Origin of the sequence: Paenibacillus sp. FSL K6-1318 (assembly GCF_037976905.1) — a bacterium.
Taxonomy (GTDB): Bacteria; Bacillota; Bacilli; order Paenibacillales; family Paenibacillaceae; genus Paenibacillus; species Paenibacillus amylolyticus_A.
Map to the genome: position 1 here is coordinate 5,159,842 of NZ_CP150270.1, position 461,373 is coordinate 5,621,214.

A 461,373-nucleotide genomic window follows, 5' to 3' on the forward strand; every position below is an offset into this window, starting at 1 on the left:
CTCTGTAGAGAAATCCAATTGGCTGAGTGCAGCCACATTCTCTTCGATCTGGGAAGGACGGCTTGCACCAATCAGCGCAGAAGTTACTCTGCCATTACGTAGCACCCAGGAGAGTGCAAATTGGGCCAAGCTCTGACCACGGGCTGCTGCAATCTGGTTCAGTGCACGCACTTTGCGTAGCGTCTCTGGAGAGATGTTATTCTCATTCAGGAATACCGACGGACCTTTGGCACGTGAGTCCTCCGGGATACCATTCAAGTATTTGTTCGTGAGCACACCTTGTGCCAATGGACAGAATGCAATACTGCCTGTTCCGTACTCATCCAGCACATCCTGCAAACCATCTTCAATCCAGCGCTCCAGCAGCGAGTATTTCGGTTGGTGGATTAACAATGGCGTACCCAGACCTTTCAGAATTTCGGCGGCCTGTCTTGTCTGCTCTGCGGGATAGTTGGAGATTCCTACATAGAGGGCTTTGCCCGAGCGAACAATATGATCCAGTGCCATCATCGTTTCTTCCAAAGGCGTTTCGGGATCATACCGATGTGAATAGAAAATGTCTACATAGTCCAGGCCCATACGCTTCAAGCTTTGATTCAGACTGGATACCAGATTTTTACGTGAACCCCACTCGCCATAAGGCCCGGGCCACATATAATATCCCGCTTTGGTGGAGATCACAAGTTCATCACGATAAGGTTTCAGATCCTGAGCCAGTACCTGTCCAAAAAGCTGCTCTGCCGAACCTGCCGGTGGGCCATAGTTGTTGGCAAGGTCAAAATGTGTAATGCCCAGATCAAATGAACGGGTAATCATATTACGACCGTTCTCGGCATTGTTAATACCGCCAAAATTATGCCACAGCCCCAGTGAAATCGCTGGCAATTTCAAACCTGAACGCCCAACGCGGTTATATTTCATCGTTTCATAGCGAGAATCGCTTGCTACGTAGACCATTATGAATCCCTTCTTTCCCCAGGTTCCGCCTCTGTTGTCCGGTCTATGCCGGAGAATGCGGTTATTCAGTCCATGCGTTTAACCAAGAAGCTGGTCCACATTATTCATTACCTCACCAATTGGCTCTGTAATCAGCAAATCAGCCCGACGGTCGTAAGCGGTAGGTGTGGCGTTAAGAAGAACGGTATGTTTCCCCTGAAAATACGTAATTAACTGGGCCGCTGGATATACCGTAAGTGACGTGCCTCCCACGAGTAATAGATCTGCAGAAGACAGTGCATCAATGGAACGATACAATGTCGTCTGATCCAGCTCCTCTTCGTACAGCACCACATTTGGCTTGATCACACCACCACATGCGGTACAGCGTGGTACGGTATCTTGGGATTGTATAATTTCATTCAGTGTATAAAACTGTTTGCAATCCATACAGGCGTTACGATGAACTGAGCCGTGAAGCTCAAAGACGTTACTGCTGCCTGCCTTCTGATGCAGTCCATCAATATTTTGCGTGATGACTGCCTGAAGCTTCCCCTCCTGCTCCAGACGGGCCAACAGTCGATGACACCCATTCGGTTCCGCATCTGGATGAAGCATTTTGCCACGATAAAAATCATAAAAAATATCGGCATGTTGATCAAAAAAGTGTCGGCTTAACAACTCTTCCGGTGGATAAGGTGAATGCTGCTCCGTCTGATACAGACCCGCAGCCGAGCGGAAGTCGGGAATCCCGCTTTCTGTTGAAGTCCCGGCCCCTCCGAAAAAAACAATACGGGAGCTTTCCTGAATCCAGGCAGCCAGTTGTTCTGTTGCGTTCATCCTCTCTCCTCCTTTTATATCGTTCAACCAAGCCAGGGTGACTTATATAATAACGCTTATCTCATTATAATGACGAATAATGGCATGGGCATCAACCAGGTGAGATCCTTGATCTAACTGCGGACAGTAACCGAGCGTATAAGATACTCCTGCATGTCGCCCCATCTGCATATCCCCATTGCTGTCTCCAATTACAAAGGCCTCCGCAGGATCGATATGTAATTCGCGGCAAGCCAACAGAGCAGCTTCTCCATCCGGTTTCCCCTGGGTCACCCGATCACAGCCCACAATGGATGTGAAAAAGGAACGGATCCCCATCCAATCCAGATGTGTTTCTGCTGCCGCTGTACTGTCTGAAGTGACGACCGCCAGTGGTATGTCTGCTGCCCTGCATTTCTGCAAGAAATCCAGCAATCCTGACATTGGTTCAGCCAGTTTTCTCTGCCTAACCTCTCGCATGGCCACACTTGAAAATTGGCGTATCGTTGTGATCGCTTCATTCCACGGCATGCCCGCCGCATATAGCTGCCCTGCAAGTAACCCCGTGCACTCATCCACAGTCGCAATGGCCAGCGGACCTTGCGGATCATATCCAACAATATGACCTTGTTCATTATGGATGGTACCAAGAACATGCTCCAATTCAACCGTAAAAGAAGCCCCAAGCTCATTCATACGTGTTTTTAAATGATTGAGCAGCGTCTCTGCCCATGGCCCCCATAGCTGGAGGAATTCCAGCAGTGTTCCATCTTTATCGAACAGGATACCTTTACATGGAATTTGCGCTCCATGCACTTGAAGCATGGTCATCCGTATCACCTCCATCAAGTTATGCTATAAATGCATACAGCCCTTAATGCAGAATAATTAAAATCTACTTAATCGTACTTAACCAAGCCAGTACCGTCTTTACCGTCTGATTCAGCTGTTCTTCTCCACTCACTTCCGGCTCGCCATCCCCTTTTTGATGACCATAATCACCGAACTGGGCGTGGTTTCCACCTTCAATGGTGTAATATACCGTGTCCTCTGGAAGATACATACGTCCACTCTGATACTTCGTGGCATTCACGACCTCATCTTTAGTACCCAGAATAGATAACGCAGGGATTCCCAGTGACTTTACGCTTCCTTTTTCATCCGGGTAGGATGCCAAGAAGAAGATGCCCTGAAGTGCATCAGGATGCGCAGCTACATAACGTGCAGCCATGGACCCACCAAGAGAGTGTCCACCCATAACGAATTGTTCGTCCGGATATGCAGCCAGAATCTCATCTGCCAAGTTTGGCTTGAGCACTGCCAGGTTGACCGGCATTTTGGCAATAATCGTGTGATGACCTGCAGCAGCCAGCTCATGCGCAAGCGGTGCATAACTTTCCGGTTTTACCAGTCCACCAGGGTAGAAAAGTACACTTTTCCCAGTCGGTTTATCTGGCACAAAATCAATCCAGTTCTCTTGTTCGCTCACGGTCACCTGATTGGCTGTTTGCATGGCGGTTTGAGCTGTTTCCTGTGGACCGTATGGTGTGAATAATTTCCACGCAACAAATCCACATCCAATGACAATGAGCGCCAGAAGTACGAGCAGGAATTTCCCGATGCCCCTCTTCTTGCGCCCCGTATTATACCGATTTCTCAACGTTCATCACCTTTCTTCACTTCCGCAGGTGCCGCGGCTCACAGAAGTGGGAGCCATCGTTTATCAGGCTCCCCCTCTCCGAATTTCAAAAAATATTATTCAGCCTTGGCCTTGCGGTAAGCATCCATATATTGTTCCGCTTTGCGACGTACATGACTCAGGTCACCCGTCTTCACCGCTTCCGTTGTCAAATCGGAGCCGATACCAACAGCCACCGCTCCACCTTTGATCCAATCCCCCAGATTAGACAAGGATACCCCGCCAGTTGGCATAAAATTCGCCTGCGGCATAGGGCCCTTCATCGTTTTGATAATTGAAGGATCATACAGATTGCCCGGGAACAACTTCACAATGTCCACTCCGAGCTCTAATGCGCGCTGAACATCAGCAATTGTCATTACACCAGGCAGAATCGGAATTCGATACAGGTTGCAGATCTGCACGGTATCCGGGTTCAGGGAAGGTCCGACTACAAATTCGGCACCCGACATGATAGCCGCTCTCGCCGTCTGCGGTTCAAGCACCGTTCCCGCACCAATAATCGCGAATTTTTCTGGATCTTGTGTGTTCCAATGGTATACACGGCTTAATTTTTCAATGGCTTTGAGGGCACTGGGTACCGTCATCGTAATCTCGATAACTTTAATACCACCCGCAATCGCTTGCTCGGCCATGGCAATGACTTGATCCGCAGAATCTGCACGCAGAACCGCCACAACACCATTATCCGTAATCTTTTGCAACAGCTGAAGCTTCTTCATTTCATTCTCTCCCTTGTCAATGTGGTGGTTGTGTATACAAGCCTTACATTTAAGAACGAAGATGAGACATATATGATTTCAGCAGCGACTAGCGCTCAACATGGGCAACATTGTTCAGCTTGGCCTCGACCTGCCCCCACGTCGGGAGCGCCTCCCAATCGCCAACAGCCTGTATAACCATGGAACCTGTCAAATTGCCCAGACGGGTTGCTTCCTGCGGAGAGTATCCTTTTAATAAGCCCGATAAAAATCCCGCGCAGAATCCATCTCCTGCTCCTACCGTATCCAGAACATGATCCGCCTTAAAGTACGGAACTTCCGTTAGGGTACCATTCGCCAATACATAGGTCAAATCAGGGCCACCCTTCACGATGCACACGGCCTTCATGGCAGATAGACGCTCAAGTACTTTTTGATCATTTTCTTCGTTATATAGAAGTTTCATCTCGTCCAGACCCGGTAAAAAGTAGTCCGCAAGTTCAGCAAGACGCAGTATAACTGGACGGGCCTCATCCGCTGACCATAGTTTGAGACGCAGATTGGGATCAAAGCTTACTTTCACACCTGCCTCCTTGGCAATATGTATGGCTGCTTCTACCGTAGCAAGTCCGGACGGGCTTATCGCTGCGGTAATACCTGTAACATGCAATATCTTCGCCCCGGCAATATAATGGCGATCCAGATCATCAGGTGTGATTGCACTTGCAGCGGATAACTTCCTATAATAATGTACCGTGGCTTTCCCGGAAGCGTTCTCACGAATCATCAAACCGGTGGGCTCGTGATCACTTAACCGTACTCGGGAGACATCTACACCTTCACCGCGAATGGCTTTCAGAATCATGCTGCCGATCGGATCATTGCCCAAACGTCCAAACCAACCACTGGTATGACCCAGCCGCGATACGCCAATGGCCAGATTGCTCTCGGCACCCCCGAACGACTTGTCCAGCGTGGCCGCATATTCGAGACCTCTTGTATCCTTGGCAGTCAGCAAACCCATACTTTCCCCAAATGTAATAATTTCCGGGCTTGGATAGGGACTCGTTGACATGATTTCTTCCCTCCTTATATTTACATTTCCTCATCTTCTGTTACTATTGTCATCCTCTATGCAACCGTTGTCAATCCCGGAGTGTTCATTTTTTGTCACAGCTTTGAGAAAAGATAACGCTTACTAATGTGAATTAAATCACAATAGACAATGCACTTCCATATTACCCTTATTACAGATGCAAATGACCTTGCAAAAAGGGTCTTTAAGGGGGCTGCACCATGAAAAATCAGACACTGATCCGGGATGATCAGGAATCTTTCTTTTACAATCTGCGCTTTATGCTTATCGTCTGTGTCCTTGCAGGTAATGCACTTGAACCACTCATCACACGCTTTGCAGGAGCGGAAGCTCTGTTCCTGTGGATATATACGTTTCACATGCCACTCTTTGTATGGGTAACCGGGTATTTTGCGACACACTCACTCCAAGGTGCACCTGGGCGAAACGTCCTGAAGCAGATCGCTCTACAATATGTACTGTTCCAGTCCTTGTACGCATTAATGGACTTTACCGTGTTCCACACACCCCATATGCGGCTATCCTTCTTTGCACCTTACTTGCTGTTATGGTTTCTCGCGAGTCATTTCTGTTGGCGATTGTTGCTGCGTCTTACCATCTCGTGGAAACCGATATATCGGCTGATTGGATCGATTGCGCTCGGTGTAATTGCCGGGTACTTGCCCATCGACGGGTTCTGGCTCAGCTTCAGCCGTACGTTTGTATTCTTGCCGTTCTTTGTCATTGGTTATGACTATGGAGCATCCATTCGTTCTCGTTTATTATCCGGTTGGGGGCGAAAAACCGCAGCCATCCTCTCTGCTGCCCTGTTGGTATGGATCGGGTATGGCGGTTTGAATATTTCATCGGGATGGTTACTCGGCAGCATGACGTACGCCGAACTGGGCCACCACGAATGGTATGCCGGCATCTTCCGACTGGGTGTCTACTTGCTGGAAATCGCATCGGCAGCCCTGTTCTTGGCCTGGGTACCTTCCTTGACATCCAGACTGACGGACCTTGGACGACGCACACTCTATGTGTTCCTGCTGCACGGGTTTCTCATTCGTCTCGCGATCTGGTCCGGAGTCTACAGTTATATGGGAAGCTCGGCATATATTCCAGTCATACTTGTTATTGCCATACTGTTCGCAGTCACACTGGCTCTGCCGGCTGTACGTCACACGTTCAAACCCTTAATTGAACCGGATATATCCCGCTTTTCTTTCAATCGACATGAAGTGTTTAAACGGTCGGCCTAATGCTCTGACGAATCTCTTCGCTATCAATTCTATCCTGGTGTGTTGTTTCAGGCTGGAAATAAGGTGGTAAATTAGGGATACGCGCTACAAAAAACAACTTATCGTTGTAAGGAGTGATTTGTAATGGCACGTCAACCGACGTCAGAACGCAAGATGAGCCGCGAAGAAGCCGGCAGATTAGGTGGCAAAGCCACTTCCAAGAACCATGATCGAAGCTTCTATCAGATGATTGGAAAAAAAGGTGGAGAAGCGACTTCAGATGCCCATGACACTGACTTTTACAAGCAAATTGGCCGCAAGGGCGGCGAAGCAACTTCCGAAACCCATAATAAGGAATTCTATCGTGAGATTGGACGCAAAGGCGGAAGCAACTGATGAATCCCGCTCGCCACATCGAAACATGATTATAGCTTTCCGCAAATTAAGAAGTCTGATTCCATGAAAATGGTTTGAGGCTTCTTTCTATATGATTGTAGAAATATGACGACGGTTGTGATAGACTCAATAGAAAAACCGGGTGTTCACGGGTTTAAAGCAGCAAAGAATTTCACAAACTACGGGGAGCTCGACACCGGCTTGCCGGTCATTTTTTTAGAGTACGGATGAAATTAAACGACAGATGCACTGCCATTTACTTTTCCATTCATGTTGCTCAATATTATATATTTGGGGGGAAATACACCATGTCAGCCAAGAAGATGCGTTCCGATATGATCAAAAAAGGTTTTGACCGTGCACCACACCGGAGTTTGCTCCGCGCAGCGGGCGTTAAAGAAGAGGATTTCGGCAAGCCGTTTATTGCCGTATGTAACTCATACATCGATATCGTGCCCGGCCACGTCCACCTTCAGGAATTCGGTAAAATTGTAAAGGATGCTATTCGTGAAGCCGGTGGCGTTCCATTCGAATTCAACACCATCGGAGTAGATGATGGTATTGCCATGGGACACATTGGTATGCGTTACTCGCTGCCAAGCCGTGACATTATCGCGGATTCCGTGGAAACCGTTGTATCTGCACACTGGTTCGACGGCATGGTATGTATCCCGAACTGCGATAAAATTACACCCGGCATGATGATGGGTGCACTCCGCTGTAATATCCCTACCGTGTTTGTCAGCGGTGGACCGATGAAAGCCGGTCGTGACAGCAATGGTAAAGCTCTTTCCCTGACTTCCGTATTTGAAGGTGTGGGTGCTTACCAAGCAGGTAAAATCGATGATAAGAGCTTGCTCGAACTTGAACAGTTCGGCTGTCCGACATGTGGATCATGTTCCGGTATGTTTACCGCAAACTCCATGAACTGTCTGGCTGAAGCAATGGGACTGGCTATGCCAGGTAACGGAACCATCCTTGCCGTTGCTCCTGAGCGTCGTGAGTTTGTTAAACAATCTGCTAAACAACTGATGGAACTTATCAAAATGGATCTGAAACCACGTGATATCGTTACTGTAGAAGCGATCGATAACGCGTTTGCACTGGATATGGCGATGGGTGGTTCTACGAATACAGTACTGCACACACTGGCACTGGCTCATGAAGCAGGCATCGAGTATCCAATCGAACGTATCAATGAAGTAGCTAACCGCGTTCCGCATCTGGCGAAACTTGCACCTGCTTCCGATCTTCACATCGAAGACGTTCACAATGCAGGCGGCGTAAGCGCAGTGCTGAACGAATTGCTCAAGAAACCAGGCGCAATTCATGGAGACTGCATTACGGTAACAGGTAAAACAATCCGTGAGAACGTTGAAGGAAAAGAAATTCAGGATACAAATGTTATTCACCACCTGGATAACCCGCATTCCGAAAAAGGCGGCCTGGCTGTATTGTTTGGTAACCTTGCACCACAAGGAGCGATCATCAAAGTTGGTGCGGTTGATGCTTCGGTTGGCGGATACCACAAAGGTCCTGCTATCTGCTTTGACTCCCAGGAACAAGCGCTGGAAGGCATTGCCAATGGCAAAGTAAAAGAAGGACATGTTGTTGTTATTCGTTATGAAGGACCAAAAGGCGGACCAGGCATGCCTGAGATGCTAGCTCCTACTTCCCAGATCGTAGGTATGGGTCTTGGTGCTAAAGTCGGTCTGATCACTGACGGACGCTTCTCTGGTGCATCCCGCGGAATCAGTATCGGACATATCTCTCCGGAAGCAGCTGAAGGTGGTCCAATCGCCTTTGTTGAAGAAGGGGACATCATCGAACTGGATCTGAACAACCGTATCATTGAATTGCACATCAGTGACGAAGAGTTTGAACGTCGTCGCGCAGGTTGGAAAGGCTTTGAACCGAAAGTAAAAACCGGTTACCTGGCTCGTTATTCCAAACTGGTTACGAATGCAAGCAATGGCGGCGTACTGAGTATCTAATTCATGAGATCCGTTATCTAACCTAACGGAAGCAAGTTAATAAATAAAGGGTTGCTCTTCTGCCAAATCGGCGAAGGGCAACCCTTTTCTTTTACGCTAATTAGTTAATTAGTTCCGCTCTGGAAGTATCTCTTGTTCGATCACAAGCGATCCAACTCTAACCTCTTCTGCTGTTGCTGCCACCTGCGTTGTATGCTGACCATAACGTTCCAGCAGCAGATCCAGCGGCATGGCAATCATCTTGGGCACCAATTGTTCTGTGCGCTGTTTCAGACGTTTGGTTCCCGCCGGATGAATCACACTTAACAACAGCTTCAGGTACACTTTGGATGCAGCACTGAACGGTCCAGGGGGCAAATCTTGTATGGTAAAGCCGAACTTTTCCGGACCTCTATTAATCATACTCACACCGTATATGGCCTTGGCAGAACGTAAATCAGGTTCAAGTGCTACCATGCGCGCCAAATCCGGCAATTGCTGCTCCATCGTGCGAATCATGCGAATCGCCAAATGCATACTGGACCGTGAAGTCACCCCAAGTTCGAACAACTTCTGATTGTCAAAATGCAGTTCAATCACCGGATCTCCGTTTTGAATGACATGGCCGTCATTCATCTCCACCCGCGCTCCATGATATACACGGGATCTGAAGTGCAGCATCGGGTCCTCTGGCGAAGCCGTCCGCAGATGATATACCCAGTGGAACAGCTTCTCCCAGCCCAGCCATAAGGCAACAACGATTCGTTTCCATAGCTTTAACGGTGCCTGTAATTGAGTCTTGCTCTGAGATTCGCTCACTGTCATACCTCCCATCAACGTATCGACCCGTACACTTTGCAGCCCAAGCCGTTCAGCTTCCTGCAAGACGACTTCCAGCGCCTGAAGCATCTGCTCCGGCGCGTGTGCATCAGCACCGAGAGTGGTTCCTCGATCATGCAGCAGCATGACCTCTCCACCTCTTAGTTCCTTCAGCATCCGTTCAGTCAATCTCTGGGCACCTACTCGGCTTCTCCAGTCTTCAAACATGGAAGACCACAGTACGATTTTGCGTTCTTTCTTGCTGAAAAAATCAAACAGATTCATAATCCCCCACGGTGGACGATAATAACAAGTCTTCTCTCCGGTTACTTCATGAATAATCTGACCGGTTCGCTGGATCTGGTTACGAACGGTACGTGGCCGCATGAGCCAGTTCGTTTTGTGAATATAGTTATGAATACCAATAAGATGGCCTTCCTCATGTATGCGCTGAATGAGTTCTGGATGTCTCGCAGCATGTTCTCCAACGACAAAAAATGTTGCTTTCGCTTGATACTGATGGAGCAGATTGAGAAGTCTCGGCGTATAGTGTGGATCTGGCCCATCGTCAAACGTTAATGCAAATTGTGTATCACTTCTTCCCCGTCGGAATACACGAAAACCGAAAAGCCTGCTAATCAAACTTGGAATAAAGGCGTAAAAAGATGAAAGATACAATAACCACAGTAGAATACTCTGAAGTATCGTTGTCATGTTGCAAGCTCCCCACTTCTCCTGCTGAATTACGGTGCGCCATGGCACTATCTAAAATAAACCGCCTTTAATTTTATCATAGTTCAGACTTTTCTTGAATCCTGTTTTCCCAAAAAGATAGCTATCGTGTACAATAAATACAATCTAATTATTGCCATTAAAGGAGCCATGTCCATGCTACCGCTTTACAAAAAATACGGGCGAACCGTCTTTGACATCGCATTGCTCGTATTAACCGTGTATGTGATCATGTACGGTTTCAGTCAATTATACCAAATGGCTGCACCCGTCTTTTTATCATTCATCGTGTATTGGATGATTGAACCGCTGGCCAAATTTTTACATCGCAAAGGATTGCCCAAGACGCTTGGAGCCGCCATCTCCGTCTTGTTGTTTCTTGCATTAATTGTCGCTGCCTTTTTTGGGGTAGGTTTAATTATCATTTCACAAATTTCCAATCTTCAAGATAATTTTCCCGTATACATTGAAATGATACAGCGTGAATTCACCAATCTGGTTCTATTTATGCAGGACAAGTCGGATGCTCTACCTGATGGTATTATGGAAAAAGCGAACGAATATTTTGCAACACTGACCGGTTTCCTATCCAAATGGGTAACGAGCGGAGCACAGTTCGTCGTCGGTTTCCTCAGTTCATTCTCTTCCTTTATTACGAACTTCGGAATTGCGATTATTCTGGCATTCTTTCTCAGTATCGAGATCGAATCGTGGCGCAAGTTCGCCCGTGCGAAAACGCCTAAAACTTTGAAATTGGCTATTGAATTCATGCGTAATCATGTGTTCAAGACGATCCGTTCGTATTTGAAGGCACAGATGATCATGATGCTTATTACGTTCGTATTGATTTATGCAGGTTTGTTGATTTTGGGAACCTCTAACGCTTTTACCATTGCAGCCATCTGTGCGGTCTTTGATCTGGTACCTTTGCTCGGTGTTCCTGTTGTATTCATTCCATGGATTGTCTACTTGTTTATTATAGGCAACAGTAGCCTGGCGATCGGCCTGATTGTCATTCTGGCAGTAACGATGCTGACACGACAATTGCTGGAACCGAAAATTTCGGGTAACTCGATTGGTGTGTCCTCGGCGTACTTGATGCTTTCGTTTATGCTGATTTCCCTTTCGATCTTCGGCCTTGCGGGTGTCGTGTTATCTCCAGTGCTCCTGATCCTTCTGAAAGAACTGTTACAACAAGGGTACCTGCAAAAGTGGATTCACTTGCCAAAAGATGAATTTGAGTCCTCTCCATTGGTGATGGAACCACCCGTTAACAAGGCCTCAGCAAAATCTGCCGAGTCTATGGGACAACATCCCGTTCCTGCGAAGGATCACGAGGACTCAGCCAAATAGTCCATGATCTTCCCGAAGATAGCCGTCGCCTGATGACGGCTATCAGGAGAGACATTCTGGACAAGAACAGCTACAGCGTACTTGGGATGCTCTATCGGTCCATAACCAATAAACCATTGATGATTGCGCTTCTGCCCATTTTTCTGTACCTGAGCTGTGCCAGATTTCCCTGCAAGATGCCACCGCGCATGCTGCAGGGATTTTCCTGTTCCCTCACGGACTACCTTATTCATCCAGGATAGCAGTTTATGCGCTGTTGCGGGAGCAATCTGTCCTGCGGTTGAAGGTGAATCATGCAAGGGCATCTCCAGCATGGTGCCACCATCAGCATACCGGATGCGCTTAACGAGACGCGGGGCACTAACCTTCCCATCATGCAGCAATGTCACGATCAGATTGGCAGCTTGCAGCGGTGTGACCAAGACATCTCGCTGACCAATCGCTGTCTGGATTTTCGCTCCTTCATCGTCAGACGAAACTGCCTCTGTTCTCACGCGCCCGTGATCTTCATGATCAAAGTGCCGTAAGACAGGCATCCCAGCCATCTGTTTCCCCTCCCAACCAACAGAACGTGCCAGTCCCAGACGATCTGCCGTCTGCTCCAGTTGTTCCATGCTAAGCCTGCGCGCCGTTTCCGCAAAAACGATGTTGCAAGACTCGGCAAACCCTTGCTCCAGATTCAGGTTCCCATGCCCATGCTCCTTCCAGCAGGACAACCCATACTTTCCGTACTCACCCCCACAATGGAATTCTTCTCCGTTAGAAACCGCATGGTACTCCAGCGCAGCCGCCGCAGTGACGATTTTGAAAATAGAGCCTGGAATGGCTCCCTGTACTGCTCGATTCCCCCAAGCCGATTGTTTGGGGTCCACGTGTTGTGGCTGATAGAAAGGACGTGATATCATGGCGCGAACATCTGCGTTAGCGGCATCAAGCACAACAACGGCCCCCTCTTCTAATTCAGATTCCTCTGTCAGCTGCTCCAATCCACGCTGTAAGTCGGCATCCACCGTGGTTTCCACACGTAAAGGATAATGACTATTGGCTGGTGCGATGACGTGCGGCTGTATCTCAGGGATAATCTCTCCACCGCCCGAGACCATACGTGATACCATCGTAGGACCTATGCCCATCAACAGGGGTTCGAGCGTTCTCTCCAGTCCAGCTGCGCCGGATTTCATGGCAAATGGCTGTTTTACTTCATCCTGATGCCCAGCTTGTCCTTTGGAAGATCCCGGCTGTTCAGCCAGATAACCCATCCACTGCATTCCCGTGTATCCCTGAAGATACCTAGTCATCATCGGATATATGCCAGCTCCTTGCAGGTGCAGATTACGGAGACGCTCTATCTGAGCATCGGTCAAATGAACAGGTTGATGTGCACCTGCTGTCCAAAAATGAGGTGCACTCTCCTCATTCCATTCCTTCTTCAATTGATCCAGATTCGTATGTAATATCGCTGCCAACTGTGTCATCTCGGAGCCTTCCAACGCTCCATACTTGCGTAATTTCTCTGATAGATCTGCCTGTGGAAAAAGAACCAAGCCCCATTGCAGCTTCCCCGTCAACGCTTCGCCTTTGTAATCCGTAAATTGTCCCCGCCCTGGATCAAGCATTACGCCGCGTTCACGCTGCAATACAGACATTTCTCGTACGGTTCGGTGAAATCCAGGCATGGTCTGATTGACCTGAACGATCTGAATCCATCCCAATCTCAATATAAGTAACCCAAAGACAATTGTTAGAAGAATACAAGCTATATAGATCCGCCGTTTCGCAAGGAGATGCATCCCAATCTCACCTTTTGTCGTTTTGATATATTATTGCTGATAAGGCTTGGAATTATCCGGTAAACATAAGAAAACCTGTCCCATGTGCGGAACAGGTTCTCCTCATTTCAACCTTGGCTTGTTACACCGTAAAGCGTGACAATGTTTCTTTCAGTTCAGTGGACACGTTCTCCAGTTTGCCAGACAGATTGACCAGCTGGTTACTGATATTTTGCTGTTCACTGCTCAAGGAAGCTACTTCTTGAGACGTTGCAGAAGATTCTTCAGCTACGGCGCTGACATTACTCATCGCTTCAGACAACGTACTTTGAGATTTGTTCAAATCTCCAATAGAACCTGTCACCATGCCCAGACGTTCTACAAATGCACCCATCTGTTCCTGTACGGAAGCGAAGATGACGTTGGTATCTTTCACCGCATCCATCTGTTCCTTGAATAACGGATAGGCTGCAGACAAAGCATCCACTGTCTCATTCATTTCGGTCATGATTTTGTCTGTGATCTCTCCAACCATCTCAATGGATTGTCTGGATTGAGCCGCGAGCTGACGAACCTCATCAGCCACCACCATGAATCCGCGTCCGGCTGCACCGGCACGTGCTGCTTCAATGGTTGCATTCAGGGAAAGGATATTCGTCTGTTTTGTTATGTTTTGCAGCACTTCAAGCACTTTCAGAACAGAAGACGTACTCTCTTTCAGCGAATCAACCTTATTCACCAGTGCACCAATCATTTCTTCTGTCTTCTGGGTTTTGGTCATCAACTGATTCAGATGTTGTGAGCCGGTGTGACTGGATTTCTCTACATGACGAGCAGAATCGCCCATCTGTTCGTTGGCAGCGATCACGCTCTCCATCTGACGAGAGATATTATCCGTCAATTCATTGCCACGTTCCGCTTCCGTTGCCAGACTGCCTGCACCACCTGCAATCTCTTCTGTTGCTACAGCAATCTCAGAAGCAGACACAGCCGTTTTCTTGGATGCACTGCTTAGCTCGGATGCGGTATCCAGTACTTCCTGTGCAGAACGATTGGTTTGTTCAACCAGCTTCGTGATCTGCTCCATCATCAGATTAAATGCGGATGAGAGCTGGCCAATTTCATCTTTGGAGCTATATGGGGTACGAACTTTAAGATTACCTTTCGCACCTTCCTGCATCAGATCTTTCAATTTGCCAAGTGGACGGGCGATCATGCGCACCATCCAGATCCCTATCAACACTGCAATACCCGCATCAATCAGCGCCATCCACAGGGTAAGAGTCAGAATACCTTTGGCATCCTGAACCAAAACAGAGGTAGGTATCATACCAACCAATTTCCAATTGGATGTCTCCATCGTGCTATATACAGCCAGCATTTCAGTAGGTTTGTCGTCCACCGTATACTCCGTATTCGTGCTACCTGCCGGTTCGGTCAATTCTTTAACAAATGCAAGCTCTGTATCTTGTCCCGTACGATCCGGGATGGAGGATGCAACCACTTTATTATCCGGAGCGATCAGTTGCAGAACAGCTCCTGGTCCCAGATCAAGCGATTTCAATTGTTCTTCCAGGACCTCCAGTTTCAGTTCAATCACCAAAACATACGACTGAGTCGTTCCCTGCAGGTTCTTCATCGAACGTGCAATTTTAAACGTTGGGGTTGAGCCATCTTCCTTGACCTCTGTTGGAAGCCAGCGATAACCGCCCGCCTCAATCAACTCACTGTACCATGCTTCCTGACGAATGCTGCCCATGGATGAACTGTTGCTACCTGTACCCATGATGGACTTTGTATCGTCCGTAGGTACCAAATAAATCGCTTCCATAGATTTATTTGTAAATGCAACATTGGACAGTTGCTTGTTGATTGAACTTGAGTTTATGAATGTATCATACGCAGTCAGATTTTGATCTGACATTTTTTGTAGCAAGGACTGCATTTCCGGATCAAAGAAAATCTGTGTGGATGTGTCCACAAATCTCTCCAAAATGATGTCCATTTTTTGTTTGGTTTGATCAATCGTCTCCTGATTGGCACGTGACGCATTCGTCTCTATGGTACCCTTAGCTTTCGAATAGGATAATAGACCCAAACTCACTACAAAAATCATAATCCCCGCAAAGAAGATCAAGAACAGTTTAACCCCTACGGATTTAACCGGATTCGCCTTCCTAATCTGTTTGAAAGAAGACCCCCCAAGGTTTTTCCAATCCCGGTTTTTCAATTGTTTCTTCACCCAATCGGTCTTGATCCAGCCCAGCTTGAGTTTACTGCGATCAAGCTTGAACAATCTCTTGCCACTACCTGTCGTTTTGCTTTTAACTACTTTTTCTTTCTTCACTTTCTGAACCTTCTCAGGCTTAACCTGCTCGGCTTTTGTCACTTGCTCCCCACTGTCTTTCTGCTTCTTTTGAACCAATCCCATTCACCTGCCAGTAATTTACTTGTTGGATTTTTCTTTCTCTCCCCTATAAATATGTAGTATTCGACAGCTTTCTTCTTTCCCCTTTCACATTCCAGAAATATTTTACAACTTTATTCCTATTTTTCTATAAAAAAAAGACCCCCATATGCCGATAAACGGAGGTCCCAAATGTAAATTTCATAACACTATTTTGTTAAATCATAATACAATATTGACACATTGTAGGTATTTGAGCCTACTTCTTTTTTCTCATCATATCGAAGTACGAAACTGGCTGATCTACCTTCATTTTAATCAGTTGCAACGGGTGACGGGCAGCATCGAGAACATTGCCTTCCTCGTCCTGTATTTCACCGACGATCTGTTTGAAAAAGTGACCTCCCGGACCGAAAAATTCGATTTCCTGTCCCGGTTTGAAGTGATTGCGCTGTTGAATGGTTGCCATTCCCGTTTCAGCATCATATCCCATGACCAATCCAGCGAAGTCAAAAGGTACGGCCTTTTCTTCCGGCTCATAGATATGATCTTCATGATCTGGTGTATCATAGAAAAATCCGGTATTCAGCGGACGGTTCGCCGCTTTGTTCATTTCTTCAACCCACTCAGGCTTCAGAACATAATTTTCAGGGTCAGCCATATAGGCGTCAATGGCTTGACGGTATACGTTAACCACAGTAGCCACATAGTGAATTGATTTCATGCGTCCTTCGATCTTGAAACTGTCCACACCCACATCAATCAACTCGGGGATATGACCAATCATGCACAGATCCTTCGATCCCATGGAGAATGAATTGTCCTGTTCCTGGAAGAGGGGAAGTTGGTTCTCACCCAGTTTGAATGGCGCAGGTGTCTGCATCTGCATGTCCTCTTCGCTGACCCACACCGCATCTTCTCTCGCATCCTCGAATAGATCATACTTCCACCGGCAAGACTGGCAACAGCCACCCCGGTTGGAGTCCCGATCCGTAAAGTGATTGGAGAGCACACAACGGCCGGAATACGATGAACACATCGCGCCGTGAATAAAGGCTTCAATTTCAATATCCACATTCGCTTTGATTTCTTCAATCTCTTCAAAGCTCGTCTCACGTCCCAGAACAACACGCGGAAGTCCTTCATCTTTCCAGAACTTCACGGCTTGCCAGTTAAGTGTGGATTGTTGAGTACTCAGATGTACCTCAAGACCCGGCACAGCACGAAGGGCTACTTCAATGATTGCCGGATCGGCTACGATGATCGCAGAGATTCCCGCATTGTAGAGGTTTTGCAGGTACGTTTCGATACCTTCAACATCCTCATTATGTGCATAGATGTTCGTTGCTACGAACACTTTGGCTCCATACTTTTTCGCAAACTCCACACCTTCACGCATCTCTTCAAAGCTAAAGTTATCCGCGTTGGAACGCAGTCCATAGGCCTGTCCACCGATATATACGGCATCTGCACCGTAATGGATCGCAAATTTCAGTTTTTCCAGATTCCCCGCCGGAGCTAGCAGCTCCGGTTTGTCCAGACGGTTACGTTTACCCGAGAACTTCCGCTGTACCGCCACTGTTTCCATTCTGTTCACCTCGTCTATTAATACACTTGTTCTTTATAGAAAAATCCAAACGACAATTCACGTTCAGGGTCCTGTAATTGCCGCACCTCAGCGAGCCAATCTTCAGAGAACGCATATGCATCGGCATCGGCTACATAACTGTCAATCGCTGCCCGATACGCACGTACAACAGCTTCATTGTAAGCAAGCGATTTTAACATGCCTTCAACTTTGAAACTGTGCACACCCGCTTCCATCAACAGATGAAGATCTTCCAGGATACATATATCCTCAGAGCTCATAATGTGCGTGCCGTTCATGTCCTCATAGATCGGGAATTTCTCATCGCGGCGTTCAGCCTCAATCAGGAACAATCCCCGTTCTTTACCCAGATGTCCCTCAACCGGCCGTCCTTGATGAGCCATATAACTTTGCACCAGACTGCGCTTGGAATGATAAATATTCGTCATACCATGCACCTGAACCTGAGCTTCCACCTTCAAAAAAGGAACCATTTCCGTCAACTCGTCCATATTCAACTCACGGGCAAGCACAACACGACTCGCTCCCTTGGTTCCCCAATAGTTGGCCGTCGCATAGTTCGTTGAAGTCATCTCTGCATTCCAGTGCAGCTTGACATGTGGCGCGTATTCCTTCATGGTAGCCAGCACAGATGGATCATTAAACTCCACACCATCCACACCGATTCTACCCAAAGCCTGAACATATTCAGGCAATTCTTTCAGTAGCTCGTTGGACATCAGATTAGTCATGGATACATACACACGCGCCTGATGTTTGGCTGCAATGGCAACCACCTCTGCTGTCTCTTCCACACTGAAGCTACCTGGGAGACGCATGCCGAATCGATCATCTCCGATAACCAAAGCATCTGCTCCAGCCTGAAGCAACACTTCTGCCTCTTTCACATTCGCTGCTGTAACGAGCAGTTCATGTTTCTTACTCATATAATCCCCTCCGCTTATTGCGCAGCCTTACTTTTGGCTATATTTTGCTGATGTTCCTTATACGTTTTGGCAAACAAATGTCCGGACGAACCATCCTTTTTCGTCACATAGAACAGATACTCCGAAGCTTCCGGATTTAGCGCTGCCTCGATGGATGGAAGACTTGGACTGGCAATTGGACCTGGTGGTAAGCCTTTGTTCAGATACGTATTGTAGGGACTTTGCACCTTCAGATCCTTGAAAAACAATCGCTCCTTCGGCTTGTCCAACAGATATTGCACGGTAGCATCAATCTCCAGCTTCATATCCTGATTGATCCGATTGTAGATTACACCTGCAACCAGAGCACGCTCCTCGTCCACCACAACTTCTTTCTCCACCAGTGACGCAATCGTCAGCAGTTCATGCAGGGAAAGGTTCTTTTCCTGGAGCTTGGCTTCCAGATCAGGAATGGAATTGATCTTGGTCTGGAATTCTTCCAGCATCCGTTGCATCACATCATGCGTGGAACTTCCCTTTTTCAGCTCATACGTCTCCGGAAACAGATATCCTTCCAGTACATACCGAAGTTCTTCATCCACTGGAATATCTTTGACGATATCCACATCGAAGGCCGAAGGATCATTGGCCAGCTTGATGAATTCATCCCGATCAACAACATGCTCATAAGAAAGCTTACCCGCCATTTGCAGCACGTTATAACCCTCCGGAATTGTAAACTTCACCATTTCTTCTGGTACAACTTCACCACTACTCAGCTTGCTAACAATCTCATCATATGTCACGCCAGGATTCATAGAATATGTACCCGCCATGAAATTAGAACCTAGTTTTTTAAACTTTAAATACCCTTTAAAGGCTAACCCGCTTCGAATGAGCCCTTCTTCTTGAAGCTGATCCGCAATTTTCGAAGTTCCCGATCCGCTCTTAATCTCGAATACGACCGGTTCTGTAGAAGCTTCCACAGGACGCATCAAACTCCATACGTATCCACTTGCGCCTCCGGCAAGAACTACAATGATAAGCAGTATGACTACTATTGCTTTCCCTTTCAAAAAAGAAACAACTCCTTTACACAACCAAAAAGAGCGGACTTCTCCGCCCTCCCGGTTTCTTCAATTTGAAGCTGATTAATCTTCGTCTATGGGGAGTGTACATTCATCATACAGTTCCGAGATGTTCTCCCACTCATCATCATCGTCAATCGTAACTAACTCCGGCATGATCTGGTCTTCACTTCCAGGCGATACCCGCAGAAGTTCAACCTCGTCATAAGGTCGCAACGAACTGCGGAGCACCGCGTATTGCTGACCGCCGACTTCGAACTCAGCCAACAAGTCATACGGTTGTGATTTACCGTTCTCTTCTTCGAGCTCAACATGAGCACCGAATGCCAGACGCAGTGAATCTGTCCATTTCAGGTCTTTGCGGCTATATTCCGTCATTTAGTTCGCTTCCTCTTCATCTTCAGCAAGAAATGTATTAAACGTCTCCTCGACGATATCCCACTCGGCATCATCTTGGATGACGAAAAGTTTAATATCGTCGCCCTCTTCTTCATAACGGAATGCATATACATCCGTTTCGCCATCTTCAGGTTCAACCGGAGCAACCATCATGTACTTGGCCTCCGAACCATCTACTTCAAACTTCATGATGACTTCGAATTCCTCTTCATTACCCTCGTCATCCGCAATGTAAATAATTTCCGCTTCTTCTTCCATACCCAGTTGATCTTCAGCCATTGTTGATCCCCCTCACCTTCTACTATTGGCATCCAAATAATTTTGCAAAATCAAGCTTGCGGCCATTTTGTCCACAACCTGCTTGCGTTTTTTCCGACTGACATCCGCTTCAATCAGCGTACGTTCTGCTGCCATGGTTGTCAGCCGTTCATCCCAAAGGTGAACAGGTAAATTCAGTTCATCCCGCAGGCGTTCGGCAAAAGCAATGCATATCTCACCGCGCGGTCCTACGGTGCCGTTCATGTTTTTGGGAAGTCCGACTACGATCTCACTAATCTCATGCTCACGCACAAGTTCGGCAATCCGAGCGAACTCGCCTTCATCACGGCGGCGTTCTAGCACTTCCAATCCCTGGGCAGTCCAACCGAAGGCGTCACTCGCGGCAACTCCGATTCTTCGGTCCCCATAGTCCAAACCTAATATTTTCATCCATGCTCTCCCATCCTGGGGCCTGCTCAGGTCGATTATTAATAATCGCCTTCTCAAGCTTCAGGCTGTCTTCTGTCGGTTCATTTCCCGCTGCCTGCATGGCTGCAACACAGCGGAAGCGGCGTACATTACCGGTGATTGGCCAGATAGGAACGTACAAGCTCTTCAATCAGCTCATCGCGCTCCTTTTTACGGACCAGACTACGTGCGTTGTTGTGACGAGGAATGTATGCCGGGTCTCCGGAAATCAGATACCCAACAATTTGGTTGATCGGATTATACTCCTTATCGACCAATGCATCATATACCGTGAGAAGAATCTCTTTGGATGATGCTTCCTGTTCGTCACCTTTCACATTAAATTTAACCGTCTTATCCATGGAGTCCATTGATGACACCTCGCTCCTGCATGAACATGGGGACCATGTCCTGCCGAATTGATTTCTGTTTATATAATAACATATTCTGACTGCCACAAGTAAACAAAGGATAAGGCAATTGTGTTTTTTGCTTGTCCTTTACTGGCTTCAGCATATTGCATCATTCGATTCCACACGCTCTCAGGTACAAAAGTTGGACGGGAAGAAGCATCCCGATCCAACCTCCGTATAAACGAACAGAACCTTTCGAACTATATTTTGGCCTTTGAAAGCCCCTCGTTCGATCTATGCATTATGCCCGCTAACCAGCGAAACCGCCAGTTTCAGCGCTTCATCGAGCTTGGTCGCATCCTTACCTCCGGCTTGCGCCATATCTGGACGTCCACCACCGCCACCGCCGCATACTGCTGCGACTTCTTTGACGATTTTGCCTGCGTGTAATCCTTGTTTTACTTGTTCAGCAGGTACAGCCACTACAAAATTCACTTTGCCATCGGCTGCGGCACCCAATACGAGAACGGCGTTAGGCAATTTGATTTTCAACTCATCGGCCACTGTGCGAAGTGCATCCATGTTCGGAGCATCTACACGTGCTGCGAGTAATTGTGTATTTCCTGCTTGTACCACTTGATCGGTCAGTTGACCTGCTTCCATGGCACTCAGCTTGCTTTGCAGGGATTCAGTCTCTCTGGCTGCTTCTTTCAGTTGAAGGTTCAGACCTTCAATCCGTTTAGGCACATCAGCCACATTTGCTTTGAGCAGCGCTGCTGATTGCTTGAGCAATTCCAACTGGCTTTCCACATACAGATATGCGCCACGGCCAGTTACAGCTTCGATCCGACGAACGCCGGAGCCGATCCCGCTCTCGCTCACCAGTTTGAAGATTCCGATCTCTGAAGTATTATTTACGTGACAGCCGCCACAAAGTTCCAAACTGTAGTCTCCAACTTGAACGACACGTACAATATCTCCATATTTTTCGCCAAACAGAGCCATCGCACCCATTTCTTTGGCTTCATCAATAGCTTTCAACTCGATGTTCACGTTCAGACGATTCCAGATCTGTTCGTTCACCTGTCGCTCAATCTCTGTCAACTCTTCCGGGGTGATGCTGCCGAAGTGAGAGAAGTCGAAACGCAGACGCTGTGGCTCTACGAGCGATCCCGCCTGGTTTACGTGCGTGCCGAGCACATCTTTGAGCGCTTTGTGCAGCAAGTGAGTTGCCGTATGGTTTTTGATAATGTCGCCGCGTTTCGCCGCGTCTACTTGAGCATTGATTACATCGCCTACACGCAGTTCACCGGACTCCACTGTCACCAGATGTACATGTTGTCCAAGCGGAGCTTTGAACAAGCCTTGTACTTTCGCTGTTACACTAGCACCGCGCAGCAAGCCCTGATCACTCACTTGACCGCCACTTTCCGCGTAGAACGGAGTCTTATCCAGAACAATCTGGCACGTCTGTCCTTCGCCTACAGTGTCAACAAGGGCGTCACCGGCAACGATGGCTACCACTTTTGCTTCCGTCAACAGGTCAGTATAACCAACAAACTCGCTTTTAACCTCAAGATCAGCAAGTGGTCCGCCTTGGACTTTCATGCTCTCGTTCTCTTGACGCCCAGCACGTCCAAGTTCACGTTGTTTCTGCATCGAAGCATCAAAACCTTCACGATCTACAGTCAGACCATGCTCTGCGGCATAATCTTCTGTCAGGTCAAACGGGAAACCGTACGTATCATACAGTTTGAAAGCTTCAGGTCCACTAATAACCGTGCGTCCTTCGGATTTGGCAGTGCCACTGATATCAGCCAGAATAGCCAGACCATCTGTGAGTGTTTCGTGGAAACGCTCTTCCTCGGTTTTGATTACTTTGGCGATGAACTCTTGTTTGTCCACTACCTCAGGGTAGTACATGCCCATCACTTCACCAACGGTTGTGGTCAGTTCATACAGGAATGGACGGTCCAGTCCAAGTACTTTACCATAACGTACTGCACGGCGAAGCAAACGACGGATGACATATCCACGTCCTTCATTACTTGGCAGAACGCCATCACCTACTGCAAAGGCAACGGTACGAATATGATCGGCAATGACTTTCAGTGCAACATCAATCTCTACGCTGTCGTTATATTTCACACCCGCAAGAGCAGCTGTTCTCTGAATCATCGGTTGGAACAGGTCTGTGTCGAAGTTGGAATCCACATTTTGCAGAATCGAAGCAAAACGCTCCAAACCAGCACCTGTATCAATATTTTTGTTAGGAAGCGGTGTGTAGCTACCATCTTTGTTATGGTTGAACTGGGAGAATACCAGGTTCCACACTTCCAGATAACGTTCGTTTTCCCCACCTGGATACATTTCAGGATCACTCATGTCGTTTCCGTAAGCTTCGCCGCGGTCATAGAAAATCTCGGTACAAGGTCCACATGGACCTTCGCCGATATCCCAGAAGTTTTCATCCAATTTGATGATACGCTCCGCAGGCAGTCCCACTTTTTCGTTCCACAGTTTGAATGCTTCTTCATCTTCCGGATATACCGTTACGGACAGACGCTCCGGGTCGAAACCGATCCACTCTTTGCTAGTCAGGAACTCCCATGCCCAGGTAACGGTCTCTTCCTTGAAGTAATCTCCAATGGAGAAGTTGCCGAGCATTTCGAAGAACGTATGGTGACGACGCGTTTTACCAACATTCTCGATATCATTGGTACGGATACACTTTTGAGAGTTCGCAAGACGCGGGTTCTCCGGCTTCTCACGTCCGTCAAAATAAGGTTTGAGCGGTGCCATACCCGCATTGATCCACAGTAGAGAAGGATCGTTGTGAGGTACGAGCGAAGCGCTCGGCTCGATTTTGTGACCTTTACTTGCAAAAAACTCTATCCATTTGGACCGGATTTCACTGGCTTTCATACTGGATGCCCCCATTAAATTATAATAGTCCGTTGCGTATTCGCTCCGGTTGGTCAACATTATTTTTGTAAAAATAAACACAAAAAACGCCCCTGAATAATCAGGGACGATGTTATCGCGGTACCACCCTGGTTATTGCTGTTCATCCCTTGCTGCACGGACAAACAAACAATCTCCTCGTTCATGCGAAATAACGGTCGCGCCCGGCAGGGTTGTCCTGCACTCCGAAATTAGCTTTCCGCCGCTTCATCTTTCAAGACTCTTCCAGCCATCAGTTCAGGCTCACCCTGATCTGAAGAAGTCTATTCTCTGAGGAAAGGAACCCTCGGCGTACTTTATTTCATCATCGATTTCATGTTCTAAACATACACACTCATTATATCGGTAGCACAAGCGGGTGTCAACGCAGCTGCCTTGAAGGTCTAACCCTACTATTTAGTCGGTCCTTCGTTTGATGTAATAGGCGAAAAAGTGCTGCACAATCACCTTCAGTACGGCGAAAACGGGCACCGCCAGAATAAGACCTACAATGCCTGCCAGTTCACCTCCGACGAGCAGTGCAAATATAATCGACAGTGGATGCAGATGCAGCGTGCGCCCCACCACTTGAGGAGAGATAACGTTGCTTTCCAGCACCTGGCACAGTGTGTTCACAATGACAACAAGCAGCACCATCTTAAACGATACTGTCGATGCCATGACCACAGCAGGGGCAGCACCAAGGAACGGCCCCAAGTAGGGCACAATGTTAAACACCGCCACAATGCTCGCAAGCAGCAGCGCATACGGCATATCAATGACGATATAACCTATGTAGGCAAAGATACCAACAATGACACAGACAATAAACTGTCCCCGTATGTAGTTTCCCAGCGCAGTATCAATCTCTTTCATCACCGAGACAATCGCTTTGCGACGTGAACGAGGAAGATACGCCACAATGGTGCGTTCAAATACCTCAAAGTCTTTTAACATGTAGAAGATCAAGAAAGGCACGATAAACACATTAAATAGCACATTAATGGTCGCCCCGATATTGTCCATTAGCACCGTAATTCCCTGAGTTAGTCGATCCTCCATCTGAAAAAACCAGCTGTTCATACCTGTTCGCACACTTGGTGGCATTAATTTGTGATCCATATTGTTCATCAAGCTCTGGGCGCGCATGGACAGCTCTGGCATATGCTCGTTAAGTTCCTCCAGCTGTTCAATTAAGACTGGAATGACATTCATCAGAATGACACCGATACAGGTCAGGAAAAAGGCATATATGAGCAGTACTGCAATCGTACGCGGCACCTTGCGTCCTCCCAGCATGCTCACAATCGGATTGAGTACATAGGATATGATTAGAGCTACGATAAAAGGTGCCAGCACTGTTTTCAGGAAAGCATATATATGAAGCAGTAAAGGCCGCAGCAGCCATATAAAATACAAAATGATCAATCCGAGCAGCAGCCAGATCGCGTAACGGAAAAACTTGTTTTTGGTTAATTGCTCCACTTGTATCTCTCCTTTTGGACTGGCTCTGAGAGTCAGTATATGTAGGAAAGGTAATATTTATTAACACAGCGCAGAAGTGGAAAGCAGCAATCTCACATTATTTCCTGAACCAAAAAACGCCTCCTTCATCAGAGAAGGAAGCGCATCTTGCAGTCCAGGGGAGCATATAATCAAACATGCCCCATCTAAACCATTATGTAACCGCATCTATATACATCTGCCAACAAGTAACGACAGCATTACATGACAGACATTGTCACGAAACCGCATATAGAGGAAGTTATCCTGCTTTTTAAGAAGAAGCGTGAAGATGAGGGAAGTCTTGTGGCAGCTCGTCCCCGAAGAACAAATCATCCAGGGAGCTCAGCGTACCGTCTTCTTCCACCTGATATACAGACATTTTCTCACCGTTCACCGTTAATTCAATAAAGCATCCCCAGCAATAAAACTGATGGGAACCAATTTTCCCGATATCTTTGGAACTACAGTTTGGACATTTCATATTCATTCACCTATCCATTAACAGAATGAATGGCATTTTCCAAGCGTTGTTCACTCAGAGACGGCACCATAATGGCACTTTCCCCGATGGACATATCGCTTGTACATGGCAGCCATTTACGGCCCTCGATCAGATCGGACACAAAACCGTCCGTAATTTCAATCCCTATTATTGTATTTCCCAACTCTTGGTCAAAATAAACATCGGAGACACGCCCAAGCAGCAAACCTTCTTCGGTGAGCACGGACATCTCCTTCAATTTAGACCGACCGAGGAGGTACGTGTATTTTATGTCGTCGGCTCCCGTCTTGCGGACAGCCTGTTGATTACGGATCATGACGGCATCTTCGCCGTAGGCAACGATATCTTGCCACTGCACGATTTTGACATGATTGGTAAACAGACCTTTGTTCTCAAGCTCAATGCCTTCGATCTCCCAATCATCATTCACAATGAAATCCTGGATTTTGCCGACCTGCTTCCCGTCCTCAACATCAAAAACGGCAAGTCCGATCATTTCCTGAAGCTTCATCGCTGGGTCCCCCTCATCTTCTTATCATTAAATAGGCGCGGCGCTATTGCTAGGTATGCCCAAAGTTGATGAGTGGCAATCAGACGCCGATCATCAAAACCGCTTCTATCCAACCGATGAAATGGAACTTCTTCCCTCCTTCTGTTCCATGTGTAAAGTTCCCCTTAGGGTCTATTACGCAGTCGCCCAAGAATGGTTCCAATTTTTTCGGCGGTTATCATGATTTCTTCCGTAGTATTACCCAATCCCCAGCTAAATCGAATCGCAGAGTGTAAAAAAGTCTCCGGCAGATCCATCGCTTTGAGCACGTGAGATACTTCAAGCGAACCGGAAGTGCAGGCAGAACCGCTTGCCACAGCGATTCCTTCCATATCCAGATTCATTAACATCGTCTCAGTGGACACTTCCGGAAAGCTGATATTCAGAATGTTTGGCAACGTATGCTCCGGGTGCCCATTCACATGAAAGTGCTCCGTCCCCACATGAATCTCAAGCTGTTCTAACAAAAGCTTCCGTAATTCCAGATCATGCTGACGATGCGCCTCCGTATGCTCTGATGCAATCTTGAGGGCCTCTGCAAATCCGGCAATACCCGCAATATTTTCCGTACCTGCGCGTCGTTGACGCTCTTGCAGCCCACCGTGTGCTCTTGCTTCTAGCACAATTCCTCGCCGTACATAGAGTGCGCCCACGCCCTGAGGTCCATTGATTTTATGGGCAGAGAAGCTGATCAGATCCACAGGAAGATCCTTACAGGAAATATTCTGGCTGCCCAGAGCCTGAACTGCATCGGTATGGAAAAGGATATTATGCTGACGGGCAAGCTCACCCACCTCGCGGATCGGCTGAATCGTGCCTACTTCATTGTTGGCATACATCATGGTGAGTAACACCGTATCCGGCCGAATGGCCTCTCGTAACTCATCCATATTTATTCGTCCATGACGATCCACAGATAGATAGGTTACTTCATAACCTTGGCGCTCCAATTCCTGACACGTATGCAAGACAGCATGGTGCTCAATGGCCGTCGTAATGACGTGTTTCCCCTTATCCTGCCTTGTTGAGACTGCACCAAAGATTGCCAAATTGTCACTCTCCGTGCCGCCTCCGGTAAATACCAATTCGTCCGGGAAACAGCCCAAAGACGCCGCAATGACATCCCTTGCTCCGCTGACGGTCCGTTTGGCTTCACGCCCAAAGGCATGGATACTTGATGCGTTGCCATATTGGCCTGTCATGACGTTCATCATCGCTTCTGCGACTCGTGGATGCATAGGTGTCGATGCGGCGTGATCCAAATAAATTCGTTTCATTTATCTTCACCCCGTTATATGTTAAATTTCTATCTCATGGCAAACTGTCAAAATTGGAAACTGAAACGGATGCTCTATTGTCACATCTTCGTGTATAATGTTATATATCCATTTCAAAAAGGAGAGAGAGACATGAGTGATCCCATTCTCGGGCAGATTCTGAATCAGCTTCAACAAATGGACAAACGATTCGACAGTATCGACGTACGTCTTGAAAAGATGGAAGACAGACTGAATACCATGGAAAGCAGATTGGACACCATAGAGGAACAAACTAAAAACATTCCGCTTCTTCAACAAGCTGTTCTGGAAACATTGACAGTTACGAAACGTCTTGACGCTTCCCAATCAGCCTCTGAACGCAAAGTAACTACCGAATTGAATACCCATCAGCACAGCATTGATATTTTGAATCGCCGTCAGTTACGCATGGAAGCTGATATAGAAACCTTAAAAAGTCGCTGATTTACAAGTGATCCAGTTAAGTTCACACTTGACCACCTTGTAAATCCCGCGGCTGAATACATAGCCCTGCTCAATTAAAATGATCTGTAGAAGTTGAAGAACAAAGTACCCATCATTGCCTTGGCATGTCTAAAGCCCCCAAGTTGGGGGCTTTATTGTGTCTTCTGTGATGCGAATTAATGGTCTTAAATGTAGAACATGTAGCTATCTTTTTTGTCCTGATCCTGGAATGTAATCAGGTCTTTCAGTGTTGTGGAATCCAACACTTCTGCAATGCCGTCACGGATACGCAACCATAGATCACGCTTCGCCGGATCATCTTCCTCCGTGAAGTCTACTGGGGAAATTGGTCCTTCCAGTACACGGATCACGTCGCCTGCAGTCACGGTTGCAGGATCACCTGCAAGGATATAACCGCCGTAAGCACCTCTAATGCTCTTCACCAGTCCTGCATTACGCAGTGGAGCGATCAATTGCTCCAGGTAATGTTCCGAGAGCTGGTTGCGCTCGGCAATGCTTTTAAGTGATGTAGGGCCTTCGCCTGTTCTAGCAGCCAGCTCCATCATGATTGTGAGGCCGTAACGGCCTTTTGTCGATATTTTCAAAGGAGTCACCTCTTTCAATTTTCAGAAACGATTGTAAACTTTATATTATATCCTGTGGTCCATGACCGCCTGTTTCACGATCTGTCCACAGCGGAGATGCATTGAGATTAGCATAAACCTTCTAATCCTCCGTATTCCGATCATAACCCTCAGCTAATGTTAACATATCTGCATGCTTTATGGAAAAGAAAGATTGACGATATTCCAAAATGTGCGTCTGTGGTGGACACTATCCAAAATTGGCCGGGTGTATCGTATCTTGAGTCCGGTTATGCTAGAATAAGAAACGAAACACATTTATATATAGAAATGGTGATAACGATGTCCAAAACAATTGAAAATACACGGGTCGTCGTTGGCATGTCCGGAGGTGTCGATTCTTCCGTTACCGCACTGCTTCTCAAAGAGCAAGGTTACGATGTCATCGGCATTTTCATGAAAAACTGGGATGACACCGACGAGTTCGGCCACTGTACCGCTGAAGAAGATTCAGAGGACGTACGCCGCGTATGTGAACAGATCGGTATTCCCTACTACACTGTCAACTTCGAGAAAGAATATTTTGATAAAGTATTTACCTATTTCCTTGATGAATATAAGTCGGGTCGCACGCCAAATCCGGATGTCATGTGTAATCGTGAGATCAAATTTGGTGAATTCCTGAACAAAGCTCTGGATCTCGGCGCAGATTATGTAGCTACAGGACACTATGCTCGTCTGATTGAAGAAGATGGCACGTTAAAGTTGCTACGTGGTGTGGATAACAATAAGGATCAGACGTATTTCCTTAATGCACTCAATCAGAACCAACTGTCCAAAGCCATGTTCCCGATTGGTCACCTGCCCAAACCGGAAGTACGCAAAATCGCAGAAGCAGCTGGCTTGTATACCGCCAAGAAAAAAGACAGTACGGGTGTATGCTTCATCGGCGAGCGCAATTTCAAAGAGTTCCTGAGTAACTATCTGCCTGCCAAAGGCGGAGATATGGTTGATATCGCGACTGGTGAAGTCAAAGGCCGTCATGACGGTCTGATGTACTACACACTTGGACAGCGCCAAGGTCTTGGCATTGGCGGTTCCGGCAATGGTGAACCCTGGTTCGTTGCAGACAAGAATCTGGAGAAGAATCAACTGCTTGTTGTTCAGGGCGATGCCCATGCAAGCCTATACTCCACGGGTCTAACCGCAACAGGTGTGAACTGGATTGCTGGTGCAGAGCACATGCCTAATGTGCCATACCGTTGTACTGCCAAGTTCCGCTATCGTCAGCCGGATCAAGGTGTTACATTGACTTGGCAGGAAGATGGAAGTGTGGATGTGCAATTTGACCAGCAGCAAAAAGCCATTACGCCAGGACAAGCCGTTGTTTTCTACGACGGAGAGGTCTGCCTGGGTGGGGGTACGATCGATCAGGTGCAAAAAGTACCTGTACCCGCGATGCAATAATAGAGCTTGTCCATTAAAATGCGGATTATACACAATACCGTGTATCCCTATTAAAAAAGCCGTCTTTCATGTATACCATGAAGGATGGCTTTTTTCCTGCTTTTCTTTGCGAAAAAATTAAAAATAGTTCGTTATGCAGTCAACCAGACTCCTGCCCAGGCGGCCAACACCCCAAATACAACCGAACTAACGACGTAGAGCGCCGCTCTGGCGTATCGTTGTCGACCCATAAGTCCTAACGTTTCATAGCCAAAGGTAGAAAATGTGGTGTACGCACCGCAAAAGCCGGTTCCCCACATCAGCCAGGTTCCATCTGATATCATCTGTGATTGGTGCCACCCATATAACAACCCAAGCAGCAGTGAACCACTGATATTGATGATCCATGTTCCCCATGGAAAAGCCGTTCCCAGCAAACCAGAGACCCATTTGCCCAGACTGAAACGTAATACTGCACCCAGCACACCTGCAAACCCAATCCACAAGATCATGAGGCATCACCCTCTTGTCCTCGTGCTCCCAACATACGTTGTCCAAGACTCATTCCCAGCGCACAGAGCAACAACCCTGCCAATAGACTTACGATCATATAAATCGCAGCATTAACCCATTCTCCACCCTCGGATAAACGAACAATATCCAGTGTAAACGTGGAGAATGTCGTAAATGCGCCAGTAAAACCTGTACCAATCGCAAGTCGGAGTTGTGGTGTTATTTTGCCTGGAACAGCTATGGTAAAGAACCAACCCAAAAAAAGGCTGCCAAGCGCATTGATTAGCAGCACTGCCCAAGGAAAACCCACATGAGCAGCTGGTATCCCTAACTGTATGGCATATCGGGTCAATGTACCGAGAAATCCACCTACTCCTATATACAAAAGCTCTTTCATGTTATGTGCATCTCCCGAGTGATCTGACTGATCTTACAAATCCCTACGCCGCTGTTGGTTCAACCTGATCTTCGATTCGTTACCTTGCTCCGTGGCCTCATAAAATACTCTCCGTGAGAGCTGCTTTGGCAAATATTCTTGCTTCACATAATGCCCAGGGTAATTGTGCGGATATTGATATCCTTCATGTCCAAGCATCACGGCACCGGAATAATGCGTATCTCGCAAATGAAGCGGAACTTCTGCCGCTTTCACCTCATCAATGGCGTTCATGGCTTTGGAAATGGCGGTATACACCGCATTGGATTTCGGACTTTCTACTGCAAACAGAATCGCTTGTGCAATGTTCAGCTTGGCTTCGGGCCAACCGTTATTCCGGTACGCATCAAGTGCTCCAATGGCCTGGGTCATGGCTTGCGGATTCGCAAGTCCAATGTCTTCACTGCTCGCTGCAATCAGGCGCCGAATAAAGGTCATTGGGTCCATGCCGAGCTTCTCCACCGCGTATAAAAACCAGAACAGCGCCGCATCACTGGAACCCCGAATACTCTTGTGAAATGCAGATAACACATCATACTGTGTGGATTCGTCTGCCTTCACAATGGGGCGTCGAATAGACTCTTCAGCTACACCAAGCGTAATATGAATGGATCCATCCTTCTCCGGTGGGGTCGTCAACGCAGCCAGTTCAAGTGCGTTAAGCGCACGTCGAATATCCCCGTTAGCCATCGTAGCAATATGCTCTAGCGCCTCATCGTCCGCCTGTAGTTCCATGAATCCCAGACCTTTGTCCGCATCGCTCAATGCTCTGCGCATTGCAATAAGGGAATGCTCCTTATTTAGCGATTCTAGCTGGAACAGAGTGGATCGACTCATCAAGGCCCCATTGACGTAATGAAAGGGATTCTCTGTTGTGGCACCGATAAAAATAATCGTACCCTTCTCTACCGCTGGCAATAGCGCGTCCTGCCGTGAACTGTTAAACCGGTGTACCTCATCGAGGAACAGAATGGTTTTGGTTCCATACAGCTGTTTGTTCGTTTGCGCCTGTTCGATGACCTCACGCACATCCTTGACGGAAGCTTCCACTGCATTCAGGCGAACGAACTGTCCTTGTGTTTGCTGAGAAATAATATGTGCCAGGGTTGTCTTGCCGCATCCCGGAGGGCCGTATAACAAGATCGACGAAATCTGATCAGCCTCAATGGCGCGCCGAAGCAATTTTCCCGGTCCAATAATATGTTCCTGTCCAATATATTCATCCAGATGCTCCGGCCGCATCCGGTCCGCGAGTAATCTAGCTTGTGGTTTTGAGTCCTGTTGAAATGAAAATAAATCCATTGCTCATCACTTCCTTAACGAATTGCCTTGGCTTGTGTACATTACACCTCTGATGGTTTTCCACTCTCTATCATATCATACTCCCGCGGTAACATAGCCATAAATGCACCAAGCGCACTACTGATAAACGCATCCTTGCGTGTAATAAAACGAGTCATCATGCGGCTTATGCCGGAGGGGAGCGAATGTTTGCAAAGGTTGCCACTTTCAATTTGCTGCCGAATCACAATCTCCGGTAACAGAGAAATCCCCATTCCCGACGTGACTCCACTAATAATCGCTTCCAGAGTTCCAAACTCCATAATTACCGGACGATTTACCCCACTTGAGAGCAACCACTCCTCTAACGTTTGCCGGTAGGAGCATCCCATACTGTAGACAAGGATCGGCTTACGCGTAAGCTCTTCTTCCGGTCCCATACCAGATGATACCACATAGAGTTCTTCATCAAATACATCGATAGAATCGATATCGGGATGATCACAGGCACAGCCAATAAACGCTCCTTCTAATTCATACCCAATGACTTGATCAATAAGCATTTGTGAATTGCCAGTAGCCAGTGACAAGGACACCTCGGGATACTGTTTATAGTATTTTGCAAAAAGCTCAGGTAAACGAACCGCTGCAGCAGTCTGTGTAGACCCTATTCGCAACGGCCCCGATGGTGTACTCGTCGCCCGAAGCGCCTTGGAAGCATCATTCAGCAAACCAATAATTTTATCCGCATAGGTCAGCAGCATCTCTCCGGCTGGAGATAACGTCATGCCTCGGTTATGGCGAATGAACAGCGTTGTACCCACTTCTGCTTCCAGATGCCGGATGCGTGCCGTTACGTTGGACTGGACATACCCCAGTTTAGACGCAGCTTTGGTCAGATTGCCTTCCTGTGCAACACACTGAAATATTCTAAGATCCCCGCTCTCCATGGTCCCTCCACTCTGACATCATTCAAAATGATATCCGCTTCATTACCAATCATTATACTTCATGTGTAAACCGGACTACAATTCATGTAGATCCCAAACCAGTCAGCTGACTGGATGATGATAAGGAGTGTTCAACATGACATACTGGAAAAATAGAGTTGCTCTGATCACAGGTGGTGCAACAGGCATAGGCCGTGCTGTAAGTCTGATGCTAGCCGAGCGTGGAGCGTCGGTTGCCATCAACTACTCCCGCTCACGAGATGCAGCAAACGATACAGTCGAACACATTTTGGATTCAGGAGGCCATGCATTCGCCGTTCAAGCCAATGTAGCCAATGATCTTGATGTCCGGCGGATGGTCACTACAATAACTCAAACCTACGGCCCGATCACTGCACTTGTAAATAACGCCGGAATCACGCGTCATATCTCCATGCACGATCTGGAGTCTGTTACAGATGACGTCTGGAATGAGCTGCTTGATGTGAATGTGAAAGGCATGTTTCATTGCGCTCGTGCAGTGACGGAAGACATGCAGCAGGCAGGTGGTGGTTCTATCGTAAATCTGGGCAGTATCGCAGGTAGTACGGGTTCAGGCTCCTCCCTCCCTTACTCCGTCTCCAAAGCGGCAGTTCACGGCCTGACCTTATCACTTGCGCACGCACTCTCACCACACATTCGGGTGAATGCTATTGTCCCTGGCGCAGTTGCTACAAGGTGGTGGGCTGGAAACGAGGAGCGAATGCATCGTCTTGGTGGAGAAGTGTTATTACCGCATATTGCCTCACCTGAAGATATCGCACACATGATCTGTGCTGCGCTGGAACAGCAATCCATGACCGGGCAGCTAATTACTGTAGATAGCGGACAGACGTTATGAGCTCCAGTCATGATAAAGATACCCGGTTCATCAAACCATTGAAATATACACTATTGATCATTTTGACAACGCTAATCATGGGTACTTCTTTTCCAGTTGGCAAGATCGGCATGTTATATGCCCCACCTTTCCTGCTCATGGGCATACGTTATATACTGGCAGGTGGCTTGATGGCCTTGTTCCTTCGTAAACGTCCTTTGCCTACTGGATGGCAGTCATGGTTAAAAATAATCCTCATTGGCCTGTTCCAATCTGCAGGAGTGATGGGCTGTGCCTACTACAGCATGAACTGGATTACATCTGGCGAATCGGCCATTATTACATTTACCAATCCGTTGCTGGTCATTATCCTCAGTGCTCTTTTATATAGAGTGACCTACCGTTTCAGCCAGTGGATCGGTGTTATGCTCGGCTTCGTAGGGATTATGTTAACTTTTGGATGGCAGATGAGCTTTAGTCCTGGAACCTGGACTGGATTTGGCGGTGCGATCTCCTTTGCCGTGTCTACATTGCTCATCAAACGCTGGGGCGATGGCTACGATACTTTTGTCTTAACAGCCTATCAGATGCTCGCTGGAGGTGCTGTGCTTCTTCTACTGAGCCTATGGACTGAACAGCCTCACTTTATGGTGAATACGACCTCGGTTATAGTGTTGCTCTGGTTAACGCTTGTTTGCTCCATCATCCAGTTCTCACTCTGGTTTTATTTGCTGCAACATAGTGATCCGGCCCAAACCAGCTCCTATCTGTTCCTGGCACCGTTCTTTGGTGTATTGTCGAGTTGGATTTTGCTGGGAGAGCACGTCCAGTGGTTTGCATTGGCAGGCGGTTTATTCATTGGTGTCGGCATATTCCTGGTGAACCGTCGTTCGTCCAGAATGGGCAGTAGCGTAACATAACTTGAACTCCCGGCCGTTCTTTCACGGAGAATTAAGCAATTCTCGCACAAAAATAACAAAAGGCATGCGCTTATGGGACTTTCCCATGAACGCCATGCCTTTTGTTGTATAAGCAAACTTTATTTACCCAAGCTCAGGCCAACCTTGAATGGTTACAGGCTCGCCGTCGGGATTATGTGTTGCAGCCGCATATTCTGGCAAATCACCCTCGTGGAACAACCACAATTCGTGCAAGGCCCTTGTACAACCAACGTACAACAGCTTCGCATCACCTGCATTCGGCAAATAATGCTTCTGGTCTACGTCTGCCACAATAACAGCATCAAACTCCAACCCTTTGGACAGATAGACAGGTAAAACAGAGTGTCCACCCGTGTACTGCTTTTTGCCACCATCGATCAGGTTCAGATCCCAGCCTGCGGCCTGAAGGTCACGGTGAAGTTCCTCTGCTTCATGCAGGGTACGGGTCAGGATAGAGACAGTTCGGTAGTCTTTAACGGTTAACACCTTCAAAGCCTGCTCCAGACTTGCCGTCCGACCTTCGCCTCCATAAGCCAACGTCCGAACCGGATCACCACTACGAAAAACAGGAATCGCCGTAATTCCGCTCTTGACGCCACGTTCCAGAATCGTGTTCGCATAATCAATAATTTCCATCGTCGAACGATAACTTCGGGTCAATGCAAAGTATGCATTCTGTTCCTCAGGAAATAGAGAACTCATCTCTTCCCACGCATGAACACCACGGTACTCATGAATCCCTTGGGACAAGTCACCCAGTATAGTGAAGGAATGCCCTTTGACGAAACGATCCAATAACGCCACATGGAAAGGTGAAAAGTCCTGCGCTTCATCGATCACAATATGGTCGAATCGCTCCGAACCCTCAATATCATGGACCAGTGTATGAATGTATACCAATGCAGGCAGATCCTCTTCACGGACGATATCCTGCTTCAGATCTGCTGCGGTTTGTTTCATGACCAGTTTTGGAATAAGCCCGCTGAGCGAGGCTGGCACAGAGCCACCCTTTGCAGCTTTGAACAGCTGTTTGTATAGCGTAAGCGGCTCATATTGAGGCCATTTTTTGGCATAGGCCTTCTCACGAGTTGCTGCTTTCTTCTTGCGTTCTTTGCGCACAGCTTCTGGCATCGGTTTCTTAAGTTCCATCTCGATCCAGCGATGAACTCTCGCCATGACCCGTTCTTTGCGTTTGGCCAGCGGATAATGCTTGTATTCCTCACCGAACCAGTTCTCGATCTCCGTCTTGCTGAGCACCTTACCATCCCATGGACTGAAGTCCATATCCGGCACAGAATCCTCTTCCATGCCCGACAGCCACTCTCGGATAAGCTCCATGAAACGGATCGATCCTTTGTAACGTCCAGGCACATCATCATTCAATTCAGGCCGTGCATCAGGTGTTTCAAACCAGGTGTTCAATGTATCCGACGTATCCGCCAAAGGCATCTCCAGCCCCAGCAGGTTCATCGCCCAATCCGGGAATGTCCGCTGCTGAATGTCCCCTACTCCGAGTTCCGGTAGCACATCCGAGATGTAATCCAGGAACATGTGGTTGGGTGCAAAAATAACCATTTTCTCCGCAGATACCTGCTCCTTGTACTGATACAGCAAAAAGGCCAGCCGATGCAGGGCAACCGTTGTTTTCCCGGATCCGGCTACACCCTGAATGATCAATGCGGTGTTTCTTGCCGCACGAATGATCAGATCCTGCTCCGCCTGAATCGTAGATACGATGTCACGGAGTTTGTTATCCTTGTTCTCTCCCAGACGATAAACGAGGAATTCATCTGATACCGCTGGCTGGTCGCTGTCACGGTTATATGTATCCGCCACACGTTCCAATATCCGCTGCCGAATGACAACGTTTCGTTTCAGGTATACCAGACCTTCAATAAGCCCTTCCGGGGCTTCATACGTAGCGGAGGCTTCGCCTCCCGTAAATGAGTAAAACAGGCTTGCGACAGGAGCACGCCAATCGATGACGAGCGGATGCTCTCCCACCTCTTCGCGGTCTACGCCGATTTTGCCAATATACAGCGGTTTCCGTGCACCACTGCCCTGTTCTTCGAAATCCAAGCGTCCGAAATAGGGTTGCTGCGCGCTCTTGGACAAGGCGGTGCGGCGCTCTTCGCGTCCAGCTTCCAGCACTTGTTCTGTGAAGTCGTGGCCGGTATACACCGGAATATTTTGCAGTCTTTCCAACTGACTGTCCACTTCCTCCATCGTTCGCTCTAACCTGTACTCTTCTTCTTGATAGGCACTTTGAAAGCTGTCTGACATGTTTCAGTTACCTCCTAAGAATATGTTTTGCTCTGCATCGCCTATATCTGGCAATACAAAAGGATACTTACTATATCACATAGGGCAATTGAAAGCCACATCCGTTTTGTAGGCTTACTTTTGTAAGTATGAAGATTATCTGAATTGATAATTAATGATGGCACTGACAAGCGCACAACAACCGAACAAAATAAACCACCATGCCCACTTGTTTCTGGTCTGCCTGCGCCTGCTATTCCATGCGCCGTAAATCCCGATTAGCAGTACGATGGTGGAAAAGCTTATTCCTACGATCCAACCAGCCATTATACCTGCCCCCTTTGTTTTCAGTACACGATCAGTGTCTCATTTCCTGGATTTCAGATGAAAAGCTCCTCCTCGAATATCCACTTGGAATTCACTGTTTCCACTTTTGTGTATTAGATCGTTGCTGTTCCCATGAAGGGGAGTCAAATCAAATTCACTTTTTAACGCTCCTGATCTTCTTTTAAGTAAAATTCGGAAACCTTCGTTATCTGGAATGGAGACTACTGCCTTTGTCCCTGTGGATACGGAGTGCATACTCTGTGGCATCTTGAGACAGTCCATATTTAATTCTCTGCCTGTTGTGGTCATTTGCAAGTGACTAAACTCCCCCGAAATGTCGAGCTTGGCTGAACTGGATTGAAGATTAAGCTTCTCTGCACTAAGGTGTTGTCCTTTCACTACGGATGCCACTGCGAACAGTTCAAGCTCCTCCATCCTTCCTGATAGATCTACATGACCTGAGGTGATCCTGCATTGACAACGAGTGGCCAGAAGCTGATTCAACCGGAGTTGTCCTCCTATGGAGTTTAGTAAAATACGATCAAAAACCCGAGCTGGTAGATGAATTTCCAATGTTGTTCTACCAATATTTATTCCAACAAGGCCTCTTCTTTTTCTCCCGTCCACAATGCTTAAGGTATCCCCTCGTATGTTAACTTGCATCAGCCTTCGCTTGGAAAACCACGCATCCGCATATTGTATGACGTGGATAAGTTCATCCACACTCGGAAGAACTCTGATATCTCCTGATAACCAATTTAGCTGTATATCATGAATGGATTGATCAATGTTTATGCTCTTGCATATGGCAAGCTCACTACTTTTCAACATCTTTTCCCTCTCCATTTCAAAACCATCAGGTGTATGTTTATTCCGCCTCCGCATAGCCTCCCGTGCTGGCATGCCGATTCGTAATTCGCTGAATGAGCTGTTCGCTAACGATATCTGCTCCTAAGAGCTTCATCATGTGTTGCAAGAACTTAAGCCTCTCCAATGTCTGCTCCTGATCTCTGCCAAAAAGAAGAGGGTTAATCCAAATGTTGACGAGCAACATGAATATTTCGGCACACTCCAAAGGAAATTCGACTGAAATGGATCCATCTTCCTTACCCTGTTCCATGATACCGGCAATAATTCGTGCGTCTTTTAGAACACCCTTCCTGATTCCACCAAGTACAAACTGCGGATTCTTGATCTGAGTGCTAAGAACCTGATCTATCAAGTTAGACTGGATTCCAGGATCAACGATAATATTTTCCAAAATACTGATGAGCTTCTGTCTGGCATTCGGAGCATGCGTGTTCTGGATGAGTTCCATAAACATGTCTTCTGCCCGCCCAAGCTCCTTCTCCATCACTGCACTAAGGATATCCTCCTTGGATTTGAAATGATGATATATTGCACCTTTGGACATACCTAATTCATCTATAATGTCTTGAATACTGGTCTTTTCATATCCCTTTTCGGTAAACATTTGAGTTGAGACTGCCAGAATCAGATCCAGTGTCTGCTCAGGGTATTTATTTCTAGCCATAAAATCCTCCTTATACATACCAACGGTCGGTATCTATAATACAGAGTATGTTGGTCTTATTGTAAATATTATGAATTAACAGAACGAGAAAAAGGATCTCCGTTGAAATACCTCATAGGTATTATGGAGACCCTGCATTAATGAGAATTACTCTTCGTTTTGTACTGTAGCTGCATTTCCTTCCTGTGCTACAAACTGCTTCTGCGCTAATTCACGGTATACCGGATGATTGCTAATTAATTCTGTATGCGTTCCTGTTCCGGTAACATGTCCATGCTCCAGTACAACAATTTGATCGGAATCCACAACTGTGGACAGTCGGTGCGCGATCACGATCGTAGTTCTGCCTTCCATCAGGTTGGACAAAGCCTGTTGTACTTCATACTCCGAGGTGCTATCCAAACTGGATGTCGCTTCATCCAACATGAGAATATCCGGACTGCGCAGTAAGGCACGAGCAATAGCAATCCGCTGACGTTGGCCCCCGGATAACTTGATTCCTCTCTCGCCCACTTCCGTGTCATAACCCTGTGGCAGCTTGTTGATAAAATCGGCAGAATAGGCCATCTCAGCAGCTCGCCTGATCTCATCCATCGTGACCTCACGGTCCAAACCGTACGTGATGTTGTCTTTGATCGTGCCCGCCATAAGCGGACTTTCCTGAGATACATACCCGATCTTGCTGCGCCAGGAGGCCAACGAATAATCCGTTATGGCTTGTCCCCCATATGAAATATGGCCTGAATCGGGCATATAGAACTGCTCCATCAAAGAGAACAGCGTTGATTTGCCGCTACCGCTTGGACCGACAATGGCCGTCACTTTTTGTGTAGGTACTGTCAGATTGATACCGTGCAGCACTTCTTCACCTGTAACATAGGAAAAGTGTACATCATGGAATGCAATCGTCTCATTTCCTTTTGGAGCTACCTTGGTGCTGTCATGTGGCTCTTCCTCATCGGCAAGGATCGCTTGTATGCGCTCTGTTGCACCTACGACTTTTTGCAAACGAGAGTACAGCGTTGTGAATTGACCCATTGGCATAATGACCTGGAACAAAAGCAAAATGAACGCAACGAGTTCACCAGGCGACAACAGTCCAGACGCTACGCGCATTCCCCCCACACCCAGAATAACGACCAACACGGCAGTCATGACAAATGTAAACAAGGGACCGATCAGAGCAAGGATGCGTGCTTCCTGCAAGCCAAAAGCGAACATTTTACGAATTCGGGAATCCCCTGCTTCCACTTCCTGTTTCTCCGTGCCGTAGGCTTTGACCAAGCGGATTTCGCCAATAACCTGGCTAAGTACGGACGTAAGACCTGCCATTTCATCCTGCTGTTTCTTGGAGATCTTGTACATCTTCTTACCCACCGGCAACAGAATCAACAACGTGAGTGGCACCAGACTCAGAATAATGAGCGACATCACCCAATCCAAGTAAAATAGTAACGCCACTCCGCCTACAACGGCAACGATGTTTGACACAAAGGAAACCAGATAATCTGCGATCAATGTCATGATCTGGCTTGTATCATTGGTAATCCGACTCATCGTATCGCCTGTGCGATTGCGATCAAAATACGGCATTCGCAGCGACAAGACCTTGTTCCACAGCTTGGTGCGAAGCGTTGCGACCACGCGTTGTCCTGCGTAATTTAACATATAGATGCTAATGCCCGAGGCAATCGCCTGAATCACAAATGCCCCAAGCAATAACAAAATAACAGATTTGTTCAATGCCGAAGTGGTTAGTCCATCAATCAGACCTTTGGTCATCAATGGCACGATCAGTCCAGCTGTTGTTTGAATCAGGGTTAAGATGAGGGCCAGAATCAGGATCAGTTTTGGCGGGTTCGTGGAAGCGATCAGCTTGACGAAATCCTTAAATCCCTTTTTTCCTACCTTCGGGTCATTCTGCCCTGCTTGTTGCTGCTCTTCCATTCCCGTTCCTCCCGTTCTCCGTCTGCTCACCAGAGATCATACGTATGAACTTACATGACGTTGCCTTTTCTTATTACAAAACTCCATGCAACACAAAATTGGCTAAAAAGAGGATGGAAATGCCATACATGACCACAGGTACCTGTTTACCTTGACCTGCTGCCAGCTTCGCTAGTGGATAGGCAATAAATCCAAACGCCATACCGTCCACGATGCTATATGTAAATGGAATCATGACCATGATCAGAAATGCCGGGAAGGCCTCTGTGAAGTCACCAAAATCCATATCTTTCACACCTTGCACCATCAGGCCACCAATAATGATCAAAATGGGAGCAATCGCACTGTCCGGAATGTAACCGAGCAGCGGGATGAAGAAGAACGTAGCTCCGAATAACACGGCTGTAACGAGCGGAGTCAAACCTGTGCGTCCACCTGCGGCAATCCCGGCTGTAGTCTCGGCTGCAGCAACCGGAGGACTACTTCCGAATACGCCTGCCAGCACTGTGCTAATGGATAGAGCACGCAGACTACCTTTGAACCGCTCTGGACGACCAATCATCTGTGTCTGAGCCGTAATTAATCCGATATTTTCGAACACTACAATCAACAGTAGCAAAAATACCGCGATCCAGAACGCGACATCAGCCAGCTTCATCAAAGACAATTCGCCAAACAAGCCGCCGTATTGACGCAGCGCATCCATCGCTGATACGGATTCACCCGGGTTCACTGCACCGAGTACATAGGCAAGGCCTGTTCCGACCAGAATACTGATGAGAAGACCACCCTGTACGTTACGTATAAATAAAATCAAGGCAAGCACCAGCGTAACGCAGGCTGTAATGACATTCGGATCATTGAAGTGCCCAATCGCGACAAACGTAGTTTGATGTGCGATGACAATTCCACTTTTTTGCAAACCGATAAAGGTCAGAAACAAACCAATCCCGACCGTAATACCATGCTGCAGATTCTTCGGAATCGCTTCGCTGATCATTTTGTATAGTGACGTAAACGCAACAATGGCAAACAGTATACCTGTAACGGTAACAACGGCCAGCGCTTCTTGCCAGCTTAATTTCATGGAATGTACGAGTGTATACGTAAAAAATGCATTAATCCCCATTCCGGGTACTACGATAATCGGTGATTTTCCGCCAAATGCCATGAGTAAACAACCTGCAATGGACGTCAGCAGGGTTCCAACCATGGCTGCCTGCAAGGGCATTCCGGCATCGGAAAGAATTGTAGCATTGACCATAACGATATAGACCACGGCAAAATAGGAAATGGCTCCCGCCACAACTTCCTTCTTCCACTGGTCTCCTGGCTCCATGCCAAGACTTCTGGTCATCCATCCGTGTTTCATTTCGTCCTATTCCCCTCTCTCTATATAGGCTGAATAACTGAGTATTTACACTCCACCACTACGCGGACAGAACAACCTTCCGATCGCTGTTATCCCCAGATTTTTTGTTTAAATTTTTTAAATGTACGAATCTGGTGATAAAGGCGAACGCTCTGCTTCTTCAGGTTTCTTCTGTCCTCTTCGTTCTTGTGTAAATCTTATTCAGCTTATATGGCCGCAAATTCATTATGTATGTATCATCATTTCGCGCAGCAGTGAATATCATACACGGTTTTGGCTTTGAAGTACATGACGTAACTCTGACATTTATCTAGGAATACAGTTCGGCTATCATAGACGATTGACGTCCATCCGCTCCGTCTTTCGACGTATGATCTACACAAAAAAGCGCAGATGCCTTATCGGCATCCACGCTTTTTCTGTTGGCAGCATGTTACTGCTGTTTGTCCTCTGCAATTTCTAACAAATCCTTAATGGCAACACTGACCATAATCAGTCCAGCTACCGGAGGCACGAATGCGTTACTCGCAGGTGGCTGTTTGGCCTTGCGAATTTCCGGAGCATTCTCAGGAACGATTTTCTGTGTTACGTCCTCGCGTGGTTTCATCGGCTTTTCAGTCGAGAAGACCACTTTCACGCCTTTTTTAATGCCGTCTTTGCGAAGTGTCGTACGCACAACACGAGCAATCGGGTCCATGGTCGTTTTCGAAATATCCGCAACCTGGAATTTCGTCGGGTCCATTTTATTTGCCGCACCCATGCTGGAAATCATCGGAATTTTACGTTTCAGACACTCTTTAATGAGATGGATTTTATAGATAATCGTGTCGGATGCATCCAGCACATAATCCAGTTCATATTTGAACAATTCCTCATACGTTTCTTCCGTGTAAAACATATTCAGGGCAATCGCATCACATTCCGGATTGATCAGCTTCACACGTTCCACCATCAGATCCGCTTTCTTCTGCCCCACTGTTGTGGTCAGCGCATGAATCTGGCGGTTAATGTTAGTGATGTCCACGACGTCTTTATCAATCAGGATGATGCGCCCAACGCCGCTACGGGCAAGAGCTTCTACAGCAATACCACCTACGCCGCCAATACCGAGCACAGCGACAGTACTATTCTTCAGCGTGTCCAGACCTTCAGGTCCGATCGCAAGTTCTGTTCTTGAAAATTGATGGAGCATTGAGAATCGATGCCTCCTTTATTTCTTTTCCGCTACCGGTTTACGGGCTACACGGATATGAAGTTGTTCCAATTGCGAGTCATCCACTTCGGAAGGTGCATTCATGAGCAGATCCGTTGCACTTGCCGTTTTCGGGAAGGCAATCGTTTCACGCAGATTCGTGCGGCCTGCCAGCAACATGACGAGACGGTCCAGACCAAAGGCAATACCACCATGTGGTGGAGTTCCATATTCGAATGCTTCCAACAGATAGCCGAATTTCTCATTCGCTACTTCTGTAGAAAGTCCAAGGGCAGCAAACATTTTCTCCTGAACATCACGTTTGTAGATACGCATCGAACCGCCACCTACTTCATAACCATTGAGAACAAGGTCATAGGCTTGAGCACGAATTGCACCCGGATCTGTGTCGAACAGATGTACATCTTCGTCTTTTGGACGTGTGAACGGATGGTGTTCTGCCACATAACGTTTTGCATCTTCATCATATCCGAGGAGTGGGAAGTCCACAACCCAAGCAAATTTGAATTTGCTGTCATCAATCAGACCAAGTTGACGGCCGATTTTCAGACGCAATGCGCCCAGCACGTCAGCAACCACTTTTTTCGTGTCTGCGGAGAAGAGCAGCAAGTCGCCATCTTCAGCACCCGTACGTTCTTTGACAGCTTCGATTTCTTCAGGCGTGAAGAACTTCACGATTGGCCCTTTGAACTCGCCGTCTTTCACTTGAATCCAAGCCAGACCTTTCGCACCGTAACGTGCAGCAAATGGTCCAAGATCATCGATCTCTTTACGGCTCCATGTGCCACAGCCTTTAGCGTTCAGCACTTTCACTTCTCCACCTTTTTTGATGACAGAAGCAAATACTTTCACACCACTGTTCGCTACGATATCGTTCATTTCAACCAGTTCCATACCGAAGCGCAGATCTGGTTTGTCTGAACCGTATTTACCCATTGCATCTGCATACGTAATCCGTTGGAAAGGCAGTTCCAGCTCAATACCTTTCGTTTCACGCAGCAATTTGGCCATCAGTTCTTCCATCATTGGCAGCAGGTCATCCTGTTGCAGGAAGGAAGTCTCGATGTCGACTTGAGTGAATTCTGGTTGACGGTCTGCACGCAGATCCTCATCCCGGAAACAGCGAGCGATCTGATAATAACGCTCAACGCCACCCACCATCAGCAATTGTTTGTAGATTTGTGGAGATTGTGGCAAGGCGAAGAATTCACCTTCATGCACACGGCTCGGTACGAGATAATCACGCGCACCTTCCGGGGAGCTCTTGGTCAGGATTGGTGTTTCCACTTCAACGAACTCTTCTCCGTCCAGGTAGTCACGGAACACTTTGGATGCTTTGGAACGCAGTTTCAGTGTTTCGAACATTTCCGGACGACGCAGGTCCAGATAACGATATTTCAAACGAAGGGATTCATCAACTTCGACACCATCTTCAATGAAGAATGGAGGTGTTTTAGCTGCGTTCAGCACTTCGATTTCTGTAATCTGAACTTCAATTTCGCCTGTAGGCAGGTTTTTGTTAACTGTTTCTGCATCACGTTTAACGACTTTACCCGTTACAGCGATAACATACTCGCTACGCACGCGATCTGCGATTTGCAGAGCTTCACCGGAATAAGCCGGGTTAAAGACAACTTGTACAATCCCGCTGCGATCACGCAGGTCGATGAAGAGTACGCCTCCCAAGTCACGGCGGGTCTGAACCCAACCGTTCAATGTTACTGTTTCACCGATGTGTGCGGGTGTTAATGCGCCGCAATGATGACTTCTTTTCATAACCAAACTCCTCATTATGTGAATTTCCGTTCTGTATGGGCAGTTAGTGCCTGCTCTTCAACAGTCCGGTTACGTGTAGACCAATGTATTCGAAAAGGCATGTTACCTCTGGCTCATCAACTTCCGATTAGTCGGAAACGTTGGTGAACCTCCGTAATTTTGCCGGATCAATTGTTCCGTTTTTACAGTTTCAAACTCGTGCTTATTTACCTTCGCGAATTGCCGCTACCAGATCATCAAGCTTCACGGTTTGTTGCTCACCCGTATCCATCGATTTGAGGGCGATCTCACCACGCTCCAGCTCGTCATCACCAAGGATGGCAGTGTAGCGGGATTTGAAACGGTCAGCTGATTTCATCTGTGCTTTCATCTTGCGGCCCAGATAATCACGTTCCCCAGACAGTCCAGACTGACGAAGTTTGAACAACAGACGGTTCACTTCACGATCAGCTGCCTCTCCCAGAGCAACAAAGTATACATCCAGTGGAGCCAGTGTAGTAACCTCAATTTTTTGGTGCTCCAAGATCAGTTGGATGCGCTCCAGACCAATACCGAAGCCGATACCCGGCTGATCAGGTCCGCCGATATCTCCAACGAGACCATTGTATCGACCACCGCCGCCAACCGTATCAATCGCTCCAATCCCTTGGGCTTTTAATTCAAAAGCAGTTAGCGTGTAATAATCCAAGCCCCGCACCAGACGATTGTTCACAGCATAATCCACACCGAAATCATCCAGGTATGCCTGAAGCTTGGCGAAGTGATTCAAAGACTCTTCATCCAGGCTATCCAGTATGGACGGTGCCCCAACGAATTTGTCCTGATCGACTTTACAATCGAGTACACGCAGCGGATTGCGCTCCATGCGGGACTGGCAGTCCTTGCACAGGCTGTCTTTCATCGGTCGAAGGAACCCAAGTAACGTCTCGCGGTATTCTGCACGGCTGGTCGAGTTACCAACGGAGTTGATCTCCACTTTGACATCCTTCAAGCCGAGCTCGACACACAACTGGTAACCTAGTGCGATGACTTCCGCATCAATTGCCGGGTCCAGCGCACCGATGGCTTCTACACCAAACTGGTGGAACTGACGCTGACGACCTGCCTGCGGACGCTCGTAACGGAACATCGGACCGATGTAATAGAGCTTGCTCACATCCGGTTCGCCGTAGATTTTGTTCTCTACATACGCACGGACAACACCCGCTGTTCCCTCCGGACGAAGAGTCATGCTGCGATTGCCTTTGTCATCAAAGGTATACATTTCTTTCTCAACGATATCGGTAGTCTCTCCTACACCGCGTACAAATAAAGAAGTCTGTTCGAAGATCGGTGTGCGAATCTCGCGGTAATTAAACCGTCGACACAGATCTCGTGCTTTTTCTTCTACGTACTGCCATTTCTCGACAACTCCAGGCAGTAAGTCCTGCGTTCCAGTCGGTTTTTGAAAAGCCATCATGATCCCTCCAGCATTGATTTTTTTCTCTAAAATTAAAAAATTCTACACGTGATCACTGCGCGGGCAGAACAACCTTACAATCGCTGTTACCCCAGATTTTTCGAATTAATTTTATAATTTGGAAATCCGGTGATAGCATATGCTTCCGAAGTAGCTTTCTTTCAGAAAGCTTTTAGGCGAATGCTTCGCTTTTACAGGTTTTTTCTGCCCTCTCCGTTTTCGTGTATTTCTTTTAAATCAACTTATATAACAAAAAAATCCCTCGCCCTGTCGCTGTGTATACAGCAAACAAAGGGACGAGAGATTGTGTAATATACATTCACCCGTGGTACCACCCACATTCCGGAAACCTGACACTTTAGCCGTTCAGGTGATCTCTGTGATTCAGCATTGCCCAGGGCACAACTGATCAAGCAGATATTCCGCTCTACGTGTAACGCACGTCCTGCGCAGGCCAGCTACTGGTCAACAGATCATGTCTGCTGTGTTCGCCGTCTGTTCTCGGGGAAGTCATTCGTCCGTTCATCAAGAGAATCCTTACAGCCTGGGGATTCCTCTCTGGTCATGTGGGCACGGAGTACTTGGTCCCGTCATCAAATCAGTAATATAGTTCAAAAATCGACTTGTATTGACTATAGTCAACGTATTATTTTCTGATTGTAATGAACCGCAGTGCTAAAGTCAAGGGTTAACACGAAAAGATAGCATTTAAAAATTTCACTCACACCCCGTACGGTATGGAAAGTTCACTGAAATCAGGGCTAATAGAAGCTGGATTCCTCAAATGACTTCCAACTTCTATTGCTTCATAACGCTATTGTTTTAGCATCCACTTCAGCAGATCCGGCACGCTCGCCCATAGACGGGAGTGCATAATAACATATGCAATCGCTTCGTCGGAATCGCCCATTCCTACAAAATCAGGGAGGTTATGCGGCAATCGCTTCAAACCCAACAGGTAATCAGGCACATGTTTGTTCACACCCCGGGCCACACGGTACAGCATTTTGAGCTGGGAGGTGATTCCGTTCTTCTTATACTCCAGAATGATCTGGTCATAAGCAAAAGCGGCTGCGGCGTCACCTTTTCCATACTTCTCCAGCAATTGTTCTGCCTGATCCAATTGGTTGCTGTACAAATACACAGCAGCTAGCAGGTAACGTGCTCCGGTATTGTCTTCCGTATTAAGCTCCAGAATATGCTCCAGGATTTGTGCCGCTTCTTTGGCATCTCCCCCAAACCAGCAGGATTCGGCGTAGCTTTTGCATATCCGGATATAGGGACGAGTCTCATGAAGCCCCCAGAAGTTCCCTTTATTATTCTCAAAAAACAGTTCGCCCAGTTCACGTTTGCCAGCAGCGATTCCTTCCTTGAGGTAAGATCGTGCATCATTCTCATTGTCCGATTCCTCAGCCAAAATGAGATACGCATCAGAGCTGTCAGGATACATCTCCAGCGCTGTTTCCGCCAGATGTACTCTCCGTTTGGAAGAGCTCGCTTCCATCGCCTTAGACAGCAGAGCCTGTGCTTTGTCTTTCGATGTGCCTGGACCGTTCAGCATCAATAGCTCGTCCGTTTCACCGCCCATGCCGTATTCTTCGATGTAACTATTCATCTCCTTAACCTTCCGGGAGATCGTGCCTGTCGTTACCTCATATTTATCAGCCAGCTCAGCCTTTGAGACATTGAAGCCGTATTCCTCGGACAGCAAATACTCAATTGCTGCAGAGAACGAGCCTGTCTTCTTCACAGTAGGACGGGTTTGACGGGAGTAGCCGTTCCATAGCACCAGAGCTTCCAAAATTACCTCTGGCTCGTATTGGTTCCTCATGTTCTCAATAGTCTGCAGGGCCAGCTGTTCGTGAGCCGGATGCTCCCATTTCAATTCGCTTGCCACCATCTTTTTCAGCTTGGTCAAGGTCAGCTTGCTCTCAGGCTGGATGGAGGCTTCCCGTACTGGTTGCTCCGTTGATATCATCCCCAGTATGGATTCTACCGCAGAGGACTCCTTGTTCAGACAACATTTCTTATATTTTTTCCCACTTCCGCATGGGCATAAATCATTTCTTCCAACCTTACTCAAAACTAATTCCCCCTTAAATCTGTCTCTAGCCATTCGCATGAGAACTCTGTTGCTTTAACATTGTAGGTGTCATTCCTCAAACGAGGCATTCTATATAACTTTCAATTTCCATCGATCAAGCAGAAACGGCTGCCCGTACTTATATAAAGGCGGGGCCGTTTCCGCGAGTATATGTTCATCTGGAATATGACGGATTACTCTGACGATGAATTCCTACAATTCGCTGTAGAATATATAAACCCATCTCTCTATTCTAGCAAAAATTGAATAAAGGGGTAAGCTTTGCCCAAAACATATACATTCTCAGCTCAAAAAAAATAGCCTGCACACGGTGTGCAGGCTCAAAGGATATATAAAAAAAGGGGGTCATGTGTGTTATTATAAGCCCACTATGTTAAAGGCTTATGTAACTAATATTACAGTAATATTACAAAAATGATAGCGCTTTATAATTTTGTTTTTTTAATAACTCATGATTAAAAAGCCCTTGCACATCACTCGACTGTGTGGGTCAAGCAGTGCAAGGGCCAAGAGGTATCTACACGTTAATTCAAATCTTCCACATAGGCATGGTTGGAACGAAGCTTATGAACAATTTCGTCATAATCCTCATCTCTCACTTTGGCAGACAGAACATAATGCAGATCATCATAATCGGCCGAAGACACGTCCGCTGCATTCAGCAAGTCTCCATCCTCATTCACTCTGTCACGAGAATCCCGTTCTGCATCACGGTCCACATTCGCTACCACAGGGATCACATTTTCGCTGGCTGGAACACCTGGGGCTGCACCTACACCCATCGCTCCGTTGGTGCCTACGCCACCTGCTGTATTATACGGCACCAGCGGCACCATAACACGCGTGTCTCTACCTACCGCACTGTCCAGTTGACCTACTTCCAAATGCTCTGTACGAAACGTCTGAAGCGAAGTTCTTGCTCCCTCTGCCTCGTCTTCGGTTCGAAAATACGCCTGAATATGTTTTGTCATGTCAAACCCTCCTTTTTCGGAATGAAATGCAACGTGAAGTTTCGTAAACCTCACGATGTAACGTAGTTAAGATACATCCATGTATGTCAGTGGAACTGGGTCAAGTTAAATGACTTTTAGCAGTTCACGTACAAACGCCGGCTCATCTTCAGGCGTGCGGGATGTAATATAGTTTCCATCCACAACAGCCTCATGATCCTTGAACTCTGCTCCTGCGTTTACCATGTCATCCTTAAGTGGCGGATAGGATGTAATCGTGCGACCTTTCAACAGACCGGCACTTGCCAAAATCTGCGGACCATGACAGATCGCTGCGATCGGCTTCTTCGCACTGTTGATCTCGGTGACGAACTTCAAGATGTGCGCATCACTTCGCAAATTCTCAGGGGATGATCCACCAGGAATTACGACTGCATCATAATCTGAAGCGGATGCATCGGAGATCGCTTTATCTGCCGTATAGGAGGCCTTTCCTCCTTTACCTTTAAGGGTCTCACCGGCTTTTAATCCGATAATCTCCACTTCATGTCCAGCTTTTTTTACTTCGTCATACGGAACCTGCATTTCCGAATCTTCAAAGTCATTCGCCAATAAAAAAGCAACTTTACTCATAACGTATGTTCTCCTTTCCGTGTTCGAACTTTCTTTAGAAATCGGGACTTGCAGTACATTGGCACTTCGTTGTGCCTCGTTTTGTTATTACCCTCACCAGAGCAATTTATAACAGCACACAACAAAAAGTCCTGGTTCGATAACTACGAACCAGGACTTTTTCAGAATCTGTATAATCCAAATTTCGGATGTTTTTATACCTGTGCAGACATTCAAGATCGCGGAAGATGAGTTTGCTTCCCTTTGTCCAAATCCTGAAGTGCCCAGATCGTTGCAACACATTCAGCAGCTGCACGGGCAAGATGCAATGATTCATTCAAGTTTCCAGGGAATACCAAAGGTTCCGTACGAGTACGTGTTTCTTTCGCAGATTGTCGCATAATGAGTTGGATACTCCTTTGATCATGAAATAGTCATCAACGAATTATCCCTCATTATGGCCTGAAGTCCATGAAATTATGCACGTGGTTCCTGACGAACCGGACTTTCAAGCATCAAAGTCACAGGTCCCCAGTTGGTAAATGTTACATCCATCATCGCTCCGAAACGACCCGTTTCAACTTGAATGCCTTTATCGCGTAGTAGCTGATTAAACGTTTCATACAACAGTTCTGCCGCTTCAGGTCGAGCCGCAGCCGCAAAGCTCGGGCGCTTTCCTTTGCGACAATCCCCGTACAGGGTGAACTGGGAAACTGATAATACAGCACCACCTACATCCAGCAGGCTGAGATTCATCTTCTCCTGATCATCCTCAAAAATCCGTAAACCACTAACTTTATCAGCCAGATACTGGGCATCCTTCTCGGTGTCCTCATGGGTAATGCCCACGAGCAGCATTAATCCAGATTCGATCTTACCTGTCAGCTTGTCTCCCACGGTCACCTGAGCCTCTTTACAGCGTTGTACAAGCACCCTCATCTTACAGGCTCCTTACTGCATAATCCGATGCACCGAATAGACATCTTTCACCCGTTTAATCCGTTCTACAACGGATTGCAGATGATCCGTATTACGAATCAGAATTGTGACGTGCACCAATGCTAATTTATTTTTATCTGTCCGTCCTGTAACGGCAGATATATTGGTTTTACTTTCGGATACAGCCTGAAGTACCTCGTTGAGCAACCCATTCCGATCATGGCCTGTAATCTCAATATCCACACTGTAACTCGCTTCAATATTCTCTTCCCACTCGACCTCAATCACGCGTGCTGCTTCTTCTCCGTCTGCACTTGTCGGAATATTTGGACAGTCACTACGGTGTACAGAAACGCCGCGTCCGCGTGTAACGTATCCGATAATGTCATCACCAGGTACAGGATTACAGCATCGTGCGAATCGGACAAGCAGATTATCGATGCCTTTGACACGAATACCGTTGGTTGGTCGATTCCTGCGCTCAGGTGCAGGTTTCAGCTCGCGCATCTCGGAATTTAATTCCAGCAAACTGGATTCTTCCTGCTCTTTACGCAGTTTTTCGGTTGCTTTGGTTACAATCTGTGCAGCAGTAATCCCACCGAAGCCAACAGCTGCAAGCATGTCATCAATATCGTTAAACGCATATTTTTTGGCAGCTTCCATCAACTTGTCATCGGTCATCCACGCAGAAGGATCAAGCCCCATGCGTTTCAGTTCACGCTCACAGCTATCCCGACCTTTTTCAACGTTTTCTTCACGGCGTTCCTTCTTGAACCATTGCTTGATCTTCGCTCGTGCATGAGATGATTTCGCAATTTTTATCCAGTCCTGGCTCGGTCCGTAAGAATGTTTGGAGGTCAAAATTTCGATGATATCGCCTGTCTTCAGGTGGTAATCGAGCGGAACAATTCGACCGTTCACTTTGGCACCAATGGTCCGATTACCAACCTCCGTATGGATTCGATAAGCAAAATCCAAAGGAACAGAGCCGATCGGCAGTTCGATAACTTCTCCTTTTGGCGTAAATACAAATACCAGATCCGAGAAGAAATCCATTTTAAGTGATTCTACAAATTCCGAAGCATCCTGTGCTTCGTTTTGAAGTTCAAGAATTTCACGGAAGAACGTAATCTTGTCTTCAAAATGATTTCCGTTCGCAGCGCCTTCTTTGTAGGCCCAGTGTGCAGCGATACCAAATTCAGCAGTCCGGTGCATATCCCATGTCCGAATCTGTACTTCCGTTGGTTCACCATTGGGACCGACTACCGTTGTATGCAGCGATTGATACATATTCGCCTTTGGCATCGCAATGTAGTCCTTAAAGCGTCCAGGCATCGGTTTCCATAGCGTGTGTATAATTCCCAGGGTAGCATAACAATCCTTGATATTATCCACAATAATACGAATGGCAAGCAGATCGTAAATTTCGTTAAACTGCTTGTTTTTGGTGGTCATTTTCTTGAACACGCTGTAGATATGTTTGGGGCGGCCCGAAAGGTCTGCCTGAATTCCCATCTCATCGAGTTTGTTCGTAATCCCATCCATAACCGTATCAATATATTGCTCACGTTCCGCACGCTTTTTGTGCATCAGATTTGCAATTCGATAGTACTGCTGCGGATTCAAATAACGGAGGGCGATGTCCTCCATTTCCCATTTGATCGCAGAGATACCCAAACGGTTCGCAATCGGACAGAAAATTTCCAGCGTCTCATATGAGATCCGGCGCTGGCTTTCTTCCGACTGAAACTTGAGTGTCCGCATATTATGCAGACGGTCAGCCAATTTAATCACGATGACACGGATGTCCTGCGCCATGGCGATGAACATTTTGCGGTAGTTCTCGTTCTGCTGTTCTTCCTTGGAGCGAAACTGAATACGTTCCAGCTTCGTCAAGCCGTCAACAAGCATGGCACACGTATTGCCGAAATGATTGCGGATCTCTTCAAGTGAGACCGTAGTATCCTCTACTACATCATGAAGAAGCGCTGCTATTATGGAGATGGTGTCCATCTGCATGTTCACAACAATGTCGGCAACCGCAAGCGGATGCAGAATATACGGTTCTCCCGATTTTCGCGTCTGTCCATGGTGGGCCTGATCAGCAAATTCGTAAGCTTCTCGTATGCGCACCAGATCGGGTTCTTTGATATATGCCCCGGCCTTCTCGAGTAATTGCTCTATGCCCATTCTGATCTGTTCCGTGTCCTTTCTATACCAAATGGAACCCGTGACATTGCTGCAACACAGGTTCCCCGTAAAAGTAATTTCCTATAATTATGACGCTTCGCCCGTTTCCCGTCAACTGCTGACGAATAAGAGCGCTTATCCAATTTTTATATTGGTGATCCGCATTACCTATAAGCTAATTCCCCATCACTCACAGGTGATTGCATATATTGCTTAATTCTTATGTATTATTGCCGTTATTTGCTGAAATAGAAGGAAAATTCATGAAAATATAAATTCCATCGCTCTACTGCGTCAAAAATGTTATTGCTTAATTAAGAGAAACTCTGTAATCTATTGAAAGTTTGTGTTTCGGAAAAGGAGATGAAATTCATTGCAACGCGAAATTCAGGTTAATCAAAAGATGCCACTTGGCTCAGGTTCACTGCTTAGCCTTCAGCATTTGTTCGCCATGTTTGGCAGCACGGTTCTTGTGCCGAACCTGTTCGGTGTCGATCCAAGTATGATCCTGCTGATGAACGGGGTTGGGACACTGTTGTACATACTCATGTGTAAAGGTAAGATTCCAGCATATCTCGGATCAAGCTTTGCCTTTATTGCACCTGTCACAATGGTTTTAAAACAACATCCAGAGAATGGCTACTCCATGGCACTTGGAGCTTTTATCATAACAGGACTTGTTTTCTGTCTCGTGGCCCTCATTATTAAATTTGCGGGTACCGGATGGATCAACGTTGTATTCCCACCCGCGGTTATGGGTGCCATCGTTGCCCTGATCGGTCTGGAGCTTGTACCTGTTGCAGCTCAAATGGCCGGATTGATTAATTCTGATCCTGTAGCTAACCCCAACTGGGTTCCTCAGGCCAAACCCATTATTTTATCCATGGCCACGCTAGGTATCACTGTTATTGGAGCCGTAACGTTCCGTGGATTCCCCAAAATCATTCATATTCTAATCGGTATTGTAGTGGGTTATATCCTTGGATATTCTATGGGTCTGGTAGATAAAGCGGCTATTAGAACTGCTGATTTCATCTCGCTTCCTACGGTAACAACGCCTACATTTGACTGGTCCGTTATTTTCACCATTTTACCTGTAGCGCTTGTGGTTATCGTTGAACATATTGGACATTTGCTTGTAACGAGCAGCATTGTAGGCAAAGATCTTTCGAAAGACCCTGGGCTTCATCGTTCCCTGCTTGGTAATGGGGTCTCCACCATTCTGTCCGGGTTTGTAGGATCAACTCCCAATACAACCTATGGTGAGAACATCGGTGTTATGGCCCTGACTCGCGTATACTCCACATATGTCATTGGTGGCGCAGCAGTCATTGCAATCGTACTCTCCTTCTCAGGAACATTCTCGGCGCTTGTAGCCAATATTCCTGTGCCAGTTATGGGTGGCGTATCCCTGCTTCTGTTCGGGGTTATTGCAGCATCCGGTCTGCGTATTCTGGTTGAACAGAAAGTCGATTTTGCCAAACCGACCAATCTGCTGCTTACTACACTTGTATTGGTCATCGGGCTGAGTGGAACAGAAGTTACCTTCTACGGCGTTCATCTGAAAGGCATGGCACTGGCAACCATCGTCGGAATCCTGATGAGCTTGTTGTTCAAACTGTTTGAAGTGCTGGGTTGGTTGAATGATGATTCAAAAAAACAGCCTATTACTGAAAAAACGCCACATTAATTTCATCGTATATACATCAAAAGCCTGTTCTTCCCAACCCTAACGGATGGAGAGAACAGGCTTTTTCGCAATCATTAATGCTGTATATTATTTCCCGGGAAAAGGGAAAAGCAATTCAGGTTTTAATCATAACACTCCAAATGGAGATTTTAAACTTAGTAGTTCATCAATGTGAATACATCGATTTTTTCTGGCAATTTAGCACGACCATTCAGATCAGACAGCTCGATCAGGAATGCAGCACCGACAACGTTCCCACCCAATTGTTCAATCAAGTTGATGGAAGTTGCAATCGTTCCACCCGTTGCGAGCAGATCATCTGCGATCAGGACATTTTGACCTTTTTCAATCGCATCTGTGTGCATCGCGAGTGTATCCTTGCCATACTCGAGATCATAACCAACTTCAATCGTCTCTCCAGGCAGTTTTCCACTTTTACGAATCGGAGCAAAACCGACACCTAAAGCGTATGCCAGAGGGGCGCCCACAACGAAACCACGTGCTTCAGGTCCAGCAATGACGTCAATTTTGAGATCAGAAACCATCACTTTCAGTTCATTGATCGCCTTGCGGTACATTTCTCCATCTTTCAACAATGTTGTAATGTCCTTAAAGCTGATTCCCGGTTGTGGAAAGTCAGGGATGACACGAATATAATCTTTAAAATCCAAAATAATCTCCTCCTAAAATAAATACACAAACTTCCATCTAAGATACGCCCTTCATCCGGGATATCATCCATTGTGTCAGTTGCGGTGTGGCTGCATCCAGCATCACCTGTTCTATCTCGGCCATGTTTTCGAGCGCCTGATAGTGACGTGAAGCGGTTAGTTCACGCTTAGGCGGGTTATCCACAAACGCAATTTTGCCGTTATCACGGGTAATGAAGGACAACTCTTCGAATACATCCAACATCATCGTAATCATGCGCGGCGAACATCCACACTGACGACTGAGCACAGGAGTAATCTCTTGTTCCTCCACGGGTTCAGCTTTCCATTTCAACACCTGCATATAAATACGCTTAAAGAGATCTCTGGAAGGCATCTGAAGGCGATCTCGGCGGTTGCCTGATCCGTGCAGAAGGATGATATTCTCAGCTCCACTGAACAAAGTCAGCATGGCATCAAGTTGTTCCGGGGTTTCCGGCGTATCAAACACAAATAACGTCCGGACCTTTTCCTGTCCATAATGCTGTGCAGCAGCATTACACGGAAATAACCCGACCTTTCTATCATATACCCAAAGGCAAGGTTCATACAATGAATTTCCCTCGGAAACGTCTGTTTCTTTCCGAACAATGGCACCCACAGAACCTGATTTGTATCGCAGATGCACCTCAAGTGAGCTCAAGAAATGCTTCATCGCATTCAATGGCTCGACATTACCGCGCAAATCAAATACTTGGACCTGAGGAACATGAATGTCCTGAAGCATCAATTGAGGTTTTCTCATCCCATTCCATTCATTAATGGACAATTCTCCCATCACATCAATAACGGAGCCTGGGAGAAGGAACTCTGCTAACGCTCCCTTACCAAAAGCGACGGTTTCCAGTTGCTGACCATCTTGCTCCAGAACCAGTTTCAGATGGCGTTTCTCTCGTCCCATCGTTCTGGTTTCCTTCACTGTCACACTTCTCAATACAAACCGTGGCGAAGGATTGCTCATCCCGAAAGGCTGCAATCTGTCAATCTCCTGGATCACTTTCAGCGGAACATCACTGATTCTGCATTCATCATCTGCAAGACGCTGAGGTACAAAGTCCTCTTCGGTCAGCACGGTTGCTGCAAACTCATTTAAGCCAGCCTCAAGTTCTTCCAGTTGATCCCGATGCAGGGTCATACCTGCTGCAGCTGGATGTCCCCCGTAATGGTCCATGGTGTGTTTATTGACTGTGAGCGCCTCATAGATATCCAGGCCCTCAATGGAGCGCGCAGAGCCCTTACAGACACCGCTCTCTGGATCAATCCCAAGAATAAGTGTAGGTCGGTAATAGCGGTCCAGCAATTTGGAAGCCACAATACCAACCACTCCAACATTCCAGCCCTCACCAGCCAACACGATTACATCTGGAACGGATCCTGAACGAAGCTGTATCTTTTGTTCCAACTGTGCTGTTGCTTCTTGTAATATGCCCTCTACGACTTGCTGCCGCTCCCGATTCAATAGATCCAGCTGGCCGGCAAGCGTATGAGCTTCATCCAGATTCTCGGTGGTGAGAAGTGATACTGCTCTGCCGGCGTGATCCAAACGTCCACTGGCATTAATACGCGGTGCCATGGCAAAGGCAATATTAATCGAAGTCACCTGACTCTGATCCACACCACTGATTTCGAGCAATGCACTTACACCGGGAAGACGTGAACCGCGCATGGATTCAATTCCATAACTGACGATAACCCGATTCTCACCTTCCAGAGGCATCAGATCGGCAACAGTGCCGATAGCGGCAATTTCCATCCATTCACCGGGTACTTCCCCGATCAAAGCCTGAGCCAGCTTCAAGGCTACTCCCGCTCCTGCCAAACCTTTGAAAGGATACGGACATCCCGGAAGTTTTGGATTGATAAGTGTATAGGCTTCGGGCAAAACTTCAGGAGGCTCGTGATGGTCTGTCACAATGACTTCGATGCCCAGTGTTGCCGCATAGGCAATCTGTTCAACAGCACTGATTCCGGTGTCCACGGTAATAATCAATGAAACGCCTTGTTGATGGGCCCAATCCAACGCATGGTTGTGTAACCCATACCCTTCATTCGAGCGATGAGGAATATATATATCGTACGAGGCACCAAGATGACGCATCAAATGGATCATCAGCGATGTGCTGGATACGCCATCAGCGTCATAATCCCCGTAGATTAAAATGTGTTCTTCCCGCTCCAAAGCCAGCTTGATTCGAGGCACAGCTTCATTCATGCCGAGTAGCAGATAAGGATCATGCATCTGATTCAGATCAGGATGCAAAAAACGTTCTGCCTCCTTCTCATTGTGCACTCCTCGACTCACAAGCAAACGTCCAACAAGGGGGGAAACGGAAAGCGCCTGCGAGAGTCCCGCAGCCGCCTCCAAATCGATATTCGGTGTATTCCACCGGTATTGCGAATAAAGCAATGATAACGCTCCTTTCCTGATCTACTGGACCCGCGCTTCACTACTGAATTAATGTCGCTTCGTGATCGGGCAGTTCATGATTGGATTTATAAGGATAACCTGGATCATAAGGTATCGCTTGAATCTGTACTTCTTTCACATGACTGAACCGAGTTAGTAATAGTGTCTTGGCCCGATTGGCAATCTCCTGTGCTTCCAGTATTGAGATCCTCGGATTCACACTAATGACCAGCTCAATCGTAACGTCATGTTCCTGTTCACGTGCAACCAAATGTTCAATGGTAATGATGCCATACACCCGCTGTACAGTCTCTTTGAAATCGGACGCTTCTTCTTGCTCCAGTTCCTGAACAAGTGAACCATACACCGTGTCCACAATCATTCGGTAACCCTTGTGAAGCACAAAACAGGAAGCAATCAATGCAGCCGTAGGGTCCAGGTAGAGCAGCATGCTCAAGCCTGTCTCTTCACCAGCCATCGAACCGATAATACCGATTAATACGGTGAGCGAGCAATAGAGTGCACGGCGATGTTGCTGTGCATAGGCCAGCGCCTGAGACTGATTTCGTTTACGGAAATATCTGTACTGAAATTGAAAAATCGCTTCCTTCACAGCCAGAGCTGCAACAGCCACCAAAAGTACTGACTTGCCAGGTGCTTCCGGTTCACTCCCGGAGAGGCTACCCAATGCAGAGATGGCAAGCTGCAATCCACCCATGAGGATCAAGACAGATAACAATACTGAAATTCCCGGCCTGGCAACACGTGAATGTTCTTTGAACCGTTCCCTGCTAGCCTTGCTTCTATGGCGTACAGACTTAGAGGGAAAGAGACCAGCCAGGGCAGAACCAGCTTCAGAAGCAGAATACAAGCCGTCAGCGAGCAATGATTTGCTGTTTGCCATATAACCGACTCCCGCTTTGATCACCGCAAGTCCCATATTACCAGCAATACCGCTCCATGTGGCAGCCTGAGCTGATGGGATATGTTCTCTGGTCATGAATATTCCCCCTTAATTCTGTACATAAAGTTGCAAAACCGCGCCTGGCAGACGCGGCTTCACAATAAGATGTTTAGTTAGATTCTTTAGCTACTGTTTTTGGCTTATCCACTTGTTTACCTTTAAGCATCAGCCATAGTGGAGCAGCGATATAGATTGAAGAATATGCGCCGAACAGTGTTCCGATAACCATCGCAAGCGAGAACATGCGAATGGATTCTCCACCAAATATGAACAAACAGATGGAAGCTGCAAACACGGTGAATGTTGTATTCAAGGAACGTGTCATCGTTTGAGCCAAACTGCGATTGACTACCTCACGCAAGTCGGCTTTGGTTGTCTTTTTGGCAAAACGCAGATTCTCACGAATCCGGTCAAAGATAACGATCGTATCGTTAATCGAGAAGCCGACAATGGTCAATACTGCGGTAATAAAGGTCAGATCCACTTCCAATCGGAAGATGGAGAACACACTTATTACGACAAATGCGTCATGGAAGAGTGCGATAACCGCAGCCAAACCAAAGCGCCACTCGAATCGGATCGCAACATAGATCATGATCCCGATACTCGCAATGAGTACCGCGTAAATCGCGTTGCGTTCCAATTCTTTGGCCATCTCCGGATCAACGGTATTTACTTCATAGGAAGCTGATGGATCCAGTTTGGTGAACTCTTGCTTAAATTTACTTTCTTGATTTTCATCCAGTTCATTCGAGAAACGAACGTTAACCCGGTCCGCCCCAGTCGTAATCTGGACATCACCTTCATTAACACCGAGGTCATTTACGATCGGATTAATCTGCTCCGTTGTAATTGCTTTGGATACGGTGATATCCACATTCGATCCAGCACGGAAATCAACCGCGTAATTCAAACCCAAAGCCAGAATGCTGATGATCCCCGTAATCGTCAGAATAATCGAGAAAATATAGGCAATCTTGCTGCCTTTAATATAATCAAAATTCCAATTAAAGCGCACGAATTTCACTCTCCTTCACTCCGAAGTACTTAGGCTTCTTCAACACGTTACCCCGTACAAGCAGGGTCAACAGGAAGCGGGAGAAGAAAATATTCGTGATAATACTGGTGACAATGTCAAAAATCAGCACGAGTGCAAACCCTTTAACCGCACCTGTACCCAAGAAGAACATAACAGCCGCAGCAATAATGGTTGTGATGTTGGAGTCGATGATAGTCCGGAAGGAATGCTTGCTTCCCGCTTTAACGGATGACAAGATCGACTTACCACTGCGCATTTCTTCTTTAATCCGTTCGTACGTGATGATATTGGCATCGACCGCCATACCTATACCCAGGATAAACGCCGCAATACCTGGAAGGGTAAGTACGAATTCTCCCATATAGAAGATGGCAAGTACCAGCCACGTATGTGTGATCAAGGCAAAACTCGCAATAATACCAGGAATGCGATAAAGCCCAATCATGAACACCAGAATAATAACGGAACCAATCAATCCCGCTTTAATGGTCTGATCCAGAGAAAGCTTACCGAGTGTTGCACCAACACTTTGTGAATACTTCTCTGTAAGTTTCAGTGGCAATGCACCCAAGTTAATGGTGTCACGAAGCTGGTTTGCTTCGTCACGTGTGTAGGCGCCCGAAATCTGAGCGGAACCATCTGTCAACTGTTGTCTAACGGTTGGAGCAGAGAGCAACTCATCGTCCAAATAAATCGCGAGAGGTTGTCCGATCAAACGTTTGGTAATCTCGGAAAATTTGGCTTTGTCTTTCACTTGAATGTCAATCATAGGCTCATTCAATTGAGTGAACACAACTTTGGCTGCATTCTCAACAAATTCGTTTCCGCGAAGTTCGATTTTGGTGTATTCGCCTTCCTTGTCATTCTCAGCTTTACTACGGAAGGTCAAAACTGCTGGTTCTTTCATTTTGGCTCTAACTTCAGCCTCGTCCGTAACCCCTGCCAACTTCAATCGAATCCGGTTGCTTCCTTCAGTGGTTACCTCCGGTTCGCTTGTTCCGAGCGCATTGGCGCGGCTTTCAAGACTCTTGGCCGTTTGCACCAAAGATGCTTTGGTGACTTGTTGACCTGCTTCGAGCGGCTCTGCTTCATATAAGATCTCGTAGCCTCCCTTTAAATCAAGGCCCAAGCGTATATTTTTGAGCAGCTCCGGGCTTGTTCCCACCATTACCCCTGTGGTGACAAGCACGACCAGAATGAAACTGATAATTCTTTTCATGCCGTTCCTAGATCCCCTTTCGTTCTCAATATTCCTATTATAGCGATGCCGTAAAAAGCAGTCAATTTTCAACAAAAAAGATCCCTTTCGTCTAGAAAGAGGACCCCCGGTATGCAGACACGGTCATAAAGTTCATAAAGCTTGTTGCTTTCAGTGACAAAATGTCGTTCACCAGCTGGTGAAGCGGTGGAATGCCCTGTTTTTCATATTTATGACTGACGCAATTCCAGACATCTTTGCTGGTGACATATTCGTAACCGACAAGCCTTAATTCCTCCGCCTTGCTACGGCAGAGCATCTCTATTGACTGTTCCAACTCCACATCATTCATTTCTTCCAACGGGGAGCCTCCCTTCGTACATCCAAGCCTTTATGCGGCATCAATATTACATGATTCGACTTCGCCTGATCATATTCCTTCTTGCTGGTTATGGTTCTTTTTGTTAATCGTGTCCAAGTTGTCATGAGAAGATAAAGGACTGGCATAGGATGAAGAACAACGGCTTTGTCCCGTTTATGATGATAACCTGTACTTTCAACCGGGAAAGAGGGGTAGTCTTGAAGAAACAGACATTTATCCAGGGGGCCATGATCCTGCTCGCGGCAGGCATAATTAATCGAATACTTGGTTTCATCCCGCGCATTGCGCTGCCACGAGTCATTGGTGCAGAAGGTGTTGGCATCTACCAATTGAGCTATCCCTTTTTTATCGTACTGGTGACATTAATTACGGGTGGTATTCCGCTCGCAGTAGCCAAGCTCGTAGCCGAAGCTGACACTGGTGCCAATCGTTATTCCCCCCAGCGCATCCTGCAAATAAGCTTAAGCTTCACGCTGACGCTGGGTGTAGTTTTCATGTTTTTATGTATCATATTTGCACCATGGGTTACCAAGTACGTGCTTACAGATGAACGGGTGTACCATACGTTCGTTAGTATGAGCCCCATGATTGCCATTATCGCCGTATCTGCCGTCTACAGAGGGTACTTCCAGGGCAAGCAAAATATGATGCCTACTGCCATTTCATCCATTGTTGAAACCATCATTCGTATCGTCTGTGTCATCTGGTTTGCTTGGCTTCTTCTCCCCCACGGTATTGCCCAGGCTGCTGCTGGTGCCATGCTGGGCGCACTCGTTGGAGAATTCGGCGGTATGCTTGTTTTATTGTGGAAGTATAGCAGACAGAAGAAAGAATTACCGCTAGCCACGCAACAAAACATGTCCAATCTTTCAGCCAAGCCTATAACCACAGTTCCCCCAGCTATGAAAGATACAGGTAACCCACAGCCCGGATTAATTCGGCGTTTGCTTGCGATTTCTGTTCCGGTTACAGCAGGTAGACTGGTTGGCTCCTTATCCTATCTTGCTGAGACTATTGTTACCGCCCAGAGTCTGGCTCTGGCAGGTATATCTAAGGGACTTGCCACAGCGCAGTATGGTGCACTACAAGGAATGATTATCCCTTTACTTCTGCTACCAGGAGCACTAACCTCATCGCTCGCGACATCACTTGTGCCTTCACTATCCGAAGCTTCTGCTCAGGGAGATCGCGCACTGATTCACAAAAGAATGCATCAGGCATTACGCTTGGCACTTGTGACAGGTGCTCCGTTTTCCGTGTTTATGTATGTGCTTGCCGAACCGATGTGTCTTGTTCTGTATAATGATGCATCGATTGGAAGCATGCTGAAGCTAATGGCTCCTTTTGCTTTGTTCATTTATATTCAAGCCCCTCTACAAGCTGCATTGCAAGCCCTTGACCGTCCGGGTAAAGCACTGCTGAATACATTTATCGGTGCTGTCATCAAAATCACGTTGATTTTAATGCTCGCTTCCCGGCCTGAATATGGCATCTTCGGTGCGGTCATCGCCATCTGTGTGAATTCTACTGTGGTGACCCTGTTACATGCCCAAAGCGTGCGTAGTCTACTACAATTCCGCTTTAAGATCATGGATTGGGTCAAAACGGGGGCCGGCATGTTTATTATGGGAGCAGCCACCCTGCTGGTATATGAAGAGACTGCCATGATATTGCCTTTCTGGGTCCGGATGCTTCTCGCGCCTTTCGTTGGCCTCATTGTATATTTCATCGTTATGGGCTGGACCAAAATGATTGACTTCCATGATCTGTCCCGTGCTCCTTTTATAGGTTCATGGTTCAAGCGTCGGTCAGGCAAATGAATTTCATTTTTTATCATCTTTTGGACTTACATACACCTTGCCATTGTGATCGATAGAACATATAAACACATCTTTAAAATCCATAATTCCGTTATGCTGAATTTGATTTTTTAGCCAAAATCTCGTTTTCTGGATGAGTTCCAGATTCTGATCCTGGACCTTGCCGTCCATAATCAAGGGCAGTGGCAGACCTTCGTATTTGATATTTGGAAATCCATCAATCTGATCTTTTCCTGTTTTGGATTTACTGGAAGAAGACTCGTCTGATTCAGATCCGGAAGAACTGCTGTCGTTAGAAGCATTCTGGTCTTTGGGAAAAACGGTCAGCTTACCTGTGGTCTCCAAAATGGCGAAATCCACCTCACCGATACTGTCTACATTCTGTTCTCGGAGTTGTAGCAACAGATCATCCAGGTTATATCGCTGCTTGCGCATCTCATCCCGATGAAGAACGCCTTTGGAGATCAATACCGTAGGTTTACCATCAATCATCAAACGAAGTCTTCGACTCTTCAAACCGACAAAGGCCATTCCGATTTGCACGATAATGACCGTCAGCATGGGAGCAATGCCATGAGACAGAGGTTTATCTATATCTTCAATGACAAAGGCAGCCATCTCTGCGAGCATAATCGACACGACCAGATCAAACATGGATAGCTTACCGATCTCACGTTTACCCATAACCCGAATAGCACAATACACAAGAAAGTACATGAGAATGGTTCGAAAGATATGTGCTCCGACATCAGGGAAGTTCACAATAGGGGTCCTCCTTCGAAACTGAGTTTTTGGCAGTTAACTGTAGTGCAATCCCTATTTTGACCTGAACCTTACATGCTCATCCAGAAATAATCCGTTCATTTAATGGAAATCAGTTCATAAGTCCGAAGGCTTGACCATACACTGTATTAACTTCAAACTTGTACAAGGGGGTTGCTTCATGCAATTGATCCGCCGCTTGGTTTCGTTTCGAGTGTCCAATCCGATTCTGTCAGGCCTCTGTCAGGCTTTTGTATGGATGTTTATCGGAGCATTAATTCTCTCCCTCTTTCTCTGGATGAGCGGAATGCGGGAACAGGACCTCTCGTTGTATACCTATGTTGTTCATGGCTTGTCGTTATTGGTTGGTGGTTTTGTGGCAGGCAAACGTTCTGGTGAAAAAGGATGGTACTACGGAGGAATTACCGGAATCGTATATGGACTCCTCGTGCTGTTGATCGGATTTCTCGCGTTGGACGCTTCGTTTAATTGGAAAGATAGTTTGCAACTGCTCAGCGCCTTCTTCATCTCAGCTCTCGGTGGCATGTTCGGCGTTAATACGCATCGTTCCTAGCTGACTGGCGAAGAACATCGACCTTCCCACATAAAACAAAAAAGAGAACCGGGTCTCCATGGAGATCCGGTTCTCTTCTAGGGAATACGCCACAAACGTACCCTCGTTAATCTATGTTACAGTACCCTATTCAACAGCCGTTTCACGAGCTACAGCCGTGCTAATTGCATTACGGTCAAACGTAAGCTTAGTTACATCATTTACACGCAATACAACCACATCGTCCGTAATCTCAGCGATCGTACCGTGAAGGCCACCAATCGTTACAATTTTATCGCCTTTTTTCAATTGGCTCAGCATGGAATTACGTTGCTTTTGCTTTTTGTTCTGTGGACGAATCATCAAGAAGTAGAAAATTGCAACCATGAGTACCAAAGGTACAATCAAGGATACAATGCCTCCGCCCGCTTGTGCTCCTGCTAGAGTCATTCCCTGAAACATTTAAACTCCCCCTTATCGACTATACGTACAGATATTGCTTGTTACGCCGGTTTCCTTTAAACCTTAATCAGAAACCTTTGTCATTGTCATGAAGACCATATTGATCGAAAAATTCATCCCGGAAATCAAGCAAACGATCTTCCATAATGGCTTTACGTACATTACGCATCAAATTCTGCAAGAAATGAAGATTATGGATTGTCGTCAAACGCAGGCCAAATGTTTCATCTGCTTTGATCAAATGACGCAGGTAAGCTCTGGAATAGTTGCGACAAGTGTAGCAATCACATTCAGGGTCAAGTGGCCCAAAATCAGTTGCAAACTTGGCATTGCGAACTACCAGACGTCCTTGGCTGGTCATTGTTGTTCCGTTACGGGCAATCCGAGTAGGCAGAACACAATCGAACATGTCCACTCCACGAATTGATCCCTCAATCAACGCATCGGGCGAACCTACCCCCATCAAATAACGTGGTTTATTGGACGGCAACAAAGGTAACGTGTAATCCAATACACCATACATCAAATGTTTCGGTTCTCCAACACTCAGTCCACCAATAGCATACCCCGGGAAATCCATGGAAGTCAAATCTGCGGCGCTCTGACGGCGAAGATCTTCATGCATGCCTCCCTGTACGATGGCAAACAGACCTTGATCATGCGGACGAGCGTGACTTTCGAGACAACGTTCCGCCCAGCGGCTCGTTCTTTCGAGTGATTTTTTGACATATTCATATTCAGCCGGATACGGTGGACATTCATCAAAAGCCATCATAATATCGGAGCCAAGTGCATTCTGGATTTCCATGGCCACTTCAGGTGAAAGGAACTTCTTGTCTCCATTCAAGTGGGAGCGGAAGTTAACGCCTTCCTCCGTAATTTTGCGCATCTCGCTGAGCGAGAATACTTGGAATCCGCCGCTGTCCGTCAGAATTGGACGATCCCAGTTCATGAACTTGTGCAATCCGCCAGCTTCGCGAATGATTTCATGTCCTGGTCTCAGAAACAGATGATACGTATTACTCAAGATAATCTGAGCATCCATTTCTTTCAACTCTTCAGGGCTCATTGTTTTGACAGTCGCCTGGGTACCTACAGGCATAAAGGTCGGTGTCTCAATAATACCGTGAGGTGTATGTACACGTCCCAGACGTGCACCGGATTGTTTACAAGTTTTGATATGTTCATACGTAATTGCTGCCATTGGTTTTAATCATCCTCTAAAGTTAATCGTTATTCTAATGAAGCAATTTCATAATACCTTTATTAGTGAGTTATGAAATTGCTTCTAGTATATCAACATGGCATCGCCGAAGCTGAAGAAACGGTATTGCTCTTGGATGGCTTCCTCATATGCCTGCATAATATGTTCTCTTCCTGCAAGTGCACTAACCAACATCACCAACGTGGATTTGGGGAGATGAAAATTCGTAAGCATCCCATCGATCACTTTGAAGGAATAGCCTGGATAGATGAAAATACTCGTCCATCCGCTGCTCGCTTGCAGTAATCCATTCTCGAATTTGCTCCCCACCGTTTCCAAAGTCCGGCAGCTTGTTGTACCAACCGCAAAAACACGGTGTCCATTCGCTTTGGTCTGGTTAATCAGGTCTGCTGTTTCTTGTGACAAGGAGTAATACTCCTCATGCATGACATGATCTTCTACAACGTCTACCGACATCGGTCTGAACGTGCCCAGTCCTACATGAAGCGTGATGAAGGCGACATTAACGCCCTTTGCACGAATCTGATCCAACAATTCATCCGTAAAATGTAGTCCCGCTGTTGGTGCAGCAGCCGATCCTTCATGCTTGGCATACACGGTCTGATACCGCTCGCGGTCATCCAATGTCTCTTTGATATAAGGTGGCAATGGCATCTCGCCCAGACGGTCCAGAATCTCCTGGAAGATTCCGTCATACGTAAACGTGAGTGTACGTGCACCCATCTCGCCCTCTTCTTCTATAATCGCCTTCAGTTCATCACCGAATACGATGATCGAACCGGCTTTCAGTTTTTTACCTGGCTTAACGAGTGCTTCCCACTTGTCGCCTTCCACATTTTTAAGCAATAACACTTCTGCTTTTGCTCCGGTATCTTCTTTTGTACCGAACAGACGGGCTGGAAGAACACGTGTATCATTCAGAATCAATGTATCGCCAGAATTCAGAAAGTCGATAATATCAGGAAACGTTTGATGATTAATCTCACCACTATCTTTGTTCAAAGTCAGCAACCGAGATGCCGTGCGATCAAGCAGCGGCGTTTGTGCAATCAATTGCTCTGGTAATTCAAAATCATATAAGTTCACATTCATTTTAGTTTCATTCCTTAACAATAGTCGCATTTTGATAATAGTGTTTCAATATTGCCTGGTAATCATACCCTTCATCTGCCATGCCTTTGGCTCCCCATTGGGACAAGCCCAATCCGTGGCCATTACCCTGACCGATGAACATGTAGGTCTGACCCTGCGTTACCGCTCTCGCTTGACCATCACCACTCATAACCACAAGTGCATTACCGGATGACGTTCCTGTGCCAGAAGAAGACAATACAGAGGCACCATTTGAGCCGGTTTTACTGGCTGTTTTGCCGTCAGCGCCTAATACAGTATAACTTCCGGTCCCTGCAATATCAAATAAAGTGCTCGGTAATCCACCCAGCGCAGAGCGGTAGGTATCAGCATATTTCACCGTCATAGCCTGTCCGTTGGCAGTGACTTCAAGTGCTCTTCCGGAAGGTCCACGCTTGGTTACTTCCAAGGTTGAGATTGAAGCAGGAACAGATGCTGTCGTTTTACCCTGAAGAGATTTAACCAACTGAGCTGAAGTGAAAGGTCCTCTCACCCAGGCGTAGTCATTGGATTGAGCCACTTTTGCCAGTACAACAGCTTCGTTACCTGGATTCATTTTGGCTACGGGTTCAACGGTGGATTGAATTAACGGAATGGCACGTACATTGGTGTTCTGAGCCGTTACCGTCACTTTGGCCAGTCCTGCATTGGTCTTGGTCGTTAATTCTTTGATGTTATCCTCACGAATGTACCCGCTAACGCCTGAACTCAGCAGCACATGGTACCACGTATGTAATCCTGCCTGGGCTGATGTATCCCCTGAGCTAACCACATTGGTGAATACACCTGCTCCGCCGTTCCATACCTCAGAAGGATGAGCCGTCTGTCCGCCCGCATTGGAGGAGAACACAGCTTCGATGATTTTACCACCGCTCTTGACCACTTCTCCAGCCGTTGCATCTACTGCACTGGTTACTTTATCGTTTTCCGAACCAATCCCGTTATAGGCTTGGCTGAGAGTTGTATCCACGACATTTGCAATTTTGAAACGTTCACCCTGTTGAAGCGCGTAGGATCGAGCAGCTACGGCTTGAACTTTCAGAGCCTCAGCAGGCCAAGAGGAATACACCTCTGCCCCTACAACAGAGTACAGGTATTGCTCCAGTGGAACGACGTTGACCAACGCCAAATCACCGCTCACAATACTGATTTCCATATCTCCACGATACGTTCGCTGGGAACGCTCCACTACTTTGATACCATTGCTATATCCTTGTACCAATGCTTTGGCTTCAGTACCTGCAATGGTGTAATGCGGAGCTGTTTTGAGTGCATCCGTACTTAATCCGGCATCCTGACGGATGATGAGCCCTGCACTATTGTTGACAGGTGAAAGGCTTACCCCCGGAGCTTTGGCTTCCACACTTTTCTTCAATGTGGATAATTCCGCATCCGTAGAAGCTTCACCCACCCATACCGCATATGCTTGACTTCCCCCACTTAATTGAAGGACTGGATAGGCACTAACTCCTGTTGATAAAAGGCTGGCTTGTGCTGCCTCTGCTTCCTGAATCGAACCATAGGTTCCAGCAGACAGGCGTTTACTTCCCGTTACAGCTGGCTTTTGACCAGCCAATTGAGCTGCTGCTACCTTTTGTACTCGTGTAACAGCTTGTCCTGCCAGTGCCTCCGTTGCATAGTTACCTGTGTAGAGCTGATACATGGCATTTCCATTCACAGACGTTGTGAACAGCAACGGCTTGTCTGCGGTTGCCTGCAACAATTTTGCTGCTGCGGATGCTGCCTTAAAGTCCGCAGTTTCCAACACCTTCACTCGGAATCCATCTGCACTGAAACGGACTTGCCCTGCCGGAAGGCTTACATTTGCGCCACTCTCCGATTGGATGCTCCATTGTCCCGTCGATTCAAGCGTAATGAGTGGTGTAGTTGATTTATACGTACTACCCAGATTCGCAAACATGGCTACCCGGATCGTCTGTCCATCATTTCCTGCTGCATATGCAGGCACTTGCAGACAACCCACTGTCAAAAGAGCTGCCGCCAGTACCTTCAATCGACGACTCCACTTCTTCGTTCGTATTGCTTTTCCCACAATCAGACTCCTCTCCAGGCATTTCCTTCACTTTTATATCGGGTTAACACGTGATTATTTCAATGTTTGCGGTGAATGTTCAAATCGTGAATGTTAACCAGGTTTGATTATTTCCCGTCTCTTGGTGGAACAGGCAGACCCAAGTGATGATAGGCGAGATCTGTTACAATCCTACCCCTTGGTGTACGCTGAATCATACCAATCTGAAGCAGATACGGTTCATATACATCTTCGATCGTTTGACTTTCTTCACCGATTGTAGCAGCAATGGTATCCAACCCTACCGGGCCTCCCCGGAAGCTGTTGATCATCGATTTGAGCATCTTATGATCAATCTCATCCAGGCCACGTGGATCAATCTGGAGACGTTGCAGCGCTTCTTCCGCCAGTGTCTGCGTTATGATCCCATCACCACGTACCTGTGCAAAGTCACGTACTCGTTTTAGCAAACGGTTCGCGATCCTCGGTGTCCCACGAGAGCGCAATGCAATCTCTTCCGCAGCATCTCCCACAATCTCCACACCCAAAATTTCGGTAGAGCGTGAGACGATATAAGCCAGCTCATCAACTGTATAGAATTCCAGGCGACTGATAACACCAAATCGGTCTCGAAGTGGCGCAGACAGCAAACCAGCACGCGTTGTAGCCCCAATCAGAGTGAATGGTGGCAGATCCAGCCGAACGGAACGTGCACTTGGACCTTTACCAATCATAATATCCAATGCCGAATCTTCCATAGCGGGGTACATAACTTCTTCAACCGTACGATGCAAACGATGAATCTCATCAATAAACAGGACGTCGCCTTCCTGCAGATTGGTTAACAATGCTGCAAGATCACCCGGGCGTTCAATGGCCGGGCCCGACGTCGTTCGTAAGTTAACGCCCAATTCGTTGGCAATAATATTGGCAAGTGTTGTTTTACCAAGTCCAGGTGGTCCATATAACAAAACGTGATCCAATGCCTCATTACGAAATTTGGCAGCTTCAATATATATCTTTAAATTTTCCTTCACCTGATTCTGCCCAATATATTCATTCAGATACCGGGGACGAAGGCTCAACTCAACATTCTGGTCCTCCATCATCAGGTTCGCGGAAATAATCCGATCATCCATGTTCATCCCTACCTTTTTTTGCAGGCTACAGCTATATTATAATATGCAAATTGTGTTATCCCGTAAACAGCATTTGCAGCGCCTTTTTCATTAACACATCAACGGAATCCGCTGTAGTAACATCCTTTTTCAATTTGAGCCATACTTTATCAAGCTCACTGTCAGTATACCCAAGTGCCTTGAGACCTTCACGTGCCTCATCCCAGGCTGAACCACTTCCCGACTCTTCCGATGGAGGAGCGAACAAACCTGTTGCATAGGCAGCCGCGCCAAAACTATCCAGCTTATCCTTGAGATCCAGGATCATGCGTTGTGCAGTCTTCTTGCCGATACCTGGCAATTTGGTCAAAAACGTCAGATTTTCCTGGTAAATCGCCGTAACCACATGTTCTGGTGTACCTCCAGCGAGTATGCCCAAAGCTACTTTTGGCCCGATACCAGATACTTCAATCAGTTTACGGAATAAACGCTGTTCATCCCGTGTAACAAATCCAAACAGCAACATCGCATCCTCACGCACATGATGGTGAGTGTACACCGTAATTTCGCCTTCTTGCTTCGCAAACGCAAATGGATTCGGACAGAAAACGCGATACCCCACACCATGAACATCCAGCACAATATAATCATTCTCTACATGAATGAACTGTCCTCTTAGAAAATCAATCATTTTCGCAATACCTCATTCAACTTGGAATTTAATGTATAAGAGTGTGCGTGGCACACGGCTACAGCCAATGCATCCGCTACGTCATCCGGCTTAGGAACGACTTGAAGACGCAAGAACATTTTGACCATCTCCTGTACTTGCTTCTTCTCTGCTTTACCGTACCCAACAACGGCCTGCTTGATCTGCATTGGCGTATACTCTGCAATAGGCAAACCCTTCTGCGCCGCAGCGAGAACCATGACGCCTCTAGCCTGACTGACAGACATCGCTGTTGTAACGTTCCGATTGAAAAAAAGTTTCTCCAACGCTACTGCGTCCGGTTTGTATTTATCAATCAATTGCACCATACCTTCATATACGTGAAGCAACCGTTCCTCTTCAGGGGTATGAGCTTCTGTCTGAATACATCCATATTGTACGGGTACCACCTTACTGCCGATTTTATCCACAAAACCAAAACCAACAATCGCAATCCCCGGGTCAATTCCCAAAAAACGCAAAACCATCTCTCCCTCACAAAAGCGAACATATGTATCGTTCATTTCATTATAACAAAAGATAGACCCTACGGCAGGAAAAACTTTGTCTAACCGATTACTCGTCTTTATTCGTGTATTTTTTACATGTTTATACGTATTTTCATGTATTTCAATTCAAACGACAAAAAGGACATCTCTTCGATGTCCTCATCACAATCCACATATTTTGGGGTCTATCCCTAGTTTCGCAACTCCCCAATGCTATTGCTATACACCATCTTTTCAGTACTACAGCATCTTATTGCTGTAGTAGAGAACGATTGGATTACCCGCCATTGCGGATTAGATGATGGTCCTCATCCACTGCATAGTCACTAAACGTAGAGATTACGCTGTCATATTCATCCTTGTCCTGAATCCGAATACCCTGCTGCAATTGCTCCAGCACGCCTTCAGGCAGAGAACTCTCCAACGTCCCAACATCCAATTGAAAGAACGTACGAATGACCTTCTCTTCTGCTGGCTTACCCTCATACAAATTAAGATTACCTACAGCATCTATGCTGATGTACGCCTGCTGTTTACAGAGCGGTGAAAGGTCATCTACACGTTGCTTCAAGTGAAGCTCGTCTGTTGCTCCAACCGTAGCATCCCATTCCGGATGTTGAGCCAGCAGCATCTTCAATTGTGGTCTAGCCATCTTGCCTAACTGCTCTGTCTCCACTCCACAGATGTACTGTGTTTCCAAAACCACATTCGTTAAATGATCCGGATCAGCATCAAGTTGCTCTACTAGCGCCTGAATCTCCTGTTCAGATCTTGTTTCCTGCGTAACAGGTCCCATCACACTGGTTGCCTCACTAAAATTAGTTGTCAGCAAACGCTCTATCGCCGATGAGATGGACAACCCGCTGTAAGCCAATATCGTAACCGCAAGCAAAGCCGCCGTCATCCATAATGTTCGTTTCCACCGTCGCCAGCGTCTCTTGAATTGTTTTCTGAAGTTAAACGTGTTCACATGAACCCCTTCTATCACTTTTTAAACCTATTGTGACCTAAAGAACGAGGCTTTATGCAATACTAACTCGTAGTCTGGTGAGGGAACTCGCATGTGTTATGTTAGAGCACATATTGTGATAGTATCCGACTAATATTGATCGTAACTTATAAAGATAAATATAAAAAAAAGTACTATCTATTAATTAGATAGTACTTTTTCGAGATCGGGATGACACGATTTGAACATGCGACCCCCTGGTCCCAAACCAGGTGCTCTACCAAGCTGAGCTACATCCCGTTATATATACCGGCGAGAGGACTCGAACCTCCACGGTTTCCCACTCGATTTTGAGTCGAGCGCGTCTGCCATTCCGCCACGCCGGCAAATTTGAAGTTATAATGGCGCGCCCTGAGAGATTCGAACTCCCGGCCTTTTGATTCGTAGTCAAACGCTCTATCCAGCTGAGCTAAGGGCGCAAAAATTGGAGCGGAAGACGGGAATCGAACCCGCGACCCTCGCCTTGGCAAGGCGATGCTCTACCGCTGAGCCACTTCCGCATGCGGTACTAATAAGTATAAAAATGGCGGAACCGACGGGATTCGAACCCGCGATCTCCTGCGTGACAGGCAGGCATGTTAGGCCAACTACACCACGGTTCCAGATCACTTTCTCTAAGGAAAGTATAATTGCGGGGGCAGGATTTGAACCTGCGGCCTTCGGGTTATGAGCCCGACGAGCTACCGGGCTGCTCCACCCCGCGTCGTTATAAAAGTTATATGGTGGAGGCTGAGGGGATCGAACCCCCGACCCTCTGCTTGTAAGGCAGATGCTCTCCCAGCTGAGCTAAGCCTCCATCTATATGACCCGTAGGGGATTCGAACCCCTGTTACCTCCGTGAAAGGGAGGTGTCTTAACCCCTTGACCAACGGGCCTTACTGGCTCCCCGAACAGGGCTCGAACCTGTGACAACTCGATTAACAGTCGAGTGCTCTACCAACTGAGCTATCAGGGAATAATATGCATTTGCAGTGCAAATGCAATTCATCGTACAACGTCCACATGCAGAGCCTGTTTACTATGTATGATGAAAGAGTTCGCTTGGCGGCGTCCTACTCTCCCAGGACCCTGCGGTCCAAGTACCATCGGCGCTAGAGGGCTTAACGGTCGTGTTCGGGATGGGTACGTGTGGAACCCCTCCGCCATCGCCACCAAACGAGCATTTGTGTAACAAATGCGTTCGCGTTCCATTCGGTCCGACACGGCTGTGTGGATGAATGGTTCAGCGCATATGGAACTGAAAATCATACACACGTTCTGTGATGTACCAATTTTCATTTCAGAGTGTTATTCTCTGAAAACTAGATTCGAAACGAAACATGCGAATTATCACTTGCTAATTGGATAAGCCCTCGACCGATTAGTACTGGTCAGCTCCATGCATTGCTGCACTTCCACCCCCAGCCTATCTACCTCGTCGTCTTCAAGGGGTCTTACATACTGGGAAATCTCATCTTGAGGGGGGCTTCACGCTTAGATGCTTTCAGCGTTTATCCCGTCCGTACATAGCTACCCAGCGGTGCTCCTGGCGGAACAACTGGTACACCAGCGGTACGTCCATCCCGGTCCTCTCGTACTAAGGACAGCTCCTCTCAAATTTCCTACGCCCACGACAGATAGGGACCGAACTGTCTCACGACGTTCTGAACCCAGCTCGCGTACCGCTTTAATGGGCGAACAGCCCAACCCTTGGGACCTACTTCAGCCCCAGGATGCGATGAGCCGACATCGAGGTGCCAAACCTCCCCGTCGATGTGGACTCTTGGGGGAGATAAGCCTGTTATCCCCAGGGTAGCTTTTATCCGTTGAGCGATGGCCCTTCCATGCGGTACCACCGGATCACTAAGCCCGACTTTCGTCCCTGCTCGACTTGTAGGTCTCGCAGTCAAGCTCCCTTATGCCTTTGCACTCTTCGAATGATTTCCAACCATTCTGAGGGAACCTTTGGGCGCCTCCGTTACTCTTTAGGAGGCGACCGCCCCAGTCAAACTGCCCACCTGACACTGTCCCCGCACCGGATTACGGTACCAGGTTAGAACCTAGATACGATCAGGGTGGTATCCCAACGTTGCCTCCATGGAAGCTTGCGCTCCCACTTCAAAGGCTCCCACCTATCCTGTACAGATCGTACCCAAATTCAATATCAAGCTGCAGTAAAGCTCCATGGGGTCTTTCCGTCTTGTCGCGGGTAACCTGCATCTTCACAGGTATTAAAATTTCACCGGATCTCTCGTTGAGACAGCGCCCAAGTCGTTACGCCATTCGTGCGGGTCAGAATTTACCTGACAAGGAATTTCGCTACCTTAGGACCGTTATAGTTACGGCCGCCGTTTACTGGGGCTTCGGTTCACAGCTTCGGATTGCTCCTAACCACTCCCCTTAACCTTCCAGCACCGGGCAGGCGTCAGCCCGTATACTTCGCCTTACGGCTTCGCACAGACCTGTGTTTTTGCTAAACAGTCGCTTGGGCCTTTTCACTGCGGCCCCCTCGTGCTATTCACACTACCGGGGCACCCCTTCTCCCGAAGTTACGGGGTCATTTTGCCGAGTTCCTTAACGAGAGTTCTTCCGCGCGCCTTAGAATACTCTTCTCGCCTACCTGTGTCGGTTTGCGGTACGGGCACCATCACCTGGCTAGAGGCTTTTCTTGGCAGTGTGAGATCATGACCTTCGCTACTGTAATTTTCACTCCCCATCACAGCTCAGCCTTAATGATGTGCGGATTTGCCTACACATCAGCCTTACTGCTTGGACAGACATCCATCAGTCTGCGTCACTACCCTACTGCGTCCCCCCATTGCTCATAACGGCTTACGGTGGTACAGGAATTTCGACCTGTTGTCCTTCGACTACGCCTTTCGGCCTCGCCTTAGGTCCCGACTTACCCTGAGCGGACGAGCCTTCCTCAGGAACCCTTAGGCTTTCGGCGGATCAGATTCTCACTGATCTTTTCGTTACTCATACCGGCATTCTCACTTGTATAATGTCCAGCGCTCCTTACGGTACACCTTCAACCCTTATACAACGCTCCCCTACCCCTGATGCAAAGCATCAAGCCATAGCTTCGGTGGTGTGTTTAGCCCCGTTACATTTTCGGCGCAGAGTCACTCGACCAGTGAGCTATTACGCACTCTTTCAATGGTGGCTGCTTCTAAGCCAACATCCTGGTTGTCTGTGCAACTCCACATCCTTTCCCACTTAACACACACTTGGGGACCTTAGCTGATGGTCTGGGCTGTTTCCCTTTTGACAATGGATCTTAGCACTCACTGTCTGACTCCCGGAAGTAAGTCTATGGCATTCGGAGTTTGACTGAGCTTGGTAACCCTTGCGGGCCCCGCACCCAATCAGTGCTCTACCTCCACGACTCTGTTTTCCGAGGCTAGCCCTAAAGCTATTTCGGGGAGAACCAGCTATCTCCGAGTTCGATTGGAATTTCTCCGCTACCCCCACCTCATCCCCGCATTTTTCAACATGCGTGGGTTCGGGCCTCCAGTGCGTGTTACCGCACCTTCACCCTGGACAGGGGTAGATCACCCGGTTTCGGGTCTACGTCCACGTACTACATCGCCCTATTCAGACTCGCTTTCGCTGCGGCTCCGGCTCTTCACCTTAACCTTGCACGGGAACGTAACTCGCCGGTTCATTCTACAAAAGGCACGCCATCACCCCTAAAACGGGCTCTGACTTTTTGTAAGCACACGGTTTCAGGTTCTATTTCACTCCCCTTCCGGGGTGCTTTTCACCTTTCCCTCACGGTACTGCTTCACTATCGGTCGCTAGGAAGTATTTAGCCTTGGCAGATGGTCCTGCCGGATTCATACGGGGTTTCACGTGCCCCGCACTACTCGGGATCCGTCTCGGAGGGAACAGACTTTCAACTACAGGGCTTTTACCTTCTTTGGCGGGCCTTTCCAGACCTCTTCGCTTAACCGGTTCCTTTGTAACTCCATGTGAGACGTCCCACAACCCCAAAGAGCAAGCTCTCTGGTTTGGGCTTCTCCGCGTTCGCTCGCCGCTACTGACGGAATCACTATTGTTTTCTCTTCCTCAGGGTACTTAGATGTTTCAGTTCCCCTGGTATGCCTCACACTAACCTATGTATTCAGTTAGGTGTAACTGGAAATTACCCCAGCTGGGTTTCCCCATTCGGACACCCCCGGATCAAAGCTTGCTTACAGCTCCCCGAGGCAGTTTCGTTGTTCGCCACGTCCTTCATCGGCTCCTAGCGCCTAGGCATCCTCCGTGTGCTCTTAGTAGCTTAACCATATCGCTCGTGTTCGAGCTGTCACTCCGCTTGGTTTGCTTGCGCAAATCCAAAAGTCGTTCCATTTCGATCACTCGCTCATGCAATCTACCTTATAAAAACACTTCACTTGTTTACACAAGATTAGCTTAAAGGAATGTTCTAATTCGCGTTTGTTTCGTTTCGATATCTAGTTTTCAAAGAACAAATCGTTTCGTTCGGGCCGTTCACGGATGTGTCGGTCGAACTAACGAGAAGTTTGAGAGTTTGAGCTCTCAAAACTGAGCAACGAGTGAGTAGTTTGTGCTTTTCATTTCATCTACACCGAAGTGATGGACCAAAATGAATCGCTGTTGCAGGTTCTAAGAACCTGCTTATTTGAATGTTTCCGTTACAGGAAACGATTCTCCATAGAAAGGAGGTGATCCAGCCGCACCTTCCGATACGGCTACCTTGTTACGACTTCACCCCAATCATCTATCCCACCTTCGGCGGCTGGCTCCTTGCGGTTACCCCACCGACTTCGGGTGTTATAAACTCTCGTGGTGTGACGGGCGGTGTGTACAAGACCCGGGAACGTATTCACCGCGGCATGCTGATCCGCGATTACTAGCAATTCCGACTTCATGCAGGCGAGTTGCAGCCTGCAATCCGAACTGAGACCGGCTTTGTTGGGATTGGCTCCATCTCGCGATTTCGCAGCCCGTTGTACCGGCCATTGTAGTACGTGTGTAGCCCAGGTCATAAGGGGCATGATGATTTGACGTCATCCCCACCTTCCTCCGGTTTGTCACCGGCAGTCTATCTAGAGTGCCCATCCGAAATGCTGGCAACTAAATATAAGGGTTGCGCTCGTTGCGGGACTTAACCCAACATCTCACGACACGAGCTGACGACAACCATGCACCACCTGTCTCCTCTGTCCCGAAGGAAAGATACATCTCTGTACCGATCAGAGGGATGTCAAGACCTGGTAAGGTTCTTCGCGTTGCTTCGAATTAAACCACATACTCCACTGCTTGTGCGGGTCCCCGTCAATTCCTTTGAGTTTCAGTCTTGCGACCGTACTCCCCAGGCGGAGTGCTTAATGTGTTAACTTCGGCACCAAGGGTATCGAAACCCCTAACACCTAGCACTCATCGTTTACGGCGTGGACTACCAGGGTATCTAATCCTGTTTGCTCCCCACGCTTTCGCGCCTCAGCGTCAGTTACAGCCCAGAGAGTCGCCTTCGCCACTGGTGTTCCTCCACATATCTACGCATTTCACCGCTACACGTGGAATTCCACTCTCCTCTTCTGCACTCAAGTCACCCAGTTTCCAGTGCGATCCGGGGTTGAGCCCCGGGATTAAACACCAGACTTAAATGACCGCCTGCGCGCGCTTTACGCCCAATAATTCCGGACAACGCTTGCCCCCTACGTATTACCGCGGCTGCTGGCACGTAGTTAGCCGGGGCTTTCTTCTCAGGTACCGTCACCTTGAGAGCAGTTACTCTCCCAAGCGTTCTTCCCTGGCAACAGAGCTTTACGATCCGAAAACCTTCATCACTCACGCGGCATTGCTCCGTCAGGCTTTCGCCCATTGCGGAAGATTCCCTACTGCTGCCTCCCGTAGGAGTCTGGGCCGTGTCTCAGTCCCAGTGTGGCCGATCACCCTCTCAGGTCGGCTACGCATCGTCGCCTTGGTGAGCCGTTACCTCACCAACTAGCTAATGCGCCGCAGGCCCATCCCCAAGTGACAGATTGCTCCGTCTTTCCAGTTCTCTTCAGGCGAAGAAAACAACTATTCGGTATTAGCTACCGTTTCCGGTAGTTGTCCCAAACTTGAGGGCAGGTTGCCTACGTGTTACTCACCCGTCCGCCGCTAACCATCAGAGAAGCAAGCTTCTCTTCAAGTCCGCTCGACTTGCATGTATTAGGCATGCCGCCAGCGTTCGTCCTGAGCCAGGATCAAACTCTCCAATAAAGATGAATTTCGATAGCGCGGTTAAACGCTATGAAAATCATCTCAGTATTTGAAAAGAGCGATAAGCTCATTTTGAATCTGACGAGATTAAAAATCTCTTTTTTTGCTTCGAAATCATACAGTCCGAAGACTTGTACCAATTTTTCAGCGTCGATCTTGCAAGCAAGATCGTTACTCACTCGTTGTTCAGTTTTCAAAGATCAAACTTGTTTCATCATTTCTTGTGTTTCCCGTGTCAGCCGTGTGTTTCAGCGGCGACTTAAATAATATATCATACGGTTGAATCTAATGCAACAGTTTTTTTCATTTCTTTTCTTTCGTAGTTTTGCACCAGCTAAAGCGATCGTATCCGTACCCTAACTTGTCTATCATAAATAGTGTGCTCATAGGGTACAAATATTTTAACACAATTATGAAAGGGTTTACAATACTTTAGCAATAAAATGCCCTCATCAATCCTGAACAGCCATATCTCCGTTATGCTTACGTGAGTCAATCTATACTCAAACAAACGATAAGCCAGCTCTCTATTACAGAGCTGGCTTCCCGCTGATATAACAATTCCCCTGCTTCTTCAACAATCGCAACTTCTAAGTTAGTTTTGTATCCATGGATTACGACGCTTTTTATTTGATTTCCGCTGGTTGGAAGTAGTGGCACTCTCTCTGGATGTTTTCCCAGACACGGATACCTTGGATTTATTCTTCAGAGGAGCCTTAGTTGTTCTACGTTTCGCAGCTGTCGGCTTATTCCCGGCTTGCTTGGACTTCGCCTCCGAATCCGCTCCAGCCTCTTCAAGCGCTACCTGACTTAAGTTTGCGTCGTCACGCCCCCCTTTTTTCCCCCCCTTACCTTGGCCTTGTGGAGGGTACAATTCACCAAAAGCACCAAGCGGGGATGGCAGAACCATGTTCTGCGTTGGATACGGGTTCTGGTAAGCATATTCAATAGGTTGGTTTGGCATCGTTGATGTAGACATTTCAGGTGGCATACCGTACGAAGGACCATACATATTCCAAGCCGGATCCTGATAACCATGAGAAGGATAAGTATACTGAGGCACATGTGTATGTGAACCACATCCGCATGGAGGGTAAGGAAGCATCGAATATGGGGATATAAAAGGTGGCTGATGATTCATATGACTAGGTGCGACATACGATGGGAATGGACTATTCACATGGCCAGCTGGCGATATTGGAAATGAATTGTTTTGCATTTCTGGGGACAAATTTGGCACAACGTTGTTGTGATTATGGCTCTGCTCCGCCCCAGTCCAAGGACTGTTCGGCAGATTACTGCCACTATAAGGACTAACTTCCGGAATCCCTGGAAACGGTGCATTGTTGCTCGCTCCTGCCGTGTACATGTCTTGCTGAGCACCATACACCTCTTGTACAGGGACTGGGATTTGAACATAAGGATGCTCCGCTGGCGCATGATGCAACTTATTACCACAACCGCAAGGTTTTTTCGTTGCTGGTGCAACCTCAGCTGGAGACTTTGTATTAGGCATTACAGGCAAAGGCATAATTTCAGGCGAAAGATTGGGGATTGTGTATTTCTTGGATTCTGCTACCGGTTTTACATGAACTTCAGGTTTAACCTCTTCCTTTTTGTGCGTTTCCTTTTCAGGCTTCACTTCAGGAAGTTCAGGCAACTGTGGCAGTGCCTCCAGTTCAGGCTTCACATTCGGCTTTACCGGGTTGGCTGGTGGTGGTACAGGCACTGGGACAGGAACTGGAACCTCTGCTACTGGAGCAGGAGGAGCTGGTGCAACTGGCGCCGGTGGTTCCGGTTCTTTGACTCCTGTGTATTCTTTACCTTCAGGTGACAGCTTTTCATGAGCAGCAATGTTACTGGCACCTGAATTAGATGTGCCGCTTCCTTGTGCGTGCATCGATGGAATATAAACAGTCTCTCCCACCAGCAAAGCGTTCGGATTTTTTAACTGTGGATTGGCATTGATCATATCTTTTAAAGGAACTCCCCAGGCTTGTGACAACTTCCATAACGAATCTCCTTGCTGAACCTTGTGACTGTGCAGCACGCCTTCCGGTTTCGGTGTTACTGGCTCTGCAGGGATTTTAACCTTCATACCAATATCCAACTTGTCGGGATTTGTGATTTGCGGATTAGCCGCGATTAATTTGTCCAGCGCTACATTGTATTTTTGGGACAGCAGATATAATGTGTCGCCTTTTTTCACCATGTGTATTTTCACAGGGAACTAACCTCCTAGACGTCATACTTGGGCAGTACATTCGCCCATACCGTTACTACATCCTATGCAGAAACCGGGCTAATGACATCAACTAAACAAAAAAAATCCTCCTGTCTCTAAAATCCCCATACGCTAGGTATGCTGAATTTTATCGGACAAGGAGGATTCCTGTTCCCTATGCTATTCGCTCAAACTTAAGATTCCCACACTTTATAGCCATCTTTGTCAACAATCTGACGGAATGCTTCCAGCAGTCTCAGCGTTACCGGACCTGCTACACCCGTACCAATTGTTCTTCCATCGACTTCATATGCAGCGATAACTTCTGCAGCTGTCCCGGTGAAAAAGACTTCGTCTGCGATATACACATCATGCAGGGTGAATGGCACTTCTTTTAATTCAAGCTCCAGTTCGCCACATAGATCAATAATCGCTTGACGTGTAATCCCTTCAAGTGCTCCGAGATAACAAGGTGGCGTATACACTACACCATTTTTGATGATGAAGATGTTATCACTTGAACCCTCAGTTACGTAACCTTGGGAATTCAGCATAATTGCTTCACCAGCACCTGAATAGTTAGACTGGATTTTAACCAGGATGTTATTCAGATAGTTTAACGATTTAATTTTCGGATTCAATGCGTCCGGAATGTTCCGGCGTTGGGATACAGAAACTGCTTTCAATCCAGTAAGATAAGCTTCCTCCGGATAGATCGCCAATTGCTCAACAATGATGATTACGGATGCCTTGGGGCAACGTAACGGGTCCAACCCCAGATTACCAGGGCCACGCGATACAATAAGACGAATATAACCATTACGCATATCATTGCGGCGCACCGTTTCAGCCATGACTTCCAGCATCTCATCAATGGACAGCGGAATGTTCAAACTAATGGATTTTGCCGAATCATACAAACGATCCAAGTGGGCCTTACATCTGAAAATGTTTCCGTTATAGATCCGAATACCTTCGAAAATCCCGTCTCCATACAAAAATCCATGATCATATACCGAAACGGTTGCGTTCTCCTTGGTCACATACTGACCATCCAAATAGATCCATTGTTCTGCCACCGATGACTGCACCTCCATAAAATATCCATTCCCTAATCTCCGAAACGTTATTAACCCGTCCATTGTACACCAAATGACAAGCCATTACTCGCTCATTTTACCCCGACTTATGACAACCTTCTAACATTCCCAAACACCATCAGGTCAATTATCTCGAAGGATATGTATAACAAGGATAGCTACCCAGAACGCGCACTTGACAATTCAATGCTTCAATCTCTGCCATGGCTGCGGTAAGCAATACCGAATCGACCGTTTCCACAACATCAATGTAAAAATAGTAACTGCCCAATCGTTTCTTCGTTGGACGAGATTCGAGACGGGTCAAGTTCAGCTTCCGCCATGCAAAAGCCGACAATACCTGATGCAACGCACCCGGTGCATCTTCTGGCAACGTCACCAGCAAGCTGGTTTTTACATGATCCGGTTCACGTGGAATGTTCACAGGTTCATGGCCGATGAGCACAAAACGGGTGTAGTTGTTGTCATGATCTGTAACCCGTTCAGCCATAATGTCCAGACCATGCTTCTGAGCAGCAAGCTTGGTACCAATCGCTACCCAGCCCTTACCCGGATTTTTTTTCACAATTTCTACAGCTTCGGCTGTACTGTTCACACCTTCAAGGTCGGCCCCAGGCGAATGCAGCCGAATAAAATTCTGACACTGCGGAATAGCCACAGGGTGAGACATAATCTTGGTAATTCTACCAAAGTCATACTCGCCACTCTCTGTCTTAAACTCCGAGCCATGTCCAATCACATTCTGGATGGATGGGTATACCCACTCCGCTTGCATCGGAATGTCCACCTCGTTCACAAGCCAGTCCATATGAAGACTAACGGAACCTTCAATGGTATTTTCAATTGGAATGACACTGTATTGTGCAATCCCGCTATCCGTTGCTCTAAACACATCCGAAATCAGCTTGGAATGAAGCAAATCTAATGGTTCCCCGTTGAAAAGGAAATCAATTGCCTCATGAGAGACTGAGCCTTCAGGTAATACTGCAATTCGTTTCATGCATTAACTTCCCCTTTGATTCTGTCCAAAAAAGGACGTTCGTCTTGATCAGGCAGCACGGTTACACCGTCCAAATCCGGATCGAGCCACAGTGCAGAAGCAGATATGCACTCCCGCTCCATGGTGTCCAGCAAATATTGTTCCAATTCCGCTTTCCGGGTGTCATGACGATCTACCAAAGTCAATACGGTCGGTCCAGCTCCGCTCAGGGCAGCTCCCAAAGCTCCATGATCGACAGCGTATTCCAATATTTCAGCCATGCCTGGTACCAATGATGCCCGGTATGGTTGGTGAATTCGATCTGACATCGCCTTCTGAATCATGTCCAGTCGTCCACTTGCCAAAGCTGCAACGAGCAGCGAGGATCTGCTAATGTTATGCACGACATCAGACATGCCAAATTGCTCTGGAATCACATTTCTTGCTTTTGAAGTAGACAGCTGGAATTCAGGTACAATAACCAAAGCTTGCAGATCTTGATGTGGCTCAATGCGTATATGATCTACCCGCTCACCATCCCATGCAGCTGTAATAATACCGCCATATAGAGATGCACCCACATTATCAGGATGTTTCTCAAGGGATGTGGCCATATCCAGAAGCTTGGCATCGGATAATGGAGCGCCAATTAATGCATTCGCTGCCGCCAGTGCACCAACGATGGCCGATGCACTGCTCCCGAGTCCCCGCGTAAGCGGAATATCGGAATACATGGAAATCTCCAATTCAGGTACGGATACCCCAGCTTCATTGAATACCATCTGTGCAACTTCGTAGATCAAATTCGATTTATCTGTTGGCAGGCCTGTCAAATGATTGCCGTAAAGATGAAATGACGTCTGTTCGGCAGGTTTCATTTCCAACCAGGCATACAAAGACAATGCCATGCCCAGGGTATCAAACCCCGGACCGAGATTGGCTGTGCTTGCAGGTATTTTTACGGTTACTTTTTCACGCAAACTCATACAGATTGCTGCTCCAGTTGTGCAATGGCCGCCATTACTGCTTCTTCCGTATCTTCAACAACAAGTGGCTCAGTCGCTACCGTTTTGATTGCAATATTAGGATCTTTCAGGCCATTACCTGTCAGCACACAAACTACAGTCTCTCCGCCTTTAAAGTACCCTTCACTCTTCAGTTTGTATACACCTGCAAGGGAAGCGGCAGAAGCAGGTTCTGCAAAAATCCCTTCACGAGAAGCAAGTGTACGATATGCAGTCAGGATTTGTTCATCTGTTACATAGTTAATCTGTCCGCCAGATTCCTCAGCTGCAGCTACTGCTGTTTTCCAGCTTGCCGGATTACCAATCCGAATCGCTGTTGCCACCGTTTCAGGTTCAAGGATTGGCTCACCTTTGACAATAGCCATCGCACCTTCAGCTTCGAAACCAACCATGCGTGGCAGCGTGTTGGATTTGCCTGCCTCTTTATATTCTTTGAAACCTTTCCAATAAGCCGAGATATTACCCGCATTACCGACTGGAATAGCCAGAACGTCCGGTGCTTCCCCAAGTTGTTCAATAACTTCAAACGCCGCTGTCTTCTGTCCTTCAATCCGGAATGGATTCACAGAGTTTACAAGCGTGATTGGATGTTTGGCTGTAATCTCACGCACAATCTCCAATGCTCGGTCAAAGTTACCATTGATCGCAATCACTTTAGCTCCATAGATCATAGCTTGGGCGAGTTTACCCAGTGCAATGTTGTTATTCGGGATCAGCACGATACAATTGAGACCACCACGTGCGGCATAGGCCGCTGCAGCTGCTGACGTATTACCTGTAGATGCACACATGATCGTACGGCTGCCTTCTTCCATGGCTTTGGCAACAGCCATAACCATTCCGCGGTCTTTGAAAGAACCTGTAGGGTTCAACCCTTCATACTTGAAGTAAACATTTAAGCCGAGTTCCTCCGACAGATTCTCTGCGTGAATCAAAGGTGTGTTTCCTTCCTGAAGCGTAAGCAGGGGTGTATTTTCGTTAACTGGAAGGTGCTCTCTGTACGTTTGCAAAAGTCCTTGATATCTCATTGTGGGTAAACTCCTTTATGTTTTAATAAATCTGAAATGATGACCTGTTGGTACGGATATGATTAACTTGTACGTTATAACTGAACTAATTGAGTTGCCGTATGGGATACGGACAACTACCCTTCCACTCGATACACACTCTTAATGCGGCGAATGACGCTGAGTGATTCGAAATGTTTTAACACTTTATCCATGCTTGCCTTACTTGCATTATGTGTAACGATAATGATCTCGGCATCCGGGTTGTGCTCATTCGGCTGTTGAACAACCGAGGCCAGACTGACATCATATTCTGCGAAAATTTGTGTGATTTGTGCCAATACACCGGCTTTGTCGTCTACGTGTAGTAAAATAAAGTTTTTCGACACGATCTGCTCGTCGCTTTGCAGTCGCTTCGTCTTATAAGGCACAATCGCTTTAAGACCGTTTACGCCAAGTTTAAGATTTTTGGTGACCGCTACAATGTCAGCTACAACAGAAGTCGCCGTTGGGAGTTCTCCCGCACCTGCACCGTAGAACATCGTCTCTCCTACAGCTTCGCCGTGTACATATACTGCGTTGAAGACACCGTTGACTGAGGCAATCGGATGATTCTGTCTCACCATCGTCGGCTGTACGCTGATCGTGATCTCATCGTCAATACGGTCCGCAATACCAAGTAATTTCATCTCATACCCAAGTCTTCTGGCATACGTAATGTCTTCACGGGTTACGGAGGATATGCCTCTGACGGTTACATCCTTCAACTCCACATTGGTGCGGAAACCGAGCGTACTCAAGATCGCCATTTTGCGAGCTGCGTCGAGTCCTTCTACATCGGAGGTTGGATCCGATTCAGCGTATCCCAGAGCCTGTGCCTCGGCCAGCACTTCTTCATAGGATGCACCTTCCTGACTCATTTTGGTCAAAATAAAGTTCGTTGTTCCGTTCACAATCCCCATAATGCGGGTAATCCGGTCGGAAGAGAAACCTTCAATCAGTGTACGAATGATTGGAATACCTCCCGCAACACTCGCCTCATAGAACACATCACATTGTTTTTCCTGTGCCTTCGCCAAAATCTCCGAACCATGCAGGGCCATAAGATCCTTGTTCGCTGTTACGATATGTTTCCCCCGTTCCAACGCTTCAAGAATATACTCCTTCGTCTGATCAATGCCGCCCATGACTTCAACGATGACATCAATATCCGGATGACGAATGACTTCCCAAGGATCTTCCGTAAGCTTGGCACGGTCTACAGCAATGACACGGTCTTTCTCTGTATTTTTCACCGCGATCTTCTCGATGACAATCGGCGATCCAACCTGACTGCTCAGATCCTCCTGATTTCCTTCCACAATGCGAACGACTCCCGTTCCTACAGTTCCCAGACCCAACAATCCGACTTTTACCGGTTTCACTAACGATCTACCCCCTAATGTCTATTCTTGTCCGTCAGTCCTGTATGATAAAGCCTAATTAGCCTTGGCCTACAATACGCGTGCGCCTTACTCCAGGCATATCTTGCATTCGATCCAGCATTTCACCAATTTCGCCATGAAGATGTGTTGTTTCCACCGAAATGACCACATTGGCCCTTCCCTGAAGCGGGATACTCTGATTAATTGTAAGTACATTGGCTCCATAACCAGCTACATGTCCAAGCACACGAGACAAGATACCCGACTGATGCTCCAGATCAATGGAGATGGTTACAATTCTCTCCCGCTCAAGCTGGTTAATCAGATGAATTCCATCCTTGTACTTGTAAAAGGCACTCCGGCTTAATCCGACCTGTTCAACCGCCTCATGCACTGTTTTAACATCACCGGAAGCCAGTAGTTCTTTTACCTGCATGGTCTTCACTACAGCCTCTGGTAAAATATCTTCCCGTACTAAGTAATAGCGTTCGTTCACAGAACGTCCTCTCCTCAAAGACTCATGTATTCATATAGTGGACATTATAAAGGATCTACGCCAAAAGGGCAATACACGACACGCCTATTTTTTGAAATACGTTCCTCACAGTATACAAGTTTATCCCTCTCCCATGTCAGGAAAAACAAAAAAAACGCAGAGCCGTGTGGTCAACTTCCCACTTCTCTGCGTTCATATATCGATCTATCTCTCCATAAAAGACGGCTACTTAGTAGTAACTGCTGCCTTCCACGAATTCGAATTCGAATTCTCCAATGCGCACGATGGTGCCTTCTACAGCTCCGCGCTTACGCAACTCAGCATCCACACCCATATAACGCAGTGTACGTGCGAGTTTCAATATAGCCTCGTGCGAGTTCAGTTGCATCCGTTTCATCATGCGGTCAATCTTGGCACTTTCGACAACGAACATTTCATTCTCACGCACAATTTTGAAACCATCGTCTTCTTTTTTGTCCAGACTATATACTTTACGTTCAGATACATCTGCTACCTCTTCAACCACTCGCTCGTCTGGAGCCTGATCCAGCAGATCAGCTGCACGATACAGAAGTTCTTGAATCCCTTTCCGGGTCAAGGATGAAATTGGCATCACTTCAATATCAGGTTGAACTTCACGAACTTGCTGTAAGAATTGCTCCAGGTTCGCTTCAGAGTCTGGCATATCCATCTTGTTAGCTGCTACAATTTGCGTTCTCTCAGCGAGAAGCGGATTGTACAACTTCAATTCGTCATTGATTTTCTGCCAGTCTTCAAAAGGATCGCGTCCTTCCGAACCCGACATATCTACAACATGAACAATAATACGAGTACGCTCGACATGACGCAGGAACTCATGTCCCAGTCCGATCCCTTCATGCGCACCTTCAATCAGTCCAGGCAAATCGGCCATGACGAAGCTTCGGCCTTCTCCTACACCGACTACACCCAGATTCGGTGTAATGGTTGTGAAATGGTATGCACCGATCTTTGGCTTGGCTGACGAAACGACAGAAAGCAATGTGGATTTCCCGACACTCGGGAAACCAACCAGACCAACATCCGCCATAACTTTTAGCTCTAATACGATGTAACGCTCCTGCCCTTCTTCACCATTCTCGGCAAGTTCAGGTGCAGGATTGTTCGGCGTGGCAAATCGGATGTTACCCCGTCCGCCCCGACCACCACGAGCAATAACAACCTGTTGTCCGTGACGTGTCATATCCGCCAGTACTTCTCCACTGTCTTCATCCAAAATAATGGTTCCTGGTGGAATGCGCACAATCATGTTCTCGGCGTTTGCACCATGCTGACTTTTATTACGTCCCTTCTCACCACGAGGGGCCTTGAAGTGACGCTGGTAACGGAAATCCATCAACGTCCGCAAACCTTCATCCACACGGAAAATGATGTCAGCTCCTCTGCCTCCATCGCCCCCGGCAGGTCCGCCGTTTGGTACATACTTCTCACGACGGAACGAAATAATTCCGTCCCCTCCGTCTCCGGCTTTTACATAAATCTTCGCTTTATCTACAAACATTGGTTAACCCCTTCTTCCTATATTCCACACGGCATTCTGAATTGTATAAACGTATCCTCAGACGGAAGCTGCTCCGTTCTGACTTTTTTTCCTTTGAGTACGGCAGTAAGCTGCCGCAGTGTTTCCGGATCGGGTGTTTGATCCCCATCCAGTCGGACAACTACATCTCCATGATCCTGTCCGAAGTTCAAGGTCAGTTTGCGAACCTCTCCCCAAGAAGACCGGCCGCCGCCATATTGATAGGCCCTGATTGCATCCGCAATCGCCCCGGTAAGTGACTCGCCATCCTCGGGAGAGACCAGAGCACTAAGCTGCAACTCATCTTCTATTTCCACATGCAATTCCAGCGCGATTCCACTGGCGCGAAATGACTGAAGATAAAATACGAGGGAAGGAATACCCAATCTGGAGATTCGGCTTTCTTCTGTAACCCGTTCTTTTATTCTTTCCACACATTGCAAGGATTTATCAAGTTTGCCCAGCCGAAGATATCCATATAACACCTGAAGGTCGTTCATCCAGTCGTGTCGATGATGATTTAATGAAGCAATTGCTGTCTTTTCCATGGATTGTATGATGGCTCTGCGTTCCGCCTCCGCCTGTTTCTTCATCGCATTCACAGAAATGAGCAATACTGCGACGGACCAAAATGCGCACACGACGCTTGAGATCATCGCCGGATACAACATAACGAAAACCAAAGGAATCAGAAGTGAACATGCCGCAATCCACGGCACTCTTTTCCAAGATTTCATGGCTTCTCCCCGTTCTACAAAACTCGGTTGGTCTACACCCACCGTAACCAAGTATAACATGTCTTTTCTGCCAGTTCATTATCGAATAACCGTTGAATACAAAAAACCTCCGGCAAAAATGCCGAAGGCTCCTTAGGCGGAATGCCGATATTACGCTTCTACTGCAGCTGCTACAGGAGCAACGTTAACAGGATAGATGCTTACTTTTTTACGATCGCGTCCCCAACGTTCGAATTTTACAACGCCGTCGATTTTCGCGAACAAAGTGTCATCTTTACCGATACCAACGTTAGTTCCTGGGTGAATTTTCGTTCCGCGTTGGCGAACGAGAATGCTACCACCAGTTACAGTTTGACCATCAGCACGTTTAACACCCAGACGTTGAGCATTACTGTCACGTCCGTTCTTCGTGGAACCTACACCTTTTTTCGATGCGAATAACTGAAGATTTAATTTCAACATGATTGGTTGTCCTCCTTCTTTGCTTATTTGAATTGCTGTATTTTAATATACTTCCCGTATGACTCTGCAATATTAGAGAGCATAACCACCATGGATTCGAGTAACAATTGTACCTGGGACCAGGTTTCCCCTCTCTCTAACAAAGGTAAAGAACCACTTAAAAAGCCATTCTTCATCTTGGCATCCATTTCGACACCGGTCAATGTTTCAATCGAGTTCACCGTACCCACTGTAACAGCGGATACCCCGGCACATACGATGTCTTCTCCCCGCTTGGCAAAATTAGCATGCCCTTCGATGGAAAAGCGTTCGATGTTCCCGTCCTCATCACGAAAGATTTGAACGATAATCACTTATCGCACCTTCTTTACGCTTTGATTGTTTCGATAGTTACTTTAGTGTACGGTTGACGGTGACCTTGCTTCACATGGTAGTTCTTTTTAGGTTTGTATTTGTATACGATAACCTTTTGTCCTTTGCCATGTTTCTCCACTTTAGCCGTTACAGTAGCTCCGGAAATCAATGGTGTACCTGCTGTCAAACCTTGATCGTTAGATACAGCCAGGACACGGTCGAACGTTACGCTTTCGCCATCGTTCGCAGTCAATTTCTCGATGAACAGAACATCGCCCTCTTGGACTTTGTACTGTTTGCCGCCTGTTTCAATAATTGCGTACATTTGCCTTGCACCTCCTCATGTCTCAGACTCGCCCGTTCTCAGGTGACAGTGTCCTTGCGGAACTGTTCTTATACCCGGCCAGTGCGGTTACAGCATGTGCAAGACCATTAGGCTAAACACATACTTGAAGATTATATCACGCAATATATCAAAAATCAATGCAAAGGTGAAATATATCTTTTTCCCGTACCATGACAGGAAGAACACGGCTCCACATAGGGTAACGTGCTCTCTTCCCGCACTTTTTTGCGTGTCAGTTCTAGCAAGCCCAGCTTGGTCCAGCCCATCACAAACGCTTTGGTTCGATCCTTCTTGAGCTCGCCCTCCAAGGTCGCCGCCACTTCATGCCGATTCGAAGCTTCCTCCATATCAATGAAGTCGACAATAATCATGCCACCGATATCCCGCAGGCGCATCAGACGAGCAATCTCCACTGCTGCCTGCATGTTCGTCTCTGTCACGGTCTCTTCCAGACTGTCACCGCCAGCTCCCGTATATTTGCCTGTGTTCACATCCACTACAGTCAGAGCTTCGGTATGATCAATGACGATATATCCGCCTCCAGGCAACCACACTTTCCGGGCAAAATCCTTGTTCAACTGCTCCTGCACACCATAAGCAGCAAAGATGGACTCTGTTCCCCGATACACCTGTACTTTGGGTTGATGACCGGGACTTATCTCTTCCAGCAACGCTTTTACCTCGCGGGCTTGTCCTTCACTATCAGTGATGACTTCGTCACTGCCTGGCGTATACACATCTCTGATGATTCGCTGTACCATGCTATGATCCCGATGCAATAGGCTCGGGGAAGGCAAACTGTCCGCTTTTTCGCGAATCAGGTACCACTGCGCACGTAATGTTTCCAAGTCTGCCTGAATGGCTTCATGCTGTTCTTCTGCAGATACGGTTCGGATAATAAGCCCCTCTTCATCCCGTCTCAGTTGCTCTCCAAGTGCCTTAAGGCGGGAACGATCCCCCTCACGGGCAATTTTCTTGGATACCGCCACATAGTCGGCAATAGGCATGTAGACAAGCCAGCGGCCCGGAAGTGAATAATGAGTCGTCACCCGGGCTCCCTTGCCTCCTACCGGTTCCTTCAGAACCTGAACAATGACTTCCTGACCCGGACGAAGCAACTCCGAGATGGAAGGCTTCACCTTGGGCTGCTTCTCCAGATGGGGATGCAACACATCGTCCACATATAGAAACGCATTCTTTTTCTGACCAATATCCACAAAAGCAGCTTGCATACCCGGTAACACATTCACGACCCGTCCCTTGAAAAAGGAACCCAGCAGTCCACGCTCGCGTGTACGTTCTGCCGTGAATTCCACAGCTTTGCCTTCTTCCAGAAGCGCCATTTGCATGAGGTTATGTTCATTATGTACAATCATTTGTTTCATGGCTTCACCTCTAGAAGACAATTCAATTCATCCACATCCATTTCAGTATCTTTACATTTCTCATTGTACATGTATTAACCCATTTCAGAACAGGTCCACCAGAACACTACAACTTATCACCATTTTGTTGAAAATAGGAACCGATAATGCGTTGTTCAGGCAATACGGCCATAATTCGTCCCTGTCTGTTCATCACGTATACCATATGGTATCTTTCTCTCTTTAATAGACGCAAAATAGTGTCCAAAGGTTTCGCTGGAAATGAGATTATTGGCTGCGCCAAACTGCCAGTAGCCGCATGCCGAGCGAAAGCGCCCTCCCGATTCATAAGAAAACGGATAAAGCGATAGGGCACATTTCGGTAATCCGTCAGGTTGGAATAGAACAAAAAAAGACCGATTAACAGAATGTTGAGCGGTAGGCCGTAGTCACCGGTAAGCCATCGGCTGATGGCAACCAAAATAACCCCTACGCTACACAGGATGCTAATTCTGTAAGTCCACATTAATGTTGTATAGTAGGGTGCCCACAGACTGACAAGCGCCTGCACAATTTTACCGCCGTCCAGAGGCAGTACGGGTAGCAGATTAAAGAGGGCAATGAGCAGATTCCCCTGAATGATGTAGTTCAGAAAAACAGGATCGCCCAGATTGCCATACTGCAGCAGCCAAACCACGCCAACCATCAGCATGTTTTGCAATGGACCTGCCAGAGCGATCATGATTTCCCGGAAGGCCGTGATGTTGCCTCCATCCTCAATAACCGCCACCCCTCCAAAAGGAAGCATCTGGATGGACACGACACGACAGCCCAGAAGGGCCGCAGCAGCAGCATGTCCACATTCATGAATGAATACGATGGCAAACAACGTAATGAGTTCAATAAAATGTCCAGTCAGAAGAGAAGCCATCATGATAATTACAAAAAACGGGTGAAACGTAATACGCACTCCCCACACCCTAATCAAGGGCAACGACTTCCGCTGGGTCTACGTACTCCTCACCCTCTTTGACCGCAAAATAAAGCGTGGCCGGTTGTTCACCACCCGTAGTCTTGAGACTCCCCACCGCATTCCCCGCTTCAACCCAATCGTTCACGTTCACTTCACTCTCGTTCAACCGACCGTATATTGCCGTGACATTGCCTGTATGCTGGATGACAACCGTAAATCCACTTGTTGCATCTCCGATAACCTCCATGACACGCCCTGCATCCGAACTGGAGACCTGTATAAGTTCTGCCCCTGCGGCTTCCGGAACGATCTCAATTCCCTTCATGCTCAGCGCAAATGGCTGAACCACTGTGCCCGAGATCGGTTTGCCCAGTAACTGCCGAATACCGGAACCATTGACAGCATCCGTCGTATGTCCGAGAACCGGAAGAAACGAAGGCGTTCCTCCAAAATGCCGTTCATACCAGGCCGCAGCAGAGGCAAAATCCATATCTCGATGGAGTGCATCGGCAATTACTGTTTTGGGTGATGTCGTCCACGAGGTATCCAATTGAAACAGCCCCCATACTCCACCAAATATCAAAGCGCTAATGACTGTCCGCCTTAGAAGTGACTTGAACAGGTTGAATCTCGAATGCCCCCCTGGAACGAAATGACCATTCTCTTTTTTCCATAACCATTCCGGGTCTCTTTCCTGTATCCCTTCGCTAGACGTAAACGGCTTCCGGTGTACAATCTCATTCTTGTCCAACAGTGACCCTACTTTTTGCTCCTGCAAGACTTCCACAGTGGCACCATCCATCAGTCGCCGAATGCGTTCTTCTCGTCTCTGCTTGATTCTGAGTTTCGTGTTCATGGAATGTCCTCCCGCCGAGGCTTGTTTACTACATCCTATGAAGAGGTGGTTGATAATATGAACAAGCCTGACGGCAGGCAACAAAAAAAGCCGGGCTATAAGCCACGGCTGTCATGTATTCATGTGATGAATAAGTTCGTTTAACGAATTAACCCATTCCGAAGAACTTTTTAAAGCGGGTAAAAGCACCCTTTTTCTGCTCCAGCTGCATCAATGGGACCGTATCTCCCAGAATGCGTCGTGCAATATTCCGATATGCAATTGCCGCAAGTGAATCCGGATTCATGACCGTAGGTTCGCCTGAATTGGCCGCTTTGATGACCAGCTCATCATCAGGTACGATACCAATCAGGTCAATATTAAGTACTTGTAAGATACCATCGATATCCAGCATGTCACCCGATTTAACCATATTATTGCGAATTCGATTCACTACCAGCTTCGGCGATTGAATGTGTGAACTCTCCAGCAGCCCGATGACACGATCCGCATCACGTACTGCAGCATTTTCCGGTGTAGTGACCACGATGGCTTGATCTGCTCCTGCTACCGCATTTTTGAAACCCTGCTCTATACCGGCTGGGCAATCAATAATGACGTATTCAAAATCTTTTTTTAGTTCAAGGATAATATCCTTCACCTGTTCTGGCGACACCGAGTTTTTGTCTCTCGTCTGCGCCGCAGGCAACATATATAATTCTTCGAAACGCTTGTCTTTGACCAAAGCCTGATTCAGACGGCAGCGGCCGTCCGCAACGTCGCACAGATCGTAAATAATACGGTTTTCGAGTCCCATCACGACATCCAAATTACGAAGGCCGATATCGGTATCTACCAGACAAACCTTTTTGCCGAGCAGCGCCAGCGCTGTCCCGATGTTTGCCGAGGTGGTTGTTTTACCCACGCCGCCTTTACCCGAAGTGATCACGATCGCCTCTCCCATGAGCTACACTCCTTTAAACACATTAAAATCTCGGCGCAACCGAACGATATTGCTCATCTTGTCTATCTGCATCTGATTGTCCTGTAAGTAAGCAAATTCCATTCCGGTTTCTCGGCTCTCCCATTCATCGGGAGGACGACTGATGATATCCGCAATCCGCAACTGCGTCGGTGCAAACACCGACGCAGCAATGATGGCTTCTTCGTCCCCGCCAATTCCGGCATGAGCCATACCTCTGAGTGAACCCAACACATATATATCTCCGGTACACGTCACCGTGCCCCCCGGATTGATATCCCCAAGAAACAGGAGATTTCCTTCATGATGAAGCACCTGACCTGAACGCACCATACCACACATGGTTACAATCGGCGGCGGTCCTTTAACCTCCGGTTGGAGTGCAGGTGAGTCAATGGATCGAATAAGCAGATTCCCTTTTTGTTTCAATATATCGAGGATTGCTTCTTTTTGGTCCTCTGTCACTTCGCGGGCACCCAACTTGATATCCACATGAACAATCGGTCCGGTCAAAATATTTTGATGGCTGTGTTCCAGCTTATAGCGGAGCTCATAGAGCAATTCCTCGAATTCACATTGATCGTCCAACAGGAAAACCAGGCCGTCTCGGATGCCTTTAATCGTTACGTGATTCGATTTTACCGTCATAAGCCTGTCCCTCCCATCTCATTACATTTCGTGCCCGGGGCCCCAAGTTCCTGCTTTGCGCTCCATAAATGTATTTAGGAAGCTTCTTCTGTCTTGCTCCGTCTCTTGCCGATCTTCTCCAGTTGTTTCCGAAGCGGGACATAAATGATCAAGGCAAACACAAAATGAACGAACAAATTAGGAATCATGTATTCAAGCAACGCCCAGTCAAAGGTCACGTGGTTAAGTTGGAAGAGCTTGTACAGGAAGAACAGCATGGTGTCATTAAGCAGACTTCCCAAAATGACAACCGATACCATAACCGGCAGTGGTGCACGCGGTGCTTGAAAAATGAGTCCCATCATGTATGCCGATAATCCCATGGAGAATCCGTAAGGTCCAATCATCTCGCCGTAGAATACGACGTCATGTAATAGTCCAAAAAATATACCGAGCACTAGTGCTGTGTGCCGATGATGGTATACAGCGATAAACAAAATTACGATATAAACCAGATTGGCAGAAATACGCATCTGCCAGCCAGAAGGAATGAGCAGCGGCAAAATCGTGCCTTCCGCAATGAACAAAACGAATAACAACAGGAACAAGACTTGCTTCCGCGTCACCATTATTCTTTTACCTCAGGCGGGATAATGACAATCAGCTCTTTCCAGTCAAGGAAGCTTGCATACGGCTCAATTGTAGCTGTTTGCGTTAAACCATATTCACTTTTCTCTACACTCTTAACTTCACCAATCCGCATGTATTTCGGAAAGTTATTGATGATCCCTGAAGAGATGATCTCATCACCCTTTTGGATATCAGAATCCTCTGAGATCTTGGTCATCTTGAGCATGCCCGTCTTCGGATCGTAACTCTCAATCATACCAAACACTTTCTCCTTACCTACTGCCGTTGCTGCAATGGCATTGGATGTTGGATCATTGGCGTCCATGGACGTTAACAGATTAACCGTTGATGTATATGAGCTGACGTGACTGATCACGCCCACCAGCCCTTCCTGCGAGGTAACAGCCATCCCTGGCTTAATTCCCGCATTTTCACCAATATCAATGTTAATGGTTCTGCTGTTTGGATCTGAATTGGCACTGATAACCTGAGCAATTCGTGAACCATAATTATAGCGATTCTTCTGTTCTTCGGTGAAATTGAGCGCTTTCTGAAGCTGCTCATTCACTTGCTCCATATCATTGTACTTCAGCCGATCTCGGGTATAGTGCCCCATCGCGATGCGAAGCTCTTCATTCTCTTGATATACCGTACGCATGTTCGCTACATCTTTGAAAAAGCCCGCTACATAGGAAGCGGGCTTGTAAAATACGTATTGTACAAATCCAACTGAATCCTTCAGGAATTTCTCCGGCCAGGATAGAGTGGTTCGCGGACTGAGCGTAAAGCCCATTAACGCGATAAATGTAACAAGGCCCACCAGCAAAACAAAAAGTCTTTTGTTGCCTAGCAGTTTAAACAGTTCGAACACCCTCTAACATCCATATTCTCTTCCGAGCCATGCCCGGCGGGGAGACTGTCAGACCTGTAGTCCCTGCGAGAATATCAGCCGATCCTCCCCTGTTAAGCGGGTAATAGCTCATCCCCGGGGTTAACCGGGTACTCTATAACGATACCTTGCCACTTGGTCGCAATGCCAAGTTAGGCAAATACCAATTAACGTTTGGAACGAACTGCCGAACTGCTTCTGCTTTTGAACAAATGAATATTCTCTAGCGCTTTACCTGTTCCGATCGCTACACAATCCAACGGGTTCTCAGCCACAATGACAGGCATTCCTGTCTCACCAGCCAGAAGCTTGTCCAGATTGCGGAGCAGTGCTCCACCACCTGTAAGAACGATACCGCGGTCCATGATATCGGCTGCAAGTTCAGGCGGGCATTTTTCGAGTGTTACTTTTACCGCTTCAACAATCGCATTCACGGTATCAGCCAGCGCTTCGCTGATCTCGTCCGAAGTAATCGTGATCGTCTTCGGCAGACCTGTAACGAGGTCACGTCCACGAATTTCCATCGTTTCTACTTGCTCCAGTGGCATTGCTGATCCGATGTCCATCTTCAATTGCTCTGAAGTACGCTCACCGATCATCAGATTGTATTGGCGTTTGATGTACTGGATAACGGATTCATCCATCTCGTCACCCGCTACACGAACCGAACGGCTCGTTACAATACCGCCAAGAGAGATGACAGCCACTTCCGTTGTACCTCCACCAATATCGACAACCATACTACCCGTTGGTTCCCATACAGGCAGATCTGCACCAATTGCAGCTGCAAAAGGCTCTTCAATCGTATAGGCTTCACGTGCTCCAGCCTGTTTGGTTGCATCTTCAACCGCGCGTTGTTCTACTGCAGTAATCCCGGATGGTACACATACCATCACATTTGGATGACGCTGGAACATGGAGCGTTGTTTCTGCGCCTCACGGATGAAATATTTGATCATCGTTGCCGTTGTATCAAAATCGGCAATAACGCCATCTTTCATTGGACGAATGGCACGAATGTTACCTGGTGTACGACCAATCATTTTTTTGGCGGCTTCACCTACTGCCTCGATGCTTTTTGTATCTGTCCGTATAGCGACAACGGAAGGTTCCCGCACCACAATTCCTTTTCCTCGCACATAAACCAACGTATTTGCTGTCCCCAAGTCAATACCCAAATCTTTCGTAAAACCACCAAACATAACATAATCTCCTTTTCTGCCTCATATAGCCGCTCTATTCTGATCCAGAGCGTAACAATTTCATTCCCACGCAACACGTGGAGCTAATATTCGCATTTGTTTTTTTGCATTTGTAAAGTGAACCTATCTTTTACGGACAACGCCGTTAACATTCATAGGAAAACATCAACGCCAACCATTATATTATACTAAGCCCTTCTCCTTCAAACTTACGTACGTTCCATCTCCGATAATAATATGATCAAGCACGTCAATGCCGACAATAGCACCTGCTTCAATCAGTCGCTTGGTTATTTGGATATCCTCCGGACTCGGCGTAGGATCACCACTGGGATGGTTGTGTGCGCACACAATCGATGCGCTGCTGCATTTGATGGCAGCCCGGAACACTTCACGCGGATGTACAATCGAAGCGTTAAGGCTGCCCATGGAGAGTGTTTCCTGGGCAATAATATGATTTTTGCTATTCAGAAAGAGACACACAAAATGTTCCTTCTGCAAGTAACGCAATTGTTCCATCAGGATGTCAGCTGCATCACGCGGTGTACGGATTGAAGTCGACTGTGTGAGTCTGCTCTTGGCAATCCGATGGCCCAGCTCAATGCCGGCTTTCAATTGCACAGCCTTGGCATTGCCGATCCCTTTCATCGCAGTCAATTCTTCCAGACTCAGATCCATCAACGAGCGAATGCCACCCGCTTCGGCGAGAATCCGCTGTGCCATATGCACCGCGGATTCCTGTCTTGTGCCTGTTCGAAGTAAAATCGCCAGCAATTCAGCATGGCTTAAGGCGCCCGCCCCGTATTCCATCATGCGTTCTCTCGGGCGTTCTTCCTGGGGGATGTCGCGCATCATGTATTGAGGCGACTCCATATGTTCCCTCTTTTCAGTTCAAAACGTCAGTTGGCTTAACTCAAGTTCGCGGCAACACATGGACGCCAAACCCATCCAACATATCACTCAGCAAGGATAAGGGCAGGCCAACCACATTAAAATAACATCCTTCAATACGGTCGATCAGTGAAGCGCCAATGCCCTGAATGGCATAAGATCCTGCCTTATCCGAAGGCTCCCCTGTCTGCACATAGGCACGGATGGTTGCATCCGACAGTTCTTTCATCGTTACATCGGTCTGACGGTAATGAACGACCGATTGTCCATTGCCTGCATCAATACAAGCTACGCCAGTAAACACCCGATGTACACGTCCCTGTAGACGGGATAACATACGTTCAGCATCCGCTTCGTCCATGGGTTTGCCTAGAATCTCACCATCCAGAACAACAACGGTGTCACTACCAACAATAATCGCTTCCTGTTCACGGCCTTCAAGCCCACGATACACGGCAAGTGCCTTGCGCAAAGCAAGCTCCTGTACCGTCTGTTCAGGTGTCCACTCTGGTGGTGTGTCTTCATCGGCATGACTTGGTATTACATCAAACGCTAAGTGGAGTGATGCGATCAGTTCTTTGCGCCGAGGCGATGTGGAGGCCAGAATAATAGGGCGCTGCTGAGTGTTATCCATAATGAACGGCTCCTTATGCTACGGCAACATCCTGTCCGGATCACAATAATAGATGTCACTGATTTTAATTTTTTTCGTCATAACTCGTCATTCTCCTACAGTCTGCGATACAGCCACACAGCGGCAATCATACCGATCAGACTCAGAAGGCTCATTTGAAATTGAAGTGAAATATCATAACTGATAATGTCCAGATCAGCCTGTGGCGACCAACGTATGGTCGTGGCTTTCGTAAGAAAGGCTACTGCCTTTACAGGCTGCAGTGCCTTGGCGATCCACGCTCCGGCCATCCAGCCGAGCAGCAGAAACAGCAATAACATGCCGAAGTTTTTTTTCATCGGTAATCTTCCCTCGCCATTTTTTGACACCCACATTATTATACGGGGTTTTGTACGTCAATACAAACACAAATCCGGCAAGGGGAACTATTTCCAGTTCCTTGCCGGATAGGTATTTCCAAGCGTTGTTATGGGAAAGAGCATGTTACTGCTTTATCGCTTCGAGCCATTTTTTCTGCTGCAGTACATATTCCATCAGATCGGACTGCACGGACCACATGTGTACATCATCCGGGTTTTTGTTGTACTCCGCGATAGCCGTTATTGCACTGTTCATCGATTTTTCCATGCCGCCAATAATAGGTTGTACTTCTGAGGTCAGGCCGGGTGAAAGACTATTCAAACCGGTCAACCATGACTGGTGCTTATTCTGGATCGCAGTCATCGCTTCTGCAGAGACTGCTACCGGAGCAGACTGTCCCAGCTGCTGTATGGACAAGGTAGACAATTGTTCGACCAATGCAGAACTGTTCGTGAAGAAAAGCTGTACATCCTCTTGCTTGCCACCAAATATAGCCGGATTGACCTCAGGGTTCACGATCTCCTTGACGTACAGTTCGACTCCCTGGGCTTTAAGCCTAGAGCTTAGTAGCTTGGCCTCTTCACGATCAGCCGAAATGCCTGCATATACTCGATTGCCATCTTCAGGATCAGAACCTGCGGCTATACCTGCCTGTGCCAACTCAAGCTTGGCCTGCTCCGCTCGTTCTGGGGAACTGAACACACCGTATTGAAGTGCATAATACGTGCTGCCAGTCGTCGCTGTCTGAAGTTGCTGTTCTGTACCTGCAGTCCCCTCCTGACCCGTCACGGTGGAAACCGCCTGATTAACGGGCAGAAGATCGCCTGGCTTCGCGGCTCCTTCTTTATTGAAAAATGAAAGAATAACCATGCCAAAGAGTGCTCCGGTAACGAGTGCCCCGGTAACTGAACCAATCATTTTCCAGCCCCTTGGGGGACGATTACGCTTATAGGAATAGTTCTCTGAATCTGCAAGCCAGTCATGGCCTTGATCATCATGCGTATTGGACAGATCGCGACGCTCTTCTTCCGGATCTCCTGAATGATTAACATAACCGTAACCGGATCGGTTCCCAAGATAATGGGCCTCATCCAAATTCAAGTTCGAGTCATGGCTCACCCGCTCGTCAGGTTCAGGTACAGTAGAGCTTGTCAGCACCGTCTCTCCCCAGTCTCCGGGGATATCCTCTGGCGTCCAAGACGGGGTTGTATCCATCCGCTTAGGCGTTAGCGGTTGATTGTTCGGCAAATCTTCACTCAACGTCACCAATGGACTGGACGCGGATATCCCCTTGTTTTCAGGCTTGTCCGACTCATGATCCCCGAAGCGAAACGTCATTCTTGCATTGCTCACCCGTACCCTCTCCTTTGTCCCATTTATATCAGCTATATGCAGAGACGGGAGAATACATTCCGTATAACGCAAAAAAAAAAAAAACGCCTGCTTCATATCGAAGACAGGCGGTTTCTATATTGATTTTATTTCAAACCTTTGGCAAGCGTATCGCCGACTTTCCAGATATCACCTGCGCCCATGGTAATCACAAGATCTCCTGGCTGCAGACGATGCTGCAGATCAGCCACAACTTCCTCTTTCGTTGGGAGGTAACGTGCAGAAGCATTACTGTTTTGAACGATAAGTTCAACCAGTCTGGCTGAGGTTACCCCTTCGATCTGTTTTTCGCCCGCAGGAGAATAAATATCGGTAATAAGCACCTCATCCGCTTCCGCAAAAGCACGACTGAACGCATCCAGCAGGAAGAACGTCCGCGTATAACGCTGTGGCTGGAATACCGCAATAATGCGTTTGCCTGTTGCTTTGGCGGCACTAATCGTAGCTTCAATCTCAGTCGGGTGATGAGCATAATCATCAATGATTAGCATATCACGCACCTCGCCCAATACCTGGAATCTGCGTTTGGCTCCGTGGAACTGGATGATAGCTGCCACAATCTTCTCAAATGGAATGCCTGCTTCCAGACAGGTAATCACAGTAGCCATCGCATTATAAACGTTATGCTTACCCGGCACTGATAACTCCACCGTGCCCATAGCAGCACCCTGATGATTCATCGTAAAGGATATCCGACGATCGCCCAGTACAATATTTGTTGCCGTATAATCCGCAGCACGATCAATACCATAGGTTGTAATCCGTGACTTGAGTTCTGGCAAAATCGCTTGAACATTCTCGTCGTCAGAACATACAATCGCTGTTCCTTCCGGACGAATCTGGCTCAAGAACTGCACATAAGCCTTTTTGAGCTCCTCAAAATCACTGTTGTAATTCTCCAGATGATCTGCCTCAATATTGGTTACAATACCGAGCCATGGATGGTACTGCAAAAACGAACCATCGCTCTCGTCCGCCTCAGCGACTACCCAGTCGCCTTGACCGGCCTTCGCGTTGGTACCCACATTCATGATTTCTCCGCCAATGATATATGTCGGGTCTGTATCACATTTATCCATAACAAGTGCAATCATGGATGAAGTGGTTGTTTTACCATGTGCTCCAGCTACAGCCACACCTTTACGTTCGTTCAACAAACGTGCCAGCATCTGTGAACGATGCAGAATCGGAATATTCAGCTCAGCAGCTGCTACCCGTTCCACATTATCCGCAGGCGCTGCCGTAGAGTAGACAACCAGGTCTGCTCCAGTGACGTGCTCTGCCGTATGTCCGATATATATTTTCGCTCCCTTGGCTGCCAACTTCTCGGTCAACTCTTGTGAAGCGACATCCGATCCGGTAACGGTGTATCCCATTTCCAGCATAACTCTTGCGATGGCACTCATGCCATAGCCGCCAATCCCTATAAAATGAACGTGTTCCGATGTATTTAACAAAACTTTCACCAACCTTTTTCAGAATCGGTTTGATGCAAAAGGGCTGCCCGCACATCCGCAATCAGGTACAGTGTGCCGGAGACCACCCCCAGATCTTCCGCTTCCGTCCGTGACTTCAATAGATCAAGTGCCTTTGCCCATTCGGGCTCGACGATGATTTCCAGCTCCTGCTTCGCAATGGCGGGACGTACCCGTTCGACAATTTGCAGCAATTCGGCTGCATCCATTTTGCGTCGGAAATCTGGCTCGGTCAGGATCAGCGTATCCACTAGTGGCAGTATATGCTGCAAATACGCTTCGTGATGCTTATTCGCCAACATACCCATCATCAAAATTAACTTGTTGTGAGGATATACATCCATAATGCTCTTGGCCAGTGACTCAGCCCCCTCCGGATTATGTGCTCCATCGAGCACAATTCGGGGTTCATCGACGACTTTTTCGAATCTCCCTGCCCAGAAGGCATTCTCCAGTCCAAGTGCAATATCGTTGTCATCCAGCATAAACGCCATGTATTGTCTGAGCAATTCAAGCACCATCAGTGCAGCCGCTGCATTGTCACATTGGTGTGAGCCCTGCATGCGGATGCGAACGTCCAGGTCACGAAACGGTCCTGTAAAATGAAAAGATTGTCCGCTCTCATTGCTGTCCAGTCTATGATAAGAGAAACGATCTCCAGCCAAATACACGGTTGATTGAAGCTGCTGTGCTTTATCCTGAATTACCTTCACAGCTTCGGGTTGAGTCGCGCAGGTCACCACAGGTACTCCCGGCTTGATTATGCCTGCCTTTTCTCCAGCAATCAGCTCAATCGTATCTCCCAGCACATCCGTGTGATCCATACCAATGTTGGTGATGACGGACACAACAGGTGCAACAATATTCGTTACGTCCATCCTTCCCCCTAGCCCCGTCTCCCATACCACAACGTCAGGGTAGCACTCTTCTGCATAATACAGAAGCGCGAGAGCCGTGGACACCTCAAACATCGTTGGTGATCCAAGCGGAGTGGAGGCCATTTCCATGACCAGTGGACGTAACCGGTTCGAGAGCTTAAGCAGAATCTCTTCGGGAATATCCTCACCGTTGTATTGAAAACGGTTCGTAAACTTGGTGATATAAGGCGACGTAAAGGTGCCCACATCGTATCCAGCCTGAAGAAGCACTGACGTCAAAAAAGCGCAAGTCGAACCTTTGCCGTTCGTTCCCGCGACGTGAATAAATTTGAGACGTTGGTGTGGATTGCCTAACATGGACATCAGACCCTCGATTCGTTCCAATCCAGGTCGGATGCCAAAAGGAATAAGGCCATTGATCCAGTCCACGGCCTCGTCATACGTAAGTAAAGGAGCTGCTGCATCTGTCCCGTCTAATTCCGTCATCTGATTCACCTTCGGTCCCGAGTTTGATTGAAAAAAGCGGCCGGATGGCATACTAGCTCTCCATCCGACCAGATATATTAACCTTTCAGTTCCTTGATTCGTGCAATCACTTTATCCCGTTTGTCGGAATAATCTGCTTGCTTGGCGCGCTCTTCCTCAATAACCTTGGCAGGAGCTTTAGCAACAAAGCCTTCATTCGCCAGCTTTTTCTCCACACGGAGTACCTCGCCCTCAAGGTTCTGCAACTCTTTCTCCAGGCGAGCCACTTCCTGTTCGATATCAATAAGACCTGCCAGCGGCAAGTATAGTTCTGCCCCCGTAATGATCGCAGTCATTGCCTTATCCGGTGAGCTTAGATCCAACCCGCTATCGAACTCGGACGTATTACAGAAACGTTTGATGTAATGGCTGTTACGCTCAATGATGCTGGACGTCTCAGCACTGTTTGCTTTGACCATCAATTCGATTTTTTTACTCATCGGCACATTCACTTCTGCACGAATGTTCCGAACTGCACGAATGGTATCCATGAGCAGGTTCATCTCGGCAACAGCCTCTGGGTTCTCAAGAGCAGGATCATAAACCGGCCAAGATGCCAGCGTAATCGTCTCGCCTTCATGCGGCAGATGCTGCCAGATCTCTTCGGAGATGTATGGCATGAACGGATGAATCAGGCGCATGGTCTGATCGAGCACATAAGCCAGCACGGATTGCGTTTTTTTCTTGGCAACCGGATCTTCGCCATAGAAGGACAGTTTCGCAAACTCAATATACCAGTCACACAGGTCATCCCAGATAAAGTTATACAATACACGGCCCGTTTCCCCAAATTCATACGCTTCGATTAGACGCGTAATATCACGGGAAGTTTCGTTCAGACGGTGCAAAATCCAATAATCCGCTGTACCAAGCTCTCCGCTAATGTCACGTTCCTCATAGGTGAATCCTTCCAGATTCATCAATGCAAAGCGCGAAGCATTCCAGATCTTGTTGGCAAAGTTACGAGCCTGCTCCACCCGTTCCCAACGGAAACGCAGATCCTGACCTGGCGTGCTGCTGGTTGAGATCATGTAACGCATTGCATCTGCGCCGTATTTCTCAATTACATCCAGCGGGTCTACACCGTTACCCAGTGATTTGGACATTTTGCGTCCATCGGCGTCACGAACAAGACCATGCATCAGCACATCCTTGAACGGAATCTCATCGGTGAATTCCAATGCCGTGAAAATCATACGTGCAACCCAGAAATATATGATGTCATACCCTGTCACAAGTACACTTGTCGGATAATAACGTTGCAGATCTTCCGTATCCTCCGGCCAGCCTAATGTGGAGAACGGCCATAAACCGGAGCTGAACCACGTATCGAGTACGTCTTCGTCCTGTCTCAGCTTGCGCCCAGCATTCTCTGGCAGCGTCGTCGGATCTTCAGCAGATACGATGATTTCACCAGTCTCCTCATCATACCAGGCCGGAATACGATGTCCCCACCACAGTTGACGGGAAATACACCAGTCACGAACGTTCTCAATCCAGTTCAGATAGGTTTTCTCAAAACGATCTGGAACAAAATTAACTCCTTCGCCGCTCTGTTGTTTCTTAATCGCTCTCTCTGCAAGTGGCTTCATCTCAACGAACCACTGTGTAGACAGATACGGCTCAACAACAGCTCCGGTACGCTCACTGTGTCCAACCTGATGCGTGTGATCCTCGATATTGATCAATACGCCCTGCTCTTTCAAGTCAGCAACAATCTGCTTGCGGCAGTCACTGCGATCCAATCCCTGATACTTGCCAGCCTCTGCATTCATTGTGCCGCTCTCATCCATTACCGTAATTTGAGGCAGATCATGACGAAGACCGACTTCAAAGTCATTCGGATCATGCGCAGGCGTAATTTTAACTGCACCACTTCCGAACTCTTTATCCACATAATCATCAGCGATAATTGGAATTTCTCGTCCGATGATAGGCAGTACAAGTACTTTACCAATCATATCTGCATAGCGCTCATCCTTCGGATGAACAGCAACTGCGGTATCGCCCAGCATTGTTTCAGGACGCGTCGTTGCCACGGTAACGTAGCCACTTCCGTCTTTAAGCGGGTAACGCAGATGGTACAAGTGACCCTGAACCTCTTTATATTCAACCTCAATATCAGACAGCGCTGTCCGGTTCACCGGGTCCCAGTTAATGATCCGTTTGCCTCGGTAAATAAGGCCTTTTTCATACAGTTGAACAAATACTTTGCGAACCGCTTGGGACAGACCTTCATCCAGCGTAAAACGTTCACGTGAGTAGTCAAGCGACAGTCCCATTTTGCCCCATTGTTGACGAATGGTAGTAGCATACTGATCTTTCCAGTCCCATACCTTCTCCAGAAACTTCTCGCGTCCCAGATCATAACGAGTCAGACCTTCTTCACGCAGCTTCTGCTCCACTTTGGTTTGGGTAGCAATACCTGCATGGTCGGAACCCGGAAGCCACAGTGCATCATAGCCCTGCATCCGTTTCGTGCGGATTAGTATATCCTGCAGAGTAAAGTCGAGCGCATGCCCGATGTGCAGCATCCCGGTCACATTCGGGGGTGGAATTACAATTGTATACGGCTCGGCATCTTTACGTTGACCGGCTTTGAAATATCCACGCTCCATCCAGGTGGAGTACCATTTGTCCTCTGCCGCCTTAGGATCGTAAGTGGTCGGCATTTCTGTTGCAGCTGATTTTTTTTCCTCAGACATGTGTCATTCCTCCGTTACTTCATCATCTTCGCCAAAAAAACAAAAAAAACCTTTCATCCATCAAAGGACGAAAGGTTAGCTTTCGCGGTACCACCTTTGTTTCACGCCGACAGCAAGATAGACTTCACCCTCTGTACATGACGTGACACTTCAAGCAGATAACGGCTGCTACCGGCCCATCCTACCTCAGAAATAAATGATGATACATCTCATTCATCCCTTGTATTCAAACAGGCAACTCCCGGGCGACTTCGATCAGTTGGTTCCTGCGGAATCTCACAGCGTTGCAATTCCACTCTCTGAAAGGTCATACTGTCTACTACTCCCGTTCCACGTTGTTCTTCAAAAAACCTACACACATCATACCTTGCTCGTGCGCGATAGTCAACCTGACAACAGCGGATAAAGAGCGCTGGAATGCAGGTTTGGGACGAATCATGCAAAAACCCGCAATCCTCAAGGGGATCACGGGCCATAACGAAGGTTTTAACTGCGGATTAAGGGATGTACAATATCTGACCTTCTTCCACAACCTGCTCAGATAATCGGTTATACAACTGAAGTTCCCTCGTGCTCAATTGATATCGATCTGCAATGGCATCCAGTGTATCTTCTCGCTGAACGATGCAAAGTTTCACCTTGCGGAATGGGGTCTGGTCCACGATCGTTCCCAGGAACAGGTTCTTCCATTCCACATCATCAGCTGGATACGTTTCTTCCTGTACCACACCCGCAGGAACCTCATCGCCTCGCTCCACTTCAGCATCGCGTGCCGCTCTGCCGGAGGATAACAAGGAAGAGATACCTACGCCCTCCTCTTGCCGTGGTGCAGATTCTTTTTTGCTGCCAAAAGCAACCTTCAGCTCCGGCTTGTCTTCCGTCTCAGCCACAGGTTCAGGAACAAATGCTTCGTTCTGCACGAACTCGTCTACCCCAGTCGCTTCAAAAGACGGCCGGTCTTCCTCAGCGTTGCCAGGTTCGGACGAAGCGAATACCCCCTGCCAGTTCTCCGCCTGTGGTTCAACCGGAACATCGGCAACTGCCTGATTCTCCTGCTGAGGTACAGATCGGGCTGATTCGAAGTGCCATACATCCGGTGCGTCCGGTACATCTGGTGCTGCCAACTCATTAGATGATTGTGCAGGCACCTCAGAGGCTTCTTGATCTAAGCTTCTCAGGTTTGCAGGCAATGCATCCACAGAAGGCTCGGACCATGCAGAAGACTCTTCCTCCAGAGGCAGCAATGGTTCCGACTCAGGATAAGAAGCTAGCCGATCAGCGGTCTCGGCCATAAATGACGAGATGGGAGAAGGTTCGCTGTATTGCTCATGGGATGCCAATTCATCTCCATTCGCTGCCAGAGATGCAAGATCTTCGTTTGCATCAGGTTGTCTGTTTTCATTAGCGTACTCCGCACTTTGCTCCTCGGACTGAAGTGGCTCGGCCGAAGACGCATTCGCATAATCCTGCAAGTTAGCGAATTCCGGGGCACCGTATGCAAGTTCTGCTGCATTCGCAAGTCTCTCTTCCTCACTCCGCTGGAGCAGATACTCTTGTGCAAATGCATTGGGATCGATGGCGGGCTGTTCTGCTTCCTCGGAACGATTGGATTGCTGAATGTCAGGTGAGTGAACAACTGTAAACTCATCTGCCGACCATACTTGAGGCTCCTCAACCGGAAAACCCTCGATGCCTCGCAGTGATAACACGCCTGTAATGTTCAGACTGCGATTGGATAACAGATCCACGTCAAAATTTTCGATCTCGATGGAAATATCATCAATCGATCTGACTCGGTTCAGCGGCACCGTGATCTCCACGGGAATGAAATGTTTGAGCTCCTCTGAAGCCTCATTCTCTCCTCTGTACGCACCTGTAAGTAAAAGATGTCCTCTTAACGTGGCATGATCATCCTGTCCTATGACTTGAATGCGCGGGTATAGTTCAATTTCCTCCAATTCCTCAATTGCAGGGACTCCCTCAGACAAATGAACGCGCTCATAAATATCGAACCGCAAACCATAAGGTTGATTCAACAAAGGTGGCGTCCTCCTTTCGGCATATGTTCACCATGATCCTTCTCATGGGACTGATCCATGGTCCAAATCCTTCGTTACCCCATCTATATGCCTTGAATGAGATGAGCATGCCACCTTTTGAAAAACCTTGCTATTTAAAGCGAAATAGAGAATGTTGCACCTAGCCACTTCGATGACAGAATAACCTTCTATCAATAAATTAACTCTCTCGCTCTGCCAATTGTGTGAAATCGGATGGCCAAGGATCATTCACTTCAATCACGGCTCCAGTTAACGGATGGCTAAACTTAAGCACCTCTCCGTGAAGTGCCTGTCGCCCAATGACATCCCTTCTCCCACCATACAACTCGTCACCAATAAGCGGATGTCCTACATAACTCAGATGTACGCGAATTTGGTGTGTTCGTCCTGTATCCAGCTTTAATCGTACAAGGGTCGCTCGTTCCCACACTTCGCCGATTTCCACATGGGTAACCGCTTCCTGTCCACCCTCCGAAACACGTCTGCGCTGTTTGTGATGTCTATCCTTGCCAATCGGAGCATCAATTTTGTGGAGTTCAGGGGATAATTGTCCCCCAGCAATGGCTACATAATGGCGACCAATCTCTTTGCGGCGCATCGCTTCATCCAGTTTGGCGAGGGCAAAAGCATTTTTGGCATACAGGACAGGCCCGGTTGTATCCTCATCCAGTCGATGAACATGGCGTACGCTCGCCTGAATTCCGTTCATTTCATAATACGAGGCGACCGCGTGATCCAGCGTGATGGCCTGATCAGCACGGCTTCCATCCGGATGCAGTTTCATGCCTGCCGGTTTGTGCATAACCAGACAAAAATCATCCTCATACAGTACATCCACCTCAGCCCAGCGTGGCTCAACATCGATTGGCTGGGACGCAAAAAGGGCCAGCCGAAGCCGGTCCCCTGCGAGTTGTATTCCTCGGTTTGCTTTAAGCTGACGGAGCAGTTTCTCCGGAAACTGAAGCTCAGACAATAGCCACTGCTCTGCGGCCATCGGTTTGTCCGAACTGCCTGTTACGGCTTTCCCTGGCATCAGCTCAAGCCATTCCCCGCGGCGTTTCCAACTTTTGATGGTCATAGCGATTGAAGAGCCTTCCGGTTCGCCTCGATTGTATCGTCAATATCCTGCTCCGTGTGCACACCAGAGACAAACATGCCTTCGTATTGCGAAGGCGCAACACTCACACCTTGATCAATCATGGCCGCAAAATAACGACGGAATTGATCCAGATTGCTTTCTTTGGCAATATCATAATTGGTTACGGGAACGGCACTGAAGAATGGACAAACCATGGAACCGACACGGTTAATGGTTATCGCAACACCCGTCTCAGCTGCATTTTTCTCAAAGCCGGCTTGCAGACGTGCGGACAGTGTCTCCAGACGGTCATAGACCTCTGGTGTTAACAATTTGAGCGTCGTATATCCTGCGGCCATAGCCAGCGGGTTCCCGCTCAGTGTACCTGCCTGATAGATCGGTCCTGTTGGAGCAATCTGTTCCATCAGATCCCGGCGACCACCATAAGCACCAACCGGGAGTCCGCCTCCGATAACTTTACCCAGACAAGTCAGGTCAGGCGTAACCCCAAACCGTCCCTGAGCACAGTTCAATCCTACGCGGAAACCGGTCATAACTTCGTCAAAAATAAGCAGGCTGCCATATTGCGTCGTCAAACTGCGCAGGCCTTCAAGGAAACCGGAAGCCGGAGGTACAACGCCCATGTTACCCGCCACAGGTTCCACAATAACAGCTGCCAGTTCTTCCCCATAACGTTCAAAAGCAAGCGTCACGGACTCCAGATCGTTATAAGGTACCGTAATGGTATTCACAGCTACGCCTTCAGGCACGCCCGGACTATCTGGCAGACCCAGCGTTGCAACACCTGACCCCGCCTTGATCAACAAGCTGTCCGCATGTCCATGATATGATCCTTCAAACTTCAGAATTTTACTGCGTCCGGTTACCCCGCGTGCCAGTCGAATGGCACTCATTGTTGCTTCCGTACCGGAATTCACCATCCGTACGATATCGATGGAAGGTACACGCTCACAGACCAGTTTCGCCATCTCGGTCTCCAGCAAAGTCGGCGCACCAAAGCTTGTTCCTTTCAGAGCTGTCTCACACAAAGCTTCTACAACATCAGGATGTGCATGTCCCATGATGAGTGGACCCCACGATCCCACATAGTCAATAAAAACATTGCCATCAATATCGTAGATTTTGGACCCTTCGCCACGCTCTGCATAGATCGGGGTAAGTCCCACCGATTTGAATGCGCGTACAGGGCTGTTCACACCCCCGGGTATGTACTGCTTCGCTTCTTCAAATGCGCTGCGTGAGCGCTCATCATTACGACGATTACCTTGTTGTGCAGTCATGAGTATCCTCCTTAATCTAATTTATTTCTCAGCCAACCAGCGGGAGGCATCTTTTCCGTAATACGTAATAATCATATCTGCACCTGCACGTTTCATACTGAGCAGAATTTCCATCGCGACTTTCTTCTCATCGATCCAGCCTTGAATCGCCGCTGCCTTCACCATGGCATACTCGCCACTTACATTATAGGCAACAAGCGGAAGATCGAATTGATCCTTAATGGTGCGCATGACATCCAGATACGAAAGGGATGGTTTTACCATCAACATGTCCGCTCCTTCGAGCACATCCGTTTCGGCTTCGCGCAAAGCTTCACGTGCATTGGCTGGGTCCATCTGATACGACTTGCGATCCCCGAATTGCGGCGTTGAATCTGCAGCCTCGCGGAATGGGCCATAGAATGCGGAAGCATATTTTACAGAATAGGACATGATCGGAATGTGACTGAATCCATTCTCATCCAGCCCGGCACGGATCGCTTGTACAAATCCATCCATCATGTTGGATGGTGCAATAATGTCCGCTCCTGCTTTGGCTTGGGACACCGCTGTTTGCACGAGCAGATCCAGTGATTCGTCATTTAGCACATCACCGCAGATGTGACCGTCAATTTCCACGGTGTGTACCATACCACAGTGACCGTGATCCGTGAATTCACACAAACATGTATCTGCAACAACCAGCAGCTCTGGATACCAGGATTTGATCAATCTCGTCGCTTCCTGCACAATGCCATCTTCAGCAAAACCAGATGAACCCACACTGTCCTTCGTCTCCGGAATACCAAACAATAGCACCGCTGGAATTCCAAGCTCGGCAATTTCCGTTACTTCCTCCTGTAGACGATCCAACGAGAAGCGGAACACGCCAGGCATCGACTTGATTTCGGATTTTACATTTTCTCCATACGTCACATAGATCGGTTGAATAAAATCATCTACGGTGAGATGGGTCTCTCTGACCATATTGCGAATACCTGTGGATTGGCGTAAACGGCGATGCCGTACAATAGGAAAACTCATATGTGTAAAACCTCCCTGAAAGTTAAATAGAGCAAAAAGGGAAGCGCACTGGTATCCTATCGATTTCAGCACGCTTCATATGTTGACTTATTACATGGATCAATTTCATAACTCGATTTCGTAACTAAATATAGACAAATTGAAGCGTTTTGATCTATATCTAGCCTTGATTGAAGCAGCTAAAGGTATTATGAAATTGATTCCCATGTGTATTAATTCCGAAGGACGCCTTCTTTGGTGCCTGTCCGTTTCCAGTCGCAAAGAACGGTGATCAGGCTATCCATCGTTGCTTCCTCTGCCATCAGTGTAACATGTAGTCCAGCGGCCTCTGCCGTCTTCGCTGTAACAGGTCCGATACAAGCAACCTCCACATTTTTCAATAAAGGCAGTGGATCCTGCAATCCCATCCGTTTCAACATGTTCATGAAGTTGGTAACCGTCGATGAACTTGTAAAGGTCACCGCGTGAATACCCCCTTCTTCAAGCAGCTTAAGCAGTTCGTCATCATCCTCACCAGCAAGAATCGTATCATAAATTATAGCTTCAGTGACTTGAAGTCCTCGTTCTCTCAACTGGTCACGTAACCACGTACGGGCAAGATCGCCGTGCGGAAGCAATACTTTCTGACCTTCCTTCAGTTCACTTTCAAAAGCCTCAAGCATGCCTTCGGCCTGGAAAGGACCTTTGACAACCTCTGCAACGATGCCATGTTTGCGCAAAGCATCTGCTGTAGAAGGTCCTACGGCAGCAATTCTCGCTTGATGAATCGAACGAATGTCTTTGCCTTCCTGTTCCAGATGACGGAAGAAAAACTCCACCCCGTTCACACTTGTGAAAAACACCCAGTCATACGTATTTAAAGCACTGAGGGCGTCTTTGACACTTTGCTGCGCAGATTCACTGGACGGCATAACGGTCTCAATGACCGGAAACTCATACGGTTCGCCGCCGAGTTCCTCAATACGATTCACCAGTTCACTCGCCTGACTGCGAGCACGTGTCACCAGAATTCGTTTGCCAAACAGCGGAAGCGCTTCTGCCCATTTCAATTGTTCCCGTTGATTCACGACATCCCCCACCACAATAACAGCTGGCGGTTGGAAATTGGCTGCGATCACTTTCGCCTCTATATCTTCAAGGGTACCTGTAATGGTATCCTGTTCCGCTCGTGTTCCCCAACGAATTAGAGCTACTGGTGTTTGCGCTGGACGACCATGACGAATCAATTGTTCGCTGATATATCCAATTTTGGCAACCCCCATCATAAATACAAGTGTGCCCGTTGCATTCGTCACTTTATCCCAATGGATGCTGCGATCAAGCTTGTCCGGACTCTCATGCCCCGTAATGATAGAGATAGAGGACGCATAGTCACGGTGAGTCACAGGAATTCCGGCATATGCAGGTACACTTATTGCAGCTGTAACTCCAGGTACAATCTCAAACGGAATTCCGTTTTTGTGCAGTAAATCCGCTTCTTCGCCCACGCGTCCAAAGATAGTTGGATCGCCACCCTTAAGCCGAACTACAACCTTACCTTCCAGAGCCAGATCAACCAACAGTTGATTGATCTCTTCCTGTTTCATCGTATGCCGATCGGGGCGCTTGCCCACGTAAATCTTGACCGCACCGGGTTTCATCTGTTTTAACAATCTCGGACTTGCCAAACGATCATAGACTACAGCATCGGCTTTACCGATGGATTCCCATCCTTTTACCGTAATTAGCTTCGCATCCCCAGGACCTGCTCCTACCAAAAAGACCTTTCCCACCATGTCTTCATCCCCTAACTTCTGCCAGTATCTGCTCTGCTCCCCGTTCAATCAATCTCCAAGCCACTTCTTCTCCCAGACGAACTGGATCTTTGCCAGTCAGAGCTTCCTTAAGAATCAGTCCACCATCTGGCGTGCCAACCATACCTGTTAATTGTAACGTGTTTTCTCCATTCAGGGAATCCGCATCTTCCTGAGGCAGCCATACCGCATGAGCACCAATTGGAACCTGACAGCCCCCATTGAGTACACTGAGAAAACGGCGTTCCGCCTGTACAGGAAATGCTGTCTCCGGATCGTTATACAGCTGCAACAAGTGCAATAGCTCCTCATCGTCTTCACGACATTCGATACCAAGCGCGCCCTGACCCACGGCCGGAAGACAAGCTGTTTCGGTCAAGTACTCGGTAATCCGGTCTTCCCAGCCCATTCGATACAATCCTGCCGCAGCCAAAATAATTGCGTCGAGTCCTTCAGTCTCCAGCTTCCGCAGACGGGAATCAATATTGCCGCGAAGCGATTCCAATTGTAAATCTGGGCGATAGGCCTTCAATTGACTGGATCGGCGCAGACTGCTTGTGCCGACTCTCGCTCCTTCTGGCAATTGATCGAGAGTAAGTCCACCATTGGAAATCAGCGCATCCCGTGGATCTGCACGCCGGGGAACAGCACCATTAATTAAACCTTCGGGTAACTCGGAAGGCATATCCTTCATACTGTGCACGGCCATATCAATGGTATGATCAAGCATCGCCTGTTCAATCTCTTTGACGAACAAACCTTTGCCTCCCACTTTTGACAACGTTACATCCAGAATGAGATCTCCCTTCGTAACAATCTTATGTACTTCAAAGTCAAAAGCTAATCCTTCCCGCTCACAAATGTCGCGTAAATCCTGAATGACATGACCTGTCTGGGTTAACGCAAGCGCGCTCTGTCTACTACCAACTTTAATTGTACGCATATCTACACTTCCTCCTGATTACGGGATATCCAATCTCCGATTTCTTCTTCGGTCCACCATCGGAAATGGCCTGTACGAATATCTTCTAATATGTTCATTTCAGTTAATTGTCGGAGCAACGTGCTTCTGAGACTCGGAGACGATACGCGTGACTTCACTTCAGTCCTCATCTGGTGCAAAAACTCCAGATACGTCTCATACTCATCACCGAACTGTTGTTCAAGTGTAGCACGTATCTCGGCGGCGGCTGCCGGCCCCGCTCCTGCTGTGGATATCGCTATGCTTAATCTCCCACGCCTTACCACGCTTGGCGTAATAAAGTTGCTGTGCTCGGAAGACATCGCATCATTCACCAGTATGCCCGCGGCCTCAGCCTCCCGAACCACAGTTGAATTGACCTCTGAACAGTCAGTCGCTGCATATACGAGAAAGGCCCCCCGCAAATCTCCATTGCGGTAGGACCGGTCTATCCATTGAATTCGGGATTCATGATGAAGTTGTTTTAATACGGGAGTAAGCTCCGGACTAATGACCGTAATCTGTGCCTCGGCATGCAGCAATCCCTTTATTTTACGTTCGGCAACACGTCCACCACCAACCACGCAGCACTTCTTGCCTGAAGTATTCACAAATATCGGCGTATAGCGGTCCATCCCCTTCACTCTCCCGTCCAACGATGAAACGCTGAATACGCATTGGATAAAAAACTCATAATGACAAATCCGTATCCGATCAGTGTCCATCTTGCCATAATAATCGTTGAGAACTGTTTCCTTCTCTTGGATACGAAGTAACCCACATAGATGGCTATAGCAAGACCTGTCGCAATAACTTTGAGATCCAAAAGCAGTGTCCAGCGTGTTTCCGCCACAATGGATAATATGGCAAGCATCACAGAAACACCAAGGAGCGGTGTACCGATCAAAGTAGCACCATCCATGTATTTGCCGATCACTTCCAGACTCGGCATCCGCCGCATCGTATCATTCCACTTTTTTTTCTTCAGCTTGTGATGCAGGAACAGATATAACAAGGCAAATACCGTACCAACGGTTAACGCCGCAAAACCGAGATTTGCCAAGGTAATATGCATAATAAGTAATCCATGTACAGTTTGCCAATTGTGCAGTGATATCTCTCCAGCCGTGAACCAGAGTCGGTTCAATACAGTTACGGAAAAACCAACAACATTCAGCAACAGAATCACAAATTCAGAACGCTGGATGCGAGTCATGGCAAGAGACATCAGCACGATACTGAATGAAAAAATAAACAAAAAATCAAAGGTCGTATAGATTGGGAAATGGCCTTCGGTCCACATACGCAATATGACATGTGTTACCTGTAGCCCCCAAACAACAACAAGAAACCCTGTGCCTGTCCGCTTCGCCCCCGCATTACGTCGAATGCAGTCCGAGAAATAGAACAGTAGGCTCAGGGCATACATATAAATTAGAGCTTCATAGACTTGTTCAGCAAGGGTCAAGCTGCCCACCCGCCTTATACGCCTGCCGGAGCATAAGCCGGCACGGGGTCTTGCCGGTTTTCGTTAAGGTGAGCGGCTGGTTTGCCCAGAGCCGTGGCATCACTCTGATTTACTTTTTCAGCAGCCGTCTCTACTGCATCTTCCAGAGCAAAAATCTGAGTAAACATGCGCAGAGCTTCATCACCTTGCTTCGTACCTGCCATTTCTTTGATCCGGTTAATCGGATCTGTTGTCATTTGATTCACAATACTCTTGGTCAAACGACGAATGACTTTACGTTGATGTTCATCGAGCTCAGGCAGTTTATTGAACAAGCTATCCATCGTTTCTTCATGAATGGAGACACCTTTTTCCTGCAAAGCACGAATGACGGGACGAACGCCCAACGTTTTGAGCCAATGGTAATAATCCTCCATCTCAAGCTCAATCATTCTCTCGATCTTGGCAGCTTCCACCTTGCGCATCTCCAGGTTGCTCTCCACGATTCCTTCCAGATCATCAATATCGTAGAGGAAGACGTTGGATAATTCAGCAATCGCCGGATCAATATCGCGCGGAACTGCAATATCAATCAGGAACAATGGGCGTGATTGACGACGCTTCATACTCTCCCGTACCACTGCTGCATCCATGACATAACGTTCAGCCCCAGTGGAACTAATCACAATGTCAACTTCATTAAGTCGCTCTAATGCCTGTTCCATGGTACAAGGTGTTCCCCGGAACTTGGCTGCCAACTCTTCGGCTCTTGCGAGCGTACGATTTGCCACGATGACTTCGGATGCTCCGTTGGCATAGAGATGTTTCACGGTCAGTTCACTCATCTTGCCGGCACCCAAAATCAGTACCTTCTTGTCTGTGAACATGCCAAAGATCCGCTTGCCCAGCTCAACAGCAGCATAACTGACGGATACGGCGCTCTCCCCGATGGAAGTCTCCGAATGTGCCCGTTTGCCCAACGTAACTGCCTGTTTGAACAGCATATTAAACCAAGTACCTGTTGATTTCTCTTCCTGAGCTTTAAGAAAAGCCTGTTTCACCTGTCCAAGAATCTGAGTCTCACCAATGACCATGGAGTCTAGTCCGCAGATCACACGGAACAAATGGCGCATGGCTTGATCATCTTCATATATATATAAGTGTTGCGTAAATTCTTCCCGTGGTACATTAAACCATTGTTCCATGAATGTTCGAATAAAATAACCACACATGTGAAGACGGTCTACCACAACATACAACTCGGTACGGTTACATGTGGCCACGATTACACCTTCCAATACACTCTTGGTCAGCTTGAGCTGCTGCAGCGCTTCAGACAAGTCCTTTTCTGCAAATGTGAATCGTTCCCTAACCTCTACAGGCGCCGTGCGATAATTCAAACCAACGACAACGATGTGCATTGCAAGTTCACCTGCCTAATAAATTTCCAATCAAAGTGCTTACTGCATATGTCTATCCATTTATGATTGACATGGTTAATTATATCACACATCATAGCCGTGACCGGGTCATTTTTATGAAATGTTTATGAAATCACCATGTTCATCATCATATGCACTGTCATTTATTGTAGTGTCTCACCAAAGTTCACCGTTATGCGTTAAAAAGTGCTTAATATGAATATTCATAACGATTCGGATATTTAAAACAAATAGCCATGGAATTATTCCATGACTATTAAAATTTGGGATGTTATGGGATGGATCGAGATTAAAAATAACATTGAATCAGAGTGAAATCAACCCTTTTCCAGAAGATTGTAAAATAAATATGTTCAATTCGGAATATTCGATCTCTCATCAAAAAATCCCCTGCAACCTCCACATTGGCGAGTGCCACTACCCGGAAGAAACAAGGGGATCTCATTACATTCATATACGTGTATAAGCATACACTTTCGGGTTAATAAGCCTCAAGCTCAAACAACCGTTTTTGATAACGTGCAAGGGTCTCATCAATTTGATGGAGCTGATCAGCAGTCGCATCTTTTCTAGTGTCCAGCAGTGAATCAATCTCCGCATACACACGGTTGATTTCGCGTTCTACATCTCTGGCCTGGAACAGATGTTGCAATTCAAGCAACGTATTTTTGTATTCATAGATCACTCGGGTGTTCTCCCCGGTCTTCTCCACAATTTTACGGACAGTGCCTTGAGCATACACATACGTCATGGTGAACCCTTTATAGATCCGATGAACGACCCCGTCACCCTTAAAAGTCATAAAGAGCTTCCGGACAACGTTAGTCAGATGCAGATTCACCAGGCGGCAAGATAACTCACAGATATAAAACCCTTCTATGCGGTCAAAAGGGAAATGAACTTCTTCTCCACTGACATCCCCCAGCACAACCTCCTGACACCCATTGTCCAACACCTTCACCCGATGATGGAGTCTGCCGTCTTCTGTCATGCGCAAAAACTGATGCATCTGGGGTTCTGACAATTTGATAGTGGCCTTGACGTACTCTGTGGCTAACCGCTGAGCCATACAAATCCCTCAATTCTTTCCCGATTGTTTTGCCTTCCTGCACATGTAGCAGTCATCTCAAAATTCTTCAGGCCGGCAAGACCGGTATTTTGGTACTGTTGGCAATATGCACCTATGCTCATTATACACTACCATAACGCTAATTCGCTCCAGACCCACATGATGAATTCTCACGAAATTCCATAAAAAATCGGATCAATCTTGATCTTATCAACGATTCACTTAGCATGCTCACTTTCCTGCACTCAAACGGTATGATATCTCGGTTATCCGTTAATTCCGTTGGTTTCTTTCTCTTCAGAAGCATTCTCTGCATCCAGTACTTCTGGTGCATACTTATCTATGCGGGCATGGCGGGTAATGATGTCCCATAACTCTTCTTTTCCCAATCCCTCTTCGGATGAGAACGGTACAAACAAATCCCCTGAGCGAAGACCCAGTGATTCCTTGATGACTTTGATATGTTTGGCTCTGCGTGTTTTTGGAATCTTGTCCATCTTGGTTGCGACTACAACCAAAGGCAGTCCGTTATGACGAAGCCATTCATTCATCATCTTGTCATCCTTGGATGGCTCATGTCTCATATCCACCATCTGCATAACCAGTTTCAATTCCTCACGTCCGAGCAAGTATTTCTCCATCATTTTACCCCAGGCAAAACGCTGCTCTTTAGAAACTTTGGCGTAGCCATACCCTGGGAAATCGACGAAGTAGAGATCCTGATTAATTTTATAATAGTTCAGTTGCTGCGTCTTACCCGGTGTTGAGCTTGTCCGAGCCAGATTTTTACGATTGATCAAACGGTTGATTAGGGAAGATTTCCCCACATTGGAGCGTCCCGCCAAAGCAATCTCTGGCAGACCGTCCTCAGGGTATTGTTCAGGCCGAACGGCACTGATAATAAATTCAGATTGATTTACTTTCATATTGTATCTTTCCTCTCTTGAACGCTGTGCTAAGCATAACCTGTTGATGGTATTATGCCATGGATTGTTCTATCATACCAAAAAAACCGTTCCAGCGGACGCCGAAGCCTCCGCAGAACGGTCTACTCTTCATACGAACCTTTCGGATATGTGGATTACAGGTGAATTCCTGCCTGCTCAACAAGTGCATGCTGCAGCACCTGATCCATATGGGCTACTGGGACAAATTCCACATCTTCCTTGATGCTGTCTGGAATGTCACGCAGGTCCCGTTCGTTATCCTTAGGCAATAATATTTTTTTATAGCCGGCACGATGCGCTGCCAGTGATTTTTCTTTCAGACCACCAATCGGCAGTACACGCCCACGCAACGTGATTTCACCAGTCATGGCGATATCCTTCGAAACATGTTTGTTCGTCAAGGCTGAGATTAACGCTGTTGCCATCGTAATCCCCGCAGATGGGCCATCCTTCGGAATCGCTCCTTCCGGAACGTGGATGTGGATATCGTTCTTCTCATGGAAGTCTGGTGCAATCCCGAGCTGCGTAGCTTTGGAACGGGTGTAGCTGAATGCGGCTTGAGCCGATTCCTTCATGACATCCCCCAGTTTACCTGTGAGGGTCAATTTACCTGTTCCAGGTACGACAGTCACTTCAATGACAAGAGTATCTCCACCCACTTCAGTCCATGCGAGACCGGTTACGGTACCAATCTGATCTTCCAGCTCGGCCATGCCATAACGGAACTTGCCAGGTCCAAGGTAGTCTTTGACCGCATCTGATGTGATGTTGATCTGACCTTCCACACCGGATACGATGTTCTTGGCCGCTTTCCGGCACAACGAAGCCATCTGCTGTTCCAGATTCCGTACACCGGACTCCCGTGTATATTCACGAATTACACGCAACAGCGCGTCATCCGGGATCTCCAGTTGCTCTTCTTCCAGACCATGGTCCTGCTTCTGTTTGGGCAGCAAATAGTTTTTCGCAATTTGCAGCTTCTCCAGCTCCGTGTAACCAGGGATGTTGAGCATTTCCATCCGATCCAGCAAAGGACGCGGAATGTTGTGTACGGTGTTGGCAGTTGTTATAAACATAACGTTGGATAAGTCAAACGGCAATTCTACAAAGTGATCACTAAACGTATTATTTTGTTCCGGATCAAGCACTTCAAGCAGTGCTGCGGAAGGATCTCCGCGGAAGTCTGAAGCCATCTTATCAATCTCGTCCAGCAGGAATACCGGATTGAGTGAACCTGCCGTTTTCATCCCCTGGATGATACGCCCAGGCATGGCGCCTACATAGGTACGTCGGTGACCACGAATCTCCGCTTCATCCCGCACGCCACCAAGAGATATTCTTACAAACTCCCGACCTAGCGATCTCGCGATCGAACGGGCAAGTGATGTTTTACCGACCCCTGGAGGTCCAACCAGACAGAGAATCGGCCCTTTGAGCTTCTTGACGAGCTTCTGGACAGCCAGATATTCAAGCACACGCTCTTTGGGCTTTTCCAATCCGTAATGATCCGCATTGAGCACATCCTCGGCTTTTTGGATATCCAGATCATCTGCTGTCATCTGACTCCAAGGAAGGCCAAGCAGCCAATCCACGTAGTTGCGAATCACTCCACCCTCGGCTGAACTTGCAGGCATTTTCTCCAGTCGATCAATTTCTTTCTCGACCTTTTCTTTCACCTTGTCCGGCAAGCCGAGTTCTTCCATCTGAGTGCGAAGTTCCTCGACCTCACCCGCACGGCCTTCTTTTTCACCCAGTTCTTTCTGGATCGCTTTCATCTGCTCGCGCAAATAATATTCCTTCTGCGTTTTCTCCATCTGTTTCTTCACACGTTGGCTGATCTTACGTTCAAGCTCCAGAACTTCACGTTCGTTGTTCAGGATGTCCAGCAATTTCTCCAGACGTTCCCGAACGTCGATGGTCTCCAGAATTTCCTGTTTATCCTTGATCTTCAAGGACAGGTGACTTGTGATGACATCGGCCAGGCGCCCCGGTTCTTCGATGTCGGACACTGCTGCAAGTGTCTCGGGTGTCACTTTTTTGGACAGATTAATATAATTCTCGAACTGGTTCAGAACGGTACGCATCAAGGCATCCGTCTCCGGATGAGTGTTCTCCTCTTCAGGCAGTTCTTGTGCCAGCACTTCGTAATATTCCTCGTTGTCCGTATATTCAATAATTTCAGCCCGTTCCAAGCCTTCCACGAGTACACGAATCGTACCGTTCGGAAGCTTCAGCATCTGTCTGACCTTGGCCACGGTTCCGATTCTGAAAATGTCCTCTTGTGTTGGTTCCTCAATATTTACTTCGGCTTGGGAACATAGGAGAATCAAATGTTCTTCTACCATCGCTTTTTCTAAAGCCTTGACCGATTTCTCCCGGCCCACATCGAGATGCAGTACCATACTCGGGTAGACGAGAAGTCCTCTTAAAGGCAGTAAAGGAAAACGACGACCTTTCGCTTTGCTCGGTCCCATCGCTTTCGCACCTCCAATGGCTCTCAGGTTGTAGTCATTCATTATTCTATCAAATGTTCACATAAAAAACCAATGAAGGGAAGCGCTTAGCAGCTTCCCGAATCTGTAACCTGTCCTGGGCGAGGCACGTCAGCACGCAAATAGGAAGCAGATGCCGGTGGAAAAATCTCCGTTGCAGGTGCAATCGCCTCATCTGCGAGCTTCGTTTGTTCCATCTGTTGCGATTCCGGAACCCAGGCGAACACTTCACGGAATACGTCCTGTACCGTATCTACCGGAATAACGCGCAAGCCCTCCAGATTCTCAAAAATGGACTGCCAGTTCTCCGCCGGAATAATAACGGTCTTCGCTCCTGCCTGAAAAGCAGCCTCCACCTTGGCCAGTACGCCACCAATGGGCTTCACCCGACCATGGATACTGATCTCGCCAGTCATCGCTGTCTCATGATCCACAGGGCGTCCCTGAATGGCTGATGTAATGGCAGTCGCCATGGCAATCCCGGCGGATGGACCATCAATAGGCGTTCCGCCCGGGAAATTCACGTGTAAATCGTAATCATTCGGACGAATACCCATGGCTTTTAATACGGTTAACACATTTTCAACCGAGCCTTTAGCCATACTTTTTCGCCGGAGTGTACGTGAACCGCCTCCAATCTCTTCTTCATCCACAACCCCTGTAATGTTGATTCGGCCTTGATCTTTGAGAGCCGGAACAGCAGACACTTCGATTTCCAAAATGGTTCCCATATTCGGTCCGTATACCGCCAAGCCGTTAACAAACCCCACCTGCGGCTGTGAAGGGACCTTGCGATCAGGCCGCGGCTGAATCTGGCTGCTACCAGCCACCCACTCCACATCGGACGCCTGGAGTGTCTCACGTTTCTCTGTTAGCGCAAGCCCAGCAGCGAGCTGGATGATATTGACCGCTTCACGTCCATTGGTTGCATATCGCTTGACCACATCAACGGCATCCGGACATGGACTGAACCCAATTTTCTGCACAGCGTCTTCTGCAATTCGCCCGATCTCCTCAGGCAATAAAGGACGGAAGTAGACTTCCATGCAGCGGGAACGTAAAGCTGGTGGCAGTTCATGAGGCGAACGTGTCGTTGCTCCAACAAGGCGAAAATCGGCCGGCAGGCCATTTTGAAAAATATCGTGGATATAAGCAGGAGTATGCGTGTCTTCCGAGTTATAGTACGCACTCTCCAAAAACACCTTGCGATCCTCCAGCACTTTCAACAGCTTATTCATCTGAATCGAATGCAATTCACCAATTTCATCAATAAAAAGCATTCCCCCATGCGCTTTCGTGACAGCGCCCGGTTTCGGTTGAGGAATACCTGCAACGCCCATGGCTCCTGCTCCCTGATATATCGGATCGTGGACCGAACCAATTAAGGGGTCCGCAATACCACGCTCATCAAAACGGGCTGTTGTTGCATCCAGCTCCGTGAATTTCGCGTCTGGCTTGAAAGGAGAAGATGGATTCTTCTTGGCCTCTTCCAACACAACCCTTGCGGCAGCTGTCTTCCCGACTCCGGGAGGGCCATAAATAATAACATGTTGCGGATTCGCACTGCATAATGCAGCTTTAAGGGCACGCAGCCCGTCTTTTTGCCCAACAATATCGTTAATGGTAGCTGGACGCGTCTTCTCCGACAACGGCTTGGTGAGTGAGATTGAACGCAGCTTGCGCAGCTTCTCCAGTTCCTTGCGCGATTCTCGCTCAACGGCACTGCGGTTCGTTTTCTGGCCACGTAGCAGGTTCCAGAAATACAAACCAATCACCACTCCAAAAAATAACTGAATCAACATGATGACCATACCAAATTCCATGTCTTCACATCCTCCTATTTTGTCGCTATTCTCATATGAGATCATGCTAATACTTGGTAGTATAGCCTTTTCAACGCGACGTAAACGGGCGATGCGGAATTTGTATGCTAGAAAATAAAAAGCCCACCATCGCTGGCGGGCTGTTACGAAAACTAGATATGAATCAATCAGTGCGAACGACCAGGAATAACACCTGTCTCTTCATAGGCTTCGACGATTTTGTCGATCTCTTTTTTCAATTCCTCAACCATGATTTCTTCAGGCACTTTACGAATCATCTTACCATGGCGGAACAAGAGACCTTCTCCACGAGCACCGGCAATGCCGATATCCGCTTCTTTGGCTTCACCTGGACCATTAACTGCGCAACCCAGCACCGATACTTTAATCGGCACCTTAAGTTTGGAGATATACTCTTCCACTTCGTTGGCAATGGAGAACAGATCGATGTCCAAACGTCCACACGTCGGGCAGGAGATCAATGTAGCTGCATTCGTAATGAGTCCAAAGGTTTTGAGCAAATCACGAGCAACCTTAATTTCTTCCACCGGGTCCGCGCTGAGCGAGATCCGCATCGTTGAACCAATCCCCATGGACAGCAAGGCTCCCATACCTGCAGAGCTTTTGATCGTACCGGAGAAGAGTGTACCTGCTTCGGTAATCCCGAGATGCAACGGATACGGAATAATTTGAGCTGCTTTGGTATAGGCTTCAATCGCCATCGGCACATCCGATGCTTTGAGGGACACGATAATATCATGGAAATCCAGTTCTTCCAAGATACCAATGTGATACAATGCACTTTCTACCATAGCATCAGCTGTAGGATACCCGTACTTCTCAAGCAGATGGTTTTCAAGTGAACCTGCATTTACCCCGATCCGAATTGGAATACCGCGGTCTTTACAAGCCTTAACTACTTCTTCGACTTTAGCACGTTTACCAATATTACCTGGATTGATCCGCACTTTATCAATGCCGTTCTCAATTGCAAGCAATGCCAGCTTATAGTTGAAATGAATATCTGCTACGAGCGGTATGTTAATGCGTTTTTTGATTTCCTTGATAGCTGCAGCAGCTTCCTCATTATTCACCGTTACACGTACCACTTGACAGCCGGCTTCTTCCAGTCGCAAAATCTCTGCAACCGTTGCCTCAACGTCTGCCGTTTTGGTTGTACACATACTTTGAATAATGACTTCATTACTGCCACCGATCGTTACGTTTCCCACTTTCACGGGACGTGTATCTTGTCTTAAATACATGAGTGATTTCTCTCCCCACAACGTCAAAGCTCCACCCTGACAGAGACATGAATTCGCCTTCTGCCAAAGTGGAGAACTGACAAGTCTATATTTCAGAGTTGAACAGGTTTCAGGCTCTAATTAGGCGCTTTCTTCCTGCTTATCGTCCTTCGATTGGCTTAGTTCAGGCACGACTCTTTTCTCAACGACTTCTTCGGTAATGACACAGTTCGTAACATCTTCACGTGAAGGCACTTCATACATGATTTCAAGCATGATGCCTTCAATGATGGCACGCAAACCACGTGCACCTGTATTACGTTTGATTGCTTCTTTTGCAATCGCGAGCAATGCAGCTGGTTCAAATACCAGATTCACATTGTCCAGCTCAAGCAGTTTTTGGTACTGTTTGGTAAGCGCGTTTTTCGGTTCGGAAAGAATCCGTACCAACGTATCTTCATCCAGTGGCTCCAACGTGGAGATGACTGGCAGACGGCCTACAAATTCCGGAATCAGACCGAATTTCAACAAGTCTTCCGGCAATACCATGCCCAGATATTCACCTGGTTTCAGATCTTGTTGCTCAGCAACGGTGTTGAAACCAATGACTTTTTTACCGATCCGACGTTTGATCATTTGCTCCAGACCATCAAAGGCACCGCCGCAAATGAACAGGATATTCGTTGTATCGATCTGGATAAATTCTTGATGAGGGTGTTTACGACCACCTTGTGGTGGTACAGAAGCCACAGTTCCTTCAAGAATTTTCAAGAGTGCCTGTTGTACACCTTCACCCGATACATCACGAGTAATGGATGGGTTTTCGGATTTACGCGCTACTTTATCAATCTCATCGATATAAATAATGCCACGCTCTGCTTTTTCCACATCATAATCAGCAGCTTGAATCAGCTTCAGCAGAATGTTTTCTACATCCTCACCTACATAACCCGCTTCCGTTAATGAAGTAGCATCAGCAATAGCAAAAGGTACATTCAGAATTTTTGCCATCGTTTGCGCAAGCAACGTTTTACCAGAACCCGTAGGTCCTAACAGCAAAATGTTACTCTTCGACAACTCAACATCTTCAATCTTGCTTTGTGTGTTGATCCGTTTGTAGTGATTATACACTGCAACAGACAATGACTTCTTCGCTTGTTCCTGACCAATAACATATTGATCCAGGATATTACGAATTTCTTTCGGTTTAGGAATATCTTTGAGGTCTACTTCTTCATCATGACCGAGTTCTTCCTCAACGATTTCGGTGCAAAGTTCGATACATTCATCACAAATGTACACGCCTGGTCCAGCGACCAGCTTACGTACCTGTTCCTGAGATTTACCGCAAAAAGAGCATTTCAGTTGCCCTTTCTCATCGTTAAATTTAAACATGAAACCACCCCTTTAGGAATTGATCGGTCTACTGAGCACCTGGTCAATAATGCCGTACGTCTTAGCTTCGTCAGCGCTCATGAAAAAGTCGCGGTCTGTATCCCGCTCAATTTTATCAAGAGACTGACCCGTACGATCGACGTATATTTGATTCAGTTTCTGACGTGTTTTAATAATCCATTCTGCGTGTATCTTAATATCCGCAGCCTGTCCTTGAATGCCGCCAAGCGGCTGATGAATCATCACTTCGCTGTTAGTCAGCGCATACCTCTTGCCAGGCGCACCGGCTGTCAGCAATAGAGAACCCATGCTTGCTGCCATCCCTACGCAAATGGTAGATACATCCGGCTTGATATATTGCATCGTATCGTATATACCCATCCCTGCGGTGACAGAACCACCAGGTGAGTTAATGTACAAGCTGATATCCTTTTCAGGATCGTCGGCTGCCAAAAACAAAAGCTGTGCTATGACAAGATTGGCTACATCGTCATCAATCGCACTGGTTAGAAAGATAATGCGATCCTTCAGCAAACGCGAATATATATCGTAAGACCGCTCGCCTCGATTGGTTTGTTCTATAACCATTGGCACCAGACTCATGAGACCAACCTCTTTTCTACATGTAATTAGACATAGGCCACCTGTAAAGCAAACCCAAATTCATTCTAACACTTTCCTGTGACAATGTCATTTTTCACAAGCGTGTCAGACATCAGTTCGTTTACTTTTTTGCCTGATCATATTTAACCATGTTTTCTATGTATGTGCAAATTGAAGCCATCCTATGCCGTATTGCCATTTTTTATTTGCACGAAGTGTCATAGGTATGTAAAAAGTGTACACCGATCAATAAAATTAGTATTCATCCATATTATTACTTCATTTTCTATAAAATGGATGTCATAATTTAAAAATAAGGCACGCAATGATTCACGTGCCTTATCGTTTATTCAACTGACAAGTTGATAACAGCTTGTCTTATTTTTCGTCAGCTTCTGCAACAACTTCTTCAGCTGGAGCTTCAACTGGCTCAACAACTGTGCTGTTCTCAACAAGAACGTCAATCGTTTTACGCAGTTTAACTTCATCGCGAAGGCTGTCCAGGGAACCATTACCCTCGAGGATGCCACGGATCTCATCAGCAGGACGCTTGTAAGATTCAGCCATTTTTTCGAGTTCTTGATTCACTTCTTCGTCAGATACTTCAATGTTTTCCGCTTTACCTACAGCTTCAAGCACCAGGTTGTTGCGAACACGTTTGGAAGCATCTTCTTGCATTTGTCCTCTCAGGTCAGCTTGAGTCTGGCCAGAGAAGCTCAGGAACATTTCAAGGTTCATACCTTGGTTGCGCAGACGGTTGTCGAAATCACGCATCATGTTTTGTACTTCGCTCTCAACCATTGCAGCAGGAATGTCCACTTCAGCGTTCTCAGCCACTTTTTCTACAACTGCATTTTCTTGAGCAGCTTTGGCTTCGTCAGCTTTACGGGATTCCAATTGTGTTTTCAGGTCAGCTTTGTACTCTTCCAGTGTGTCGAATTCACTAACATCTTTAGCAAACTCATCATCCAATGCAGGAAGCTGTTTGCGTTTGATTTCGTGAATTTTCACTTTGAATACCGCTTGTTTGCCAGCAAGTTCTGCTGCATGGTAGCTCTCTGGGAAAGTCACTTCTACGTCTTTGAAGTCGCCTGTGGAAAGACCCACAACTTGCTCTTCAAATCCAGGAATGAATGTGTTGGAACCCAGTTCCAGGGAATAACGCTCAGCTTGTCCACCTTCGAAAGGTACACCATCAACGGAACCGTCGAAGTCGATTACTGCAACGTCGCCGTTTGCAGCGGAACCTTCGTCGATTACAACGAGTTCAGCGTGACGTTGTTGAAGACGCTCAAGTTCTTCAGTCACTTCTGCGTCAGTTACTTCACCTTTTGCTACAGCAACTTCGATTCCTTTGTAGTCACCCAGGGTAACTTCAGGTTTCACAGTTACTTTCGCTTTGAACTTGAATGTTTGTCCTTTAGCGAATTGTTCAACATCTACGTCAGGACGATCAACCGGGAAGATATCCGTTTGGTCGATTGCTTCTGTATAAGCTTCAGGAAGCAAAATGTCGATTGCTTCTTGATAAAGGCTCTCTACACCAAAACGTGCTTCGAAGATGGAACGTGGTACTTTACCTTTACGGAATCCAGGTACGTTTGCTTGTTTTACCACTTTATTAAAAGCTTTGTCGAGTGCTGCAGTTACACGATCTGCATCCACTTCAACCTCAAGAACCCCAAGGTTCTTCTCTATCTTTTCCCAAGTTGCTTTCATTGTATACTTTCCCCTCCAAAATTCACATGTTCACGTAGGCAATCACGTACAAAATAACCATTTTAGTATAAACAAGATTAGATTCTTTTTCAAGGGGAATCCCTTGATACAGTTTAAGGAAAACGTTTCCGGCCTCGATTAACCGTCCAAACCGGCAGATACAAACTGTTTCATCGAACGATAAGCCTGCTCCAGTCGAAAGCGCATCGCGCCTGTCACAGCATACATTGAGCGGGTATTTTCCTCATCATGCGAACCACCCAGACTGTCTGCAACGGTCATATGTAGAGCTGCTGCCCATATATCTGTCATGGAATCATTTTCTTCCAGCATCGATATATAATCACGGGTTCCATACACCGCCATCACATATTGTATCCACAGTTCCTGGGCAAAATAAAAGAGCGTAGGTTCATGAACCTCCGTCTGATCAGCCACTCGTTCCAGAATCTGAACGATTTGGAGCGGGAATTCCTCTGGTTTAAGAGGCACGGTATCAATCTCGACCTCTACCTGCTCTTCGCCTCTCGTAAACAGGATCATACCTTGAACGCCTCGGCGACGCAAGGTTTGCAGCACCCGGAATTGAAGTAAAGGGTGAAGCGACTTATCTTTTAACCAACTCGTAAGTGCCTCGTCAATCTTCGGCAGATCAAGATAGGCCAGCTGCTCCAAAGCCAGCATCATCTGTTCAGACAGCGGCTCTTCCATTACTGTGCGAAGCATCTTATCTGCATAGCCATCATCCTGTTCAAGCTTCAAACGGGCATGCTGCCTCGCCATGTCTTCCTCACTAACCTCTTCCTCTTCCCGTTCCTCATGAACGGCAGGCGAAGTTTCTTCATAATGAGGGAACGCAGCCTGAAGCCATTCGAGCAGGGCCCGCCATTCATCATAGTGGCGCTCTTCCTGTCCCTGACATTGCAGCAAAAAGTGAAGCAATTTCATCGCTTCACCATACCGTTCATTTTCAAGCATCACTGTCAATTGAATCTGGTAATAGTCCAGCGTCTTAGGAAACAGCACAATATTGTTGTTGTGCTCGGTTTCCGGGGTCGTGGATTCCTTAATGGGAGCACCTCCTCTATATCCTGAATCTCCAGTCGGAATCAACATAAATAGATGTATATATTAAAACGATTGTCGATCTATTTTCTGAGTTCTCCTGATATTCTAACATAACCTTAAATATAATGAAAAAAACGTTACTGCCGCCAAATATCATATACGAAAAACAGTTTAAAATAAAACGCTTGATATTCCTGTTTGTATATGATAAAATCAATTTTGCTTGAAAAAAATCATGTCTCAGTAGCTCAGCTGGATAGAGCAACGCCCTTCTAAGGCGTCGGTCGGGGGTTCGAATCCCTCCTGGGACGTAAAAAAAGAAAACTTCCTTCGGGAAGCTTTTTTGCGTTCTGGGGATGAGAACCCCGACGGTTCGTCGGAGCATCCACTTCGTTAGCGACACGTCGCAGTATCGATGTTCTAATGAGCATACGGCACTTTATTTGGTCCAAAATAAGCATTATGGAATTCTAACGAATCTTAGAGAGCTTATTTCAACATTTCAAGGTAGATACCTCAAATATATGCAGTAAGTTGCCTGATTAACGTTACTGAGGTTCGTTAAAATCCGAACATGGCGGTTATCCGCTTAATAAGACCTCTTAGATTCGTTAGAGCTTATCGGTCAAAGGTAGTCAATGCGTCTGCGTCCAGTGGATGCTTTTTTTCATTTCATTGCTCAATATTGACATAGAATGTTATGCTTGCGGAGTGGATAATGTAACAATCCATACATATTAACTCATTAGGAAACAGGAGATTTTATCATGTCATCTTCAATACAGCAGCACTCATCTATCCAAGCCGAGGAAGAACATTCTTCGACATCCAAAAGATTCGGCCTGTTATTGGCAGGCATTATCGTCATCGCCGCTACCATGAGGTCACCGATCACGGCAACCGGTCCCGTCGTGGAGATGATCCGCTCGGATACAGGTATCGGCCATACAATGGCGGGGCTTCTAACCTCGCTTCCTTTGCTTGCCTTTGCAGCAGTCTCTCCGTTTGCACCACGTCTTGCGAAACGTTTAGGACTTGAATCAGCCTTGTTGATTGCTATCATCATCGTAACTCTCGGGGTGGCGTTACGTTTATCGCCCTCTGTCTTGGCCTTATATGCAGGAACCGCAATATTGGGATGCGGCATTGCGTTAAGCAATGTGCTTTTACCCAGTTTGATCAAACGTGATTTTCCACTGCGTGTTGGTATCGTGACCGGGCTGTACTCCGTATCGATGAATATATTTGGCGCCATTGCCTCAGGCATGAGTGTGCCAGTTGCAGGAGCAACTTCTATCGGTTGGCGCGCTTCTTTGGGTATGTGGGCCTTGTTATCCATTCTCGCATTTCTCTTGTGGCTCCCCCAGGTCGCTGCGGGACGCCAGCGAATGTTATATGTTGCCACCCAGAGTGAAGGGACACCTGTACGTCTACGGACATCATCCCTGGCCTGGTTCATTACATTATTTATGGGTCTGCAATCTCTAATCTTCTATACGACGATTACCTGGCTTCCCGAGATTCTCGCCGAGCAAGGCTTCAGCCCCACCTCAGCAGGCTGGATGCTCTCCCTTATGCAGATGGTTAGCGTTCCCGTTACCTTTATCGTTCCGATCCTCGCTGGCAGAACGAGAGACCAGCGTGTGCTAACCACGATAACGTGCTCCTCTTTAATTGTCGGGTATGCTTTATTGTTAAGCGGACTCCCTTCGCTCGTTACCATCGGCGTCACGTTGGCTGGAATAGGTGCTGGGGCTTCGTTTGGACTGGTAACGATGTTCTTCGTCCTTCGTACCAAAGATGCCAGACAAGCTGCCAGCCTGTCCGGTATGGCCCAGTCATTCGGTTATATGCTGGCGGCAGTGGGACCTCTGCTGTTCGGCATGCTTCATGACTGGACAAAAGGATGGACCCTTCCATTGCTGATACAGGTTCTTCTGGCCATCGCTTTACTCATCGCAGGTATCCAGGCCAGCAAGAATCGAATGATCGGTTAGTCATACAATTCATTTATATAGAAAGAACAACATGAAACGGCCTCCATCCTGCAAAATCAGGATGGAGGCCGTTTGTGCATTGAACAATTCCTTCATTAATCTAATCAGCTTCAATGAGGAAGAGCTTACTTCACTTTTACCGTGATCGTATCTGTGCTGGTAACTCCGGCTGCGTTAATTAACTCAGCTCGATACGTGTACGTGCCCGAAGCTTTCCCGGACAGTGTACTCACAGCGCTTTGAGCAAGAGGTGTAACCGCACGGAGTTCTTGCGTGTCAATTAACTCATCATTTTCATAGAGACGGTACTCAGAGGCATTCGTCCCCCACCACAGGTTCATGGTCACCTTATAGTTGCCGTCGCCATCCCAGTTATCCTGAGAGAGAACTGCTTTGCCAGGCGTTGCATTGGTAATCTGAACAGTCAACGTCTGACTCCGTGTTGTTCCCTTGTCATTCGTTAACTCGGCCACATAGCTATATGTGCCGTTGGCTTTGCCCGTGATCTTCGTCTGAGCAGACTGCGCTGAAGGCGCGTTATAAGTCAACTTCTGCGTATCAACCAAAACCCCGTCTTCATATAACTTGTAGCTGGTTGCGTTCTCGCCCCACCACAGGTTCATGGTAACGATATACGAGCCTTCTGGCAGGCCATTGCCTACCCAGTTATTGTGAGACAATACAGGCGTGCCTGGGGCCTTGGTGGCCGGAGTTTCAGGTTCGGTCTCCACGGATTCCAATTTCAATGCGGTATTGGCTGTACCCGAAAGCCCTTGTTGGTCTTTTACCGTAAGTTCAACGGTATATTCCCCTGCTTCGATCCCTTCCAAAGGAAGGCTGAAGGTGCCATCCGCTTGTACTTCAAAAATACCTTCTTTTTGAGTCGAGCCATCTTCTTTTTTCACAACATACGTTGCTTCCAAGGAAGCTGCCGGATCAAACGCAATGTCCCATCCGCTGGCAAGCGCAGGAGCAACTCGGAAGTACAAATCTTCCACGCTACCATTAAGGACAGCAGATTCATCCACTGTGAACTCCAACGCTTCTGGTGCAGTTACAGCGGGAGCTGTCTTTTTCACCAAAAATGGAGAAGTATCTTCCTTATAGGTTTTACCGTCGGTACCAATGGTAGTGATATCAACGGTGTATAAACCATCTGGAATCTCTGTCACTTCATCGGTTGTGTAGTCCGCATATGTGCCGTTCCAAGCAAGGTTATATCTTGCATTTGCACTAAAGTTAAAATAGTTACCGAAAATGGAACCGATATATCCATCTTGATAATATCCACCTTCTGGGTTGAGACCATCATAAATCTCAATCAGGGCGAAAGTCATTGGATTATAGAATTCCATCGCTACATTCAGCGTATCCAACGTACCATCAGCCTTCAATGGATAGTGGAATGGATTTTTTTCAGTGCCTTTTACCGTTTCAATATATTTCACTCCACTCAACGTAACGTTGAAATGAGCAACATATGGCACAGTGAAGGTATTGGTTCCGTTCGACAACTCAATGTATCCTTGAGCTTCTGTAACCGCGGTAACCCCTCGTGGAACGGTGATTGTCACTGCAAGTTCTTCCTCACCATTCAGTGTGAACGAACTCTTGTCTACCGCAACGGATACACCAGCGACATTACGCGTCGGATTCACATTTACGGTGTAATCTCCACCAGTACCATTTAATGCTTCAACTTTGATCGTTTTGGTAATCGTTTTTTCGTCTGTGCTCAGGAAATTACCGTAGTTGATGCTTCCGGTGATATTTTCCTTTTCAACAACAGAGCCACTCTCTGTGTATTGAGTAACATCAAGCACTTTCACAAAAGCAGCAGGATCGATGGTGTTCACAGCCTGAATGCGCCCTGCACCTTGATCAAATACATCAAACTTGCTCGTATCCAGCACTTTACTATTGTTCATGAGCGCTACTTTGATATCAAATGGCGTCCAGTCCGGATGCTTCTCAATCAACAGCGCAATCAAACCTGCTACATGAGGTGTAGCCATACTTGTACCTGTTTTACGATCATAAGCTTGTGCGTAATCTGCGTCTGGCTCATCCTTGCCGTAGGCAGGAATCGTAGACAGAATGCTTGTACCTGGTGCAACAATATCCGGTTTGATGTCCAGCGTTACCTTTGCAGGTCCACGTGAACTGGATGAATTCATTTCATCACCCGGAGTTTGGGAACGTTCAAAGTCACTAAAGCTCACTTCAACGGCTTGTCCTGCGTCCAGCTCAGCCTTGATCACATCTCCATCTTCCTTGGACATGCTCAGTGTCGGAATGAGTTCAAAGTTATCGCCCAGACTTACACCGATCGGACCCGGAATGTTGTTATATACAATAACAGCGACGGCTCCAGCCGCTTTGGCATTGGCGATTTTCTCTACAAATGCGAGTTCACCACGCTGAATCAATGCTACTTTGCCTGTAAAATCCTTGCCTTCAAAATCAGCTGGTTTACCCAGTGCTGCAAATTCAAGTCCAAATTTCCCAGTCAAAACAGTTTCAGGGTCTGCCGACAGGCTCCAACCCATCAGATCCAGACGGTAAACCGACTCTGTAATAGACAGTGGAGCTTCAGTCGGAGCAATTACAGACTCTTCTTCCACAGGAGCAACTTCAGGAGAAACTTCAACTGGTGCAGAAGTATTATCTTCTGTTGTCGCTTCTTCTACAACTTCTTCAGAAACCACGTCCTCCACAGCTGCAGCACTTTCTTCAGTAGCAGTTGCAGGTGCACCTTGTTCTGAAACTTCAGGTGCTTCTGTTCCAGGTGCTGTCCCCAGTTCAGGAGATTCTTCAACCTCTGGCACAGGTTGTTGTTCAGGCAACACTTCTTCGCCTTCTTCACCAATCCAGAAGTGAGTATCAGCTGTAATAAGCTGGCTAGGACCTGTAGAGTTACCTACGGTAATGGCCATGGCAGATGCACCCGGAGAACCGAGTGTATAACGGTTAGGTCCACTGTTACCACTTGCTACAACCGCTGTCACACCGGACAACATCGCATTGTTAAGAGCAACCGAAGTAACATAACTTGGATCGTTGGCGGCGTTACCCAACGAGAGATTGATAACGTCCATGCCATCTTCAACAGAACGATCGATTCCGCCGAGTACCCATGACGTCTGACCACTACCGTACGGTCCAAGTACACGGTAAGCATAAATATCTGCTTCAGGAGCAACACCAACAATGCCGTAGTCCCCTGCTTCACGAGCAGCAATGGTACCGGCTACGTGCGTACCATGGGATGTGTAATAGGCACTTCCATTAGCGTTAAACTCAGGTTCACCTGACACTTTCCATTCTTGATATGTTGCTTCATACGGATCGCTATCATTGTCAACAAAATCCCATCCACCCTTATAGGCTGGCTGTAGATTAGGATGCTCATAGTCAATCCCTGTATCAATGACACCTACTTTGACGCCATTTCCTTTGTAACCCAGATCCCATACTTCAGGTGCACCAATAAAAGGCGCTGTGTCTTTCATATACGGGTTCACTTCATCTGTCTCGGGAGCTATTGTAACTTCAAGGTCAGGATATACACTGACCACGCCTGGTATCTGCAGCAATTGTCCCACTTGGTTTCCTTTGATCTCAATGGCTACACCATTCAGGGCGTATGCATACTCTTCCAATACTTCATGTTTGATTTTCTTCTGAGTGAGGCTATGTACAAATGACTCTTGTTGTTGCTCAACTTGAGTCACAGCCTTTGTTTCCATAGAGGAGGTAAATGATTTTCCTGAGAGGGTTGATTCACCTTGCGCTACTGCAACAGGTTTATTCGAAAGCTCAACGATAACTCGGGTGTTTTCTCCACCCAGGCCTTCCAAACTTTCATCCAAAAATGGATCTGCGGCAATTTTTGCTTCCCGCCCTGCAAGAATCTCTCTCCATTGTTTGGCTTCGGCTGCACTTGGTAGGTTCTCAAGCTGAATAACTGAATCTGTGGGAGCGGCTCCAGCCGCTGGGAGAATAATGGAAAAGACCATCAGAACACTTAATAACGTGGATATCAATCGTTTGCTCAAGGCTATGCCCCTCCTTTTAAATGTGAGTACCTCACCAAATGATGGGTTCCTGCTATTCGCACGTACTGCAATACCTGCTCAATTTCACCACCTATCTGCAAGAAGATTGACCCTTGGTAAATTATTCTATCAAAATACCACATTTTCCTTCTAAATACTTACAAATATGATATAGAAATTACTTATATGGGTCTTGAGTATGATAAAAATATCCATTTGTAATTATTTGTCGTTTGAATATCTTATTTTTAAAATAGCGCATCAAAAAAAGACCAAGATCCTCTTTATTAAAAAGAGATTCTCGGTCTATATGTGAAGAATAGTTGTTAAAAAAAAGACCACCATAATTCTTTTAACATTGATACAACAATATCATAATTCAACTTTCTGGTTTCACAGCCTCAATACGCAGGCGCTTATAATCGGCATACATCGCATCTTCTTTCCAAAGATGAGGCAACACGATCTGACTGGTTTCATGGCAGATTTTTTGTATCTCATCATGGCTGATACCTGCGAAATAGTCGCCTCCAAAATGAGCCAACCAGCCTACTATACCCTGCTCACCATCTGCTAGTCTGGTAGGACGGTCGTAGTGATAGGCCTGTCGCACCACAAATCCACTTTGCTCCAAAATATAGCTATATTCTCCGATCGAAGGAAAGTACCAAGGATTGCGTTCCGATGCACGGATGCCTGTGTTACGTTCCACGACCTCCTCTAGTGCATCCACAATGATCTGCACGTTCCCTTTACCGCCGAATTCTGCGACAAAACGCCCTCCGGGCTTCAGAGATTTCCAGATACTATCCACCACTAGTCGCGGACTTCGCATCCAGTGCAGCGCCGCATTGGAAAATACGGCATCATACGGTCTATTCGTCTCAAACTGATGACCGTCTCCTTCCACGAATTCAATATTGGGGAATTTCTCCCTCGCACGACGAATCATGTCCGGAGATGCATCAATGCCAACAACCTCAGCTTCGGCCAGAGAAATTTCATACGTTAAATCCCCCGTCCCGCAACCCAGATCAAGGATGTAGTCCCCTTTCTGGGGTTGAAGCCATGAGATCAGGTTTTTACCGTATCCGGACACAAAAGCCAATTTGTTGTCATACTCATCTGCTTGCCATTGATTTAATGATTTCATCGATACCACCGTCGCTTTCATCGTTAATAACCACATTGTGACACAGAATTGTTTATTGTTTAAATATATAGAATCTATTCATTTAATAGGTAAAACCAATAAATAACTTTACTTCAAACGCAAAAAAACTTCCCGAAGGAAGCTTTCTTTAATACGTCCCAGGAGGGATACTCTCCTTTACAGTCGAGACTGCGGAGTGGTGCTAACGAAGCGGGTGCTCCGACGAACCAATGGGGGTTCTCATCCCATGAGCGAAAAATAAGAAGCTTCCCGAAGGAAGCTTCTTATTTTTTTACGTCCCAGGAGGGATTCGAACCCCCGACCGACGCCTTAGAAGGGCGTTGCTCTATCCAGCTGAGCTACTGAGACAAATATGTATAATAAATTTTCGGCGCGGTTCTTATTATACTCTGTTTTCTATATTTTTCAATAGTTTTATAAAAAAATTAATAATTACACTTAAATGCGGATTCAAAAGTTACTTTCTGGTGTTATTCTCATACTCCATTACCTTTAGGAATATGATAGCTTGAACCAGGCTATATTGAGGAGATTGGAGCAATTAGAGCAGGATTAACATCAGACATTTTCAATGTCATAATTGCTGGGTAATCTTTTGCATACATACATTTCAATGTTCCATTGAAGGAGAGAATCGTCATGAGACAACTTTTATCAGCCCTATCCTATTTTAGTATTTTCTTCGCCCCGTTCCTGTTTCCGATCATTATATGGATTGTTGCCAAGGATGCTTACATTGAGGGACATGCGAAACGCGCTTTATTCTCACATGTATTCCCGTTTCTCGCTGCCATTCCGCTATTATATTTCTTCGTGACTGCGCATAGTATGGGTTCTGCCGTCGGGTTTGTCATTTTATTCTTTGTGATCTACGGATTAAGCTTTGTGTACAACGTGGTCAAAGGCATTCAAGTGCTGCGTGAGTATGCTTAATCACATCTCCACCTGGTCTGACTCTCGCGTAAAAAACCCCGCCGTTCAACAACGGCGGGGTTTTTCCAGTTACAGATGCATTTGCAGTTACAACAGCAACAGATCACTCTCTACGTATAGCTCAGCATTGAACCCTATCCCATTGGCAACACATATGTTGCTGTAGCATTCCTTCTTAACCCTGCCCAATCAGGTACCGCTGAAGTGTGGGACCCAGCAAACCAAAAGCAAACAGTTCACTTTGAAACCGAGCCTTATCTTCTTCGGCGGTAATGCCTTCGCTGTTCTCAAACGCGGTTTCTGTCGCCTCTTCAAATGCGGTATGCATATTATTGTTATACCAGTCGATCGCCGAATCGGAGTGATTGCGTACAATTCGAACGACTTCCAGCGAATTTCCGGGCTGCGTTGAGGCCACGTATACAAGTAATGACGGGTCTCCAGCATTTCCAGGCTGCACTTCAACCTCTGCACAGGACAATCCATCTACCTCTGTTAATCTGCGTATTTTGGCATCTTGAATGGCATACATTCGTCATCGCGCTCCTTTTCCTATGTGCTTATCATGTACTTTGTTCAATCTGATATCGTGTCTCTGGTGTCCCCAATCGATAAATCTCCCGATACACCTGTTGTAATACCGTTTCATACGCCCGGTTTACGGACTCCTCCGGTGTATCTGGCCATGGGAATACCATGCCAGGAAAGGCCTCTTCCTCCTTTTCCTGCATGAGATTGAGCATTCCCAGCAATTGCTCCGCTTCCTGTGGCGTAGCCTGAATGATCCATTCATATGATGTTACAGACGGATCCGGAATAACGGAGCGGCCCATGACAGACACATAATACTTCATACTGTCCATTGCATGTTCTCTCCTTCACAGGCATGTTGAGGCCGTTGTCCCTAGAACTAGTTTCCGAAGAGGACAGACATTTTATGCCTGCTTTCGGCATATATTTGTTACGACTTCTGACGAAAAAGACAACATTTGCTGGCTGTCAGTAATTCTGCAGCCATACGGATGAATGACTCGACCAAGAAAGGATGAACAAACCATGTGCGGTATTACCGGCTTCATACAGTGGAATCGGGATCTGACCCAGGAATCAGAGCTGCTGGTCCGTATGACGGACAGCTTGTCGAACCGGGGGCCCGACGCTTCAGGTACATGGATCTCCAATCCTTGTGCCTTTGGACATCGGCGTCTTAGTGTAATGGACCCCGAGAACGGGGCACAGCCCATGCATGCGTTACAGGGAGATACCTCCTATACCGTCGTGTATAACGGAGAACTATACAATGCACCCGAGTTGAAAAAGGAATTGCTCCAGCGGGGGCATCCGTTCCGTACGCAATGTGATACGGAAGTGTTGCTCGCCTCTTATATTGAGTGGGGACCGGCATGCGTTGACCGGTTTAACGGTATTTTCGCTTTTGCCATATGGGACGGGGGACGCGAACAGGTTTTTATCGCACGGGATCGCCTTGGCGTGAAACCTCTGTTCTACAGCAATGCCAAAGACACACTCGTATTCGGCTCAGAGCCCAAAGCTCTACTCATTCATCCGGATGTGGAAGCCGCTGTTGGCCCGGAAGGATTAGCCGAAGTTTTTATCGTAGGGCCTGCACGTACACCAGGACACGGCGTATACTCTTCACTGAACGAACTCAAGCCTGCACACGCGCTCATCTACAACCGAAACGGGATTCGAACCTATGCCTATTGGAAACTGGAAAGCCATAAACACGAACATAACCTGGAAGAGACGGCAGCCGAGGTGCGAACCCTCTTGCAAGATACACTGGAGCGCCAGTTGGCATCGGATGTTCCTGTATGTTCTCTTTTATCAGGGGGACTGGACTCCAGTGCCTTGTCTGCGTTAGCCGTGGATTATTACAACCGGACGGGGCAAGGCCAGGTCAGTACGTATTCTGTCGATTATGTGGATAATGCCAAGCATTTTCAGGCGCATTCCTTTCAGCCCGGTGCAGATGGGCCCTGGATTAAGCGAATGGTGGATGAACTCAAGACCGACCATCACTGGATAGAAATCGAGAACGGAGAACTGGTTCATGCTTTGACACAGGCCATGCTTGTGCGGGATCTACCGGGCATGGCGGATGTGGACTCCTCACTCTATCTGTTCTGTAAAGAAATCAAAAAAGGGGCTACGGTTGCCATTTCAGGTGAAGCGGCGGATGAAGTGTTCGGCGGCTACCCTTGGTTCCATCGTGAAGATATGCTGAACTCCGGTACGTTTCCATGGTCTGTAGCACCTGATATGCGAGCAGCGCTGTTATCTCCGGACATTCGGGAATGGATTCGACCACTCGACTATTTGGCAGACCGTTATTCCGATGCAGTGGCTGAAGTGCCTCTTCTGGATGGAGAAACGGGCAAAGCTGCACAAATGCGGGTGATGTCCTACCTGAACATTACACGTTTCATGCCTACACTTTTGGATCGCAAAGACCGGATGAGTATGGGGGCAGGTTTGGAAGTACGGGTACCTTACTGTGACCATCGTCTGATCCAATATGTATTTAACGTCCCTTGGGAAATGAAAATAACGGGTGGGCGGGAAAAAGGCATTCTGCGTAAAGCACTCGAAGGTGTCCTGCCTGATGATGTGTTATATCGCAAAAAGAGTCCGTACCCGAAAACACATAATCCACAATACCTGGCCGCTGTCAAACAACAGGTACTTGATATCCTGAATGATCCCACTTCGCCTATTTTGCCTTTGATCGACAAAGCTCAGATCCGCAATCTTGCTTCTTCACCAGATGCCGCTTCCAATCTTCCCTGGTTTGGACAGTTGATGTCGGGTCCCCAGCTATTTGCATATCTGACTCAGATCAATACCTGGTTGCGGACATATAAAGTCGCTATTCGATAGGATGACCTTCTGATCTCTCATTCATCAAAAAAAAGGTGTCAGGATAACAGCATAAGTGCTATTATTCTGACGCCCTCTTGTTATACACATTCATCTAGGCTGAATTTCACGCTGACCATCCATCATCACACTTTAAATTGACTCAGTGACTGCTGTAACTCTTCTGCCATGGATGAAAGATCATTGGCCGCCGAAGCAATCTCCTGCATCGCAGACAGTTGTTCTTCTGATGTTGCACTGACTTCCTCTGTTCCAGCAGCCGCATTCTCTGTTACTTCCATAATTGTCTTCATCGACACATTAATCTGCTCCACACCCGCTGCCATTTGCTCAATGGATGCTGATACCTCCTGAGTCTGACCAGCGACATTGCTAACAGCTTCACGGATCTCCTCAAAAGTCCCCCCTGCTTTTCGGACAAGCTCTATGCCTTCCTGAACCTCTGAAGTTACTTCTCCCATGGATTGTGATGCACTATTCATCCCTTTTTGTATAGCAGCTACGAGTACACTGATCTGTTCAGCTGATTTTGCCGATTGGTCCGACAGCTTGCGTACCTCTGTAGCAACCACCTCGAATCCACGACCATGTTCGCCTGCTCTTGCAGCTTCAATGGCAGCGTTCAGAGATAACAGATTTGTTTGCGCAGATATTTCAGAGATACTCTCAACCATGAGTCCAATCTCCTGAGAGTGATTGCCCAGTTCTTCAATGACTGCAGCAAGGGTCTGTACGGTCTGATGAATAGAATTCATCTGTCCGACAGCGGATTGAACTGCCTCATTACCAGACACGGTTTTGGCTGATGCATTGGTCGCTTCATCCGACATGTTCTGCGTGTTCTCCGTCATCTGCTGAAAACCGGTGGATAATTCATTAATCGTATGGAATCCATCTCCAACCATTCTCACCTGTGTATCCATACCGGTCGCAATCTCTTCCATCGTAACAGCAACCTGTTCAGTCGCCGAGGCGGTCTGCTCTGTACTTGCCGTTAACTCCTCAGAAGAAGCCGCAACCCGATCCGCATTGTTCCCCACCTGATGGATTAATTGACGCAAGTTAACCATCATATCGTTAAAGGATTGAGCCAGATCCCCGATCTCATCTCGGTTACGAACCACAATGGCCTCGCCTGTCAGGTCTCCATCTGCAATCTGCCTAGCAGTTCTGGCTACATATGCAACGGGCCTGGAGATGATTCTGCCCATGAACAGTGCGATTACTGCTCCCAGAACAATGGATGCTATCCCGATCATCACGATATAACGGAGCACATTATGAATGAGTTTATTAGCATCCACGATTCCGGTATCCAACGCACTTTGCTGATGCTGTTCCAAGGCTTCGATACTCTGCTCAAACCTGGACACAATTTCTGGACCTGTTTCGAGTATTAACCTTGTAATCTCATTGTTTCTCCCTTGTCTTTTTAAGTCCATCACATTTTGAGCGTAGGCATAATATTCTTCTGAAATCTCGCTTGACCGATCCAGAAGATCAATCATCAATTCGGTTTTAACTTCAGCTCGTAATTCATCGCTTATTTTTTGATAATCCTCATAAAAAGCCTCAAAATCCTGCGCACTTTTATCATTTTCCTCCACCACGAAATTTCGCAACTCCACCTGCAAGGATTTCACATCAATAACCATATTTTTAATAACTAACAGTTTAGCTGTACGCTCTTGAATTAAGTCTGTATACGTTCTTTCCACTGAACGAAATTGCGTGTATGAGATCACAACCACAGCTACCAATAAAATAAGTACCGATAAAAAACCCAACAGTAATTTACGACTAATGGAAATCCTCTTCATTTCATTTCCCCCGTGTGCTTAAAATGACTTGCATTCTATGATTTATGTAGTAAATCTCTTTGAAGATCTCCCCTCCTTTTGCGGAATATAGAATTGGTTAAATTTGAGACTATTTAAAGTATGTTAGCACATTCACACATCTAAAAATAGGTCTTTAGTATCTACCAATACTATATTTCAAGATTTTTTTACATAAAATCGACAATATACTACATTCCTTATATCCAAAATCAAATGATTTGAATCTTTAGACCTAAACAAAAAAAAAGACCTTACCCAGAAACATCTGCTGGTGTAAAGTCTTTATCCATTTAAAAATAGTTTATCTATTATATCTAACGGTTGATTAATACCGGATTTCGTTCAAGCAGCCCACTGCCAAACGTTTCCCTGAACGGGGAATCCTCCATATGAATATATCCAATGTAACAACCGCACTTTTTCATGCGACAGGGCCGATCTGCGGCCAAAGCCTGCAGACCATCGCGATACAAATGCCCAATGATCCGGCGATCCTTATAACACCGCTTCACATGGCCTGACCCTTGTACATAAAACACTTCCGAACCGGCAGCACATCGTTTGCCCAAGCTCTCATAATCCTGCAAATTACCTTCAAAAAGCGGATCAAGCCCACGTAAAAACTGAATCTCTTCCGGCGTGTAATACTTGGGCCGATCTTTGAAGGCATTAACCCACATATATACATCATCCGGCAAAGCCTGTCTCATAGACTCAATTGCGGGGAATGCACTGCGGAGTCCGACAGTACCAACACTAAATGCTAGCCCCATCTCACGCAAAGTTAGGCATTGTTTTACAAAAGAAGCTTCTTTCGTCTCACGAGGATGATACGTCGCCCAAAAGGCTGCTTTATTCGCATCCAGCTCCCTTGCCCAATCCAGCTTGACCGACAGGTTGGTTTGGATCGCAACTTTATCCACATGTGGCATATGTGACAGCTCAACCATCGCTTCCCGGTACCAACGACGAACCAATGCTTCACCATAGGGATTGAAAAAAATCGAAAATTGGTGCCCCTCAACTTCCTGCTCCCTCACCCAGTTCACAAATTGACGCAATTGTTGTTCATCCACTTCCAACGTCTCTTTGGAATCCACAGTCTTGCTAAAAGGACAGTATGGACAGTCGTAATTACAGGAAGACAACTTCCCCCGATAATACAAAGTCGCTCTCATGAGAAAACAAACCCTTCCATCTGTTCGCGAATTTCGGCAGATATAAGCCAGTCTCCAATCGCATCGGAGTAACCCAGTCCTTCTTCTGTCAGACGCAGTACCTGCTTACCCTCATCAATCTCCAGCTGCGCCATGCCCTCTGTCAAAAGTTCAGCCAACCAGACATAGTCGGACATCACATCGGTACCGAAGCGCTCATGGTAGTCAGACAACGTCAATCCCTCCCGATGCAGCAAGGCTTTCAGAATAAAGCGACGTCTCTGTTCCTCACGGCTTAACACGATACCATAATCAGCCACATCGTAGCGCTCGGTCGCCACATAATCGGCAATGATGCTCTGCGTCGCCTTGTAACTCACGCCATACTTGGAAGCGTAATGTACTTCACTCGTATAAGAGCGTGCGCCACATCCCAAACCAACCATGCCCTCCTCCTGACAGCTATAAGGCAGCAGCACTTTGGCGGACGACTGTTCCTTGGCAAATCTGCGCATCGAATATTGTACATAACCTTTATTTTTTAAGGTCTCACGTGCAGCTTTATACAGCTCCATCCGAATGTCGGGTCCCTGACGGCGAATATCATCAGGCTTCACGATCGTATTTTCCCGTGTATACAAGGGATAGATAAAGATTTCGCCCGGCTTGTAAGCCAACACTCTTTCCAGTGAATAGATCCACGATTCAACCGTTTGTCCTGGCAGACCATAGATCAGATCGAGATTCAACAATGGGAAATCATAACGAGTAAGCTTCTCAAGCGCTCGTTCAACCTCCTGCGGTTTTTGCGGACGATAGATGGCGGATGCTTCAGCTTCAATGAAACTCTGGATGCCCATACTAATACGATCCACACTTCGTTCCTTCATAATGGATAGCTTGGCTTCCGTAACGGTATCCGGCGACGTTTCCACCGAAATCGATGCTTGCGCAGGGTCCAGCCCCATCACATGTTCAGCAATATCAAACAGACGATTCAACTGAACCTCATTTAATAATGTAGGCGTTCCTCCACCAATTGCGAACCTTGAATACGGTCTTCGAGATGTAATAGGTGCCCACTGCTTTGCCTGACGCTCCAGTGCATCCACATAGCGTTCATGCGTATCATCCCGTCGATCCGGCAGTGTGAATAGATTACAGAATCCGCAACGAGCAGCGCAGAAGGGAATGTGCATATATAAAAAATACGTATCGGTATTCTCTCGTTCCCACAGTGGCCCTAATGGCAGCGGTGGGTCCAGTTCACGATATGCGGTCTTGTGCGGGTAAGAGTATAAATAAGAACGATAGGGGAATGCCAGTACTTCACTGAGACCTGTAGCGATATTGGATCCGGACTGTGTGGAATGGCCTGTTGTTGTATGTTTTGATTGTTTATCCATCGGTTTCCTCCTGTCTCCGGTTGTTGTCATCATAAGAGCAATACATTCTATATAAAAAATTCACGGTAAGGCACCGTCCATACGACATCATGTGCAAGCCGGTGTCCTTGATACCCGTCTTCACCGTAAGCTGTACCATGATCGGAAAAAGCCAGGCAATACGCAGGGCGTGCGCGTTTTCGCATCGCCTCGAACAATGGCCCAAGAGCCTCGTCTACATATCGAAGTGCAGCTCGTTGGGTCTCCACCGAGTCCTCCTTGGCTCCTTCTACAAAGTACCGATTTGGACCATGAATGGCAGACACGTTCAAAAACATAAATATCTTTTCATCCGGCGCCGTCTGCTCAAGCAGATTTAATGCATGCTGTACCTGATGTTCTGTCGATTTGGGGTTGGTTACCCCAAAGTTCATTCGCCAGTAGCTCTGTTGAAAATAGCCGGGCAATACTTTCGCAAGCGGGTTTTTTTTCGTAAAAAAAATGACGCCGCCAATGCAGATTGTACGGTAACCTTCAGCTGCAAACCCGGATACGATATCCGGTGTATCAAACAGCCAGGTGTGCGGATGTGTCTTGAGTCCGGTATTCCGGGAATGAAACAGCCTTACATGAGATGCCTTATCTGTATTAGCAGGTGTCGGCATAAAACCACCAAAAAAAGCATGATGCGCCGCGTATGTAAAACTGCCCGGGGTATGACGCTTCTCCCACGGACCTGAACCACACAGATTAGGACAATTCTCCTCTTCCAGCTTGGCTACGTCATATCGTAACGTATCCAGCGTAATCATTAACAGATCATGGGAGCCCACGATGGTGTTCATATCAGGCATGTTGAATAGGCTCCTTTCGTAAAAGCTCCATTTCCCACTCATAGGTTCCGAGGCCATGATGCTCGACCCTATATAACAGATCTCCAAACGGATTCACATCCAGCACATAGGCACGCGGATTCGAACCACTCGTAAGCATCACATCAATCCCGGCTGACCACGAGTTGGGAAAAGCAGACATGGCTGCTTGCGCTGCCGTCCGAACTAGCGACATCCGCTGTTCATCCAGCCCTGCTTCAGCAGGCAGCATTCGTTCATTGCGCAGATGCAGATTGGTAATCGGCGTACGGCTCAGCCGCATGATCGCATGACCCGCCTGTCCACCCGCAACCAGTTGGCGAATATCATAGGCCCGTTGATCAAGCGTGGCTTTGGGCATCCACCGTTCAATCTGTGCACCTTCTGCACATAACCAGTTCATCAGCGTAGCAATCTCTTCACTGCGGGTATACTTGCGTAGACGTCCCTCATTGAAGAAGATCGTCTTGCCCTGTATCTGTTCCATCCCCATTGTCGTTACAGCGATCTCATCACCTGTTCGGGGATTGACTTGATACGCGACAACCCCTGAGGCTCCTGAGCCACTTGCGAGCTTTACAAATACACGGTTCATACCGGCAGATTGCATAGCCGTACGTAGATCGGTGTAACTTCGAATCGGCTGTGAGGAAGTTAGCACTGGGGGGATTTGAACCCCATGGGAAGATAAATGCTGTTGGCACTGTCTTTTATCAAACATCAATTGGATGTCACTGGGATCATTCATAAATCGGACTTCAGGCCACATTTCCCGAGCTTCATGGCCGATTCGATCCAAACATGCTTTCCAGCCACGAAACCACTGAGCAGGTGCGTAAATTCTTCCCCACTCTTGTTCCAGGGAAAGTGCCTGTTCTTTGGAGAATGCTTCCGCTCCCATTCCATCCGTTAATGTTGTCGTATCGTTCATAGCTCCAAGGAACAGTAGCTCACGATCCACTTCCCAATCCTCACCAGGCGCATCAATGCGAATCAGGGGTACAGGCAGATTGGAATCTACTGTATCAGCAATCGTTCCGCCTTGTCTCCAGTTCTGGAGCAATTGAGCATATGGCAGTACAACCGCAGGTTTCAAACCCAATCTATGCCGGGCCTCTTGCATCCCTTGAGTTCGTCGGTTATCGGGGTTTCCAATCAATAATAAGGGCTGATCTCGTGTTGGATCAGGTATGTCTATCGGTTGATGCAGGCTTTCTTTTATTTCCTTTATTTCCTTTACGCCTGACATTGTCTACTCCGTTAACGACGGGTAACGCCAGTCATCCTCATCACTCTGTTGCTGGTCGCTAACATCTACGGACATACCCGATTGGTTCCAGCGACTGATCATTGCATTGGTCATGTAATGGTAACTTAGATCAAGATGTTTCAATTTCTTAATCCGATCACTGGCTAGTAATGCCTCAGCCCCTTCATCAGACAACGTCCCTTGCGATAGATCCAGTATTTCAAGTTGATCCAGAATAGGTGCATCGGCTGCTGCTTTGGCAATCTCATCCTGAATCTCACTGTCTTTTAGACCCAAGTAAACCAGCTTTGGAAACAATCCTTGTTCCAAAAGGGGCAGCACATCTTCAAGTGAACCATTGAAACCATAATTATCCACACCCAGATACAGTTCCAATTTACGCAATTCTGGCAACTCGGCGTGGGTGATCGAAGATAACACGTCTTTCGGGAGACCGCCACAAATAATAATCAATTCTTCAAGCTTGGCATGCTGGAGTGGTTCCAGACTAAGACCGCTACTGCCCATTACAGAGAATGATTTCAATTCTGGAAAAGCACCCAACAGCGGGGTAAGGTTCGTCTGAATAATCCACGACACTTCACATTCTTCGTATCCCATATCCCCGATGAACAGTTTCTTCAATGACGGAAAGCTTGGAGCTGACTCGACGAGTGTGCTCATGAACTCGTCAGGCGAATTCTCATAAGCCTGTCCCCAATCTCCGATGACCAGACTTTCCAATGAGCTGGCCTCCGGTTTAGCAGCCAAACCCTTAATTAATTTTTCCATACGAATGCCGTCCTCATAATCATCGTAGGATACAACAAGCTTCACTTCTTGCATGAGCAAATCCCTCCGTTTAAGGTTCATATATGATTCGTTAATTTGAATGTTAACCTATACCACACAAGGCTTGCAACTTCTTCCAACTCCAGTCCCAATGAGATTCCCAATCGTGCAATGTGCACCATTTCTGATGTAGGTACAGGAACATATGTTCCGTAACGTAGTCGCAGAAATAGCCATCCTCATTTAGGTATATGGATGGACCTCCCCAAACCTCACTCAAACACTTCATTTCATAGAAAAAAGCGTTAATGGCGGGTGAACCATTCCAGCGGAATGCTTCTGACCTTCCATTAACGCTTTGATGTTCCGTCTTATCCTTCAAGTCTGGATACGAGTGCTCTCAGCGCATGACCACGGTGGCTAATCGCCTGCTTTTGCTCGAGCGTCAGCTCCGCCATCGTCATCTCATATTCAGGTACATAGAAGAGCGGGTCATACCCAAAACCGCCAGCACCTGCAGCTTGAGCCGTGATCCAGCCTTCCGCAGTGCCTTCCGATTCATACTTATCACCAGTTGTCGGATCGTACAGTACCAGCGCACAGACGAAACGAGCCGGACTTAGTAGCGGCTGCTCGGTGTCTTCACCGGATTTCAACGATTCCAGCGTCTCCAGCAACTTCGCATTATTCTGTGCATCCGTTGCTCCTTCGCCTGCATATCTCGCTGAATATACTCCCGGCTCACCATCCAACAGATCTACGCAAAGTCCTGAATCGTCTGCCAGAACGGGTAAACCAAGCGCATCGCCAACCGCTTTGGCTTTCTTCCAGGCATTCTCCGCGAACGTTACGCCGTCTTCCACCACATCCGGCAGCTCCGGATAGTCAAACATGCTCTTAACCTCTTTGCCAAGCGGTGCGAAAGCATGAGCGAATTCACGGACTTTACCCGCATTGCGGGTTGCGACAATGAGAATTGGGCTGTCCAAACTCATCTTACGCTTCCCCTAATCCACGTGCGCCGATCTTGAGCGCAATCGGTCCGAGCACTTCTTTTTGACGCTCGATCATCTCCAGAATTCCCTGTTCGCCCAGTTCCAACATTGCGTTCAGCTCACGGCGATCAAATGGTGCTTCCTCGCCTGTTCCCTGCAACTCAACGTATTTACCGCCACCTGTCATCACCAGGTTCATGTCTACCTTGGCTTTGGAATCTTCATCATAGTTCAGATCCAGTACAGGCTGTTCACCCACAACACCCACGCTTACCGCTGCAATGAAATCCGTAATCGGGAATACTTGCAGTTTGTGCTGTTGGGAAATCTTGTTTACGGCAAGCGCCAGCGCTACAAATGCACCGGTAATGGACGTTGTGCGTGTGCCTCCGTCGGCTTGAATGACATCACAGTCCAGCGTAATGGTACGCTCACCAAGAGCCTGCAAATTCACTACCGAGCGCAGTGCCCGACCAATCAGACGCTGGATTTCCATCGTGCGTCCAGTTAATTTGCCACGATTGGCTTCACGTTGGTTCCGAGTATGTGTAGCACGTGGCAGCATGGAATATTCAGCCGTTACCCAGCCTTTACCCTGCCCTTTCATAAAGGGAGGAACACGTTCCTCTACTGTCGCTGTACAGATTACTTTTGTATCTCCAACTTCAATCAGTACAGAGCCCTCGGCGTATTTATTCGTGTTCACTGTTAAATTCAGCGGGCGCAGCTGTTCGCTGGTTCGTCCGTTTGATCTCATTTTTTCTGCCTCCTACGACTTAAGCATCCTGTAATGTTGAGCTTGTTCACACTTTTACGAATCCCTTATATTTTACCAAAGAGTTCGGTTAAAAGCATCCTTAAGCATTACCCGGTCATTAAATCGGAATTTCGTTGATATATTCAGGCTTGGAAACAGGTGCACTGTAATCTCGGTTGTCGTCACCCATGACCGTTTTTTGGCCGTTCCATTCGATCTGCACTTTGGCATCCTTGCCGGCTGTATTCTCCGCAGTCGTTAATACCACAGACTGTAACAGCTCGCTTGGTACGATGTCCCCTTCGGCAAACATATCATCTTTCAGCGCAACCGTTACTGTGCCATCCTCTGCTGTTTTGACCGATTGCAGTTCCGTTCCGCCTGTCATGACCTCTTCCAGTTCGCCGCCTTTGTCAGGTCCCTTGATCAGCTCATTCAATGCTGCCTGCACCCGATCTTCACCAGGTGTGACCAGACGTGTAACCGGAACATAATATTGGATGCCCGCTGGCGAAGCAGCGGAGAAATAGACCGTTACCGGACTGCTGTTGGTCACAAACGCATCACCCAGATCCAGATTGATTCCTACAGCCCGATTCAGCGGTTCAGGCAACGGTGTGCTGTTTACCGGCATTTGCGTTAACTTTTTGCCATCGACCCAGATCTGTACATTCTCTACATCAGGCGTTCCCGTTAATGTCCACGTGACAGCTTCTAGCATTTTCCGTTCTTCCTTCGCATCATACTTGGCAAAATTACCCGAGAACTCCACGACCGCCAGCTTGTCATCCGCATGAATCGTTACATTTTGCACAACCGTTCCTTGTGGGAGAACACCCTGGAATCCTTCAGGCAACATCCCGGCATAGGCCCCGCCTGTGACAAGTGTATCCAGAGCTGTCTTCGGACTGCTGGCATCTGTTCCGGAAGGAAGTGTCAGGGATACTGGAGCGAGCAGCCCCTGCTGGTCTTGCAGATATACCGTCGTTAACGGGAGCGTTGCGAGTGCTCCATTCCCTTCGGCCGCTTGAATCATGGCTGCTTCCTGGATGGGCGGTGGTGGATCAACAGCTTCAGAAGACTGTGCTCCAAACATGCCACAGCCTGACAACACCATAGGAATGCTCAGCAGCGCAGCTGCCGATACCGTACGCAAAGATTGGATCTTTCTCATGATCACGTTCCCCCTCATCATTTTTACAGTTTGTACTACCATGTATACGAGCCTTTGTCCAAAAAATAACTAAAAGATAATCGCTTCGCTGAAAACTTATAAGTTCTATTATCTTAAAGAAACGTAAAACAGGTTAATACGTATTAGGAAGCAAGAGTAGGGACATTGCTAACTTCAGAGGAGGAATCGCCCATGGAACATCCTGAGCAAGAAAAAATCCCTTATAGCCTGAATAGCCGCAAGGTCGCGGAGGCAACAAGGGAATGGCTGCATAAGCGGGGCGTCACGATCCCTGAGATCGCAGAACTGGTCATGTTATTGCAGAAAAAATATTATCCAGGCCTTACGATAGAAGAATGTATCGAAAATGTGGAGATGGTTCTCCGTAAACGCGAGGTACAGAACGCTGTCCTAACCGGTATTCAGCTTGATATCCTGGCAGAACAGGGTCAGCTCATATCTCCTTTGCAGGAGATGATTGAGAACGATGAAGGCCTATATGGCGTGGATGAGATTTTGGCATTCTCCATCGTCAATGTATATGGCAGCATTGGATTTACGAATTACGGTTACGTGGACAAGCTGAAGCCAGGGGTGCTCGAACGACTAAATGACAAGAGCCTGGGCCCTGTCCACACGTTCTTCGATGATATCGTCGGAGCAATTGCATCGGCAGCGAGCAGCCGCATTGCCCATCGCAAACAATCCGAGCTTGAAGAAGCGCTGGGAGAAAAACCTGTCAGCGATGATGTTGTCTAATGCGTAACTCGTTTCCTATCTTAAGCCATGCGGGAACATTGGACATGTGTGTGGATGCTTCGTGAAATAACTGTTTGAGGAAATAACTATTCATGAAAAAAGCGGCCTGATGGCCGCTTCTTTTGCATGGTACGATACGTATTGCATGATCCACATGTTATTATTTCAGATGCTTAGGTCGTACCGTACCGATCAAACCAAAACCTTCAATCCGCTTCTGCTCAGCAGCTGGCTCAGATGGTGTCCATTTCGGTCCAATCGTGATTTCCGGGCCTTTGCGCTCTCGCAACATGCCACGCAGCACCGTGATACCGAGGATGCTGAGTCCGGTAAATACATACATCATCCGCATGATGATATTGCCAGAATCCGTCCCGGTAACCATGCCATGAACCAGCAGACCAATGAACACCGGATAGGACAGCATGTGGAACATGAACCACCATTTACGGCCCAGCTTGTTCCGCAGGTCACTGGATAACAGGACGATCACTAATCCGTAGAAGGCTAACGTTCCCAGACCACTGCCGATCGGATGCACGGAGGCGGTAAAAGGAATCAGAAGTTCTCCCCAGGTAAACGGGCTGTAGTGATCAATATATAACGTTAACGCATGCACGAGTCCAAGTCCGAAGGCAAGCCAAGTCGTTCGTGTATGCCATTTGAACATGGCTGCTTTCGGTTTACCTTTGGCCATAGGCATCCCTTGAGCAATACCCAGAAACACACCGGCAAAGAGCAGCACATAAGCAGCAATTCCACTAATTCGAATGATATTCCACGTCGGCAGGTAATCTACAATCCATTGTGCCATAACCGGCTCCCCCATATCTGTTAGACTTGTCCTATATCAGACTGAAGCGATGATCCGGATCAAAACCGGGCCAGTGCTCAGCGAGCGTATCCGTATTCCCTCTAAAGTAAGTACTCCCATCCCGTGTCATCCACAGGACGTCATGCCGATCATAATGTCGGTTTAACCAGCCCACCGCTTCGGCACTTCCCAGAATGCAGACCGTCTTGGCAATAATCTCGCATTGTGACGCATGCTGTCCGAGAACGGTACACTGTAGCACATCCGTATCCGCCGGTTCCATCGTACGGGGGTCAATGAGGTGATGTGCAAGGCTGCCATCTGCATTCTGCCATTGTCTGCGGGAAATACCCGAAGTGGCAACAGCTCCTCGCTGTACACGGACCGCACCTGACACATTCCTCTGATCCTGCAAAGGATCAGCTACTTGCAAGGTCCACTGTGGGTGGTCTGGTGTGCCCCATACTTGAATATCTCCACCCGCGTTAATCAACCCCGCCGGAATATGCAATGTTCGCTGTAACCAGTCTGCGATGCGCTCCACTGCCCAGCCCTTAACGATTCCTCCCAGGTCCAGCTCAGCTCCGGGGTCCAGATGAACCATCCGGCTGCCTTCCCGCTGAATCCAGCTCGGACGGCTGTGGTCATATCGATCTTCCATTAATCCTGAACAGTCAGGTGTTTTCGTTCGCAATATGCGTTCAAGCAATGGACGTTGCGATTGTCGTTGTTGCACCTTCTCGAAGCTTAGATCGTATCCCGAAGCCTGAAGAGCCTGCGAGATGCCCGGTTGAAAAATCCCTTCGGTCAGGCCAATATATCCATATGCCAGACTCAAAACCTCATCCATCGCAGCAGAGATCGGCATCCATCCGGTCGAACCATTCAGACGATTCAGTTCACTGTCTGCCACAAATCGGCTGAAGCGCTGCTCCTGCGTCTCAAACCAATTCTTCACCAAGGTTGCTGCATGTTCAGCTTCTTCCCGTCCAGCGGACAGTTGCACTTCAACATCCGTGTTCATCGCACGGAATTGAAACCGGAGCGGACGAGTGACTTGCTCCGTGCGGCTCATGATGCACCTGTACGTGACTGATAGTTGCCACTGCTGTACCCGGAGTCTGTACCCTGGTTAGTTTGTCCATAACGCTGAGAATCTGAATAACTTCCCTTGTCAATCATGCTTTGGTCCGCCCCAGCGGATTGTGTGCTATCAGATGTTCCATTATCTTGACTATCATTATTGTCATTGTCCTGCGTGTTCCAGTTGTGGCTGTCCGTTGTGCTGCTGATCCATTCATCCATCACATCATCACGCGTATCCACCTGGCTTGAAGCAGTAACGCTTGTGTCTGCGCCATTCGCTGCTGCATAAGCCACATCAAAGGCATCCGAAGTTCTTACATATTGAAAGAGTGCAGCCACGGTCAACGTTGCTGCCGCTGAAGCTTGCCATTTTCTCCATTGATTCCGTTTTCTTCTGGTCATCGCTCTTCCCTGCTTTCTTTAGGGTGTGTCTCAAAACGCTCCCTAGCGAAGTTCATAGTTGTATCATAGGCGCGCTGGCTTAAAAATAGATGAATGAACCGTTAAGAGAGGCTAAAAAGGCCCAGAACAGGTGGATTTCCTGTCCCGAGCCTCTATATAGGATCGCATTATGATTTAAAATTCATATCATCATTCCGTTAGAATCGAAAATAGAACGTGCCATCCGGCCGCTGCTCTTGCTTCACTACTTCGCGTCGAATTAACTCCTGCAGATGGGCCAACGTCTCACTCATGGCAAATCGCAGTTGATGGGTACCGAGTCGATTGCCAAACATGTGCACACAGATGTCATATGCATTCGCCGGTGACTCCTGAATTCGCTCCGTCATCTTCTGAAGGCGTTCCTCGTGATGAGCGAGCAGATGAACTGTCCGTTCGTTGAATGGTGCAAAAGGATTCCGATGCCCTGGATACGCCTGCTTGACATTCAGAGCCCCGAGACGATGCAATCCTTCCATATAAGACAATAAAGGCTCCGGATCACTGCCCGGTTGCAGACTGATATTTGGTGAAATCTGGGGCAATACGGCATCTCCGCACAGAATCTCCATGGACTCCGGGGCATAAAAGGATAAATGGCCGGGGGCATGTCCACCCGTCTCCACAGCAACCCAACGTTTCCCGCCCATATCGAGCCACTCACCGTCTTCAATGGGTGTCACCTTCGGAAGTGGTATGATCTGTGAAGTAAATGCCTTCATATGTTCATGCATCTGCTCTGTCTTGTCTTCCGGCATTCCGTGGCTTCCATAATAATCAGGTAATAATGTATTAATACGTGAATCAGGTCCCCACATATAATCGGCCTCTTGGCGGGATCTTGTGGACATTCGAACGGGTGCCCCCGTCATCTGTTGCATCCAACCCGACAACCCAAGATGATCCGGGTGATGATGAGTCAGCACAATTTGATGGATATTGTCAAAGGACAGACCGAGATCTGCCAGCGCTTCATACCACTCCAGTTCCGTTTCCGAATTACGCGGTCCCGGGTCTATAATGGTGATTGTTCCATCTGATTCAGACAACACATAACTATTGACCCATCGCAGGGGAAAAGACATGGTAATCTTGACCCGGTGTATGCCCTCTGTCATGGACATCTCTTCTGTTCGTTTCATCGTATTCCCCTTCCACACGCTCTCTGTTCACTCCACAGGACGATGGCCCACAAAAATCATGCGCGGAGAAGCCTGCTCGTCATATTTCTCTTCATCGTAGCCGCCATGGACCTGATCTACCCGCAGTCCGGCGGCACTTAACATCTGACTCAGTTGATCCCGTGTGTACAACTTCACACGCTCCTGATACACCCGCGGTTCATCTCCGGATGTGGTATCCGTAATACGAATTTCCTTTTGCACAAATCCATCCTCAATCTTGCGGAACTCCTCAATTCGTTGCCCTTCATCCTCTCGAACCGAGTGCGGTACCAGATGACGCGTCACATATGCCGTGTTCATAAAATCAATAATATAGCTGCCACCCGGGCGAAGCATGCGATGAATGGCGCGTAATACTTTCAGTTGTTCTCCGTCCTCCAGGAAATAACCAAACGATGTGAACAGATTAACTACGGCGTCGAAGCCACCTTTCAGCGGCAGTTCACGCATATCCGCGTGACACCACGATACTCGGTGTTCGTCATCCATTAGGCGGGCTTCACGTAAAAGCACATCGGACAGATCGACTCCGGTCACTCGCAACCCTGCATCAGCAAGTGCCAGTGAGTGCCGTCCCATCCCGCAGCAGAGATCCAATACTTCAGCATTGGGCTTAAGCTTCAACCAATTGATCATTTTATGTACTTCCTGATAGGCACCCTGCACATCCCGGTGCTTGTATACGAGAAGATAATCTTCTCCAAAACTCTTTTCATACCATTCCGTCATCAATTCTCGCCCTCCACATGGTCATCGGCCCCACTGTCCGTCATACGCTGTTGTACAGGCCTGATCATTTCCCCTAAGCTTTAATTTATTGTAACGTCTTTATCCTGCAAACTCAAAAAATTCCAGTAAGTCACCCGCATTGAAGAGCCAAAATGCACACGATATAATGTTAAACATACGCATACCCTGCGAATTGTTTAACGATAAGAGGTTGTCCAAAAAGCAACAGGAGGTGTTCTTATGATTCGCATCGGACTTACCGGATGGGGAGATCAGGAAGATCTCTATCCAAACCGCACCAAAGCCAAAGACAAGCTCAGTCTATACGGACAATATTTCTCCACCGTGGAGGTGGATAGTTCCTTCTACGCCGTTCAGCCGCGGGATCGAATGGCACGGTGGGCTGCCGAGACGCCCGAATCCTTTGCTTTTATCATCAAAGCCTATCAGGGAATGACCGGACATCTGCGGGGCAAGCCCTACTTCACCAGTACGTCGGAGATGTATAAGGCTTTTCGAGAATCACTGGAACCGGTCATTGAAGCTGGCAAGATGCAGGCAGCCTTGTTTCAATATCCACCTTGGTTTGAGTGCAATAAAGACAACGTGAAAGAGCTTCGTGAAGTGAAACTGAGGATGGAAGGTATTCCATGTGCCCTCGAATTCCGTCATCGCAGCTGGTATGAAGGTGACATGCGCGAGCGGACGCTTGCGTTCCTGAAAGAGCAAGGCTGGATTCACAGCGTCTGTGACGAACCTCAGGCGGGTCCAGGTTCCATTCCCATCGTGCCTCAGGCCACGGATTCGGAGATGACGCTGGTGCGCATGCACGGACGAAATGTGTCTGGCTGGCATCAGAATGGTGCGCCCAATTGGCGCGAGACCCGTTATTTATACCGTTACAACAAGGAAGAGCTGTTGGAGTGGAAAGGATATCTGGAGCAATTGCAGGAGCAGAGCAAGGATGTCTATGTTATTTTTAACAACAACTCCGGTGGCGATGCAGCGTCAAATGCCCAGATGATGATGGACCTGCTGGACCTGCCAGTAAAGCCTTTTCCTGACCGTACTGAACCAGAGCAGGAAGAAGGACCGGAGCAGCTGGAATTATTTTGATCCGTGTTCATGATGCAGTTATTCATATTATTGGGTGAAGGTAAGTGTGTTATTGCTATTATGCTGATCAGATTCGGGATTAAAATCAAACTAAAAGCGGCAAGCCTGAGGGCATTGCCGCTTTCTTTAGCTGGTTACCTACTTATAGAAGGCTATCCACATACATTCGTTTCGTTGTGTCAAACATCAGCGTTGCGCGGCTGTAACCGAAGAATCGATATGCGCCTCACGGAGCTGCTGGTTCATTTTATGCGCTTCAATGCCTGCCAAGAGCACAATGCCGATTCCATGGGTATCGTTCAGATTCCAACCCAGATCATCGCGATAATACAAGGCGGTAAACGAGTACCCGGAACCCCGGCATACCCCGTATATATTACCTTTATAGTCAATCGACAAACGCGTCATGCCTTCCCATCCTCTGCGCACTGCCTCCAGATAAGGCTCTGGCTGTTCCAGCCAGCCTTCCCGAATACCACGGGCATAAGCGTAGATGAACATCGATGTGCAGGAGGTTTCTTCATACGAATCCGGGCGGTTCAGCACCTGATGCCATAGTCCATTTTCCCCTTGCAGCGCCAAATAACCTTGACTTAAATCACGATAGAAAGTAAGTAGTTCCGGTCGTTTCACATGATCACGTGGCAGGATGGATAACAGTTCGGTTAAAGAGAATAGCACCCAGCCGTTTCCCCGTCCCCATGGAATACCTGTCGCCCGACCACGCACAAAATCATACACATGGGACATGATCTGTTGTTCGGGAAGATAGAGGTACTTACGGAACATCAGGAACTGATTGACCGCATCTTCCCAATAAGTCGCATCTCCTGTCAACTGACCATAACGCATCAGAAATGGTGTGCTCATGTATAAGTCATCACACCACATCGTCTCCTGACGCATCTCTCCACTGCCGCGAACCCGGTAAAAGGCACCATCCTCCAGACGCTCCTGCTCATCCGTAATGTAGCCCGCAATCCGATCCGCGGTATCTCTTCCCCCACGAATATCGCCCAACTCCATCGCAGCAAGCAGCGTAGACCCAAACGAACCGCAATCATCCAGACTGTCGATGGCAGACAGTTGATTATTAATCCCTGCCGCACCGTACCCTTCCCGATCCCATAGACCATAGCGATCAAATGAAGTGCTCAGTTCAATATGTTGCCGCACATACTGAATGTAATCATCCCGACCCAATTCCTGTCCCGTTTGGAGAAGTCCAAGCAAGGTAACACCGAGCGGATAATTCCACTTTCCGTAATGTGTATTCTCCAGATAGGGACGAACATGTGTATCGGGAAGGTCTACCCGCCAATATACACCTTGGGCGCCATCATCAAACACAGTATCTGTTCTCACAATGTCCGTGTGGGATGGTTCAGCACCGGGAGCAAACACACCTGTGTACAGCCAAGGGTCATAACATCCCGCAACCGGATGAGGAGGTTTCAGTCTCCAGCCTGTGGAATCCAAATGCTCGGCATCTTCCAACGTGAATCCCCATGAGTCACCAACTGCCTGGATTACACCTTTCGCGACCAGATCCGATGAACCGTAACGGCGCGGGAGCTCAACACGGAAGTTACCGCTACTTCCAGCAGAGTATACTTCTGTGCCACCCACATACAGGGTCAATGCTCCATCATGACGACCTTTTAAAATAACTGGTGATGTTCCTGGCAAGGTTACATCCAATCTGGACCATGCGTAGGCCACAGCTGATTGTTCCGTACCGAAGATGCGGGCAAAAGAACCCAAGCTCTGCTCCTCATCTGTCCACGCCTTGCGCGGATACCAGGTAAGACCTGTTTCTTCTTCTGTCATGCCGTCACGAGGAAGAGCTAACACAGGTTCATCGACGGGTTCCGAATATAACCAGCTTTCCTGACCCTGACGATCTGCCCCAGGAGTGAGGAAGTGCAGCGGGAAATTTTTGAAAGAGGCTGTTCCATAGATACCGCCGAATCCCACTTCTGTTTTGACAAAACATAGCAACACATCATTCCAGCCATAGTTCACGGAAATCGGAATCTGGGTTCTTCGCTCGGGAAATAATTCCTGCAACAGCTCAGACTTGAATACCTCTTCACCATTCACATAGATTGTCACTGGACTATAACAGTTCAGGCCCGTATTTAACGTTGCATTCTGCTCGCTCCATAACTTGCCCCATACATACACATACTGCCCTGCACGCGCCTCTACGCATTTCTCATTCAGGTTCAGGTCGTAGCGATAATCCCCTAGCCTGCGAAAACCTCCCTGATGATAGGCTCTGAACAAAAAGGAATGTTTCGGATGATCGCCAATATAACGCTGAGCCACCGTAGTCAATATATCCGGAATTGAATCGTACACCTTGCCTGCAATCGCCTCGTTCTCATGAAAATAACGAATGATCGTCAGCTCCCTTCCTTATACCTTGATTCGTTCGCTTAGCCGCAATGTTTCTCCACCCTGCACTTCAACAACCTGCTGATCTGCTGTGAACCAAACCGGGATGGCAGACGGATTATGGATGATGGATCGATCAGCTGAACACTCCAGTCGTTGCACTGCTTTCCAGTAGGCAATCACTTCGATGTTCGTCGCGTACCAGATGTCGTTCCTGCCGCCAATCTGCTCACCAAACTGTTCGATAATCTCCCAGTTGTCGTTATCATTGAACTCATAACTGTGACCCCAGACATAGAGTAATAGTGGCGTACCTGTTTTGGAGTGTTGGATAAAACGTTCGGCATGTGCCGCCAGATCATGGTTATGATGGCAGGTCGGATGCCATTCAAGGGGCCGGTCTGGCAACGTGTATCTGCCATGTGCTTCAACGGTACGAGCATAATCGATGCCAAGCCACTCCAGCTTCGTACTTAACGCACGGTCATACCCTCCATTGGGATAAGCCATGCCTCGTACCGGATAACCGACAAGCTGCTCCAATGCTTTTCGGTCCTCCATAATCTCTTCGGTCAGGAGTTCATTCGGAACATAAGGCAGCGTAGGGTGAGTAACCGTATGAACGGCCACTTCATGCCCCGCATACAGTTCAGCGACTTCCCCCTCCTCAATGCGACCTGGATTACCCAGGGTACCGGAGTTCAGATTAAATGTTCCCCGCAAGCCATACCGATTACAGATTTCCACCAGTCTGCGATCATGCACCACTCCATCGTCATAGCTGAGCGTCAACGCTTTCATCACACCACCTGGATAACGGTCAAACTGAATACGATGTCCCATTTTGCTCCTCCTCCAGCTTCTGCTCTTGCTCCCTAGTCCCGAATTTCCTTCACGTTAAAATAACGAAAAACACCCTGACCACTACGATTCGTGAACCGTGTGTTTACAGCAAAGATACCTATCTTCGCACCAACCCAGAGGGCTGTTGTGGCATTAAACGGTGTACCGATCGGCTGAAACTCCGCTCCGTCTTCGCTCCAACTAAACTGGCACAAGGCAGGTTCTGTCAGGGTGAGCCGAAGATGAATGGTCCAGCCGGTTACCTGCGAACCCTGGCCCTCCCAGTCCAGTCCCGTTTCCTCCCATTCATCTGCATGCAGATGGCTGTCTGCACGTTTGGTTCCGCGAATCAGCGATAACCGAATGATGCCATCTTCTGTCTGTAACAGACACAGGCTTGCATACGAATCACCAAACATGACGAGACCTGACTGATCCCCTTCCTGTCCAGGCAGGAACGTGAGCTTGGTCGTCGCCACAAATTCAGATGCGGGCAGCTTCTGCAAGAGAAGATGAGGTGTACCAAACAAAGACTGAATGCCTTCCGGGTATGGATGTGCAGTTAATACCAGTCCTCTTTCCGTACCTGCATCAGCCCACTCGGGACGGGAGTTCGCCTGCCATTGCCATTGCAGTCCCAGACGATCAGTCTGAAAATCATCGGATACATCAGGCACAGTGATCGGATAGGCGGCTCCTACATCCGGTTTGACGTGCACATCCACAGGTTCACCCGTTCCATGACCTTCACGGTCTATTCCAATAATAGGCCAGCCATCTTCCGTCCACGTCATCGGCTGAAGATGAACAATGCGCCCATAGGCATCCCGATCCTGAAAATGAATAAACCAGGACTGCCCCGATTCCAGCTCCACGTAGCCTCCCTGATGAGGTCCATTGACCGACGAAGCTCCCTGATGCATGACAATTCGATCCTCATAGGGCCCAAATACCTGTTGGGAACGCAAAACCGTCTGCCACCCCGGCTTCACGCCTCCAGCCGGAGCAAAAATATAATAATACCCCTCGCGCTTGTAGAACTTAGGCCCTTCAATGGTCGGATGATGTTCGGTCCCATCAAAGACGATCAACCCTTCGTCCAGAAGCTTCCTTCCATCCGCAGCCATCCGGCACACCTGGATTTTGCTCTTAATCCCACTGCGACTATGGGCAAAAGCATGTACCAGATAGGCTTGCCCATCCTCATCCCATAAGGGACAGGGGTCAATCCAGCCCTTCACTTCATGAACCAGATGCAGCGGCGACCACTCGCCCTCAGGGTGATCGGCCGTGGTCATGAAGATGCCCTCATCCGGTGTGCTGAAGAAGATCCAGTACTTTCCGTCGTGATACCGAATGCTGGGTGCCCATACGCCTTTTCCATGATGAGGTACATCATATCCTGGCAGATCCAGCCGTTCTATGGCATATCGGACAAGCCGCCAGTTCACCAGGTCCTTCGAATGTAAAATCGGTAGCCCCGGGGTATGCGAGAAACTCGATGCCGTCATATAGAAGTCATCTCCTACACGAATTACATCCGGGTCCGAATAATCCGCATGCAGAATCGGATTGCGGTATGTACCGTCTCCCTGATCTGCAACCCAGACCGGGTCCAGTCTTTGTTGTTCTGATTGGGTTGTACTCATACGTTCACTCCTTCATCTGAATTCTTCCGCAGGTACATGACCTGCGTCCTGTAATCGATGATGTTCCGAATCAAAATATGTGCCTTCCAGCAGACCAATTAATGTGTTGGTTATCCGCACTTCAATGTCGTTATCCCCTGGACGAAGCCAGGAGGCTTCTCCCTTCCAGCGATACGGAGACCAGCATCGCACACCCAGACTATGCCCGTTCACCCTCACTTCCGTCACATCCTGCACCCGCCAATCGCTAAATTCCAGTTCAAATGAGGAAACATCTTCCCCTGACTCATCCAGCCAGAACGTGCGTTTATAGCTTATTTCCCCGGCAAAATGGGGATACAGCGGCTGCGGTTCAGGTCCAATGCGAAGGGCCGTGTCCGGTTCCCGCACGAGCGAAGCCAGGCCTTCATGATGGAACTCCACGCCGAATCTACCTTGTAGATACAAGGGATCAACGATGCCATCCTCATCTTTCGTCACCTGCACGATCACCGTCATTTCGTTGAGACCACTGTGCAGCAGCTCGGTGATATCACAAGCTATATTACTGTGGTCGGTTATTTCGATTGGATCGAATTGTTCTTTTTCAAGGGGGTGCCCATTAATCTCCATGGACCAACTGCCCGAGATCGCCGCTCTGTCCATGAATAACAGACATGCAGGCAAAGCGGTTCTCAGCTCAAATGTGGTCGTATATCGACACTCGATCGGGTAAGCAACGGATGCTTTTTTCGGTGTGCCAAATACCTGATTAAACTGGACTGGCAGAGGATACTGTTCCGATAATTCTGCCGCCTGATCAATAAACGGTTTCACAGCTACATGCTGGCTTTCCAGAATTATTCCGTTAGCATTGGAAGCCTGAAGATCGAATTGTCCCATTCGCAGGATGTTAGACTGCACTGTTTCCAATCGCCATGGCCCTTCTGAAGGAATTCTGATCTTACTGACTTGATTCGCTCCTGCCGAAACATCCGCTCCGAACGTCGAACCAGTTTTGTCTGCTATATCCACTTTCATTGGTTCTGCCTCTTCCGTCGCAGCTTGTAAAGTAAGGCGTAAAGCATGCGCTTCGTAAGGCGCCAGCGTTAGTGAGATACACCATTCCCCACCACTGCTCGTATACGGCAATGTCTGAAGCTGCCCTGTCTCCAGATCGAGTCGTTCTGCCACCAGACAAGCACCCTCTGCCAGCTTCGTTCCATCCCACAGCTGTCTGGTGACCAGCTTCAATTGCCCCTTCAGGTCCTGACCCTCCTGATTGGTCAAGAAAACCATATGCTCTCCATCTGACAATTGACGGGTTTGCATCAGCAGAGATGCACTTTCCTCCTCCATGATCCAGCAGATGGGTTCCGGCAATACCTGATCAAGCAGGAGAGAGATCAGCTCCAGCGAAAAGTCATCTCCTTGCCCCGTTCCTGCGGGTAGAAAATAAGCATTCCCCTCACCCTGATGCCACATGATTTCACGGTTATCGTAATCTGTTGTCACGCTACGGCCCCAGTACACCTCTTGCGGCTGCTCTCCCGCGCCAAAGAACTGGGCAGCATCATCCCCCTCCGGACTTCCCGGCTGGATAGCAATATGAGGAGGCATCCCAACAGAGATGACAGTTCCTCCCTGCTGAACGAAACGCTTCACCTGTTCCCAGGCCGCGGCCTCTAGATTCAGCATCGGTGGCAGGATCAACACCTCATAACGGGCCACGCCGATCTGAATGATGCCACCCGTTAAGTCAGCTTCCGCCAATAATTCGGGATCAAGGTGGTCATAGTCACGTCTGTTTTCGAGCAGATGGGTAGTAATCCGCATCCAGTCCTTCGTCAGGCGCTCCAGTTGCTCACGTTCTAATTCGTCCTCGCCGCTATACTCGAATCCATGCAGCGGATTACCCATCAGACTCCAGAATGTCGTCGTTGGATCAAGCACAGCAATTCGAATGTCTGCTGCTCCGGTGCTCATGAGATAGCTCAACCGTCCGGTGTAATCCCCCAACTGCCGGAAATGCTTCCAGTAGGGATTCTGCAAAAATTGAGACGGCGGTGCATCATGCTTCGCAAGTCCACCAATCGTATAGAAAAAGGCGTGAAAGTTATAGAAATTGGTGCCCATGGCAGCCATGCGATCAATCATCCACTTGGCATCCTGTAGCGTCATGGACCAGCCTACACTGTGAAAACATTCAATCAGATTGCGGTCTCGGCCCAATTGCCGGGCAAGCGAGCTGACCATCTTGGGGTTGTCGCGCATCTTTTGACCGTATCGTTCCAGTATCCACGATAAGGACCGTCCGATTTTCTCATGTGCCGAATCACCACCTGGCATATGGCTGAACAACTGGGTGGTCATCCGTACGCCAGGCACCTCAGCCGCATACTGAATCCCTGCTTCCTCACACCAGTCATGCACCTGTTTGTGATAGGACTCCCTGAGAAGCAGATGCAGTGACTGATAGTAGTCATACCGAATCCGATACGCGTCTGGAACATCACCGTATAGCAGGGCCGGTAGCGAATCGATCAGACTATAACCACAACGCTCACTGAAATAACGGGGAAGTTGTGGGGACCAGGGGAGACGGCCCAGCGGTGCAATCTCATCCGAGAACATACCTTTGATCACGCTTTCAAATTGATCTCCAACCGCTGACTTATAACGCTCATGCGTCAGTTCAATAAATCGGCTCATCGCTTCCTTATGGCAAGGATCAACAAAGTTGCCGTAATATTTGAAATCGTCGATCTCTTTTTCCTGAAATATAATCAACTCCCAATCACCCGCGGGAACATCCCACAACAAGCGGAACGCTGTTCGGTAGGTGAAGAACCGCTTGCGGTTATACGATGTGAGTCCGGTCTCCTGATAGACCTGATCGGTCTGGATATTGCCGACTTTGCTGCGCAGATCGATGGACTCATGCCACAGACGCTTGCCCTCGGAGTCCTTGGGAATCGCCTTGGCAACCAAGACTCGTCCCCATGGCAACTCCAGATCCACAGCTCCGCCCTGAACCACCAACTGATGATGCACGAGCTGACGCTGCTTCGCTTCAGGAAAATCAAGGGTCACTTCCCCGCCAGCCATTCCACTCGGATAGGGATACTCGTCATATAACCATACCTGCATGCCATGATCGGCAGCTGCCTGCACTGCAATCCGCACCTTATCAAACCACGCTTCCGACAGATAGGGAATCTGTAATCCCTGACGTGGACAGATGAAGAATCCACCTACACCTTGCGCCGCCATCTCAGCCACTTGCCGCTTGATCTGTTCTTCTTCCATATCCCCATTCCAGAACCAAAAGGGATGAACCCGGTACTGCGCCTCAGGATTGTCAAATGCATCCCCGTTCCACATGTTGCCTTCCTCCCTGCCTGTTCAAGAGTGGTCGTCCAGCTTTACCAATAACGTTCATTTCAGTTCAAATAGGTTTGTTTTGTTTTGATTATACATCAAAAACCATATTCAGGAAGTCATATTTTCCAGAAAGTTGGATGGAATTTGGTTCGCGCATCTAGTCATTACAGCGATAAGAAAAAGCCCGGCTGTTTCCGCTACACTGAAAGCACGGCTGCCGGGCTCTGGCTTATACGACTACTTCAATGCAGCGTACAGTTCATTAACTTCTTTGACATAATCGTCTCCGCCGTTGTTCTTCCACAGAGCAACAGCATCATCGAACCCTTTCTCATCAATCTGTCCTACGATATATTTGATCCGTGCATCGTTAATGATATTGTCCAGCTGTGGTCCTTTCTGGGCATAAACATCCGAGATCAGCGGTTCGCCAGGATTGGCAATGACAATCTCTTCGTTGGCTTTCTGCACCTGTGCAACCTTTTCACGGACAGGTGTCTGTTGGACGCGGAGCGTCCTGTCTTCTGGCACAAACATCAAAATCTGATTTAAGCCTTGCAGGTCGCGAAGTGCAAGCTTGTCAGTGCTGGGTACGATGTAGTCTTCTTTTTTCTCATACTGCTTGCCTTCCAGTCCGTTGTACAAGAGTGCCTGCAATTCCGGTTCATTCAGCTGATCGAGGAAGCTCAGCACCTTCTTCAGGTCTTCTTCCGTTTTGACACTGCTTTTGGAGATCGCAATCAAGCCGGAGTAGCCAGACGTTGGCATATCACGCAGTCCCTTTGGACCTTCCATCGCTTGCAGCACATCTACGCGCCCAGTCGCATTCGGGTCTTTATCGAGTATTTTCTGATCCATGCGCTGTGCATTATCTGCCACGTCCACCATGATACCGGCTTGCCCATTCACAAATGGATCAGGCAGTTTCGTCGCATCCATCACGGCAAAGTCCTTATTCACCAGACCCTCGCTATAGATTTGACGGAAAAATTTCAGTGCTTCCATGTATTCTGGTGTCTCATGCGCCGGAATCAGACCTCCGCTGCCATCATCTCCCCATTTGTTCGGTGCACCGAACCATACCTGCATGTTATCCCACGGACCCGTAAATTTGCTGGCAACCAGACCGTACGTATCATCCTTGCCATTACCATCCGGATCATCTTTCGTGAACGCTTTCAATACATTGTAAAATTCATCAATCGTCTTCGGCTCTTCCAGCCCCAGATTCTCCAGCCAATCTTTGCGGATTGTGACCCCATTCCGTCCTAGGGCACGTGCCCGGTAGATCCCATAGGTTTTGCCATCGATTGACGCATTGTTGGTGATGATTTCATTCATTTGACTCAGATTCGGATAATCTTTCAGATAAGGACCAAGCTCCCAGAATGCCCCGGTTCGGGCTGCATTAATGAAACTCGGAGACTTCCCTAACACCACCATAATCTGGGGCAGCTTTCCCGAGGCCAGTGTAATGTTGAATTTGTCTTCGTACGAGCTGCTCGGCACCCACTGCAGATTCACATCCACCTTGGTCAATTCCTCTAGCTTCTGGATGACTGGACTGTTCTCCGGCGGATTCTCCGCTTCGAAGTTCGGAAGCATAATGGTAATTTCGTCGGTGCCACCCGTAGCGGTTCCTGAACCTGCTTTGTCCGTGGAGCATGCGCCCAGAATCGTACTAAGTACCAGTGACGCAGAGAGTAGCAGTGCACCTTTTTTGAATCCCGTTTTTTGTCCCATACGTTCTCCCCCTTGGCTTTAGCCTTTGATTGAACCTAACATGACACCTTTGGCAAAATGCTTCTGCAAAAACGGATACACCAGCAAAATTGGAATGGTACCTACAACGATTACCGCCATTTTGATCGACTGCTCTGGTGGCTGTACAAAATTAGGGTCCATGTTCGCCATATCTCCGACACTGGCCTGCGAGAGCAATACGATCTGTCTCAACATGACTTGTAACGGCCATTTGTCACTATTGGAAATGTACAGCAGTGCCGAGAAAAAGTTATTCCAATGTCCCACGGCGTAGAATAACGCGAACGTGGCAATCACCGGCTTCGATAAAGGCAGAACGATTCGCCACAGCACGCCGAGATCCGAACAGCCGTCGATGCGGGCCGCTTCCTCCAGCCCGGGCGGCATTTGCTGAAAAAAGTTTTTGACAACAATTAAGTTAAAAGCGCTGATCGCGCCAGGAAGCATAAGGGCCCAGTAGGAATCAAGCAGTCCCAGTCCACGAATGACGAGATACGTTGGGATCATGCCACCGCCGAATAACATCGAGAAGATCACCATGTTCATCATGACATTACGGCCCCAGAAGTCACTTCTGGATAGTGGATAAGCCATCGTTAATGTGAAGAACAGATTGACCAGTGTACCTGCCACCGTGATGAAAATGGAAACGCCAATGCTGCGAAAGATCGTGGACGAAGAAAAGATATACTCATACGCGCTGAAGGAAAACACCTTCGGAATGAGGAAGAAACTGCGTTCGGTGATCTCGGCTTCCGTTGCGAAAGAATTCCCTATAATATACAGGAAAGGAAGGACGGTTAATATGCCCAGAATCCCCAGCATGACGTAATTGAAGATATCAAATACCTTGCCGGCAGGGCTATTGTATAGACGGCTGTTCATGGGCGCTCCTCCTTAATAAATTCCGGGGTGACCGAATTTTTTCGCAAGTTTATTACTGCCGAGCACCAGAATGATCCCCACCACAGACTTGAATAGTCCAACAGCGGTGCTGTAACTGAATGCACCTTGCGTGATCCCCACCGTGTACACATACGTATCAAAGACGTCTGCGACATCCCGGTTGAGAGAGTTGGTCATCAGATAGATTTGCTCAAATCCGGTATCGAGGAAATTCCCCAGTCTGAGAATGAGCAAAATGACAATAGTCGTGCGAATCGCGGGAAGCGTGATATGCCACATCCGCCGTAACCGTCCTGCGCCGTCTACAATAGAAGCTTCATACTGCTCCGTATCTACACCTGCAAGGGCTGCCAGGAAAATGATTGTGCCCCATCCCATCTCCTTCCACATCATCTGAACAATAATGAGCGGACGGAACGAACCCGGACTGGAAAGTACATCAATAGGCTTGCCTGTAATCCAGGCGATCAGGTCGTATAACACCCCGCCTTGCGGGGTCAGAAATACGTACGTGATACTGGCGATAATCACCATGGATACAAAATGGGGGACATAGACCAGCGTTTGAATCGTTCTTTTGAAGAAAGCGACCCGAATTTCATTTAATAACAAGGCGATAATGATCGGTGCCGGGAAAAAGAAGATGAGATCATACAGGGCCAGGACCAGTGTATTTCGTAATAGTCGGTAGAAGTCCGGGTTGGAGAAGAAGTTCGTAAAGTTCTCTAGCCCCACCCAGCTGCTCTCCCGGATGCCCAGGAAAGGCTGGTAGTCCTGAAAGGCAATGACGATCCCCCACATGGGCAAGTATTTAAAGATGACAAAGTACAAAAAGCCGGGAAGCACAAGCACATATAACCATTTGTTTCGTTTGATCTGCCTTTTCCAGTTAGACTCTCGTCTCATGGGCCTTGTGGCCATATCCGCTTGAGCAGTTGCAGTGGCATTTGTATTCCAGTCCGTCTTCCCGTTCATCATGTCTCCCCTTCCTCAAAAGTGTAAGCGTTATCAATTTATCTGTTATTCAGACTATACAGCCACCTTGTTTCCGGCAACCTTCATTTTTTGCATTGCTCCGGCACGTTGGCCGAAAAGCCCGCTATAACGCCATTTTCACATGTTATTGAACATATCGTAGCAGGTAGAATTGCACATTTTTGCGGGTTTATCTTTCTTTGTATCACGGTAAAAAAAAGAAAAAACCGACATCCGCTAAAGCTGAATGCCGGTCTGAAATGAAAAAGATATGAACGGTTATTGTGCAAACCATTGATCGCGATATTGACTCGGCGTAACTCCCTCCTGTTTCTTGAAGATCCGATTAAAATAACTGTGCTGATATCCCACAGCTGCCGCAACATCATTAATTTTCATCGTTGTCTCACGTAGCAATTGCTTCGCCGCATCCATTCTCACACGTGTCAAATAATCAATAAAATTAATGCCCGAAACCTGTTTGAAAGCCTTGCTCAGTGCATAAGGTGTCATCTGCTCCTCATCAGCACAGTTTTCCAGCGAAATGTCGCTGCGGTAATGCGTATCGATATACAACATCGTTCGTTCCACCACCAGCTTCAGCGGTTCCTGCGATCGTACCTCAACCTCTTGTATATAAGGTATGAATACCTCATTCATCATCCATTGCTTCATCTGTACAGGTTCACGAATACCGGATAATCGCTCATACATGTTGCTACCACCAAACAGCTTGTAAGGTGTGACCCCTGTTTGCAGCATCATGTGCTGAATACTGCCGAGCAATTGCAGCATCATCTGCTGAACTTGGAATTCGGTACTGCCTGCCCGCGTAATCTCACTCATGAATTGCTCCAGCACACGTTCCGCTTCGGCTTGTTTGCCCAGTCTGACCGCCTGTAGCAACTCACGTTCCAGCCCCAGGGGATAGGAAGCTGCTTCGTTTTTGCGGAAACACGCCTCATCCTCCAGATCGAGAATCTGACTTCCTTCCTCCACACTTCGATAAGCCACGGCCTGTTCCATTTCGACGAATCGTCCGGGCAGTTCCTGAAGTGAAGCTGCTGGGCGGCTGATCATCAAGGTCACCTTTATTTTGAGCGTTTGTCCAATGACCTCCACCAGTTCCTGTCCCCATAACAGCGCTTGTGACTTCACAGGTTCATCCTGGGGAGCGATCACAAGCATGGCGGAAGACAGGTCGTGAAAGTTCATAACACTGATCTGCCTGAAAACATTTTTGGCGACTTCCTGAGTAATATTCACTGCTGCAAAAGTAACCAGTCCTGTGTCCTGGCTTCTGAATCTGCCTTGCAGCTGCTCATATCCCGTAAAATACATCTGCACCAGCAAAAACTGCTGGCCCTCCAGTTCAAAGCCCAGATGACGCATCCGCTGCCGAAGATCCTGCTCGTTATAGGCGTATAGATGCCCCTGTACAAGTTGTAAAACAAAGCTGTCGCGCAGATGGGGAAGCTGCTCCTGCAACTGGCGATGTGCCGTGACACTGCGGGAGGTCAGTTCGTTCCACTGTTGCTCCAGCAACTCAAACTCGTCCAGCTTGGCATCGGTTGGTGTTGTTTCGTTTCGGCCAGGCGTAAGCAGATGCAGCATCCGCGCTACAGGCGAATAGATGCGGCGGGAGGCAAACCAGGATAACAATAATCCCAGGATGAGACTGCCTATACTCGCAATGACGATGATTTTGGATACCAGCTTGACTGGCGAAGTCACTGATGTCAAAGGCGCAGCGGAAACATAGGTCCAGTCCGAATCAATTCGACTCAATGAGCCGTACGAGACGGAATAGGTCTGATCCTCATATCGGAACAGGAATGAACGGCTGTCCGCATGCAGGGCCACTTCTTCTTTTAGCTGCTGCTCAAAAGCAGAGTTCTCTCCCGCCGTTCCCGGATTACCGGTAACCAGTGTGTTTCCTTCCTGATCCATGAGGAACGTTAACCCTTCGTCGTATGGAGTAAGCGTTTTCAACAAACTGGCGACTTTCTCGTTATCCAACGTAATAATTAGTGCGCCAAATGGATTAATGCTCTCCCCCGGAATCTTATGTACAAGAACCAGTGCATTGCCTGCATCCGTATGCAGTAGACTGTCGTTGGTCGAAGGTGCGGTATCTCTGTTGATGCTGGAAACCCAGTCAGTCCAGTACACGTGGTTGCCCATGGAGAGGTATCGATCATATGCCTGTATCTTGGCTTCATCTTTCAATTCGGTATAATCCCGATTAAACAAGATCGGCTTCGGCTCCTGCAAATACAGCTGTGCTGACTTGATCAGCGGGTGGGAACCTTGCAATACATATAATGTAGTGACAATCTCCTGCGTTTCATTGAAATAATATACAAAATCCAGCGTCCGCAAAGCATTGCCAAACCTCGGTTCAAATGCCCAATGGGATAAGTTCATCTCCAGATAAGCCAGCTGATCATCCACATTACGTGCCCGGTTCTCGATCTGGTTCTGATGCATCCGATTGAATTCGGTCTCCATCCGTCCAACCACCTGTTGATACATGACGATGCCTGTGATTAGCCCGGGAATGCTGGCAATGAGTAAAATCAGTATGAGACTGTTTCGATAAAATCGTCCTTTATGTCTTCCTGCCTTCAAATCGGATAAACGCTTAAATCTGCCAAATATTCGATCGCTCCTAGTCGGTTCCATCGTTGTTCACCTGCCTGCTTGCATCGGGTCTGACTGTCATGGAAACTTCCTCAACTCCCCTGAGAATATATGGATGAAATCCTTTTCTTGTATTATACGCACAATCTACAGGTGAATGAAACGATCTGTAACCGATCATTTTTTTAACCAATGTTTTATTAACATGGCAAAATGGATTACAATGAGATAAAGCAAACATGAAGGAGGCCTTTTTAATGAAAGAACAGACTTATTTTGAGCAAAATAGAGAAAAACACCTGGCAGAACTGAATGAATGGTTGTCCATTCCGAGTATTTCCGCCATTTCCGAGCATAAAGAGGATGTTAATCGTGCAGCACAATGGGCAGCAGATGCTCTTACACGTGCAGGTATGGAAAACGTAGAGGTCATTCAAACGGCTGGACATCCGATTGTCTATGCAGATCACCTGCATGCACCGGGCAAACCGACAGCTCTGATCTATGGACACTATGATGTACAACCTGTTGATCCGCTTAATCTGTGGGAGACGCCTCCTTTCGAACCTACCGTTCGTGATGGCAAGCTGTTTGCCCGTGGTGCGACGGATGATAAGGGACAGATTTTCCTACATATCAAGGCAGTAGAAGCCATTCTCGCTGAAAACAAAGAACTGCCGGTTAACATCAAGTTCTGTATCGAAGGCGAAGAGGAAATCTCCAGCCCGAACTTGCCCATCTATCTGAATGACAATACAGACAAGCTGCGTGCAGACATGGTACTGATCTCGGATACGTCCCTGCTTGAAAAAGGTAAACCGGCGATCTCCACTGGCCTGCGCGGCCTTTGCTCGCTTCACGTGGATCTGAACACAGCCAATACCGACTTGCACTCCGGTTCATTTGGTGGTGGTGTACCGAACGCACTGCACGCACTCGTATCCCTGCTCGCTTCGTTGCATGATGAGCAAGGCCGTGTAAGTGTAGATGGTTTCTATGACGGCGTTCTGCCACTGTCTCCTGAGATGAGAGAAGAATTTGTGAAACAAGGCTTCAATGAAGAACAGCTTCGTCAGGACCTCGGACTGGAGCAATTGTACGGCGAAGAAGGTTACTCGTTCGTAGAACGTGTAGGCGCTCGCCCAACATTGGAACTGAACGGCGTATGGGGCGGTTTCCAAGGCGAAGGTAGCAAAACGGTTATTCCGAAGGAAGCTCATGCCAAAATTACATGCCGCCTCGTGGCGGACCAAGATCCACAACATGTGTTGGATCGTATCGAAGCACATCTGCGTGCTCACGTTCAACCGGGTGCAACGCTGCATGTGAAACAGATCGAAAAAGCTTTTGCTTTCAACACTGATCCTTCCAATCCAATTCTGCAAAAAGCGGCAGATGCTTATGAGCACGTGTATGGCGTTCGTGCCCTCTTTACCAAAGATGGTGGCTCCATTCCGATTGTTGAGAAGCTCTCACGTGTACTCGAAATCCCTGCTGTCATGATGGGATTCGGCTTGCCGGATGAGAATCTGCATGCTCCGAACGAGCACTTCAACCTGGAGAACTTTGATAAAGGGTTGTTGACGATTGTTCAGTTTTTGAAGAGTTTGTAAACACTCTTACACGGAGGTCACTACGCGGGGAGAATAAGCTTCCGATCGCTGTTATCCCCCGATTTCTTTGATCCCCTTTTCTAAAGGGAGAAATTCGGGTGATAAAGGCGAACGCTCCGCTTCTTCAGCTTTTTTCTCCCCTCTCCGTTAACGTGTAAATTATTTATTCAACTCATAAGAATAGGGGCAGATAGATATTACAAAAACGGTGGCCTACAGGTCATCGTTTTTGTTTGAATCGATTTCGTCCCCTCCACTACGTTGCAGCTTGTCGCAGACTGATTTTAGGATTGAGCTAACTATTGAATGGTTAGTGTAAGGGGGAGAACAAAGGACGGCCTTCGGGTCGTTTTTTTGTTATTTATTTCTTTGTTTCTTTGTTCTTTGGTTCTTTGGTGACGTTGTAATTTTTTTCATGGCTGCTTTTTATGATGGAGACGATGGAGACTTACTTTAAAATGGGTTAGTGTGATAGCTCACAGAAACGCTGGGCTTCTGAACACTTTTTTTGGTTTTTTCTCGATCATTGCGTTATAGCGTTTTCTATGACTGATTTTATAGACGGGGTCTCGGTTTAATGGTTTAGTGTTATAGAGATAACTCAAGCGGTGCTCTTCGGCTGTTTGGTTGAATCGATTGATATGTAGAATGTACCTTATGAAGTATGATGTGGATCGGGTAACGAAGCTGGTTAATAGCTACAGGGGGATTTATGGATGGGAGATCTTTCGGGATTCCTGCGTTTTGACTTGCTTATGTTCAGCGACTCCGCTTGGGGGCTTTTGCCATGAGTGTTTACCTGCTGCTGCGCCCCAGCAAGCTAATCCAAAATGATGAGGTGAATGTTGTGTCTGCTTCTCACCTGACCAAAAATGCGCTGGCTCACTCGCTTAAATCACTCATGGAGCATACTCCACTGAACAAGATTACGGTCAAACATCTGGTTGATCATTGCGGAGTGAACCGGCAAACCTTTTATTATCATTTTCAGGATATTTACGCGCTGCTTGGGTGGATCTATCAGACTGAAGCGGTGGAAAGTCTTACGGAGTACCGAAGCTACAGCACATGGACGGACGGATTTTATAAAATCTTTTGCTACATCGAGAACAACAAAACGTTCTGTTACAACACACTCGACTCGCTCGGGCGTACCCATCTGGATACATACCTCTATGAAGTAACCCATGATCTCATCATGGGTGTTATTGATGAGCTGGCCTGTGGGATCAAGGTCCGCAGTGAAGACAAAGAGTTCGTCGCCAACTTCTATACCCTGGCCTTCACTGGGCTGATCATTCAATGGATGAGGGGCGACATGAAAGAACCGCCAAAACAGATTATTGAGAAGCTCAGTGAGCTAATCGAAGGCAATGTCCTGAGGGCACTGCACAGGTATGAGAATAAGCTGCCATCCACTTAAGGATGCGCGGCTTTTTTTACATGTGATCTAACCATAGGTTTTAGACACTTTTCCAAAAGTGACCAAAAATTGGACACTCCTGATCTTTTGATCATACCTTACGGGACCTGCAAGGTTTACATTAGGGATGTGATTACAGAACCTTTTGGAGGCGAATGATCGTGAAGAAAGAACATGGTAATAAACAGGTCTATTTTGTAGGCGGCGGCATTGCATCTTTGGCGGGTGCAGCTTATCTGGTCAGAGATTGTGGCTTTCCTGGAGAACATATTCACATTATCGAAGAAATGCCGATTCTCGGCGGTAGCAATGACGGAGCTGGTAATCCCGATCAAGGATATATCATCCGTGGCGGGCGGATGCTCAATGACGAGGCCTATGAGAATCTCTGGGAGTTGCTGGCTTCCATCCCTTCCATCGACCGTCCAGACATATCTGTCCGACAGGAAATTACCGAATTTGACGATGCCAATCCCACACATTCCAATGCGCGGCTCATCAACCGTGACGGCCAGGTCGAAGATGTGCTCTCCATGGGTTTTGATATGGCGGACCGGTTGGCGATGGGCAAACTGATTATTACGCCTGAAGACACACTGGGTAAATTGCGAATCAACGACTGGTTTGGCCCTCATTTTTTCAAAACGAACTTCTGGTATATGTGGGCGACCACCTTCGCTTTCCAACCTTGGCATAGCGCCGTGGAATTCAAAAGATACATGCTCCGCTTTTTTCACGAATTCCCGAGAATTCAGACGCTGGAGGGGGTTACTCGCACACCGTTCAACCAATATGACTCGATCATCCTGCCAATGCATAATTACCTGGAACCGTTTGGCGTAGATTTCACGCTGAAATGCACGGTTACCGATCTGGATTTCAAAGACGGCGACGGCATTACGGTAAGTCGGATGCATGTGCGACGCAACGGTGCCGAGGAGATTATCGACATCAACGAAGGCGATCTGGTCATTGTCACAAACGGTTCGATGACCGAAGGAGCCGATATCGGCTCCATGACTTCCGCACCAAAACTGAACGGTAAGGGCAGCTCATGGAAACTGTGGGAGAACATTGCGGCCAAGAAACCGATGCTAGGCAACCCTTCTTCTTTTAATGATCATGTGCATGAGTCCAAATGGGAATCGTTTACGGTCACCTTCCAGGATTCGGTCTTCTTCGATCTGATGGAGAAATTTACACGCAACCGGGCAGGCACCGGGGCTCTGGTTACTTTCAAGGATTCCAGCTGGTTCATGTCAGTTGTTCTGGCCTTTCAACCGCACTTCCGCGGTCAGCCGGAGCATGTAAAAGTATTCTGGGGATACGGATTATATCCGGATAACGTGGGCGATTACGTGAAGAAAAGAATGTGCGACTGTACCGGTGAAGAGATTATGCAGGAGTTGATTGGCCATCTTCATTTCGAGGAACATCAAGAGGCCATCATGGCTACCGCCAACTGCATTCCTTGCATGATGCCTTACATTACAGCGCAATTCATGCCTAGACTGAACAGCGACAGACCGAAGGTTGTACCTGAAGGCTCCACCAACCTGGCCTTCATCAGCCAATTCTGCGAGATTCCCGATGACGTGGTATTCACCGAAGAATATTCAGTCCGGGCAGCACGGATTGCCGTCTACACCTTGCTTGGAGAGAACCGTCCGATTGAGCCCATCAACAAGTATCAGTATGATGTTCGGACGCTGTTCAGTAGTTTTGTGACTTCGTTTAGATGACTGCTTATATAGAGAATGTGTGTTGTTGAATGAAGAGTCGTTGTATAAAGCAAATAAAGAGAGTTCCGTCAGTGATGACAGGACTCTCTCTTTCGTTAAGTATTAAGTTTCACACATAACCTTCATCGAGATTGCCAACGGTCGTCTAAAGAACCTCACAAGCCTTATTGCTCGAAATTTCGCAGGTTTGAAAATCTAACGAATCGTAGAAGCCTTATTTGTGCTGTAAGCATGTTTGGGCAGCAGAATATCACTAAATTGTACTCAATAGCGTGTCTGAGATTCGTTACATTTTGTATGACAGCAAAATCATTGGAATAAGGCTTCACAGGTTCGTTAGCGCTATGTGACCCTTCGAAGAAGACTACTTATGAGAATGGAATCGTAGTGATATGTTATTGTCGATATCCTAGTCCAGTCTTTCTTGAAACTTCACTTATAACTCTTCCTACTCACTTCGCTTATGTGCGGAATGTTGTAAACTTCAGCATGTGCACAAGCTTGGATAAATGTGCGATCTCCTGCTGGACTCCAGAGGTGTCCGTTCCTGCCATTGCCTGATTCGCCCGCAGCGTTCTGCGTGTGTTCAGCATACCTTCGATCAGTTTCATGACCGTGTTGCGTCCACGATGATCCACAATCATATACTTTTTGCGTGCATCCAGCTCTACCCATACGATGTTGCTGAATGATGTGAACAGATGCTTGCGGTACTGCTCCATATCGGTCTCATTGTAATGCTCGCCATAAAAGGCATAATATCCGTGTATGTGCAACTTCTCCGCCAACACTGTGATGAACGGATCATGTTCGAGCATAGCGTTACGTTCCATGTTTCACGCCTCCGTTATGCGTGATCCGCAGATCCCGTCTTTTTGAGATCTATTTTAACATATTGCGCAAGGTGTTGCCTCTCTGCAGATAGAAGCCAAGTTTTAACTCCGAAGACTGATGCATCACAAATGAGAGTTATTAGCACGATACTAATTTTCTATCCTAATATGACTAGCCAATCCGTCTACCCTTCACCCATACACCCTCAATATCCAGCTCCGCATTCAGCAAAACGATATCTGCCTGTTTTCCTTGAGCCAGGGAACCTGTCCGGTGATCAATTCCGAGCAGCCGTGCCGGAGTCAGACTTGCTGCACGTGATGCAGCATTCAGGCTCAAGCCCACTTCCTGCACCAGGTAACGGAAACCGCGAATCATGGTCAGTGTGCTTCCCGCCAGTGCGCCGCCATCCTTCAGCCTGGCCTCGCCATGCTTTACGATTACGGGCAGGTCGCCGATCTTGTACTCTCCGTCATCCAATCCCGCTGCAGACATGGCATCCGTAATCAACACGAGTTGATCATTATGTTGCTTCAGCTGAGCCAGGATCGAGATCGCCGCAGGATGCACGTGAATGCCGTCGGCAATCACCTCGGCACTGATACGCGGATCACTCAATACAGCTCCGGCAGCTCCGGGTAGCCGGTGATGCAGCGGTGTCATCGCATTGAACGTATGTACCGCATGATGCAGTCCGGCTTCCACTGCCCTCTCCACCTCTTCATAGGTCGCATCCGTGTGGCCGAGTGCCGCTGTAATCCGCTGCTCACGCAGCCATGAGATGACTTCCAGCGCGCCTTCACGTTCCGGTGCCAAGGTAACTTGACGGACCAGGCCAGGATATTGCTTCTCCCATGCTTCGAGCCAAGATACATCAGGCAGAATGATGTGTTCCGGATTTTGCGCGCCAGGCCATTTCGGACTAAAAAACGGACCTTCCAGGTGCACACCCTCAAGCTGTGCATATGGCATTTCACTCGAACGATAACGGTCGACTTCAGCAAGTACGCTGTCCAGACGCTCTTTTGGAGCCGTCATGGAAGTCGCAAGCATCGCTGTTGTGCCCTGTGTACTATGGAAAGAAGTGATCTTGTCCAACACCTCAGGGCTTGCGTCCATAAAGTCTTCTCCGTTCCCACCATGCACATGGATATCAATGAATCCAGGCACAATGAGACCACGTTCCGGTACTGACAGCGGCAAAGCCTCACTCCGAATCCGTTCAGGAAGACCTTCCTGTATCCCGGCATAAAGGATTTTCCCATCCCTCCAGGCTATTACACCGTCTTCCAATATTTCATCTGCAATGAGCAGCTTGCCCCGAAGAAGAGAAATATTTTCATCACGCTGGCTCCCGCTAACACGGCTATTCTCCTCGGTCATCTCACCAGCCTCCCAGCCGCACGGTCCAGCAATACCACCACATTTGGATGACATTGCAAAAGCGATGCAGGACAGGCCGTTGTGATTGGTCCCATGAAAGCTTCCCGGATAATCTCGGCTTTTTCCTCTCCACGGGCAATGAGCAGAATCTGTTTGGCTTTCAAAATGGTACCGACACCCATCGTAATCGCCTGAGCCGGAACCTCATCGATGCTGTCGAAGAAACGTGCGTTTGCCTTACGCGTCTCGTCTTTCAGATCCACGACATGCGTCCGCCCAGTCAGCTCGGTTCCCGGTTCATTGAAGCCAATATGACCATTATGTCCGATCCCCAGCAGTTGCAGATCTACTGGTCCACGATCGTCCAGCCGCTGTTCATAGGAATTACATTCCTGTTCCAGATCGGCAGCCTGACCATCAGGTACATGCGTTCTGGCAAGATCCATATCAATATGATGGAATAATTGTTCGTTCATAAAACTGCGGTAGCTTTCACGATGCTCTGTTGGCAGTCCGACATACTCATCGAGATTAAAAGAAGAAGCCTGTGAGAAGCTGACCAGCCCCTTCTGGTACAACGTGATAAGCTGTTTATATATGCCTACAGGAGAACTTCCTGTCGCGAGCCCCAATACAGCCCGGGGTTTGGTTTGCAACAAGCTGGCAATGAGGCCAGCACCCGTAGCGTTTAAATCTTCTTCATTTTCAAAAATTCGTATATTCATCTGTCAGGCACCTCCGTTGTGTTGGAATCGATAGGACTGCACGTTGTGATAGGATTGTTCCAGTCTGGGGATAAAACGGTCGAAGTCGGCACTTACCATGCCTGTGAACAAAATATCGACCACATGCAGCAGTGCAATACGTGAAGCCATATCTCCGCGCCGCATGCCTTCTTCCAAGGAAGAGGTGAACAGTGGGATATCCGATACCGTTGCGAGTGTGTTACTTCCGTAGGAGGTCAGTGAAATCGTAGAAGCTCCGGCCTCTTTGGCACAATGCAGGGCATCGATGGTCTCTGGTGTTTCGCCTGAATAGGATACGGCCATCGCTACATCTCCCTCAGCGAGCGAAGATGCGGATGTAATCTGCATGTGTGAGTCTGAGAAAGCCGTACAGCTTTTGCCGATCCGCACCAGTTTCTGATAGAAATCTTGTGTAACAATCGACGAGGTCGCTACACCGTACAGATCGATGCGGCGAGCCTGGCACAATAATTGAACGGCATGCTCCAATCTGCCCAAGTCCAGTAAACGAGTAGTATCTGCAATAGATGCAAGGTGGTTGGCTTCGATAGCTTCAACAATTTTGGAGAGCGGGTTGCCAGCGACGATATCCTGATATGCCGTTTCATCCGAAGCGTGTGATAACTCTGCGGCGAGCTTCATTTTGAAATCGGGAAAACCTTTGAAATGAAACGACTTGCAAAAGCGGGTCACCGTCGCCGCACTTGTGCCACTCTGCTCTGCCAGATGACTAATTGTCCAGCCGGGAATGTCCGATGGAGATTGCATAATGACTTCGGCAATACGTCGCTCCTGAGACGGAAGGTTATTCAGTTCTTGCTGCAACGCACGTAATATGGCTGCCATGAGGACCTCACTTTATGAAAATTATTTTTATTTATTTTTAATTAAATAAGAAAATCATTTTTATAATTTCATTTTAATCAAGACGATCCTGCAAATCAAGAGGAATTTCACACGACTTTCGCATTCATGCTGAACGTGTGGATAGACCCTCATCTCCTTGCTCCAAATCATGAATATCCTTTATATTGAGAATCGAAAGGGGCACAATTCTAATGAATCAAAGACAACGGAAAAAGCTCATTCCTTCCACCTGGATTATTGCTACCAAGCAATCAGGAGGACATGCCTATTATTCTCTCTATGCTATAGACTGGAAACGCAGAGGTCGGTTGAGTTGGGAAGGTTGGAATCACCTTGAAGATCTGCTGCAATTTCATATTCCGATCAAACGAAAAGCCGGAGGCCGGAAATCCGCTTCCCAGCCTGCCGCCAAGATTGCGAAAAGAGCGCTCCATCTTCATCTGAACGAAGCACAATTTGAGGAATTGGAGCAGCTCTTTTATCAGCCATTTTCGAAGAAAAGATGGAGGATGTTCCTTCAAATGAATAGGAATAAAAAATGATATGAATTCGGTTATTTCATTTTTTCACGCTAAAACAAAAAAGCCTCTTCCCTTCTTTGGATAAAGAATAGGAAAGACTTTCGCGGTACAACGATTCAATTCATTTTGACTCAAGTCAACTCGTTCTGATTCATGCCATCATATCGTTTTAAGAATTTGCTGGCTAAACCGGGGTCTGTCATTTGATGAACCGATTGATTTTCAATCTCCTCCGCCAGATCATCATCTGTGAGAGAAACAAAAAACGTAATGTCTGCTTTGGTTTGTCCATATCGGGCGAAAACGTCATCTGCTGTCTCATTCACAACTTTGGCGATGATTCGAATGATCTCATCCTTATACTTCTGGACATCTTCTGTTGCATACAACAATCGGCTGATATGGTTAAAGTGTGTCTCGTCGCCATATTGATATTCGGAGCAGCCCCATCTGTAATAGATCTCGTCCTCTTCACTATCACATAGCCCTTGCTCTTTCATACTCGAAATATGCCCAGCCAGGGATTCCTCTGTATTTATCGCCAAAAACAGGGTAACCCAATCACTGTCCGTTCCAAAAGCACAAGCATATACTTTTTCATGCTGCACCTTAGCCAACGTTTGTTCCAGATCGGGCAGAAAACTCGCACGAAAATGGTCTTCGAATTCATTTAAAAAACGGTCCACTCAGCTCATCCTTTCATTATTATAAGTTGAAATACCGAATAGTTACACTTGCCACTTCGCTGACAGAATAACCTTTCGATCACTGTTATCGTTCAAACCAACGTTTCACTTTCACGCCTTACCTACTGCCTTATCTGCTTCATATATGTACTCATTTCATTATGATCTACTAAAATAATGAAAACAAGCGATGCTACGTTTCGGATCTTCCCTCAATTTATTGTTAACTCCCTCATTTCATGGTCCATAAAAGCAAAAAAGCCTTGCCCCATTCTTCATGACAAAGAATAGAGAAAGGCTTTCATGCTGCTACTTAATCCTAACTGTAATTCGCAACTAAATCTTCAGCTCTCCAAGCTTAATCAGCTCGACAACTGCCTGCGAACGACCCTTAACATTGAGTTTCTGCATCACATTCGAAATATGGTTACGCACCGTTTTCTCGCTGATGAATAACTGCCCTGCGATGTCACGCGTTGTTTTGTCTTGAACCAGTAATTCGAATACTTCGCGTTCACGGTGGGTCAACAAAAATTTGCTTTTATGATCGATACCCTTCAATGTTCACCCCTCCTTGCTCGGGTTGTGTTGGTGTAACAAGGTTAAGGGGATACAGTCAACTCATCTTATGTCAGGTCAAGGGCGTTGGTTCAGTTTTATAAGAAAAATGGGCAGTAAACATGTGATTCATTGTCCAAAGAGAACGTATGCAATTGTCTATGTATTGGATCATGTAAAACAAACATGCCCCTGCAGCTGATGTTGCCATCTGCGCAAAGGCACACTTGTTCATATCTTAAAAAACTACCGATTCATTCGGTCCATGACACCACCGTTGTGATTACGGTTCATCAGGCCATCGTCAAGGATGCCATCACGGTGATTGGTATCTGTGCCGTTCGTCGGGAAAATGCGCTCTACCATTGATTGGAACGTATCGATCATGCCGCTGACCGGCTTACCGTTACGAATATCTGTGGCATAGTTCTCGACATGCTCCACAAAATCCGGATTGGCTGATACATATACATTCTCGATGTTCGGTGCAAACTGCTTGATTTTGGCTGAAATCTTACCCTTAATCTCAGCTGATGTGTTATCGTCCGAGCTATCTACACGTTGTCCTTCACTTTTCATACCATAATGCCCATCGTCCGTCCCACGTGCTTTGCCGCTGTTCGTCAGACCACGCATCATACCAACCGCGCCTGTGCCCATCGTGCCATAGATGCCACGATCGTTGCCCATATGACTGCGATCCGTTGCTGAATTCTTGTTCAGTCCTGGCGCAATTCCGCTGGTGCTGTACGGAGACATCGTGCCCGTTCCACCATTTACACGCATGCCACCCATATCGTGATTCATGTTGCCCCCACGCATGGTATCACTGGCATGATTGCGCATCGTCCCACCCAGCATGCTCGTACGACCATTGGACTTGCTTTCCAACTTGCCTGCATGACCATCTGCCAAACGAACCGCGACATACGCATTACGATCCGTTAACATGACACGGGCGGATTTGACTTCCTTCATCTCCGTGATGCGTTTTGCCAGCTCTTCACTGGATTTCAGGTCAGTGACATTATGCATGCGATAACTTTTCGCACGAATGCCGTCCATGCCGTTCGTTTCCACACCATAACGGTTTATGCCATTCGCTTGCTCACGAACACTTTGCGTATGAAGATTGTTGGTATCCCGATTCGTGCCACAACCTGTCAAACCGGCCATTACAAAAATTGCAGTAGACAATGATAACGTAATAGCTGTTGCCTTTTTGACTGCTGGCATGTACTCATCCTCCAATGTTTGTTGGTTTTGGTCACAAAGATAGGATGCGCTTCTGTACGTACCGATATGCTGAAAGGATATGGTACCTTATCCTGTAGTTTTTGATCTTTTGGTTGTGGTCTTTGCTAATAAATAAAAAGACAGTGCTGCTTGTTCGCAGCACTGCCTCCATGTAACTTGAATTCACTTCAAGTTAGTTATAATCACTTATCCTTCAGCTCGCTCATTTTCCATCTGATGAGGAAGTCGTTGACTTATTTGCCGAACTCGATGACTCTTCCGAAGAAGTTGTTGAAGCCTTAATCGTATCCGGGAATTTCTCGGCTTCCGTCAGACTCGTCGCATCCATGGCATATGCCCACTGACCATCCGGCGTAATGACCCAAATCTGTTCCGGTTCGGATGGAACGGTAAGTCCCCGATATACATCACGAACTTGTTGCCCATTTACCGTCTGTTCAACAGACAGGGTGAATCGTGGGACCGTCTCCTTCAGCTCGGATGCTTTGCGCACATCATCTGCTGTCGACAGGTTTTTGATTTTGCCAATGAGCGAAACGGCATCTGTGGCTTCAATTGTTTTTCCATTCAATGTCCAGGCCTGCTCTGCCGCACCGTTCTCCGATGTTGATTTTAACATCCAGGTAGCTGCTTCACCTTCCCACTCCAGAGATCCAACATTCGACTCATCCATGTTGAAAGGTGTTGTATCCAACAAATCACGACGAGTCAAAGCAATGTTGGTAATCGCCTCTGTCTGCACGGCAACTACGGGGCCCGAATCAACACGCACATAACGTGCATCATCTGCTGGAAGCTGGCCGCCAATAGCCAGTTGGATCTCCCGATTATCTTTGAGTTTGATATCCATACGTGTAGCATCTGTTCCTAATCCGTACTTACCCAGATCCGTCGGTGCTTCTTCCACCACCAGTTCCTGATTCGCGCCACTCAGAGCATCCAGCCAGCTGCTTACACTGTAACCGTTCAGAGGATATGCCTTCGGTTCAAGCATCTGCCAGATGCCATTCTCAAGCGCCAAAGTCGAAGATGCTGCTGCACCAGATGTCTCCTCCGTAGTGTCATGTATCGTGATGGATTGGATATCCCCGGATTGAATACCGAGCAATTTGGCTTGTACCGCTTCTTCTTCCCGAAAATAATTTTGACTGGCCGCGTACACCCAGCCCACAATCAGTACGATGACCACCAGAATCGTTGGGACCCATTTTCTCATACCCGTCTGCGCCTCCACCATAAGAGTACACCAATGATAACAAAGATAAGCGGGAACGCCACAATCGCCACAAAGAAGATCGTTCTAGCCTGTTCACCGTTCAGGTATGCCATCTCATAACCGGCTTGCACTCTTGGACGAATCGTCAGTCCATCTTCTTTTTCACTCAGATAGTTCACTGTATTCAAAATAAAGTCCCGATTACCGCCATTCGCAATTTCCGAATCCTGCATGAAAATGGACGAGCCCAGAATAACTGCCTTCGGTTTACCATCCGTTGTATCGGCTGCATACCCCAATTCCACTGGACCCTGAATGTCCTCTTCAGCATCATTGGTCGTTTCATTTTGCAATAAACCGCCGATATTCGTCTCCCCATAACTGTCATCCGAAGAGTGAATTAACGGGGAAAGTGTATACTTATCCTGTTCTTTGCTGGTCAGCGCAATCGACAGCGACAACATCGGATACAATTGGCTCGCAGCAAGTTTGTCCGTAATAGCATGTGTACCATACTCCGGCACGACCCAGAGTGGCCCCATCGTACTGGCCTGTTGGTTATCCACCATGACCGCATGCTCATCCACGACGCCATAGTCAGCCATCAGGGCATCGATATTTTTCCAACTGGATTTCATATCTTCCACAAATCCAAGGGATAATAACAGCTTGCCTCCATTACTCAGATAGGTGCGAATGGCTTTCATTTCCGTATCACTGAGATCACGTTGTGGACCAATAATAGCGAGCACATCTGCATCTTCCGGAACCTTCCCGGCTTGATTCAGCTGCAACTCTTCCGTTTGCACATTATTTTGTTCCAAGGAGGATTGAAGTGTAGTCATCTGATCGAGACTCAACTCTTCATGACCGGTCAAAAAGACCATTTTGTGCATCTCCGTGGATGACATATTCATGAGCGCCTGCGTCAGCTTTTCCTCACCTGTGAACTGATATGATCCGTCACTGCCGTCACCTGTCGCGGTGAACAGACTCGCAATATCAATCACTTTATGTTGATCTCCCTGCTCCAGCACAATGGAGCTGCCTGTTATGCCGTATTTGGATGCCAACGCAGGTTCCTGCGTCAGATTATACTGTTTTAGCTTTAGCTTGCTGTTGCGTTTGGTATACTCCTCCACCATATCCGTAACCTCACGGTTCAGGACCGTGTTGTTGGCATTTTCGACGGTTAACACCAGAATGTTGACGTCGTCCTTCACGTTTTTGATCGCAGTAAGGGACTGGTCAGATAACGTGTATTGTTTGTTCGAGGTCAGATCCAGCTGGAAGCCGCCAAGTGAATTCAGGAACAGTGTTAGCAAAATAAAGATGCCAATCACCGCTACGGACAGCACGGTACTGTTGGTATGACTTAACCATTTTTTCATCTTCTCACCTCCACCGCTTCCGTTCCACAATTTGAATGCTCAACAGCAGAAATACACCTGAAAGTGTGACATAGTACAATATATCCGGCCCACTAAGCACACCTTTCATGAAGCTGTCGAACCGGTTAGTCAGGGCAAACGGGTCCAGCCACTGCTGCAAAGCAGATCCCGTATTGCCTGCGAATGAATCAAGCATCCACAAAACGAGCAAAATAATAAAACCCGCCACCGCAGACACCATCTGATGCTGGGATAACGTTGAAGCGAACAGTCCAATCGCCATCATGCTTCCACCCAGGAAGAATAACCCCAGCGCAGACATCCATACCGTAGTCATATCCAGTGTCCCATAGAACGACATGATGAATGGATACACCAGACTACACAGGATGAGCACGACCAGAATGGCGAGAGAAGCGAGATATTTGCCGAATATAATTTCTGACACACGTGCCGGAGAGGTCAGCAGCAATTCATCCGTTCCCTGTCTGAATTCTTCAGCGATCAAACGCATCGTCAGCAATGGTACAACAAACAGCAGCATGGACAACGTGTCCCCCAGCACGAGACGGTAATCGACAATACTCGGCTGGTAATATACAAAGCTTGAATAGAACAACAGACTGGTCATCAGTACATATACAGCAAAAGCAAAATAGGACGTTGGTGACAGAAAATAAGCTTGCAGCTCTTTGTTGCATACCGCCATCATTCGTCTCATTTGGAGTCCTCCCCTTTGCGAGAATGGGGCGAAGTATCGGCTGATGTACTCGCCGATGTTTCTGATATGCTCGACGAGTCAATGTCCGAAGTTACATCCTGGTCCGTCTGTTTCCCAACAACCTTATCCACATCTGCCGAGTTCGCGTCTGTGTCCGTTGTTTCGGTTGTGGTCAGCTTCAGGAAGATTTGCTCCAGACTCAGATTCTCCTTCTTCATCTCCAGTATCGGTAAACCTGCACCGGACAAAAGGTAGAATAGCTCTTCCCGAAAATCTTCCGCGCTTTCTCCGGTGAGCAGCATTTTAACCGTATCCGTTGAAGCTGAAGTCAGTGAAGTGTCTTTGACGGCATTCGCATCTGATGTCTGAATGACTTCACTCCGCACCTTCTCCCATGGTGACAGCACATTATGTAGTTGCTCCGCAGTGGCTTTTACTTCAATCGACACCTTGAACTGATCCCCCATCGCTGAGCCGAAATGCTGAGGTGAACCATCCAGCACAAGTTGCCCCTGATTAATGATCAACATTCGATTACAGAGCGTGCTCACTTCAGGCAAAATATGTGTACTGAGCAGCACCGTATGGTTCTCGCCCAATTCTCGGATCAGATCCCGGATCTCGATAATCTGATTCGGATCAAGCCCCGATGTTGGCTCATCCAGGACCAGCAGATCCGGCTTGTGAATAATGGCTCCCGCCAAACCGAGACGTTGTTTGTAGCCTTTGGATAAACCGCGTACCAATTGTTTTTCCCGACCCTGAAGTCCCAATCTGCTAACCATCTCACTGACCCGTAGCTTGACCTCACGTGCCGGGACATCTCGCAGATTCGCTACGAATCTGAGATAGGACTGTACTGTCATATCCGGATAGAGCGGCGGTGTTTCAGGCAGATACCCAATCTTGGAACGAACACGCTGCCCCTGCTCATGCACCGACACTCCATCCACCATAATGGAACCCGCGGTTGGATGCAGATAGCCCGTAATCATACGCATCGTTGTTGTTTTTCCGGCACCATTGGGCCCGAGAAACCCGACAATTTCACCACGTTCCATGGTGAAATCCAGTTGATGCACGCCACGCTGCCCTTCGTACACTTTGCTGACCTGTTTCACTTCGAGCACATCATTCATCCTTTCCCGTTAAAATACCCGTGCACCATCGTTTGCAATAGATGATGGGCACGGGAAGTTCCTTGTATCTTACGTCAGCTATCCTAGCCTCAGCTTAATGTCACTTAAAAGAAAGCTTAAAAATAATTGTCCAAAATGTGAACATTCATGGCAACACCCACACCCTGCGCTTAAAGCCAACGTAACATAGAGTACAGGAGAATGTGCTCCTGACCAAAAGTCAGAGGGTGAATCGTGTGAAAGTATTATTCACGTTTTATGTTCCAAGCGGTGGCGTGGATACTTTAAATCGACTGCGCACCGCGGTTCTGAAACGTCATGGCATTGAAGCGCACCTGCTGTATCTCAACACAGGCTCGGGATTGCAGAACAACAGTGATACGCCCATTTTCACCGCGTCCAGTGACGAGGATATCCATCATATCATTCATACCCACCATTATGATGCTATCATTGCCACCTCAGACATTGCTATGCCCGGCCGCTTGCGAGGACTTGGTTATACAGGACGAATCATTTTTGAAGCGCAGGGACTCGGCACACGCGATCAGGCTCTGGAAACGATCCAGATGGCAGTACCTTACCTTCAAGCCCATTGCGATGCAGCCGTTTTGCCGCCCACAGACCATCTGCTGGATATGTTCATTCATATCTGCCCTTGGCTGCATCGGTTTGTTATTCCCAATATGCTGGATACGGACTCCTTTGCCCCGATCTTGGTGGATACCCCACCTTATCCGGTGCTGGCTTGGGTAGGACGACTCGAACACAACAAAAACTGGCGTGAATATTTAACCATATCCAGTGAAATTATCAAAAAAAATCCGAAAGCCAGATTATGGTTGTTCCACGATCCCACCTTGGCTAACCCTGAAGATGAAGTCATGTTCCGGCACATGCTGGCAGAATATGGACTCGAAGATAAGATTGGTATCTTCATCAATGTTCCCCATTCTCAGATGCCTGCCTTCTATTCCATGATCGCCGCTTCAGGGGGCATCATGTTATCCACTTCCCTGCTGGAAGGATTCGGTTATGCCGTCGCTGAAGCCATCTCTTGTGGCTGCCCGGTACTCAGTACAGACTCGGACGGTGTGCGTTCATTTATCACACATAATAAGACTGGGAAGTTCTATCCGATTGGCGATATCAAGGCAGCTGTCTCCGAAGCAAAGGACCTCATGAACAACAAGAAACTGCGTGAATATATCCGCATTCAGGGCAGACAGCATATGAGCTTGTCTTTCTCACCAGACCGGTATGCCCTTTCTTTCCGTGAAATGATGACTGCCTTGCGTATTTTTCAATAAAGGATCGCAAAAAGGCAGCTCAGAGAGATTCTCTGAACTGCCTTTTTATGGTTCTTAGGGAGCCTTAGTGTCCCATCATCATTGCAGGATCAGGCTTGTCGCCATTTTGAAGGTCTTCTTCCGGCATTGGTTTTGGTTTGCGCAGGATCAGACTGAGCAAACATCCGAACAATGCAATACATGCGGCCAGGAAGAACGTATCATTGAAACCACCCACCAAACCATGAACTATAGCGGTCGGCTCTGCACTCGTTGTATTATCTGCAATTCTTGAAGTAAGGAAGCCCGTAAGTCCGGCAACCGCGAAAGACACGACTACTTGCTGTGCAGCAGCCGTAAGCGGTGTAACCCGTCCAACCAACTTGCGCGGTGCAGCATTCAATACATGCGTATTGAGCGGCATCATGGACAAGCCCATACCCAGACCCATCATGACCAGCGCCGTTATAATCAGACCAAGACCTGTCTCTGCCGTGATGGAGGACAGAATAAACAATGCTCCCGAGATAATTCCCAGACCCACGAAGGCCAGAGGTCTCGCACCGATTTTATCAAACAATCGACCACCAAGCGGCATGCCCACTCCGGAAGCCAAAGCCTGTGGAAGCAGAATCAATCCTGTTTCCAGTGCAGTGTACCCTTTGATCTGCTGCAAATATAACGGGATCAGGATCATCGCACCGAACAGCGCCACTTGGGACACCCATGCGAGAACAATCCCCCGTGAGAAGTCAGATGATTTGAATACCCGAAGTTCGAGCAATGGATTTTGATGACGTAGTTCTACAATAATGAACAAAATGAGTGCTACACCACCCACAATGACACCCGTGAGTGTTGTTGCAGATGTCCAGCTCGTTCCCCCCTCACTCACACCGTAAGCAAGCATCGAGAACGCAATTGGCGCCAGAATCATGCCGAGCAGATCCAGTGCAGGCGTGCGTCCACGATCCGTATCAGGCAAGAACTTGATACATAGAATGAAAGCCGCAATACCAATCGGCAAGTTGATCAGGAAGATCCAGTGCCAGCTCAATGATTCGATAAACCAACCAGACAATACCGGACCTAACGCAGGGGCAAGCAGCATGGGAATTCCGAGCATACCCATGATGGAGCCTCTTCGCTCAGGAGGAGCCAGACGAAAGACCATTGCCATACCAATTGGAGCAACCATGCCTCCACCGAGACCCTGGATGACACGGTAAATGATTAATTGCTCAGGCGATTGGGCAATCGAGCATAATACAGAACCCAAAGTGAACATGGCAATCGTGAACAGAAATACTCTTTTGGCACCAAAACGGTCCGTTAACCAACCTGCCAGCGGAATAACCGCAGACAATGCCAGGGTGTAACCCGTAACCGTCCATTGGATGGTCTTAAGGTCCGTTTCGAAATATTGAACAAGATTCGGAATGGCCACGTTCACAACCGTGCTGTCCAGAATAACCATAATCATTCCGACGATAATAGCCAGGAGTGGCAGTATAATTGTTTTGATTGAAAACTCTGCCGGCTCCTGGGGAACTGCTGTTTGTTCTTTCACGTTCTCCACACTCTTTTCCGGCTAGCAGATCACAGTTTTATCCCTGCGTCTCACTCAGCCTATATTTACGACCAATTTCAAACTATCGTTTTAAACCGTCGTTTTAAACTTTTGTTTAATACTGATCTAATTTTAATGAAAATACCTTTGCTGTCAAGCTATTTTTTCGAGACATTTCCACTATGGATGCACCACAAAAAAATGGAACAGGCTCTTCCCTGCTCCACACGTTGGCTGATCATGCCTATTTAATTATGTCCATATCAATCTGCGAGCTTCATCATCTGATATTCTGACAGTATGCCCAATGTCTGACCGTGAATATTCCTGCAATACATCCGAATAACCAGATGATTCGGTGAAGAACTGTTGCTGATGATCCTCAGCTCATAAGGCTCGGATGACACATCCAGATTATGAATAACCTGATTACCACCCACTCCTCCTGAATTGGACCTTAGGTGAAAAAGATGCCGATACAGCTCCCCGTGAATACTGGCTCCACCGACAAACACATCCGTCCCTTCTTCGCCGCCGACATAGGCCAACTCCACATCCATGTACTTGACGGGAACAAATGTCTGTAGCAGATTCTCATGAATCTCAAGTAAATATACCGCCACTGTAGAACCCTCCTTCGGAGCATGAACCTTCCTGTTCATAGGATATGCTCCCTCTCGTCCATTGCCATTTGCATTCACCCATTTTCGAACATTTACACGGAAATGCCCGACCTTCCGGTCCTCTTTTTTCATAGAATAAAAGGATAGAAGCTCGGCCGGTGCAGGCCGTGACAAGGAGGTAGCTATGAGAGTTCTGCTCGTTACGTATTGGGAGCTTACACATATGGGTGGGATCTGGACATATGTTAAACAATTGGCCGACAGGCTGATGGCGCTTGGTGTAGAGGTTGATATCATGGGCACGAATGGTGCCAATAACGAAGTATATATTCGTAATCTGAATCGTGCTTTCTCCAAGGATAAAGTGTGGCCCATGCTGCAAGCCAAGCTAAACCCAACCGATCTGCCACAATTCACAGCCGACTCTCTTCTGGCTTATTATGAATTGAACAGATATGCCTTCGAGATGGCTGCCGCTTATCTGGGGGTGGACCATTATGACGTCATCCATGCGCAAGATCCGGTAGCCGCCGTAGCGATAAAACGCATCTTGAACCGTAATGTTCCACTCGTTACCAGCTATCATGGAGCTCTTGCACGCGAAGCCTTCTACGATGCTCAAAATTCCAACCCGCAGCTTACCCTTTCATCCTATTTGCAATCGAAAAGAGGACGTTATTTTCTCTCATTGGAACAACGAAGTGCGGCACAGTCTGAGCTCATTCTGGTGTCCAGTCACTGGATCAAGAGCACGCTTACAGAGCTTTCGGTTCCCGAATCGAAGTTCAGGCAAATCCCCTATGCTGTGGATCTGCCAGCTTACCGTTCATTAGCATCTACGAAGTTCCGCCAGCGACCACCCGCAGGCAAAAAAGTCATTGCCTTTACCGGAAGGCTTGAATATATCAAGGGCGTTCATGTGTTGATCAAGGCTTTAGCCAGTCTGAAAAGTAAACGTTCCGATTGGGTCTGCTGGATCGCAGGAGAAGGCAACCTGAGCGAGGAATTGCGGGCACAGGTCACGGCGGCTGGCATTGGAGCCGATGTTGTGTTCTGGGGCAAGCTGGACAACATTCCTTCCTTCCTGCGCCATGCCGACATTTATGTCCAGCCCAGCCTGCAGGACACCCAGCCGTTCTCCGTTACGGAAGCGCAACTGGCGGGTGTACCCGTTATTGTCAGTGGTACGGCCGGCATGCCTGAAATGGTTGACCCTGGACGCACGGGGTGGGTCGTGCCTCCGCAGGATGTCGATTCGCTCCGCGAACTGCTACACGCTCTTCTGGAGGATGACGTTACCCGTAAACAAGTGGGCGCTGCGGCCAAAGCCTGGGCTGAAGAAAACCGCTCACTGGAAGAGATGGGACTTCGTACATTACAAGTCTATCAGGAAGCCATTTACAGAGGAGGACTCACGATATGACGTTACTTGTACCCAGTGATTTGTACAATCGCTGGTTCTCGACTCCGGTTTCCACACCTCACATCGACGTGGATTACGCTGCAATGAATGAATTGATGAAGAAGCTGCCTAAAGGATATGTATTTCCCGATCCGGCATCAATGGCGATCATGAATTCAAAGGACTGAGGCTTCAATACAAGCCATGTTCATATAACATGCCTGAATATGAAACACGGGGTGTCCCATTTGTCATACGAATGACAGAGGACACCCCGTGTTCGTTTTAATGTGTTCTAACGAATCCAGCACACGCTATTTGTTCCCTTTTGCACAAGTCTGACATGTAACGAATCACAGAGACGTTATTTCGTCTATTGTGGTCGATTTTTAGATTCGGAAGCCATTTTTGGAAGAAATAACGTGATTGAGATTCGTTAGAATCTATTTTTCATGGTAATTGCCCCAATACGTCGCAGGTTCGTTAGGGCCTAGAGCTAGAGAAAATCCAGAACTCTTTAATCTGCTGCCCTGCCAAAAAAAAGAGCGTCCCACTTATAGCAAATAAAAATTGCATCTAAGGGTGCTCTCCTGCCATTTTATAACCTATTTCATTCAGCGCTCTTCGCCAAATCGATCTACTTCCAGTACCCACCAACATGTAGCAGATTGAGCAGCGTAGGTCGATGCTTATCCTGAACCCGTTCCATCTCGGCAACCAGTGCCTTGAAGTGACGTTTGGTTCCCATGGATTCATGCAATCGGTAGCACATCAGAGGTTCATTGTAATAGAACAGCTCATACATCGGAAACAGTCTCATCCACATCTCATAGTCATGGGTATAGCGAAAATCAGTGTCGAACAAGCCGAACCGCTCAAATGCCTCCATCTCTAGCATGACGGTACAGCCATTAATCGGACAACCTTCGAGCAGTACCTGCAACATCTCCAGACGACTGCCCACTTCCGGCTGCACCGTATCCAACCATTCACTCTTCTCATTCACATAATGGTAGGCACCATGACAGAAGGAAGCCTTGACCTCGCGCATAAACTTCAGTTGTTTCTCCACCCGGTCCAGCAGCATTACATCATCTGAACTGAGCCAGACAAAATAATCCCCTGTTGCATGTTTGATGCCCTCATTCAATGCTGTCGCGGTTCCACCGTTTTCTTTGCGAACATAGTGGATAGAATTCATGAATGGTTGTAGCCGCTCCACGTGCTCGGTTGACCCATCATCCACCACGATCACTTCAATATGCGGATACGTCTGGTGAATGGCGCTGTGAACAGCCTGCTCGATATAAGCACAATTGTAAAAAGGAATGACGATCGATACTTTCGGCTCCATTCGGGCTTCCCCTTCCTCCGCTTGTCTCTGCGTAGCGATTGCTTTCTTCTATTATATGAAGATCAATACGATCGGTATCGGGCAGCTGCGGTGCTGCGGAAGCACATTTCAATCATTAATCGACTTTCCCACCTTCACTATCTTTTGGCAAAATTGCTACGCAAAGAGGGCGTTAATCAGCCACCTTGTGACCTTCATAACCGCCCTCCCTACGCTACCCGCCAAGCGCCGCTATACGCTGCAATAACGGTTCGCGATATCTGGACCATACCATGGATGCCTCTCTGCCGATGACATCCGCATGACGAACCGATCCCATTCCTCCATGCCAACGATATGCGGTATGTGGCTCGTTCAGATATGGAAAACGATGACCGTTCAGAAGAATACGCAGCCAGAGATCCAAATCATGCGTATAAGGCAGTAACTCATCAAACAACCCCACCCCGCTGAACAGATCCCTGCGAATCATGACGGTACATCCATTCACCGGATTGCCATTAACGAACAATCGCAACCAATCCAGATCAGCCATCGGTGCAGGTCCTGCGTTCAGCTTGGTCGCGGCAGAATGTTCATTAATATAATGAAAGTTTGTATGCGAGACAAGCACATTCTCGCGTTGCATAAACGCAAGCTGATGCCGAATTTTATCAGGGTACAGACAATCATCCGAACTAAGCCAAACCACATATTCACCTGAGGCATGGCGGATGCCATGATTAAGTGCCGAAGCGGTACCACCATTGCTTTTGCCAAGTACATTTATATACGGAAGATAAGGCTGAAGCAGCTCCGCATGCCGGGTAGAGCCATCGTTCACAACAATGATCTCCACATCAGGATACGTCTGGTTCAGCGCACTCTGAATTGCCTGTGGCACGTAAGGGCAGTTATAAAAAGGAATGACAATGGACACTCTTGGACTCAATTTGTCGTCCTCCCTTGCTGGGCACGAACATCACTCAGAATATCCTGCAGCGATGTGGCAAATGGAATCAGCGGCTGCCAGCCAAGCTTGCGCAGCATGGATAATTCCTCCTGTTTACCCGCTCCATCCGGACCGGAAGATGCCCCATCCCAGCGAACAGGCACTTCTGCTTCTGTCATGGACAACAGCAGATCTGCAATTTCACCTAGACTACGCTCGACTCCGGACACCACTGGATATACCGTACCGCTAGCCCCATGTACCAGAAGGGTCGCATATGCTCTGACCGCATCTCGCACATCTAGAAAGTCACGGGTACTGTCCCGTCCAGACAGACGGAATGCCTCGGTTTTGCCCGCCTGCTCACACGCAACAACATGGCGTGCAAGCAGTGAACAGATACCTGTCGAAGGACCGGCACCGATCAGATTGCCCGGCTCCGCCAGCATGATCTGCTGTCCGAAGAGCGACATCCAAGACAAAGACACCATCTCTTCCAGTGCTTTGCTAAGACTGTACGGGTGCGGAGGTTGGGGAATCCGGCCGGGTTCCGGCGTATATTTTAACCTTGATCCAACAATAACGGTTCGTGCTGCCGGACAACTGCGAAGCGCATCCAGTAAATACAGCACAGCCATCACATTGGTCTCCAGCACCAATAGCGGATCTGCCCACGAATCGGGTACGGAATTTTTGCCGGCGAGATGCAGTACATAGTCTGGCTGCACCTCGTCGATCAGGTGACGCACTTGCTGTTTATCATTTAGATCACAGACATGGACTTGGGCGCCTTTACCGAATGAATACACATCCGGTCTCCGGACTACCGCTGCAACCACTGCACCCGCTTCCCGAAAATAAGAAACCGCATGTCGCCCGGTAAATCCCGAGGCGCCTGTGATCAGTACTTTCTTGCCTGTCAGCTCTGCTCCATCCATAATGCCAGCTCCTTCAGCATTGTAGAATAATCCGGCAGGTCTGTCTTCACATCCTCGCGAGTGGATACCAGCGTACGGTCCTGCACCATGCTGTCATCACGCACAATCGTCACATCCTGCTTATCCCAAGTCTGCTTGAACAGCACAAGCAGGTCATGCTTGCTGACCGGAGCCGGATGAGCCAGATGGATGAGACCACTAACGGATGAAGCCAGGTAATGGTCTACCCATTTGGCCAGCTCAAGCGTGGTCACCCCGTTCCAGAACACGCGGGTATACCCGCCGACTTCACCTGTGCTGGACATAAACCATTGCATCAGACCAATGCCACCCTGCCGAATCTCAGGTCCAATGATCGACGTACGGATCGTCAGATGGCCTTCATCCTGAACTTCGCCAAGTGCTTTGGTGATGGCGTAAGCAGAAGTCCCATCCGTGACATCATCTTCCCGGTATGCTCCCCTGTCCCCGCTGAACACACAATCTGTGCTGATATGAATCAGGCGTGCACCAATCTCATCCGCAACCCGCCGCAGACGATGCGGCAGGAAACCATTAATATGATATGCGGTGATTTTGTCCTCATCTGCGAAGCTGTTCAACACACCTACAGCATTAATAATCACATCCGGGTGCACCGCTTCTACCAGTCGATCGACCATGAAGCTGTCGTTCACATCCAGGAGCAGACCATTCGGGTCCGTGACATCCCGAGTTGTGTAGAAGACGCTGTGTACACCTTGACGGCGGAAATAGTCGACCAAAATATGGCCGGCCATTCCGTTCCCACCAAGTATCAGCAGTTTCATGACAGAAATCCTCCGCGTTTCAGAATTTCACGAATCTCTTCTTTGGTCATCAGTTGATGTTCGGAACTGAAGCTGTTGAAGGAGACTGGAGGACAATTGTTGTAATGTTCACGCAGTCCCGGGATACCGAGGGTCGGGAGAATGACCAGATATTGCTCATCGTAGACCACAGTAGTCATGCTCTCGAATTCACTCATCAGTATTTCATGAATTTTCTCCCCTGGACGAATACCACGTTCCACAATAGCCACGTTCTCCACGCCGGAATCCTCAATCAACACCTCAGCAAGATCAACGATTTTGCACGTCGGCATCGTCATGACAAAGATCTCTCCGCCCATACTCTCCACGGAAGCTTTGAACAGCAGCGTGATGGCGTCCTTGAGTGTAAGAAAGAATCGAGTCATGCTCATGTCCGTGATGGAGACCTGCCCTTTCTGGCGAATCTGATTCTTGAACAGATGCACCACACTGCCGTTTGTTCCCAATACATTCCCGCCCCGCACCGTAACAAACTTGGTATCGCTGTGCAACAAGTTGGCATATACGATTAATTTCTCGCCGATGGCCTTTGTCATGCCGTAGAAGTTGGACGGATTGGCAGCCTTGTCAGTCGAGATATAGATGACTTTTTCCACCTTGTTCTCAATAGCCGCCTCGATCACATTCTGTGTACCAATCACATTGGTTTTGAGTGCTTCGTACGGCTGGTCTTCACATACCGGAACATGCTTGAGCGCAGCCAGATGAAATACATAATCCACATGCTGGCAGGCAGCTGTCAAAGCGTCCTTGTCACGAATATCTCCAATCCGGAAATGAAGACGCGAGTCTTCAAAATCACGACTCATGGCCACTTGGCTGGACTCGTTCCGGGAATACACAATAATTTCTTTCGGCTGCTGGGGCAGCAGTTGAGCCACAAGTTCATAACCCCATGATCCCGTACCGCCAGTCACGAGTATACGCTTATTTTCAAACATGCATTTTCCCTCCAAGCAGAAATTTAACCACTTTACTGGATACATCTGTTGCTTTGTAGCCTTGTGGACAGTCCCAATCAGTAGACATCTGCGTCATGACTTTTACACAATCGGCGATGCGTGCCGCATCCAGACCGGAGACCACATTGCTTCCGCAATCCACCGTTTCCGGCCGTTCTGTCGTTCGACGCATGGTAACGGTCGGCACACCCATAATGCAACACTCCTCCTGCACGGTACCGCTATCCGTGAGTGCACAACGTGCATGACGTTCGAGCATCACAAAGTCGAAGAATCCAAACGGCTCGTGAAACTCCACCAGCGGGTTCATCTCCAGCTGCAGATGCTCCGCAATCCGAATCGCTGTACGCGGATGAATGCTGCAGATCACACGCAAACCGTGTTCCTCTGCAACCTGATTCAGCCCTTTCATAATCTCCAGCAAATGAGGGGCATGATCGACATTCTCGGCACGATGAGCGGTAACCAAAAAATATTGCCCGGACTTCAGCTTCAGCTTTTTGAGGATTTTGCTGGAGTTTACCTGTGCGTCATAGTGCTGCATCACTTCATAGATTGGATTGCCCGTGAGCACGATTCTTCTGCTCGGTACCCCTTCGCTAACCAGGTGTTTCTTGCTCTGTTCCGTGTAAGGCATATTAATGGTGGAGATGGCATCAATAACTCTGCGATTCTTCTCCTCAGGCACATCCAGATCGAAGCAACGATTGCCTGCTTCCATATGAATAACAGGAACCCCCATGCGCTCAGCCAGCACAGCACACAATGCGCTATTGGTATCACCGAGCAGCAGTAATTTATCGGGTTTCTCCTGCAATATCAGATCTTCCATCTGCGTAAACATCGAGGACAACTGCCGTCCCAGGGAGGCCGCTTCATCCTGGAGAACGTAATCCGGTGCGCGCAGGCCCATTTCCTTGAAAAAGAGACCGCTGAGACTTTCCGTGAAGTTCTGTCCCGTGTGTACCAGAATATGTTTGGACGCGTACTGGTCCAGCTTGGAAATGATCAGGCTGAGTCGAATGATCTCAGGTCTCGTACCCAGCACCGTCATGATCTTCATCGTAATCCCTGCCTTCATCTTGTATTGGAACCTTTGCGCCTCACTCGGCTACGTCCCGCCTTGGCAGATTTGCGTCTGCGACTAGCCGATTTTCCCATATGCGGACGCGGTCCCTTCGTTGTACGGGGTTTCCCCTTACGTTTGCCAGTACCCGAGGCCTGTTTTAACCCCTCACGGTCTCGGCGAGTATGTGATGCAAGTGATTTGCGTCGACGTTTCCCCGTTCTGCCACCCTGTTGAATGAGCTTGGCAACGGAGCGAGCCGCTGCACCCGGAGCATCCTGACCCAATGCAATCGGAGGTAATGAGGAAAGCGGCAACGCCTGGATGACGCTCAGTGGGAATAAGAGTGCCCGCACTGTAGCAGGTTCCAAAGCCAGTACTGTGCGTAATCCGCCCTCCCCCCATGTGTACACAGGTCCATTCGGAGGCTGGATGTACGTAAACCATCCGGGAAAACGTAACAACCACTGTGTCACCATCGTATGCAATTTCGTTCGGTAGGTTTCAATCCCGTAGAGTCTTTCCGCTTCTGTCCGATTGCGCCACCCCGTATCCGAGGCCAGATCGGAATCATTCAGCAAGGTTGTCGCTAATGTGACAAGCGCTTCGGTATCCCCCGGCGGGGCCAGAAAGGCATCACTGCCTACGGATTCCATCAATTCCTTCAGTCCACCCTGAGCGAAGGCGATGACCGGTTTGGCAAAGTAGAGCCCCTCCAGTGCGGTCATGCCAAATCCTTCTTTGACCATGCTCGGAATGACTACAATATCCATGGCGGTATACGCCAGAGATACGTTCTCTTCAAATGTGGTGAAGATAAATCGGCGCGAATACCCGGATTTCTTCACCCGTGATACACACTCGTCGTAATACTTTTTATCCGATGGTGCGCCGATGATCCAGAAACGACAGCGCGAATGCGTTTCACAGATCTTCAAGGCCATATCTACAAAAGGTTTCAACCCTTTGGCATCATATATAAAGGAAGAAATATAACCGATACAGGTCTGTGATGACTTGAAACCGAGTTCCTTGCGCTTACGCTCACGCAGATGAACCCAGCGGTCCGGTGCTGGTAGCGCGGGTTCCCAAGTAGGCGAAATGACGGTCAGTTTGTCACCCATGCCGGCTTCATGAAATGGGGCCACCGCTGTCTCGGATATACCGATAATCCAATCTGCATAACGGCCAATCATCTGGATCGCCTCGGTTGTATGTTCATTCGAATGAATGATCTCGGTGATCTTCCAGATGACCGGAATCTGAAGCGATTTCGCCACTACAGCCGGCATTACATTGACGCAGGTGTTCGTTAGCACCATATCAGGCGCGGTTTCCCGAATCAGGGAGACCGCCTCCTGATACGCTGGTGTATGGCGAAGATGCTCCGCATCGTCTGCAATGCCCCGGTAAGGTGTGTACACACCGTGAAGCATCGGCAGATTGCATATTTTGACCTGAATGCCGAATCTTCGTGCAAGCCCCGCAAGCTTCCCCTCCTGCGGAACTACGAGCACACAATCAAAGATCGTACCGATCTCCCTCATAAAATGAAGCAGCAGCTTCTCCGCGCCCGTAATGCTGCGGGTGTTGCACACATGGGAAAACAACATCAGCTTTGGTTTCATTGCCATGGCCGCACGGACCCTGTATGCGGACATCCGATACAGGGTACTGTGCACACCTCCTCCCGGCCAAAATTAAGGGAATATGATGGTTAACATTTCATTAATTCTTTTACCGTACGTGTGGTCTTTCAGTGTACGTTCGAGCCCTCGAAGTGCAATCTCACGACGTTCCTTCTCATGAGTAAGGTAGTATTCCACCTTGTCGAGCAACTCCTGCGGGGAGGAATACGTTTCGATCTCCACACCCGGTTTGTAGAAACGCGCAATGTCATCGCGTGCATCGGTCAGCTGTAGCGTTGTGGAAGCGGCAATTTCAAACGTTCTCGGGTTCGGTGAAGCCGGCGGGATTTTGAGGTGATTGTTATTGACCGAGTCATCTTCGTGGGACCGATGCAGGTTGATGACAATTTTGGTGCCATTGTACACATCGTTGGTCTCCTGCGGACTCATCCAGCGGCCAAGTTCAATCTTCTCGCCATAGGCGGTGTAGTCAGGCAGGCGGTCCCACCAGATGCCGTTAAATACCGTATTGTGTGACATCAGCTGAGCCATGATCGGGTTGAAGAAGTATACCCGGTTCCAGTAGGCGGAGCCAATAAAGCTGACATCTCTTTTTAATGGGGAAGGAGTTGTAATTGGGAAGTAATGATTGGTGAAAGCGGCAAAAGGAAGGTAGTGAACCGATGCACAACCGGTTTGGCGGTACAGTTCAACACAGTTCAGTTCCAGCGTGAAGATATGGTCATAATGATGCACGATCTCCAGCGTCATATCTGTATAGTACGGATCATCCGTGAGCCAGATCGCCGTCTGAATGCCTGCTTGGCGAATTGCATCGATATGCTCGATGGGAATATCCATTCCATCCAGCACAAGCACCAGATCAGGACGCGTTTGCAGCGCAATCTCGGAAACCGGTTGACGCGGATCAGAGAGGGTTACCTGAGCTACCATGCCCTGTAGTGTGGCCATAATCGCCTCATCCAGCGGAGAGTATGGAAAGCCTTTACCCGATGATACATACAGCACGTGAAGCTGCCGGAAAGGCAACGGTTCCTGTGCACAATTCACAATATAGTTGGCGCGACCGCGCAGATATCCTTCTTCCTTACCCGCATCATATCCGGCATGTTGCCCATTTTTGCGTGCTTGATCTGCCAGGCTGAGTACGGGTGCATGAACCTTTTTGGTTTTACGGTGTTTGAGAGACATACCGCCACTCCTTTATTTTTGGGATAGGGTTCTCGTTACTGCTGTACTTCAGATGGGGATTGGGATTACAAATGTTCCAGCAACTGAGCGATGCGACGAGTGAACGTGTGCTGGTTCATTGTGGTGAGCAGTCCACGCCAAGCCATCGCCTGCCGTTCCTCTTCATGTTTCAGATAATAGTGGATCTTGTGCTGAAGCTCTGCCGCATTGCTGAACGTCTCGATGTCATAGCCCGGCTGATAATAACGGGGCAGATCTCCGCGTGTATCCGTAATCTGCATCGTGCCGCAGGCACTGATCTCATACGTCCGTGGATTAATGGAGCGGCCTTCCAGATGGTGCGTATTGCGATTGTCTTCTCCGTTCTCGCAAGTCCGGTGAATGTTAATGACGATCTTGGCACCATTGTAATAATCCACAGTCGCTCCGGGGTCAATCCACCCTTCGTGGATGAACCGGCCAAGTACATCAAAGCGTGCCAGCCGGTTCCACTGACTACCCGCGATGAACACCTTTTTGTCTGCGAGAAAAGGGGCCAGCTCATCAAACAACTTAATCCGATTCCAGAACCCTGTACCGATAAAACAAATGTCGTACTGATGCTGCGGTGCCGTGCGGCGCGGTTGAAACATGCATGGATTCACCGCGAGCGGCATGTAGATGACCTGGCTCGCTCCATTTCCCAGATAGAAGGGCACCGCTGCCTCTTCATGTGTGAACACGACATCATAGTGCTGACAGAGGGTCGCTGTATCTTCGGTGAAATACGGATCATCCACAAACCATACAGCTGTTCGAATACCGAGTGCACGTATGCCGTTCACCTGCTCCAGATGATCTGCGGGGAACACATGCAGACCATTCATGACGAGCACGACATCGGGACGATGCTGACTGGCTTCCTGCAACATCGCTGCTGGCGATCCAACAACGCATTCACGTACAGACTGCTGCAGGGCCAAGGTGACACCTTCATCAATGGCATCGAATCCTTGGGGAATATACAGCACCTTCATGTCCCGCAGGGTCGGTTGAAACACCTGCACCCGCTCCATCATGGCCTGACAGCCGCCAAATCTGCGGCCTTCTGCGTATCCGCCGCGGTAAGCCGTCTCCGCTTCGGTCAGCGGACGGTGTCTTCGTTTTGCCACATTCTTCACCCTGTCTTCCTTCAGGAGATCTCACTTCCAGACTCTCCCCGTGATTGGTCTTCCCTCTAAAGGATATGCCTCGGGGTCAGATGCATCATGGACGGGTGTCCTGCAAGGCGCAAAATTGGCGCTTGCCCTCCACATCCGCCTGTACGGGCATGTCCGCTTTTGCGGTAATGCAAATAACCCGGAGGGATCTGTCCCCCCGGGCTAACTGTTATACAAGCATCATTCCATGCAGGAATAATCGTGTCTACTCGGTTACTGTGCTTTGTACGCCAGTTGATGTCCGTCCTCGAATCCCTTGGCGAAACCCGCGTTGAATCCCTCGTTGTACGCCTCGTTGTATCCCTGGCTGTACGCACTGTCCGGGTTCGGATCGGTAGGGGTAGCCGGGACGAATGGTTGTACGGGCTTCGGACTCCGGTGCCGCCGTACCGTACGTTTCTTTTTTTTGAGCCACGCACTGCGTCCTTTAAGTGGGCGTTTGTGAAGCACACGCTTGGCCTTGAGCGCACGCAGCTTGCGGATTTTGCGCAGACGGGCTCCACGGGTTACCAAAGCTCTTTTGGTTCTCAGTCGTACTTTCTTCTTCTTTAACATGTCAACATTCCTCCTGTATGTCCCGAACGATACGAATTGCACACCCGGGGTCTTTGAGCCAGGGCAAGCCGGGCTCCCCATGCTGGATTCGGGCCAGCCTGATTCCCGTAACCATACGAGACATCTCTTCCTGATAACGACTCAACAAACGAATGTTCTCGGCCAGACTGCGGGCGGATACTTCCGAATGAGCGGATACGCTGGCTACACTGTCCAGAATGCGCGCCAGCGCCTGCTGACTGTGTGCAATAGATTCAATGAGAGCCAGTTTCGCTTCCTGCTCACGCCGCATCAGACTCATTTTCCCATGTCTCCCAGATCCATGCCGCCAAACATGCCACCGTCCATACCGCCGCCATCTTCGCTATCGTTCTGTACCATCACCGCTTTGAGATTGTTGCACAGTCCGGTTTCCATCCGGGTCAATCCTTCCAGCAATTCCACCAGCTGATCATGCATTTTGAGTGGCTCTCCGACCTGATCCCCATGCGTCAGAAAGGTATCCCCAGTCAGATGATTCAGCGTCCAGTTCCGTACCTTCTCGGCCTCGATCGCTTTTGCCTCCAGGATCAGGGCAATATTCCACTGCATCTTGGCTGCTGCGTCCAGCATCAGAATGAGGCTCTGTTCTCTACTCATGTTCTTTCACCCGCCTTCCGGGCTTATTCTTCCTCTTGAACCGCAATCTCCCGCATGACTTGGGTCAGCGTTTCCGCTACAGCCTCTTCCAAATCTGCAAGGCCTCCCAAGTAAGAGATAATGCTTTTGTTGATTTGCCCAGAGCTATCCAGCAGACCGTCAACGCCATCCAACTCCGGTTCGATATCTGGCAAATGATTGATGATTTCAGACATGCGTACAGCGACTTGGCGTTTGGCATCCAGCACACGTGCGATCTGCTGGTGAGAGTGTGCAATATGTGTGATGATTTCATCGATTTTGCTCTGCATGGTCCTCCTCCTTACCGTCACGGCCTGCTTCACCCAAAGAAAAACCCGGCCTATCAGCATTTGCCTGTTACAGCATATGCCGGGCCGGGATCGTCAGTTACTACAGCTTGCGCCTATATCGTCAGATGACATAACTCCAGTCAGAAGAATATCGACTGAGGAATTGGCGAGTACGTTCCTGTTTCGGACGCACAAATACCTCTTCCGGTGTTCCTTCCTCCACAACAGAGCCTCCATCCATGAAAACAACTCGATTCGCCACCTCACGGGCAAAACCCATTTCATGGGTAACCACAATCATGGTAATCCCTTCTTGAGCAATGGAGCGGATGACAGACAATACCTCCCCTACCAGTTCTGGGTCCAGCGCCGAGGTCGGTTCATCAAACAAAATCACTTCGGGATTCAATGCCAGTGCTCTGGCAATCCCCACCCGTTGCTGTTGTCCACCTGACAACATACTCGGATACTCATTGATTTTGGCAGACAGTCCGACTTGTTCAAGCACACGCAAGGCGCGAGTTCTTGCTTCAGCTTTGGGTATTTTCTGGGCAATAATTAATCCCTCGGTGACGTTATCCAGCACCGTCTTGTGTTTGAACAGATTATAATGTTGGAATACCATCGCCGTTTTTCGTCTCAACTGCACAATGTCATGTTTGCGCGCATGCTTGCAATCGACGGTCAATCCACTGATCTGAACCTCTCCCTCATCGGCACGTTCCAAAAAATTGACGCAGCGCAGCAGCGTTGTTTTGCCTGATCCACTCGGTCCAAGGATTGCTACGACATCACCCTGTTCCACCGTCAGATCAATCCCCTTCAATACTTCCTGCTTGCCAAATGTTTTGTGTATGTTCGTTAGTGTAATCATGACACGCCTCCTTTGCTGTACACGGCAACCCGACGCTCAAGCAAAGCGGTGATCCGCTCGGCAATGATGGTCAGCCCCCAGTAGATGAATGCTGCGGCGATAAAGGCCTCCAGAAATTTCAGACTGACAGATGCCACCACATCCGCTTTCCCGAGTATATCCATCTGCGACACGGTAAAAGCAAGTGTTGATCCATGCAGGAACCCAACAAACATGCTGCACAGATTGGGCAACACCGCCCCGATTGCTTGAGGGATGATGATACGTCTTAAAGCCTGGAATGTGCTCATGCCTACAGCGTGAGCAGCTTCCATCTGGCCGATATCCACGGCGAGAATACCTGAACGGATAATCTCGGACATGTAGGCGCCCGCAGTGAGAGAGAAGGCAATCAGTACAAATACGAGAATCGGAATCGACGAGGATTGGAAAGCCCAGCCGTAACGTTCCGCCAGCTTATCGATTATCATCGGAATGCCGTAATAGATGAGGAATAGATGCATTAGCATCGGCGTTCCACGCAGGAATGAAACGTAGAAGTCAGCAATGCGGTGAATCCACCGTACACGATAAATACGGATCAGAGCCGTAGCTAGACCGATCCCGAAGCCTGCAATCAACGGAACAATCGTAATGACGAGTGTCAGTGGCAATGCCTTCAGGATTTGAAAAAAAGATGTATAGATAAACTGGAGATCAATCGACATATGCTCACCCCGCTATTCGTTTCAGGCGTTCGGCTCGAACTGCCGGTTTGTGTACGACTCTCTTGCGTTCATGACGCTGGAGTCTGCGTTCTGCAACGGCGAACCCTTTTTCAAGTACAATGACAATGACATAATAAACCACGGACAAACTGATATATACCTCAAGTGCGTGGGACGTGGCGGAGATTAACGTCTGCCCTCTGCCCACCATATCCATGACACCAATGGAGAAGGCCAGAGACGTATCCTTCAATGAACCGATTAACGTATTGGCCATGTTCGGAAAAGCAACAATCAGTGCCTGCGGAACGACAATCCGCCGAAACGACTGGAATGTTGTCATACCCGCAGCATAAGCTGCTTCCGTCTGACCTTTGTCCACACTGCGTACCGCTCCGCGAAAGATCTCAGCAAAGGATGCCGCATCACTAAGCGCATAGGTCACAATGACGAACAGCAACGGGTCGGTTCTCGACAAGTCGATGCCAATCGGCTTGAGCAACTCGGGAAGTCCGTAGTACACCAGAAACAATTTGATCAGGATCGGTGTGCCCCGCATGAATGAGACGTACAGGGTAGCCAGCTGGCTTAGTACCGGAATCCGGTACAGCCGGGGAACGGCCAGAAGCACGCCGCCCACCAGTCCGAGCACAATGGAACCACCCAGTACAATCAGTGTTATATGCAAATATCGTAGCAGTTCCGGGATGAAATCCAGAACCAATGACAGATCAAATGATTTTCCCATTACCGCTGCACACCTTTCTCAGACTACTCTTCAACCGTATAGTCAGCTCCAAGCCACTCTGTGCTCAGTTTGCCTAATGTTCCATCTTCTTTGATCGCTTTGAGTGCTTCATCCACTTTGGTTTTGAGCTCCTGCTCATCTTTGTTCAGAATAAAGTACACTTTGGAGTTGGAGAGGGCATCTCCTACCGTTTTCAACTGAGCATCAACCGCCTTATTTTGATAATCAATGGCAAATTGAGTGCTGATGGTTGCATCCACCCGGCCTGTTTTGATCTGGGTAATGGTATCTTCCCCTGCTCCGGAATAGACGATATCAATCCCGTTGCCGTTCGCTGCATTCCATTTCTCAGCAAGTACAGCCGCATTACTCGTAGCACCAACAATCAGTTTTTTACCTTTGAGATCCTCAATCGATTTTACTTCCTCATTTTTCTGACTTACGACAATTTTATTTGGGAAAATATTATAGGCTTCATCATTAAACAGGAACTTCGCCTGTCTCTCATCATTCACTTCCATCTGGTGCGCGATGAGGTCAATTTTCTTCGTTTCCAGACTCAGCAGCAGGTTTTTGAAATCCATGGTGCTGAACTCGAATTCATACTCAGGCAAACGTTTGTCGATCTCACGGATCAGTTCCACATCATAACCTGTTAACTTGCCATTCTCATCAATGAAGCAGACATTCGGGAATTGTGTACCTGTTCCTACAATGATCTTTTTCACTTTTGTGTCGCCTGCTGCCGAAGCAGATTCTGACTCATTGCTTGCAGTTCCGGTGCTGCATCCAGCCAGTACCGCCAGCATTGTAATGAACAGCAGTGCTGTCCGGAATTTTTGAATCCCCCGTTTTTTAACCATTCCCAATCTCCTCCACAGGCTGCTATCACAGCGAATATGATGTGTACTCCCATTCCCCTATCCTATTAACAAACCATTCTTACTTGTATAGTCGGAATTAGGTTGAACAAAGAATATCATTACAAGTCATCTTTGGGCAATAACTAATTTAATAGGACATCCTGATAAGGTTATAGGATTTCTCTATAGTACGCGAAAAAGCCATCCCCAAAACCCGATTGGTGGATGACTTCTTCATGTATGAATCTCACTGAATTATACTATTTTGGCGGTACACTGCTTGGTGTTTTACACGACCATCTATCTGCGACTCGCCCATTTAATTTTACGTGCAACTTCCAATCGCTGTAATTGCAAGAGAACGATTCGTTCCTCGAATTTCTTGCGTTCATCCATGGAATGAGCGGCATGAATCTGGTGGCAAAGACCTGTCAGTTTGCTGTTGATGTAATCAAACCGTGTCCATAATTCCTCTTCAGGTGTGCGCTGCTGCTCCGTTGCCGTCTGAAATATTTTGAGTTGGTGGATAAGGGATTGCTGCCATTCCTGATCTTGAATTTGGATGGCAAAATGCAAAAGATCCAGATAGTCATCGATTTGCAACGATACGCCGCAATCAGGTTTAGTGTTCATCGTCGTCTCTCCTTATTTCAGTACTTGGCTGGAATCAGTTACTTCTATCTTACAGGAACAAGCCCATTGAAAGCGAGTGCTGAACGATTAAATTTTGGAAATTTTTTTATTTTTTTATGTTAAAACAGCTTTACATTTCCATTAAGACCAATTTGGCAGGGTATTGATATTGGTACATATGAAATTGGTAATAAAAACCCGCATTAAGGAAAAAAGTTCTTTCCTCAAAACGGGTTTTTCATTATTTTATATATAATATTAACACATATCAAATCAGTCATTTTTTCCATCTCGCTGCTGTCTGGTCATCAGTAACATGAGAAACGAGATGATAATAATGGAAACAGTCCATGCCCAAGCCATGGTCTGATTGCCCGAATCCACAGCGACATAGATTGCCGTGGGTACCGTTTGCGTTTTGCCCGGAATATTGCCTGCAATCATCAGTGTCGCTCCGAATTCGCCGAGTGCCCGGGCAAAGCCCAGGATGAAGGCGGTCATCAATGCTCTGCCTGCGAGCGGTAAGGAAATGTAACGAAAGACCTGCCACTCATTCGCCCCAATCGAACGGCCCGCATCTTCCAGATCACGATCCACACCGCTGAATCCCGATTTCATCGTCTGATACACCAACGGGAAAGCAACCACCACCGAAGCAATCACCGCAGCCCACCAAGAGAAAATAACCGGCGCAGAGAATATCGCTTCAATCCATTGTCCAAGTACACTTTTACGTCCCAATATGACAAGTAACAGAAATCCGACCACCGTCGGGGGAAGTACTAAAGGGAGCATAAATGCCGTTTCCAGTAGAATCTTTCCCCGAAATGAAGTACGCGACATTTTCCAGGCTACGGCGATTCCCAGCACAGTGGCAACCACGCTGGATAACAACGCAACCTGAAGCGACAGGCGCACCGGTGACCAGAACACGGACCAATCTATTGCGTTCACATTCATTCTGAAATAGAGAATCCGTATTTCGTGAAGATATCCAGCACTTCAGGGGTTTGCAAGTACGCATAGAATTGTTCGGCCTCTGTACGATGTTTCGTTCCTTCGATAATGCCTACCGGATAGTTGGCAGGTGTGTAGCTGTTTTTGTCCACCTCAAACGCAATTTTCACCTGATCTGAAGTACGAGCATCCGTTTTATATACAAATCCTGCATCTGCATTACCTGTCTCTACATATTGAAGAACCTGTCTAACGTCTTTCCCCTGCACAAGCTTGCTTTCCAGTTCATCCCACAGCTCGGCATTGGTGAGAGCTTCCTTGGCATAGGTTCCCGCTGGCACACTTTCCGGAATTCCAATCGCTACGGTCTTGATGGAATCGCTGGTGAGATCTGTTTCGCTAGTTACTGTATTGGTCCCATCTGCTGGCACAATCGCCACCAGTGAATTCTGTAGCAGATTCTTCTGATCGCCCGATGCAATCAGGTTTTCGTCCACCAGCGCATTCATATTTTTCGTTGCCGCCGATACAAAGATATCAGCCGGTGCACCTTGTTCAATCTGCTGTTGCAAGGCACCTGATGCGCCAAAGTTGAAATTCAGTTCTATATTGGGATTCGCTGTTTCAAAATTCGTTTCTATTTCCTTCATGGCATCCGTAAGACTGGCCGCCGCAGAGATCGTCAGATCTACCGTTTCCTGCGGATCAGTAACGCCTGCTGATGAACTTTCGCCTGATGCTGCTGGCGTCGAAGTCGTTTGTTCTGCACCCGTGGATGTATCCGTAGTGCCCGTGCTTGCGCCACAACCAGCCAATACAAGAGCCAGTCCCAGTGACATACTTCCTAATACATATCCGATTCTCTTTCTCATACACTTCTCCCCCAATGTTATGTTTAGTTATAATTAGATATAATTAATTATATCTAATTATACACAAGACAAAAAAAATGGGAAGGTGATTTCAATCACATTTGATTTTTGATACCTGTCCTATGGCTTTATTACATATTCTCACGTTTATGGCTTCCCTCAATAATGGTATAGTACAAGAAACATTCCATTACGATGAATGCTCTGTTTACGTAAATTACATGAAAATTACGCTGAATGTAATAAAATCATAGTTGCTCTATACCTTTGAAGGAGGATCTTCACTTATGACGGAGGAGCAATCCTACACAACCGAAGAAATATCCAAGCTGCTCAAAATATCGAAACTGACGGTCTATGACCTGATAAAAAAGGGAGACCTCGTCGCATACCGTGTGGGTAAACAAATGCGAATTGATGCAACCGATCTGGAGGCATATAAACGTCGCTCCAAGCAACTTCAATCCCCAGGTCAACGCATCCCTACTCCAGATCAGACCTCGGCAACAGGGACTCAGCTAGGTCTTAGTGATTCTCAGGGAGCTTCAATATCGTCAGCAAACTCCGCCGGTTCTGCGCCAGCGATATCTAGTCATGGTCTGACAGGTACGCCACGGCATCTGGTGATCACAGGTCAGGATGTCAGTCTGGATATCCTGATGCGCCACATGGAGAAACATACTCGGGACATTCGCCCGCTACGTTCGTTCATGGGCAGCCTGGATGGCCTTATCTCGATGTATCGCGGTGAGTCTGATCTGGTCAGTACCCATCTGCTAGACGGAGATACAGGTGAATATAATCTGCCGTATATTCGTAAAATTCTGACGGGACGATCTTATGTTGTGGTGAACCTGCTGTCACGTCCTGCCGGACTGTATGTACAGCGTGGCAACCCGCAGAACTTGCAGAATTGGACCGATCTGAGCAAGCCTGAACTTCGTCTGGCTAACCGGGAGAAAGGTTCTGGCGCGAGAGTACTGCTGGATGAACAGCTTCGATTGCATGGAATACCATCCGTAGGTCTGACCGGATATGAAGTCGAAGAAACCAGTCACATGGGGGTGGCAGCCAAAGTCAGTTCAGGCGAAGCCGATGTCGGAGTTGGCATTGAGAAGGCTGCGCGACTTGTGGGACAGGTTGATTTTATCCCGCTCGTTCAGGAACGCTATGATCTGGTCATGCTGAGGAAGCAAGGCAATGAAGCCTGGACCGAATCAGTCCTGCGAATTCTCCAATCGCCGGAGTTCCGGCAGGAATTGCAATCATTCGAGGGATATGATGTGTCACGTACAGGTGAAATTTTGTACGAAGCATAATTATGTACAATACAGTCCATGACAGAAAAAGGACAGCCCATGCTAAACGTATGTTAAACATCACATCATGCATATACAAAACGCCTTGCAATGGCTGCAAGGCGTTTTTGGTTTTTCTTTCTATATATAACGCATGATATGGATGAATGGATTCCTTATTGCGGCAAATCGATCTCAAAGATGAATACACCATACGCGGACATGTTGATTTCATTCTGCATTGTTGTACCCGATAGTAACTCTTTTGCTTCTTTCTTAAGCTTGATGGCCGCTTGTTGATCCGAGTAGTTGAGTAAAAATACATAAGCTTTGTTCTCACCAGAACGGATACCAAGTTCAACCTCAGACGGTACCTCAACCAGGTCATCCACAGGTGACGATAGCCCTATTTCATCTAGAATAGCATCTACGACCGGTTCATTGTAAGCCGCTCCGTAATACCATACCTGCCCCTGACCTACCGCACGTTTGGTCAATGCAGGGCTACCTGCATAGTATTCGGATGCATACTCGGCCATGACCTGCACGTCGGAATGCTCCACATGAAGAACTTCGTTAAATCCGGCCGTTGGCGTTCCCTCTTGAAGTCGCTCAGCTGCCCCGCTCCATTGGAGTTTGGCTGCAGAAACGGTTCCTTTGATTAAGGTAAAATCCTCCACGGTTACACCACACAGCTCAGCGGCAGCCCCCGGGAACGGCCTCATATAACAGTGTCCCTTGAGATCCTTATAACCGGTGCGCGCACCGAAAAACAGAGTGCCTCCTTGACTGACATAGGCTTGCAGAAGTTCTGCTGTCTCGTCTGTCATGATGGCCGGGTGAGCATAAATGATCACCTTATACTCGGATAGCTCCTCCAGTGTTGTCTTTGATTGCAGTGTAACCATATCCGTCGGAATATGACGATACTGAAGCTGCTTATACCAGGAGCGTACGCTCTGTTGCTGAAGCGGACCGTGCCACTCGTCCAACTCACCATCCCAGATATTATCGTAGTCCTGCAGGATCGCAACATCGGCTTGATATGTAGTACCCGCAATTACGCGCCCGATCTTGGCAAACTCTTCACCCACTTGTGCAACCTCGCGTACCCTTCTGTTGGGCTGATTATGGTAATCATTGATACCATGCCAGTACATCTCGGTTCCGAACGTTGCCGTCCGCCAGCGGAAATATACGAGCAAGTCTGTTCCATGAAGAACGGATTGATATGACCATAATCGGATCTGTCCCGGTCTTGGCGTCCCCATGCCGATACTGTCGACCCAGCCTCCTGGTCCAGACTGCTGTTCCATGACGCAAAAGTTCGGTGACATGTTGCGGACGTTGGACAGTTTCATGCTCCATGCCCGATCTTGCAATGAATTGTCGTCTGTCCCTGGGAAGATCGTAGCAAACTGCGGATACGAATCATAAGAGAAGAAATCCAACAGGTCTTCTGTCATTTCATGATTATCCAAGTGTCCAAACGTACCGTTCGTTGTGATCCAACGTTCCGGGTCCAGTTCTCGAATGATATCCACTTGGAGCTTGGCAAATGAAATGGTATTGGCTGAAATGAATCTCTTTTCATCTAATGCCAGGTGAGGATTTGGCGATTGGCTGACCATATTTCGGGTAAGGTGAACTTGCTCCCAGTCGGTATAGGTCTGACTCCAAAAAACGGTCCCCCAAGCCTGGTTCAGGTTCTCCAACGATTCATAACGATTCTTTAGCCATTCGCGAAAGGCGACATGGTCAGCCTCAGCATAGAAAACATCCATATGACAATTGAATTCATTATCGATCTGCCATCCAATAAGAGCCGGATGATCTTTATAGGCAATCACCATATTACGCACGATTTTCTCACATTGCTGTCTGTAGATTGGGCTGCTGTAGTTGGTATGACGCCGCATGCCGTGTTGATACAACACCCCGTCCTTATTTGCGTTTAAGACTTCAGGATATTTCGAGGTTAACCACGCTGGTGGAGTTGCAGTAGGTGTTCCCAAAATAACGCTCAAGCCGTATTGATGTGCCAGATCAAGTGCCTTCTGGAAAAAATGAAAATCGAACTGACCTTCTTCCGGTTCAAAGATGGACCATGCGAATTCAGCCATCCGGATAACCGTAATATTCATCTCTTGCATTCTACGGAAATCGTCCTCCCACAACTGTTCCGACCAATGCTCAGGGTAATAACAGACCCCCAGTTTCAATTCATCCATTTGGATTGATTTTGCCACCTTCAATTGCCCCCTTAACCTGCCATATTGCCTCCATTCTATTGGAACCTTCACAGATAATAAATGACAAGATTATGCGACTTATAATAAAATATTGTCATTGTCAAAGATTCAAACCACAGTTGGCTGAATCTATTTCAGTTCACTACATAAAAATATTGCGTTTAAATGGAGGATGCACGTGAAAGAACACATCTTTCTCCCCAAGCCGGTTTTCCCCAGACATGTATGTTTTCCCGATTTCATTGGAGGGTACAGTGACTTTCCAAAGCATCATGTGAATCGGGAATATCGAACCAAAGATATCAACTTGGATCATTGCTATAATCTGCACCTTGTACTTGAAGGGAAAGGATTCCTGGACACAGGAACCGCTTGTTACGAGTTAACACGGGGGCAGGGATTCCTCTATGGTCCCGGTCTTAGACAAACGTACTATTCAGACTCGGATGATCCTTGGAGCATTCGTTGGATTCACTTTTACGGGATTCGTCTCGAAGAACTGTTAAACGGAAAAGGCGTTGACGAGCCATGGCTGTTTCAATGTTCCAACTTCCCGGTGGTTACCTCGTTAATGGACAGATTACTGGAGCTAGGAAGAAGCTATCAAGTGGAGGACGAGCACAGCATGGCAGCAACTCTATATGAGCTTCTGACCCGATTGCAATCCGCAGCGAGCCAGATCAATGTTTCCTTAAATCACACTTCAGAGCGAATTCGTGAAGCAGGAAATTATATTCGATCCCATAGTAACGAGCACATCACACTTGACCACGTTGCCGGAATTGCCGGATACAGTACAACATACTTCAGCCGCAAGTTCAGTCAGACGTTTGGCATCTCCTTCCCGGAATTCCTGATGGAATCCAGGTTATTACATGCAAAGCAGCTGCTCGCGACAACCAACCTTTCCATTAAACAAATTACGCTGGAAACAGGGTTCTCACAGTCAAGCTACTTCATCCGCTGTTTTAAAACCCAGGAAAACGTAACACCTATGCAATTCCGTATGATGCACAATCATTCGTTATAGGCACGGCACGTATTACTTCATCATGCTGACGCAAAAAGAAGACTCTGCATATAACATGCAGAGTCTTCTTCGTTCATTTTTCATAAATGCTCGTTCATTTCTTCATCCTCATCAGCCTTATATTCCAATATATCTCCAGGCTGACAATCCAGTGCTTTACAGATGGCATCCAGAGTGGATAATCGGATCGCTTTCGCTTTTCCTGTTTTTAATATGGAAATATTAGCGATCGTGATCTCAACTCTCTCAGCAAGCTCGGTAACCGTCATTTTCCGCTTTGCCAACATCACATCAATATTGATTACAATGGCCATATATTCACCTCAGACCACTAGGTCATTTTCTGATTTAATATCAATCGCTTCCTGTAACAATCTTTGGAGCACCGCGGAAAATAGGGCAATGACCAATGAAGCAAAAATAGGAACCATTCCCATAAGAATGAGGCCCGGGGCATCATCTTTCTCTGCTACAACATAAACGAATGGCAACATTACGAAATAGAGACTACTGATTACAATAGCACAATATTTTATTGTTTTTAAGGATTTCACTGATATTAGAGAGAACGCTTCATTCTTGTCGATGTAGCTCAGCAGACGGAATGCCTGGTACAGTGCAACAATAAACGGAATAACCGAAACGTACATCATAATCACTATGGGGTATAGTGCACCTGCATAATTCGGATTCACCGGGTTGTTCGCTAACCAAGGTATGCCGAATATACATAAGGCAAGAATGGGAGCACCAATAAGCAACACAGCCAATTTTAAAAAGATGGTCGTACCTCGCTTCACAAAAAGCACCTCACTTGTTTTAAGTGATATGAATTTATCACAAACTTTATCGTTTTACAATAAATTTTTATTGTAAAACAGTCTTTTTTTCTTTTTACTCATTAAGAAAAGATAACCAAAAGATCGTCCCTCTCTTTGCTTCAGTTCTTTTTGGACACAAAAAAAAGCCCAAAGAGCCACTGAATGTGGTTATCTTTGGACTCGGTTGCATATACGGCCTAATTTTCTGATTTTACATTTACTTTAACAAATGAAATATTCTCTTATCCGATCTCTCTCACGTACGCCAGAACAGCCCGGCCTCATCCCGTTCAACCTGCTCGAGCACATCCTCAAAATCAGAACAAGGTGTAATAACATCTACCGGGTTCCAGCTACTTTGTTCATCTCTGGCATACACTTTCCACTGATTTTCTTCCCAGTAAAATCGGGCAATATGCATCTTGTCCCATTGATACCGTTCCTCGGCGGGTCTTTCTTCGGTCAGGATCAATTCATTGTCACTCATCTCATATGTCAACTTCACCATCGTACGCAGTGGCGCAGGTACCTTCTCATGAATATATCCATTCATTACGGACTGAATTCTTCTTAGTGTAAACAAGTCCAGCATGATGCACATCCTTTCAGCCAAATACCAAAACCCCTTGATCATTTTACCAGCTGGATTTCGTTACCCCAGGAATCTGACCTTGATGAGCCAGTTCTCTGAACTTAATCCGAGATACCTTGAACTTGCGTAGATAACCCCGTGGCCGACCTGTTACCTCACAACGGTTCTTCAAACGAGTCGGAGATGCATTCCGCGGTAATTTTTGCAAGGCTTCGTAATCCCCCTTCTCCTTCAACTCCCTGCGCAGATCCGCATATTTTGCCACGATTGCCTGACGTTGCTTTTCACGTACCACTTTTGATTTTTTAGCCATGAATTACAGCTCCTTATCGATTGAATTTATATTTAAAACATCATCTTCCGAGTTAAACGACTTCCACAGGCCATGGCAGTGGATTATCGAAATGGCCCCAGTCGGCCAGCATTTCTTCATCACTGAGCAGGCACTGGTCCAGCTCATCTTCAATGCTCGCACGCTCCATTTCGATCCCGATCATGACAAGCTCCGTCTGACGATCTCCCCACTGGGCATCCCATTTCTCCAGAACATCCGGCTCGTTATGCAAAATTTCTTCCTTGTCCGCTTCCGGCAAAGCTGCGATCCAATGTCCCGCAGGACCGAACTGAATGGATGGCCCTGCCTGGCTGAGGCTTGCAGCAACATCCCCTTCGGCCGCGAGCCATACTAAGCCTTTGGCACGTACCACTTCTTCCGGCCAGTAACTCATGAATTCTGCCAGACGAGAAGGATGGAATGGCTTTCTGCGACGATATACGAAGGAACCAATGCCATATTCCTCGGTTTCCGGTGTATGCGACTCCTTCTCCAATTCCTGAATCCATCCAGCGGACATGCTCACTTTCTCGAAATCAAAGCGGCCTGTATTCAGAATCTCAGACGGATTCACCTGTCCATTCTCAGTCCGAATGATCTTGGCGTTAGGCTGTAGCTTGCGAATAATGCCTTCGAGCTTGTTCAGCTCGGCTTCATCAACCAGATCACATTTGTTAAGCAATAACACATCACAGGTTTCGATCTGATCGATCAACAAGTCTACGACGTCACGGGTGTCCTCATCTCCAGTCGCCTGGTTACGATCCAGAAGGCTCTGCCCTGATCCAAAATCATGCCAGAATCTATTCGCATCCACCACCGTTACCAGACAATCCAATCGGGCCAGGCGAGTAAGATCAATACCCGACTCCTCATCGGCGTATGTAAAGGTCTGTGCAACGGGAACAGGTTCACTGATGCCCGTGGATTCGATCAAAATATAGTCATACTTGCCTTCGTTCACCAGCTTCTCAATCTCCTGCATCAGATCATCTCGCAAGGTGCAGCAGATACAGCCATTGGACAACTCCACCAGCTTCTCTTCGGTTCGAGACAAGGTTGCCTCCCCCTTAACAAGCGCTGCATCAATATTGACCTCACTCATGTCGTTAACGATTACGGCAACTTTAAGTCCTTGCCTGTTGTTCAACACGTGATTTAAAACCGTCGTTTTCCCTGAACCGAGGTAACCACTCAATACGGTTACCGGAACTTGCTTTTGTGTCATAGATCTCTACTCCTTATATTTGAAGTTTGCGTAACCCAAACTTTAATAGTAATTATTACGATTAACAACAATGACTATAATCCTGTTAGACGGTCGTTGTCAAACTTTTTTTACGAAATCGTCCAAAAAATTGATAAAATCTACTATCTAAAAAAAGGCCATGGTCTGTTTCCTGCAGCTTGTACCCTGCGGTACGTCCCAGAAAATTCAGTCCATAAGCCTTTTACTTTACATTCCTACATCGGTGCTCCAATCGCACCACGATAACTGATACCTGGCAGTAACATCCGACTGTCTATCACTGCACAGGATCAATCTACTACAATACCGTTCATCTTGCCACCCCAGAGCAGGCCTTATTCCCCGCTTCCATCCGTTGCCTAAACACCAACACCAGAATCATCGCTGCAATAGACAGCAACGTGCAGATCATAAACATGGTCGAATACGAACTCACTTGCACAATAAGCCCCATTGCCAGTCCACCCAGAGAGAATCCAAGGTCATACGAGGACATGAAAATCCCCATGAGTACATATCTGGAATCCGCAGGCAGCACAAAAGACAGATATGTGGTTAATGTCGGGTACAACAGTGCCAGGGCAAAACCGCTGAACACCGCGGATAAATACACCAGTGGCCCGATGGTCTCCATTAGACTGAGCAGCTGGGTTCCCAGTGCAGCACACAGCATTAACCCTGCCATCAGCCAGGTATTCCAGCTACCGTCGGACGGAATTTTTTTACGTAAAATAAACCTGCACAGGATCACAACCAGTCCCTGAATCGTCAGAAATACGCCTGCACTTGCCATTCCGCTGGATACCATATACAAGGGAAGGAAGGTCGCTGTTGCCCCAAAAACGCAGGACGCAAACAACATCACCACACTACTGATCAGCAGTGGCGTACTGCGCCAGATGCCTCCGAATGAACGAAACATGTCGCCCAAGGTATACGATTTGTTCTGTACGGTACTCCGCGGCAGATCCACATTGTACCCGATCAAAAGTGGCAGAGCCGCCAGTCCGATCATCAGTAGCGTAAACGCCAGATCACTGGCATTTTCCCAGATTTGTATGGCAAGGATCGGTATGACCAGAGAAGGAACCATCGTAAACAGGGTGTACATGGAAAGCCCTTGTGCCCGGTCTTTGTCCTCCAACTTTTCCACAATACCCGCCTGCATCGTCATGGAGAAAAAGGCCGTAGCCACCCCTTGCAGGGCCCGCAACCAAAGATACGTCTCCACACCAAAAACAACAAACAGCAGCAGCGTTCCGGCATGTAAAAGCAATAGCCATTGCATCACTCGAAGCGGTCCATACTTGCCAAGCAATTGGGCTGCAAAAGGTCTCAGGAGCATACAGGTGAACATATACGCCCCCATCATCAGACCAATCTCAGCCTGATTCAATCCGGCAGCCTCGCTTCGCAAAGGCAAAATAATCGTCAAAGCAGAATTCGCCGCAAAAAATAAAAAGGCCAGCATATAAAACCGGATAAAGGAAAAGGATACCGGATTTAATTTCCCATTGGATGTTGCCGTCATCGAAGACTTCAAACGTTCGTCACCACTTTCTCTTCTGGCAGTCAACTCACAGATGTACCTGTAACGGGTCTCCGCCGTTCATAGGCAAAAACGATCATTACCGCTCCTAGGATAGCACACATCATGTACATAAATGAATAGGAAGAGAAGTCAGCGACGGGACCCATAATCACACCACCCAGAGAAATACCCAGATCCGCCATCGCGATAAATAAACCGATCAGGACGTTCCGGTTCAGTTTAGGCAAGACAAAAGATAAATAGGTCGTGAGTGTCGGATACAGGATCGCCTGACCGATTCCCATGAATACAGCGCCCACATAGAAAAAGACCACCCCGCCTGTCACGGCAAAACTAACACACTGCGCAGCTACGGCGAGCAGACACATGGTGCCCATCATGAAAGGAGAATGCCAACTGCCATCGGAAGGAATCCTTTTTCGAAGCATAATTCGAGCCAGCACCACCGTTCCTGCCTGAAGCATCAGATATACGCCGGCATTCCCGTTTGGTACTTGGCTCGCATACAGCGGAATAAAGGTGGTAATCGCGCCAAATACAACGGAAGCAGCGAGCATTAACACACTGCAACGAAATAAATATGGATTTTTCACCAACTGACCAAAGGATTCCCACATGCTCACGTTCTGCTCCGATGGATTCTCAGCAGGCTGCTCCTTGTTTGGTTCCATTTTGGCGGTATATCCGAAGACGCCCGTACAGACGGCAATGCCGATCAGAACCACTGTAAAATAATCCATGCCTCCCGCCTGCCATATGCCTAATGCGAGCACAGGTCCCACGATCCCTGGTATGTAACTGAACAACGAATAATACGAAATGCCCTGTGACCGATCCTTCTCCGGAAGGGCATCAATAATGCCAATCTGCAAGGCCATGGAGAAGAACGCTGTCGATACACCCTGCAAAATACGAGCTACCAAATAACCGCCGAGTCCCGTAAAGGTATATAAAATCAGCGCAAATCCATTGATAATCAGAATCAGACGCAATATTTTGATCGGACCGTGCTTTTGAATAATCCGACCTGCCCAGGGTCTGAAGAACATCGTTGTAAACATATAAGCGCCCATGATCAGTCCGATCGTTGTACCGCTGGCGCCCAAGGACTCCCCTTGCAATGGGATGATCACGTTAAGAATGGCATTGGCGCTAAAATATAGAAGAACCAATATGTACAAGCGCAGAAAAGGCCAAGACATCGCTCCACTCACAATGGGTGTTCCCCCTAAAATGGTATTAAATGCTTCAATAATCGCTTCGCATAGTCGGACTGTACGTCCTTGAGTTGCTTGGTCGGAACGATCTCTACGACCTGTCCCTCTCTGAAAATGATCACCCTGTCACAGATATAGGCTGCCGCCTGTATATCATGCGTGATAAAGACATAGCTCAGATTGTAAATTTCCTTAAGATCTTTCAATAACTGCAACACCTGGATCTGAACAGACACATCCAGTGAGCTGATCGCTTCATCAAACACAATGTATTTTGGAGCGGTGGAGATGGCCCTGGCAATGCACACTCTCTGAGCCTCCCCGCCGGATAATTCATGCGGATATTTGGATCTATAGGAAGGGTCCAGTCCAACTTGGTTCAGCAACAGATCCACCTTCTCTGAGTTGCCCTGATCCTTTCGCAGCTTTTGCTGCGCTTGCATCGGTTCCATAATGGCAGCTTCCACGGTAAGAAATGGATTGATGGAGGACGTATAATTTTGAAAAACGGCGCTAATGTTACCCATCCGTACACGTCGATCCTGTACGTCTTTACCATCGAGCGAGATCGTTCCACGATCCGGGCGTTCAATGCCCAGAATCAGACGACTCAACGTAGATTTACCACTTCCGCTTTCACCGATGATACCGAGACACTCGCCCTGCTGGCATTCAAAGGTAACCTGTTTCAATACCTGTTGTTTGTACTTGGAGAACAGTCCGCCTTGGTTATATGATTTTTCGATACCTTCCACCTTTAGCATCTATGAGTCCCCCTGCATCAACGCCTTAAAATGATTGCTCAGCTCCAGTCGGGTAGAGACCAGATACTGCGTATAGGCATGCTTCGGCTCTGTCAAAACAGAATGCATGCTGCCGCGCTCTACGATCTCGCCGTCCTTCATGACCATCACGTCATCTGCAATCTTCTGAACGACGCCGAGATCATGGGAGATGAACATCATGGAACAGCCCATGCGTTCGCGTAATTGAATCAATTGCTCCACCACTTCATATTGAGAGATCGTATCCAGCGCCGTTGTTGGCTCATCCGCAATAATCAGATCGGGCTCCAGCACCAATGCCAGTGCAATCATGATTCGTTGCAGCATTCCACCGGACAGCTGATGTGGATATTGATTCAGAATCTCGCGCGGATGTCTGAGCATGACGCTTTCCATCGCATGGATGATTTTCCGTTCAACCTCACGGGTGTTCCAGCCAAAATGCTGCTGAAGCGTCTCCCGAATATGAACACCAATGACACAGGAAGGATCAAATGCACTCATGCCATTCTGCAAAATCATACATAGATGCTTGCCGCGCTTACGCCGCATCTCCGGTTCCGAAAGCTGGTTCAGGTCTTCGCCCTGGAATAACATCGTGCCCGATTGGCGAATCCACGGCTTGTTCAGTCGCATGATGGCCCTGCACGTGACGGACTTGCCGCTACCACTTTCCCCTACGATGGCCATGCAGCTTCCCTGTTTGACTTCAAATGAACTGTTATGAATGATCACTTTGCCTGTATTGGTATCCCAGACTTTCAAATGTTCAACCTCGACTATATTCATAAGCGGGCTTTCTCACCTCACTTTCGTAAGACTTGTCAGACTTACCTTGAGAGGTCATCAATTTTGGGTCCAGAGCCACCTGAAGGGCATCCGATAGAAAATTAAAAGCCGATACCACCACTACAATGGCCAGGCCCGGTGCCAACATCAATTCCGGTCTGGAGAACATGACTTCCCTCGCCTCATTTAACATCATCCCCCACTCCGCATGCGGAGCCTGAATGCCAAGCCCCAGAAAGGAAAGACCGGAGATCTGCAACATCATTGAACACATGGAGCCACTGGCAATGACGGCAATATCGGCAAAGGTAACCGGAACAATATGTTTGGTTATAATTCTCAGATTAGGCGTGCCGGAGGCTTTAGCGAATTTTACATAATCCATATCGGAGAATTGCATCACAGATGTTCGAATAACGCGGGCAAACCAGGCCCATTTCATCCCAACAAAGGCAATCAAAATATTCTCCAGTCCTGCACCCAAAATGCCAACCACCGCCAGTGTCATCACGTACCCGGGAAAAGACAGCATAATGTCACAGACTCTCATAATCCATGCATCCACTTTCCCCTTGAAGTAACCCGCAATGAATCCAACAACAGCCCCAATCAGAACAGATAGACTCAGCGCAACCAGAACCCATAACACACTTGGACGGATACCATAGATAAGCCGGGATAACACACATCTGCCCAGATGATCATTGCCTAATAGATACTCCCAGGACGAGGAGGCATAACGAAGCTTCATGTTCACTTGTCCAGGATCATGCGGCGCAATAAGCGGAGCAAGTACGCCCGCCATAATCGTGACGATAATCACCACCAAAGAGGTCAACGCAAGCTTGTCTTTGCGCAGATTTTTCAATATTCGCATCAGAATTCCTTTCTCAACCGGGGATTCATCGCCGCATTAATGATGTCGGATAACGTGTTAAACAACACAAAGGTGACAGCCAACATCAGAACATACGCCTGAATAATCGGAAAATCCCTGCTTAAAATGGATTTCACGCTGAGCCTACCGAGCCCCGGCCAGGCAAATACATTTTCAATGACCACCGTACTGCCCAACACGATCGGGATCGCCATGCAAAAGATGGACACGGCCACCTGTAATGAATTTCTTAGAATATGCAGGGTAACTTTCTTCTCGCTCAGACCACTTGCCCGTGCATATAACACATAGTCCTCATTCATATTGCTCAGCATGGAACTTCGAACCGTTCGGAAATAAATGCCTGTATAACTCACCGTGATCACAATCACCGGTAGAATGTAGCTTCGATACGAGTCCATACCACTGGTAGGTAACAGGTCCAGCTTGACGGAAAAATACCAGATCATAATAGCTGCAAGCCAGTAGGATGGCATGGCCGTGAGGAAAAAGGAAATACCTCTGACCGATCGATCCAGCAGCTTGCCTTCTCTCATGGCACAGATCACACCGAGCAGAATGGATAGCGCAATAATGAATACCGATGAGACGAGCGTTAACTTCAATGTGTTCATAAAAGCCGGCCCCATCAATGACCATACGGGTTCACCAGATACATAAGAGTTGCCAAAGTCCAACTGTAAAACAGCCATAATCCAGTTCGCATACTGGATCATGAACGGCTGATCGAATCCCAGCGCTTCATTCGTTTGCGCGATCAATTCATCCGTAATCTGCGGAACTTCCTGTGCCTGTAACACAACAACCGCCGGGTCCAAGGGAGATAGATTAATCAGGACGAACGTTATAAATGAAATGATAATCAGTAAAGGGATGGCTAACAGAATCCTTTTGACGATATAACTTCCCATATCCATCTCCGCTCTATTTAAATTGAACTAAACAATATTTACACTACACTCCGATGACAGAACAACCTTCCGATCGCTGTTATCCCCAGATTTTTTTGATTCCTTTTATATAGGGAAATCCGGGGATAGCGTATGCTTCCGATGTAGCTTTCTTGCAGAAAGCTTGTAGGCGAACGCTCCGCTTCTTCAGGTTCTTTCTGTCCTCTCCGTTTTGTGTAAATGTTTAGTTCAATTTATATATTTAAAATTCATTTTTTCAAAAGGTAGTTCATATTGAGTCTGCTTGAATGAGATTCCATCGAGATTCTCGGGAGCGACTACGGTGACACGTCCGTTGGTAATCGGGATGAAGACTGCTTCATCATGGACGATCTTCATAATGTCGGCATACAGGGATTGGCGTGAAGCCTCATCCGTGGAGACCATGACCGCATCGATTTTCTGATATAGTTCATCTGCTTCGGCAATTCCGCTTGTCGTATGCTTGTATGCCGAATCTGATGTAAATGCAGCAATGGTACTCTGTGGATCATAGGCCAGTCCCCAGGTTTGATTAAAGAGCAGATCATATTCCCCGGTTGCTCTCCGATTCGCGATGGAAGTGGACTCTTCACCTACGATCTCAAGCTGAACACCCAATTCTTTCATGGAATACTGGATCAATTCAGCCTGTATTTTCTGTGAGGACGAGTTGCTGTCATAGTATAGTTTCATGGCTAAAGGCTGACCGTTCTTCGTTCTCACCCCTTCACCATCTGCCAATGTCCAGCCTGCTTGGTCCAGAAGCTGTTTAGCCATCTCCGGATCATACTCCCGTTTCTTCAGGTCCACCTTGGCGTAATTGACATTGGCTGAAAATAGCGTGTCCGCAACAGTCTGCGTTCCGTTAAAAATATCGTTACTGATCGTTTCCCGGTCGATGGCATACCAAAGCGCTTCCCGAACTTCCGTTTCCTGAACCGGACTATTCTGGCGACTGCTATTGGCTACGATCATATTCGTATTCATTGCATCACTTCGGATCACTTGATAATCACCAGATTCAGCCAATTGGTCCATGGCCTCAACATCAATGCTGTCTGCCCCCCGGTCATCCGTGAACACAAAGTTGATTTCTCCCTTTTGTAATGCCAGGAATGTCGTTTCGCCTGCCGGAAGAACCTTGGATGTGATTTTCTTGATTGCAGGTGCACCACCCCAATAGTCTGCATTAGCTTCAAACGTGGCATTCTCTTCGACTTTATGAGCAGTAAGCTTGTAAGGCCCTGTACCGTGGAAACCACTCACTCCGTCTTTGGTTCCACCATCCTTGAAATCCTTGGGTGAAATGAAGACGTAAGGTCTTGTCATGGACAGTTCCACCAGTGCTGGATAATAGGCTTCTGACAGTGTCAGCTCCACCGTATGCTCATCGATAACTTTTACACTCGTGATTTTGGTAGACAGCTTGATCCAGGCATGTTTTTCAGCATTCGCCTGAACGGCATCGATATTTTGTTTGACCGCCTCTGCATTGAACGGCTCCCCATCATGGAATTTCACATCTTGTCGCAGATGAAAGGTATAGGTCTTGCCATCCTCCGAGATATCCCATGATTCCGCCAGCAATGGCTTGATGCCGTCAGGTGTGTTTTCCACCAGAGACTCATATACCATCCCTTGTGCAGGCATGGAGCCTGTATACAGATGGGGATTCATATCATTAATATCTTTGGCAGAAGCATAGATAAGTTCAGTTTGTACCTGACTATTGGCAGGCTCCGTTTGGGCACTCTCTTTCTCTTTTGTGCTCTGAGCGCATCCGGCGAGCAGCGCAATGGCAGACACCAGCAATAGTATGGATGTAAAAGTAAGACCCTTTTTCACAACATTTCCTCCTGATTAGTAAGCAAAACTAAAAATTTACACTTGCCACTTCGATGACAGAACAACCTTCCGATCGCTGTTATCCCCGAATTTCTTGAATCTATCTCCTAAAGGTAGCATTTCGGGGATAAAGGCGAGCGCTTCGCTTCTTCAGGTTTTTTCTGTCCTCTTCGTTATTGTGTAAAACTAAATTCAACTTACTTAAATTAATGTAACTAAACCCTACTACTTGAAAGTCCGGTACAGATCATGCGGATATCCTCTTCAAAGGATTGGATAACAAAGGCGTTGGACACGCGTTGATTCGGGTGTGCGTCAGCCACTTCCTGAAGCTTCGCCTCATATTTGGCGATAAATTGATCAATCGTTGGGCAGCTCACATCGAGGTGTCTGGCAATGCCCTGAATGATTTTGATGCGGTAGTAATCTTCCTTGGGCATACGGGGGATGTCCAGCTCCCCTTCGCGATTCATGAACGTTTTGCGGAATGGGACAGCTGAAAAGTCGAAATATCTCCCTGCCGAATCGGGTTCCGAGAATGGATCAATCAATAATGAGGTGTACCGTATGTATAATAAATACTCTTGATGAATGACCTGCAGCTGATTGAAATTCTCGATATCCTGGCGTGATATACTCTCTAATCGAACCGGATAGTTGTCATCCGTCATGAATTGAAGCAGGTTGACTCCCTGGATATGGAGCCGGTCCGTAATATTCATAATCTCCTGCCACTGTGCCCGCATATCCCGAATCAAACCTTGTGTAATCGGACCTTCGGGATACATCTTATATACATATTTCTGAATATCCGATGCTCCAAAGATGGCCTCTAATGAGAAGTCGTTCATGAACAAGGGTGGATGCACATACAACGAAATATTTCTTGTTTCCGCCTCCAGTGGAGATCGCATCACTTCCAGCGCAACACCCAAACGCTCATACACTTGGCATAGCTTACGGACCTGTTCAGACGGGTAACCAGTGGAACCGATATAGACCTTTTTCTTCACCCCTGTAGTAATCACATGATTCGACGGATGTTCATGCATCCAACGGGTATCTCCGAGGTAGGTAGAGAAACTGATCACTTCCGGCGCTGCCTTCCGCTCTTTCATATAATGGGTTACCAGTCGATTGGACCCGAACGTTGGAGAAACCAGAATGACACATTTCAGTTGTTTGATGAATTTCTCATTCATTTGTTCCAACACATCGATATAAGCATCGGTGGTAACCGCCAAAATGAGTGTATCCCATTCCCCCTCAATGGTGTCATATCCCTTGAACACATGATCAATAAAACACTCACCTGCGAGCGATTGATGTTTCTCATTTTGAATGCTGACCTGAATACGCCCATTGCTCTCTTCGAGGGCTGCGAATACGGACGCTGAACGAACCGATGCTCTCCCCACAATGCCTATACAGCAATTGAGATGATCTTTGAGTATAACCGCAAGCTGAATGGATGCAGGCCCGGTTCCAAGTAACAGAATTCGCTGAAGATTGCTCATGTAAGCCTCCTTTATTTAAAGTTCACCTGGACTCCATTTGGATTGACTTGGATGGCTATGCTTTCTGGTACAACGCAATATCGAACACATCATCCGGACGCAGGATCTGGTCCACCAGCTTCCACTTGCTGCTGTCCGTCTCTTCCATCGGATAATTGAACAAGGACTTCAACTGGTCACCGTATCTCATAGCTACAACCACCTGCGCATTCGTCAGGGCATGCAGTTGATCGAGCAGATCATATTTAGGGGCCACGGTAGAGCTGAAAATGATATGTGTTGCTTCCTTGGTATACTCCAGATTCTCCAGCAATGTTGACTCCAAACGAATCTTCAAGCCCGCGCCCAGCGTCTCCACCACCTTCTGCCCAAGTCTAATGGATTCTTCATCAATATCGATCCCTACGACCTCTGCACCTGTTCGCTTGGCGATGAGTAATGGTGTCATGGGGAAGGAACCGGAGCCTACCAACAACACTCTGGAATCAGAGGTGACATGGAAGCTGCCGAATTCTTTATCGATGCACTCTTCTATATTCTTGAAATAATCGGCAATCTGTACATCCCCGTTCTCTAACTTCAATGCACGATATTTCTCCATGATCGCCACACACTGGGCGGATTTATTTCTTAACTGCCATATAAGCGAATCCAGTTCTTCCAGCTCCAAATGCTCCAACTGTTCCCAGGCTTCCTTATTCTCCTGATCGGTCACAAAGCGGGAGTAGTCATTGATCACAGCCTCCAGCTCCGAGCTATGCTGAATCGTATGATCATACTTGCTCGCGAGCTTATCGAATTTCTCTGCAAATTCACTCAAACATGTCTGAAAATGGACCAATGTGATCATTTCTTTTCCCCCTATACGTTGTCTCGATCATGTATCATGTACCTCATGCGTTTACAGCGCTCCATTCTGCTGGAGTATCTATGAAGGCTTTGCCCTGTGCCACGATGCCAACAGATCCCTCAATCGTAATGCTCCCAAGTTCTGCGCCATTCCACTGGGCTACCACTTTGATCGCACCACCAGGCTGCTTGATGTACTGAGTAATCCCTCTCTGCTGTCTCCATGCGAGATAGGCTCCCACAGAGGCTGTACCCGAGCCACACCCTCTCTCCCAGATCAGACTATCCAGCTCTGGAACATAGATGAGTGGGGCCATTTCTTCCGAGTGCGATTGATATAACAAGATACCGATCAGCTTATCTCCCAGGGTTAGTCCCAGTAACCTTGCAAGGTTCTGTGCCCTCTTTTTCATCGTATCGTCGAAGTCATCCACTTCAATCACGATATGGATGAACTCAGCGTACCGGATGATTACCATATCCAGCTCGATGCCTTCGTACCGGATGGTTCGCTGCTCAATCTGCTTCGGAACCGGCATGGCCACCTGGCAGTCATATTCATTCTGCTGTTTCTTCACATGGCACATGATCAATTGATCGGTTCCGGAAACCTCCAACACGATGTCCATCGATTCCTGTTGTGCCAGTCCTGCTTCGGATGCGTGGTGTGCTGCAAGTGCCATACAGGCATTGCCACAGAACTCTCCTCCGGCCATTTCCAGGCGGGCCACAGCTTCCGGTCTCCTCGTTGGTTCAATGAAACCCACTTGTTCAGCGTAAACGTTATCATACGACATTAGACGCGTTGCGATATGATTGTATTTCTCTGCTGCATGATCCGTTTTAACCAGAATCGTCATGTTTTGGGTGGGACTGAACTTGATAAAATCGATCTCCTGTTTCATCGCAGCAGCTACTCCTATTCTTCTTTTTTGACTAATAGTAATTATTACGATTAAAAGGTCGAGAAAAATATAGCACATCCTTTTGGGGACCGTCAACAAATATTTCCATTAAAAAAATAAATTTCATAATACCTTCAGCTGTCCATCCTGTAAGAAAACCCAAACAGAGCTGACGCTTCTGCGCCAGCCCTAGCCATAACAACACCATCTGATAAGATTCAACAAATACGAAAAACGGTTGCCGCAGAACGGAACCGTTTCGATCTGGATGTAATCCAGGGATTAACTGCGACCCTCACTCCGGATGTGCTTGCACATTTTGCAGTGCCTGTTCAGCTAGTGCAGCCAGAAGATGTGCTCCCAGCGGCAGTGCCCGTTCATCCACATCAAAGCCAGGGTGATGCCACTCATTCGGGCCAGAGGTGCCCAAGAAAAGGAACAGGCCGGGAACTTCTTTTTGATAAAAAGAGAAGTCCTCTCCTGCCGGAGAAGGCAGAGGTCTGATGCTATTCAGCCCAATCTGACTTGCAACTTGCTCCGCCGCAGATGCCAGAGCTTCATCATTGACCACGGCAGGTGGTCCCTGAATCCAGCGAACCGTAGCACGTGTGCCATAGGCCGCCGCCACACCGGCTACCACCTGATTGAAACGCTCGCGAATTCGTGCGCGCACTTTCTCATCAAAGGTACGCACTGTGCCATCGAGTATCGCTTCATCGGGAATAACGTTCCAGGCTGTGCCGCTATGTAGCTTGGTGACGCTGATTACAGCACTCTCCTGTGCTCCCACATTGCGGCTCACAATGGCCTGTAGTGCCGTAACAATGTGGGCAGCAACCACAATCGGATCAATGCCTGCTTCCGGCACGGCTGCATGGGTGCCTACACCTTCCACTTTGACAACAAAACCGTCTGCTGCTGCCATCAACGCACCTTCCCGAATGCCCACCGTACCCACCTGCAGATCAGGCTTGTTATGCAACCCGAATACAGCCCGAACATCGGATAATGCGCCGCTCTGGATCACTTGCCGAGCACCCGTTGCTTTTTCCTCCGATGGCTGGAATATCAAGCGTACTTTCCCAGGAAGCGTGGACTCACGCTGCTTTAACAATCGTGCAGCACCAATCAGAATCGCCGTGTGTGCGTCATGTCCGCAAGCGTGCATCTTTCCATCTACCTGGGAGGCAAAATCCAGTTTCGTCTCTTCCTGAATGGGCAGCGCATCAATGTCCGCTCTTAGGGCAACCACAGGTCCGTCCCCTTGACCTACTTCAGCGACGAGCCCTGTCCGCAGCACATATTCGTCTGCAATACGGACGCCTTCCTCTTCCAGCCAGCTGCGAATAGAAGCTGTCGTCTCCCTTTCCTCGCCGGACAATTCCGGGTTACGATGCAGATATCGCCGAATGGTGATTAAACGTTCCGCGAATTCTTCCGCCCGTTCACCATGAAGCTCATGCTCGGGGCCCTGTACTTGTTGCTCAGCCTGCTGTTTGGGCTGTTCCAGATCACTTTTCATCACATGGCCTCCCATTCGTATATATTCACTGCCCTACTTCTATCCGATTGCTGCTTCCTGTTCCTTGGATTCCAGTGAAAATTCACTAAGCCCCTGCTCTGCCAGAATTTCACGCAACAATTCAAATGAACGAATTCGCTTGGCAAAATCCCGTGTAGCTGTAGTCACAATTAACTCTTCCACAGCAAAATCCTGCTGGAACTTCAGCAGTGCCTGACCTACCGTTGCTTTTGTGCCCCGGGTCACGCTTGGTTCAAGAATTTCAAGCCGGTACTTTTCGTTGGATTGACGTCCAAATTCTTCCGCTTGTTCAACAGAACCGACCGTCAGCACTTTGCCACTCTCCATGTGAATTCTCACCAGCTTATGTTCACCCGCAAGTCCTTCCGCTTCTTCCTCACTCTCGGCCACAATCAGGGATAAAGCCAGTGCAGCGTAAGGCTCCCGTCCCTGGGAACGATCGAATTGCTCTCGATATACACGGATGGCCTCAAGCGCTACCTCTATATTACTGTTAATGAACAGTGAAAAGACATAGGGAAGCCCGAGTTCCGCAGCCATACCCGCACTATCGACACTGGCTCCGAGCACGTACAGCTCCGCTGGAATATCGGATACGGGTGAAGCAGTAAGACCCGCAAGTGGATGCGATTGATCTTCAAGCGGTTCATTGTGGATGTATCGCTTCACTTGAACAATTTTCTCTTTCAGGGATGCAGCTCCCTGAATACCTTCCTGCAATGCCTGTGTCGAACGGGGTAATCCCCCCGGCGCACGACCAATTCCCAAGTCGATTCTTCCAGGTCCGAGCGCTGCAAGTATATTGAAATTTTCAGCGACTTTATACGGGCTGTAATGTTGGAGCATCACCCCGCCAGACCCCAGACGAATCCGTTTCGTATGCGCAAGCAAGTGGGAGATGAGTACCTCCGGGGAGGAACCTGCAACATGCTGTCCATCATGGTGCTCCGATACCCAGAACCGATGGAATCCAAGCTGCTCTGCCCGCTGTGCCAGCTCAATCGTATGCCGAAAGGCTTCCACCGCCGTTTCCCCTTCATAGATGGGGGTCTGATCCAAAATGCCAACACGAATACTCATATCCTTCTCCTCCTTGATTGTGCTGAACCTGTGTTCATATAGCTTACAAGCGATCTATAGTTGCCGCAGCAGTTCCCCGAAAGGCTCTGCCAATGGCGAGTATTCTTCCTTTAACGTGACGACGCTGATCTGCAACGATACACCTGCCACCTCATGTACCTGAATGGGGAACAACTCCTGATTCTGCACTTCCTTCTTCACCGTGAGTCCCGGGAGAAAGGCAATGCCTGCCCCTTGCATAACCAGTTTCTTCGCCGTCTCCGAATTATCAACATGATATGTAATATTCGGCGGATGTTCCAGCGAGTCGAAAGCCCGGTGAATGCGAAGCCAGTCCAGTGAACCACATTCGAAAAAGACCAGTTGCTCATTCCGGATCGCCTCCATGCTGACATGTCCGCTCTCAATGAATGGATGTCCTTTGTACACATAGAGCTGGATCGGATCTTCATAAAAAGCAACCGTACGGATCGCAGGATGCATGACCTTGCGCACAAAAGCAAGATCGATCTCCTGACCAAGCAGTTTGGCAATCAGCTGATCCGTCGTTGCTGTAGTCAATTTGATATTAATTTCGGGGTAAGCATCCTTGATCTTGGGTAGAAAATCGGGAATGACATAATTGGATACCGATACTGTACTACCGAGCCGAAGAGCATCCGGTGTTGATCGCCGTTGCTGAATCTTCTGCTTGCCCTTCTGAATCACTTGCAGCACTTGCTGCGCATATGGCAGGAATTTCCGACCTTCCTCTGTCAGCACAATTTGCTTGCCAAGCCGATCAAACAACTTGCAGCCCAGCTCCCTTTCCAGTGACTGAATGCGAGCTGTGACCGAAGGTTGGGACAAGAAGAGTACTTCGGCAGCCTTATTGAAGCTTCCATAATGATTGATATATACAAATGCTTCAATGTTCTCGATATTCATGAGCGCCTCCGTATCCACGTCCGCAGACGTTTGACCTTATATCAATTTAACCGATATACTTACTCGGTTTTATGATATTTTAATCCCATCCTTTTCCAGTGTCAATATCAATTCGTCCAAGGAACGATCCAGACGTGAAGTAATGTCCGCCGAGAGTACGAACTTTCCATCATCCAGTCGTTCAATCCCCTGATCCACAGCGTACACCCCACCCAGAATATGTCTTCCACCAAGGGCTGCCAGAACAGGCTTCAATGCATAATCAATGGCTAGCAGATGAGCAATGGAGCCACCAATGACAAGCGGGAGTGTCAACTTGCCCCGCAACCCTTCTTGCGGAATCAGATCCAGGAACAGCTTGAGCACGCCGGAGTATGATGCCTTGTAAACCGGTGTAGCTACAATAACGGCATCCGCCGCTTCAACAACAGCCAGAGCATCACGAATGAATGAGCTGTCGAATCGGGCTTGCACCAGATCCTCAGCGGGCAGATCCACAACGTGAATAACTTCAACGGTGATGCCTGCCTCCGTTAATTTTAGGCTGCTGTAATCCGTCAGACCTGTCAAACGCGAACGCTTGGAAGGTGATCCGGCAATAATGACAACATGTGACATAAATTTTTCCTCCTCAAGCGTAAACGGCTGTCGCCGTCCTCTGATGGCACTATAAAAATGGATAAGGTGAAACTTATAAATTCTTATATTTTGGAATAGCGGTCAAGCCGCTCCTTTTACTTTGGGATCCAACCGGTCGCGAATATCGTCTCCAATCAGATTAACCGCCAGTACAAACAACGTGATCGCCAGCCCCGGGAAGGTACAGATCCACCAGGCAACCGTCAGATAACCTCTACCTTGCGAGAGTAAGGCGCCCCAATCCGGAATTTCCTTCAACACCCCAAGTCCCAGAAAGCTGAGTCCGGAGCCCGTCAGGATCGATGTCCCTACGCCAAGCGTAGCCATGACCAGCAAGGGTGACAACGAATGTGGCAGTACATGTTTCCAGAAAATACGGGTATTGGAACCGCCCAGTGAACGTGTCGCTGTAATGAAAGGCAGACCTTTGACAGATATGACCTGCCCACGCATCACCCGTGCGTACCCCGGAATCGAGGAAACGGCAACAGCCAGTGCAATATTCATCAACCCTGGCCCGAGAGCAGCTGCAACAGACAACGCCAGGAGCACGCCGGGTACAGCCATCAGAATATCAACGGCACGCATGGTGATGGTATCCACAATTCCTCCGGCGTAACCGGAGATAATACCAAGCGCACTACCAACAATGCCTCCCACAAGCACCGAAGCAAATCCAATAAGCAATGAATCCCTGCTTCCATGCACAACTACACTGAAGATATCCCTGCCAAAATAGTCCGTCCCGAACAGGTGCGCAGCAGAGGGAGCCTGCAGAATGGCATCCGTCATCATCTGAGTTGGATCATAAGGAGCAATCCAGCCCGGCACAATCGCACATGCCACGGTAAACACGACCACCAGCAATGCTGCATAAAAGAATAATCGGGATACCGCGAGTGAAACGCGATAGCGCCAAGGGCGGCGATTCCACAGACGTATACGTCCTACGCCCGCCCATGCTTTTTTGTCACCAGCCAAAGGTTTCATGCTCATGAGCAACAACTCCTCCTTCCATACTCCGCGTCAGGACACTTCTGACTGTTCCAGCTGTCATCATGTTCGGACTGCACGCCGAACCCGGGGATCAATGTACGAATAAGAGATGTCCACCAGCAAATTCAAGACCACATAGATAATGGATGTAAAGAAAACAACGCCTTGCACCACGGGCAGATCCTTGGCCATTAGCGCATCGGCAATAATCCGGCCAATTCCTTGTCTGGAGAAGACAGTCTCCACCACAACCGTACCCGCAAGCAGATCACCGATCAGCATGCCGATTACCGTTACGGCAGGGATCAGCGCATTACGCAGCGCATGGCCATACATGATGGCGCGCTCCGAAAGTCCTTTTGCCCGTAACGCCACGATAAATGGTTCATTGATCACTTCCAGCATGCTGTTACGCACCATCCGTACGATAAATCCTGCACCCACGAGACCCAGCGTTGCTGCCGGAAGAACCAGTGAGCTGAACCCATCCGATCCCATCGCCGGAAACCAGCCAAGCTGTACCGAGAATAACAGGATGAGCAGTATACCCGTCCAGAAGGTTGGCATGGAGATGCCGAACAGTCCAACGAGCCGGGCGACGAAATCAATCACGCCATTACGATGAATTGCAGACAATACACCGAGTGTAATTCCAATCGTGATCGCAATGATTGAGCTGAGTGCGGTCAAAGCCAGTGTCGCTGGGAAATGTTCCAGTATTTTGGGCAGAACCGGATCCGAATTGATCATCGATTTACCGAAATCTCCACGCAGCATATCACCGAAATAGTTCGCAAACTGGATGTAAAACGGCTGATCCAGCCCAAGTTGAACCCGCAGATTCTCGATCATCTCCGGGGTAGCCGAGGACGGGTCCAGCATGAGCAGAACCGGATCACCCGGCAGAAGATACATGATGCAGTACACCAGCACCGAAGCTCCAAAAATAACCAGAAGCGATGTTGCGAGTCGTGACAGTATCGTTTGAACCATACCGGGATATCTCCTTCCTGAATCTGGATTGGCCATTCATGTTAGGGCTGAATGCGGACGTCGTTAAAGAGTGGATACCCCAGTGAATCGAACTTGATGTCTTCGACCTTTTTGGATGCTGCGACGGTATAAGGGAATACATAGATCGGCAGAATCACCGCTTGCTCAATCAGATATTGTTGAATCTGATTGTAGATCTCGACACGTTTATCCGCGTCAATTTCTACAGCCCCCTGTTCCAGCAGTTCATCGATCTTCGGATCAGACAAACCGGACAATGTCGGGCGCTGACCCTCTGCACTCGTATGATAGAAGGCATACAATGCATTTGGATCGGAGTTAACCTGGCTGTTGCCATAGAGATCGTAATCCCAGTTCTGATAGATGACCGTTGCGATGTCTTTTGTAATTTCCACTTCAACTGCGATGCCTACCTGTTTCAGCTGTTGCTGGATAATGGCGGCAATGTCATTGCGTTTCTCCCGATTGGGTGAACCATCGACATAACGCAGGGTCAGCTTCTGGCCGTCTTTGGCACGAATACCGTCAGCACCTTTCACCCAGCCTTGTTCATCGAGCAGCTGATTGGCTTTGTTGATGTCCGGGTTAATGCTTCCTTCCAGCGATGCATCATAACCCAGAATTCCAGGAGACAATGCAGACCATGCACGTTCGTAGTTGCCCAGATACAATGTTTTGACAATCGATTCCACATCTACAGCGGATTGCACCGCCTGCCTTACTTTCACATCATCCCAAGGCGCTTTGCGCAGATTGAAAAAGAGTGTATATGGCAATCCCACCGTGTTAGCCTGTAACAGTTGCTGGTTCGGATCGTTTTTCAATGCAGCGATATTTTGCGGTGGGACGGTCTCGGCAGCGAGTACCTGACCACTTTGTACACTTCCGATGCGTGTCGCTTCTTCCGGTACAATTTTGAATGTGATCGTGTCCACATGTGGCGCAGCTTTATTTTCAACCGTCTCAGGTCCCCAGTTGTAATCCTTGTTTTTGGCAACGACGATATCCGCATTTTCATCCCATTTCACAAAGGTATAAGGACCTGTGCCCACCGGATTTTTCCCCAGCTGATCGCCATATTTTTGGGCAGCTGTAGGGGATACGATCCCCAGAAGCGCCTGGCTCAAGTTGCCAAGAAAGGCTTGCGATGGTGATTCCAAATTTACCTTGATGGTATATTCATCAATGACTTCAGAGGAGCTGTAGGGTCTAATCAGGGCAAGGGAATTGGCAGCTTTGGTAGCCGGATCGATCACCCGGTCCAGATTGTATTTCACGGCTTCCGCATTAAACGGTGTGCCATCGTGGAACTTCACGCCTTCACGCAGCTTGAACGTATAACTCTTGCCGTCCTCGGATACGCTCCATTCCGTGGCGAGCCAAGGTTTGATGGAACCATCCGGCAACTGTACTACCAGATTATCGTAGATCGTCCGGATGGCGCGTACCGTTACGGCAAGCCCACTGCGATGAGGGTCAAGCGTATCCGGTGAAGTCGCGAGTGCAAAAGTCAGGTTGCCTCCTTCGGCTTGCCCGGCCTGATCCCCGCCCGAAGCCTGTGCTGCACTGTTCGTGCTGCCTCCCGCCGCTCCGCAACCGGATAATACCATCACCAATACTGCTGCCAATGCCATATATTTCATCCATGAGATAGACCTGTTCATATCGCTTCCCCCTCTGTGTATACAGGTGTCATTAAATTGATGTTTATACCAATACTCTATATATCCTATGAGTTAAGTCGGTTTTAAAATAGCGTGAATCGTAGTCATTTCTTGATTACCAGTTGAAGAAAAGAGCAGACAAAATCAGATGCTCGTTCGCTCCCTATCCGTTATGCCAAATCAGATACGACTTGCTCCTTGGCAGCCGTATAACGGTTAACCGGAATTTGCACCCCAAGGTTACCTCGCAATGTATCGTGTTCATAGTCGGTACGATACAAGCCGCGTTCTTGCAGAATCGGAACAACGAGTTCCACGAAATCAGACAATCCACTTGGCAGCTCGGAAGCAATAATGAAACCATCCGCCGCTTCTGTCTCGAACCATTCCTGAATCTTGTCAGCAACCTGCTCCGGTGTGCCCAGGAATTTGCTGCGCGGTGTTGCTGCCCGCAGAGCCACTTCACGCAACGTCAATCCTTGCTCCTTGGCATCCTTCTTGATCTTGTCCGTGCCACTGCGGAAACTGTTGCTTCCAATTCCGTTCAGCTCCGGGAAAGGCTCATCCAGTGGATATTGGGAGAAATCATGATGTTCGAAGAAACGTCCCAGGTAATCCAGTGCTTTGTCAATGGTGACCAAGCTTGCGATCTCCTGATATTTCTGTTCAGCTTCCTCTTCCGTCCGTCCAACAATAGGATTGATGCCTGGCAGAATGACAATATCCTGTGAAGAACGTCCGTAGGAAGCCGCCCGCGTTTTGACATCCTTATAGAATGCCTGTGCATCTTCAATCGTATCGTGTCCGGTAAAGACTGCATCCGCTTCTTGCGCAGCCAGGTTTTTGCCATCTTCCGAAGAACCTGCCTGGAAAATCACCGGCTGTCCTTGTCGTGAACGCGCAATGTTGAGCGGCCCCTGTACGGAGAAGAATTCTCCTTCATGATTAAGGGTGTGCAGCTTGGAAGGGTCGAAGAATACACCGCTCTCTTTGTCTCTGACAAAGGCATCATCTTCCCACGAATCCCACAATCCTTTGGTTACCTGCAGATATTCCGTAGCGATGCGATAACGTTCCGGATGCGTCGGGTGATTACTTTTGCTGTAGTTTTTCGCTGTACCTTCCAGCGGAGAAGTCACGACGTTCCAACCTGCACGACCATTACTGATCTGATCGAGGGAACCGAACTGTCTGGCTACGGTGAACGGATCACTATAGGATGTCGAAAGGGTACCCACCAGTCCAATCCGTGAAGTAACGGCAGCCAACGCGGACAAGATACTGATCGGTTCGAAGCGATTCAGGAAATGGGGAATGGATTTCTCGGTAATGTACAGACCGTCTGCGATAAAAACAAGATCGAACTTGCCTTCTTCCGCTTTCAGCGTCTGACGCTTGTAGAACTCAAAGTTAACGCTGGCATCTGCCTGAACTTCCGGGTGTCTCCATGTGGTATTGCTACCTCCAACTCCGTGTACAATAGCTCCGAATTTCAAACTGCGTTTCGCTGTCATGTGCATTCCGCCTTCCTTGGATTAAAATCTTCAAAAGAGTTATCAAGGGCCATTCTGAAACGATTACGTATGCGAATTAACTAAAAGTTAACTATTCCTATGAGTTTGGTTTGTTTTAATTTCACAAATCTTATCACTGCCCCGTAAAAGGGTCAACAGCGCGACTAATAGATTTTTTCTATATGAGTATTGAAGATGTGAATTAGAACCATTTACATCTCATCAAAGCTTTGAGTTATGAACGTTCCAACTGCTGTACAATGCCATCTTGCATCATACAGCAGCCGGAACGGCTTGCTACAAAGGTATATATCGAATCCCGTTAGACCGCTGCTGCTTCGTCCGCTCGTGCCAGAAGTTCAGCTAGCTTCTCCAGATCAGGTTCCAGCAAAGCTTCAAACTTGCCGTCCCCTCCCACTTCAATCACGGGTACATGCCGAATGCCATATTTTGCTTCAAGCACATCACGCAGCACGTCATTGCCCTGCACTTCAATGTTCTCGAAAGGCTGGTTTCGCTCTGTCAGAAATGCTTTTACTTCCCCGCAGAAATGACAGCCTGTTTTGCTCCACAGCACGACTTTCTTGGTTGATGATGACATCGACATACCTCCTGGTTAGTTTTAAAATTAAGATCTGGGCGATGAATCACAAAAGCCCTAGACCTTCAATTCCCATCTGTTAAATAAGAATTATGGCTATAAATGTACTCCTGCACCCTTCATGCGTCAATGGATCTGCTAATAGAATAAACCTATAGCTAAATAGAAAGATTAAATTTTAAATTTGAAAGATGAATGATTTTACATGAATGAGTCGCTATTGGCCCCTCCAAACCTGTTCAAGAGCTTGTTTCGCTAGTACAGTGTAAAACTCGATCTGATCCGGACTTCGATCTATAGCCCACCTCAGCGTATCAAAGGCTTTTAACAGCAATACATATCTCGCTTGATTCAATTCATGCTCCTGCTCTTGTAGACTTGTCCCATAGCCTTCTAAAAACGCTTTCAATTCTTCGTTGTCAGGACCCTCTCCCCGTAGCTGGCATTGTATGAGTTGAATGATATCTCCGTAAGGCACGACAGTGACTTCTGCATTTCCCCAATCCAGAAGGGTAATCTCTCCTGTCGAACTTACGATTGTATTCTTCAAAGAGAGATCGCCATGGCATAAACCAAAGCGGAACTTTTGCATTCTCAGTTGTTCGAATAATTGCCGTACGATTGGGGACTCCTTCATCGTCATTACACCAAGCTTGATTAGCGGGTCTTGCTCCGTCAGACTATTGATATTGTATTGCACATATCCTTGCCAGCTACCATCTGATCCTGCATGCGGGGGAGAGTAAAATCGATTCTCTACAGAATCCTGGAGATCCCTTCCGAAACCTGTAACGGGGATGGATTGCAAACGTTGGGTATACTCACCAAGTTTCCTCCAGATCACGGACGTGGGCACTGTCGTATCCAATCCGTTATCCCCTTCCACAACCGTTTGAATCATATAGGCATGATCAGCGTTGACCCCAACGGACAATGTCTGTGGCCCAGGAATACCGGCACTCGTTGCTCGTTCGATGCACCATTTTTCTTTCAAAAAGGTGGGATATGTATCTTGACCGTTCATGCGTACAACCACTTTATGACTCGCCGTCTCCACCAGACAGACCTGATTAACAAAACCTTTACCGATGATATGGTGTGAGCATTTTACTTTTTCCAGCAAAAAATCACTGGCAATCTGTTCGGCCTGTCTGACCACAGAATTTTTCATCATGCATCCTCCCTATCCCTATATCATGATCCCAAGTTGGGCATGGTGATCATGGTGTTGGTCATAGTGTAAAAGGAAATCGTTGATCTTTCAATTATTCGGATGCGGAATGAGTCAGAGCGATTATACTGGAAACCGCTACATCTTCCATTCCGCATCATGCTGCTGATCTGGACAAACAGATCGCCTGACATTACAGATCTGGGTTCAAGAGCTGAGGTGGAGCGATAATGGGCCAGCCTTCATCCATCGAATTCAGTTGGTCCGCAGACACGCTGACAATATGCCCAGAGTGTATACCCCAACGTTCTGCGGCATATACGGATACAAATCGTCTGCGCTTGCCTCCGCTAATCTGATATCGAATCTCGGGTGCATCCACTGCGACAACAATACTTCCTTCTGCCCAGCCATTGGGAGAACCTTGAACCGCTGTCGTATGCACCTGATGTGACTCCATCGGCCATCCTTGCACGTCCCCCGCTGATATCAATGCTTCTCCGGCAGGAATGGCGAGCAGATCCGGTTTGGCAACCTGAACAGGAGATATCCCACGCGGTACAGGGATGTTCAACTTACGCCGCCGTCCGCCGGTTAAGGTATAGACATCGCCTTTGGCATCGGATAGGAACGATCCTTCCGGGTAGAAGTCACTGCTGCGTCTGAACTGTAATGCTGGATCTTGGCTACCCTGCGTTGAGATTCGCTGACGCGGATCGATTGGGTACGTATCTCTGTCCTCTTGTTGACCGGATGGGGTACCAGAGCTTTGTCGTTTCGCCAAGCGGGTAGTTTCGGCAACCAGCGCATGGGGATCTCCCCACTTTTGGCTATAAAACTGCTCGTTATCCTTGTTCACTACAGCAAAATCCTGCTCACCCAAGGCTTTCATGCTGACACTTCCAAAGTGATGGATAAAGGCATCCCCCGCGACAGCAAGCTGGTATCCTGCCAGTTTCACCCGGATGATCCAGTCGTCATCTTCAAAATTACCCACGGCATAACCTTCATCCAGATAACCTACCCTTTCCAGCAGCTCCCGTGAGAACAGCCAGCAGAATCCGACCAGGCGATCGGTTATTCGATGTTTGTCTGCATCTGGACGATTATGTGTGTTGGCAAAAGACCACATGTCCTCGACCTCACGGTACGGAACCTCAATCTGCTGATCCCCGCCAATATAGTTGGTCACCGGACCCACCACACCAATCTTCGGATCACTGGCAAGACAAGTCATCATATTATCCAGCCAGCCTGGAGTAACCAGCGTGTCGTTGTTCAGTACGATAATATGTCGTCCTCTCGCCATCATCAGCCCATGATTGACACCTCCGGCAAACCCCCGGTTCTGATCCAGGGCAGCCACCCTCACCATGCCGCCTTTGCGGAGCATCGCCTCAGCAGTTCCATCCTTGGAGGCATTATCCACGACTATGATTTCGAAGGGGGCCGGGGTATGCTTTTCGATACTGGACACACATTGCAGCACATACTCCCGCTGATTGTACGTGGGAATAATGATGCTAACTCCTTCAAAAACAAGACCAAACGAGCTCTGTCCTTGGCGGACACCTTCGTCATAGCCTCTGTGATAACCCTGTTTGTAGAGTTTGGCGCCCTTGGCTGTGCGTTTACTTCTGCCCTTGCGTCTGGATTTCCGCGTTGAACGACTACCTGCTGCATGCAGAACTGCCATTTCAGGTCGCGAGACATCTTGCTGTGTGACACGGCGGTCCGCTTTTTTGTCGCTGCTTATGCTGCCATTCCGGTTGTGTTCACTACGGCTTTTGTCACTGCGAGTGACGTTTCGAGCATCAGCCTTGTTGTTACGACCATGACGTCCTTCCCCGCGCTGTTGACCGGGTATGCTCATGTTGCTCCCTCCATTTCCACTCGTCCGTGAAGCCAACGCGCACATGACCAGCCCCCGGACGGTCCACCTAGAGTTGAAGCTCTCCTGTTACCAGTTTGTCAGCCAGATGTCCAAAATCCAGAGCGACCTTGCCGAGTTCACCTGCAATTCGCCGACACAGAATGACCGCCGGAATGCCCGCCGCCACCAGAGCGATATCGAAAGCATGCTCTGCGGTTTGCTGCATCACCCTCGGAATATCCATGACTCCTGCCACTGAACCAATGATGCCTGTGACATGAATACCCCGGCTATGCAGCAGTGCCGCAAGCTCTTCAGCCTGGCTGCCTATGAGCAGAACTCGTCGCCCTTGCAGTACAGGCAGTACCAAGCCGGACTGATGCAGACTGTAATTGATCGTGGAGCTGGTCAACTTCAGCCGGGACCAGTCGATCCCGAAGTGGCGCAATACCGGGAATAGCAGCCCCTGGAACGTAGGCGCCCGCGAGATCGGCACGCCAACCCAGTCGGCGGCCTGTATGGCTTCCGCAAGCATCGCGCGGATGTCTGGGGTTGAGCATGGCACCCCTGCATAAGGCAGAAACGGTGCCAGCTCCTGCACTTCCTGACCTGGCAGCACCGTATCGGCTGCCAGGGTGAGCAGTTCGCCATCTCCGAGGCGAACGACAGACAAGGGGCGCTGCGCATCCAGCGCCGCCGTGATGTGGCCAGCCATCTCATGAGGGCTGGCCAGCCGGGCCAGGCTGGGCGCGTATTGGCGGAATCCCGCCGCGATCAGATCTGCCGCCGCCACGGCAGGCAGAATATGATCCGGCGGGATGTGCTGCGCCACCAGCGCCTCCCCGCCGGCGAATACGCCGTCGCGGTAGCCCTCGGCGTAGCCGCCGGGCACGGCCTGCGCCTGCACCGCGTGCTCCGCGGGCTGTGCAGGCGCAGGCAAGCCCTTCGCGCTGCCCGCATTCGCGGCGGCAGCGCCTTCCCGCCCCGCAGGAGCGACACCCTTCGGGAGTGTCGCTTGGCGCGGGGCGGGGCCAGCACCGCTGGCAGGCATCGCCTGTGGCGTGCTGGCTTGCGGTGCTGGCAGGGGCGCACGGCGCATCGCCGTGCGCTGCTTGGCGCGGGCAGCGGCACGCCGGCCCCGCGCTGGTGCAGCCCTGCGTCCAGCAGTGGCCTGGCGCAGGCCGGCTTTGCCTTTGCCGGTACGGCTGGCTCTGCCCACAGCACTGCCTGTACCCGTGCTGCCCGCTTTGCCCGCACGGACCTTATGTGATGCGCCTGCTGATGTACCCGCTTTGGTCGGGGTACTCCGTTTCCCAGACTTCACACCTCTGACTCCAGCCGGCCCTGTACCCGGCCCTGCCGGAGTGCCACTGCCCATGAATACCGCCGGGTGCGTGCCCCGGGGTTTACCTGACACTGAGGCCCCCGCGGACCCGGTAGGTGTCGCTACTCTCACGCCATTTCCTCCTTTGGCATGCACGAGGATTGTCGCTGCGCAAAGCGCCGGAGCATCCTTCCAGCTCCGGCGCAGGGTGTTCTGCTCCCATGGGGCACCGCACAGCGGCAGCATCAGGCGCATATATTTTAGGGCAATTGTCCTTTCATGCGGACAGCTGCTTCCTGGAGCGAATCAAATGTACCTGCATCACTCCAGTATTTCTGCAAAATATCATATTCCAGTCCACCAGCAGACGCGTAGTGATTATTTACATCCGTGATTTCAAGCTCTCCGCGCGCAGACGGCGCGATGTTTTGAATCAGGTTAAATACATGATCGTCATACATATATATGCCAGTTACACAATAAGAGGTCTTCGGCTGGCTTGGCTTCTCCTCAATGTACGAGATTCGCTCTGGATGCTGTGGATCAAAGACCGGCACCCCATAACGTCGAGCATCATCCACTTCTTTGAGCAGAACTCGCGCTGTACCCGCCGGTTGCTGCATGTAGCGGTCCACATAAGGCTTCAGATCGTCGCTGAAGAGATTATCCCCCAGAAGCACAACGAATTTTTCGCCAGGAAGGATAAAGGTCGTCGCCAGATCCAATGCTTCCGCAATCCCGCCTGCCTTTTCCTGAATGCGGTACGTCAGCTTGACCCCATGATCTGCTCCGCCACCAAGATACTCTGTATATAACCCGGCGGAATGTTTGTTAATGACAATCAATATTTCATCAATGCCTGCCTGGCGGAGCCTGTCGATGCCATACATAATCATCGGATGTTTACCGACTGGAAGCAGATGTTTGTTAATGAGCCGGGTCAGAGGATACAGTCTAGTTCCTGTTCCGCCGGCAAGAATTACACCTTTCATTCCACATTCCCTCCTTCATCGGATATGTCCATATATTCAAGCGGATCGACATGCCATTTGCTCATAAAAATCGCATGATTACGCTCAAGCAGCTGTTTCCACGCCACCGGATCTGTCTTCTGGAAGCTTGCACTTCCCTGATGATGCACAAGGACATCCCCGCATACCAGCAAGCGATAGCCTTGCAATCTTGCTCTATAACAATAATCGTCATCCTCATAGTGTCCCGGAGAGTACACCTCGTCAAGCAGTCCAACCGATTCCACTACACTTCGTTTCATCAGCATGCACAGACCGACAATCCGGCGTACGTCCCTCCACCTTGAAGAATCCGCAACATTGTTGGAATCAGCCAGCTCCTGAAAATGTTCCATGTTCCGAAACGCCAGTTCAATCTGCTGGATTCCGCTTGCATAATTCGTGACAGGACCCGTGATCCCAATACTTGGATCACTGTGTAGAGCCGTTCGCAGATTCTCCAGCCAACGAGGCGTGACCGTAACATCATTGTTCAGCAGCAACAGCTCTTCCCCGCATGCTGCACGGAGTCCAGCGTTACACGCTGCCGGAAATCCCCGATTGTCCGGGAACCTGACAAAACGAATTCGCTCCAGTGCACAATATTCAGCCGTTCCATCCGTCGAACCGTTATCCACAACGATAATTTCGTATGACGCAGGATCGCCCGAGTATTGTCTGATGGCATCGATGCAGGGCCTGATCAGATCCAGCCCGTTGTACGTTGGGATAATTATACTGGTCAGGGTCATCTGGCGTTCCTCCTGTAGGCCACTTCGGCACGAGAGAGCGTATGTGACTGGGCTGTATCCCAACCCGTATCCAGCCAGGTAGTCAGCGCCTCCAGGTGATCTCCGATGATCAGTCTGGCGACATCATTTCCACTCCCCGTGTTACCGGGGCGCAAACGATTGGAACGAATAACATCCACCTGACTTGGTGCCGATACGCTCAGCCCATGTTGAATGGCGAGGCTTTGTGCCTTAGGTGGAACGGCCAGTGATGCTGGCTTCACGGTCTGAATCATACGACGAGACAACGCATGGGGCACGGCTGTCATGGAATTGGAACCGAGATCTGCCCTGCCTAAGGTTCGGTTCAGATATGCTTTGATTCGGCTTACCTCATCCTGCCCTGCAAACGGAGGAAGCAAGGACGTCAGATTATTCAACGCCACATCCTGTCCCCGATCCACCGCGAACAGAAAGGGTGCAAGCTGTTCCGCCGATACGACCATATCCCCATCCACAAAAAGGACCGTCTCCGCATCCGTCATCTTGGCTCCCAGGGACCGCCCCACATCATGCCCTGCCCGATCCGGTTCATATACAAGCGTAATTCCCGACTGCCTTAATACCTGCTTCAAACTGTCATCCGTCGTTCCATTCAGTACCACAATGATATCTGTCAGAGGCAAACGTTTGAGTTGCAACAGCACCTGCCCCAGTGTGCGTTCCTCATTGCAGGCACAGACAACGGCAGCAGCCGAATGGCGAAGGGGTAGCGGCACGATCTGGCAGGAATGTCCAGAAGTATGAGCATACCCTTGCATAAATGCCTTACCTGCGTTCAGCGCTACTTCTAGATTGCTTAGCTCCGCAACGTTCATCGCGTATGCATTCCACGCGTGGCGCGCATGTTTTTCTGAAGCTGCGTTGTCCGCCTTCGCCTCGCTTCCTGCAAGGTGCCCTGCTTTCCACATCAAACGCAGATCCACCAGGCCAGCTTTGGATCGGTTTCTTCTCATTTTTAGAGTAATCGACTGTTTCTTGTTCCCATGACGCTTGTTGATACGGTTGCTTCCTGTCGTCGTTCGTCTTCGTCTATTTGTTGCCCGTCTGCGGTGGACAATTCCCGAACGTCCCTTCATTTCCTCACCTCCAGCATGCTGCATCATCCGATGCGACATGCTTACCTCGCCAGGCTGCGAACACGTTGCAGATCGGTATGGCCTCCGCGGGGACCGAGCGTGTCCGTAATCCACCTGATTGCTGCCAGATGATCATTCAGCACCACTTGACTGAGCGGATCAGGCCCGCTTCGTTTCTTGATTCGAACGGCATTCAATCTGCCCACAGGTACGTGATGAACAGCGCGTACCCGGAGTCCGCCAATCACTGCTTTCGCTTGTGCGAGCGGCGGAACTTCCAGTGATGTAATTCCGATGACCTCAAGTCCATGACGGCTTAATGCATGCGGAATAGCTGTCATCGAAGCCCCTCGGAGATCGGATCTGGCGAGTATGCTGTTTAACATGTGTTTAGCCTCTACTACCGGATGAATGGGGCTGCGAGTTATCGGTCCATGGTAGTCATTAAGTGCCACATCCGTTCCCTTCAGCACAGCCTGCACATAAGGTGCAAGGTGCTCGGCAGGGATCGCAATATCTGCATCAGTGAACAGCAATACCTGACCGCGGGCCGCCGCTGCACCTACTTTTCTTCCTCCATCATGCCCCAATGCTTCGGCATAAGTGAGTACTCGTGCCCCTGCACGTTTAGCTGCGTTAGCTGTGCCATCTGTTGAACCATTAACAACCACAAGCACTTCAGCGTCACGACATATACGCAGCGCTTCCCGAACGACGGCCCCAATTGTTTTCTCCTCATTCATGGCAGGGATAATGACCGAGAGCATCGGCCGCTGAGAATCGTCCCCATGCGGAGAGGTATCTCTTATGCCATTTTCAGCTTCATTCTTGGTCCCATCCTTTGCCTGTAGCATCTGCTGCTTGGGTGGAATAACGAACATATAGGCCTTTGTACCCTTTTTCTGTCCAGACTTCAAACCTCGTTTCTTCAGCACTGTTTTTCTGCGTCTCACTTTCGATTGCGTTGCAAAACGTGCTTTAGTACGGGTTTTACGCAACACTTTCACCTCCCGCATTCAATCATGAGCATGCCAAGGGAGTACACGTTATTCTATGTATTCGTGGAGCAGTGGAAACGGCGTATGTCCTTGCACCAAGCAGGTTCTCTCTGCGAATCAGGGGGGACAAGCCTTCCTTTTAGACAAAATACGTCAAAATATGCGAAAAACGCTACCGCTCCCCTACTTCAGACACAATTTTAGAAAAAAACCAAATTTGCATCTTTTCCAAAGTTTTACACTGTGATAATATACGATCCAAGCAGTTTTATTTACAAAAATAACCTTGTTAGGAACACAGGTTCCCTATCATCTTCTTTTACTATTTATTGACCTTAGGTTAGTTATTTGTGTTTCTGATCTTGAGAGGAGTGATGCTGTTCAAAACACACTGCCATTGTCATTTACGTAAACCCGGAATGAACAACCCAGTTTTCCGTGAACACACCTTCTACCTGCGCAATTGGACAACCCCCGGCTTCTGAAAGAGGAACACAATGGACGATTAAGCCTTCGGGCTGAACCGAATAAACGGTAATCCTTTGGGTTGTGTTGATCACTTCCCAAGCCAAGGCCCAACCGACTTTGTTCCAATCGTTTCTTGTCTCATTCCACGCTTCAGGTTCAGCCCCACGCTCCGCGCTGCCCAAGTTGCAGACGGAATCCCAACCGAGATTGGCATGATATTTTCCCAAAAAAAATAAGTTTATGAATGGAGAGTTTACTATGAAATTTGCCAAAGTTATGCCAACAATTCTTGGAGGAGCTCTTTTGCTCGCTTCCGTATCCTCTGCTACTGCAGCTCCAGTGTCTGATCAATCCATTCCGCTTCAGGCCCCTTATGCCTCTGAGGAGGGTATCCCATTGAGCAGTGGAACAGATGACACCATCTTCAATTACCTTGGACAACAGGAACAATTCCTGAATTCTGACGTGAGATCTCAGCTCAAAATTGTCAAAAGAAATACCGATACGGCTGGCGTAAGACACTTCCGTTTGAAACAGTATATTAAAGGTATCCCGGTCTATGGTGCAGAACAGACGATCCACCTGGACAAAACCGGAGCCGTGAGTTCCGCGCTTGGCGATCTGCCACCAATTGAAGAGCAGGCTATTCCGAATGATGGTGTAGCCGAGATCAGCGGAGAAGACGCGATCCGCATTGCAACCGAAGAAGCAACCTCCCGTATTGGAGAGCTTGGTGCAGCGGAAATCACACCTCAAGCTGAATTGAACATCTATCATCATGAAGAAGATGGTCAGACTTATCTGGTTTATATCACGGAAGTTAACGTGCTTGAACCTGCCCCTCTACGGACCAAGTATTTCGTAAACGCAGTGGATGGCAGTATCGTATCCCAGTTTGACCTCATTAACTTTGCCACGGGAACAGGTACGGGTGTGCTTGGTGATACCAAAACCCTGACAACCACCCAATCCGGCAGCACCTTCCAACTGAAAGATACCACTCGCGGTAATGGCATCCAAACGTACACGGCGAACAATGGCTCTTCGCTGCCAGGTACCCTGCTTACGGATTCAGATAATGTATGGACCGACCGTGCAGGTGTAGATGCTCATGCTTATGCTGCTGCCACGTATGATTTCTACAAAAACAAATTCAACCGTAACGGCATTAATGGTAACGGATTGTTGATCAGATCCACTGTGCATTACGGCTCCAACTACAATAACGCCTTCTGGAACGGGGCACAGATTGTCTTTGGTGATGGAGACGGAACGACGTTCCGATCCCTGTCTGGTGATCTGGATGTTGTGGGTCATGAATTGACACATGGTGTTATTGAGTACACAGCCAATCTGGAATATCGCAATGAACCAGGTGCACTCAACGAAGCCTTTGCCGATATTTTCGGCAATACGATCCAAAGCAAAAACTGGCTGCTTGGTGATGATATCTACACACCTAACATTCCAGGAGATGCGCTTCGCTCCCTGTCCAACCCTACATTGTATGGTCAACCTGACAAATACAGTGATCGTTACACAGGTACACAGGACAACGGTGGTGTGCATATCAACAGTGGTATCATTAACAAAGCCTATTTCCTTGCAGCTCAAGGCGGAACACACAATGGTGTGACGGTTACTGGAATCGGCCGGGATAAAGCGATCCAAATTTTCTACAGCACATTGGTGAACTACCTGACGCCAACATCCAAATTTGCCGCTGCCAAGACAGCTACCATTCAAGCTGCCAAAGATCTGTACGGAGCAACTTCCGCTGAAGCGACTGCCATTACCAAAGCGTATCAAGCTGTAGGCTTGTAAAACTTACATTAATTCTTGTGGTTGAACTTATAATGAACTCATTTTAAATTGTAACGAAACGTTCAGACACCCCTCACCGTCCGAACGGATCAAGCTTATCTCATGCAAAAGCGGTGTCCCGGACAACTCTGGGCACCGCTTTTGTCATTTGTCTATTATTTATATAAGGCTGCATTATGCTTGCGAAGGTCCTGCTGCAATCCATGACAACAATCCGTACGTATGCTTACAATCTGCCGTACGTGACACTTCCAGTACCGCTTCATCCTCACTCTGCGAGAGAAGAGATACCTGAAATCCCCGATCATTGCTCATGGCTACAATCACATAATGTTCTGAAGCAAATGACTCTTCAAACACAACGGTTACCTCTGTGCATGTTTCACTCTCTGGCAGTACAAAAGCTTCCATTCCAAATTGCTGTACCACAGGTTGCTTGCTTACGCTACGAACTGGCTGGAAGGCCAAATGTTTGGCCTGAACTGCGCCCGATTGCAGCTGGTTGCTGCCCACGGCATCATCACACAGATGCTCCTGTGTAATGGATTGAGGTTCTGGATTATACTCCACTTGAACAGCAGATCCTGACGACGTTTCGACTGAATCAGCAGCGGATTGAGTTCTTTCATCCGTTACAGATTCTGCAATTTCTTCTGTCCATCCTGTAAAGAATCCAGCCTCGGCTTGAACCTCTTGCTGATCATATTGATTTTCAAGTTCAGGCTGAGTCTGTTGATCCTGCAGTTCCAGTAGACCAGCCAGCGCATTCGTTGCTGTCTCATTACCGATATCCAGTCCAAACAGTGCTTCATTGTCCAGACCTACCGACTGCATGAGCTGCTGAACCTCCAGCATTGCTTCCTGCCTTTTCAGCTCTGCCAATTGTTCCAGTGTATCTGCACTCACCTGACGAATGGCATTCCAGATCTCTTCACTTAGATGTGCCGTACCCACAATACCTGCATTCAAATGACTGGAAGTGATACTTTGGTCACTTAATTTGCTGCCATCAATCGCTCGGTCAGCCAGATGCACAGCGGATATCGCGCCTGTGGACAATTTGCTTCCATCTACACTGCCATCGGCCAGTTTTGAACCTGTAACTGCTCCTTCTTGCAGGTTAACCGTGCCTACTGCTTCCTCTTCCAGATGGAGCGCACCAATACTTCCCTCTTGAATGTGATCCGCACGAATCGCGCCTTCTTCGATGTGAATCGATTGCACGCTTTCGCCAGCGAGATGAGTACTTGATACCGCACCCTCGGCTAATTTGTTGCCATCGATCGCACGGTCAGCCAAATGCACAGCGGATATCGCGCCTGTAGCTAATTTACTACCATCCACACTGCCATCAGCCAATTTAGAGCCCGTAACTGCTCCTTCTTGCAGGTTAACCGTGCCTACCGATTCCTCTTCCAGATGAAGCGCACCAATACTTCCCTCTTGAATGTGATCCGCACGAATTGTCCCGTCTTGGATATGAGCAGATTGCACACTTTCGCCAGCGAGATGAGTACTTGATACCGCACCCTCGGCTAATTTGTTGCCATCGATCGCACGGTCAGCCAAATGCACAGCGGATATCGCGCCTGGGGCTAATTTACTGCCATCCACACTGCCATCAGCCAATTTGGAACCCGCTACTGCTCCATCCTGGAGGTTAACCGTACCTACCGCGTCCTCTTCCAAGTGAAGCGCACCAATACTTCCCTCTTGAATGTGATCCGCACGGATCGCGCCTTCTTCGATGTGAATCGATTGCACACTTTCGCCAGCGAGATGAACACTTGATACTGCACCCTCAACTAATTTATCTCCGTCTACACTGCCGTCAGCCAATTTGGAGCCCGTAACTGCTTCATCTTGCAGGTTAACCGTGCTTACTGCATCTTCTTCCAGTTGAAGCGCACCAATGCTTCCCTCTTGAATGTGATCCGTACGTATTGCGCCTTCTTCGATATGAATCGATTGCACACTTTCGTATGCCAGGTGTCTGCTCGATATCGCACCCGCAGCTATTTTTGTTCCGTCCACACCGCCCGTGGCCAGTTTGGATCGGGTCACGGATTCTTCCTGTAAAATAATCGTACTCACCGATTCTTCTTCCAGATGAGAAGTACCAATGCTCCGCTCCTGAATGTGGTGAGGAAGGATCGCCCCATCCTGCACATGGCGGGATTGTACCGCTCCTTGCTGAAGATGATTTGCGCCAAGCGCCTCCGCCTGAAGATGCAGTCCACTGATCAGACCTGGTTGCAGATGTGCTTCCGTTACGGATAAAGGCGCCAGATGATCTGTTTGCACAGAGGATGGCGTGAGATGTTGTGACGTTATTGCCTGCCCTACGATATGATCTCCATGAATAATGTCTTCTTTCAGATGCTGGGAGTTCACGACCTGAGCAGCCAAATGATCCGATGTTACACTTCCTCCAGCCAGATGAATGGAATCGACCGAACCAGGCTGAAGGTGATCACTGCTTACCGCCCCATGCTGTAATTCCGCTCCAGATACCGAATCTGCTGCCAGATGCTCTGAAGACAACGTACCTTGCCGCAGTTTGTTGCCTGTAATACTGCCATCTGCAAACAACTCCGGCGACCGGATCTCATCAGCCAGATGCTCCAGGGAGACGGCATGTTGCTTCAGATGATAACCACGAATCGTTCCGGCAGGAATATGCTTGGCGACGATACTTTCGGCCAGAATTTTAGAAGAAGTAACACTGCCATCCGCCAGTTTCGCTGACGTAACTGCTAAGTCAGCCAGTTTGTCAGTGGAGACACTCTCTGGTGAAAGTTTAGGAGAAGTAACCGCATGGTCCGTCAGATGCGGCGGGAAAATGGACCCTCCAGCCAATTGGGCTGAGGTCACACTGCCCGGGGCCATTTTATCCGTAGTGATTGCACCGCGAGACATCGCCTCCGTATGAACACTGCCCGGTTGAAGATGGGGTGTGCTCACCGAGTGTTCCGTAAGGTGCTCGGACTTCACAGAATAAGGTCTCAGTGCCTCGGAACCTACACTGCCTTGAGCCAGATGCGCACCTGTAACACCTCCATTCGCGAGATGGGTCGATGTTACGCTGCCCGGAGCCAATGCTTTGCCGATGACAGAGGCAGGCCCCAGTTTCTCGGCTGTAACACTGGTATCCGCGAGCTTCGCATTTGTTACCGCTCCGTCCTGCAATTCAAATGTACCTACGGATGACTCGGCCAAGTGCTTCTCCAGCACGACGCCTTCGCCCAAAGCCTCAGCAGACACACTTCCCGCGGAGAAATGAGAAGCTTCAATGCTTCCACTAGCAATATGAATCGAGTGAATCGCTGAATTATCTACATGCACAGGCGTAATTCCCCGATTCGCGATGTGCTCTGCACGAATGGACCCTTTGGCCAGATGTTTACCTTGTACGGCTTCATCGGCAATTTTGGAAGCAATGATGCTCTGGTCGGCGATCTTGGAAGCCGTAATGGCCTGTTCCAGCAATTTCGCTGTTCCGACAGACTGGTCTGCCAGCTTGCTGCTGTTGACCGCACTATCCACCAGATGCTCACTGCTTATTTCTCCATGCCCAATCTGCTCGCTGCCTATAGCGAGCGCTCGAATCTGAGCGGAGCCGATGGAACCATCCACCAGATGCCTTCCGCTTAATGAATTCTCGGCAATGTGTCTGGTCTGAATCGCCCCGTCCTCAATCTGCTCACTTCCAATACTGCTGGCAGACAGTTGGGAACGCCCCACAATCCCTTCCGCCAAATGTGTTTGTTTAACTGCACCGGACTGAATGTGGTGTGATTCGATGGATTGCTCTTCAATCTTGCTGCCCGTCACAGCACCTTCACGAATTTTGGCCGATGTTACCGCATCATCAGCCAGCTTCGATGTATGAATGACTCCACCCGATAAATGGCGGGTCTCGATCCCACTGATGGCAATCTTATCGCCGGTGACCGCATGATTTTTGATCAATTCTTCGGTAACCAGCAAGCGGCTAAGATGCCTTGTATTGATGGAACCGTCGGCAATTTTGGCGGAATCAATGACTTGATTGCCTAGCTTCTGCGAAGTGATGCTGCCATCCCTGATTTTATCCCCACCAATGGAAGCATTCCGGATTTTGTGACCTGACACGGAGCCATCAATCAGATGTTCTTCCGATACAGACGCTTCTGCCAGTTTCGCAGATACAATTGCACCATCCGCGATGTGGATGCTGGTCACTGCATAATCCTGTAACGCTTCACTTCCGACAGCACCTGGTTTTAGCTTGGATGCATCCACCGAGAAGGGAGCCAGCCGACTCTCCGTAACAGCGAACTCACTGAGATCATCCGTGTAGATGTAGTGTCCGGTATGTCCCGGCATCTGATTCTGATTCAGGATCTCCAGCCGATCCTTGCTCTTTGTCTCCTTCTTGCTACTCTGTTCTTCCAGGGAAAGAGGAGCAATACTGCTTACCTGAATTTCTTTCTCCGTGACCACTGGAACACTCACTTCCTGATTCACTGACTCTACAGGTTCAGGCTTCGGGGTGTCAGCCAATTTCTCTTGCACAGGCTCGTTCGTAGCTGAACGAACCTCTGTACTTTCGGGAGAAGCTTCAGCTGAATCTTGAATGCTCTTGGGAGCAGGTACATCTGTATTCAGGCGTTCTCCCCTATTCGGTATCAGCCCTGATTTTGTTGGATCCACTCGGCGATCAGTCAGTTCCAATTCCTTGAATTTCGGGCTCACATGCCGCAGTTTCGGCGTCAGAACCTTCTTTTTGCCATTTTTACTCATGCAGCTTGCTCCTTCCTCTAACGTTCGTCTCCGGCATCATATGCTTCCATATGGGCATCTGCCACTTCATTTATGACTTTTGCAGATTCCAGAACACGGATGGACAGGTGTCAAAACAGGAATGTTCGATGATCTTCGTGGAAATAGGCGTGTCAGGGTAGCAGAGGAAAGGCGGCTGTCCACGCCCCCGTCCCAGTCATGTCATAGGATATTGTATCTAGGTCGTGTCTGAAAACTCGCTGAAGTGCTTCCTTCGGAGTTTTCAGCCACGCCCTGAGCAAACGCTGGTGCATGGCGATGCATCTACACACCGGTCTGCGTTATCGTGATGTCCAACCATGCGGTGACAGGCCGGCATTCCATGAATGGACGATCCATGTCGCGATAACATCGAAGGAGGAACGGTCATGCTCCAAGAAACGATCGGCATTATGTTCGATTCACGCATGTACCGGGGGATACCGGCCGGAAGGACCGGTCAGGAATCACTCGCGAATTATGAACAGGCAGCGGCCAGTTATGGATTAACTCCCTGCTTTTTGCGGCTGGAAGATATTGATTCGGATCGTAAGACATGTCTTGCCTATGTAAAAAAGGAAGGTAAATATGTCCGTGAGCGCATGCCATTGCCCTCCGTCATTCATAACCGATCACTCCAGCTTCGCCGGGCGGAACAGCATCAGATCACCAAGCTGATGTTGCAGGGTATTCAGGTATTCAACGTTCGCAACCGGTACCGTAAAGATCACATTCATGACATGCTTCATCAGGACTTCGCCTTGCGAGAACATCTGCCCTATGCAGTTAAAGCTACGCCAGAATCTCTGGCCTATATGATGGAACATTATGATGACCTCGTCATCAAACCCTGTAGTGGCAGTATCGGTCATGGTATTATGCGAGTCTTTCAGCGAGATGGACAGTGGAAACTGACCTGTGAAACGAAGGCTGCACGTAAAGGATGGGCTACATTCCGTTTGAGCAAAGGACAGCTTCCTTCCTCCACCCTGCGGCGTATCTTTCGTCATGCCTACCTCATTGAAGAGCGTATCCCGCTGGTGCGTTATGAGGGCAGGCCGGTCGATCTGCGGGTATCCGTACAGCGTGGTAGCGATGGTCTGTGGGGAATTACAGGCATGTTTGCCAAAGCCGCTCCTGCTCATACGTTTGTCACCAACATCGCCCAGGGCGGTAAAGTCATGAAGCTCGCCGAGGCCCTTGGGGCAGCATATTCAGACTTCGATCTGGCTCGACTGGAACACAGGATCGGATTTGTTGCACTCCGAATTGCCCAGAACCTGGCCGCCAGTCTGCCACACCTGGCTGATCTGGGCCTTGATCTTGGAATTACGCGCAGCGGCCAGATCTATTTTATTGAATGCAATGGACGGGATCAGCGCTACGGTTTTCGTAAAGCCGGCATGTCGGAACACTGGAAGACCACATACAGCAAACCGATGGCCTATGGACGTCTGTTGCTGGAGCAGAATTCAAGAATTCCGAGACAACCGCAGACATACGATAGGGGATCATATTGATTTCGTGTGCATTCTGTGTCAATATTATGCAGAACGGCCGGTCATGCCGGCCTTGAAGTTCGCATTAACCCTAAGGGGGATATTCATGGCAAAAACGCTGTTGCGATTAATGACCGAGCTTTCTTCGCGCAAATGGATCTCACGGACTGTGGGAGCCTTCTCCAAAAGCCGGGGAAGCAAGGCATTTATCCCTTATTTTGTTCGGACCTACGACATCCCTGTTCAGGAGGCCGAGAAAGACTGGAAAGAATACCGTTCACTAAACGATTTCTTTACCCGCAAATTAAAACCGGGCATGCGCCCGTTGGAACTTTCAGAGCATGCACTGATCAGCCCGGTCGATGCCAAGATTACGGCAGCCGGTCCGATATCTGCAGGGACACTCCTGAATGTTAAGGGACAAAATTATACACTTGCTGAATTATTAAACCATTCTCCCCATCTGGAGAAGTACAAGCACGGCTACGGGTTCGTCCTCTATCTCAGCCCTCGCGACTATCACCGCATTCATGCACCTGTCAGCGGCCGCAAAATAGAGAGCGAGCACATCAAAGGCAAAGTTTATCCCGTGAATGACTTTGGCCTGACCCATATGAGATCCGTGCTTAGTCGAAACGAACGGCTCATTACGTATATCGCACACGATTACGGTGAAGTGGCGGTTGTCAAAGTAGGTGCGATGAACGTGAGTAGCATACAATATGCGGACACGGACACAAGTACCTGGGCACAGGGCGATGATCTGGCCTATTTTGAATTCGGTTCCACTGTTGTTCTGTTGACGCAGAGTGGCACATTCGAACCGAAACCGGGCCTACAGCCAGGCGATTCGGTCAAAATGGGTGCATTGCTTGGTCGTTTGAAACCGAAGAACTAATGAGTCATACGCAAATAAAGAGGATGGCGCAGCACCTGTAACCAGGTATTGCGCCATCCTCTTTATGCATTCATATTCATCCATGTATACATACAGTACGAAGCCTCGCTCCGTCATTATTGGTCTGCTGAGTTCTCCTCAAAACCACACATCTTGCAAGTCCTCTGCCGGTTTGAAGCGGCGCAGACGGTTCCGGAAAATATTGCATCCCTTCGTAGAGCATCCCCGGTTGCGGACCCGACGTTTTCCGTTCATCACAAGTTCCCCCTTTTGGTCATCTGGAATGCTAGATAATTACCCTTGCGTTCCAGACTTGAAACGTTGTCATGTTCTTCCTATCAGAATTCTAACGAATCTCGGATGGGCTTTTGCCTGTATACTGCTTGAACTGACGACTGAAGAAGAAAATATCCCGGTATCCCAGAGCATCTGCCACTTCGGTCACATTCATGCCGGTATGCACCAGCAGATGTTCTGCCCGTTCAATACGCATACGGATAATATAAGATTGCACCGATGATCCGACCAGTTCCTTGAACTTGATCGAGAAGTATCGGGGTGATAAGCCAGCCCGTGCAGCCAGATCTTCCACCCGATGCGTAATCCCGGGATGCTGACGTACATAATTGGCGACCTCCTGAATCACATCGGATAACTGGTTGCTTACCTTTTTCTCCACAGGTTCTTCCGTATCGGCGCGCAGCAAATGAATCATCAGCTGTTTCAGAATCAATCGACTCTCTTCATCTCGCCCGTACACATCCGATAAGAACAGTCTTACATAACGTGCCAACAAATGCTCAAACTCCACCGTTTCCTGTACCTCACGATAGGACTGGGGAACATCAGCAACAGGCACGTCCACATCAAAGTGAATATACGTAAGTACCAACGGTTTTTGCTTATTATGTGTTGCCGTAGGATGATCGCCTGGTCTGAACAAAAAACAACTACCCTTCCCAACTTCATAGGACTGGTCATTCAGTACAAGTGTTCCTTCACCACTCCATACATAGAATAAATCATAGTTTTGCATCGGTTTTTCCCGTTTCTGCCACTTCCAGCCCGGTTCACAGACAATTTTGGCGACAGCGGGCAAAATAACAAATGATGACGGCGATGCCTGCAGCATGTCGCCACTCCCCCTTGATAGTTAATCTCTCTGCATATGGCATCATTCTGATCTGAATCTCACTTCTTCAATCAAGGCCATATGTATTTCAGTATGTTGCATGATTAAATACAACTTGCTCATATATGATCTCTGCTCTTACAGGAGCGAAATGTCTTATCCCATTATACAGCGGAATTCACCGAAACGAAAATGTGCACTTCTCCCAGGCTAGCCGCATTCGCCGGATTCCCTCTGTCATCTCTTCTTTCTCCAGATGTGCAAAAGCAAAACAGGCCGCCGGATGACCTGAAGTCAACCGATATCGCTCTGCATCACGGAACAATATGCTATCCTCCTCAGCAAGTTTTTTAAATCGCTGATAACTGTCCACATCGCCATTCCAGGCAGCGTAGATATGCAGTCCTGCATCACCAAGCTGCATGGTGAATGCCTCCGGCAACTGTAGTTCCATCTCTCGCACAAAAAAATCATGCCGTTCCCCATATAACCGGGTTAACCTCCGTAAGTGCCTCAGGTAACCTCCTCGGGTCATGAACTTCGCCAGTGCGCGCTGCTCCAGCAGTGCCGGAGGTACCGGTTCATACAACGCCTTGGCGGCAAGCAGAGGTTCTACCAGACCAGGTGGCAGGACGGCGTAGCCCAGTCGAAACGAAGCAACCATCGTTTGTGAGAATGAACCCACGTAGATGACGCGCTGTTCACGATCAAGCACTTTAAGGGGTTCAATCGGTCTTCCGCCCCACCGGAATTCGCTGTCGTAATCATCTTCAATAATGACCGCATTTCGCTTCGAGGCCCACGCAAGCAAAGAACGTCTTCTGTCCAATCCGAGCACGGCTCCTGTTGGAAACTGCCGGGTAGGGGTGACAAATAACGTCTGTGCCTCCCATGGCTGAGGAATAATACCCGCGGTATCCACATCTGCCGGGATGATGTTCCCACCACAGGACTTAACCGCATGGGCAATGCCCGGATACCCCGGATTCTCCAATACAACCGCTGACCCCTCTGCGATCAGCAGCTGGGATAGCAGAGTAATACCTTGCATTGAACCGCTGAACAATACAATCTGTGATGCATCAGCCTGGATGCCACGTGTCCATCTGAGATGGGAGGCGATGGCTTCACGCAGCTCCGGATCACCGGCTGCACCGCTAGGTTCTCGCCAACCACTGCGATGAACAGCAGCGAGTGCACTCTTCCACTCCGCCAGCGGGAAATGTTCTGCAGGCATACGCTGCATTTGGAAATTAATGATGGACGGCTTCGGTGAAGGTATCTGGGCCCATGGGACATCATGTTGTGTATTCAACATCTGGACTCGTTCGCCCCAGGGAGACAGCTGGAGAACGGCTTCACGTTTCTCATTTTCCTGTGTGGATAATGTTTCTGTTACAAATGTACCTCTTCCGCGATGTGCATGGACATAACCATCCGCAAGCAGCATGTCGTATACCTGAGCTACCGAACCACGTGACATCTCATATTGCCTTGCCAGTTTGCGCGTCGAAGGAAGCCTCGTGCCTCCCTCCAGTGTGCCTGCATGAATGGCATCCCGTAACGCATGGTACAGTGCCTCATACTTGTATCGATGTTGAAGTTCATATGTATCCATCGGCAGCCACAATTCCATCGTGCACCTCTCCATCCGTCTTCATTCGTGATTCCTGACCAATTGGCCTACTAAAGTGAATGTAAATTGGATCTATTTCATTGTCAATGTATGAACTAATGTTATCCATAAGATATGGCGTTCTATTATACATTTCATTGATGGGGGAATACACATGAGACGGAAAGAATTCACAGTAGATGAAGAACAGGAGATTACCGCATTTCTGGATCAGTGCTCCTTCGGGTTTCTGGGGACGGTCAGTCCGGATGGGCAACCACGGGTTACACCACTGAATTTCGTTTATATGGACGGTCACTTTTATTTTCACGGCAGTCTGGCTGGAGAGAAGATGAAACAGATCAAACAGCATTCGTCGGTCAGTTTCACGGTAGCTGAAGAGTTCTCCCTGATTCCGTCCTTTTTCAGTGATCCCGAGCTTGCTTGTCCAGCGACTTCTTTCTTCAAAAGTGTCATGGCCTTCGGTCAGGCAGAACCGGTTAAGGATCTGGACATCAAAGGCAAGGTACTGCAACGCTTCATGGAGAAACTCCAGCCGCAAGGCGGATATGTGCCCATTGATGCTACTGATTCGCGTTACACAGGCAACCTGAAAGCTGTAGCTGTTGTACGAATTATCCCGGAACGAGTCACTGCCAAATTTAAATTCGGTCAAAATTGGTCCAGCGAACGCTTGGATCATATCAGTACTCAACTGGAACAGCGCAATGAGGGACGAGATGCCGAAACCGCCGAGATGATGCGGAAATATTGTCCATTTCATCAGCAATAAGTATCCATTTCGGAGGATTCATCCAAGGATAAATTCAGCTAATTTCCACCTTAAAACCCTCTGCAACAACGCGGTAAAGCGATATAACTGTCATGTTGCGTAATTTCCGTGACGGGGGGATGTCAAGGTGTTATAATGTTAGGCAGTTGAATCCCAAAGACTTGGAAGGATGAAAAGAATGAATCCACTGGCTGAACAGTTGAACGAAAGTATTCAGGCAGGCAGCAGTCACGTCTACTCCATGCTGTCACAGCTCGGCAAAGAAATTTATTTTCCTAAAGAAGGTATCTTGAGTCAATCTGCTGAAGCAGCAAGCTTGGCCAAAACCTATAATGCAACGATTGGTATCGCTCTGGAGGGCGGTGTGCCGATGCATCTTCCGGTTATTCAGGAGAAGCTCTCTGCATTCCAACCGAAAGATCTGTACCCTTACGCTCCGCCTGCAGGCAAGCCTGAATTGCGGACCGTCTGGAGAGACAAGATGCTGAAGGAAACGCCTTCGCTTGAAGGTAAAACGTTCGGTAACCCGATTGTAACCAATGCATTAACCCATGGACTTAGTATCTTAGCCGACCTGTTTGCCGATGAAGGGGACGCTGTCATATATCCGGATAAAAACTGGGAAAATTATGAGCTGACCTTCGGAATTCGTCGTCATGGCCAGTTGGTTCATTATCCCCTGTTCGATGATCAATTGAACTTCAACAGCGAAGGCCTGCTTCAGGCCCTGCTTGATCAGAAGGACAAAGGTAAAGCGATCGTACTGCTCAACTTCCCGAATAATCCTACAGGTTATACGCCTGGAGCCGAAGAAGCAGATGCGATTGTGAGCACGATTCTTCAGGCAGCTGAAGCTGGCGTTAACGTGGTTGCTGTAACAGATGATGCCTACTTCGGGCTGTTCTTCGAAGATTCCATTCATGAATCCCTGTTTGGCAAACTTGCCAATATTCATCCACGTGTTCTGACTGTAAAAGTGGATGGTGCAACCAAGGAAGAATTCGTATGGGGCTTCCGCGTTGGATTCATTACGTATGCCCATGAAGATGCAGCCGTTCTGCACGCATTGGAACAGAAGACACTCGGTATTATCCGGGCAACCATCTCCAGTGGCCCGCATCCTTCCCAGACTTTTGTATTGGATGCGCTCAAAGCACCGGAGTTTGAAGCACAGAAACAGGAGAAGTTCGAGATTATGAAAGGCCGTGCCAACAAGGTAAAGGCCATTCTCGATAGCGGCAAGTATGAAGATGCATGGGATTATTACCCCTTCAACTCGGGTTACTTCATGTGCCTGAAGCTGAAAAAAGTTGGTGCTGAAGAACTTCGAAGCCACTTGCTGCACAAATACGGTGTCGGTACAATCGCGCTGGGTGAATCGGATCTGCGAATCGCCTTCTCCTGTATCGAAGAATCCGGCTTGGAAGATCTGTATGAAACCATCTATCGTGGAGTTCAGGATCTGCAGACGACCTAGTGAACACACCGTAACGAAGTTACAACAATCTCAATAAATCAGGGACACAGGATCATGTCTGTACCCTGCATGATATAAGAACCCTTTGTATAACGGCGACGTTTCATGTCTACGGATATACAAAGGGTTCTTTTGTGTTTTAGCTGCCCAAAAGCTTTAATTTCTGACTTTACCGGGCATCGGCCCAATCAGCCTACCCCCAAGGCACATAATATACGATGTACGCAAGGGCGTGCCAAACAACCACTTGAAAGGGGAATGACCATGTCTGGAGTTGAAGATACAAGAGGCGGTTATGGATGCGGCGGTTACGGCGGAGGATTTACAAACACAGGTGCCATTCTCGTTCTGTTCATCTTGCTCGTGATTATCACTAAATCGTTCCTCTGTTAGTACCAATACACACTTGCGCGAGAACCAAGTGATCTGATTGCAAGATTCCATTACAGCACAAAGAAGGGTATTCCGGGACACAGCCCGGAATACCCTTCTTTTGTTATCTTTTGTACCTCTCACTGATGAACCCAATGTAATCACCCGAGTTGGTCAGGTGTCCGATCGTTTACTCGTCATCTTCTTCCTTCAACCACTTGTTACCTTGCGAACGCCGCATGATTACAATGACCAGTATGCCCAATACAAGCGCCACTCCAGTGATGCTTAGTCCACTCACTCCGGCAGCTAGCATAGGCAGCCACATGAGCAAAGCAGCCAATGCGTGCAGATGGAATATGAATCCTAACACCTGGGAACGACGACTTTCTCCGGAGATCGGATAGATCATAATCCAGAATGATTCACTATGACTGCGACGCAGCGCACCTAACTGAACACCTGCAAGCAACAGGAAGAACAGATACACACCTACACCAAAGTAGCTGCCTGCTGTCCACCAGGATAGTAACATGCCCAGTACAACTAGGCGTAACACGATTGAGAACACTTCGGTTCGAATAAACGTTTTGGTAATCAGATATCGATAAGCTTTCCCTGCATTCCAGGGAAGACCGCTTCCCAATTTGCTAAGCCAGCGACGCGAACTTACTTTCTGTCCGGATGAAGGTACATCCACGAACCAGCCGAGCGTCCGCATAACCCTGCCAGCCTGCCCCTGCTCTACCTGAATCAGTCGTTCCCACGCTACCCGATGTTTCACCGGTATACGCAAGGCGACGATGTAGACGACTGCCAGCAGCAGCAGGAACCAGACGCTGCGCTGCGGTGGCTGCCACAGCCATGCGCCAACCGCCAGCACTGCCAGAGCCCATCGCAAGAGACGGTATCCTCTTGCTGCCCCGACCTGAACCATCCTTAGCTCTTGCCACGCTCCATAACTGGACAACCCTTTCCACAGCAACAGGAATACAATGAACCAGCCGAATGGCCGTGCATCCAGGTCTGCTCTGACATAGAGAGGCCACAGTGTAACAAATACAAGCAGCAAGCCCAGACTTTTATAAATAACACCCCGGGCAAAGCTATTCTTCAAATACTCCTGCATCCGGTATTCCTGTGGTCGCAGGAACACGATATCTGCCGGAAGCAGATATGTACGATAACTGCTAAACAGCACTAGCGGTGCCAGCAGCAACAATGCAATCCAGCGAATCGGAAATTCAGCCGGAATGTTCTGGACAAACGATGTATACCAGGCGGAGAACGCAATGACGAGAAATAAAAAGACCATAGCTACACCGCTCTGGATCACATAACCCAGATAAGGAAGAATTCCGTTCCAGAATCCTGCGCGTCTTTGCTTCCATAGCAGCTTGAGATCCATGCTCAATCCCTGCCTTGTACGAGGGAATAGAACATGTGCTCCAGCGTGGCATCCGATTCCCCGAATTGGGAGCGCAGTTCAGTCAGCGTCCCTTGAGCAATAACCTGCCCACGGTGCAGAACGATAAAACGGTCACAGTAATTTTCAATCGTGGACAGAATATGTGAACTGAGCAAGATGGATGATCCCGAAGCTTTCATCTCCAGCATAAAATCAAGCAAGGAGCGAATACCGAGCGGGTCCAGCCCCAGAAAAGGCTCATCAATGATGTACAGTGGTGGTCCGGCCACAAAAGCACACATGATCATAACCTTTTGCCGCATCCCCTTGGACAGGTGAGTCGACAGACTTGTACTTTTCTCATTCATGCGGAACAATGCCAGCAATTTCTCCGTACGTTGTTTGAAGTCAGCCTCCGACACATTGTACGCTCTTGCCGTAAATTCCAGATGCTCCATCACCGTCATCTCGTCATACAGTTCGGGTGATTCCGGTACGAATGCCATGGCCGATTGGTAGATCTGCGCATCCTCGTCCCGCTTCTTGCCCATCACTCGCACTTCGCCCTGTTGCGGGGTCATCAAGCCGAGGATATGTTTCATGGTTGTGCTTTTGCCAGCACCGTTTAATCCGATCAGTCCGACCATCTCTCCACGTCCGACTTCCAGATCGATGCCGTGAAGGACCGGCCGTTTGGCGCTATAGCCTCCGCTTAGCCCGCTGATTTGCAAAACAGGCGATTGAACGTTTTCCATCTATCCCTGCACCCCTTTCGTCAGATTCTATTCTTCGGAGCGTGGCGTTTTGTCTTTACTCCACTTGGGTGCTCCCTTGTTTTTACGATCCTGTTCGCGCTCCGTGCGGCCTGTATTGCCAGCTGGTTTGCTACCCGCTGGACGCGAATTGGAGATTGTAGCTCGGGTACCGCCATTGCGGCTGCCCTGACCTGGTTTGCGATCTCTGGATTGTCCTGGTTTTCTGGAGAACGAATGTCCCTCAGGACGTGTGTCCGGACGCGGATCAGCCTCCAATACTTTACCGCCAAAGAGTACACGTTCTGGCAGTTCGATTCCGAGCTCGCGTGCGAATTTACGCATAATGAAAATCTGTGTTTCGTCCACAATGGACAGTACAATACCCGAGCGCCCCATCCGGCCTGTACGACCTGCACGGTGAACATAGTGCTCCGAGTCAAATGCAGGGTCATAGTTAATGACCATTGGCAGGCCTTCGATATCCAGTCCTCTGGCAGCGACTTCGCTGGCGATCAGCAATTGCAGTTTACCGTTACGGAATGCAGACAATACGTTACTGCGGGTCACTTTGTCAGCATCGCCATACAGCGCAGCAGCAGACAAGCCCAGATGATTCATTTTCGCTTCCACTTCACCAATATCCTCTGTTGCATTCACAAATACGATTGCCCGATCCGGGTTGTACTGTCTAACCAGACGACGCAGCATGTCAATTTTGTTGCGGTTCTCTTCTACAAAATAAAAATGCTCAAGGCCCGCAGCCGTAGCCCGGTCCGGTTCAATTCCGATCTGAACAGGCTCTTTCATCTCACGCTTTGCGAGTCCAGCCGTATGCTCATCAATGGTTGCTGACAGGAAAATCAGCTGACGGTCGCGCAGTGCACTCTTCAGAACAAAGTTCACGTCACTTACGCCGCCAAGTTGGAATACCTGATCCGCTTCATCAATAACAATGGTGGAAACGTTGTGCATTTTCAGTTTTTTGAGTGTAATCAATTCTTTCAGTCGTCCTGGTGTACCCACAACCAATTGCGGATGCTCACGCAGCTTCTCGATCTGACGTTTAGCCGCTGCGCCACCAATCAGACCCAATACGCCGATCTTGCGTTCTTCCCCGTAGCGCTGTGCCTCACGTACAATTTGCATCGCCAGCTCTTGTGTTGGTGCAATAACAAGCTTCTGGGTACCTTTAATATCCATTTTGATGGATTGTAACAGTGGCAGCAGATACGCCAACGTTTTTCCTGTTCCCGTCTGGGATTTGGATACGACATCTCGGCCTTCCAAAATAACCGGGATCGTCTGAGCCTGTACAGGTGAAGGTTCGTTAATGCCATGTTTCGCCAAAACGGCCTCCAGATCCTGTTCCACGCCAATTGAAGCAAATGTTTGATTCGTCATGTATGTCCATCCTTTTAATTTATTCATTTTGATGCTAGCCCTGCTTGTGCCTACTAAAACCGAAGCCTGTCATCACATTACCTTTCATTATATGCGAAAAAAGCCCGTGGACCAAATCTTATTCAGGAATTGTCCATTTGCACACAAAAAAAAGAAAAGCCCCTCGGCGGAGCCTTTCTTTCATCCCGTATATGATGCCCAGTATTGCATTTACTTCTGATTCATTACACCGTGCGACAATCGGTCTGCAAGACGTGGAAATAGCTGGTACAGCCATATGCCAGCAGAAGCAATTCTTGGCAGATTCACTTCTTCCTTGCGCTTTTTCATCGCCCGAATCATATGACCCGCAACGTCTTCCGGTTTCAACATCATCCAGCGTACATTATTCACATAATTGCCAGATGGGTCAGCCCGATGGAAAAATGGTGTATCAATCGGACCTGGGTTAATCGTTGTCACCAGGACTCCGGTCTTGCGAAGCTCCTGACGCAGCGCGTTACTAAATCCGAGTACAGCATGTTTCGTAGCCGTATAGGAAGCGGATTTGGCTGTACCGATTTTGCCGGCCATAGAAGCCACATTCACAATCTGTCCTCTACCCCGTTCCAGCATCTGTGGCAGCACTGCTTTGGTACAGCGTACAATGCCCATGTAATTGACGTCCATCATTTCATCGAATTCCTGTACAGACATGTCCGTCATAGCTGCGAATTTTCCATAACCCGCGTTATTCAGTAAAATGTCAATTCGTCCGTATTTATGCAATATCGCATCCACAGCTGCCTGAACCTGCTCACTATCCGTAACATCAAGCGTGAGCAATTCATGCTGCCCTTTCAGCGAGGCACCAATCTCTTCCAGCTTGTCCCGCGAACGGGCAGCCAGAATCGGGATGGCTCCTTCTTCTATCAGCATCTGCGCACAAAGCGCACCGATACCACTCGATGCACCTGTGATAAACACTACCTGATCTTTCAGCATCCGTGATGTCCTCCCGTATGAACACATATTGCCTTTTGAGGCGTATGGTTCTATTCTACGAGATCATGACCTGAATATCCATCTCACCAATGCCATCCATCAGCAAAGGAATGCTCAGTGCTTTCGTTGCACTAAATGTAGTCAGGTGTTCGGATTTCATCACTTGTGGAGGTGTAATATCAACTACAACACCCTGGTTCGACAGGATCGTACTGGCATTACCACTGATCATATTACCGAGTTCCGAAATCGCACTTTTGCTCATTTCATCCATTTCTGTAATGACGAATCCGCCCATCATCGCAGATACAATTTTCAGTGCAACTTGTTCGTTGATTCCAAATACAATATTTCCGCTAAGTTGTCCGGTCATTCCGATCACGATCCAGACATGGTCTGCAATGTACTCTACATTCTTCACGCCAAGACTCCCGGTGGAAGGCGAAACCTGGATGAGCTGTTCGAATACGTTCCGTGCAGATTCCAGGAAAGGATTAATCACTTCCGCTTTCACTGTCTATGTCCCCCTCACACTGGGTTATTGGTCACACACCAAAAGTCCCATATTCAATAAATTTATTATACTTTATCACGTACAAGAATTCATTAAGAATTCGTTAAACCATGTGTACTATAATTTATCGTCATCCGTGGGGCAAATGTTTATAGCTGATTCTAGCGAATAAACAGAGCTTTTCACTTCTTTTGCAGAAAGCTTTTCGATCATTGTAGGTGGCAAAAGACATTTAGGACTTTATGACTGTTTTCTCACGACTGTTAAAAAAATCAAATTCTTGCATTCGCATTTTTTTCACAGTCTCTTGAACTACTTTTTATCCCAACAATCACCTTCATTGCTCTGCTGTCCTGAATCACCTATAATTTAAGATAACGGAACAATAACCAGTTACGGGATTTCATCGCACCAAACACTACATAATCAAGTTAATTTGCCTGCAAGGAGGTCACCTATGAACATAAGCCAACTGGAGACACTAATTACCATTTCCAAAACGATGAGCTTCCGCAAGGCGGGAGAACTTCTGAACCTGACCCAGCCTGCCGTCTCGGCCCAGATCAAAAGTCTGGAGGATGAATTCAGCACCGTTCTTGTGGATCGCAACCAACCCGTCACCCTGACAGACCGTGGACAGGTATTCCTGGAGCATGCTGAACGGATGCTCGACATCGTCGATGAGTTGAAACAAAAATTGTCCGATCTCGATGAAACGCCTCAGGGACGTATCGTGCTGGGTACAACAACTTCCATTGCTATTCAGATCCTGCCAAGGGTGTTATCCTATTTCCAAGATCAATTCCCGCTGATTAAAACCAGTATCCAATCCCTTCCTTCATCACAGATCTATACCCAGGTCGAAAATGGTCTGGTTGATATTGGTATTGGTTATCTCACGGAGCGCAATCCCAACCTGAATACCTCTGTGCTGTACTATGACACATTCGAACTCGTGGTATCTCCTTCCCATCCGCTGGCGAAGAAAAAACATGCTGCAGTGGATGTGCTCCGAAGTACACCATTGATTCTGCTGTCCCCGGATACCGTAGGACGACGGTTTACGGAAACCATTTTCAAGAAACATAATATTGAACCTAATATTGTGATGGAGTTGTCTAGCAGCGAGGAAGTGAAACGGATGGTCGAGATTGATCTCGGAGCAGCTGTCATATCCAAACAATCGGTTGCCCATGAGTTGCGCCAAGGTACTCTGAGAATGATACCCTTAAGTGAGCTGGAGGTCAGTCACCCTGTTGGTGTCATTTATAAGTCCAGTCGTTACCTCAACTCAGCAATGCAACAATTCATAAGTGACCTCAAAGGCATGCCGGAAACCCAATTCATCAGTTCAGAATGACAATGAGCCATGAGAAAGGAAGGATTCCATATGAAATTCGATCTTCACACACATCATTTTCGTTGTGGTCACGCAGACGGCAACATCCGCGATTATATAGAGGCAGGTATTGAGGCAGGACTTCAGGCCATCGGAATCTCCGATCATACGCCATACTTTGGCAGTGAGCTTGAGCAGGCATTTCCCCGAATCGCAATGGGTAAGTCGGAATTACAGCATTATGTGGAAGAAGTCCTTGCTCTGAAAGAAGAGTACGCTGGTAAAATCGACGTACTGCTCGGCATTGAATCCGACTACTTCCCTACTCATGCGGAATTGTACCGTACCACGCTGGGACAGTATCCTTTTGACTATATTATTGGTTCGGTTCATCATACCGAGGATGTGAGCATCTTCAACAAAACCCGGTGGAATGGACTGAGCAATGCTCGCAAAGTTGAAGTAAAAGAAAGCTACTATTCATTGATCCGAGAATCGGCTCGCAGCGGTATGTTCCAGATCCTTGGACATATTGATGCGATGAAAGGAAACTATCCACCCTTCTCGGAAATTATCGCTGATCAGGCCATTGATGAAACGTTGCAGGTCATTGCCGAATCCAACGTTGCTATCGAAATTAACACTTCAGGCAAAACCAAACTCAGCGGTGGCTGGTACCCGTCAGATGCCATTTTGGAACGGGCCCATCACTATGGGGTGAAGGTGACCTTCGGATCGGATGCTCATAAACCGCAGCGGGTTGCAGACGAGCTGGATGACGTTCGTACACGTCTAAAGGAGATCGGATTCACCGACTGGGTATACTTCAAGCAGAAACAGATGCAGGTTGTACCACTGTAAAATAGAGCAAACACAAAGGCCCCCATGGATGCTGAAGTGCACCGTGGGGGTTTTTAGGCAAAAAAAATGAACCCGCTCTCGCGGGTCCCAACAGCATTATCTATTATCAAAAAGGGGGTCATGAGATAAGTTTACCCCCTGTCTGTTAGAGTTCAATTGCAGCTATATTTCAATTGTGTAACAAATGATTGAAGTTCGGTTTGCTTGCATTCCTGTAACTCCGTTTCACTTAGTCACATCCTTTTTCTCTCTCGATTTTAACAATTTTATTCGTTCGCATTCACCTGTATTCGCAGAGATCGTTATTTTCTTGTGATTTTTTGTGATGTCATATCTTTTATGAAAATCTATTATTGAAAGGAGAACTTTTAGTAAGTATCACTATTCGTGGCCCAAAGAATCGAAAGTCTGATTCGTTAATAGAGATGACTGGGATAGAGAATATGAACGTGCTACACAAGTTTTTAATTATGTAGAGATTTATACGATCAGGAGGATTAACCTAAGGACATTAGTTAGTTCTTTGATTCGACCGTAATCTATCCCGTCCTCAGTCTCGTAAACATCCTCGAAAAATACAGTGTCAACCCCCTCCTCGATCACTTCAAAGGAGACCTCAGACAGAGACAGAACTGCCAATACATCGGATTTATGCTTGCCTGTTTTTACCGTCAGTCAGCTCCTGTACCGTTAGAAACCGCCATCGGCCGCTTTTTGTGGTTGTAAAATATCCTCAGCACTTTGCGCTGACAATCGACCAACATGCTTATGCCCCTTCTTCTACAATCTTAATCGGATGCAATGCCAACAAACACCCAGATTCGCGAAATGTCCGTGGCTATCACGATAATAGATCATCAGTTTTGATCAATTTGGAACTATGCTTTTTTACCTGTATACGATGCTTAGTGATCTTCCCACCTTAATACAGATATATGATCTCCACCAACCATCCTAAGTATTTCGCTGGCATACCTCCCCATCGAAACAGGAACGTTTGTTTGTATAATATAAGAACTACGTTCGATATATAACAAAAAAATACCCAGTCAAAAAACTAGGTATTTTAGTTGGAACTTATTTGGACCAAGGCAATTATCATAGCCACAACAATTCCACCTAAGGCAATAATTGTTGCAAAATTACCCCATTTGTTTGTTGTAGCCATACTTTGAATATGTTGCTTTGATTGTTGTAGTTCAGATTTAACATCCTTAATATCCTCACTAATCTCGCTTTTGAATTCCTTTATTTCTGAAGTAATTCCCAGAATCATTTTTTCCATTCTTTCTTCACGTTCTTTTGCTTCACGTCTAAATAGTTCGTTTTGTGCCTTAATTTCTTCGCGATATCTATTTTCACGTTCTCTAGAGTCGTTAAGGATGATTGTTTCACGATCCCTCATCTCTTGCTTATGATCTCGTATATCTTGGTCTAAGCGATTGAGTATGGTTTTTGTGGAATCATCCATAAACATCCCCCTTCCTTCTTCATGTCCGATAGCTACTTCATCGGTTTTATATGAACTTATTACCCTCATGTTATGAGCCATTCTCGTATCGGCTGTTTTATAATTATTACTCATACTTCACACCATAAGATAAAACCTCTGAGGGAATAACAATAAAGTAGGTTTCTCCTAATATCTTTCCATTAAATTTAATATGAACTTTATATTTACCAAAACCTTTTAAGAAAATGCCACTCGTGCTACTTAACCCAGATTCTCCTATCAGCAGAGATTCTCTTCTAACCCCATCACTATTAAAAAGTACTGGGTTGCTGAACTCCAACGCTGTGATATCAGATGTATCAATGACCTCTCCCTCTTTATTCAATATGTCAATTTCTACATTTTTCAATTCTTCGTTTTTGAAAATGTAACCAAATGAAATGCTGTATTTCAGAAGATATGGAAACGTTTCTGTTTCTACTTTAATAATTGGTTTTAATATAATTCCACTTCCATAAGTTGTCCTAGCTACTTCTTCAGAGATGACAACGAATGTCACCTCGTTTAGTTGTTCTTCATTCATATAATCACCGTATGTATACTCCATCGGTTGGAGGACTTGCTGTAACATTCTGTAACCTTATTTTACTCTATACGAATCAAAATGGATATAGTAAAGGCACTTACTCTGAGGCGGCCTTTTTTGCGTCTCCATCTGGTTAAACACAATGACGGATTGTAAAATGAAGTGCGACACCTGCTGGAACTAAATAAAAAAAGGCCCATGGCCAGATTCGTGTAGAATGAACGCATTCACACAACCATTCGCACAAAGAGAATCAACCATGGGTTACACACATCTCAGCATGATCAAACGTATTAAGCTAGAAATCCTCCATCAGCAAGATCATGGTTCACCAGCCATTGTAAATGAGCTCGGTAGGCATCAGTCAACGATATGCAACTTCATCGCAACCGTGATGTCCATGAAACTTGCACTCGGTGTAGCCATTACACAGTACCCAAAGGCACCTTCCTTAAAGCTACCGTTGACAGAGGCAAGGAGTTTGCTTGTCATACAAACGTGGAAACCACCAATCGTCTGCACATTTATTTTGCCGATCCGTATTCTTCCTGGCAACGCACTTCCAACGGAAATGGGAAAGGCTTACTGCGAAAGACCCACTCCAAGGGTACGGATTTCGCACAAGTGAAGGATGAGTATCTTGCCCAGTCGCTCCATCTAATCAATCACATACCACGAAAATACTTGGGCTGCAGAACCGCTCAGAATCTTTCAGAAAGGAGCTGTCGCACTGGGCTTGGCAATCCGCCTATGTCATTGCGGCTTGTCAGATACCAAGGTTTGCAGGTCTTTTTCCTGAAGCGGGCGTACGTATTGTTCCCGGTACATACTGTACACTTTAACATCCATCAGGGATTCTGATCCCTCGTCATCCTCATCATGCAGTACAAACGAGGGAAGACTCCGCTCATAGGACATCCCTATTTTGCTTAGCACCCGTTGTGAAGATACATTGGCCTCATAACAACGTGCCTCCACCCTCCACAGATGAAGATCGTCGAATCCAAACTGCAGCAACCTCTGTACAGCCTCGGTAGCCACACCCATGCCCCAACAGGATCTGTTCAGGATATAACCAATCTGTGCGGTTCCATTCTGATCATTCCAGTGCTGGAATGACGTGATCCCGATGACCTGTTCTTTGCCTCTCCAGCAGATCCCATAATGTAACGAATCCAGCTTGGCACTGCTGCTCCGTATCTGGTTCAATAACCGTCTCGCCCTGATCGGTGTGGGCTGGCTTCCCCTATTCACATACCGGATGACTTGAGGATCGGAAAAAAGTTCCGATAATGTGCTGTAATCACTTTGACGCAATGATCGCAGGACAAGACGCTCTGTCCACAAAGCAGGCAGACCTTGAACCAGCATTTTTCGGGTAAGCATGACAATCGCTCCTTTTGCCTAAACGGGCTCTAGTCCGGTAAGACAAGCATGCTCTGAAGATGATCCGGCGTAATACCATTTGAACTGATCCACGAACTTTAGTATTAGCATTTTAGTATTCACATATTGCATCATTCAATTCCTAACCCTTAAGGGTTAGGATGCTGACTACTCCTGCAACCCGCGATAGACCCCCGTACGAATCTCACGGATATAAAAATCCAATGCAGGAACATTTGCCGACTGTGCAGCTTTTACTTCCTGCTCAATATCATAAGGTACCCGCACAAATTGAACATTGAATGGGGTATTGTTATCATTGCTATCTTCACCCTCCAGAATACAGTAGGAAGCCTGCGGAAGATCGAGCGGATTACCTACACTGCCTGCATTAAACAGCATCTTGCCATTCATATACTGCAAGTATGCGTTATGCACATCTCCATACCCTACGACATCTGCTATACCTTGGTCAGGCTCATCAGCTGGAGGATCAAACATCGCTAACCTCTTTTCCAGCTCATCCCATGGCTGTACACGATGGTATACACTTTGAGGTGAAGCATGGACCAGGCGGATGGTGCGACCACTCAGCTGAAACTGATGACTGAAGGGTAGACTCGCCAAATACGCCAAACGTTCCTCACCCAGCCGTTCTGCTTGCCATGTGAAATTCTCGTTGTCCTGGTTAACCGCAACCAGCTCATCCCAGTTGCCGCGGATGACGAGTTCGCACGTCGCTCTCACCTGATCGACAACCTGTACCGGTTCAGGTCCTTTGCCTACGAGGTCACCAAGACAAAAGATTCGCTCTACGCCACGACTTCGGATATCTTTTAGCACTGCTTCCCAGGCAGTCATGTTGCCATGAATGTCGGATACAATCGCAATTCGTTCCATCTGGATAACCTCCATTCATGTTGAATCGTTCACTGTTGTACGTTTACACTTGCCACTCCGATGACAGAATAACCTTCCGATCGCTGTTATCCCCAGATTTTTTGATTCCCTTCTTCAAAGGAAAAATCCGGAGATAAAGGCGAACGCTTCGCTTCTTCACGTTATTTCTGTCCTCTCCGTTCTCGTGTAAAAAGTTTAGTTGAACTAATATGATCTCATATTCCTTTTATGTGGTTAATCCTTTAAGCTCAAACACCGTTAGTTCGGGTCTGCACAGAAAACGAATAGGCAGTTGGGTCATGCCAAAACCACGATTCACATACACCGGCATCTGTGTCTGGGTGGAGTAATATACCCCCTGGACATCCGTGTAATACAACCCCTGAACATACTTGTGTGAACCTCGCGGAGTTGTCAGTGCCCCGACCCAGGGAAAACGTACCTGTCCACCATGGCTATGACCGGAAAGCTGCAATCCGAAACCATAGGGAGTGGCAATGTCGGCATAATCCGGTTCATGCACGAGCAGCAGCTTCCACACATCATGATCCAATTCCTTGATGGCTTCGGCAGGATCAGGCCTGCCTGTCAGTGCGTCATCCAGACCAGCTATGGCCAGACGTTCGCCCCCTTGTTCAATCACCACATGTTCGTTCCGTAACAAAGTGAACCCGGCTTCACGGAACATGGTTGCCACTTCATTCTGCTGCCCGCCCCGATAATCATGATTCCCCAAAACCGCAAATTTGCCATACTTCGCTTGCATGGAGGCCAATACCGGAATACATTCACGCATTGGCTCTGCTTCCCTCTCAACTATGTCTCCGGTAAAACAAATCAAGTCCGGTTGCTGCTCCTCAATCGTTGCTGCCAGCTTCTTCATCTCTTTCACTCCGGTATGAAAACCAAGATGAGCATCGCTGAACTGAACGACACGCAGTCCGTCAAATGCCTTTGGAAACTTCGGCAGTTTCAGCCCCACTTGCTTAATTTCCAGACGACGCGGCTCCCAAAGCCAGGCATAACCTCCTGTAAGCAAACTGGCACCTGCCGTCATCAAAACCATGCGCAATAAGAAACTTCGGCGAGAGGGATCATGATCCTTTTCTTCTCCAGGAAACACAGACTCTTCTGCACCTGGTGCCTTGTGCGAGCGCTGGGACGGCGAGTTGTTACTGCCCTGACGCGGTGTCTCTGCCATATCTCCCCCTCCTTCTACGCTCCATATCCATCCCCTTAGTATACCATATTCTGCATGGATGGCCCGGTTCCTCTGCTTCTTTGTAAAAAGAAGCCGGGATCTCCGGCATGTTGCTGCACGGGATCACGACTTCTTCTAAGTTGCAGATTGCACTTCTGCACATGTTATGACGAGATTATACACCCAACCAGCGTTTGAACATATGCTTGGTCGTTTGTTTGTTCATTTCGGCAATGGAGGTTGTCAGTGGAATACCTTTTGGACAAGATTGCACACAGTTCTGTGAGTTACCACAGCCCTCAATGCCTCCGTCTTCCATCAACGCTTCCAGACGATCATCGGCGTTCATCTCCCCTGTTGGGTGAGCATTGAACAGGCGCACTTGGGACAGTGCTGCTGGACCAATAAAGTCTGTTTTCTCATTGACGTTCGGGCATGCTTCCAGACATACACCACATGTCATGCATTTGGACAGCTCATATGCCCACTGACGCTTCTTCTCAGGCATCCGTGGACCTGGTCCGAGGTCATAGGTACCATCGATCGGAATCCATGCTTTAACGCGTTTCAGGGCGCTAAACATCCGGGTACGGTCGATGACCAGGTCACGAACCACCGGGAATGTCTTCATTGGTTCGATGCGAACAGGCTGTTCGAGCTTGTCGATCAGGGCTGCACACGCTTGACGTGGCTTGCCGTTGATGACCATGGAGCAGGCACCGCAGACTTCTTCGAGACAGTTGGAATCCCAGCACACGGGAGCAATGGATTTGCCATCTGTATTAACCGGGTTACGCTGAATCTCCATTAGGGCACTGATCACGTTCATGTTGGGACGGTACGGAAGCTCAAATTCTTCGTTGTACGAAGATGACTCCGGGCTGTCCTGACGGGTGATGATAAACTTGACGGTTTTGTTGGCTGTAGCTTGTTCCGCCATATCGTTGTCCCCTCCTCTGGTGACGATGATTGTATTGCTGATGCGCAAAGTTACTGGTTTGGTGCACGGGAGACGCTTCGTCAGCGGAATGCCCCTCTGATCGCTGTTATCCCCGGATTTTTTTTGATCAACCCTTTCCAGGGTTAAAATCCGGTGATAAAGGCGAAGCGTATGCTTTCGAAGTAGCTTTCTTTCAGAAAGCTTTCAGCTTCACTTCTTCTGGGCATTTCCGCTTCCTCCGCTACGTCGTGCACTGGGTCACTTTGCTGGAAACTGCACTCCATTCATGCTGGATGAGCAGTATTCAAGTTCTGAAGCATCGCTAGGCGCTTGCTTCTTCTGGGCATTTCCCTCACGTTGATGGCAGTAACTTTGAAGAGGCTCTGCTTCTCCAAAGTTCTCCTGCCTTCTTCGTTCAGGTGCTTAACATTTAACCTTATAAATAAATCCGTGATACTTAATCCTTGGAGTAGTCCCGGATACGTGGTGGGATCAGGGATACGTCTACTGGCTCGTACGAAATTTTCGGGCCTTCCTTCGACCAGCTTGCGATAGTCGTTTTCAGGAACTCTTCGTCATTACGTTCCGTGAATTCCGGTTTGTAATGCGCGCCACGGCTTTCGTTACGCAGCAGTGCTCCCAGTGTCATCGCTTCTGCCAACTCAATCATATTCCACAGTTGGCGGGTGAACGCTGCGCTAGGGTTATTCCAACCGGAGCTGTCGTACATGTTGATTTTGCCGTAACGCTCTTTCAATTCCTTGATCTTGCCGATCGTGGCTTCAAGCTTGTCGTTGTAGCGCACAACCGTCATGTTGGCTGTCATCCACTCGCCAAGCTCTTTATGAATGACATAGGCATTTTCCGTGCCCTGCATTTTCAAGATGCCTTCGTATTTGTCGCTTTGTTGTTTGGTGTGTTTCTCGAATACGGAAGATGGGATATCAGCGGACGATTTTTTGAGCCCTTTGATATATTCAGCCGCTTTTGGTCCAGCCACCATACCACCATAGATCGCGGAAACGAGTGAGTTTGCACCCAGACGGTTCGCGCCATGGTATTGATATTCACATTCACCAGCTGCGAACAGCCCCGGAATGTTGGTCATTTGATTGTAATCTACCCACATGCCGCCCATGGAATAATGGACTGCCGGGAAGATTTTCATCGGGATTTTACGCGGGTCATCGCCCATGAACTTCTCATAGATCTCAATGATTCCGCCGAGTTTAACATCCAGTTCCTTCGGATCTTTGTGCGACAGGTCGAGATAAACCATGTTCTCGCCGTTCACACCCAAGCCCATATCTACGCAGACGCTGAAGATTTCACGAGTCGCAATATCACGCGGAACCAGGTTACCGTAGGACGGATACTTTTCTTCAAGGAAGTACCACGGCTTGCCGTCTTTGTACGTCCAGATTCGTCCACCTTCACCACGCGCGGATTCAGACATGAGACGCAGCTTGTCATCCCCTGGAATGGCTGTCGGGTGAATTTGAATGAACTCACCATTAGCATAATTCACACCTTGCTGATACACCGCACTTGCCGCTGTACCTGTGTTAATTACAGAGTTGGTCGTTTTACCGAAGATGATACCCGGACCACCGCTCGCCAGAATAACTGCTTCTGCCGGGAAGGTCTGTACTTTCATCGTTTTCAGATCCTGAGCTACGATCCCGCGACATACGCCTTCATCATCCAAAACTGCCTGCAGGAATTCCCAGTTCTCATATTTCGTAACCAGGCCCGCTGCTTCCCAGCGACGTACCTGCTCGTCTAACGCATAGAGCAATTGTTGTCCTGTTGTCGCTCCGGCAAACGCCGTACGGTGATGCTTCGTTCCCCCGAAACGACGGAAATCAAGCAAACCTTCCGGTGTCCGGTTGAACATTACGCCCATACGGTCCATCAAGTGAATGATGCCAGGTGCTGCTTCGCACATCGCTTTAACAGGAGGTTGGTTCGCAAGGAAGTCACCGCCGTATACCGTATCGTCAAAGTGTACCCATGGGGAGTCACCCTCACCCTTGGTATTTACCGCTCCATTAATGCCGCCTTGGGCGCATACAGAGTGGGATCGTTTAACAGGAACCAGTGAAAATAAATGAACATGGACTCCGGCTTCAGCCGATTTGATCGCCGCCATCAAGCCTGCGAGACCGCCGCCCACAATAATTACATTCGTTGATGCCATTGCTGTTCACTCCCTTATAAGTCAGCATTTATACGCTAAATGCTTAAATTAGAACTGTTTTAACTGCGTCAATCATCGAAGTAGCTGTCTGGAAATCAATGCTCCGGAAAGCAAATAGTGAAGCAATAAACATGATGGAAACGATAGCGAACAAACTCATACATACGTAAGAGGATACACGCTGCGCACGCGGACCAACCGTAATCCCCCAGCTAACGAGGAACGACCACAGGCCATTGGCAAAGTGATATGACGCCGCAACCACACTGATCATATATATCGCAAAGGTTATCGGATTCGTCACCGCATCATGTATGACGCCGCCAATCTCTTCATGGGATACGTTACCCAGTGCAATCTGTACTCGCGTCTCCCATACGTGCCAGATGACGAATACAAACGTAATGATACCGCTTACCCTCTGTAACGTGTAGCGCCAGTTGCGCTCATTGCCGTAACGCCCAACGTTAGGCTTGGCCTGATAGGCAATGTAAAGACCGTAAACACCGTGATAGAACAACGGCAGCCAGATCAGTAATGCCTCGATCACAATAACAAGAGGCAAACCGTTCAGAAATGCAACGGCACCGTAAAAAGCTTCTTTGCCGCCTTCAACTGCTGTGAAGTTCGTCACCAAGTGCTCAATAAAGAACAGACTGAGCGGAATGACGCCAAGCAAGGAGTGCAGCTTTCTGGAGTAAAACCCTTTCATAAAATGTCGATCCCCTTTCGCTAAATACAACGTTTTCATAAATGATTTCACTTATCATGACACGAATCCTTTTCCATGAAAAGGTTCGACAAATTGTTCCGTTTTCGCCAGGTGTGAACAACTTGTGTCACGATTCATGTTACTCCTTTTTTTCTTATAAGGGAATTGCAATATAATTATTAAATGTTATAACCTATAGGTATAAGCAGTGAAACATTGGGTTTACAGGCCATACAACATGGAAAACGATTAAGCAAGGGCAAGAATCACACTCATCACTCATGGAAAAGAGGTCGTTGTTCATGTTCGAGGAGTTAAATGCATTTGCAGCGGTCGTGGAGCAATCCAGCCTGAACCGTGCATCCAAGTTACTGAACTTGTCCCAACCCGCACTCTCACGCAAAATTGCCAAATTGGAGGATGAACTCGGGATTGCCCTATTCCACCGCCGGGGCAAACGGCTGGAGTTAACCAGTGTGGGCCAGCTCGCCTATACGTTCGCGGTAGAACAGAAGCAACAGCAGCAGAAGTTCCTGACGATGCTCGCCCAGTATAAGGATGAAGAACAGAGCACCATTACACTCGGCGCCAGCCTGACGACGCTTCAAACTACGTTACCACCTCTCGTTAATGCTTTTATGGAGAAACATCCGAATGCCGAACTGAAATTGTTGACGGGGAAAACGCATGAGATTGTCTCTTTTGTACGTGACAAAAAAGCCGATGTGGGTATTGTTGCTTCTTCCATCAGCGAAGTAGGGCTTAACTGTGTACCGCTCTTTGACGATCATCTAGTGCTGGTTGTACCGCTCACGCACCCTTTGTCCGGCAAGGAAGCCGGAATGGAGCATTTGCAGGATCTGCCGATGATCACGTTCTCCAAAGGCACCTGGTACCGCAAATTAACGGACGACCTCTTCCAGCGCTGTGCCGTGATGCCGGATATTCGTATGGAGATTGATTCCTTCGAAGCGATCATCCGACTTCTGCCTTCCGCCAAAGCTGCTGCTCTATTGCCCAAGTCATATCTCCGTCCACAATTGCTCGCGGACAATGATCTGGTTTCTGTTCATTTGCCACAACTACAGCAGACCCGAAGAACTACCTGCATGATCTATGGGGAAAAGGAAGACCTCAGCGAGACCTCCAGACAATGGGTCAAGGAGACGGCTGCACTCTTTACAGCAAAGGCGCCGTTGCCCTCACGGAGGACCACGACGCCTTAACTTTAATCTGATCAGCCAGGCTCCGACGCCTGGCTCCCATTTTCAATCATCTTAACTTATCAGCTCTCCTGACTGATAACCTCCTCTTCAAACCGTTCAATATCTGCATTATTACCGATAATGACCATGATATCTCCCATCTGAAGCGAGTCCAGTGCAGTCGGAGCAATAATGACCCCGGCTTCTTTCTGTAACGCCACAATACTGCAACCAAAGCGTACACGTGCATTGAGGGTGGAAAGTGTTTTGTTGTGCAGACAGGCGGGAACCTTCATCTCCACAATACTGTAATCATTGGATAATTCAATGTAGTCAAGCAAGTTCGGGGTAACCAGCTGATGGGCAACCCGAATGCCCATATCCCGTTCAGGGTAGACGACACGATCGATCCCCAGCTTATCCAGCGCTCGTCCGTGAAGGACGGATATGGCCTTGGCCACGACCGTCTTGACGCCCAGTTCTTTTAACAGGATCGCGGTGAGAATGCTCGTCTGGATATCATCCCCGATGGCAACGATGCAGCAGTCAAAATTACGAATACCCAGGGAGCGCAGCACTTCCTCATCTGTGGCATCGGCTACAACAGCATGGGTGACCAGCTCACTCATGTCTTCGACGACTTCTTCATTTTTATCGATCCCGAGTACCTCGTAGCCGAGTTCCATTAATTCCTGTGCCAGACTGGAGCCAAAACGCCCAAGCCCAATCACCGCAAACTGCTGTGTTTTCATTGTTCTTCACGAACCCCTTATCCAAATCATTTTCATAACTCACTAAAATTGATTTATCCAATAATCATTTTGCCTTCCGGATACCTGTATAACTCTTTACCCTTTTTCTGCCCAAGTGCATACGCTAATGTGATGGGTCCAAGCCTTCCTGCAAACATCGTAAAACAGATCAGGAGCTTCCCAATGGTGGTCAACTTCAGCGTCAGTCCGAGCGATAATCCCACGGTTCCAAAGGCCGATGTCGTTTCAAATAAAATCATCATAAAACTGGCTTCTTCCGTGGTACTCAGCGCCATCGTTACGGCTATGATGAACAAGAGCGCCAGCAACGTAATGGTAAGCGCCTTGAAAATCCGTTCCTGTACAAGCCGGTAGCGGAAAAATACGATATCTTCACGTCCACGCATCATGGCGATGACTGCGCCAGCCATAATCATAAATGTCGTCGTTTTGATCCCGCCTCCGGTAGAACCTGGCGAAGCACCAATGAACATCAGAATGATCATAAAGAACTGCGTTGCCTGCCTGAGTCCGGCAATATCTACCGTATTGGCTCCTGCTGTTCGCGGTGTAACGGACTGGAAGAATGAACCGAGTATTTTGCCCCCCCAGTTCAGGCCACCCAGTGTCCGTGGATTACTGAATTCAAATACAAAAATGACAAGTGCACCAAACACAATTAACAATCCAGTCATTAACAGTACAACTTTGGAGTGCAGAGACAGCTTCCGCGTTTTGCGGTAATCCACCAGGTCTGACAACACCACAAAACCGATCCCGCCAGAGACAATCAGGAACATGGCTGTAAAATTCACCAGCGGGTCATATACATATCCGGTCAGACTGCGGAAATCCCCAAACATATCAAAGCCCGCATTGTTGAACATTGAGATCGCATGCCAGTAGCCGTAATAGATCGCCTGTCCGATTGGCATGTCGAACGACCAGCGAATGGCAAAGAGCGTACCACATATGCCTTCGAGAATGAGTGAGTAAATCACAACTTTACGAATCAGCCGAACGATGCCCTCCATTGTGCTCTGATTCATCGCTTCCTGTAGAATCAGCCGCTCCCTAAGCGAGATCCGCCGTTTGAACGCAATGGCAACCAACGTAGACATCGTCATGAAGCCGAGTCCGCCAATCTGAATCAGAATCGCGATCACAACCTGACCCAGCACCGAAAAATGAGTCCCTGTATCGACGACAACCAAACCGGTGACACAGACGGCCGAAGTTGCCGTAAAGAGCGCATCAATAAAGGCAAGGCTGTCACCGTTTCGGCTGGATGCCGGAAGCATTAATAAGAGTGTACCTACCAATATGATGCCAGCAAACCCTAACACAAGAATACGTGGTGGCGATAATCGCATCCATTGAACATTCAGTTTCACTTGAGTATCATCCACCTCTGCTAAAATGAAAATAACTCCACACCCCGTGGAGCCTTCTTCATCTGAAATGCTGTTTCCAAACGTTAAACATGTATGATTCAGATTAAAACGACATATATAATGAAGTTGGAATATAATCTATTCGTTCCCTTGTTGGGCGAAAGACATGCGAATCGTTGCACATTTGTTTCAAAATTATAAGCGCTGCGGCGTTTGCAGACAAAACGTTTTTTGTGTAAATAGCATCGAATTCAGCCAAAAAGGGAAAAACTCAGATATGGCGACGGATGGATCAGATTCTTTCGATCCTTTTCATTCATTTTCAAGGATTTACACCTGTTTTCGTTACATGATTGGCATTCGGACCTTGCCCTGTGCTATGTTTACTTTAATATCCATATTAATAAAGGAGGAACACCATTACATGAATCCCTTAGGGAAGCCTTTGCTACTCAAGGCTAACTTCAAGCGTCTGGGGTTGCTTGCGGCGATCGGCCTGATTCTATTTTTTGTATTTCAGATCTTTCCTGCTACCTCATCGCAAACCACAGAAATTTCGTCTACGTCCTTCATAACCAAGGAGCAGGCGACGCAATCCGCACGATCTTTCGCAGCTTCTGTGGATGACTATACACTGCCAAATGATGCTGGAAACACCCTGGTAACCTACCAGACACATTCCGATATCTACGGGTATATGGCCAAAACCAAACAACTCGATACCTATAATCAGAAATGGGAAACAAGCTATCCTTACGATGTATACCGCGTTCGTTTGCCTGATAAAGACAAAGGCGGTTACCTCCATGTTGACGTACATATGAAAACAGGAAAAGTGGTCGGCTTCAAACGGGAACTGCCTTCTTCGCTCTATACCGCCATTGAAGCGGAGCAAAGTACTGGTAGAGTGACCACATCGCAAGTACTTGCAGAAGGAAATATGTCCCTGAATGAAAAGGAAGAGCTGGCGGCTGGCGTTCTGACCGAATTCGGCTATGAAGTGCCGGCACTTCAACTGGATACTCGCGATGGTGAAGCGGGACTGAAGTATACAGATGCTACAAAAACCATTGGAGATTCCAAACTTGAACTAAACTTTACGTTTGAAGAGGGTGCGGTACGATCATTCGATCCTGGCTTCTCGGTCCCTGAATCCCATACCGATTATGTGAAAGCTCAGACGCGCCAAGCCAACTGGATGACCTATGGCGGCTATGCGTTCCTCACCCTTGTTCTGGGTGTGCTGGCCATTATCTATAGCATTCTGACCCGAACACATACGTCTTTCAAACGCGGGATCATTCTCTCGGTGGTGTATTTCGCAGCTTCGGTGATTGGCACGCTGAACATGATTCCTCTGCTTCAGGCACAAGGATTCTCCAACTTCATGTTAGCGTTCCTGATGTTATTTCAGATAGGCATTACACTGGTCATGAGTGCAACCATCTATCTATCCCTCGTTGCCGGTGACGGCATGTGGCGTAAAATAGGTCTGAACCCTTGGCCTCGTGCCAAAGAACCGGGATACGGTAAATATGTACTACACAGTATGTATGCTGGTTACCTATGGGCATTCATTCTACTAGGTGTGCAATCCATCCTTTTCTTCATTCTGGAGAAGAGCATTGGCACATGGTCAACGACGTCAGCAGATCAATCTACATTTAATATGAGCTACGCATGGATCTTCCCGATTATGGCCTGGATGGCTGGTATTGGTGAAGAAGCCGTCTATCGACTGTTCGGCATTCGTATGATGCAAAAGATTGTGCGTAACACATTTATTGCGTGTCTGATTCCAACCATCATTTGGGCACTGGGACACACATTGTATCCCATCTATCCAGTAATCACCCGTCCCATTGAGCTGATGGTGATTGGATTGCTATTCAGTCTGATCATGTTGCGTCACGGCTTCATTGCCGTTGTATTCGCCCATGTGATCTTCGACAGCTTACTGATGGGACTTAGCCTAATCTTTATGGGCGATGCCCTGAATATGGCTGCTGGACTCTTCTGGATTGTACTCCCGGCCATCGTTGGATATGTGGTCTACAAATTCAATCCAAAACAAAAAGAGAAGCCGTATGTTACGACTCCTCATCCCGAAGTGCTGCAATAATCTGATTTGCCAGTTTGTCACCAATAGATAGAGGCCGGAAGTCTTCGACGCTGGCCTCTTTTATTTTGCGCAAAGAGCCAAAATGCTTCAACAGCAGCTTACGCCGCTTCTCTCCGATCCCCGGAATGGCGTCCAAACGTGACGTGACCATCGATTTACCCCGCTGCTCGCGGTGGAACGAGATTGCAAAACGGTGAACCTCTTCCTGTATCCGTTGCAACAGGTAAAATTCCTGACTATCCCGAGGCAGGGAGATGACTTCCGGTGGATTACCGATCATCAACTGTGAAGTCTTATGCTTCGCATCCTTCACCAGACCACATACCGGGATAAACAAGCCCAGCTCATTTTCCAAAATATCGACCGCAGCCGAAATCTGCCCTTTACCACCATCGACCACAATCAGGTCAGGCTGGGTCAGGTTTTCTTTCAATACCCGCTCGTAACGGCGACGGATGACCTCTCTCATCGTTTCATAATCATCCGGTCCTTCAACCGAACGGACCTTGTACTTCCGATATTCCTTCTTATCCGGTTTACCATCCGTAAATACGATCATGGCCGATACCGGGTTCGTTCCCTGGATGTTCGAGTTATCAAATGCTTCTATTCGACGAAGCTGGTCCAGTCCAATAAAACGTCCCAGTCCTTCGGCAGCTTTGGATGTCCGTTCTTCATTTCGCTCAATCAAACGGAACTTCTCTTCCAGTGCCACACGTGCGTTATCCACAGCCATCGTAATCATCTGCCGTTTCAATCCACGTTGCGGAATGAGCACTTTAATCTCCAACCACTCCTGCAACGCAGCAGCAACCTGAGTTGGGTCTTCCAGACCTGCCGGGAGCTTCTCAGTTGATGCAGTTGTATCCGTTGTGGAAGCATCTTCTTGTGTACTCTCAGGTTGTTCACCTTCTGCTTCAGCTGAACTACCGTATGCTGCACGAGTCTCGGCAACCAGTGGCTGGGAAGCGAGCCTTTGCTCTCCTTGTCCCGTCTGTTCGAACTCCACCGTAACTGCGGCAGGCACCGCTCCATCAGATACCGTATCCGTACTTTCGTCACCGGTTGACATATCTTTGGGCATTTCCGGCAACAAAATCTCTTGTGGCAATGCCGGATTATCGCTGTAATACTGCGTCACGTAGGACATAAAGTCACTGTACGCCTCACCGTAAAACGGGAAGGTGGAGACGTGACGTTCGATCATTTTACCCTGACGCATATATAGAATCTGGACACACATCCAGCCTTTATCAATGGCAAAACCAAATACATCACGGTCTCTGGCATCGGCCATCGTAATTTTCTGTTTTTCCATCATTGCATCGATGGCAATCACCTGATCGCGTAGTTCCTTGGCACGTTCAAAATAAAGGTCCTCCGCAGCTTCCTGCATCTTACGCTGCAAATCCTTTTTAATTTCTTCATGTCCACCGCTCAGAAATGAGCCGATCTCTTGCGAAATCTGATCATACTGCTCCTTCTCCACTTCCTTCACACAAGGGGCAAGACACTGTCCCATGTGATAGTACAGACACACTTCTTTGGGCATTACACCACATTTGCGCAGTGGATACATGCGATCGAGCAATTTTTTCGTTTGGTGTGCCGCATACGAGTTCGGATAAGGTCCGAAGTATTTGGCTTTATCTTTCAGCACGCGCCGGGTGACTTCCAGTCGGGGGTGCTTTTCATTCGTAATTTTAAGATACGGGAACGTCTTGTCATCCTTGAGCAGTACGTTATAACGCGGCATATGTTTCTTGATCAGGTTACACTCCAGAATAAGTGCTTCCATGTTACTGCCTGTCACGATATATTCAAAATCACGGATTTCGGAGACCAGCCGCTGGGTCTTTCCGTTATGACTGCCGATAAAATAAGAGCGTACGCGGTTCTTCAGCACTTTGGCTTTACCTACATAGATTATGGTACCTTCACTGTTCTTCATCAGGTAACAACCAGACATGTCTGGCAGCAAAGCGAGCTTGTGCCGAATTTGCTCCAATGCTTTCTCCTGATCCTGCAAATCATTCATGAATTGATCCATAATTCGGTGAATCCTCCTTCCCGAAAAAGCTGAAATCCTCACCTTACATGAGTTACTCCGATGACAGAATGACCTTTCGATCGCCGTAATTCACACGAACACTACGATAACAGAATAACCTTCCAATCGCTGTTATCCCCAGATTTTTTTGACTCCCTTTTACAAGGGGAAAATCCGGGGATAGCGTATGCTTCCGATGCAGCTTTCTTTCAGAAAGCTTTTAGGCGAACGCTTCGCTTCTACAGCTCATTGCTGTCCTCTCCGTTAACATGTAAATTTCCAGTTTCATTTTATAAAAAATATATACTTTATATTGTCCTATATAAAGGTATTCGACGCAAAACGCCCCCGGCATGTAAACCGGAGGCGTATGTGTAAGCCTGTAAATTATTGGTGTTTTGCAATGATTCCTTTGAGCGCATCTTTCGAGTTCAGACCAACCACTTTATCTACCGGTTGACCGTCTTTGAAGAAGATCAAAGTTGGAATGCTCATTACGCCGAAGCGGGAAGCAGATTCCGGATTTTCATCCACGTTAACTTTAGCAATTTTCACTGCATCGCCAACTTCTGTGGACAGCTCTTCCAGGATTGGAGCGAGCATTTTACAAGGACCACACCAAGGCGCCCAGAAATCAACAAGAACCGTTCCTTCGCCTTCTACTTCAGCGTTGAAGGATTGATCGGATACGTTAACAATAGCCATGAAATTGTCCTCCTTATATATACTTACGGTTTATTTTAACCTGTAACGTCGTGAACGACACTTCCAGTATAACACAGGTACGTCAAACTTGTGAATTGAACGCTACAATGTTCATCTTCCCAACATCAAATCTTCACAATTACAGGATGTGGCATGCCAACTGCAAAATCTTTACAAACGCTTTCTTTTCCAAGTATACTAAAATTACTCCGGGTTTCAGCCCCCATACGGGCAAGCTGTCATTCCCTATAAGGAGGCAATAACATGGACGCAAATGTGCGGATCAGCGACCCGCGTGAACATGTGAACGAGGAACCCCGCAACGATCTGTTTGATCTGATCGTGGGTGTTGCCGGCATGGGCGGCCTGATGACAGTGATCTTTTTCGGTATGGTGATCTTCAAATTCATCACCGAATAGGTTGCTCAGGCTCACGCAGGACCAGAAAAGCCCGGTTTTCGCGACAATGCGAAATCCAGGCTTTTTTTGGGACTACTTTAGCTTTGATTGCAATCAGCTCAGCTTCTAAATCAAAAGCTCCGCCGTTAATTTGATTTGGAGATTAACCTTATCCCGAACCATTTCGTTCAATTAGATCGTTTTACCGCTTGCCGCGCTGATTCTCACCCCGAACGGAGATAACATCCACGAATGGACGAATCCGGTCCATGAGACGCTGGCCTTTATTCATTTCCTCGCCGTCCCGGTTGGTAAAGCTAAGGTGTTTTTCAAGCCCATCCAAATTGTAATTGGACGTATAGAACGTTGGTTTGCGATTCATCCGATAGTTCAGAATGGACCCCATCACATGATCCCGAACCCAAGGGTTCAGATTCTCTGCCCCGATATCATCAAAGATGAGCAGATCACAGCTTTTCAAAATATCCGTCATTTCCTTCAGCTTCTGCCCTTCACTGATCATGGATTTCAGATCCTCCACAAAGTCAGGCATATAGATAATGACTCCCGTGTGGCCTGCAACCGCCAGTTCATGCAGCAGATAACACATCAGGAACGTCTTGCCTGTCCCGAAAGTCCCTTCCAGAAACAGTCCTTGTGGAGACAATCCGTTTTCCTTGGTCTCCCTAATATACCGAAGAACCTGATTCACTGCAGGAGCACGCATCCGATCCTTGCCCATAATCTCCACATCGTTGTATCCGGCACTGAGCGCACGCTCATCCACATAGAAACTGCGAATGCGTTGCTTAATGATATGTTCATTTTGCCGGGCAATATGTTTGGAACAAGGTGCTTTTATATCTATGATTTCGGGTTTACCGTTAAAATGTTCTACTTCCAGTTTGCAAAAGTGGCCCTGAAAATCGTTAGGACAGTTGTCGAGTCCCGGACAATTCGCACAGTTCTTTGAGTCTTTGGCGTACTGAAACAGCTTGCTCAGATCGGTCATGAGCTGTGCATCTTGCAGTTCAGGATGACCTGCGCGGAATTCGCGTACGTACGGATTTTCCATCAATTCCGCCGCAATCCGCCGCGATTGCTCACGAAAGGCAGGGTTCAGCTGCTGAAGCAGTCCTCCCAAGGATTCCATGGCTTCAAGCCCCCTTAATGTTTCAATATAGAATAAACAATTGAAGTGTACCTGTGACCATCTTGATGGCATAGGAACTTTCGATCACTTGCAATTCTACTGTTCATTCTATAGAAAAACAACCAATAACTCAACTGATACATCTGGTAAATAGCGTAACCCTTCCATCACCGTACGTAATGCGAAATACCCTCAATATACTTGCGCTCCTGTATATATCAGCACCGTAAGCCGATCGTGATGATCTCGCATGAACCTGTCTGTATGTTCCATTCCTTATTAGCAAATGATAATGTCGATGCCTCTTCTATGCTGAGGGAATGAAGCATTTCGCCCTCTTCCTCCAAGATGTTGCTCTTGTACGCCGTTTCGAATGGCTGTGGATTCGCTTGCGATGGAGCAAGTTTCAGCGTGGCAGAGTTGGTAGTCATATTGAACCAGCGAAGCATGACATCGCCGGAATCCTCATTTACCTTGAGGGAGGAAAACGCCAAGCCGTCCCCTTGCCATGCAAACGGTGTGTTGCTAGGTGTCAGATAGCCCGGGTGTACTTCGGTTTGTGCCAGCGTCCAAGGAACCTGGAACTGATACGCCTCAATATATGCCCCTGACGCTGCACCATTTCCATCGTGGGGAATGATCTCGATCTTAAATGTATGTTCACCAAGGCATTGTGCTTCCGGTGTCGGGAACAAGCCCCAGTCTCCAAGTTCGCCCACAGCACGAAGCAACGTAATCGCGATGGTATTGCGTCCATCCTGAAGGACTTCATATTCATTCAGACCCAGATTGGCTACGACTAATCCCACCGCTTCTTCACTCACATCCACGAAACTCTGTTGATGCTGTGTATTGCTTGGATTTTGCCACTCCGGTGCAGGCTTGTTATCACGCGTTGCAATTTCGAACATGGAATCCACATGATGAACCCCAGATACAAGATCCGTTGGGAAAAGAGCACGTACCCGGTGATCCTTCGCCTGATTGTTGAAGGTTGTTTCCATTTGCACGCCTTTTCCACTACGACTAAGCGATACAACCGTGCGGATCTGGAGCGGAATCATTTTAGTTGATCGCTGGGCTTTGCGGTGTGGGTAATAAATTAGCTCCCGCTGTTCCTGATTCAGCATCTCATCTGCTGACTCCGGTATTTCCCAATGGTGAATCACTTCGAACGAGGCAGAGTACGATGTATCCTCAAGAACCCGAATGTCAGCTTGAAGTGCCCCAGTTGTCCGTGCCACTTCGTTCTCTGGTTGCTTAAACATGTATTCATTGCCGATATCGCCCACATTTTCGTACACACCAAGGTCCTTGTAAGTCCGGCCTGTTCGTTTGTCTGTGAGTGTGAATGAACCGTTGTCTGCAATCGTGATGATCAAATGTTGATTTTCCATGCCACGTTCACCACGCAACAGCGTAGTCGTTCTCGACGGAGTACCATTCTTAGCATCATCGGCAAAATTGACTAATGCATAGGTTTTTAGCCCAAATGCAGCTACATTCTCTGTTTCAAAATGAATACGAACGCGCCGACAGCTATACGGTTGACGGAAGCGATCATCCGGCAGATCATAGCCGAATTGCAGACCCAGATCCTCAAATGTACATGGAATTTGCGTACCCTCTTCATCAACTAGTATGCGATCTGACAGATCAACGGCTTTCATCTGCGCCGCCATCTCTTCCAATGTATATCCATCCCGGAAATACAACCGAGCCGCGTCCAGTTCCATCTGAACTACACCGCTTCGTTCCCAACCCGTTGTATTAAATACGACAACAGGTCGAGCCTGCTCTCCATAACGTGCAAAGATGGAGGTATCGACCGCTGTAGCAATCTGGCTTGTGCTCTCCTCAATCAAAGACTCTGCCACATGGCGGCTCTTATCAAATCGCGTCACCATCTCGCGATGCACCTCGTCCACACTGCACCCACAGATACTGTCATGCGGGTGATTCTGCATCAGCGTTTTCCAGGCATATGTCAGTTGGTCATGTGGATAGGCATGACCAAGCAGATAGGCATAGGATGCCAGGGGTTCAGCCACTTTTTCCAGCATGGTCTGGCCCAGCTGGTTCATCTGTTTCAGATACACACGAGCCGAGGCCGTGTTCACCAGAGTTCCCCAGCCATCCGTACGTTGGCTGCGCAGTTCGCCTTTGACCGTGGATAACTCATGTTCAGCCGATGCTCTCAGGGCAGTCAGATAATCCGGAAAGTTCGAGTGAATGAACTCAATGTCGGGATATAATTGTTCAGCCATACGGATGGCTTCTGGCAAGTCTCGCTGAATCGGCTGGTGGTCACATCCGTTCATGTATAACAACTCATTGGTCGATGCATATTTCTCAGCGTCTGCCAGCTTGGTTTCCCAAAACCTGCGAGCTGATTCTTCATCTACCGGAACTTCATTTCCGTTGGAATACCAGTTGGCGAACAATACACCCAGCACTTTCGATCCGTCTGGCCCTTCCCACATCAGCTCCGAGAAGCTCGATTCATATCCTGCATCCGATACCGTATTATTGAAGCCTGTTGGCTTCACACCACGTCCAAAAAACACATTATCAATGCCCGATTGCTGCATCAGCTGAGGGGTCTGTCCGACCAATCCGAATGTATCGGGAAAGTAACCAATTTTCGAAGGTATGCCGTAACGCTTGGCGTCTTTATGTCCAACCTGCATGTTGCGCACATTGGCTTCACCACTCGTCAGAAACGCATCCTGCAGAATGTACCATGGCCCAATCACAATCCGTCCATTGCGAATATGTTTCTCCAATCGTTCTTTCTGCTCCGGTCGAACCTGAAGATAATCTTCGATGATAATCGTTTGTCCATCCAAATAAAAGCTTTTATAATCTGAACCTTCATCCAGCTGATCCAACAGTGAATCGACGAGCTGAATAAGACGCATATGATGCTTCTCATACGGCAAGTACCATTCCCGATCCCAGTGGGTATGCGAAATAATATGTGCTCTCTTCTTCTTGGTCATCGTGTTATCCCACCTCTTTCGTCTTGTTGTACAACCTCAACCTCATCCGGACGATACACGCCTTTCAGCTTTCCGGAAGCATCTGTGGCAAAAAGCACCGAACGATTTCTCTCCAATTGGAAGGCATACGATACACCTGTACGTTGATCTCTCACATGCACTTCATGGTTCAAGGCAAACTCCGATACGAATACATAGAGATTCCCTTTTGGAAAACTCAGCTTCCGCCCGTAGATTCCTGCGACATCCCCGCCAGATATCCATTCCAACTCCTGTTCGATGCCAGCAATCTCAGTGGCGTAACGATACAATTCAGCAAGTGGTTCATCGCGTCCGTTTAACTCGAGCGGCAGTGGGGTCCAGATTATTTTCCCTTTGCCCAAAGGCAGAACGTGTACTTCATCTGGTGTACCATTATCCCCATGAAGCAACGTCTCCTTCGCCACCTCGGCGATACGACGCCGTCCATAGGTGACTCGGTGATTCACGCCATTAATATTCAGCAATTCCTCCCGCTGCACGTTACCCAGACTACGTTTGCCTACGATATGATCGGCTCGTTCACTTGTTTTCCAATATGCGTCCAGTCCCAGCGGTCCGGTAATGAGCAAGCTCGTGCCTTCCTTCTCTGCAAACGTGAGCAATTGTTGGAGTGCATCACTGTCCATATTGTGCGGACTCGGTACGATGATCAGTTTCGGTGGCTGCTGCTCCAGCGCTTCCAGATGATACTCGGATAACGCACGGAACGGCAGTTTCAGATCATAGGACATCACACGAGTCAGCTTCGTTGTGGTATCATAGGCCAGGGCACGGTTGGAGAAGTCATTGGAATACGGGAACACCACTGCAATATCCTCCAGCTCACGGTCTTCAAAGAGATCACGAATGCCATGCATGAATCGGCCAAAATCATAAGATACATCCGCCTCTGGCTTCTCCGTACCATCTGCACGAAGCGCTCCGATATGAGACTCATTGGCATTATCCATATAGAAGTTGGTATTCCAAATCCATTGCACCGCCCCTGCGCCGCCTGTCGAGAAAGCATAGGCGTACTTGCGTTCGAGAATGCCACGAAGCTCTTCTTCCGAACGTTTGGCTCGCCCATCGGGGGTTTCCACATACATGATGCCCGTTTCCTGAATAAGATTCGGCTTATATGGCGTTTTGGCGAAAATGCCGTCCCAGATCAGATCATCGTTCAACCACCAGGAATGCACGGTTGTATAATCCACTTCACGTTCATAGAAGAAAGGCGAAGGACGCTGCGCACCAAGGGCTTCATCCTGCCCCACAGTGACCAGATGATCCGGTACCAGATCCTTGATCGTACCTACAAGCTCTCTTGCCCAAACATTGTGCATTTCCATGGAGAAAAGACAATAATCAAGCCAGCGTGTTCCTTTTTTGGCCTTGTGCATGTCCTGTACATCAAAATTAATCTCTTCCGCCTCCGGGATCACCGCAGCTGCAAAATTGGGAAGCTGCTTCGGTGACATGTTCCAGGCCTCCTGCAACGCTTCAATCGTCTGATGCCGCTGCTCAAGCCAAGTGATATAAGCCTGCTGTTCATATGAATCCCTCGCCGAGCGTGGGCCAGCCGAGAAGATGCGCACCGGATCAAACATGGATGGCTCGTTAATCAGATCCCAGTCCACATGCGTTGTGTGCGTGTGACGACTGACAATGCTGCGGATAAAACGTTTCTGAGCCTCGACACTCTGCGGGTCTAAATACGGATTCGTTCCTTCCCATGTCTCCGGTGTAAAGGAGAAGAAGGTGAACGTGACCTGTAAGCCATGCCGTTTCGCCGTTAAAATAAATGCATCAATAGCACGAAGCACATCCTCTGCCATATGACCGTCCACCTGCATCATATTGCGATAGGCGGTCCAGATTCCCGTCCGAATCCAGTTGATTCCGGCTTTCGCCATCTGAGCCATATCTCGATCCCAGACATCCGCATTCGGCAAGAACAGAAATTTCCGTGCCACATCGGAGGTCATGTAGGTCATGCCCACAACAGGAAGAGGACGTCCGTCTTTTACAAAATAGTCCCTGCTGCGGGTAATCACTTCCCCTTCTGCCAGCAATGCGGCATCTTGTCCCCAGAAGCCTTGACGCAAGATCCGAACTTCCCCGTCAGGTGCCTGCGCGTGACATACAATCCGATACAGCCCACTTTCAATGGAAACCGGAAGAAGTATGCGTTCGAAACGCTGCTCACCTGAAAGTTCCATCTCCAGTTGATGGCTCCATACCTTCTCCGTCGTGCCACTTGTGCGATTTTCATGCTCGACCGTGATGTCAAACGTCCACAGCTCGGATTCGGTAAGTCTATTGCCTGCTCGCTGTAAAATCTGGCCTTGTAGCGTGAGTACAGCCCGCTCATCTAGCTCATATGAAGCATAATTCGTTTTCAGGGATAGCTCGGTTACACCTTGCGCACAGAATTGCGCCCACTTCACAATCTCGTCAGCGCCATCCTGCGTCCAGAATGAGGTGGTCAGCGGCAGATGTACAAACATCCAGCGTGAACCTACGAAAGTCCCGCGCGAGTTTTCCCACAGAACGACCGGAGCGGCGATGCTGCGTCCATCCTTGCTCATACCACGAAGTAATGGATAAATCTGCGTACTCATCGGTCCTGATGAACCCATCTGGTGAGGCAGATCACTTGTTTTGGTTGTATGTGGAACCAGATTCCATGTATCTGCCTTCTCGAACAACCCCTCTTTCCCAGTGAGAAGCGGGAGCTGTTCGGATGACGTGTACGATTGCACGTTGGCAGCAGATACGTTCAATGCCTCATGGATATAGAGTTCCTGGTGATACGCGGTCTGCTCGGACTCTACAACCCATGCCCCATTCTCATATCGAACCGGACGTTTGAAGGGCGCACCGCCAACACTGATCAGGCTCCCTCCCTGATGCAGATAAGCTGCAATCTCCGTCCAAGCGGATTTTGGAAAATAGGGTGCGTGCAGATTTACGAGACATCCTTCACCAGCCGTGGCTTTCAAAACCTCTGCAAGTTCATCGGCGTTTACAACGGTGATCTCTTTGACTGCTTTCCATGTATTCAGAGCCTGTTCAGTTGGAAAAGCACCATCCAATGGAAACGCAGGATCAGCGAAGATTATCAGCTTTTTATCATTAGGTTGCATACTCATAACAGGCCATCCTTCATGGATCTATAGACCAACTGGGAGAACAGGCTGTTGGACCATGCAAACCATTTACGTGTAAAAATCGTTGGATCATCGGCATGGAAACCTTCATGCATATAACCTGTATCTGCATCTGTCGCTTCAAGCATGCGAATAATCTCCAGTTTCTCCTCGGCAGACTGTGCCGTCAGTCCTTGCATGGACAAACCCATATGCCAGATATAATTCGACGGGGTGTGCGGACTACCGATTCCTTTGGCAACCTTGCCCTCATAATAGAACGGGTTCTCTTTGCTCAGAGCGAAGCGGCGCGTATTCTGGTAGATCGGATCATCTGCTGTGACGTAACCCAGATATGGAATGGACATGAGTCCCGGTGTACCTGCATCGTCCATGAGACAGTGGTTGCCATAACCGTCCGTCTCGTACGCATAGATCGGTCCAAATTCCGGATGACGATAAATCCCGTACAGCTGAATGCCATGATCGACGTCCTGCTCCAGATCCTTCAATTCCTGCAAAAGTTCCATATCCCGGAACACCCACTCGGCAAACTCCTGCATTTGGCGCAAAGCGACAACCGCGAACATGTTGCCAGGGATATTGTAGTGGAAATCACACGCATCATCACTGGAACGGAAACCGGACCAGATCATACCCGTGTAGTTGACTGGCATACCTTTTCCGTGATTGCGCAGGGAATCTGTTGGGATACCGTTATTGCGAGTAAAGCGATATGGAGATTGTTCCATGTGATGCTGTTCGACTTTGAACAAGTCTACAATTTTACGCATCGCTGCCTTGAAGCTTGAATCGAAAATGTCAGTCAGTTCGGTTTCCTTCCAATATAGATAGGCCAGGCGCACAACGAAACATAGTGAGTCAATCTCAAATTTTCGTTCCCACACCCAAGGTGACATGTCAGTTTCGTCCGTGGTGTTCCAGTGCCAGTCGTTGGCCGTCTCATTGAAGGCATTAGCATACGGATCGATGTGAACATACTGGATATGACGTTTAATCAGCCCACCAATAATGCGTTGCAGGTCCTCATCTTCTTTTGCAAACGGAATGTAATGTACCACCTGCTCCACGGAATCACGCAGCCAGGAAGCCGGAATATCTCCTGTGATCACAAACGTAGTGCCATCCTCCATCAACTTGGTTGTTGTTTCGATGGTATTGGGGAAGCAGTTTTTGAATAATTGAAGCAGCTTCGGTCGGTGAGCCAACTTCTGTTCCGCTTCTTCGAGCACGGCCTGAATGGATTGTGGAAGGGCGACGGGCGGCATTGGTATTTTGGGTAATCTGAACTGTTCCATGGATGAGTGCAACTCCTTAAACAAATTGAATGGTGTAGCTAAAAAGATAAACCCATTAACTGTACACTAGGACACTACGATTGCAGTACCATCTTCCGATCGCTGTTATCCCCAGATTTTTTTTGTTTCCCTTTTCTAAAGGGTAAAATCCGGGGATAGCGTATGCTTCCGATGTAGCTTTCTTTCAGAAAGCTTTGAGGCGAACGCTTCGCTTCTCCATCTGGTTCTGCACTCTCCGTTATGTGTACATGTTTAAGTTCATCCTATATAGCTCATAAATATTTCAAAAAGGTTTACCGCAGTAGCACGGTTTGTATTTGGTAAGGTTTAAAAGATAGTGTAATCTGGCCATTGGTATGGGCCAGTGGTTGGACCGGTTCTTCGAGTGCGTTGGAGTGATAGGCTTGCTCAAAGGCATGTGGCCATTGCAATGTGATGCTTTCGCGTTTACCTGACGATTCATAGAAACGCAGCACGGTGCCTTGTCCATCCTCTGCCATTTTGACCGTATCGAGAATGACATGGTTACTATTAAAGTTAATCCAGGAGCCAGTTGCAGGGCGTGAGTGTGCAACAGTTACTGTTGCATCTGCGGCTGGATGTACTCCAGACCCTGCGCTTTGTTGTACTTGATCCCTCTGTTGCACCTGTTCCATCGTTTGTACTTGCTGTGCCTGTTGTTTTTGCTCTACTTGTTGCACGACCACTTCCGTGTTCAGTTCGGCGGCCTGACGTACGGTGTGTGCAGTTCTCCAGTCGCCATCATGTGGATACAAAGAGTAGGTGAATTCATGTTCTCCCAGATCAGCCGTGCGATCCGGCCATTTGGGCGCACGCAGCAAAGACAAGCGAATCGTGCTTCCCTGCACGTCATACCCGTATTTGCAATCATTGAGCAGGCTCACGCCGTATCCATATTCGGATACATCCGCGAAGCGATGTCCACAGACTTCATACTGGGCTTGTTCCCAGCTTGTGTTGCGATGTGTTGGGCGTTCCAGTGCGCCAAATGGAATCTCAAATGTCGCTTTGGAGGTCACCACATCAATTGGGAAGCCGACTTTCAGAAGCTTGTGATCTTCATTCCAGTTCACCTGTGTCTGGAAGTCGATTCGCCGTGAGTCATGATAAAAGACGATATCTTGTGTGATTTCCGATTGATGGAGCTTCCAGCGGAAGCGCAGGACATCCTTGGTTGTACCCGCCAGCACCAGCTTTTTCTCCAACAGCTCCACTTCGCCAGCAATCTGCTCTTCATAACGACTGTCGATATCCCACGCATCCCAGAGTGTCGGACGATCGTGGAAGAAGTGAAGTTGATTGCCACGTTCACCCGGCTTCAGCATCTCACGCTCAGCGGTCTTATCCCACAGACGTGTGATCTCCCCACGTTCGTTGAACTGCACATGATACAGGGCGGTATCCCATGTATCCTTAAAGGTTGGCTGTGCGGCAAGGTTCGTCATTTCCCGTACATTCGTTTCCCTTGTGTTTTCCGGTACCAGCCAAATCGTCTTATATCCAAACGCAGGAATGTCTGTCACGAGAATGGACATGCTGCCATCCTCCCGATCCAGCCGCAGTCGCTGGCCTTCTTCATCAATCCCGTAGCGATCAAAGCCATCCTGCACAGGAAGTTGAACGACTGCACTGCGTTTCCAGCCCAGGCTGTTGAATACAACATAAGCTACTGAACCTTCTGGCCCCTGTGTGTTGATACCGGTTGTCAATGCTGCAACGCCTTGACTCAATCCAGTTCTACCCAATTCAAATACCTGTACATATTCCTCATTCGAAGTCACGTAGGATTCCGTAATCGCCGATCCCGGTATAATATCGTGGAATTGATTCAGCAAAATCAGCTTCCAGCCTTCATGCAGATTTGAAAGCACTTCAGCTTCTGCATCTGCCTCCATATCCGGTTGAGCGAGTGTATTCCACAGCTCAGCTTCACGATACAGAACCTCCGCTTTCCGATTGTTGCGCTTATTGCGCGCATGTGTCGTGTAGGTTCCCCGATGTAATTCAAGATACAGATCACCATGCCACTTCGGAAGTACAGGCTGCTCCTTTTCAATTCCGGCAAAGAAAGCTCCAGCTGTGCTATATCGACTTGCGGGCTGTCCAACCATCAGGTCTGCGCGATCCACATACTCCAGCATCTCGCGTGTTACCCCGCCTCCGCCATCTCCGTGTCCGTATAGAAGCATGTGCTCCGGATGCGCTGCTTTCTCACGGTAGGACTGCCAGTGATCATGAATGTCCTTCGGCAGCGTGTGCTCGTTAACACCATGATTGAGGTAAGACAGAATTGGTGTTCCATCAATGCCCACCCAGTGGAAGAGATCGTACGGAAACACATTTGTGTCATTCCATCCGAGCTTCGTCGTCATGAAATATTCCACATTGCCATGCTTCAAAATCTGCGGCAGTGAGGCACAGTACCCGAACGTATCTGGCAGCCATTCAATCTGTGATGTCTTGCCAAACTCCTCCATATAGAAACGCTGACCATATAACATCTGGCGAATCAGGGACTCCCCGCTCGGGATATTCAAATCCGGCTCAACCCACATGCCCCCAACCAGTTCCCAGCGTCCTTCTGCGATACGCTGCTTCACTCGTGCATACAGCTCAGGGTCATGCTCCTTCAGAAATGCATATAATAAGGGCTGACTCTGGGAATAGACATAGTCGGGATATTCATTCATTAGCGCATCCACGGTGGAGAAGGTACGGCTCGTTTTGCGTACCGTCTCGCGCACAGGCCACAGCCAGGCAATATCGATATGGGATTGTCCCACCATATGCTCCAGGCCTTCTGCGTTGCCGCCAATCTCACGCACATGATGCTTCAGATTATTCTCAATCTGGCGAATACCTTCTCCCTGCTTGATCTCTTCTGCTGACATGCCTACAAATTGATCCATCGCACGATACACCAGTTCCAACAGGCGAACCCGCCTGAAGTCACTTTCGGGCAGCAACACAGCCGAATCACGTACAATGATGACCGTATACATCAGACTGCGAACCGCTTCATTGGGTCTCACCAGCAGGCTGGTGATCGAAGTGATCGGCGGCTGAATAACCGCCTGCTGATTCAAGGGGTCCACGGGTTCAGGTACCGGATCAAACATCTCAATCTCAAGTTCCGGAGCGTTTCCGACTTTGGATGGATCAAGCGTGACGTAGGTATGATTGCGGTCAAGGCCCTGATAAGAGTGCCCATTTACCCGCAGCAAACCTTCTCCCCCTGTTTCAAATACAAGCCCATAAGGTGCTTGCTGCCATGTAGCAGGGATCTCCAAACGTGTTCTAAAAAAATAAGTCGTTCCCTGTTTGCTCGGAAAACGCTCAAAATCTTGTCCTTCCGGGTATTCACCCTGCTCCTCATACTCTCCTGGCACATTATAATAAGCGCGGGTAATGTCCCAACTGCGCAGCTGCAATTGCTCCAGCCACTGATGTTCGGACAACTCGCGAATAAATCGTCTGATACGTTCCAAAATCTTACGCCTCCCTTACGGTCAGTTCGGCCATTTGCGTATCATTAACGCAGCTGCCGATATGAATATGGAATTGTCCCGGTTCAACGACAGGCTTCAAATCACGAGCAATATACTGTAGCTGCTCGGCCCCGATGTGGAATTCCACGATCTGTGTTTCTCCAGGCTCCAGCTTCACTTTCGCAAACCCCTTCAGTTCCTTGGCGGGACGAGTCAGCGAACTGACCACATCAGAGATATACATCTGTACAACCTCTGCACCTGCATAACGGCCAGTGTTGGTCACATTCACCGATACCGTAATCGTATCACCAGCTGTCATAGACTCAGCACTCAGTTTCGGCTCGCTATACTCAAATGTGGTATAGCTAAGTCCGTATCCAAATGCATAACGTGGCTCCAGATCCTCTTCCAAATACCTTTTGCCTCGGGAACGTTTGCCATTATAGTAAATCGGTAACTGACCGACATGCTTCGGAATGGAGATTGTCAATTTACCCGACGGATTCACATCACCGAATAGAATATCTGCAATGGCATGCCCGCCCTCTTGACCCGGATACCACGCCTCCAGAATTGCATCGGCATGTTCATCTACCCAAGGTTCAGTGATGGGACGACCATTAATGTAGACAACGACAAGCTTCTTGCCGAGCTTGTGAATCTCCTGAATGAGTTCCAGTTGAACTCCGGCAAGCCCCAACGTCATCCGGTCGATCCCTTCCCCGCACTCCATATCATTCCATGAGTTATCGGATACATTGGAAGCGCCCGTCTTCAGATCGATCGTTCCTTCTCCAAAGTCACGTGCACTGGAGCCGCCAACCACCATAATGACCGTATCCGCCTGGCTGGCAACTTCGATCGCACGCTCAAATCCTTCTTTTGAATCACCTTTAATCCGGCAACCCGGTGCATATAGAACCTGATCTGTACTGCTGTCACCAGTCAAAGGACCAACAGAACTCTTCTCCGTTTGCCCATCCACATGATTAGCCAGCTTACTGCGAATCCCATCCAGTACCGTTGCCACTTTGGACTTCGGTTGCGGAGATGTGTAATCGCCCAGTTGATTGTAGGCCTGGTCTGCATTGGGACCAATGACGGCAATCCTGCCCACATTTGCTATCGATAGAGGTAATGTGTCAGCCTCATTTTTGAGAAGTACAACACCTTCCGCAGCCAACTGGCGTGCCAGCTGAACATGCGCTTCACTGCCAATGACTTCCGCTGCCCGATCGGCATCCACATAAGGCTGTTCGAATAAACCCAGTTTGAACTTCAACGCCAGTACGCGAGAAGCAGCCTGATCCAGAACCTGCACATCAAGCTTGCCTTCTGCCACCGCCTGCACCAGATATTGCCCGAACATCTCACCGGACATTTCCATATCGATACCTGCTTCAATCGCCTGCACCGATGCGTCCAGTCCATCCGTTGCAACATCATGCCCACTTGCCAACATGTTGATCGCGCCGCAATCCGTAATGACCAGACCGTCAAAGCCCCAATCTTTACGCAAAACATCTTCCAACAATTCCGTATTTACTGTACAAGGTGTGCCATCAATTTCGTTATACGCTGGCATGATTGACTGCGCACCAGCTTCCACCGCTTTGCGGAATGGATACAGATCCACTTCCAGCAGTTCGCGCCAGCCCATGTGTACAGGACCTGCATTACGTCCACCTTCCGAGCTGCCGTAACCGACAAAATGTTTCAGCGTTGCCGCTACTGTATCTCCACGGTCGAGACTTTCACCCTGAAGTCCTTCCACGGAAGCAACAGCCAGTTCTCCAATGAGAAACGGATCTTCCCCGAAGCATTCCTCTGTACGTCCCCAGCGTGGATCACGCACAACATCTAATACCGGAGAATAGGTGACCGCACCACCTTGGGCACGTGTCTCCCGTGCTACTGCCTGGCACATCTCCCGATACAGATCCACATTCCAGGTGCTCCCCAGTAAAAGGGGGACAGGATAGACCGTTCCGTCAATGGCCATATGACCATGCGAGCACTCTTCCCCAATCAGGATGGGAATCCCCAGTCTGGAATGCTCCACCGCATAGCGTTGAATCAGGTTAACCGCCTCAGCGCCTTCTCTGGCGGATAGTCCATTTTCCAGCGTAACGCCCGTCCACGGATCTGCCCGAAGCGCACCGTAAAGGGAGCCGATGCCCCCATTTTCCACTTGCTGCTTAAAGGATTCATTTAACGTGATGTTCCCTTGATCATTCGTATAGGTCTGCCAGCCAAATGGCTGAGTAAGTTGGCCTACCTTTTCTTCCGTCGTCATCAGGCTCAACAGGTGTTGTACCCGTTCTTCTATGGCTTTGCTTTGATCCTTATAAGTCATCAATCTGCATCTCTCCCATCCTATAGCGTGATCCGGCTATTCTTTGACCGCGCCCACCGTCAGACCCTGTACGAAATAACGCTGGAAGAACGGATAAGCGAATATTATCGGCAACGTGGCAAGCACTACCATCGCCATTCGAGACGTATCCTGCGGAATGGACTGCATGGCTGCCAGACTCATCGAACTGTTAGCAGAGTTCTGCTGGATAAACTGGATGCTCGACTCAATTCGCATCAGCATGGATTGCAGCGGCACCAGATTCGGATTATCAATATATAAGAGTGCGTTGAACCAATCATTCCAGTAACCGAGTGTACTGAATAACCCGATGGTTGCTAGCCCCGGCAAGGAGAGTGGAATCACGATTTTCATAAAGGTATAGAACTCACCGGCACCATCAATCTTCGCCGATTCAATGACTGCATCCGGTACACTGGTGGAGTAGAATGTACGCAGGATCATAATATAGAAGGCATTCATCGCCAGCGGCAGAATCAGTGCCCATAACGTATCTTTCAATCCAAGCAGCTGGGATACGACCATATAGGTTGGAATCATCCCGCCGTTGAACAACATGGTCAGAATCGCAAAGATGGAGAAAAATCTCCGGTATCTGAAGCTCTTGCGGGAAATCGCATACGCGTACAGCGACATGAGAATCAGACTGATGATGGTACCAAGTACCGTCACCAGGATGGTAACTCCATACGCCCGCAGCAGCGTGTCCCCACTCTGCCAGACAAACTGATATGCCGCGAGACTCCATTCTGCCGGAATCAGACGATACCCATCACGGGCCAGTGCTTTCTCGTCCGTAAACGAGATGATGACTACAAATATAAAAGGAAATACACAGATCAGAGCGAATAGACCGGCGATGATGTTCATGATCACGTTCCAGCCGCTGGATACGTGGTGGAAGTCACGTTTTTTAACAAGCCCTGCTTGAGCCATAGTGGTTCACTCCTTTCCCTTGTCCTAGAATAGGCTACTGTCTTTATCGACTTTGCGCACAACATAGTTGGAGATAATAACAAGCACAAAGCCCACCACAGATTGATACAATCCGGCAGCAGTACTCATGCCAATCTCACCGCTCGTTTTCAAACCACGATATACATACGTATCAATAACATTTGTTACGGAATATAAAGTGCCCGAATCCCTTGGCACCTGATAGAACAGTCCAAAGTCGGCATAGAAAATGCGGCCTACGGCCAGCAAGGTCATAATTGTAATGATGGGTGACAGCAACGGAATCGTAATATTACGAATCTGCTGCCACTTACTTGCTCCATCGATCATGGCTGCTTCGTACAGTGATTTATCAATCCCCAGTATGGAAGCCAGATAGACAACGCTGCTATAACCGATGGTTTTCCATAGCGCTACGAATACCAGAATATACGGCCAATATTTTGCCTCGGAGTACCACTGAATCGGTTCCATCCCGAACCAGCCGATGATCTGATTCAACATACCGCGGTCCATACTCAGGAAGCTGAATGCGAAGTAACCAACGATAACCCAGGAAAGGAAATACGGCAGGAACATGCCCGTTTGATACAGTTTGGCGAGTCGTTTATTAACCAGTTCCGAGAGCAGGATTGCCAATGCCACAGCAAATACCAGTCCCAGGAAGATAATGGCGATGTTATAAAAGAGGGTGTTGCGTGTAATGAGCCATGCGTCACTTGTGCTGAACAGGAATTTGAAATTGTCCCAGCCTACCCATTCGCTCTTCATCAGACTTGCCCAGAACCCTTCACGGCTGAAGCGATATTCTTTAAAAGCAGCCACGGTGCCCACGAGTGGCAAGTAGGAGAAGAAGAAGAACCAGATGGCGCCTGGCAGCACCATGAGCAGCATGACTCGGTTTCTAATCAGGTTTTTCAAAAATGTAGTCATTGTGGAGATCCTCCTTCAGGCTTGAATGAAAAAGGACCGGACGCGATATGCAGCCGCCCGATCCTTACGATGTACCGTTACTTGTTTTCCGCTCTCCAGGCATCCAGCTGGCTTTGGGCTTCAGCCATTACTTTCTCCAGTCCGGCTTGATTGAACTTCTCAATCACTTGATCCAGATTGGTCGCCGGGTCCAGTGTACCTGTCATCAGTGCTGCCCAATATTGCTCTTTCACGTTCTGTACCGCCGTCAGTTCAGCAGATACATTGCTTGCATCGAAGTTGAAGCTGAGGATCGGGGAATTGACACCTTCAGCATTGAACTTCTTGAACTCATCCCATTTGTTGTCCGGGTCATTGCTGTTCAGGAAGAGCAGCATGTTGTTCCCCAGGGAGTATGAAGGCATATCGTAGTTTTTCGACTCAGGCAGATTCTCCATATGTGTGTCATCCACTTTTTTGTAGTGTGTGCCCTCGATACCGGAATCCACCATATTGCGCAGTACTGGATCTGTATTCAGCAAGTTCAGGAATTCCATCGCTTTCTCCGGATATTCCGAGTTGGCCGAGATCGCCATGATGGAGCCTTGTACAGATGTATTCGTGATGATCGCATCACTGGCAGGAGTCGAAACGACTTCATAACCGTAACTTGCAGACCATTGATTGTCTGCGAGCGGCTGAGTCTGTGCACGATCCAGGAACCAGTTACCCGATGTTGTCAGGTCGTTCGTGGAACCTGTTGTTGCCGCTTCTGCCGATACATAACCGGCTTTGTAGTATTTGTGCATCGTGGTGAGTGCTTCTTTCATTTCAGGCGTTTCCAGTATGTTCACGAGTTTATAGTCCGTTGTATCCAGCTTGATTGCCATTGGCAGGTTCTGGATGACGTAGTCATAAGGCACGTAAGGAACATAGTTCTTATCCATGGCAAATGGTGTTACACTCGCCTCGTTTTCCTTGATCGTTTTGAGCAGAGGCTCCAGACTGTCTAACGTACGAACACCAGAGATGTCCAGCTTGTATTTATCAACCAGCATCTGGTTAAAGCGCCATACCTCTTGTTGAGGTAGCTCTTTGTTGGCTGGAATTCCGTAATTGTGTCCATCTACCTTTGAACCACTGAGGAATGCAGGATCAATGGTCTTGGTGAGATCTTGACCGTATTCGGTGAGCAAGTCATCCAGTTCAAGGAACGCACCTTTTCTGGCATTTTGTACATAATCGAATCCACCCGAAGAGGTGAACAGAATATCCATTGGCTCACCGGATGCTACGTTAACCTGCATCTTCTGCGGATAGTCACCCCAGTCAACCATCTTCATCGTTACCGTGGCATTAATTTTCTCTTTGGTATACTTGCTGACTTCTTCCATCACTTTGTTGACGTCTTTCTGAGGGGTACCGATGGTATACCAGATCAACTCGACCGCGTCATCTCCCGCTCCTCCGGATTCTGAAGCACTTTTGCTTCCTCCACAGGCACTAAGAACAAGCGTAACGGCCATTAACAATGCAAGAACGAGCGAGAAACGTTTTCTTTGTTTACTCATTTCTTTGATCCTCCCTTTTCGTGTTCCCTTAGGCTCTACAAACTAACTGCTTTAACCTTATCGAATGAAAGCATTTACAAAAAGAAGATAAACTTAAGTTTTCGAGGTACAAATTAAAGAGAAATCATCCTTGGGCAACTATTTTGTACCTGTTTAAATAAATCGCTTACATGAAAGAGACATGCCGGGTAACGTATGCATGATCTTCATCACATGCCACTTCTGTTCCCGATATGTCTCTTGGACTCCGTCCGCAAAATTGGAGCTACCCGACAATGAATTAACCAAACACCTTGAAATCAGTCGGAGAAATCCCCACATATTTGCGGAACTGCTTATAGAAATAACCCGTCTCCCAGTACCCCACATTTCGGGCAATCTCATGTACCTTCAGATTGGAGTTGCGTAGTTGCTCCTTCGCACGTTCAATCCGGTATTTGTTGATGTATTCGGCAAACGTCTCCCCGGTCTCCTTATGGAACAATTGTCCCAAATACACTGGATGCAGATGATAATGGGCACCCAATAGCTTCAAGGAGAGCTCTTCTGCGTAGTGTTTGTCGATATGCTGAAGCACCTGGTTCACAATCGGATTCTTCAAATCCTGCAATAGGGATTGGATGGTCTGCGACCCAACCTGCTGAAGTGCTCGCACGAGCTCATCAAAAGTGCCACTGTCCAGCACAAGTTGAAGCCCCTGTTGGTATATGGCAGACTCATCCGAATGTTTGATGCCCTCCAGTTCCATTTTGAAGCGAATCACAACTTCCAGTGCGGTGTTCTGCAGCTCCCCAGGTGTAAGCCCATCGCGATGCTGTTCAAAGTCCATACGAATCTGGTCGGCAAGCTGTTCTGTATTCCGGGACAAAATAAGTTTGGCATACTCCCTCCAATCGATGAAGAAGGTCGCCGTTGAACTTCCGCACCTTTCCAGTATCGCATGGTCGATCACTTTAAGATCGGGATAAATCATCACATACTGGAGTGCTTTTTTGGCCTCAGCATAACTGGTTGGCGCATGGTACAGCCCCTTCATCAACCTGCCTGCCCCGATGCGCACCGCAGGATGTGTTACGATTATCGCATCAGATAATTCCTGAAGACCATCCATCAACTGTTGCTCCTCGTCGCTCGTACCCTGAATATTGGCAATAATGACGATGTCTCCATCGATATCATGAAATACGTTCAGATGACGTCTGTCTCTCAGCATCTCCTCCACGCGTTCAAACATGCCCGATGTCTGTTCTTTGTCCCGCAAGACAGCCACAGCAACGTCGGGTGCATCCAGCGAAAGGTTCATAAATTGGGCACGTTCTTCAAATTCAGTAGCTGCAATCTGTCCCGTAAGCCATCGATGAAGAATGTTATCTTTCAGAATCTGGATGCCATAAGCATCATCGGCTTGAGGTGACACCGTATGATCCAGCTTGGACGCGGTGTTGCTCAGTGTGGATTCCAATTCCTCCACATTAATCGGTTTAAGCAGATAATTTTCGATCCCCAGCTGCATGCCTTCCTTCAGATATTCGAACTCATTGAAACCACTGAGGATAATGACCTTCAGCTCAGGTTGCACTCGCCTTGCTTCCCGAATCAGGTCTAGACCATTCATGAGCGGCATCGATATATCCGTAATCAGAATGTCCACAGGCTGAGAGGAGAGCGCTTGTAACGCCGCCTGCCCATTACCTGCGTGACTCACAATTTCCATACCAAACGAAGACCAATCCACAATATCGTATAAGCCTTCAATGATGAACGGCTCATCGTCCACAATAAACACCTTGTACATGTTACACACCTGTCCCTTCTGTATGTGGATAACGCACCCTGATCCGTGTTCCTTCTCCGAGGGTGCTCTCTATGGTGATACCGAACTCTGGTCCGTACAGGAAACGCAATCGACTATGAACACTGCGCAGCCCGAACATCTGACCGGACTCTTCAGGACGTTCCAGTTCTTCGAGGATTTCTGTCAGACGTGCCGGATCAATGCCTTTGCCATTATCTTTGACTTCCACCTGCACCACATCATCCGTCTCTTCCACAACAATCGATAATCGGTTATCCGAACGTTCCGTCTGAATGCCGTGCACGACATAATTCTCAATGATGGGTTGCAGCGAAAGTTTGACCACAGGGTGTTGATAATACGAAGGGTCGATCTGGATCGTATATATGAAAATATCCTTGTAGCGGATTCGGAATAACTCCAGATACAAGCGGCAAGCTTCCATCTCATCCTTCAGCGTATAGTTCTTCTTCTGCTGTACCAGGCTCTTGAACAATACGGATAGGCTATAGATCATCTCGCCGACATCTCTCGCCCCCTGGGATATGGCTCTCATCCGAATCACTTCGAGCGTATTGTAGAGAAAATGGGGGTTGATACGTGCTTGTAACGCGACCAGTTCCGTCTCCTTCTGTTTGATCTCGGCTTTGTAGACCCGTTCGATATACAAATTTAGCTCGTCCAGCATATCGTTAAAACTATGTGAGATCTGCCCCAGTTCATCATCACGCGGATCGTCAATGCGAGCCGTGAAGTTGCCATATTTCACTTTCTGGGTGAAGCGAATAATTCGACGGGTTCGTTTGGCAAAGTTAATAATGAAAAACGCCGGAACCAGCACGGCAAACAAAATACATACGATACTGATCGAGATGATGGTATTGCGAATGCCCGCATAGGTTTCAGCCATCTCTTCTACCGGAACGGTACCCATGACCACATAACCCTGATCGGCGGAGACGAACTTGTTCACATACATGTTCTGCTCCTTTTTCATCGAGTCCATATCCGTCTGATCAAACAGCGAATCGGCTACATTCACGTAGGGATATTTCTTCCCGTAATATTGATTGTTGGAGTCGAACAAGACTGTACCTTTCGCCGATAGTACCACGATTTCTCCCTTCAGATTACTCTCGTAGTTATCCAGTGCATTTCCGATTCCCTCCGAGTCAAAGAAGACAAGAAATTGGCCCAGATTCCGAAGGGTCTGTGTATTGTTAATCGGTACGCGGATGGAATAGAGCGCAGGGTCCCATTGATTGATCTCTTTGCGAATCCAGGAATTGGGTGCACTGATATTGGGCGTTTCCATCGCCATCACGTCCGGAATATAGGAATGGGCCACATTGGTGTCCAGCTTGCGGAACTGCTTGTGTTGATTGAAGGTAGACAGATCCTGCTGCTCAGCGCTATATAACATGAGTTGGTTAATCTGCGAATTACGATCCATAATATTTTGAAAATGTTTCAATACATCGGCCGAATAATCGTCCTGATTGGCGTAATATCCATTCGTCATGTGCTGAACATATTCAGCGTACGAATGATTCATCAGATAAGTAATGTTGGCGGACAGCGCCTCATTCTGATGCATATCCCTCACCATGTTTTGCACCGATTCATACTGCTGATGAATGTACCGATCCACATGTTCCATCGCCGCTTTCTGGATCGCCAGTTCCCGGCGAATCGTGGAGTCGGACACCGACAGGAAGATGATATAAGACAACGTAATGATCGTGACAATCGATATCATCGAGAAGATCAGCAGCATTTTCATAAACATATTATTTTTGAAGAAATTATTGTAAACGCTAACAATTTTCAAGTCGCATGTTCCCTCCGATGCTGTTTTCCTGACTTGAATTATACCATTAGGCTTCTGACATTAACTTGTCACCTGGAACTTTTCTTTAGTTTGTACTAGCGATTCTTTAATTTCACCCTATTTAAAAACGCTTTCATCCACTATCGTTAACCATAAGTTTAGCTTTGTGTAAAAGAATACCTTACATTCATTCCACTTGAAGGAGGAACAGCATGACACGCAAACTCAAACCGAAAGGCCTCATTCCCAAAGTAACTGCCATGGTCCTGACTACGGCTCTGCTTGGACAAGTTGTTGCATCATCCGTTTATGCCGGAGACACGCTCCCTTACACCGGTGAAAGTGCCAAAGGGGTGAATCAACCCTATCAACACGGGTACACCTCAGCCCAGATTCTGAACTGGACACCGGAAAGTGATATCCATGGTGATCTGCTTCGTGCCCATGTTCCCTTGCAGCCCCGTAATGAAGCCTTCGCTGCTACACAGGCTTATCCTGAGCTTAGCCCGGACACCCAACTGTTCACGATGAGTGGTGATTACGGCAATGCATTCTTCGATAGCACACCATATACCAATGAATTCAGCCAGTATCTCTTTAACTATTGGCAATATACAGACTACTACAGCTATTGGCACGGCATGGCCTCTGCGGGAGTACCTGAGGAGTTGTATGACCCGAGTAAGGAGTGGACCGAGAAATACTTCGAGTTTGGCATTTTGAACATTCCGAATCCGGCCTACACCAATGCAGCCCACAAAAATGGCGTCAAGTCCATTGCCAACATCTTTTTCTCGGACAATGACCGTGGGCCACAAACCTATAAACAAATGCTGATCCAAGATGAAAACGGTAATTTCCCTGTGGCCGAGAAACTGGCCGAGATGGCAGAATACTACAACTACGATGGATATTTCTTCAATCAGGAAGAGGTTGCCCGGGGTGTAGCCCCTGAAGATATCGCATCCTACAAGAAATTCATGAAATATCTAAGAGATAAAGGCCTGTATGTCCAGTGGTATGATTCCACCATCAATACAACGGGCAAGATTCAATACCAGAATCAATTTAATGGGCTCAATAGCCCCTTTGTACAGGATTCCGTTCTCGGCAGAGTCTCGGATTCCATCTTCCTGAACTATGTATGGAACCACAAGATGCTCCGCGATTCCCGCGATCATGCCCTTAGCCTGGGACTTGATCCACTGGAAACCGTATTTGCTGGTGTCGAAGGTGGACATGACAAGTTCGGCCGTTGGAAGCAATCCTATGACCTGCGCCATAACCTGGATGAGAACGGTCAGCCTATGAATAGTATCGCGACACTAGGTGCCGACTTCACCCACAACGCTCTGGATGAAGAGATGGGCGATGGCAGCACCAATCACCGAGCTGAGGATGAGTACCAATGGATGACCTTTGTGCGCGATCGTGCGTGGTGGTCTGGTCCAAATCAAGACCCGACAGATGCACGTCGTAATGCGTCTGCCGATCTATCGGATGTGTATGCTTCCGGTGCGAATTGGGATGGAATTGCTGCGTATCTGACCGAACGCTCCGTCATCAACGGCTCCAATTTTGCAACGAACTTCAATACGGGCCACGGTCTGAAATATTATGAAGATGGCGCTGTCTCGAACGACAAGGAATGGTCCAATATCAACATTCAGGATATCCCTGTCACTTGGCAATGGTGGATGGATAGTGAAGGTGACAAGCTCAGTGTTGATTTTGACTATGGTCCATCTTATGAGAAAGGCGCAAGGTACACATATGACTCCATCGGCGCGTATAATGGCGGCAGCTCTCTCGTGGTGAACGGTACACTGAACGCGGAGAACTTCCTGCGTCTGTACAAAACCGACCTGTCCGTCAACGGACAATCCAAACTGGAGCTCACGTATAACAAACCGTCAACTAGCGACGCTTCCTCCCTGCATGTTGGGTTAATCTTCGAAGATGATCCATCCAACGTGGTCAATGTGGAAGTGCCTAATTCAGGCCAGCATACGGAAGGCTGGAAGACGGCTACACTTGATTTGAGCACCTATCAAGGAAAGACCATTGCTGCTATGGGATTATCCTTTGACCCTAATGGCGAGTCTATAGAGAATTATCAGATGAACATTGGTGAGATCCGTATATTCGATGGTTCAGCGGCTGCACCGGATGCACCTACCGGATTCCATATTGCCAAAGCACTGACCAACACCGATGAACTGGTTGTCGCATGGGACATGAAAGACTATTCAGAGGTCAAACAATACAATTTATATGAAAATGGCGCCTATGTAGGCGGCGTGTATGATTCCACTTTTTATATCAAATCGCTAAAACAGCCGTCTGGTGAACTGTCCATTCGTGCGGTTGGTGCAGATGGTACCGAGAGTGAAGCAGCGGTCCTGCCTTATGATCTGAATGCAGCCGTTCAGAATATCGATGTGAAATTCAAAAAGAATGGCGATGCTATTGTAAGCTGGAAAAACCCGAAGAAAGCGAAAGATTCGGGCAAAGATAAAGACAAGGATAAAAATAAAGATAAAGGTAAAGGCAACGAGTCGATTCAGCTCACACTTGAAACCGAATACACGAAAGAACCCTTCACCAAGTCAGTTCAGGTCAAAAAAGGAAAACAATCTGCCGTCCTGACCGGACTTCCGACCAATGGTGAACATTACGTGCTGAACATTGCCATCGGCGGGCAGAACCCGGTTACCCATACCGGACAGCTCGCAGATCTTCAGATTACACCATACGCCAAGGAAAAGGTCACGGTAAAAGATGGAAAATACACATTAGCCCTCCCGGATCTGGAGGACTGGTACAAGATCTATGTATATGAAAATGGGGTGGCACGCGAGTTCGGGGTCACTTACGTTTCGCAGAAATTCCCGTATATCATTCGGGGTAGAACAAAGCTCAGTGAACTGACATTCACACCAATGTCCAGCAACAGCTCATTGAAGTTGGTTATTGAGGATTATGCGGGCAATCAGGCCGCTACGATTTTGAGGTAATACTGCAAAGTATTTTTTGTGTACATCAGGATAACAGTAATGAAAACAAACAGCCCTTCACTTCCGAAAGGAAGTTGAAGGGCTGTTTTTGTTGATCTAACAATAAATATTCTGCCCAACAGCTATTAAACAGCATTCCCGTTACCTAGTCCTTCGGATGAAATTTAGGATAGATGCTTGCGCAACTGCTTTTTGTCTATTTTATCCACGGCTGTTCTCGGCAAAGTATCCACAATGAACAGTTGAGTCGGCCATTTGTACGGAGCAAGGTGTGGCTCACAAAACGCCCGCACCCGCGTCAGATCCATACTTTCACCATCCTGTAACACGATGAAAGCGACAAGTTCCTCTCCTTCGTCGGGAAGAGGATGTCCGATTATGGCCGCCTCGCTTACCGACTCATGGCTCACAATAACATGCTCCACTTCGGCACAGAACACATTGGAACCGCCCACAATAATCATATCCTTCAAGCGATCAAATACATAAAGGTAACCTTCGGCATCCAGACAACCGACATCGCCAGTTCGAATCCAGCCATCGGGCATGGTCTCGGCAGTAGCCTCCAAATGGCGCCAATACCCCAGCATGGTCTGTTCACCTCGAACAATGATTTCTCCAGTCTCGCCCGTAACTGTCTCACTTCCGTCCGTATTTAATATCCGAACTTAGAAGGCCTGCTCACCTTGGGCAGCCAGGTCAGCAGGACGACCTACGGATCGAAGGCGATGAGGATCCTCCATATGCTGAGCAGGAAAAAGGCGACTTATGGACATTCCACATTCCGCTTGTGAGTAGTTGTTCACAATGATAACTTCAGGAAATTGCGATACGACCTCCTGTAGTGTATCCGGGGAAATAATGGACCCTCCGCAGCCAATAAGCGACAGGCTCTTCAAGTTTCTCCCCCCGACGGATGCCTCGCGGGTAAGATCACGGAGCAGTTGGCCTACTGTGCTGAGTTGCGTAATCTGATCACGTTCAACAGCTTCCATAATGCGGTGTACATCTGCCGGGTATTCGTCTAGGAATACAAGACAGCCTCCGGCAGCCATGGTCGCCCACAACTGAAACTGACCCACCAGATGGGATAGGTTGAGCACTAACACACGACGCCTGAGATCATGACCGAAGCCTGCTGAAGGCGTAAGTTGATTCCAAGCTGCCATACCTCGATGCGAATGCATTCCCCCTTTTGCTCGACCGGTTGTCCCACCCGTATAAATCAGGACTGCCGTATCGTCTACACTTCGATTGAAATGGTCTTTTGGAGAGAACGCAGGTTCCTGCTGTAAAAGAGCAGCCAGCGAACTGTTATTCGTCCCTTCTTCGTCAGTCGTGAACAGTTTTGGACAATATCCAAGAAGCTTTACCGTGGCGATAGCGGCTTCGGCATGTTGGTCATCATGAATAACCATATGTGGTTCTGCATCCTGAAATATGGCAGCGAGTTCAGGCACTGTTAGCATAGGAGACGGTACGAGCGGTATAGCACCGATCCCAACTGCTGCATAAAACGCAACAACGAGCTAGGGATCTGGATCACCTAAAAGGGCAAAGCGATCACCGGCCCGGAGTCCTTCAACATACAGGGTATGACTGAATCTTTCAACCAGACTGTAAAGCTCCCCATAACTCATCGTTTGCCCATGTCTCATTAACGCAGGTTCCTCAGGGTACAGACTTGCTGCAATTGGCAATCGTTCGGATAGAAGCAAGCAATTACCCCCAACATTTAAATTTCCATTTATCCGTTAAGAAAACTATGGAATAAAAAGAGAGTTGCATATATCTGAAATAATAAGTAATCATTATCCCCTATTAAAACCATAAATTCTTCTGATATTACAGTTCTGCCAACATACGATCCTTGCCTTTAACCCTACTTGCTAACTTAATTAGGTAGATCAAATTGGGCTGCTTTCTAAACTGAAATACAACTTTTCTGTTTATCATTACGTTAATATAGGTAACAAATACCACGGAGGGGATTGTCATAAAAGTAAAGACAATGCATTTTATTCTCAGTGTTGTAGCGTTATTTTTACTATCAGCTTGCGCGCGTGGTGTTACTGGCTCTAGTCAGCAGAATGAACTAGGTGAACCTTATCGTGTGGTGTTGGAGGAGTTAATTTCAACAGATACGGCTCTTAATGAAAACATGGAGTATATCTCATTGGATTTCGATAAAGGAATTCCATTAAAGGATTCTGATAAGAAAAGCATTGAGGATTACCTTCACAGCAAATATAACGTAAAAATTTATAACCTAACCTATGAAGAATTGATTGAAGAAGGACTTTCTGAACAGTCTGAAAACACGCTTAAAGGGATTTTACTGAAAATTGAAAAGCAGGAGAAGCAATCAGATAATAACATTGCCATAGAGGTCAGTAAGTATCGTGCCAATGAGGGGTCGCTCTCTGCAAAAATAACTTTAACCTATGAGGAAGGTAAATGGAAAGTTGCTACTCATACTCCTACAAGGGAAAGTTAAAGGAAATAATTTCTTTTACCAACGAGAGTGCTAGGAAAAGTTTATTATGACAATTATGGAAGTAGGCCTTTTGGGCTTTTTTTGTCCCTATTTTCTGGAGTACATACCACCCCTAAAGGTATACAGAAAAGGACCGTTAGCATATCTGCAACGATCCTTTTTTGTCAGCCTGCTAGTTGAAAACAACATCTGACGCCGGTAAATACCGATTTCAGTTTGCGGCCTAATATTTCTATTATTTTATTCCGTATTAAAGCTCTTCCTTCGTATTTGCGAGTTTAACAGAAAGCAATCCTGACATGTTACCGCCGTTTTTAGTGCTAATGCTAACCCAATGAGTACCAGTTGCCCACGGTTTTGTTCCATATTCAGTCCAAGATGCACCAGGAGCTACAGAGAATGACATTTTTTGGGTACCAGACAGAGTACTTTGAGTAACTCGGACAGTTAAGGTTTCCTTAGATGTATTTTGGACCCAAACTTTGACCCATCCAAAATTTGCTTGGATATTAAAATTCTTCGTGTAGCTACTTCCGGAAATCTGTGAATTCACAATCTCATTATCAACTGCCATTGGAGTAATGATTCCTTCTCCTTGTGTAGATGCAGTAGATGAGTCAGCTACATTATTTGATGGTGCTGCAGATGCAACCGTGACAGCTGCTACCAAGGATAATGCCGACAATCCTACGAACAAAGTGCTTTTTTTCATAACTAAAACCCCTCTTATTTAAATATATACATAAATAAAGCTTTATTAATTTACCATAAGTTAGATGTATATACAATAATAAAATAATTGCAATTTAAAATTTCATCAGCTGCTAGATTAAGTACATGGGCATGAAGTTTAATAGGATATCATCAGTCTAACATAATTTTCTGTTCTAAAGCATCCACAAAGGTACACAAAAAGGATCGTCAGCATTTCTGTAACGATTCTATTATCAGTCCGGTAGTTGAAAACAGCAGCTGATCACTTTGATGCCTTCTTAAGTTTTATTAAGCTAACGTTTCCCATTAGTTTAACGAGTTTTAATAATTTCTTGCCAGTTAGGAGGCAAGTCATAATCCCTAATGTGCTGATAGTCAAGAACTATACTAAACCTCATCGAGTCGAGTCCAACATCCAAATGAGGTCCTACGTACGGGATTGTTTTAACCTGAACATCAATATGTGAAGAATGATATTTAACGTCTACATTAGTTCCATCCAAAAAAGGCGTAAACGCAGGTGATACAGTTAATTTATTTTTGTAGTAATGGTTAATCTGTTCCTGTATTTTTGGAGCTAACAAAGTAAGTACTAACCGTTTCAACGGTTCATCGTTTGGCTTTGCACAAACAGGCTCGATTGCCATCAAGAAAATGATGACTGTTAGCAATGATCCAATAAATCTTTTCATTTCTAAACCCCTCATCTTCAGCATTTTTAAGGATAGTTTTCGCTATCCTGCCCGTTAGTTTAATGAACCTCAATTATGCATTTGAATAATTAATCGAGACCACTCCTGGTTAACTACGGAACGAAGGAGTACCCCAAGTACCCGAAGAAGAACTTCGGCTCGTGCTCCTAGTTTGTATCCTCCCATAGTTGAACGAAAAAAAGTATGTTTATATACTAAAAGTGAGACCTTTACATCTAAAGTAATCTTCAACTTGTTTAATTCTTTTCCAATATACTTAACAAAAAGTTCATAACGTCTTTTTAACCATACAAATGATCTATTCATGATGTTTGTAATTATACATGTATGAGTGATCCGGTAGGACGTCCAATTTTTTAAAAAAAATAATCCCAACCTTTATTTCGCCTGGCACACTATATAATTGTCAGGAATTACAGATGCAACTATGGAGGCAAAAGATGGATTCAATTGGTAAAAACGGAAAGGAAGCCGTGGAAGCGATTCGGAGCTATGTCAAACCGATTTTCGGTTTTGCGTTAAACCGGGTCAAGCACCGGGCCGAAGCGGAGGATCTGGCTCAGGAGATTATGCTGCAGTTGTTGAAATCCTTCTCTGGGGTGCGGGACATTAGAAGCCTTGACGCTTACGTCTGGACGGTTGCTCGATACACTTGGGTGAATTGGTTGAAAAAGCGTGCGCACGCTCCCCAAGCGATCGAAATCAACGGTATGTCCGAACTGTCTGCCGCCCCTTCCCGGGAGCCGCTTGACCGGCTGCTGGTAACCGAAGCTTACCGCGAGCTGCGCCGAGAAGTCGCGTTTCTGTCCGACATCCATCGCCGGATCGTGGTCATGCATTACTACGACGAGCTTAAAATCGGCGATATCGCGATTGCTCTGAACATTCCTGTAAACACGGTGAAGTGGCATTAGAGCGAGGCTAAAAAGAAGTTACGGAAAGGGATGAAACGTATGCGTGCAACAGGAACTTTAAGTGTCAATCCGGTCAGCATGGGGGAAATGGACCATTCCGGTTCGGCCGGCAGACTGGGCGAAACCAACGATTTTCTTGGACGCGCCGTGGCGCAAAATATCGTTTACGCGGCTTATCACAAGGCGCGTACCGTACATCAAATCGCGGAGGAACTAGGAATGCCGCCGTCTTTACTGGAAGGTGAAGTCCGGCACCTGGCCGATTACAATTTTCTCACCCAAACCTCTCCCCGCAAATATCAAAGCAATACCATCGTCTGGGACCTCTTCGAGTTGGCCGTAGCCGGTCATCAATTTTGGCAAGATTGCGCCGCCGAAGTGGCCGATGTTCATTTCGACGCGTTAATGGAAGTTCGCCGGCAAGTCGAGGATAGCGGAGTGTACGTTCCGGACGGCGACTATAACTTCCTGCTCTGGACCTTGCTGCCCAAGAACATTGAGGAGCAATCTTGGCGGAGCATGCCGGCTGGCGAAAACTTCGATGCGGTCGCACCAATGCGAAAGGACGGAGGTCAATATATTGCCTATGCGGCGTTAAATCGGAGCCACTATGCCGATCCGGGTTTTGATATGAGTAGTTACGTCACCTTCGGTCCGTCGCTCCGCTACGTCGAAGACTCTCCTTTATACTTGTGGCAATTCAATACGTACTGGAGCGACCGCCAGATGGATTGGCGTTTGCTGGAATATCGGAATGTCGAGATTTGTCATGCGTTCCAACAAGGGGAACTGCCCGACAACGAAGAGAACGCTGAGCAATATTCGTTCCTGCTGGAGAAAGGGTACATCCGCAAGACGAAGGAGGGGTACAAGTTCAATGCGGTCTGGATGGACTCTCCGCAAACGTTGGATCGGTTGAACAAAGCAATGCCGGATTTGTCCGCTCTTTATGCGCCTGCTGTCGGCAAGCTCTACGACAAAATGCTCAACCTGTTCCTGCAAAATCAGCCGAAACATTTGGAGCCGCAGCTTGCTTACATGGTGAGAGGCAACACCGGCGGAGGCCGGCTTGTCGCTTATATTTTGAAGCATTTGATCGATAACGGGAAGTTAAAACCGCCGTTGCCGCACCAGCAGAAGGCGATTTCAACCTGGATGGGGCCGGTCAAGTAAGTCGGTTCGGAAATGTATACGAAGAATAGCCGTTCACGGACGGTGGCCATTTTTACACAAAACTCTGTCTGTCCAACGAAGTGATTAGGACATCGCTATTTCACACGGCCCCCTCCTGAACGTATGGAAATGATTAAAAACTACCCATGACGCATGTGCGTCATGGGTAGTTTTTTAATCGCAATCGTATCTGCCAGATTTCTCCTCTACCTTACGATTTTTATCTTTCTTGTCCGCAACCAACCGTGAGAGGCCAGATGCTCCACATACTCAGCAGATCTATTCAGCAAAACTGCCCGTTAGTTGAGTAAAAGCAGCCAATCACAATGATCAGCTGCTTTCTTGTTGTTATTGAGCTAACGTTTCCCGTTAGCTTAATACATCAGGCGCAAAGTTTCATTTATTATTAAACAATTTCATTTACTAATTCATCATTCCAATGATTATCGGTATACCCACGGCTGTTGTTCCATTCTGCTAACATTTTTCTTTGTCTCAATTCTAAATCTCTGTAAGGGGCTGCAACAAACTCGATGTCGTGGAACAGATCATTATAAATAGGTAATTCGCTATTTAATTCCTTGAATTTTTTTAATGCACCTATATCCTTATCATTTGCAGCCCAAACCACTTTTTTAATCAAAGACAATACGATTGTACCTGTGCACATGGGACAAGGCTCACAGGTAGTATATAAGGTAAGTTCGTTCTTAGGAATAAATTTCTTGCTCTCAAGATGAAGTATCACATTTCCAGCTTTTCTTATAGCGTCCACTTCGGCGTGAGCTGTAGAATCACAGCTTGAAAAAACTCTGTTCCTACCTCGGCTTACAACTGAACCATCTGCATCAACAATAATTGCACCGATAGGAAAAGTACCCTCATCTCTAGCCTTTTCTGCTTCTTCAAAAGCTAACAGAAGGTTTTGGTAATGCTTGTCCATCTTATACACATCCCATCTCAGTAATTCCCAATAATAATATATTCCAAAAATATACTGCTACTCCTTCTCCCATAATGCTAATTTTTTCTTGTATGGCTAAGCTAATCTGCCCGCTAGCTTAATAAGGAGCTCATCTTCCTAATATAATTTTTCGAGTTCTCCACTTTCTGTAAAGGTATACCAATAAGGATCGTTAGCATTTTTGCAACGATCCCTATTGTCAGTCCGTTAGTTGAAATAAGCAACTGATCACTTTAATACCCTGCCGACTATAAGTCCTAGGGATATTAAGATTGCATCTGTTTACAAACAGTATTCCAATCATAGAAAGGAGACCTGAGATGATTTGCCTGTTAGCCTTGATTTTATACATCAAAAGTAATTACTTATGTAAGGTCACAGCCACTCACCCTAATTAGAGCGTCTCAACCAACTTCTGAATCATTGAGTGGGAAATTAAATATACAGGCCCCATTATTTCTATTTTGCCGTCCTTTACACGTATAGCGCTCTCCTGTTCTGCCGCATAAACATCAATCTCTTCAGACAAGGGGAACAGGTAGCCTTGAACAAACGTTGCGTAATCGCGTTGAGAATGAGATTCGTAGGCAAAATAATCAAAACCAATACCATCATAAATAGTACTTGTTTCAACTTCATCAGTGTTATTCAAGCTTAACCATTTTGCAGCCATATTTAACGCACCGGCGCTGGCACCCATTATAATGGCATTGCTATTCTTAATAACATCCGATAATTCATATTCCGCCAAAAAATCGTTCTGCAAAACAGGATATCCACCACATAAAAAAATGACAGAAGCGTTCTGAATGAATCGCTGAGCATCTTCTTTCTGCATACGGTAATCAATGAAATGATATTCATCAAAAATAATATTAGCCTGATTCAACCATGTCCATTCAGAAATATCATCAAAGTTAACTTGCTCATCTGTATGACCAGACGGATTAGCACTAATCATAACAAGCGATTTTCTGTCTTGTATATCCTCCTGCAAACAATGGACCAGCTTCTCAGGAAAAAAATGATTAAACCAACTGAAATAGTAGTGAGTTTTCAAACTTAATTACCTCCATATGTATTATTTACATTCACTCATTCTTAACGAAAACATATTATACATGCTAGAAAGATGAACGATTGTTCAGCCACGTTAACCTGCTCGTTGGCTTAACAAATCGCAACAGTTAAAAATGCTTACTTTACTAATGCATATATGTTCGTGTCTCTTAATTCACTTCCATCAACAGACAGGTCTTCATTCCTAATAACACCTTCCAGGTCAAACCTCAATCTTTCGGGAATCATCTTGCTTTTTGTGTTTTTGGTGTCACAACGTATTTCTATTCGATTTGCATTCAAATGATTAAAAGCAAAATCAGTGATACCTTGTACAGCTTCAGTCATATAACCTTTCCCAATATACCTAGTATCAATCCAATACCCAATTTCAAACTTTCGAACTTACCAATCAATGCTGTGTAAGCTAGAAGAGGCTATTAATTGCCCGGTATCCTTCAAAAATACAAGTAGCCTTAGGTTTTCTCTACTTAGGAATTTAATATGTGCTTCTCTTATCCCAAGTTCTGAATTATACTCCGTATGCTTTTCCTGAGCCCATTTCATCCAAGGCTTCAACTCTTCAACGGAAGCATTTACAGCTTCACATACTACCTTTCCATCACCTGGTTTAGGCATTCTAATCAGTAGACGCTCTGTAAAAAACTCATCTGGAAAATCAATCATGATAGGATTCATAGACAACCTCTTTTTACATGCATTATACAAAATAATCCAATTTATTGATAGTACATTTACCATAACTCTAACCACGTTAAAAAAAGCCCGGTTCTTCCCCCCGGGCAACATACATTTTTGTATGGGTTACTTACTTATAAATTCTACCATCTTCTAATGTAATTCTTCTCGGAACATTGAAAGATACCATTAAAATCCTGGGGGTTACGGATCAATTTGTTTAACTGGTCTATTCCATATTGTTGAACAACAAACTCTACAAATAGGAACGAAAACTGAAAACCCTTCATCGTTTCGAAATCCCAGGTATCATTATCTAACTGTTCGAACGTTGGGATCTCTAAATTGTGAATAGACTCTTCTGTTGAACCTTCAATAAAGTCCTGAGTCATCCCCTTGGCTTCATATCCACCAATTCCTTGCCTTATCCATTTCGGAGCCTTCGGATTAATTTCACTTATTAGCCACATGGCGAACAAGTGAACCGTACCTTTAAGAATCGATTGATAGGTATGCTCCGGTCCTGGATTTAATGGAGATACAATTTTGAGAATACTCCCTTCATAGGTACCCATGAACCAATTCGGAGCATCTGCTTCTCCGACCGCTTGGTGAAACGATGGCATATCAGGATATACTTCAATCGTCACTTTTCGCGATGGATGATAATTGTACTTTAGCGAAATTCGTTCAATATGATCACTTAGTTCATTGAACAAATCATGGTGTACTTTATTGGGCTGATTGTTCAATCCCTCGTTTTCACCCTTATTAACAATTGAAATTAGATCTTGAATAGACATGATCGTAACGCCTCCCCATTCTTTCAGTTCCTTTTTAAGTTTTTCCAAAGCTCTGTAGAGTCTGTTCTTTACTGCACTTTCACGCATCCCTACGATCTTAGAAATTTCAAGCGGTGTGCAGTCCACAAAAAAAGCGTAATGCAATGATTTCCTGGTCGGTTTCATTTAACTTTTTCAGCGCAACTCCGATATCAATTCGAAAATCAACATGCTTCGTAAATTCAAGGGAGATCGACTGTGATTCATATCCCGCAAAATCAAACGGAGTTTCTTTTTTTCGCGATAACCTGCGATATTCGTTTTTCACTGTATTCTGAGCAATCTTGAATATCCACGTAAATAAATTTGATTTCCCTTGGAATCGGTGAAGATTCTCGACTGCTTTTAAAAACACCTGTTGAGTCAAATCATCTGCAACCATCGGATTCAATTTCAGGGAAAAGTACTTGTAAATCCTTTGACGATACAGCTCATAAGTGTTTTCAAAGTTAGTGATGCTTTCCTGTTTATCCGGATAAACAGGTTTTGTGTCATGAGCTCCTGACATGGTAAGAATCTCCTCTTGATTTACAATGAATTAGACACCAGAGAGAGTCAGAAGGCCACATAAATATAAAATAAATATGTATTCAACTTTTCAGGTTTGTTACTTACAGGACTAATCACCCTTTTTGAAATCTCATTTCATATCATCTCTATGATTTCATATCTTTACAAATTTATAACGATAAGCAAAGATTGGAATAGTTCTGGAGGGAATCACAACATGTAAATCTACTTTCCAAAATGAAGGAGAGATAATAATGAAATACACCAATGTTTTATTATCAAGCGTAATTGTCTTAGGAAGCATGGGCACGTTATCAACTGCATCATCTTCATTTCATACTTCTGATAAAATAGCACACATTGCTGCTGGCTCAACATCTGTGAACGCTTCGACATACCAGAATATATCTAAGTTTGAAAAAACAATAAGCTCAAACAAAATTGTCTGGAAAGGTGACAATACCTCTATAACCGCGAACATCTTAAAGCTAGATGCTGCTGCCGATTTTGAGCAAAACATAATTGACACTATTGCAGTTACTCATGGTAAAGAAAAGCACACTCTACAAATGGGAGATTTTGAAGTTAAATTATTGGATATCACTAGTATTGCTCAATCTCCATCGAATGAATGGATTGCTATCCAAGTCGAAAAAAGTGCAGGCAGCAACCTCATTCTCGTGAACCTTAAAACAGGAAAGTACACGATTATAAACGAACGTCTTGAAAAATTAGGTAAACAAAATGTAGAAACCATTTCATCATATAATTGGTCACCAAAAGAAGACATCATTGCATTTTCTTATGGAAATACGGAGAAAAGCACGTTAGCAATATACGACACTAAGAAAGACAGTGTTGTTTATCTCCCTCGGGCAACCAACTATATTAGCACCGGTTTAATTTTATGGCATAAGAACGGAAAAAATATGGATTACATTAGTGAGTATCCTTCAGATCAATGGATTCTTTTCAGATACGATACAGGAAGCAAAAAAGTTAAGCCTGTAAAAAGAATCACAAAAAAGGAATTTCAGCAGTGGTTTAAATTAGATAAATATCCTACAAAATAATAAAAAAAATGATTGGACGAAAAATACGTTTCTTCAGTTCAACTTATATAGCAAAAAGGCGAGTCTCCATTAATCGGAGGACTCACCTTTGGTTTTATTAAAATTTTTAAGAAGTTCCTTTTTGCTTACTCGCCTGCATCTGCTGGGCGAATCGCATCATCTCTTCGAACTCTTCCTCGGATACGGCGTCTCCATCGGTGCTTATGTCTTGTACAATCGGAATCTCGGGTTTGGCTTTGGTTCCTTTGCCGTATGTACGGGTACGGGTTCCAGCTGCACCAGCAGCCTGTTTGCCTTTGACCTTGGCCTGATCGCGAATATATTGGACGGCTTTCTCGTAGGAGTTCACCTGCTTGAGCAGCATGTTGGAGGCAATCGCCTCAACGAAGTTACGGTTAATTCGCTGCTCTCCGCCAGATACAAGTAATGCCATCAAATAATGAATCAATACATTGATAACTTCACCCGGCAACTTGTAGCTCAGGTCAATTTTCTCAAATATATCAATCAGATTGTCCGGTACTGCACCTGGGAAGAACGTCTGCAGCAGACGCGTATACGGCTCATTCCGCAACATCATATTGTATTGATGAATATCACACTTAGTCATAAATTGTGGAGGTACTTCGACGTAGTATTCCATCTGCACTCCATGCTCAACAGGTGGTTCACCAGAGTCCTCTTTCCGCTCTGGCTCCTCCATATGCTGTCTCAAAGCCACTACCTTGGCTGCTTGTACAGTCTGTTGCTCATGACGCTTCTTCGTCTGTCTGAACTGCATGCTCGCCTTATGCTGGAGATCATCCAAAATCAATTGGCCCTGTGGACTGAAGATATCATCTTCATCCAGCAGACGGCATACATCCTGCACACTGAGATTGAACTTGTTCACTACATAATTCACAATGCCCAGTTGTTCATGATCGAACCGCAGCTGCTCTACATGACGGCGATTGACCGACTCCCGCGGAAAACGCAAAATAATGTCGGCATAGTTCAAACTGTTTTCTTCCGCTGCATCATTCGTGCCTGTCCGCTGGGCCGTAGTCGATACTTCCGACAATGCTTGCTCCAACTCGTAATCAATAACATGTGTATTCAATTCAAATATATCGTAAAAGGGAACGGAAATATTCTCTTTATTGGCTGCCGGATAAGGCGCGTCCCCATTTTCCACTGCCGAGAAACCGGATCGCAGGGAAAGGACGGCAAATTTGCCTATCTTGTCACGAAGCAGCAGTGTCAAATGCTGTGTCCGGAAAAATTCTGCCGGAGAGAGCGGCGGTTGCAGCTCATATTCGTAGATGTAATCATCATTTTCCGGAATATATAGCCTTGAAGTCTGAAGCAGCCCCACTGCCTCAAGCTTGGATGTCTGCTCTAGCAAATATTTACGCCCTTTCTCACTTGGCTCAAGTCCAAGTGTCATGAACAGCCTCCGTTGCTGTTCAAGCGGCGAATAACCGACCTGTTCACCGGGAAGATGCTGAAACAACAGCCGATACAAGCCAACCGCAAAAGCACCTACCATGGGCTGATATGCTCCTGTAAGCATACGGTCATCCAGGGCGCTAAGTCCAAACTCCCTGTATACGCAGTAGCGATGATGTTCAGTATAATGGTGCAGATTCTTCATGCGCATAGCCTGATCTCCTTCTCCCCAAAAGTATGTTTATCTATTCTATCATAAATGTCTGATCCTCAAATGCTCAAAAACAGGTAAAAAGATGGCCTGTTCTCGCTCCATTTCGTCCTAGGTCGACATCATTCACGTTTTCGCAGAATTAAGCAACTTTCGAAAAAAAACATGTCGAGAGTCGCTAGAATACTATAAAAGCTCTAACAGCAGAATACAAGTAAAGATCTGAAGAAAATGTTCTCCAGATATATATGAAGTACAACTCTACAATAATCCATCTTATATAAATGAACAGCAAAAAAGCCTTCCCTTTGTACTCGTAAGCGTTTACGACAAAGACAAGACTTTCTCGCGATTACAGTCATGCATGTGTTACCTCTTTCCAGCACACTAAAACATTCTGTACCCACCCAGACGCAACTTCTGAATCGTCCAGCCACTTATTACCGCACCAGCCAGTCCAGCGATACCCGTCATATAATCTACAAGCTGGAAAGAACCCAGATGTGACACCAGAGATGACGAATGATCCCATAGAGAGTACACAACAATAGGCAGAATTACAATAATGAACAGATAGGAAGGAAACCAGGTTGTCTTCATCAGCATGTTCAGAATGAAACCGATACCAAACATCATAACGAAAAATAATACCATTAATACCAACACAGGTATAAATTGCATCGGGCGACATTCACCTCTTCTTTCACACATTCAGGTTTCACTTCTGGATAGTAGTTAGTGTACCGCAAAAAATGTGGCGAAGCAACGAACTTTCTGGACAAATTTCCCTATATTCACGCTCTGTCCATTTGCCCTTCTGCTTCATGTTGGGATACAATGTAAACGATAAAGCACTCACCCGTCCCTTATAGGGATTTGGAATATACCTTGCAGGAGGAACAAAACCAATGAACGAAGCCGCATCAACACTGGAGGGCTGGTATGCCCTGCATGATTTTCGCTCGATTAACTGGGCCGCCTGGAAAGCAGCAGATGATGAAGAACGTGCTGTAGCACTGGACGAGCTTCAAGCCTTCTGGAAAGAATGGAAAGAAGTCGAGGATTCATCCAAAGGAAGTACAGTCGTGTATACGGTTGTAGGTCAAAAAGCAGACCTCGTCATGATGCACCTGCGTGAAACGCTGGAAGATCTGAAGGCTGTGGAGAACGCGTTTAACAAAACGATGTTTGCTCAATACACAACTAAGTCGTATTCCTACGTCAGTGTAGTGGAGCTGAGCAACTACCTTGGCAAAGAAGGCGAAGACCCGATGCAAAATCCGGAGATTATCGCCCGTTTGAAACCTGTTCTGCCACAACGGCAATACATCTGTTTCTATCCGATGAACAAAAAACGTGAGCTGAATGACAACTGGTACATGCTGTCCATGGACGAGCGTCGCACCATGATGCGGAGTCACGGCATGATTGGTCGCAGCTATGCGGGTAAAGTGAAACAGATCATTACCGGCTCTGTCGGTTTCGACGATTGGGAATGGGGCGTTACGCTGTTTGCGGATGATGCACTTCAGTTCAAGAAACTCGTCTATGAGATGCGTTTTGATGAAGTTAGCGCCCGTTATGGCGAATTCGGTTCGTTCTATGTGGGAAGTCTGTTGAACGAAGGAACTCTGGAAGACATGCTTAAGCTGTAAAATAGTGCAACACACAATAAAGCACCGCGACATCTCCTTTTAAGGATATTGTCTGCGGTGCTTTTTCTCATTCATGTATTTGTGGACAACGAGTCGGATGATGATCCATTTGCAGTTGTTCACTCTATTTTATAAGTCTCTGTTAATTCTTAATCCTCGTCCTCTTCATCAACTGCTTTCAGCGATTCGAGGAATTCGGCTGTGGCCCGGTCACGGTCACGACCTTTCTCTTTAAGCCGCTCAATCGCGGGCAAAATGAGAATATCCACTTCTTTCTGCACGATGTAGGCCAGATCATACTGATCCTGTTCCTCCAGATAACCACCGACCTGCATCAGGGCGTTGTATCGATCCAGTTCCTCACGCGTTAATAGTCCCCGGACCTGAACACTGCAATGTCTCATCCAAAAAACCGCCCTTTCTTCAGGACTAACGGAATACCACCAATGATGAACAGATAACGCAGATCAACGAGCTTCTTCAACTGAGCCGCTTTCCAGCCCTTGTATTTCTTGCCGCCTACAACAGCAATGGCTTCACCTTTACCCAATGAAGCAACTGTGCCTTTGCTCGTAAATATAAAAGGTTGTGGCTGTTTCTTGCGAATGGATGCCACCACGTTCTTCGCACAGTTTACCCCCTGCTGCATCGCAATCTGGGCTGTTGGCGGATAAGGCCGTCCTTCCGCGTTGAACACAAGTGAATTATCACCGATGACATAGACATGCTCATGCCCTGGAGCACGCAGGTAGTCGTCTACTTTCACTCGTCCCCTCATCACTTCAAGACCTGCCTGTTCAAGCAGTGAGTTACCGCGAATACCGCCGGTCCATACGACTGTAGCAGCATCGAGCTTTTCACCCTCACCCACAATAACCCCGTCCGGGAGACATTGCTTAATTGGAACACCAATTTTGAAGGTAACACCTTTCTTCTTCAGCACGTTCATCGCATGCTCTACCAGTTCCGGATCAAATCCAGGCAAAGCCGAAGGCGCTGCCTCTACATTGTAGATATGCACATGTTTCGGATTCACGTCGAACTCTTTGCACAGCTGTGGAATGCGATCTGCAAGTTCAGCTACGAATTCAACGCCACTGAAACCTGCTCCGCCTACGACAAACCGAATACGATTTCGTTTGTTGTCGTTTTTGTACATCGCAAATTGATATTCGATGTGTTCTCGAATCAGTCTGACCGAGTTAATGCTGCGGATCGTCATGGCATGGTCGAGCATGCCCGGAATACCGAAGGTCTCAGGCTCACCGCCTAGTCCAATAATCAGATAATCGTAGGATAACGTGCCGTCCTCCAAAATAATCTTCCGATCCTGCAGACGAATCTCCTTCACGGAAGACTTGACCAGATCAATCTTGAACTCATCAATCAGCTTCGAAATAGGGACTCTTGCATGCTCAATGGTATCCGTGCCGGCTGCCGGCATATGTAGATGTGTAGTAATATAATGATAATCATGCCGGTTCACCAATGTGACATCGGCCTCGTTATAGTTCAATTCCTTCTGCAGCCGCTGGGCTGTCAGAATCCCGCCATAGCCCGCGCCGAGGATGACGATTTTGGGAATACTGCTCATGTCTATACCCCTTCCGGTTTCACTTGCACCAGCCCAATCCTGGGTGAGATGCAAAATACACTTACTTACAAATATTGATGAAGTCTTGCCCATTATGACAACAAATGTTAACTTCGCGAATTTATTTAAACGTTTGCATCAAAATTGATTCGTTTGCACGCAAGTTATCGTTTCAAGTTGTGAAATTAACCACAAGTTTCCACAAAACACGGGAGTTGTCTTTACATTACATATTGACTCTAAATTAGACAAAAAAACACATAGTACAGGTCAAGGATATCTGTATTTCTGGTAAAGATCAAGGTTTTTTTTGTTATTTTTCATAACCTTTCATTTCCAATTTCATCCTATTATCATCTGATCTTCATCAATTATTCTCAGATTCGTGATACAGCTAACTTTGCAACCCTGAATACACCGTTTATAATAGGAAAGACAGTTCAGCACCAACGCCGGTTACGATACGTAGCCTGCACATTCTCCCTGTTAACTACCTATTAAAATATGAAAGGTGTTGTTGATTCTTGACTGCACAGAATTCCAGTCATGATATGACTGATTTACTTATTATCGGTGGAGGCCCTGCGGGTCTGTTCGCCGCATTTTACGGTGGGATGCGTCAGGCATCCGTTACACTGGTTGAAAGCATGCCACAGCTTGGCGGACAGCTTGCCGCTCTTTACCCGGAGAAATACATCTATGATGTAGCCGGATTCCCGAAAGTAACGGCTCAGGAACTGGTGAATAACCTGGTTGAGCAAATGAGTCATTTTAACCCGAACATCCGCCTTGAAGAAAAAGTTGTATCGGTGGAGAAAAAGGATGAACAACATTTCGTCGTGAAGACGGATGAGAATGAATATCATGCCAAAGCCGTCATTATTACAGCTGGTGTAGGTGCATTCGAACCACGTCGCCTGGAGCTTGAAGGTGCTGCCAAGTTCGAGAAGAGCAACCTGCACTACTTCATCAGTGATCTGAATGCTTTCGCTGGCAAAAAGGTACTGATCAGTGGCGGTGGTGACTCCGCTGTAGACTGGGCACTCATGCTGGAGCCCATCGCTGAGCAAGTAACGCTGATCCATCGCCGGGACAAGTTCCGTGCGCATGAGCACAGTGTCGAAAACCTGATAAATTCCAAGGTGAATGTCGTTACACCGACCGAAATCACGGAACTGCATGGGGATGACACCATTACCAAGGTAACCCTCTCCCATGTCAAAACCAAAGAAACACAGGAAATCGAAGTAGATGACGTGATTGTTAACTTCGGATTCGTCTCTTCTCTCGGGCCGATTGCCGAGTGGGGAATCGAAATTGACAGCAACTCCATCGTTGTGGATTCCCGTATGGAAACATCTATTCCAGGGATCTTCGCTGCCGGGGATATTACAACATACCCAGGCAAACTGAAGCTGATCGCTGTCGGATTCGGTGAAGCTCCAACAGCAGTCAACAATGCGAAAGTATACTTCGATCCGGATGCCAAGTTGTCCCCGGGACACAGCAGCAACATGAAACGCTAGTTTCGCTGAAACAACATAATTGATACAAAAAAGGGTATCTTACTCCTGAGTGAATCCATATCAGGAGGGATACCCTTGTCTTATATATGCCCGCTGTGTAACGGTCTGGTTGTACCGGAGCAGGCTTGCCCCCACTGCCTTCAGGGACTGTTAGAATGCGGCAAATTGGACGACTACACCGGACCATACAGCCCCTACGCATTCCAGACTTCCTCTGACACGGCAGACGAAGCCGAAAACGTTTGCAATCATGTGATGTACTGTCACCATTGTCAGACGAGCACGCCATGGCCTGTCTCACTATGGGACTTGTCCGGAAACCTGTAACATTGCCTGCAATGAGGATCTCTAGTGAAGAATGGCAGATACGTCGGTACCCAGTTTGCGCTTATGGATTTCTGCCAACAGCAGTGCGATGAAATCTCGTTCGAGATTCAACTCAATCGCTTTATGGTAGGAATCCAACAACATCTCATCGGATAACATAGCCATTTCCCGCCACAACCTTTCCTTTTTTTTCCTCAAAACTATCATATCAGAGATTCATATAGAGAACAAGCGTTCTTGTTATCCACAATCATATGTGGAAATCCTGTGCATAGTTTGTTGATAATTGGTAAAAATGTTGAGTAATCAACGTGTATAGTGTGGACAATATTTATGCACAGGAAAGATGCACTTCCAACAGAACGTTTATCAGCGTATTTTTTTTGGAATAAATTCATAGTTTCAAGACTTGTTGCGAGTAAATTACCCTGTAATGTAAAATTTCAAACGTTTTTCATACCGTTTTCTTCTATATATTATCGGTTTTTCTTGGATTTTCTTAAGCTTTTCCACCCATTTTTTATTGTGGTCTGGTATTCACTTCCAGAATCCATATCTTGCCTGAATAATCCAGCCCATAATCAAATCCAAGCTGACCTACACCGGGAAACTGACTTTCCATAATATATGTGCATGTCAGTGTAAGGGAGCGCATCTCCCGGCGTTTGTGCCTACCGGATATATGTGGCAGGGATAAACCAAGGGCTCTCCGTCCCGATAGCATGGTGCCACCCTTGCTTAGATTCGTCACACAGAGTCCTGGGCGAGCGAGTCGTCCTACCAAGGAACGGAATACCCAGCCTCGTTCGGTCTTGACGACTTTGACTCTGTAATCAACAGGTCTCCCTTGAATCGTTGCCAGATGGATGCCCTGCTGGATCAAGTACCTGCGTCTTGCCTTTACACGCACCAGAGAGCGATACATCTGACTGAAACTGGCAAAAGAACGGGTCGTTTTCATATGCGTGTATCGATAAGCCCCTCCGCTCGCCGATACCCGGATGACACCGTAACCTCCGCCACCGACAATAGGTTTGACATACACCATTCCATAACGACTGAGCATGTGCAGCAGATTCCCCGAGTTGAATGCCTTGGTCTGTGGAATATGGACAGCAGCTACCGGGTACTTCAGCAGTGCTGCTGTCTTCCGCCATTTGCTTGCAAGCTGTCTCGACATGGGTTGATCTCCTTCCCTAGAACAATAGTCCTTCCTTATACATACTCAACAGAAGCCGTGCTTTCTTGGATGTCTGTCCAAGGCAAAGGCCCCTTTTCCATGGAACATGTCCCAAGGTGATGGCGGAAAAAGGAACAAGCGCCCGGTTTGCTTTTCAAACAAGTCAATCTGTCGTATGCTACTAAGGAATGGCTGGAAGGGCTTAAATATGAGGATCTAAGGAGCGTTCAGAAGAAATGGAAGCATTTTTCAAATCACTATATGGCGTAGCCTATTTTGCAATGTCGATCGTTCTGGTAGCCGTCACGGTACTTCTCTTTGTCACAGGTATCCGACTGTTTATTCAAAAGCGCAATCGCGGCTTTGCCGTGAGTTGTCTTATATTTGCCTGTTTCATCGTCTTTATCATTGTTGTTATGTTAACTACGCCCTTCTCTGCCACACCGCCGGGTTCACCGGAAGCCATGGCTGCCCTTCTTTACTTCGGGTAGTTGAACCTCTGTAGAAGGAGATGCTTATGACACGTACTAATGAAACCTTAGGAATTATTGATATCGGCTCGAACTCCATTCGTCTAGTTATATATGAACTGGATCAGGACAAAGCCTATCGCATTATTCATGAAGACAAATACGCCGCTCGTCTGAGCAGCGTTGTTGAGTCGGATGGAACCATTCTGCGTCATTCTCTGAATAAAGCCATCACCATCTTGCGTCAATTCAAAGCGACATGTGAAGCGTATCAAACCAAACTGATTCGCGCAGCAGCTACGGCAGCTATTCGTAATGCAAGCAATGTCCTACAGATTATCGAATGGCTGGAGACAGAAACGGGGCTTACCATTGAATGTGTATCCGGAGATCGGGAGGCCTATTATGGTTTCCTTGGCGTAACACAATCCATTGAACTGGCAGACGGTTACGTCGTGGATATTGGAGGCGGTAGCACGGAGATTACGGTCTTTCGGGATCGGAAAAGGTTACATAGCGTCTCCCTACCTATTGGTGCAGTAAATTCACATGCCCGTTACGGGGGTGAAGATCAGTGGAGCGAAGCGAATGCGAATGCCCTGTGCAACGAAGTCATTCAAGCTCTCCGTGGACAGGATTGGATTCGTGAGCATCCTGGCCTGCCACTCATCGGACTTGGAGGCACGATGCGTACACTCGCCAAAGTGGAACAGAAGCGTACCCAGTATTCGCTGCCTGTCACCCATCATTATGAGATCGGTGAAGAAGCGATGGAGAACATCGCACGCTCCTTGCCACATCTCACCTCGGCACAGCGCAAAAAGGTACCTGGACTCGCCAAAGATCGCGCAGATATCATTGTGCCCGGCGTATTGATCCTGCGAACTGTTTTCAGATTAATACAGGGTGATCGGTATGTGGTTAGTGGTGCGGGTTTACGGGACGGGTTGTTGCGAGATTACATGGCTGGAGGTCAAGCGGTCGTTCCGGACGCGCTGAAGGACAGTATCCGTAACTTTATCCATTTTGGTCCCCCTATTCCAGAGAAACGTCTGCAACGGATTCATCAGGATGCAGTTACCCTGTATACTGCACTGCAAGGTACTACGCCTGATCAAGCAGATGCCCGAATCCTGTATGCGTCCTCCATGCTGCATATGGCTGGTAAGCAGATTAACTATTTCCGTTATACGCAGCACTCGGCCTATTGGATTATGAATGCGAGCATCTATGGACTTTCTCACCGGGAGACCATTCTCAGTGCCAGTGCAGCCGATTATCATCCTAAAAAAAGAACACCACAGCTGCTGAATAAGCACCGGGACATTCTAAAAAACTCGGATGAGCGGCATGCTCATCGTATAGGCTCTCTGCTGCGCGTAGCCGAAGCCATCAATCGATCCGAGAGCATCGCTGCGATCGAAGCAACAAAAGAAAACGACTCGCTGCAGGTGCACTTCACCTGTACAGCCGAGCCGTTACTGGAACTTGATGGCCTGGAAGAGGCCGTCAAGGACTTACAGGAAGCCTGGGGAGTTACGTTAACGCACTCCATTCAGCAGGCTTCCAAGGGATAATTCCCATGGCCTCCGTCTGACTTCTCAGCGGGGGCTTTTCATTTTCTACAAATACATAATTGCCACCAGGCATAAGTTGTCTCGCTTTGACATTATCCATAAGGGACAGATTAAGGATATCCACCAGCATCTTCTTCAGCTCTGGATCGAATACAGGACACATCAGTTCAATTCTTCGATTCAGGTTACGTGTCATCCAGTCTGCACTGGAGATGAATACATCGGGGTTACCGCTATTTTCAAAATAAAACAACCGTGAATGCTCCAGAAAACGATCCACAATGCTAATGACCCGAATGTTCTCACTAAGCCCCTCTACCCCCGGACGCAGGCAGCATACGCCGCGTACAATCAGATCGATCTGTACTCCAGCTTGAGAAGCCTCGTACAACTCATCAATCATGTCCTGATGGGATAAGGAGTTGATCTTGGCGATGATTCTGGCAGGTTTGCCTTTCAGCGCATGCTCCGTTTCTCTACGAATCAGGGAAAAAAGTTCGTCCTTCATACCATCCGGAGCTACGTGGAACGCCTGTAATGCCTTCGGACCGGAGTATCCGGTAATCTCATTGAACAATTCGGAAGCATCTTCTCCAATAATCGGATTGGAGGTGAACAGTCCCACGTCTGTATACACTTTGGCCGTACTCTCATTATAGTTACCGGTTCCTACGTGAACATAACGTCTCAAACCCTGCTGTTCCCTGCGTACCACAAGGATGATTTTGGCATGGGTTTTCAGTCCAACCAGTCCATAGACCACGTGACAACCGGCCTTCTCCAGCTTACGGGCCCAAGCAATGTTGCGTTCTTCATCGAACCGGGCTTTCAGTTCCACCACAACCGTGACCTGCTTACCACTCTCAGCAGCAAGTGCAAGTGCCGGAATAAGGCGTGAATCGCCATTGACCCGATATAAGGTCATCTTGATGGCCAGAACTCTTGGATCTTCCGAAGCCTCCAATATAAAATCGGTGACCGGTTCAAATGATTCGTATGGATGATGCACAAGCACATCCCGTTTGCGCAGCAGCTCGAAATGACTTTCTCTGGGCAGGAACTCCAGTGGATAGACGGGCTTCACCGGACTGTATTTCAGATGTGAGAAGCCGTCCAGACTATCTACGAATCCAGCCAGAAAACTCAGATCCAGTGGTCCATCAATTTCGTACACCGGGTCCTGAATATCGAATTCATCCTGCAATTCAAGTAAAGCGTCCGGACGAAAATCCTTGCAGACTTCCAGTCGTACAGGAGCCCCTCGGCGTCTGCGCCGCAATTCTTTTTCAATAGCCTCCAGCAGATCTTCCGCTTCTTCTTCATTAATGAACAGATCCGCATTGCGGGTCACCCGGAATTCCTGCGCAGCCAGCGAGATATATCCGCTGAAGAGCGTGTGGATATGATGTTTGATCAGGTCTTCAATCAGTATGAATGTTTTCTTTTTGCTATTCGCCCGAATGGGGGCCTGAACCACCCGAGGCAGATTGGAAGGTACCTGAACAATAGCCATAAACGGCTCGCCCTCTTGTTCCCCTTCCTTCTGCAGCATCACGGACAGATAGACGGACTTGTTGTGTACCAGCGGAAACGGACGACTCTGGTCAATCGCCATCGGTGTGAGTACCGGGAAAATAATCTCATGAAAGTACTGGTCCATTGCGCGCTGCTGTGTCACATTAAGATCTGTATATTCCTGAATGTTTACGCCTTTCTTGGCAAGTAGACGAATAAGTTCACGATACGTTTTATACTGTTCGGCGACCATGGTCCCGGTTCGTTTGATCAATCTGCGGTATAATCCCGAAGGGGTATACCCTGTAAAATCCTTTTGCGTAAATCCGGCCTTGATCTTCTCTTTCGTCTCTGCCACTCTTACACTGACGAACTCGTCCAGATTACTGGCGACAATCCCGAGAAATCTCATGCGTTCCAGCAGGGGCGTGGTTGGATCCTGGGCCTCCTGAAGTACGCGCCGATTAAACTCAACCCAACTTAAATCGCGATTAACGTAGTTACCTGTTTTGACGTCTCTATGCATGTATGGCCTCCGAATGTGTTGCATATCTATTCTTGGTTAGAAGTTCTACTATAATTGTACTATTCGTAATCAACATCAAGCGTCAGCGCAGTGTAAACGCTACGTAAAATTTATGTAAATGATACCTCATGGGCGCAACTTTTTCCATCCCTTTACAAAGGTCAATAGACAGAGTAAAGTGAAGTACAGTGTGATTTGGTCCGGTTGCTTGTTATCATTTCCAAATATCAGTATTTAAAGGAGTATATAATGAAATCCAACAAACCTAGAACGTTACAAAAAAATATAGAGTTTTTCACGGCTGCACTCTCTCAATGTGTAGTGAGCGCATGGCAGGAAGACCCGGCTGGCGTCTACTGTGAAGTAGGTAGCGGCATTGTCGAGCGGATCAGTGAAGATAGCGTGCGCATTCGCAACAATGACGGAACCAAGAGTCACTATGCACGAGATATCACGATGTTCCAGACCGAAAAATAATTTCTCTGTAAATACGTAAAAAAGACTAGCTTTCCGAAACAAGGTGTTGTATACTCTTGCCACAAGGAAAGGAGGTGCGTCAACATTTCTAATCACATGTTGAACGTGTCCCTTACCCGATCTACTAGCTCAAAATAAAATGAGTCTGGTGGAGGCGCGGGATACGGATCAATGTTTCAAAAAGCGCCACGGGTAGAAAAGCCGTCTTCGGACGGCTTTTTGTTTTGTCTTTTTAGGTGGAGAGGTTGAGAAAACACCCAAAATATTGGAAATGGACCCTTTAGTCGAGTAAACCAGAATGGCTATAATTAGGATGCAACTCAACCCAAATCCGAGGAGGCATCTTGTAATGATTAAAAATGTAAGGGGTTTCAAGACATCCATCATGTTGGCTTTTGTTTTGTTATTCACCTCCATCATGTTGCCCGCAGGTCAGCATGCCAGCGCAGCACCAAGTTTCGCCAAAGGAGCCGACATCAGCTGGGTTCCCGGAATGGAAGCCCAAGGTTACAAATGGAAAGATAAAAATGGGGTTCAGCGTGACATCATTGATATTTTGAAAAACGACTATCAAATCAACTCCGTTCGTATTCGGGTATTCGTCAATCCTTCGAATGATTATGGGAACGGTTACATGAATAAGGATCGTGCGGCTACACTCGCACAACGTGCCAAAAATGCCGGCATGAGCGTGATGCTCACCCTGCACTACAGCGACTCCTGGGCAGATCCTGGTCAACAAACCAAACCAGCTGCCTGGAAAAACTATACCTTCCAACAGCTCATGGATGCAGTGTGGAATCACACACGTGATGTCATGACCGCAATGCAAAGCAAAGGCGTTACCCCAGACTGGGTACAGATCGGGAATGAAACAAGCAACGGCATGTTATGGGAAGATGGCAAAGCATCCACTAACATGAAAAACTATGCGTGGCTGGTGAACACAGGCCATAATGCAGTGAAATCCCTGAGCAGCGGCACCAAAACCATTGTGCACCTGGCGGGTGGAGATGATAATGCCCTCTATGTATGGAATATTGGCGGTCTAATCAATAATGGAGCTAACTTTGACATGATTGCCATGTCCCTCTACCCTTCGGCTTCCGGCTGGAACACAGCTGTGACGAATACGGTAAACAATGCCAAGGATATGATCAACCGTTATGGCAAAGAGATCATCATCTCCGAAATTGGCATGGATAATAACCAGGCTGCAGCAGGTAAAAGTTTTGTTGCGGCGATGAAAAACCAAATCCGCAATCTGCCGAATGGCAAAGGGAAAGGCGTATTCTACTGGGAGCCTCAGGCTACACCAGGTTATAACAGTGGATACGGTAAGGGTGCTTGGCAATCGAATATGATGCCAACAGCTGTCATGGAAGGATTTATTGACTAGAACACGGAGAGGTTAGAAGTGTGGGCTTTGGGGGCAGCGTGGTGGGCGTTCCGGGGGCGGATCGTTGAATCGATTCCGCCCCCTCCACTACGTTGCTGCTTCTATGAGGCACTTCTAAAGTGTGTCGCGATCAATCGAGGAGGGGTGCACCACTCGGGCTGGAGACTGATGTTCTTTTGGCTTACATATGAATATAATAAGTTTATTGAGATAACACATAGGATCAACTTCTTATTGGAGCGGGGGAATATGGATGAGTTTTTTAAAAGGGATGGGGCAATTGGCTGGAGAAGTTACCGGGAAAGTATTGGGCGGCAGTGTGCGGGTTGTAGGTGAACTTGCTGGAAGCCCCTTTATCAAAGAGATCGGGAACGGCGTAGAAAAAGCTACGATTAATACAGGCAAAACCGTTGGACAACTGGCTAGCGGGACATATGATCTGGCGAGTGGTGCGATCCGTAAAGATGATACCGCCATAGAGGCGGGACTTGCCGATATTGGAGGTGCCGTAACCAATACTGCAAAAGGTGTAGCGATATCAGCCAAGTATGTGTATAAAGGTGGTAAGGATGTCGTCGTGGGCTTGAAAGAGGAAGATAAGGACAGAGTCAAGCTTGGCGCCAAGAATCTTTTAGCTGCTGCTGCGGTGACAACGCTCGCTGTGGGGGTAATTGATGCAGTTGATGGGGCTGAGGCTGTGGATACAGCAGAATCTGGATTAGATCACCAATAACACGACAACCGAAGAAACACAGCCTAGCAGGGCAACAAAAATATGGAGGCAACTAAATGAGATTTTTTCAAGAAAAATCCGTTCTTTCTTCTGAATAAAGCATGAGTAGATGAACACCGTAACCACAACGGGCAGATATAAATGAAGATCCGGACCCTCCGTGCTCGGTAATAGTTTATTAATATATCTACCTACCGTCTCGTTGACCATTATAAATCCATATATACCACCGATTATCGCTGAAACTGCAAACTGAAATAGTATCTGAACTACAGCATTTTTTACAAAGAACGGATCACGTTTACGGTAACGGTCACTAACCATCATATTATCTATTACCTCCTCGTTTTTTGATTACCTCTTTTATGAACACTGCCCCTATATTTACCATAAGGTTGATCAGCTACCTTTATAATTTTTATCGACCTATCGTTCCCCACAAACGAAAAACTGCCCTGCCCACCTCATTGGCGGACAGGGTAATTATGGAAATACCAGAATGACTCTTCTGTTCAGCTTACCTTAGCAAGTCTGGTAGCACGCATCGATGCGGCAGCGTATACGATCAGCGCTGTCCAGATCAGCGCGAAACCTACGAGCAGAACTGGCGAGACCGTTTCCTTGAACACGAACACACTCAAGATCAGCATAATCGTCGGCCCAATGTACTGTACGAAGCCGAGTGTGGACAACGACATCCGAGCGGCTGCCCGTGCAAAGAAAAGCAGCGGCAGCGCCGTCACCACGCCGGAAAGCAGCAGTTCGAAGAACATCGGCGCAGGCAGTGTCCATGCCGTTGCTTTTCCCACAATGGCCAAGTAGATCCAGTAGCCGAGTGCGACGGGCAGAACTACAGCTGTCTCCGAAAATAAGCCCACAGAAGCGTCTTGCTTAATCTTCTTCTTCGCCAGACCGTACAAGCCAAATGACACGGCCAGCGAGATCGCAACCCATGGGAAACGTCCGTAGTCGATGGCAATGATGAGCACCGCGACACCAGCGATGGCAATCGCGAGCCATTGGCCACGGTTTGGCTTTTCATGAAGGAAGACAACCGCCAGTAGCACGTTCAGCAACGGGTTCAAATAATAGCCCAGACTGGTCTCAACGACATGACCATTGTTAACTGCCCAGATGAAGATCAACCAATTAATAGCGATTAGCAGCCCACTCGCGGTCAGGGACAGCAAGGTCGAACGACTGGTCAGAATGCGCTTCATGTCACCCCAACGACGTTGGACGGCAACGAAAATCCCCATAAAGACGAACGACCAGACAACCCGGTGCGACAGAATCTCGCCTGCCGGTACATTTTCAAACAACTTCCAATACAGCGGGAGAACCCCCCACATGATATACGCAATGATCGCGTTGATTAATCCACTGTTCATAACTTTTTCCCCTCTTACCCCTGTGATGTCTCAACGGATTATACGCCTCGATCCTCATTTAAGTAAAGGGGTAATAGGTCATGCAGGAAGTCAACCTCTCGTTCAACTGGCTTTTTCTTTGAGCAAAAGCTTCACGTTAGCGCAGCGAGATTATACTTTGCGCTTTTTCTTTCTTACTCTCATAAAGAAGACAAAGATCGCCGCAATTACGACTACACCTACGATATACAAATCAATATCCTGCTCAAACATAAACCACATTTTGTGTTCTACGTTTACTTGTTGTTTGGGTGGATATCCTTCCCCGAATAGTTCAGTTGCTTGATTAATATTGTTCATTTCGATGGTCGAACTGCACGGACTACTACTTAATTCGCCATCCGCTTCGCTAAAGTATATTAAATATTTATTGCCTTCCTTGAAATCAAACCCCCAAGTGAAGTTAGTTGCGATAATGAGTTGAGAGTCAACTTCCGTATTCCAACTCCTCTCAGCTTCCACTAAAATATATCTAATCTTCTCTTTGGTCCCCGTAAACCCCTCTTGCTTCAAGTCGACCTTTACTTGCTTTACTTCACCATAAACAGCTCCATCATATATTTCTAACTCTTCTTGGGGGCTTCCCGATTCAACACATGACAAAGCGTTAGCATCTTGTGCATTTGAGATAAAGAACACGGTGGATATAAAAAATATTAACGTGATTATACGAAGCTTCAGTTTCCCCACCTTCTTCTCATAACGTTAATTCGTACATCTTTATTGACCTGTTTAACAGGAAAAATGTTGCATTTTCTCTGGCCATTAGTGAATGAACAACGAAGCAACCAATCGGACACAGTTGGTTGCTCCATTTGTCTTTATTAAGTTACCATTCAAGAATAATCTAAAAGAAATAAAACTAAGATATTTTTCTTACAGCAAACCATAGCTCAACAAAATTCAGTCCATCTTTACCACCAGTAATTTCAAATTCCATTCCGTCGACCTGTTCATATCCTGTAGTAGGAAGCCATTCAGAAAAGAATCGTCTATATAAGGTTTCAATGGTTTCATCGAATTTATCCCATGTAAAAGGATCAGAGGAAAAGATCGCCCACGTGTGTGCTGGTATCGTTATACTTGTGTAACCATCCGCTTTACTTGTTTCACCTTTAAATGCACACAACATGTATGGGAAAGTATCCTCCCCAGTTTTTTTGTAGCTACACACAGCATGCACTTTATGATAATTCGAATTCAAAGAGTTTGGTAGGTCACCAGCATTTGCAGCAAGTCTTTCAACCTCACCGTTTTCGTGGCTTTGCTTCCATAATTCTGCTGGGGTCTCTACCCCATTTAATTGAAACACTTTCTCTATTCCAAATATTTCAAATCTTTCTTTTGTTTCGATACGATAGTTCATAGGCTCTTCCCCTTTAATTGAGATAAGGAAGGAAAGCCGAGGATAAGCTTTGAGAGCAGTCCCTTCTTCACGAGCCATGGCTGGATTAACACCATGCAACGATTGAAAAGCTCTTGCGAATGATACCGGTGATTCATACCCATACTTTATGGCAATATCAACAACTCTCCTATCACTATTCTGCAATTCAATTGCAGCGAGAGTCAGCCGTCTTCTTCGTATATATTCCGCAAGTGAAACATTAGTAATGAACGAGAACATTCTCTGAAACTGATGTGAAGAACAATAAGCACATTGAGCAATTTCCTTCAATTCGATCTCGCCTACCAAGTTCATTTCAATATAATCCAATGCCCGATTCATCCTCATAAGCCAATCCATCTCATCCCTCCTCTCAACAAAAGTATAGTTTCGTTAGGTTTTCGTATCGCAACTATTTGTGCGCAATTAAGTTTCGTATCCGTCGAAAGATATATGTTGAACATTTTGTCCGTTAGCTTTGACTTTTTAAGTACCGTTCTGAATTTGGGAAAGATTTCCCCCTGTAACTTTGATCGGGAGTTTCCTTGTTTTATTGAACTAATGTTCCTGATATTTGAATCACTTCACTTTTTCAGTTCCCAATTGAATGTCTTCAAATGGTACGTATTTATTTAGTTTAACTTCTTTATATACACGTACATAATTGACATTAAAGGTCGGGAAAGGAGCCAATTCCTTCATTGTTAAGAGCTTCATTTCTTCTATCTCAGTTCGTTCATACCCCAATAGGTTTGCCCCAAGGTTAAATGAGGATGATATTTATCCATTTCAAAGTAACGGTCTAAAAGTTCTTGTGCTGGAGAAATCGCTTTTACCAAATTTCGATGTAACTCGATGACATTGCTCGTTTCAACACTAAGAAATGTAACATCACTTCCAAACGATCCCGGTCCTGATAACGATAATTGAAAAATCGGCATTAAAGAGCATGTCTGTCTCACACTTTCTAACCAATGAAGATCAACGGTAAGACCACCCTGCGCTTTTACAGTGATATGAGGCTCGACTACATCATTAAGACGATTACTGGACCAACGATCACGAAATGCCACAATTTTTTCTTTATAATCATCTGGAGGGGTAATTCCAATGAAGTATTTCATATTATCTTCACGTCCTTTAGCAAACTAAATAAAGCTTAAAGTCAAAAAGCAGCCGACCCTTTTGATCAACTGCCGAGTGGTGTTCATTTCATTAACGTTTCATGGTAGCGTCACATTAGATTCCATTTGAGTTACTTTCACTTTCCTCCAACACGAAACACACCAATTACGGTTTCACCATCCTTGTCATACAGTGGAATATCCCATCCGTCTGGTGATCTGCTGTTCTGTATCGCAATAGCTTCTTCAGGTGTTTTTGGTTGCTCGCCATCCATGTCTTTTTTCAGCAGATATCCTTCTGTGCCATCCACACCAGTAGCCAAGAATAAATCAGGTTCGGTTTCTGGAGAAGTCGCATTTACGGCAGAACCATATGTCTGTCCATTCTTATTTTTCGGATAAAGAGAAGTGATGTGAATTTGATTCATCGTATTTTTAACGTTTGTATATTGGGATAACCCTGAACCACTCGATACACTAATCATTAAAACCACAAATATCAATAATATAACTCCTTTAGAATACATCTTCACAACTGTTCACTCCCTTATACTTTTGAACTCGCAGAAATTCCAATGAAAAGAAGATGGCTTTCACACAATCACATTACCTTCCCATCTTTAGAATAATATAACATATATTCAAAGGAGTAGTTGGAAGTTAAACGATAATCATCTAACCTGTCTAACGTTATTGCAGAACATCTCTCTTCAATAACAAAAAAACGAACGCCAATCTGTTAAGATCAACGTCCGTTTGTATGTTCATTATTATCATTTAAAAGTATTACTTCGCTTCGCCTACAACGGTAAAGCGCTCGTTTTTGTGTTGTGGGTTCTCGATCTCATCCACCAGAGCAATCGCGTAGTCAGCATAGCTGATGTAGCTGTTGCCTTCGCTGTTGACCAGGATTACGTCATTACCTGCTTGATATTTGCCTGTACGTACGCCTTCTGGATTAAAGAATCCAGCTGGGCTCAGGAATGTCCATTGAATACCTGAAGATGCTTGCAAATCCTGCAAGTTTTGGCCTTGGTTCGTTGCAGTTGCTTTGTATGCATCAGGGAACCCTGGAGATTCAAAGACACGCAATGTCTTGGACTCGTCTGTGAACAGGCTACCTGCTCCACCCACGACGATCAAGCGAGTGTTTGGTGCATCTTTCAGGATGTTGATCAACGCTTGTCCAGCTTCAACATGAAGATGCTCTTGCCCTGGAGCTGCACCGAACGAGTTTACGATAACGTCAAAGCCTTTGATATCTTCTGAGGTGAGATCAAAAACTTCTTTTTCCAATACGTTAAGGGACTTATCTTCCAATTTGGATGCATTACGAACGATTGCCGTTACTTCATGCCCTCTGTCTGCCGCTTCTTTCAAAATCAAACTTCCTGCTTTACCTGTAGCACCAATAATCGCAATTTTCATCATAATCTCTCCTTTAGTTATGTTAAGTTATGTTCTGTTCTGTTCTGTTCAAGCTTCATAATGTAACTATAATAGTTACAATATATATTGTCAACCATGTAACAAACAATAAACACAAAAAAGCCCCTGATATCATGCCCGTGCAAAACGGATACAATTCAGAGGCTATCTATTAAAGGGATTTCATACTGCTTATTTCAAAACAAGATTGGGAAACCATTGCACAACTCAGTTTCTTAACAATCCTTATCAGGCACACCCGCATCTTCCTTCGTACGGAAGGATGATCCACAGCCGCAAGTCGCTACCGCGTTAGGATTATGGATGGTGAACCCACCCGACATACCGGACTCTTCAAAATCAATTTCAAGTCCATTCAGATATTTCAGGTTTTCCTTCTCGACTACAACCTTCATGTTCTGAATATCCATATACAAGTCCTCATCGGACTCTTTATCGTCAAAGCCCATGGCGTACGAAAATCCGGTGCAACCGCCCGGTGCTACGCCAAGACGCAGGAACATACCAGGTGTCTCTTGCTGTGCAAGCATCTCTTTCAATCTGTCAGCAGCCGTTTCGCTGATGTTAATCATGCCAGGTCACTCTCCTTTTCATTAACTCTTCTTTAAATTATACTCCACCCCGTCAAGGGTCTCAAGTCATGTTTGCCTCTTTCCGCGTTCCCCCTGAACTCCTTTTTCTTCCCAGTGTATTGAACCCCCGCGACACGAGGTTTATAATGAATAGGTGGTCGCACTGAAATGTCGATATTTTGTCATGACTTATTCAGACGATGGTCATAATTGGAGTTGTAATTTTTTTCACATTTCGAGACTGCAACGCAGTCCCCAATGCATATATGAGTCAACAGACTCCATTTTTTGAAAAAATTTAGCTTTCATTTGCAGCATACGCTGCACCGGGTAAATAAGAGTTAGTCCAATAAGAAAGCGGCAGATGACCGCATCTTTGCTATGTAGTTCTGTATGCAGATTCTACACACAACTCAATTCCGGTTAAGAACAGGAGGAAACAGTATGTCTACATTGGTAACACCGTTCACAGACAAAAGAATGGCTGAAATCGTTGAGAAAGTGCAGAACGGCGTAAGGCTGAGCGTAGAAGACGGCGTATATCTGTATGAAACAGATGATCTGCTGACTTTGGGCCAGTTGGCCAATGAGGCCAACCTGCGGAAGAATGGTAAGAAAGTGTATTTCATCGAAAACATGAGTCTTTATTTTACAAACGTATGCGAAGCTCGCTGCGCTTTTTGTAATTTCCGCAAAGACCAGGGTGAAGATGGCTCTTATACGTTGTCCGGTCAGGAAATGATCGATTATGTGGAACAGCATATTCATCCAGGCGTAAGAGAGTTCCATATTGTAGGCGGACATAATAACCATGTTCCTTTTCAGTATTATGTCGATTCCCTGCGTGCTTTAAACGAGAAATATCCGGATGTTACGCTGAAAGCCTACACGGCAGCCGAGATTGATTTCTTCACTCGCATCAGCGGACTCAGTATTAAGGAAGTTCTACAGGAGTTGCAAAAAGCAGGTCTGAAAACATTGACTGGCGGCGGCGCTGAGATTTTGTCGGATGAATATCGCAAAAAAATGCGTGTAGACAAAGCGAACGTGGATCGTTATCTCGAGGTTCACCGCACCGCTCATAACCTGGGCATGCGTACGCATACTACGATGTTGTATGGATCGATTGAATCCTATGAGGACCGCGTTAACCATATGGCGCAGATTCGTGAATTGCAAGACGAGACCAACGGATTCATGGTCTTTATCCCGCTTTCCATGCAGCCAAAAAGTAAAAACGCGAGCATTATGCGTCGTAACTCGGCGTATGAGGATCTCAAAACAATTGCGATCAGCCGTTTGATGCTGGATAACATCGATCATATCAAAGCCTACTTCATCAACATCGGTCCTCAACTGGCTCAAGTCGCCCTTGGATTCGGTGCTTCGGATGCACATGGCACGATCGTTCGCGAACGAATTAGTCATGCTGCAGGTGCACTAACGCCTGAAGGCCTCACCCGTAAAGAGCTCATTTGGCTAATTAAAGGTGCAGGGCGTATTCCGGTAGAACGTGATACGTTCTACAATGAAATTGAAGTGTACGAATAGTAAATTAACACCATCTATAACTATATTGCACCAGCATCACTCCAGGACGCTACTTTCATTATAGGGAGACGTTTGAATTCGAGTGGTGCAAACTGCTGATTTATATCTTCAATTTTCAATGTCTATTTTTCAATAATTCAAATCCAAACAAAAGGAGCAGCTATGTTATTGCATAGCTGCTCCACAGGTTACAGCCCCATTTCAGTGGGACTGATGCAGAAAGGAAGCCGAGTCATGAAAAATTTCGTCATTCTTGGAGGCGGCTATGGCGGCCTCACCATCATCAAGGAACTTCTGGAAGGTAAAATTCCATCCGATACACAAATTATTTTGGTGGACCGCAGCCCCTTTCAGGGATTAAAGACAGAATATTACGCACTCGCAGCAGGAACCGTATCCGATTATGACCTGCGTATCCAATTTCCCGTGAGCGATAAAGTCACTTACCGTTATGGAGAAGTTACTTCGATCGACCTGGAACAGCGTCAGATTGAATTTGAAGGCCAAGACCCGCTCGTGTACGACAAGCTTGTCATCGGACTTGGTTGTACAGACCGTTTCCACAACACACCAGGCGCCGAAGATTACAGCTGTACCATTCAGAGCTTCAGCAAAACACGCGAGACCTATCTGCGTCTTAATGAGATCAAAGCCTATGGCAATGTGCATATCGTTGGCGGCGGATTAAGTGGTGTCGAGATGGCAGCCGAACTTCGTGAGAGCAGACCCGATCTGAACATCAGCATTCTGGATCGTGGCGAGCGTGTATTATCCGCTTTCCCACAACGTCTGTCCGTGTATGTACATGAATGGTTCAACGAACATCAGGTAGAGACACGTGGACATATCGCTATTTCACGTGTTGAACCGAATGCCATCTATAACCGGGATGAACAGATCCTAACGGATGCTGTCGTATGGACTGCAGGCATTCAGCCCGTAAAAGTGGTACAGGATCTGGACGTAACCAAAGACCCTCAAGGACGTGTCGTCCTGAATGAATTCTACCAAATCCCGGAATATACCGATGTATATGTTGTTGGTGACTGTGCGAGTGTGCCTTATGCACCTAGCGGTCAAGCTGCGGAAGTGCAGGGTGAGCAGATCGCCCATATTCAGCATGCCCTCTGGAAAGGCGAAAAGCCCAATCCACATCCACTCAAGCTTCGTGGCACACTGGGTGCACTCGGCAAGAAGTCCGGGTTTGGGCTGATGGGCAAAACGTCCATGATGGGACGTGTACCTCGTATTTTGAAAAGTGGTGTGCTCTGGATGTCCAAGCGTCATCTCGGTTAGTCGAGATCGAGCTCGTCCCAGACATCGGCTTCGGCAACTTTGGCCAGAATGGCGTTATATAGATCTTCCACTTTGTCCGTGATGACAACTTCACCATTCACCAGTGCAAAAGGAGTCATAGAACATTGGCCGCAATTGGTGAGGCAGCCGTATTCAATCACATCATAGTCTGGATTTTCTTCCAATTGATCCATGACTTCATCTGTGCCAAAATGCATATTATTGGCACAAAATTCAATAATCGGTCTCATTTAAGTTCACCTGCTTTGTTTGACCATTTTAATTTATGGCCATTTGTAATATAATATAGGAAGGAAAGGAGTTGAACAATATGAGCGAAAACGCACAAAGCACCATGTACGATGAGGTATCTGATGTGCTTGACAAACTTCGTCCGTTCCTGCAACGCGATGGCGGTGACGTGGAACTGGTCGACGTGGAGGACGGCATCATTAAGCTGAAACTGGTCGGTGCCTGCGGCAGTTGCCCAAGCTCCACCATTACCTTAAAAGCCGGGATTGAACGCGCCCTTCTCGAAGAAGTTGAGGGTGTACAAGAAGTCGTACAAGTATTCTAATCAATCCTTCACGAAATAAACCTCAAGAGCCTTTCGCTTCGCATGAAGCGGAGGGCTCTTTTTTTGTGTGCATATGCAGAGAGTCCATTTCTCACTGTCACCTTGACCAGTTTTCCACGTACGTCCTTCAATTCACCTTTTAAGTATCCTCGCGCTGTATGGTTGGACGAATCGGATCAAGTCCTCCAGATACATCCATAATGTTGCCTGTTATAAAATCGGAATGATCAAGGCACAGATACGTAATGACTCGTGCAATATCTTCCCCGCTACCGGGTCGTCCTCTTGGCGTTTCCTCGTCGGTGATGCCTGCCATCTCATCAATCGTTTTTTCCTTGTTGGCACCGCGAATATCTCCTGGACATACCATGTTAACCGTAATTCCATAAGGAGCTTCTTCAACCGCGAGTGTCTTCGTAAAAGATACCAGACCCACCTTGGCAGCCGCATACACTGCGCGGTGGGGCCAGGATCTCGCTTCTCCGGCATGACTGAAGCCAAAATGGATAATGCGTCCCCATTGCTTGCGTCTCATCTCTGGCAATACACGCTGATCCAGTAACATGGGCCCCAACAGGTTCCCCTGTACAAGCATCTGCACCTCATCTTCAGCATAATCCGCAAATAATCGACGCTCACGGACAAATGGCCCCGCGTTATTTACCAAAATATCAATACTGCCCAGCTTGTCTTCCACCTGTTCAACCAATGAAGCAATATCTTGCACCTTGGATATATCAGCCTGGATGGCAATGCACCGCACACCCTTGGCTGTAATCTGAGCCCTTAAAGCCTCAGCTTCTGTTCTGCTGTGTACATAGTTGAGGGCAATATGACACCCCTGATCTGCCAGACTGAGGGCCGTCATTTTACCAAGACCTTTGGCACTTCCCGTTATGAGGGCAACCTTTCCCTTCACGTTCATCCCCCTCTTCAAAGAGCAGTCACTATCCAGTATAAAAGATTTATCCTCCTCCTACAACTCGGTTATCTCTAAGGAAGTATCCACCTATAATTCCAAATATATCTTGATCGAAATCAGACACCTGTGATACTGTCGAGGATATAACCCGAAAGGACCTCAACATGAACATGAAGAACAAAAGATGGATATCGTTTCTTACACTTTTGATGCTGAGTTTATTCACAATCTCTAGTGCCCTACAGGTATCAGCGGCAAATGAGACTGAGCAGGCACCTGATGAGTACGATTGGATTACTGGACCAGCATCTGTCTCTCTGGACGGTAAGGCCACCCTGGAAGTCCCTGAGAGCCATTCCTATCTGGATAAGGCCAATACCCAACGTTCGATACTTAACAGTGGTGGAAAGCCTAACGGGAATGAAATCGGAAGCCTAACGAGCAATAGCGAATTCGGCTCGTGGTATGTCGTGTTCGAGTACGTGAAGACAGGTCATATTCATGATGACGATCAAAATTTGAGTGCTGAAGAACTGTTAAGCAGTTATATCCGAGGCACAGAAGAAGACAACAGAGAGCTTGATCCTGAATATAGAACGTACATAACAGGATGGGAAATCGAACCGGCATATGATAAGAGCAAGCATCAGTTGGTCTACTCCCTTGGTTTCAAGAATGCTGATCAGCAAGCCATGGTGAATTACAATGTAAAGCTTCTGACACGCGAAGGCTACATCACAGCCATTCTGGTTACAGATACGACCAACTTTCAACAGAGCCGCCAGGCATTCGAGGAAACGGTCCTTAATCAACTTAGCATTAATGCAGGATATACCTATGAGGAGTACAATGCTTCGACTGACAAAACATCCACCATAGGGCTCAACAGTCTTCTGATGGGCGGGATCGGATACACAGCTTCCCAGAAATTCAGTGCTCTTCTTTTGCTCAAAAAAGGATGGGCCTTGATCCTGGTTGTCGTTCTTGGGCTAATCGGGTGGATCAGATACAAGATCAAAAGCTCACATGGAGAAGAAGAAACACTCTCTCCCTCCGAGAGGACGTACCTGCAAGAAGCAGATGAGCAGCAATATGCTGATCAGAATGAATTATCCTATTACCGCCAATCTGGGCATCCATCCAACGCAGATAAACAAGATAAGCCCTGATCCTTGTTGATTCTCACGTCAGTACAGACTAGGAAACATAAAATAAGCCGTATATCTCTTCTGGAGAGATATACGGCTTATTTCTTACAAACTTCACATCATATCATACATATCGTGAATTATTCAGTTGCAGGTTCAACTGCACCTTTATAACGTTCTTTGATGAATGTTTTCACTTCTTCGGAGTGCAGAGCAGCAGCCAGTTTTTGGATTGCATCGGCATCCTTGTTGTCCTCACGGGAAACGAGGATGTTTGCATATGGGTTACCTTGCAGATCTTCGATCAGCAAAGCATCATTCGCCGGGTTCAGGTTCGCTTCAAGCGCATAGTTAGCGTTGATGAATACCAGATCCGCTTCATCCAACTGACGAGGCATCATGGCTGCATCCAGCTCAATGATATCCAGGTTCTTCGGATTTGCTGTGATATCTTGAATCGTAGAAGTAATATTTGTGTTGTCTTTCAGCGTAATAATACCTTCCTTCGCGAGCAACAACAGCGCACGTCCACCATTGGATGGGTCATTCGGAATCGCTACCTTTGCGCCATCTGCCAATTCATCCAAGGACTTAATTTTTTTGGAGTATCCGCCAAAAGGCTCAACATGAACAGGTGTTACAGCAACGAGATTGAATCCACGTTCTTTATTCTCTGTGTCCAGGTAAGGCTGGTGCTGGAAGAAGTTTGCATCCAATTTTTCATCAGCAAGTTGCTGGTTGGGTTGAACATAATCATTGAACGTAACGACTTGTAAACGAATCCCTTGTGCTTCCAGTTCAGGCTTGATGCTTTCCAGAATCTCTGCGTGTGGTGTAGGTGAAGCTCCAACTTTCAATTCAACTGTACGTGGTGCACCTGCTGAATTGTCTGCGCCGCTATCGGCGTCCTTGTTGTTTCCGCAAGCTGCGAGAACCGCAATCAACATAAGACTAAGTAGAGCAATAGACCATTTTTTCATGTGTAAAACCCCTTCTCTAATCATTTTTTTCATGTGGCATCCGCATTATTGCACATCCATCATGTTATCTATGTGTTATTTCCTGGTGAAAAATGTAACCAAGCGATCTCCAGCCATCTGGAGTATTTGCACTAGAATGATCATCGACACTACGGAGATGATCATGATTTCATTCTGATAACGGAAGTATCCATAGTTAATTGCCAGTGTTCCCAGGCCTCCACCACCAACCATGCCCGCCATTGCCGTATAGGAGACGAGCGTAACGATGGTGATCGTAATACCAGCAAGCAGACCAGGCAGCGCCTCAGGCAGTAACACCCGTCTTACAATCTGTCCGGTCGATGCGCCCATCGCCTGTGCCGCCTCAATGACACCCCGATCCACTTCACGCAGCGTGTTCTCCACCAAACGGGCGAAATAAGGAGCTGCTGAAATCACCAGAGGAGGTATAACGCCGAGTACCCCCGTAGCTGTACCGACGAGTATACGAGTGAATGGAATAAGAGCAACAATCAATATGATGAATGGGACTGAGCGCAAAATATTAACAATCAGGGATAGTATCGTGTACACTGCCCGTGACTTAATCGAAGCAGAACGGGCTGTCATGAACAGCAGAACTCCGAGCGGTAAACCTAAGATAACGGTAAACAAGCCTGATACACCCAAAATTTGCAGTGTCTCTATGGAAGCTTTACCAACCTCTTCCCAACGTACGGTTGAAAAATCCATCTAACGTAGCACCTCCACATCAAGTCCTTCTGCGGTTAATTCGGATATCGTCCGTTCAATCGCATCCGACTCACCCTCGAACCGAACGGTCAGTTGCCCATAAGGAACCTGTTTGATCGTAGAGATCGTACCTTGCAGGATGGCAAAATCCACGCCTGTCTTACGTACCGTTCTGGACAAAATCGCTTCATATGTTTTATTACCCAGAAAGGATATCTTCACAAGTTTGGAAGCAGCACCTGCCTGCAATTCAACGCTTGCATTCGCCAGAGCGGTCTCTTCCAGAGCAAGTCCAGCTTCATGGTCACGCATCGTGAAGTCCCGCGTAATGGCGTGCTGCGGCTTCAGGAATACTTCTGTTACAGGCCCCTGTTCCACAATGCCACCTTGATGAATGACAGCAACCTTGTCGCAGATGTTCTGGATGACGTGCATCTCATGTGTGATCAGCACAATCGTGAGGTTGTATTTTTCATTAATGTCGAGCAATAACTTCAGGATTGAATTCGTTGTTTGCGGATCAAGTGCCGAAGTAGCCTCATCACAGAGAAGTACATTCGGATCACTCGCAAGCGCTCTTGCAATCCCAACACGTTGTTTCTGTCCACCCGATAATTGAGCCGGATATTTGCTGCTATGGTGCTCCAGGCCAACCAGAGTGAGCATTTCCTTCACTTTGCGATCAATGGCTTCCTTGGGTGTATTTACAAGCTTTAGTGGAAAAGCCACATTGTCATATACCGTTGCCGAGGATAGCAGATTAAAATGTTGAAAAATCATGCCAATCTTGCGTCTCTGTTGCTGCAATTCAGTTTTACTCAGTTCAGTCAGGTTGATCCCGTCAACCCATACCTCACCCTCCGTTGGACGTTCCAACAAATTAATACAGCGAATCAGTGTACTTTTACCCGCTCCGGAATGGCCAATGACGCCATAAATTTCACCCTTGCGGATGCTTAAATCCAGATTGGATAACGCTGTTGTTGATTTTGCCCCTTTACCATACGTCTTAGTTAGACCTTTTAATTCAATCAATAGCACTTGCTCCTTCCTACCACCTACATGTATCTTTACCCGAAAGAAAGGAAAACTCCCCTTTACGTACAAAAAAAGAAGAGCCCCTTTGCAGATACAAAGACGGCTCTTCACGTGAATTTACCTTCTCATCTGCCAAAATCGTGTCTTGCACCATTTTGTAGGAATTAGCACCTAACATCTATAACGAATGACACATGTGTCATTCATTATAAATCGGTTGCCGGGCTTCATCGGGCCTGTCCCTCCGCCACTCTCGATAAGAAATATGAGGTTGTAAGATTCTATAAGTTCATGTAGTTCATGTTATATACTGTTCAATAGTTCAGAAACTTCTGTAAAAATAACGATATTCATGTACCATTCGGTCTGAAACTCAGTATAATCCAAGTATTCCGATTTGTCAAAGGGAATTATTTCATTTTATTTACTGCGTTAACGTTTCTTACCTTGCTTAAGCCATATCTGATTAATATAGCCGTATGAAGTACTTAACGTTTCACATACCATATCCACGCCCTGACGCATTTCATGCACATGCTGATCCAGATCCTCCAACTTCACTTTCCCTTGCAACGTCTGGTGTAACTGCCACAAATCATCATGCATTTCAGAGTTCATGTAGTGAATTTCCATATTACGTCGTTTGCGCAGCTTGCTCATCGGTTCACGATATGAATCCTTGATCTGAATCAATCGCAAGGCAAGGTCATGATGCTGCGTCGCATAATCGAACTGCCTTAACACGGTAAAATAAGAAAAATGTGCTTTTGTATTTGAGGTATTCAGCTCGAATATTTCATTCAATACGGTGCCGACTTTATCCAGAATGGCAAAACAACGGATGAAGCCATCTTTATAGAAATAAACATATCGGGCATATTCGGCTTTCTCGGCCTGCGTCATATCGTCCGTAGAGCCTGCAACGACCTTTTTGCGAAAATGAGCAGCAGCGAAACAGCTTTGCTCCAGTTCATCCAGCGAGGAGATGAGTCCCTGCGTCCACACATACAGTTTCCGATAGTCATGCGTGGGATCATGGTCCACATGCATTTGTCGCTGAAACAGCTCAAGCGTATGCGCCATGGACTCCATCGCTTCCTTTAATAACCCTTCGTTTATACGCGGCTTTTCTCCCAGCAACGTTCGCAGCATAACTAACCTCCTCTTTTCCACATCAACAAAGATTCATCACCATCATACATAAACCATTCCGAGTATACGTGTAATTGCTGCTTGCCATAGGTTGCCCTGATCCCCCTGACATCAAACAAAGTCCACCTGTCCAATGATGTACATCACTGAATGGTGGACTTTCAAATTTAGCCCAAGAGTCGTTCCAACCTCAACGAAATTTAGAAACGATTAGCTGGGCGATGCAGCTTGTACACTAGGAAACTCATATACGTTAAAACCCCGAACAATATGGCGATATCCAGCATATGAGCAAGGGCTACGAACATGTATACTTCCGGACGGCTCATCGTCACCATCATGAAAATACCAATGACCACTTGCATCAAAATCAGAATAACGGATACCACACCAAGGGTACGCATCTCCTTGTTATCCGGATGATTACGGTAAGCGAAGTGACCCAGAATAGCGATAACAATTACGAGCGATGCAGCCGCAGCACGGTGAGCAAACGCAACCGCCACCCCACCCGAAAGCTCAGGAATAATCTGCCCGTTACAGAGCGGGAATCCGGAACATCCGCCTGCAGAATCCGTGTGGCTCACAAATGCACCCGTGTATACAACGAGATACGTGTAAACCGTGGAGAACCAGACCAGATTCCTGAATTTTTTAGTGACCCGAGGGTATTTATTCAGACGCTCCAATCCACCATCTTTTGCCTCCTGCCTTATGCCTAGCGCCATCATGAGGGAACTGGCGAAAGCGATCAATGCAAAGCCGAAATGCAATGCCATGACTGCAGAAGATTGGGAGAAGACGACGGCAAAAGCCCCCATGATTCCCTGGACGATAACAAATACCAAGGTTAAGAAAGAAAACAATTGCAGGTCACGGCGTGACTTGCCGAACCGCAGAAAAGCAACAAATGAGGCAATGGACAACAGTCCAGCCAGTGCGCTTACAGCGCGGTGGGAATATTCAATAAGTGAAGCCACAGTATGTGCCGGAACGAGTTTTCCGTTACATAAAGGCCATTCCGTTCCGCAGCCAAGGCCCGATTCCGTTTTGGTTACGATGCCTCCACCAAAAGTGGCCAGAAACATGACAAGACAGGTTAATACGGTTAACCATTTAAACAAAGTTAAGTGCTTCAATTTTTTCTCACCCGCTGTTGGTTTAAGATGGCGAAGAATATTCTCCGCTTGTTTCGGTACTTTGACACTTATTTCACAACTAAACTCATTATACCGGATAAAATGTTCATTGACGTCGCGCTTTGTGACAAAATGTTAACGTCTGGTGAAATAATGACCCGCAGGTCATTAGGGATATGTAATATGAAACGTTTCTTACATCGAACGTCGAATACACAAACGCCATTTCCCTATTTCAAGAGAAATGGCGTTCTTTTTAGTATACCCTTTTATAACATGAACAATCTCCGGGGATAACAGCGATCAAAAGGTTATTCTGTCATCGGAGTGACTGTGTGTCTGTGTGAATATTCATCATTTGAACTTATATAACATCATTTATGGATCGTGTTGTACACCTCAACTGCACGATCCAGGAACTGCTCAATCTCTTCTCTCGACTTGCGCAGCTTGTTCACGTAACGTACGAGTTCGCGGCCATCTGTATACGCCACAAAGCTTGGAATACCAAGAATATTCTGCTCTTCACTGACCGTTCCAACCTGGTCTACGTCAACCTCAATCAAAGTCAGTTCACGTGCATATTTTTCTTCAACTTCAGGCATAAACGGATCGATGTATTTGCAGTCTCCACACCAGTCAGCCTTGAATACGGCAATCGTTAAACGTGGGGATTGAATGGCTACATCAAATGCCGGTTTGGATGTGATTGATTCCATTGGGTTCATCTTCCTTTCTGTACCTTGTCTTAATCTAAGTGAAGCAAATTGGCGAGTGGAAGTCAAATAATCAGCGCATACTTAGAATAAACCACATGGTCTGTGAAATTAAACCCAGAACATCATGAAAGGATGTCACAACATGACTTCCACCAGAACCGATTCTTCCAGCGAACAGCATCACGGGTCCCTCCTGCAGATTGTCCGTTCCATTCCGGGAGCTGCCCGGGAAATCTGGCGTGGCAAACAGGCTGCATGGCAAGCTTCGGCACAGCTTCGGCATCCATTGCGTGACATCGAGTGGGATACTGATACGGCTATCGCCCTGCAATCCGAGGTGGAGCGTTTGTTACCTGCCAGCGGCAAGTCTTTTGCACGCACTGACCAGGTCCAAAGTGCTCTCGTCTGTGAAGAAGATTGCATCATTCTGGAAGAGATCAAGACGCTGACCCAGGAGCATAATCGGAGTAACATCACTCGCACGGCTGCTTATCTGGAATGTTACGAACAATATCCTGAACTGCATTGGGCCCTACTGGCTCATATGGTCTCTCGCAACGGCGGATATCACATGACAGATCTTCAGAGTGACCTGATGCATAATTTACAGAATCCAAGCGATCGTGAGCATATGTATCGATTGCTGGAGCGATGCAATGCACTCATTTTCCAGGATGCGTATCCCCAGCTTTTGCTGTATATGAACAGTCGCCGGATCGGGCGCAGCTGTTTCCATCTCTTGTCGCACTTTCACGTATCGGCGTTCATGACGCCGTTTTGGGAACGCTTTTGGCTGGAACGATGCAGTTCACTGTTAAGTGTGGCATTAATTATTAATGAGCAGAACTATATCGAGAGCCGAGTGGTGCAGCATCCTTATTTTCAAAAAGAAGTACTTTCCAAACCCGCATTCCATCTGCATAATCTAGCCGGCCTGAATCATATCGTCTTTCCTCTTGGAAGAGAAGCTGGGCTTGCAGGACGGGTCATTGAACATTTTGGCAAGCTGGATGAGCGAATTCTGTTTGGCAAAGGCCTTTATGCCCTGTTGTTTGGTGTAGAACAAGTACACACACAAGTGTTGGAATTCGCACGTTCGGTTCCCCATCGTGGCTCACGTGCCGAATATTGGCCTGGCCTGTTTACCCATCATGAAGACGAGGCGGGTGAACATACACTTTATGCTCAAGAACTACTAGATGAAGAATGGCTACCCGAAGGGCAACGATTATATAGTCCGGAACTGCTCGCCGTATGGGTAGATACGCCTTATGAGCCGATTACCAGACAGGACTGGCTTCAGACTCGGGATTGTCTCGGTTATCTGACCGCACCACGCCGCCCATGGCTGTTTGAGATGAGTCACGAACATCGGTATGGCATGCTAAAAACAGCACTGGCTCATGATGCCAAGGCCATTACACACTAATGGTAAAGATCATATGGAAAAGGCTAGTCCACATCATACATGCGAACACCCAAAGTACAGCTAATTCAGGCTTGCTTGCCTAATGCTCAACCCACTCGGCCTAAGCTCTGCCTGAACTAAACAAAAAGCCCTGTCCGCTTCAACAGCAGACAGAGCTTGTATCTTATTTTGCACACAATATAGAGGCTTGAATGATGATCCCTTCCAGGGTTATCCTCTTTGTACGCCTCCACGTTGAAGACGCATAAGTGGACGAAGAATTTTTTGCAGAATACGGGGGTAACTGCCCAGCTCGTCCTTGCGCAGTACACGCAGCACAACCATGAGAACCAGATACACCACCACAACAAGCACACCAACCACAAGGCAGGTAAACAAGAAGGATACACGCGCTGGCAGGAACAGTCCAAAGATCATATTGCCAATCCAGTTCGTTGCAAATCCTACACCTGCGGCAAGCAGCACTGTAATGATAAACCCTTTCCAGCGATCTCCCATGATGGAGAAATCAACGATTTTGCGAAGGACCCGCAGATTCAGGTACGTGATCACTAGGAAGCAGAGGGCCGTTGCAATAATGATGCCATAAATACCGAAGATTGGCGCCAGAATCAAACTTGCGACCAATTTGATCACAACACCTGCTGCCACACTCACCATCGTAATCCGCGGTTTACCCACCCCAAGCAAAATGGAGTTGGTGGTCATCATCGTAATCTGGAAAATGGTACCGAATGTCAGCAAAGCAATGATCGGCGTTCCATCCAGATTGGTAAACAGCAATCCGTTAACCGAATTAGCAGCCGCACAAAGTGCAATGACAATCGGCATACCTGTCAGAATGGAAATGCGCAACGCAAGTGTAACCTGATTCTTCAGATGGGCTTCATCCTTGCGGGCAAATGCTGCCGAAATGACAGGCACCAACGATTGACTCAAAGCGATAGCCAAAATTGGCGGAATACCCGCAATACTTTGGGCCTTGGCACCGAGGATCGCCAGTACGCCTGTCGCTTCTTCGAGTCCGATCTGGCCACTAAGCAGTGGAACCACAAGGGATGAATCGATAAAGTTAATGGCTGGGACCGCAAGTGAAGACAGCACAATTGGAATAGAGAGCTTAAAGATATCACTGTAGATGCCTCGCATCGGCAATTGCTCTGCACGCTCGTAATTCAATTGCGCCGCACGGTCGCTACGACGCAGTTTCAAGGTGAAGTATAGCATGACACCGAAGGCACCAACACTTCCTAATACCCCACCAAATGAAGCACCTGCAGCAATCGTTTGGTCATCATAATTCCATTGCAGCATGACATAAGCCACGATAATGGCTGTACCTACACGGGCGAACTGTTCCACAATCTGTGAAATACCGCCTGCTGTCATGTTGCCGCGTCCCTGGAAATATCCACGCATCATCGCAATGGCTGGGAAGAGCAGCAAGGCTGGGGCCAAGGCACGAATGGCGCTGACCGATTCCGGTACTTTGGAGACATACGTAGCATAATAAGGCGCCGCGAACCACAATAAAGCAGACATGACTACCCCGGCGACAGCCGCAAAGATCAGGGCTGCACGGTAGATCTGTTGTGCTTCACCCGCGCGTCCGAGTGCGTAGCGTTCCGACACCATTTTGCTAAGTGTACTCGGTATGCCCGCCGTTGCTACAGTTAACAGCATTAAATATACCGTATTGGAGATGGTAAACGATGCGTTACCGATATCCCCGAGGATATGCTCCAGCGGCACCCGTTGAACCAATCCGAGTACCCTCGCGATCAGTGCAGCTGCCGCCAGAATGAGCGTACCCTTAATGAATGTTTCTTTCTTAGACAAACCAATTCCCCTTCTTTCCTCCACACCGGACGTGCATCCCGTTGAAGCTAATCCATAACGTTAGGCGAATCTTACCACCCAGATAATAAAGAGAACAATCATGACGATTTGCAAAATAATTTTCATCACAGTGCTCGTAAATAGTCCCACCACGGAACCAAAACCAACTTTCGACGCTTTGGAAGGTGAAGACCCTCCGATCAGTTCCCCGATAAAAGCACCGATAAATGGTCCCAGCACCAGTCCGAATGCCGGAATGACAAATGGCCCAATGATAACACCAATGGTACTCAGCGTTGTCGATAACTTGGAGCCACCGAACTTCTTCACGCCCCAAGCGCTGACGACATAATCAGCCACGAACAATACGACAACAATCAAAATCTGGATGATCCAGAACCACACGCCGAACGGATCAAAGCTGAAGAACCAGCCGTAGACCAGAAATGCGAAGAAAATCGCTACAGCACCAGGCAGTATGGGATATACCGTTCCAGCCATTCCCACTGCAAACAGCAGCACAATTAAAATCCAGGCAATGGTTGCGAGCAAAGATTACTCCCCCTTCAAAATATGTTCACGGATCACTTCGACGATACCGTCGTCATTGTTACTCGCTACGATCAGATCAGCCGCTTCCTTCACCTGCTCTTGCGCATTGCCCATAGCCACACCAAGACCCACGGCCTCAATGACAGCCAGATCATTCAGACTGTCTCCGACAGCAACAACTTCGGACATTTCGATGCCCAGTAGCTTGCAGACTTCCGCTACACCACTCGCTTTGGATACGCCAGCAGGGTTGATCTCAATATTAACGGGTGAAGAATTCGTCATTTGCAGACCACCCATTTGTTGCAGTTCCATCATGATCTGGTGACGGACTTCATCCACTTCGGTATTGAAGCCAAATTTCAACCATTCCAGACCTTCAATATTGTCTGTCCAGCGATCACGGTTGAACAGCTCTTCCACGGAGTATGCCCAGTACCAGCTACTATATTTCTCACCAATTTCCTGCATTTTACGAATCAATGCCGGGTCCATCAGATGACGCATATGCAGATCATGCGGGGCTTTCCAGACCTCACTACCGTTAACGGTAACCATCGGTGTCTCCAGTCCAAGTTGGACCGCATAAGGCATCGCGTGGAATACAGCTCTTCCCGTGGAAAGGCACACATGTACACCCCGACGAATGGCAATCTGTATCCACTTGGCGGTCTCCTGCGTAATTTCATGATTATCGTTAAGCAATGTTCCATCCATATCCAATGCCAGCAATTTGTATTTCAGTTCACTCATACAGTAGTTCCTCCTAGGTTGTCTCTCTCCAAGTTGAACTCATGGATATCCATTCAGGTACTACGTGGGCAGAAAACCTTTCGATTGCTGTTATCCCCAGATTTTCTTGATTCCATCTACAATGGAGAAAATTCGGTTATCAACGCAACCACTTCGTTTCTTTAGGTCTTTTCTGCCCTCTCCGTTCCACAATGGTTCTCCAGCTCAACTTAAAGGTTCTCTTTATCTAATTTTAAACATTCTTTCACAACAAGATCGCCCGGCATCCGTAAAACGGACGCTCCGGACGTCACAGCTAACGACATTTTACCACAGATCATCTGTATGCAACAAAATAACCCGTAATCGAAACGTTGACGCTTCACGACAGATGTATATTCCAAATCGAACTAACCATTCATGTCTTTAAGGCAAGCAGTATCCAAAAAAGGCAAGGGAAATTCCCCTGCCTCTGCAAATCAAATATAATTCATTCACTGCATATCAGTGCATTTCAATATTCTGTATTACTTACTCTTGGTCTTGCTTCTGATCTTTCTTGCCTTTCGGTGTTCCATCGAGACCATACACTTCGTCATATGCATCGAAAATTTTCCGTGCTATTGGTGAAGCACTGACTGACCCGAACCCACCTTCCGGAACAACAACAGCGACAGCAAGCTTCGGATTATCTCGTGGTGCAAAGGCAATAAATACACCATTCTCTTTTTTGTTCGGTCCGGTCCCCTGCTCTGATGTTCCTGTTTTCCGTGCATAATCGTAAGGGAAACCGTCAAATGAGCTTACTTTGGTAACCATTCCTTTATGAACTTCATTCCAGTGCGCATCGGAAAAATCAACTTCATTGAGCACTTTAGGTTTAATCTCTTTCACCACATTGCCGTCCGCGTCACGGATTTCCTTCACTAAGTGTGGTTCCATCCGTTTGCCCTTATTGGCAAGCATCGTGGTGTATTGTGCGAGTTGCATGGTCGTGTACTTGGCTTGCTGTCCAAAGGAGGCAAATGCCAAACGTGTTAGAGCTGATTCATGATCTTCTTTGTATTCCAGCCGACCCAAGAACTCGTTAGGTAAATCTACTCCCGTAGAGACACCCAAACCGAAATCCTGCATGTATTTGTGCCAGACATCGATGCCTTTCTCTGAGCCATATTTGCTTAACAAACGTTTACCTACCATATCGATCATGAAGGCATTGGAGGATTTTTCAATCGCTCTTCTGGCGGTGATAGAACCATTATAAGCAGAATGCGAGTTTTTCACCTGTCGTCCGTCTTTCCCCAAAACCGCATATCCCTGATCATGATAGGTCTGTCCGGCTGTAAATAACCCCTCTTTCAATCCAATAAGCACACTTAGCGGTTTGATGACCGATCCAAGGAGTACAACGGATTCGGCCCGACTAGGCTTGGCATCATTCGGTGGGAACGACTCGGTGGTTCCGTTCCGGAATACATACTTAATTTTGTCATAATCCCAATCGTTCGGATCATAATCCGGCATACTCGCCATAGCCACCACATTTCCCGTGTCCACTTCCATGGCTACTGCGTATCCCGTAATCGCCTTCGGAAGTCTGCGCAGTTCGTCCGTTATCGCCTCTTGTGCGGCCATCTGAATTTCCTTGTTAATGGTGGAAACCAGACTGTAGCCTTTCTCTGGCGGTGTTTGTAACATCGTTCCATCTGGCAAATTGCGTGCGTCAATATCAATGGACTGGTATCCGCTTCGTCCACGAAGTTCTTCCTGGTATTGCAGCTCCAATCCATCAAACCCAACCTTCTCTTCCTCATGATACACAAGCCCTGGATCACGCTGGGTACTTGCCCCCTCACGGATAGCCTTGTATTTGGCAATGGAATCTGGTGCCCGTTTGAACTCTCTTGTATAACCAACAATCTGAACTGCTACACCATCCGGGTCATATTTTCTTATGTTTTCTTCCAGCACCATAACGCCCGGATAATCCGCTTTTTTCTCCATAAAAAAAGCAATTTCTTTGGTCGATAGATCCGACTTCACCAATCTTGGCACATATCCGAACGTTTTCTGATAATCCAGATCCAGTCGTTTGATGATTTCTTCCGCATCCGGCTGCTCCTTGTCCCCTGGATTAAACTGCTTAAACACAGCGGCCAGATCATGAGCCAGTTCCTCTGCTTCCTGCCTGCGTTCATCGTTCCGATAATCTTCATATAACAGCACATAGAGGGACTGCACTGGTTCGGAATAGGCCAGCGCGACTTCCCCTGTCGCATCATAGATGGGACCGCGAACAGGTGCGAGTGGAATGTCTTTGGTATTACGACTCGTTTCCATATACGTTAGTTCAGGACCCTCCACAAATTGCACAAAGGCCAATCTGAAAATGAGGATACTGAATATGACAAATGCCGCGAAAAAAAACAGATTTAACCTTGCAGTCGACGGCTTGTTGACGGGTGTATCTTCCTCAGTCATGGGTTTCTTCCTCAATCGGTTAAACATGGTTTAAGCCTCTCCCGTTCCTCTATAAAAATAAAATATTTAATCCGTCTTGTGAACGTGTTCAATCCGATATTTAATCCTTTCTCATACAAGTCTACCAAAGGTTAGCTGTCACGTCTTTCAATTTTTGGTTACATTTTCGTAAACAGAACCGTTACACGAACCAATCTACCGATTTAAATGTAAACACTGACATATCAACATTATCCCGCTCTGTCGAAAGCGTTTACCCTTTCCTTATATAAACGTAATACGGCTCATTTGGTTACACATTAATGCAATTAATTAGTTCACTCCCTCGATCCAAGCTCTGCGTAAATACAAAAAAGAGGACCCCACCAAGGGTCCCCTCTGTAACAATGTCTCACATCACTGTGTGCCTGATTCCGATTCTGCATCTTTATTTTTGTCTTTTTTCGGTATACCGTCGAGACCGAATTCCTCGTCATAGGCATCGAAGATCGCACGTGCAACCGGAGCCGCACTACTCGAACCAAAGCCCCCTTCGGGGATAACCACAGCAACAGCCAGCTTCGGATTATTACGTGGTGCATAGGCGATAAACACCCCATTATCCACCAGTTTTCCACCTACCACCTGTGTCGATGTTCCTGTTTTTCTGGCAAAGTCATAAGGGAATCCGCTAAATGCGGATACCTCGGTTGCCATGCCTCGTTGTACTTCATTCCAGTAAGCATCGTTAAACTCCACCGTGCTGAGTACCTTCGGTTTTACTTTCTCGACCACGTTGCCTTCCGAATCCCGGAACTCTCTGACCAGTTGTGGCTCCATCCGCTTTCCTTTGTTTGCCAGCATCGTCGTGTACTGTGCTAACTGCATGGTTGTGTATTTCCCCTGCTGTCCAAAGGAACCATACACAAGACGCGTCAGCGAGCTTTCCGTGGTGTTCATGTAATCCCGTATGCCCAAGAATTCATTCGGCAGATCCACCCCTGTGGATACTCCAAGACCGAACTGCTTCATGTATTCATCCCATTTGTCAATTCCGGTCGCACCATATTTCGAGTACAACTTCTTCCCGATCTCATCAATCATGAATACGTTCGAGGAATGACGAATCGCATCATGCGGACGCATCGCACCATACACATGGCCCGACGAGTTCTGAACTCTGCGGTTGTCTCCACCAAAGGTCGTTGAACCTCTATCTGAGTAAACGGTATTTGTTGTGAAGAAACCTTCTTTCAAACCGATCAAGACACTAAGCGGTTTGATCGTGGAGCCGAGTAACACGATCGATTCGGCTCGCTTTTTAGAATCATCCGGAGGGAAAGAACGAATCGTACCATTTTGGTACACATATTTAATATCATCGTATTGATCATTCGTGATACTGCCTGTTCTCCAGAGGTTGGTATCATAATCCGGCATACTGGCAGCAGATACGATTTTCCCCGTGTCCACTTCCATCGCAACCGCAAATCCGGTCTTGGCATTCGGATGCAATTTACCGGAAACCGGATTCCGATGAAGCCAACTCAACTGATCCAGAATGGCCTGTTCTGTTTTCACCTGAACGTTCTTGTTAATGCTGGAAATCAGGTCGTACCCTTTCTCCGGCGGGGTAGTACCAGCCACACCTTCAGGCAAGTTACGCAAATCAACATCAACGGATGTATATCCGCTTTTGCCGCGGAGAGCATCCTGATATTGCAGCTCCAGTCCATCAAAGCCTACAAATTCATTTTCCGTGTACACCAGGCCCGGATCCGTTTGCGTTTTATTGGCCTCGTCCACCTCTTTGTATTTGTCCAGGGCCTTCGAACTTCTGAACTTCTTCAAATAACCGATGGTCTGAACCGCTACCGTATCCGGATCGTAGAAACGTACACTCTCCTCGACGATCTGAATACCTTTGAACTCATCCTTATGTTGCAGGAAATAAGCGACTTCTTCCTCGGACAGATCACTCTTGATCAGTCGTGGCATAAAACCGTTCGCTTTGCGGGAGTTCAAGTCCATCTCTTCGAGAATTTGCTCCACCGTAAGTGATTCTGAATCCTTCAGCTTGTACTGTTCAAACACATCATGCAACCGGGTTGCAATATCCTGTACTTCCCCTATGTTAGGACTCGGTTTCCCATCAACATCCCCATAGTTTTTATAAAGTGTCAGGTAGAGAGACTGAATGGGCTTGGAGTATGCCAGCTTCACTTCACCTGTGGAGTCATAGATCGTTCCCCTCACGGGAGGAAGCGGTACATCCTTGGTAATGTTACTCGCTTCTTCCTGGCTGAGTTCAGGTCCTTCGACAAATTGCAAAAACGCCAATCGTACAATAATAACGCTAAAAATAACAAAGGAAGCGAAGAAAAATACGTTCATTCGGTAGCTAAATCGCCGTTTGTCCGTAAGTTCGTCCTTCTCATTGGAATGCTTTTTCATCCATCCTACCTCTTTCATGACTTGATGCATACCACTCAAACTGATTCTTCGCAGCATGATAACCTGGCAACGTCGTCATATTCCGGACCCATGTCCGTTGTAATGTTAAGTTGATTGATCCTTTAAGTGGGTGTCGGCAAAATTCGGAGGATTAAACCAATCTCCACTGATTGCCCACGTCGGATCAAGCGGAACCCAGCTCTCGGAATCACTCAAATACACTTCATTCCACGCATGCGGTCCGTATCCGCCCTGGCCGTTATACCCAAGTCCTGTAACGACTTTGACTTCAAGTCCTTGTGAACGAGCCATTACGGCATAGAGACGGGCATAATCAATACATACGCCTTTGCGTGTATCAAAAGTATTCTGCGGATTCTGTTCATGCCATATGCCCTTTTGCTCATAGTCATCCACTTTACCATAGTCATACTGAATCCGTGAACCTACCCAGTCGTATAACGCTCTTGCTTTGGCCTCATCTGTCGATTGGCCTTTTACAATTTCACTCGCTGCAGATTCAATGTCTGTCGGAATATTATGGTCAATGACTTCATATTTGCGTTGCAGGATGCCGCCCAGTTCCTTCTGCACAGCCTGCGTAAATACGGGAAGCTTGTCCTTGATGAACGTGCCGGACAACGGTTCGATAACCGATTTGGCCCCTTGCATATAGATGGGAGATGCCTCCACATACCTGCTAAACATGCTTCCTGGGTAAAGACTGACAATCATGAACAGTACCGCAATGACAATCATTCCACGGACGGAGCCTATGATTGTGCCAATCAATGCACCTGTCAGCCGGCTAAACATACCTTTAGGAGCACTTTCCTCGCCTAGACCCTGCCTGCTGCTAAACATAAATGAAGACAGCAATCCGAGAATCATTCGGATGAGCCCGTAGCTGAGTACAAATAATACGGCGAACCGCATCAGCGGAAAATCTGCAATCGCCGTAACCAACGTATAATACATCTGTTCCCACCGATTTAACTCACGGTTAGGCATGGCTGAAGCATACGCAGACAGCCACTGCTGCACATATGGCGCAAGCCACATCGTTAAACCGATCGACAACAGAATACCAATCACCGCCATAATGCCATCCATCAGGAACCCGAAGAGTCTGCCTGCTGAACGCGAAGCCCCTCTGGACCAACCCTGCAACAATGAAGCAGCTACAATCAGCAGCAGCATAATTGTGATGCCATTAAACTCCTTCAGGCTGTCCAGCCAATTCTGCAGCACGTACTGATTCCCCCTTTACTACGATGCTGGTGCTGTTTTGTTCTCCTGTGCCTGTTCGACAAACGTACGTATCGTTTCATTGTCGAGTTTCCATTCGCCAAGAGAAATTCCGCGGAAGGTCACATCCACTTTATCCGATTGAGTTCGACCCTTAATCTCCACATTGGGACTTGTGATGGTGAATGCTCCATCCTGTCCTTTAACGTATGTCGCTTTGGAAGCTTCCTTAAGCATCATGCTGGTCGCTTCTTTCTTCAATGTGTCCATCGTACTGGATTGTACGTCTGTCACTGTCTGTTTGATCTGATCAATGGAGATGCCGCTGTATATCAGTAGAGCCGCAATAATGATGATGGCAATCGCCCATTTCAATACGGTTTTGACCACATTCAGAACAAAGAACAAAATGATCAACGCAACCACGATCACCAGCCAGTTCTGCATCACAAACTCTTTGATTACTTCTATGTTCATGATTACACCTTCCGTATTAGAATTCATTCGTTACACTTCCCGAATATTATACATGATTTCCGAAGCTGCTGTCAGCTAAGCCCTCTCCCGTAAAAATAAACGGTCTAAGTTCGTCCCGCCGGGCGTACAAGTAGTACCATGAGGTTCTGCTGACGAACGGGGAACACGTTCAAGACTTGTACTTTGAATATGCATCGCTTAACAAGGAGGGGCTTATGTGAAAACGGCCATCTGGCTATACCTGTTTTTGTTCCTTGCTGTATTTGATTTGCACGCCCAGTATCCCATTCTGACCCCTTTTGCCATATCACTTGGAGCCGCCCCTACCTTCATCGGCTGGATGATGGGTATCTATTCCTTAACACATCTTCCTGGCAATCTGATTGCCGGAACGCAAATCGATAAACATGGCAGTCGCCGCTACATTGTATTCAGTCTGCTCGGTGCAGGATTCATCCTGCTCCTGCAAGCCTATGTCCAGACACCATGGCAACTGCTTGCGCTGCGTTCCATCAGCGGTTTTGTACTGGCCTTCCTGTCTCCTGCATGCCTCGCCTTGCTTGCACAGCTATCCAGCGATCCGGTGAAACAGGGGAAGTATATGTCGGGTCACGGCGTAGTGCATACCCTCGCCTCTGTTGTATCGCCAGCAGCCGGTGCGATCATTGTGGGCTCTATGGGCTTCTCCGCTACATTCTCAGGCTTGGGTTATCTGCTTATTCTCACAGGTGTCATTGCATTCATGACGATGCCTCGTGGTATCGTCAAGCAGCACGAGAGAGTAACTGAACCTGCTAAACCTGATGTCTCACCAGCAAATGCACAAAGTGCATTTCTACCGGTGTCCTGGCGATACTTTGCCCTGCCTCTGGTTATTGCCTGTGCCCAAGGAATTCTCTTCTTCGAATTACCCCTGCGGGGAGGAGGACAATCGTCCATCATGTCTACCGGACTGCTGTTCTCCATTATCAGTATTGGGGCACTTTTCACACTCAGCATGTTATTTCTCAACCGGTATTCCCCAAAACTGCGTCTGGTTGCGGGCGTGCTGTTAATGTCCTTGTGTTTTTTTGGGATGGCAGCCATTCCGCAAATTCCGTTGACCACCGTATTATTTGTACTTGGGATGTCCAAAGGCATTATCTTTCCAGCTATGGCTACCCTATTTATCCGTCTGAGCGGAGGAAGCAAGCTGGGGCGCATTTTCTCGCTGCAATCCATCGCCACCTCCATCGGATCTTTCATCGGCCCCATCACTGCCGGGCAACTCCGTGTCGGGTTATCACCCTATTTCATTGCCTTTGTTCTGTTAATGATCGGTATGCTGTTGCTTCCATACTACACATCCAGAAGCGAAGCTTCCCTGTCCGATCCGAAAAGTATATTGAATTAGGCCAGTATTTTCTTTAGCTTTGCATCATTCCCCCACTTACAGCTAAACTATATAAAATGGACTAACGTTTTACACGTTAATAAAAGCTAACTGGGAAATCTATCTTTTACAATCACCGAAGGTTTTATCTTATTGAAGATCATTAAAGTTGAACAATTAGCCAAAAGTAGTGAAGGGAACGGAATCGATTTTGAAGAAGCGGTAGCGTTCGCCTTTGTCTCCAAATATTAACTTTATAAAAGTAAATCAGAAATATATGGAGACAACAGCGATCGGAAGAACGATCCGTAACCGGAACGGCCACTGCTAGCTATTACTGACCTAATGATACACATGAGATAAGATTTCAGAGAATTGTCTTGATGGGTTGTTCTCTCCAGTTAGCAAACGTGTAAAGAAAGGAGTCCATTTTATATAATCAGTCGATTTTCGCTGCAACATTTCCCGGGGAATGTCGACATAAGCTCTCGAACAAGAGGTGAATATGATGCCTATTCATGTCATTGTGGAAGGTAAGAATGATCGAAGCAAATTGAAACGTCTGGTTGGACCCGAAATCAACATTCTATGTACGTTTGGAACACTAAATTCCCTCAAGCTGGAGACCCTGCGCAAGCAAGTCGGTTATGATGAAGTCTTTTTATTTATGGATAATGACAGTTCCGGCAAAAAAATTAGAGGTGTGCTTCGGGATGCTTTCCCGGATGCAGTACAGATGTATACACGACGAGGATATGCGGGGGTGGAAGGAACACCTGATGAGTATATCATTGCCCAGCTGGAGAAAGCCGGGTTAGAGACGTACATCCAATACCCCGAACATCCTTCCTTTTAAAAGGAAATACCAAAAAGGCTGCCTTTCGGTTGATATCCAACCTGAAGGCAGCCTTTACAATATAAACATCAGATGATTATTCCTTGATCAGATTCCGAATATCCTCGGCAATTACAGCAGGCACAACGTCCTCTGTATTAAATGCGTTATATACTTTTCGTAGCTGGTTGTTCTCATCCACCAGACCAATCATGTTCATATGGGCAAAATCGTCCTTATTCTCCCCTTCGATCAGGATTTGGAATGAATCCCTGGCGAACTGTTTGGTTTTGTCCATATCGCCTCGCAAGAAGTACCATCCGGAATAATCCGCATGGAAGCGGTCCGCGAATGTCTTAATCTTCTCTCTTGTATCGACTTTCGGGTCGAATGAAATGGATACAAACGAGACATCTTTACCGAAGGTGTCGTCCTCTTTCAACAGATCCTGCACCTGGGATAATGTAAACGTCGTAATAGGGCAGACATCCGGACAACTGGTGAAATAAAAGTAGAACAAACGGACTTTCCCTTGGGTGTCCTCCAGGGATACCGTACTGCCATCTACATTTTCCATGGAAAAGGATTGGATTTCACGAATCTCGGGTAATTTTTCCTTACTGGCAAAGACGGTGCCCCACATCAGATACACAGCCATAATCAGTGCGAGCCCCAGCAGCATCCAGGTCCATTTGTACTTTTTCAGCATCTTCCTCGTCCCTCCTGTATCTTTTCTTATGAATACGCATACATATATGAACCCAAAATCACGTTCTTTACGCTTCATCCATCTACTGTGACATATGTATTCAAAGAAACCTACTTTTTATGAGATTCTATATTATTGTAACGGTTTAAAGGAACAATGCCCATACATTTTTAGCGTTGTATATCATTCAGTTTGTATCGTATGTGCTCTGACGATTTTTCTCTCTGTATCCGATATAAAGTTTATCATAGGAAATGCCGAAATAGTTTGACAAACCGCGCACATTTATTGGTTATAATACATTTATTGTCATCTCTTCGAAATTTGGGGTGTTTTGCATCCTGACAGGCGGATATTATACACTATATATGGGTATCACCTAGATAGAGAAGCAATATGCCTTACAACGATACACCACACAAAGGAGACGTTTATGGATACCTCTACACATTTTGTCATGGGGATTGGTTTAGCCGGTCTGGCTTATGTCGATCCTGTCGTCGCGTCCAACCCTATGCTTGCAGCTGCGGTAATGGTTGGCACGATCGCCGGTTCCCAGGCCCCTGACATCGATACTGCGTTACGTCTCAAAAGCAATTCGCTTTACATTCGGAATCATCGGGGCTTGTCACACTCTCTGCCATTTCTCCTGTTATGGGTTCTGCTCATCACTGGCGTCATTGCATTGATATTCCCTGGTGTACCTATTGGACACGTTGCCACTTGGACTGCTGTAGCCGTAGGCGTTCACGTATTCACTGATCTGTTCAACACCTATGGAACCCAAGCCGCCCGGCCTTTTACAGAACGCTGGATCGCCTGGAACATCATTCATATTTTTGATCCGTTTCTATTCTCCACGCATGTCGTGGCTATCCTGTTATGGGCCTTTGACCTAATCGCCCCTGCACCACTCTTCGTGACGTTATATAGCTTAACGGGACTATATTATATATGGCGGACGATTGCTCGTGCACAAGCGGTCAGAAAGGTTAGACGTCTCGACAACAACCCAGAGAAAGCAAAATATATCGTCATTCCGACGATATCCTGGAATCGCTGGCATGTCGTTAAAAGAGTTGAAGATGGCAGTTATGAGATTGGTAAAATGGATGGTTCTAATCTGGCCTGGAGTCTGCAAGCTTCATCTTCCACCCATGCGGCCGTTGCTGCTTCACGCAAATCGCCGGAAGTCAGTGCCTTCCTCTACTTCACCTCCTATGCGGTGGCAGAGGTTGAAGAATTACCTGCCGGTTACAAGGTCCGCTGGGCTGATGTACGATATCGACACCGGAAACAATATCCATTTGTCGCTGTAGTCGTGATGGATCGAAATTTTGAAACGATCGATACGTATGTAGGCTGGTTAAGCGATGAGAAGATGGATAAAAAACTTTTATCCGCACGCCCTTGACGAAGCGATCATGGCAAGGCACAATCAGACATAGGAAATGATACGCGAGAAAGCCCGGAGCGTTTCCGCCCCGGGCTTTCTGTTTATCCGTTTTGTTGCTGTTTGGTTAAGATAAATTATTTGCCAGACCCAGCCAGAGACTGCTCAGCGATTTGTACCAGACGTTTGGTGATATATCCACCCAAAGATCCTGTTTCACGGGAAGTGTAGTTACCATAGTAACCGTCTTGTGGGATAGTTACACCCAGTTCCTGTGCAGCCTCGATTTTCAATTGTTGCAGTGCTGAATTTGCCTGAGGTACCACCAAGTTGTTAGAACGAGATCCTTGAGCCATATTTATAATCTCCCTTCAATCTGTGTCTGTAATGTAATTGCAAGCTTGCAAGATTATTATGGCTCGTACGCTTCAGGTTATACGGAATTTTACTAAATTTGTAGATGGAGGTTTTTCCCAATGAGCAAAGGCTTATCCTTATGGTTCGCATTCTCTTCGATTATCTTGTTAGCGGTTACAGCAATTACGATCTCCTACTCCGGTTGGTTAGCAGCACTACTGTTTATCCTGTCCATGGCCAACATTGGCTGGGGATTTGTGATCCGTGCCAAAAAAGAACGTCAGGAAGTTCGTTCGACGGCTTCAGAGCCTACTTCTTGAACAGGTCTTTTATCATTCAATAATGGACGTACAAATAAAGAGGAGTTCCTAAACTAGGACTCCTCTTTATTCATGTTAACTATTCATTCCGTTACATATGGAAATCTTGTTCAGCACTACAGTTTGCGTCTAGGAACAAACCCCATACGTTCTTTCACTGCATCCAGCGTTTGAGCAGCAACTTCTTCTGCACGGCGCGCTGACGTATCGAGAACATCGGCTAATTCGCCAGACTCGCGAATCTCATTATAGCGTTGTTGTAATGGTTCAATAACAGACACAACCACTTCAGCCAGTTCCTTTTTGAACGGACCGTACATCTTGCCTTCATAACGCTCAGCTACTTCCTTAAGCGTCATACCCGCACATTCAGCGTAGATGCTCATCAGGTTGCTGACTTCCGGTTTGTTCGCTGGATCATATACGACTTCACGTCCCGAATCTGTTGTAGCCCGGCTGATTTTTTTGCGAATGACATCCGGCGGATCCAGCAGGGCAATATAGCTGCCAGCATTGGGATTACTTTTGCTCATCTTCGAAGAAGCATCGTCAAGTGACATTACCCGCGCACCCACCTGTGGGATATACGGATCTGGAATGGTGAAGTACTCCCCATAACGGTGGTTAAAGCGTCCTGCCAGATCACGTGTCAGTTCCAAATGCTGCTTCTGATCCTCGCCCACGGGTACAAGATCAGCATTGTAAAGCAAAATATCAGCCGCCATTAATGATGGATACACGAACAGTCCAGCACCAACGGAATCTTTACCAGATGATTTATCCTTAAACTGAGTCATGCGTTCAAGCTCACCCATGGAGGTCAGCGTCGTCATCAACCATCCCAATTCCGCGTGCTGCGGTACATGGGACTGCAAAAATACGTTAGATTTAGACGGGTCAATACCTGCTGCAATAAACAACGCAGCTACAGCTTCCGACTGTTCACGCAATGCTGCTGGCTCCTGAGTCACAGTAATTGCATGAAGATCAACTACCATGAAATGACACTGATAGTCATGCTGAAGTTTTACAAAGTTTTTGATTGCACCAATATAGTTGCCCAATGTGAGCTTACCGCTCGGTTGAATACCTGAAAGTACTGTTTTCATTGCACAAACGCCTCCCTGATTGTAAATAAAAAGCTCCCGCCATTCTCTGCGAACGCAAAAAGGCCCCACATCCGCAAGGGACGTGAGACCGTGGTGCCACCCTTATTCGCTTTTCTTCCATTGCCCCTGACCCTGAATACAAGTCAAGCTGAAGAAATGCCTTCATTGTTCCGTAACGTGGATTATACGGCAGACTCTAGTGGGGCAAGCCGTCTTTCGGCTTTGCCTGTTCAAATCCACACTCAAGGGTCCATTCGGTAAAGAGCTCACACCGGTTCGCATCAACCACCGGCTTTCTGAAGAGGATTCTCTTGGCCTACTTGTCCCTGTCATCGATTTCATGTCATTCAATTCTAATAAATGCTTTCAGAGTTCCATCTTAATGCGCACAGGCGCGAATGTCAAAATGAGATGAACTTTTTTACCCGACACACTAAAATCTGTTATGATGGAATTGCTTATCCTATTGTTAACTTCACACGAAGTCGAGCAGGAAATAGCTGGCATGTACACAATGACACGCCTGTAGCAGTAGCATCATCACGACTGCTTGCAGACAGATTTCAAGTGGGAAAAGGAGCATCGATATGAAACAAGTGACCAAAGGCCAATGGAATGGTTACGACACGTATATCCTACATAGCCGTGAATTGGAAATTACCCTGCTGCCGCGTCTTGGAAATAATATTATTTCTATTCGCGATTTAGTGCAGGACAGAGATGTCGTCCGCCGTCCGGATGAAGACGATCTTGCCTTTTATCTGCAGAAGCCGTACCATTTTGGCGTTCCTCTCCTGATTCCACCAGGGCGCATTCATCGTGGACAATTCGAATATGAAGGTGTTCGTTACCAGTTCGATCAGAACACGGCCAATGACAACCATATTCACGGTCTCCACCGTACCCAATCCTGGTGTGTCAGTGACATTGAGGAAGATGAAGACGGCTGTGCAATTACAACCGAATTACTGACTGAAAATGAAGAGCACTGGATGGCTCAATTCCCGATTCCCCTGAAGCTTGAGATGACGTTCAGTCTGCAAAACGCTGTATTTTGCCAGCGTCTGCGAGTCACCAATCTGAGCTCAACGCCTGCTCCTTTCGGGATGGGATATCATACATGGTTTTTGCTAGACGGCAAACCTGCCGACTGGACATTGCAAGTGCCTGTTTCCGGACTATACGGACAGAATGAGGAGCAACTCCCTACAGGTGAAATTGAATCTCTAGGTGAATGGTCTGCTCTGAACGAAGGCATCAACTTGCAGGGACGTAACTGGGATACCTTGTTGAAAGCTACCGAAGGTGAACCAGCCACGGCTTACTTACGCAGACAAGATGGATATACATTGAAATATTCAGCAGATGAAACATTTTTCAAACATTGGGTTCTCTTTACCAAAGGTGAATCCGATCAGTTCTTGTGCATTGAACCGTACACTTGGCTCCCGGATGCACCTAATTTAGCTTTATCGGATGAGCAAACGGGGTTAATTCGTCTGGAACCGGAACAGCCTGTTGAGCTATTTACACGTATTGAGGTTATACCTCCGACAGACTAAGTAGGCTTATCATCCTCTATGTTGCTTTTGCGCATATCACCCTATATTTTAATATCCTTATACAACTTGCCGACCCGCTTTGGGTCGGCTTTTTGATGTGACATGCCTACTATTGATCATCCATATTTTCCCTTACGCCATATCATGTATATTTCCGTATTCTCTAACCATACTAACATCACCAACCCATAAGGAGGTGACACATATGTACGGAAGTCAAAACCAAGGTAGCGGTAGCCGCTCCAACAACCTGGTCGTTCCCCAAGCAACTGCAGCATTGCAACAATTGAAAATTGAAGCTGCACAAGAGCTGGGTGTAACGATTCCACAAGATGGTTACTACGGTAACTATACTTCCCGTGAGACAGGTTCTCTGGGTGGATACATCACAAAACGTCTGGTGCAAATCGCTGAGCAGCAATTATCGGGTCGTTCGTAAGCTCGTAATTTTTGCTTGATTTGAGCAGAATCCAAAGTACAAGCGGCCTTCTTCGGGAGTGCCGCTTTCTCTTGTGCAAGTAATTAGGAGGTCGACTCCATACCTGAATCCTTGTATGTATTGGTTCTAGGGTAACGAATCATCAGGCTCGCCATATTGTAATTAGACTCCATTGTTGCATCTACCAAAATCATACCTTGTCTTACTGTAAAGTCGTACGATATTTCGCCATGTGTCCAGTTCCGTTTGAATTTCAACGTCTCCAGTGCCATTGCTCGGAAAGAAGTTCTCTGGGTTTCATTTAGTCCTCCTTCCTCCACATCCATCTGTCCATTCCGTCCAGTTATCGGATTATGTCGAATACCGAATTTCCCAATTACGTTGTTTCGTATTTGCACAAAAACTACCCCTGAGTCTAACCCCGACAACTCATGATCAAGCTCTTTGAACACCAGATCCAACTGTCTCGCTAATGAAAGCTCGTCAATTTTCATATTAACACTCCCCTTATATGCTTATAGTCCTATATGATAAGGACTTACGACTCATTATATGACATCATATGTGCTCATTCAACAAACAACGGCAAAGTTGGGTATTTCTAACTATAATTTGCACAATTAATTGCCATTCCACTTCCTTAAACTGAGCTTTTTCACTTAATTACGACAAAATATTCGAGAATTGAAAATGAGGATTCTAAACAAAAAAAAGCTGCAATCCAGTGTCTGTTAAACACTTGATTGCAGCCATTTCCTATATCTTCAACCTATTTTTCGGTTGCTGTCATCTGCAGAAACTGCTCAATATCGGCAATGACCAAATCCGCAGCATTTTGCCAGAAATCCGGTTGTGTCAGGTCCGTACCCAAATGTTTCTGGGCCAGTTCTTCGACCGTCATACGTCCTGTATCCCGCAACAAGTCATCATATTTATCTGCAAATGCTGTACCTTCTTGCTGTGCTCTCGCATAGATTCCCGCACTAAACATATAACCGAACGTGTATGGGAAGTTATAGAATGGCACACCTGTCAGGTAGAAATGCAGTTTGGATGCCCAGAAATGCGGATGATCTGTTGCAAGTACGCCACAGAATGCTTCCTGCTGTGCCTCCACCATTAATTTGGATAACTCATCCGCGTTGACCAGGCCTTTTTTGCGTTGCTCATAGAAACGATTCTCAAACAGGAACCGGGCATGGATATTCATAAAGAATGCCACACTTCGCTGTATCTTGTCCTCCAACAACGCCAGCTTCTCTTGCTCATCTGTTGCCGCCTGTACCAGGGCATCTGCTACAATCAGTTCAGCAAACGTGGAAGCTGTCTCGGCCACATTCATCGCATAGCGCTGATTCAATGCGGGTAACTCTTCCATAATGTGTTGATGATATCCATGACCAAGTTCATGCGCAAGAGTCGACACATTGGACGGCGTCCCGGAGAAGGTCATGAAAATCCGGGTTGCTTTGCTAAGTGGCAAAGACGTACAGAATCCTCCTGGGCGCTTGCCAGGACGGTCTTCTGCTTCGATCCAGCGTTTCTCAAAAGCCATCTCTGCAAACGAAGAAAGTTTAGGACTGAACTTGGCAAACTGTTCAACAATAGTCATTGCTGCCTCATCGTAAGTGATCTTGCCACTTGATTGGCCTACAGGTGCATCAACATCGCTCCAGCTGAGCTTATCTACCCCCAGCAGTTCTGCCTTGCGCTCCAGATATTGAACAAGCGCAGGCTTCGCCCCGTTAATCACATTCCACATTGTATCCAGTGTCTGACGTGACATCCGGTTGATGGCCAGAGGTTCTTTGAGGATATCATCCCAGCCACGTTTCTCATACAACTTCAGTCGGAATCCTGCGAGGTGGTTCAGCGTGTCTGCACAGAAATCTTCGACATCGGTCCAAGCCTGCTCCCAGTTTGCAAATACCGTCTCGCGCACATTCCGATCACTATCACTCAGCTTGTTGGCAGCCTGTCCTGCGGACAGCATTACCGTTTCTCCATCTTGCTCAAAAGGAATGTTCACCTTGCTGACAATCGTATTATAGAATTTGCCCCAACCATGGTACCCATCCACACCCAGATCCAGGGCAAGACCTTCCAGTTCCGGCGAAAGCTTCTCGCGAGCCAGCGTGCGACTCTCGTTCAATGCAAATGCCAGCGGCTGAATATCTTCCCGAGCAATCCACGCGTCCCATACCGAATCCGTTGTCTGACTAAGTGTATTATCGAACTTCGACTTACTGCCGTTCAGCATCGCAGCAAGGGAACTGATGGCTCCCTGAAGCTGCGTTGCCTTCTTGTCCTTCTGGTTTTGTGATGAGAGGCAGGAAACAAACGCAGAACCTTCCGATACGCGGATATAGCAGCTTTGCAGCAGTTCCAAAATGGGATCAAATGCAGCCGTCTCTTCTAATGAAGTCGGTGCGGGTGTTTCGTTCAACAGATGTTGCAGTTTGCGTACATCCTCTTCCAGTTCAATCAGATACGCAGCGAATGATTCGGAGGAAGAACCTCCACTAAAAATGGACTCCAGATCCCATACAGGGTGTAATGGCGTTTTCATTTAATAAGGCACCTCTCTCTATAAATTGGATGGTTAGGATTGAATTAAAAACTGGTTTTATGCGTGCCATATCTCTATACTAGAGAAATACTTATAGCAACTCTCAGGAGGTAAACGTATGAAACCTTTACAAGTATCGGCTGATACAGCCGTCAAATTAGCAGAATCCTTGGGCGTGCCTTTGGAGCACCTGATGCACATGCCCCAACATATCCTGATGCAGAAGATTGCGGAACTCGCCAAACAAGAAGCTTCCAAACCTTCTCCAACAGAAGGCGAAAAAGAATGATTCCGTTTGAAAACAGCTGGCCTTACGATATTGTGATGGGGGATATCTATGTACAGCAATGTCCGTACTGTCATGCAAGTAATGTGCTGCTCCCCCTCAAACCAAAAGAGCTTGTGCTCATTCGCGAAGGCAAAAAGAAACTACTGGTCTTTCCTTGCTGCAATGCCAGCATGACCGTGATCGACAATGACAGTGACTATCTGTTATCCAGCCGTCCTGTCCGTAACTAGGGCGTGTCTTAAATCCAAGGTTGACCTAGAGGGGGCTGCGCTTTGCAGCCTCTTTCTCTGCTTCCAGCATCTCTTCCGGAAGTTCCATCTTGCCTGAAATCATCTGTTCGCGCAGCACCGCCCACTGTTCTCTTGAAGCACGAATCATAGCCGCATCTGTGATTCGCTTGTCATGAATGACCTTGCTGAACCATTGCACTGCTTCATTGAACCGGCCTACCCTGCGATTCAATTCCCCGAGCAAATACAACAGTTTGGCTTCATTGCCGCCTGTTCCTTCACGTTCGAACACCTTCACATAGGCTTCAAGGCTAAATTCAAGAAAACGATGTTCCTGTGCATGGTCCTCCATATAACGATACAACCAGGCTATATGATGCAGCAGGCCAGCGACGACACGGTCTTTTTCCTGGATAACCTGGGCGCACAGCAAGGCAAGCTTGTACGTAGCCAGCGCCTGGTCCAGTGTCCGTGCTCCGCTATAATCACGTTTTACCCAGCGATTACCGATCTGTTCCTTGAAAGCCTTGCGCTGAGCATCGTTCAAATGCTCCGTTGCGTTCTCCGTGGAAGCAAATCCGCACTGCGGACAGATGCGAACCACATAAAAGTCCGGATTCTCCAGCTTGTAGTAAGCACAAAAATCAGAATCCGTCCGGTAGGGTCTTTTCAAGCTCGGTCTTACCCGTGAGGTGTCATACTCAGTTTCACAATAGTGACACGTTACCTTCACCTTATACAGCGGCTCTAATTCCACTCGGTTCCCCATCCCTCTCCCGTACGCTTATAATCATATTCGGAACTACGGTGTATTGACAAAATGATGCGCAGGCCCGGATAAACGTTGCAGGATAAACGAATGTAAGGGCTCCTCCACACCAATCTGTGTTAACGCTTGATTCATACATGCAAGCCAGGCCTCAGCCCGTTCAACCGTCACTTCAAAATGCATATGACGGGCACGCATCATCGGGTGTCCAAATGCCTCGGAAAACAGCCCTGGACCTCCAAAAAATTGAGACAAAAACATATACTGCTTGTCGATGACCGGCTGAATATCTTCCGGGAAAAGCGGAGCCAGTTGCTCATTCTGCTGAACGATCGGATAGAAAGCCTCGACCAGTGCACGAACACCTTTCTCACCACCAAGATTGTCATAAATACTCAAACTGGGATTCATTCGTCTGATTCCCCTTTCTGATGTCGAATTTTGCCATATATTACACGTTCCGTGAACATTGTGAAAACAGTAACAATATCCAGGCCACAAAAGCCTTTATCTCCATTCTATCAAAAAAAACCAAAAAGTCCTATATAACATGAAATCAACAGGACATATAACCTGCCGTCAGTATATAGGACCTTATTCGAAACATAGGACAAAAAAAGCGCCAACCGCATAGGTTGGCGCACTAGATATTCCATTAATAACTCCGCCAGTCCTCTTCCTCAGAGCGTACCAGCGAGGCACGTATCACATATACAAAAGCACAGACCAGGATTCCGGTGACAAGACTCATGATCATCACTCCATCCGAATTGAATTCCACCTTGGAGACAATTAGGTGACGTTCAGGCGTTTTTCTCATTTTAGCACACATCACTTAAAAACACAGCCACTTTTGCAAGCGCTTTCTACGTATAATTTTGTACTGTTTGTCCGCTTTTTTTCATATATTGATGGCAAAAGCGCCACTGACTACTGCACAACGACCATCCCAAAAAATAAAGGAGAGGAATTCATGGCTGCTCCACAACGACTCACCCATGTCCTGGTCACACTCGCTCTCCTGCTCCTTTGTGTCTTAATGGTCTTGTTCCCAGCGGAAACCTGGCACGCAGGTGTACGCGGACTGTCCATCTGGTGGGACGTACTGTTTCCCTCCCTTTTTCCTTTTTTGGTGCTGTCCGAGCTGCTGCTCGGCTTCGGCATTGTTCATTTTTTGGGCACCTTGCTGAATCCATTAATGCGTCCATTGTTTCGTGTTCCCGGAAGCGGTGGTTTTGTATTTGCCGTAAGCTGTGCATCCGGTTATCCTACAGGGGCTAAACTGACCGCCCAGTTATGGGAACAAAAGCTGGTTACCCGGGAAGAAGGAGAACGGCTCGTTGCCTTCACCACATCATCCGATCCAATCTTCATGATTGGCGCGGTATCGGTTGGCTTCTTCCACAATGTCGCCATTGCACCAATATTGGTTGCGAGCCATTACGCTGCTGCTTTTCTGGTGGGTGTGCTCATGCGTTTCCACGGGGGTACAGCGAAAGGCTCACAGACAGACATCTCTTCTCCATCTCCAGCAGAGAAGATACATCGAAACAGACTGGTCCGTGCCATCTATGCGATGCATGAAGCAAGAAAGGCTGACGGACGGGCATTTGGTGAACTGTTGCGCCAGGCAGTCTCCTCATCCCTTCGCCTTATTATTATCGTAGGGGGGCTGGTTGTATTCTTCTCGGTCATGATGGAGTTACTTGTGCAGACCGGTTGGCTTGGCGGACTGTACGGGATTACCGAGCAATTGCTACGGCATACCGGATTGCCTCCATCCTTATCTCCTAGCTTGGTCGGTGGACTATTTGAAGTAACGCTGGGGAACAAAGAGGCTGGGAGTGCCGGGGCATCCATCCCTCTCGTCTATAAGGTAGCGGCAGCAGCCTTTGTTCTCTCCTGGGGCGGATTATCCGTCCATGCGCAGATTATGAGTGTCCTTAGCAACACACCCATGAGATATAGTCCCTTTCTATTTGCCAGAGCCATTCATGCGTTAATCGCACCTGTATTAGTCCTGCTGTTGTGGACACCCATGATGGGGCGTTCTTCTTCCCCCGTTCTTATGGAGCCCGGTTTCATCCCATCATTATCGACGTATACACCGGACTGGGGACTGATCTTCCTGTCGGGAATGATTGTTTTTGCAAGCCTCATCGTGTTGTTGCTCATCTTAGCGATATTAAGTTCTCTACTCCTGCCAAGACATGCAAAAAAATAAGGCCACTATTCATCTATATTTCACTGAATATGCTTCCAAACGTTGTGTTCTTCCGCGGAATTGATTATCATCGGTAGTATAATGACCACAAAGGAGCTTTCATCTTGAGATACTATGTTCAAGACCGCGGAGACCAGTTATCGATTGATCTCAGTCAGCAGTTTCATGCGCTGGCGAAGGAAGAAGGGTTCAAGCTGGATGCAGAATCGCCGGAGATTGTCATCTCCATCGGGGGCGATGGTACGATGCTACAGGCATTTCACAATTTCATCGACCGCATTCCGGATATTGCTTTTGTTGGGGTTCATACAGGCCATCTCGGCTTTTACGCCGATTGGAAGAAGGAAGAATTACGGGAATTAGTTCGGTTGATGAGTGGCAAGGGAGATCCGGAGCGTCTCAAACCACGTATTGTACAATATCCACTCTTGGAGCTTGAGATTCGTAAAAAGTCGGGGAATTCCTCTTACATCGCCCTTAATGAATTTACGTTAAAAGGTGTAGACGGTACCGTCGTGGCTCAGGTCGATATTAACGATGTGACATTTGAAATGTTCCGTGGGGATGGCATCTGTGTATCCACGCCATCAGGCAGCACGGCATACAACAAAGCCCTCGGCGGTGCTATGGTGCATCCAACCATCGAGGCGATTCAGATTGCGGAGATTGCATCGATTAATAACCGGGTCTATCGGACACTTGGTTCACCGGTTATTTTGCCCAAGCATCATCATTGTGATATTTTCTCCCGCAAGGATCAGCGGTTATTGATGACGATTGATCATGTGAACGTGATGGTGGAGGATCTGATCTCCGTCCGTTGTCAGGTATCCAGCCACAAGGTCAGTTTCGCGCGTTTCCGTCCTTATCCATTCTGGAACCGGGTTCGCACGGCATTTCTTGACTAAAATACGAACACCAAAAAAGCGGTCCTTCTCAGGAACCGCTTTTTGCTTTGGCTTGAGGCTGATCCTTGCTCTTCTGAAGCACAAAGTACGCACAGCCAAAGTTACAATATTCATTGATATAATCCACAATACTGGCAATCGTGGAATCCTTCGTCGCTTTCGGATGGTTATCGCGGTAAAAACCTTTTAACCTTAACTGGCTATAACCCCAGTCCCCGATAATATAATCATAACGCTCCAGCACTTCACTGTAACGATCACGAAAGACCTCTGGATTCCAGCCCTCTTTGTGGTTCTGGACGATTTCATAATTTTTGCCGCCGATCTGTACAATGACCGGTTCTTTGGGCTTCTCCTCAACTGACTCAACAACCGATTCCTGAACCGGCTCCTGGATCTGTTCCTGAAGCTGGTCCTGAATCTGTTCTGTGATTTTTTCTTCTTCCAATCCGGTTTCCTCCATCACGCGTGTGTTGCCGCCTGTTCAGCATGTTTGGTAGCCGATTTCACCTGTTCATGCGCATGGTAGGAGCTGCGTACCATCGGGCCGGACTCGACGTGGCTGAACCCACGTTTTAATCCTTCCTGTTTCAATGCAGCAAACTCCTCTGGCGGATAATACTTTTCAACATACAGATGTTTCTCCGATGGCTGCAAATATTGACCAATCGTCATAATATCGCAGTTCACCGCACGAAGATCATCCATCGTCAATAAAATTTCATTATATTCCTCACCTACACCAAGCATAATGCTTGATTTCGTTGGGATGTTAGGTTGCATTTCTTTGGCACGAGCAAGCAATTCCAGTGAACGTTTATATTTCGCCTTGGCGCGCACTTTGTCTGACAACCGCTCTACCGTCTCAATATTATGATTCAGAATGTCCGGTTTGGCATCCATTACAATCTGCAAAGATTCCCGATCGCCCAGAAAGTCTGGAATGAGTACTTCAACGCTGCACAATGGCAACCGCCGCCGTACGGCCTTTACCGTCTCTGCAAAGATCGTAGCTCCCCCGTCCTTCAAGTCGTCACGGGCTACACTTGTAATTACGCAGTGTTGCAGATTCATCTGCTCTGCTGCTTCCGCTACACGTTCTGGTTCCTGCAAATCAAGCTCCGTTGGCAAGCCTGTGTTCACCGCGCAAAAACGGCATGCCCTTGTGCAAATGTCGCCCAAAATCATAAAAGTGGCCGTTCGATTGGCCCAGCATTCATAAATATTCGGACACCGTGCTTCCTCACATACCGTATGCAGCGTTTTGGAACGCATCATCGTTTTCATTTCCTGATAGTTATCGCCGGTTGTCAATTTGATCCGAATCCAATCCGGTTTCGGTTCTTTAACACGTTTAGCCAATGCATAAACCTTCTTTCTACTGAAGTTAGGCTGTTGCTCGGAACATATTATACCATGAAAGCGTTGGAAAAACTCCCATTTGTCACATCTTGTGCATTCATGCCCGATATGGACAATTTGCATCATTCGATTCATCCCAAGTGCTGACATGGATAAAATGAGAACTTTTGAAGAACGCTAACCTTTAGCTTGGTTCATCGGGTACCTTGTATCATTTTAATGGAAAGGGGCTGCTTCCCAGTGCAACAACGCTTGACCTTCAGGCACACGTACCGCTTTTGGATCAAAACATTACTTGCAGGTACTCTGCTTCTCCCATTCTTGCCTGTTGAAGTTTACGGTGAACCCGCCCAGGCCGCACCCAAACCACAGGCAGCTGAGCTAAAGCCCGCAGAAATCTTCGCTGCACGTCGCCATTTATATGAGAGCATCGGTCAGATGACTCAGATTCCCTGGTACAGGCTGGCCGCCATTGATCAGTATGAACGTACGATTACCCGTGCACACCCGAAGGATCGCAAGCATCCGGAGCGGCTCACAGGTGTCTTCATGACCTCTCCGGCCTGGAGGGGATGGCTAAATCCGGATGAGACGGATCAACATCCGAAATCCATTCTTTTTTTCAAAGGATATGGACGTGATGGTTCAGGAGACGGTATAGCGGATGCCAATAATGATCAGGATGTGCTGTACAGCATGGCTTCTGTTATTCAGGGTTATGGGAACAAGCAAGAGGACTTCAACATTGCCTTGTGGGAATATTATCACAACTCCCGTGCTGTACAACGGATACAGCAATTCGCGAAGTTATATGAGCATTTTGACAATCTGGATCTGTTTGGACATGCCTTTCCGGTTCCGCTCGGAACCAACTACTCCTATCGCAGCACCTGGGGGACAAAACGAAGCTGGGGCGGCTATCGCATTCATGAGGGAACCGATATCTTTGCTCCGCACGGTCTGCCTGTACGCAGCACCTGTTACGGAGTCGTGGAGATCAAAGGCTGGAACCCGTTTGGCGGCTGGCGCATCGGAATTCGGGATCTGAACAACCATTATCATTACTACGCCCATCTCTCTGGTTTTGACAAGAGCGCACGCATTGGTGAAGTGGTTATCCCCGGTCAGGTCGTAGGTTGGGTTGGCAGTTCGGGTTACGGGAAACCTGGGACACAGGGCAAATTTCCTCCACATCTTCACTATGGGATCTACCGGGACAGCGGACTGCACGAATGGTCGTTCGATCCTTATCCACAGCTGAAACATTGGGAACAGGATGAACGCAAACAGAAGAACAAAAAGAGCAAGTAAGTATGGATATGCAATATGCACGAACGGTATTCAAAAAAGGGACCTCTTGGATAGAGGTCCCTTTTCGCTTTACTTTTTAAAATGTGATTCACGGCTGCGCGTCCTTATTAGGCAGCACTCCGCCATTGATATCGGGCAAATCTGGCTCAAATTCAAGCTCGTTCCCTTGCAAATGGTCTGACGGCGCTTGTTGCTGGTTCTGGCTTGGGGGATTCGTCGTCACTCCATTACCGCTTGATACACCCGTATGACCTGACGGCAGCGCTATAGCCGGGGCATTACTGCCGTTACTGCCTACCGGCTTGCCCTGATTATCGTAATAATACATGGGCACATCCCCGACAACCAGAAGGTAAGAAATCGGGATTTCCGTATCAACCGTTTCGGGCTCCATATCGAAGGGCACCACAACCGCGACCTCAGCAATGATATGAATGTATACTTCCACCAAGATCATGTTAATGCCTGCATTCTGCTGACGGGTGTTCAGATCCACTTTGACAGCGCCTTGAGGCTCAATACGAACCGGTATACTCGGGCCAAATGAAGCCATCACGGGACTGCCCAGCGCCTGCCCCAGGGGTATCTTTTCTTTTAACATGTGTACATTCTGAAGCGTGGATTGCACGATATTCATTGTACTTGCGGTGATTCGCATATGCTCATTGTAGTTCAGCATGAAACCGGACACTTTCCCGGCGGTATCCGTCTTCCAGTCAATCAGCCCTTCGTTGGTTTTGCCGTCTGCCACCTGTGCTGTAATCGCCTTGTTGATCGCTTCGGTCGCAATCTGCTTCACTCTGATCTTGGCCAAGTGCATAATGGGGGGCTTCATTTTCTTATCTACATAGGCAAAACCCTGCATTAAACAAAACGCTGTCACCAATAAAATGATCAACCACATTTTACGCTTGCCGCTGGGCGGCTTACGGCGTCTCCGGCTTCGCCATCTTCTTCTCATCATCGAAGTGTCCCTCCCCTGCGGGATGAGCTATAGGCTATATGTTAACCTTATGCACCGTTGTCCCGAAAAAGAAGGACAGTACATGGACACTGGACAGAAAGTAACAACAACATGAAAGGGACAAGTACTCCTCTTTGGCTAGCCTAACCGGAAATCGCAAACTACATAAACAGAGATAAAAAAACCTTTCACCCGCAGATTACTCTGCAAGGCGAAAGGCTTTATGTTCAGACCACCCAAAGATTCAGGCCATGTCCATCATTTTATTTCGGAACAGATTCCCAGTCTTTCAGGAAACGTTCAATCCCGCTGTCCGTCAGTGGGTGTTTCCAAAGTGTTGGTAAGAGCGAACCCGGAATGGTGGCAATGTGCGCACCGGAAAGGGCTGCATCTTCTACATGTTTGATATTGCGAATGCTTGCTGCGATAATCTCGGAAGGCAGATCATACATGTCCAGAATCAGACGCAGATCACGAATCAGTTTCATACCATCCACCGCAATATCATCCAAGCGCCCAACGAATGGACTGATGTAGGTTGCACCGGCTTTCGCCGCCATCAGACCCTGTGCTGCGGAGAAGATCAGCGTGACATTGGTTTTGATCCCTTTTTGCGTCAACTCATGACAAGCATATAGCCCATCTTCGGTCATCGGCAATTTAATGACTACATTCGGTGCCCATTCTGCAATTTCATAAGCTTCCTTCAACATATCCTCGGCTTTGAGACCGATAACTTCAGCACTGACCGGGCCTTTAACAACGCCACAGATCTCCTGAATGACTTCTTTAAATACGCGACCTTCTTTGGCAATCAAAGAGGGGTTGGTCGTGACTCCATCCACTAGACCCAGACGTTCGATCCGTTTGATTTCTTCCACATTCCCTGTATCCAAGAAAAATTTCATGATATGTTACCTCCACTTGATGAATTCGTAAACACGATATAAGTCATTACCCGATGTTCATCATATGTTAACAGTTATATATAAAAATTAATTTTTCTCTACAGCGTGACCGCCAAATTCGTTACGCAATGCTGCTACCACTTTACCTGTGAATGTATCTGTCTCCAGGGAACGGTAACGCATCAACAAGGACAAAGCGATAACTGGTGTAGCTGTTTGAAGGTCAAATGCCGTTTCTACCGTCCAACGTCCTTCGCCGGAAGAGTGCATTACGCCTTTAATCTCATCAAGGTTCGCATCTTTGGAGAAGGCACGTTCTGTCAGCTCCATCAACCAAGAGCGGATAACGGAACCGTTGTTCCATACGCGAGCCACTTGTTCGAAGTCGAAATCAAATCCACTTTTCTCCAATACGTCAAAACCTTCACCGATGGATGCCATCATACCGTACTCGATACCATTGTGAACCATTTTGAGGAAGTGACCGCTGCCCGCTTTACCTGCATAGAGGTAGCCGTTCTCTACGGAAGTGTCTTTGAATGCCGGTTCAACGATTGCCCAAGCTTCCGGGTCTCCACCGATCATGTAACATGCGCCATTACGTGCGCCTTCCATACCGCCAGATGTACCTGCATCCATGTAGTGAATGCCTTTAGGTTTCATCTCTTCGTAGCGACGGATGGATTCTTTGTAGTGGGAGTTACCTGCTTCAATAATGATGTCGCCTTTGGAGAGCAATGGGCTAACTTCAGCCAATACAGCGTCTACCACGTTGTGAGGAACCATGATCCACAATACACGTGGGGATTCGAGCGAAGCCACCATCTCTGCGTAAGAAGATACGCCTTCAGCGCCGTATTCTTTCATTTCGTTTACTGCTTCAGCGTTCAGGTCAAAAGCAACCACTTCGTGTTTGTGATCAATCAGGTTTCTACCCAAGTTCAATCCCATTTTTCCTAATCCGACAAGTCCAAGTTTCATTTCAAAATCCTCCTGTTATGAACAATGTTTAAATTTCATTTGCGCTCAAATATTAATTAAGGTTTGCGTTATGCAGCAACCGTTTCGGTGATGGATCGTTCTTATGATCGCTGTTGTATCCAAATTTTTTTGAACTATTTTTCTTATAGTTAAAATTCGGATACAAAGGCGAACGCTTCGCTTCTTCAGAATCGATTCCATCCCCTACACCAAAAGTTAATTAATTTGAACACCATCTATATTCAAAAATTTTCACGGCCCTCCGGCAAACATAACCGGAAGGGCTTATGCAAAATTGGAACGGTATAATTCATGAAAAAATTAGATCTGTATACATCATGAAAGTTACTTCATATATATCAGCATTTTGCATCATTTCGATCAACTCGCTTCCGAATACAAGTTCTAGAAAACGAAAAGAACCATTTCGTTTCATATCCTGTTTACTTGAAAGACGGTCTTTGGATTTGTGCAAAATGTTCATTGGTGAACACAATGGATTACACTATTGTGTTCTCAGATGATTACTCTGTTGTTACACTTACCACCAACGGTATCCGTTCTCTGCTGTCAGACGATCTGCCGACTCTGGTCCATGCGAACCTGCGCTGTACGTATCCAGTGGTACGCTGCCAACTTCGAATGCTTCCTGAATCGGTTGCACCCATTGCCAAGCCAGCTCCACTTCGTTCCAGTGAGCGAAGAAGGTGGAATCGCCACGCATCGCATCAAAGATCAGATTCTCGTAAGCTTCAGGAATGTTACGTTTACCTGAGTTGAAGGTCATATGCATCGGTTCCACTTCACCATGGTTCAATGGATTCTTCGCATTTAATTGAAGGGAGATGCTTTCTCCCGGACCAATTTCAATCGTCAGCAGGTTAGGTTCCGTTGTATTTTCGGATTCATGACCTGTCTTCAGTGGGGCCTTAAACTCAACAACGATTCGGGTGGATTTCTCAGCCAGGCGTTTACCTGTACGAATGTAAAATGGAACCTCGCTCCAGAATGGATCATCGATCCACAGTCTTGCGGCAACATACGTCTCGTTCTGAGATCCGGCAGGAATGCCAGGCTCGTCCAGATATCCAACAACCGAAGCACCTTGCAGCTCGCCCGCAGCATATTGCGCACGAACGACTTCAGAAGCGACGTTTTCTTTTGTCAAAGGACGAAGCGCTTCAGCAATCTTTTGCTTTTTGAATTGAATCTCTTCCGGTGTGCAGCGTTTTGGCAAATGCAAACCAATCATCATCAGCAACTGAAGCATATGGTTTTGGAACATGTCACGCAGGGCACCGCTTTGGTCGTAATACGCGGCACGTTCTTCAACACCCACCGTCTCGCTTGCCGTAATCTGTACATTGGCGATATAGCGGTTAGACCACAGCGCTTGAATCACCGGATTTGCATAGGTGAGCGTCTCAATATTTTGAACCATCGGTTTACCGAGGAAATGGTCAATACGATAGATCTCTTCTTCCGCAAAGGTATTGCTCAATTTTTCATTCAGATCACGAGCTGATTGCAGGTCGTGTCCGAATGGTTTTTCGATAATCAGTTTCTTCCAGCCTTTGGTGTTACCCAGGCCACTTTCCTGAATATTCAATGCGATTGGTTCAAAGAATTCCGGTGCCACCGACATGTAGAACATGCGATTTTCGGGAATGTTAAGCTCTTGTTCACGCTGTTGAACCAGTTCCAACAGTTTGGTGTAATCTTCAAGCTTCGTATTATTTAAAGAACAATAACGGAAAGCGCCAATGAAATCACGAACCTGAGATGCTTCTTCCGGCGTCTGACGTGAGAATTCATGCAATGACTTTTCAACATTCGCCTGAAATTCTGTATCCGACAATTCACGTCGTCCCAACCCGATAACCGAGAAGGATTTCGGCATTTTCTGATCCATGTACAAGTTATATAATGCAGGGTAAATCTTGCGTTTGGCTAAATCGCCTGTTGCCCCGAACAGGACAAATGTCATTGCATCCATTGGATTGCCTCCTGTGATCTGTGCAGTATAGTATATGATGTTGCAAAATGTTCAAATCCAAGCATGACAAAAGACGGAATAAGTGGGTATGGTCCCCGCCTTGCCTCCGTTTATATAACACACCTGAATTCAACCATGGAACATTCCTTCTCTCCACAACCTGTGTTTAGGTTATAAATTGTAACCATTTGAATTAACGTTACCCATATTACACCTGTCGTCACAATTCGTCAACAATCGTGTCGAACCTGTGAACTCCAGTGTTTATAGGGTTTTTATTTGATGATAACGCTTTATGTGGTAACATTAAGAACAATTGGTATGTGACATTTTACACATATGGCCTGTGGACAAGTAGGTTACAATAAGTATACTAATGATATTACAAGCAATACTAATTCAAAGGAGTACAATCATGAGCGATGATGAGAATGCCAAGCAAATATGCACAAAAGTGGAACAATCTTATCAGATCATTGGCCGAAAATGGATAGCCCTCATAATTCATGCGTTGATGGAGGAGCCCAAACGCTTCAGTGAGATTCACGCTTATATCCCTGACTTGAGCAAACGTGTGTTAAATGAGCGAATGAAGGAATTGGAGGAAGAAGGACTTGTGGTTCGCCATGTGGTCACGGAACGTCCAGTTCGGACTGAATATATGTTGTCACGAAAAGGCACGGAACTGGGGAGAGCGCTAAGCGCCGTGGAACGTTGGGCTGATAAGTGGCTGTAACATTTTGAGGAATCATTATGGTTTATTTGCTTGAAGGTGACTCTGTGTAATCCCGGAGGTGGAGTATCGCATTTAGCAAATGGCTAGTGCAATCCGCATCCGGGATTTTTTCAATCAGAACGGAGAATACTAATTAAATATAGAGACGTAATAACGCTATTTTCCACAATCCAAATTAATGCTTACTGCTCCGTTCAAATTGTTGTCGATACTGCAGCGGGGTCGTCCCGGCAGATTTGCGAAATAACTGGATGAAATACGAGCCATTCGGAAATCCGGCACGTCTGCCAATCTCCTCCACCGAATGTGTTGTTGTCTCAAGCAGCAAGTAGGCTTGCTTCAACCTTCGAGCTGTGACGTAATCCGTAATGCTGCTACCCGTCTCTTGATGGAAAATGCGGGAAGCATACGATTTGGACAAATGAACATCTGCCGCCATATGATCCAATCTCATCTCATATTCGAAATGCTCTTCAATCCACCGCATCATCTTCTCTGAGTGTCTCAAATGACGTGAATCCGTTAACTGTGATAACGCTTCATCTGCTCCCTCTTTTTGTTGATCCAAGACACTCAATAGCTGAAGCAAAAACAGCACCGATTCTTCCCATTCTCCCCCAACACGACTCCGAGACTGATTGTAGCTCTCATACATCCAATCCACTTGATCCATATGGGAACTCAGGTCAAAAACTTGCTGCTGATTGCGCCCATTCCACAACCTCGAAAAAAAAGAACGCCGATGCGGGAACGCTTCCAGATAACGATCCATGACTATCGGCTCTACATAGAAGATATTTCGCTCATACGGGGTATTGGGATGAACTTCGGCATAGACATGATGCAATTGATAGGGTTGGAAAAAGAACAGCATGCCTTGTCGAATAGGATAGGTATGATTGTTAACGACTACTGTGCCCGCACCTTGATGAACATATAGAAATTCTCCACATTGATGCCAATGATAATATCCTTTGAAATGGTCCACAGTCTTGATTTGATAATCCCACGCTAACGTAGATCCTCCAAATTCCACACGCTCCAACATCCCTGTTCACCCTCCCATATGATGACAACAGAACAACATTTCTTCATATCCTAACACAACTTTGTACGAATAGAAAAAGATATACTGAGCACATGAGAAGGGGTTATCTTACTTTCGAATTTTACACTCAGGAGGCTGAATATGACTAAAACAGAATCGGCTATTACAACCACATATTGGCAAGAAGTAATGCAGAGATTGGAACGAAAAGTAGGTGAAATGAAAGAACATATTGGAGATAAATGCCCTCATTTTGCAGGGAAAGACGGCAAGTATGATAACATCAATACCGACTGGTGGGCTTCCGGTTTCTGGCCTGGCATGTTATGGATTATGTATGATTTGACGGGAGAACAATCCTATCGGGATGCAGCATGGTCGTGGGATGAGACGCTGGAGCAATGGTTTGTTAAACCTACCGTGGAGCTTCATCATGATGTGGGCTTCCAGTTCCTCTCCACCGCTGTTATCAAACACAAGATCACAGGTGACGAGGATGCGCTCAGACGTGGTCTGGAGGCAGCCAATTTCCTCGCAGGTCGTTACAATCCGGCAGGGAAATTTATTCGAGCCTGGAATGAGGATAAATACGGTTGGGCTATCATTGACTGCATGTTGAATATCTCTCTGTTGTTCTGGGCTTCTGAGGTGACAGGTGACCCTCGGTACAGACACATTGCCATTAATCATGCCGAAACAACCATGCAATATGGTATCCGGGAAGATGGATCAACCAAACATATCATCTCCTTTGATCCCGAAGATGGACGATATATTGAATGTTTTGGTGGTCAAGGATATGCCCCGGATTCATCATGGAGTCGAGGTACATCATGGGGCCTCTATGGATTCGCCAACACGTATCGGCATACCCAGGATGAACGATTCCTGAACACAGCGAAACGGATCGCACATTACTTTATTGCTGCGCTGCCAGAGGGTCATGTCCCCTACTGGGATTTCAGACTTCCTACCTTGGAAGGCCAGTCCCGCGACAGTTCCGCCGCAGCCATTGCTGCATCCGGTCTTCTAGAGCTGGCCGCCGTCGTTCCCGAAGGCGAGAAACGCCTTTACGCAGATGCCGCTGAACGTATCCTTCGTTCTTTAACCGAGAACTATGCTGTCTGGGATCAACCCGAGCATGAATCGATTTTGTTGCACGCTACAGGCAGCGGTAATTCCTTCATCGATGTCTCTCTGATCTATGGGGATTATTATTATCTGGAAGCGATCGCGAAATTAAATGGATGGAAGCACCGGGTGTATTGATTTTGGTGGTGATGTAGGTGTAGTAGAGCTAAAACAAAAAAAGATGCCGATCTCACTGTGATGTGAGGCGGCATCTTTAGATTTCGATAATAATCGCTTATTACTCTGGATTAGAACTCACAGCAATAATTTTAGTCGAATTACCCGGAGTAGAAAAAACCAACATCACCTGATAGTTACTACATACAACAAATACAGATAATATTACTATACAATTTCTCAGACCTCTAAATCTCATATGTACACCCTCTAATCAATTTGGTATATAAAATGACGTAAGGGAGTTACCAACCTTTATCGATGAAACGTTTAAAGTAACATCCTCAGAACGATATCGATTGATAGATTGGGCCATCCAGTATCGCCTAGAAACCCCTTTTTTGAAAAAACCAGATTTCACATAATCTACTCTTGGCAAGTTTATTATGCCATATTTTTTTACAGCTCCACTTGTAAAATTACTAGCTGCACCACTAGTTAAGCGATATCCAGTCGAGTTAGCTAAGGCAAGATTGCTAAGATTATTTCCATTAGGGGTAACTGTTACTTCCATAAAAACCATGTAGCGATCTTCATCAATGAATCTGTCAAAATCTTTATCGATAAACATTTTCCCATACATATTATTCACAGTGGACGAGGTAGGGGCGTCGGCTATGATCATTCGATGGACTATCATTTCTCCAAGATTGTTACGAAGTGAAAAAGGTTTCTCCGTTATCAAGTCAAAACTATTCAAATAGTCTGCGTTCTCATATTTACTGTAAACAAATGGCGTAGCAGAAGTCAGATTCGTTCCTGTTAGACCTACTTCCCGCATTTCATTCAGATCTCTATACGAAGTTGCCTTACTCACCTGCACGTGTGATTGTTTTACTTGGACCAAAGGTCCCATCTGGATATCCAGCCATCAATCCGGTTCCCAATACCACCGACACATAGGGATATGTTGCTTTCTTCAACCCACCCTTGTAATATTCTGCAACAGGCACTAGCGTATTCTCTGTATCCTTCAACGCTTGCTTGTAATCTTCATCCTGAGCTGCAAGTCCAGAGCTGAGCCACTTCGCCATTTCCTCTCGAAACCGAGGGATATCGCAAGGTTCACCTCTGTCTCACTCCAATGACCCGTCAAATCCTTAAATGCATTAGCTTGTTCTACCTCAGGCGTTCCTTTGGACACACGCGCCAGCAACGCTGCAAATTCCGCACGTGTCACCGTCGCCCCAGGCTTAAATGTACCGTCACTATATCCATTGAGATAACCTTTTGTCACGGCAGCATCTATGGAAGATTTTGCCCAATGGTTTGCAGGCACGTCTTTAAATGAAGCAACCGCTGCCTCGCTCGTATTGTCAGTGAAAGGGAACATTCCGATATACCAACGCACCGCTTAATATGAGTTGTGTTACTTTTTTCAAATCTTTCACACTCCAATTTTAATTTCTTTTCTTTGAAACCCTTCATGTTATGTATTTTTTCTTCAGTCTGCCTTTTGCTGAAAATCTCTAATATCTTCTAATCTTATATTTTATACGATTCATCCTTGCGTACCATAATCACATCCCTTAACAAAATTACAATTGAATGAATTAAGGTGAAATCGGCGATGAGTTCACATTGTACTCTGTTGGTTGTTTATTGATAGATATTAAATTCGATGTATATCAGTCATACAATGAAATTAAAAATTCTGAAAGCGTATCACTAACTTTCTTGAATTTGGTTAAATCTAGACTTTCATCATAAAGATACACTGCTGGATTATCACCCTCATCCAAATTAAAGTACCAAAACATATATCCCTGATGCATCATAAATACAAACTGATTGTCTGTTAATTTCTCAGAAAAATTATTTTCATCCAAAAGTTCAACTGCAAATTCCTTAAGTTCTAATATATACTTCATTGTATAATCTGTACCTGCCAAAAACTCAATACCATTACCTGATTTATACATAAATCTCAAATAAGTTAAAGGTAATTCTTTTGTTGGACTTAGGTTCTTTAATTTTAAAATATCATCTTCATTGCAAGCTTTCATTGGATATGAATTTTCTTCTAAGGTCGACAAGAAAATCTTGATATTACCGTCTTTTATACAATCCATTTTAAATCCCCTCCACGGATCACATCTCGATTTAGGAGCCTAAAAGCTAACTATACTGAATTTATTAAAGATTATATCTAACAAAGGAAGATTGCTAAAACCAGTAATTCTAAATTATTTAATTCCTCTTCATCGAAATCCATTTTTTTCAATTCTCTAAGTTCAATCTCAAGCAAACTTGATTGATTAAATACCTCAAAGTTGCTTATCTCCCTACCTATAGAGTTATATTCATATAATCTAGTATAGTCTTTAATAATAATCCCTAATCTCTCCCTATTCCATTTAGTAATATATATATCAAGTTTTTCTTCGGTGATATTTATTGAAGATACACGTCCTTCGTCTAAATTAAAATCTATCATGACACACTCCTTATTTTTGTTACGCATCGGGCACTATTCCTATACTGACTAGATTTTTCTGCCTAAATCTCTATCAGCTTCTATTTGAAGTTCTATCGTTTTAGGTCCCATGTAATTCCGTGCAGTTCGTAAAACGGATCTATCATTACCAAGTATTTCCAATACAGTAATTGAAAAAATATTGATTAAATGAGCATCATCATCATTAGATATTTCTTCAAAATATTTAAAAATACTTCCTAACAGCTCGATGTTTCTTTCCTCTCTTAATAGTTTAATTATTTCATGCATAAAGATGTCTTCAATAATGATAGTCTCTAGCACCTCACCGTAAGTCGCAATTGATTTTCTATAGGCAGCTTCAGTTGATGGTAAGAACTCTAACATTCTTCTAAAGAATTCTTCCGATTTTTTATTCATGACCACTAACTCCTCTATCTAAAAAATTTTATTGCTTTCTTCAAATCACCTCTTAAAACATCAAGAGAAACAGACACGTACGATAAAATCAACTAATTTATTAATTTCGATACTTTTATACCGTCAAACTTATCACCCCATCCTCTATTTTCTTTAATAGAGTAAATCAAAAATGACTGAATATCTGGTAAAGGAAAATTATTTTGATTCATAAAAAAGATAATCTTCTGCAAGGAATTCAAACTACTTTCACCATATCCTTCAATCACAGAGTAAGCATGGCTAATACCTAATTCATAGATTTTTCGCAGTATAATAAAAATCGTATTATCAATGTTCACATATAATTTAGACAAATAAACAAATTCATCTTCACTCAGTCGTTCAAACTCATTCTCATCATATAAACTAAACTCCATCAAATTTTCAGGAATTAACTCGACAATAACATCAATCCAATCATCTAGATATTGCGTACTAGTAAATTCCCATAAGTACTCCAATACCCCCCTCCAATCATTAGGGTTATATTTTAATGCCATAAGTATGTTCTCGAAACAACTAATTCCATAGGCTACTCTACCTCTAAACGAAACAAGCTTAATTTGCTCGATATCCACGATTATTGCCCCCTAGTCTATCTAGTCATTGTACCATCAATTAACTTAATTATATTGGATAAATACCTTTAAAGATGCTAGATAGCACAGCACAAACCTTATCTAACTAAAGAAAGGTATTATTTCATAATGATCATGAAATAACACCTTATTCTTTAAAAATCCAACCTGCTACCCAGCGTAATACTCGAATCTTCGAAGTTCTCTACCGTCGTCTTCTTTTCATAAAAGTGTACGGCATGTTGCATAATTCCCTCTCTTGTATAAAACGCGTCTTCCGACCCTATTGGAAAAATAACCTTTTCTCCTGTGCTTGCCGACTTATAGATACCCACAATCAATTCAAGCGTATTTCGACCACTTTCACCATCCACCAGAAGGGGTGATCCTGTCTCAATAGCGTTTAACACATTCTCAACTTGCCCAGCGTGACCGACATGAACAACATCCGGTAACTCGTCAGCCAGCTTCTGAATCTGCTGTTCCAGCTCTTGATTGGATTCCGGAAATCCGTTACTCCGTGCTGTAGAAGCTACCACTTTCCAAGGTGCAGATACCCGGGCCTCTTTGCCCTGAAAAATTAACTGCTGCTCCTCTCCGTGATGCACGACCGAACTGGTAATCATGCCAAGCGCCCCTTCCTGGAAGCGAAGCATCGCCATGGATATATCCTCAACTTCGGCATTATCATGTGCCGTATTCGCCATCATGGCCTGCAATTCCACTGGAGGTCCCATCATCCAAAGCATGGCATCAATATGATGCACTGCATGATTGAGGGTGCAGCCTCCGCCTTCTTTTTCCCATGTTCCACGCCACCACAGATCATAATAATTGTGGCCCCGCCACCAAAACGAATCAACCTGCACATGTACAATGGGGCCCATCCGTTTACTGTCCAGCACACCTTTCAACTTCATCATCGGTGTCGTAAACCTATTCTGAGCTACAACGGATAGTAGCTTGCCATTTGCTTGCGCTGCTCTCAGCATCAGATCCGCTTCCTCCAGAGAAGATGCCATTGGTTTTTCGACCAACACATGTGCACCTGCTTGCATGAAATCACACGCAATTGGAGCATGTGTATACGGTGGCGTACAGACTGAAACCAGATCAATGTTTTGGGCAAGTAACTCTGTGTAATCCGTGACCGCTTGCGCACCTTCCAGTCCATATTCGTTAATTCGCTTCTGTGCTTTATCCACGTACATGTCGACCACAGCAACAATCTGACATCGCTCAGGAAATGCCAAATATGCTGAGATATGCGCTCCACTAATTGCACCTGCTCCGATAATCGCCACTTTTAACATCGTTGCATACCTCCCTTAGTCCCTTCACAATACACAATAATAAAGCGCTTTTATGCGTTCATCTTGTGCTAAAATAAAACTATCTTGCGCATGTTAAGGGAGGCATTCATGATGTCCATCATCCTGGGAGAACAATTTAATCTGGCCTGTCGTCGTACATCCAACACTACGTTTCGCGAAGTGTTTCATGCTCATTCGCAGATGGAGATAACCTATATCCACGAGGGATATGGGCAGTTGATCACCGAAGGACAGGTGTTCTCTCTTGAACCTGGTATGCTCATGATTTTTCGACCTTTTCAATTGCATCACGTCCAGATTCAAGTATCCAGACAGCAGCCTTTCATTCGAAATGTACTCATGGTTGAGCTTGATATATTGAAGGCACTTTGGTCGCATTTTGTGGCGACTCACCACTTCATACAGGATCTGCTGGGAGAGCAATCCCCCATTCAGCCGATCCGGCTTGCTGACACTTCTCCACTCGTTCAACGAATGGAGCAATATGCAGATACGTATCCAGATCTGCTTCCCCACGAAGTAGAGGAGGATACACGCCTCTTTTTATTGGATCTGCTCGCACAGCTTCGCTATCTGTGGCAAGATGGGCAACAACGCCACTCCCAGGATGTACTCTCGTCCACTGCAAGCGTTCTTCACCCTCATGCCGAAGCTATCATGCAATGGATTGAACAGCATTACCAAGAGCCTTTTCGTTTGGAGGATATCGCAGATACACTTCATTTATCTCCCTATCATCTGTCTCATGTTTTCAAAAAAGCGACCGGAACCACAATCGTTGCTTATGCTCAAGCCACCCGCATTCGTCATGCCTGTGTGCTGCTCACCCGTTCCTCGCTCACGGTTCCCGAAATTGGTCACCGTGTTGGTATGACCAGCCCCTCCTACTTTTGCAAAGTATTCCGTACTGCCACAGGATCTACACCACATCAATATCGGCTGAAGGTGCAGGGGAGAGGATGACATACCAAAAAACCTATCCCTTATCTCCGCTTAAGCAGGAATAGGCCTACATATCAACCTTCAATCCATTTGATCAAAACGTAAACTGAACAATATAGATCTTCATGACTCTTAATATCTCATTTAAGGAAACTAATTTATCTCATTAGTGTACTCCTTGAGCTTTCTATAAAATCACTATTATTTCTAAACATCTTTATTCTCACGTCTATTCTAAGTTTTTTTTCCTATATAATCTTTTTTTAGTACAACTGCAATTGTTCTATCTGTCTCTCTGCAATGTACCTATAGGGCTCACATAGGTCATTTATCTTTTGAATCAACAAGGGATCTTCTAAACGTTTTTCGTCTACAACGATTTCCTTCCATATGTCATAAAAATTTAAACCATAATGTATGAAGGATCCCGTCGCTGGGTCATCTTCATTACTTAATTTATCAATGATATTGCGTAGACTTAATCTATTTTCGATAAATTGTAGGTAATAATAACCAACCGTAGTATCACTAGATGAGAAGTTATTTTCCACGTAAAAGCGTCCTTCCATCCTAATCTCACTCAAAGCTATACCCAGTTCCACGATATCTTTGGCTAAAGAAACGTCATAGATCCAATATTCAACTTTGCTCTTAGTTAGGATCTGTCCATCTGCCCAGCACTGCCAATCTTCTTTAGAATAATATCCACTCTCACATGCTATGTACAAATAATCTGCGATCATGATAAATTGCCTCCTAAAAAAAACTCTGAAAATACACCCCGAAACCCATACAATTTGAGTTACAAAATTGATTAATCTATTATTTGCTTATCCGGATTGATTGGGTCTTCTAGATGAATTCCGTTAGCCGTAATACTTGTTATTACCTCAACCGATTCGTTATCTTTATTCGCTGAATACGCAGAAAAGGTAAACAGATACGTGCCCTCTGCCAACTCATCCACTTTCAAATAATTAATGCTATCGTTTGGTATATAGCCGCTTGGCTCCATCCGAATAGATTCAACATTAGAGAACACAATACATCCATTATTAATATCTTCGTCAGAATAATAATCCCACTGGTTCGTTCTAACTCTAGATATCGTGGTCACTTGTATTCTCCCTTCCGAATTCCAGCCATCCATGATGATTTTTTTACAACCGCGATCACCAAGATAGATGGTTTGGATAAACGCATTAGGATGCATGAAGTTCAACTCCCTCATTTTCTTTGCTTAGATGCTCAAATTGTTTTGATCATTTTTTTCCACGTTCTTTGAAAGGCTCGGAAACTATCTGCCACTTTATAAAGCCCCTCATCAAGGGTGGGCTCCTCATAATCCATGTCCTTCCAATAATAAATCCTCTCCAGATCGTCCATCAAAACCTTGCCTCCCTCAGCAGCTTCTCCGATGAGAACGTACCCGGTTGGAAATTCATCCTTAAAGGCATTCCAATACGCCAGATCATAACGTTTCTCTACCTGAACACCAAATATAACGTGTAGTGGAATAACCTCATTCAATTCTTCTACTGCAAACGTACAGTAGTGAACCAGTACCTTACCTCCATTATTCTCTCTTAGGAATGTTCTGTAGCCTATAGGGAGTTCTTTATTTAACTTTTGCTCCAGGTCATCTATCATCTCATCGGTAGCGTAACCGAAGCTTCTAAGAAAAATCGTTTTTCCTCCCTCAATCGCTTGCATATATTTCTCAAGTTCATCTATGAACCGTGTTACATCTTCTTCGCTCGGATCATAGGGACTGAACAACCATTTGACATACTTACATTTCGTCACCTGTTCCATTGTCCGCCAATGAAAAGGTGGCGTTTTTAACATATAGGATAAACAACGCTCCCATATCCAGTCCTTCTTTTGCTCTAACCAGTTGGACCAACGCTCTTTCTTATTTACATCTGCAGCCGCCTGAAGCTCCACGATCGTTTTCAATACACGCTGAGCCAGCTCCGCAGCAAAAGGGCTAGCTTGTATATGATAATCTGAAGGACTCAGATTGAATTTCGCTTCAAGCAATACTCTATGGAGGGCAAGGAGTTCGGTCTCTTCCTCAACCAGCAGTTTAGATTTATTCACCCAGATTACCTCCTCATTTCACCAGTGGTTATCCACAAAATTGCAACCAGCTTCCAATCTAAATATTCTAAATTGACTCTCTGTGATTCTGGGTACAGCCCATCCATATCCTCAAGTGAAATATTCGCACAATCCTCCCCAACATTTCATAGATTTTGGATACACCATTCGCTCCGAACTCATGCTGATCATCACCGTTTTCTCATCGTTATGTACTGTGTCTATACGCTTTGTATTATTTAAACCTTCGCTATGTTCGAGTCTGCTCTAAGCTTCTACCGATCCTAATCAGTAACTGAATATGCTCATTACGTAAATGTTCATGCAATCCATCAACCTCATCATCTAGAAAATTATGGCCGATCTGTTCCAGACATGTAGATAAGATAGCCATCATACCGTATGGATTATATTGCTCCCAACCTTCATCTAAATTCCCCCAGTTCTCAATCACTTTAAGAAAACTTGCAAAGTCATGAACACCTTCAAACGGTTTATTCCAATCTGCATCACCAGCATTCATTACGCTCGCCCCCACTCATTCTTGATATTATGTATCCCAAATCTTAACCACATCACGTCGGCTATCTGTTCATATCTTGATTCTTCTAAAATGATACATACACAACTTCACACGTCCAAGTTGGATGTTTTTCATTCAATCTATTAAGTAATTCTTTCATTCGAGCGGCATCTTGAGGGATATGATCTTCAACAAATTTCCACCCCACTAGAATTAATTTTTGGGGCATCTCTACCAAACCCGTTATTGCATCCCAAAATGCATCCCAATTCATACCGTAGAATTCTGGAAAGCCGAGATTATTCCTCAGAAGCTGATGTAATTGAGGTGAACTGTTTATATTGGTAACATCAATAATCACTTCTTCTTCTCGATCTTCTTTTCGATTATCCATTATCTTACTCTCCCACTCATCTATTAAATTCGTTAGGTACATCTATATCGCCGACAGAATTGATTCACATTATTGGAAACGGCTCGACTCTAATACGAACTACAGCTATTCTCAGTTGCATTCGCTTATGTCTTGTTCACTCTACGATGTAATAAGTCTATAATTTAAGCTTTGCAAAGTAAATTAGGATATATCTCACAACTCCAATCCTAGAACCTCAACCCAAAAAACTGGAGCGGAGGGCATAACCCCACCAGGCTCCAGTCTATGTGTATTTTAAACTCCGCTACATTTTCGTTTACATCACTTACGTCAACGGGTATGCCTGGATATGCAGTCTATTTCCCTATATGCCTTCTCTCTATCTCATAATCCTAACTGTCTCAAATATGAATAAAATTTCTCTCTAACATGATCCAGATCCTTCTTCTGTTCCACCGATAATTGCTCCTCATGAATGCTGCCATCCTTATCCACAACGATAGCTTCATACTTCTCCATGTTCTCGAACAAGGCTTGAAATTCAATAAATTCCTCCTTCGAAAGCCTCTCCTCTGCAGCCTTGTATGTTTCAGTACGGAATTGTTCACGATCCATCATTTCCTTCTGTTCACTCGCGTCCTCTAACCCTTCGAAGAAAGGCTCCAAACTTGCCACCAGTTGGTTGTACTTCTCCTGATCCACCGTGCTCCATTGCTCTGGATGCAATTCTCCTTGTGGATCAGCATGCGCTAGAGCCATCTGTCCCAACTGTTTCAGTAGACTCATATACTGTGTGAACTCATGGTCACTAAAATACGCCTTGGCTTCCTGTAGCTTCGCTTCCAAACGATTATAATCGTCCGCTGTACCTCCCAACACTCTTATGTTTTGTTCAGAACCATAGATATCATCTGCAAGATATGTGTAGCCTGCATATGCGCCTGTAGGGATAATTAGAACTGCTGCAATTATTGCTGCGACTAACCACTTACGAGGACGCCTATTTCCTCTGGATCTACTTCGGATCGCTTTCAGCATATTTTCTTTCCCTCCTGGTGAGTTAGACCACTTCCTCGTCTCCTGGCGATAGGCCGAACGTAATTCATCTTCCAGTTTCATGCCAATCCTCCACCTTTCCTTTTCTCAAATGAATGGATTACACTCGTCTTCTGGCGTAGCTTGCCCAATGCAGCATGAATCCGTGATTTTACGGTACCGAGCGGGATATCTAGAATCAACGCAATTTCTTCTTGGGTGTATTCGTTCAAATAATGAAGCGTAACCACCTGTTGCAATTTGTATGGCAACCGACGTACTTGATCAAGCAAAGGTTGATGTGCCAATTTGCTGATTAGATCCACAGAGAAATCAACTTCCAATCCACTGTCCGACTTCTCGATTCGCTTGTTGAATCGTATTTGGGTCACCTTCCGTCGCCGATAATTTTTCACCTGACGCATCGTTATGCCCATAAGCCAAGGACGAAAAGCACGCTTGGCATCATATCGATCCAACGACCGATACGCCTGAATATAGATATCCTGCACCAAATCTTCCGTATCAGAGACATGATTAATCAGAAATCGGACAGTACGATACACATCCGTTACCGTTCTTTCATACAGCTCTCCATAGGCTTCATCATCACCAGCTCGCGTTAACGCTACAAGTTCTATGTATTCATGTTCCTCTCTCATCAGCCAGCCCCTCTCCTCTATTCACTATATATTGGCATAACGAGTCCATATCGTTCGATTTATTTTCGAATAAAAAGTTTCTTGCTTCTTCGCAAGCCAATAAGATTATGCAAAAAAAGCCCACCACGTAACAACAAGATGGATTCATCCATCATTGTGTTGGATAAGCTTGCACTTTGCTTGAATAAGTTCTTTTTCAGTTATAAATAGCCACAACAGCAACTAAAGGTTTTCGTAAATCTGGAGCAGGTCGAGGAAGAAATTCGGAAGTCTCTTACAGTCCGTGTACGCGAACTCCATAATCGAATGAAGCACGTCCCACTTCACGCAATCAACAAAGATGTGATCGAGTTGATATTGCTCCTTGTAGCTATGTAATTTTGCTGATAAAGATGAATCAATATACCCCTTTGCATCCTCCACCTTTTTTCTAGTCGGCATATTGGAATAAAACTGGATGATCCACATATCCGCAATTAAATCACGATCCAGCTCTTTATCCTTAAATTCAGAGGCCAACACGTTCAGACATTCTCTTCAGAATTTCTTTAGAAATATACCCATGAAATCCTTAGTTTTTTTCAATATGATTCCTGTACAGCAGGAAGCTCGCAAAATACCCGTGCCCCCTGCCCAATAACGTTAAATTCTATTTTTTCATAAAGGTGGAGTCCAAGATACAATGAAAGATTTGCTTCAAAACCTTAAGTTATTTCAGTTTCTAAAAGCTTGTTATCAATCCAAAATCATTAGAGCTCTAATCCCTGTAACGATTCTCGTCATCATCTATGTATACGGAAGACATGAGATTCAGCGTATTAATATAGCTAGCATTATTCATGAAATACATATGAAGCCGGTTCATGTCATCATTCAATTAATCATTGCTTCTTTTCTAGCCGTATCTGTAATGAGTACGTATGATTTTCTTATTCGCAAACAGTTTAAGCTCGATATTCATTGGATAACCACATATCGTTACGCCTGGATTGCTAACACTTTTAATAATATGATTGGATTCGCAGGTCTTACCGGTGTAGGATTACGTGCGTTTCTTTATAAGAAAAGCGGGATTCCCATGAAAACAATGGGCGCTGCCATACTTTTTTTATCGCCTATTTTATTGGTCGGCCTATCCTTGCTTGGCGGTCTTGCACTAATTGGTATCTTGCCTGTAGAACCCCTATTTGAACAACATCCTTGGCTACGACTCGGTGTATGGGGAGTTGCCTTATACTTGCCATTTTTCTTACTCATGCAACGGTCATCCCTATTCGCCAAATGGTTTAACAAGGGAAATGGCAGATTACCGTGGAGCGTCATTATCACTTCTCTGGGTTCCTCTGTGCTGGAATGGGCTTGTGCAGGAACATTATTTTGGTTGTTTGGTTTTTCTGATCTGCATCCCTTACCGTTCGCTCCGGTATTCGGGGTTTACGTTGTGGCAGCCATTGCGGGAATCATTAGTATGGCTCCAGGCGGCATTGGTGCTTTTGATCTGATCGCCTTACTCGGATTGCAAACTTTAGGTGTTGAGCCTTCTCGAGCACTGATGATTTTGTTGTTATTCCGCATGTTTTACTTTGTCATTCCTTGGCTCATCGGTCTGGTATTGGCCGGGCTTGAGATGCGTCCAAGTCGAAAGCAATGGCAGGATATTACGAAGAACTGTTTCAATGCTACACGTAACATATGGGTCAGATGCTGGAATTGGCCTTCACGTTTCAGTTTGCTTAGTGATCTGGGTGCGTGGATACTTGGCAAGCTCGTATTCGCTAGCGGGGTCCTTCTACTCATCTCCGCGGTTTCTCCAGGCCTTATAGATCGGTTGCGCTTCATGGAACATCTGTTATCTTTATCCATGATGCGCTTATCTGAACAATTGTCAGTAACTATCGGTATCATGCTTATCGTCATATCCTGGGGGATATCCATGCGTATTCGCCGAGCTTACTTGTGGACTGGAGCATTGTTGTTAGCAGGAGCTATTTTCACATTTGCCAAAGGATATGATTACGAAGAAGCACTTATATTATTAACCGTGGCGTTCATTCTGTGGATATCCCCTACACGATTTAATCGTGAGAGTATTCGTATATCTGCACGAAGCATCTGGATCTGGACGTTTCTTGCTCTCATCTCATCGTTGTCGTATTACATTATAGGTTCACAGCTGCATCCGGCTATTCTGCAACACCTGCCCATGCGTGCGCAACAATGGGTGTCACATCCTCACGACTATATGTTAACAGCGCTTAGTGGATTAATGGGCGCTTTGATTGTGATGGCTTTTGTCTTTACATTGCGTCCGTCTCGCTATACAGAAATGCGCCCTGATGAAGAAGATATGGATAAATTCACTCAATTCATTGCCACAGAAGACGGTAATCTGTTAACTCATCTCCTCTATCTGGGTGACAAACATTTTTACTGGGCTCAAAATGATCAGGTCCTGATTCCGTACGCTCAAGTACGTCAGAAACTCATCGTACTTGGTGATCCAATCGGCAATAAAAACCTTGTTGGTGCTGCAATTCAACAATTTCAGAGCTATGCGCATCATTATGCATTGACCGTGGTTTTTTATCAGGCTACACCTGAATACCTATCGATCTATCATGAGAATGGCTACAAATTTTTCAAATTAGGTGAAGAAGCTTTGGTACCTCTAGATACCTTTACTCTAAGTGGGAAAAGTAATCAAAACTTACGAACAGCCTTAAATAAGTCAGATCGCGAAGGGCAGATCTTTGAAATATTATCCCCGCCATATTCTTCAGAATTACTCTCTGAATTGCGTCAGATTTCGGACGAGTGGCTCGGTGACCGCAAAGAAAAAACGTACTCATTAGGATGGTTCAACGAAACCTATATTCAGCGCTCACCCTTAACACTGCTTCGTAATGCACAAGGCAATATTTTGGCTTTTGCAACGCTGGCCCCATCCTATAGTCATCATCAGGTCATCTCCATTGATCTAATGCGTCATCTGAATGATACACCAAACGGTACGATGGATGTGCTATTTGTACGATTGATTGAATGGGCCAAAGAACAGGGGTATTCTTACTTTAATCTCGGAATGTCTCCGCTCTCCAGCGTCGGTGAGAATCAGAACTCTCATCGTGAAGAAAAACTAGCCCGTCTGGTCTTTCGATATGGTGGGTACTGGTATGGATTTGAAGGATTACGCCGATACAAGGAAAAATTCTCTCCGGAATGGCATGCGAGATACTTGGCTTATCCTTCAGGCATGGCACTTCCTATGCTTACACTTGATCTTATTGGGTTAGTATCCCGTTGTCCTAATGAGTAATGGTAGGGTTGAATCTGATAAAAAAGACCTCTGGTATTTATCATGATATAATATACCTAATTTTGATATAACTGGAGGTTTTTCGTCTGATTTATAAGATCCTCTTTGGTCTTTTGATAATAACTATTTCGATCATCGGATTTGTAATGGCCAGAAGCAACCTTGAGGCCTACGCCACGGTATATAGACTTATTGGGACCTTGGTTATCTTATCGTCTTACTTCTTTTTCTTTCGAAAGCGGATATAAGGGATTAACTTAGCAAGGGTGGTTATTACTGTGATGATATTTTTCAGTAAATTGTACTCAGAATATCTACTGATTCCACGACCTCTACGTTTGTTATTTCTGTGGGGATGGATTGTTTTGTTTTTTGTTACTGGTATAAAATTGAACTGGTTCTACTTCCTACAATAATCTGATTTCAAAAAGTCCGTCCTCATGGGACATAAAAAGAGCTGAGTCGTCATTATGACGTCTCGGCTCTTCTTTTGTACAATCTGTTCATACCACTCATTTTCGAGACAAACTTTACCTGATATTCAGAAATTCTTTAGAAAATCCCTCTCAAGTTCTTCAGAGTTTATCTCTACTATGGATACATTGATAAATCCGTATAGGAGTTGAGCATTTGAAGCTTTCCAGTCCGTCATCTACCAAATCAGCCTGGCTTTCCCTGCTTTGGCTTGCATCCGTTCCAATCTTAAATATCTTCTATGGAGTACTAAATCGGCCTGGGAATCATGTCTATAGTCTTGCAACATCCGTGGATTCCATGATCCCTTTTGTCCCGGCCTTTATCATTCCTTATGTATTATGGTATCCGTTCATTACAGGTGCATTAATAGCACTTGCTTTTAAGGACAAACGAACCTATTTTCAAACGCTCATTGCACTTTGCAGCGGTCTGGTGATCTCATACATCTTCTTCGCTCTGTTCCAGACAGCGATTGAGCGCCCGAACATTCAGGGTGATAAAGGCTTTCTCTTCACGATGGTTGATTACATCTACCGTAACGATCAACCCTACAACTGTTTTCCGAGCATTCATGTGCTAACCAGTTATCTGATCCTTAGAGGAACGAATGTGTTTGGACGAGCGGTATGGGCGATGACTTCCACCCTCTCCGTTCTTATTATGATGTCTACCGTATTGGTGAAACAACATGTCGTCGTAGATATTGCAGGCGGCATCCTGGTGGGAGAGCTTTGTTTCCGCTTGGCTGGAACAGCCCTCCATGCTCTCTCATCCCGTGTTGAATCGGCTCGATTGGAGTGAGATGAACATTGACAGACTCCCCCTGGTTTTATCGCAAATATAGTATTCGTTTCCATATCCTTATCAGTTCTGGTTTGAGTTTTTTGCTAGCCTTGCTCATGACCTTCATATGCATGCTTCCGCTTGCCGCAGTTCATCATCTAGCCAAGCTGCATCTATTGCAATTGCACCTGGCATACCTTGTTCTTATCCTATTTACTACGTTTTTTGTGATATCTTTTTTCATTCCGACTCATCGCATCGTTAGGGAAATTGCCACTTTGGACCACGCGATAAGCATCATATCTGAAGGAGACTTGAGCTATCGAGTACCTCCACTGCAACTAGTTGAATTAAGAAAAATTTCGTCTCAACTTCATTCCATCGTGGAGCAATTGCAAGAACAGATGATCGAGGAACATGAGAGCGAGACCGCCAAGAGAGAATGGATTGAAGGCATATCAAATGAACTTTACGCACCCCTGGAAGGGATCATTCGAAATGTGGAGTTGTTAAAAACCAAATCCGTTCCGAACCAGGAAGAATATAACCGGATTGTACAAGAAACATATACAGATGCCTTTCAATTTCGAAAGCTAATGAATGATCTAATCCAGCATGCCCGACTCTCTTCCCATGATACCCAGTTGAATTTAGAAAAAACGGACGTCGTTCAGCTTATGCAGCGAACCATTTCTGACTTTGAATCGACAGCGAAAGATCATGACTTTATGGTGGAAAAAGAGTTGCCTTCTTCTCCGATTATGGCTCATATCGATGTTGTAAAAATAGAAATGGCACTCCATAATCTACTATTCCATGTGCTCAAACACTCCACTCAGCCAGGTACCATTCGCCTGATCTTCAAAGCTGATCACAGACAGCTCGTTATTGGGATAGAAGGTAATTTCTCCTCTCATTCTGATGCATACGGCATACCTATGGATCACACACAACAGCATAGCTCATCCCGTTCTGCACCAGAGGTCTATGCCAGAACTGCAATGGGCCTTCATATCGCCAGAAATATGATTAAGCTTCAGGGTGGCACGTTAACTTTGAATCACGCGAACAACATTATTGTTGTGACTGTGCCACTTGATCACCGTTCCTGAATAGTTCTACCTGTTCAAGTCTTGCCAGTAAGTTGGCAAGGCTTTTTTCTCTTGAACATAGTTGTGTGGCTTTGCTTATGTATTCTTTAGATTTTCTTCAGAAATATGCTCATTAATTCCTTAGTTTTTTTCATTATGATTTCTATATCAACAAGAGAGGAGGCAAAACAATGATCAGTAATACGATCTTAGAGCTACTTCATCAGTATGGATATCTGATTTTTTATTTTGCCTTCTCATTAGGGCCTTTCGGGATACCAATTCCAAATGAGATCACGATTATCAGCGGTGCCATTCTGAGCCACACAGGAGTTATCAATTCATGGATCACATACTTTTGCATTCTGGCAGGACTTTTAACGGCCATTACCTTTGCTTATTTTGCAGGAAAGATGTTCGGACCCAAGATAAAACACAGATTTCAACATCATAAACACTTCGTCAAGGCTGAACGAATTCTGAACCAGTACGGCAATTGGGCAATGTGCATCGGTTTGTTTATCCCGCTTGTGCGATACGTCCTCCCTGTGGTGATTGGGCTGAGCGGCGTTCATTATCGGAAATTTGCTCTCATTTCATATTCCAGTGCTTTGCTCTGGACCATCACCTATTTTACAGCAGGAATTTATTTCGGTGGTCCCATTCTATCTACGCTTCAATTATTCCATTTTTGACCGGATTGAATCACATATCATTACTTACATGGAGGAATCTCAATGAATTCCAATGAACCTATCTTATTTCTGAAAAGCTTTCTTCAAAGCCCCAAACATGTTGGCAGTATCATACCCAGTTCCCGGTTTCTGGCCAACAACATGGTGAATCAAGCTTCTTGGCTGGAGGCCAAAGCAGTCGCCGAACTCGGCTCGGGTACAGGTGCCATCACTCGTTATATTCATCAACAGGTACAGGATTCAACTAAAGTGTTATTGTTTGAGATGAACGAAACGATGAGAAATAATCTGCAGACCACATACCCTCAATTCTCCTGTTACCCGGATGCCTCTCGGTTAGTGGAATCCATGAAGCAAGAGGGAGTTCAGCAACTGGATTACATTTTTAGCGGATTGCCGTTCTTCAACTTTGAGGCTGAATTAAGAAATACGTTGGTAGACCAGATCCATAAGGCACTCAAGCCTGGAGGGTTATTTATCGCCTTTCAATATTCTCTTCAAATGAAAAAAACATTATCCGAGCACTTTATCATCGAAAAAATAGAATTAGTGCCTTTGAATATCCCACCTGCGTTCGTTTATGTCTGTCGCAAAAAGGAAACAATTTAAACATTCCGGGCTATCGTTTACACTGATGTTATCTTAATTTTTAAGGAGTGTTGAATCATGAGTACCATTCTCGTTGTTGATGATGAACCCGATATCCGTGATGTCATTCATGTCTATTTACGTAACGAAGGATATCATGTCATTGAAGCAGCCAATGGGGAAGAAGCGCTAAATATGATCAAAACAACATCGGTCCAGCTCGTTATTCTGGATGTTATGATGCCCATTATGGATGGAATCAAAGCCTGCTTCAAAATAAGAGAAGTATCCACCATTCCCATTATTATGCTATCCGCCAAGGAAGAGGACATTGATAAAATTACAGGCCTGACTACCGGGGCTGACGATTACATGGTCAAACCGTTTAATCCATTAGAGTTACTTGCCCGCGTTAAGGCTCAGCTAAGACGTCAAACACTGATCGGTAAACCAGAATCCAATTCACTTATTTTGATTAAGGACCTTGTCATTGATACAAGTAAACATTCCGTGAAGCTAAAAGAAAAAGACATTCCACTAACTCCCCTGGAATTTTCCATTTTGGTGTTACTTGCAAGCCATTCCGGACAAGTATTTAGCTCCGAGAAGATTTATGAGACCGTGTGGAAAGAACCTTATGGATATTCCGATAATACGGTGATGGTCCATATTCGCAATCTGCGAGAAAAGCTGGAATTGAATCCGAGAGAACCTCAGTATATTAAAACGGTATGGGGAGTGGGTTATAAAATTGATTAAACGATTACCACAGTTTAAAAAAAAGATACAGATTAACATCCTATATCGAATGTTGATCAGTTTATTGATTTCGTTTGTTGGCTCTGTGGGTGTAAATAATATGTTAATCATAGGTGCCGCAAAAATTAGTGAAAGATTTAATTGGCCTTCGCTTCTCTACATCTTTCCTTACGTTCTAACACCAATCTTCATCGTAATTTTCACATTAATTTTTTTGTTTTCCACACGAAAAATTGTGAGAGATCTCATTACATTAGAGCAAGGGCTTCAAATCATATCCGAAGGAAATCTGAATTACCGGGTGCCCGTTAATCGACAAGATGAACTTGGAAGAGTCGCTTCCAATATCAATCACATGACAGAACAGTTAAAGCAACAGATTGCTAAAGAACGTGAATTGGAGCAATCCAAGATGGACATGATCACTGGCATCTCACATGACCTGCGTACACCGCTTACCAGCATAATTGGCTATATTGAGCTTCTCAAATCAGAATCATTTCAAGACAAAGCAGAGTATAACCGTTTCATCCAAAACACCTATAACAAAGCAACCCATTTGAAGAAGTTACTCGATGATTTATTTGAATATACGCGTCTTAACGCAGTGAACACCCAACTGGATTTGAAAACTGTTGACCTCTGTCAGCTATTAGAACAATTGTTGTTTGAATTCGAACCTTTAGCTCAGGAGCATGGGATTCGTATTGAAAAAAAACTCGGTGATGCTCCAATCATGGTTTCCCTGGATAGCGATAAGATTGCACGAGCCATCGACAATCTTCTCATGAATGCACTGAAGTATTCCTTTAAACCGGGCACGATTCATGTTCGAATGAGTGTGCAGCATAATCACGTTACCATTGATGTAGAGAATAAAGGCATGCCACTAACGATAGAACAAAAAAACAGACTGTTTGATCGCTTTTATAAGGTGGATTATTCGAGAAATAGCGAAGGCATTCAGTCAGGATCTGGTCTAGGTCTTTCTATTGCGAGGAATATTGCGGAGTTACATCAGGGGTTTTTAACACTAAAACATACGCGTAACGTATTTATATTCCAACTAAGCTTGCCTTCTAACATCCAGTGAAACATCAATAGCATTGATAACGGAGGACACCACATGAAAACATCCGAACCACTTCTCTTTCTGCAAGGATTTCTAAAGAATCCCAAACGCGTAGGCAGTGTCCTCCCCAGCTCCAAATCTTTGGCCAAGAAAATTGTCCAGTCTGTACGATGGGATGAGATCAAAACCATTGCAGAGCTGGGACCAGGAACAGGTGCCATCACCCGGCTCATAAGAGCACAATTACCGAAATCTGCAACCGTGTTTCTATTTGAAAGAGACCCCAAAATGAGAAGTAATCTGAAGAAAACATATCCTGAATTCATGTTCCATTCGAATGCATCCTATCTATTGAAAAGGATCAACCAAGAACATGTGCATCAGTTGGATAGCATCATTTGCGGACTGCCCTTTTTTAATTTTTCCAGAGAAATGAGACAAAACATCCTGTCACAGATCCATACAGCGCTCCGACCTGGTGGCACGTTAGTTTTATACCAGTACTCCCTTCATATGAAGAAACGATTAGCTGAACTATTCGAGATTGAAAAAATCCAATTTGAGCCCTTCAGCTTCCCTCCTGTATTTGTGTATATTTGTCGTAAGAAGGAAGAGGAAGGACACGGTGAAACGAGAGAATTGGGGGAAAGCTGATTGCATTATTACTACAGCACTCAATTGATTTATGCATATCCTGTTTTGTTACATTCTCATTTTACGGTTGCCAGCCAATGAAATGCCTCATCTATGTCATGGAATTCTTGAGTTGGATTGGATATATCCATTCCTGAGAGCATTCGGTTTGCACTTGATTTAGCTATCGCTTTATGGGGAACAATCAGTGCTGAATGCGTAATTCCGGCCTCCATTGATCTCAGATACCACTCTTGTGCAACCCATTCTTGGTCATCTGGCGAAATAACGGCCAAGTGACGGCTATCGTATAACGCCTTATTTGTGCGTTTTTGCACCGCTAACTCCAACACTTTATTTAGCGGTATACGATATTGTTCACCTTTCGCAAAGCTCTTCCATTGCAAAACAACTACCTTGTTTTCCTCATTCCATGTAACGGTTGCTTGAGGGGAATCATAAAAAATCATTTCGACCAGCTCCTTTTTTTAATATTTAATGTCCTGTCTTGTCTTGGGAGGATCTAATCATGCGAGTCATCATCTTACGTGGTAACAAGCGCGGCATAAATGCAATGAATCGATTTCGAGCTCCAGGCATAATTAACGTCTTGCCACGCAAGAAGCCTTGATATCCTTCTTCCGCCACCTGTCCAGCTTCCATAATTGGGCCCTGCAACATCTTCGAGACCCCCATACCCGACCGATCAACAAACCCGGTGGATGTCAGGCCTGGACACAGTGCTGTCACCGTAACACCAGTTCCGCTTACTTCATTCTCCAAAGCCTCGGTAAACGATAGTACGTATGCCTTTGTTGCATAATATACCGACATCATCGGTCCAGGGAAAAATCCTACCAATGAAGCCACATTCATCACGCCGCCGTGCCCACGTTGGATCATCCCCGGCAAGAATAGTTTTGTCATGACGGTTAAAGCCGTTATATTTACGTCAATCATATTGACTTCTTGTTCCAGATCCGTTTCCATAAACGTCCCGAACAGACCGAAGCCTGCATTATTGACAAGATAGTCAACAACAATGCCCTTTTCCTTCAGCTCATTATAAATCTCCTGTGGTACCCCAGGTGCCGCCACATCTTTGGCAATAACCGTCGTCTGAATACCATACTTTTTCTGATACTCCTGAGCTAGATCCTGTATCTTACCCTCGCTTCGTGCTACCAGCACAATATGATGTCCACCTTTGGCAAACCGATCGGCTAACTCTTTACCGATCCCACCCGATACGCCTGTGATAAGTACTGTCTTTCTCATGTTTTTGCCTGCCTCTCTTTGCAAAAAAATATGCTTCATCTGGAACATCAATATTAGAATGAACATTCTATAATGGTGAAAAAATAGACTACTTCCGTATGAGATCCATGGATAGTGTCGCTATACGAAGCAGTTTTTCCTTGGTCATCGAAGTCTTGGTCATTACCCTTAACCCAACGCCAACATTATGCAGATATTCCGCCAATACCTCGGCGTTGTACTCCGTAGTGAATTCATTTTCTCGCTGTCCCCACACCATAATGTCCTTGATTAGTTTCTCGGTATTTGCAAACATCTCCTTCGATCGGTTGTTCATGTCGTCATCCCGTGCCGCCAATTCTACCGTCGAATTGACAATGAAGCAGCCTGATGCTGGAGATTCCTCTCCATGAATTAAAGAAGAAAATATAAACTGAAGTGCTTCAGTTGCCGTTTTGGAACGCTCTACGCCTGCTGCAAGGGCGGAGCTGATTTTGTGATCATACAGATCTACTGACTTTAGAAACAAGGTATGTTTGTCGCCAAATGTGTCATACAAGCTTTTACGATGAATTCCCATATGATTGACCAGATCCGTCATAGACGTCTTCTCATAGCCTTGTTCCCAAAAAAGTCTCATCGCCTTATCCAGTACAACAGACTCTTCAAACTCTTTGCTTCTCGCCATTAGCTTCCCTCCTGTTCAGAAAAAGAACATTGAAATAACATGCTCTCGTTTGGCATTAAAAGGTAAGAATGACTTTCCCCTGGGAGTGACCCGTGGACACTTTAATCAATGCTTTTTCAATTTCATCAAACGTATACGTTGAATCGATCGAGGGTTTGATTCCTTCTTTTTCTACAAGGGCTGTGATTTCTTGTAATTGACGCCCACTGGAGTGTACGAATACAAAACGATATTCATTTTGATTTTTACGCGCTAAAGAATCCAGGCGTGCACCTACGAGACCAAACAATGCTTTTTTCCACATCGGAAAATGGCTGTCCGCTGCAAAACGATAATTGGGCCCCGCTTTCAAAGAAACTAATTTTCCCTGTGGTTTCAAAATGCTCAGTTCAGCTTTGATTTCCTCTGCACCCAAGGTGTCGATCACATAATCGATATCGGACAGGATATCAGCATAATTCTCTTTTTTATAATTAATAAATTGATCTGCTCCGATCGACAATGTACGTGATCTGCCTCTTTCGCTGCCACTTGTAATCACCGTTAGCCCCATGGACTTGGCAATCGGGATAGCCATCGCACCGAATCCACCGGTTCCTCCAGGTATAAACAGCTTTTTATTCGGTTCAGCTCGGAGTACATCATGCAATGCTTGATACGCAGTCAAGGCAGTAAGGGGTACTGCAGCAGCTTCGATAAAAGAAAGATCTTCAGGCATGATGGATAAAGCATCCTCATGTACAGCCGCATATTCAGCAAAAGCACCAATTTTATTCAGTGGCAACCTGGTATACACCTTATCACCCACTTTAAATTTCAAAACATCTTCACCGACAGCTTCAATGACACCAGATAGTTCATTACCTAAAGTTAAAGGTAACGTATAGTCAGCAATCATCCGAACACTGCCATTCATATTTAAGATATCCAGTGGATTTACACCCGCAGCTTTTACTCTAATGAGGACCTCATGGCTCTGAATCTGAGGTGTCTCAATATCATTGATTTCCACTTGGATTTTTTTGGAGTATTTCCGTATTTGGACTGCTCTCATCATTTATCCTCTTCCTTTGCTTATAGACTAAGAACATGGCGCACAATGTTCAGTTGTACGCCACCTTACATGCTTTGTGCTAGTGTAGCCCCTCTTGCGACTTTAATTCTTCCAACGTAGGATAGTCCGTGTAGCCTTTACTTCCCATTCCAAAGAATGTTGTCGGGTCTGCTTCATTCAGTGACGCACCTTGTTGAAGTCGTTCCACCAAATCTGGATTGGCTAAAGACCATACACCAACCGGTACCAGATCAGCGAGACCTCGATCCAGATCTACACTGAGATCCTCCAAAGTTCTTCCAGCCCGATTGACTAACAATGGATTTTGCCAAATTGAACGAATGTCTTGGAGTAGGTTCTCATTTCCAAGATGCATAACATGAAGGTAAACCAAATCCAATTGAGCCAATTCTTTTACAAGGTAGCGATAGAGTTCAGGACCTTGTTCGCCATCTTGAATTCCACCCAGCGGTGTCCCTGGTGAAATACGGAATCCTGTTCGTTCTGCGCCTATTTCCTCCACGATGGCTTTCGTTACTTCAATTGCGAAGCGAGCACGATTCTCTATAGATCCGCCGTACTCATCTGTGCGCGTATTCGAATTTTCTCCTAAAAATTGATTGATCAAGTAACCATTAGCTCCATGAATTTCAACGCCGTCCGCACCCGCTTTAATTGCCGCGGCAGCCGCTTTTCGGAAATCGTCAATGGTAGTCTGAATATCCTCTTTACTCAACTCTCTTGGTACGGGGATGGCCTGCATCCCTGTGGCCGTGAACATTTCTACATCCGGTGCAATTGCAGATGGAGCAACCGGTTGACGATGATGCGGGGTATTGTCCGGATGTGACATGCGACCAGCATGCATTAATTGGATATATACATATCCGCCAGCTTCATGCACCGCATCCGTTACCTTTTTCCATCCATCAATATGCTTGTCGGTATAGATACCAGGTGACCACAAGTAACCCTGTCCATCATCAGATGGTTGTGTACCTTCCGTAATCAGTAGTCCCATGGTTGCACGCTGAGCATAATAAAGTGCCGCCAACTCTCCAGGTGTACCATCTTCTTGCGCCCGACTACGTGTCATGGGTGCCATCGCTAGTCGATGGGGCAGTTCCATATTGCCAATCTTCGTTTTACTCCATATCTTTTCCAATTGAATACACTCCTCTTCTTATTTAAGATTTTGTAGAAAGCTTTATTCGTGGATGCTGCTGAATTAACTTAGTTCTGAAATAATCGGGTACATGGGAGCAGTCAGTTGGAACTCATAGTTCTGGTCTACAATTCCTACGACCACTTCATTGTGATCATACAGATCGATCATGAAGCCCGCCATTTGTTTAGCTGTATGATATTTGGGCATATTTGCTTTGTAATCAAAAGCTTCAGCGTTTATTGATTTTTGTACAAATTCTGTTTCCGTGATCGCTGGTGCAAGCACCTTCGCTTTCAGTTTTGCACCTTTCAGTTCCAGTTCTTTGGCAAGACCTTCTGTGAAGGCACTCACGTAGTATTTCGATGCAGAATAAGTAACACTGCCTACAGCAATGGCATATCCGAGCGCGGAGGAGACGTTAATCAACTGAGTACCTTCGACATTCGCGTAATCTCGCACATACAGTGTAGATAGAATGGTCAAAGATTCGATGTTAACACGCAGCATGGTCTCCACTTTATCCAAATTCTGTTCAGCAATGAATGAGCCTTCTCCAAGCCCGGCATTATTGATCCAAGTCTCAATCTGATATTCCTTCAAATCGTTATACAGTTCGTACGCCTCTGCGGTAACAGACAGGTCGCTTGTATGAACGACAACATTTACTTTAGGGTCGATACCCTGAATGGTGGATTTAAGCTCTTCCAGCTTTTCCAATCTTCTAGCTACCAAAATCAAGTTTTTGCCACGTGCTGCAAATGCCAATGCCGTTTCATATCCAATTCCTGAACTTGCTCCTGTAATTACGGTGTATTTCATCTTATTCTCTCCCTCATATTCTTTAGATTAGTATGATTTTTGTTTTGAGAACGATCGTTCTTCATTGTGTAAAAAAAACAGTTAGATCTAACTTGCTGTTAGCATACCATTTCTAGAACGAACAGTAAAGAATTATTTTAACTTTGGATTCTTCTTCTCATCACGTTGAAATTCTTCTCTGTGACATTTTGTTTACAAGTCGATCAAACTTTGGCGACATGTGCCACATATAGTGGATTAGTACAGCTGTAACAAGTACGAACGTACATATAAAGAAACAAGGAGGAATACGAATTGTCATTAAAATTTCAGTCGCCGGACGAATCCGGCCATGAAAACGAGGATAAGGTAGATGAGATCCAATCCCGTTCTCAGAAAAAAAACAAGGATACGCAGATCAAGAAGGGCAACTCCCGTGGATCAGGGCGTCTTATGGCGCTTGATGCCGTAAGAGGTTTAGCTGTAATCGGCATGTTTATACAGCACTTTGCGGAGAAACAATGGAATGGTAACATCGTATCAGGCAATACAACATTATTGTTTGTTCTATGTGGGGGAATTTCCTACTCAATCATGGCACAGCGCATGAAAGAGCGTGGTACGGATGATAGCTCATTTCGAGCCAAAATGCTTGCTCGGGCTGTTTTTGTTGATGTGATCGGATACCTGTTGATTATGCTCAATACTCCTTACGGTATCATTTTACCCGCCTATGCAGCCATGTTTGTGTTGGGATTAATTTTGGTTGGCCGCTCCACCCGAACATTGGCAACAACAGCGGTCAGTTTGACTCTGCTAGCTCCGCCTCTGATGATACTCGGACAAAGCGCGTTCTTGGGATCATTCCTGCTTGCAGACATTGCTGGCGGTCCTATGTCCTCCATTGCTCTTGCCCCTGCTTTTGTTGCAGGGATGACGATTGGCCGTTTAGATTTAACCCGTAAGCGTGTTTCTCTCTCATTGGCTTTTGGCGGCTTGGTTATGGTAGTTATCATTAAATCTCTGGCTTCGAAAGTCCTACCTGAACTTGGTCGCTCATTTGAAACATGGCTAGTGAGCGTCCAAGGGGTTGCGGCTCAACCCGACCAATATGCAATCTGGCCTTTAAACGTAGAATCACCAATGTGGCATATGCTTTTGTGGACAACCCCGCATAGTGCATCGACTTTCCAAACCATGGCAGGACTTGGGGTGGCTCTACTGGTGCTAGGGTTTGCTTTCCTTATACCCCAGAAATTAAATGTTCTTTTACGACCATTTGCTGCGGTTGGCCGTGTCGCGTTAACGATGTATGCGATCCAGTTCGTATTTGTATGGATACTCTCTCTATCAGGAATCAATTATAGTTATGGCGAGATGCCGTTTGGGGATCTACTAGTCCTCATCGTAACGTTGATTCTAGGCTGGTTGATCTCTCGTCTCGGTACGGGTCCACTTGAGTCATTAATGCGATATTTTGACAGACTATTTAGTGCTTCTCCTCCCAAAACCAACGTTTCTTAGAATAACTTTGCTTCATCAGTGTATACAAAGTTCAGCAGGCGACTAATCCTCGGTATACCCGGGATTGGTCGCCTGTTTTGTTGATGAAGAATGGCTTAGCGCGAGTTTCCCTAGGGCATGATTTTTGTTGCTTAGTCCACCGCTAGAACGTCCGACCGCTTGCTTGCTTTGCCCTCCTTTTACGCCTCATCCATGCTGATGAACGACGCATAACCGTCATGATTCGATCGTTCAACGCGCGAGGTCCTCCTTGTGGTTTTCATTCAGATGGCAACAGGTCTTGGACTCGCTTTGAAGACACACCCCCGTCTGGATGCGAAAGTAGCGATCAGGCTGAAATAAGCCATGATACATAACACAAACGGGACGAAGCTGGATATTCCCAGCTTCGTCCCGTTTACTTATCATTTTTCATGTTCATTACTGATGTCATTATAGGTCATGGTTTATAAAATGCTTCATCCGACTGATCATTACTGCTGCCTGTGCACGATTGGCAAGCTGTTTGGGACCATAGGTTGACGCGGATACACCTTGAATGAGTTGAGACTCAGTGAGAAAGGCAACGGAATCTCTGGCATAGGGTGCGATCAGGTCTTTGTCAGTGAATTGTTCCAGCACTTCAGTAGCATTGCTGGTCGGGATCTCTTGCTTTAGTTTGAGCGTGTTAGACACGATTTGAGACATTTCTTCTCTTGTAATGGACAATCCTGGCTCAAAACGATCCCCTCCGACACCTTCAGCCACCTTTGATTCTACTGCTGTTGTGACATACGTATGATACCAGCTTGACGGTGAAACATCTTTGAATGTTACTTTTCCTGTGGACTCTGGTATATCAAAAGCTCTTACAATCATTGCCACGAATTCCGCTCGAGTAACTGGTTTCAGTGGATCGAATCGGTTTTTCCCGGTTCCTTGCAGCACACCTGCGTCTACCAATTCACGAATTTCATGACCAGCCCACGGTTCAACGCTATTCAAATCGCTGAATTTATCATCTGATCCAGATGATTGGGGTGTCTCGTGTACAGCACTGAATATAGAATTGGCCAGTAAACGGTACTGATGCTGTGGATGGCCAACATTCGTCAATTCATTAGAGAAAACAGTTATATTTTTATGATTCGCTTCATAGGTGAAGGCCATAATCTGACCCTTAGCTGAAGCATGTCCAGGCCACCAACCTGCTTTATAAAAATCATCTTTTTTACTTATTTTAGCAAGGATTGTTGCTTTTTTCGGTACAGTCTTAATATAAGAACCGGATACCGTATAGAAATATTCCTCTTTATCATAAGCGGCAGTGATCATTTCATCTTGGTTAACATCAGCCAAAAACACCCCTTCGTAGCGCTCCCACTGAGGGCCGGCAAATGTAAAGTCAGGAATCAGGTCTTTCACATTGGTCATTCCCATGTTTCCGTAGGCAATATACGGCTTCCCCTTCTCCACAAGTGCAGAAGACTCGAAGGTATTGACTAGAATATCGGCCTTGTCTTGGTCTTGGCTTACCTTAAAGCCCAGATCCTTCAGTACAAACGCCGACTCCCCTAACGCGGAAACCGTTAAGCTCTGAAGTTCTTTCCCGTTAGGCTTACTGTCACCGAACGCTTTTACATTCAGGAAGTATTTGGAAGCAAACGGACTCAAGTCAGGGGTTGAAACAACGAAATCACCAGCTTGATTCCCTGTGCCACTTGATGTTAACATGGTCACGCCTTTTCCAGCTGTGAGCAGTTCATTGACAGCCCTGATCGCATCGTTATTGCTGTTTCGAATGAGAACATAAGCCGTGTTTGCAGGCATGGACGTTGCCGGTACCGATACGGATGTCACAGGTATCGTCTTGTTAGCAAATACGTGTGGCTCTCTAATTACATAGCGATCAAATCCCCGAAGATTCGGGAAGTTCTGCACAATCTCTCCGGCAACGAACTCATAATCGGATACGTCAATTCCGTCATACAAAACCAGGTTAGCCATACCACGCAGAGCTTGATGCATGTTCACGACGAATGATCCTTGAGGATATGTCACACCATCAACGGTTATAGCTTCAGTGGAACGTTCCACCTTCACCCCGTTCCGAAGAAAATACTCGATCATGTGATACGTCTCAAGAGCATTCTTTTGCACACTTTCATCCACTGGCAGCACGTAATATTCCGGGAAAAAATTAGAGTTCCCTTCACGTGGGCGGCCAATTTCTTCATGTTTGGCATTAATCAGATATGGATCTACGGCGTGATCGTCGATGTTATCAATGCCGCGCTCATAGATCTGGAGCTGGTTTAGAAATAGTTTTTCTTTATTATCCATCACATATGCTGTGGCAGCTGCTGTACTATAATACAGTGCTTTCGTCGATTCTTCATTAAACTCTGGCGTTTCCAGTGTATGTCCCAACGCTCCTTGATGCATGGCAAATACGGCTGTATAAGCGGGAGATGCATCATCCCATCCTGAAGAGGTACCTTTAGATACATAGGTTGGATCCTCCGCAGTTTTGCGATTTTCTTCGTAAGGGATGTGATAATGATCATACTTCGTATTAGCGATACCTGCTTCCCCCATGGCCTTTGCCTGTTCCAACATGTTGTCAATCAGAAGATCATATTCCATGTTCGGATCATGAGGTGGTGTAGCTGGCTCAATTAGAAAGTTGCGATCGTATCCGTGCAAATCCAGAAATGAAAGAGGAGACCATTTTGCTATTTGTTCCGTAACACTCCGCGTCTCCGGCTGTGTCTGGTAGGAGTTGTCTCGATTCAAGTCAAAATCATTGGCGTTCCCTCGTGTTTGATGGACACGACCATCTGGATTATTCGTATAAACAAAGATGAAAAATACATTATTTAAAGCATCGTCTACATTGAAACTTAATTTGTCAGGTTTACCATCCGTTGAAGTGGTTCGAAATGTTACTTTTTCATCTAATGAAGTTGACTTGAAATAGTTGAAAATGGCATCCACGCCAGGAGATTCATTGGGATGAATATTGTTGACCCAGATGGGGACAGCATAGTCACCGAATGCACCTGATTTGATATCTGCCTGTAATCGCTTGGGATCATTCAACATGGCCGGATGGGTTACATTTTCGTATTTGTCGATCGTATTTTTGTCTTTGGCAACGATGGTTAGATATATATCCCTTCCTTCAACCGATTTTCCAATGGAGGTCGTTTGAATGTATCTGTCATTTTTTTGAGCTGCTTGTGATGTAACTTCGTCGATCGCTGGCTTCAATTCATCATAGGTCAGGTAACTGGCATATGGTGTCAGTTTCACGGGTGCCTGTGCGATCGCTTTTCCATCTGCTTTGAGGGTCAGTTCATATGTGCCCATTAGCGAAGCAAAGAGCGGACGTTGCAATTGGGGTTCCGCCAGATTGCTCGTGCCATAGACCAGGTCGAAGGTAACATCTGCTGTAAACTGACGACCACTTACTTTCTCATGTGAAACGCGTATAAATGATGGGCCTGTATAATCTTGTTCCTCAAACGTCTTCCATTCGGATAATGGTTTTCCACCGTACGTCCATTCTATTTTTTTCGCATCCACGCCTTCGGGGAGGGTAAACTTGACTTGAATGGTTCTTTTCTCCGTCATCGATGCGATATTATGGTTCATCACTAATGGCTGAACTTCCGCATGCTGCTGCGATGCCTTTTCCGCCTTGGGTTCACCTGTGAGTTGTTTCGTATTCAAATCAGATGCTGCAAAAGCAATGCCATGAGTAGTAGTACTCATTAAAATTGTAAGAGCGGCAAAGACGGCCCATGCACGCTTTTTTGTTATTTTCTTAAACATGTTGTTCCTCCTAGGTTACTTATCTTGGTGTATTTCCTCATTAGTTACTGCTTTTTGCTCAGTTTCAACTGTATCTGCAGGGTTAGACTCCAACAGGTCCCGAACATATTCTTTTAGATGAAGGTTGTTCGTTACAGCCAGTACCGCTGCCCTCCCCACATAGGTTTCCTTGAGTAGTTTCATTGGAGGAATTTGCTCGTTTGACTCGATCTTACTCTGGTATCCTACCGATGCCAGTTTCCACATATCATTTACGGACAAGTTCGTATCAATATACGGACTTACCTCCTCAAGTATGGCAGGCAGCTTCACAAGAGAAGTTGTGTTTTTCATTTGTTCTACAATCGCATTCATCAATTCCCGTTGCCGTTTGGTTCGTGAGTAATCGGACATCGCATCATGACGAAAACGAACATATTGCAATGCTGTTTTGCCATCCAGATGCTGCTGACCTTCTTTCAGATTAATGTCATACTCGTGATTGTCAGCTTTGCTCTCATAGTTCATATCCTTTTCCACATAAAAATCAACTCCGCCTACAGCATCCACAAGTTTAATGAAGCCTTGAAAGTCGGTATACACGTAAAATTGAATGGGAATTCCAAGTAATTCACTTACCGTATTCATTGCTGTTTTAGGGCCATGTGTAATCGCCGTATTGATCCGGTTTTTACCGTGCTCCGGAATATCGGTGTAGGTGTCGCGGAGAATGGATAACACATGAATGCTTTCGCGGACGGGATCCAATGAAACAACCATCATACTGTCGGATCTTGGAATCTCGCCCTTTTTTAGACCACGAGCATCCACGCCCATTAATAAAATATTCACTGGCTCTTTCCCCTCCCATTTGGGAGGTTCGATGACATTCTCTTCGCTTGCTTTCACCTCATAAAATGGCGAGTCTTCCTGCTCCTTGCTGAAACTATCCAAACCTTTATAGATCGCAACTACATAATAAAGTCCCAAAGCAATGATCATTAAAATAATCATTACAGATGTCCATATTGCGATTTTCTTTGTTTTTAAAGACATTTCGATACTCCTCTCTCCTAGACAATCAGCAGCAACCATCCTACTTATGTTCTAAAGCTTGTATGAGTAGATCAGCATAAAACCTGCCGCCGTCGGGTTTGAGATGGACTCCATCTTTGTAGAAATAATCTCCTTTTCCTTCGCTCGCAGCATACCAGTCCACAACTTGCGCATTTTCGAATTCTTGAGCCACATCATTAATCGTTGAATTGACGCTATTTTGCCATCCTTTTGGTACTCTCGTTGTCACCACAATGACCTGTTTGGCATCAGATAGAGACGTCAACAAATGTTGAAGGTGTTTTTTGCTAAACGGGCCATTCGTCCCAAGCTCAATAATGATACGGTCGCCCAATTTCCCTTGAGCCTTCAATTCACTCACAGTGGATTCAGCTTGAGACATCTGTCTTCCTACTTTTCCGTCAACGTTGATTTTAGGCAGCTTTTCTTTCAGATAAGGCTCAATGCCCACAGTTACGGAGTCTCCTATGATCGTAACCCCTTCTCCATCAGTAGATAAGATATCCGTCTTCTGTGAATCATTCGAACTTGCGTTATTGCTCTGTTCGGACTGCGTCTGATTTGAAATATATTTAGTTGCCCCCATTGCCAGAGCATCTGACTCTTCTTGTTGAGCATTTGTCGTATACAGAGAGCGAAACCCCATATAACCCAAAATCATAATCAAGAGAGCCAGTCCCCATACCATCCAAGCTTTTCGTGCGTTATTTTTCTTCATACTGGTTTCATCCTTTCTAAAATCACAAACGGAGTCATTTATCCTTGATCTTCTTGGATATGTTCAACCAATACAGAGGCATAGAACCGAGCTCCCTCTGGCGTTAGATGAACACCGTCATGATAAAACAAATCATTTTTGTTATCGCTGGCAGCATACCAATCGATAATTTTAACGTTCGGATAATCACGTGCGACATCCTTAAGAGCTTCGTTCACGGTATTTTGCCAGTTTTTCGGAACACGGGTCGTAACCAGATAAATTTTTTTCTCGCCTTGTAAAGCATCTAGCAGAGAACTCAAACTGGATTGATTAAATGCACCATTTGTACCTAGTGCAATCACGATCCGATCCCCTAGCTTGTCTTTTTCACGTAAATCTTCAATAACACTTTTGGCTTGAGACATTTGTCTGCCAACCTTTCCGTCAACGACAATTCCGGGTAGTATTTCTTCCAGAACGGAAGCAACGTTCAGAGCAAGAGAATCACCGATGACAGTAATTCCTTCTCCTTTTACCATAGGGGCGGGAATCTCTTCTGTATTGTCCGTGTTCGATTCCTGCTGGTTGTTTGAAGCGACTTCTTGCACGATGACTGGTTGCACTGACTCCGATCTGACCTTGGTCTCATTTGTGATCCAAGACTCGATTCGAAATAGGGCAAGAAGTGTAAAAGCCAAAATAATAGCAGGCTTGAACCAGTGATGACTCCGTATGAAGCGAAGCTGAGCTTTAACTCCCACTTTCCGGATCGGTTCTTCAATCCAAGTGTAGGAAAGCATCGATAGGATGAACGTGATGATTAACTGGATCATGATTTGTAAAAAGTTAAGTCTCTCATTTCCTGTCGGATGCATTAAAGTAATCACTGGATAGTGCCAAATATAGAGACTGTAGGATCGTTTACCTATCCAGGTTAGCGATTTGCATCCCAACAATTTGGCTAATCGGCTGGCTGGTTGCGCAAGAATGGCAATAACTATAGCGGAAATGATAGATAAATACAGAAAGCCGGAACGGTAAAGCGATTCATCGTATTCATTCGTTCGGTAGATTAGAATCAGAAGGATAATCAACCCCAGCCCACCAACACAATCAAGAAGCGTTCGAGCAATTGGTGAAATTCTTCTGTTTAACTTCCAACTTGGCCAACCTACCGCCAAGGCTGCTCCGATCAAGATAGCGAATGCCCGAGTATCTGTTCCGTAGTAGACTCTGCTAGGATCAGTTCCGGGCTCGTACATGACAGCCATAGCTATTGCAGATATGGAGGCCAACATAGCAATGAACACCATCAGCCTCCCTCTTCGTGGAGCGAACCTAATAGCCAGCAGTAGTACAACAGGCCAAACCAAGTAAAACTGCTCTTCAATCGAAAGGGACCAAAGATGTCCAATTGGCGAAGGTGGACCGAAGCTATCAAAGTAAGATACGTTGTGAAATATGAGGTACCAGTTATTCACGTAAAATACAGATGAAATAAAGTCTCCGCTCAAGGAAAGAAGTCTGGTGGGATCTGTCACGATGAGCCACATTGCAACAAACATAAGCATGCCGATCATGGCAGGCAACAATCTGCGGAGTCTCCTTACCCAGAAATTCCAGAGGAATATGTTTCTGTGCATTCTCCACTCCAAAAGAATTTGATCCGTAATCAGATAACCGGACAGTACGAAAAATATGCCTACGCCCAGCAACCCGCCCTGCGCCCACTTGAAATCAAAGTGATAAGCAATGACGGCTAGAACAGATATGGCTCTCAAGCCATCTATTCCAGGCATATAACGTTTAATGGTTTGGTTATTTTTCCCGTTCATTGTGTTCATCCCTTGTCTGTTTATGGGCTCTTGGTGCTCTTTAATCATGTGGTTTGGATGTCGCCAAAGTTTGATCAAGATGTAAACAAGTTGTAAACAAGTGCTAAGACAATAGAAAACCCCATCATTACGGGTAATCCGTAACAACGGGGTTTAAGGAAATGACATTATTTGAATTCAATGATAAATGAAGGTCCAGCTGCAAAGTCAACCTGTCCAGGTTCTGAATGCGTATAACTCTTTTCGTTTTGAATTAAGAGACGGCTACTATCTGTATTCCAATACATGGTTGTTGGTACAATGCCATGGTATACAGGTTCGTTAAACAAGATATTTTTCCCTTGCATTTTCCCTACATATACGACATCTTCATCACGCAATGAATACGCAATGAATTTCTTGTCTTGAGAGATTTCGAATATGGAGACTCTCTCCAAAATGATGGATAATTCGCTATTCCGCTGATCGTACTCATACAGCGTACCGTCCGTGCCAAGAAAAACAAATTGATCATTGCTGATCCAAGCAGGATTTTGTTCCCTGCCCATCTGTCGCACATATCTTTTCTCAATGGTTTTGTTATTTATTCTACCAAGCAGAACGTTCGTTTTGCCTGAATGCATGGATTCAAATAATACACTACGGCCGTCCTCCGAAACATTCATGCCTAGGAGCGTACCTCCTTCATCAATATCCTGAAATTCATAAACTTGTAACGTTCGGGACTCCATATTGTACAGCCGCAGACTGGCTCTGTCGCTACCAGAAGAGTCCAGCACGAGATAGCTCAAATATTTACCATTGTTAGACCAAGATACATCTTGGAGGAACTTGTCTTTAGTGTTAACTGTGTCAACCGTCGTTTCTTGACCATCAGCTAATGAAAGTATCTTAATGTTCACGTCTAAATTAGTGTTATACATCTCAGTAATATATTTACCATCAGGGGAAAGTATCGTTTGAGCATTATTCGTGCTCAATTCTTTGATATTGTCGCTCTGTTCAAATGGTGGATCTAAACGTGTTAATATCAAACGTTCAGGAATGCTGGCAGCCTTGTATAGACCAATGATCGAATGAGATGAGGACCACCCCAACCATTGTCCCGTGTACTCATCTGGCAATCTATATATTTTTTGAACCTGCACTGGACTTGAGCCTGGATGCTGAATATCTTCAGCTTCGTTGCCAGAAATAATAATCGTTTCACTTTGTTGTCCTGCACTACAACTCGTCAGCAGAAACAACATGAACAAAAGCGTCCAAGGCAATCTCTGCAAATAGTTCTTCATCACAACTGTTCTTCACCTCTGTCGCTTTTCAAACTGTCGAACTCTACAGTAACGACCGTATAGTTATTTTGACTGACAATAGAAATAGAGCCATTTAGTTCTTCAACTATGGACTTCACAATACTTAGCCCAAGACCAACGCTACCCGCTTCAGAATCTTTTGGGTGCGCCAAGTAAAATGGTTGGAACAGTCTGGAAAGTTCATCAGCGTCGATTGGATCACTCGGATTGCCAATGTATATACGTACCTTCCCTTCTTCTTGAACTCCTCTTACGGATATTTCAGCAAAAGCAAGACTGTATTTGATCGCATTATCCAGCAGATTAATAAAGAGTTGACGCATGCTATCGGTTTGAGCTAGTAGATATAATTCACTTTCAATGTTAACCACAATATTTTTTTTATATCGTTGAGCACGGATACTCATTGATTCACATACATCCCGAAGAATAGCTCCAACCTCAACGCTCTCCAGCTCGTGAACATGTTGACGTGACACTTCAAGCAGCTTAATTACCATGGCATGCAAACGCCTGCTCTCTTCGATAATGTGGGTCGTTCCTTTCTCAAAAAAGTCTCGATCCCGCTCTCCATTGGCCTTAATCAATTCGGCGTATCCTAATATTGAGGTTAAAGGGGTTTTAAGTTCATGCGTGATATTGTCGAAGAAAAGCTTCTCTTGCTTGTGTAATTCCCTAAGTTGGTCACGATCCTTCTCGATAATGCGAATTTGAAGACCAATTTGATTGATCATATCGTTAAAGTTTTCAGCCAAACGGCCAATTTCATCTTTTCGCTTGAAATGGATACGGACGTCCAGATTTCCATCCTTCACCTCGGATGAGGCTCTTGCAAGTTTTCCAAGAGGAAGAGTAACATGTCTGGATAAAATATAGGAAAACAAGAAAGCCACAGAGAAGATTGCCAAAGTGATGTAAAGGATAATCTCCAATATTCTCCCACTTTGCTGATAAAGCAAGGTAAAATCTTTATAGAAGCGCAAAATACCTACCTTGGAACCATCAATGACAACAGGGTATGAGAACAAAACGGATGTTTTATTGTCATTGTAATTGATGCTATACGCTGTCTTGCCTTCGATAGCCTCCTGTATATCATTTTCCTTTGCCTCCGAGAACAAGGATTGATCCGAAGCATACAGCAATTCACCATTAACCGTATAAACGCCAACACTATTTCCTGTAGAATGATTTAGTGTATTGCCTAGTTCCTCCGCCATTTCTCCGAAATATAGTTCATTATTTGAAAAATGGTTGATGAGGAACGCTTGACGGACATACACGTTACTGTTGTTTTTGAGTCCAACCAATTCGCTGGTAATGAGGTTTTGATTTCCTGTTCGAGTGAACTCCTTAACGGTTTGATTCAATACGACAAATGATAAAGAGAAAATTAACAGGAATCCAAGCAGAAATTTAGTGCTTATTTTGTTAACCATATCGTATCTACCCACCTGTTTTTTTGAACTTGTATCCGATTCCGAACACGGTGGTAATATAATCTGCAGCATCTAGCTTTTTACGAAGCCGTTGGATATGAGTGTCAACCGTACGAGTATCTCCTGCAAAATGATATCCCCATACCAAATCAAGCAACTCGGATCGTGTAAACGTTCTTCCTGGGTTCCGGGCCAGCGTAATGAGCAAATCGAACTCCTTAGGCGTGAGCTCAATGGAATTATTTTTGTGTTTGACGACTCGTTCTTCGGTATAGATTTCAATATCCTGAATATGAATCGTTGCTGTGGCTTCACTTGAATCGACAATCGATGCTTGCTCAACTCTGCGCAAGATGGTACGAATACGTGCGATCACCTCTCGAAGGTCAAAAGGCTTAGTGATATAATCATCTGCCCCAAATTCAAGACCCAGGACTTTGTCTGTAATATCCGATTTCGCGGTAATCATAAAGATAGGGATGTTATATTCCGAGGTTACTTTTTTACATATATCCAACCCACTCTGATCAGGCAGCATCCAATCCAGCAGTAATAAATCAGGTTGAAATAAACGTATTTCATTCAAGCCTGCTGCCCCATTTGTTGCAACTTTTGTTTGAAAGCCTTCCAAGGAGAGCCCATATGAAAGCAAGTCCGCAATGGGTGCTTCGTCTTCAATGATGAGAATTTTTGCATTATTCATTAGAATCCCCGTCTCTTATGTTACTCATGCCTATTCGTCCATGACATTGCATCTTATGTTAACGAGTTGTAGACAAATAATCAATTCAGAAGTTATATCAAATGTGTCTCCTTCTGAGTCATGAGCTCTCGTTACTTTCCGAAATTTGTAATATATGCATCTTGAGCTTCGGTTCCTCTCTTTACTACCGAAAGGTACCGATAACAAAAAAAGCCGCTAATTAGCGACTTTAATCATGATGTTCTTTTGTTCATAAAGATAGTTGTGTAAGTAATGGTCCGTTTATCGATTAGCCCATCTGTAGAAAACTAAAAATAACTGTCCCCACCTCCAAATCCCCCAATCCCTTACCCCACAAGGCTTCACCGCCATTTCCGAGATAAAAATTCGTGTCCCAAAAACGCTGAGAAAAGCCCTGAAAACTGGAAAGAAACTGGTTCAATTGTGAACGAAAACGACTAATAATTCATGTCCTTGAAGGGATAGAGAAGTGCCTGAGAAAAGCAAAGATCGGCATTTAAAACGCCTGGGTAAGAGCCTGGGAAATGCCTGAATTAACTACTTTCAATCCCCCAAAAGCCTTGAGTAGCCTGGGTTTCTGCTTGTTTATCTATTCGGGATTTGGATGAGAATTCCCTGCTGGGATGCTTTCAGGAATGAGAAAAAGACTGGAACAATGGTTGAGAAATAGCGGCAACCAGGTTCCAGCCTTTGGTGGTTTGGGGACAGTTAATTTTAGTAGGGACGGTAAAAATAAAATTGGACAGGAATTATTAGTTAGTTAAAAGGAAGTTACTAAGTGGTTTTGATTTCAGCATCTTAGCGATTTTGAGACTTTTCTTTCTTCAGAGCCCTTTGAAGGTAAGTATAGGAATCTTTGAAAATAGAAAATGTACTTGATTGTGATTCAATCGTCAACAAGAGCATAATTCCTTTGGTTCTTGAATACTCGGATACCTTTCTTATACGTTTTTACTTTTTTCTTTACTTCGTTTTCGCTGACTAAAAGTAACTGTCTTTCCTCAATCTATTTATTAACATTCACCTTGCAACACGATAAACTACCCTTTATCTAATATAAAAACACTGCTTCAGAAAATTGTTTTTTACATATGTAAAATTATTGTTTGACGCAGGTAAAACGAAGTGGTATCATCAAATCGAAAGGACGGGTGAAACATGACTAAACTTCTAATCTTTCAACAAAACTTAAAAAAAATTCGGATGGTTGCTGAAATTGAGCAACAAGAATTAGCTAATGTATTAGGCGTAACCAGGCAAACTATTAACAATATCGAAAATTTAAAAACAACACTAACACCAACGTATTACAGTACAATACTTTCTCACCTGAAAACTCTGGCGTTAAATGGTAACACCGCTATCGCCCCTTTTATTGAATATTTTCTACATATTGACCAAAAACAGAAAGGGTGGAGGGAATTATCAATGCATTACAAAGTAAACAGACTTATTCGTGAAATTCATCGAATAAAAGATGCTGGTTTAACGAAAAAAATATCCGAGGTTATTCAAGATGAAACGAAGCTCACAAAAAAGTATTACTCGTACATTATTAATCTATGGAATCAACTTGTAAAAACCTCATCAATGATAGTTTCCAATATTGATGAATTAGAAGACATAAGCCGCTACTATCTCAAACCGCTTATCGAGGATTTCATCAATTTTTCGAATCTCTATACTTATCGTGAAAACTATGTGCGTGCTATGCAGATTCATTTTCTTACCGAAGATATTCAAGCTTCCTACCGCCATCATGAATCATTTAAGGAATTCGGGATTTCAAATTATAGTGATCCCACAGATATGGAAAGGAAGCGGTATAAGCATTACAATCGGATTGACAACATGGACATATTAAATGCTATGAGAAGCAACCCGAAACATCCAGAAAACTATGTGTTTCCTATCTCAAACAGAATTTATTTGTACAAGTTAGCCGCAGGAGAACATAACGAGGAACATGTTAAGCACATTGAGGGACTATACGACCTTGCGAACAACCACGGGCATCTCAATTTACGTTTTCTAAAAAAATCCAGACAAAATTCCGCATTGTATACTGAGATCCTCTTAGAATTAATCGAGGAAATACTAACCGACTCTACTCAGATTGTGCTTACACAGTTTGGTAATTGGGTGCTTCAAAAAGATTTTAAATCATTTTCAGAATCATTAGAGGAAGATGAATACTCTTTCTTACTGGGTGATGACGATGGAGACTTTGAGGAGGAGGATGAGTTTGACTCAGATATTTGTCGAATTACCATACATCCCGACTACGAAACAGCTAAACGTACGGGAGCCTCTGGCTTCCAAGTAATATCCGTGTTTGGTTTTGATGACGATGACATTCGCATAAACTTGATCGAGAAACTTGACCAGAATTACATTTATCAATCTGCGGAACAGGTTCTCAAAGACTTGAAACTTGATTTCAAAACACAATATGAATTTGAATAACCGAAAGAGGTTAGGAATCACCCAGACCCCATATCTCTCAAAAATGTAATCGGCAATCTAATTTAGATCAGAGTCTAAATTACCTTTTAGCGAGCCGAGTGAAAATCGGGGACCAATTCCTGACTAACGCTCGGCATTCTCATCTCTCTAAGCGCACGTATGTTCCATGCCCTTTTGTAGACAAGCTCTTTAACTTAGAAGAGCAAATCAATAGATGTTCAGCGTCGATCAAGTTCATAAAGTAACAACGTCTCCTCACAATGAGCTCCCCTCTAATAAAGTAGGCGAAGAGGTCTTTAGCGACAATGAAGCGCACTATAAAAAAAGTTGTTGTTGTTCGTGAGACATTTGTTCATTTTGCAAGTTTTCCTGCTGATAACTGACGAGTATCATTCCTAAGCAGTATGCAAGATTCATAATTAATGTTATGAGGAATCAATTTATTAATCTATCTAAAATGAAATATTGATTACAGACAAAACGCCTAAACGGGATGAGACTCATTAAAAGGCACAGAAAATGATTCCTTTTAATTTGATGACCTAAACGCCTCATTTCACTAAATGGAATGATCTCGTCATGCCCCAAAGTGAATAAAAGTTATAAATAGAAAACACTTGCTCTTATTTGTTTAAAAGAGGAAGCAAGAGAAATCAAATCGTTGTGATTACAGCACGAAATACGGATTCTCTGACCAAACAAGATTTCAGTTCCTTGCCCTTCTACCTTGAAGTACTACATTCAAAAATTAGCCTTCTTTATCATAAGGAGGAGGTATTTACTTGGAGAAAATATTGAACGGAATTTCAATTTCAAGTCTATATGAGTCTGTAGCCAATATCCTCGGTGTATCAACTGCTGAGGTTATTTCGTTCATCCAATCTCAGCGTTATCGAGTGCGACATGAAGAAATTACAACGTACTGCGACAATTTAACACCTGACGTAATCTTCGATTATTTCCAAAAGACTCCCGATGACATCCAATTTGATGCAATTACCGTAAGCCATGTAGCTGCAATCATCGACGACCAATCTTTCTACCAACATGGAATATTAAGTCTCAAGGATCTGTTTCTCACCGAAACACCCTTTAAGTCATTTATGCTTGAATATGGAATCGAACCTGTTGTCCATGAAGGTGGATCTCTTCAACTTCTCCTGAATGGTGAGCCAAGATCATCAAATCATCTCGAGAGGCGGATGAGAAGTGACCGTTGTATCAATGGCTTCTTATTTGGCGACCGCCCTGAATCTGATCGAAATGTATCCGAAATGGTGAAATGCCCTGAATTTATCTCAGATATAAGCAGAGATATCCTCGGAAAACAAATACTTATTGAAGAATGGGTGAGACGGGCAAAACCATCGGTAATATGTCTTAGGGTGTTGCTAAGTGAACTGGATGAATCGTCTTATCCGTTTTCCACGGACGACCCAAAGCATAATCGATGCTACCTCTTATGCGAAGCAATAGAACGACTACTCTTTGCGGTAACAGATCACGATGCGGACATTCCAATGGTATACCTGAAAGAGAATGTGAGCATCGGAGCTGATCGCATTATTGAAATTCGAGAGACTACTACTTAACGTTGGCACGTTCTAATACGTCATAATCTAAGGAGCATAAATCATGGAAAATATACTGGACGGAACATCTCTTACCACGCAATTTGAATCTGCAAAAAACATTCTTGGCGTATCACATGCTGAATTTGTAGAGTTTCTCCAATCTCAGCGTTATCGAGTTAAGATGAAGGATGGTGGCTACTACTACGAGAATCTAAGTGTGGATGATATCCTGGAGTATTTCAATTTGGTTCCAGAAGACATCTATATAGATGCAGTCCTTATAAGCCATATTACTCCTATCATCGATAGAGAGTCTTTCTATCAATACGGAATGCTAAGTTTAAAAGAATTGTTCCGCTTGGATACCCCATTCAAATCTTTTATGCTTGAATTCGGAATTACACCTCTGGTGAACGAAAATGGACACCTTAAACTTCTGGTTAATGATGTTCCGAAATCTTCACCCTATTTGGATTATCGTATGAATCGTGACCGTCGTATTAATGGTTTCATGTTCAACGAAAAAGCCGAAGAAGACAATAATATTGAAGAAATGCTTAAATGTCCAGAGTTTATTTCTAAAGTCAGTGATGAGCTTGTTGATGCGTGGGCTGAACGTTCGAGACCTTCTGTTATTACATTCAAAGCCTTCATCAATGAAATCGATGTTTCGACGATTTCATTGGAGGATCATACAAATATTCACACCTACTTTTTACATCAACTTGTTGAAAGACTCCTTTTCGTAATTTCCCACTATGCAGACCCTCGGAATCCGATGATTTATCTAAATGAATCCGTAAATATTGATGCGAAACGTATTATTGGTATTCGAGACGTTATCATCTAACATAAACTACTAATTAATTACATTTAAAAGATTAGGTCTTCTTTATAGGAGGAGTATCTCTTGGTCAGCTAAAGAGTAACAACAGAAAGATCTTCAAAAACCAGCGATGCAATGTTAAAGCGAGGGAAAGCCTCGCTTTTTTACGTAAGACCGAACAACCTTCTGAGGATTTTCATTCCTTTTAGTGCTTTTGAGGTTGCCTCCCCCGTGATTTAGTATTTTCACTTTAAAAATCTGCTGAAATCACTAATAAAATTTGTAATATAAAAAAGCCTTAGATTTAAGAATGGCAAGCTATCATACTTTTTTTTAACAAACACACTCAGGTAAGTGTGTCTTCTATGGAATCTGAATAATACAAAATTATCTTGATTGAATAAATCAATAATTTCAATAAAGGAACATGAAGACTACAAACTATTTTGTAATATACTTTAGCAAGCCCTCTCCTTGCAATGTTAAAAAACATGATTTCTACCATTTTGATTAATTGAAATAAGTCCGTCCGTTTGTGTGTAACTCTCGAATCACCAGCTCAACAAAATGCAATGAAGTTGATGTATAATTTTCAAAAGAAGGCTTTCTGCTATAATCAACTATGAAATCTATATACCAATCATTCTGTTGTGCATGACCCTGTACATGTCTCCCCCACCTGTCGTAACGATTTGTGTAGGCCAATTCATATTATCCTTTAGGATTAAAAGTGAATGTAATGACAAGTTATCCAATAGTTCCAGATAAAAGGAATGCTCGGAGAAATTCGCTTTAAAATCACTTGAAATCACTTCATCTAATAGGCTTACCAAAAGATCAAACATTTCCTTCGTTGGAGAAGCAGTTTCAGTTATCCTCTTTGCTTTGTTATACAGTACAGTCTTGTATTAATACCCTCAATTATTATGCCGATGAAATAGAATATCCCATAGTTAAGGAGACTTGGTCATAATTAGTATATTTCAGAAATTAAAAAGCTTATTGCGTAAGAAGGATGAGTTTTATGGTACCGATAAGCAAAATTCGTTACTATCCCAAATCAATGATAGATTGGAGGGCTTCAATCCGTTTTATAAACCTAAAATTGATTTTCCTCACATAACTTTTGGTATCGAGATAGAGTTTAAAGTGGATGAATCAAAAGTAAATGATTTACTTGAGTCACTTTTAAAAAATAAACTGTGTTATGAACAGCAAGTGTTAGAAAGAGATCGAGCAAAATCAGTAGATGGTTGGAAACTTAGCAAAGAAACAAATGGGGCTTATGAAATAATATCTCCTGTACTACAAGACTTAGAAGTGCATTGGTCACAAATATCATTCATTTGTAAGAGACTAAATGACATTGGAGCTATTACGGATGAAGATTGCGCTTTTCATGTTCACATTGGAAGTAAAGCGTTTTCTCAAGGAAGGCACTGGATAAATTTAAGAAATATATATCGCAATATGGAACCCCTCACCTATTTACTTTCTGCTGGAACAAATGAATCAATTCCTAAAAAAAGAATCGAACATTATGCAGTGCCGTTAATTATCGCAGACAAATCATTATATCGTAGGGTTTACTCTATTAACGAGGTACTAACAAAAATAGAAAATGATGAAGATAAAGATTATATTCTTACAAGTCTATATGCTGGGAGATTTGTAGGGCTTAATTTAAGCAACCTTTCTAAAAAATCTAAAACTATTGAATTTCGAACGTTCAACAGCACCTTTGATCCTGCTCTCATTCAAACTTATATAGTATATGTTGCATCTATAATTAATAAAGCGGTTGATGAGAACTTTGAACTCGACAAAAACTTTAATGCAATTAATTATGAGATTTCAAAATCGACAGGATCTAAAGTTCGACTTAATCCTTTATACATTTTGAATTGCTTAGCTGCTATAATAATGGATTCAATTATAAAAAATAGTTTACTCTGGTACATGAAACAAAATAATTTTGAGATTCCCTTGTATGTTTACGATGTAATTCAAGGAAAACTGAGCGATGAAAAGAGAAAACAATTACTTTAACTCATCCCCCGCCCCAGACTGAATCAGTCTGGGTTATTTAAAATGAATAATTCCATGATGTTCAAGTAAACAACTTGTGGCTTGCTTTCATTGATTTCACTTGCAATAGAGTAATTTCAGTTCGTTTCTCAGCTAACATCCGAATGCAATCTCAAATGTTTCGAAATTGTTTCATATTAGGCAAAGCGATACTATACTTTGCATTCAGATCATTTATTCCTTGAAGAGTTTCAGCCAGAACACTTCGCATTCATTGTGCTTAAAGAACCTATTCGTTGCCTCTGTGATCAACATCTCTGTTCTTCTTGTCGTATCAATTAAGGTCATTACTCTCCATCTCATTTATAATTTCAATCACAACTCATTTTTCATTATAGAAAATTTTATTTTCTGAGTAAGTAATTAGAGTAATGTGACATGGTTATTATCAGTCTTATCCAAACATTCAATGACCTGATCCCTTAATCTTCGTGGCTCATCACATAATCTTTCCAGGAAACCTTTTCTGAACCTCTACGTAACAACTGTCGCATACAATTATATTCCTTTCACCCATTCCAATAAATTTTGCCCTAACGTTGCACGTCGCGTCCTCTTTCACTTCGCTTGGCATGAAACTATCACTACAGACTGAACATGTACCCTGAATCTTCATGTAACACTCCAAACACAGAGATCCAACATCATTCATCATGTGATTAAAAAGTATCTCAACTTGATTAGAACAAAACATACAGCATTTCATTTTCCTTATCCTCCAATTTTTCTCGAAAACGCAAAAAGACCGCAATATCCCCTAATAAAAGGAGATTTGCGGTGATTCCGACAAATCCGAACATTCTAATTATTAATAGTATACTCCATGTAGCACATTCAGATAAGAATAATCTTAAATCTACCTTATAGATCTTCCGATTAGATACAATGTTTAAACTTCGTCTTTATTTCGTAAACACTTAGTGGTGTTGCGCTTTGAACTTTGACGAGAGTTTTATATATCAATGTATTTCAACTAACTTAGGAATTGTATTTATAACCAAAGAATCGTTTACAATTGCCATTTGTTCGTATTAGTCTTATCAAAACACATTCAGAAGATTCTGAGTTACTATCCCATTTACGTTGAGACTGGAAAAATACGCTCCTCTCTCTTTCATTTTCTAATCCCGATCTGCAATTTTTTAACGTTAATCGTAGCTGCGCCATTTAGTTTTGAACATGCTTCTACATCCATCATTAAATGCACTCTCCCATTGATCCAATACAACGTTATCTCAGCTTTATTTCTTATTGAATCTTGTTATTTTTTTTAATTCTATCTATAATTCCTGCATCAATTCCTATTCTTCTAACACTTTTCACAGTGAAAAAGCCGAGTATCACATACATAATACCTACAACCCAAATAGATGACATAAAATTAATACTATCATTAACATTAAGAACAGGGATGATAACCGACAAAGGGATTGCTAAAAATGGAAACTGTTTTGTAGTTTCTACTCTTGATATTAAATAACTTGAAATAAAATTCAATTCATCAAAATGAATTTTTTCTATTTTCTTATCAATTTCTGCGATTTCATTTATACCAAAAAAGAACAAGGGGGATCCCTTGAATAAATAATTCTTCGCTAAAATATTTTTTAAGTTTTTAATTTTTTTAACACTTCCTTTATCCATTTCATTTATTACATTAATATGTATTTTATTTTCTTCAAATTTTAATGTTAATAGCCCCTTTTTCTCAAAATTAAGTAATTTCCTATATAATTTATTTGAAATTGCACCATCATATAAATCAAAAATCAATGTAATCTCCCCCTTGTTTAAACTATGATAAGTTCAAGTAATAAAACCCATTCTCAACAGTAATTCGACAAACTGGTAATATTACCCTCCCAATATTAGATATATTGTACTTATAATTTCCGAAAACGTTCCTTTTCGGAATAAATAACAATTTGGTATCTGACATAGAGAGATGAACGCCGAATTATAGGTTAGAGAAAGACTAAATTTTTTGTGTATAACAAAAAGCCGAACGAATAATCAGGAATAAACACCTGAAATTCATCGACTCGACAATCAACTTATTATTCTTATGGACTTTCTGTAGAAGAAAACTCTAATTATAATTGAAATTAACTTTAACAGCCAATAATTGGTTCAAGAACATCCTCACATAAATGCTGTAGCCCTTCTAATTGCAAGCAATTAGAACGATGATTAAAGAATAATGTAAGGATAATGATAAGTTTCTTGTTTGGAAGAATTAACTCAGCTTTCTCATACGATTTCCCATTTCTCAAAGTCTTTTTAGTGAATGTTAAATTTTCATTTTTGAAAATGAATTCCAACAGTTTCTTCTTGGCGTTCATATCTCCAACACCGATTAGTGTTGAGAAGGGAAATGTAACAAATACTTTCCTAATCAGCTCAGCACGATTCCATAGCATCTTGGAATACTCGTCGAGTTCTTCTTTTGCCAATCTGCCATTGCTTAATTCAGTTATTTTTTTAAAATTCCTTTTAGCTAATTTGAAAGCTGATATGTACTTTTTTTGTCGATTCCATCGTATGGCCAACAGCCCTCTTTGGGTCGAGGCAAGGGTCTCCAGTCCACTAATCCTACCTTAATTTTAGTCTTGTTTGAATATAAGTGTTTTTTAACTCTTGTATTTGATTCCATTGATCATTGAGAAGATTTCCCTTAAAATTAAACCAATTTTTATCCATTTGCTCGAAGTGTAACAATATCCTCGCTTGGAATTCTAAAAATGGAGATGATGAACGTCGAGGTGGATCCACAGATGGTAGCCCCTTCGCAATTCTTATTTCATTTGTTACCTTTCCCAGTTTTAAATACCCATCATGACTTGTTTCATCCCAATATCCAAGTCTCCAATCATTTTCAATCCACGTATTTGAATCATATCCGTAAAGCTGACACCTTCCTAAAACCGCTTCAATTGGATAGCCACCCAGTCCTTCCTCATTTCCAAAAAAGACTACTTCTGCTTCATTAAAATTCCCATACCCAAACCAAGGTACTAATCTTTCAATGTGATGAAGTTCCAATTTCACTATATGCCGCTCCTGTTCTAAAAAAATATACAGCTACTGAACTACATTTCGACACAAAACTAAAATATCCCTCCTATGTTGGGAATGACCATCACTCCTACAAAACCGCATCTCTTTCACCGATTTTGTTTTGCGGAATAAAATAACTGTCCCTAATCCCTTACCCCACAAAGCTTCACCACCAAATACGAGATAAAATTCCTGACTCAAAACGCTGAGAAAAAGACTGGGATTGATCGGAAGATTAGCCGATCAGTACTCAGTCGGTTTGAGAATAGTTAATGGGGAAATTGATGATAATTCTTAATCGGGTGTTATAAAAATATTTTAAGAAGTAAAAATAAGAGAGAACACATGGAACAAAACTCGGAATATCAAAATTATTGAAGTCCTATCAGTGGCATTCTACATTCTCTAAGAATTCGTTCATATGTATAAAGTCTGTCACTCTCGGATTGATCAATTAAAATTACTTCACAATATATGGAATGTAATTTTAATTGATCAATAAGCTCTGACTCCATTGCCAAAAATTCTTTAATTAACGAATTAGTTTTCCTTTGCTTCTCTAATGTTGAGCCAATCAATTTTAATGCAGACGTTTGAATTGAACCATTATAATGGCACAGGATTCTTTCTCTTAACGTTTCTTTATTACCCTTGGCTGCTCCCACATATAGACACACATCCGCGTATTCTTGTGAATTGTATTCCGAATCTTGATTCCATTTGGGATTTATTTCAGGCAATAAAAACTTAATAGAATCCCCTTTTAATGTCTTTATGGAGTTATTCGAATCTGAATTCAACTGCATATATTTTTGATAAAGTGCTTTTCGCTTTATCCATAGAGCTTTAATATGATGAGGATTGCATGTTGCATACCACGTATACAGCCCTTTTGCATCCTTATGTTCCTGAAATGCTTCTTGTATGCTCTCTCTCGATAAAACATCAATTCTGAAGGATGACTCCCTAAGTTTATTGTCTATTTTTCTAAGCTGAATTTTTAATTTATCTAATTCTAATTTTCCTAAAGTCATAAAATATCCCTCCCCCTCATGAAATCATCTCCCATTATACAAATCGTATTGTGTAACAATCATACCATTCTTACATATCATATTCGACGGGGTAGCTTTTAGACCATATAAAAATGATCCCAAATCTTCTTTAATAATTCCTACTAAATGAAATTCTCCATCACTTTTAAGTATAAACACTCCTCCTCCACTAAAACCACCAAGACGAATTCTTAATAATTCTGGATCATCTTCGCCAAATAATTTTACTACTTGGTCCATATCTATCGGAATTGTTATTGAGATCTCAGAAACATCTGAAACGGGACCTGAGTACGCTCCAAATCCCAACACTGATTCCTGCATATTATCATGCCGTAAAACGCCTGGATATCCAACCACTGTTACTACTTCACCAACTAATTCTGAAAAATTTGAAAGCGGTCCACTTTGAGGCCGATACGGTTCTTTATAACATGAGACATTTATGCTTTTCAGATCATCATGGCTTAAACTAATAGTAGCCAGATCAAGTGTTTCATTTACATCAATTAAAAGGGTTGCTAAATCTATCTGTAGATCACCAACTTTGAATATACAGTTTTCATTATTAAAATAAAAATCGGTTACATGCTTATTAGTGACAAGAAAAAGACTTTCGTTTATATCCATAAGGACTCCAGATGCATTCTCTATTTTCCTTCTATCTTTATCTTCATAAATTATTACGATGGGGCATATATAAGCTTTCAGCAATGTCTGAAAGGCTGTGGCAATGAGGTCGCTATATTCTTCATTCGATTCATCTACTTGCCGTAATCTTTCTTTGAGAAAGCTTTTAATCTGAGTTACAGTTTCAGAATTCAAACCTTCTTTGTGTACACTTTCAAGTACTTTTATTAACTCTTGATCGTCCATAGTCGTCACACCACCTATATAATATATAGTTATATAATATTTCAAGTACATAATACGAATAACAGCCGCCGCGGGTTATGACTATTTTCAGATTGTTATAATTCATTCCTCACTGTCTGCAACCAAAGCCAACTCAAAAACGCTGGCTATCCGATGGGGATTACTTACATCAGTTCTTTCTTTTGTATTTAATCCTGAAAGAGAATCTATCCGTTTCAAATCTCGCCCTATATTGTTACCTTTCGAAAAAATATCTTTTTGAATAACAATAGGAAGGTTCATTAATCTGTGAACAAAATGATTTAATTGAATCATAGTTTTTTCTAATGGCATTATGGTTAATAATTCTTAACAATCTTATTAATGTTCTTGTATGATTACACATATCAGTAATCATTTCGTATGGAAATGGATATTTTACAATGATCCCAGGTTTTAAATTCTGATCAAATTGATGAATTGTCATATCAATAACAGGATTTTGTAATTTTCCAATTAATCCATCTGTCTTATATACAATTAACCAGTGATAACAATAATTCCGATCATTCAGATCTACTCTTATCTTTCGAATACAATACTCACTAAACAACTCCTTATTTTCATTCAATAGAAAGAAATATGTAAGAACCGAAGAATAATTGCAAAAATTATTTGGATATTCAACACCTCTAAATTTCTTAGAAAGTATAAAAAGCTTCTCCTGAAGATTATCTGAATAAGATTGATAGTTCTCTAAATTCTTTTTTATCTTATCAGTATCTCCCAAGATATTAAACCCTCATATCTATCATTCATTTAAAAATATTAGAATCCTTTAACGATTACCTAACATAATTGACATTCTATCAAGAAATGAACAAAAAAATTTTTATATGTAATTATTTGAACAATTTACATACTAATAGCACTGAAATGCATAAGCACTCGTCTATTGATGAAGAAAATAAATCAGAAAATATAAAATTCATGAGTCAAGATCCTTTTAGTATTTTAAATTCGACAAAATAGTAATATTGTCCTGCACTGTTCAGTAGGAATTAACTATATTCCGAAAAGGTATCTTTTCGGAATTATGTTGAGTTACTACTTGGACTCACAACAAAAATAGAGCTGAACGTATTGTGAGATGAATTGAATACGCTTAGCTCTATTTTTTATTATTTTTACCGTCTATGGTAAAGTATTTAGTTCATGTTGATTTCGAAACTGCAATAAGACTTCAACATTGTCCTTCTTCTCTTCATTCAAAGTTCCCTTTTCAAGATTAAGCAAATATTCAACAATTTCCTGTGTAAGATTTAATCCATCAGCTTCAATGATATCCTTCGGTCTTAATATATTAGCCTTTAGTAGCATATCCACCGCTTTATTAATTAACATTGGTCTCGGAACGCTAAGAATATCATCCAGAGGTTCTTTCTTCCGCATATTTTTTTGATTCATTTGCTTCATAAGATAGGTGTACTGATTGTAGTTAATCGCTTCTAAGTGAAACGCTCTAACTATCATCGCTTGAATAGATACTTTCCATTTTTTCTTTAAGTCAATTTAGAAGCTAAGATTATTGGGATAATGAAGATCTTTCAAAAATGAATTTTTTGGTAAAGTTCCAGCCTTTGGTGGTTTGGGGACAGTTAATTTTAGTAGGGACGGTAAAAATAAAATTGGACAGGAATTATTAGTTAGTTAAACATCCGCTGTCTCATCGCCTCAAACAACAGAATCGTTGCCGCCATCGCCGCGTTAAGCGACTCTGCCTGCCCCTGCATCGGAATCGTAATTGCATCATCCACCAAGCGTGCCGTGGAATCCGAGATTCCCTTGCCTTCGTTACCAATCACGAGCCATACCGACTGCGTAAAATCATAACTATAACATGAATGCTCTGCCTGCAAAGAAGTACTGACCAGCTTCACGCCCGCGGCCTTCGCTTCGGGAAGCAATGACTCCAACTGGCCCTCCACAATGGGCAAATGAAACAATGACCCCATCGTCGAGCGAATCGTCTTCGGGTTATATACATCAGCACAGCCCGCGCCAAGTACAACCCCAGCTGCTCCAGCTGCGTCCGCACTACGGATGATCGTCCCCACATTCCCTGGGTCCTGCACCCCATCCAGTACCACGACAAGCCCACGCGCTCCGGCAATCAGGCTTTGCAGTGGCTCACTGCCTTTACGCACTATCGCGAATACCGGCTGCGGAGTCATCGTATCTGTACATTTGGCGATAACCGCTGGAGATACACTGACCCACTCCACACGCTGAAGCGGGTTCTCAAACCCTGCAAATTCAATCGGCACGCCTTGCTCTCCGTCGTATACGATGCACTCCAGATCTGCCCCGGCTCGTAATGCTTCCTGTACCAGATGAATGCCCTCAATGATATATTTATGTTGACGGGTACGGTGCTTTTTCTCCAGCAGCTGTGCCCATTCTTTTACACGTGTATTTTGCGGTGATACAATATCCATCTTTCCATCCTTCCCATCTGCATCCATCACTTCGGATACGCAAGCTCCATTTTCGTCAAATGATCCTTGTGACCCACAATAATCAGCACATCTCCAGCTTCAATCCGGTCATCCGCATACGGCGAAATGTTCATCGAATTTCCACTGCGAATCGCCATCACGTTGCACCCAAAACGTGCACGGATGTTTAATTCCATCAGATTCTTACCGATCATTTGCTCGGAGGCTCTCATCTCCAAAATACTGTAATCCTCAGATAACTCAATGTAATCCAGTATATTAGGCGAGGTTAGATGATGGGCTACGCGCAATCCCATATCCCGCTCAGGATAGATGACTTTATCTGCGCCAATCTTCTGCAGCACCTTACCATGAAGCTCATTTTGAGCTTTTACGATCAGCACCGGTACGCCCATATCTTTCAATATCAGGGTTGTCAGAATGCTCGCCTGAATATCTTCACCAATCGCCACAACGACAACGTCGAAATTTCGTATGCCCAGCGCACGCAGCGCTTCTTCATCTGTTGAATCTGCCGATACCGCATGGGTCACCACATTGGACATCTCCTGAGTCCGCTGTTCGTCCGCATCAATTGCCAGCACGTCGAATCCCATACCACTCAGTGCATTGGCAACACTTGATCCGAACCGTCCCATGCCAATTACGGCATACTGTTTCTTGGCCATTAGGGTCTTAACCTCCCGCTGCACTTCAGCATGACGCATCATTACGGATACCCATGCTAACGTAAATAATCCTTCGTAGTATACCACAAAGCCTGATAAACTTGAATGCGCTCGCGCTTCCCAGGGAACAGTATTAGAGCAGCCGAATATACGAGGAGGGAATTGCGATGCCCATTACATTAAGCCTGCGTGAAGCGATTGTTCATAAAGTTCATGACAAGAGTGATGATCAGCTCCGGGAGATGATTGAAGGTTCAGTAGATGGACCGGAAGCTGCATTACCTGGACTTGGCGCCATTTTCGAAATGATCTGGAAGAACACAGAACCTGCCAAGCAGGAAGAACTCATTCAAATCGCGCAGGAGCATCTGCACACCATTCCCGTTCAACCGCTTCGCTAATCGAAGCATTGGAGGGTAAGGTAACCATCAAACCGTTTGTTCTGTCTGCAAAAGAAAGCTTTCCCTTATTCGGCTGGATCATACCCGCCTCTAAGTAAGGTGTATAGCAATAGATCCCCCCGCCAATCGGCGGAGGGATCTTATTTTTTACAAGCTCTATCTCATTGCATGAGCTTGTCACCTTCAACTAACCCTTTTAATGATTACCACGGAATATGTCGGCCTTCACTTAAGGAGCAGTCTCCAGGAATTTAGCTGTAGGATTTTTATCCATAGCCGTTCTCATGGCGTACTCATTTTCGAAGAGCACCACATAATTCCCTTTTTTATCTTTTACAAGTGCAGAGTTAATCCGGAATTTACTTGCATCCAGATTCTCGTCCACGATCCAGCGAGCGAACTGATAAGGCATGCGCTGCAATTGTACGTCTACCCCATACTCGCCTTTCATCCGGTATTCAAATACCTCGAACTGAAGTTGACCAATTACGCCGAGAATCGTCTCGTCGAAACTCGCCGTCTGGAACACCTGAATGGTTCCCTCCTCCGTCAACTGATCAATTCCTTTTTGGTACTGTTTATGTTTCAACGCATTTTTCACGGTAACTTTAGCGAAAATCTCTGGCGAGAACGTTGGCAACTCTTCAAAGATAACCTCGCTGCCTTGGCTCAGTGAATCGCCAATCCGGAAGATACCCGGATCGAACAAACCGATAATATCGCCGGCATACGCCTCTTCCACAATATCCCGATCTTGTGCCAGGAATTGCTGTGGCTGTGACAGTTTGATCTCTTTGCCGACACGGTTATGCTTCACACTCATGCCACGTTGGAACTTGCCTGACACAATACGCAGGAACGCAATACGATCTCGGTGTGCAGGGTTCATGTTGGCTTGAATTTTGAATACATAACCGCTGAATTTTTCATTCGTTGGTTGAATCTCGCCTACCGTACTGCGGCGTGGCTCAGGCTTCGGTGCCAGTTCCAGGAAATTCTCCAGGAAAGTCTGTACGCCAAAATTGTTGATCGCACTACCGAAGAAAATAGGGGTCAATTCGCCGCGTTGAACCTTCTCCATATCAAACGGATCTCCCGCAACGTCCAAAAGCTCCAGATCCTGAATTAACTGATCATGCAGATATTCTCCTGCCATCTCACGGATAATTGGATCTGTATAACCGTTTACTTTCTGAACTTTAATTGTCGAGTGATCGTCCCCTTGGAACAACTCCACCTGATTTTTCATCCGGTCATATACACCGCATAGTTCGCGACCTGTACCAATAGGCCAGTTCATCGGAACTGAACGAATACCCAGTACATTTTCAAGTTCTTCCATCAGATCAAATGGGCTTTTACCCTCACGGTCGAGTTTGTTGATAAACGTAAAGATTGGAATGCCACGCTTCGCACAAACCTGGAACAACTTAATCGTCTGTGCCTCGACACCCTTCGCTACGTCAATCAACATGACTGCGCTATCGGCAGCCGTCAGTGTACGATACGTATCTTCACTGAAATCCTGGTGACCCGGTGTATCCAGAATGTTAACGCGATGGTTCAAGTAATCAAATTGCATTACGGAAGAGGTAACTGAGATCCCCCGTTGTTTCTCAATTTCCATCCAGTCACTGGTTGCGTGTTTGCTGGCTTTCCGAGCTTTTACCGTTCCCGCAAGGCGAATCGCGCCCCCGAACAGCAACAGTTTCTCGGTCAGTGTGGTTTTACCCGCATCCGGGTGAGAGATAATGGCAAACGTCCGGCGTTTGTCCACTTCCTGTTGAAGAATATCATTTGCAGCTTTGCTCATAGGTTTAATCCCTTTCGTCCGTTCATTCACGTTAATCCGGCATGGCCGGTCCATCATTCAATCTTTATGCAATCCGGCGAGGCCGGTTGATTGTACACGAGTTTTTACGTACTAGGTATTTACACACTAGATTAATTTTACACATTTACAATGGAGTTCATCCTCCTCAAATCTGTGCTTTCATGCATACCGTGAACTGCTTCTTAACCCAACTCTCCTATTGTACCATAATCTGTACCGAAAATAACCGATTACTACAGCAGATTCTTCTCTTTTCATTTGCAAAAAAAAGCACCCTTCAGCCATTTCCATGGCATCCAGGCACTCCTCAATCATTTTTATTTATCGGGTTTAGAAAATCAATGCATCCAGTGCGTATTGTCCGCCACCCGTCAGGGCCAGCGCTACACCAACGACCAGAATCGCGAGATTATATTCGAATCCGTTCTGCGTGGACCAGTATCCGTTCGCTCCATGCACTTTCACAATGGCAATGACCATCGTCAGCGCAATTAGAATGCCACCTACCGGTGTAAGCAGACCCAGAGCCAGCAATAGTCCGCCACCGAACTCAGCGAGTCCAGCCAGTAACGCCACCAATGCACCTGGTTTCATACCCATCGACTCAAACCAGCCGCCTGTACCCTTAATCCCGTAACCTCCGAACCATCCAAACAGCTTTTGTGCCCCGTGCGCCATGAACGACAATCCAATCACCAAACGAATCAACAACAATCCTACATCCAACATCATTTTCTTTTCCTCCATTCAATATATACAAAATAGTATTCTTAGATTAAAGATATTATGCTAAATTTTTTTCTCCATGATATCGTGTTGAAACCCCTTCACCTGTTTCACATTTCATCTCATGAATCGTGGACTTATCCGAGAAGTTCATCGGGTTAAGTTTGTTATTTGCGTAACTCTTTATCTCTTGTGTTGAGTATAAGTTATATACTTACTTTTTGTCAACAACTTAATTTAAATATATTTATCGAGTCGCATTCCCCACATCTTTTCACAGCAAAAGAAGCCCGGAAAGTTCGCTTCATCCGCGTTCTTTCCAAGCCTCTTTAATCATCATTTCACCTTATGAATGAATAGCTTTAATTATTGACTTGCCAGATTACACGATCCTCGTCCTGACCATTCACCGGCCACCAGTGGAATCCATCCTGCTCCAGCAGCTTATCTGTCGCTTCTGGCCCCCATGTTCCAGCTGGGTACGGATGAAGCTCTCCCTGATTTTGACCCCAGGCTGCTGCAATCCGATCTACAAAAGACCAGGCCGTCGCCACTTCATCCCAACGGGTAAAGTACGTAGAATCCCCCTCTGCTGCATCGTGTAGCAGACGTTCATACGCTTCAGGCGAGTTGATTCCGATCATGCAGCTCTGACAAAAATCCATCGCGAGCGGCTGAATCTCGGAATCCGAGCCTGGTTTCTTGGCATTGATTTTGATATATATGCCTTCCATCGGATTCACCCGAATGACCAGCAGATTCGGTTCCAATTTATACTTTTTACCAAGGTATACGTTGTTCGGCATCGACTTGAACTCAACTACGATCTCGGTTGTTTTTACCGGGAGACGCTTGCCTGTCCGAATGTAGAATGGCACACCCGCCCAGCGGAAATTATCCACGAATACACGTGCTGCAAAATACGTCTCTGTATTCGACTGCGGATCAACTTTGTCTTCCTGACGATAACCGGGAAGTTGCTTGCCACGGTACTCTCCTTCGGCATACTGTCCCCGTACAACGTTGTTGCTCACTTCTTCATCTGAAGTGAACGCCCGCAATGAACGTAATACCTTCACCTTTTCATCCCGAATATCCTCTGGGAATAGGCGACTCGGCGGTTCCATCGCAATCATCGTCAGCATCTGAAGCATATGGTTCTGCCCCATATCACGCAGTGCACCGGAGTGATCATAATAACCGCCACGTTCTTCCACGCCGACCGTCTCACCCAGCGTAATCTGAACATTGGCAATATGTTTGTTGTTCCAGAGCGGTTCAAAAAAAGCATTCCCGAAGCGGATCACTTCGATATTTTGCACCATTTCCTTGCCCAGATAATGGTCAATCCGATAGATTTCCTCTTCACGAAATACCTCACGAATCTGCTCATTCAGATGCTCGGCCGATTGCAGATCATAACCAAATGGTTTTTCGATCACCAATCGGTTCCACCCCTGACTTTCCAACATACCACCGTCCCGCAAACTGTATGAGACACTGCCAAACAGCTCGGGTGCCAGTGCCAGATAGAACAACCGATTACCCGGCGTGTTAAATTTTGCTTCCAGATTCTCCGTCTGCGCACGCAGCTCTTTGAACCCTTCCACATTATTGATATCCAGTGCTTTGTATTCAAAATGATCGACAAAAGCATTCCACTCATTAGGTTCCCCCGCTGGATAGCGGCAGAATTCTTTAATGGATTCATAGATGTCTTCCCGGAATTCTTCTGGGGACCTCGGACGACGTGCTACACCAATAACCGCAAAGTCTTCGGCAAGCTTGCCTTCGCGGTAAAGACTGTAGATGGCCGGAAACAGCTTCCGGCGGGCTAAATCTCCCGTTGCTCCAAAAATGAAAAATACTGCGCCTGGTGTCTGTACTTCATCTTGCGATTGTTTTTCAACCATGGGCTCCTCTTTCTTCCGGGAAGATAACCTTCACGCTCTCCCCGAGCTATGTAATGGTGTTATATATGCACGACATACAACCGTCAATTACCAGCAAGTTCCTTCTTGGATGTGATGCCATTTTAGCATATCAACTGAACGGATGCACTATTTCACACACATTTTTCTGATAAAGATTCTCACTATTTCGTCCAAATTCATAGAAATTTCATTCCTTAATATTCAATCGTAATCACCGGAAACCCCACTGTAATTCGATTATCGATCTCGTCACCAACCTGGTGAACTGCGAGCTGCATATTCAACATGTGCGAGCCACTCTTGATCGACAGGGGCAGCTCAGCAGCCTCATAAGAGACACTAGCACTGGCTACATCTGTATAACGTTCAACGGAGGCAAGATCCACTTTTTTGGACAGGTCTTTCTCGATGAGTGCTAACTGCTGACTCGCATCCCATTTAATAGCATTAGCTGCCGTACCTTGCACAGACATATTCCAACTTGCCTTCATCCCTGAGTCTACAAGCAGTTGATCGACCTCTTCATGTAATGTAATTAATGTATTCCGATCCGTATGTGCATCCCCTGAAAGTTGTACGATAGCATAGTAACCATTGTCACCTGTATCGACGACATTGACCAACAAACCTACACCTCCATTAGCCATATCGACAACCACTTCACTGCGGTACACATCATGGCCCGTCTGGCGTACCTGTACCGGTTGTTCCAGTCCCAAGTGACCAGCCAGTAATGCTGCCTGTGCTTGTGCATCTCCCCGGCCTTCTCCTTGCCATTTAATAATCAAACGATCCACATTATCAATCACGCTGTCAGCCGTATAGATTAACTGTTCCAGCTGGGCTGCTTTGGGTTCGCTCTTCTCTGCGTATACCTGTGTCACACCGATAAGAATTATGATAGCTATTGCCAATAGACCTGCTGTCATCCAACGATTTAACATTCGAATCCCCCGCTTCTTTCTTGCATTCTATGAATCTATCAACAGCATACCCCTTTCCCACATTTGCTATACTTCTTCTGCACACAGCAAAAAAAGCCCCACCCGCCACTTACATGGCAGATCGGAGCTTTCCATTCATCCTTTTCTAAATAAATTGAACTAATCAATATTTACACTCGCACTCTGCTGACAGAACAACCTTCCGATCGCTGTTATCTCCAGATTTTTTTAATTCCCTTTTTCAAGGTGAAAATCTGGGAAAAAAGGCGGAGTATATGCTTCCGAAGTAGCTTTCTTTCAGAAAGCTTTTAGCTTCGCTTCTTCTGGTTCTTTCCGTCCTCTTATCTATAACTTCCGCACATGAAAGCACGGTTCTTTGGCTTGATTATGATATTGCATATGATTCTGTTTACTCTGCAAGTCCGTTTTTATAAGCATAGATCGCGGCCTGTGTGCGGTCGTCTACGCCCAATTTTGCCAGTAAGTTTGTAACATGGAACTTGACTGTCTTAATCCCGATGATCAGATCATCAGCGATGTCCTGATTCGATTTGCCTTTGGCCAGCAATCGGAGCACATCCATTTCCCGATCCGTTAATTCATCATGCAAAGGTGCAGCTGCCTGTGGCTGCCGGAATCGATTCATCATTTTCGAAGCCACCTGTGACTCCAGAACGGATTGTCCGCGAGCGGCTGCGCGAATCGCATCTGCCACTTCATTGGCTCTTGATGTTTTCAACAGATAACTGAATGCGCCTGCTTCAATGACAGGGTACATTTTTTCATCATCCAGATAACTGGTCAATACGATGACTTTGCACTCCGGATACATTTTGAGCACCTGACGGGTAGCCTCAATGCCATCCATGCCTTCCATGACCAAGTCCATCAGAACCACATCAGGCTTATATTCCTGCGCAAGCCGAATGCCTTCCTCTCCACTACCTGCTTCACCAACAACTTCAATTCCATCCTCGGTATCCAGTACCGCAGCTAGACCAATACGTACCATCTCATGATCATCCACGAGCAATACTTTGATCGACGTTTCCGTCTCCGTTTCGACTTCCGGTTCCATTGACATGTTCTTCCTCGCTTTCATCGCTCATCAAAGGTATCGTAATCTCAATCCGCGTCCCCTTACCAGGCGCTGTTACAAATTGTATGGCCCCGCCAATCTCCGTAACACGTTCACGCATGTTAGCCAGACCGTAGGAAGCCTGTTTATTCTCATCCAGATCGAAGCCTTGCCCATCATCACGAATCAGTACCCGAATCGCATCTGTGCGGCGCTGGAGCCGTATCTCCATTTTCTCAGCTTTCGCATGCCGTAACGTATTAGACATAGCCTCCTGAACGATCCGGAACAGATGATTCTCGATGCCTTTGATTAGATCGATGTCTTCGTCCATTTCGAGCACAATGTCCATGGGTACTTTCGTTTTCAGTTCCATCACCAGATCACGCAGACCTTGTTCCAGATGTTTACCCTCCAGATAAACTGGCCGCAGATGTAACAGTAACGCACGCATCTCGGACTGTGCTACCGAGGCCATTTCCTCAATTAGAGCCACCTGCCGCTGGGCACGTTCAAAATCCTTCTCCATCTTCCGTCCAACGGCCGTTGCTGTCATGGATATCGCGAACAATTGCTGGGATACCGCATCATGCAGTTCCCGTGCCAGCCGCTGCCGCTCTTCCACAATAGCCGTGATTCTGGCTTGTTCAGCCAGCTGTGCATTATGGGTAGACAATCGCTGGAGCGAGGATACCTGATCTTCCCACTTTTTGCCGATTCGTCCGAGTTGCTCACTCAAGCGTCCCACATCATCTACACCCAGATCAGGTACAGTACGTGACAGGGAACCCTTCTCCCACTGTAGGAGCGTTTCCCGAAGTAGTTCAAGCCTGCGTTTGACCCGGTAACTCTGATAGAATCCAAAGACCGCGCCAATCCCAATCAGAAGCAGCAATAGAGCCAGACCTGATTGAATCAGATGCCGCCAGCCTGCAAACGGAGCAAGATAACCATATGTATACAATACATACAAAATAACAGCGAGCACAATGAAAACCAGGAGGATCCCTTCACCCATACTTCGGGTTACCATATCGGTATGTCGTTTTGTCTTCATCGGGGTCTCCTCCTTCTCTTCATCTATTTTACTACGGATTACTGATGCTTAGGTCGCCAACAATATAAGAAATGACAAATTTTGCTTTATGTTCACTGGATTCATATCCAGGAGTTCTCCATACTAGTTTGTTCATCATGCCGCTATCTTGTTCTCCCAGAAGATTAATCCGGCCGAAAAGAACCGATGCTTCAATCTCCACACCATAATCCTCCGGTAGTGTCAGGCGAACATTCCCCATAACCCCTTGCAGCAGCACAATCGTTTGTTTCTCCTCCGGAATTGAAAGAGACAGATCTGCGTTAACCTCACCCATGGCATGCCACAGGCTCATACTGCGTAATGTCCAGGATGATTGATCCCAGTAGTACCGAGCCATGAAATTCTGTTTCTTCATAACGCCTTCGTCCAGATGAACCTTTTTGTTTTTTGAATAAAAGTAAGCTAAAGAAGCCAGTACAATCAAGAAAACAATCATCAAATTATCCAGTAATAACAGTGCCGCACCAATGCCGAGATATCGGTAACCTTTACGGGTATCCCCTTTGCGAACTTGAAGCATACCAACCGTTAACAGAATCAGTGCGGCAGCGGTCAGCAAGTTAATATTCTGATTCAATAACATCATTGCGCCAATGATAATAATGATAACTGCAAGCCATTTACTCTTTTTATTCATCCCCGCCGCACCTCCTCTGTAAGTTAATCTTTCTTTATTCAACGGAAAAGCCATACCAGGCAATAAAGTCCTGTATGGCTTAACTTTTGTTCTACCAACCGTACGTTATACACGATTTATAGAATATCATATTGTCCATCGAGCGAACAGTTATTCTTTTGAAGTTCCGTTCGCTTCATTCTTGGAACCATTGCCCATTTTGTTTTTGAGGGCTTGTAATTGCTGGTCTACTTTGAATTGCTTTTCCACATCTACAGGATTCGTGTACGTGGATGATGTGTTGCGATAAGGTGCACGAGCTACGTCAGCTTCAGCTTCCAGTTGCATGATTTTCTCTTCCATGCGGTGGAATCCTAGTGATGCGCCGCCACTTTCGATCGAATGCAAGCTGTTGATGGAAGACATTTGTTTTTTGGCTTTTGCCATTTGTGCACGGGATACGAGTTCATTACGTTTGTTACGCATTTTGTAGAACTCATCTTTCATGTCATGCAACTGTTGCAACAGATCTTTCGCTTGTGCTTCGGACTGTGCATGCAGTTCGCTGTACTCCGTAATTTTTTGATCAAAGTAGATTTTCTCTTCCAGCAATTTGCGTGCCACTTCTTCCTGACCGTTGGCCAGAGCAGCTTCTGCTTGGGATTCACGTTGTACCGAAGTACGTTCCGCTTCATCCAGACGTTGTTTCATACGACGCTCATTCGCCATTTGTTTGGCAACAGTTACCTCTGCCTCATGAATCTCAGCCTCCATATCACGCAAGTACTGGTTCAACATTACAATTGGGTCCTCTACTTTATCCAACATATCATTTACCGATGCTTTCGTCATATCCTTAATCCGTTTAAATACTCCCATTTTACTTTTCTCCCTTCTCGTAACGAGATAATTTTTGGCGAAGCTCTTCAACTTCTTTTTTCAATGCTTTTTTCTCGATATCTTTCATCATGGAATCAAGTTCACTTTCTTGCGGTGCACCTGCTCCGTAGGCGTTGTTGTCATAAGAACGGGGACCAGATTGAGGTCTGCCGTTGAATCCGGGGCCGGGACCGAAGTTACCAGGACCTTGTTGGTTGTGGTTATTTTGAAAAGGACCTCTTGGCGGCTGATGATCATAGTTGTTATATCCTCTGCCAGGACCAGGGCCTGGGCCGTAGCCATAAGGATCATAAGGCGGATACGGTTCTTTCGGTACCACCAGTGCTGCAATGAAGTATATTAACAACGACGTGCCGCCAGTTACAAAGATACTGATGACGAAGATGATACGCAGCAGGGTGGAATCCATCCCGATGGTTTCGGAAATTCCGCCGCACAAGCCGGTTAACATCCGGTCACGCGTTGAGCGGTATAATTTGCTCATGTGCTTTCTCCTTTCGTTTACTTGTATCCTCTTACGTTGGAATCATAAGCATATGGATCAACGTAATTGGATTCCTTAGGTACCACCAACGCAGCGATGAAGTAGATCAACAATGATGTACCTCCCGTAGCGAAAATACTGATGAAGAAGATGATACGTAGCAGCGTGGTACTCAATCCGAGATTTTCAGAAATGCCGCCGATCAAACCTGTTAGCCTTCGATTACGCGCCGAGCGGTATAATTTATTCATGTGACTACTCCTTTCTGTCATTGTTCAATTTCTGTCTTAAGCGCTCCAGTTCCTTATCCAGCGTGGAGGATGACATGCTGCCAGTTACTCCTGAACCATCTTGGCCCATCCGCCGGATATCCCGGAGACTTTGTGCTTCATATTCGAGATCAGAGACTTGGTCATCCAGTCGGTTAAACATACGCGGTACATTTTGACCGTTGTGATTGCCTCTCTGGTTCATACGTTGTTGTAACTGAATCGTCTGCATACGAGCGTAGTAATATTGACGTTTGCTGTATACATTCTGATATTCAACCTTCAGTTGGTCGATCTGTTCATCCAGCTCCTGTAACGCCGCATAACTTTGTGCATACAATTCATTGTACTGTTCCATTTTTTCCTCGTGGAGGATTTTCTCCTGCAAGGCCAACTTAGCGAGATGCTCTTCCCCTGCTTTCAGAGCCATGGAAGCCTGTTCTTCCCGTTTGTTCACCATACCTGCTGCCTGATCGGCTTGTTGTTTCATTTGTCTGGTATGGCTTGCATATTGATGACGAAGCTTCTCGGCTTCACCGATGTCTTGGCGGGTCGAGACCAGGAACTGATCAATCAGTTTAACTGGATCCTGACTTTGCTCCAAATGTTCGTTCAGATTGGCTACGGTAATATCCCGCATTCGACGAAATACACTCATTATGTTCTGTCCCTCCTTTTCATAATCGTGAAAGCTTAGTAACGACCACGACGACTGCGGTTATTGTTTAGCATTGAGATACCAAAGATGATTAACCCGATCGCGATGATCGGTCCGATCAACCATGCCAGCTTGCCCATCAGTGAGATGATACCGATGATGAGAACAATCCAGCCAAGCATCACATTCCCTCGTTTAACTCCGTAGTATCCCAGTGCAATCATCAGGATCGGAATCAGATAACCCATTAAGTGTCCAAGAAGAGGAGTTAACTTTCCGAAGAGGAGTAGTGCACCCAGTGCAATCAATACAATTGCCCAGCCATTTCCCTTATTCAATCTCATAATTGTTGTTCACCGCCCTTTCCATTTGTTCGTTTGTTTCTTGTTTTTTGTTTCCGTGTTTCTTGTTTAACCTTATGTCCTTATTCTAGGGGATTCCGCGACTTTTCAAAACAGACCGTGGACGGTTTTTCATCCTAGACTCAGGTCGGGGATCTAGTTGGACCTTTGACTGTCCTTGTCTAAGACCAACGTTCCTTCTAAGCTGAATAGTACTCCGGATACCTTCTATTACCCGTATTCAGGCTCCGCTTCACCCGACATGGCACGTGAAAGAGAATGCGGTCCATGTCTCTATTTACGTTCACTCTTCACTTTCGTTTCCCCTCATTCCCTCCAGTTCCAATTTCCTTTACCTCAACATAAAATTACTTTTTTATCCAAATAAACAAAATTTAGATTGTTCTATATGTAAGCGTTTACTAAAATAGAAAGTGTTACTATTTCTAATGTCAGGAGTGGAACTGAAACTGTGCGACCCATCAGCTATCTCCATAAAATGATTATCTTCGGAATCCTGTTAAGCACCCTGCCCATTTTGTTAACGGGAATTGCCGCATTTATCTATTCATCGAACCAAACTGAATTGCATCGTACACAAGCCAACAGGCAGTTGCTGGAACAAATGCAATCCAACGTAGAGCACAAACTCGCGACAGTCAGTTATATGCTTGATCAGGCTCTTCGATCTCCAGTAACCCTCCGCTCCCTGTCTGCTTCTTCCTCAAGTCAAGGGAAAGGCCCGTTACTTGCCGACAAGGTGCAGAGCGAATTTCAACATATGAGGTCGTGGGAACCTTTGCTGGATATTACCCTGGTGAATCAATCTCAGAATTGGCTTATTGACCATGCCGGATTATATCGTAATACCGATTTTCCATTGGCACTTCCCATGAAGGATTTGATAGCGGATACGCTAACTTCCGGATGGCAGCTCTCCCCTTCATCGGTGTTTAGTAATGATGAGCGTACGCCCGGAACAGGCTGTATTTATCATATTGCCCTTGCGAGGTCTATTCCGAATCTGAATACGTCTTCCGATGCTGCCTTGATTGCCGGAATTCCTGCATGCTCTTTGCAGAATACATTAGGAGAAGCCTCCATAGGCAACGCTGCCTCAGGACTGATCATTTTAAATCGAGAACAACGTATCTTGGTCCATCCCGATCCTATATACATTGGACAACCGTTGTCTGCAATTGGATTAGCGGATCGGGATACGGGGGACCACATAAGTAAACTATCATCCATCACATTTTCAACGGGCTTTGAAGAACGGGAAGTCAAGATCGCCGATACACATTATTCCCTGACATATAGCCCTTCTACCTTAAAAGGATGGACTTATGTTCTAATCTCACCTACCAACATTCTGACACAAGAATATATCGATATCGGATTACACACCTTGTATATCAGTATCTTCTTGCTTTTACTTTCATTACTGCTCGCATGGCTCGGCTCCAAACGAATGCATATCCCAATCCGTACACTTTTAACCCAACTTGGTGACAACTGGCTGTCCAAAGAGGGGAGCACTCTCGCTCAGCAATCACCACAACTGTATGATGAATTCGAACAGATCAGAGCAGGTGTTTCACAATTATCTGCCTCTCGCTCCCAACTGGAGAACACACTAAATATGCATCTGTTGCAGATTCGCACTCATTTTATGATGAATCTGTTCCAGGGCAAGAGCCCTATTCATACTCTTCCTGACACTCTGAATGAATATGGCTATACGCATCAGGTCAATGAATGGCAACAAATTGCTGTTATTACACTTCAGGCCGATCTCGTTAATCACACAAAGTATACTGCAAATGATCGTGACCTCTTATTATTCGCTATTCAAAATATATTGGAGGAAACGGTTGTGCGTAACCAACAACTGCTTCCTATTGTGCTGGAACATACAGTAGTCACGGTGATTGGCACCGTTGAACAGGATCACTCTGTTTTTTCACAGCAGCTATATGTATTAACAGAACAGTTACAACAACAGATTGATGAAATTCTAGCTCTTCAGGTCAGTATAGGCTTCAGCCAACCGCACAGCTCCCTATATCACATCCCTCAGGCTTACACAGAAGCCATGGAAGCATTAAAACATCGGATGAAGCTGGGGACAGGCATTATCTTTCAATATGAGAACATAGATCATTACGCTCCCACTTGGTCTATGACCTACCCGGAATCTTTGGAATATACCTTGATCCAAGCTATTCAAAGTGCGGACGAAGTCCAGGCTTCTGCTCTTCTGCATCAGGCCCTGGAAGTAATCTTTGGTATGGAGTGTACACCAGAGGAATATCAGGTGGCCCTTACCAGGCTGCTGACGCATATTTTGCAAATGACTCAGGAATCCGGTATACGACTCGGACAGATCTCCAAAAGCCATGGATCGATGTTTCATGAGCTTCATGGTTTGCAGTACGCGGCTGAAGTAGAGGATTGGTTTAATCATCAAGTCATCTTGCCTATCATCCAGGTTTTTAAAGCAAGACAGTATGCCCAGTACCAACATATATCAGAGAAGATGATTGCCATGATTCATCAAGATTATGATAAGGATCTGACGCTAGAGGAATGTGCTATGAAGCTTCACTACAATGCTAACTACTTAAGTAGTGTTTTCCGCAAAGAGACAGGCTGTGCATTTAGTGAATATCTAACCAAGTACCGATTTAACATCGCTAAAAAATGGCTGGACGAAAGTGATCTGACGGTAAAAGATATCGCAGCACGACTTCGATACAACAACCCACAAAATTTCATCCGATCATTTCGTAAATGGGAAGGAATCACCCCCGGGCAGTACCGGGAACGTAAGCAGAAAGCAGAAGTGTCGAACAGAAAGTAGACTACGTGTTTCGTGGTTTCATGTTTCGTTTTTCCGTTGTCTCGAATTTGAATCTAGCGTTGGTTTTATCTCATATGCAGTTCCTTGATCCAGCTCTACAGCTCCAAGTAGTCGACTGTTTAGTTCAATGCGCTCGAAGCCTTATTGGATTTATAAAAAAGAAGGAGCAATTATCCTGCTCCCTCTTTTTTTGTGAATTTAACTTTAACTACATATGCTTCACACGTGAATTTCTTGTATGGCAGTGTGATGCTCCCTAGCACCATCTTAGACGTTGGACTATGTTGTCCGTCTCGATTCCTGATCCTTAGAGCACGTAACAAGCTTATACGATTTATCGCTTATCCTTAGTACTGACTGTTTTCATATTTGGCTGTTCCAGTTGAATCAAAATTTTACCAAACCTTGCTCCGCGTGAAAAAGTCACCTTGCTCCCCTTGTATGTATCCCGGATGTACTTCTCAGCCAGTCTGAGTGAATCCTCGTCTGTTGGTAACTCATACGTATTAAGCCATTCTGGCAGCTTCTCAATAACCTCTTCCACCGGTACTTCAAATGAGTTAACTTCTCTCGTAATGATCATGGTGTATGAATAACCCTTCAAATACAGCAACTGTTGAATATATCCCATATCACCGGCCTTATATGAAGAAGTTACACCCAGTACACCCTTAAGTTCATCCATTAGTGTGTGTTCCCTCTGTCCCGCCATAGTGCTTATATACACATACTTCCGGGCACAGTTGATCGCCATCTCAATCGTTTCCCAATCCGACATTGCTGGACACATGGATGCAAATGCAAAGTCATATTTCTTCTCCCAGCCTTTATCCTGAATAGAGATTTCCTCATATCGTTCTTTTACAATTTCGATTTTGGGTTCCAGAGCTGAAGGTATTGTTTCTTTCATAAGGGAGACAAGTAACTCAGAAGGCTCAACTGCGGTCACACTTGCTCCTTTTTCTGCAAAAGGAATGGTGAATATGCCTGAAGCGGCTCCAATGTCCAAAATGGATAACCCTGCGAACTCCACCCCCTGGTTCTCAAGCCAGCCCATAATACGCTCAGACCGATGTTTTCCTTCTTCAGTAAACGACTGTGCGTGATAGTCTCTGGCCCACCGCTCAAAAGCTTCTTCTGTATTAAATGGTGCGCTTTTCTTCTTATATTTTGAACTTCTCGGACGATTCTTCCATGCCTCTTCCCACACAGAAAGATTAAATAACAGGTCGTTATCCGATAAATTTTTTCCAATAGTCACTCTGCTTCACTCCTTTGCATTAAAGACTTCACTTATCTACAATATACCGAATAAATTCATACGTCAATCTTTATTAACGTCTCACTTTTCTTACTATACAAAATCGTTTTTTTTATAGAATAAAAATAGTCCTACAAATTGCTTACGCAATCTGTAGGACTATTCAATATACCGGCGAGAGGACTCGAACCTCCACGGTTTCCCACTCGATTTTGAGTCGAGCGCGT

Annotated in this window: 412 protein-coding genes, 12 tRNA genes, 3 rRNA genes, 3 pseudogenes, 1 riboswitch and 3 other annotated features (2 of these 434 cut by a window edge); of the genes and pseudogenes, 85 read left to right on the top strand and 345 right to left on the bottom strand. The window is 46.5% G+C overall.

The features are described 5' to 3' along the window. The 6 genes from mgrA to NYE45_RS22920 all read right to left on the bottom strand — a co-directional run. A protein-coding gene (mgrA, locus tag NYE45_RS22895; protein WP_076333654.1) for an L-glyceraldehyde 3-phosphate reductase crosses the window boundary here: on the bottom strand, positions 1-957 show its 5' portion. The gene continues 51 nt to the left of window position 1, outside the view; the window shows 957 of its 1,008 coding nt (coding positions 1-957); it begins with the start codon at positions 955-957; its stop codon lies off the left edge, out of view. A gap of 78 nt (positions 958-1,035) precedes the next feature. Further along, on the bottom strand, positions 1,036-1,776 hold the full coding sequence (locus tag NYE45_RS22900; RefSeq protein WP_340014145.1) for an NAD-dependent protein deacylase: 741 nt from the start codon (positions 1,774-1,776) through the stop codon (positions 1,036-1,038). 42 nt (positions 1,777-1,818) lie between these two features. Beyond that, positions 1,819-2,586, bottom strand: a complete 768-nt coding sequence (locus tag NYE45_RS22905) for an HAD family hydrolase (RefSeq protein WP_340014146.1) — start codon at positions 2,584-2,586, stop codon at positions 1,819-1,821. Positions 2,587-2,650: 64 nt separating this feature from the next. After that, complete coding sequence (locus NYE45_RS22910; protein ID WP_340014147.1) at positions 2,651-3,415, bottom strand: alpha/beta fold hydrolase; 765 nt, start codon at positions 3,413-3,415, stop codon at positions 2,651-2,653. Positions 3,416-3,510: 95 nt separating this feature from the next. Further along, entirely contained in the window at positions 3,511-4,176 is a 666-nt protein-coding gene (locus tag NYE45_RS22915; RefSeq protein ID WP_145408163.1) for a bifunctional 2-keto-4-hydroxyglutarate aldolase/2-keto-3-deoxy-6-phosphogluconate aldolase, read from the bottom strand. A gap of 88 nt (positions 4,177-4,264) precedes the next feature. Continuing rightward, complete coding sequence (locus tag NYE45_RS22920) at positions 4,265-5,230, bottom strand: sugar kinase (RefSeq protein ID WP_340014149.1); 966 nt, start codon at positions 5,228-5,230, stop codon at positions 4,265-4,267. A 221-nt stretch (positions 5,231-5,451) separates the two neighbouring features. Here NYE45_RS22920 and NYE45_RS22925 point away from each other — a divergent pair, with 221 nt between their 5' ends. The 3 genes and pseudogenes from NYE45_RS22925 to ilvD all read left to right on the top strand — a co-directional run bounded on the left by NYE45_RS22925 (position 5,452) and on the right by ilvD (position 8,861). Beyond that, positions 5,452-6,492: a fucose 4-O-acetylase gene (locus NYE45_RS22925; protein ID WP_340014150.1), complete on the top strand. Its 1,041-nt coding sequence runs from the start codon at positions 5,452-5,454 to the stop codon at positions 6,490-6,492. Positions 6,493-6,615: 123 nt separating this feature from the next. Further along, positions 6,616-6,858: pseudogene (locus tag NYE45_RS22930) on the top strand (general stress protein); the annotation flags it as partial. A gap of 317 nt (positions 6,859-7,175) precedes the next feature. Beyond that, positions 7,176-8,861, top strand: coding sequence for a dihydroxy-acid dehydratase (ilvD, locus tag NYE45_RS22935; protein WP_074096200.1), 1,686 nt, complete (start codon positions 7,176-7,178; stop codon positions 8,859-8,861). A gap of 108 nt (positions 8,862-8,969) precedes the next feature. Here ilvD and NYE45_RS22940 read toward each other — a convergent pair whose 3' ends face one another. After that, on the bottom strand, positions 8,970-10,373 hold the full coding sequence (locus tag NYE45_RS22940; protein WP_340014151.1) for a polysaccharide deacetylase family protein: 1,404 nt from the start codon (positions 10,371-10,373) through the stop codon (positions 8,970-8,972). A gap of 174 nt (positions 10,374-10,547) precedes the next feature. Between NYE45_RS22940 and NYE45_RS22945 the strand changes: the two genes are divergently transcribed. Continuing rightward, positions 10,548-11,744, top strand: a complete 1,197-nt coding sequence (locus NYE45_RS22945; RefSeq protein WP_340014152.1) for an AI-2E family transporter — start codon at positions 10,548-10,550, stop codon at positions 11,742-11,744. Here the strand turns inward: NYE45_RS22945 and NYE45_RS22950 are convergent. From NYE45_RS22950 to NYE45_RS23020, 15 genes are all read right to left on the bottom strand, one after another. After that, positions 11,723-13,462 (bottom strand): penicillin-binding protein 2, encoded by a 1,740-nt coding sequence (locus NYE45_RS22950; RefSeq protein WP_340014153.1) that lies wholly within the window; start codon positions 13,460-13,462, stop codon positions 11,723-11,725. The two genes, NYE45_RS22945 and NYE45_RS22950, sit on opposite strands and share 22 nt — an antisense overlap. Before the next feature lie 193 nt (positions 13,463-13,655). Continuing rightward, positions 13,656-15,938, bottom strand: coding sequence for a methyl-accepting chemotaxis protein (locus NYE45_RS22955; RefSeq protein WP_340014154.1), 2,283 nt, complete (start codon positions 15,936-15,938; stop codon positions 13,656-13,658). A gap of 241 nt (positions 15,939-16,179) precedes the next feature. Further along, a complete protein-coding gene (locus NYE45_RS22960; RefSeq protein ID WP_340014155.1) occupies positions 16,180-17,508 on the bottom strand; it encodes a U32 family peptidase in 1,329 nt (442 codons plus the stop codon). A gap of 17 nt (positions 17,509-17,525) precedes the next feature. Next, entirely contained in the window at positions 17,526-18,455 is a 930-nt protein-coding gene (locus NYE45_RS22965; RefSeq protein WP_340014156.1) for a peptidase U32 family protein, read from the bottom strand. A gap of 14 nt (positions 18,456-18,469) precedes the next feature. Further along, positions 18,470-19,510, bottom strand: coding sequence for an endolytic transglycosylase MltG (gene mltG / locus NYE45_RS22970; protein ID WP_340014157.1), 1,041 nt, complete (start codon positions 19,508-19,510; stop codon positions 18,470-18,472). Between the two features lie 75 nt (positions 19,511-19,585). After that, on the bottom strand, positions 19,586-19,900 hold the full coding sequence (locus NYE45_RS22975; protein WP_062835870.1) for a DUF1292 domain-containing protein: 315 nt from the start codon (positions 19,898-19,900) through the stop codon (positions 19,586-19,588). Continuing rightward, entirely contained in the window at positions 19,901-20,200 is a 300-nt protein-coding gene (locus tag NYE45_RS22980) for a DUF1292 domain-containing protein (protein ID WP_017686820.1), read from the bottom strand. Positions 20,201-20,212: 12 nt separating this feature from the next. Beyond that, complete coding sequence (gene ruvX / locus NYE45_RS22985) at positions 20,213-20,629, bottom strand: Holliday junction resolvase RuvX (protein ID WP_062835871.1); 417 nt, start codon at positions 20,627-20,629, stop codon at positions 20,213-20,215. Then, the gene (locus NYE45_RS22990; RefSeq protein WP_340014158.1) at positions 20,574-20,789 is read right to left on the bottom strand and encodes a hypothetical protein; all 216 of its coding nucleotides are present in this window, start codon (positions 20,787-20,789) and stop codon (positions 20,574-20,576) included. Before NYE45_RS22990 ends, ruvX begins: the two co-directional genes overlap by 56 nt. Further along, positions 20,758-21,018, bottom strand: a complete 261-nt coding sequence (locus NYE45_RS22995; protein WP_036616950.1) for an IreB family regulatory phosphoprotein — start codon at positions 21,016-21,018, stop codon at positions 20,758-20,760. The genes NYE45_RS22990 and NYE45_RS22995 overlap by 32 nt, the downstream gene beginning before the upstream one ends. A gap of 276 nt (positions 21,019-21,294) precedes the next feature. Next, complete coding sequence (alaS, locus tag NYE45_RS23000; protein WP_340014159.1) at positions 21,295-23,925, bottom strand: alanine--tRNA ligase; 2,631 nt, start codon at positions 23,923-23,925, stop codon at positions 21,295-21,297. Positions 23,926-24,360: 435 nt separating this feature from the next. Continuing rightward, positions 24,361-25,428: an AI-2E family transporter gene (locus NYE45_RS23005; RefSeq protein ID WP_062835873.1), complete on the bottom strand. Its 1,068-nt coding sequence runs from the start codon at positions 25,426-25,428 to the stop codon at positions 24,361-24,363. Between the two features lie 292 nt (positions 25,429-25,720). Then, on the bottom strand, positions 25,721-25,930 hold the full coding sequence (locus NYE45_RS23010; protein WP_017686815.1) for a hypothetical protein: 210 nt from the start codon (positions 25,928-25,930) through the stop codon (positions 25,721-25,723). Between the two features lie 10 nt (positions 25,931-25,940). Continuing rightward, the gene (locus tag NYE45_RS23015) at positions 25,941-26,462 is read right to left on the bottom strand and encodes a PRC-barrel domain-containing protein (protein WP_017686814.1); all 522 of its coding nucleotides are present in this window, start codon (positions 26,460-26,462) and stop codon (positions 25,941-25,943) included. A 164-nt stretch (positions 26,463-26,626) separates the two neighbouring features. Next, positions 26,627-27,778 carry a cysteine desulfurase family protein gene (locus tag NYE45_RS23020; RefSeq protein ID WP_340014161.1) on the bottom strand — a complete coding sequence of 384 codons (1,152 nt, stop codon included), beginning with the start codon at positions 27,776-27,778 and terminating at the stop codon, positions 26,627-26,629. Between the two features lie 132 nt (positions 27,779-27,910). On the opposite strand from NYE45_RS23020, the gene NYE45_RS23025 reads away from it, so the two are divergent. Next, positions 27,911-28,243: a hypothetical protein gene (locus tag NYE45_RS23025; RefSeq protein WP_340014162.1), complete on the top strand. Its 333-nt coding sequence runs from the start codon at positions 27,911-27,913 to the stop codon at positions 28,241-28,243. Between the two features lie 185 nt (positions 28,244-28,428). Here the strand turns inward: NYE45_RS23025 and NYE45_RS23030 are convergent, their stop codons facing one another. Further along, on the bottom strand, positions 28,429-28,848 hold the full coding sequence (locus NYE45_RS23030) for an Rrf2 family transcriptional regulator (RefSeq protein WP_076212458.1): 420 nt from the start codon (positions 28,846-28,848) through the stop codon (positions 28,429-28,431). Positions 28,849-29,169: 321 nt separating this feature from the next. On the opposite strand from NYE45_RS23030, the gene mnmA reads away from it, so the two are divergent. After that, positions 29,170-30,294 carry a tRNA 2-thiouridine(34) synthase MnmA gene (gene mnmA, locus NYE45_RS23035; protein ID WP_036616942.1) on the top strand — a complete coding sequence of 375 codons (1,125 nt, stop codon included), beginning with the start codon at positions 29,170-29,172 and terminating at the stop codon, positions 30,292-30,294. Positions 30,295-30,425: 131 nt separating this feature from the next. Here mnmA and crcB (NYE45_RS23040) read toward each other — a convergent pair whose 3' ends face one another. Genes crcB (NYE45_RS23040) through NYE45_RS23055 form a run of 4 tightly spaced genes read right to left on the bottom strand, consistent with a single transcriptional unit; the run spans position 30,426 to position 33,453 of the window. Next, positions 30,426-30,785, bottom strand: coding sequence for a fluoride efflux transporter CrcB (gene crcB / locus NYE45_RS23040; protein WP_340014164.1), 360 nt, complete (start codon positions 30,783-30,785; stop codon positions 30,426-30,428). Beyond that, positions 30,782-31,183 (bottom strand): fluoride efflux transporter CrcB, encoded by a 402-nt coding sequence (gene crcB / locus NYE45_RS23045; RefSeq protein ID WP_340014166.1) that lies wholly within the window; start codon positions 31,181-31,183, stop codon positions 30,782-30,784. Before crcB (NYE45_RS23045) ends, crcB (NYE45_RS23040) begins: the two co-directional genes overlap by 4 nt. A gap of 33 nt (positions 31,184-31,216) precedes the next feature. Then, a complete protein-coding gene (locus tag NYE45_RS23050; protein WP_340014167.1) occupies positions 31,217-32,524 on the bottom strand; it encodes a replication-associated recombination protein A in 1,308 nt (435 codons plus the stop codon). Between the two features lie 41 nt (positions 32,525-32,565). Then, positions 32,566-33,453: a LysR family transcriptional regulator gene (locus tag NYE45_RS23055; RefSeq protein WP_340014168.1), complete on the bottom strand. Its 888-nt coding sequence runs from the start codon at positions 33,451-33,453 to the stop codon at positions 32,566-32,568. Positions 33,454-33,589: 136 nt separating this feature from the next. Here NYE45_RS23055 and NYE45_RS23060 point away from each other — a divergent pair, with 136 nt between their 5' ends. After that, a complete protein-coding gene (locus NYE45_RS23060) occupies positions 33,590-34,333 on the top strand; it encodes an SDR family NAD(P)-dependent oxidoreductase (protein ID WP_340014169.1) in 744 nt (247 codons plus the stop codon). Then, the gene (locus tag NYE45_RS23065) at positions 34,330-35,232 is read left to right on the top strand and encodes an EamA family transporter (RefSeq protein WP_340014170.1); all 903 of its coding nucleotides are present in this window, start codon (positions 34,330-34,332) and stop codon (positions 35,230-35,232) included. Before NYE45_RS23060 ends, NYE45_RS23065 begins: the two co-directional genes overlap by 4 nt. 123 nt (positions 35,233-35,355) lie before the next feature. On the opposite strand, the gene NYE45_RS23070 is transcribed toward NYE45_RS23065, so the two are convergent. The 15 genes from NYE45_RS23070 to NYE45_RS23140 form a co-directional block, all read right to left on the bottom strand. Beyond that, complete coding sequence (locus NYE45_RS23070) at positions 35,356-37,536, bottom strand: UvrD-helicase domain-containing protein (RefSeq protein ID WP_340014171.1); 2,181 nt, start codon at positions 37,534-37,536, stop codon at positions 35,356-35,358. Between the two features lie 135 nt (positions 37,537-37,671). Further along, on the bottom strand, positions 37,672-37,842 hold the full coding sequence (locus tag NYE45_RS23075; RefSeq protein WP_186333724.1) for a hypothetical protein: 171 nt from the start codon (positions 37,840-37,842) through the stop codon (positions 37,672-37,674). Between the two features lie 39 nt (positions 37,843-37,881). Next, positions 37,882-38,745, bottom strand: a complete 864-nt coding sequence (locus tag NYE45_RS23080; protein ID WP_340014172.1) for a DUF4097 family beta strand repeat-containing protein — start codon at positions 38,743-38,745, stop codon at positions 37,882-37,884. Continuing rightward, positions 38,711-39,376 carry a TetR/AcrR family transcriptional regulator gene (locus NYE45_RS23085; protein WP_340014173.1) on the bottom strand — a complete coding sequence of 222 codons (666 nt, stop codon included), beginning with the start codon at positions 39,374-39,376 and terminating at the stop codon, positions 38,711-38,713. Before NYE45_RS23085 ends, NYE45_RS23080 begins: the two co-directional genes overlap by 35 nt. Positions 39,377-39,523: 147 nt before the next feature. Then, positions 39,524-41,323, bottom strand: a complete 1,800-nt coding sequence (locus tag NYE45_RS23090; protein WP_340014174.1) for an ABC transporter ATP-binding protein — start codon at positions 41,321-41,323, stop codon at positions 39,524-39,526. A gap of 73 nt (positions 41,324-41,396) precedes the next feature. Beyond that, a complete protein-coding gene (locus NYE45_RS23095; protein WP_076333633.1) occupies positions 41,397-42,695 on the bottom strand; it encodes an NCS2 family permease in 1,299 nt (432 codons plus the stop codon). Positions 42,696-43,128: 433 nt separating this feature from the next. Beyond that, positions 43,129-43,887: a tRNA threonylcarbamoyladenosine dehydratase gene (locus NYE45_RS23100; RefSeq protein ID WP_340014175.1), complete on the bottom strand. Its 759-nt coding sequence runs from the start codon at positions 43,885-43,887 to the stop codon at positions 43,129-43,131. An 18-nt stretch (positions 43,888-43,905) separates the two neighbouring features. Continuing rightward, positions 43,906-45,684 (bottom strand): aspartate--tRNA ligase, encoded by a 1,779-nt coding sequence (aspS, locus tag NYE45_RS23105; protein ID WP_340014176.1) that lies wholly within the window; start codon positions 45,682-45,684, stop codon positions 43,906-43,908. Positions 45,685-45,886: 202 nt separating this feature from the next. Then, on the bottom strand, positions 45,887-47,140 hold the full coding sequence (gene hisS / locus NYE45_RS23110) for a histidine--tRNA ligase (protein ID WP_315938409.1): 1,254 nt from the start codon (positions 47,138-47,140) through the stop codon (positions 45,887-45,889). Between the two features lie 817 nt (positions 47,141-47,957). Further along, positions 47,958-49,226, bottom strand: coding sequence for an SEC-C metal-binding domain-containing protein (locus NYE45_RS23115; RefSeq protein ID WP_340014177.1), 1,269 nt, complete (start codon positions 49,224-49,226; stop codon positions 47,958-47,960). A 545-nt stretch (positions 49,227-49,771) separates the two neighbouring features. Further along, on the bottom strand, positions 49,772-50,218 hold the full coding sequence (locus tag NYE45_RS23120) for a hypothetical protein (RefSeq protein WP_062835886.1): 447 nt from the start codon (positions 50,216-50,218) through the stop codon (positions 49,772-49,774). Between the two features lie 105 nt (positions 50,219-50,323). Beyond that, entirely contained in the window at positions 50,324-50,830 is a 507-nt protein-coding gene (locus tag NYE45_RS23125) for a type 1 glutamine amidotransferase domain-containing protein (RefSeq protein ID WP_062835887.1), read from the bottom strand. A gap of 212 nt (positions 50,831-51,042) precedes the next feature. Then, a complete protein-coding gene (locus tag NYE45_RS23130) occupies positions 51,043-51,210 on the bottom strand; it encodes a hypothetical protein (RefSeq protein ID WP_340014178.1) in 168 nt (55 codons plus the stop codon). 76 nt (positions 51,211-51,286) lie between these two features. After that, positions 51,287-51,748: a D-aminoacyl-tRNA deacylase gene (gene dtd / locus NYE45_RS23135; protein WP_340014179.1), complete on the bottom strand. Its 462-nt coding sequence runs from the start codon at positions 51,746-51,748 to the stop codon at positions 51,287-51,289. A gap of 12 nt (positions 51,749-51,760) precedes the next feature. Continuing rightward, entirely contained in the window at positions 51,761-53,938 is a 2,178-nt protein-coding gene (locus tag NYE45_RS23140) for a bifunctional (p)ppGpp synthetase/guanosine-3',5'-bis(diphosphate) 3'-pyrophosphohydrolase (protein ID WP_062835889.1), read from the bottom strand. Positions 53,939-54,311: 373 nt separating this feature from the next. Here NYE45_RS23140 and uraA point away from each other — a divergent pair, with 373 nt between their 5' ends. Next, entirely contained in the window at positions 54,312-55,628 is a 1,317-nt protein-coding gene (gene uraA, locus NYE45_RS23145; RefSeq protein WP_340014180.1) for a uracil permease, read from the top strand. Between the two features lie 155 nt (positions 55,629-55,783). Here uraA and NYE45_RS23150 read toward each other — a convergent pair whose 3' ends face one another. The 6 genes from NYE45_RS23150 to NYE45_RS23175 all read right to left on the bottom strand — a co-directional run bounded on the left by NYE45_RS23150 (position 55,784) and on the right by NYE45_RS23175 (position 62,298). Further along, a complete protein-coding gene (locus NYE45_RS23150) occupies positions 55,784-56,299 on the bottom strand; it encodes an adenine phosphoribosyltransferase (RefSeq protein WP_047844084.1) in 516 nt (171 codons plus the stop codon). A gap of 37 nt (positions 56,300-56,336) precedes the next feature. Next, complete coding sequence (recJ, locus tag NYE45_RS23155) at positions 56,337-58,745, bottom strand: single-stranded-DNA-specific exonuclease RecJ (protein WP_340014181.1); 2,409 nt, start codon at positions 58,743-58,745, stop codon at positions 56,337-56,339. A 40-nt stretch (positions 58,746-58,785) separates the two neighbouring features. After that, on the bottom strand, positions 58,786-59,745 hold the full coding sequence (locus NYE45_RS23160) for a cation diffusion facilitator family transporter (protein WP_340014182.1): 960 nt from the start codon (positions 59,743-59,745) through the stop codon (positions 58,786-58,788). A 73-nt stretch (positions 59,746-59,818) separates the two neighbouring features. After that, positions 59,819-60,727, bottom strand: a complete 909-nt coding sequence (secF, locus tag NYE45_RS23165; RefSeq protein WP_145150220.1) for a protein translocase subunit SecF — start codon at positions 60,725-60,727, stop codon at positions 59,819-59,821. Further along, positions 60,717-61,967: a protein translocase subunit SecD gene (gene secD / locus NYE45_RS23170; RefSeq protein ID WP_062835894.1), complete on the bottom strand. Its 1,251-nt coding sequence runs from the start codon at positions 61,965-61,967 to the stop codon at positions 60,717-60,719. The genes secF and secD overlap by 11 nt, the downstream gene beginning before the upstream one ends. Positions 61,968-62,058: 91 nt before the next feature. Continuing rightward, positions 62,059-62,298 (bottom strand): post-transcriptional regulator, encoded by a 240-nt coding sequence (locus NYE45_RS23175; RefSeq protein WP_036617497.1) that lies wholly within the window; start codon positions 62,296-62,298, stop codon positions 62,059-62,061. 227 nt (positions 62,299-62,525) lie between these two features. Here NYE45_RS23175 and spoVB point away from each other — a divergent pair, with 227 nt between their 5' ends. Beyond that, positions 62,526-64,148 carry a stage V sporulation protein B gene (gene spoVB, locus NYE45_RS23180; protein WP_340014183.1) on the top strand — a complete coding sequence of 541 codons (1,623 nt, stop codon included), beginning with the start codon at positions 62,526-62,528 and terminating at the stop codon, positions 64,146-64,148. A 3-nt stretch (positions 64,149-64,151) separates the two neighbouring features. On the opposite strand, the gene NYE45_RS23185 is transcribed toward spoVB, so the two are convergent. Continuing rightward, positions 64,152-64,910 (bottom strand): DUF421 domain-containing protein, encoded by a 759-nt coding sequence (locus NYE45_RS23185; protein WP_340014185.1) that lies wholly within the window; start codon positions 64,908-64,910, stop codon positions 64,152-64,154. Positions 64,911-65,091: 181 nt separating this feature from the next. On the opposite strand from NYE45_RS23185, the gene NYE45_RS23190 reads away from it, so the two are divergent. Then, positions 65,092-65,484: a TIGR04086 family membrane protein gene (locus tag NYE45_RS23190; RefSeq protein ID WP_017686772.1), complete on the top strand. Its 393-nt coding sequence runs from the start codon at positions 65,092-65,094 to the stop codon at positions 65,482-65,484. A 126-nt stretch (positions 65,485-65,610) separates the two neighbouring features. Here NYE45_RS23190 and yajC read toward each other — a convergent pair whose 3' ends face one another. From yajC to NYE45_RS23515, 65 genes are all read right to left on the bottom strand, one after another. Then, the gene (yajC, locus tag NYE45_RS23195; RefSeq protein ID WP_062835898.1) at positions 65,611-65,925 is read right to left on the bottom strand and encodes a preprotein translocase subunit YajC; all 315 of its coding nucleotides are present in this window, start codon (positions 65,923-65,925) and stop codon (positions 65,611-65,613) included. A gap of 67 nt (positions 65,926-65,992) precedes the next feature. After that, positions 65,993-67,129 (bottom strand): tRNA guanosine(34) transglycosylase Tgt, encoded by a 1,137-nt coding sequence (gene tgt, locus NYE45_RS23200; protein ID WP_036616872.1) that lies wholly within the window; start codon positions 67,127-67,129, stop codon positions 65,993-65,995. Positions 67,130-67,213: 84 nt separating this feature from the next. Continuing rightward, entirely contained in the window at positions 67,214-68,242 is a 1,029-nt protein-coding gene (queA, locus tag NYE45_RS23205; RefSeq protein WP_340014187.1) for a tRNA preQ1(34) S-adenosylmethionine ribosyltransferase-isomerase QueA, read from the bottom strand. 7 nt (positions 68,243-68,249) lie between these two features. Continuing rightward, positions 68,250-70,334, bottom strand: a complete 2,085-nt coding sequence (locus tag NYE45_RS23210) for a SpoIID/LytB domain-containing protein (protein WP_340014188.1) — start codon at positions 70,332-70,334, stop codon at positions 68,250-68,252. Positions 70,335-70,441: 107 nt separating this feature from the next. After that, positions 70,442-71,452 (bottom strand): Holliday junction branch migration DNA helicase RuvB, encoded by a 1,011-nt coding sequence (ruvB, locus tag NYE45_RS23215; protein WP_062836164.1) that lies wholly within the window; start codon positions 71,450-71,452, stop codon positions 70,442-70,444. Positions 71,453-71,507: 55 nt separating this feature from the next. Then, entirely contained in the window at positions 71,508-72,122 is a 615-nt protein-coding gene (gene ruvA / locus NYE45_RS23220; RefSeq protein WP_036616866.1) for a Holliday junction branch migration protein RuvA, read from the bottom strand. Then, entirely contained in the window at positions 72,119-72,622 is a 504-nt protein-coding gene (ruvC, locus tag NYE45_RS23225; protein ID WP_017686765.1) for a crossover junction endodeoxyribonuclease RuvC, read from the bottom strand. The genes ruvA and ruvC overlap by 4 nt, the downstream gene beginning before the upstream one ends. Before the next feature lie 304 nt (positions 72,623-72,926). Then, positions 72,927-73,619 (bottom strand): BofC C-terminal domain-containing protein, encoded by a 693-nt coding sequence (locus NYE45_RS23230; RefSeq protein WP_340014189.1) that lies wholly within the window; start codon positions 73,617-73,619, stop codon positions 72,927-72,929. A 205-nt stretch (positions 73,620-73,824) separates the two neighbouring features. Next, positions 73,825-73,898, bottom strand: a tRNA-Pro gene (locus NYE45_RS23235). 7 nt (positions 73,899-73,905) lie between these two features. Then, positions 73,906-73,984: transfer RNA gene (locus tag NYE45_RS23240), tRNA-Leu, on the bottom strand. Positions 73,985-74,000: 16 nt separating this feature from the next. Continuing rightward, positions 74,001-74,077 (bottom strand) — tRNA-Arg (locus tag NYE45_RS23245). Between the two features lie 6 nt (positions 74,078-74,083). Next, a tRNA-Gly gene (locus NYE45_RS23250) sits at positions 74,084-74,158 on the bottom strand. Between the two features lie 24 nt (positions 74,159-74,182). After that, positions 74,183-74,260 (bottom strand) — tRNA-Asp (locus NYE45_RS23255). A 27-nt stretch (positions 74,261-74,287) separates the two neighbouring features. Beyond that, a tRNA-Met gene (locus NYE45_RS23260) sits at positions 74,288-74,361 on the bottom strand. A gap of 17 nt (positions 74,362-74,378) precedes the next feature. Further along, positions 74,379-74,454: transfer RNA gene (locus NYE45_RS23265), tRNA-Val, on the bottom strand. 7 nt (positions 74,455-74,461) lie between these two features. Continuing rightward, a tRNA-Glu gene (locus tag NYE45_RS23270) sits at positions 74,462-74,533 on the bottom strand. Positions 74,534-74,537: 4 nt separating this feature from the next. Continuing rightward, a tRNA-Asn gene (locus tag NYE45_RS23275) sits at positions 74,538-74,613 on the bottom strand. 84 nt (positions 74,614-74,697) lie between these two features. Next, a 5S ribosomal RNA gene (gene rrf, locus NYE45_RS23280) occupies positions 74,698-74,814 on the bottom strand. A gap of 184 nt (positions 74,815-74,998) precedes the next feature. Beyond that, positions 74,999-77,925, bottom strand: a 23S ribosomal RNA gene (locus NYE45_RS23285). Positions 77,926-78,318: 393 nt separating this feature from the next. Next, positions 78,319-79,871, bottom strand: a 16S ribosomal RNA gene (locus NYE45_RS23290). The 16S, 23S and 5S rRNA genes sit together here with 9 tRNA genes alongside, the layout of an rRNA operon. A 595-nt stretch (positions 79,872-80,466) precedes the next feature. Continuing rightward, positions 80,467-82,095, bottom strand: coding sequence for a LysM peptidoglycan-binding domain-containing protein (locus NYE45_RS23295; protein WP_340014190.1), 1,629 nt, complete (start codon positions 82,093-82,095; stop codon positions 80,467-80,469). Positions 82,096-82,289: 194 nt separating this feature from the next. Further along, positions 82,290-83,174, bottom strand: coding sequence for a branched-chain-amino-acid transaminase (gene ilvE, locus NYE45_RS23300; protein ID WP_017692630.1), 885 nt, complete (start codon positions 83,172-83,174; stop codon positions 82,290-82,292). Between the two features lie 148 nt (positions 83,175-83,322). Continuing rightward, positions 83,323-84,195 (bottom strand): prephenate dehydratase, encoded by an 873-nt coding sequence (gene pheA, locus NYE45_RS23305; protein WP_047841177.1) that lies wholly within the window; start codon positions 84,193-84,195, stop codon positions 83,323-83,325. Continuing rightward, on the bottom strand, positions 84,192-85,160 hold the full coding sequence (gene thrB / locus NYE45_RS23310; RefSeq protein ID WP_340014191.1) for a homoserine kinase: 969 nt from the start codon (positions 85,158-85,160) through the stop codon (positions 84,192-84,194). Before thrB ends, pheA begins: the two co-directional genes overlap by 4 nt. Further along, positions 85,157-86,227, bottom strand: coding sequence for a threonine synthase (gene thrC, locus NYE45_RS23315; RefSeq protein ID WP_036605915.1), 1,071 nt, complete (start codon positions 86,225-86,227; stop codon positions 85,157-85,159). Before thrC ends, thrB begins: the two co-directional genes overlap by 4 nt. 116 nt (positions 86,228-86,343) lie before the next feature. Continuing rightward, positions 86,344-87,630 (bottom strand): homoserine dehydrogenase, encoded by a 1,287-nt coding sequence (locus NYE45_RS23320; protein WP_340014192.1) that lies wholly within the window; start codon positions 87,628-87,630, stop codon positions 86,344-86,346. A 58-nt stretch (positions 87,631-87,688) separates the two neighbouring features. Next, positions 87,689-88,126 (bottom strand): ACT domain-containing protein, encoded by a 438-nt coding sequence (locus NYE45_RS23325; RefSeq protein WP_017692625.1) that lies wholly within the window; start codon positions 88,124-88,126, stop codon positions 87,689-87,691. A 229-nt stretch (positions 88,127-88,355) separates the two neighbouring features. Further along, positions 88,356-89,666 (bottom strand): GTPase ObgE, encoded by a 1,311-nt coding sequence (gene obgE, locus NYE45_RS23330; RefSeq protein WP_340014193.1) that lies wholly within the window; start codon positions 89,664-89,666, stop codon positions 88,356-88,358. 17 nt (positions 89,667-89,683) lie between these two features. Further along, positions 89,684-90,481, bottom strand: a complete 798-nt coding sequence (locus NYE45_RS23335) for a Spo0B domain-containing protein (protein ID WP_340014194.1) — start codon at positions 90,479-90,481, stop codon at positions 89,684-89,686. A 90-nt stretch (positions 90,482-90,571) separates the two neighbouring features. Beyond that, a complete protein-coding gene (gene rpmA / locus NYE45_RS23340) occupies positions 90,572-90,883 on the bottom strand; it encodes a 50S ribosomal protein L27 (protein WP_017692622.1) in 312 nt (103 codons plus the stop codon). A 23-nt stretch (positions 90,884-90,906) separates the two neighbouring features. Beyond that, complete coding sequence (locus NYE45_RS23345; protein WP_036605912.1) at positions 90,907-91,236, bottom strand: ribosomal-processing cysteine protease Prp; 330 nt, start codon at positions 91,234-91,236, stop codon at positions 90,907-90,909. Positions 91,237-91,250: 14 nt separating this feature from the next. Further along, complete coding sequence (gene rplU, locus NYE45_RS23350) at positions 91,251-91,562, bottom strand: 50S ribosomal protein L21 (RefSeq protein ID WP_017692620.1); 312 nt, start codon at positions 91,560-91,562, stop codon at positions 91,251-91,253. Positions 91,563-91,576: 14 nt separating this feature from the next. Beyond that, positions 91,577-91,661 (bottom strand) — a sequence feature (ribosomal protein L21 leader region). A gap of 56 nt (positions 91,662-91,717) precedes the next feature. Further along, positions 91,718-92,968 carry an Rne/Rng family ribonuclease gene (locus NYE45_RS23355; protein ID WP_076333695.1) on the bottom strand — a complete coding sequence of 417 codons (1,251 nt, stop codon included), beginning with the start codon at positions 92,966-92,968 and terminating at the stop codon, positions 91,718-91,720. Positions 92,969-93,074: 106 nt separating this feature from the next. Further along, positions 93,075-93,935: a M50 family metallopeptidase gene (locus NYE45_RS23360; protein WP_145151349.1), complete on the bottom strand. Its 861-nt coding sequence runs from the start codon at positions 93,933-93,935 to the stop codon at positions 93,075-93,077. After that, positions 93,928-94,776 (bottom strand): M23 family metallopeptidase, encoded by an 849-nt coding sequence (locus NYE45_RS23365; RefSeq protein ID WP_340014195.1) that lies wholly within the window; start codon positions 94,774-94,776, stop codon positions 93,928-93,930. The genes NYE45_RS23360 and NYE45_RS23365 overlap by 8 nt, the downstream gene beginning before the upstream one ends. A gap of 148 nt (positions 94,777-94,924) precedes the next feature. Then, complete coding sequence (minD, locus tag NYE45_RS23370; RefSeq protein WP_053783092.1) at positions 94,925-95,719, bottom strand: septum site-determining protein MinD; 795 nt, start codon at positions 95,717-95,719, stop codon at positions 94,925-94,927. A gap of 3 nt (positions 95,720-95,722) precedes the next feature. Next, entirely contained in the window at positions 95,723-96,385 is a 663-nt protein-coding gene (gene minC, locus NYE45_RS23375; protein WP_017692615.1) for a septum site-determining protein MinC, read from the bottom strand. Positions 96,386-96,459: 74 nt separating this feature from the next. Beyond that, complete coding sequence (gene mreD, locus NYE45_RS23380) at positions 96,460-96,993, bottom strand: rod shape-determining protein MreD (RefSeq protein WP_340014197.1); 534 nt, start codon at positions 96,991-96,993, stop codon at positions 96,460-96,462. Beyond that, the gene (gene mreC, locus NYE45_RS23385) at positions 96,993-97,865 is read right to left on the bottom strand and encodes a rod shape-determining protein MreC (protein WP_340014198.1); all 873 of its coding nucleotides are present in this window, start codon (positions 97,863-97,865) and stop codon (positions 96,993-96,995) included. Before mreC ends, mreD begins: the two co-directional genes overlap by 1 nt. A 185-nt stretch (positions 97,866-98,050) precedes the next feature. Further along, on the bottom strand, positions 98,051-99,085 hold the full coding sequence (locus NYE45_RS23390) for a rod shape-determining protein (RefSeq protein ID WP_024633969.1): 1,035 nt from the start codon (positions 99,083-99,085) through the stop codon (positions 98,051-98,053). A 183-nt stretch (positions 99,086-99,268) separates the two neighbouring features. Then, positions 99,269-99,958 carry a DNA repair protein RadC gene (gene radC / locus NYE45_RS23395; protein WP_036673540.1) on the bottom strand — a complete coding sequence of 230 codons (690 nt, stop codon included), beginning with the start codon at positions 99,956-99,958 and terminating at the stop codon, positions 99,269-99,271. A 40-nt stretch (positions 99,959-99,998) separates the two neighbouring features. Next, entirely contained in the window at positions 99,999-100,610 is a 612-nt protein-coding gene (locus NYE45_RS23400; RefSeq protein WP_340014199.1) for a Maf family protein, read from the bottom strand. 95 nt (positions 100,611-100,705) lie between these two features. Then, positions 100,706-100,948, bottom strand: coding sequence for a DUF4321 domain-containing protein (locus tag NYE45_RS23405; RefSeq protein WP_047841183.1), 243 nt, complete (start codon positions 100,946-100,948; stop codon positions 100,706-100,708). Between the two features lie 145 nt (positions 100,949-101,093). Then, positions 101,094-102,323, bottom strand: coding sequence for an SPOR domain-containing protein (locus NYE45_RS23410; protein WP_340014200.1), 1,230 nt, complete (start codon positions 102,321-102,323; stop codon positions 101,094-101,096). Between the two features lie 125 nt (positions 102,324-102,448). Continuing rightward, entirely contained in the window at positions 102,449-103,768 is a 1,320-nt protein-coding gene (gene murC, locus NYE45_RS23415; protein ID WP_340017427.1) for a UDP-N-acetylmuramate--L-alanine ligase, read from the bottom strand. Positions 103,769-103,824: 56 nt separating this feature from the next. Next, positions 103,825-105,201 (bottom strand): folylpolyglutamate synthase/dihydrofolate synthase family protein, encoded by a 1,377-nt coding sequence (locus tag NYE45_RS23420; RefSeq protein WP_340014201.1) that lies wholly within the window; start codon positions 105,199-105,201, stop codon positions 103,825-103,827. Between the two features lie 77 nt (positions 105,202-105,278). Next, entirely contained in the window at positions 105,279-107,945 is a 2,667-nt protein-coding gene (locus NYE45_RS23425; RefSeq protein ID WP_340014202.1) for a valine--tRNA ligase, read from the bottom strand. A gap of 60 nt (positions 107,946-108,005) precedes the next feature. Then, positions 108,006-108,287, bottom strand: a binding site (T-box leader). 155 nt (positions 108,288-108,442) lie between these two features. Further along, on the bottom strand, positions 108,443-109,984 hold the full coding sequence (locus NYE45_RS23430; RefSeq protein ID WP_340014203.1) for a LysM peptidoglycan-binding domain-containing protein: 1,542 nt from the start codon (positions 109,982-109,984) through the stop codon (positions 108,443-108,445). Between the two features lie 199 nt (positions 109,985-110,183). Then, positions 110,184-111,083 carry an RluA family pseudouridine synthase gene (locus tag NYE45_RS23435; protein WP_340014204.1) on the bottom strand — a complete coding sequence of 300 codons (900 nt, stop codon included), beginning with the start codon at positions 111,081-111,083 and terminating at the stop codon, positions 110,184-110,186. Next, positions 111,080-112,384 (bottom strand): glutamate-1-semialdehyde 2,1-aminomutase, encoded by a 1,305-nt coding sequence (gene hemL / locus NYE45_RS23440; RefSeq protein ID WP_340014205.1) that lies wholly within the window; start codon positions 112,382-112,384, stop codon positions 111,080-111,082. The genes NYE45_RS23435 and hemL overlap by 4 nt, the downstream gene beginning before the upstream one ends. 21 nt (positions 112,385-112,405) lie before the next feature. Beyond that, positions 112,406-113,407 carry a porphobilinogen synthase gene (gene hemB / locus NYE45_RS23445; protein ID WP_017692601.1) on the bottom strand — a complete coding sequence of 334 codons (1,002 nt, stop codon included), beginning with the start codon at positions 113,405-113,407 and terminating at the stop codon, positions 112,406-112,408. Positions 113,408-113,619: 212 nt separating this feature from the next. Further along, on the bottom strand, positions 113,620-115,182 hold the full coding sequence (cobA, locus tag NYE45_RS23450) for a uroporphyrinogen-III C-methyltransferase (protein ID WP_062837809.1): 1,563 nt from the start codon (positions 115,180-115,182) through the stop codon (positions 113,620-113,622). A 4-nt stretch (positions 115,183-115,186) separates the two neighbouring features. Further along, positions 115,187-116,143 carry a hydroxymethylbilane synthase gene (gene hemC / locus NYE45_RS23455; RefSeq protein WP_340014208.1) on the bottom strand — a complete coding sequence of 319 codons (957 nt, stop codon included), beginning with the start codon at positions 116,141-116,143 and terminating at the stop codon, positions 115,187-115,189. Between the two features lie 2 nt (positions 116,144-116,145). Next, a complete protein-coding gene (locus NYE45_RS23460) occupies positions 116,146-116,796 on the bottom strand; it encodes a bifunctional precorrin-2 dehydrogenase/sirohydrochlorin ferrochelatase (RefSeq protein ID WP_340014209.1) in 651 nt (216 codons plus the stop codon). A 5-nt stretch (positions 116,797-116,801) separates the two neighbouring features. Then, positions 116,802-117,590 carry a cytochrome c biogenesis protein CcsA gene (gene ccsA / locus NYE45_RS23465; RefSeq protein ID WP_340017428.1) on the bottom strand — a complete coding sequence of 263 codons (789 nt, stop codon included), beginning with the start codon at positions 117,588-117,590 and terminating at the stop codon, positions 116,802-116,804. Between the two features lie 53 nt (positions 117,591-117,643). Next, the gene (gene hemA / locus NYE45_RS23470) at positions 117,644-119,029 is read right to left on the bottom strand and encodes a glutamyl-tRNA reductase (RefSeq protein ID WP_340014211.1); all 1,386 of its coding nucleotides are present in this window, start codon (positions 119,027-119,029) and stop codon (positions 117,644-117,646) included. Between the two features lie 502 nt (positions 119,030-119,531). Then, a complete protein-coding gene (locus NYE45_RS23475) occupies positions 119,532-120,119 on the bottom strand; it encodes a non-ribosomal peptide synthetase module (RefSeq protein ID WP_340014213.1) in 588 nt (195 codons plus the stop codon). A gap of 266 nt (positions 120,120-120,385) precedes the next feature. Further along, positions 120,386-121,045 carry a ribosome biogenesis GTP-binding protein YihA/YsxC gene (gene yihA, locus NYE45_RS23480; RefSeq protein ID WP_062837814.1) on the bottom strand — a complete coding sequence of 220 codons (660 nt, stop codon included), beginning with the start codon at positions 121,043-121,045 and terminating at the stop codon, positions 120,386-120,388. 155 nt (positions 121,046-121,200) lie between these two features. Further along, entirely contained in the window at positions 121,201-123,540 is a 2,340-nt protein-coding gene (lon, locus tag NYE45_RS23485; RefSeq protein ID WP_339166969.1) for an endopeptidase La, read from the bottom strand. A gap of 86 nt (positions 123,541-123,626) precedes the next feature. Beyond that, a complete protein-coding gene (lonB, locus tag NYE45_RS23490) occupies positions 123,627-125,381 on the bottom strand; it encodes an ATP-dependent protease LonB (RefSeq protein ID WP_062837816.1) in 1,755 nt (584 codons plus the stop codon). A 167-nt stretch (positions 125,382-125,548) separates the two neighbouring features. Continuing rightward, positions 125,549-126,646, bottom strand: a complete 1,098-nt coding sequence (gene ispG / locus NYE45_RS23495) for a flavodoxin-dependent (E)-4-hydroxy-3-methylbut-2-enyl-diphosphate synthase (protein ID WP_017692591.1) — start codon at positions 126,644-126,646, stop codon at positions 125,549-125,551. Between the two features lie 120 nt (positions 126,647-126,766). After that, the gene (clpX, locus tag NYE45_RS23500; RefSeq protein WP_062837817.1) at positions 126,767-128,020 is read right to left on the bottom strand and encodes an ATP-dependent protease ATP-binding subunit ClpX; all 1,254 of its coding nucleotides are present in this window, start codon (positions 128,018-128,020) and stop codon (positions 126,767-126,769) included. 12 nt (positions 128,021-128,032) lie between these two features. Further along, the gene (clpP, locus tag NYE45_RS23505) at positions 128,033-128,623 is read right to left on the bottom strand and encodes an ATP-dependent Clp endopeptidase proteolytic subunit ClpP (protein WP_169480464.1); all 591 of its coding nucleotides are present in this window, start codon (positions 128,621-128,623) and stop codon (positions 128,033-128,035) included. Between the two features lie 378 nt (positions 128,624-129,001). Beyond that, the gene (gene tig / locus NYE45_RS23510) at positions 129,002-130,342 is read right to left on the bottom strand and encodes a trigger factor (RefSeq protein WP_264934245.1); all 1,341 of its coding nucleotides are present in this window, start codon (positions 130,340-130,342) and stop codon (positions 129,002-129,004) included. A gap of 138 nt (positions 130,343-130,480) precedes the next feature. Continuing rightward, entirely contained in the window at positions 130,481-131,320 is an 840-nt protein-coding gene (locus NYE45_RS23515; protein ID WP_340017429.1) for a hypothetical protein, read from the bottom strand. A gap of 327 nt (positions 131,321-131,647) precedes the next feature. On the opposite strand from NYE45_RS23515, the gene NYE45_RS23520 reads away from it, so the two are divergent. Then, positions 131,648-131,721, top strand: a tRNA-Arg gene (locus NYE45_RS23520). A 456-nt stretch (positions 131,722-132,177) separates the two neighbouring features. Continuing rightward, complete coding sequence (locus NYE45_RS23525) at positions 132,178-133,407, top strand: MFS transporter (RefSeq protein WP_340014217.1); 1,230 nt, start codon at positions 132,178-132,180, stop codon at positions 133,405-133,407. Between the two features lie 125 nt (positions 133,408-133,532). Here the strand turns inward: NYE45_RS23525 and NYE45_RS23530 are convergent, their stop codons facing one another. The 3 genes from NYE45_RS23530 to NYE45_RS23540 form a co-directional block, all read right to left on the bottom strand. Beyond that, on the bottom strand, positions 133,533-137,465 hold the full coding sequence (locus NYE45_RS23530) for a S8 family serine peptidase (RefSeq protein WP_340014218.1): 3,933 nt from the start codon (positions 137,463-137,465) through the stop codon (positions 133,533-133,535). A 379-nt stretch (positions 137,466-137,844) separates the two neighbouring features. Next, a complete protein-coding gene (locus tag NYE45_RS23535; RefSeq protein ID WP_340014220.1) occupies positions 137,845-138,639 on the bottom strand; it encodes a class I SAM-dependent methyltransferase in 795 nt (264 codons plus the stop codon). A gap of 274 nt (positions 138,640-138,913) precedes the next feature. Further along, positions 138,914-138,987, bottom strand: a tRNA-Arg gene (locus tag NYE45_RS23540). A gap of 291 nt (positions 138,988-139,278) precedes the next feature. Here NYE45_RS23540 and NYE45_RS23545 point away from each other — a divergent pair. Then, a complete protein-coding gene (locus tag NYE45_RS23545; protein ID WP_340014221.1) occupies positions 139,279-139,572 on the top strand; it encodes a DUF4870 domain-containing protein in 294 nt (97 codons plus the stop codon). Positions 139,573-139,747: 175 nt separating this feature from the next. On the opposite strand, the gene NYE45_RS23550 is transcribed toward NYE45_RS23545, so the two are convergent. Beyond that, the gene (locus NYE45_RS23550) at positions 139,748-140,104 is read right to left on the bottom strand and encodes a hypothetical protein (RefSeq protein WP_340014223.1); all 357 of its coding nucleotides are present in this window, start codon (positions 140,102-140,104) and stop codon (positions 139,748-139,750) included. Positions 140,105-140,135: 31 nt separating this feature from the next. Continuing rightward, positions 140,136-140,435 (bottom strand): hypothetical protein, encoded by a 300-nt coding sequence (locus NYE45_RS23555; RefSeq protein WP_062837824.1) that lies wholly within the window; start codon positions 140,433-140,435, stop codon positions 140,136-140,138. 193 nt (positions 140,436-140,628) lie between these two features. Here NYE45_RS23555 and asnB point away from each other — a divergent pair, with 193 nt between their 5' ends. Continuing rightward, entirely contained in the window at positions 140,629-142,473 is a 1,845-nt protein-coding gene (gene asnB / locus NYE45_RS23560; protein WP_340014225.1) for an asparagine synthase (glutamine-hydrolyzing), read from the top strand. A gap of 125 nt (positions 142,474-142,598) precedes the next feature. Here the strand turns inward: asnB and NYE45_RS23565 are convergent, their stop codons facing one another. From NYE45_RS23565 to NYE45_RS23605, 9 genes are all read right to left on the bottom strand, one after another. Continuing rightward, entirely contained in the window at positions 142,599-144,293 is a 1,695-nt protein-coding gene (locus NYE45_RS23565) for a methyl-accepting chemotaxis protein (protein WP_340014226.1), read from the bottom strand. Positions 144,294-144,628: 335 nt separating this feature from the next. Further along, complete coding sequence (locus NYE45_RS23570) at positions 144,629-145,492, bottom strand: STM4011 family radical SAM protein (RefSeq protein ID WP_340014228.1); 864 nt, start codon at positions 145,490-145,492, stop codon at positions 144,629-144,631. Next, positions 145,489-146,877, bottom strand: coding sequence for an STM4012 family radical SAM protein (locus NYE45_RS23575; RefSeq protein WP_340014230.1), 1,389 nt, complete (start codon positions 146,875-146,877; stop codon positions 145,489-145,491). Before NYE45_RS23575 ends, NYE45_RS23570 begins: the two co-directional genes overlap by 4 nt. Before the next feature lie 47 nt (positions 146,878-146,924). Further along, positions 146,925-147,710 carry an STM4013/SEN3800 family hydrolase gene (locus tag NYE45_RS23580; RefSeq protein ID WP_340014232.1) on the bottom strand — a complete coding sequence of 262 codons (786 nt, stop codon included), beginning with the start codon at positions 147,708-147,710 and terminating at the stop codon, positions 146,925-146,927. Beyond that, positions 147,703-148,977, bottom strand: a complete 1,275-nt coding sequence (locus tag NYE45_RS23585) for an STM4014 family protein (protein WP_340014233.1) — start codon at positions 148,975-148,977, stop codon at positions 147,703-147,705. The genes NYE45_RS23580 and NYE45_RS23585 overlap by 8 nt, the downstream gene beginning before the upstream one ends. 3 nt (positions 148,978-148,980) lie before the next feature. Continuing rightward, positions 148,981-149,823 carry an STM4015 family protein gene (locus tag NYE45_RS23590; protein ID WP_340014235.1) on the bottom strand — a complete coding sequence of 281 codons (843 nt, stop codon included), beginning with the start codon at positions 149,821-149,823 and terminating at the stop codon, positions 148,981-148,983. 317 nt (positions 149,824-150,140) lie between these two features. Beyond that, the gene (locus NYE45_RS23595; protein ID WP_017692573.1) at positions 150,141-150,764 is read right to left on the bottom strand and encodes an XTP/dITP diphosphatase; all 624 of its coding nucleotides are present in this window, start codon (positions 150,762-150,764) and stop codon (positions 150,141-150,143) included. 1 nt (position 150,765) lies between these two features. Continuing rightward, positions 150,766-151,521, bottom strand: a complete 756-nt coding sequence (rph, locus tag NYE45_RS23600) for a ribonuclease PH (RefSeq protein ID WP_017692572.1) — start codon at positions 151,519-151,521, stop codon at positions 150,766-150,768. A 118-nt stretch (positions 151,522-151,639) separates the two neighbouring features. Then, positions 151,640-152,695 carry a GerMN domain-containing protein gene (locus NYE45_RS23605; RefSeq protein ID WP_062837832.1) on the bottom strand — a complete coding sequence of 352 codons (1,056 nt, stop codon included), beginning with the start codon at positions 152,693-152,695 and terminating at the stop codon, positions 151,640-151,642. A 192-nt stretch (positions 152,696-152,887) separates the two neighbouring features. On the opposite strand from NYE45_RS23605, the gene NYE45_RS23610 reads away from it, so the two are divergent. Beyond that, complete coding sequence (locus tag NYE45_RS23610; RefSeq protein ID WP_340014236.1) at positions 152,888-153,454, top strand: phosphatidylglycerophosphatase A; 567 nt, start codon at positions 152,888-152,890, stop codon at positions 153,452-153,454. A 160-nt stretch (positions 153,455-153,614) separates the two neighbouring features. Here the strand turns inward: NYE45_RS23610 and NYE45_RS23615 are convergent, their stop codons facing one another. The 5 genes from NYE45_RS23615 to NYE45_RS23635 form a co-directional block, all read right to left on the bottom strand. Next, positions 153,615-154,268, bottom strand: a complete 654-nt coding sequence (locus NYE45_RS23615; protein ID WP_340014237.1) for a ferric reductase-like transmembrane domain-containing protein — start codon at positions 154,266-154,268, stop codon at positions 153,615-153,617. Positions 154,269-154,299: 31 nt separating this feature from the next. Beyond that, positions 154,300-155,343, bottom strand: coding sequence for an FAD:protein FMN transferase (locus tag NYE45_RS23620; RefSeq protein WP_340014238.1), 1,044 nt, complete (start codon positions 155,341-155,343; stop codon positions 154,300-154,302). Next, positions 155,340-155,756, bottom strand: a complete 417-nt coding sequence (locus tag NYE45_RS23625) for a hypothetical protein (RefSeq protein ID WP_340014239.1) — start codon at positions 155,754-155,756, stop codon at positions 155,340-155,342. The genes NYE45_RS23620 and NYE45_RS23625 overlap by 4 nt, the downstream gene beginning before the upstream one ends. Positions 155,757-155,953: 197 nt before the next feature. Continuing rightward, entirely contained in the window at positions 155,954-156,937 is a 984-nt protein-coding gene (locus NYE45_RS23630; protein WP_340014240.1) for an MBL fold metallo-hydrolase, read from the bottom strand. Between the two features lie 27 nt (positions 156,938-156,964). Beyond that, a complete protein-coding gene (locus tag NYE45_RS23635) occupies positions 156,965-157,708 on the bottom strand; it encodes a methyltransferase domain-containing protein (protein WP_340014242.1) in 744 nt (247 codons plus the stop codon). 240 nt (positions 157,709-157,948) lie between these two features. Between NYE45_RS23635 and NYE45_RS23640 the strand changes: the two genes are divergently transcribed. After that, positions 157,949-158,824 (top strand): DUF72 domain-containing protein, encoded by an 876-nt coding sequence (locus NYE45_RS23640; RefSeq protein WP_340014243.1) that lies wholly within the window; start codon positions 157,949-157,951, stop codon positions 158,822-158,824. Between the two features lie 186 nt (positions 158,825-159,010). Here the strand turns inward: NYE45_RS23640 and NYE45_RS23645 are convergent, their stop codons facing one another. The 8 genes from NYE45_RS23645 to NYE45_RS23680 all read right to left on the bottom strand — a co-directional run bounded on the left by NYE45_RS23645 (position 159,011) and on the right by NYE45_RS23680 (position 173,409). After that, positions 159,011-161,188: a glycoside hydrolase family 88 protein gene (locus tag NYE45_RS23645; RefSeq protein WP_340014244.1), complete on the bottom strand. Its 2,178-nt coding sequence runs from the start codon at positions 161,186-161,188 to the stop codon at positions 159,011-159,013. A gap of 57 nt (positions 161,189-161,245) precedes the next feature. Further along, positions 161,246-162,067 carry a polysaccharide deacetylase family protein gene (locus NYE45_RS23650; RefSeq protein WP_340014245.1) on the bottom strand — a complete coding sequence of 274 codons (822 nt, stop codon included), beginning with the start codon at positions 162,065-162,067 and terminating at the stop codon, positions 161,246-161,248. Positions 162,068-162,099: 32 nt separating this feature from the next. Further along, positions 162,100-163,716 carry a glycoside hydrolase 43 family protein gene (locus tag NYE45_RS23655; RefSeq protein WP_340014247.1) on the bottom strand — a complete coding sequence of 539 codons (1,617 nt, stop codon included), beginning with the start codon at positions 163,714-163,716 and terminating at the stop codon, positions 162,100-162,102. Positions 163,717-163,728: 12 nt separating this feature from the next. Then, positions 163,729-167,079: a glycosyl hydrolase gene (locus NYE45_RS23660; protein WP_340014248.1), complete on the bottom strand. Its 3,351-nt coding sequence runs from the start codon at positions 167,077-167,079 to the stop codon at positions 163,729-163,731. A gap of 237 nt (positions 167,080-167,316) precedes the next feature. Beyond that, positions 167,317-168,822 carry an extracellular solute-binding protein gene (locus NYE45_RS23665; RefSeq protein WP_340014249.1) on the bottom strand — a complete coding sequence of 502 codons (1,506 nt, stop codon included), beginning with the start codon at positions 168,820-168,822 and terminating at the stop codon, positions 167,317-167,319. Between the two features lie 18 nt (positions 168,823-168,840). Further along, positions 168,841-169,728, bottom strand: a complete 888-nt coding sequence (locus NYE45_RS23670; RefSeq protein ID WP_340014250.1) for a carbohydrate ABC transporter permease — start codon at positions 169,726-169,728, stop codon at positions 168,841-168,843. 12 nt (positions 169,729-169,740) lie between these two features. Next, on the bottom strand, positions 169,741-170,670 hold the full coding sequence (locus NYE45_RS23675) for a sugar ABC transporter permease (protein WP_340017430.1): 930 nt from the start codon (positions 170,668-170,670) through the stop codon (positions 169,741-169,743). Positions 170,671-171,003: 333 nt separating this feature from the next. Then, positions 171,004-173,409, bottom strand: a complete 2,406-nt coding sequence (locus tag NYE45_RS23680) for an AraC family transcriptional regulator (RefSeq protein WP_340014252.1) — start codon at positions 173,407-173,409, stop codon at positions 171,004-171,006. A 215-nt stretch (positions 173,410-173,624) separates the two neighbouring features. On the opposite strand from NYE45_RS23680, the gene NYE45_RS23685 reads away from it, so the two are divergent. The 3 genes from NYE45_RS23685 to NYE45_RS23695 all read left to right on the top strand — a co-directional run bounded on the left by NYE45_RS23685 (position 173,625) and on the right by NYE45_RS23695 (position 178,145). Next, the gene (locus NYE45_RS23685) at positions 173,625-174,980 is read left to right on the top strand and encodes a dipeptidase (RefSeq protein ID WP_076333733.1); all 1,356 of its coding nucleotides are present in this window, start codon (positions 173,625-173,627) and stop codon (positions 174,978-174,980) included. 787 nt (positions 174,981-175,767) lie between these two features. Further along, a complete protein-coding gene (locus tag NYE45_RS23690) occupies positions 175,768-176,403 on the top strand; it encodes a TetR/AcrR family transcriptional regulator C-terminal domain-containing protein (RefSeq protein ID WP_340014253.1) in 636 nt (211 codons plus the stop codon). A 155-nt stretch (positions 176,404-176,558) separates the two neighbouring features. Next, positions 176,559-178,145 (top strand): oleate hydratase, encoded by a 1,587-nt coding sequence (locus tag NYE45_RS23695; RefSeq protein WP_340014254.1) that lies wholly within the window; start codon positions 176,559-176,561, stop codon positions 178,143-178,145. 461 nt (positions 178,146-178,606) lie between these two features. Here NYE45_RS23695 and NYE45_RS23700 read toward each other — a convergent pair whose 3' ends face one another. The 4 genes from NYE45_RS23700 to NYE45_RS23715 all read right to left on the bottom strand — a co-directional run bounded on the left by NYE45_RS23700 (position 178,607) and on the right by NYE45_RS23715 (position 181,954). After that, positions 178,607-178,978, bottom strand: a complete 372-nt coding sequence (locus NYE45_RS23700) for a hypothetical protein (protein ID WP_076333741.1) — start codon at positions 178,976-178,978, stop codon at positions 178,607-178,609. Between the two features lie 172 nt (positions 178,979-179,150). Continuing rightward, positions 179,151-180,362 carry an N-acetylglucosamine-6-phosphate deacetylase gene (nagA, locus tag NYE45_RS23705; protein ID WP_340014255.1) on the bottom strand — a complete coding sequence of 404 codons (1,212 nt, stop codon included), beginning with the start codon at positions 180,360-180,362 and terminating at the stop codon, positions 179,151-179,153. Further along, positions 180,359-181,087, bottom strand: coding sequence for a glucosamine-6-phosphate deaminase (nagB, locus tag NYE45_RS23710; protein ID WP_026081489.1), 729 nt, complete (start codon positions 181,085-181,087; stop codon positions 180,359-180,361). Before nagB ends, nagA begins: the two co-directional genes overlap by 4 nt. 3 nt (positions 181,088-181,090) lie before the next feature. After that, complete coding sequence (locus NYE45_RS23715; RefSeq protein WP_340014256.1) at positions 181,091-181,954, bottom strand: MurR/RpiR family transcriptional regulator; 864 nt, start codon at positions 181,952-181,954, stop codon at positions 181,091-181,093. A gap of 212 nt (positions 181,955-182,166) precedes the next feature. On the opposite strand from NYE45_RS23715, the gene NYE45_RS23720 reads away from it, so the two are divergent. After that, positions 182,167-182,517 carry a hypothetical protein gene (locus tag NYE45_RS23720; protein WP_340014258.1) on the top strand — a complete coding sequence of 117 codons (351 nt, stop codon included), beginning with the start codon at positions 182,167-182,169 and terminating at the stop codon, positions 182,515-182,517. Between the two features lie 110 nt (positions 182,518-182,627). Here the strand turns inward: NYE45_RS23720 and NYE45_RS23725 are convergent, their stop codons facing one another. The 7 genes from NYE45_RS23725 to NYE45_RS23755 form a co-directional block, all read right to left on the bottom strand. Next, positions 182,628-183,182, bottom strand: coding sequence for a DUF4303 domain-containing protein (locus tag NYE45_RS23725; RefSeq protein WP_340014259.1), 555 nt, complete (start codon positions 183,180-183,182; stop codon positions 182,628-182,630). Positions 183,183-183,518: 336 nt separating this feature from the next. After that, positions 183,519-183,743, bottom strand: coding sequence for a helix-turn-helix transcriptional regulator (locus NYE45_RS23730; RefSeq protein WP_017692532.1), 225 nt, complete (start codon positions 183,741-183,743; stop codon positions 183,519-183,521). Positions 183,744-183,986: 243 nt separating this feature from the next. Beyond that, positions 183,987-184,976, bottom strand: coding sequence for a YhcN/YlaJ family sporulation lipoprotein (locus NYE45_RS23735; RefSeq protein WP_340014261.1), 990 nt, complete (start codon positions 184,974-184,976; stop codon positions 183,987-183,989). A gap of 223 nt (positions 184,977-185,199) precedes the next feature. Next, positions 185,200-186,213, bottom strand: a complete 1,014-nt coding sequence (locus NYE45_RS23740) for a DUF4340 domain-containing protein (protein WP_340014262.1) — start codon at positions 186,211-186,213, stop codon at positions 185,200-185,202. Then, the gene (locus NYE45_RS23745; protein ID WP_340014263.1) at positions 186,210-187,604 is read right to left on the bottom strand and encodes a GldG family protein; all 1,395 of its coding nucleotides are present in this window, start codon (positions 187,602-187,604) and stop codon (positions 186,210-186,212) included. The genes NYE45_RS23740 and NYE45_RS23745 overlap by 4 nt, the downstream gene beginning before the upstream one ends. A gap of 4 nt (positions 187,605-187,608) precedes the next feature. Beyond that, on the bottom strand, positions 187,609-188,325 hold the full coding sequence (locus NYE45_RS23750) for an ABC transporter permease subunit (RefSeq protein WP_062837857.1): 717 nt from the start codon (positions 188,323-188,325) through the stop codon (positions 187,609-187,611). Beyond that, positions 188,322-189,455, bottom strand: a complete 1,134-nt coding sequence (locus NYE45_RS23755; RefSeq protein WP_340017431.1) for an ATP-binding cassette domain-containing protein — start codon at positions 189,453-189,455, stop codon at positions 188,322-188,324. The genes NYE45_RS23750 and NYE45_RS23755 overlap by 4 nt, the downstream gene beginning before the upstream one ends. Positions 189,456-189,700: 245 nt before the next feature. Between NYE45_RS23755 and NYE45_RS23760 the strand changes: the two genes are divergently transcribed. Beyond that, positions 189,701-190,774: a glycosyltransferase family 4 protein gene (locus tag NYE45_RS23760; RefSeq protein WP_340014265.1), complete on the top strand. Its 1,074-nt coding sequence runs from the start codon at positions 189,701-189,703 to the stop codon at positions 190,772-190,774. A 64-nt stretch (positions 190,775-190,838) separates the two neighbouring features. On the opposite strand, the gene NYE45_RS23765 is transcribed toward NYE45_RS23760, so the two are convergent. Beyond that, positions 190,839-192,323, bottom strand: coding sequence for a DHA2 family efflux MFS transporter permease subunit (locus NYE45_RS23765; protein WP_062837860.1), 1,485 nt, complete (start codon positions 192,321-192,323; stop codon positions 190,839-190,841). Positions 192,324-192,586: 263 nt separating this feature from the next. After that, complete coding sequence (locus NYE45_RS23770; RefSeq protein ID WP_340014266.1) at positions 192,587-192,946, bottom strand: hypothetical protein; 360 nt, start codon at positions 192,944-192,946, stop codon at positions 192,587-192,589. A 184-nt stretch (positions 192,947-193,130) separates the two neighbouring features. On the opposite strand from NYE45_RS23770, the gene NYE45_RS23775 reads away from it, so the two are divergent. Together NYE45_RS23775 and NYE45_RS23780 are read left to right on the top strand one after the other, a co-directional pair. After that, positions 193,131-194,369, top strand: a complete 1,239-nt coding sequence (locus tag NYE45_RS23775) for a glycosyltransferase family 4 protein (protein WP_340014267.1) — start codon at positions 193,131-193,133, stop codon at positions 194,367-194,369. Next, positions 194,366-194,536 carry a hypothetical protein gene (locus NYE45_RS23780; protein WP_167350959.1) on the top strand — a complete coding sequence of 57 codons (171 nt, stop codon included), beginning with the start codon at positions 194,366-194,368 and terminating at the stop codon, positions 194,534-194,536. The genes NYE45_RS23775 and NYE45_RS23780 overlap by 4 nt, the downstream gene beginning before the upstream one ends. Before the next feature lie 449 nt (positions 194,537-194,985). Here the strand turns inward: NYE45_RS23780 and NYE45_RS23785 are convergent, their stop codons facing one another. From NYE45_RS23785 to modA, 20 genes are all read right to left on the bottom strand, one after another. Next, positions 194,986-195,702 carry a glycosyltransferase gene (locus tag NYE45_RS23785; protein ID WP_340014269.1) on the bottom strand — a complete coding sequence of 239 codons (717 nt, stop codon included), beginning with the start codon at positions 195,700-195,702 and terminating at the stop codon, positions 194,986-194,988. A 214-nt stretch (positions 195,703-195,916) separates the two neighbouring features. Beyond that, positions 195,917-196,633 carry a glycosyltransferase gene (locus NYE45_RS23790; RefSeq protein WP_340014271.1) on the bottom strand — a complete coding sequence of 239 codons (717 nt, stop codon included), beginning with the start codon at positions 196,631-196,633 and terminating at the stop codon, positions 195,917-195,919. Beyond that, on the bottom strand, positions 196,630-197,571 hold the full coding sequence (locus NYE45_RS23795; protein ID WP_340014272.1) for an NAD-dependent epimerase/dehydratase family protein: 942 nt from the start codon (positions 197,569-197,571) through the stop codon (positions 196,630-196,632). Before NYE45_RS23795 ends, NYE45_RS23790 begins: the two co-directional genes overlap by 4 nt. Further along, positions 197,553-198,380 (bottom strand): SDR family oxidoreductase, encoded by an 828-nt coding sequence (locus NYE45_RS23800; RefSeq protein ID WP_062837866.1) that lies wholly within the window; start codon positions 198,378-198,380, stop codon positions 197,553-197,555. The genes NYE45_RS23795 and NYE45_RS23800 overlap by 19 nt, the downstream gene beginning before the upstream one ends. Continuing rightward, positions 198,377-199,363, bottom strand: coding sequence for a polysaccharide biosynthesis protein (locus tag NYE45_RS23805; protein ID WP_145151501.1), 987 nt, complete (start codon positions 199,361-199,363; stop codon positions 198,377-198,379). The genes NYE45_RS23800 and NYE45_RS23805 overlap by 4 nt, the downstream gene beginning before the upstream one ends. Further along, entirely contained in the window at positions 199,356-200,447 is a 1,092-nt protein-coding gene (wecB, locus tag NYE45_RS23810; RefSeq protein ID WP_062838047.1) for a UDP-N-acetylglucosamine 2-epimerase (non-hydrolyzing), read from the bottom strand. Before wecB ends, NYE45_RS23805 begins: the two co-directional genes overlap by 8 nt. A 14-nt stretch (positions 200,448-200,461) precedes the next feature. Then, the gene (locus tag NYE45_RS23815) at positions 200,462-202,111 is read right to left on the bottom strand and encodes a glycosyltransferase family 4 protein (RefSeq protein WP_340014273.1); all 1,650 of its coding nucleotides are present in this window, start codon (positions 202,109-202,111) and stop codon (positions 200,462-200,464) included. A 39-nt stretch (positions 202,112-202,150) separates the two neighbouring features. Continuing rightward, positions 202,151-203,290 (bottom strand): glycosyltransferase, encoded by a 1,140-nt coding sequence (locus NYE45_RS23820; RefSeq protein ID WP_062837868.1) that lies wholly within the window; start codon positions 203,288-203,290, stop codon positions 202,151-202,153. Between the two features lie 65 nt (positions 203,291-203,355). Beyond that, positions 203,356-204,450, bottom strand: a complete 1,095-nt coding sequence (locus NYE45_RS23825) for a glycosyltransferase (protein WP_340014275.1) — start codon at positions 204,448-204,450, stop codon at positions 203,356-203,358. Between the two features lie 252 nt (positions 204,451-204,702). After that, a complete protein-coding gene (locus NYE45_RS23830) occupies positions 204,703-205,044 on the bottom strand; it encodes a hypothetical protein (protein ID WP_062837870.1) in 342 nt (113 codons plus the stop codon). Between the two features lies 1 nt (position 205,045). Continuing rightward, positions 205,046-205,345 (bottom strand): hypothetical protein, encoded by a 300-nt coding sequence (locus NYE45_RS23835; RefSeq protein WP_062837871.1) that lies wholly within the window; start codon positions 205,343-205,345, stop codon positions 205,046-205,048. Further along, on the bottom strand, positions 205,342-205,683 hold the full coding sequence (locus NYE45_RS23840) for a restriction endonuclease subunit S (RefSeq protein ID WP_340014277.1): 342 nt from the start codon (positions 205,681-205,683) through the stop codon (positions 205,342-205,344). Before NYE45_RS23840 ends, NYE45_RS23835 begins: the two co-directional genes overlap by 4 nt. A gap of 23 nt (positions 205,684-205,706) precedes the next feature. Further along, on the bottom strand, positions 205,707-205,994 hold the full coding sequence (locus NYE45_RS23845) for a hypothetical protein (RefSeq protein WP_017692509.1): 288 nt from the start codon (positions 205,992-205,994) through the stop codon (positions 205,707-205,709). Between the two features lie 121 nt (positions 205,995-206,115). After that, a complete protein-coding gene (locus NYE45_RS23850) occupies positions 206,116-206,868 on the bottom strand; it encodes an amino acid ABC transporter ATP-binding protein (protein ID WP_340014279.1) in 753 nt (250 codons plus the stop codon). Then, positions 206,865-207,575: an amino acid ABC transporter permease gene (locus NYE45_RS23855; RefSeq protein WP_036673453.1), complete on the bottom strand. Its 711-nt coding sequence runs from the start codon at positions 207,573-207,575 to the stop codon at positions 206,865-206,867. The genes NYE45_RS23850 and NYE45_RS23855 overlap by 4 nt, the downstream gene beginning before the upstream one ends. Positions 207,576-207,579: 4 nt before the next feature. Beyond that, positions 207,580-208,323 carry an amino acid ABC transporter permease gene (locus tag NYE45_RS23860; RefSeq protein ID WP_340014280.1) on the bottom strand — a complete coding sequence of 248 codons (744 nt, stop codon included), beginning with the start codon at positions 208,321-208,323 and terminating at the stop codon, positions 207,580-207,582. Between the two features lie 23 nt (positions 208,324-208,346). Continuing rightward, a complete protein-coding gene (locus NYE45_RS23865) occupies positions 208,347-209,186 on the bottom strand; it encodes a transporter substrate-binding domain-containing protein (protein ID WP_340014281.1) in 840 nt (279 codons plus the stop codon). Positions 209,187-209,486: 300 nt separating this feature from the next. Continuing rightward, the gene (locus NYE45_RS23870; protein WP_062837872.1) at positions 209,487-209,819 is read right to left on the bottom strand and encodes a hypothetical protein; all 333 of its coding nucleotides are present in this window, start codon (positions 209,817-209,819) and stop codon (positions 209,487-209,489) included. A gap of 273 nt (positions 209,820-210,092) precedes the next feature. Next, positions 210,093-210,779, bottom strand: coding sequence for a molybdate ABC transporter permease subunit (modB, locus tag NYE45_RS23875; RefSeq protein WP_082763036.1), 687 nt, complete (start codon positions 210,777-210,779; stop codon positions 210,093-210,095). Further along, positions 210,776-211,648, bottom strand: coding sequence for a molybdate ABC transporter substrate-binding protein (gene modA, locus NYE45_RS23880; protein ID WP_340014283.1), 873 nt, complete (start codon positions 211,646-211,648; stop codon positions 210,776-210,778). The genes modB and modA overlap by 4 nt, the downstream gene beginning before the upstream one ends. 287 nt (positions 211,649-211,935) lie before the next feature. On the opposite strand from modA, the gene NYE45_RS23885 reads away from it, so the two are divergent. Continuing rightward, a complete protein-coding gene (locus tag NYE45_RS23885) occupies positions 211,936-212,967 on the top strand; it encodes a helix-turn-helix transcriptional regulator (RefSeq protein ID WP_340014285.1) in 1,032 nt (343 codons plus the stop codon). Positions 212,968-213,122: 155 nt separating this feature from the next. On the opposite strand, the gene NYE45_RS23890 is transcribed toward NYE45_RS23885, so the two are convergent. Further along, complete coding sequence (locus NYE45_RS23890) at positions 213,123-215,195, bottom strand: beta-galactosidase (RefSeq protein ID WP_340014286.1); 2,073 nt, start codon at positions 215,193-215,195, stop codon at positions 213,123-213,125. Positions 215,196-215,370: 175 nt separating this feature from the next. On the opposite strand from NYE45_RS23890, the gene NYE45_RS23895 reads away from it, so the two are divergent. Beyond that, positions 215,371-216,228 carry an AraC family transcriptional regulator gene (locus tag NYE45_RS23895; RefSeq protein ID WP_340014287.1) on the top strand — a complete coding sequence of 286 codons (858 nt, stop codon included), beginning with the start codon at positions 215,371-215,373 and terminating at the stop codon, positions 216,226-216,228. A gap of 80 nt (positions 216,229-216,308) precedes the next feature. Here NYE45_RS23895 and NYE45_RS23900 read toward each other — a convergent pair whose 3' ends face one another. The 32 genes from NYE45_RS23900 to NYE45_RS24055 form a co-directional block, all read right to left on the bottom strand. Continuing rightward, a complete protein-coding gene (locus NYE45_RS23900) occupies positions 216,309-216,542 on the bottom strand; it encodes a helix-turn-helix transcriptional regulator (RefSeq protein ID WP_340014289.1) in 234 nt (77 codons plus the stop codon). Positions 216,543-216,551: 9 nt separating this feature from the next. Further along, positions 216,552-217,028, bottom strand: coding sequence for a DUF2975 domain-containing protein (locus tag NYE45_RS23905; protein ID WP_340014291.1), 477 nt, complete (start codon positions 217,026-217,028; stop codon positions 216,552-216,554). Positions 217,029-217,305: 277 nt separating this feature from the next. Next, on the bottom strand, positions 217,306-217,662 hold the full coding sequence (locus tag NYE45_RS23910; RefSeq protein ID WP_340014292.1) for a DUF3024 domain-containing protein: 357 nt from the start codon (positions 217,660-217,662) through the stop codon (positions 217,306-217,308). A gap of 22 nt (positions 217,663-217,684) precedes the next feature. After that, entirely contained in the window at positions 217,685-217,954 is a 270-nt protein-coding gene (gene rpsN, locus NYE45_RS23915; RefSeq protein WP_036605831.1) for a 30S ribosomal protein S14, read from the bottom strand. A gap of 52 nt (positions 217,955-218,006) precedes the next feature. Beyond that, positions 218,007-219,203: a GTP-binding protein gene (locus tag NYE45_RS23920; protein WP_340014293.1), complete on the bottom strand. Its 1,197-nt coding sequence runs from the start codon at positions 219,201-219,203 to the stop codon at positions 218,007-218,009. A gap of 331 nt (positions 219,204-219,534) precedes the next feature. Beyond that, positions 219,535-220,755 carry an MFS transporter gene (locus NYE45_RS23925; protein ID WP_340017432.1) on the bottom strand — a complete coding sequence of 407 codons (1,221 nt, stop codon included), beginning with the start codon at positions 220,753-220,755 and terminating at the stop codon, positions 219,535-219,537. Between the two features lie 41 nt (positions 220,756-220,796). Next, entirely contained in the window at positions 220,797-221,990 is a 1,194-nt protein-coding gene (locus NYE45_RS23930) for an MFS transporter (protein WP_340014294.1), read from the bottom strand. A gap of 14 nt (positions 221,991-222,004) precedes the next feature. Further along, positions 222,005-222,757 carry an ABC transporter ATP-binding protein gene (locus NYE45_RS23935; RefSeq protein WP_340014295.1) on the bottom strand — a complete coding sequence of 251 codons (753 nt, stop codon included), beginning with the start codon at positions 222,755-222,757 and terminating at the stop codon, positions 222,005-222,007. After that, the gene (locus NYE45_RS23940; protein ID WP_062837882.1) at positions 222,758-223,567 is read right to left on the bottom strand and encodes an ABC transporter ATP-binding protein; all 810 of its coding nucleotides are present in this window, start codon (positions 223,565-223,567) and stop codon (positions 222,758-222,760) included. Continuing rightward, positions 223,548-224,444 (bottom strand): nickel/cobalt ABC transporter permease, encoded by an 897-nt coding sequence (gene opp1C, locus NYE45_RS23945; RefSeq protein ID WP_340014296.1) that lies wholly within the window; start codon positions 224,442-224,444, stop codon positions 223,548-223,550. The genes NYE45_RS23940 and opp1C overlap by 20 nt, the downstream gene beginning before the upstream one ends. Continuing rightward, the gene (opp1B, locus tag NYE45_RS23950) at positions 224,444-225,376 is read right to left on the bottom strand and encodes a nickel/cobalt ABC transporter permease (RefSeq protein WP_264934178.1); all 933 of its coding nucleotides are present in this window, start codon (positions 225,374-225,376) and stop codon (positions 224,444-224,446) included. The genes opp1C and opp1B overlap by 1 nt, the downstream gene beginning before the upstream one ends. 228 nt (positions 225,377-225,604) lie before the next feature. Beyond that, a complete protein-coding gene (gene nikA, locus NYE45_RS23955) occupies positions 225,605-227,242 on the bottom strand; it encodes a nickel ABC transporter substrate-binding protein (protein WP_340014297.1) in 1,638 nt (545 codons plus the stop codon). 215 nt (positions 227,243-227,457) lie between these two features. Then, positions 227,458-228,759, bottom strand: coding sequence for an opine metallophore biosynthesis dehydrogenase (locus tag NYE45_RS23960; RefSeq protein WP_340014298.1), 1,302 nt, complete (start codon positions 228,757-228,759; stop codon positions 227,458-227,460). A 55-nt stretch (positions 228,760-228,814) separates the two neighbouring features. After that, positions 228,815-229,609, bottom strand: a complete 795-nt coding sequence (locus NYE45_RS23965) for an SAM-dependent methyltransferase (protein WP_340014299.1) — start codon at positions 229,607-229,609, stop codon at positions 228,815-228,817. 43 nt (positions 229,610-229,652) lie between these two features. Beyond that, positions 229,653-230,513: a diaminopimelate epimerase gene (locus NYE45_RS23970; protein ID WP_340014300.1), complete on the bottom strand. Its 861-nt coding sequence runs from the start codon at positions 230,511-230,513 to the stop codon at positions 229,653-229,655. Positions 230,514-230,808: 295 nt separating this feature from the next. Continuing rightward, positions 230,809-232,035, bottom strand: a complete 1,227-nt coding sequence (locus NYE45_RS23975) for an amidohydrolase (RefSeq protein WP_340014301.1) — start codon at positions 232,033-232,035, stop codon at positions 230,809-230,811. Between the two features lie 39 nt (positions 232,036-232,074). Beyond that, positions 232,075-233,136, bottom strand: coding sequence for an LLM class flavin-dependent oxidoreductase (locus NYE45_RS23980; protein ID WP_340014302.1), 1,062 nt, complete (start codon positions 233,134-233,136; stop codon positions 232,075-232,077). A 54-nt stretch (positions 233,137-233,190) separates the two neighbouring features. Further along, the gene (locus NYE45_RS23985) at positions 233,191-234,063 is read right to left on the bottom strand and encodes a LysR family transcriptional regulator (protein WP_062837890.1); all 873 of its coding nucleotides are present in this window, start codon (positions 234,061-234,063) and stop codon (positions 233,191-233,193) included. 69 nt (positions 234,064-234,132) lie between these two features. Next, complete coding sequence (ssuE, locus tag NYE45_RS23990; RefSeq protein WP_340014303.1) at positions 234,133-234,681, bottom strand: NADPH-dependent FMN reductase; 549 nt, start codon at positions 234,679-234,681, stop codon at positions 234,133-234,135. Positions 234,682-234,783: 102 nt separating this feature from the next. Beyond that, positions 234,784-235,698, bottom strand: a complete 915-nt coding sequence (locus tag NYE45_RS23995; RefSeq protein WP_264934161.1) for an ABC transporter permease — start codon at positions 235,696-235,698, stop codon at positions 234,784-234,786. A 60-nt stretch (positions 235,699-235,758) separates the two neighbouring features. Further along, positions 235,759-236,691, bottom strand: coding sequence for an ABC transporter permease (locus tag NYE45_RS24000; protein WP_036605816.1), 933 nt, complete (start codon positions 236,689-236,691; stop codon positions 235,759-235,761). Positions 236,692-236,732: 41 nt separating this feature from the next. After that, positions 236,733-238,376 carry an ABC transporter substrate-binding protein gene (locus tag NYE45_RS24005; protein ID WP_340014304.1) on the bottom strand — a complete coding sequence of 548 codons (1,644 nt, stop codon included), beginning with the start codon at positions 238,374-238,376 and terminating at the stop codon, positions 236,733-236,735. 170 nt (positions 238,377-238,546) lie between these two features. Continuing rightward, positions 238,547-239,890: an LLM class flavin-dependent oxidoreductase gene (locus NYE45_RS24010; RefSeq protein WP_340014305.1), complete on the bottom strand. Its 1,344-nt coding sequence runs from the start codon at positions 239,888-239,890 to the stop codon at positions 238,547-238,549. Between the two features lie 322 nt (positions 239,891-240,212). Continuing rightward, the gene (locus NYE45_RS24015; RefSeq protein ID WP_036605813.1) at positions 240,213-240,491 is read right to left on the bottom strand and encodes a glutaredoxin family protein; all 279 of its coding nucleotides are present in this window, start codon (positions 240,489-240,491) and stop codon (positions 240,213-240,215) included. A 217-nt stretch (positions 240,492-240,708) separates the two neighbouring features. After that, the gene (locus tag NYE45_RS24020; RefSeq protein WP_340014306.1) at positions 240,709-241,662 is read right to left on the bottom strand and encodes an aminoglycoside phosphotransferase family protein; all 954 of its coding nucleotides are present in this window, start codon (positions 241,660-241,662) and stop codon (positions 240,709-240,711) included. Between the two features lie 193 nt (positions 241,663-241,855). After that, positions 241,856-243,535 carry a glycosyltransferase family 2 protein gene (locus NYE45_RS24025; RefSeq protein WP_340014307.1) on the bottom strand — a complete coding sequence of 560 codons (1,680 nt, stop codon included), beginning with the start codon at positions 243,533-243,535 and terminating at the stop codon, positions 241,856-241,858. 67 nt (positions 243,536-243,602) lie between these two features. Next, a complete protein-coding gene (locus tag NYE45_RS24030; RefSeq protein WP_340014308.1) occupies positions 243,603-244,250 on the bottom strand; it encodes a GT-D fold domain-containing glycosyltransferase in 648 nt (215 codons plus the stop codon). 869 nt (positions 244,251-245,119) lie between these two features. Next, positions 245,120-245,851 carry a sugar phosphate nucleotidyltransferase gene (locus tag NYE45_RS24035; protein WP_062837897.1) on the bottom strand — a complete coding sequence of 244 codons (732 nt, stop codon included), beginning with the start codon at positions 245,849-245,851 and terminating at the stop codon, positions 245,120-245,122. Next, the gene (locus tag NYE45_RS24040) at positions 245,848-246,621 is read right to left on the bottom strand and encodes a glycosyltransferase family 2 protein (RefSeq protein ID WP_340014309.1); all 774 of its coding nucleotides are present in this window, start codon (positions 246,619-246,621) and stop codon (positions 245,848-245,850) included. The genes NYE45_RS24035 and NYE45_RS24040 overlap by 4 nt, the downstream gene beginning before the upstream one ends. Further along, complete coding sequence (locus NYE45_RS24045) at positions 246,618-247,739, bottom strand: glycosyltransferase family A protein (RefSeq protein WP_340014310.1); 1,122 nt, start codon at positions 247,737-247,739, stop codon at positions 246,618-246,620. The genes NYE45_RS24040 and NYE45_RS24045 overlap by 4 nt, the downstream gene beginning before the upstream one ends. Positions 247,740-247,780: 41 nt before the next feature. After that, entirely contained in the window at positions 247,781-248,737 is a 957-nt protein-coding gene (locus NYE45_RS24050; protein WP_340014311.1) for a glycosyltransferase, read from the bottom strand. Between the two features lie 404 nt (positions 248,738-249,141). Further along, the gene (locus NYE45_RS24055) at positions 249,142-249,432 is read right to left on the bottom strand and encodes a hypothetical protein (protein WP_340014312.1); all 291 of its coding nucleotides are present in this window, start codon (positions 249,430-249,432) and stop codon (positions 249,142-249,144) included. Between the two features lie 31 nt (positions 249,433-249,463). Here NYE45_RS24055 and NYE45_RS24060 point away from each other — a divergent pair, with 31 nt between their 5' ends. Then, positions 249,464-251,029 carry a M4 family metallopeptidase gene (locus NYE45_RS24060; RefSeq protein ID WP_076333147.1) on the top strand — a complete coding sequence of 522 codons (1,566 nt, stop codon included), beginning with the start codon at positions 249,464-249,466 and terminating at the stop codon, positions 251,027-251,029. Positions 251,030-251,203: 174 nt separating this feature from the next. Here the strand turns inward: NYE45_RS24060 and NYE45_RS24065 are convergent, their stop codons facing one another. Beyond that, positions 251,204-255,814: a WIAG-tail domain gene (locus NYE45_RS24065; protein ID WP_340014313.1), complete on the bottom strand. Its 4,611-nt coding sequence runs from the start codon at positions 255,812-255,814 to the stop codon at positions 251,204-251,206. Between the two features lie 407 nt (positions 255,815-256,221). Between NYE45_RS24065 and NYE45_RS24070 the strand changes: the two genes are divergently transcribed. Both NYE45_RS24070 and asd read left to right on the top strand, forming a co-directional pair. After that, entirely contained in the window at positions 256,222-257,352 is a 1,131-nt protein-coding gene (locus tag NYE45_RS24070) for a YheC/YheD family protein (protein ID WP_340014314.1), read from the top strand. Positions 257,353-257,437: 85 nt separating this feature from the next. Beyond that, positions 257,438-258,229, top strand: a complete 792-nt coding sequence (asd, locus tag NYE45_RS24075) for an archaetidylserine decarboxylase (RefSeq protein ID WP_062837904.1) — start codon at positions 257,438-257,440, stop codon at positions 258,227-258,229. Between the two features lie 346 nt (positions 258,230-258,575). Here asd and NYE45_RS24080 read toward each other — a convergent pair whose 3' ends face one another. Both NYE45_RS24080 and NYE45_RS24085 read right to left on the bottom strand, forming a co-directional pair. Continuing rightward, positions 258,576-259,361 carry an AraC family transcriptional regulator gene (locus NYE45_RS24080; RefSeq protein WP_036605807.1) on the bottom strand — a complete coding sequence of 262 codons (786 nt, stop codon included), beginning with the start codon at positions 259,359-259,361 and terminating at the stop codon, positions 258,576-258,578. A gap of 178 nt (positions 259,362-259,539) precedes the next feature. Beyond that, positions 259,540-260,997: a PLP-dependent aminotransferase family protein gene (locus tag NYE45_RS24085; protein ID WP_340014315.1), complete on the bottom strand. Its 1,458-nt coding sequence runs from the start codon at positions 260,995-260,997 to the stop codon at positions 259,540-259,542. Between the two features lie 154 nt (positions 260,998-261,151). Here NYE45_RS24085 and NYE45_RS24090 point away from each other — a divergent pair, with 154 nt between their 5' ends. The 3 genes from NYE45_RS24090 (at position 261,152) to NYE45_RS24100 (ending at position 263,639) form a co-directional block, all read left to right on the top strand. Then, positions 261,152-261,769, top strand: coding sequence for a pyridoxamine 5'-phosphate oxidase family protein (locus tag NYE45_RS24090; RefSeq protein WP_340014316.1), 618 nt, complete (start codon positions 261,152-261,154; stop codon positions 261,767-261,769). A 178-nt stretch (positions 261,770-261,947) separates the two neighbouring features. Continuing rightward, the gene (locus tag NYE45_RS24095) at positions 261,948-263,246 is read left to right on the top strand and encodes an aminotransferase class I/II-fold pyridoxal phosphate-dependent enzyme (protein ID WP_340017433.1); all 1,299 of its coding nucleotides are present in this window, start codon (positions 261,948-261,950) and stop codon (positions 263,244-263,246) included. A 264-nt stretch (positions 263,247-263,510) separates the two neighbouring features. After that, entirely contained in the window at positions 263,511-263,639 is a 129-nt protein-coding gene (locus tag NYE45_RS24100; RefSeq protein WP_017692471.1) for a hypothetical protein, read from the top strand. 169 nt (positions 263,640-263,808) lie between these two features. Here the strand turns inward: NYE45_RS24100 and NYE45_RS24105 are convergent, their stop codons facing one another. From NYE45_RS24105 to NYE45_RS24125, 5 genes are all read right to left on the bottom strand, one after another. Continuing rightward, positions 263,809-265,026, bottom strand: a complete 1,218-nt coding sequence (locus NYE45_RS24105; RefSeq protein ID WP_340014317.1) for an ABC transporter permease — start codon at positions 265,024-265,026, stop codon at positions 263,809-263,811. A 2-nt stretch (positions 265,027-265,028) separates the two neighbouring features. After that, entirely contained in the window at positions 265,029-265,781 is a 753-nt protein-coding gene (locus NYE45_RS24110) for an ABC transporter ATP-binding protein (RefSeq protein ID WP_340014318.1), read from the bottom strand. Between the two features lie 27 nt (positions 265,782-265,808). Continuing rightward, entirely contained in the window at positions 265,809-267,182 is a 1,374-nt protein-coding gene (locus tag NYE45_RS24115; RefSeq protein ID WP_062837911.1) for a DEAD/DEAH box helicase, read from the bottom strand. A gap of 210 nt (positions 267,183-267,392) precedes the next feature. Then, positions 267,393-268,166 carry an SDR family oxidoreductase gene (locus tag NYE45_RS24120; protein ID WP_340014319.1) on the bottom strand — a complete coding sequence of 258 codons (774 nt, stop codon included), beginning with the start codon at positions 268,164-268,166 and terminating at the stop codon, positions 267,393-267,395. 55 nt (positions 268,167-268,221) lie between these two features. After that, entirely contained in the window at positions 268,222-268,680 is a 459-nt protein-coding gene (locus NYE45_RS24125) for a chemotaxis protein CheX (protein ID WP_036605799.1), read from the bottom strand. 457 nt (positions 268,681-269,137) lie between these two features. Between NYE45_RS24125 and NYE45_RS24130 the strand changes: the two genes are divergently transcribed. Both NYE45_RS24130 and NYE45_RS24135 read left to right on the top strand, forming a co-directional pair. Then, positions 269,138-270,040, top strand: coding sequence for a LysR family transcriptional regulator (locus NYE45_RS24130; protein WP_036605798.1), 903 nt, complete (start codon positions 269,138-269,140; stop codon positions 270,038-270,040). 30 nt (positions 270,041-270,070) lie between these two features. Beyond that, positions 270,071-270,880: a histidinol-phosphatase gene (locus tag NYE45_RS24135; protein WP_340014320.1), complete on the top strand. Its 810-nt coding sequence runs from the start codon at positions 270,071-270,073 to the stop codon at positions 270,878-270,880. Positions 270,881-271,946: 1,066 nt separating this feature from the next. Here NYE45_RS24135 and NYE45_RS24140 read toward each other — a convergent pair. From NYE45_RS24140 to NYE45_RS24180, 9 genes are all read right to left on the bottom strand, one after another. After that, a complete protein-coding gene (locus NYE45_RS24140; RefSeq protein WP_340014321.1) occupies positions 271,947-272,465 on the bottom strand; it encodes a hypothetical protein in 519 nt (172 codons plus the stop codon). Next, entirely contained in the window at positions 272,458-272,964 is a 507-nt protein-coding gene (locus NYE45_RS24145; protein WP_340014322.1) for a hypothetical protein, read from the bottom strand. The genes NYE45_RS24140 and NYE45_RS24145 overlap by 8 nt, the downstream gene beginning before the upstream one ends. A gap of 315 nt (positions 272,965-273,279) precedes the next feature. Next, positions 273,280-273,411, bottom strand: a complete 132-nt coding sequence (locus NYE45_RS24150) for a hypothetical protein (protein ID WP_340014323.1) — start codon at positions 273,409-273,411, stop codon at positions 273,280-273,282. A 261-nt stretch (positions 273,412-273,672) separates the two neighbouring features. After that, a complete protein-coding gene (locus NYE45_RS24155; protein ID WP_340014324.1) occupies positions 273,673-274,305 on the bottom strand; it encodes a GNAT family N-acetyltransferase in 633 nt (210 codons plus the stop codon). Positions 274,306-274,473: 168 nt separating this feature from the next. Beyond that, on the bottom strand, positions 274,474-275,205 hold the full coding sequence (locus tag NYE45_RS24160; RefSeq protein ID WP_340014325.1) for a metallophosphoesterase family protein: 732 nt from the start codon (positions 275,203-275,205) through the stop codon (positions 274,474-274,476). 226 nt (positions 275,206-275,431) lie between these two features. Next, positions 275,432-276,406, bottom strand: a complete 975-nt coding sequence (locus NYE45_RS24165; RefSeq protein ID WP_340014326.1) for a metallophosphoesterase — start codon at positions 276,404-276,406, stop codon at positions 275,432-275,434. Between the two features lie 175 nt (positions 276,407-276,581). Continuing rightward, a complete protein-coding gene (gene sdhB, locus NYE45_RS24170) occupies positions 276,582-277,346 on the bottom strand; it encodes a succinate dehydrogenase iron-sulfur subunit (protein ID WP_062837919.1) in 765 nt (254 codons plus the stop codon). Positions 277,347-277,803: 457 nt separating this feature from the next. Then, a complete protein-coding gene (gene sdhA, locus NYE45_RS24175; protein WP_036673387.1) occupies positions 277,804-279,546 on the bottom strand; it encodes a succinate dehydrogenase flavoprotein subunit in 1,743 nt (580 codons plus the stop codon). A 43-nt stretch (positions 279,547-279,589) separates the two neighbouring features. Further along, complete coding sequence (locus NYE45_RS24180; protein ID WP_340014327.1) at positions 279,590-280,258, bottom strand: succinate dehydrogenase cytochrome b558 subunit; 669 nt, start codon at positions 280,256-280,258, stop codon at positions 279,590-279,592. Positions 280,259-280,560: 302 nt separating this feature from the next. On the opposite strand from NYE45_RS24180, the gene NYE45_RS24185 reads away from it, so the two are divergent. Further along, positions 280,561-281,484 (top strand): LysR family transcriptional regulator, encoded by a 924-nt coding sequence (locus NYE45_RS24185; RefSeq protein ID WP_340014328.1) that lies wholly within the window; start codon positions 280,561-280,563, stop codon positions 281,482-281,484. Positions 281,485-281,543: 59 nt separating this feature from the next. Here the strand turns inward: NYE45_RS24185 and NYE45_RS24190 are convergent, their stop codons facing one another. Beyond that, positions 281,544-282,215: a TrkA family potassium uptake protein gene (locus NYE45_RS24190; protein WP_062837922.1), complete on the bottom strand. Its 672-nt coding sequence runs from the start codon at positions 282,213-282,215 to the stop codon at positions 281,544-281,546. Positions 282,216-282,268: 53 nt separating this feature from the next. Continuing rightward, a complete protein-coding gene (locus tag NYE45_RS24195) occupies positions 282,269-283,588 on the bottom strand; it encodes a TrkH family potassium uptake protein (protein WP_340014329.1) in 1,320 nt (439 codons plus the stop codon). Positions 283,589-284,033: 445 nt separating this feature from the next. On the opposite strand from NYE45_RS24195, the gene NYE45_RS24200 reads away from it, so the two are divergent. Further along, a complete protein-coding gene (locus NYE45_RS24200) occupies positions 284,034-285,731 on the top strand; it encodes a type II CAAX endopeptidase family protein (protein WP_340014330.1) in 1,698 nt (565 codons plus the stop codon). Here NYE45_RS24200 and uvrC read toward each other — a convergent pair. Continuing rightward, a complete protein-coding gene (uvrC, locus tag NYE45_RS24205) occupies positions 285,700-287,781 on the bottom strand; it encodes an excinuclease ABC subunit UvrC (protein WP_340014331.1) in 2,082 nt (693 codons plus the stop codon). The genes NYE45_RS24200 and uvrC overlap by 32 nt on opposite strands. Positions 287,782-288,168: 387 nt before the next feature. Beyond that, positions 288,169-288,486: a thioredoxin gene (gene trxA / locus NYE45_RS24210; protein ID WP_017692451.1), complete on the bottom strand. Its 318-nt coding sequence runs from the start codon at positions 288,484-288,486 to the stop codon at positions 288,169-288,171. Between the two features lie 264 nt (positions 288,487-288,750). Here trxA and NYE45_RS24215 point away from each other — a divergent pair, with 264 nt between their 5' ends. Further along, positions 288,751-288,906 carry a YqzM family protein gene (locus NYE45_RS24215; protein WP_139331949.1) on the top strand — a complete coding sequence of 52 codons (156 nt, stop codon included), beginning with the start codon at positions 288,751-288,753 and terminating at the stop codon, positions 288,904-288,906. A gap of 181 nt (positions 288,907-289,087) precedes the next feature. On the opposite strand, the gene dnaI is transcribed toward NYE45_RS24215, so the two are convergent. From dnaI to NYE45_RS24270, 11 genes are all read right to left on the bottom strand, one after another. Then, positions 289,088-290,038, bottom strand: coding sequence for a primosomal protein DnaI (gene dnaI, locus NYE45_RS24220; protein ID WP_076319793.1), 951 nt, complete (start codon positions 290,036-290,038; stop codon positions 289,088-289,090). A gap of 218 nt (positions 290,039-290,256) precedes the next feature. After that, positions 290,257-293,040, bottom strand: a complete 2,784-nt coding sequence (locus NYE45_RS24225) for an alpha-mannosidase (protein ID WP_340014332.1) — start codon at positions 293,038-293,040, stop codon at positions 290,257-290,259. Next, entirely contained in the window at positions 293,037-296,216 is a 3,180-nt protein-coding gene (locus NYE45_RS24230) for a beta-galactosidase (protein WP_340014333.1), read from the bottom strand. Before NYE45_RS24230 ends, NYE45_RS24225 begins: the two co-directional genes overlap by 4 nt. After that, on the bottom strand, positions 296,213-297,532 hold the full coding sequence (locus NYE45_RS24235) for a glycoside hydrolase family 125 protein (protein ID WP_340014334.1): 1,320 nt from the start codon (positions 297,530-297,532) through the stop codon (positions 296,213-296,215). The genes NYE45_RS24230 and NYE45_RS24235 overlap by 4 nt, the downstream gene beginning before the upstream one ends. 293 nt (positions 297,533-297,825) lie before the next feature. Next, complete coding sequence (locus tag NYE45_RS24240) at positions 297,826-301,041, bottom strand: alpha-mannosidase (protein WP_340014335.1); 3,216 nt, start codon at positions 301,039-301,041, stop codon at positions 297,826-297,828. A gap of 4 nt (positions 301,042-301,045) precedes the next feature. Further along, positions 301,046-303,400, bottom strand: a complete 2,355-nt coding sequence (locus tag NYE45_RS24245) for a glycoside hydrolase family 3 N-terminal domain-containing protein (protein ID WP_340017434.1) — start codon at positions 303,398-303,400, stop codon at positions 301,046-301,048. A 36-nt stretch (positions 303,401-303,436) separates the two neighbouring features. Then, entirely contained in the window at positions 303,437-304,357 is a 921-nt protein-coding gene (locus NYE45_RS24250) for a carbohydrate ABC transporter permease (RefSeq protein WP_062837930.1), read from the bottom strand. A 24-nt stretch (positions 304,358-304,381) separates the two neighbouring features. Beyond that, a complete protein-coding gene (locus NYE45_RS24255; protein ID WP_036605780.1) occupies positions 304,382-305,311 on the bottom strand; it encodes an ABC transporter permease subunit in 930 nt (309 codons plus the stop codon). Between the two features lie 77 nt (positions 305,312-305,388). Next, on the bottom strand, positions 305,389-306,861 hold the full coding sequence (locus NYE45_RS24260) for an ABC transporter substrate-binding protein (protein WP_076333162.1): 1,473 nt from the start codon (positions 306,859-306,861) through the stop codon (positions 305,389-305,391). 280 nt (positions 306,862-307,141) lie between these two features. After that, positions 307,142-308,656, bottom strand: coding sequence for a response regulator transcription factor (locus NYE45_RS24265; protein ID WP_340014336.1), 1,515 nt, complete (start codon positions 308,654-308,656; stop codon positions 307,142-307,144). Between the two features lies 1 nt (position 308,657). Further along, a complete protein-coding gene (locus tag NYE45_RS24270) occupies positions 308,658-310,445 on the bottom strand; it encodes a sensor histidine kinase (RefSeq protein ID WP_340014337.1) in 1,788 nt (595 codons plus the stop codon). A gap of 254 nt (positions 310,446-310,699) precedes the next feature. On the opposite strand from NYE45_RS24270, the gene NYE45_RS24275 reads away from it, so the two are divergent. Continuing rightward, the gene (locus NYE45_RS24275; protein ID WP_340014338.1) at positions 310,700-313,504 is read left to right on the top strand and encodes an endo-beta-N-acetylglucosaminidase; all 2,805 of its coding nucleotides are present in this window, start codon (positions 310,700-310,702) and stop codon (positions 313,502-313,504) included. Between the two features lie 164 nt (positions 313,505-313,668). Here the strand turns inward: NYE45_RS24275 and NYE45_RS24280 are convergent, their stop codons facing one another. Together NYE45_RS24280 and NYE45_RS24285 are read right to left on the bottom strand one after the other, a co-directional pair. After that, positions 313,669-314,094: a hypothetical protein gene (locus NYE45_RS24280; protein ID WP_340014339.1), complete on the bottom strand. Its 426-nt coding sequence runs from the start codon at positions 314,092-314,094 to the stop codon at positions 313,669-313,671. A gap of 78 nt (positions 314,095-314,172) precedes the next feature. After that, positions 314,173-315,222: pseudogene (locus NYE45_RS24285) on the bottom strand (AMP-binding protein). 293 nt (positions 315,223-315,515) lie between these two features. On the opposite strand from NYE45_RS24285, the gene NYE45_RS24290 reads away from it, so the two are divergent. Next, a complete protein-coding gene (locus NYE45_RS24290) occupies positions 315,516-316,001 on the top strand; it encodes a hypothetical protein (RefSeq protein ID WP_340014340.1) in 486 nt (161 codons plus the stop codon). Between the two features lie 250 nt (positions 316,002-316,251). Here the strand turns inward: NYE45_RS24290 and NYE45_RS24295 are convergent, their stop codons facing one another. Both NYE45_RS24295 and NYE45_RS24300 read right to left on the bottom strand, forming a co-directional pair. Further along, positions 316,252-316,713, bottom strand: a complete 462-nt coding sequence (locus NYE45_RS24295; RefSeq protein ID WP_340014341.1) for a hypothetical protein — start codon at positions 316,711-316,713, stop codon at positions 316,252-316,254. A 313-nt stretch (positions 316,714-317,026) separates the two neighbouring features. Then, entirely contained in the window at positions 317,027-317,407 is a 381-nt protein-coding gene (locus NYE45_RS24300) for a DUF3888 domain-containing protein (RefSeq protein WP_340014342.1), read from the bottom strand. Between the two features lie 461 nt (positions 317,408-317,868). Between NYE45_RS24300 and NYE45_RS24305 the strand changes: the two genes are divergently transcribed. Together NYE45_RS24305 and NYE45_RS24310 are read left to right on the top strand one after the other, a co-directional pair. Then, positions 317,869-318,342 carry an RNA polymerase sigma factor gene (locus tag NYE45_RS24305; protein ID WP_340014343.1) on the top strand — a complete coding sequence of 158 codons (474 nt, stop codon included), beginning with the start codon at positions 317,869-317,871 and terminating at the stop codon, positions 318,340-318,342. A gap of 30 nt (positions 318,343-318,372) precedes the next feature. Next, positions 318,373-319,515 (top strand): hypothetical protein, encoded by a 1,143-nt coding sequence (locus tag NYE45_RS24310; RefSeq protein WP_340014344.1) that lies wholly within the window; start codon positions 318,373-318,375, stop codon positions 319,513-319,515. A gap of 406 nt (positions 319,516-319,921) precedes the next feature. Here the strand turns inward: NYE45_RS24310 and NYE45_RS24315 are convergent, their stop codons facing one another. The 5 genes and pseudogenes from NYE45_RS24315 to NYE45_RS24335 form a co-directional block, all read right to left on the bottom strand. After that, on the bottom strand, positions 319,922-320,458 hold the full coding sequence (locus NYE45_RS24315) for a nucleoside deaminase (RefSeq protein WP_340014345.1): 537 nt from the start codon (positions 320,456-320,458) through the stop codon (positions 319,922-319,924). A 415-nt stretch (positions 320,459-320,873) separates the two neighbouring features. Then, a complete protein-coding gene (locus tag NYE45_RS24320) occupies positions 320,874-321,539 on the bottom strand; it encodes a cyanophycinase (protein WP_340014346.1) in 666 nt (221 codons plus the stop codon). A gap of 137 nt (positions 321,540-321,676) precedes the next feature. Continuing rightward, positions 321,677-322,237: pseudogene (locus NYE45_RS24325) on the bottom strand (GNAT family N-acetyltransferase). Positions 322,238-322,380: 143 nt separating this feature from the next. Beyond that, entirely contained in the window at positions 322,381-323,205 is an 825-nt protein-coding gene (locus NYE45_RS24330; protein ID WP_340014347.1) for a hypothetical protein, read from the bottom strand. Next, positions 323,147-323,587, bottom strand: a complete 441-nt coding sequence (locus NYE45_RS24335) for a sigma-70 family RNA polymerase sigma factor (protein ID WP_340014348.1) — start codon at positions 323,585-323,587, stop codon at positions 323,147-323,149. Before NYE45_RS24335 ends, NYE45_RS24330 begins: the two co-directional genes overlap by 59 nt. A 256-nt stretch (positions 323,588-323,843) precedes the next feature. Here NYE45_RS24335 and NYE45_RS24340 point away from each other — a divergent pair, with 256 nt between their 5' ends. Further along, complete coding sequence (locus tag NYE45_RS24340; protein ID WP_340014349.1) at positions 323,844-324,662, top strand: hypothetical protein; 819 nt, start codon at positions 323,844-323,846, stop codon at positions 324,660-324,662. 106 nt (positions 324,663-324,768) lie between these two features. On the opposite strand, the gene NYE45_RS24345 is transcribed toward NYE45_RS24340, so the two are convergent. Then, positions 324,769-326,304 (bottom strand): helicase DnaB, encoded by a 1,536-nt coding sequence (locus NYE45_RS24345; RefSeq protein ID WP_036605770.1) that lies wholly within the window; start codon positions 326,302-326,304, stop codon positions 324,769-324,771. A 387-nt stretch (positions 326,305-326,691) separates the two neighbouring features. Next, complete coding sequence (locus NYE45_RS24350; protein WP_264935111.1) at positions 326,692-326,985, bottom strand: YuiB family protein; 294 nt, start codon at positions 326,983-326,985, stop codon at positions 326,692-326,694. A 227-nt stretch (positions 326,986-327,212) separates the two neighbouring features. Between NYE45_RS24350 and hemQ the strand changes: the two genes are divergently transcribed. Next, a complete protein-coding gene (gene hemQ, locus NYE45_RS24355) occupies positions 327,213-327,959 on the top strand; it encodes a hydrogen peroxide-dependent heme synthase (protein ID WP_340014350.1) in 747 nt (248 codons plus the stop codon). A 149-nt stretch (positions 327,960-328,108) separates the two neighbouring features. Here hemQ and NYE45_RS24360 read toward each other — a convergent pair whose 3' ends face one another. Together NYE45_RS24360 and NYE45_RS24365 are read right to left on the bottom strand one after the other, a co-directional pair. Next, positions 328,109-328,363 (bottom strand): hypothetical protein, encoded by a 255-nt coding sequence (locus NYE45_RS24360; RefSeq protein ID WP_036673350.1) that lies wholly within the window; start codon positions 328,361-328,363, stop codon positions 328,109-328,111. Beyond that, positions 328,360-329,553 (bottom strand): NAD(P)/FAD-dependent oxidoreductase, encoded by a 1,194-nt coding sequence (locus tag NYE45_RS24365; RefSeq protein WP_340014351.1) that lies wholly within the window; start codon positions 329,551-329,553, stop codon positions 328,360-328,362. Before NYE45_RS24365 ends, NYE45_RS24360 begins: the two co-directional genes overlap by 4 nt. A gap of 524 nt (positions 329,554-330,077) precedes the next feature. Between NYE45_RS24365 and NYE45_RS24370 the strand changes: the two genes are divergently transcribed. Continuing rightward, the gene (locus NYE45_RS24370) at positions 330,078-331,079 is read left to right on the top strand and encodes an NAD(P)/FAD-dependent oxidoreductase (RefSeq protein WP_340014352.1); all 1,002 of its coding nucleotides are present in this window, start codon (positions 330,078-330,080) and stop codon (positions 331,077-331,079) included. Positions 331,080-331,154: 75 nt separating this feature from the next. After that, the gene (locus NYE45_RS24375) at positions 331,155-331,406 is read left to right on the top strand and encodes a hypothetical protein (RefSeq protein ID WP_076333170.1); all 252 of its coding nucleotides are present in this window, start codon (positions 331,155-331,157) and stop codon (positions 331,404-331,406) included. Between the two features lie 21 nt (positions 331,407-331,427). Here the strand turns inward: NYE45_RS24375 and NYE45_RS24380 are convergent, their stop codons facing one another. Then, entirely contained in the window at positions 331,428-331,571 is a 144-nt protein-coding gene (locus NYE45_RS24380; RefSeq protein ID WP_017692430.1) for a sporulation histidine kinase inhibitor Sda, read from the bottom strand. A 355-nt stretch (positions 331,572-331,926) separates the two neighbouring features. Then, positions 331,927-332,586: a YheC/YheD family protein gene (locus NYE45_RS24385; protein ID WP_339167130.1), complete on the bottom strand. Its 660-nt coding sequence runs from the start codon at positions 332,584-332,586 to the stop codon at positions 331,927-331,929. A gap of 236 nt (positions 332,587-332,822) precedes the next feature. Here NYE45_RS24385 and NYE45_RS24390 point away from each other — a divergent pair, with 236 nt between their 5' ends. Next, on the top strand, positions 332,823-333,077 hold the full coding sequence (locus NYE45_RS24390; protein WP_340014353.1) for a hypothetical protein: 255 nt from the start codon (positions 332,823-332,825) through the stop codon (positions 333,075-333,077). Between the two features lie 26 nt (positions 333,078-333,103). After that, on the top strand, positions 333,104-334,633 hold the full coding sequence (locus NYE45_RS24395; protein ID WP_340014354.1) for a Ppx/GppA phosphatase family protein: 1,530 nt from the start codon (positions 333,104-333,106) through the stop codon (positions 334,631-334,633). Here the strand turns inward: NYE45_RS24395 and ppk1 are convergent. Further along, positions 334,593-336,674: a polyphosphate kinase 1 gene (ppk1, locus tag NYE45_RS24400; RefSeq protein WP_264935124.1), complete on the bottom strand. Its 2,082-nt coding sequence runs from the start codon at positions 336,672-336,674 to the stop codon at positions 334,593-334,595. The two genes, NYE45_RS24395 and ppk1, sit on opposite strands and share 41 nt — an antisense overlap. A gap of 249 nt (positions 336,675-336,923) precedes the next feature. Between ppk1 and NYE45_RS24405 the strand changes: the two genes are divergently transcribed. The 3 genes from NYE45_RS24405 to NYE45_RS24415 all read left to right on the top strand — a co-directional run bounded on the left by NYE45_RS24405 (position 336,924) and on the right by NYE45_RS24415 (position 339,283). Further along, positions 336,924-337,151 carry a hypothetical protein gene (locus NYE45_RS24405; protein ID WP_062837943.1) on the top strand — a complete coding sequence of 76 codons (228 nt, stop codon included), beginning with the start codon at positions 336,924-336,926 and terminating at the stop codon, positions 337,149-337,151. A 385-nt stretch (positions 337,152-337,536) separates the two neighbouring features. Continuing rightward, positions 337,537-338,550: a glycosyl hydrolase 53 family protein gene (locus tag NYE45_RS24410; RefSeq protein ID WP_340017435.1), complete on the top strand. Its 1,014-nt coding sequence runs from the start codon at positions 337,537-337,539 to the stop codon at positions 338,548-338,550. Positions 338,551-338,803: 253 nt separating this feature from the next. After that, complete coding sequence (locus tag NYE45_RS24415) at positions 338,804-339,283, top strand: hypothetical protein (protein WP_340014355.1); 480 nt, start codon at positions 338,804-338,806, stop codon at positions 339,281-339,283. Here NYE45_RS24415 and NYE45_RS24420 read toward each other — a convergent pair. From NYE45_RS24420 to NYE45_RS24455, 8 genes are all read right to left on the bottom strand, one after another. Then, positions 339,269-339,610 (bottom strand): hypothetical protein, encoded by a 342-nt coding sequence (locus tag NYE45_RS24420; RefSeq protein WP_340014356.1) that lies wholly within the window; start codon positions 339,608-339,610, stop codon positions 339,269-339,271. The two genes, NYE45_RS24415 and NYE45_RS24420, sit on opposite strands and share 15 nt — an antisense overlap. Before the next feature lie 185 nt (positions 339,611-339,795). Then, positions 339,796-340,674, bottom strand: coding sequence for an EamA family transporter RarD (rarD, locus tag NYE45_RS24425; RefSeq protein ID WP_062837946.1), 879 nt, complete (start codon positions 340,672-340,674; stop codon positions 339,796-339,798). 150 nt (positions 340,675-340,824) lie between these two features. Further along, entirely contained in the window at positions 340,825-341,403 is a 579-nt protein-coding gene (locus NYE45_RS24430; protein ID WP_340014357.1) for a hypothetical protein, read from the bottom strand. Between the two features lie 172 nt (positions 341,404-341,575). Next, positions 341,576-342,460, bottom strand: a complete 885-nt coding sequence (locus NYE45_RS24435; protein WP_340014358.1) for an effector binding domain-containing protein — start codon at positions 342,458-342,460, stop codon at positions 341,576-341,578. 362 nt (positions 342,461-342,822) lie between these two features. After that, positions 342,823-343,224, bottom strand: coding sequence for a 2'-5' RNA ligase family protein (locus tag NYE45_RS24440; protein WP_340014359.1), 402 nt, complete (start codon positions 343,222-343,224; stop codon positions 342,823-342,825). Between the two features lie 137 nt (positions 343,225-343,361). Next, positions 343,362-343,757, bottom strand: coding sequence for a hypothetical protein (locus NYE45_RS24445; protein WP_340014360.1), 396 nt, complete (start codon positions 343,755-343,757; stop codon positions 343,362-343,364). Between the two features lie 253 nt (positions 343,758-344,010). Then, entirely contained in the window at positions 344,011-344,652 is a 642-nt protein-coding gene (locus NYE45_RS24450; protein ID WP_340014361.1) for an NAD(P)-dependent oxidoreductase, read from the bottom strand. 236 nt (positions 344,653-344,888) lie between these two features. Next, positions 344,889-345,245: an iron-sulfur cluster assembly accessory protein gene (locus tag NYE45_RS24455; RefSeq protein WP_253440679.1), complete on the bottom strand. Its 357-nt coding sequence runs from the start codon at positions 345,243-345,245 to the stop codon at positions 344,889-344,891. A 444-nt stretch (positions 345,246-345,689) separates the two neighbouring features. Between NYE45_RS24455 and mqnE the strand changes: the two genes are divergently transcribed. Both mqnE and NYE45_RS24465 read left to right on the top strand, forming a co-directional pair. Then, a complete protein-coding gene (gene mqnE / locus NYE45_RS24460) occupies positions 345,690-346,796 on the top strand; it encodes an aminofutalosine synthase MqnE (RefSeq protein WP_062837975.1) in 1,107 nt (368 codons plus the stop codon). A gap of 234 nt (positions 346,797-347,030) precedes the next feature. Further along, positions 347,031-348,092, top strand: coding sequence for an NAD(P)/FAD-dependent oxidoreductase (locus NYE45_RS24465; RefSeq protein ID WP_340014362.1), 1,062 nt, complete (start codon positions 347,031-347,033; stop codon positions 348,090-348,092). Here NYE45_RS24465 and NYE45_RS24470 read toward each other — a convergent pair. Then, a complete protein-coding gene (locus NYE45_RS24470) occupies positions 348,089-348,343 on the bottom strand; it encodes a YuzB family protein (protein WP_074096376.1) in 255 nt (84 codons plus the stop codon). The genes NYE45_RS24465 and NYE45_RS24470 overlap by 4 nt on opposite strands. 80 nt (positions 348,344-348,423) lie before the next feature. Here NYE45_RS24470 and NYE45_RS24475 point away from each other — a divergent pair, with 80 nt between their 5' ends. Then, entirely contained in the window at positions 348,424-348,669 is a 246-nt protein-coding gene (locus NYE45_RS24475; RefSeq protein WP_053783253.1) for a NifU family protein, read from the top strand. 139 nt (positions 348,670-348,808) lie between these two features. On the opposite strand, the gene NYE45_RS24480 is transcribed toward NYE45_RS24475, so the two are convergent. Next, positions 348,809-349,588 carry an SDR family oxidoreductase gene (locus NYE45_RS24480; RefSeq protein ID WP_340014363.1) on the bottom strand — a complete coding sequence of 260 codons (780 nt, stop codon included), beginning with the start codon at positions 349,586-349,588 and terminating at the stop codon, positions 348,809-348,811. A 212-nt stretch (positions 349,589-349,800) separates the two neighbouring features. On the opposite strand from NYE45_RS24480, the gene NYE45_RS24485 reads away from it, so the two are divergent. After that, positions 349,801-350,760, top strand: coding sequence for a DUF2167 domain-containing protein (locus NYE45_RS24485; RefSeq protein ID WP_340014364.1), 960 nt, complete (start codon positions 349,801-349,803; stop codon positions 350,758-350,760). Between the two features lie 119 nt (positions 350,761-350,879). Here the strand turns inward: NYE45_RS24485 and NYE45_RS24490 are convergent, their stop codons facing one another. From NYE45_RS24490 to NYE45_RS24515, 6 genes are all read right to left on the bottom strand, one after another. Beyond that, entirely contained in the window at positions 350,880-351,719 is an 840-nt protein-coding gene (locus NYE45_RS24490) for a MetQ/NlpA family ABC transporter substrate-binding protein (protein WP_062837980.1), read from the bottom strand. Between the two features lie 75 nt (positions 351,720-351,794). Then, the gene (locus NYE45_RS24495; protein ID WP_145151695.1) at positions 351,795-352,454 is read right to left on the bottom strand and encodes a methionine ABC transporter permease; all 660 of its coding nucleotides are present in this window, start codon (positions 352,452-352,454) and stop codon (positions 351,795-351,797) included. Next, positions 352,455-353,489 carry a methionine ABC transporter ATP-binding protein gene (locus NYE45_RS24500; protein WP_340014365.1) on the bottom strand — a complete coding sequence of 345 codons (1,035 nt, stop codon included), beginning with the start codon at positions 353,487-353,489 and terminating at the stop codon, positions 352,455-352,457. Positions 353,490-353,614: 125 nt separating this feature from the next. Continuing rightward, a riboswitch (SAM riboswitch) is annotated at positions 353,615-353,755 on the bottom strand. Positions 353,756-353,924: 169 nt separating this feature from the next. Continuing rightward, on the bottom strand, positions 353,925-354,644 hold the full coding sequence (locus NYE45_RS24505) for a Cthe_2314 family HEPN domain-containing protein (protein WP_340014366.1): 720 nt from the start codon (positions 354,642-354,644) through the stop codon (positions 353,925-353,927). Positions 354,645-354,844: 200 nt separating this feature from the next. Then, positions 354,845-355,768 (bottom strand): heme A synthase, encoded by a 924-nt coding sequence (locus NYE45_RS24510; protein WP_268801834.1) that lies wholly within the window; start codon positions 355,766-355,768, stop codon positions 354,845-354,847. A gap of 389 nt (positions 355,769-356,157) precedes the next feature. Further along, complete coding sequence (locus NYE45_RS24515) at positions 356,158-356,502, bottom strand: thioredoxin family protein (protein ID WP_062837984.1); 345 nt, start codon at positions 356,500-356,502, stop codon at positions 356,158-356,160. 142 nt (positions 356,503-356,644) lie between these two features. Between NYE45_RS24515 and NYE45_RS24520 the strand changes: the two genes are divergently transcribed. After that, a complete protein-coding gene (locus NYE45_RS24520; RefSeq protein ID WP_340014367.1) occupies positions 356,645-357,931 on the top strand; it encodes a DUF2515 family protein in 1,287 nt (428 codons plus the stop codon). 210 nt (positions 357,932-358,141) lie between these two features. Here the strand turns inward: NYE45_RS24520 and NYE45_RS24525 are convergent, their stop codons facing one another. The 7 genes from NYE45_RS24525 to NYE45_RS24555 form a co-directional block, all read right to left on the bottom strand. Further along, positions 358,142-359,770: a polysaccharide biosynthesis protein gene (locus NYE45_RS24525; protein WP_340014368.1), complete on the bottom strand. Its 1,629-nt coding sequence runs from the start codon at positions 359,768-359,770 to the stop codon at positions 358,142-358,144. 60 nt (positions 359,771-359,830) lie between these two features. Further along, on the bottom strand, positions 359,831-360,271 hold the full coding sequence (locus NYE45_RS24530) for a DUF456 domain-containing protein (protein WP_047841365.1): 441 nt from the start codon (positions 360,269-360,271) through the stop codon (positions 359,831-359,833). Positions 360,272-360,325: 54 nt separating this feature from the next. Further along, a complete protein-coding gene (locus tag NYE45_RS24535) occupies positions 360,326-361,075 on the bottom strand; it encodes a Cof-type HAD-IIB family hydrolase (RefSeq protein ID WP_340014369.1) in 750 nt (249 codons plus the stop codon). A gap of 510 nt (positions 361,076-361,585) precedes the next feature. Further along, complete coding sequence (locus tag NYE45_RS24540; protein WP_340014370.1) at positions 361,586-363,535, bottom strand: penicillin-binding protein 2; 1,950 nt, start codon at positions 363,533-363,535, stop codon at positions 361,586-361,588. Between the two features lie 396 nt (positions 363,536-363,931). Further along, complete coding sequence (locus NYE45_RS24545) at positions 363,932-365,968, bottom strand: penicillin-binding transpeptidase domain-containing protein (RefSeq protein WP_340014371.1); 2,037 nt, start codon at positions 365,966-365,968, stop codon at positions 363,932-363,934. 105 nt (positions 365,969-366,073) lie between these two features. Next, complete coding sequence (locus NYE45_RS24550) at positions 366,074-367,219, bottom strand: transglutaminase domain-containing protein (protein ID WP_340014372.1); 1,146 nt, start codon at positions 367,217-367,219, stop codon at positions 366,074-366,076. Positions 367,220-367,237: 18 nt separating this feature from the next. Continuing rightward, entirely contained in the window at positions 367,238-367,720 is a 483-nt protein-coding gene (locus tag NYE45_RS24555; RefSeq protein ID WP_175623787.1) for an ATPase, read from the bottom strand. A gap of 190 nt (positions 367,721-367,910) precedes the next feature. Between NYE45_RS24555 and NYE45_RS24560 the strand changes: the two genes are divergently transcribed. Both NYE45_RS24560 and NYE45_RS24565 read left to right on the top strand, forming a co-directional pair. Further along, entirely contained in the window at positions 367,911-369,086 is a 1,176-nt protein-coding gene (locus NYE45_RS24560; RefSeq protein ID WP_340014373.1) for an MFS transporter, read from the top strand. Positions 369,087-369,573: 487 nt separating this feature from the next. Further along, entirely contained in the window at positions 369,574-369,921 is a 348-nt protein-coding gene (locus NYE45_RS24565; RefSeq protein WP_062837991.1) for a toprim domain-containing protein, read from the top strand. Between the two features lie 76 nt (positions 369,922-369,997). Here NYE45_RS24565 and NYE45_RS24570 read toward each other — a convergent pair whose 3' ends face one another. Next, on the bottom strand, positions 369,998-370,609 hold the full coding sequence (locus NYE45_RS24570) for an SCO family protein (protein WP_076319831.1): 612 nt from the start codon (positions 370,607-370,609) through the stop codon (positions 369,998-370,000). 433 nt (positions 370,610-371,042) lie between these two features. Here NYE45_RS24570 and NYE45_RS24575 point away from each other — a divergent pair, with 433 nt between their 5' ends. Beyond that, the gene (locus tag NYE45_RS24575) at positions 371,043-372,023 is read left to right on the top strand and encodes a metal-dependent hydrolase (protein WP_340014374.1); all 981 of its coding nucleotides are present in this window, start codon (positions 371,043-371,045) and stop codon (positions 372,021-372,023) included. Between the two features lie 116 nt (positions 372,024-372,139). Here the strand turns inward: NYE45_RS24575 and NYE45_RS24580 are convergent, their stop codons facing one another. Continuing rightward, the gene (locus NYE45_RS24580; protein WP_017692386.1) at positions 372,140-372,358 is read right to left on the bottom strand and encodes an alpha/beta-type small acid-soluble spore protein; all 219 of its coding nucleotides are present in this window, start codon (positions 372,356-372,358) and stop codon (positions 372,140-372,142) included. 120 nt (positions 372,359-372,478) lie between these two features. Between NYE45_RS24580 and NYE45_RS24585 the strand changes: the two genes are divergently transcribed. Further along, positions 372,479-372,679 (top strand): hypothetical protein, encoded by a 201-nt coding sequence (locus tag NYE45_RS24585; RefSeq protein ID WP_076333191.1) that lies wholly within the window; start codon positions 372,479-372,481, stop codon positions 372,677-372,679. A 116-nt stretch (positions 372,680-372,795) separates the two neighbouring features. On the opposite strand, the gene trpS is transcribed toward NYE45_RS24585, so the two are convergent. Further along, on the bottom strand, positions 372,796-373,788 hold the full coding sequence (trpS, locus tag NYE45_RS24590; RefSeq protein WP_340014375.1) for a tryptophan--tRNA ligase: 993 nt from the start codon (positions 373,786-373,788) through the stop codon (positions 372,796-372,798). A gap of 73 nt (positions 373,789-373,861) precedes the next feature. Next, positions 373,862-374,130: a binding site (T-box leader), on the bottom strand. A gap of 245 nt (positions 374,131-374,375) precedes the next feature. Here trpS and NYE45_RS24595 point away from each other — a divergent pair. Continuing rightward, on the top strand, positions 374,376-375,350 hold the full coding sequence (locus tag NYE45_RS24595) for an aldose 1-epimerase (protein WP_340014376.1): 975 nt from the start codon (positions 374,376-374,378) through the stop codon (positions 375,348-375,350). Between the two features lie 205 nt (positions 375,351-375,555). Continuing rightward, positions 375,556-375,789 (top strand): alpha/beta-type small acid-soluble spore protein, encoded by a 234-nt coding sequence (locus NYE45_RS24600; RefSeq protein WP_047841310.1) that lies wholly within the window; start codon positions 375,556-375,558, stop codon positions 375,787-375,789. Positions 375,790-375,872: 83 nt separating this feature from the next. Here NYE45_RS24600 and NYE45_RS24605 read toward each other — a convergent pair whose 3' ends face one another. Together NYE45_RS24605 and NYE45_RS24610 are read right to left on the bottom strand one after the other, a co-directional pair. Continuing rightward, positions 375,873-376,283, bottom strand: coding sequence for a hypothetical protein (locus NYE45_RS24605; protein WP_062837997.1), 411 nt, complete (start codon positions 376,281-376,283; stop codon positions 375,873-375,875). Between the two features lie 275 nt (positions 376,284-376,558). Continuing rightward, positions 376,559-378,358 (bottom strand): M3 family oligoendopeptidase, encoded by a 1,800-nt coding sequence (locus NYE45_RS24610; protein WP_340014377.1) that lies wholly within the window; start codon positions 378,356-378,358, stop codon positions 376,559-376,561. A gap of 118 nt (positions 378,359-378,476) precedes the next feature. Here NYE45_RS24610 and NYE45_RS24615 point away from each other — a divergent pair, with 118 nt between their 5' ends. Next, complete coding sequence (locus NYE45_RS24615; protein ID WP_340014378.1) at positions 378,477-378,647, top strand: YycC family protein; 171 nt, start codon at positions 378,477-378,479, stop codon at positions 378,645-378,647. After that, on the top strand, positions 378,644-378,877 hold the full coding sequence (locus NYE45_RS24620; RefSeq protein ID WP_062837999.1) for a hypothetical protein: 234 nt from the start codon (positions 378,644-378,646) through the stop codon (positions 378,875-378,877). Before NYE45_RS24615 ends, NYE45_RS24620 begins: the two co-directional genes overlap by 4 nt. A gap of 25 nt (positions 378,878-378,902) precedes the next feature. Here NYE45_RS24620 and NYE45_RS24625 read toward each other — a convergent pair whose 3' ends face one another. From NYE45_RS24625 to NYE45_RS24635, 3 genes are all read right to left on the bottom strand, one after another. Beyond that, positions 378,903-379,634, bottom strand: coding sequence for a DUF2225 domain-containing protein (locus tag NYE45_RS24625; protein ID WP_340014379.1), 732 nt, complete (start codon positions 379,632-379,634; stop codon positions 378,903-378,905). 45 nt (positions 379,635-379,679) lie between these two features. Then, positions 379,680-380,057, bottom strand: coding sequence for a globin (locus NYE45_RS24630; protein ID WP_145151723.1), 378 nt, complete (start codon positions 380,055-380,057; stop codon positions 379,680-379,682). Between the two features lie 244 nt (positions 380,058-380,301). Next, the gene (locus tag NYE45_RS24635; RefSeq protein WP_155984997.1) at positions 380,302-380,466 is read right to left on the bottom strand and encodes a hypothetical protein; all 165 of its coding nucleotides are present in this window, start codon (positions 380,464-380,466) and stop codon (positions 380,302-380,304) included. 153 nt (positions 380,467-380,619) lie between these two features. Here NYE45_RS24635 and ylbJ point away from each other — a divergent pair, with 153 nt between their 5' ends. Both ylbJ and NYE45_RS24645 read left to right on the top strand, forming a co-directional pair. Continuing rightward, on the top strand, positions 380,620-381,870 hold the full coding sequence (gene ylbJ, locus NYE45_RS24640) for a sporulation integral membrane protein YlbJ (protein ID WP_340014380.1): 1,251 nt from the start codon (positions 380,620-380,622) through the stop codon (positions 381,868-381,870). 104 nt (positions 381,871-381,974) lie between these two features. Then, entirely contained in the window at positions 381,975-382,778 is an 804-nt protein-coding gene (locus NYE45_RS24645; RefSeq protein ID WP_036673293.1) for an NAD kinase, read from the top strand. A gap of 28 nt (positions 382,779-382,806) precedes the next feature. Here the strand turns inward: NYE45_RS24645 and NYE45_RS24650 are convergent, their stop codons facing one another. Together NYE45_RS24650 and lipA are read right to left on the bottom strand one after the other, a co-directional pair. Continuing rightward, positions 382,807-383,226: a YutD family protein gene (locus tag NYE45_RS24650; protein ID WP_235599591.1), complete on the bottom strand. Its 420-nt coding sequence runs from the start codon at positions 383,224-383,226 to the stop codon at positions 382,807-382,809. A 14-nt stretch (positions 383,227-383,240) separates the two neighbouring features. Beyond that, the gene (gene lipA, locus NYE45_RS24655) at positions 383,241-384,140 is read right to left on the bottom strand and encodes a lipoyl synthase (protein ID WP_062838003.1); all 900 of its coding nucleotides are present in this window, start codon (positions 384,138-384,140) and stop codon (positions 383,241-383,243) included. Between the two features lie 240 nt (positions 384,141-384,380). Here lipA and NYE45_RS24660 point away from each other — a divergent pair, with 240 nt between their 5' ends. Next, positions 384,381-385,451, top strand: coding sequence for a M23 family metallopeptidase (locus tag NYE45_RS24660; RefSeq protein ID WP_340014381.1), 1,071 nt, complete (start codon positions 384,381-384,383; stop codon positions 385,449-385,451). Positions 385,452-385,539: 88 nt separating this feature from the next. Here the strand turns inward: NYE45_RS24660 and yunB are convergent, their stop codons facing one another. The 4 genes from yunB to zwf (NYE45_RS24680) all read right to left on the bottom strand — a co-directional run bounded on the left by yunB (position 385,540) and on the right by zwf (NYE45_RS24680) (position 390,300). Then, entirely contained in the window at positions 385,540-386,415 is an 876-nt protein-coding gene (gene yunB / locus NYE45_RS24665) for a sporulation protein YunB (RefSeq protein ID WP_340014382.1), read from the bottom strand. Between the two features lie 263 nt (positions 386,416-386,678). After that, a complete protein-coding gene (fsa, locus tag NYE45_RS24670) occupies positions 386,679-387,323 on the bottom strand; it encodes a fructose-6-phosphate aldolase (protein ID WP_036605718.1) in 645 nt (214 codons plus the stop codon). A gap of 87 nt (positions 387,324-387,410) precedes the next feature. Beyond that, complete coding sequence (gene gnd, locus NYE45_RS24675) at positions 387,411-388,304, bottom strand: phosphogluconate dehydrogenase (NAD(+)-dependent, decarboxylating) (RefSeq protein ID WP_017692367.1); 894 nt, start codon at positions 388,302-388,304, stop codon at positions 387,411-387,413. A gap of 541 nt (positions 388,305-388,845) precedes the next feature. Then, complete coding sequence (gene zwf, locus NYE45_RS24680) at positions 388,846-390,300, bottom strand: glucose-6-phosphate dehydrogenase (RefSeq protein ID WP_340014383.1); 1,455 nt, start codon at positions 390,298-390,300, stop codon at positions 388,846-388,848. A gap of 415 nt (positions 390,301-390,715) precedes the next feature. On the opposite strand from zwf (NYE45_RS24680), the gene NYE45_RS24685 reads away from it, so the two are divergent. Continuing rightward, positions 390,716-391,036, top strand: coding sequence for a helix-turn-helix domain-containing protein (locus NYE45_RS24685; protein ID WP_340014384.1), 321 nt, complete (start codon positions 390,716-390,718; stop codon positions 391,034-391,036). A 175-nt stretch (positions 391,037-391,211) separates the two neighbouring features. Here NYE45_RS24685 and NYE45_RS24690 read toward each other — a convergent pair whose 3' ends face one another. Further along, complete coding sequence (locus NYE45_RS24690; RefSeq protein ID WP_340014385.1) at positions 391,212-392,084, bottom strand: AraC family transcriptional regulator; 873 nt, start codon at positions 392,082-392,084, stop codon at positions 391,212-391,214. Positions 392,085-392,225: 141 nt separating this feature from the next. On the opposite strand from NYE45_RS24690, the gene NYE45_RS24695 reads away from it, so the two are divergent. After that, positions 392,226-393,353 carry a glycoside hydrolase family 88 protein gene (locus NYE45_RS24695; protein ID WP_340014386.1) on the top strand — a complete coding sequence of 376 codons (1,128 nt, stop codon included), beginning with the start codon at positions 392,226-392,228 and terminating at the stop codon, positions 393,351-393,353. A 253-nt stretch (positions 393,354-393,606) separates the two neighbouring features. Here the strand turns inward: NYE45_RS24695 and NYE45_RS24700 are convergent, their stop codons facing one another. From NYE45_RS24700 to NYE45_RS24735, 8 genes are all read right to left on the bottom strand, one after another. Further along, positions 393,607-394,209: a hypothetical protein gene (locus NYE45_RS24700; protein WP_340014387.1), complete on the bottom strand. Its 603-nt coding sequence runs from the start codon at positions 394,207-394,209 to the stop codon at positions 393,607-393,609. Further along, positions 394,202-394,426 carry an S-layer homology domain-containing protein gene (locus tag NYE45_RS24705; RefSeq protein WP_340014388.1) on the bottom strand — a complete coding sequence of 75 codons (225 nt, stop codon included), beginning with the start codon at positions 394,424-394,426 and terminating at the stop codon, positions 394,202-394,204. The genes NYE45_RS24700 and NYE45_RS24705 overlap by 8 nt, the downstream gene beginning before the upstream one ends. Continuing rightward, entirely contained in the window at positions 394,366-394,725 is a 360-nt protein-coding gene (locus NYE45_RS24710) for an S-layer homology domain-containing protein (protein ID WP_340014389.1), read from the bottom strand. Before NYE45_RS24710 ends, NYE45_RS24705 begins: the two co-directional genes overlap by 61 nt. Before the next feature lie 295 nt (positions 394,726-395,020). Next, the gene (locus NYE45_RS24715; RefSeq protein ID WP_340014390.1) at positions 395,021-395,464 is read right to left on the bottom strand and encodes an SMI1/KNR4 family protein; all 444 of its coding nucleotides are present in this window, start codon (positions 395,462-395,464) and stop codon (positions 395,021-395,023) included. A gap of 77 nt (positions 395,465-395,541) precedes the next feature. Next, the gene (locus tag NYE45_RS24720) at positions 395,542-395,856 is read right to left on the bottom strand and encodes a hypothetical protein (RefSeq protein WP_340014391.1); all 315 of its coding nucleotides are present in this window, start codon (positions 395,854-395,856) and stop codon (positions 395,542-395,544) included. Positions 395,857-395,877: 21 nt separating this feature from the next. Further along, positions 395,878-396,249: a resolvase gene (locus tag NYE45_RS24725; RefSeq protein WP_340014392.1), complete on the bottom strand. Its 372-nt coding sequence runs from the start codon at positions 396,247-396,249 to the stop codon at positions 395,878-395,880. A gap of 92 nt (positions 396,250-396,341) precedes the next feature. Further along, positions 396,342-396,869 (bottom strand): hypothetical protein, encoded by a 528-nt coding sequence (locus tag NYE45_RS24730; RefSeq protein ID WP_340014393.1) that lies wholly within the window; start codon positions 396,867-396,869, stop codon positions 396,342-396,344. A gap of 155 nt (positions 396,870-397,024) precedes the next feature. Continuing rightward, on the bottom strand, positions 397,025-398,182 hold the full coding sequence (locus NYE45_RS24735) for a Gfo/Idh/MocA family oxidoreductase (protein ID WP_340014394.1): 1,158 nt from the start codon (positions 398,180-398,182) through the stop codon (positions 397,025-397,027). A 108-nt stretch (positions 398,183-398,290) separates the two neighbouring features. On the opposite strand from NYE45_RS24735, the gene NYE45_RS24740 reads away from it, so the two are divergent. Beyond that, positions 398,291-399,166 (top strand): AraC family transcriptional regulator, encoded by an 876-nt coding sequence (locus tag NYE45_RS24740; protein WP_340014395.1) that lies wholly within the window; start codon positions 398,291-398,293, stop codon positions 399,164-399,166. A 242-nt stretch (positions 399,167-399,408) separates the two neighbouring features. On the opposite strand, the gene NYE45_RS24745 is transcribed toward NYE45_RS24740, so the two are convergent. The 8 genes from NYE45_RS24745 to NYE45_RS24780 form a co-directional block, all read right to left on the bottom strand. Continuing rightward, on the bottom strand, positions 399,409-399,888 hold the full coding sequence (locus NYE45_RS24745) for a hypothetical protein (RefSeq protein WP_340014396.1): 480 nt from the start codon (positions 399,886-399,888) through the stop codon (positions 399,409-399,411). Between the two features lie 71 nt (positions 399,889-399,959). After that, positions 399,960-400,358, bottom strand: coding sequence for a DUF6258 family protein (locus NYE45_RS24750; protein WP_340014397.1), 399 nt, complete (start codon positions 400,356-400,358; stop codon positions 399,960-399,962). A gap of 35 nt (positions 400,359-400,393) precedes the next feature. Next, a complete protein-coding gene (locus NYE45_RS24755) occupies positions 400,394-401,248 on the bottom strand; it encodes an SMI1/KNR4 family protein (RefSeq protein WP_340014398.1) in 855 nt (284 codons plus the stop codon). Positions 401,249-401,498: 250 nt separating this feature from the next. Further along, positions 401,499-401,771, bottom strand: a complete 273-nt coding sequence (locus NYE45_RS24760; RefSeq protein ID WP_340014399.1) for a hypothetical protein — start codon at positions 401,769-401,771, stop codon at positions 401,499-401,501. Between the two features lie 85 nt (positions 401,772-401,856). Then, complete coding sequence (locus NYE45_RS24765) at positions 401,857-402,165, bottom strand: barstar family protein (protein WP_340014400.1); 309 nt, start codon at positions 402,163-402,165, stop codon at positions 401,857-401,859. 366 nt (positions 402,166-402,531) lie between these two features. Next, complete coding sequence (locus tag NYE45_RS24770; protein ID WP_340014401.1) at positions 402,532-403,266, bottom strand: DUF3600 domain-containing protein; 735 nt, start codon at positions 403,264-403,266, stop codon at positions 402,532-402,534. After that, complete coding sequence (locus tag NYE45_RS24775) at positions 403,263-403,844, bottom strand: sigma-70 family RNA polymerase sigma factor (RefSeq protein ID WP_340014402.1); 582 nt, start codon at positions 403,842-403,844, stop codon at positions 403,263-403,265. Before NYE45_RS24775 ends, NYE45_RS24770 begins: the two co-directional genes overlap by 4 nt. Before the next feature lie 222 nt (positions 403,845-404,066). Next, entirely contained in the window at positions 404,067-404,363 is a 297-nt protein-coding gene (locus tag NYE45_RS24780) for a hypothetical protein (RefSeq protein ID WP_340014403.1), read from the bottom strand. Between the two features lie 163 nt (positions 404,364-404,526). On the opposite strand from NYE45_RS24780, the gene mprF reads away from it, so the two are divergent. The 8 genes from mprF to NYE45_RS24820 all read left to right on the top strand — a co-directional run bounded on the left by mprF (position 404,527) and on the right by NYE45_RS24820 (position 413,279). Beyond that, the gene (mprF, locus tag NYE45_RS24785) at positions 404,527-407,160 is read left to right on the top strand and encodes a bifunctional lysylphosphatidylglycerol flippase/synthetase MprF (RefSeq protein WP_340014404.1); all 2,634 of its coding nucleotides are present in this window, start codon (positions 404,527-404,529) and stop codon (positions 407,158-407,160) included. Positions 407,161-407,790: 630 nt separating this feature from the next. After that, positions 407,791-408,438, top strand: a complete 648-nt coding sequence (locus tag NYE45_RS24790; RefSeq protein ID WP_340014405.1) for a phosphatase PAP2 family protein — start codon at positions 407,791-407,793, stop codon at positions 408,436-408,438. A gap of 296 nt (positions 408,439-408,734) precedes the next feature. Next, positions 408,735-409,532 carry a HAMP domain-containing sensor histidine kinase gene (locus tag NYE45_RS24795; protein ID WP_340014406.1) on the top strand — a complete coding sequence of 266 codons (798 nt, stop codon included), beginning with the start codon at positions 408,735-408,737 and terminating at the stop codon, positions 409,530-409,532. Positions 409,533-409,702: 170 nt separating this feature from the next. Continuing rightward, on the top strand, positions 409,703-410,206 hold the full coding sequence (locus tag NYE45_RS24800) for a DedA family protein (RefSeq protein ID WP_340014407.1): 504 nt from the start codon (positions 409,703-409,705) through the stop codon (positions 410,204-410,206). A gap of 42 nt (positions 410,207-410,248) precedes the next feature. Beyond that, a complete protein-coding gene (locus NYE45_RS24805) occupies positions 410,249-410,815 on the top strand; it encodes a methyltransferase domain-containing protein (RefSeq protein WP_340014408.1) in 567 nt (188 codons plus the stop codon). A 57-nt stretch (positions 410,816-410,872) separates the two neighbouring features. After that, the gene (locus NYE45_RS24810; protein WP_340014409.1) at positions 410,873-411,553 is read left to right on the top strand and encodes a response regulator transcription factor; all 681 of its coding nucleotides are present in this window, start codon (positions 410,873-410,875) and stop codon (positions 411,551-411,553) included. A gap of 49 nt (positions 411,554-411,602) precedes the next feature. Beyond that, entirely contained in the window at positions 411,603-412,646 is a 1,044-nt protein-coding gene (locus NYE45_RS24815) for a HAMP domain-containing sensor histidine kinase (protein WP_340017436.1), read from the top strand. Positions 412,647-412,679: 33 nt separating this feature from the next. After that, complete coding sequence (locus NYE45_RS24820; protein WP_340014410.1) at positions 412,680-413,279, top strand: methyltransferase domain-containing protein; 600 nt, start codon at positions 412,680-412,682, stop codon at positions 413,277-413,279. Positions 413,280-413,335: 56 nt separating this feature from the next. On the opposite strand, the gene NYE45_RS24825 is transcribed toward NYE45_RS24820, so the two are convergent. The 6 genes from NYE45_RS24825 to NYE45_RS24850 form a co-directional block, all read right to left on the bottom strand. Beyond that, positions 413,336-413,728, bottom strand: a complete 393-nt coding sequence (locus NYE45_RS24825; RefSeq protein WP_076333212.1) for a hypothetical protein — start codon at positions 413,726-413,728, stop codon at positions 413,336-413,338. Positions 413,729-413,753: 25 nt separating this feature from the next. After that, entirely contained in the window at positions 413,754-414,536 is a 783-nt protein-coding gene (locus tag NYE45_RS24830; RefSeq protein ID WP_340014411.1) for an SDR family oxidoreductase, read from the bottom strand. An 88-nt stretch (positions 414,537-414,624) separates the two neighbouring features. After that, positions 414,625-415,203, bottom strand: coding sequence for a TetR/AcrR family transcriptional regulator (locus NYE45_RS24835; RefSeq protein WP_340014412.1), 579 nt, complete (start codon positions 415,201-415,203; stop codon positions 414,625-414,627). 55 nt (positions 415,204-415,258) lie between these two features. Further along, positions 415,259-416,257, bottom strand: a complete 999-nt coding sequence (locus NYE45_RS24840) for an NADP-dependent oxidoreductase (RefSeq protein WP_340017437.1) — start codon at positions 416,255-416,257, stop codon at positions 415,259-415,261. A gap of 79 nt (positions 416,258-416,336) precedes the next feature. Continuing rightward, positions 416,337-417,422, bottom strand: a complete 1,086-nt coding sequence (locus NYE45_RS24845; protein WP_340014413.1) for an alkene reductase — start codon at positions 417,420-417,422, stop codon at positions 416,337-416,339. A gap of 63 nt (positions 417,423-417,485) precedes the next feature. After that, on the bottom strand, positions 417,486-418,244 hold the full coding sequence (locus NYE45_RS24850) for an SDR family NAD(P)-dependent oxidoreductase (protein ID WP_340014414.1): 759 nt from the start codon (positions 418,242-418,244) through the stop codon (positions 417,486-417,488). Between the two features lie 294 nt (positions 418,245-418,538). Here NYE45_RS24850 and NYE45_RS24855 point away from each other — a divergent pair, with 294 nt between their 5' ends. Further along, positions 418,539-419,747 carry a DUF418 domain-containing protein gene (locus tag NYE45_RS24855; RefSeq protein ID WP_340014415.1) on the top strand — a complete coding sequence of 403 codons (1,209 nt, stop codon included), beginning with the start codon at positions 418,539-418,541 and terminating at the stop codon, positions 419,745-419,747. Positions 419,748-420,179: 432 nt separating this feature from the next. Here NYE45_RS24855 and NYE45_RS24860 read toward each other — a convergent pair whose 3' ends face one another. The 7 genes from NYE45_RS24860 to NYE45_RS24890 all read right to left on the bottom strand — a co-directional run bounded on the left by NYE45_RS24860 (position 420,180) and on the right by NYE45_RS24890 (position 430,609). Continuing rightward, positions 420,180-423,563, bottom strand: a complete 3,384-nt coding sequence (locus NYE45_RS24860; RefSeq protein ID WP_340014416.1) for an S-layer homology domain-containing protein — start codon at positions 423,561-423,563, stop codon at positions 420,180-420,182. A gap of 15 nt (positions 423,564-423,578) precedes the next feature. Continuing rightward, the gene (locus NYE45_RS24865; RefSeq protein WP_340014417.1) at positions 423,579-424,598 is read right to left on the bottom strand and encodes an LCP family protein; all 1,020 of its coding nucleotides are present in this window, start codon (positions 424,596-424,598) and stop codon (positions 423,579-423,581) included. A gap of 40 nt (positions 424,599-424,638) precedes the next feature. Next, entirely contained in the window at positions 424,639-425,337 is a 699-nt protein-coding gene (locus NYE45_RS24870) for a hypothetical protein (RefSeq protein WP_340014418.1), read from the bottom strand. Positions 425,338-425,375: 38 nt separating this feature from the next. Then, entirely contained in the window at positions 425,376-427,154 is a 1,779-nt protein-coding gene (locus NYE45_RS24875; protein ID WP_340014419.1) for an acyltransferase family protein, read from the bottom strand. A 167-nt stretch (positions 427,155-427,321) separates the two neighbouring features. Then, positions 427,322-428,404: a hypothetical protein gene (locus NYE45_RS24880; protein ID WP_340014420.1), complete on the bottom strand. Its 1,083-nt coding sequence runs from the start codon at positions 428,402-428,404 to the stop codon at positions 427,322-427,324. 41 nt (positions 428,405-428,445) lie between these two features. Continuing rightward, entirely contained in the window at positions 428,446-429,906 is a 1,461-nt protein-coding gene (locus tag NYE45_RS24885; RefSeq protein ID WP_340014421.1) for a HAMP domain-containing sensor histidine kinase, read from the bottom strand. 7 nt (positions 429,907-429,913) lie between these two features. Then, positions 429,914-430,609 carry a response regulator transcription factor gene (locus tag NYE45_RS24890; protein WP_340014422.1) on the bottom strand — a complete coding sequence of 232 codons (696 nt, stop codon included), beginning with the start codon at positions 430,607-430,609 and terminating at the stop codon, positions 429,914-429,916. Positions 430,610-431,265: 656 nt separating this feature from the next. Here NYE45_RS24890 and NYE45_RS24895 point away from each other — a divergent pair. From NYE45_RS24895 to NYE45_RS24915, 5 genes are all read left to right on the top strand, one after another. Then, entirely contained in the window at positions 431,266-431,394 is a 129-nt protein-coding gene (locus tag NYE45_RS24895) for a hypothetical protein (protein ID WP_340014423.1), read from the top strand. A 394-nt stretch (positions 431,395-431,788) separates the two neighbouring features. Beyond that, positions 431,789-433,096 (top strand): helix-turn-helix domain-containing protein, encoded by a 1,308-nt coding sequence (locus tag NYE45_RS24900; RefSeq protein WP_340014424.1) that lies wholly within the window; start codon positions 431,789-431,791, stop codon positions 433,094-433,096. Positions 433,097-433,878: 782 nt separating this feature from the next. Continuing rightward, positions 433,879-434,688: a hypothetical protein gene (locus NYE45_RS24905; protein WP_340014425.1), complete on the top strand. Its 810-nt coding sequence runs from the start codon at positions 433,879-433,881 to the stop codon at positions 434,686-434,688. Positions 434,689-434,731: 43 nt separating this feature from the next. Then, on the top strand, positions 434,732-435,520 hold the full coding sequence (locus NYE45_RS24910; protein WP_340014426.1) for a hypothetical protein: 789 nt from the start codon (positions 434,732-434,734) through the stop codon (positions 435,518-435,520). 939 nt (positions 435,521-436,459) lie between these two features. Further along, positions 436,460-437,545 carry an amidoligase family protein gene (locus NYE45_RS24915; RefSeq protein WP_340014427.1) on the top strand — a complete coding sequence of 362 codons (1,086 nt, stop codon included), beginning with the start codon at positions 436,460-436,462 and terminating at the stop codon, positions 437,543-437,545. A gap of 1,287 nt (positions 437,546-438,832) precedes the next feature. Here NYE45_RS24915 and NYE45_RS24920 read toward each other — a convergent pair. The 9 genes from NYE45_RS24920 to NYE45_RS24960 all read right to left on the bottom strand — a co-directional run bounded on the left by NYE45_RS24920 (position 438,833) and on the right by NYE45_RS24960 (position 445,777). Next, positions 438,833-439,357 (bottom strand): hypothetical protein, encoded by a 525-nt coding sequence (locus tag NYE45_RS24920; RefSeq protein ID WP_340014428.1) that lies wholly within the window; start codon positions 439,355-439,357, stop codon positions 438,833-438,835. Between the two features lie 338 nt (positions 439,358-439,695). Beyond that, positions 439,696-440,037, bottom strand: coding sequence for a hypothetical protein (locus tag NYE45_RS24925; protein ID WP_340014429.1), 342 nt, complete (start codon positions 440,035-440,037; stop codon positions 439,696-439,698). Positions 440,038-440,176: 139 nt separating this feature from the next. Continuing rightward, the gene (locus NYE45_RS24930; protein WP_340014430.1) at positions 440,177-440,632 is read right to left on the bottom strand and encodes a hypothetical protein; all 456 of its coding nucleotides are present in this window, start codon (positions 440,630-440,632) and stop codon (positions 440,177-440,179) included. A gap of 380 nt (positions 440,633-441,012) precedes the next feature. Beyond that, positions 441,013-441,675, bottom strand: a complete 663-nt coding sequence (locus tag NYE45_RS24935; protein ID WP_340014431.1) for a hypothetical protein — start codon at positions 441,673-441,675, stop codon at positions 441,013-441,015. Positions 441,676-441,699: 24 nt separating this feature from the next. Then, positions 441,700-442,572 (bottom strand): serine protease, encoded by an 873-nt coding sequence (locus NYE45_RS24940; RefSeq protein WP_340014432.1) that lies wholly within the window; start codon positions 442,570-442,572, stop codon positions 441,700-441,702. 102 nt (positions 442,573-442,674) lie between these two features. Continuing rightward, positions 442,675-442,905 carry a hypothetical protein gene (locus tag NYE45_RS24945; protein WP_340014433.1) on the bottom strand — a complete coding sequence of 77 codons (231 nt, stop codon included), beginning with the start codon at positions 442,903-442,905 and terminating at the stop codon, positions 442,675-442,677. A gap of 840 nt (positions 442,906-443,745) precedes the next feature. Further along, positions 443,746-444,027, bottom strand: a complete 282-nt coding sequence (locus NYE45_RS24950; protein ID WP_340014434.1) for a hypothetical protein — start codon at positions 444,025-444,027, stop codon at positions 443,746-443,748. Between the two features lie 230 nt (positions 444,028-444,257). Next, entirely contained in the window at positions 444,258-445,049 is a 792-nt protein-coding gene (locus tag NYE45_RS24955) for an RNA methyltransferase (RefSeq protein ID WP_340014435.1), read from the bottom strand. Positions 445,050-445,075: 26 nt separating this feature from the next. Next, on the bottom strand, positions 445,076-445,777 hold the full coding sequence (locus tag NYE45_RS24960; RefSeq protein WP_315937925.1) for a TrkA family potassium uptake protein: 702 nt from the start codon (positions 445,775-445,777) through the stop codon (positions 445,076-445,078). A 128-nt stretch (positions 445,778-445,905) separates the two neighbouring features. On the opposite strand from NYE45_RS24960, the gene sspI reads away from it, so the two are divergent. After that, positions 445,906-446,139: a small acid-soluble spore protein SspI gene (gene sspI, locus NYE45_RS24965; RefSeq protein WP_036673259.1), complete on the top strand. Its 234-nt coding sequence runs from the start codon at positions 445,906-445,908 to the stop codon at positions 446,137-446,139. Positions 446,140-446,368: 229 nt separating this feature from the next. Here sspI and NYE45_RS24970 read toward each other — a convergent pair whose 3' ends face one another. From NYE45_RS24970 to NYE45_RS25025, 12 genes are all read right to left on the bottom strand, one after another. Continuing rightward, positions 446,369-447,952, bottom strand: coding sequence for a peptide chain release factor 3 (locus tag NYE45_RS24970; protein WP_340014436.1), 1,584 nt, complete (start codon positions 447,950-447,952; stop codon positions 446,369-446,371). Between the two features lie 351 nt (positions 447,953-448,303). Next, on the bottom strand, positions 448,304-448,702 hold the full coding sequence (locus NYE45_RS24975) for a DoxX family protein (protein WP_053783291.1): 399 nt from the start codon (positions 448,700-448,702) through the stop codon (positions 448,304-448,306). Between the two features lie 359 nt (positions 448,703-449,061). Further along, complete coding sequence (gene zwf / locus NYE45_RS24980; RefSeq protein ID WP_340014437.1) at positions 449,062-450,612, bottom strand: glucose-6-phosphate dehydrogenase; 1,551 nt, start codon at positions 450,610-450,612, stop codon at positions 449,062-449,064. A 215-nt stretch (positions 450,613-450,827) separates the two neighbouring features. Further along, complete coding sequence (locus NYE45_RS24985) at positions 450,828-451,577, bottom strand: YwmB family TATA-box binding protein (protein WP_340014438.1); 750 nt, start codon at positions 451,575-451,577, stop codon at positions 450,828-450,830. Positions 451,578-451,986: 409 nt separating this feature from the next. After that, positions 451,987-452,655, bottom strand: a complete 669-nt coding sequence (locus tag NYE45_RS24990) for a response regulator transcription factor (RefSeq protein WP_091020933.1) — start codon at positions 452,653-452,655, stop codon at positions 451,987-451,989. After that, positions 452,597-453,712, bottom strand: coding sequence for a sensor histidine kinase (locus tag NYE45_RS24995; RefSeq protein WP_169480679.1), 1,116 nt, complete (start codon positions 453,710-453,712; stop codon positions 452,597-452,599). Before NYE45_RS24995 ends, NYE45_RS24990 begins: the two co-directional genes overlap by 59 nt. 31 nt (positions 453,713-453,743) lie before the next feature. Further along, positions 453,744-454,391 carry a cell wall-active antibiotics response protein LiaF gene (gene liaF / locus NYE45_RS25000; protein WP_340014439.1) on the bottom strand — a complete coding sequence of 216 codons (648 nt, stop codon included), beginning with the start codon at positions 454,389-454,391 and terminating at the stop codon, positions 453,744-453,746. A 150-nt stretch (positions 454,392-454,541) separates the two neighbouring features. Continuing rightward, entirely contained in the window at positions 454,542-455,249 is a 708-nt protein-coding gene (locus NYE45_RS25005) for a PspA/IM30 family protein (protein ID WP_124117409.1), read from the bottom strand. 1 nt (position 455,250) lies between these two features. Next, the gene (locus tag NYE45_RS25010) at positions 455,251-455,754 is read right to left on the bottom strand and encodes a PspC domain-containing protein (protein ID WP_062838035.1); all 504 of its coding nucleotides are present in this window, start codon (positions 455,752-455,754) and stop codon (positions 455,251-455,253) included. A gap of 17 nt (positions 455,755-455,771) precedes the next feature. After that, on the bottom strand, positions 455,772-456,005 hold the full coding sequence (locus tag NYE45_RS25015; protein ID WP_340014440.1) for a PspC domain-containing protein: 234 nt from the start codon (positions 456,003-456,005) through the stop codon (positions 455,772-455,774). 4 nt (positions 456,006-456,009) lie between these two features. Next, complete coding sequence (locus NYE45_RS25020; RefSeq protein ID WP_062838036.1) at positions 456,010-456,681, bottom strand: PspA/IM30 family protein; 672 nt, start codon at positions 456,679-456,681, stop codon at positions 456,010-456,012. A 35-nt stretch (positions 456,682-456,716) separates the two neighbouring features. Continuing rightward, a complete protein-coding gene (locus NYE45_RS25025) occupies positions 456,717-457,025 on the bottom strand; it encodes a hypothetical protein (RefSeq protein WP_340014441.1) in 309 nt (102 codons plus the stop codon). Positions 457,026-457,494: 469 nt separating this feature from the next. Here NYE45_RS25025 and NYE45_RS25030 point away from each other — a divergent pair, with 469 nt between their 5' ends. Next, on the top strand, positions 457,495-459,885 hold the full coding sequence (locus NYE45_RS25030; protein ID WP_340014442.1) for a helix-turn-helix domain-containing protein: 2,391 nt from the start codon (positions 457,495-457,497) through the stop codon (positions 459,883-459,885). Positions 459,886-460,219: 334 nt separating this feature from the next. Here the strand turns inward: NYE45_RS25030 and NYE45_RS25035 are convergent, their stop codons facing one another. Together NYE45_RS25035 and NYE45_RS25040 are read right to left on the bottom strand one after the other, a co-directional pair. Continuing rightward, positions 460,220-461,146, bottom strand: coding sequence for a methyltransferase domain-containing protein (locus NYE45_RS25035; protein WP_340014443.1), 927 nt, complete (start codon positions 461,144-461,146; stop codon positions 460,220-460,222). Positions 461,147-461,315: 169 nt separating this feature from the next. Continuing rightward, positions 461,316-461,373, bottom strand: a tRNA-Leu gene (locus tag NYE45_RS25040) (it continues 21 nt past the right edge of the window).

Excerpts from the sequence above, each read along its gene's own strand:
- NYE45_RS23535 (WP_340014220.1), bottom strand. The coding sequence starts at position 138,639 with ATGAAAGCGACGGTGGTATCGATGAAATCATTAAATCAATGGCAAGCA.
- NYE45_RS24685 (WP_340014384.1), top strand. The coding sequence starts at position 390,716 with ATGAGCGATGATGAGAATGCCAAGCAAATATGCACAAAAGTGGAACAA.
- NYE45_RS23100 (WP_340014175.1), bottom strand. The coding sequence starts at position 43,887 with ATGCTCCATCAATTTTCAAGAACAGAACTTGCGATCGGACCTGAAGGT.
- NYE45_RS24540 (WP_340014370.1), bottom strand. The coding sequence starts at position 363,535 with ATGACTGAGGAAGATACACCCGTCAACAAGCCGTCGACTGCAAGGTTA.
- alaS (WP_340014159.1), bottom strand. The coding sequence starts at position 23,925 with ATGAAAGCCAGTGAAATCCGGTCCAAATGGATAGAGTTTTTTGCAAGT.
- NYE45_RS24450 (WP_340014361.1), bottom strand. The coding sequence starts at position 344,652 with ATGAAAATTGCGATTATTGGTGCTACAGGTAAAGCAGGAAGTTTGATT.
- NYE45_RS24315 (WP_340014345.1), bottom strand. The coding sequence starts at position 320,458 with ATGGACAAGCATTACCAAAACCTTCTGTTAGCTTTTGAAGAAGCAGAA.
- NYE45_RS23870 (WP_062837872.1), bottom strand. The coding sequence starts at position 209,819 with ATGAACACTAAACCTGATTGCGGCGTATCGTTGCAAATCGATGACTAT.
- nagB (WP_026081489.1), bottom strand. The coding sequence starts at position 181,087 with ATGAATATACGAATTTTTGAAAATGAAGAAGATTTAAACGCTACGGGT.
- NYE45_RS23845 (WP_017692509.1), bottom strand. The coding sequence starts at position 205,994 with ATGCAGAGCAAAATCGATGAAATCATCACACATATTGCACACTCTCAC.
- NYE45_RS24960 (WP_315937925.1), bottom strand. The coding sequence starts at position 445,777 with ATGCGTCATGCTGAAGTGCAGCGGGAGGTTAAGACCCTAATGGCCAAG.
- NYE45_RS24340 (WP_340014349.1), top strand. The coding sequence starts at position 323,844 with ATGAAATACACCAATGTTTTATTATCAAGCGTAATTGTCTTAGGAAGC.
- NYE45_RS23545 (WP_340014221.1), top strand. The coding sequence starts at position 139,279 with ATGAGACAACTTTTATCAGCCCTATCCTATTTTAGTATTTTCTTCGCC.
- NYE45_RS23140 (WP_062835889.1), bottom strand. The coding sequence starts at position 53,938 with ATGGGCATAGAGCAATTACTCGAGAAGGCCGGGGCATATATCAAAGAA.
- NYE45_RS22905 (WP_340014146.1), bottom strand. The coding sequence starts at position 2,586 with ATGACCATGCTTCAAGTGCATGGAGCGCAAATTCCATGTAAAGGTATC.
- NYE45_RS24485 (WP_340014364.1), top strand. The coding sequence starts at position 349,801 with ATGCTGAGTTTATTCACAATCTCTAGTGCCCTACAGGTATCAGCGGCA.
- NYE45_RS23605 (WP_062837832.1), bottom strand. The coding sequence starts at position 152,695 with ATGAGAAAGATCCAATCTTTGCGTACGGTATCGGCAGCTGCGCTGCTG.
- NYE45_RS23830 (WP_062837870.1), bottom strand. The coding sequence starts at position 205,044 with ATGTTAAAGAAGAAGAAAGTACGACTGAGAACCAAAAGAGCTTTGGTA.
- NYE45_RS23885 (WP_340014285.1), top strand. The coding sequence starts at position 211,936 with ATGACGGAGGAGCAATCCTACACAACCGAAGAAATATCCAAGCTGCTC.
- NYE45_RS23065 (WP_340014170.1), top strand. The coding sequence starts at position 34,330 with ATGAGCTCCAGTCATGATAAAGATACCCGGTTCATCAAACCATTGAAA.
- NYE45_RS23015 (WP_017686814.1), bottom strand. The coding sequence starts at position 26,462 with ATGAAGCTTCAGGAAATGATCGGACTTGCCGTTTTTGATGTTGAGGAC.
- gnd (WP_017692367.1), bottom strand. The coding sequence starts at position 388,304 with ATGAAACTTGGACTTGTCGGATTAGGAAAAATGGGATTGAACTTGGGT.
- fsa (WP_036605718.1), bottom strand. The coding sequence starts at position 387,323 with ATGAAATTTTTCTTGGATACAGGGAATGTGGAAGAAATCAAACGGATC.
- NYE45_RS23935 (WP_340014295.1), bottom strand. The coding sequence starts at position 222,757 with ATGCTAAAGGTGGAAGGTATCGAAAAATCATATAACCAAGGCGGACTG.
- uvrC (WP_340014331.1), bottom strand. The coding sequence starts at position 287,781 with ATGGATCAATTCATGAATGATTTGCAGGATCAGGAGAAAGCATTGGAG.
- NYE45_RS23700 (WP_076333741.1), bottom strand. The coding sequence starts at position 178,978 with ATGGAACGTAACGCTATGCTCGAACATGATCCGTTCATCACAGTGTTG.
- crcB (WP_340014166.1), bottom strand. The coding sequence starts at position 31,183 with ATGAAAGAGCTTTTGTATATAGGAGTAGGTGGATTTCTCGGTACATTG.
- NYE45_RS23525 (WP_340014217.1), top strand. The coding sequence starts at position 132,178 with ATGTCATCTTCAATACAGCAGCACTCATCTATCCAAGCCGAGGAAGAA.
- NYE45_RS25015 (WP_340014440.1), bottom strand. The coding sequence starts at position 456,005 with ATGAATAAATTATACCGCTCGGCGCGTAATCGAAGGCTAACAGGTTTG.
- NYE45_RS24910 (WP_340014426.1), top strand. The coding sequence starts at position 434,732 with ATGGAAAATATACTGGACGGAACATCTCTTACCACGCAATTTGAATCT.
- NYE45_RS23720 (WP_340014258.1), top strand. The coding sequence starts at position 182,167 with ATGAATCAAAGACAACGGAAAAAGCTCATTCCTTCCACCTGGATTATT.
- tig (WP_264934245.1), bottom strand. The coding sequence starts at position 130,342 with ATGAAAGCAACTTGGGAAAAGATAGAGAAGAACCTTGGGGTTCTTGAG.
- dnaI (WP_076319793.1), bottom strand. The coding sequence starts at position 290,038 with ATGGAATCCTTGGGAGGACTGCTTCAGCAGCTGAACCCTGCCTTTCGT.
- thrC (WP_036605915.1), bottom strand. The coding sequence starts at position 86,227 with ATGAGATATCAAGGACTTTTGCAAACGTACAGAGAGCACCTTCCAGTT.
- NYE45_RS23460 (WP_340014209.1), bottom strand. The coding sequence starts at position 116,796 with ATGGACCGCTATACGCCGATATTTGTGAATACTTCAGGCAAGAAGTGC.
- NYE45_RS23695 (WP_340014254.1), top strand. The coding sequence starts at position 176,559 with ATGATCGTGAAGAAAGAACATGGTAATAAACAGGTCTATTTTGTAGGC.
- NYE45_RS24005 (WP_340014304.1), bottom strand. The coding sequence starts at position 238,376 with ATGAACAGGTCTATCTCATGGATGAAATATATGGCATTGGCAGCAGTA.
- ruvB (WP_062836164.1), bottom strand. The coding sequence starts at position 71,452 with ATGGATGATCGGATTATTTCCGCGAACCTGATGATGGAGGACCAGAAT.
- NYE45_RS24335 (WP_340014348.1), bottom strand. The coding sequence starts at position 323,587 with ATGTCAGGAGCTCATGACACAAAACCTGTTTATCCGGATAAACAGGAA.
- NYE45_RS24805 (WP_340014408.1), top strand. The coding sequence starts at position 410,249 with ATGAATTCCAATGAACCTATCTTATTTCTGAAAAGCTTTCTTCAAAGC.
- NYE45_RS24180 (WP_340014327.1), bottom strand. The coding sequence starts at position 280,258 with ATGAAAGGGTTTTACTCCAGAAAGCTGCACTCCTTGCTTGGCGTCATT.
- NYE45_RS24835 (WP_340014412.1), bottom strand. The coding sequence starts at position 415,203 with ATGGCGAGAAGCAAAGAGTTTGAAGAGTCTGTTGTACTGGATAAGGCG.
- NYE45_RS23965 (WP_340014299.1), bottom strand. The coding sequence starts at position 229,609 with ATGATCACATTGGTCCATTTTCAGACATGTTTGAGTGAATTTGCAGAG.
- NYE45_RS24720 (WP_340014391.1), bottom strand. The coding sequence starts at position 395,856 with ATGCGTAACAAAAATAAGGAGTGTGTCATGATAGATTTTAATTTAGAC.
- NYE45_RS24985 (WP_340014438.1), bottom strand. The coding sequence starts at position 451,577 with ATGTTAAATCGTTGGATGACAGCAGGTCTATTGGCAATAGCTATCATA.
- rplU (WP_017692620.1), bottom strand. The coding sequence starts at position 91,562 with ATGTACGCAATTATTGAAACAGGCGGCAAACAGTACAAAGTCCAAGAG.
- NYE45_RS25005 (WP_124117409.1), bottom strand. The coding sequence starts at position 455,249 with ATGGGAGTATTTAAACGGATTAAGGATATGACGAAAGCATCGGTAAAT.
- sspI (WP_036673259.1), top strand. The coding sequence starts at position 445,906 with ATGCCCATTACATTAAGCCTGCGTGAAGCGATTGTTCATAAAGTTCAT.
- NYE45_RS23735 (WP_340014261.1), bottom strand. The coding sequence starts at position 184,976 with ATGCCAGCAGTCAAAAAGGCAACAGCTATTACGTTATCATTGTCTACT.
- NYE45_RS23925 (WP_340017432.1), bottom strand. The coding sequence starts at position 220,755 with ATGACGGCAACATCCAATGGGAAATTAAATCCGGTATCCTTTTCCTTT.
- NYE45_RS24585 (WP_076333191.1), top strand. The coding sequence starts at position 372,479 with ATGAGCAAAGGCTTATCCTTATGGTTCGCATTCTCTTCGATTATCTTG.
- NYE45_RS24600 (WP_047841310.1), top strand. The coding sequence starts at position 375,556 with ATGTACGGAAGTCAAAACCAAGGTAGCGGTAGCCGCTCCAACAACCTG.
- NYE45_RS23980 (WP_340014302.1), bottom strand. The coding sequence starts at position 233,136 with ATGAGTATTCGTGTTGGCATTTTGGATCAGACCCCCATCTATGAAGGG.
- clpP (WP_169480464.1), bottom strand. The coding sequence starts at position 128,623 with ATGAGTCTGGTGCCAATGGTTATAGAACAAACCAATCGAGGCGAGCGG.
- NYE45_RS24765 (WP_340014400.1), bottom strand. The coding sequence starts at position 402,165 with ATGGATAATCGAAAAGAAGATCGAGAAGAAGAAGTGATTATTGATGTT.
- NYE45_RS23850 (WP_340014279.1), bottom strand. The coding sequence starts at position 206,868 with ATGATTACACTAACGAACATACACAAAACATTTGGCAAGCAGGAAGTA.
- crcB (WP_340014164.1), bottom strand. The coding sequence starts at position 30,785 with ATGATCTTGTGGATTGGGTTTGCAGGTGTGCTGGGTGCAGTATTACGT.
- NYE45_RS23175 (WP_036617497.1), bottom strand. The coding sequence starts at position 62,298 with ATGAATGATGTGGAGTTGGAACAGTCAATAGAGATGCTCTGCCGTAGC.
- NYE45_RS23125 (WP_062835887.1), bottom strand. The coding sequence starts at position 50,830 with ATGAGTAAAGTTGCTTTTTTATTGGCGAATGACTTTGAAGATTCGGAA.
- ruvA (WP_036616866.1), bottom strand. The coding sequence starts at position 72,122 with ATGATTGATTTTCTAAGAGGACAGTTCATTCATGTAGAGAATGATTAT.
- NYE45_RS25025 (WP_340014441.1), bottom strand. The coding sequence starts at position 457,025 with ATGAGATTGAATAAGGGAAATGGCTGGGCAATTGTATTGATTGCACTG.
- NYE45_RS24065 (WP_340014313.1), bottom strand. The coding sequence starts at position 255,814 with ATGAGTAAAAATGGCAAAAAGAAGGTTCTGACGCCGAAACTGCGGCAT.
- NYE45_RS23420 (WP_340014201.1), bottom strand. The coding sequence starts at position 105,201 with ATGACGGAATTAGACGGGACAGATGCAGCAGCTCCTTTACTTACGTAT.
- NYE45_RS24130 (WP_036605798.1), top strand. The coding sequence starts at position 269,138 with ATGAACATAAGCCAACTGGAGACACTAATTACCATTTCCAAAACGATG.
- NYE45_RS23895 (WP_340014287.1), top strand. The coding sequence starts at position 215,371 with ATGCACGTGAAAGAACACATCTTTCTCCCCAAGCCGGTTTTCCCCAGA.
- ylbJ (WP_340014380.1), top strand. The coding sequence starts at position 380,620 with ATGGCTGCTCCACAACGACTCACCCATGTCCTGGTCACACTCGCTCTC.
- obgE (WP_340014193.1), bottom strand. The coding sequence starts at position 89,666 with ATGTTTGTAGATAAAGCGAAGATTTATGTAAAAGCCGGAGACGGAGGG.
- NYE45_RS24735 (WP_340014394.1), bottom strand. The coding sequence starts at position 398,182 with ATGTTAAAAGTGGCGATTATCGGAGCAGGTGCAATTAGTGGAGCGCAT.
- NYE45_RS23570 (WP_340014228.1), bottom strand. The coding sequence starts at position 145,492 with ATGAGAGCGACTTTGTATTATCGGGGGAAGTTGTCTTCCTGTAATTAC.
- NYE45_RS24990 (WP_091020933.1), bottom strand. The coding sequence starts at position 452,655 with ATGGAACCGGAAGTCGAAACGGAGACGGAAACGTCGATCAAAGTATTG.
- NYE45_RS23785 (WP_340014269.1), bottom strand. The coding sequence starts at position 195,702 with ATGGAGCCGAAAGTATCGATCGTCATTCCTTTTTACAATTGTGCTTAT.
- NYE45_RS23190 (WP_017686772.1), top strand. The coding sequence starts at position 65,092 with ATGCAATTGATCCGCCGCTTGGTTTCGTTTCGAGTGTCCAATCCGATT.
- asd (WP_062837904.1), top strand. The coding sequence starts at position 257,438 with ATGGCAAAAACGCTGTTGCGATTAATGACCGAGCTTTCTTCGCGCAAA.
- NYE45_RS22915 (WP_145408163.1), bottom strand. The coding sequence starts at position 4,176 with ATGAAGAAGCTTCAGCTGTTGCAAAAGATTACGGATAATGGTGTTGTG.
- NYE45_RS24565 (WP_062837991.1), top strand. The coding sequence starts at position 369,574 with ATGCCTATTCATGTCATTGTGGAAGGTAAGAATGATCGAAGCAAATTG.
- NYE45_RS24215 (WP_139331949.1), top strand. The coding sequence starts at position 288,751 with ATGGACGCAAATGTGCGGATCAGCGACCCGCGTGAACATGTGAACGAG.
- NYE45_RS24705 (WP_340014388.1), bottom strand. The coding sequence starts at position 394,426 with ATGGCGAAGTGGCTCAGCTCTGGACTTGCAGCTCAGGATGAAGATTAC.
- NYE45_RS24150 (WP_340014323.1), bottom strand. The coding sequence starts at position 273,411 with ATGACAAGCAAACTCCTTGCCTCTGTCAACGGTAGCTTTAAGGAAGGT.
- NYE45_RS24865 (WP_340014417.1), bottom strand. The coding sequence starts at position 424,598 with ATGTCTTTAAAAACAAAGAAAATCGCAATATGGACATCTGTAATGATT.
- rpsN (WP_036605831.1), bottom strand. The coding sequence starts at position 217,954 with ATGGCTAAAAAATCAAAAGTGGTACGTGAAAAGCAACGTCAGGCAATC.
- NYE45_RS23640 (WP_340014243.1), top strand. The coding sequence starts at position 157,949 with ATGATTCGCATCGGACTTACCGGATGGGGAGATCAGGAAGATCTCTAT.
- hemB (WP_017692601.1), bottom strand. The coding sequence starts at position 113,407 with ATGAGTTTTCCTATTGTACGGCATCGCCGTTTACGCCAATCCACAGGT.
- NYE45_RS24395 (WP_340014354.1), top strand. The coding sequence starts at position 333,104 with ATGACACGTACTAATGAAACCTTAGGAATTATTGATATCGGCTCGAAC.
- NYE45_RS24345 (WP_036605770.1), bottom strand. The coding sequence starts at position 326,304 with ATGCGCATGAAGAATCTGCACCATTATACTGAACATCATCGCTACTGC.
- NYE45_RS24455 (WP_253440679.1), bottom strand. The coding sequence starts at position 345,245 with ATGATTAACATCAGCGAAACGGCTGCTGACAGATTGAAAGAGATGCTT.
- NYE45_RS24710 (WP_340014389.1), bottom strand. The coding sequence starts at position 394,725 with ATGTTCCCTTTCACTGACAATACGAGCGAGGCAGCGGTTGCTTCATTT.
- NYE45_RS24020 (WP_340014306.1), bottom strand. The coding sequence starts at position 241,662 with ATGAAAAATTCTGTGGTCAGACAGGCCGAACAGATTGCCAGTGATTTT.
- NYE45_RS23075 (WP_186333724.1), bottom strand. The coding sequence starts at position 37,842 with ATGGCTGGTTGGATCGTAGGAATAAGCTTTTCCACCATCGTACTGCTA.
- NYE45_RS24545 (WP_340014371.1), bottom strand. The coding sequence starts at position 365,968 with ATGAAAAAGCATTCCAATGAGAAGGACGAACTTACGGACAAACGGCGA.
- secD (WP_062835894.1), bottom strand. The coding sequence starts at position 61,967 with ATGAAAAGAATTATCAGTTTCATTCTGGTCGTGCTTGTCACCACAGGG.
- NYE45_RS24695 (WP_340014386.1), top strand. The coding sequence starts at position 392,226 with ATGACTAAAACAGAATCGGCTATTACAACCACATATTGGCAAGAAGTA.
- NYE45_RS23400 (WP_340014199.1), bottom strand. The coding sequence starts at position 100,610 with ATGGATAACACTCAGCAGCGCCCTATTATTCTGGCCTCCACATCGCCT.
- minD (WP_053783092.1), bottom strand. The coding sequence starts at position 95,719 with ATGGGAGAGGCGATCGTGATCACTTCGGGTAAAGGCGGCGTGGGTAAA.
- NYE45_RS24420 (WP_340014356.1), bottom strand. The coding sequence starts at position 339,610 with ATGATGGTTAGTGACCGTTACCGTAAACGTGATCCGTTCTTTGTAAAA.
- NYE45_RS23650 (WP_340014245.1), bottom strand. The coding sequence starts at position 162,067 with ATGGGACATCGTATTCAGTTTGACCGTTATCCAGGTGGTGTGATGAAA.
- ccsA (WP_340017428.1), bottom strand. The coding sequence starts at position 117,590 with ATGTATGCCCTGAGCCTACTGTTCTATTTCTCGGACTGCATTCGACGT.
- NYE45_RS24890 (WP_340014422.1), bottom strand. The coding sequence starts at position 430,609 with ATGAATAATGCAAAAATTCTCATCATTGAAGACGAAGCACCCATTGCG.
- NYE45_RS23595 (WP_017692573.1), bottom strand. The coding sequence starts at position 150,764 with ATGAGTTTGGACAGCCCAATTCTCATTGTCGCAACCCGCAATGCGGGT.
- NYE45_RS24260 (WP_076333162.1), bottom strand. The coding sequence starts at position 306,861 with ATGAGTAAACAAAGAAAACGTTTCTCGCTCGTTCTTGCATTGTTAATG.
- NYE45_RS24875 (WP_340014419.1), bottom strand. The coding sequence starts at position 427,154 with ATGAACGGGAAAAATAACCAAACCATTAAACGTTATATGCCTGGAATA.
- NYE45_RS24515 (WP_062837984.1), bottom strand. The coding sequence starts at position 356,502 with ATGGAATCAATCACATCCAAACCGGCATTTGATGTAGCCATTCAATCC.
- NYE45_RS24575 (WP_340014374.1), top strand. The coding sequence starts at position 371,043 with ATGGATACCTCTACACATTTTGTCATGGGGATTGGTTTAGCCGGTCTG.
- NYE45_RS23095 (WP_076333633.1), bottom strand. The coding sequence starts at position 42,695 with ATGAAACACGGATGGATGACCAGAAGTCTTGGCATGGAGCCAGGAGAC.
- ispG (WP_017692591.1), bottom strand. The coding sequence starts at position 126,646 with ATGTATTTAAGACAAGATACACGTCCCGTGAAAGTGGGAAACGTAACG.
- NYE45_RS24800 (WP_340014407.1), top strand. The coding sequence starts at position 409,703 with ATGATCAGTAATACGATCTTAGAGCTACTTCATCAGTATGGATATCTG.
- rph (WP_017692572.1), bottom strand. The coding sequence starts at position 151,521 with ATGAGATCAAACGGACGAACCAGCGAACAGCTGCGCCCGCTGAATTTA.
- ppk1 (WP_264935124.1), bottom strand. The coding sequence starts at position 336,674 with ATGCATAGAGACGTCAAAACAGGTAACTACGTTAATCGCGATTTAAGT.
- NYE45_RS24040 (WP_340014309.1), bottom strand. The coding sequence starts at position 246,621 with ATGACCCTGACCAGTATAATTATCCCAACGTACAACGGGCTGGATCTG.
- asnB (WP_340014225.1), top strand. The coding sequence starts at position 140,629 with ATGTGCGGTATTACCGGCTTCATACAGTGGAATCGGGATCTGACCCAG.
- NYE45_RS23745 (WP_340014263.1), bottom strand. The coding sequence starts at position 187,604 with ATGAAAAAATGGTTAAGTCATACCAACAGTACCGTGCTGTCCGTAGCG.
- NYE45_RS22975 (WP_062835870.1), bottom strand. The coding sequence starts at position 19,900 with ATGACGGAATATAGCCGCAAAGACCTGAAATGGACAGATTCACTGCGT.
- NYE45_RS22900 (WP_340014145.1), bottom strand. The coding sequence starts at position 1,776 with ATGAACGCAACAGAACAACTGGCTGCCTGGATTCAGGAAAGCTCCCGT.
- NYE45_RS24895 (WP_340014423.1), top strand. The coding sequence starts at position 431,266 with ATGAGAAAAAGACTGGAACAATGGTTGAGAAATAGCGGCAACCAGGTT.
- NYE45_RS24860 (WP_340014416.1), bottom strand. The coding sequence starts at position 423,563 with ATGTTTAAGAAAATAACAAAAAAGCGTGCATGGGCCGTCTTTGCCGCT.
- murC (WP_340017427.1), bottom strand. The coding sequence starts at position 103,768 with ATGAGTGCCATCGCAAGAGTTATGCTGGAAATGGGATACACCGTTACC.
- NYE45_RS24435 (WP_340014358.1), bottom strand. The coding sequence starts at position 342,460 with ATGGATTGGCTTATGAGGATGAATCGGGCATTGGATTATATTGAAATG.
- NYE45_RS23620 (WP_340014238.1), bottom strand. The coding sequence starts at position 155,343 with ATGAGCCGCACGGAGCAAGTCACTCGTCCGCTCCGGTTTCAATTCCGT.
- NYE45_RS24885 (WP_340014421.1), bottom strand. The coding sequence starts at position 429,906 with ATGGTTAACAAAATAAGCACTAAATTTCTGCTTGGATTCCTGTTAATT.
- NYE45_RS24830 (WP_340014411.1), bottom strand. The coding sequence starts at position 414,536 with ATGAGAAAGACAGTACTTATCACAGGCGTATCGGGTGGGATCGGTAAA.
- hisS (WP_315938409.1), bottom strand. The coding sequence starts at position 47,140 with ATGGCTTTTCAAAAACCGACTGGAACGCAGGACTTACTGCCTGGAGTT.
- NYE45_RS24290 (WP_340014340.1), top strand. The coding sequence starts at position 315,516 with ATGCATTTTATTCTCAGTGTTGTAGCGTTATTTTTACTATCAGCTTGC.
- NYE45_RS23690 (WP_340014253.1), top strand. The coding sequence starts at position 175,768 with ATGAGTGTTTACCTGCTGCTGCGCCCCAGCAAGCTAATCCAAAATGAT.
- NYE45_RS23685 (WP_076333733.1), top strand. The coding sequence starts at position 173,625 with ATGAAAGAACAGACTTATTTTGAGCAAAATAGAGAAAAACACCTGGCA.
- NYE45_RS23435 (WP_340014204.1), bottom strand. The coding sequence starts at position 111,083 with ATGACCATCAAAAGTTGGAAACGCCGCGGGGAATGGCTTGAGCTGATG.
- NYE45_RS24615 (WP_340014378.1), top strand. The coding sequence starts at position 378,477 with ATGAAACCTTTACAAGTATCGGCTGATACAGCCGTCAAATTAGCAGAA.
- NYE45_RS24840 (WP_340017437.1), bottom strand. The coding sequence starts at position 416,257 with ATGAGAGCAGTCCAAATACGGAAATACTCCAAAAAAATCCAAGTGGAA.
- NYE45_RS24110 (WP_340014318.1), bottom strand. The coding sequence starts at position 265,781 with ATGGAAAACGTTCAATCGCCTGTTTTGCAAATCAGCGGGCTAAGCGGA.
- NYE45_RS24245 (WP_340017434.1), bottom strand. The coding sequence starts at position 303,400 with ATGACTTATAAGGATCAAAGCAAAGCCATAGAAGAACGGGTACAACAC.
- NYE45_RS24200 (WP_340014330.1), top strand. The coding sequence starts at position 284,034 with ATGAATCCCTTAGGGAAGCCTTTGCTACTCAAGGCTAACTTCAAGCGT.
- NYE45_RS24530 (WP_047841365.1), bottom strand. The coding sequence starts at position 360,271 with ATGGCTGGAACGGTATATCCCATACTGCCTGGTGCTGTAGCGATTTTC.
- yihA (WP_062837814.1), bottom strand. The coding sequence starts at position 121,045 with ATGAAAGTAAATCAATCTGAATTTATTATCAGTGCCGTTCGGCCTGAA.
- nagA (WP_340014255.1), bottom strand. The coding sequence starts at position 180,362 with ATGACCGAGGAGAATAGCCGTGTTAGCGGGAGCCAGCGTGATGAAAAT.
- NYE45_RS24465 (WP_340014362.1), top strand. The coding sequence starts at position 347,031 with ATGAAAAATTTCGTCATTCTTGGAGGCGGCTATGGCGGCCTCACCATC.
- NYE45_RS23975 (WP_340014301.1), bottom strand. The coding sequence starts at position 232,035 with ATGAAAAGTGATCTGGAACAGCCCAAACAGCAGGCTGAGCAACAAGTA.
- NYE45_RS23655 (WP_340014247.1), bottom strand. The coding sequence starts at position 163,716 with ATGAGTACAACCCAATCAGAACAACAAAGACTGGACCCGGTCTGGGTT.
- NYE45_RS23090 (WP_340014174.1), bottom strand. The coding sequence starts at position 41,323 with ATGGAAGAGCAGCAACAAGCAGGGCAGAATGACCCGAAGGTAGGAAAA.
- NYE45_RS24750 (WP_340014397.1), bottom strand. The coding sequence starts at position 400,358 with ATGCATCCTAATGCGTTTATCCAAACCATCTATCTTGGTGATCGCGGT.
- NYE45_RS24825 (WP_076333212.1), bottom strand. The coding sequence starts at position 413,728 with ATGATTTTTTATGATTCCCCTCAAGCAACCGTTACATGGAATGAGGAA.
- NYE45_RS24820 (WP_340014410.1), top strand. The coding sequence starts at position 412,680 with ATGAAAACATCCGAACCACTTCTCTTTCTGCAAGGATTTCTAAAGAAT.
- NYE45_RS24115 (WP_062837911.1), bottom strand. The coding sequence starts at position 267,182 with ATGACGAATCAAACATTTGCTTCAATTGGCGTGGAACAGGATCTGGAG.
- NYE45_RS24365 (WP_340014351.1), bottom strand. The coding sequence starts at position 329,553 with ATGAGCAGTATTCCCAAAATCGTCATCCTCGGCGCGGGCTATGGCGGG.
- NYE45_RS24975 (WP_053783291.1), bottom strand. The coding sequence starts at position 448,702 with ATGTTGGATGTAGGATTGTTGTTGATTCGTTTGGTGATTGGATTGTCG.
- NYE45_RS24935 (WP_340014431.1), bottom strand. The coding sequence starts at position 441,675 with ATGACTTTAGGAAAATTAGAATTAGATAAATTAAAAATTCAGCTTAGA.
- clpX (WP_062837817.1), bottom strand. The coding sequence starts at position 128,020 with ATGTTTAAATTTAACGATGAGAAAGGGCAACTGAAATGCTCTTTTTGC.
- NYE45_RS23055 (WP_340014168.1), bottom strand. The coding sequence starts at position 33,453 with ATGGAGAGCGGGGATCTTAGAATATTTCAGTGTGTTGCACAGGAAGGC.
- NYE45_RS23665 (WP_340014249.1), bottom strand. The coding sequence starts at position 168,822 with ATGGGACAAAAAACGGGATTCAAAAAAGGTGCACTGCTACTCTCTGCG.
- NYE45_RS24310 (WP_340014344.1), top strand. The coding sequence starts at position 318,373 with ATGAAACGTATGCGTGCAACAGGAACTTTAAGTGTCAATCCGGTCAGC.
- NYE45_RS24380 (WP_017692430.1), bottom strand. The coding sequence starts at position 331,571 with ATGGCTATGTTATCCGATGAGATGTTGTTGGATTCCTACCATAAAGCG.
- lon (WP_339166969.1), bottom strand. The coding sequence starts at position 123,540 with ATGGGACCGAGCAAAGCGAAAGGTCGTCGTTTTCCTTTACTGCCTTTA.
- NYE45_RS24405 (WP_062837943.1), top strand. The coding sequence starts at position 336,924 with ATGAAATCCAACAAACCTAGAACGTTACAAAAAAATATAGAGTTTTTC.
- NYE45_RS23160 (WP_340014182.1), bottom strand. The coding sequence starts at position 59,745 with ATGACCAGAGAACATATCCCATCAGCTCAGGCTGCCACATGGAGCGGT.
- NYE45_RS24470 (WP_074096376.1), bottom strand. The coding sequence starts at position 348,343 with ATGAGACCGATTATTGAATTTTGTGCCAATAATATGCATTTTGGCACA.
- cobA (WP_062837809.1), bottom strand. The coding sequence starts at position 115,182 with ATGGTGGGAAAGGTCTTTTTGGTAGGAGCAGGTCCTGGGGATGCGAAG.
- NYE45_RS24030 (WP_340014308.1), bottom strand. The coding sequence starts at position 244,250 with ATGGCTGGCCACATCACGGCGGCGCTGGATGCGCAGCGCCCCTTGTCT.
- NYE45_RS23580 (WP_340014232.1), bottom strand. The coding sequence starts at position 147,710 with ATGCCTGATATGAACACCATCGTGGGCTCCCATGATCTGTTAATGATT.
- NYE45_RS24385 (WP_339167130.1), bottom strand. The coding sequence starts at position 332,586 with ATGTCGAGACAGCTTGCAAGCAAATGGCGGAAGACAGCAGCACTGCTG.
- NYE45_RS25010 (WP_062838035.1), bottom strand. The coding sequence starts at position 455,754 with ATGAGCAAATTATACCGCTCAACGCGTGACCGGATGTTAACCGGCTTG.
- NYE45_RS24145 (WP_340014322.1), bottom strand. The coding sequence starts at position 272,964 with ATGTTACAGCAAGTCCTCCAACCGATGGAGTATACATACGGTGATTAT.
- NYE45_RS24870 (WP_340014418.1), bottom strand. The coding sequence starts at position 425,337 with ATGAAGAAAAATAACGCACGAAAAGCTTGGATGGTATGGGGACTGGCT.
- yajC (WP_062835898.1), bottom strand. The coding sequence starts at position 65,925 with ATGTTTCAGGGAATGACTCTAGCAGGAGCACAAGCGGGCGGAGGCATT.
- NYE45_RS23020 (WP_340014161.1), bottom strand. The coding sequence starts at position 27,778 with ATGAAACGAATTTATTTGGATCACGCCGCATCGACACCTATGCATCCA.
- NYE45_RS22925 (WP_340014150.1), top strand. The coding sequence starts at position 5,452 with ATGAAAAATCAGACACTGATCCGGGATGATCAGGAATCTTTCTTTTAC.
- NYE45_RS23025 (WP_340014162.1), top strand. The coding sequence starts at position 27,911 with ATGAGTGATCCCATTCTCGGGCAGATTCTGAATCAGCTTCAACAAATG.
- NYE45_RS22920 (WP_340014149.1), bottom strand. The coding sequence starts at position 5,230 with ATGTCAACGAGTCCCTATCCAAGCCCGGAAATTATTACATTTGGGGAA.
- NYE45_RS24940 (WP_340014432.1), bottom strand. The coding sequence starts at position 442,572 with ATGGACGATCAAGAGTTAATAAAAGTACTTGAAAGTGTACACAAAGAA.
- NYE45_RS24000 (WP_036605816.1), bottom strand. The coding sequence starts at position 236,691 with ATGGTTCAAACGATACTGTCACGACTCGCAACATCGCTTCTGGTTATT.
- NYE45_RS23840 (WP_340014277.1), bottom strand. The coding sequence starts at position 205,683 with ATGAGTAGAGAACAGAGCCTCATTCTGATGCTGGACGCAGCAGCCAAG.
- NYE45_RS24295 (WP_340014341.1), bottom strand. The coding sequence starts at position 316,713 with ATGAAAAAAAGCACTTTGTTCGTAGGATTGTCGGCATTATCCTTGGTA.
- NYE45_RS23670 (WP_340014250.1), bottom strand. The coding sequence starts at position 169,728 with ATGAACAGCCGTCTATACAATAGCCCTGCCGGCAAGGTATTTGATATC.
- NYE45_RS24440 (WP_340014359.1), bottom strand. The coding sequence starts at position 343,224 with ATGAAATACTTCATTGGAATTACCCCTCCAGATGATTATAAAGAAAAA.
- pheA (WP_047841177.1), bottom strand. The coding sequence starts at position 84,195 with ATGAAACGAATTGCAGTATTACCTGAAGGCTCAGTCTCTCATGAGGCA.
- NYE45_RS24085 (WP_340014315.1), bottom strand. The coding sequence starts at position 260,997 with ATGGAATTGTGGCTGCCGATGGATACATATGAACTTCAACATCGATAC.
- NYE45_RS24495 (WP_145151695.1), bottom strand. The coding sequence starts at position 352,454 with ATGGATTTTTCAACCGTACGTTGGGAAGAGGTTGGTAAAGCTTCCATA.
- yunB (WP_340014382.1), bottom strand. The coding sequence starts at position 386,415 with ATGATGAGAAGAAGATGGCGAAGCCGGAGACGCCGTAAGCCGCCCAGC.
- NYE45_RS23780 (WP_167350959.1), top strand. The coding sequence starts at position 194,366 with ATGACGTTACTTGTACCCAGTGATTTGTACAATCGCTGGTTCTCGACT.
- NYE45_RS24635 (WP_155984997.1), bottom strand. The coding sequence starts at position 380,466 with ATGAGAAAAACGCCTGAACGTCACCTAATTGTCTCCAAGGTGGAATTC.
- NYE45_RS23610 (WP_340014236.1), top strand. The coding sequence starts at position 152,888 with ATGGAACATCCTGAGCAAGAAAAAATCCCTTATAGCCTGAATAGCCGC.
- NYE45_RS23900 (WP_340014289.1), bottom strand. The coding sequence starts at position 216,542 with ATGGCCATTGTAATCAATATTGATGTGATGTTGGCAAAGCGGAAAATG.
- NYE45_RS23630 (WP_340014240.1), bottom strand. The coding sequence starts at position 156,937 with ATGAAACGAACAGAAGAGATGTCCATGACAGAGGGCATACACCGGGTC.
- NYE45_RS23590 (WP_340014235.1), bottom strand. The coding sequence starts at position 149,823 with ATGCAAGAAGTGAAGCTTGTTGTATCCTACGATGATTATGAGGACGGC.
- NYE45_RS24035 (WP_062837897.1), bottom strand. The coding sequence starts at position 245,851 with ATGAAAGGTGTAATTCTTGCCGGCGGAACAGGAACTAGACTGTATCCT.
- hemL (WP_340014205.1), bottom strand. The coding sequence starts at position 112,384 with ATGACTGCACAACAAGGTAATCGTCGTAATGATGAGCGCTCACGCAGC.
- tgt (WP_036616872.1), bottom strand. The coding sequence starts at position 67,129 with ATGGCAGCAATTACGTATGAACATATCAAAACTTGTAAACAATCCGGT.
- NYE45_RS23680 (WP_340014252.1), bottom strand. The coding sequence starts at position 173,409 with ATGGAACCGACTAGGAGCGATCGAATATTTGGCAGATTTAAGCGTTTA.
- NYE45_RS25020 (WP_062838036.1), bottom strand. The coding sequence starts at position 456,681 with ATGAGTGTATTTCGTCGAATGCGGGATATTACCGTAGCCAATCTGAAC.
- NYE45_RS24095 (WP_340017433.1), top strand. The coding sequence starts at position 261,948 with ATGAATCCACTGGCTGAACAGTTGAACGAAAGTATTCAGGCAGGCAGC.
- NYE45_RS24080 (WP_036605807.1), bottom strand. The coding sequence starts at position 259,361 with ATGCTGCAGGCATCGCCGTCATCATTTGTTATTTTGCCCGCTGTCGCC.
- NYE45_RS24330 (WP_340014347.1), bottom strand. The coding sequence starts at position 323,205 with ATGAAACCGACCAGGAAATCATTGCATTACGCTTTTTTTGTGGACTGC.
- NYE45_RS24580 (WP_017692386.1), bottom strand. The coding sequence starts at position 372,358 with ATGGCTCAAGGATCTCGTTCTAACAACTTGGTGGTACCTCAGGCAAAT.
- NYE45_RS24090 (WP_340014316.1), top strand. The coding sequence starts at position 261,152 with ATGAGACGGAAAGAATTCACAGTAGATGAAGAACAGGAGATTACCGCA.
- NYE45_RS23960 (WP_340014298.1), bottom strand. The coding sequence starts at position 228,759 with ATGAGCAATCTTCAGCGAATTCTGTTACTTGGAACCGGGCCTGCATCC.
- NYE45_RS24015 (WP_036605813.1), bottom strand. The coding sequence starts at position 240,491 with ATGTCATCATCAACCAAGAAAGTCGTGCTGTGGAGCAAAACAGGCTGT.
- NYE45_RS24105 (WP_340014317.1), bottom strand. The coding sequence starts at position 265,026 with ATGGATCTCAAGCTGCTATGGAAGCAAAGACGCGCAGGATTCTGGAAC.
- NYE45_RS23070 (WP_340014171.1), bottom strand. The coding sequence starts at position 37,536 with ATGTCAGACAGCTTTCAAAGTGCCTATCAAGAAGAAGAGTACAGGTTA.
- opp1C (WP_340014296.1), bottom strand. The coding sequence starts at position 224,444 with ATGCGAATATTGAAAAATCTGCGCAAAGACAAGCTTGCGTTGACCTCT.
- modB (WP_082763036.1), bottom strand. The coding sequence starts at position 210,779 with ATGAATGTGAACGCAATAGATTGGTCCGTGTTCTGGTCACCGGTGCGC.
- radC (WP_036673540.1), bottom strand. The coding sequence starts at position 99,958 with ATGGAGTCGCCTCAATACATGATGCGCGACATCCCCCAGGAAGAACGC.
- NYE45_RS23775 (WP_340014267.1), top strand. The coding sequence starts at position 193,131 with ATGAGAGTTCTGCTCGTTACGTATTGGGAGCTTACACATATGGGTGGG.
- NYE45_RS24745 (WP_340014396.1), bottom strand. The coding sequence starts at position 399,888 with ATGATCGCAGATTATTTGTACATAGCATGTGAGAGTGGATATTATTCT.
- NYE45_RS24060 (WP_076333147.1), top strand. The coding sequence starts at position 249,464 with ATGAAATTTGCCAAAGTTATGCCAACAATTCTTGGAGGAGCTCTTTTG.
- NYE45_RS24350 (WP_264935111.1), bottom strand. The coding sequence starts at position 326,985 with ATGCAATTTATACCTGTGTTGGTATTAATGGTATTATTTTTCGTTATG.
- NYE45_RS23815 (WP_340014273.1), bottom strand. The coding sequence starts at position 202,111 with ATGTCCGCATACAGGGTCCGTGCGGCCATGGCAATGAAACCAAAGCTG.
- NYE45_RS23635 (WP_340014242.1), bottom strand. The coding sequence starts at position 157,708 with ATGACGGAATGGTATGAAAAGAGTTTTGGAGAAGATTATCTTCTCGTA.
- NYE45_RS24570 (WP_076319831.1), bottom strand. The coding sequence starts at position 370,609 with ATGCTGAAAAAGTACAAATGGACCTGGATGCTGCTGGGGCTCGCACTG.
- NYE45_RS23365 (WP_340014195.1), bottom strand. The coding sequence starts at position 94,776 with ATGAACACGAAACTCAGAATCAAGCAGAGACGAGAAGAACGCATTCGG.
- NYE45_RS22980 (WP_017686820.1), bottom strand. The coding sequence starts at position 20,200 with ATGGCTGAAGATCAACTGGGTATGGAAGAAGAAGCGGAAATTATTTAC.
- NYE45_RS24120 (WP_340014319.1), bottom strand. The coding sequence starts at position 268,166 with ATGCTGAAAGATCAGGTAGTGTTTATCACAGGTGCATCGAGTGGTATC.
- NYE45_RS24235 (WP_340014334.1), bottom strand. The coding sequence starts at position 297,532 with ATGGAACAGTTCAGATTACCCAAAATACCAATGCCGCCCGTCGCCCTT.
- NYE45_RS23085 (WP_340014173.1), bottom strand. The coding sequence starts at position 39,376 with ATGGCTAGAAATAAATACCCTGAGCAGACACTGGATCTGATTCTGGCA.
- NYE45_RS23940 (WP_062837882.1), bottom strand. The coding sequence starts at position 223,567 with ATGAATATAGTCGAGGTTGAACATTTGAAAGTCTGGGATACCAATACA.
- minC (WP_017692615.1), bottom strand. The coding sequence starts at position 96,385 with ATGACGGTAAAATCGAATCACGTAACGATTAAAGGCATCCGAGACGGC.
- NYE45_RS23865 (WP_340014281.1), bottom strand. The coding sequence starts at position 209,186 with ATGGTTAAAAAACGGGGGATTCAAAAATTCCGGACAGCACTGCTGTTC.
- NYE45_RS23805 (WP_145151501.1), bottom strand. The coding sequence starts at position 199,363 with ATGTTTGAAAATAAGCGTATACTCGTGACTGGCGGTACGGGATCATGG.
- NYE45_RS24190 (WP_062837922.1), bottom strand. The coding sequence starts at position 282,215 with ATGAAAACACAGCAGTTTGCGGTGATTGGGCTTGGGCGTTTTGGCTCC.
- NYE45_RS23985 (WP_062837890.1), bottom strand. The coding sequence starts at position 234,063 with ATGAATATCGAGAACATTGAAGCATTTGTATATATCAATCATTATGGA.
- aspS (WP_340014176.1), bottom strand. The coding sequence starts at position 45,684 with ATGAAAAGAAGTCATCATTGCGGCGCATTAACACCCGCACACATCGGT.
- NYE45_RS24415 (WP_340014355.1), top strand. The coding sequence starts at position 338,804 with ATGAGTTTTTTAAAAGGGATGGGGCAATTGGCTGGAGAAGTTACCGGG.
- NYE45_RS24045 (WP_340014310.1), bottom strand. The coding sequence starts at position 247,739 with ATGAAGGGACGTTCGGGAATTGTCCACCGCAGACGGGCAACAAATAGA.
- NYE45_RS24255 (WP_036605780.1), bottom strand. The coding sequence starts at position 305,311 with ATGACTACATTTTTGAAAAACCTGATTAGAAACCGAGTCATGCTGCTC.
- modA (WP_340014283.1), bottom strand. The coding sequence starts at position 211,648 with ATGAGAAAGAGAATCGGATATGTATTAGGAAGTATGTCACTGGGACTG.
- NYE45_RS24225 (WP_340014332.1), bottom strand. The coding sequence starts at position 293,040 with ATGACCAAGAAGAAGAGAGCACATATTATTTCGCATACCCACTGGGAT.
- NYE45_RS23820 (WP_062837868.1), bottom strand. The coding sequence starts at position 203,290 with ATGTCTCTCAAACACCGTAAAACCAAAAAGGTTCATGCACCCGTACTC.
- NYE45_RS24185 (WP_340014328.1), top strand. The coding sequence starts at position 280,561 with ATGTTCGAGGAGTTAAATGCATTTGCAGCGGTCGTGGAGCAATCCAGC.
- NYE45_RS24815 (WP_340017436.1), top strand. The coding sequence starts at position 411,603 with ATGTTGATCAGTTTATTGATTTCGTTTGTTGGCTCTGTGGGTGTAAAT.
- NYE45_RS23575 (WP_340014230.1), bottom strand. The coding sequence starts at position 146,877 with ATGGATAAACAATCAAAACATACAACAACAGGCCATTCCACACAGTCC.
- NYE45_RS24945 (WP_340014433.1), bottom strand. The coding sequence starts at position 442,905 with ATGCCATTAGAAAAAACTATGATTCAATTAAATCATTTTGTTCACAGA.
- NYE45_RS23750 (WP_062837857.1), bottom strand. The coding sequence starts at position 188,325 with ATGAGACGAATGATGGCGGTATGCAACAAAGAGCTGCAAGCTTATTTT.
- NYE45_RS23715 (WP_340014256.1), bottom strand. The coding sequence starts at position 181,954 with ATGGCAGCCATATTACGTGCGTTGCAGCAAGAACTGAATAACCTTCCG.
- NYE45_RS24135 (WP_340014320.1), top strand. The coding sequence starts at position 270,071 with ATGAAATTCGATCTTCACACACATCATTTTCGTTGTGGTCACGCAGAC.
- NYE45_RS24775 (WP_340014402.1), bottom strand. The coding sequence starts at position 403,844 with ATGAGAGAGGAACATGAATACATAGAACTTGTAGCGTTAACGCGAGCT.
- NYE45_RS23475 (WP_340014213.1), bottom strand. The coding sequence starts at position 120,119 with ATGGCTCAGCGGTTAGCCACAGAGTACGTCAAGGCCACTATCAAATTG.
- NYE45_RS24360 (WP_036673350.1), bottom strand. The coding sequence starts at position 328,363 with ATGAGACATTGCAGTGTTCAGGTCCGGGGACTATTAACGCGTGAGGAA.
- dtd (WP_340014179.1), bottom strand. The coding sequence starts at position 51,748 with ATGAGGGTGCTTGTACAACGCTGTAAAGAGGCTCAGGTGACCGTGGGA.
- hemC (WP_340014208.1), bottom strand. The coding sequence starts at position 116,143 with ATGCGTACAATTAAAGTTGGTAGTAGACAGAGCGCGCTTGCGTTAACC.
- hemQ (WP_340014350.1), top strand. The coding sequence starts at position 327,213 with ATGAACGAAGCCGCATCAACACTGGAGGGCTGGTATGCCCTGCATGAT.
- NYE45_RS23795 (WP_340014272.1), bottom strand. The coding sequence starts at position 197,571 with ATGGATGGAGCAGAGCTGACAGGCAAGAAAGTACTGATCACAGGCGCC.
- NYE45_RS24280 (WP_340014339.1), bottom strand. The coding sequence starts at position 314,094 with ATGCTGGGGTATTGGCGCCATTTGGAGGCTACTGCCGAGACCATGCCC.
- NYE45_RS24160 (WP_340014325.1), bottom strand. The coding sequence starts at position 275,205 with ATGGAACGAATTGCGATTGTATCCGACATTCATGGCAACATGACTGCC.
- NYE45_RS24025 (WP_340014307.1), bottom strand. The coding sequence starts at position 243,535 with ATGAGCATACCCGGTCAACAGCGCGGGGAAGGACGTCATGGTCGTAAC.
- NYE45_RS24390 (WP_340014353.1), top strand. The coding sequence starts at position 332,823 with ATGGAAGCATTTTTCAAATCACTATATGGCGTAGCCTATTTTGCAATG.
- NYE45_RS24100 (WP_017692471.1), top strand. The coding sequence starts at position 263,511 with ATGTCTGGAGTTGAAGATACAAGAGGCGGTTATGGATGCGGCGGTTAC.
- ruvX (WP_062835871.1), bottom strand. The coding sequence starts at position 20,629 with ATGAAAATATTAGGTTTGGACTATGGGGACCGAAGAATCGGAGTTGCC.
- NYE45_RS23585 (WP_340014233.1), bottom strand. The coding sequence starts at position 148,977 with ATGTCAGGCGTAAAGGAAATAAAGGAAATAAAAGAAAGCCTGCATCAA.
- NYE45_RS24690 (WP_340014385.1), bottom strand. The coding sequence starts at position 392,084 with ATGTTGGAGCGTGTGGAATTTGGAGGATCTACGTTAGCGTGGGATTAT.
- NYE45_RS24725 (WP_340014392.1), bottom strand. The coding sequence starts at position 396,249 with ATGAATAAAAAATCGGAAGAATTCTTTAGAAGAATGTTAGAGTTCTTA.
- NYE45_RS23970 (WP_340014300.1), bottom strand. The coding sequence starts at position 230,513 with ATGAAACAGGAGATCGATTTTATCAAGTTCAGTCCCACCCAAAACATG.
- NYE45_RS24305 (WP_340014343.1), top strand. The coding sequence starts at position 317,869 with ATGGATTCAATTGGTAAAAACGGAAAGGAAGCCGTGGAAGCGATTCGG.
- NYE45_RS24760 (WP_340014399.1), bottom strand. The coding sequence starts at position 401,771 with ATGAATGCTGGTGATGCAGATTGGAATAAACCGTTTGAAGGTGTTCAT.
- NYE45_RS24195 (WP_340014329.1), bottom strand. The coding sequence starts at position 283,588 with ATGCGATTATCGCCACCACGTATTCTTGTGTTAGGGTTTGCTGGCATC.
- NYE45_RS23390 (WP_024633969.1), bottom strand. The coding sequence starts at position 99,085 with ATGTTTGGTGGTTTTACGAAAGATTTGGGTATTGACTTGGGGACAGCA.
- rarD (WP_062837946.1), bottom strand. The coding sequence starts at position 340,674 with ATGAACAGTGGATTAATCAACGCGATCATTGCGTATATCATGTGGGGG.
- trpS (WP_340014375.1), bottom strand. The coding sequence starts at position 373,788 with ATGAAAACAGTACTTTCAGGTATTCAACCGAGCGGTAAGCTCACATTG.
- NYE45_RS24605 (WP_062837997.1), bottom strand. The coding sequence starts at position 376,283 with ATGAAAATTGACGAGCTTTCATTAGCGAGACAGTTGGATCTGGTGTTC.
- NYE45_RS23335 (WP_340014194.1), bottom strand. The coding sequence starts at position 90,481 with ATGTTATACTTGGTTACGGTGGGTGTAGACCAACCGAGTTTTGTAGAA.
- sdhB (WP_062837919.1), bottom strand. The coding sequence starts at position 277,346 with ATGGCGGAACAAGCTACAGCCAACAAAACCGTCAAGTTTATCATCACC.
- mnmA (WP_036616942.1), top strand. The coding sequence starts at position 29,170 with ATGTCCAAAACAATTGAAAATACACGGGTCGTCGTTGGCATGTCCGGA.
- NYE45_RS23130 (WP_340014178.1), bottom strand. The coding sequence starts at position 51,210 with ATGCGACAATCTGCGAAAGAAACACGTACTCGTACGGAACCTTTGGTA.
- NYE45_RS24595 (WP_340014376.1), top strand. The coding sequence starts at position 374,376 with ATGAAACAAGTGACCAAAGGCCAATGGAATGGTTACGACACGTATATC.
- NYE45_RS22945 (WP_340014152.1), top strand. The coding sequence starts at position 10,548 with ATGCTACCGCTTTACAAAAAATACGGGCGAACCGTCTTTGACATCGCA.
- NYE45_RS24230 (WP_340014333.1), bottom strand. The coding sequence starts at position 296,216 with ATGAGTATGCAACCTAATGATAAAAAGCTGATAATCTTCGCTGATCCT.
- trxA (WP_017692451.1), bottom strand. The coding sequence starts at position 288,486 with ATGGCTATTGTTAACGTATCCGATCAATCCTTCAACGCTGAAGTAGAA.
- NYE45_RS24630 (WP_145151723.1), bottom strand. The coding sequence starts at position 380,057 with ATGAATCCCAGTTTGAGTATTTATGACAATCTTGGTGGTGAGAAAGGT.
- NYE45_RS24620 (WP_062837999.1), top strand. The coding sequence starts at position 378,644 with ATGATTCCGTTTGAAAACAGCTGGCCTTACGATATTGTGATGGGGGAT.
- NYE45_RS24740 (WP_340014395.1), top strand. The coding sequence starts at position 398,291 with ATGATGTCCATCATCCTGGGAGAACAATTTAATCTGGCCTGTCGTCGT.
- NYE45_RS24165 (WP_340014326.1), bottom strand. The coding sequence starts at position 276,406 with ATGGCAGAGACACCGCGTCAGGGCAGTAACAACTCGCCGTCCCAGCGC.
- NYE45_RS23355 (WP_076333695.1), bottom strand. The coding sequence starts at position 92,968 with ATGAAACAAATGATTGTACATAATGAACATAACCTCATGCAAATGGCG.
- NYE45_RS22965 (WP_340014156.1), bottom strand. The coding sequence starts at position 18,455 with ATGAGTAAGAAACATGAACTGCTCGTTACAGCAGCGAATGTGAAAGAG.
- NYE45_RS24970 (WP_340014436.1), bottom strand. The coding sequence starts at position 447,952 with ATGAGCAAAGCTGCAAATGATATTCTTCAACAGGAAGTGGACAAACGC.
- NYE45_RS24010 (WP_340014305.1), bottom strand. The coding sequence starts at position 239,890 with ATGACAGCGAAACGCAGTTTGAAATTCGGAGCTATTGTACACGGAGTT.
- NYE45_RS23120 (WP_062835886.1), bottom strand. The coding sequence starts at position 50,218 with ATGACAAAACATATTCAGGCGTATTTTCGAACCGAAGACGAGGCAGAG.
- thrB (WP_340014191.1), bottom strand. The coding sequence starts at position 85,160 with ATGAGTTTGCGTGAAAAAGTAACCGTAAAAATACCTGCAAGCACAGCC.
- NYE45_RS24505 (WP_340014366.1), bottom strand. The coding sequence starts at position 354,644 with ATGCTGCGAACGTTGCTGGGAGAAAAGCCGCGTATAAACGAAGGGTTA.
- NYE45_RS23855 (WP_036673453.1), bottom strand. The coding sequence starts at position 207,575 with ATGTCGATTGATCTCCAGTTTATCTATACATCTTTTTTTCAAATCCTG.
- NYE45_RS24610 (WP_340014377.1), bottom strand. The coding sequence starts at position 378,358 with ATGAAAACGCCATTACACCCTGTATGGGATCTGGAGTCCATTTTTAGT.
- NYE45_RS23995 (WP_264934161.1), bottom strand. The coding sequence starts at position 235,698 with ATGAGCATGAAACCTTTGGCTGGTGACAAAAAAGCATGGGCGGGCGTA.
- NYE45_RS24265 (WP_340014336.1), bottom strand. The coding sequence starts at position 308,656 with ATGTACAAGGTGTTTATTGTGGACGATGAGCCGTTCATCATTGAAGGC.
- liaF (WP_340014439.1), bottom strand. The coding sequence starts at position 454,391 with ATGAATAAAAAGAGTAAATGGCTTGCAGTTATCATTATTATCATTGGC.
- NYE45_RS24410 (WP_340017435.1), top strand. The coding sequence starts at position 337,537 with ATGTTGGCTTTTGTTTTGTTATTCACCTCCATCATGTTGCCCGCAGGT.
- NYE45_RS23740 (WP_340014262.1), bottom strand. The coding sequence starts at position 186,213 with ATGAGAAAATGGGTCCCAACGATTCTGGTGGTCATCGTACTGATTGTG.
- NYE45_RS22960 (WP_340014155.1), bottom strand. The coding sequence starts at position 17,508 with ATGGAAACAGTGGCGGTACAGCGGAAGTTCTCGGGTAAACGTAACCGT.
- NYE45_RS24300 (WP_340014342.1), bottom strand. The coding sequence starts at position 317,407 with ATGAAAAGATTTATTGGATCATTGCTAACAGTCATCATTTTCTTGATG.
- mprF (WP_340014404.1), top strand. The coding sequence starts at position 404,527 with ATGAAAGATTTGCTTCAAAACCTTAAGTTATTTCAGTTTCTAAAAGCT.
- mqnE (WP_062837975.1), top strand. The coding sequence starts at position 345,690 with ATGTCTACATTGGTAACACCGTTCACAGACAAAAGAATGGCTGAAATC.
- NYE45_RS24475 (WP_053783253.1), top strand. The coding sequence starts at position 348,424 with ATGAGCGAAAACGCACAAAGCACCATGTACGATGAGGTATCTGATGTG.
- NYE45_RS23515 (WP_340017429.1), bottom strand. The coding sequence starts at position 131,320 with ATGCTTGAAAATGAACGGTATGGTGAAGCGATGAAATTGCTTCACTTT.
- NYE45_RS24490 (WP_062837980.1), bottom strand. The coding sequence starts at position 351,719 with ATGAAAAAATGGTCTATTGCTCTACTTAGTCTTATGTTGATTGCGGTT.
- ssuE (WP_340014303.1), bottom strand. The coding sequence starts at position 234,681 with ATGTCACATGTTGTCATTATTGCCGGATCACCTTCCAAGCGTTCGCGT.
- NYE45_RS23800 (WP_062837866.1), bottom strand. The coding sequence starts at position 198,380 with ATGAAACTGCTGATACTTGGTGGGAACGGAATGGCCGGCCATATTTTG.
- queA (WP_340014187.1), bottom strand. The coding sequence starts at position 68,242 with ATGAATGTGAACTTATATGATTTTGAATTACCAGAGCAATTGATTGCA.
- NYE45_RS23425 (WP_340014202.1), bottom strand. The coding sequence starts at position 107,945 with ATGTCTGAGGAAAAAAAATCAGCTGCAACAGAAATGCCGACCACTTAC.
- ilvD (WP_074096200.1), top strand. The coding sequence starts at position 7,176 with ATGTCAGCCAAGAAGATGCGTTCCGATATGATCAAAAAAGGTTTTGAC.
- NYE45_RS24250 (WP_062837930.1), bottom strand. The coding sequence starts at position 304,357 with ATGGCTCAAGCAGGGCTTGTTAAAAAACGTGACTTCCACCACGTATCC.
- NYE45_RS22995 (WP_036616950.1), bottom strand. The coding sequence starts at position 21,018 with ATGGACTCCATGGATAAGACGGTTAAATTTAATGTGAAAGGTGACGAA.
- NYE45_RS24900 (WP_340014424.1), top strand. The coding sequence starts at position 431,789 with ATGACTAAACTTCTAATCTTTCAACAAAACTTAAAAAAAATTCGGATG.
- NYE45_RS24535 (WP_340014369.1), bottom strand. The coding sequence starts at position 361,075 with ATGAGTGAACTGAAATACAAATTGCTGGCATTGGATATGGATGGAACA.
- NYE45_RS24520 (WP_340014367.1), top strand. The coding sequence starts at position 356,645 with ATGACTTCCACCAGAACCGATTCTTCCAGCGAACAGCATCACGGGTCC.
- NYE45_RS24950 (WP_340014434.1), bottom strand. The coding sequence starts at position 444,027 with ATGAAGCAAATGAATCAAAAAAATATGCGGAAGAAAGAACCTCTGGAT.
- NYE45_RS24810 (WP_340014409.1), top strand. The coding sequence starts at position 410,873 with ATGAGTACCATTCTCGTTGTTGATGATGAACCCGATATCCGTGATGTC.
- NYE45_RS24955 (WP_340014435.1), bottom strand. The coding sequence starts at position 445,049 with ATGGATATTGTATCACCGCAAAATACACGTGTAAAAGAATGGGCACAG.
- NYE45_RS23010 (WP_017686815.1), bottom strand. The coding sequence starts at position 25,930 with ATGAAATGTCCAAACTGTAGTTCCAAAGATATCGGGAAAATTGGTTCC.
- NYE45_RS23080 (WP_340014172.1), bottom strand. The coding sequence starts at position 38,745 with ATGCCAGCACGGGAGGCTATGCGGAGGCGGAATAAACATACACCTGAT.
- rpmA (WP_017692622.1), bottom strand. The coding sequence starts at position 90,883 with ATGTTGAAATTAAATCTTCAGTTATTCGCATCGAAAAAAGGTGTAGGT.
- NYE45_RS23060 (WP_340014169.1), top strand. The coding sequence starts at position 33,590 with ATGACATACTGGAAAAATAGAGTTGCTCTGATCACAGGTGGTGCAACA.
- hemA (WP_340014211.1), bottom strand. The coding sequence starts at position 119,029 with ATGCACATCGTTGTCGTTGGTTTGAATTATCGCACGGCGCCTGTAGAG.
- NYE45_RS24155 (WP_340014324.1), bottom strand. The coding sequence starts at position 274,305 with ATGCTTACCCGAAAAATGCTGGTTCAAGGTCTGCCTGCTTTGTGGACA.
- NYE45_RS22940 (WP_340014151.1), bottom strand. The coding sequence starts at position 10,373 with ATGACAACGATACTTCAGAGTATTCTACTGTGGTTATTGTATCTTTCA.
- sdhA (WP_036673387.1), bottom strand. The coding sequence starts at position 279,546 with ATGGCATCAACGAATGTAATTATTGTGGGCGGCGGTCTCGCAGGCTTG.
- zwf (WP_340014383.1), bottom strand. The coding sequence starts at position 390,300 with ATGGATGCAATGACATTTGTCCTGTTCGGGGCAACAGGCGATTTAGCC.
- NYE45_RS24270 (WP_340014337.1), bottom strand. The coding sequence starts at position 310,445 with ATGTTTATGAAAATGCTGCTGATCTTCTCGATGATATCGATTGTCACG.
- wecB (WP_062838047.1), bottom strand. The coding sequence starts at position 200,447 with ATGAAGATCATGACGGTGCTGGGTACGAGACCTGAGATCATTCGACTC.
- NYE45_RS23565 (WP_340014226.1), bottom strand. The coding sequence starts at position 144,293 with ATGAAGAGGATTTCCATTAGTCGTAAATTACTGTTGGGTTTTTTATCG.
- lonB (WP_062837816.1), bottom strand. The coding sequence starts at position 125,381 with ATGGAATTTGGTATGGTCATCATGTTGATTCAGTTATTTTTTGGAGTG.
- NYE45_RS23550 (WP_340014223.1), bottom strand. The coding sequence starts at position 140,104 with ATGTATGCCATTCAAGATGCCAAAATACGCAGATTAACAGAGGTAGAT.
- NYE45_RS23050 (WP_340014167.1), bottom strand. The coding sequence starts at position 32,524 with ATGGATTTATTTTCATTTCAACAGGACTCAAAACCACAAGCTAGATTA.
- NYE45_RS24770 (WP_340014401.1), bottom strand. The coding sequence starts at position 403,266 with ATGAAACTGGAAGATGAATTACGTTCGGCCTATCGCCAGGAGACGAGG.
- NYE45_RS23660 (WP_340014248.1), bottom strand. The coding sequence starts at position 167,079 with ATGTGGAACGGGGATGCATTTGACAATCCTGAGGCGCAGTACCGGGTT.
- NYE45_RS24070 (WP_340014314.1), top strand. The coding sequence starts at position 256,222 with ATGCTCCAAGAAACGATCGGCATTATGTTCGATTCACGCATGTACCGG.
- NYE45_RS23920 (WP_340014293.1), bottom strand. The coding sequence starts at position 219,203 with ATGACACAAAAGCAAGTTCCGGTAACCGTATTGAGTGGTTACCTCGGT.
- NYE45_RS24995 (WP_169480679.1), bottom strand. The coding sequence starts at position 453,712 with ATGAAGACAAAACGACATACCGATATGGTAACCCGAAGTATGGGTGAA.
- mreD (WP_340014197.1), bottom strand. The coding sequence starts at position 96,993 with ATGGTGACGCGGAAGCAAGTCTTGTTCCTGTTGTTATTCGTTTTGTTC.
- NYE45_RS24880 (WP_340014420.1), bottom strand. The coding sequence starts at position 428,404 with ATGTTGTTTCTGCTGACGAGTTGTAGTGCAGGACAACAAAGTGAAACG.
- NYE45_RS23625 (WP_340014239.1), bottom strand. The coding sequence starts at position 155,756 with ATGACCAGAAGAAAACGGAATCAATGGAGAAAATGGCAAGCTTCAGCG.
- NYE45_RS24715 (WP_340014390.1), bottom strand. The coding sequence starts at position 395,464 with ATGGATTGTATAAAAGACGGTAATATCAAGATTTTCTTGTCGACCTTA.
- NYE45_RS23860 (WP_340014280.1), bottom strand. The coding sequence starts at position 208,323 with ATGGGAAAATCATTTGATCTGTCATTGGTTCTGGATTTCATCCCGGAA.
- NYE45_RS24275 (WP_340014338.1), top strand. The coding sequence starts at position 310,700 with ATGACACGCAAACTCAAACCGAAAGGCCTCATTCCCAAAGTAACTGCC.
- NYE45_RS23555 (WP_062837824.1), bottom strand. The coding sequence starts at position 140,435 with ATGGACAGTATGAAGTATTATGTGTCTGTCATGGGCCGCTCCGTTATT.
- NYE45_RS23615 (WP_340014237.1), bottom strand. The coding sequence starts at position 154,268 with ATGGCACAATGGATTGTAGATTACCTGCCGACGTGGAATATCATTCGA.
- NYE45_RS23835 (WP_062837871.1), bottom strand. The coding sequence starts at position 205,345 with ATGAGTCTGATGCGGCGTGAGCAGGAAGCGAAACTGGCTCTCATTGAA.
- NYE45_RS23675 (WP_340017430.1), bottom strand. The coding sequence starts at position 170,670 with ATGGCCACAAGGCCCATGAGACGAGAGTCTAACTGGAAAAGGCAGATC.
- NYE45_RS23405 (WP_047841183.1), bottom strand. The coding sequence starts at position 100,948 with ATGAAAAAAAACTTCGGCATGTTATTGCTGTTTCTGCTGCTCGGCTGG.
- NYE45_RS24850 (WP_340014414.1), bottom strand. The coding sequence starts at position 418,244 with ATGAAATACACCGTAATTACAGGAGCAAGTTCAGGAATTGGATATGAA.
- NYE45_RS24140 (WP_340014321.1), bottom strand. The coding sequence starts at position 272,465 with ATGAGTAATAATTATAAAACAGCCGATACGAGAATGGCTCATAACATG.
- NYE45_RS24555 (WP_175623787.1), bottom strand. The coding sequence starts at position 367,720 with ATGAATTCTAATACGGAAGGTGTAATCATGAACATAGAAGTAATCAAA.
- zwf (WP_340014437.1), bottom strand. The coding sequence starts at position 450,612 with ATGGTTGAAAAACAATCGCAAGATGAAGTACAGACACCAGGCGCAGTA.
- opp1B (WP_264934178.1), bottom strand. The coding sequence starts at position 225,376 with ATGGGAAGTTATATCGTCAAAAGGATTCTGTTAGCCATCCCTTTACTG.